General features: G+C 72.3%; 427 protein-coding genes, 5 tRNA genes, 4 pseudogenes and 1 riboswitch (2 of these 437 running past the window's edge). Of the genes and pseudogenes, 186 read left to right on the top strand and 250 right to left on the bottom strand.

Annotation, left to right across the window (positions count from 1 at the left end):
- The 9 genes from rpoB to ACN9M0_RS21750 all read right to left on the bottom strand — a co-directional run.
- Positions 1-2,785 carry the 5' portion of a DNA-directed RNA polymerase subunit beta gene (rpoB, locus tag ACN9M0_RS21790; protein WP_366036454.1) on the bottom strand. It extends 698 nt beyond the left edge of the window, so only the first 2,785 of its 3,483 coding nucleotides appear in the window; the start codon lies at positions 2,783-2,785; its stop codon lies off the left edge, out of view.
- Between the two features lie 549 nt (positions 2,786-3,334).
- Positions 3,335-3,718, bottom strand: coding sequence for a 50S ribosomal protein L7/L12 (rplL, locus tag ACN9M0_RS21785; protein ID WP_056552432.1), 384 nt, complete (start codon positions 3,716-3,718; stop codon positions 3,335-3,337).
- A gap of 111 nt (positions 3,719-3,829) precedes the next feature.
- On the bottom strand, positions 3,830-4,360 hold the full coding sequence (gene rplJ / locus ACN9M0_RS21780; RefSeq protein WP_030687887.1) for a 50S ribosomal protein L10: 531 nt from the start codon (positions 4,358-4,360) through the stop codon (positions 3,830-3,832).
- A gap of 248 nt (positions 4,361-4,608) precedes the next feature.
- On the bottom strand, positions 4,609-5,532 hold the full coding sequence (locus tag ACN9M0_RS21775) for a hypothetical protein (RefSeq protein WP_426404077.1): 924 nt from the start codon (positions 5,530-5,532) through the stop codon (positions 4,609-4,611).
- A gap of 118 nt (positions 5,533-5,650) precedes the next feature.
- Complete coding sequence (gene rplA, locus ACN9M0_RS21770; RefSeq protein WP_125657863.1) at positions 5,651-6,379, bottom strand: 50S ribosomal protein L1; 729 nt, start codon at positions 6,377-6,379, stop codon at positions 5,651-5,653.
- Positions 6,380-6,457: 78 nt separating this feature from the next.
- Complete coding sequence (gene rplK / locus ACN9M0_RS21765) at positions 6,458-6,892, bottom strand: 50S ribosomal protein L11 (RefSeq protein WP_366036456.1); 435 nt, start codon at positions 6,890-6,892, stop codon at positions 6,458-6,460.
- A gap of 158 nt (positions 6,893-7,050) precedes the next feature.
- The gene (gene nusG, locus ACN9M0_RS21760; RefSeq protein WP_366036457.1) at positions 7,051-7,956 is read right to left on the bottom strand and encodes a transcription termination/antitermination protein NusG; all 906 of its coding nucleotides are present in this window, start codon (positions 7,954-7,956) and stop codon (positions 7,051-7,053) included.
- Between the two features lie 43 nt (positions 7,957-7,999).
- Positions 8,000-8,287 (bottom strand): preprotein translocase subunit SecE, encoded by a 288-nt coding sequence (gene secE / locus ACN9M0_RS21755; RefSeq protein ID WP_359507751.1) that lies wholly within the window; start codon positions 8,285-8,287, stop codon positions 8,000-8,002.
- Positions 8,288-8,390: 103 nt separating this feature from the next.
- A tRNA-Trp gene (locus ACN9M0_RS21750) sits at positions 8,391-8,463 on the bottom strand.
- Positions 8,464-8,669: 206 nt separating this feature from the next.
- Between ACN9M0_RS21750 and ACN9M0_RS21745 the strand changes: the two genes are divergently transcribed.
- Both ACN9M0_RS21745 and ACN9M0_RS21740 read left to right on the top strand, forming a co-directional pair.
- Entirely contained in the window at positions 8,670-9,896 is a 1,227-nt protein-coding gene (locus ACN9M0_RS21745; protein ID WP_366036458.1) for a pyridoxal phosphate-dependent aminotransferase, read from the top strand.
- Positions 9,897-10,032: 136 nt separating this feature from the next.
- Positions 10,033-11,088: an adenosine deaminase gene (locus tag ACN9M0_RS21740; protein WP_366036459.1), complete on the top strand. Its 1,056-nt coding sequence runs from the start codon at positions 10,033-10,035 to the stop codon at positions 11,086-11,088.
- On the opposite strand, the gene ACN9M0_RS21735 is transcribed toward ACN9M0_RS21740, so the two are convergent.
- Entirely contained in the window at positions 11,081-11,677 is a 597-nt protein-coding gene (locus ACN9M0_RS21735) for a TetR/AcrR family transcriptional regulator (RefSeq protein ID WP_366036460.1), read from the bottom strand. The genes ACN9M0_RS21740 and ACN9M0_RS21735 overlap by 8 nt on opposite strands.
- Positions 11,678-11,764: 87 nt before the next feature.
- On the opposite strand from ACN9M0_RS21735, the gene ACN9M0_RS21730 reads away from it, so the two are divergent.
- On the top strand, positions 11,765-12,397 hold the full coding sequence (locus tag ACN9M0_RS21730; RefSeq protein ID WP_426404076.1) for an NAD(P)-dependent oxidoreductase: 633 nt from the start codon (positions 11,765-11,767) through the stop codon (positions 12,395-12,397).
- Positions 12,398-12,419: 22 nt separating this feature from the next.
- Here the strand turns inward: ACN9M0_RS21730 and ACN9M0_RS21725 are convergent.
- The 6 genes and pseudogenes from ACN9M0_RS21725 to ACN9M0_RS21700 all read right to left on the bottom strand — a co-directional run.
- Positions 12,420-13,493 (bottom strand): annotated as a pseudogene (locus tag ACN9M0_RS21725) (UDP-N-acetylmuramate dehydrogenase); the annotation flags it as partial.
- A 43-nt stretch (positions 13,494-13,536) separates the two neighbouring features.
- Positions 13,537-13,965, bottom strand: a complete 429-nt coding sequence (locus ACN9M0_RS21720) for a MaoC family dehydratase (protein ID WP_366036462.1) — start codon at positions 13,963-13,965, stop codon at positions 13,537-13,539.
- Between the two features lie 2 nt (positions 13,966-13,967).
- Positions 13,968-14,420, bottom strand: a complete 453-nt coding sequence (locus ACN9M0_RS21715) for an FAS1-like dehydratase domain-containing protein (RefSeq protein ID WP_426404075.1) — start codon at positions 14,418-14,420, stop codon at positions 13,968-13,970.
- 114 nt (positions 14,421-14,534) lie between these two features.
- The gene (gene rpmG / locus ACN9M0_RS21710) at positions 14,535-14,699 is read right to left on the bottom strand and encodes a 50S ribosomal protein L33 (RefSeq protein WP_003956487.1); all 165 of its coding nucleotides are present in this window, start codon (positions 14,697-14,699) and stop codon (positions 14,535-14,537) included.
- Positions 14,700-14,787: 88 nt separating this feature from the next.
- Positions 14,788-14,860, bottom strand: a tRNA-Met gene (locus tag ACN9M0_RS21705).
- A gap of 44 nt (positions 14,861-14,904) precedes the next feature.
- A tRNA-Thr gene (locus tag ACN9M0_RS21700) sits at positions 14,905-14,977 on the bottom strand.
- Positions 14,978-15,194: 217 nt separating this feature from the next.
- Here ACN9M0_RS21700 and ACN9M0_RS21695 point away from each other — a divergent pair.
- Positions 15,195-16,475, top strand: coding sequence for an amidohydrolase family protein (locus ACN9M0_RS21695; RefSeq protein ID WP_426404074.1), 1,281 nt, complete (start codon positions 15,195-15,197; stop codon positions 16,473-16,475).
- Between the two features lie 2 nt (positions 16,476-16,477).
- Entirely contained in the window at positions 16,478-17,134 is a 657-nt protein-coding gene (locus ACN9M0_RS21690; RefSeq protein WP_366036464.1) for an NAD(P)H-binding protein, read from the top strand.
- A gap of 53 nt (positions 17,135-17,187) precedes the next feature.
- On the opposite strand, the gene ACN9M0_RS21685 is transcribed toward ACN9M0_RS21690, so the two are convergent.
- Positions 17,188-17,269: transfer RNA gene (locus tag ACN9M0_RS21685), tRNA-Tyr, on the bottom strand.
- Positions 17,270-17,442: 173 nt separating this feature from the next.
- On the opposite strand from ACN9M0_RS21685, the gene ACN9M0_RS21680 reads away from it, so the two are divergent.
- From ACN9M0_RS21680 to ACN9M0_RS21665, 4 genes are all read left to right on the top strand, one after another.
- On the top strand, positions 17,443-17,934 hold the full coding sequence (locus ACN9M0_RS21680) for a YajQ family cyclic di-GMP-binding protein (RefSeq protein WP_366036486.1): 492 nt from the start codon (positions 17,443-17,445) through the stop codon (positions 17,932-17,934).
- 107 nt (positions 17,935-18,041) lie between these two features.
- Positions 18,042-18,539, top strand: coding sequence for a methylated-DNA--[protein]-cysteine S-methyltransferase (locus ACN9M0_RS21675; RefSeq protein ID WP_426404073.1), 498 nt, complete (start codon positions 18,042-18,044; stop codon positions 18,537-18,539).
- Complete coding sequence (locus ACN9M0_RS21670; protein WP_366036488.1) at positions 18,536-19,165, top strand: alpha-ketoglutarate-dependent dioxygenase AlkB family protein; 630 nt, start codon at positions 18,536-18,538, stop codon at positions 19,163-19,165. Before ACN9M0_RS21675 ends, ACN9M0_RS21670 begins: the two co-directional genes overlap by 4 nt.
- Before the next feature lie 10 nt (positions 19,166-19,175).
- On the top strand, positions 19,176-20,414 hold the full coding sequence (locus ACN9M0_RS21665; RefSeq protein ID WP_366036489.1) for an APC family permease: 1,239 nt from the start codon (positions 19,176-19,178) through the stop codon (positions 20,412-20,414).
- Positions 20,415-20,891: 477 nt separating this feature from the next.
- Here ACN9M0_RS21665 and ACN9M0_RS21660 read toward each other — a convergent pair whose 3' ends face one another.
- The 13 genes from ACN9M0_RS21660 to ACN9M0_RS21600 form a co-directional block, all read right to left on the bottom strand.
- Entirely contained in the window at positions 20,892-21,290 is a 399-nt protein-coding gene (locus ACN9M0_RS21660; RefSeq protein ID WP_366036490.1) for a YccF domain-containing protein, read from the bottom strand.
- On the bottom strand, positions 21,287-22,150 hold the full coding sequence (htpX, locus tag ACN9M0_RS21655; protein WP_366036491.1) for a zinc metalloprotease HtpX: 864 nt from the start codon (positions 22,148-22,150) through the stop codon (positions 21,287-21,289). The genes ACN9M0_RS21660 and htpX overlap by 4 nt, the downstream gene beginning before the upstream one ends.
- A 146-nt stretch (positions 22,151-22,296) precedes the next feature.
- Positions 22,297-22,746, bottom strand: a complete 450-nt coding sequence (gene mscL / locus ACN9M0_RS21650) for a large conductance mechanosensitive channel protein MscL (RefSeq protein ID WP_366036492.1) — start codon at positions 22,744-22,746, stop codon at positions 22,297-22,299.
- Between the two features lie 35 nt (positions 22,747-22,781).
- Positions 22,782-24,284 (bottom strand): NADH-quinone oxidoreductase subunit N, encoded by a 1,503-nt coding sequence (locus ACN9M0_RS21645; RefSeq protein WP_399695832.1) that lies wholly within the window; start codon positions 24,282-24,284, stop codon positions 22,782-22,784.
- Positions 24,281-25,834 (bottom strand): complex I subunit 4 family protein, encoded by a 1,554-nt coding sequence (locus tag ACN9M0_RS21640; RefSeq protein ID WP_366036579.1) that lies wholly within the window; start codon positions 25,832-25,834, stop codon positions 24,281-24,283. Before ACN9M0_RS21640 ends, ACN9M0_RS21645 begins: the two co-directional genes overlap by 4 nt.
- A 27-nt stretch (positions 25,835-25,861) precedes the next feature.
- Positions 25,862-27,841 carry an NADH-quinone oxidoreductase subunit L gene (locus ACN9M0_RS21635; protein WP_366036494.1) on the bottom strand — a complete coding sequence of 660 codons (1,980 nt, stop codon included), beginning with the start codon at positions 27,839-27,841 and terminating at the stop codon, positions 25,862-25,864.
- Positions 27,838-28,197 (bottom strand): NADH-quinone oxidoreductase subunit NuoK, encoded by a 360-nt coding sequence (gene nuoK / locus ACN9M0_RS21630; protein WP_366036495.1) that lies wholly within the window; start codon positions 28,195-28,197, stop codon positions 27,838-27,840. The genes ACN9M0_RS21635 and nuoK (ACN9M0_RS21630) overlap by 4 nt, the downstream gene beginning before the upstream one ends.
- Positions 28,197-28,745, bottom strand: a complete 549-nt coding sequence (locus ACN9M0_RS21625; RefSeq protein ID WP_426404072.1) for an NADH-quinone oxidoreductase subunit J family protein — start codon at positions 28,743-28,745, stop codon at positions 28,197-28,199. Before ACN9M0_RS21625 ends, nuoK (ACN9M0_RS21630) begins: the two co-directional genes overlap by 1 nt.
- Positions 28,742-29,302 carry a NuoI/complex I 23 kDa subunit family protein gene (locus ACN9M0_RS21620; protein WP_366036497.1) on the bottom strand — a complete coding sequence of 187 codons (561 nt, stop codon included), beginning with the start codon at positions 29,300-29,302 and terminating at the stop codon, positions 28,742-28,744. Before ACN9M0_RS21620 ends, ACN9M0_RS21625 begins: the two co-directional genes overlap by 4 nt.
- Before the next feature lie 2 nt (positions 29,303-29,304).
- Positions 29,305-30,273, bottom strand: a complete 969-nt coding sequence (locus ACN9M0_RS21615) for a complex I subunit 1/NuoH family protein (protein ID WP_366036498.1) — start codon at positions 30,271-30,273, stop codon at positions 29,305-29,307.
- Entirely contained in the window at positions 30,270-31,847 is a 1,578-nt protein-coding gene (locus ACN9M0_RS21610) for an NADH-quinone oxidoreductase subunit C (RefSeq protein WP_426404071.1), read from the bottom strand. The genes ACN9M0_RS21615 and ACN9M0_RS21610 overlap by 4 nt, the downstream gene beginning before the upstream one ends.
- The gene (locus ACN9M0_RS21605) at positions 31,844-32,419 is read right to left on the bottom strand and encodes an NADH-quinone oxidoreductase subunit B (protein WP_366036500.1); all 576 of its coding nucleotides are present in this window, start codon (positions 32,417-32,419) and stop codon (positions 31,844-31,846) included. Before ACN9M0_RS21605 ends, ACN9M0_RS21610 begins: the two co-directional genes overlap by 4 nt.
- Positions 32,410-32,811: an NADH-quinone oxidoreductase subunit A gene (locus tag ACN9M0_RS21600; RefSeq protein ID WP_351213280.1), complete on the bottom strand. Its 402-nt coding sequence runs from the start codon at positions 32,809-32,811 to the stop codon at positions 32,410-32,412. Before ACN9M0_RS21600 ends, ACN9M0_RS21605 begins: the two co-directional genes overlap by 10 nt.
- Positions 32,812-32,999: 188 nt before the next feature.
- Here ACN9M0_RS21600 and ACN9M0_RS21595 point away from each other — a divergent pair, with 188 nt between their 5' ends.
- The 5 genes from ACN9M0_RS21595 to ACN9M0_RS21575 all read left to right on the top strand — a co-directional run bounded on the left by ACN9M0_RS21595 (position 33,000) and on the right by ACN9M0_RS21575 (position 41,133).
- The gene (locus ACN9M0_RS21595) at positions 33,000-34,307 is read left to right on the top strand and encodes a sensor histidine kinase (protein ID WP_366036501.1); all 1,308 of its coding nucleotides are present in this window, start codon (positions 33,000-33,002) and stop codon (positions 34,305-34,307) included.
- Positions 34,308-34,831: 524 nt separating this feature from the next.
- A complete protein-coding gene (locus tag ACN9M0_RS21590) occupies positions 34,832-36,121 on the top strand; it encodes a sensor histidine kinase (RefSeq protein WP_366036502.1) in 1,290 nt (429 codons plus the stop codon).
- A 1,053-nt stretch (positions 36,122-37,174) separates the two neighbouring features.
- Positions 37,175-37,846 (top strand): LuxR C-terminal-related transcriptional regulator, encoded by a 672-nt coding sequence (locus ACN9M0_RS21585; protein ID WP_399695957.1) that lies wholly within the window; start codon positions 37,175-37,177, stop codon positions 37,844-37,846.
- Positions 37,847-38,141: 295 nt separating this feature from the next.
- A complete protein-coding gene (locus tag ACN9M0_RS21580) occupies positions 38,142-40,079 on the top strand; it encodes a 2-oxoacid:acceptor oxidoreductase subunit alpha (protein ID WP_426404070.1) in 1,938 nt (645 codons plus the stop codon).
- The gene (locus tag ACN9M0_RS21575; RefSeq protein WP_366036504.1) at positions 40,072-41,133 is read left to right on the top strand and encodes a 2-oxoacid:ferredoxin oxidoreductase subunit beta; all 1,062 of its coding nucleotides are present in this window, start codon (positions 40,072-40,074) and stop codon (positions 41,131-41,133) included. Before ACN9M0_RS21580 ends, ACN9M0_RS21575 begins: the two co-directional genes overlap by 8 nt.
- 45 nt (positions 41,134-41,178) lie before the next feature.
- Here the strand turns inward: ACN9M0_RS21575 and ACN9M0_RS21570 are convergent, their stop codons facing one another.
- The 4 genes from ACN9M0_RS21570 to ACN9M0_RS21555 form a co-directional block, all read right to left on the bottom strand.
- Positions 41,179-43,365: a bifunctional serine/threonine-protein kinase/ABC transporter substrate-binding protein gene (locus ACN9M0_RS21570; protein WP_426404069.1), complete on the bottom strand. Its 2,187-nt coding sequence runs from the start codon at positions 43,363-43,365 to the stop codon at positions 41,179-41,181.
- A 4-nt stretch (positions 43,366-43,369) separates the two neighbouring features.
- Positions 43,370-45,598, bottom strand: a complete 2,229-nt coding sequence (locus ACN9M0_RS21565; protein WP_426404068.1) for a protein kinase domain-containing protein — start codon at positions 45,596-45,598, stop codon at positions 43,370-43,372.
- A complete protein-coding gene (locus ACN9M0_RS21560; protein ID WP_366036507.1) occupies positions 45,595-46,437 on the bottom strand; it encodes a hypothetical protein in 843 nt (280 codons plus the stop codon). The genes ACN9M0_RS21565 and ACN9M0_RS21560 overlap by 4 nt, the downstream gene beginning before the upstream one ends.
- Before the next feature lie 83 nt (positions 46,438-46,520).
- Complete coding sequence (locus ACN9M0_RS21555; protein ID WP_366036508.1) at positions 46,521-46,916, bottom strand: winged helix-turn-helix transcriptional regulator; 396 nt, start codon at positions 46,914-46,916, stop codon at positions 46,521-46,523.
- A gap of 98 nt (positions 46,917-47,014) precedes the next feature.
- Between ACN9M0_RS21555 and ACN9M0_RS21550 the strand changes: the two genes are divergently transcribed.
- Positions 47,015-47,890, top strand: a complete 876-nt coding sequence (locus ACN9M0_RS21550) for an SDR family oxidoreductase (protein ID WP_366036509.1) — start codon at positions 47,015-47,017, stop codon at positions 47,888-47,890.
- Between the two features lie 96 nt (positions 47,891-47,986).
- Positions 47,987-48,994, top strand: coding sequence for an EamA family transporter RarD (gene rarD / locus ACN9M0_RS21545; protein ID WP_426404067.1), 1,008 nt, complete (start codon positions 47,987-47,989; stop codon positions 48,992-48,994).
- Positions 48,995-49,028: 34 nt separating this feature from the next.
- Here rarD and ACN9M0_RS21540 read toward each other — a convergent pair whose 3' ends face one another.
- A complete protein-coding gene (locus tag ACN9M0_RS21540; RefSeq protein WP_366036511.1) occupies positions 49,029-49,346 on the bottom strand; it encodes a DUF6401 family natural product biosynthesis protein in 318 nt (105 codons plus the stop codon).
- A 186-nt stretch (positions 49,347-49,532) separates the two neighbouring features.
- Here ACN9M0_RS21540 and ACN9M0_RS21535 point away from each other — a divergent pair, with 186 nt between their 5' ends.
- A complete protein-coding gene (locus ACN9M0_RS21535; RefSeq protein WP_366036512.1) occupies positions 49,533-50,174 on the top strand; it encodes a DUF4291 domain-containing protein in 642 nt (213 codons plus the stop codon).
- Here ACN9M0_RS21535 and ACN9M0_RS21530 read toward each other — a convergent pair.
- Complete coding sequence (locus tag ACN9M0_RS21530) at positions 50,123-50,770, bottom strand: NADPH-dependent F420 reductase (RefSeq protein ID WP_366036513.1); 648 nt, start codon at positions 50,768-50,770, stop codon at positions 50,123-50,125. The two genes, ACN9M0_RS21535 and ACN9M0_RS21530, sit on opposite strands and share 52 nt — an antisense overlap.
- Positions 50,771-50,957: 187 nt before the next feature.
- Here ACN9M0_RS21530 and ACN9M0_RS21525 point away from each other — a divergent pair, with 187 nt between their 5' ends.
- Positions 50,958-51,425, top strand: a complete 468-nt coding sequence (locus ACN9M0_RS21525; RefSeq protein WP_366036514.1) for a VOC family protein — start codon at positions 50,958-50,960, stop codon at positions 51,423-51,425.
- Between the two features lie 176 nt (positions 51,426-51,601).
- Here ACN9M0_RS21525 and ACN9M0_RS21520 read toward each other — a convergent pair whose 3' ends face one another.
- A complete protein-coding gene (locus tag ACN9M0_RS21520) occupies positions 51,602-52,111 on the bottom strand; it encodes a DUF1203 domain-containing protein (protein ID WP_366036515.1) in 510 nt (169 codons plus the stop codon).
- Between the two features lie 303 nt (positions 52,112-52,414).
- Between ACN9M0_RS21520 and ACN9M0_RS21515 the strand changes: the two genes are divergently transcribed.
- The gene (locus ACN9M0_RS21515) at positions 52,415-53,722 is read left to right on the top strand and encodes a M28 family metallopeptidase (protein ID WP_366036516.1); all 1,308 of its coding nucleotides are present in this window, start codon (positions 52,415-52,417) and stop codon (positions 53,720-53,722) included.
- A gap of 78 nt (positions 53,723-53,800) precedes the next feature.
- On the opposite strand, the gene ACN9M0_RS21510 is transcribed toward ACN9M0_RS21515, so the two are convergent.
- A complete protein-coding gene (locus ACN9M0_RS21510; RefSeq protein WP_426404066.1) occupies positions 53,801-54,973 on the bottom strand; it encodes a LolA family protein in 1,173 nt (390 codons plus the stop codon).
- Between the two features lie 116 nt (positions 54,974-55,089).
- The gene (locus ACN9M0_RS21505) at positions 55,090-56,100 is read right to left on the bottom strand and encodes a polyprenyl synthetase family protein (protein WP_366036518.1); all 1,011 of its coding nucleotides are present in this window, start codon (positions 56,098-56,100) and stop codon (positions 55,090-55,092) included.
- Between the two features lie 267 nt (positions 56,101-56,367).
- On the opposite strand from ACN9M0_RS21505, the gene ACN9M0_RS21500 reads away from it, so the two are divergent.
- Positions 56,368-58,368, top strand: coding sequence for a CocE/NonD family hydrolase (locus ACN9M0_RS21500; protein WP_426404065.1), 2,001 nt, complete (start codon positions 56,368-56,370; stop codon positions 58,366-58,368).
- 47 nt (positions 58,369-58,415) lie between these two features.
- Here the strand turns inward: ACN9M0_RS21500 and ACN9M0_RS21495 are convergent, their stop codons facing one another.
- Positions 58,416-59,738, bottom strand: coding sequence for a peptidase (locus ACN9M0_RS21495; protein ID WP_366036520.1), 1,323 nt, complete (start codon positions 59,736-59,738; stop codon positions 58,416-58,418).
- Between the two features lie 294 nt (positions 59,739-60,032).
- Here ACN9M0_RS21495 and fahA point away from each other — a divergent pair, with 294 nt between their 5' ends.
- Together fahA and ACN9M0_RS21485 are read left to right on the top strand one after the other, a co-directional pair.
- Complete coding sequence (gene fahA / locus ACN9M0_RS21490) at positions 60,033-61,259, top strand: fumarylacetoacetase (RefSeq protein WP_426404064.1); 1,227 nt, start codon at positions 60,033-60,035, stop codon at positions 61,257-61,259.
- 221 nt (positions 61,260-61,480) lie between these two features.
- A complete protein-coding gene (locus ACN9M0_RS21485) occupies positions 61,481-61,993 on the top strand; it encodes a hypothetical protein (RefSeq protein WP_366036522.1) in 513 nt (170 codons plus the stop codon).
- Positions 61,994-62,096: 103 nt separating this feature from the next.
- On the opposite strand, the gene nuoN is transcribed toward ACN9M0_RS21485, so the two are convergent.
- The 14 genes from nuoN to ACN9M0_RS21415 are packed head-to-tail and all read right to left on the bottom strand — an operon-like array spanning position 62,097 to position 77,828.
- A complete protein-coding gene (nuoN, locus tag ACN9M0_RS21480) occupies positions 62,097-63,746 on the bottom strand; it encodes an NADH-quinone oxidoreductase subunit NuoN (RefSeq protein ID WP_366036523.1) in 1,650 nt (549 codons plus the stop codon).
- Entirely contained in the window at positions 63,743-65,323 is a 1,581-nt protein-coding gene (locus tag ACN9M0_RS21475) for an NADH-quinone oxidoreductase subunit M (RefSeq protein WP_366036524.1), read from the bottom strand. The genes nuoN and ACN9M0_RS21475 overlap by 4 nt, the downstream gene beginning before the upstream one ends.
- A 5-nt stretch (positions 65,324-65,328) precedes the next feature.
- Positions 65,329-67,221: an NADH-quinone oxidoreductase subunit L gene (gene nuoL / locus ACN9M0_RS21470; protein WP_366036525.1), complete on the bottom strand. Its 1,893-nt coding sequence runs from the start codon at positions 67,219-67,221 to the stop codon at positions 65,329-65,331.
- Between the two features lie 10 nt (positions 67,222-67,231).
- Positions 67,232-67,531, bottom strand: a complete 300-nt coding sequence (nuoK, locus tag ACN9M0_RS21465; RefSeq protein ID WP_017239464.1) for an NADH-quinone oxidoreductase subunit NuoK — start codon at positions 67,529-67,531, stop codon at positions 67,232-67,234.
- Positions 67,528-68,355 (bottom strand): NADH-quinone oxidoreductase subunit J, encoded by an 828-nt coding sequence (locus tag ACN9M0_RS21460; protein ID WP_366036526.1) that lies wholly within the window; start codon positions 68,353-68,355, stop codon positions 67,528-67,530. The genes nuoK (ACN9M0_RS21465) and ACN9M0_RS21460 overlap by 4 nt, the downstream gene beginning before the upstream one ends.
- Positions 68,352-68,948 carry an NADH-quinone oxidoreductase subunit NuoI gene (gene nuoI, locus ACN9M0_RS21455; RefSeq protein WP_366036527.1) on the bottom strand — a complete coding sequence of 199 codons (597 nt, stop codon included), beginning with the start codon at positions 68,946-68,948 and terminating at the stop codon, positions 68,352-68,354. Before nuoI ends, ACN9M0_RS21460 begins: the two co-directional genes overlap by 4 nt.
- The gene (gene nuoH, locus ACN9M0_RS21450) at positions 68,923-70,287 is read right to left on the bottom strand and encodes an NADH-quinone oxidoreductase subunit NuoH (RefSeq protein WP_366036528.1); all 1,365 of its coding nucleotides are present in this window, start codon (positions 70,285-70,287) and stop codon (positions 68,923-68,925) included. The genes nuoI and nuoH overlap by 26 nt, the downstream gene beginning before the upstream one ends.
- Complete coding sequence (locus ACN9M0_RS21445; RefSeq protein WP_426404063.1) at positions 70,284-72,767, bottom strand: NADH-quinone oxidoreductase subunit G; 2,484 nt, start codon at positions 72,765-72,767, stop codon at positions 70,284-70,286. The genes nuoH and ACN9M0_RS21445 overlap by 4 nt, the downstream gene beginning before the upstream one ends.
- Positions 72,764-74,113 (bottom strand): NADH-quinone oxidoreductase subunit NuoF, encoded by a 1,350-nt coding sequence (gene nuoF / locus ACN9M0_RS21440; protein ID WP_366036530.1) that lies wholly within the window; start codon positions 74,111-74,113, stop codon positions 72,764-72,766. Before nuoF ends, ACN9M0_RS21445 begins: the two co-directional genes overlap by 4 nt.
- Positions 74,113-74,853 (bottom strand): NADH-quinone oxidoreductase subunit NuoE, encoded by a 741-nt coding sequence (nuoE, locus tag ACN9M0_RS21435; protein ID WP_426404062.1) that lies wholly within the window; start codon positions 74,851-74,853, stop codon positions 74,113-74,115. Before nuoE ends, nuoF begins: the two co-directional genes overlap by 1 nt.
- Positions 74,850-76,172, bottom strand: a complete 1,323-nt coding sequence (locus ACN9M0_RS21430) for an NADH-quinone oxidoreductase subunit D (RefSeq protein WP_366036532.1) — start codon at positions 76,170-76,172, stop codon at positions 74,850-74,852. The genes nuoE and ACN9M0_RS21430 overlap by 4 nt, the downstream gene beginning before the upstream one ends.
- Positions 76,169-76,900: an NADH-quinone oxidoreductase subunit C gene (locus tag ACN9M0_RS21425; RefSeq protein WP_426404061.1), complete on the bottom strand. Its 732-nt coding sequence runs from the start codon at positions 76,898-76,900 to the stop codon at positions 76,169-76,171. The genes ACN9M0_RS21430 and ACN9M0_RS21425 overlap by 4 nt, the downstream gene beginning before the upstream one ends.
- Positions 76,897-77,451 carry a NuoB/complex I 20 kDa subunit family protein gene (locus ACN9M0_RS21420; RefSeq protein WP_366036534.1) on the bottom strand — a complete coding sequence of 185 codons (555 nt, stop codon included), beginning with the start codon at positions 77,449-77,451 and terminating at the stop codon, positions 76,897-76,899. The genes ACN9M0_RS21425 and ACN9M0_RS21420 overlap by 4 nt, the downstream gene beginning before the upstream one ends.
- 17 nt (positions 77,452-77,468) lie before the next feature.
- Positions 77,469-77,828, bottom strand: a complete 360-nt coding sequence (locus tag ACN9M0_RS21415) for an NADH-quinone oxidoreductase subunit A (RefSeq protein ID WP_019888619.1) — start codon at positions 77,826-77,828, stop codon at positions 77,469-77,471.
- Between the two features lie 659 nt (positions 77,829-78,487).
- Between ACN9M0_RS21415 and ACN9M0_RS21410 the strand changes: the two genes are divergently transcribed.
- The gene (locus ACN9M0_RS21410; protein WP_366036535.1) at positions 78,488-79,363 is read left to right on the top strand and encodes a C40 family peptidase; all 876 of its coding nucleotides are present in this window, start codon (positions 78,488-78,490) and stop codon (positions 79,361-79,363) included.
- A gap of 231 nt (positions 79,364-79,594) precedes the next feature.
- On the opposite strand, the gene ACN9M0_RS21405 is transcribed toward ACN9M0_RS21410, so the two are convergent.
- The gene (locus ACN9M0_RS21405; RefSeq protein ID WP_366036536.1) at positions 79,595-80,881 is read right to left on the bottom strand and encodes a geranylgeranyl reductase family protein; all 1,287 of its coding nucleotides are present in this window, start codon (positions 80,879-80,881) and stop codon (positions 79,595-79,597) included.
- Between the two features lie 176 nt (positions 80,882-81,057).
- Here ACN9M0_RS21405 and ACN9M0_RS21400 point away from each other — a divergent pair, with 176 nt between their 5' ends.
- Both ACN9M0_RS21400 and ACN9M0_RS21395 read left to right on the top strand, forming a co-directional pair.
- Positions 81,058-81,816, top strand: a complete 759-nt coding sequence (locus ACN9M0_RS21400) for a peptidase inhibitor family I36 protein (protein ID WP_366036537.1) — start codon at positions 81,058-81,060, stop codon at positions 81,814-81,816.
- Positions 81,813-83,249: a phosphodiester glycosidase family protein gene (locus ACN9M0_RS21395; protein WP_426404060.1), complete on the top strand. Its 1,437-nt coding sequence runs from the start codon at positions 81,813-81,815 to the stop codon at positions 83,247-83,249. Before ACN9M0_RS21400 ends, ACN9M0_RS21395 begins: the two co-directional genes overlap by 4 nt.
- Before the next feature lie 14 nt (positions 83,250-83,263).
- On the opposite strand, the gene ACN9M0_RS21390 is transcribed toward ACN9M0_RS21395, so the two are convergent.
- Entirely contained in the window at positions 83,264-83,959 is a 696-nt protein-coding gene (locus tag ACN9M0_RS21390) for a demethylmenaquinone methyltransferase (protein ID WP_366036540.1), read from the bottom strand.
- Positions 83,960-84,095: 136 nt separating this feature from the next.
- On the opposite strand from ACN9M0_RS21390, the gene ACN9M0_RS21385 reads away from it, so the two are divergent.
- Positions 84,096-84,251, top strand: a complete 156-nt coding sequence (locus ACN9M0_RS21385; protein ID WP_366036541.1) for a hypothetical protein — start codon at positions 84,096-84,098, stop codon at positions 84,249-84,251.
- Positions 84,252-84,263: 12 nt separating this feature from the next.
- On the opposite strand, the gene ACN9M0_RS21380 is transcribed toward ACN9M0_RS21385, so the two are convergent.
- From ACN9M0_RS21380 to ACN9M0_RS21370, 3 genes are all read right to left on the bottom strand, one after another.
- The gene (locus tag ACN9M0_RS21380) at positions 84,264-84,863 is read right to left on the bottom strand and encodes a hypothetical protein (RefSeq protein ID WP_366036542.1); all 600 of its coding nucleotides are present in this window, start codon (positions 84,861-84,863) and stop codon (positions 84,264-84,266) included.
- A 7-nt stretch (positions 84,864-84,870) separates the two neighbouring features.
- Entirely contained in the window at positions 84,871-86,070 is a 1,200-nt protein-coding gene (mqnC, locus tag ACN9M0_RS21375; protein ID WP_366036543.1) for a cyclic dehypoxanthinyl futalosine synthase, read from the bottom strand.
- A gap of 350 nt (positions 86,071-86,420) precedes the next feature.
- Positions 86,421-87,293, bottom strand: coding sequence for a menaquinone biosynthetic enzyme MqnA/MqnD family protein (locus tag ACN9M0_RS21370; RefSeq protein WP_366036544.1), 873 nt, complete (start codon positions 87,291-87,293; stop codon positions 86,421-86,423).
- A gap of 261 nt (positions 87,294-87,554) precedes the next feature.
- Here ACN9M0_RS21370 and ACN9M0_RS21365 point away from each other — a divergent pair, with 261 nt between their 5' ends.
- From ACN9M0_RS21365 to ACN9M0_RS21325, 9 genes are all read left to right on the top strand, one after another.
- Positions 87,555-87,758 carry a cold-shock protein gene (locus ACN9M0_RS21365; protein WP_041130679.1) on the top strand — a complete coding sequence of 68 codons (204 nt, stop codon included), beginning with the start codon at positions 87,555-87,557 and terminating at the stop codon, positions 87,756-87,758.
- Positions 87,759-87,889: 131 nt separating this feature from the next.
- The gene (locus tag ACN9M0_RS21360; protein ID WP_366036545.1) at positions 87,890-88,288 is read left to right on the top strand and encodes a DUF1992 domain-containing protein; all 399 of its coding nucleotides are present in this window, start codon (positions 87,890-87,892) and stop codon (positions 88,286-88,288) included.
- A 55-nt stretch (positions 88,289-88,343) separates the two neighbouring features.
- Positions 88,344-88,850 (top strand): mycothiol transferase, encoded by a 507-nt coding sequence (locus tag ACN9M0_RS21355; protein WP_366036546.1) that lies wholly within the window; start codon positions 88,344-88,346, stop codon positions 88,848-88,850.
- Positions 88,851-88,953: 103 nt separating this feature from the next.
- Entirely contained in the window at positions 88,954-91,185 is a 2,232-nt protein-coding gene (locus tag ACN9M0_RS21350) for an FG-GAP repeat domain-containing protein (RefSeq protein ID WP_426404059.1), read from the top strand.
- Positions 91,186-91,372: 187 nt separating this feature from the next.
- The gene (locus ACN9M0_RS21345) at positions 91,373-93,604 is read left to right on the top strand and encodes an FG-GAP-like repeat-containing protein (protein ID WP_426404058.1); all 2,232 of its coding nucleotides are present in this window, start codon (positions 91,373-91,375) and stop codon (positions 93,602-93,604) included.
- A gap of 89 nt (positions 93,605-93,693) precedes the next feature.
- Complete coding sequence (locus ACN9M0_RS21340; RefSeq protein WP_426404057.1) at positions 93,694-95,991, top strand: FG-GAP repeat domain-containing protein; 2,298 nt, start codon at positions 93,694-93,696, stop codon at positions 95,989-95,991.
- 70 nt (positions 95,992-96,061) lie between these two features.
- Positions 96,062-98,335, top strand: coding sequence for an FG-GAP repeat domain-containing protein (locus ACN9M0_RS21335; RefSeq protein ID WP_426404056.1), 2,274 nt, complete (start codon positions 96,062-96,064; stop codon positions 98,333-98,335).
- Between the two features lie 230 nt (positions 98,336-98,565).
- Positions 98,566-100,782, top strand: coding sequence for an FG-GAP repeat domain-containing protein (locus ACN9M0_RS21330; RefSeq protein WP_426404055.1), 2,217 nt, complete (start codon positions 98,566-98,568; stop codon positions 100,780-100,782).
- Positions 100,783-100,824: 42 nt separating this feature from the next.
- Complete coding sequence (locus ACN9M0_RS21325) at positions 100,825-103,050, top strand: FG-GAP repeat domain-containing protein (RefSeq protein ID WP_426404054.1); 2,226 nt, start codon at positions 100,825-100,827, stop codon at positions 103,048-103,050.
- A 4-nt stretch (positions 103,051-103,054) separates the two neighbouring features.
- Here ACN9M0_RS21325 and ACN9M0_RS21320 read toward each other — a convergent pair whose 3' ends face one another.
- Positions 103,055-103,456: an ATP-binding protein gene (locus ACN9M0_RS21320; protein ID WP_366036554.1), complete on the bottom strand. Its 402-nt coding sequence runs from the start codon at positions 103,454-103,456 to the stop codon at positions 103,055-103,057.
- A 91-nt stretch (positions 103,457-103,547) separates the two neighbouring features.
- Here ACN9M0_RS21320 and ACN9M0_RS21315 point away from each other — a divergent pair, with 91 nt between their 5' ends.
- The 3 genes from ACN9M0_RS21315 to ACN9M0_RS21305 are packed head-to-tail and all read left to right on the top strand — an operon-like array spanning position 103,548 to position 105,288.
- Positions 103,548-104,411 carry a helix-turn-helix domain-containing protein gene (locus ACN9M0_RS21315; RefSeq protein ID WP_366036555.1) on the top strand — a complete coding sequence of 288 codons (864 nt, stop codon included), beginning with the start codon at positions 103,548-103,550 and terminating at the stop codon, positions 104,409-104,411.
- A complete protein-coding gene (locus ACN9M0_RS21310) occupies positions 104,408-104,653 on the top strand; it encodes a DUF397 domain-containing protein (protein ID WP_366036556.1) in 246 nt (81 codons plus the stop codon). The genes ACN9M0_RS21315 and ACN9M0_RS21310 overlap by 4 nt, the downstream gene beginning before the upstream one ends.
- Positions 104,650-105,288, top strand: coding sequence for an HAD family hydrolase (locus ACN9M0_RS21305; protein ID WP_366036557.1), 639 nt, complete (start codon positions 104,650-104,652; stop codon positions 105,286-105,288). The genes ACN9M0_RS21310 and ACN9M0_RS21305 overlap by 4 nt, the downstream gene beginning before the upstream one ends.
- Here ACN9M0_RS21305 and ACN9M0_RS21300 read toward each other — a convergent pair.
- Positions 105,270-106,592, bottom strand: a complete 1,323-nt coding sequence (locus ACN9M0_RS21300; RefSeq protein ID WP_366036558.1) for a hypothetical protein — start codon at positions 106,590-106,592, stop codon at positions 105,270-105,272. The two genes, ACN9M0_RS21305 and ACN9M0_RS21300, sit on opposite strands and share 19 nt — an antisense overlap.
- A 144-nt stretch (positions 106,593-106,736) precedes the next feature.
- On the opposite strand from ACN9M0_RS21300, the gene ACN9M0_RS21295 reads away from it, so the two are divergent.
- Both ACN9M0_RS21295 and ACN9M0_RS21290 read left to right on the top strand, forming a co-directional pair.
- Complete coding sequence (locus ACN9M0_RS21295) at positions 106,737-107,291, top strand: nitroreductase family protein (RefSeq protein WP_366036559.1); 555 nt, start codon at positions 106,737-106,739, stop codon at positions 107,289-107,291.
- A 1,203-nt stretch (positions 107,292-108,494) separates the two neighbouring features.
- Positions 108,495-110,426, top strand: coding sequence for a protein kinase domain-containing protein (locus ACN9M0_RS21290; RefSeq protein ID WP_366036560.1), 1,932 nt, complete (start codon positions 108,495-108,497; stop codon positions 110,424-110,426).
- Here ACN9M0_RS21290 and ACN9M0_RS21285 read toward each other — a convergent pair.
- Positions 110,415-110,840 (bottom strand): Zn-ribbon domain-containing OB-fold protein, encoded by a 426-nt coding sequence (locus ACN9M0_RS21285; protein ID WP_366036561.1) that lies wholly within the window; start codon positions 110,838-110,840, stop codon positions 110,415-110,417. The genes ACN9M0_RS21290 and ACN9M0_RS21285 overlap by 12 nt on opposite strands.
- The gene (locus ACN9M0_RS21280; protein WP_366036562.1) at positions 110,840-111,289 is read right to left on the bottom strand and encodes a DoxX family protein; all 450 of its coding nucleotides are present in this window, start codon (positions 111,287-111,289) and stop codon (positions 110,840-110,842) included. The genes ACN9M0_RS21285 and ACN9M0_RS21280 overlap by 1 nt, the downstream gene beginning before the upstream one ends.
- 272 nt (positions 111,290-111,561) lie before the next feature.
- On the opposite strand from ACN9M0_RS21280, the gene ACN9M0_RS21275 reads away from it, so the two are divergent.
- Positions 111,562-112,719 (top strand): flavin-containing monooxygenase, encoded by a 1,158-nt coding sequence (locus ACN9M0_RS21275; RefSeq protein ID WP_366036563.1) that lies wholly within the window; start codon positions 111,562-111,564, stop codon positions 112,717-112,719.
- A gap of 262 nt (positions 112,720-112,981) precedes the next feature.
- On the opposite strand, the gene ACN9M0_RS21270 is transcribed toward ACN9M0_RS21275, so the two are convergent.
- Positions 112,982-114,670, bottom strand: coding sequence for an FG-GAP-like repeat-containing protein (locus tag ACN9M0_RS21270; RefSeq protein WP_366036564.1), 1,689 nt, complete (start codon positions 114,668-114,670; stop codon positions 112,982-112,984).
- Positions 114,671-114,874: 204 nt separating this feature from the next.
- On the opposite strand from ACN9M0_RS21270, the gene ACN9M0_RS21265 reads away from it, so the two are divergent.
- From ACN9M0_RS21265 to ACN9M0_RS21250, 4 genes are all read left to right on the top strand, one after another.
- Positions 114,875-117,097 (top strand): acetate--CoA ligase family protein, encoded by a 2,223-nt coding sequence (locus ACN9M0_RS21265; RefSeq protein WP_366036565.1) that lies wholly within the window; start codon positions 114,875-114,877, stop codon positions 117,095-117,097.
- Positions 117,098-117,107: 10 nt separating this feature from the next.
- Positions 117,108-117,896, top strand: coding sequence for an enoyl-CoA hydratase/isomerase family protein (locus tag ACN9M0_RS21260; protein ID WP_366036566.1), 789 nt, complete (start codon positions 117,108-117,110; stop codon positions 117,894-117,896).
- 100 nt (positions 117,897-117,996) lie between these two features.
- Positions 117,997-121,605, top strand: coding sequence for a hypothetical protein (locus tag ACN9M0_RS21255; RefSeq protein WP_426404053.1), 3,609 nt, complete (start codon positions 117,997-117,999; stop codon positions 121,603-121,605).
- Positions 121,606-121,689: 84 nt separating this feature from the next.
- Positions 121,690-122,271, top strand: coding sequence for a flavin reductase family protein (locus tag ACN9M0_RS21250; protein WP_426405319.1), 582 nt, complete (start codon positions 121,690-121,692; stop codon positions 122,269-122,271).
- Here the strand turns inward: ACN9M0_RS21250 and ACN9M0_RS21245 are convergent.
- The 3 genes from ACN9M0_RS21245 to ACN9M0_RS21235 all read right to left on the bottom strand — a co-directional run bounded on the left by ACN9M0_RS21245 (position 122,261) and on the right by ACN9M0_RS21235 (position 125,582).
- Positions 122,261-122,767: a hypothetical protein gene (locus tag ACN9M0_RS21245; RefSeq protein WP_426404052.1), complete on the bottom strand. Its 507-nt coding sequence runs from the start codon at positions 122,765-122,767 to the stop codon at positions 122,261-122,263. The genes ACN9M0_RS21250 and ACN9M0_RS21245 overlap by 11 nt on opposite strands.
- A gap of 23 nt (positions 122,768-122,790) precedes the next feature.
- Positions 122,791-124,098: an MFS transporter gene (locus ACN9M0_RS21240; protein WP_426404051.1), complete on the bottom strand. Its 1,308-nt coding sequence runs from the start codon at positions 124,096-124,098 to the stop codon at positions 122,791-122,793.
- 86 nt (positions 124,099-124,184) lie between these two features.
- Positions 124,185-125,582 (bottom strand): MFS transporter, encoded by a 1,398-nt coding sequence (locus ACN9M0_RS21235; protein ID WP_426404050.1) that lies wholly within the window; start codon positions 125,580-125,582, stop codon positions 124,185-124,187.
- A 64-nt stretch (positions 125,583-125,646) separates the two neighbouring features.
- On the opposite strand from ACN9M0_RS21235, the gene ACN9M0_RS21230 reads away from it, so the two are divergent.
- The gene (locus tag ACN9M0_RS21230) at positions 125,647-126,627 is read left to right on the top strand and encodes a GlxA family transcriptional regulator (protein WP_366036581.1); all 981 of its coding nucleotides are present in this window, start codon (positions 125,647-125,649) and stop codon (positions 126,625-126,627) included.
- 94 nt (positions 126,628-126,721) lie between these two features.
- On the opposite strand, the gene ACN9M0_RS21225 is transcribed toward ACN9M0_RS21230, so the two are convergent.
- From ACN9M0_RS21225 to ACN9M0_RS21215, 3 genes are all read right to left on the bottom strand, one after another.
- Positions 126,722-127,945 carry an MFS transporter gene (locus ACN9M0_RS21225; protein ID WP_399695804.1) on the bottom strand — a complete coding sequence of 408 codons (1,224 nt, stop codon included), beginning with the start codon at positions 127,943-127,945 and terminating at the stop codon, positions 126,722-126,724.
- A 164-nt stretch (positions 127,946-128,109) separates the two neighbouring features.
- On the bottom strand, positions 128,110-129,159 hold the full coding sequence (locus ACN9M0_RS21220) for a Zn-dependent alcohol dehydrogenase (RefSeq protein ID WP_366038988.1): 1,050 nt from the start codon (positions 129,157-129,159) through the stop codon (positions 128,110-128,112).
- Positions 129,156-130,088: an SDR family oxidoreductase gene (locus ACN9M0_RS21215; protein ID WP_366038990.1), complete on the bottom strand. Its 933-nt coding sequence runs from the start codon at positions 130,086-130,088 to the stop codon at positions 129,156-129,158. Before ACN9M0_RS21215 ends, ACN9M0_RS21220 begins: the two co-directional genes overlap by 4 nt.
- Before the next feature lie 101 nt (positions 130,089-130,189).
- On the opposite strand from ACN9M0_RS21215, the gene ACN9M0_RS21210 reads away from it, so the two are divergent.
- Positions 130,190-131,116, top strand: coding sequence for a cyclase family protein (locus tag ACN9M0_RS21210; protein WP_366038992.1), 927 nt, complete (start codon positions 130,190-130,192; stop codon positions 131,114-131,116).
- A 220-nt stretch (positions 131,117-131,336) separates the two neighbouring features.
- Here the strand turns inward: ACN9M0_RS21210 and ACN9M0_RS21205 are convergent, their stop codons facing one another.
- The 4 genes from ACN9M0_RS21205 to ACN9M0_RS21190 form a co-directional block, all read right to left on the bottom strand.
- Positions 131,337-131,774, bottom strand: coding sequence for an ATP-binding protein (locus ACN9M0_RS21205; protein ID WP_366038993.1), 438 nt, complete (start codon positions 131,772-131,774; stop codon positions 131,337-131,339).
- A 355-nt stretch (positions 131,775-132,129) separates the two neighbouring features.
- Entirely contained in the window at positions 132,130-133,107 is a 978-nt protein-coding gene (locus ACN9M0_RS21200) for an acyl-CoA dehydrogenase family protein (RefSeq protein WP_426404049.1), read from the bottom strand.
- 8 nt (positions 133,108-133,115) lie between these two features.
- Positions 133,116-134,249: an acyl-CoA dehydrogenase family protein gene (locus ACN9M0_RS21195; RefSeq protein ID WP_366038995.1), complete on the bottom strand. Its 1,134-nt coding sequence runs from the start codon at positions 134,247-134,249 to the stop codon at positions 133,116-133,118.
- Positions 134,249-135,466: an amidohydrolase family protein gene (locus ACN9M0_RS21190; protein WP_366038996.1), complete on the bottom strand. Its 1,218-nt coding sequence runs from the start codon at positions 135,464-135,466 to the stop codon at positions 134,249-134,251. Before ACN9M0_RS21190 ends, ACN9M0_RS21195 begins: the two co-directional genes overlap by 1 nt.
- Before the next feature lie 158 nt (positions 135,467-135,624).
- Here ACN9M0_RS21190 and ACN9M0_RS21185 point away from each other — a divergent pair, with 158 nt between their 5' ends.
- On the top strand, positions 135,625-137,154 hold the full coding sequence (locus tag ACN9M0_RS21185; protein ID WP_366038998.1) for a class I adenylate-forming enzyme family protein: 1,530 nt from the start codon (positions 135,625-135,627) through the stop codon (positions 137,152-137,154).
- On the opposite strand, the gene ACN9M0_RS21180 is transcribed toward ACN9M0_RS21185, so the two are convergent.
- A complete protein-coding gene (locus ACN9M0_RS21180) occupies positions 137,111-137,500 on the bottom strand; it encodes an STAS domain-containing protein (RefSeq protein WP_366039000.1) in 390 nt (129 codons plus the stop codon). The two genes, ACN9M0_RS21185 and ACN9M0_RS21180, sit on opposite strands and share 44 nt — an antisense overlap.
- 191 nt (positions 137,501-137,691) lie before the next feature.
- Between ACN9M0_RS21180 and ACN9M0_RS21175 the strand changes: the two genes are divergently transcribed.
- Together ACN9M0_RS21175 and ACN9M0_RS21170 are read left to right on the top strand one after the other, a co-directional pair.
- Positions 137,692-138,273 carry a sigma-70 family RNA polymerase sigma factor gene (locus tag ACN9M0_RS21175; RefSeq protein WP_366039001.1) on the top strand — a complete coding sequence of 194 codons (582 nt, stop codon included), beginning with the start codon at positions 137,692-137,694 and terminating at the stop codon, positions 138,271-138,273.
- On the top strand, positions 138,270-139,580 hold the full coding sequence (locus ACN9M0_RS21170; protein WP_426404048.1) for a maleylpyruvate isomerase N-terminal domain-containing protein: 1,311 nt from the start codon (positions 138,270-138,272) through the stop codon (positions 139,578-139,580). Before ACN9M0_RS21175 ends, ACN9M0_RS21170 begins: the two co-directional genes overlap by 4 nt.
- A 145-nt stretch (positions 139,581-139,725) precedes the next feature.
- Here the strand turns inward: ACN9M0_RS21170 and purU are convergent, their stop codons facing one another.
- Positions 139,726-140,577, bottom strand: a complete 852-nt coding sequence (gene purU / locus ACN9M0_RS21165; RefSeq protein ID WP_366039004.1) for a formyltetrahydrofolate deformylase — start codon at positions 140,575-140,577, stop codon at positions 139,726-139,728.
- 60 nt (positions 140,578-140,637) lie between these two features.
- Positions 140,638-141,081, bottom strand: coding sequence for an SCO4402 family protein (locus ACN9M0_RS21160; RefSeq protein WP_366039006.1), 444 nt, complete (start codon positions 141,079-141,081; stop codon positions 140,638-140,640).
- 202 nt (positions 141,082-141,283) lie between these two features.
- Between ACN9M0_RS21160 and ACN9M0_RS21155 the strand changes: the two genes are divergently transcribed.
- Entirely contained in the window at positions 141,284-142,570 is a 1,287-nt protein-coding gene (locus ACN9M0_RS21155; protein WP_426404047.1) for an ABC transporter substrate-binding protein, read from the top strand.
- Between the two features lie 6 nt (positions 142,571-142,576).
- Here the strand turns inward: ACN9M0_RS21155 and ACN9M0_RS21150 are convergent, their stop codons facing one another.
- Positions 142,577-144,016 (bottom strand): hypothetical protein, encoded by a 1,440-nt coding sequence (locus ACN9M0_RS21150; protein ID WP_366039008.1) that lies wholly within the window; start codon positions 144,014-144,016, stop codon positions 142,577-142,579.
- Positions 144,017-144,122: 106 nt separating this feature from the next.
- Positions 144,123-145,505: a transcriptional regulator gene (locus tag ACN9M0_RS21145; RefSeq protein ID WP_426404046.1), complete on the bottom strand. Its 1,383-nt coding sequence runs from the start codon at positions 145,503-145,505 to the stop codon at positions 144,123-144,125.
- Between the two features lie 289 nt (positions 145,506-145,794).
- Between ACN9M0_RS21145 and ACN9M0_RS21140 the strand changes: the two genes are divergently transcribed.
- The 3 genes from ACN9M0_RS21140 (at position 145,795) to ACN9M0_RS21130 (ending at position 149,021) form a co-directional block, all read left to right on the top strand.
- A complete protein-coding gene (locus ACN9M0_RS21140) occupies positions 145,795-146,460 on the top strand; it encodes a bifunctional DNA primase/polymerase (RefSeq protein WP_366039011.1) in 666 nt (221 codons plus the stop codon).
- 75 nt (positions 146,461-146,535) lie between these two features.
- Positions 146,536-147,387, top strand: a complete 852-nt coding sequence (locus ACN9M0_RS21135; protein ID WP_399695796.1) for an ABC transporter ATP-binding protein — start codon at positions 146,536-146,538, stop codon at positions 147,385-147,387.
- Complete coding sequence (locus tag ACN9M0_RS21130; RefSeq protein WP_366039013.1) at positions 147,384-149,021, top strand: transporter; 1,638 nt, start codon at positions 147,384-147,386, stop codon at positions 149,019-149,021. The genes ACN9M0_RS21135 and ACN9M0_RS21130 overlap by 4 nt, the downstream gene beginning before the upstream one ends.
- Before the next feature lie 153 nt (positions 149,022-149,174).
- Here the strand turns inward: ACN9M0_RS21130 and ACN9M0_RS21125 are convergent, their stop codons facing one another.
- Positions 149,175-150,110 carry an aminoglycoside phosphotransferase family protein gene (locus ACN9M0_RS21125; RefSeq protein ID WP_366039014.1) on the bottom strand — a complete coding sequence of 312 codons (936 nt, stop codon included), beginning with the start codon at positions 150,108-150,110 and terminating at the stop codon, positions 149,175-149,177.
- A gap of 54 nt (positions 150,111-150,164) precedes the next feature.
- On the opposite strand from ACN9M0_RS21125, the gene ACN9M0_RS21120 reads away from it, so the two are divergent.
- From ACN9M0_RS21120 to ACN9M0_RS21105, 4 genes are read left to right on the top strand one after another with little or no spacing between them, the layout of a single operon-like run.
- Positions 150,165-151,130 carry a hypothetical protein gene (locus ACN9M0_RS21120; RefSeq protein WP_426404045.1) on the top strand — a complete coding sequence of 322 codons (966 nt, stop codon included), beginning with the start codon at positions 150,165-150,167 and terminating at the stop codon, positions 151,128-151,130.
- A 23-nt stretch (positions 151,131-151,153) separates the two neighbouring features.
- Complete coding sequence (locus ACN9M0_RS21115) at positions 151,154-151,717, top strand: GNAT family N-acetyltransferase (protein WP_366039016.1); 564 nt, start codon at positions 151,154-151,156, stop codon at positions 151,715-151,717.
- Positions 151,714-152,241: a hypothetical protein gene (locus tag ACN9M0_RS21110; protein WP_426404044.1), complete on the top strand. Its 528-nt coding sequence runs from the start codon at positions 151,714-151,716 to the stop codon at positions 152,239-152,241. The genes ACN9M0_RS21115 and ACN9M0_RS21110 overlap by 4 nt, the downstream gene beginning before the upstream one ends.
- Positions 152,242-152,254: 13 nt before the next feature.
- Positions 152,255-152,794: a hypothetical protein gene (locus tag ACN9M0_RS21105; protein WP_426404043.1), complete on the top strand. Its 540-nt coding sequence runs from the start codon at positions 152,255-152,257 to the stop codon at positions 152,792-152,794.
- 34 nt (positions 152,795-152,828) lie between these two features.
- Here the strand turns inward: ACN9M0_RS21105 and ACN9M0_RS21100 are convergent, their stop codons facing one another.
- Together ACN9M0_RS21100 and ACN9M0_RS21095 are read right to left on the bottom strand one after the other, a co-directional pair.
- Positions 152,829-153,887: a phosphotransferase gene (locus ACN9M0_RS21100; RefSeq protein ID WP_366039019.1), complete on the bottom strand. Its 1,059-nt coding sequence runs from the start codon at positions 153,885-153,887 to the stop codon at positions 152,829-152,831.
- A gap of 65 nt (positions 153,888-153,952) precedes the next feature.
- Complete coding sequence (locus ACN9M0_RS21095) at positions 153,953-154,411, bottom strand: MarR family winged helix-turn-helix transcriptional regulator (protein WP_366039021.1); 459 nt, start codon at positions 154,409-154,411, stop codon at positions 153,953-153,955.
- Between the two features lie 169 nt (positions 154,412-154,580).
- Here ACN9M0_RS21095 and eno point away from each other — a divergent pair, with 169 nt between their 5' ends.
- Positions 154,581-155,888, top strand: coding sequence for a phosphopyruvate hydratase (eno, locus tag ACN9M0_RS21090; RefSeq protein ID WP_399695789.1), 1,308 nt, complete (start codon positions 154,581-154,583; stop codon positions 155,886-155,888).
- A gap of 40 nt (positions 155,889-155,928) precedes the next feature.
- On the opposite strand, the gene ACN9M0_RS21085 is transcribed toward eno, so the two are convergent.
- The 3 genes from ACN9M0_RS21085 to ACN9M0_RS21075 all read right to left on the bottom strand — a co-directional run bounded on the left by ACN9M0_RS21085 (position 155,929) and on the right by ACN9M0_RS21075 (position 158,404).
- A complete protein-coding gene (locus tag ACN9M0_RS21085) occupies positions 155,929-156,522 on the bottom strand; it encodes an HAAS signaling domain-containing protein (RefSeq protein WP_399695788.1) in 594 nt (197 codons plus the stop codon).
- A complete protein-coding gene (locus tag ACN9M0_RS21080) occupies positions 156,519-156,893 on the bottom strand; it encodes a PadR family transcriptional regulator (protein ID WP_426404042.1) in 375 nt (124 codons plus the stop codon). Before ACN9M0_RS21080 ends, ACN9M0_RS21085 begins: the two co-directional genes overlap by 4 nt.
- A 281-nt stretch (positions 156,894-157,174) precedes the next feature.
- Positions 157,175-158,404 carry a peptidase inhibitor family I36 protein gene (locus ACN9M0_RS21075; protein WP_426404041.1) on the bottom strand — a complete coding sequence of 410 codons (1,230 nt, stop codon included), beginning with the start codon at positions 158,402-158,404 and terminating at the stop codon, positions 157,175-157,177.
- A 190-nt stretch (positions 158,405-158,594) separates the two neighbouring features.
- Between ACN9M0_RS21075 and ACN9M0_RS21070 the strand changes: the two genes are divergently transcribed.
- The gene (locus ACN9M0_RS21070) at positions 158,595-159,797 is read left to right on the top strand and encodes a hypothetical protein (RefSeq protein ID WP_426404040.1); all 1,203 of its coding nucleotides are present in this window, start codon (positions 158,595-158,597) and stop codon (positions 159,795-159,797) included.
- On the opposite strand, the gene ACN9M0_RS21065 is transcribed toward ACN9M0_RS21070, so the two are convergent.
- Together ACN9M0_RS21065 and ACN9M0_RS21060 are read right to left on the bottom strand one after the other, a co-directional pair.
- Complete coding sequence (locus ACN9M0_RS21065; protein ID WP_426404039.1) at positions 159,778-160,617, bottom strand: N,N-dimethylformamidase beta subunit family domain-containing protein; 840 nt, start codon at positions 160,615-160,617, stop codon at positions 159,778-159,780. The two genes, ACN9M0_RS21070 and ACN9M0_RS21065, sit on opposite strands and share 20 nt — an antisense overlap.
- 150 nt (positions 160,618-160,767) lie before the next feature.
- Entirely contained in the window at positions 160,768-161,691 is a 924-nt protein-coding gene (locus tag ACN9M0_RS21060) for an alpha/beta fold hydrolase (RefSeq protein WP_426405318.1), read from the bottom strand.
- 769 nt (positions 161,692-162,460) lie between these two features.
- On the opposite strand from ACN9M0_RS21060, the gene ACN9M0_RS21055 reads away from it, so the two are divergent.
- Complete coding sequence (locus ACN9M0_RS21055) at positions 162,461-163,228, top strand: hypothetical protein (RefSeq protein WP_366039038.1); 768 nt, start codon at positions 162,461-162,463, stop codon at positions 163,226-163,228.
- Between the two features lie 74 nt (positions 163,229-163,302).
- On the opposite strand, the gene ACN9M0_RS21050 is transcribed toward ACN9M0_RS21055, so the two are convergent.
- Positions 163,303-163,992, bottom strand: coding sequence for a metal-dependent transcriptional regulator (locus ACN9M0_RS21050; RefSeq protein ID WP_366039039.1), 690 nt, complete (start codon positions 163,990-163,992; stop codon positions 163,303-163,305).
- Positions 163,993-164,153: 161 nt separating this feature from the next.
- On the opposite strand from ACN9M0_RS21050, the gene ACN9M0_RS21045 reads away from it, so the two are divergent.
- Entirely contained in the window at positions 164,154-164,933 is a 780-nt protein-coding gene (locus ACN9M0_RS21045) for an SIS domain-containing protein (protein ID WP_399695782.1), read from the top strand.
- A gap of 59 nt (positions 164,934-164,992) precedes the next feature.
- Here the strand turns inward: ACN9M0_RS21045 and ACN9M0_RS21040 are convergent, their stop codons facing one another.
- Positions 164,993-165,295, bottom strand: a complete 303-nt coding sequence (locus ACN9M0_RS21040) for a hypothetical protein (protein ID WP_366039041.1) — start codon at positions 165,293-165,295, stop codon at positions 164,993-164,995.
- 123 nt (positions 165,296-165,418) lie between these two features.
- Positions 165,419-166,306 carry an NAD(P)-dependent oxidoreductase gene (locus ACN9M0_RS21035; RefSeq protein WP_426404038.1) on the bottom strand — a complete coding sequence of 296 codons (888 nt, stop codon included), beginning with the start codon at positions 166,304-166,306 and terminating at the stop codon, positions 165,419-165,421.
- Between the two features lie 60 nt (positions 166,307-166,366).
- Here ACN9M0_RS21035 and ACN9M0_RS21030 point away from each other — a divergent pair, with 60 nt between their 5' ends.
- Positions 166,367-166,720 (top strand): winged helix-turn-helix transcriptional regulator, encoded by a 354-nt coding sequence (locus ACN9M0_RS21030; RefSeq protein WP_399695779.1) that lies wholly within the window; start codon positions 166,367-166,369, stop codon positions 166,718-166,720.
- A 96-nt stretch (positions 166,721-166,816) separates the two neighbouring features.
- Here ACN9M0_RS21030 and ACN9M0_RS21025 read toward each other — a convergent pair whose 3' ends face one another.
- Complete coding sequence (locus tag ACN9M0_RS21025) at positions 166,817-168,145, bottom strand: PAS domain-containing protein (protein ID WP_366039044.1); 1,329 nt, start codon at positions 168,143-168,145, stop codon at positions 166,817-166,819.
- A gap of 382 nt (positions 168,146-168,527) precedes the next feature.
- Here ACN9M0_RS21025 and ACN9M0_RS21020 point away from each other — a divergent pair, with 382 nt between their 5' ends.
- Positions 168,528-168,731 (top strand): hypothetical protein, encoded by a 204-nt coding sequence (locus ACN9M0_RS21020; RefSeq protein WP_426404037.1) that lies wholly within the window; start codon positions 168,528-168,530, stop codon positions 168,729-168,731.
- 16 nt (positions 168,732-168,747) lie between these two features.
- Here the strand turns inward: ACN9M0_RS21020 and pdxH are convergent, their stop codons facing one another.
- Entirely contained in the window at positions 168,748-169,404 is a 657-nt protein-coding gene (gene pdxH / locus ACN9M0_RS21015; protein ID WP_426404036.1) for a pyridoxamine 5'-phosphate oxidase, read from the bottom strand.
- Positions 169,405-169,599: 195 nt separating this feature from the next.
- Between pdxH and ACN9M0_RS21010 the strand changes: the two genes are divergently transcribed.
- Positions 169,600-170,700: a citrate synthase 2 gene (locus ACN9M0_RS21010; protein WP_366039046.1), complete on the top strand. Its 1,101-nt coding sequence runs from the start codon at positions 169,600-169,602 to the stop codon at positions 170,698-170,700.
- Positions 170,701-170,905: 205 nt separating this feature from the next.
- Here the strand turns inward: ACN9M0_RS21010 and ACN9M0_RS21005 are convergent, their stop codons facing one another.
- Positions 170,906-171,949 carry an isopenicillin N synthase family dioxygenase gene (locus ACN9M0_RS21005; RefSeq protein ID WP_366039048.1) on the bottom strand — a complete coding sequence of 348 codons (1,044 nt, stop codon included), beginning with the start codon at positions 171,947-171,949 and terminating at the stop codon, positions 170,906-170,908.
- 373 nt (positions 171,950-172,322) lie between these two features.
- On the opposite strand from ACN9M0_RS21005, the gene ACN9M0_RS21000 reads away from it, so the two are divergent.
- Positions 172,323-173,363 carry a M4 family metallopeptidase gene (locus ACN9M0_RS21000; RefSeq protein WP_366039049.1) on the top strand — a complete coding sequence of 347 codons (1,041 nt, stop codon included), beginning with the start codon at positions 172,323-172,325 and terminating at the stop codon, positions 173,361-173,363.
- Positions 173,364-173,395: 32 nt separating this feature from the next.
- On the opposite strand, the gene ACN9M0_RS20995 is transcribed toward ACN9M0_RS21000, so the two are convergent.
- The 10 genes from ACN9M0_RS20995 to ACN9M0_RS20950 all read right to left on the bottom strand — a co-directional run bounded on the left by ACN9M0_RS20995 (position 173,396) and on the right by ACN9M0_RS20950 (position 184,911).
- Positions 173,396-174,013 carry a TetR/AcrR family transcriptional regulator gene (locus ACN9M0_RS20995; RefSeq protein WP_366039050.1) on the bottom strand — a complete coding sequence of 206 codons (618 nt, stop codon included), beginning with the start codon at positions 174,011-174,013 and terminating at the stop codon, positions 173,396-173,398.
- A complete protein-coding gene (locus ACN9M0_RS20990; protein ID WP_399695776.1) occupies positions 174,001-174,729 on the bottom strand; it encodes an enoyl-CoA hydratase family protein in 729 nt (242 codons plus the stop codon). The genes ACN9M0_RS20995 and ACN9M0_RS20990 overlap by 13 nt, the downstream gene beginning before the upstream one ends.
- Entirely contained in the window at positions 174,726-176,303 is a 1,578-nt protein-coding gene (locus ACN9M0_RS20985) for an AMP-binding protein (protein ID WP_399695775.1), read from the bottom strand. The genes ACN9M0_RS20990 and ACN9M0_RS20985 overlap by 4 nt, the downstream gene beginning before the upstream one ends.
- A gap of 260 nt (positions 176,304-176,563) precedes the next feature.
- Entirely contained in the window at positions 176,564-176,845 is a 282-nt protein-coding gene (locus ACN9M0_RS20980) for an excalibur calcium-binding domain-containing protein (protein ID WP_399695774.1), read from the bottom strand.
- Positions 176,846-177,029: 184 nt separating this feature from the next.
- Positions 177,030-177,524, bottom strand: a complete 495-nt coding sequence (locus tag ACN9M0_RS20975; protein ID WP_399695772.1) for a hypothetical protein — start codon at positions 177,522-177,524, stop codon at positions 177,030-177,032.
- 123 nt (positions 177,525-177,647) lie between these two features.
- Complete coding sequence (locus ACN9M0_RS20970; RefSeq protein WP_366039055.1) at positions 177,648-178,781, bottom strand: acyl-CoA dehydrogenase family protein; 1,134 nt, start codon at positions 178,779-178,781, stop codon at positions 177,648-177,650.
- Positions 178,778-180,697, bottom strand: coding sequence for an acetyl/propionyl/methylcrotonyl-CoA carboxylase subunit alpha (locus ACN9M0_RS20965; RefSeq protein WP_399695771.1), 1,920 nt, complete (start codon positions 180,695-180,697; stop codon positions 178,778-178,780). The genes ACN9M0_RS20970 and ACN9M0_RS20965 overlap by 4 nt, the downstream gene beginning before the upstream one ends.
- Positions 180,698-180,704: 7 nt before the next feature.
- Positions 180,705-182,303 carry an acyl-CoA carboxylase subunit beta gene (locus ACN9M0_RS20960; RefSeq protein ID WP_399695770.1) on the bottom strand — a complete coding sequence of 533 codons (1,599 nt, stop codon included), beginning with the start codon at positions 182,301-182,303 and terminating at the stop codon, positions 180,705-180,707.
- Positions 182,300-184,000 carry an acyclic terpene utilization AtuA family protein gene (locus ACN9M0_RS20955; RefSeq protein ID WP_366039059.1) on the bottom strand — a complete coding sequence of 567 codons (1,701 nt, stop codon included), beginning with the start codon at positions 183,998-184,000 and terminating at the stop codon, positions 182,300-182,302. Before ACN9M0_RS20955 ends, ACN9M0_RS20960 begins: the two co-directional genes overlap by 4 nt.
- Positions 183,997-184,911 (bottom strand): TIGR03084 family metal-binding protein, encoded by a 915-nt coding sequence (locus ACN9M0_RS20950; protein WP_426404035.1) that lies wholly within the window; start codon positions 184,909-184,911, stop codon positions 183,997-183,999. The genes ACN9M0_RS20955 and ACN9M0_RS20950 overlap by 4 nt, the downstream gene beginning before the upstream one ends.
- A gap of 609 nt (positions 184,912-185,520) precedes the next feature.
- Here ACN9M0_RS20950 and ACN9M0_RS20945 point away from each other — a divergent pair.
- Positions 185,521-188,223, top strand: coding sequence for an FtsX-like permease family protein (locus ACN9M0_RS20945; RefSeq protein WP_426404034.1), 2,703 nt, complete (start codon positions 185,521-185,523; stop codon positions 188,221-188,223).
- Here the strand turns inward: ACN9M0_RS20945 and ACN9M0_RS20940 are convergent.
- On the bottom strand, positions 188,220-188,480 hold the full coding sequence (locus tag ACN9M0_RS20940; protein WP_426404033.1) for a hypothetical protein: 261 nt from the start codon (positions 188,478-188,480) through the stop codon (positions 188,220-188,222). The genes ACN9M0_RS20945 and ACN9M0_RS20940 overlap by 4 nt on opposite strands.
- 343 nt (positions 188,481-188,823) lie before the next feature.
- The gene (locus ACN9M0_RS20935; protein WP_399695766.1) at positions 188,824-189,954 is read right to left on the bottom strand and encodes an acyl-CoA dehydrogenase family protein; all 1,131 of its coding nucleotides are present in this window, start codon (positions 189,952-189,954) and stop codon (positions 188,824-188,826) included.
- A gap of 135 nt (positions 189,955-190,089) precedes the next feature.
- Between ACN9M0_RS20935 and ACN9M0_RS20930 the strand changes: the two genes are divergently transcribed.
- Positions 190,090-190,692 carry a TetR family transcriptional regulator gene (locus ACN9M0_RS20930; protein ID WP_426404032.1) on the top strand — a complete coding sequence of 201 codons (603 nt, stop codon included), beginning with the start codon at positions 190,090-190,092 and terminating at the stop codon, positions 190,690-190,692.
- 494 nt (positions 190,693-191,186) lie between these two features.
- Here ACN9M0_RS20930 and ACN9M0_RS20925 read toward each other — a convergent pair whose 3' ends face one another.
- The 3 genes from ACN9M0_RS20925 to ACN9M0_RS20915 all read right to left on the bottom strand — a co-directional run bounded on the left by ACN9M0_RS20925 (position 191,187) and on the right by ACN9M0_RS20915 (position 193,383).
- Positions 191,187-191,927, bottom strand: coding sequence for an HAD family hydrolase (locus tag ACN9M0_RS20925; RefSeq protein ID WP_366039066.1), 741 nt, complete (start codon positions 191,925-191,927; stop codon positions 191,187-191,189).
- Complete coding sequence (locus tag ACN9M0_RS20920) at positions 191,924-192,295, bottom strand: LysR family transcriptional regulator (RefSeq protein WP_366039067.1); 372 nt, start codon at positions 192,293-192,295, stop codon at positions 191,924-191,926. Before ACN9M0_RS20920 ends, ACN9M0_RS20925 begins: the two co-directional genes overlap by 4 nt.
- A gap of 89 nt (positions 192,296-192,384) precedes the next feature.
- Positions 192,385-193,383 carry a ScbA/BarX family gamma-butyrolactone biosynthesis protein gene (locus ACN9M0_RS20915; RefSeq protein ID WP_366039068.1) on the bottom strand — a complete coding sequence of 333 codons (999 nt, stop codon included), beginning with the start codon at positions 193,381-193,383 and terminating at the stop codon, positions 192,385-192,387.
- A 121-nt stretch (positions 193,384-193,504) separates the two neighbouring features.
- Between ACN9M0_RS20915 and ACN9M0_RS20910 the strand changes: the two genes are divergently transcribed.
- The gene (locus ACN9M0_RS20910) at positions 193,505-194,125 is read left to right on the top strand and encodes a ScbR family autoregulator-binding transcription factor (RefSeq protein ID WP_366039069.1); all 621 of its coding nucleotides are present in this window, start codon (positions 193,505-193,507) and stop codon (positions 194,123-194,125) included.
- Positions 194,126-194,219: 94 nt separating this feature from the next.
- Here ACN9M0_RS20910 and ACN9M0_RS20905 read toward each other — a convergent pair whose 3' ends face one another.
- The 7 genes from ACN9M0_RS20905 to ACN9M0_RS20875 form a co-directional block, all read right to left on the bottom strand.
- Complete coding sequence (locus tag ACN9M0_RS20905) at positions 194,220-195,257, bottom strand: DMT family transporter (protein ID WP_366039070.1); 1,038 nt, start codon at positions 195,255-195,257, stop codon at positions 194,220-194,222.
- 135 nt (positions 195,258-195,392) lie between these two features.
- Positions 195,393-196,991 (bottom strand): class I adenylate-forming enzyme family protein, encoded by a 1,599-nt coding sequence (locus ACN9M0_RS20900; RefSeq protein ID WP_366039071.1) that lies wholly within the window; start codon positions 196,989-196,991, stop codon positions 195,393-195,395.
- A gap of 32 nt (positions 196,992-197,023) precedes the next feature.
- The gene (locus ACN9M0_RS20895) at positions 197,024-198,700 is read right to left on the bottom strand and encodes an arginine decarboxylase (protein WP_426404031.1); all 1,677 of its coding nucleotides are present in this window, start codon (positions 198,698-198,700) and stop codon (positions 197,024-197,026) included.
- A gap of 150 nt (positions 198,701-198,850) precedes the next feature.
- On the bottom strand, positions 198,851-199,237 hold the full coding sequence (locus ACN9M0_RS20890) for a hypothetical protein (RefSeq protein ID WP_366039074.1): 387 nt from the start codon (positions 199,235-199,237) through the stop codon (positions 198,851-198,853).
- A gap of 10 nt (positions 199,238-199,247) precedes the next feature.
- The gene (locus ACN9M0_RS20885) at positions 199,248-199,430 is read right to left on the bottom strand and encodes a DUF1272 domain-containing protein (protein WP_366039075.1); all 183 of its coding nucleotides are present in this window, start codon (positions 199,428-199,430) and stop codon (positions 199,248-199,250) included.
- A gap of 125 nt (positions 199,431-199,555) precedes the next feature.
- Positions 199,556-199,930 carry a VOC family protein gene (locus ACN9M0_RS20880; protein ID WP_366039076.1) on the bottom strand — a complete coding sequence of 125 codons (375 nt, stop codon included), beginning with the start codon at positions 199,928-199,930 and terminating at the stop codon, positions 199,556-199,558.
- A gap of 61 nt (positions 199,931-199,991) precedes the next feature.
- On the bottom strand, positions 199,992-200,903 hold the full coding sequence (locus ACN9M0_RS20875; protein WP_426405317.1) for an EamA family transporter: 912 nt from the start codon (positions 200,901-200,903) through the stop codon (positions 199,992-199,994).
- A gap of 175 nt (positions 200,904-201,078) precedes the next feature.
- Between ACN9M0_RS20875 and ACN9M0_RS20870 the strand changes: the two genes are divergently transcribed.
- Positions 201,079-201,936, top strand: coding sequence for a LysR family transcriptional regulator (locus tag ACN9M0_RS20870; RefSeq protein WP_426404030.1), 858 nt, complete (start codon positions 201,079-201,081; stop codon positions 201,934-201,936).
- Positions 201,937-202,110: 174 nt separating this feature from the next.
- Here ACN9M0_RS20870 and ACN9M0_RS20865 read toward each other — a convergent pair whose 3' ends face one another.
- Positions 202,111-204,885, bottom strand: coding sequence for an FAD-binding and (Fe-S)-binding domain-containing protein (locus tag ACN9M0_RS20865; protein ID WP_399695762.1), 2,775 nt, complete (start codon positions 204,883-204,885; stop codon positions 202,111-202,113).
- Between the two features lie 51 nt (positions 204,886-204,936).
- On the opposite strand from ACN9M0_RS20865, the gene serC reads away from it, so the two are divergent.
- Positions 204,937-206,055, top strand: coding sequence for a phosphoserine transaminase (serC, locus tag ACN9M0_RS20860; protein ID WP_366039079.1), 1,119 nt, complete (start codon positions 204,937-204,939; stop codon positions 206,053-206,055).
- A gap of 79 nt (positions 206,056-206,134) precedes the next feature.
- On the opposite strand, the gene ACN9M0_RS20855 is transcribed toward serC, so the two are convergent.
- On the bottom strand, positions 206,135-207,127 hold the full coding sequence (locus tag ACN9M0_RS20855; protein ID WP_366039080.1) for a WD40 repeat domain-containing protein: 993 nt from the start codon (positions 207,125-207,127) through the stop codon (positions 206,135-206,137).
- Between the two features lie 70 nt (positions 207,128-207,197).
- On the opposite strand from ACN9M0_RS20855, the gene ACN9M0_RS20850 reads away from it, so the two are divergent.
- A complete protein-coding gene (locus ACN9M0_RS20850; RefSeq protein WP_366039081.1) occupies positions 207,198-208,043 on the top strand; it encodes an alpha/beta fold hydrolase in 846 nt (281 codons plus the stop codon).
- Positions 208,044-208,100: 57 nt separating this feature from the next.
- Positions 208,101-208,781: a GDSL-type esterase/lipase family protein gene (locus tag ACN9M0_RS20845; RefSeq protein WP_426404029.1), complete on the top strand. Its 681-nt coding sequence runs from the start codon at positions 208,101-208,103 to the stop codon at positions 208,779-208,781.
- A gap of 4 nt (positions 208,782-208,785) precedes the next feature.
- Here ACN9M0_RS20845 and ACN9M0_RS20840 read toward each other — a convergent pair whose 3' ends face one another.
- Positions 208,786-209,187 carry a carboxymuconolactone decarboxylase family protein gene (locus ACN9M0_RS20840; protein ID WP_399695954.1) on the bottom strand — a complete coding sequence of 134 codons (402 nt, stop codon included), beginning with the start codon at positions 209,185-209,187 and terminating at the stop codon, positions 208,786-208,788.
- Between the two features lie 48 nt (positions 209,188-209,235).
- Between ACN9M0_RS20840 and ACN9M0_RS20835 the strand changes: the two genes are divergently transcribed.
- Complete coding sequence (locus tag ACN9M0_RS20835; protein WP_426404028.1) at positions 209,236-209,769, top strand: MarR family winged helix-turn-helix transcriptional regulator; 534 nt, start codon at positions 209,236-209,238, stop codon at positions 209,767-209,769.
- 28 nt (positions 209,770-209,797) lie between these two features.
- Here the strand turns inward: ACN9M0_RS20835 and ACN9M0_RS20830 are convergent, their stop codons facing one another.
- The 4 genes from ACN9M0_RS20830 to ACN9M0_RS20815 form a co-directional block, all read right to left on the bottom strand.
- On the bottom strand, positions 209,798-210,787 hold the full coding sequence (locus tag ACN9M0_RS20830; protein WP_366039084.1) for an aldo/keto reductase: 990 nt from the start codon (positions 210,785-210,787) through the stop codon (positions 209,798-209,800).
- Positions 210,788-210,929: 142 nt separating this feature from the next.
- Positions 210,930-211,514: an RNA 2',3'-cyclic phosphodiesterase gene (gene thpR / locus ACN9M0_RS20825; protein ID WP_426404027.1), complete on the bottom strand. Its 585-nt coding sequence runs from the start codon at positions 211,512-211,514 to the stop codon at positions 210,930-210,932.
- Between the two features lie 90 nt (positions 211,515-211,604).
- Positions 211,605-213,833 carry an FG-GAP repeat domain-containing protein gene (locus ACN9M0_RS20820; RefSeq protein WP_426404026.1) on the bottom strand — a complete coding sequence of 743 codons (2,229 nt, stop codon included), beginning with the start codon at positions 213,831-213,833 and terminating at the stop codon, positions 211,605-211,607.
- Positions 213,834-213,928: 95 nt separating this feature from the next.
- Positions 213,929-216,211: an FG-GAP-like repeat-containing protein gene (locus tag ACN9M0_RS20815; protein WP_426404025.1), complete on the bottom strand. Its 2,283-nt coding sequence runs from the start codon at positions 216,209-216,211 to the stop codon at positions 213,929-213,931.
- 83 nt (positions 216,212-216,294) lie between these two features.
- On the opposite strand from ACN9M0_RS20815, the gene ACN9M0_RS20810 reads away from it, so the two are divergent.
- Positions 216,295-216,795 (top strand): GNAT family N-acetyltransferase, encoded by a 501-nt coding sequence (locus tag ACN9M0_RS20810; protein ID WP_426404024.1) that lies wholly within the window; start codon positions 216,295-216,297, stop codon positions 216,793-216,795.
- A gap of 699 nt (positions 216,796-217,494) precedes the next feature.
- Here ACN9M0_RS20810 and ACN9M0_RS20805 read toward each other — a convergent pair.
- Together ACN9M0_RS20805 and ACN9M0_RS20800 are read right to left on the bottom strand one after the other, a co-directional pair.
- Entirely contained in the window at positions 217,495-218,832 is a 1,338-nt protein-coding gene (locus ACN9M0_RS20805; protein WP_366039091.1) for an MFS transporter, read from the bottom strand.
- A 26-nt stretch (positions 218,833-218,858) separates the two neighbouring features.
- On the bottom strand, positions 218,859-219,302 hold the full coding sequence (locus tag ACN9M0_RS20800; RefSeq protein ID WP_123457423.1) for a MarR family winged helix-turn-helix transcriptional regulator: 444 nt from the start codon (positions 219,300-219,302) through the stop codon (positions 218,859-218,861).
- 201 nt (positions 219,303-219,503) lie between these two features.
- Between ACN9M0_RS20800 and ACN9M0_RS20795 the strand changes: the two genes are divergently transcribed.
- Entirely contained in the window at positions 219,504-219,731 is a 228-nt protein-coding gene (locus ACN9M0_RS20795) for a hypothetical protein (protein WP_366039092.1), read from the top strand.
- On the opposite strand, the gene ACN9M0_RS20790 is transcribed toward ACN9M0_RS20795, so the two are convergent.
- Positions 219,701-221,152 carry an NCS2 family permease gene (locus ACN9M0_RS20790; protein WP_426404023.1) on the bottom strand — a complete coding sequence of 484 codons (1,452 nt, stop codon included), beginning with the start codon at positions 221,150-221,152 and terminating at the stop codon, positions 219,701-219,703. The two genes, ACN9M0_RS20795 and ACN9M0_RS20790, sit on opposite strands and share 31 nt — an antisense overlap.
- A 149-nt stretch (positions 221,153-221,301) precedes the next feature.
- Here ACN9M0_RS20790 and ACN9M0_RS20785 point away from each other — a divergent pair, with 149 nt between their 5' ends.
- Positions 221,302-221,622: a DUF2530 domain-containing protein gene (locus ACN9M0_RS20785; RefSeq protein ID WP_366039093.1), complete on the top strand. Its 321-nt coding sequence runs from the start codon at positions 221,302-221,304 to the stop codon at positions 221,620-221,622.
- 207 nt (positions 221,623-221,829) lie between these two features.
- The gene (locus ACN9M0_RS20780) at positions 221,830-224,238 is read left to right on the top strand and encodes an HAD-IC family P-type ATPase (RefSeq protein ID WP_399695753.1); all 2,409 of its coding nucleotides are present in this window, start codon (positions 221,830-221,832) and stop codon (positions 224,236-224,238) included.
- A gap of 3 nt (positions 224,239-224,241) precedes the next feature.
- Here the strand turns inward: ACN9M0_RS20780 and ACN9M0_RS20775 are convergent, their stop codons facing one another.
- Both ACN9M0_RS20775 and ACN9M0_RS20770 read right to left on the bottom strand, forming a co-directional pair.
- Positions 224,242-224,652 (bottom strand): SRPBCC family protein, encoded by a 411-nt coding sequence (locus ACN9M0_RS20775; RefSeq protein ID WP_426404022.1) that lies wholly within the window; start codon positions 224,650-224,652, stop codon positions 224,242-224,244.
- Positions 224,649-224,963 carry an ArsR/SmtB family transcription factor gene (locus tag ACN9M0_RS20770; RefSeq protein ID WP_366039096.1) on the bottom strand — a complete coding sequence of 105 codons (315 nt, stop codon included), beginning with the start codon at positions 224,961-224,963 and terminating at the stop codon, positions 224,649-224,651. The genes ACN9M0_RS20775 and ACN9M0_RS20770 overlap by 4 nt, the downstream gene beginning before the upstream one ends.
- A gap of 283 nt (positions 224,964-225,246) precedes the next feature.
- Between ACN9M0_RS20770 and ACN9M0_RS20765 the strand changes: the two genes are divergently transcribed.
- Complete coding sequence (locus ACN9M0_RS20765; protein ID WP_426404021.1) at positions 225,247-226,470, top strand: calcium-binding protein; 1,224 nt, start codon at positions 225,247-225,249, stop codon at positions 226,468-226,470.
- A 123-nt stretch (positions 226,471-226,593) separates the two neighbouring features.
- Here the strand turns inward: ACN9M0_RS20765 and ACN9M0_RS20760 are convergent, their stop codons facing one another.
- Complete coding sequence (locus ACN9M0_RS20760; protein ID WP_399695751.1) at positions 226,594-229,773, bottom strand: sacsin N-terminal ATP-binding-like domain-containing protein; 3,180 nt, start codon at positions 229,771-229,773, stop codon at positions 226,594-226,596.
- A gap of 888 nt (positions 229,774-230,661) precedes the next feature.
- On the bottom strand, positions 230,662-231,591 hold the full coding sequence (locus ACN9M0_RS20755) for a DUF3027 domain-containing protein (RefSeq protein ID WP_366039992.1): 930 nt from the start codon (positions 231,589-231,591) through the stop codon (positions 230,662-230,664).
- 651 nt (positions 231,592-232,242) lie between these two features.
- On the opposite strand from ACN9M0_RS20755, the gene ACN9M0_RS20750 reads away from it, so the two are divergent.
- From ACN9M0_RS20750 to ACN9M0_RS20735, 4 genes are all read left to right on the top strand, one after another.
- Positions 232,243-233,622 (top strand): MFS transporter, encoded by a 1,380-nt coding sequence (locus ACN9M0_RS20750; RefSeq protein ID WP_366039991.1) that lies wholly within the window; start codon positions 232,243-232,245, stop codon positions 233,620-233,622.
- A gap of 96 nt (positions 233,623-233,718) precedes the next feature.
- A complete protein-coding gene (locus ACN9M0_RS20745) occupies positions 233,719-234,198 on the top strand; it encodes a DUF2771 domain-containing protein (RefSeq protein ID WP_366039990.1) in 480 nt (159 codons plus the stop codon).
- A 7-nt stretch (positions 234,199-234,205) separates the two neighbouring features.
- Positions 234,206-234,949 (top strand): futalosine hydrolase, encoded by a 744-nt coding sequence (locus tag ACN9M0_RS20740; protein ID WP_426404020.1) that lies wholly within the window; start codon positions 234,206-234,208, stop codon positions 234,947-234,949.
- A complete protein-coding gene (locus ACN9M0_RS20735; protein WP_426404019.1) occupies positions 234,946-235,800 on the top strand; it encodes a 1,4-dihydroxy-6-naphthoate synthase in 855 nt (284 codons plus the stop codon). The genes ACN9M0_RS20740 and ACN9M0_RS20735 overlap by 4 nt, the downstream gene beginning before the upstream one ends.
- 10 nt (positions 235,801-235,810) lie before the next feature.
- Here ACN9M0_RS20735 and ACN9M0_RS20730 read toward each other — a convergent pair whose 3' ends face one another.
- Entirely contained in the window at positions 235,811-236,194 is a 384-nt protein-coding gene (locus ACN9M0_RS20730; protein ID WP_030694234.1) for a cold-shock protein, read from the bottom strand.
- Between the two features lie 143 nt (positions 236,195-236,337).
- Between ACN9M0_RS20730 and ACN9M0_RS20725 the strand changes: the two genes are divergently transcribed.
- A complete protein-coding gene (locus ACN9M0_RS20725) occupies positions 236,338-236,616 on the top strand; it encodes a hypothetical protein (RefSeq protein WP_366039987.1) in 279 nt (92 codons plus the stop codon).
- Here the strand turns inward: ACN9M0_RS20725 and ACN9M0_RS20720 are convergent.
- Positions 236,604-237,275 carry an HAD family hydrolase gene (locus ACN9M0_RS20720; protein WP_426404018.1) on the bottom strand — a complete coding sequence of 224 codons (672 nt, stop codon included), beginning with the start codon at positions 237,273-237,275 and terminating at the stop codon, positions 236,604-236,606. The two genes, ACN9M0_RS20725 and ACN9M0_RS20720, sit on opposite strands and share 13 nt — an antisense overlap.
- 100 nt (positions 237,276-237,375) lie before the next feature.
- Here ACN9M0_RS20720 and ACN9M0_RS20715 point away from each other — a divergent pair, with 100 nt between their 5' ends.
- Genes ACN9M0_RS20715 through ACN9M0_RS20705 form a run of 3 tightly spaced genes read left to right on the top strand, consistent with a single transcriptional unit; the run spans position 237,376 to position 240,235 of the window.
- A complete protein-coding gene (locus ACN9M0_RS20715) occupies positions 237,376-238,380 on the top strand; it encodes a FecCD family ABC transporter permease (protein WP_399695747.1) in 1,005 nt (334 codons plus the stop codon).
- Positions 238,377-239,432, top strand: coding sequence for a FecCD family ABC transporter permease (locus tag ACN9M0_RS20710; RefSeq protein ID WP_366039984.1), 1,056 nt, complete (start codon positions 238,377-238,379; stop codon positions 239,430-239,432). The genes ACN9M0_RS20715 and ACN9M0_RS20710 overlap by 4 nt, the downstream gene beginning before the upstream one ends.
- Positions 239,429-240,235, top strand: coding sequence for an ABC transporter ATP-binding protein (locus ACN9M0_RS20705; RefSeq protein WP_366039983.1), 807 nt, complete (start codon positions 239,429-239,431; stop codon positions 240,233-240,235). The genes ACN9M0_RS20710 and ACN9M0_RS20705 overlap by 4 nt, the downstream gene beginning before the upstream one ends.
- A gap of 366 nt (positions 240,236-240,601) precedes the next feature.
- Here ACN9M0_RS20705 and ACN9M0_RS20700 read toward each other — a convergent pair whose 3' ends face one another.
- Positions 240,602-241,567 carry a hypothetical protein gene (locus ACN9M0_RS20700; protein WP_426404017.1) on the bottom strand — a complete coding sequence of 322 codons (966 nt, stop codon included), beginning with the start codon at positions 241,565-241,567 and terminating at the stop codon, positions 240,602-240,604.
- Between the two features lie 41 nt (positions 241,568-241,608).
- Between ACN9M0_RS20700 and ACN9M0_RS20695 the strand changes: the two genes are divergently transcribed.
- On the top strand, positions 241,609-244,320 hold the full coding sequence (locus ACN9M0_RS20695; protein WP_366039981.1) for a helicase C-terminal domain-containing protein: 2,712 nt from the start codon (positions 241,609-241,611) through the stop codon (positions 244,318-244,320).
- Between the two features lie 165 nt (positions 244,321-244,485).
- Positions 244,486-246,123 (top strand): DNA repair helicase XPB, encoded by a 1,638-nt coding sequence (locus ACN9M0_RS20690; RefSeq protein ID WP_366039980.1) that lies wholly within the window; start codon positions 244,486-244,488, stop codon positions 246,121-246,123.
- A gap of 42 nt (positions 246,124-246,165) precedes the next feature.
- On the opposite strand, the gene ACN9M0_RS20685 is transcribed toward ACN9M0_RS20690, so the two are convergent.
- Together ACN9M0_RS20685 and ACN9M0_RS20680 are read right to left on the bottom strand one after the other, a co-directional pair.
- On the bottom strand, positions 246,166-247,500 hold the full coding sequence (locus tag ACN9M0_RS20685) for a CARDB domain-containing protein (RefSeq protein ID WP_366039979.1): 1,335 nt from the start codon (positions 247,498-247,500) through the stop codon (positions 246,166-246,168).
- An 88-nt stretch (positions 247,501-247,588) separates the two neighbouring features.
- Positions 247,589-247,765 (bottom strand): hypothetical protein, encoded by a 177-nt coding sequence (locus tag ACN9M0_RS20680; RefSeq protein ID WP_366039978.1) that lies wholly within the window; start codon positions 247,763-247,765, stop codon positions 247,589-247,591.
- Positions 247,766-247,994: 229 nt separating this feature from the next.
- On the opposite strand from ACN9M0_RS20680, the gene ACN9M0_RS20675 reads away from it, so the two are divergent.
- The 3 genes from ACN9M0_RS20675 to ACN9M0_RS20665 all read left to right on the top strand — a co-directional run bounded on the left by ACN9M0_RS20675 (position 247,995) and on the right by ACN9M0_RS20665 (position 251,102).
- A complete protein-coding gene (locus ACN9M0_RS20675) occupies positions 247,995-250,016 on the top strand; it encodes a HelD family protein (RefSeq protein ID WP_366039977.1) in 2,022 nt (673 codons plus the stop codon).
- Entirely contained in the window at positions 250,013-250,411 is a 399-nt protein-coding gene (locus tag ACN9M0_RS20670) for a VOC family protein (RefSeq protein ID WP_366039976.1), read from the top strand. Before ACN9M0_RS20675 ends, ACN9M0_RS20670 begins: the two co-directional genes overlap by 4 nt.
- Before the next feature lie 115 nt (positions 250,412-250,526).
- Positions 250,527-251,102 (top strand): dihydrofolate reductase family protein, encoded by a 576-nt coding sequence (locus tag ACN9M0_RS20665; RefSeq protein WP_426404016.1) that lies wholly within the window; start codon positions 250,527-250,529, stop codon positions 251,100-251,102.
- Positions 251,103-251,353: 251 nt separating this feature from the next.
- On the opposite strand, the gene ACN9M0_RS20660 is transcribed toward ACN9M0_RS20665, so the two are convergent.
- Positions 251,354-252,238, bottom strand: a complete 885-nt coding sequence (locus ACN9M0_RS20660) for an aminoglycoside phosphotransferase family protein (protein WP_366039974.1) — start codon at positions 252,236-252,238, stop codon at positions 251,354-251,356.
- A 17-nt stretch (positions 252,239-252,255) separates the two neighbouring features.
- Positions 252,256-252,846: a TetR/AcrR family transcriptional regulator gene (locus ACN9M0_RS20655; RefSeq protein WP_366039973.1), complete on the bottom strand. Its 591-nt coding sequence runs from the start codon at positions 252,844-252,846 to the stop codon at positions 252,256-252,258.
- Between the two features lie 121 nt (positions 252,847-252,967).
- On the opposite strand from ACN9M0_RS20655, the gene ACN9M0_RS20650 reads away from it, so the two are divergent.
- The gene (locus ACN9M0_RS20650; protein ID WP_426404015.1) at positions 252,968-253,567 is read left to right on the top strand and encodes a DUF2867 domain-containing protein; all 600 of its coding nucleotides are present in this window, start codon (positions 252,968-252,970) and stop codon (positions 253,565-253,567) included.
- Here ACN9M0_RS20650 and ACN9M0_RS20645 read toward each other — a convergent pair.
- Positions 253,564-254,256 carry a copper homeostasis protein CutC gene (locus tag ACN9M0_RS20645; protein WP_366039971.1) on the bottom strand — a complete coding sequence of 231 codons (693 nt, stop codon included), beginning with the start codon at positions 254,254-254,256 and terminating at the stop codon, positions 253,564-253,566. The two genes, ACN9M0_RS20650 and ACN9M0_RS20645, sit on opposite strands and share 4 nt — an antisense overlap.
- A gap of 51 nt (positions 254,257-254,307) precedes the next feature.
- Positions 254,308-255,276, bottom strand: a complete 969-nt coding sequence (locus ACN9M0_RS20640; protein WP_366039970.1) for a hypothetical protein — start codon at positions 255,274-255,276, stop codon at positions 254,308-254,310.
- Positions 255,277-255,458: 182 nt separating this feature from the next.
- Between ACN9M0_RS20640 and ACN9M0_RS20635 the strand changes: the two genes are divergently transcribed.
- From ACN9M0_RS20635 to ACN9M0_RS20625, 3 genes are all read left to right on the top strand, one after another.
- Complete coding sequence (locus ACN9M0_RS20635) at positions 255,459-255,740, top strand: heavy-metal-associated domain-containing protein (protein ID WP_366039996.1); 282 nt, start codon at positions 255,459-255,461, stop codon at positions 255,738-255,740.
- Positions 255,741-255,899: 159 nt separating this feature from the next.
- Complete coding sequence (locus ACN9M0_RS20630; protein ID WP_426404014.1) at positions 255,900-258,167, top strand: heavy metal translocating P-type ATPase; 2,268 nt, start codon at positions 255,900-255,902, stop codon at positions 258,165-258,167.
- Between the two features lie 41 nt (positions 258,168-258,208).
- Positions 258,209-258,490: a metal-sensitive transcriptional regulator gene (locus ACN9M0_RS20625; protein WP_015035316.1), complete on the top strand. Its 282-nt coding sequence runs from the start codon at positions 258,209-258,211 to the stop codon at positions 258,488-258,490.
- 22 nt (positions 258,491-258,512) lie between these two features.
- On the opposite strand, the gene ACN9M0_RS20620 is transcribed toward ACN9M0_RS20625, so the two are convergent.
- Positions 258,513-258,656, bottom strand: coding sequence for a hypothetical protein (locus tag ACN9M0_RS20620; protein ID WP_399695741.1), 144 nt, complete (start codon positions 258,654-258,656; stop codon positions 258,513-258,515).
- Between the two features lie 108 nt (positions 258,657-258,764).
- On the opposite strand from ACN9M0_RS20620, the gene ACN9M0_RS20615 reads away from it, so the two are divergent.
- The 7 genes from ACN9M0_RS20615 to ACN9M0_RS20585 all read left to right on the top strand — a co-directional run bounded on the left by ACN9M0_RS20615 (position 258,765) and on the right by ACN9M0_RS20585 (position 264,687).
- A complete protein-coding gene (locus ACN9M0_RS20615; RefSeq protein WP_366039967.1) occupies positions 258,765-259,157 on the top strand; it encodes a BlaI/MecI/CopY family transcriptional regulator in 393 nt (130 codons plus the stop codon).
- Positions 259,154-260,065 carry a M56 family metallopeptidase gene (locus ACN9M0_RS20610; RefSeq protein WP_366039966.1) on the top strand — a complete coding sequence of 304 codons (912 nt, stop codon included), beginning with the start codon at positions 259,154-259,156 and terminating at the stop codon, positions 260,063-260,065. The genes ACN9M0_RS20615 and ACN9M0_RS20610 overlap by 4 nt, the downstream gene beginning before the upstream one ends.
- Positions 260,066-260,298: 233 nt before the next feature.
- The gene (locus ACN9M0_RS20605) at positions 260,299-260,670 is read left to right on the top strand and encodes a GNAT family N-acetyltransferase (protein ID WP_366039965.1); all 372 of its coding nucleotides are present in this window, start codon (positions 260,299-260,301) and stop codon (positions 260,668-260,670) included.
- 258 nt (positions 260,671-260,928) lie between these two features.
- On the top strand, positions 260,929-261,789 hold the full coding sequence (locus tag ACN9M0_RS20600) for an SAM-dependent methyltransferase (RefSeq protein WP_366039964.1): 861 nt from the start codon (positions 260,929-260,931) through the stop codon (positions 261,787-261,789).
- A 102-nt stretch (positions 261,790-261,891) separates the two neighbouring features.
- Positions 261,892-262,332, top strand: coding sequence for a Fur family transcriptional regulator (locus ACN9M0_RS20595; RefSeq protein WP_366039963.1), 441 nt, complete (start codon positions 261,892-261,894; stop codon positions 262,330-262,332).
- Between the two features lie 132 nt (positions 262,333-262,464).
- Positions 262,465-263,493 (top strand): helix-turn-helix domain-containing protein, encoded by a 1,029-nt coding sequence (locus tag ACN9M0_RS20590; protein ID WP_366039962.1) that lies wholly within the window; start codon positions 262,465-262,467, stop codon positions 263,491-263,493.
- Between the two features lie 141 nt (positions 263,494-263,634).
- Entirely contained in the window at positions 263,635-264,687 is a 1,053-nt protein-coding gene (locus tag ACN9M0_RS20585) for a helix-turn-helix transcriptional regulator (protein ID WP_366039961.1), read from the top strand.
- A 110-nt stretch (positions 264,688-264,797) separates the two neighbouring features.
- On the opposite strand, the gene ACN9M0_RS20580 is transcribed toward ACN9M0_RS20585, so the two are convergent.
- The 6 genes from ACN9M0_RS20580 to asnB form a co-directional block, all read right to left on the bottom strand.
- A complete protein-coding gene (locus ACN9M0_RS20580) occupies positions 264,798-265,004 on the bottom strand; it encodes a hypothetical protein (protein WP_399695739.1) in 207 nt (68 codons plus the stop codon).
- A gap of 217 nt (positions 265,005-265,221) precedes the next feature.
- A complete protein-coding gene (gene mshA, locus ACN9M0_RS20575; protein WP_426405316.1) occupies positions 265,222-266,502 on the bottom strand; it encodes a D-inositol-3-phosphate glycosyltransferase in 1,281 nt (426 codons plus the stop codon).
- Positions 266,503-266,654: 152 nt separating this feature from the next.
- Entirely contained in the window at positions 266,655-268,220 is a 1,566-nt protein-coding gene (locus ACN9M0_RS20570; RefSeq protein ID WP_366039959.1) for a class I tRNA ligase family protein, read from the bottom strand.
- Positions 268,221-268,319: 99 nt separating this feature from the next.
- Positions 268,320-269,066 carry an SDR family oxidoreductase gene (locus ACN9M0_RS20565; RefSeq protein WP_086832434.1) on the bottom strand — a complete coding sequence of 249 codons (747 nt, stop codon included), beginning with the start codon at positions 269,064-269,066 and terminating at the stop codon, positions 268,320-268,322.
- Positions 269,067-269,156: 90 nt separating this feature from the next.
- Complete coding sequence (locus ACN9M0_RS20560; protein WP_426404013.1) at positions 269,157-270,065, bottom strand: PrpF domain-containing protein; 909 nt, start codon at positions 270,063-270,065, stop codon at positions 269,157-269,159.
- Positions 270,055-271,860 carry an asparagine synthase (glutamine-hydrolyzing) gene (gene asnB, locus ACN9M0_RS20555; protein WP_366039957.1) on the bottom strand — a complete coding sequence of 602 codons (1,806 nt, stop codon included), beginning with the start codon at positions 271,858-271,860 and terminating at the stop codon, positions 270,055-270,057. Before asnB ends, ACN9M0_RS20560 begins: the two co-directional genes overlap by 11 nt.
- Before the next feature lie 161 nt (positions 271,861-272,021).
- On the opposite strand from asnB, the gene ACN9M0_RS20550 reads away from it, so the two are divergent.
- The 3 genes from ACN9M0_RS20550 (at position 272,022) to ACN9M0_RS20540 (ending at position 276,093) form a co-directional block, all read left to right on the top strand.
- Positions 272,022-272,747 carry a PIG-L deacetylase family protein gene (locus ACN9M0_RS20550; protein WP_366039956.1) on the top strand — a complete coding sequence of 242 codons (726 nt, stop codon included), beginning with the start codon at positions 272,022-272,024 and terminating at the stop codon, positions 272,745-272,747.
- A 132-nt stretch (positions 272,748-272,879) separates the two neighbouring features.
- On the top strand, positions 272,880-273,932 hold the full coding sequence (locus tag ACN9M0_RS20545) for a hypothetical protein (protein ID WP_366039955.1): 1,053 nt from the start codon (positions 272,880-272,882) through the stop codon (positions 273,930-273,932).
- A gap of 169 nt (positions 273,933-274,101) precedes the next feature.
- On the top strand, positions 274,102-276,093 hold the full coding sequence (locus tag ACN9M0_RS20540) for a calcium-binding protein (protein ID WP_366039954.1): 1,992 nt from the start codon (positions 274,102-274,104) through the stop codon (positions 276,091-276,093).
- 74 nt (positions 276,094-276,167) lie between these two features.
- Here the strand turns inward: ACN9M0_RS20540 and ACN9M0_RS20535 are convergent, their stop codons facing one another.
- Positions 276,168-277,691, bottom strand: coding sequence for a chitinase (locus tag ACN9M0_RS20535; protein WP_426404012.1), 1,524 nt, complete (start codon positions 277,689-277,691; stop codon positions 276,168-276,170).
- Positions 277,692-278,014: 323 nt separating this feature from the next.
- Between ACN9M0_RS20535 and ACN9M0_RS20530 the strand changes: the two genes are divergently transcribed.
- Entirely contained in the window at positions 278,015-278,146 is a 132-nt protein-coding gene (locus tag ACN9M0_RS20530; RefSeq protein ID WP_366039952.1) for a hypothetical protein, read from the top strand.
- A 72-nt stretch (positions 278,147-278,218) separates the two neighbouring features.
- Here ACN9M0_RS20530 and ACN9M0_RS20525 read toward each other — a convergent pair whose 3' ends face one another.
- From ACN9M0_RS20525 to ACN9M0_RS20515, 3 genes are read right to left on the bottom strand one after another with little or no spacing between them, the layout of a single operon-like run.
- Positions 278,219-279,517, bottom strand: a complete 1,299-nt coding sequence (locus ACN9M0_RS20525) for a TerD family protein (RefSeq protein ID WP_426404011.1) — start codon at positions 279,515-279,517, stop codon at positions 278,219-278,221.
- 33 nt (positions 279,518-279,550) lie between these two features.
- Entirely contained in the window at positions 279,551-279,904 is a 354-nt protein-coding gene (locus ACN9M0_RS20520; RefSeq protein WP_366039950.1) for an ATP-binding protein, read from the bottom strand.
- Entirely contained in the window at positions 279,904-280,104 is a 201-nt protein-coding gene (locus tag ACN9M0_RS20515; protein ID WP_366039949.1) for a hypothetical protein, read from the bottom strand. The genes ACN9M0_RS20520 and ACN9M0_RS20515 overlap by 1 nt, the downstream gene beginning before the upstream one ends.
- Before the next feature lie 115 nt (positions 280,105-280,219).
- Here ACN9M0_RS20515 and ACN9M0_RS20510 point away from each other — a divergent pair, with 115 nt between their 5' ends.
- Positions 280,220-281,071, top strand: a complete 852-nt coding sequence (locus ACN9M0_RS20510; protein WP_366039948.1) for a helix-turn-helix domain-containing protein — start codon at positions 280,220-280,222, stop codon at positions 281,069-281,071.
- Complete coding sequence (locus tag ACN9M0_RS20505) at positions 281,052-281,255, top strand: DUF397 domain-containing protein (RefSeq protein WP_366039947.1); 204 nt, start codon at positions 281,052-281,054, stop codon at positions 281,253-281,255. Before ACN9M0_RS20510 ends, ACN9M0_RS20505 begins: the two co-directional genes overlap by 20 nt.
- Before the next feature lie 4 nt (positions 281,256-281,259).
- Here ACN9M0_RS20505 and ACN9M0_RS20500 read toward each other — a convergent pair whose 3' ends face one another.
- Together ACN9M0_RS20500 and ACN9M0_RS20495 are read right to left on the bottom strand one after the other, a co-directional pair.
- Positions 281,260-282,177 carry an RNA polymerase sigma-70 factor gene (locus ACN9M0_RS20500; protein WP_426404010.1) on the bottom strand — a complete coding sequence of 306 codons (918 nt, stop codon included), beginning with the start codon at positions 282,175-282,177 and terminating at the stop codon, positions 281,260-281,262.
- A gap of 12 nt (positions 282,178-282,189) precedes the next feature.
- Positions 282,190-282,663 carry a carboxymuconolactone decarboxylase family protein gene (locus ACN9M0_RS20495; protein ID WP_426404009.1) on the bottom strand — a complete coding sequence of 158 codons (474 nt, stop codon included), beginning with the start codon at positions 282,661-282,663 and terminating at the stop codon, positions 282,190-282,192.
- A 131-nt stretch (positions 282,664-282,794) separates the two neighbouring features.
- Between ACN9M0_RS20495 and ACN9M0_RS20490 the strand changes: the two genes are divergently transcribed.
- Positions 282,795-283,100 (top strand): hypothetical protein, encoded by a 306-nt coding sequence (locus ACN9M0_RS20490; RefSeq protein ID WP_366039944.1) that lies wholly within the window; start codon positions 282,795-282,797, stop codon positions 283,098-283,100.
- Positions 283,101-283,182: 82 nt separating this feature from the next.
- On the opposite strand, the gene ACN9M0_RS20485 is transcribed toward ACN9M0_RS20490, so the two are convergent.
- Genes ACN9M0_RS20485 through ACN9M0_RS20475 form a run of 3 tightly spaced genes read right to left on the bottom strand, consistent with a single transcriptional unit; the run spans position 283,183 to position 285,020 of the window.
- Positions 283,183-283,623 (bottom strand): nuclear transport factor 2 family protein, encoded by a 441-nt coding sequence (locus tag ACN9M0_RS20485; protein WP_366039943.1) that lies wholly within the window; start codon positions 283,621-283,623, stop codon positions 283,183-283,185.
- 30 nt (positions 283,624-283,653) lie between these two features.
- Positions 283,654-284,439 (bottom strand): MBL fold metallo-hydrolase, encoded by a 786-nt coding sequence (locus tag ACN9M0_RS20480; protein WP_426404008.1) that lies wholly within the window; start codon positions 284,437-284,439, stop codon positions 283,654-283,656.
- Positions 284,436-285,020, bottom strand: coding sequence for an NADPH-dependent FMN reductase (locus ACN9M0_RS20475; RefSeq protein ID WP_366039941.1), 585 nt, complete (start codon positions 285,018-285,020; stop codon positions 284,436-284,438). Before ACN9M0_RS20475 ends, ACN9M0_RS20480 begins: the two co-directional genes overlap by 4 nt.
- Positions 285,021-285,155: 135 nt before the next feature.
- Here ACN9M0_RS20475 and ACN9M0_RS20470 point away from each other — a divergent pair, with 135 nt between their 5' ends.
- The 3 genes from ACN9M0_RS20470 (at position 285,156) to ACN9M0_RS20460 (ending at position 287,946) form a co-directional block, all read left to right on the top strand.
- Entirely contained in the window at positions 285,156-286,019 is an 864-nt protein-coding gene (locus ACN9M0_RS20470; RefSeq protein ID WP_426404007.1) for a pirin family protein, read from the top strand.
- Positions 286,020-286,093: 74 nt separating this feature from the next.
- Positions 286,094-287,197 (top strand): MFS transporter, encoded by a 1,104-nt coding sequence (locus ACN9M0_RS20465; RefSeq protein ID WP_426404006.1) that lies wholly within the window; start codon positions 286,094-286,096, stop codon positions 287,195-287,197.
- A gap of 71 nt (positions 287,198-287,268) precedes the next feature.
- Complete coding sequence (locus ACN9M0_RS20460; RefSeq protein WP_366039938.1) at positions 287,269-287,946, top strand: TetR/AcrR family transcriptional regulator; 678 nt, start codon at positions 287,269-287,271, stop codon at positions 287,944-287,946.
- Here the strand turns inward: ACN9M0_RS20460 and ACN9M0_RS20455 are convergent.
- Positions 287,900-289,186 (bottom strand): amino acid permease, encoded by a 1,287-nt coding sequence (locus ACN9M0_RS20455; RefSeq protein ID WP_399695727.1) that lies wholly within the window; start codon positions 289,184-289,186, stop codon positions 287,900-287,902. The two genes, ACN9M0_RS20460 and ACN9M0_RS20455, sit on opposite strands and share 47 nt — an antisense overlap.
- 202 nt (positions 289,187-289,388) lie before the next feature.
- On the opposite strand from ACN9M0_RS20455, the gene ACN9M0_RS20450 reads away from it, so the two are divergent.
- On the top strand, positions 289,389-289,517 hold the full coding sequence (locus ACN9M0_RS20450) for a hypothetical protein (RefSeq protein ID WP_366039937.1): 129 nt from the start codon (positions 289,389-289,391) through the stop codon (positions 289,515-289,517).
- Positions 289,518-289,544: 27 nt separating this feature from the next.
- On the opposite strand, the gene ACN9M0_RS20445 is transcribed toward ACN9M0_RS20450, so the two are convergent.
- From ACN9M0_RS20445 to ACN9M0_RS20430, 4 genes are all read right to left on the bottom strand, one after another.
- Positions 289,545-289,961 carry a hypothetical protein gene (locus ACN9M0_RS20445; protein ID WP_366039936.1) on the bottom strand — a complete coding sequence of 139 codons (417 nt, stop codon included), beginning with the start codon at positions 289,959-289,961 and terminating at the stop codon, positions 289,545-289,547.
- An 89-nt stretch (positions 289,962-290,050) separates the two neighbouring features.
- Entirely contained in the window at positions 290,051-290,680 is a 630-nt protein-coding gene (locus ACN9M0_RS20440) for a LysE family transporter (RefSeq protein ID WP_366039935.1), read from the bottom strand.
- On the bottom strand, positions 290,677-291,003 hold the full coding sequence (locus tag ACN9M0_RS20435; protein WP_366039934.1) for a DUF2087 domain-containing protein: 327 nt from the start codon (positions 291,001-291,003) through the stop codon (positions 290,677-290,679). Before ACN9M0_RS20435 ends, ACN9M0_RS20440 begins: the two co-directional genes overlap by 4 nt.
- A gap of 118 nt (positions 291,004-291,121) precedes the next feature.
- Positions 291,122-291,418, bottom strand: coding sequence for a hypothetical protein (locus tag ACN9M0_RS20430; RefSeq protein WP_366039933.1), 297 nt, complete (start codon positions 291,416-291,418; stop codon positions 291,122-291,124).
- A gap of 233 nt (positions 291,419-291,651) precedes the next feature.
- On the opposite strand from ACN9M0_RS20430, the gene ACN9M0_RS20425 reads away from it, so the two are divergent.
- Positions 291,652-292,095 (top strand): cytidine deaminase family protein, encoded by a 444-nt coding sequence (locus ACN9M0_RS20425; RefSeq protein ID WP_426404005.1) that lies wholly within the window; start codon positions 291,652-291,654, stop codon positions 292,093-292,095.
- A 200-nt stretch (positions 292,096-292,295) separates the two neighbouring features.
- On the opposite strand, the gene ACN9M0_RS20420 is transcribed toward ACN9M0_RS20425, so the two are convergent.
- Positions 292,296-292,832 carry a GNAT family N-acetyltransferase gene (locus ACN9M0_RS20420; protein WP_426404004.1) on the bottom strand — a complete coding sequence of 179 codons (537 nt, stop codon included), beginning with the start codon at positions 292,830-292,832 and terminating at the stop codon, positions 292,296-292,298.
- Between the two features lie 251 nt (positions 292,833-293,083).
- Between ACN9M0_RS20420 and ACN9M0_RS20415 the strand changes: the two genes are divergently transcribed.
- Positions 293,084-293,968 carry a hypothetical protein gene (locus ACN9M0_RS20415; protein ID WP_426404003.1) on the top strand — a complete coding sequence of 295 codons (885 nt, stop codon included), beginning with the start codon at positions 293,084-293,086 and terminating at the stop codon, positions 293,966-293,968.
- Positions 293,969-293,989: 21 nt separating this feature from the next.
- On the opposite strand, the gene ACN9M0_RS20410 is transcribed toward ACN9M0_RS20415, so the two are convergent.
- Both ACN9M0_RS20410 and ACN9M0_RS20405 read right to left on the bottom strand, forming a co-directional pair.
- Positions 293,990-294,319 (bottom strand): deoxyxylulose-5-phosphate synthase, encoded by a 330-nt coding sequence (locus ACN9M0_RS20410; protein WP_363269526.1) that lies wholly within the window; start codon positions 294,317-294,319, stop codon positions 293,990-293,992.
- A 145-nt stretch (positions 294,320-294,464) separates the two neighbouring features.
- Entirely contained in the window at positions 294,465-295,037 is a 573-nt protein-coding gene (locus ACN9M0_RS20405) for a TetR/AcrR family transcriptional regulator (RefSeq protein WP_366039929.1), read from the bottom strand.
- 144 nt (positions 295,038-295,181) lie between these two features.
- On the opposite strand from ACN9M0_RS20405, the gene ACN9M0_RS20400 reads away from it, so the two are divergent.
- Positions 295,182-296,171: an aldo/keto reductase gene (locus ACN9M0_RS20400; protein ID WP_426404002.1), complete on the top strand. Its 990-nt coding sequence runs from the start codon at positions 295,182-295,184 to the stop codon at positions 296,169-296,171.
- Positions 296,172-296,323: 152 nt separating this feature from the next.
- On the opposite strand, the gene ACN9M0_RS20395 is transcribed toward ACN9M0_RS20400, so the two are convergent.
- The 4 genes from ACN9M0_RS20395 to ACN9M0_RS20380 form a co-directional block, all read right to left on the bottom strand.
- A complete protein-coding gene (locus ACN9M0_RS20395; protein WP_366039927.1) occupies positions 296,324-297,064 on the bottom strand; it encodes an alpha/beta hydrolase in 741 nt (246 codons plus the stop codon).
- Between the two features lie 256 nt (positions 297,065-297,320).
- Positions 297,321-298,106, bottom strand: coding sequence for an ABC transporter permease (locus tag ACN9M0_RS20390; RefSeq protein ID WP_426404001.1), 786 nt, complete (start codon positions 298,104-298,106; stop codon positions 297,321-297,323).
- On the bottom strand, positions 298,103-299,074 hold the full coding sequence (locus tag ACN9M0_RS20385; protein WP_426404000.1) for an ATP-binding cassette domain-containing protein: 972 nt from the start codon (positions 299,072-299,074) through the stop codon (positions 298,103-298,105). Before ACN9M0_RS20385 ends, ACN9M0_RS20390 begins: the two co-directional genes overlap by 4 nt.
- A gap of 54 nt (positions 299,075-299,128) precedes the next feature.
- Positions 299,129-299,794 (bottom strand): DUF4097 family beta strand repeat-containing protein, encoded by a 666-nt coding sequence (locus ACN9M0_RS20380; RefSeq protein WP_426403999.1) that lies wholly within the window; start codon positions 299,792-299,794, stop codon positions 299,129-299,131.
- A 271-nt stretch (positions 299,795-300,065) separates the two neighbouring features.
- Between ACN9M0_RS20380 and ACN9M0_RS20375 the strand changes: the two genes are divergently transcribed.
- Positions 300,066-300,845 carry a GbsR/MarR family transcriptional regulator gene (locus ACN9M0_RS20375; protein ID WP_366042845.1) on the top strand — a complete coding sequence of 260 codons (780 nt, stop codon included), beginning with the start codon at positions 300,066-300,068 and terminating at the stop codon, positions 300,843-300,845.
- Here the strand turns inward: ACN9M0_RS20375 and ACN9M0_RS20370 are convergent.
- The 16 genes from ACN9M0_RS20370 to ACN9M0_RS20295 form a co-directional block, all read right to left on the bottom strand.
- Positions 300,814-304,485, bottom strand: coding sequence for an amino acid adenylation domain-containing protein (locus ACN9M0_RS20370; protein WP_426403998.1), 3,672 nt, complete (start codon positions 304,483-304,485; stop codon positions 300,814-300,816). The two genes, ACN9M0_RS20375 and ACN9M0_RS20370, sit on opposite strands and share 32 nt — an antisense overlap.
- 504 nt (positions 304,486-304,989) lie before the next feature.
- Positions 304,990-305,655 (bottom strand): maleylpyruvate isomerase family mycothiol-dependent enzyme, encoded by a 666-nt coding sequence (locus ACN9M0_RS20365; RefSeq protein ID WP_399701036.1) that lies wholly within the window; start codon positions 305,653-305,655, stop codon positions 304,990-304,992.
- A gap of 6 nt (positions 305,656-305,661) precedes the next feature.
- Complete coding sequence (gene ahcY, locus ACN9M0_RS20360; RefSeq protein ID WP_399701033.1) at positions 305,662-307,065, bottom strand: adenosylhomocysteinase; 1,404 nt, start codon at positions 307,063-307,065, stop codon at positions 305,662-305,664.
- Positions 307,058-307,921 (bottom strand): methylenetetrahydrofolate reductase [NAD(P)H], encoded by an 864-nt coding sequence (gene metF / locus ACN9M0_RS20355; RefSeq protein ID WP_426403997.1) that lies wholly within the window; start codon positions 307,919-307,921, stop codon positions 307,058-307,060. The genes ahcY and metF overlap by 8 nt, the downstream gene beginning before the upstream one ends.
- A complete protein-coding gene (gene metH, locus ACN9M0_RS20350; protein ID WP_399701029.1) occupies positions 307,918-311,388 on the bottom strand; it encodes a methionine synthase in 3,471 nt (1,156 codons plus the stop codon). The genes metF and metH overlap by 4 nt, the downstream gene beginning before the upstream one ends.
- Complete coding sequence (locus ACN9M0_RS20345; protein WP_366040676.1) at positions 311,385-312,368, bottom strand: carbohydrate kinase family protein; 984 nt, start codon at positions 312,366-312,368, stop codon at positions 311,385-311,387. The genes metH and ACN9M0_RS20345 overlap by 4 nt, the downstream gene beginning before the upstream one ends.
- A gap of 1 nt (position 312,369) precedes the next feature.
- A complete protein-coding gene (metK, locus tag ACN9M0_RS20340; RefSeq protein ID WP_366040675.1) occupies positions 312,370-313,578 on the bottom strand; it encodes a methionine adenosyltransferase in 1,209 nt (402 codons plus the stop codon).
- Positions 313,575-313,826 (bottom strand): phosphopantetheine-binding protein, encoded by a 252-nt coding sequence (locus ACN9M0_RS20335; RefSeq protein WP_399701026.1) that lies wholly within the window; start codon positions 313,824-313,826, stop codon positions 313,575-313,577. Before ACN9M0_RS20335 ends, metK begins: the two co-directional genes overlap by 4 nt.
- A gap of 17 nt (positions 313,827-313,843) precedes the next feature.
- Positions 313,844-314,299 (bottom strand): holo-ACP synthase, encoded by a 456-nt coding sequence (acpS, locus tag ACN9M0_RS20330; RefSeq protein WP_366040673.1) that lies wholly within the window; start codon positions 314,297-314,299, stop codon positions 313,844-313,846.
- A 1-nt stretch (position 314,300) separates the two neighbouring features.
- Positions 314,301-315,212, bottom strand: coding sequence for a hypothetical protein (locus tag ACN9M0_RS20325; RefSeq protein ID WP_366040672.1), 912 nt, complete (start codon positions 315,210-315,212; stop codon positions 314,301-314,303).
- A 39-nt stretch (positions 315,213-315,251) separates the two neighbouring features.
- Positions 315,252-316,145, bottom strand: coding sequence for a diiron oxygenase (locus ACN9M0_RS20320; RefSeq protein ID WP_366040671.1), 894 nt, complete (start codon positions 316,143-316,145; stop codon positions 315,252-315,254).
- A gap of 27 nt (positions 316,146-316,172) precedes the next feature.
- Positions 316,173-317,216 carry a class I SAM-dependent methyltransferase gene (locus ACN9M0_RS20315; protein WP_366040670.1) on the bottom strand — a complete coding sequence of 348 codons (1,044 nt, stop codon included), beginning with the start codon at positions 317,214-317,216 and terminating at the stop codon, positions 316,173-316,175.
- Positions 317,213-318,055 (bottom strand): class I SAM-dependent methyltransferase, encoded by an 843-nt coding sequence (locus ACN9M0_RS20310; protein WP_426403996.1) that lies wholly within the window; start codon positions 318,053-318,055, stop codon positions 317,213-317,215. The genes ACN9M0_RS20315 and ACN9M0_RS20310 overlap by 4 nt, the downstream gene beginning before the upstream one ends.
- A gap of 98 nt (positions 318,056-318,153) precedes the next feature.
- Positions 318,154-318,693 carry a MaoC family dehydratase gene (locus ACN9M0_RS20305; protein ID WP_366040678.1) on the bottom strand — a complete coding sequence of 180 codons (540 nt, stop codon included), beginning with the start codon at positions 318,691-318,693 and terminating at the stop codon, positions 318,154-318,156.
- 105 nt (positions 318,694-318,798) lie between these two features.
- Positions 318,799-319,965 carry a trans-sulfuration enzyme family protein gene (locus tag ACN9M0_RS20300; RefSeq protein WP_426403995.1) on the bottom strand — a complete coding sequence of 389 codons (1,167 nt, stop codon included), beginning with the start codon at positions 319,963-319,965 and terminating at the stop codon, positions 318,799-318,801.
- A gap of 82 nt (positions 319,966-320,047) precedes the next feature.
- A complete protein-coding gene (locus ACN9M0_RS20295) occupies positions 320,048-321,484 on the bottom strand; it encodes an MFS transporter (protein WP_366040667.1) in 1,437 nt (478 codons plus the stop codon).
- Between the two features lie 145 nt (positions 321,485-321,629).
- On the opposite strand from ACN9M0_RS20295, the gene ACN9M0_RS20290 reads away from it, so the two are divergent.
- The 4 genes from ACN9M0_RS20290 (at position 321,630) to cpt (ending at position 324,717) form a co-directional block, all read left to right on the top strand.
- Positions 321,630-322,427, top strand: a complete 798-nt coding sequence (locus tag ACN9M0_RS20290; protein WP_426403994.1) for a hypothetical protein — start codon at positions 321,630-321,632, stop codon at positions 322,425-322,427.
- A gap of 136 nt (positions 322,428-322,563) precedes the next feature.
- Positions 322,564-323,766: a Cmx/CmrA family chloramphenicol efflux MFS transporter gene (locus tag ACN9M0_RS20285; protein WP_366040665.1), complete on the top strand. Its 1,203-nt coding sequence runs from the start codon at positions 322,564-322,566 to the stop codon at positions 323,764-323,766.
- Between the two features lie 35 nt (positions 323,767-323,801).
- Positions 323,802-324,110 carry a putative quinol monooxygenase gene (locus ACN9M0_RS20280; protein WP_366040664.1) on the top strand — a complete coding sequence of 103 codons (309 nt, stop codon included), beginning with the start codon at positions 323,802-323,804 and terminating at the stop codon, positions 324,108-324,110.
- 85 nt (positions 324,111-324,195) lie between these two features.
- Positions 324,196-324,717: a chloramphenicol phosphotransferase CPT gene (cpt, locus tag ACN9M0_RS20275; RefSeq protein WP_399701045.1), complete on the top strand. Its 522-nt coding sequence runs from the start codon at positions 324,196-324,198 to the stop codon at positions 324,715-324,717.
- A 96-nt stretch (positions 324,718-324,813) separates the two neighbouring features.
- Here cpt and ACN9M0_RS20270 read toward each other — a convergent pair whose 3' ends face one another.
- Entirely contained in the window at positions 324,814-325,524 is a 711-nt protein-coding gene (locus ACN9M0_RS20270) for an AfsR/SARP family transcriptional regulator (RefSeq protein ID WP_426403993.1), read from the bottom strand.
- A gap of 307 nt (positions 325,525-325,831) precedes the next feature.
- Here ACN9M0_RS20270 and ACN9M0_RS20265 point away from each other — a divergent pair, with 307 nt between their 5' ends.
- The 6 genes from ACN9M0_RS20265 (at position 325,832) to ACN9M0_RS20240 (ending at position 330,763) form a co-directional block, all read left to right on the top strand.
- Entirely contained in the window at positions 325,832-328,258 is a 2,427-nt protein-coding gene (locus tag ACN9M0_RS20265; RefSeq protein ID WP_399701014.1) for a S8 family serine peptidase, read from the top strand.
- A 48-nt stretch (positions 328,259-328,306) separates the two neighbouring features.
- On the top strand, positions 328,307-328,489 hold the full coding sequence (locus ACN9M0_RS20260; protein ID WP_366040660.1) for a hypothetical protein: 183 nt from the start codon (positions 328,307-328,309) through the stop codon (positions 328,487-328,489).
- Between the two features lie 54 nt (positions 328,490-328,543).
- On the top strand, positions 328,544-328,744 hold the full coding sequence (locus tag ACN9M0_RS20255) for a hypothetical protein (RefSeq protein ID WP_366040659.1): 201 nt from the start codon (positions 328,544-328,546) through the stop codon (positions 328,742-328,744).
- Positions 328,745-328,830: 86 nt separating this feature from the next.
- Complete coding sequence (locus ACN9M0_RS20250) at positions 328,831-329,031, top strand: hypothetical protein (RefSeq protein WP_426403992.1); 201 nt, start codon at positions 328,831-328,833, stop codon at positions 329,029-329,031.
- Positions 329,032-329,104: 73 nt separating this feature from the next.
- A complete protein-coding gene (locus tag ACN9M0_RS20245; RefSeq protein WP_366040657.1) occupies positions 329,105-329,332 on the top strand; it encodes a hypothetical protein in 228 nt (75 codons plus the stop codon).
- Between the two features lie 81 nt (positions 329,333-329,413).
- Entirely contained in the window at positions 329,414-330,763 is a 1,350-nt protein-coding gene (locus ACN9M0_RS20240; protein ID WP_366040656.1) for a hemopexin repeat-containing protein, read from the top strand.
- Positions 330,764-331,020: 257 nt separating this feature from the next.
- Here ACN9M0_RS20240 and ACN9M0_RS20235 read toward each other — a convergent pair whose 3' ends face one another.
- Both ACN9M0_RS20235 and ACN9M0_RS20230 read right to left on the bottom strand, forming a co-directional pair.
- The gene (locus tag ACN9M0_RS20235; protein WP_366040655.1) at positions 331,021-331,290 is read right to left on the bottom strand and encodes a DUF4031 domain-containing protein; all 270 of its coding nucleotides are present in this window, start codon (positions 331,288-331,290) and stop codon (positions 331,021-331,023) included.
- 25 nt (positions 331,291-331,315) lie between these two features.
- Entirely contained in the window at positions 331,316-331,672 is a 357-nt protein-coding gene (locus tag ACN9M0_RS20230) for a hypothetical protein (protein ID WP_041130492.1), read from the bottom strand.
- Positions 331,673-331,785: 113 nt separating this feature from the next.
- Between ACN9M0_RS20230 and ACN9M0_RS20225 the strand changes: the two genes are divergently transcribed.
- The 3 genes from ACN9M0_RS20225 to ACN9M0_RS20215 all read left to right on the top strand — a co-directional run bounded on the left by ACN9M0_RS20225 (position 331,786) and on the right by ACN9M0_RS20215 (position 335,252).
- Positions 331,786-332,736 carry a MurR/RpiR family transcriptional regulator gene (locus ACN9M0_RS20225; RefSeq protein ID WP_366040654.1) on the top strand — a complete coding sequence of 317 codons (951 nt, stop codon included), beginning with the start codon at positions 331,786-331,788 and terminating at the stop codon, positions 332,734-332,736.
- Positions 332,737-332,818: 82 nt separating this feature from the next.
- Positions 332,819-333,748 (top strand): N-acetylmuramic acid 6-phosphate etherase, encoded by a 930-nt coding sequence (gene murQ / locus ACN9M0_RS20220; protein WP_366040653.1) that lies wholly within the window; start codon positions 332,819-332,821, stop codon positions 333,746-333,748.
- Between the two features lie 34 nt (positions 333,749-333,782).
- Positions 333,783-335,252, top strand: a complete 1,470-nt coding sequence (locus tag ACN9M0_RS20215) for a PTS transporter subunit EIIC (RefSeq protein WP_426403991.1) — start codon at positions 333,783-333,785, stop codon at positions 335,250-335,252.
- Between the two features lie 54 nt (positions 335,253-335,306).
- Here ACN9M0_RS20215 and ACN9M0_RS20210 read toward each other — a convergent pair whose 3' ends face one another.
- Entirely contained in the window at positions 335,307-336,797 is a 1,491-nt protein-coding gene (locus ACN9M0_RS20210) for an alpha/beta hydrolase (RefSeq protein ID WP_426403990.1), read from the bottom strand.
- Between the two features lie 244 nt (positions 336,798-337,041).
- Between ACN9M0_RS20210 and ACN9M0_RS20205 the strand changes: the two genes are divergently transcribed.
- Together ACN9M0_RS20205 and ACN9M0_RS20200 are read left to right on the top strand one after the other, a co-directional pair.
- On the top strand, positions 337,042-337,989 hold the full coding sequence (locus tag ACN9M0_RS20205; RefSeq protein ID WP_426403989.1) for an aldo/keto reductase: 948 nt from the start codon (positions 337,042-337,044) through the stop codon (positions 337,987-337,989).
- Between the two features lie 11 nt (positions 337,990-338,000).
- Positions 338,001-338,717, top strand: coding sequence for a transporter substrate-binding domain-containing protein (locus tag ACN9M0_RS20200; protein ID WP_366040649.1), 717 nt, complete (start codon positions 338,001-338,003; stop codon positions 338,715-338,717).
- 82 nt (positions 338,718-338,799) lie between these two features.
- Here the strand turns inward: ACN9M0_RS20200 and ACN9M0_RS20195 are convergent, their stop codons facing one another.
- Entirely contained in the window at positions 338,800-341,877 is a 3,078-nt protein-coding gene (locus ACN9M0_RS20195; RefSeq protein ID WP_426403988.1) for an FG-GAP-like repeat-containing protein, read from the bottom strand.
- Positions 341,878-342,234: 357 nt separating this feature from the next.
- Between ACN9M0_RS20195 and ACN9M0_RS20190 the strand changes: the two genes are divergently transcribed.
- Complete coding sequence (locus ACN9M0_RS20190; protein WP_366040647.1) at positions 342,235-342,975, top strand: class I SAM-dependent methyltransferase; 741 nt, start codon at positions 342,235-342,237, stop codon at positions 342,973-342,975.
- Between the two features lies 1 nt (position 342,976).
- On the opposite strand, the gene ACN9M0_RS20185 is transcribed toward ACN9M0_RS20190, so the two are convergent.
- The 5 genes from ACN9M0_RS20185 to thrC form a co-directional block, all read right to left on the bottom strand.
- Positions 342,977-343,450 (bottom strand): SRPBCC domain-containing protein, encoded by a 474-nt coding sequence (locus ACN9M0_RS20185; RefSeq protein WP_366040646.1) that lies wholly within the window; start codon positions 343,448-343,450, stop codon positions 342,977-342,979.
- A 115-nt stretch (positions 343,451-343,565) separates the two neighbouring features.
- Entirely contained in the window at positions 343,566-345,194 is a 1,629-nt protein-coding gene (gene groL, locus ACN9M0_RS20180; protein WP_366040645.1) for a chaperonin GroEL, read from the bottom strand.
- Positions 345,195-345,557: 363 nt separating this feature from the next.
- On the bottom strand, positions 345,558-345,761 hold the full coding sequence (locus ACN9M0_RS20175; RefSeq protein WP_015035246.1) for a cold-shock protein: 204 nt from the start codon (positions 345,759-345,761) through the stop codon (positions 345,558-345,560).
- 429 nt (positions 345,762-346,190) lie between these two features.
- Positions 346,191-346,466 carry a MoaD/ThiS family protein gene (locus tag ACN9M0_RS20170; protein ID WP_426403987.1) on the bottom strand — a complete coding sequence of 92 codons (276 nt, stop codon included), beginning with the start codon at positions 346,464-346,466 and terminating at the stop codon, positions 346,191-346,193.
- 40 nt (positions 346,467-346,506) lie between these two features.
- Positions 346,507-347,817, bottom strand: a complete 1,311-nt coding sequence (gene thrC, locus ACN9M0_RS20165) for a threonine synthase (RefSeq protein ID WP_366040644.1) — start codon at positions 347,815-347,817, stop codon at positions 346,507-346,509.
- Positions 347,811-348,006: riboswitch (SAM riboswitch) on the bottom strand. Its footprint overlaps the gene before it by 7 nt.
- Before the next feature lie 149 nt (positions 348,007-348,155).
- Between thrC and ACN9M0_RS20160 the strand changes: the two genes are divergently transcribed.
- From ACN9M0_RS20160 to ACN9M0_RS20150, 3 genes are all read left to right on the top strand, one after another.
- Entirely contained in the window at positions 348,156-349,097 is a 942-nt protein-coding gene (locus ACN9M0_RS20160) for a glucosyl-3-phosphoglycerate synthase (protein WP_366040643.1), read from the top strand.
- 38 nt (positions 349,098-349,135) lie between these two features.
- Complete coding sequence (locus ACN9M0_RS20155) at positions 349,136-350,932, top strand: DUF11 domain-containing protein (protein ID WP_426403986.1); 1,797 nt, start codon at positions 349,136-349,138, stop codon at positions 350,930-350,932.
- An 82-nt stretch (positions 350,933-351,014) separates the two neighbouring features.
- Positions 351,015-352,373, top strand: a complete 1,359-nt coding sequence (locus ACN9M0_RS20150; protein ID WP_366040641.1) for an alpha,alpha-trehalose-phosphate synthase (UDP-forming) — start codon at positions 351,015-351,017, stop codon at positions 352,371-352,373.
- Here ACN9M0_RS20150 and ACN9M0_RS20145 read toward each other — a convergent pair.
- Positions 352,363-352,464: pseudogene (locus tag ACN9M0_RS20145) on the bottom strand (winged helix-turn-helix transcriptional regulator); the annotation flags it as partial. The gene ACN9M0_RS20150 and the pseudogene ACN9M0_RS20145 sit on opposite strands and share 11 nt — an antisense overlap.
- Before the next feature lie 111 nt (positions 352,465-352,575).
- On the opposite strand from ACN9M0_RS20145, the pseudogene ACN9M0_RS20140 reads away from it, so the two are divergent.
- The 3 genes and pseudogenes from ACN9M0_RS20140 to ACN9M0_RS20130 all read left to right on the top strand — a co-directional run.
- A pseudogene (locus ACN9M0_RS20140) lies at positions 352,576-352,959 on the top strand (NAD(P)-dependent oxidoreductase); the annotation flags it as partial.
- Between the two features lie 10 nt (positions 352,960-352,969).
- Positions 352,970-353,293 carry a hypothetical protein gene (locus ACN9M0_RS20135; RefSeq protein ID WP_366040640.1) on the top strand — a complete coding sequence of 108 codons (324 nt, stop codon included), beginning with the start codon at positions 352,970-352,972 and terminating at the stop codon, positions 353,291-353,293.
- A gap of 79 nt (positions 353,294-353,372) precedes the next feature.
- Positions 353,373-355,679, top strand: a complete 2,307-nt coding sequence (locus ACN9M0_RS20130; RefSeq protein ID WP_366040639.1) for an immune inhibitor A domain-containing protein — start codon at positions 353,373-353,375, stop codon at positions 355,677-355,679.
- Positions 355,680-355,792: 113 nt separating this feature from the next.
- Here the strand turns inward: ACN9M0_RS20130 and otsB are convergent, their stop codons facing one another.
- The 3 genes from otsB to ACN9M0_RS20115 all read right to left on the bottom strand — a co-directional run bounded on the left by otsB (position 355,793) and on the right by ACN9M0_RS20115 (position 357,215).
- Entirely contained in the window at positions 355,793-356,638 is an 846-nt protein-coding gene (gene otsB / locus ACN9M0_RS20125; RefSeq protein WP_426403985.1) for a trehalose-phosphatase, read from the bottom strand.
- A gap of 61 nt (positions 356,639-356,699) precedes the next feature.
- Positions 356,700-356,981 carry a DUF3263 domain-containing protein gene (locus tag ACN9M0_RS20120; protein ID WP_366040637.1) on the bottom strand — a complete coding sequence of 94 codons (282 nt, stop codon included), beginning with the start codon at positions 356,979-356,981 and terminating at the stop codon, positions 356,700-356,702.
- Between the two features lie 84 nt (positions 356,982-357,065).
- A complete protein-coding gene (locus ACN9M0_RS20115) occupies positions 357,066-357,215 on the bottom strand; it encodes a FitA-like ribbon-helix-helix domain-containing protein (protein ID WP_426403984.1) in 150 nt (49 codons plus the stop codon).
- Positions 357,216-357,313: 98 nt separating this feature from the next.
- On the opposite strand from ACN9M0_RS20115, the pseudogene ACN9M0_RS20110 reads away from it, so the two are divergent.
- A pseudogene (locus ACN9M0_RS20110) lies at positions 357,314-357,864 on the top strand (RNA-guided endonuclease InsQ/TnpB family protein); the annotation flags it as partial.
- Between the two features lie 56 nt (positions 357,865-357,920).
- Here the strand turns inward: ACN9M0_RS20110 and ACN9M0_RS20105 are convergent.
- Positions 357,921-359,204, bottom strand: coding sequence for an extracellular solute-binding protein (locus ACN9M0_RS20105; protein WP_366040635.1), 1,284 nt, complete (start codon positions 359,202-359,204; stop codon positions 357,921-357,923).
- Positions 359,205-359,434: 230 nt separating this feature from the next.
- On the opposite strand from ACN9M0_RS20105, the gene ACN9M0_RS20100 reads away from it, so the two are divergent.
- From ACN9M0_RS20100 to ACN9M0_RS20090, 3 genes are all read left to right on the top strand, one after another.
- The gene (locus ACN9M0_RS20100; protein WP_366040634.1) at positions 359,435-360,394 is read left to right on the top strand and encodes an ROK family protein; all 960 of its coding nucleotides are present in this window, start codon (positions 359,435-359,437) and stop codon (positions 360,392-360,394) included.
- Entirely contained in the window at positions 360,394-361,539 is a 1,146-nt protein-coding gene (gene nagA / locus ACN9M0_RS20095) for an N-acetylglucosamine-6-phosphate deacetylase (RefSeq protein WP_366040633.1), read from the top strand. The genes ACN9M0_RS20100 and nagA overlap by 1 nt, the downstream gene beginning before the upstream one ends.
- Before the next feature lie 127 nt (positions 361,540-361,666).
- Positions 361,667-362,587 carry a 1-phosphofructokinase family hexose kinase gene (locus ACN9M0_RS20090; RefSeq protein ID WP_426403983.1) on the top strand — a complete coding sequence of 307 codons (921 nt, stop codon included), beginning with the start codon at positions 361,667-361,669 and terminating at the stop codon, positions 362,585-362,587.
- Between the two features lie 4 nt (positions 362,588-362,591).
- Here ACN9M0_RS20090 and ACN9M0_RS20085 read toward each other — a convergent pair whose 3' ends face one another.
- Together ACN9M0_RS20085 and cdgB are read right to left on the bottom strand one after the other, a co-directional pair.
- Positions 362,592-363,560 (bottom strand): CBM35 domain-containing protein, encoded by a 969-nt coding sequence (locus ACN9M0_RS20085; protein WP_366040631.1) that lies wholly within the window; start codon positions 363,558-363,560, stop codon positions 362,592-362,594.
- 73 nt (positions 363,561-363,633) lie between these two features.
- Positions 363,634-365,391, bottom strand: a complete 1,758-nt coding sequence (gene cdgB / locus ACN9M0_RS20080; protein ID WP_366040630.1) for a diguanylate cyclase CdgB — start codon at positions 365,389-365,391, stop codon at positions 363,634-363,636.
- A 282-nt stretch (positions 365,392-365,673) separates the two neighbouring features.
- On the opposite strand from cdgB, the gene ACN9M0_RS20075 reads away from it, so the two are divergent.
- On the top strand, positions 365,674-366,237 hold the full coding sequence (locus ACN9M0_RS20075) for a flavin reductase family protein (protein ID WP_366040629.1): 564 nt from the start codon (positions 365,674-365,676) through the stop codon (positions 366,235-366,237).
- Positions 366,238-366,315: 78 nt separating this feature from the next.
- Here ACN9M0_RS20075 and arfB read toward each other — a convergent pair whose 3' ends face one another.
- Entirely contained in the window at positions 366,316-366,753 is a 438-nt protein-coding gene (arfB, locus tag ACN9M0_RS20070) for an alternative ribosome rescue aminoacyl-tRNA hydrolase ArfB (RefSeq protein ID WP_366040628.1), read from the bottom strand.
- Between the two features lie 131 nt (positions 366,754-366,884).
- Between arfB and ACN9M0_RS20065 the strand changes: the two genes are divergently transcribed.
- Positions 366,885-367,460 carry a TerD family protein gene (locus ACN9M0_RS20065; RefSeq protein WP_073911578.1) on the top strand — a complete coding sequence of 192 codons (576 nt, stop codon included), beginning with the start codon at positions 366,885-366,887 and terminating at the stop codon, positions 367,458-367,460.
- 83 nt (positions 367,461-367,543) lie between these two features.
- Positions 367,544-368,068, top strand: coding sequence for a GNAT family N-acetyltransferase (locus ACN9M0_RS20060; protein WP_426403982.1), 525 nt, complete (start codon positions 367,544-367,546; stop codon positions 368,066-368,068).
- Here the strand turns inward: ACN9M0_RS20060 and ACN9M0_RS20055 are convergent.
- Positions 368,065-369,456 (bottom strand): M1 family metallopeptidase, encoded by a 1,392-nt coding sequence (locus ACN9M0_RS20055; protein WP_426403981.1) that lies wholly within the window; start codon positions 369,454-369,456, stop codon positions 368,065-368,067. The genes ACN9M0_RS20060 and ACN9M0_RS20055 overlap by 4 nt on opposite strands.
- Before the next feature lie 80 nt (positions 369,457-369,536).
- Positions 369,537-370,070 carry a GlcG/HbpS family heme-binding protein gene (locus ACN9M0_RS20050; RefSeq protein ID WP_426403980.1) on the bottom strand — a complete coding sequence of 178 codons (534 nt, stop codon included), beginning with the start codon at positions 370,068-370,070 and terminating at the stop codon, positions 369,537-369,539.
- A gap of 315 nt (positions 370,071-370,385) precedes the next feature.
- Here ACN9M0_RS20050 and ACN9M0_RS20045 point away from each other — a divergent pair, with 315 nt between their 5' ends.
- The 3 genes from ACN9M0_RS20045 (at position 370,386) to ACN9M0_RS20035 (ending at position 373,443) form a co-directional block, all read left to right on the top strand.
- Positions 370,386-371,501: a sensor histidine kinase gene (locus ACN9M0_RS20045; RefSeq protein ID WP_399701043.1), complete on the top strand. Its 1,116-nt coding sequence runs from the start codon at positions 370,386-370,388 to the stop codon at positions 371,499-371,501.
- Positions 371,501-372,121: a response regulator gene (locus tag ACN9M0_RS20040; protein ID WP_015035223.1), complete on the top strand. Its 621-nt coding sequence runs from the start codon at positions 371,501-371,503 to the stop codon at positions 372,119-372,121. The genes ACN9M0_RS20045 and ACN9M0_RS20040 overlap by 1 nt, the downstream gene beginning before the upstream one ends.
- Positions 372,122-372,237: 116 nt before the next feature.
- Positions 372,238-373,443, top strand: a complete 1,206-nt coding sequence (locus ACN9M0_RS20035; protein ID WP_366038876.1) for an FAD-dependent monooxygenase — start codon at positions 372,238-372,240, stop codon at positions 373,441-373,443.
- A gap of 163 nt (positions 373,444-373,606) precedes the next feature.
- On the opposite strand, the gene ACN9M0_RS20030 is transcribed toward ACN9M0_RS20035, so the two are convergent.
- From ACN9M0_RS20030 to ACN9M0_RS20010, 5 genes are all read right to left on the bottom strand, one after another.
- On the bottom strand, positions 373,607-374,392 hold the full coding sequence (locus tag ACN9M0_RS20030) for a hypothetical protein (RefSeq protein ID WP_366038875.1): 786 nt from the start codon (positions 374,390-374,392) through the stop codon (positions 373,607-373,609).
- Complete coding sequence (locus ACN9M0_RS20025; protein WP_366038874.1) at positions 374,389-374,925, bottom strand: hypothetical protein; 537 nt, start codon at positions 374,923-374,925, stop codon at positions 374,389-374,391. Before ACN9M0_RS20025 ends, ACN9M0_RS20030 begins: the two co-directional genes overlap by 4 nt.
- A 6-nt stretch (positions 374,926-374,931) precedes the next feature.
- Positions 374,932-377,172 (bottom strand): glycoside hydrolase domain-containing protein, encoded by a 2,241-nt coding sequence (locus ACN9M0_RS20020; protein WP_366038873.1) that lies wholly within the window; start codon positions 377,170-377,172, stop codon positions 374,932-374,934.
- Between the two features lie 161 nt (positions 377,173-377,333).
- Positions 377,334-378,143 (bottom strand): ABC transporter permease subunit, encoded by an 810-nt coding sequence (locus ACN9M0_RS20015; RefSeq protein ID WP_366038872.1) that lies wholly within the window; start codon positions 378,141-378,143, stop codon positions 377,334-377,336.
- On the bottom strand, positions 378,143-379,264 hold the full coding sequence (locus tag ACN9M0_RS20010) for an ATP-binding cassette domain-containing protein (RefSeq protein ID WP_426403979.1): 1,122 nt from the start codon (positions 379,262-379,264) through the stop codon (positions 378,143-378,145). The genes ACN9M0_RS20015 and ACN9M0_RS20010 overlap by 1 nt, the downstream gene beginning before the upstream one ends.
- Before the next feature lie 131 nt (positions 379,265-379,395).
- Between ACN9M0_RS20010 and ACN9M0_RS20005 the strand changes: the two genes are divergently transcribed.
- The 5 genes from ACN9M0_RS20005 to ACN9M0_RS19985 all read left to right on the top strand — a co-directional run bounded on the left by ACN9M0_RS20005 (position 379,396) and on the right by ACN9M0_RS19985 (position 383,059).
- Entirely contained in the window at positions 379,396-380,592 is a 1,197-nt protein-coding gene (locus ACN9M0_RS20005) for a sensor histidine kinase (protein ID WP_399700963.1), read from the top strand.
- On the top strand, positions 380,589-381,245 hold the full coding sequence (locus tag ACN9M0_RS20000; RefSeq protein ID WP_426403978.1) for a response regulator: 657 nt from the start codon (positions 380,589-380,591) through the stop codon (positions 381,243-381,245). Before ACN9M0_RS20005 ends, ACN9M0_RS20000 begins: the two co-directional genes overlap by 4 nt.
- Positions 381,246-381,533: 288 nt before the next feature.
- Complete coding sequence (locus ACN9M0_RS19995) at positions 381,534-382,052, top strand: hypothetical protein (protein WP_366038868.1); 519 nt, start codon at positions 381,534-381,536, stop codon at positions 382,050-382,052.
- 188 nt (positions 382,053-382,240) lie between these two features.
- Complete coding sequence (locus ACN9M0_RS19990; protein WP_366038867.1) at positions 382,241-382,720, top strand: GNAT family N-acetyltransferase; 480 nt, start codon at positions 382,241-382,243, stop codon at positions 382,718-382,720.
- Between the two features lie 9 nt (positions 382,721-382,729).
- A complete protein-coding gene (locus tag ACN9M0_RS19985; protein WP_366038866.1) occupies positions 382,730-383,059 on the top strand; it encodes a hypothetical protein in 330 nt (109 codons plus the stop codon).
- Positions 383,060-383,071: 12 nt separating this feature from the next.
- Here ACN9M0_RS19985 and ACN9M0_RS19980 read toward each other — a convergent pair whose 3' ends face one another.
- Together ACN9M0_RS19980 and ACN9M0_RS19975 are read right to left on the bottom strand one after the other, a co-directional pair.
- Positions 383,072-384,061 (bottom strand): zinc-binding dehydrogenase, encoded by a 990-nt coding sequence (locus ACN9M0_RS19980; protein ID WP_426403977.1) that lies wholly within the window; start codon positions 384,059-384,061, stop codon positions 383,072-383,074.
- A gap of 50 nt (positions 384,062-384,111) precedes the next feature.
- Positions 384,112-385,299 (bottom strand): NAD(P)-binding protein, encoded by a 1,188-nt coding sequence (locus tag ACN9M0_RS19975; protein WP_366038863.1) that lies wholly within the window; start codon positions 385,297-385,299, stop codon positions 384,112-384,114.
- 98 nt (positions 385,300-385,397) lie between these two features.
- Here ACN9M0_RS19975 and ACN9M0_RS19970 point away from each other — a divergent pair, with 98 nt between their 5' ends.
- Together ACN9M0_RS19970 and ACN9M0_RS19965 are read left to right on the top strand one after the other, a co-directional pair.
- A complete protein-coding gene (locus tag ACN9M0_RS19970) occupies positions 385,398-386,066 on the top strand; it encodes a pentapeptide repeat-containing protein (RefSeq protein WP_366038862.1) in 669 nt (222 codons plus the stop codon).
- A 116-nt stretch (positions 386,067-386,182) separates the two neighbouring features.
- Positions 386,183-387,571, top strand: a complete 1,389-nt coding sequence (locus ACN9M0_RS19965; protein ID WP_426403976.1) for an NAD(P)/FAD-dependent oxidoreductase — start codon at positions 386,183-386,185, stop codon at positions 387,569-387,571.
- 79 nt (positions 387,572-387,650) lie between these two features.
- On the opposite strand, the gene ACN9M0_RS19960 is transcribed toward ACN9M0_RS19965, so the two are convergent.
- Together ACN9M0_RS19960 and ACN9M0_RS19955 are read right to left on the bottom strand one after the other, a co-directional pair.
- On the bottom strand, positions 387,651-389,381 hold the full coding sequence (locus tag ACN9M0_RS19960; protein WP_366038860.1) for an FG-GAP repeat domain-containing protein: 1,731 nt from the start codon (positions 389,379-389,381) through the stop codon (positions 387,651-387,653).
- 225 nt (positions 389,382-389,606) lie between these two features.
- Positions 389,607-389,680, bottom strand: a tRNA-Thr gene (locus tag ACN9M0_RS19955).
- A 182-nt stretch (positions 389,681-389,862) separates the two neighbouring features.
- Here ACN9M0_RS19955 and ACN9M0_RS19950 point away from each other — a divergent pair.
- From ACN9M0_RS19950 to ACN9M0_RS19940, 3 genes are all read left to right on the top strand, one after another.
- Positions 389,863-390,960 carry an ABC transporter ATP-binding protein gene (locus ACN9M0_RS19950; RefSeq protein WP_366038859.1) on the top strand — a complete coding sequence of 366 codons (1,098 nt, stop codon included), beginning with the start codon at positions 389,863-389,865 and terminating at the stop codon, positions 390,958-390,960.
- 236 nt (positions 390,961-391,196) lie between these two features.
- A complete protein-coding gene (locus ACN9M0_RS19945; protein WP_189806806.1) occupies positions 391,197-391,607 on the top strand; it encodes a hypothetical protein in 411 nt (136 codons plus the stop codon).
- 67 nt (positions 391,608-391,674) lie between these two features.
- Positions 391,675-392,391 carry a nucleotidyltransferase family protein gene (locus tag ACN9M0_RS19940; protein WP_366038858.1) on the top strand — a complete coding sequence of 239 codons (717 nt, stop codon included), beginning with the start codon at positions 391,675-391,677 and terminating at the stop codon, positions 392,389-392,391.
- A gap of 142 nt (positions 392,392-392,533) precedes the next feature.
- On the opposite strand, the gene ACN9M0_RS19935 is transcribed toward ACN9M0_RS19940, so the two are convergent.
- The 6 genes from ACN9M0_RS19935 to ACN9M0_RS19910 all read right to left on the bottom strand — a co-directional run bounded on the left by ACN9M0_RS19935 (position 392,534) and on the right by ACN9M0_RS19910 (position 398,713).
- Positions 392,534-394,084 (bottom strand): DoxX family membrane protein, encoded by a 1,551-nt coding sequence (locus ACN9M0_RS19935; RefSeq protein WP_366038857.1) that lies wholly within the window; start codon positions 394,082-394,084, stop codon positions 392,534-392,536.
- Positions 394,085-394,179: 95 nt separating this feature from the next.
- The gene (rlmB, locus tag ACN9M0_RS19930) at positions 394,180-395,136 is read right to left on the bottom strand and encodes a 23S rRNA (guanosine(2251)-2'-O)-methyltransferase RlmB (RefSeq protein WP_366038856.1); all 957 of its coding nucleotides are present in this window, start codon (positions 395,134-395,136) and stop codon (positions 394,180-394,182) included.
- A gap of 77 nt (positions 395,137-395,213) precedes the next feature.
- Positions 395,214-396,614: a cysteine--tRNA ligase gene (gene cysS, locus ACN9M0_RS19925; protein ID WP_366038855.1), complete on the bottom strand. Its 1,401-nt coding sequence runs from the start codon at positions 396,612-396,614 to the stop codon at positions 395,214-395,216.
- Between the two features lie 81 nt (positions 396,615-396,695).
- The gene (gene ispF, locus ACN9M0_RS19920) at positions 396,696-397,196 is read right to left on the bottom strand and encodes a 2-C-methyl-D-erythritol 2,4-cyclodiphosphate synthase (protein WP_366038854.1); all 501 of its coding nucleotides are present in this window, start codon (positions 397,194-397,196) and stop codon (positions 396,696-396,698) included.
- A complete protein-coding gene (ispD, locus tag ACN9M0_RS19915) occupies positions 397,186-397,935 on the bottom strand; it encodes a 2-C-methyl-D-erythritol 4-phosphate cytidylyltransferase (protein ID WP_366038852.1) in 750 nt (249 codons plus the stop codon). The genes ispF and ispD overlap by 11 nt, the downstream gene beginning before the upstream one ends.
- Before the next feature lie 295 nt (positions 397,936-398,230).
- The gene (locus ACN9M0_RS19910; protein WP_003953493.1) at positions 398,231-398,713 is read right to left on the bottom strand and encodes a CarD family transcriptional regulator; all 483 of its coding nucleotides are present in this window, start codon (positions 398,711-398,713) and stop codon (positions 398,231-398,233) included.
- Positions 398,714-399,365: 652 nt separating this feature from the next.
- On the opposite strand from ACN9M0_RS19910, the gene ACN9M0_RS19905 reads away from it, so the two are divergent.
- Positions 399,366-399,995 (top strand): DUF461 domain-containing protein, encoded by a 630-nt coding sequence (locus ACN9M0_RS19905; protein WP_366038851.1) that lies wholly within the window; start codon positions 399,366-399,368, stop codon positions 399,993-399,995.
- Positions 399,996-400,111: 116 nt separating this feature from the next.
- Here ACN9M0_RS19905 and ACN9M0_RS19900 read toward each other — a convergent pair whose 3' ends face one another.
- A complete protein-coding gene (locus ACN9M0_RS19900) occupies positions 400,112-400,792 on the bottom strand; it encodes a response regulator transcription factor (RefSeq protein WP_017242433.1) in 681 nt (226 codons plus the stop codon).
- The gene (locus ACN9M0_RS19895; RefSeq protein ID WP_366038850.1) at positions 400,789-402,018 is read right to left on the bottom strand and encodes a sensor histidine kinase; all 1,230 of its coding nucleotides are present in this window, start codon (positions 402,016-402,018) and stop codon (positions 400,789-400,791) included. The genes ACN9M0_RS19900 and ACN9M0_RS19895 overlap by 4 nt, the downstream gene beginning before the upstream one ends.
- A gap of 263 nt (positions 402,019-402,281) precedes the next feature.
- Here ACN9M0_RS19895 and phoU point away from each other — a divergent pair, with 263 nt between their 5' ends.
- A complete protein-coding gene (gene phoU / locus ACN9M0_RS19890; RefSeq protein ID WP_366038849.1) occupies positions 402,282-402,962 on the top strand; it encodes a phosphate signaling complex protein PhoU in 681 nt (226 codons plus the stop codon).
- Positions 402,963-403,053: 91 nt separating this feature from the next.
- Positions 403,054-403,206 carry a hypothetical protein gene (locus ACN9M0_RS19885; protein WP_366038848.1) on the top strand — a complete coding sequence of 51 codons (153 nt, stop codon included), beginning with the start codon at positions 403,054-403,056 and terminating at the stop codon, positions 403,204-403,206.
- 46 nt (positions 403,207-403,252) lie between these two features.
- Here the strand turns inward: ACN9M0_RS19885 and ACN9M0_RS19880 are convergent, their stop codons facing one another.
- The 3 genes from ACN9M0_RS19880 to ACN9M0_RS19870 all read right to left on the bottom strand — a co-directional run bounded on the left by ACN9M0_RS19880 (position 403,253) and on the right by ACN9M0_RS19870 (position 404,945).
- Positions 403,253-403,720, bottom strand: a complete 468-nt coding sequence (locus tag ACN9M0_RS19880) for a GNAT family N-acetyltransferase (RefSeq protein WP_426403975.1) — start codon at positions 403,718-403,720, stop codon at positions 403,253-403,255.
- A gap of 61 nt (positions 403,721-403,781) precedes the next feature.
- On the bottom strand, positions 403,782-404,135 hold the full coding sequence (locus ACN9M0_RS19875; RefSeq protein WP_399700944.1) for a hypothetical protein: 354 nt from the start codon (positions 404,133-404,135) through the stop codon (positions 403,782-403,784).
- Positions 404,136-404,258: 123 nt separating this feature from the next.
- A complete protein-coding gene (locus ACN9M0_RS19870) occupies positions 404,259-404,945 on the bottom strand; it encodes a hypothetical protein (protein ID WP_426403974.1) in 687 nt (228 codons plus the stop codon).
- Positions 404,946-405,269: 324 nt separating this feature from the next.
- On the opposite strand from ACN9M0_RS19870, the gene ACN9M0_RS19865 reads away from it, so the two are divergent.
- Positions 405,270-405,713, top strand: coding sequence for a hypothetical protein (locus tag ACN9M0_RS19865; RefSeq protein WP_366038844.1), 444 nt, complete (start codon positions 405,270-405,272; stop codon positions 405,711-405,713).
- Between the two features lie 153 nt (positions 405,714-405,866).
- Here ACN9M0_RS19865 and ACN9M0_RS19860 read toward each other — a convergent pair whose 3' ends face one another.
- A complete protein-coding gene (locus ACN9M0_RS19860; protein ID WP_190107208.1) occupies positions 405,867-406,625 on the bottom strand; it encodes a phosphoglyceromutase in 759 nt (252 codons plus the stop codon).
- Positions 406,626-406,750: 125 nt separating this feature from the next.
- Between ACN9M0_RS19860 and ACN9M0_RS19855 the strand changes: the two genes are divergently transcribed.
- Positions 406,751-408,073: an MDR family MFS transporter gene (locus ACN9M0_RS19855; protein WP_426403973.1), complete on the top strand. Its 1,323-nt coding sequence runs from the start codon at positions 406,751-406,753 to the stop codon at positions 408,071-408,073.
- On the opposite strand, the gene ACN9M0_RS19850 is transcribed toward ACN9M0_RS19855, so the two are convergent.
- Complete coding sequence (locus ACN9M0_RS19850; RefSeq protein WP_399700935.1) at positions 408,063-408,992, bottom strand: MBL fold metallo-hydrolase; 930 nt, start codon at positions 408,990-408,992, stop codon at positions 408,063-408,065. The genes ACN9M0_RS19855 and ACN9M0_RS19850 overlap by 11 nt on opposite strands.
- A 106-nt stretch (positions 408,993-409,098) precedes the next feature.
- On the opposite strand from ACN9M0_RS19850, the gene ACN9M0_RS19845 reads away from it, so the two are divergent.
- A complete protein-coding gene (locus ACN9M0_RS19845) occupies positions 409,099-410,022 on the top strand; it encodes an AraC family transcriptional regulator (protein ID WP_426403972.1) in 924 nt (307 codons plus the stop codon).
- A gap of 55 nt (positions 410,023-410,077) precedes the next feature.
- Here ACN9M0_RS19845 and ACN9M0_RS19840 read toward each other — a convergent pair whose 3' ends face one another.
- The gene (locus tag ACN9M0_RS19840; RefSeq protein WP_366038839.1) at positions 410,078-410,572 is read right to left on the bottom strand and encodes a YbjN domain-containing protein; all 495 of its coding nucleotides are present in this window, start codon (positions 410,570-410,572) and stop codon (positions 410,078-410,080) included.
- Entirely contained in the window at positions 410,565-411,932 is a 1,368-nt protein-coding gene (gene mshA, locus ACN9M0_RS19835) for a D-inositol-3-phosphate glycosyltransferase (protein WP_366038838.1), read from the bottom strand. Before mshA (ACN9M0_RS19835) ends, ACN9M0_RS19840 begins: the two co-directional genes overlap by 8 nt.
- Positions 411,933-412,138: 206 nt before the next feature.
- Between mshA (ACN9M0_RS19835) and ACN9M0_RS19830 the strand changes: the two genes are divergently transcribed.
- The 3 genes from ACN9M0_RS19830 (at position 412,139) to ACN9M0_RS19820 (ending at position 416,000) form a co-directional block, all read left to right on the top strand.
- On the top strand, positions 412,139-412,933 hold the full coding sequence (locus ACN9M0_RS19830) for a class I SAM-dependent methyltransferase (RefSeq protein ID WP_366038837.1): 795 nt from the start codon (positions 412,139-412,141) through the stop codon (positions 412,931-412,933).
- Positions 412,934-413,223: 290 nt separating this feature from the next.
- Positions 413,224-414,273, top strand: coding sequence for a C40 family peptidase (locus tag ACN9M0_RS19825; RefSeq protein WP_366038836.1), 1,050 nt, complete (start codon positions 413,224-413,226; stop codon positions 414,271-414,273).
- Positions 414,274-414,764: 491 nt separating this feature from the next.
- A complete protein-coding gene (locus tag ACN9M0_RS19820) occupies positions 414,765-416,000 on the top strand; it encodes a PP2C family protein-serine/threonine phosphatase (RefSeq protein ID WP_366038834.1) in 1,236 nt (411 codons plus the stop codon).
- Between the two features lie 44 nt (positions 416,001-416,044).
- Here ACN9M0_RS19820 and ACN9M0_RS19815 read toward each other — a convergent pair whose 3' ends face one another.
- The 3 genes from ACN9M0_RS19815 to ACN9M0_RS19805 form a co-directional block, all read right to left on the bottom strand.
- A complete protein-coding gene (locus tag ACN9M0_RS19815) occupies positions 416,045-416,389 on the bottom strand; it encodes a DUF2516 family protein (protein ID WP_366038833.1) in 345 nt (114 codons plus the stop codon).
- 88 nt (positions 416,390-416,477) lie between these two features.
- Positions 416,478-417,047 carry a hypothetical protein gene (locus ACN9M0_RS19810; protein ID WP_366038832.1) on the bottom strand — a complete coding sequence of 190 codons (570 nt, stop codon included), beginning with the start codon at positions 417,045-417,047 and terminating at the stop codon, positions 416,478-416,480.
- 27 nt (positions 417,048-417,074) lie between these two features.
- The gene (locus ACN9M0_RS19805) at positions 417,075-417,473 is read right to left on the bottom strand and encodes a helix-turn-helix domain-containing protein (RefSeq protein ID WP_399700926.1); all 399 of its coding nucleotides are present in this window, start codon (positions 417,471-417,473) and stop codon (positions 417,075-417,077) included.
- A gap of 79 nt (positions 417,474-417,552) precedes the next feature.
- Between ACN9M0_RS19805 and ACN9M0_RS19800 the strand changes: the two genes are divergently transcribed.
- From ACN9M0_RS19800 to ACN9M0_RS19790, 3 genes are all read left to right on the top strand, one after another.
- Entirely contained in the window at positions 417,553-418,020 is a 468-nt protein-coding gene (locus tag ACN9M0_RS19800) for a helix-turn-helix transcriptional regulator (protein ID WP_366038830.1), read from the top strand.
- A 10-nt stretch (positions 418,021-418,030) separates the two neighbouring features.
- Entirely contained in the window at positions 418,031-418,447 is a 417-nt protein-coding gene (locus ACN9M0_RS19795) for a VOC family protein (protein ID WP_366038829.1), read from the top strand.
- A gap of 86 nt (positions 418,448-418,533) precedes the next feature.
- Positions 418,534-419,103: a DinB family protein gene (locus ACN9M0_RS19790; protein ID WP_399700922.1), complete on the top strand. Its 570-nt coding sequence runs from the start codon at positions 418,534-418,536 to the stop codon at positions 419,101-419,103.
- A gap of 156 nt (positions 419,104-419,259) precedes the next feature.
- On the opposite strand, the gene ACN9M0_RS19785 is transcribed toward ACN9M0_RS19790, so the two are convergent.
- Complete coding sequence (locus ACN9M0_RS19785) at positions 419,260-419,760, bottom strand: hypothetical protein (protein WP_426403971.1); 501 nt, start codon at positions 419,758-419,760, stop codon at positions 419,260-419,262.
- Positions 419,761-419,850: 90 nt separating this feature from the next.
- Here ACN9M0_RS19785 and ACN9M0_RS19780 point away from each other — a divergent pair, with 90 nt between their 5' ends.
- The 3 genes from ACN9M0_RS19780 (at position 419,851) to ACN9M0_RS19770 (ending at position 422,888) form a co-directional block, all read left to right on the top strand.
- The gene (locus ACN9M0_RS19780) at positions 419,851-420,336 is read left to right on the top strand and encodes a MarR family winged helix-turn-helix transcriptional regulator (RefSeq protein ID WP_366038827.1); all 486 of its coding nucleotides are present in this window, start codon (positions 419,851-419,853) and stop codon (positions 420,334-420,336) included.
- A gap of 114 nt (positions 420,337-420,450) precedes the next feature.
- Positions 420,451-421,884 (top strand): MFS transporter, encoded by a 1,434-nt coding sequence (locus tag ACN9M0_RS19775; RefSeq protein WP_426403970.1) that lies wholly within the window; start codon positions 420,451-420,453, stop codon positions 421,882-421,884.
- Positions 421,881-422,888 (top strand): helix-turn-helix transcriptional regulator, encoded by a 1,008-nt coding sequence (locus tag ACN9M0_RS19770; RefSeq protein ID WP_366038825.1) that lies wholly within the window; start codon positions 421,881-421,883, stop codon positions 422,886-422,888. Before ACN9M0_RS19775 ends, ACN9M0_RS19770 begins: the two co-directional genes overlap by 4 nt.
- On the opposite strand, the gene ACN9M0_RS19765 is transcribed toward ACN9M0_RS19770, so the two are convergent.
- From ACN9M0_RS19765 to ACN9M0_RS19750, 4 genes are all read right to left on the bottom strand, one after another.
- Positions 422,809-424,794 carry a HelD family protein gene (locus tag ACN9M0_RS19765; RefSeq protein WP_366038824.1) on the bottom strand — a complete coding sequence of 662 codons (1,986 nt, stop codon included), beginning with the start codon at positions 424,792-424,794 and terminating at the stop codon, positions 422,809-422,811. The genes ACN9M0_RS19770 and ACN9M0_RS19765 overlap by 80 nt on opposite strands.
- Positions 424,795-424,869: 75 nt before the next feature.
- Complete coding sequence (locus ACN9M0_RS19760; protein ID WP_366038881.1) at positions 424,870-425,493, bottom strand: TetR/AcrR family transcriptional regulator; 624 nt, start codon at positions 425,491-425,493, stop codon at positions 424,870-424,872.
- Positions 425,494-425,729: 236 nt separating this feature from the next.
- Entirely contained in the window at positions 425,730-426,974 is a 1,245-nt protein-coding gene (locus ACN9M0_RS19755; RefSeq protein WP_399700914.1) for a GNAT family N-acetyltransferase, read from the bottom strand.
- A 52-nt stretch (positions 426,975-427,026) separates the two neighbouring features.
- Complete coding sequence (locus ACN9M0_RS19750) at positions 427,027-427,641, bottom strand: ABC transporter substrate-binding protein (protein WP_399700911.1); 615 nt, start codon at positions 427,639-427,641, stop codon at positions 427,027-427,029.
- Between the two features lie 139 nt (positions 427,642-427,780).
- Between ACN9M0_RS19750 and dtd the strand changes: the two genes are divergently transcribed.
- Complete coding sequence (gene dtd / locus ACN9M0_RS19745) at positions 427,781-428,206, top strand: D-aminoacyl-tRNA deacylase (RefSeq protein WP_366038821.1); 426 nt, start codon at positions 427,781-427,783, stop codon at positions 428,204-428,206.
- Between the two features lie 15 nt (positions 428,207-428,221).
- Here the strand turns inward: dtd and ACN9M0_RS19740 are convergent, their stop codons facing one another.
- Together ACN9M0_RS19740 and ACN9M0_RS19735 are read right to left on the bottom strand one after the other, a co-directional pair.
- Positions 428,222-429,184 (bottom strand): hypothetical protein, encoded by a 963-nt coding sequence (locus ACN9M0_RS19740; RefSeq protein ID WP_366038820.1) that lies wholly within the window; start codon positions 429,182-429,184, stop codon positions 428,222-428,224.
- Between the two features lie 92 nt (positions 429,185-429,276).
- Complete coding sequence (locus ACN9M0_RS19735) at positions 429,277-429,684, bottom strand: hypothetical protein (RefSeq protein WP_399700907.1); 408 nt, start codon at positions 429,682-429,684, stop codon at positions 429,277-429,279.
- A 264-nt stretch (positions 429,685-429,948) separates the two neighbouring features.
- Between ACN9M0_RS19735 and ACN9M0_RS19730 the strand changes: the two genes are divergently transcribed.
- The 4 genes from ACN9M0_RS19730 to ACN9M0_RS19715 are packed head-to-tail and all read left to right on the top strand — an operon-like array spanning position 429,949 to position 433,918.
- Positions 429,949-430,440, top strand: a complete 492-nt coding sequence (locus ACN9M0_RS19730; RefSeq protein ID WP_366038818.1) for a hypothetical protein — start codon at positions 429,949-429,951, stop codon at positions 430,438-430,440.
- 6 nt (positions 430,441-430,446) lie between these two features.
- Positions 430,447-431,925 carry a peptidoglycan-binding protein gene (locus ACN9M0_RS19725; protein WP_366038817.1) on the top strand — a complete coding sequence of 493 codons (1,479 nt, stop codon included), beginning with the start codon at positions 430,447-430,449 and terminating at the stop codon, positions 431,923-431,925.
- Positions 431,922-432,680, top strand: coding sequence for an ABC transporter ATP-binding protein (locus tag ACN9M0_RS19720; RefSeq protein ID WP_366038816.1), 759 nt, complete (start codon positions 431,922-431,924; stop codon positions 432,678-432,680). Before ACN9M0_RS19725 ends, ACN9M0_RS19720 begins: the two co-directional genes overlap by 4 nt.
- A complete protein-coding gene (locus ACN9M0_RS19715; RefSeq protein ID WP_366038815.1) occupies positions 432,677-433,918 on the top strand; it encodes an ABC transporter permease in 1,242 nt (413 codons plus the stop codon). Before ACN9M0_RS19720 ends, ACN9M0_RS19715 begins: the two co-directional genes overlap by 4 nt.
- An 18-nt stretch (positions 433,919-433,936) precedes the next feature.
- Here ACN9M0_RS19715 and ACN9M0_RS19710 read toward each other — a convergent pair whose 3' ends face one another.
- The 6 genes from ACN9M0_RS19710 to ACN9M0_RS19685 form a co-directional block, all read right to left on the bottom strand.
- Positions 433,937-434,902, bottom strand: coding sequence for a YgfZ/GcvT domain-containing protein (locus ACN9M0_RS19710; protein ID WP_366038814.1), 966 nt, complete (start codon positions 434,900-434,902; stop codon positions 433,937-433,939).
- A gap of 10 nt (positions 434,903-434,912) precedes the next feature.
- Complete coding sequence (locus ACN9M0_RS19705) at positions 434,913-435,350, bottom strand: Fur family transcriptional regulator (protein ID WP_366038813.1); 438 nt, start codon at positions 435,348-435,350, stop codon at positions 434,913-434,915.
- A 41-nt stretch (positions 435,351-435,391) separates the two neighbouring features.
- On the bottom strand, positions 435,392-435,964 hold the full coding sequence (locus tag ACN9M0_RS19700) for an FABP family protein (RefSeq protein ID WP_366038812.1): 573 nt from the start codon (positions 435,962-435,964) through the stop codon (positions 435,392-435,394).
- A gap of 225 nt (positions 435,965-436,189) precedes the next feature.
- The gene (locus ACN9M0_RS19695) at positions 436,190-437,122 is read right to left on the bottom strand and encodes a hypothetical protein (protein ID WP_426403969.1); all 933 of its coding nucleotides are present in this window, start codon (positions 437,120-437,122) and stop codon (positions 436,190-436,192) included.
- Positions 437,119-437,907, bottom strand: coding sequence for a hypothetical protein (locus ACN9M0_RS19690; RefSeq protein WP_366038810.1), 789 nt, complete (start codon positions 437,905-437,907; stop codon positions 437,119-437,121). Before ACN9M0_RS19690 ends, ACN9M0_RS19695 begins: the two co-directional genes overlap by 4 nt.
- Positions 437,904-438,707 carry a hypothetical protein gene (locus tag ACN9M0_RS19685; RefSeq protein WP_426403968.1) on the bottom strand — a complete coding sequence of 268 codons (804 nt, stop codon included), beginning with the start codon at positions 438,705-438,707 and terminating at the stop codon, positions 437,904-437,906. Before ACN9M0_RS19685 ends, ACN9M0_RS19690 begins: the two co-directional genes overlap by 4 nt.
- Positions 438,708-438,810: 103 nt before the next feature.
- On the opposite strand from ACN9M0_RS19685, the gene ACN9M0_RS19680 reads away from it, so the two are divergent.
- Positions 438,811-439,173 (top strand): DsrE family protein, encoded by a 363-nt coding sequence (locus ACN9M0_RS19680; RefSeq protein WP_426403967.1) that lies wholly within the window; start codon positions 438,811-438,813, stop codon positions 439,171-439,173.
- 18 nt (positions 439,174-439,191) lie between these two features.
- Here ACN9M0_RS19680 and ACN9M0_RS19675 read toward each other — a convergent pair whose 3' ends face one another.
- The 8 genes from ACN9M0_RS19675 to ACN9M0_RS19640 form a co-directional block, all read right to left on the bottom strand.
- Complete coding sequence (locus ACN9M0_RS19675) at positions 439,192-439,455, bottom strand: DUF3099 domain-containing protein (RefSeq protein ID WP_366038807.1); 264 nt, start codon at positions 439,453-439,455, stop codon at positions 439,192-439,194.
- A gap of 219 nt (positions 439,456-439,674) precedes the next feature.
- Complete coding sequence (locus tag ACN9M0_RS19670; RefSeq protein WP_399700891.1) at positions 439,675-439,965, bottom strand: DUF1416 domain-containing protein; 291 nt, start codon at positions 439,963-439,965, stop codon at positions 439,675-439,677.
- Between the two features lie 43 nt (positions 439,966-440,008).
- Positions 440,009-440,854: a sulfurtransferase gene (locus ACN9M0_RS19665; protein ID WP_366038803.1), complete on the bottom strand. Its 846-nt coding sequence runs from the start codon at positions 440,852-440,854 to the stop codon at positions 440,009-440,011.
- Between the two features lie 168 nt (positions 440,855-441,022).
- On the bottom strand, positions 441,023-441,103 hold the full coding sequence (locus tag ACN9M0_RS19660; protein ID WP_350497993.1) for a putative leader peptide: 81 nt from the start codon (positions 441,101-441,103) through the stop codon (positions 441,023-441,025).
- A gap of 331 nt (positions 441,104-441,434) precedes the next feature.
- Entirely contained in the window at positions 441,435-442,121 is a 687-nt protein-coding gene (locus tag ACN9M0_RS19655) for an LmeA family phospholipid-binding protein (RefSeq protein ID WP_366038802.1), read from the bottom strand.
- A 106-nt stretch (positions 442,122-442,227) separates the two neighbouring features.
- Complete coding sequence (locus tag ACN9M0_RS19650; RefSeq protein WP_426403966.1) at positions 442,228-443,382, bottom strand: hypothetical protein; 1,155 nt, start codon at positions 443,380-443,382, stop codon at positions 442,228-442,230.
- Between the two features lie 10 nt (positions 443,383-443,392).
- The gene (locus ACN9M0_RS19645; protein WP_366038800.1) at positions 443,393-443,647 is read right to left on the bottom strand and encodes a MoaD/ThiS family protein; all 255 of its coding nucleotides are present in this window, start codon (positions 443,645-443,647) and stop codon (positions 443,393-443,395) included.
- A gap of 176 nt (positions 443,648-443,823) precedes the next feature.
- Positions 443,824-444,642, bottom strand: coding sequence for an alpha/beta hydrolase (locus ACN9M0_RS19640; protein WP_399700885.1), 819 nt, complete (start codon positions 444,640-444,642; stop codon positions 443,824-443,826).
- 216 nt (positions 444,643-444,858) lie between these two features.
- Between ACN9M0_RS19640 and ACN9M0_RS19635 the strand changes: the two genes are divergently transcribed.
- The 5 genes from ACN9M0_RS19635 to ACN9M0_RS19615 all read left to right on the top strand — a co-directional run.
- A complete protein-coding gene (locus tag ACN9M0_RS19635; RefSeq protein ID WP_366038798.1) occupies positions 444,859-445,689 on the top strand; it encodes a response regulator transcription factor in 831 nt (276 codons plus the stop codon).
- A 24-nt stretch (positions 445,690-445,713) separates the two neighbouring features.
- Positions 445,714-446,739 carry a LacI family DNA-binding transcriptional regulator gene (locus ACN9M0_RS19630; protein ID WP_366038797.1) on the top strand — a complete coding sequence of 342 codons (1,026 nt, stop codon included), beginning with the start codon at positions 445,714-445,716 and terminating at the stop codon, positions 446,737-446,739.
- Between the two features lie 170 nt (positions 446,740-446,909).
- On the top strand, positions 446,910-448,061 hold the full coding sequence (locus ACN9M0_RS19625; RefSeq protein ID WP_426403965.1) for a S1C family serine protease: 1,152 nt from the start codon (positions 446,910-446,912) through the stop codon (positions 448,059-448,061).
- 47 nt (positions 448,062-448,108) lie between these two features.
- Positions 448,109-448,837, top strand: coding sequence for a response regulator transcription factor (locus ACN9M0_RS19620; RefSeq protein WP_366038880.1), 729 nt, complete (start codon positions 448,109-448,111; stop codon positions 448,835-448,837).
- Positions 448,834-448,934: the beginning of a sensor histidine kinase gene (locus ACN9M0_RS19615; protein ID WP_366038795.1), read on the top strand. The gene runs 1,303 nt beyond the window's last position; 101 of the gene's 1,404 nt are visible here — the first part of the coding sequence; it begins with the start codon at positions 448,834-448,836; its stop codon lies off the right edge, out of view. Before ACN9M0_RS19620 ends, ACN9M0_RS19615 begins: the two co-directional genes overlap by 4 nt.

The following is a 448,934-nucleotide window of genomic DNA, read 5'->3' as shown; positions in this document are numbered from 1 at the left end:
AGCCGCGGCTGGCGAGCCAGCCGAGGTGGATCTCCAGGACCTGTCCCGGGTTCATTCGGGACGGGACACCCAGCGGGTTGAGGATGATGTCGACCGGGGTGCCGTCCTCGAGGAACGGCATGTCCTCGATCGGGAGGATCTTCGAGATGACGCCCTTGTTGCCGTGACGGCCGGCGAGCTTGTCACCATCGGTGATCTTGCGCTTCTGGGCGACGTAGACGCGGACCAGCTGGTTCACGCCCGGGGGAAGCTCGTCGCCCTCCTCGCGGTCGAAGACGCGGACGCCGATGATCTTGCCGATCTCGCCGTGCGGCACCTTCAGCGAGGTGTCACGGACCTCACGGGCCTTCTCACCGAAGATCGCGCGGAGCAGGCGCTCCTCCGGGGTCAGCTCGGTCTCACCCTTGGGCGTGACCTTGCCGACCAGGATGTCGCCGGCGACGACCTCGGCACCGATGCGGATGATGCCGCGCTCGTCGAGGTCCGCGAGGACCTCCTCGGAGACGTTCGGGATGTCCCGGGTGATCTCCTCCGGGCCGAGCTTGGTGTCACGGGCGTCGACCTCGTGCTCCTCGATGTGGATCGAGGAGAGGACGTCGTCCTGCACGAGGCGCTGCGACAGGATGATCGCGTCCTCGTAGTTGTGGCCCTCCCACGGCATGAACGCCACGAGGAGGTTCTTGCCGAGCGCCATCTCGCCGTCTTCGGTGGCGGGACCGTCGGCGAGGACCTGGCCCTCGATGACGCGGTCGCCCTCGTCCACGACGACCTTCTGGTTCACAGAGGTGCCCTGGTTGGAGCGGGAGAACTTGTGCAGGCGGTACGTGATGTACGTGCCGTCGTCGTTGGCGACGGTGACGTAGTCGGCCGACAGCTCCTGGACGACACCGTCCTTCTCGGCCTTGAGCACGTCGCCGGCGTCGGTGGCGCAGCGGTACTCCATGCCGGTGCCGACGAGCGGGGCCTCCGACTTAATCAGCGGCACCGCCTGACGCATCATGTTCGCGCCCATGAGGGCACGGTTGGCGTCGTCGTGCTCGAGGAACGGGATCATGGCGGTCGCGACCGACACCATCTGGCGCGGCGAGACGTCCATGTAGTCCACCTCGGACGGCAGGACGTAGTCGACCTCGCCGCCACGCTTACGCACCAGGACGCGGTTCTCGGTGAGCTGCATGTCGTCGTTGAGCGCGGCGTTGGCCTGCGCGATGACGAAGCGGTCCTCCTCGTCGGCGGTGACGTAGTCGACCTCGTCGGTGACCTGGCCGTCGACGACCTTGCGGTACGGCGTCTCGATGAAGCCGAACGCGTTGACGCGGCCGTACGAGGCGAGCGAACCGATCAGACCGATGTTCGGGCCTTCGGGGGTCTCGATCGGGCACATGCGTCCGTAGTGGGACGGGTGCACGTCTCGGACCTCGAAGCCGGCCCGCTCACGGGACAGACCACCAGGGCCCAGCGCCGAGAGACGACGCTTGTGCGTCAGACCCGACAGCGGGTTGTTCTGGTCCATGAACTGGGACAGCTGGCTGGTGCCGAAGAACTCCTTGATGGAGGCGACGACCGGCCGGATGTTGATCAGGGTCTGCGGCGTGATCGCCTCGACGTCCTGGGTGGTCATCCGCTCGCGGACGACGCGCTCCATACGAGCCAGACCCGTGCGGACCTGGTTCTGGATGAGCTCGCCGACGTTGCGCAGACGACGGTTGCCGAAGTGGTCGATGTCGTCGGTCTCGACGACGATCTCGTTGCCGTTCTCGCCGATCGTCTCGGTCTCGCCCGCGTGGAGCTTGACCAGGTACTTGATCGTGGCGATGACGTCGTCGGTGGTGAGCACGCCGGCGTCCAGCGGCTCGTCGGCGCCGAGCTTCTTGTTCACCTTGTAGCGGCCGACCTTGGCGAGGTCGTAGCGCTTCGGGTTGAAGTAGAGGTTCTCGAGCAGCGTCTGAGCGGCCTCACGGGTCGGCGGCTCGCCCGGACGCAGCTTGCGGTAGATGTCGAGCAGCGCGTCGTCCTGGCCCTGGGTGTGGTCCTTCTCCAGGGTGGCGCGCATGGACTCGTACTCGCCGAACTCCTGCAGGATCTGCTCGGTGGTCCAGCCGAGAGCCTTGAGGAGGACGGTGACGGACTGCTTGCGCTTGCGGTCGATGCGGACACCGACGAGGTCGCGCTTGTCGATCTCCATCTCCAGCCAGGCACCCCGGGACGGGATGATCTTGGCGGAGAAGATGTCCTTGTCGGACGTCTTGTCGATCGAGGAATCGAAGTAGACGCCCGGCGAGCGGACCAGCTGCGACACGACGACACGCTCGGTGCCGTTGATGACGAAGGTGCCCTTGTTGGTCATGAGCGGGAAGTCGCCCATGAAGACCGTCTGGGACTTGATCTCGCCGGTCTCGTTGTTCGTGAACTCGGCGGTGACGAAGAGCGGGGCGCCGTACGTGAAGTCACGGTCCTTGCACTCGTCGATCGAGTTCTTCGGCGGCTCGAAGCGGTGGTCGCGGAAGGTCAGCGACATCGACCCGGAGAAGTCCTCGATCGGGGAGATCTCCTCGAAGATCTCCTCCAGACCGGACTTCCTGGGGACGTCCTGGCCCGACTCAAGGGCAGCCTCGACGCGAGCCTTCCAGGCGGCGTTGCCGAGCAGCCAGTCAAAGCTCTCGGTCTGCAGCGCGAGGAGGTTCGGAACCTCGAGGGGCTCCCTGATCTTTGCAAAAGAGATGCGCAGCGGGGCGGTGCTTGCGCCGTTGTTCGTATTGGTCGAGGCGTTGCGCGAGGCGGCCAAGAGGGGGTCCTTCCGAGGGCTCGGACTCACTACGCGCGTACCGGTCCCCAGCAATGCTTCACGGCAGACGTTTCCTGAGATGACCAAGAAGGCCAGGTCAGATGGGGTCGGTCCACGAAGCTGATGCGAAGGTATGCCCCTGGTGACGGGCAGGGGGCAGCTAACAGGCAGCGCAAAGGGTCAGTGTAGCCACTTGGCTCACTGATGTCCAGGGCGAATAATTCGCGACCCTCGTTGCTCTCAACTCCGCGGTACCTCGCGCCGTGCGGCGCACCTCGATACTGCCCGTTCAGTCGTCGATCCATGCCTCGGAAACGGATCGTTGTGACGACGCGTCCTGAGAATTGCGCGCTGCGTGCGGTTCGTCAAGACCCGCCGGTCTGCGGGGCGCACGGCGAAGATCACCATACTCCGCTCGCAGCGGCCCCCGGGACCCCCGCCACGCCCGTTCCCGGGAACGCCGAAAGGCGACCACCCAGATGGGTGATCGCCTCTCGGTGCCTCCGCGTTACACGGGGGCAGGAGTCAGCTCAGCGAGCCGAAACGGTCTTACTTGACCGTGACGGAGGCGCCGGCGGCCTTGAGGGACTCGGCAGCCTTCTCGGCGGCCTCCTTCGCGACCTTCTCGAGGACCGGCTTCGGGGTGCCGTCGACGAGGTCCTTGGCCTCCTTGAGGCCCAGGGAGGTGAGCTCACGCACGACCTTGATGACCTGGATCTTCTTGTCGCCGGCACCCTCGAGGATGACGTCGAACTCGTCCTGCTCCTCGACGGCCTCGGCACCGGCGACCGGGGCGCCCGGGCCGGCAACGGCGACGGCGGCGGCGGCGGTGACGTCGAACTTGTCCTCGAACGCCTTCACGAACTCGGAGAGCTCGATGAGGGTCATCTCCTCGAACTGGGCGAGGAGGTCGTCCTGAGAGAGCTTCGCCATGATGGGCGATCCTTCCACTAATTCGGCAGGTGCCGATGTGTCTATAGAGGCGGGCGTAACGGCCCGCTACGACCCACGCACTAGGCGGCGTGGATCAATGCGCGAGCCGAATTACTCGGCACCGCCCTGCTCGGCGAGCTTGACGCGAAGCGCTTCCGCGGTGCGGACGAACTTCGACGGCAGCGCCTGGAAGAGCGAGGCAGCCTGAGACTGCTTGCCCTTGAAGGCACCGGCCAGCTTGCTGAGCAGAACCTCGCGGGACTCGAGGTCCGCAAGCTTCTTGATGTCGTCGGCGGAGAGAGCCTTACCGTCAAGGACACCAGCCTTGATGATGAGGTTCGGGTTCTCCTTGGCGAAGTCACGCAGGGCCTTCGCCGACTCCACCGGGTCACCGGTGACGAAGGCGACCGCGGTCGGACCAGCGAAGTGCTCGTCCAGTGCGGTGATCCCGGCCTCGTTGGCCGCAATCTTGGTCAGCGTGTTCTTCACCACGGCGTACTGGGCGTTCTCACCGAGAGAGCGACGCAGCGTCTTGAGCTGCGCGACGGTGAGACCCCGGTACTCGGTCAGCACGGCGGCGTTGGAGCTCTGGAACGCGTCCTTGAGCTCGGCCACCGATGCAGCCTTGTTGGGCGTCGGCATAGTGCGTCGGCCTCCTTCCGGGTGATGAGGACCGCTCAGAAGGAGGCTGGACAAACAAAACGCCCCGGCGCAGGCGCACGGGGCGTGGCTCGACCGGACGATAAAGTCCGGGAACCTTCCACAGTCACCTGCGCGGGTCGTCCGTTGTCAGCGGATCCTTCGGCCACCGCACCCGGTAGGGGCACAGCAACGACCAGCGGTCTTTGGCTTCTGGGGAAGCGTACGTGACGGGGTCGGCTTCGGGCAAATCAGCCCTCGTCGGAGTTCTTCCCGAAGTCCTTCATCATCTCGAAGAGGTCCACGGTGTCCTTGGCCGGCGGGGCCTGGACGGCGGCCTTGGTGCCGTAGTCCGTGTAGTCGGCCCGCATCTGCATCGTGCCCTTGGCCATGGTCATGCCGACGTCCATGCGCGCCGGGTAGCCGTCCTCGGTGACCCAGAGCTCGGTGTCGTAGCCCTTGAGACCCGCCTGCTTCACGTTGGCGATGAGCTTGTCGTGGTCCTCCTTGGAGAGGACCTTCGACGACTCGTTGGCCTTGAGCATCTGCTCGAAGGTGAGCGTGCCCTTGTAGTGCTGGGTCATCATGCCGTTGATCTTCTCGGGACCGATGTGCCTCAGGTCCGGGGAGTCCAGGAGCAGGGCGAGCTGCTGGGCCGGGTCCTGGTTCATGTTGTCCAGGCCGCCGGTCATCTGCTTCTGCAGCGCCTTGTCGCCGGAGGCGTCGGCCGCGTCCCTCATGTCGAGCTTCATCCAGCGCTTGCCGTCCATCTCGGCGGCCTGCTTGGCACCCATGTCCATGTACATGACCTGGTCGAGCATGATCATGCGCATCTGCTCGGGCCCGCCCGGCTTGCCGGCGGAGAGCATGGAGCTCTTCATGGTGATGTCCATCACCGCCGGGGCCCAGCCCTGTACGCCGGTCATCTCGATCGTGCCGGACTCGGCGCCGAGCCCCTCCATGGTCATGGTCATCCTGACCTTGGCGGCCTTGGCCGCCGAGGTCTTCTCGTACGCGGCCTGGATGACCTGCGTGACGTCCCCGTGGTTCTGCACCTCGGGAGCGGCCGGAGCGGCCCCCTTGGCGTCCCCGCCGTCCTGACAGCCCGCGACGCCGCTCACGACCACCACGGCCGTGAGAGCAACGCCCGCGCGCTTCCATGCGGACTTGTTCATGAGCGTTCCCCACCCCTTGATCCAAGGTCTTTACGGTTCCTTGGACCGTAGCAAAGAGCCGGCCCCGCACCTCCGGAGAGGTGCGGGGCCGGCTGACCACTCAGCGAACCGATGAGGTTCAGACCGCGGCCGGGTCCTCCTCGACGAGGAGGTTGCGGGTGCGGTTGGAGTCCAGCGGGATGCCGGGGCCCATCGTCGTCGTCAGGGTCGCCTTCTTGATGTAGCGGCCCTTGGCGGCGGACGGCTTCAGACGGAGGATCTCCTCCAGAGCCGCGGCGTAGTTCTCGACCAGCTTCGTCTCGTCGAAGGAGACCTTGCCGATGATGAAGTGCAGGTTCGAGTGCTTGTCGACGCGGAACTCGATCTTGCCGCCCTTGATGTCGTTGACAGCCTTCGCGACATCGGGGGTGACGGTGCCGACCTTGGGGTTCGGCATGAGACCACGCGGGCCGAGGACGCGGCCGAGGCGGCCGACCTTGCCCATGAGGTCCGGGGTGGCCACCACGGCGTCGAACTCGTTCAGGCGGTTGCCCTTGGAGATCTCGTCGATGAGCTCGTCGGAACCGACGATGTCGGCGCCAGCGGCGATCGCGGCCTCGGCACGGTCACCGGTCGCGAAGACCAGGACCCGGGCGGTCTTGCCGGTGCCGTGCGGGAGGTTCACGGTGCCACGGACCATCTGGTCGGCCTTGCGCGGGTCGACACCCAGGCGGAAGGCGACCTCGACGGTGCCGTCGAACTTCGTGGTGGCGGTGTCCTTGGCGAGACGGACGGCCTCGAGGGGCGCGTAGTTCCGCTCGCGGTCGACCTTGGCGTCCGCGGAGCGGAGAGCCTTGCTGCGCTTCACTGCTTCTCCTGTTGGTTCAGGTATGGAGTCGTGGTGCGGGCCGCGCAGGCCCTACCACTGAGGTCACGAGGGGGGTGATCAGCCCTCGACCGTGATGCCCATGGAGCGGGCGGTGCCAGCGATGATCTTGGACGCGGCGTCCAGGTCGTTGGCGTTCAGGTCGGGGAGCTTGACCGTGGCGATGTCGCGGACCTGGGCGGCCGTGAGCTTGGCGACCTTGGTCTTGTGCGGCTCGCCGGAGCCCTTGTCCACACCCGCGGCCTTGAGGATCAGCTTGGCGGCCGGCGGAGTCTTGGTGATGAAGGTGAAGGTGCGGTCCTCGTAGACCGTGATCTCCACCGGCACGACCATGCCACGCTGCGACTCGGTCGCGGCGTTGTAGGCCTTGCAGAACTCCATGATGTTGACGCCGTGCTGACCGAGCGCGGGGCCGACCGGCGGGGCCGGGTTCGCCGCACCGGCGTTGATCTGGAGCTTGATAAGCCCCGTGACCTTCTTCTTCTTGGGAGGCATTGCTCTCTCCGGGTCCTAGTGAGAGTGTTCAGCCCGCCTTCCGGTCATCCGGATGCAGGCATACCGCACAACGATAACGGGTATAGCCGTGCGGCCAAAAACCGAGCAGGTCAGAGCGGCTGCGAGAGCCACTCTGACCTGGTCGGAAGTCGGTGAGATCAGTTCTTCTGGATCTGGTCGAAGCTGAGCTCGACCGGGGTCTCGCGACCGAAGATCTCGACGAGGCCCTTGACCTTCTTGGAGTCCGGGTTGATCTCGTTGATCGTGGCCTGGAGGGTCGCGAACGGGCCGTCGGTGACGGTGACCGAGTCGCCGACCTCGAAGTCCAGGACCTGGACCTCCAGCTTGCGGGCCGGAGCCGGCTTGCCCTCGGCCTCGGCGGCCTCGCGGGCGGCCTTCTCCTCGGCCTCCGGGGCGAGCATCTTGACGATCTCGTCCAGGGTCAGCGGGTACGGGTCGTAGGCGTTGCCCACGAAGCCGGTGACGCCGGGGGTGTTGCGGACGACGCCCCAGGACTCGTTCGTCAGGTCCATGCGGACGAGAACGTAGCCGGGGAGCTTGTTCTGCTTGACGTTCTTCCGCTCGCCGCCCTTGATCTGGACGATCTCTTCCTCGGGGACCTCGGCCTGGTAGATGAAGTCCTCGACGTTGAGCGAGACGGCACGCTGCTCGAGGTTGGCCTTCACGCGCTTCTCGTAGCCCGCGTAGGTGTGGATGACGTACCACTCGCCGGGGAGGGTGCGGAGCTCCTCGCGGAGCGCGGCGACCGGGTCGACCGGGGCGGCCGGCTCGGCCTCCTCCTCGGTCTCCTCCTCGTCGTCCTCGACCTCGACGGCGACGACGGTCTCGTCCTCGTCCTCGTCGGCCTCGACGGTCTCGTCCTCGTCGGCGGCCTCGACGCTCTCGTCCTCGTCGGCCTCGTCGATCTCGACGTCCTCGTCCGCAGCGTCCTCAGCAGCGTCGACCTCGACGTCCTCGACGTCCTCGTCGGCGGCCTCGACGATGTCCAGCTCGTCCTCGACGGACTCGGACTCGAAGGCGTCGTTCAGGTTCGCGTCAGACACGGTGGCTGCTTCTTCCTGCGATACAGATGGGTGGAACAAAAAGTCAGCCGAAGACGTACTTGACTGCTTCCTGGAAGCCATAGTCAATCACGGTGACAAGGCCGATCATGATGACGACGAAGACAATCACCACGGACGTGTACGACGTCAGCTGGTTGCGCGTCGGCCAGACGACCTTGCGGAGCTCGGCGATGATCTGACGGTAGAAGAGCGCGAGACGGCCCAGGGGGCCCTTCTTTCCGCGCTTGCCGCCCTTGCGGGACTTCTTCTTCGACTCTGCGGTCTCGTCATCGGCATCAGGCATGTCGATGGAGCCTACGGCGTCCGTCACGATCTCTCACCTGATTCCGGGTCGGCCGTGCCGCGCCCGGGTGGAGCCGCACGGCGGTGCAATGAAGTACGTACATGCGCACAACACCTGGCGGTGTGTGTAGCAGGGCCGGAGGGACTTGAACCCCCAACCGCCGGTTTTGGAGACCGGTGCTCTACCAATTGAGCTACGACCCTTTGTCGGTGCCCCTCAACCTACCGCATCGTGAGACGCGGTTGCTGTGGACCAACGAGGAGTGAGCATACGTGGTCATGGGCCCCTACGTCGAACAGAAGGCGCGCCGACCTGCCGTCGGGCGCGCGTACGACCGGGAATGACCGTTCCTGTCCGGTCCGTGAAACCCGTGTACCGGGCCCTGACGGGGTCTGGGAGCATGGCCCGTATGAGCGCTGCTACCCCTCCCACCGAGCGTCGGGTCTCCGCCCGGATCGGTGCGATCTCCGAGTCCGCCACTCTCGCCGTCGACGCCAAGGCCAAGGCCCTCAAGGCCGCCGGTCGCCCGGTGATCGGTTTCGGCGCGGGTGAGCCCGACTTCCCGACCCCGGACTACATCGTCGAGGCGGCCGTCGAGGCCTGCAAGAACCCGAAGTACCACCGCTACACGCCGGCCGGCGGTCTGCCCGAGCTGAAGGCCGCGATCGCCGCCAAGACGCTGCGCGACTCCGGTTACGAGGTCGACGCCTCCCAGGTCCTGGTGACCAACGGCGGCAAGCAGGCGATCTACGAGGCCTTCGCCGCGATCCTCGACCCGGGCGACGAGGTCATCGTCCCGGCGCCTTACTGGACGACCTACCCCGAGTCGATCCGCCTCGCGGGCGGTGTCCCGGTGGAGGTCGTCGCCGACGAGACCACCGGCTACCGGGTCTCGGTGGAGCAGCTGGAGGCGGCCCGTACGGAGCGGACCAAGGTCGTCCTCTTCGTGTCGCCCTCGAACCCGACCGGCGCGGTGTACAGCGAGGCGGAGACCGAGGCGATCGGCCGCTGGGCCGTCGAGCACGGTCTGTGGGTCCTGACGGACGAGATCTACGAGCACCTGGTCTACGGCGACGCCACGGCGGTCTCTCTGCCGGCGGTCATGCCGGAGCTCCGCGACAAGTGCATCGTCGTCAACGGCGTCGCCAAGACGTACGCGATGACCGGCTGGCGCGTGGGGTGGATCATCGGCCCGAAGGACGTCGTGAAGGCCGCGACGAACCTGCAGTCGCACGCCACGTCCAACGTGAGCAACGTCGCGCAGGTGGCCGCGCTCGCCGCCGTGTCGGGCAACCTGGACGCGGTCGCCGAGATGGGGCGCGCCTTCGACCGCCGCCGCCAGACGATCGTGCGGATGCTCAACGACATCGAGGGCGTGCTCTGCCCGACCCCGGAGGGCGCGTTCTACGTGTACCCGTCGGTCAAGGGGCTGCTCGGCAAGGAGATCCGCGGCAAGCGCCCGCAGACCTCGGTCGAGCTGGCCGCCCTGATCCTGGACGAGGCCGAGGTCGCGGTCGTCCCGGGCGAGGCCTTCGGCACGCCGGGCTACCTGCGCCTGTCGTACGCGCTCGGTGACGAGGACCTGGTGGAGGGCGTGGCCCGGATCCAGAAGCTCCTGGCCGAGGCGACCGACTGAGTCGTCCCAGCCCACTCCCGAGAGTGGCTGCGGGCCCCCGGTTCTCCGGAACCGGGGGCCCGTTCTTGCGTTCTAGCAAGGTCCCGATCGGGGAAACGGACTGTATTCGTCCATTCGGGTGCGGCAGGATCAGCCAATGCTGGCCTTTTCAGGGGGACACCCCCCGAACCCCCCGGACGTTTCACGCGACATCACCCTGCTGCCCAAGGCCCATCTGCACCTGCACTTCACCGGTTCGATGCGGCCCACGACGCTCATCGAGCTGGCCGACAAGTACGGCGTGCATCTCCCCGAGGCGCTCAAGAGCGGTACGCCTCCCCAGCTGCGGGCCACCGACGAACGCGGCTGGTTCCGCTTCCAGCGGCTCTACGACATCGCCCGCTCCTGCCTGCGCTCGCCGGAGGACATCCGGCGGCTGGTCCGGGAGGCGGCCCAGGAGGACGTCAGGGACGGCTCCGGGTGGCTGGAGATCCAGGTCGACCCCACGTCGTACGCACCGCACCTCGGCGGCCTCATCCCGGCCCTGGAGATCATCCTGGACGCGGTCGACGCGGCCTCCCGGGAGACCGGGCTCGGGATGCGGGTGCTCGTGGCCGCGAACCGGATGAAGCACCCGCTGGAGGCGCGGACCCTGGCCCGGCTCGCGGTGCGCTTCGCGGACCGGGGCGTGGTCGGCTTCGGGCTGTCCAACGACGAGCGGCGGGGCATGGCCCGGGACTTCGACCGGGCCTTCGCGATCGCGCGGGAGGGCGGCCTGCTCGCGGCCCCGCACGGCGGCGAGCTGACGGGCCCCTCGTCCGTACGGGACTGCCTGGACGACCTGCGGGCGTCGCGGGTCGGCCACGGGGTGCGGTCGGCGGAGGACCCGCGGCTGCTGCGGAAGCTCGCCGAGAGGGGCGTGACCTGCGAGGTCTGCCCGTCGTCGAACGTCGCCCTCGGGGTGTACGAGAAGCACGAGGACGTGCCGCTGCGGACGCTCTTCGAGGCGGGGGTGCCGATGGCGCTGGGCGCGGACGACCCGCTGCTCTTCGGCTCGCGGCTCGCGGCGCAGTACGAGATCGCCCGCCGGCACCACGGGTTCACGGACGCGGAGCTGGCGGAGCTGGCCCGTCAGTCGGTGCGGGGCTCGGCGGCGCCCGGGGACGTCCGGGCGAAGCTGCTCGCGGGGATCGACGACTGGATGGCTAGCTGATCCCCCGGAGCAGGGTGCGGGCGAGCGCGCGGGCGAAGTCGTCCAGGGAGTCCGGCGGCCTGCGGTCCGGGCTCATCTCCCAGGCGAAGGAGCGCTGCACGCAGGCCCCGAGGAGCAGGGACGCGGCGGCCACCGGGTCGGCGTCGGGGCTGAGGCGGCCGTGCCGCTGCTCGGCGCGGAGGTAGGCGGCGAGGCCTTCGATGGGCTTGTGGGGGCCCATCCCGTACGTCCGCATGGCCTCCTCGTGGCGCCGCTTGAGCTGCGGCTCCGCGTAGAGGGACGCGACGACCGGGAAGGTCTGCTCGTAGAAGAGCGCGGCCTGCCGGGCGACCTCGGTGAGGTTCTCCTCGACGGTGCGGCCGCCGGGGTCGGCGACGAGCGTGCCGAGGAGGCCGCCGAGCTGGGGCAGCCGCTCGTTCAGGACGGTCAGGAAGAGCTCTTCCTTGCTGCTGAAGTACTTGTAGAGCGCGGCTTCCGAGCAGCCGGCCGCCTTGGCGATCTCCTTGGTGGTGGTGCGGGCGAGCCCCGCCGTCCGCATGAGGTCGCGGGCGGCGTCGACGATCCGGGTCCGGGTCGGCCTCTGTTCCATGCATCCTCCAGCGACGCTTGACGTGAGAGTGAGTATCCACTCACCCTGGGGGTGAGTGAACACTTACCCACCCGAGGAGGGTGCGACATGAAGCTCACAGTCTTCGGTGCGACCGGCGGCATCGGCCAGGAGATCGTCCGGCAGGCACTGGCCTCGGGCCACGAGGTGACGGCGGTGGTGCGGGACCCGGCACGGCTCACGGTGACCGGAACGCGCCTGACGGTCCAGCGGGCCGACCTGTCCGACCCCGAGGCCCTGCGCGGTGCGGTCACGGGCCGGGACGCGGTGCTCTCGGGCCTCGGGGCCCGGACCCGGGCGGACGCGGGCGTGGCCGCCCCACTGACCCGCTCGGTGCTCGCGGCGATGGAGGCGGAGAAGACGCGCCGACTCCTGGTGGTCAGCGCGGCCCCGCTGGGCCCGGTCCCGGACGGTCAGGCCCTCGTCGACAAGGCGGTCCTGGCGATCATCAACTCCGTCCTGAAGGACGTCTACGCCGACCTGCGGGTCATGGAGTCCGACCTCGCCGCGAGCAGCGCCGACTGGACCTCCGTACGCCCGCCCAAGCTGACGAACAAGCAGGGCACCGGGCAGTACCGCAAGGTCGTCGGCGGCACCCCGTCCCGGGGCCGCTCCCTGGCCCGCGCGGACGTGGCGCACGCGATGCTGTCGATGATCGACGACCCCGCGACGGTCAAGCAGGGCGTGGGCGTCGCGTACTAGTCGCGCGCCTGCCCGTCGCGTACTAGAGCTCGACGCCGACGGTGACGGGCTCGTTCACGAGGGTGATCCCGAAGGCGTCCCGTACCCCGGCGACGACCTCACGGGCGAGGGCGAGGAGGTCCTCGGTGGTCGCCTCGCCGCGGTTGGTGAGGGCGAGCGTGTGCTTGGTGGAGATCCGGGCGGGCCCGGAGCCGTACCCCTTGGTGAAGCCCGCCTTGTCGATCAGCCAGGCCGCCGAGGTCTTCACGGCGCCGTCCTCGCCCGCCGGGAAGGCCGGCGGGGTGACGTCGGGGCCGAGCCGCTCGGTCACGCGCGCGAGGAAGGTCTCGTACTCCCCCGCCGTGAGGATCGGGTTGGTGAAGAAGGAGCCCGCGGACCAGGTGTCGTGGTCCTCCGGGTCCAGGACCATGCCCTTGCCGGCGCGCAGCCGCAGCACGGTCTCACGGGCGTGCACGAGAGGCACCCGGTCCCCCGCCTCGACGCCGAGGGAGCGCGCGGTCTCCGGGTAGTTGATCGGCGCGGAAAGACCGTCCGCGTCCTCGAGCTCGAAACGGACCCGCAGCACCACGTACCGCTCGGGCTGGTCCTTGAAGACGCTGTGCCGGTACGAGAAGGAGCACTCGGCGTTCGTGAGGGTGACGGTCTCCTCGGCACGCCGGTCGTACGCGACGACCTCGGTGACGGTGGCGGAGACGTCCTGCCCGTACGCGCCGACGTTCTGGATCGGGGTCGCGCCGGCCGAGCCGGGGATGCCGGCCAGGCACTCGATCCCGGCGAGCCCGGCCTCCACGGTCCGCGCCACGGCGTCCGTCCAGACCTCGCCGGCGGCGAGCTCCAGGCGGGTCCCGTCGAGCGAGAACCCGGTGGTGGCGATGCGCAACGCGGTGCCGTCGAAGCCCTTGTCCCCGATGACCAGGTTGGAACCGCCGCCGATGATCAGCAGCGGGGTCCCGGCGGCGTCGGCCTCACGGACCGCCGCGACCACCTCGTCGTCGGTGGTGGCGGTCACGAGCCGGGCGGCGGGTCCGCCGAGCCGGAAGGTGGTCAGGGGCGCGAGGGGGGCGTCTGCGATCTGCTGCACGGGCTCAAGAGTACGGGCCTGCTTTCTGCCACGACAGAAAGCAGGCCCGCCGGCGGCCTCAGGCGAGGCGGACCACGGCCCGGCTCATGCCCAGGACCTTCTGCCCGGCGCTCATCGCGGTGAGGTCGACCCGCACCTGCTTGTCGTCGAGCTTGGCGGCGACCTTGGCGGAGACCTCGATCAGGGCGCCGGTCCCGTCGTTGGGGACGACGACCGGCTTGGTGAAGCGGACGCCGTACTCGACGACGGCGGCGGGGTCGCCGGCCCAGTCGGTGACGACGCGGATCGCCTCGGCCATGGTGAACATGCCGTGGGCGATGACGTCCGGGAGGCCGACCTCGACCGCGAACTTCTCGTTCCAGTGGATGGGGTTGAAGTCCCCGGAGGCGCCGGCGTACTGCACGAGCGTGGCGCGGGTCACGGGGAAGGACTGCGCGGGCAGCTCGGTGCCGACCTCGACCTCGTCGTAGGCGATCTTCGCGGTCATGGTCAGGCCCCCTCGGGTGCGCGGGAGACGAGCTTGGTCCAGGCGGTGACCACGTGCTCGCCGGAGCCGTCGTGGACCTCGCCGCGGATGTCCAGGATGTCGTTGCCGGCGAGGGACTTGATCGCCTCGATGGTGGAGGTGACCGAGAGCCGGTCCCCGGCGCGTACGGGCCGGGTGTAGGCGAACTTCTGGTCGCCGTGGACGACGCGGCTGTAGTCGAGGCCCAGCTGCGGGTCCTCGATGACGGCGCCGGCCGCCTTGAATGTGATGGCGAACACGAAGGTGGGCGGGGCGATCACATCGGAATGTCCGAGCGCCTTGGCCGCCTCGGTGTCGGTGTACGCGGGATTGGCGTCACCGATCGCCTCGGCGAACTCGCGGATCTTCTCGCGGCCGACCTCATAGGGAGGGGTGGGCGGATAGGTCCGGCCCACGAAGGACTGGTCGAGCGCCATGGACTCGATACCTCCTGCTGGATTTGTTGCCGATGTTGCCGGTGTTGCCGATGTCGTGCCGACAAACGACACGAGGCCGCCCCCTGGTGGGGACGGCCTCGTGTACGAGCCTGATTAACGCGTCTCGCGGTGCGCGGTGTGAGAGTTGCAGCGAGGGCAGTGCTTCTTCATCTCAAGACGGTCCGGGTTGTTACGCCGGTTCTTCTTGGTGATGTAGTTCCGCTCCTTGCACTCCACGCAGGCCAGCGTGATCTTCGGGCGGACGTCGGTGGCAGCCACGTGAGTGCTCCTTGACGGACGGATGGACGGATGAACGCATAGAAGAGTAGCCGATCGAAGGACCGACCCCACAATCGGCTACTGTCTGTAGCGGTGACCGGACTTGAACCGGTGACACAGCGATTATGAGCCGCTTGCTCTACCGACTGAGCTACACCGCTTTGATGATCCGGACCCCGTCCGAAGACGGGATCCCTCTCACCAGAGCCCCAATACGGAATCGAACCGTAGACCTTCTCCTTACCATGGAGACGCTCTACCGACTGAGCTATTGGGGCGAGCGAGGAAGACATTACACGGTCTCCGGCCCATCACCCAAATCCGTTTCCCCGCGCCCTCGCGACGGCCCTCACCAGGTCGTCATCAGGTGTCCCGTACGCCACTCGTGGCCTCATCGGTACGACTATTGCGCTCCTCCTCGAAGGTCGCCGCGAGCGCCCCTAGGCTCGGCCCCACGCTGCGTGATCTTGATCTTGAGGAGCCTTGAGGAGCCCGATGTCAGCCGACAGCAAGCAGCCCCAGCCGCCCGAGGACGGGGCCGCCACCACCGCCGACTCGGCCTCGCTCCTGCTCTCCCACGCACGGCTCACCGACGGAAGGACCGTGGACGTGCGGCTCGTCGGCGGCCGGATCGAGGCCGTCGGCACCGCGGGCAGCCTCACCGCCGTGGGCGCGCGGGTCGACCTCACCGGCTATCTGCTGCTGCCCGCCGCCACCGAACCCCACGCCCACGCCGACACCGCGCTCTCCGCCGACACCCCGGGACCCGTCTCGTACGCCCCCGAGGAGGTGCAGCGGCGGGCCACCGAGGCGGCGCTGCTCCAGCTCGGCCACGGCGCGACGTCGCTCCGCGCGCACGTGCGCATCGGCGACGTCCAGGGACTCGGCCCGCTCGAAGCCGTGCTCCAGGCGCGGCGCTCGCTGCGCGGCCTCGCCGACCTGACGGCCGTCGCCGTGCCCCGGCTGCTCACGGGCGTCGCGGGCGCGGACGGGCTCGCGATGCTGCGGGACGCGGTGAAGATGGGCGCCGGCGTGGTCGGCGGCTGCCCGGACCTCGACCCGGACCCGGCCGGTTACGTGGAGGCGGTCCTGGAGGTCGCGGCCGAGCACGGAGTGCCGGTGGACCTGCACACCGACGGGGACGACCCGGCCCGGCTCGCCCGCCTCGCGGCGATGGCCGGCGGGCTGCGGCCCGGGGTGACGATCGGGCCGTGCGCGGGGCTCGGCCGGCTCCCCTCCGACGCGGCACGACGCGCGGCGGACCAGCTGGCGGCGGCCGGCGTGACGGTGGTGTGCCTGCCGCAGGGCGGCTGCGGGGGCACGGAGCTGCGCGGGGCGGCGCCGGTGCGGCTGCTGCGGGCGGCCGGGGTGCGGGTCGCGGCGGGCAGCGGGGCACTGCGGGACGTGGCCAACCCGGTCGGGCGCGGGGACCCGCTGGAGGCGGCGTACCTGCTGGCCTCGCTCGGCGGGCTGTCGCCCCAGGAGGCGTACGGGGCGGTGAGCGCGGAGGCGCGGGCCGTGATGGGCCTGCCGGAGGTGCGGGTGGAGGCCGGCTTCCCGGCGGAGCTGCTCGCGGTGCGCGGCGAGCGCCTGGCGGGCGTGCTGTCCCTCGCGTACAGCCGGATCGTGGTGCACCGGGGGCGGGTGGTGGCGCGGACGAGCGCGGTGCGGGAGTACTGCGACTCGGCGGCGGCGCTCGACCTGCCGCGTCAGGCGCGCCCGGAACGCCCTCCCGAGCCGGGAAGCCCTCCGGCCGGACCCGTCGTACGGTCGTGAGTATGCGCATCGTCATCGCTGGAGGACACGGACAGATCGCCCTGCGCCTGGAGAGGCTGCTCTCGGCGGCCGGGCACGAGGTCGCGGGGATCATCCGCAAACCGGAACAGGGCGCCGACCTGCGGGAGGCGGGCGCCGAGCCCGTCGTCCTCGACCTGGAGTCGGCATCGGTCGAGATGGTCGCCGCGGTGCTGCAGGGCGCCGACGCGGCCGTCTTCGCGGCGGGCGCGGGCCCGGGCAGCGGCGCCGCCCGCAAGGACACGGTGGACCGGGCGGCGGCCGTCCTGTTCGCCGACGCGGCGGAACGGGCGGGCGTACGGCGCTACGTCGTCGTCTCCTCGATGGGCGCGGACGCGTCCCACCCGGGCGACGAGACCTTCGACGCCTACCTCCGCGCCAAGGGCGCCGCCGACGACGAGGTCCGCTCCCGTACGGCCCTGGAGTGGACGATCCTGCGCCCCGGCTCGCTCACGAACGACGCGGGCACGGGCATGGTCCGCCTGGAGGCGCGCACGGGCCGAGGCCCGGTCCCCCGGGACGACGTGGCCGCGGTCCTCGCCGAACTCCTCGACACCCCGGCGACCGCCGGCCTCACCCTGGAACTGATCGCCGGTTCGGTCCCGCTCTCGGTCGCGGTGAAGGACGTGGCCGGCAACTGACCCGGAACGACGAAGAAGGCCCCCGGTGCAAGCACCGGGGGCCTTCTTCAGTGTGGCGACGCCAGGATTCGAACCTGGGTAGGCTAAGCCGACGGATTTACAGTCCGCTCCCATTGGCCACTCGGGCACATCGCCATGGGTTCGCTGCCTTGGATCCCCGCTTTTCGGCGGTGTTCCCTGGCAACGACGTAAACAATACCTGATCCCCGGGGGTGGTTCGCCACCGGATTGATCAGCGGTTCGGCCGGTGGCGCACCCCCTAGGCTTTGGGCTGTACCCCACAGCATCCGAACAAGGAGCCACGAGTCATGGCCGACTCCAGTTTCGACATCGTGTCCAAGGTCGAGCGGCAGGAGGTCGACAACGCCCTCAACCAGGCCGTGAAGGAGATCTCCCAGCGCTACGACTTCAAGGGAACCAACGCCTCGATCGCCTGGTCGGGCGAGAAGATCCTGATGCAGGCGAGCGGCGAGGAGCGCGTCCTGGCGATCCTCGACATCTTCCAGTCCAAGCTGATCAAGCGCGGGATCTCGCTGAAGTCGCTGGACGTCGAGGGTGACCCGCAGCTCTCCGGCAAGGAGTACAAGCTCTTCGCCTCCGTCCAGGAGGGCATCTCTCAGGAGAACGCCAAGAAGGTCGCGAAGGCCATCCGCGACGAGGGCCCCAAGGGCGTCAAGGCGCAGGTCCAGGGCGACGAGCTGCGCGTCAGCTCGAAGAGCCGGGACGACCTGCAGGCCGTGCAGGCGCTGCTCAAGGGCAAGGACTTCGACTTCGCGATCCAGTTCGTGAACTACCGCTGACCTCGTAGCCGGGTCATGAGCGTCGTGTCCGAATACCGCCAGCCCCGGGCTCGGCGGTCCCCGCACACTGGGTCTGTGGAAGACCCGTGCGGGGAGAGGAACCAGTCATGACCGTGTACGCGTACGTCGACGGCCCCCTGGGCGAGATGCTGCTTGTCGGGCAGCTCGCCGAAGGGGGCCGAGCCGTGCTGCGCTCGCTGTCCCTGCCGGGGCAGAAGGGTGCCGTCGAGGTCGAGGACGGGTGGACGCTCGCGCCCGGGGCGTTCACCGAGGTCGCCGGGCAGCTGGGCGAGTACTTCGCCGGGCGGCGCGACCGGTTCGACCTGCCGCTCGGCGGCGACTCCGGCACCGCGTTCCAGCGGCGGGTCTGGCAGGCCCTGGAGGAGATCCCGTACGGGACGACCGTCTCGTACGGGGAGATCGCGCGGCGCGTCGGTTCGGCCGGCGCCGGGGTGCGGGCCGTGGGCACCGCGATCGGGCGCAATCCGCTGCTCGTGGTGCGGCCCTGCCACCGGGTGATCGGGGCCGACGGGAGCCTGCGCGGGTACGCCGCCGGGCTCGACCGCAAGGAACGGCTCCTGGGCCTGGAGGGAGCCCTCGCGTGACCGAGGGGCTCTTCCCGCGCGAACGGGCCGAGATCGCTCCCGGAGCGGTGCACGTGCCCGCGTGGCTCCCGTTCGCACGACAGCGGGAGCTGGTGGACGCCTGCCGCGAGTGGGGGCGCGGGCCCTTCCCCTACCGGCAGACGGTGCTGCCCGGCGGCGGCGTCATGTCGGTGCGCTCGCTGGCCCTGGGCCGGCAGTGGGTGCCGTACCGCTACCTCGACACGGTCGGGGTCCCGTTGCCGGAGTGGCTGGTCGCCCTTGGCCGGGAGGCGCTCGTCGAGGCCTACGGCGAGCACGGCGGCTTCACCCCCGACACCGCGCTCGTGAACTTCTACGCGCCCGGTGCGCGGATGGGCATGCACCAGGACCGGGAGGAGCGCTCCGGGGCGCCGGTGGTGTCGCTGAGCCTCGGGGACCGGTGCGTGTTCCGCTTCGGCAACGAGGAGAACCGCGGCCGGCCGTACCAGGACGTCGACCTCGTCTCCGGGGACCTGTTCGTCTTCGGCGGGGCTTCCCGCTGGGTTCACCACGGGGTTCCCAAGGTTTTCCCCGGGACGGCCGAGCCGGCGCTCGGCCTGGCCGGGCGGCTGAACATCACGCTCAGGGAGACCGGCCTCAGCGTCTAGTGTGCGGAGCATGACACCGGAACTGCGCCGCTCCCTCGGCGTCTTCGACGCGGTCGTGATCGGCCTCGGTTCGATGGTCGGGGCGGGGATCTTCGTCGCGCTCGGGCCCGCCGCCGGCGCGGCCGGCTCCGGGGCGGGGCTGCTCTGGGCACTCGGGCTCGCCGCCGTCGTCGCCTACTGCAACGCCATGGCGTCCGCCCGGCTCGCCGCCCTCTACCCGGCCTCCGGCGGCACGTACGTGTACGGTCGCGAACGCCTCGGTTCGTTCTGGGGGTACCTCGCCGGCTGGGCGTTCGTCGCCGGCAAGACGGCCTCGTGCGCGGCGATGGCGCTGACCGTCGGGTCGTACGTGTGGCCGGAGCAGGCGCACGCGGTGGCGGTCGCCTCCGTGGTGGCCCTGACAGCCGTCAACTACCGGGGAGTTCAGAAGTCGGCACTGCTCACCCGGATCATCGTCGCGCTCGTCCTGGCCGTGCTCGCCTGCGTCGTCACGGTGTCCTTCGGAGCCGACGGGGCCGGCCTCCCGGCCCTCGGCGGGGAGTTCACGACGGGCGGGGTACTGCAGGCCGCAGGTTTGCTCTTCTTCGCATTCGCGGGGTACGCGCGGATCGCCACGCTCGGCGAAGAGGTCCGTGATCCGGCCCGCACCATCCCCCGGGCGGTACCGGTGGCGCTCGGCCTCGCGCTCGCCGTCTACGCCCTCGTCACCATCAGCGTCCTCACCGTCCTCGGGCCCGCCGCCCTCGCCGCCTCCCCCGCGCCGCTCGCCGACGCGGCCCGCGCGGCGGACGCCGGCTGGCTGGTGCCGCTGGTCACCGTCGGCGCGGCCGTCGCCGCGCTCGGCTCGCTGCTCTCCCTGATCCTCGGGGTGTCCCGTACGACCCTGGCGATGGCCCGGGACGGCTACCTGCCGGCCCGGCTCGCCGCCGTGCACCCGCGCTTCCAGGTGCCGCACCAGGCGGAGCTCGCGGTCGGCGCGGTGGTGGCCGTGGTGGCGGCGACGATCGACGTGCGGGGCGCCATCGGCTTCTCGTCGTTCGGCGTGCTCGTCTACTACGGCATCGCGAACGCCTCCGCCTGGACCCTGGGCGGCCGCGCCCGCTACCTGGCCGCGGCGGGCCTCGCCGGCTGCGGCGCCCTGGCCTTCGCACTCCCCCTCGGCTCGGTCCTTGCGGGGGCGGGGGTCGTGGCGGCGGGGGTGGTGGCATGGGCGGCCACACAGGGCCGCGCGACGCCTCCACGGGGGTGAGCGGGGGCCCGGGAGGCTCCTCCGCTATCGCGAGCCCGCGCCCGGTGCGGACGGCGCCCTCGCCGGGCCTGTTGTGGGCCGCGCCCTCGCGGGGCGGGTTGGGGGCTGCTCCCTCGCCGCACCGGTTGTGGGCAGGCGTTCCGCAAGGGGCGATGGGGGTCCCCCCTGCTCGAGCGAAGCCGAGAGCTTGGGGGAAGGCGGGCACAACCCCACGACCGCGCCGCACGCCGGGCGCGGGTCCAGGCCCGGAAGCCTGGGCCCGGCACGGGGCACCGCCCTTTGTGCCCACCCGTCCCGCCCTGGGTCCCCCCGGACGAAGTCTGGGGGAGGGACGATTGCCCACACGGCGGGTGGCCGGGGCACCGCCCCGCGAGCGGGCGCCCACACGGCGGGGCGCGCCGGCCACGCGGGCGCAGCCCGCGGGGCAAGTGGCCGCCCTCGGGCACGGCCCACGCGGCGGTGGGTGCCGGCCTTGTGTCAGCGGGGGCCGTAGCCGTATGCCTGGTTCGTTGGGACGATTTCCTTGCCCAGGGGGAGCAGGGACACCGGGATCATCTTGAAGTTCGCGATGCCCAGCGGGATGCCGATGATCGTGATGCACAGGGCGATGCCCGTGGTGATGTGGCCCAGAGCCAGCCACCAGCCGGCGAGGATCAGCCACAGCACGTTGCCGATGCACGACGGCGCTCCCGCGTCGCGGCGGTCGACGACCGTTTGGCCGAAGGGCCAGAGGGCGTAGAGGCCGATACGGAAGGCAGCGAGCCCAAAGGGGATGCCGATGATCGTGATGCAGAGCAGGACGCCCGCGAGCATGTAGCCCAGGAACATCCAGAATCCGCACAGGACCAGCCAGATGATGTTGAGGATCGTCTTCACGGGCGATGACCTGCCATCTGTTCGAGCCGGGCGATCCGCTCGGCCATCGGCGGATGGGTGGAGAACATCTTGGAGAGGCCCTTTCCGGGGCGGAAGGGGTTCGCGATCATCATGTGGCTCGCGGTCTCGATCCGCGGCTCGGGCGGCAGCGGCAGCTGCTTGGTGCCCGCCTCCAGCTTCCGCAGGGCGCTGGCCAGGGCGAGCGGGTCTCCGGTGAGCTGGGCGCCCGAGGCGTCGGCCTCGTACTCGCGGGAGCGGGAGATGGCGAGCTGGATGACCGAGGCGGCGATCGGGCCGAGGATGAGGACCAGCAGGTAGCCGAGGATGCCGGGGCCGTCGTCGTCGTTGGAGCGGCCGACGGGGATCAGCCAGGCGAAGTTGACCAGGAACATGATCACGGAGGCGAGCGCTCCGGCGACCGAGGAGATGAGGATGTCCCGGTTGTAGACGTGGCTCAGCTCGTGGCCGATGACCCCGCGCAGCTCGCGCTCGTCGAGGATCGCGAGGATGCCCTCGGTGCAGCAGACGGCGGCGTTGCGCGGGTTGCGGCCGGTCGCGAAGGCGTTGGGTGCCTGCGTGGGTGAGATGTAGAGCCGGGGCATGGGCTGACGCGCCTGCGTGGAGAGCTCGCGCACCATCCGGTAGAGGACGGGGGCCTCGAACTCGCTCACCGGGCGGGCGCGCATGGCCCGCAGCGCCAGCTTGTCGCTGTTCCAGTACGCGTACGCGTTGGTGCCGAGCGCCACGACCAGCGCGACGATCAGCCCCGTACGACCGAAGAAGCTGCCGATGACGATGATGAGGGCCGAGAGCCCTCCGAGGAGTACGGCGGTCCTCAGCCCGTTGTGCCGGCGGTGCACGGTACGCCCTCCAGGTGGTGCGGCAGGGGAACCCTTTTCTGCGTGGCGGTCCACGCATCCAGTGGACCCTCCCGTACAGGTCAACGCCAGGCGGAAGGTTCGGGTTCCCCGGCTCGCAGGGGGTGCCGTGTGGGCCGTACGGGTGATCAGCGGGCGGCGGGGATCTTCTCCAGGCCGAGGACGCTGGGCTCGACCTCGCTGGTGCAGTGGGCGCAGCGGGAGGCGATGACCGGGATCTCGGTGAAGCAGCGGGGGCAGTCGCGCTTCTCGGCCTTGGGGTCCTTCGCCTCCTCCTTGGCGAACTTCTCCTGGATCTTCGTCATCGGGACGACGATCAGGAAGTACAGGACGGCGGCCGTGATGACGAAAGCTATGACGGCGGCGATGGCCAGACCGTACGGGAAGACCGTGCCCTGGATCTTGAAGCTGGCCTCGCTGAAGTCGCCGACCGAGCCGGTCGCCAGACCGATGAGCGGGGTGATGAACGCCTTGCTGAAGCCGGTGACGACGGCCGTGAAAGCCGATCCGATGGCCAGGCCGATGGCCATCGAGACGACGTTCCCGCGAAGTATGAAGTCCTTGAATCCGTTCAGCACGGGGTGTTGCTCCTCGGTTTTTCTCTGTGGGGGGGTCAGAACAGGTTCGTCGCCGCGAAGCGGAGGGCGAACTGCGGATAGCCCGACAGGACGACTCCGGCGGCGGCGGTCAGCGCGATCGCCAGGGTGACCGGCGCGGGGGCCCTGTGCGTGACGGGGGCGCCCTCCGGTGCGCGGAAGAGCAGGGCCGTCCAGCGCAGGTAGTAGTAGAGCGCGATCACGACGTTGACGCCCATGATCACGGCCAGCCACCCGAGGCCCGCGTCGACGGCCGCCGAGAAGACGGTCACCTTGGCGAAGAGGCCGATGATACCCGGGGGCAAACCGGCCAGATTCAGGAGGAAGAACCCGAGCGCGAAGGCTGCCGCGGGGCTGGCCGCGTACAGGCCCCGGTAGTCCGCGATCCGGTTCTCGGGGTGGGTGCGGCCGACGAGGGCGACGACCGCGAAGGCGCCGAGGTTCACGACGGCGTACATCAGGGCGTACGCGACGGTGGCGCCGATCTGGTCGTCGCTGGAGTACGCGGCGGCCGCGATCGGCACCAGGAGGTAGCCGGCCTGGGCGACGGAGGACCAGGCGAGCAGTCGGACCGCGCTCCACGCGCGCGTGGACAACTGGCGGAGCGCGGCGACGTTGCCCGCGGTCATGGTCAGCGCGGCGAGCGCGGCGAGCGCCGGGCCCCACACGTCCGCGTACGAGGGGAAGGCGACGACCGTCACCAGGATGAGGCCGGTGAAGCCGACGGCCTTGCCGACGACGGAGAGGTAGGCGGCGACGGGCAGCGGCGCGCCGACGTAGGTGTCGGGCACCCAGAAGTGGAACGGGACGGCTGCCGTCTTGAAGGCGAAGCCGACGAGGGTGAGGGCGACGCCCGCCTCGGCGAGTGTCTGGAGCTGCCCGGGAACGTCGTCGAGGCGCTGGGCGATCTCCGTGAGGTGGAGGGTGCCGGTCGCCGCGTACACGAAGCTGACGCCGAGCAGGGTGACGGCGGTCGCGGTGACGGACGAGAGGAAGAACTTGAGCGCGGCCTCGCCGGACATGCGGTCGCCCCGCTTGAGGCCGACGAGTGCGAACGCGGGCAGCGAGGCCACTTCGAGGGCGACGACGAGGGTGGCGAGGTCGCGGGAGGCGGGCAGCAGGGCGGCGCCGGCGGCCGAGGAGAGCAACAGGAACCAGTACTCGCCCGCCGGGAGCTTCTCGCGGGTCGCGTCGAGGGAGAGGAGCGCGGTGAGGAGCGCGCCGGCGAGGACAAGCAGCTGGATGACGAGGGTGAAGTGGTCGGCGGTGTAGCTGCAGGCCTTCACCTGCGTCGCGGCCGTCAGGCAGAAGGTGGAGCGGTCTCCCGCCCTCAGCGGCAGGAGGAGCGCGAGGGCGGCGGTGAGGCCGCCGATCGCGGTCCAGCCGAGGAGCTGCTTGCGCTCCTGGGGGACGAAGAGGTCGGCGACGAGGACGACGAGGGCGACCACGGCCGTGAGGGTGGGGGGCGCGATCGTGAGCCAGTCGACGGACTGGACGAGTGACTCGCTGGCGAACGTCACTGGGTGCCTCCCGCGAGGAGCTTCTGGACGGCCGGGTCGGTGAGGCCGAGGAGGACGGCGGGCCAGAGTCCGGCGAGGACGGTGAGGGCGACGAGGGGGGTCCAGGCGGCGAACTCGTACCCCTGGACGTCGGCGATCGCCGTCTCCCCCGCGGGTCGCGGGCCGCCCATGCAGACGCGGCGGACGACGACGAGGAGGTAGGCGGCGGTGAGGAGGGTGCCGAAGGCGCCGATCGCCATGAAGGTGAGGAAGGCGGGGCGGCTGAGGCCCTCGGCCGGGTCGAAGGCGCCGAAGAGGGCGAGCATCTCGCCCCAGAAGCCGGCGAGGCCTGGCAGTCCGAGGGAGGCCACGGCGGCGAAGGCGAGGAGGCCGCCGAGGCGGGGCGCGCGGCCGTAGAGGGCGGCGCCGGTGGCTCCGGCGAGGGTGTCGAGGTCGGCGGTGCCGTACCGGTCCTTGACCGCGCCGACCAGGAAGAACAGGAGGCCGGTGACGAGGCCGTGGGCGATGTTGGCGAAGAGGGCGCCGTTGACCCCGGTGGGGGTCATGGTGGCGATGCCGAGGAGCACGAAGCCCATGTGGCCGACGGAGGAGTACGCGATGAGGCGCTTGAGGTCGCCCTTGTTGCCGGGCTTCGCGAGGGCGAGGCAGGCGAGCGATCCGTAGATGATGCCGGCGACGGCGAAGGCCGCGAGGTACGGGGCGAAGGTCCGCATGCCGTCGGGGGTGATCGGCAGGACGATCCGGACGAAGCCGTACGTGCCCATCTTGAGCAGGACGCCGGCGAGGAGGACGGAGCCGACGGTCGGGGCCGCGGTGTGGGCGTCCGGGAGCCAGCTGTGGAGCGGCCACATCGGGGTCTTCACGGCGAGCCCGAGGCCGATCGCGAGAACGGCGATGACCTGCACCGATGTGGTCAGTCCGCGGCCGTTGTCAGTGGCGAGTGCCACCATGTCGAACGTGCCCGCCTTCACGCCGATGAGGAGCAGGCCGAGCAGCATGACGACGGAGCCGAGCAGCGTGTAGAGGATGAACTTCCAGGCGGCGGCCTGCCTGCCCTCGCCGCCCCAGCGGGCGATGAGGAAGTACATCGGGATGAGGACCATCTCGAAGGCCAGGAAGAACAGGACGAGGTCGAGGACGGCGAAGGTCGCGAGGGTGCCGGACTCCAGGACGAGGAGCAGGGCGACGAAGGCCTTGGGGGAAGGCCCCTTGGGCATCTTGAAGTAGCTGTACAGCGCGCAGAGGAAGCTCAGGAGCGCGGTCAGGACCAGGAGGGGGAGGGAGATGCCGTCGACACCGAGGTGGATGCGCACGTCGAGTGCCCTGATCCAGCTGATGTCCGTCGTGGCCTGCATCGTCGACGGGTGGTCGTGGTCGAAGCCGAGCGCGAGGACGATCGCGGCCAGCAGGATGACGCCGGTGACGGTGACGCCGTGGCGGAGCACGGCCTGGTCGGGTGACTTCCCCTTCAGCCCGGGCGGGGCGGGCAGGAGAGCGGCGGCGGCGCCGACCAGCGGGCCGGCGACGATCAACGCGAGAAGGAACTGCATCACGGATTCGCTGATATCGATCACGGCTCACGCTCCGGCGACGGCGTTGGCGAGGGCGACGGCGACGATCGCCAGGACGACGGAGCCGGCGAGCAGGGCGCTCAGATAGGTCTGCACGTTGCCGGTCTGGGCGCGGCGGACGAGCCAGCCGAGCCCCTTGGCGGAGTTGCCCGCGGCGCTCACGTAGGTGTCGACGACCTCGCGGTCCAGGAAGCGGACCAGGGAGGCGGCGGCGAGTACGGGGCGGACGAAGGCGGTCCGGTAGACGGCGTCCAGGTGGAAGCCGTCGGCGGCCGGTCCGTGCAGCGGCCCCAGGAGGGCGCGGCCGGGGTCGGCCGGGTCCTCGGCGGGGTGGGGCAGGTGCAGCGCCTCGGCCTCGACCTGGCCCGCCTCGGCGTCGGGGTGGGCGACGTGCGGCACGGGTGCCGTGACCGGGGTGCGGGCGGCGAGGGTGCGCCAGACCGCGTACGTGATCACGGCTCCGGCGACGGCGAGGCCCGTGCCGAGGACGGCGGTGGTGAGGGTCGGGGTGAGGTCGTTCCCGTCGAACCAGTCGTCGAGGTACGTGGCGGTCAGACCGAAGCCGAGGGTGGGGATCGCGAGGACCCAGAGGACGCTCGTCATGGCGATCGGCTGGCGGCCGTGGTCCGGTGCCTCGGCGCCGCGGCCCCGGAAGGTCCGCACCCAGAGGCGGAGCGCGTAGGCGGCGGTGAGCAGGGCGGTCACCAGGCCGGCGACGAGGACGATCCAGCCGGCCCCGGCGGGGGCGACGTCCCGCTCGCCGAGGGCGGTGTGCTCGGCGGCCACGAGGACGGCTTCCTTGGAGAAGAAGCCGGCGAAGGGCGGGATCGCGGCGAGCGCGAGGAGGGCGACGGTCATCGTCCAGTAGGCGTCGGGGATGCGCTTCGCGAGGCCGCTCATGCGGGACATGGCGGTGAGCGAGTTCGTACCGGCGGCGTGGATGACCGCGCCGGCGGCGAGGAACAGCAGCGCCTTGAACCCGGCGTGCGAGAGGAGGTGGAAGATGGCGGCCCCGCGGTCGCCGACGGCGAGGGCACCGGCCATGTAGCCGAGCTGGCCGATCGTCGAGTAGGCGAGGACCCGCTTGATGTCGTCCTGGGCGAGCGCGGCGAGCGCCGAGCCGACCATCGTGATCGCGGCCATCACGGCGAGCACGGTCATCGCGGCGGCGGAGGCCGCGAAGACCGGAAGCAGCCGGGCCGTGAAGTAGATGCCGGCGGCGACCATCGTCGCCGCGTGGATGAGCGCGGAGACGGGGGTGGGGCCGGCCATGGCGTCCGGGAGCCAGGTGTGGAGCGGGAACTGCGCCGACTTGCCCGCGACACCGGCGAGCAGCAGCAGCGCGATCACGGTGGGGTGGTCGAGGCCGCCGTTCGCGACGGCGCCGAGGACGCCCGTGATCTGGAAGGTGCCCGCGTCGACGGCGAGCGCGAAGAGACCGATGAGGAAGGGGACGTCACCGAGCTTGGTGACGAGGAAGGCCTTGAGGGAGGCGGCCCGCGCCTCCGGGGTCTCCCAGTAGTGGCCGACGAGGAAGTACGAGCAGATGCCCATGACCTCCCAGCCGACGAGGAGCACCATCAGGTCGCCGGAGTAGACGACGAGCAGCATCGCGGAGGTGAAGAGGGAGACGAGCGCGGCGTACGAGGGGTAGCGCGGGTCGTCGCGGAGGTAGCCGGTCGAGTAGATCTGCACGCAGGTGGCGACGACACCGACGAGGACGGCGACGAGCGCGGCGAATCCGTCGATGTGGAGGCTCAGGTCGATCGGGATCGAACCGGTCGGGGTGAGCTGCGTGGCGGCGTCGATCGCCCTGCCCCCGCCCTGGCGGGCGGCGACCAGGGCCGCGAGGACCGCGGCGGCGAGGGTCGGCAGCACGGCCAGCGGCCGGACGAAGCCGGGCGCGGTGCGGCCGAGCAGGAGTCCGGCGGCGGAGCCGAGGAAAGGGAGGAGGGGGACGAGGACGGCGAGGGTGGTCGTGGTCACGCGGCGGCCTCGGTCTTCTCCTCGACGGACGGCTGTTCCTCGGCCGACGGCTGTTCCTTGGTGTCGCGAAGACGGTCGACGTCCGAGGTGCCGCGGTTGCGGTGGACCATCAGGACGATCGCGAGACCGATGCCGATCTCCGCGGCGGCGATGGCGATGGTGAAGAGGGTGAGGGCCTGGCCGGCGTGGAGGGTGTCGCGGAGCCAGACGTCGAAGGCGACCAGGTTGAGGTTGACGGCGTTGAGCATCAGCTCGACGGACATCAGGACCAGGATCGCGTTGCGGCGGGCGAGGACACCGTAGAGGCCGACGGAGAAGAGGAGGGCGGCGAGGACGGCCGGGTAGGCGAGGTGCATCAGCGCTCGTCCTCCTTCTTCTTCCGCGACAGCACGATCGCGCCGACGAGGGCGGCCAGGAGCAGCACCGACAGCGCCTCGAAGGGCAGCACCCAGTGCTGGAAGAGGAACTCGCCGGTCACGGCCGTGGAGCCCTGGGCGGGTCCGTCCAGATCGATCCAGGTCGTACGGAACGCGTCGACGACGACCCAGACGAGCGCGGCCGCGGCGGCCAGCGCGACGGCGAGGGCGACCGGCCGGTTGCCGGAGTCGGCGTCCGGGGAGCGGCCGATGGGGGCCTTGGTGAGCATGAGCCCGAAGAGGAGGAGGACGACGACGGAACCGACGTAGATCAGGACCTGGACCCAGGCGATGAACTCGGCGGTCAGGAGCAGGTACTCGACGGCGAGCCCGCCGAGCGAGACGACCAGCCAGAGGGCGGCGTGCACCAGCTGGCGGGTGGTGACGGTGACGAGGGCGGCGCCGAGGGCGGCGACGCCGACGAGGACGAAGGCGACCTCGACGCCGGTGGGCGAGAGGAAGCCGTGGGCCTGTGTCGCAAGGTTCACTGCTGGTCCTCCTGGGCCTCTGCCTCGGCCGCCGCCTGGGCCGCCGCCTTCTCGGCCGCCTTGCGGGCCGCGGCGATCTCCTTCGGCTCCTCCGCGTGCGGGTCGAGCGCGGGCGGCTCGGGGACCGTCCACATCCACTCGCGGAGCTTGTCGCGCTCGTGGGTGAGCTCGTGGATGTCGGTCTCCGCGTACTCGAACTCGGGCGACCAGAACAGCGCGTCGAAGGGGCACACCTCGATGCAGATGCCGCAGTACATGCAGAGCGAGAAGTCGATGGCGAAGCGGTCGAGGACGTTCCGGCTGCGCTCGCGGCCGCCGGGGGCGGCGGGCGGCACCGTCTCCTTGTGGGAGTCGATGTAGATGCACCAGTCGGGGCACTCACGGGCGCAGAGCATGCAGACCGTGCAGTTCTCCTCGAACAGGCCGATGACCCCGCGGGTGCGGGGCGGCAGCTCGGGCTGCACGTCCGGGTACTGCGCGGTGACGGTCTTCCGCGTCATCGTGCGGAGCGTGACGGCGAGGCCCTTGGCGAGGCCGGAGCCGGGGATGGGAGGCATGGTTACTGGATCGCCACCTTCACGATGCCGGTGAGCGCGATCTGCGCGAGGGCGAGCGGGACGAGGGCCGTCCAGGCCAGCTTCTGCAGCTGGTCCTCACGGAGCCTCGGGTAGGACACCCGCAGCCAGATCACGACGAACGCGAGGACGGCGGTCTTCAGGAGGGTCCAGACCCAGCCGAGGCCGTCGCCGCCGAAGGGGCCGTGCCAGCCGCCGAGGAAGAGGACGGTGGTGAGACCGCAGAGGACGACGATGCCCGCGTACTCGGCGAGCAGGAAGAGCGCGAAGCGGAGACCCGTGTACTCGGTGTACGCGCCGAAGATGATCTCCGAGTCGGCCACCGGCATGTCGAACGGGGGCCGCTGCAGCTCGGCGAGACCGGCGACGAAGAACACGAGCGCGCCGATGATCTGCCAGGGCAGCCACCACCACTCGAAGGCGTTCAGGATGCCGGGGAGGGAGACGGTGCCGGCGGCCATCGCCACGGAGGCGGCGGCGAGCAGCATCGGCAGCTCGTACGCGAGGAGCTGGGCGGCGGTACGGAGGCCGCCGAGCAGCGAGAACTTGTTCGCGGAGGCCCAGCCGGCCATCAGACTGCCGAGGACGCCGACGCCCATGACGGCGAGCACGAAGAAGATGCCGGCGTCGACGAGCTGCCCGACGGCCCCTTCGCTCGGCCCGATCGGAATGGCGACGAGGACGAGGAGGTACGGGAGGAGGGCGACGGCCGGCGCGAGCTGGAAGATCCGCCGGTCCGCGTCCTTCGGGACCACGTCCTCCTTCTGCGCGAACTTCACGCCGTCGGCGACGAGCTGGGCCCAGCCGTGGAAACCGCCCGCGTACATGGGGCCGAGGCGGCCCTGCATGTGCGCCATGACCTTGTGCTCGGTCTGCCCGACGACCAGGGGCAGCACGAGGAAGACACCGAAGACGATGAGCAGCCGGAGGGCGACGTCGAGTACGTCGTTCACGCGGGATCGCCTCCGGCGGGGTCGGTGGGACTGTCGGTACCGCCGTCGTGCCCGGCGGGGTCGCGGTCGGCGGCGCGGGCGTTACGGGGCGCGGGGGCCTCGGGGGCCTCGGGGTCGGACGAGGTGTCCTCCGCCGGGGCGGCGGGGGCCGGGGCCTCCGGCCCGGGGGGCCGGGTGGCGGGGGCCGGGGCCTCCGGCTCGGTGCCGGTCCTGGGCTCCGGGGCCTCCGGCTCGGTGCCGGTCCTGGGCTCCGGGGCCTCCGGTTCGGTACCGGTCCTGGGCTCCGGGGCCTCCGGCTCGGGGGCCGGGGTGGGCTTCTGGGCGGCCGCTTCCGTCGTGGGGGGCTCGGCCGGGGTGGGCGGCTCCTCGTCGAACGCGGGGCGGGCGTGGTGCCAGGGGGCGTCCGAGCTGCGGGTACGCGGGGTGGCGGCCGCCGCGCGGGGCGCGGGGCCGTCCGTGTCCGGGGCCGACTGGCCGTCCGCAGCCGGAGCGTCCGGCTCCGGGGCCGACTGGCTCGCCGAACCGTCCGCCGCGGAGCGGGAACGGCGCGGGGGGCGGGCCGTGGAGGCCTGGGCCTCCGTGGAGGCCTGGGCGTCCGTGGGCGCGCCCGGCTCCGGGGCCGACTGGCTCGCGGAACCGTCGGCCGCCGAGCGGGAACGGCGCGGCGGAGCGGCCGGGGTCGAGTCCGGCTCCTGAGCCGCCTGGCTCGCCGAGCCGTCCGCCGCCGAGCGGGAACGGCGCGGGGGGCGGGCCGTGGAGGTCTGGGCGTCCGTGGAGGCCTGGGCCTCCGTGGGCGCGCCCTGCTCCGGGGTCACAGCGCCGGATTCCGGGGTCGCCTGGCTCGCCGAGCCCTCCGTCGTCGTGCGGGTGCGGCGGGGCGTGGCTGCGCCGGACTCCTCCGGTGTCTGGCTTGCCGAGCCCTCCGTGACCGTGCGGGTGCGGCGTACCGGGCGGTCGCCTGCCGTCGCTCGGGCGGGGCGGGCGGGGGCCGGCGGGAGCTGGCCCTTCAGGGGGCCCCATTCGTTGGGGTCCGGGACGCCCGGCGGGAGCATCTGGCGGCGCTTCGGCCCGCCGCCGTCGTGGGACTCGCCCGGCTCCTTCGCGCCCGGCCACGCCTTGGCGACCCGGGCCGCGAGGACGAAGTCCTTGCGCAGCGGGTGGCCCTCGAAGTTCTCGGGGAGGAGGAGCGGAACGAGGTGCGGGTGGCCCGCGAAGTCCACGCCGAACATCTCGTGGGTCTCGCGCTCGTGCCAGCCCGCTCCCGCGTACACCTCGATCGCGGTGGGAAGCACCGGCGCGTCGTGCGGGACCGTCGTGCGCAGCAGGAGGCGGCGCGGGCGGCCCCCGCCCAGCGACACCACGTGCGCGCAGACGCGGAAGCCCGTACCCGGCTCGTCCACCGCGCTCAGCCAGTCGAAGTACGTGCAGCCCAGCTCGTCGCGGGCGGTGGTGAGCGCCGCGAGCCAGGACGCCGGCGGGACGTCGACCGTCAGCAGGTCGTACGCCTGCTCCGCCGTCGCCTCCTCGCCGAAGATCTCCGTGACGGCGTCGGGGAGGGAGTCGTAGGCGGTCATGCCGTGCCTCCCGGCCGCTCGACCAGGGGGCTGGTCAGCTGGGAGACCGTGGCGGCGGTGGCGTACCGCTCGGCCAGGCTCTCGCGGGCGATCTTCTCCTGGAGCTTGAGGATGCCCTGGAGCAGCGCCTCGGGGCGCGGCGGGCAGCCCGGCACGTACACGTCGACCGGGATGATCTGGTCGACGCCCTTGGTGACCGAGTACGAGTCCCAGTAGGGGCCGCCGCAGTTCGAGCAGGCGCCGAAGGAGATGACGTACTTCGGCTCCGGCATCTGCTCGTACAGACGCTTCACCGCCGGCGCCATCTTGTCCGTGACCGTGCCCGAGACGATCATCAGGTCGGCCTGGCGCGGGCCCGGCGCGAAGGGGATCACGCCGAGCCGGATGAAGTCGTGCCGGGCCATCGACGCGGCGATGAACTCGATCGCGCAGCAGGCGAGGCCGAAGTTGAAGACCCACAGGCTGTAGCGGCGGCCCCAGTTCAGGACCACCTTCATCGGCTCGGGAGCCAGGCGCGCGAGCGTCCCCAGCTTCGGGGCGGGCAGCGGTGTGGGCAGGGGTGTTACGTCCATGACAGGACGCCCTTCTTGTACGCGTACAGCAGCCCCACGGCCAGGAAGCCGAGGAAGACGAACATCTCGACCAGGGTCGTGGCGCCGTAACCGGGCGCCGCGAAGACCGTCGCCCAGGGGAAGAGGAAGATCGAGTCGACGGCGAAGATCACGTAGAGGAAGGCGTAGACGTAGTAGCGGACCTGGGTGTGGGCCCAGCCCTCCCCTACGGGGTCGACACCGCACTCGTACGTGAGGAGCTTCTCGGGCGTCGGCACGACGGGCCTGAGCAGCCGGCCCGCGCCGAACGCCACGGCGACGAAGAGCACGCCGACGACGGCGAGCAGGCCGACGACGGAATATGTCTGGAAGTAGTCCGCCGCGTCGGCGGCGACAACGGTCGGTTCCCGCACGTCCGTCCGCCCCTCGGTCTCGTTGTCTCAGGAGTCACTTCTGTCGGACGCGAGTCTAGGCCCTGCTAAAGAGACCGTAAGCAGCCACGGGTGCCTTGGTGGCTGGGCCGCGGGTGGGGATATCCCCCCTGCCTCTCACCCACCTCCCCCATGGCGTCGCGCCGTCCCCGACCGGCACCCTGGGGACCATGAGCGCCGATCTTGATCCCGTCGAGTCCCCAGGCCCCGCCGAGCCCCCAGGCCCCGCCGAGTCGCCAGGCCCCGCCGTGCCCCCTGGCACCGTCGAGTCCTCCGGCACCGTCGAGTCCTCCGGCACCGTCGAGTCCTCCGGCCCGGCGGGCCCGGCCGGTTCCGCCGAAGCCCCCCGTCCGCCGCTGCGGCTCGCCTACGGGAAGGAGACCTGGAAGGAGATCGCCTTCCTCCTCTCCAACCTCTTCACGGCACTGGCCGGATTCGTCTACGCGGTCGTCAGCGTCCTGCTCGGCGTCGGCCTCTCGGTCACCGTCATCGGCCTGCCGCTGCTCGCCCTCGGTCTCGGCGGCGCCCGCCTCATCGGCCGGTCCGAGCGGGCACGCGCCCGCGCGCTGCTCGGCGTGAAGGTCGCCGAACCCTCCCCGCTGCCGCGGCAACGCGGTTTCTTCGGCTGGCTGTGGGGCTCGCTGAAGGACCCGGTGGCCTGGCGGACCCAGCTGTACGGGCTGATCCGGCTGCCCTGGGGGATCGTGACGTTCACCGTCGCGCTGGTCTCGCTCCTCGTCCTCTGGCCCGTCCTGCCCTTCATCGCCCGCGGCCTCGCCAACGGCGACCGGGGCATGGTCCGGGGGCTGCTCTCCCCCTCCGACGAGCTGGAGCGGCGGATCGCCGAACTCGAATCGGACCGGGGCGTGGTCGTCGACACCGCGGCCGCCGACCTGCGGCGCATCGAACGCGACCTGCACGACGGCGCCCAGGCCCGGCTCGTGGCCCTGGCGATGGGGCTCGGCCTCGCGAAGGAGAAGCTGCTCGAAGACCCGGAAGCAGCCGCGTCGATGGTCGACGAGGCGCACGGCGAGGTGAAGCTCGCCCTCCAGGAGCTGCGGGACCTCGCCCGGGGCATCCACCCGGCGGTCCTCACCGACCGGGGGCTGAACGCGGCCCTCTCCTCCGTCTCCGCGCGCTGCACGGCGCCGGTGAAGGTGGCCGTGGACCTGACGGAACGGCCGGCCGAGGCGATCGAGGGCATCGCGTACTTCACGGTGTCGGAGCTGCTCCAGAACGTCTCCAAGCACGCGCGTGCCCGGTCCGCCTCCGTGGACGTGTGGCGGGCGGGCGAGCGGCTGATGCTCCAGGTGCGGGACGACGGGGCCGGCGGGGCGCGCTTCGACGGCGGCACGGGACTCGCGGGGCTCGCGGAACGGCTCGGTGCGGTCGACGGGCTCCTCGTCCTGGACTCCCCCGAGGGCGGCCCGACGACGGTCACGGCGGAACTGCCGTGGCGCTCGCGTCCGGGGGCGTGAGCGGTCCCGTACGACCCCGGGGGCGTGAGCGGTCCCGTACGGCTCTGGGGGTGTGAGCTGACTCGTACGGCTCCAGGGGCGTGAGCCCCGCCCTCACGGCTCCGGGGGCGTGAGCAGTCCCGTACGGCTCCGGGAGCGTGAGCCCCGCCCCTACGGCTCCGGGGGTGTGAGCGGTCCCGTATGGCTCCGGGGGTGTGAGCTGACTCGTACGGCTCCAGGGACGTGAGCCCCGCCCCTACGGCTCCGGGGGCGTGAGCGGTCCCGTACGGCTCCCGGGGCGTGAGCCCGCCCCTACCTACGGCCCGGGGCGTGAGCCCGCCCGTACGGCTCCGGGGCGTGAGCCCGCCCGTACGGCTCCGGGGGTGGTGGGGCGACCCGTACCCGATCCTTCCTTCCCCCGCCCGGCAGGTAGGGAAAACCCCCGGGACCAGACGCCCACCCGCCTCATGGTCCGGCGGGGCCCGGGACGGAACCCTGGAACACGTACCGCCCGCCGCCCCCCTGAGCAGAGAAGGAACACCGCGATGGCCTCCCACCGACTCCCCGCCGCGATCCGCGCGCCGTTCGAGGCCCGCACCTGGCGCGCCTTCGGGTACGTGCTGATCGGGCTGCCGCTGAGCGTCTGCTGGTTCGCGCTCTCCGTCGCCTTCGTCTCGGCCGGCGCCGGGCTGCTCATCACCTTCCTCGGCGTGCCGATCCTGGCCGGGGCGCTCGCCATGTGCCGGGGCTTCGGCGCCGTCGAGCGGGCCCGGGCGCGCGGGCTCCTCGGCCTCGACGTGGCCGCGCCGGAGCCGGTGCGCGGGCGGACCGGCGGGGCGCTCTCCTGGATGGGGGCCATGTTGAAGAGCGGTGCGTCGTGGCGGCACCTGCTGTACGCGATCCTGCACATGCCGTGGGCGGTGTTCTCCTTCTCGGTCACCGTGGCGCTGTGGTCCTGGGGCTGGAGCCTCTTCACGTACCCGCTGTGGCAGTGGGTCTTCCCCACGTGGGTGGGACAGGACGGCATCCAGCTGTACGGCGACCGGACCCACTCCTTCTACCTGGACGCGCCCTTCGAGATCGCCGTCACCAGCCTGATCGGGCTCGTGTTCGTCCTCCTCGGGCCGTGGGTGCTGCGCGGGCTCACCGCCGTCGACCGGCTCCTCGTCTCCGGGCTCCTCGGCCCGTCCCGGCTCGCCTCCCGCGTCACCGAGCTGGAGTCCGACCGGGGCGTGGTCGTCGACACCGCCGCGGCCGACCTGCGGCGCATCGAACGCGACCTGCACGACGGCGCCCAGGCCCGCCTCGCCGCGCTCGCCATGGACCTGGGGCTCGCAAAGGAGAAGCTGGCGCGGGACCCCGAGGCGGCGGCGGTGCTCGTCGGCGAGGCGCACGGCGAGGTGAAGCTCGCGCTCCAGGAACTGCGGGACCTCGCCCGGGGCATCCACCCGGCGGTCCTCACCGACCGGGGGCTCGACGCCGCGCTGTCGGCGGTGGCCTCCCGGTGCGCCGTCCCCGTGTCGGTGAACGTCGACCTCCCGGCACGGCCGGTGCCGGCGATCGAGGGCATCGCGTACTTCACGGTCTCGGAGCTGCTCCAGAACGTCACCCGGCACTCGGGCGCGCGGCGCGCGTGGGTGGACGTGTGGCGGACCGGGGACCGGCTGATGCTTCAGGTGCGGGACGACGGGGTGGGGGGCGCGGGGGTCTCGGGAGGCGGGTCGGGGCTTGCGGGGCTCTCCGAGCGGGTGGGGGCGGTGGACGGGGTCCTCGCCGTGGACTCGCCGGCGGGGGGTCCGACGACGGTGACGGCCGAACTTCCCTGGCGCGCGTAACGGCCTCACCGGGCCTGCGGCCGCTTGCCGCCCTTGGCCCGTCGGCCCACGCGCCCACTGGTAGGCGGGCCTGGTCCGGCGGGCCCTGCCCGTGCCGCTGGCAGACCTGGCTGTGCCCACCCCCGTTGTGGGCAATCGTTCCGCTGGGCGATGGGGGTCCCCCCTGCTCGAGCGGAGCCGAGAGCTTGGGGGAGGGTGGGCACAACGGACGGCGCCCCTTGCCGGGCCTAGGCTTCCGCGCCCTGGCCCGCACCGCAGGTACGGCGACCAGCGTGGTGCGGGTCAGGCGCAGGGGGCGGAGGCGCCCGCGGAGGGCGCCGTCCCGTGTGCCCACCCTCCCCCAAGCTCTCCGTTCCGCTCGAGCGGGGGGGGACCCCCATCGCCCCTGGGGGTCCCCCCGGACGAAGTCTGGGGGAGGGACGATTGCCCACACGGGCGGGGGCGGGGGCACCGGCCCGGGGCAGGCACCACCGAGCGGGCGCGGGCCCAGGTAAGCGCGAGCCCGGGCGAGTGCAGCCCCGGGGCAGACACCACCGAGCGGGCGCGGACCCAGGTAAGCGCGAGCCCGGGCGAGTGCAGCCCCGGGGCAGACACCACCGAGCGGGCGCGGGCCCAGGTAAGCGCGAGCCCGGGCGAGTGCAGCCCCGGGGCAGGCACCACCGAGCGGGCGCGGGCCCAGGTATGCGCGGGCCCGGGCGAGTGCAGGCCCGGGTAAACGCGGGCCCGGGTAAACGCGGGCCCGGCCGACGCGCCCCACGGGCGGCCCCGGCACGTGTGGGCCCGGCCGGCGCCACCCCACGGGCGGGCACGGACCCAGGCGCGGGCCCGGGCCCGTCGCTCTGCGGGGCCGGGCCAGGCGGGGCGGTGCCGTTCTGCGGGCTCGGGCCCAGGCGTGGGCTCGGGGTCCAGGCAGCCCGTCCCGGCCTCGGAGGTGGCGGTGCATGCCCGTGGTTCGGGCCGGGGACGGATGTTCCGGGCCTCTCAGGGGTGCCATGCTGAAGGGGTCAGTGGTGGGTCCGAGCATGGGGGCGGCAGGGCGTGAGTGGGCAAGACGTGGCGGGGCGCGTACGGGTGGTCATCGCCGAGGATTCCGTACTGCTCAGGGAGGGGCTGACCCGGCTTCTGACCGATCTGGGGCATGAGGTCGTCGCCGGGGTCGGGGACGGCGAGGCGCTCGTGGAGACGGTGGCGGGGCTCGCGGCCGGGGGCGCGCTGCCGGACGTGGTGGTGGCGGACGTACGCATGCCGCCGACGCACACCGACGAGGGCGTGCGGGCGGCGGTGCGGCTGCGGAAGGACCATCCGGGGCTGGGTGTCCTGGTGCTGTCGCAGTACGTGGAGGAGCAGTACGCCACCGAACTCCTGGCCGGTTCCAGCCGGGGTGTGGGCTATCTCCTGAAGGACCGGGTCGCGGAGGTCCGCGAGTTCGTGGACGCGGTCGTCCGGGTCGCCGGGGGCGGTACGGCCCTGGATCCGGAGGTCGTGCAGCAGCTGCTGGGCCGGAGCCGTCAGCAGGACGTGCTGGCGAACCTGACCCCGCGCGAGCGGGAGGTCCTCGGTCTGATGGCGGAGGGCCGGACGAACTCGGCGATCGCGAAGGCGCTGGTCGTGAGCGACGGCGCGGTGGAGAAGCACATCAGCAATATCTTCCTGAAGCTGGGCCTCTCCCCGAGTGACGGTGATCATCGCCGGGTACTTGCGGTGTTGACGTATCTGAAGTCCTGATCATCTGACACTCTGTCAGATGAGGTCCCGGACCGGTCCTAGACCCAAAGGATGAGGCGGAACCAGACTTTCCGGAACACTCCGGGTGGCGACAGAACGTGACGATTCAGGACAAGAGGGCGTCTCAAAAAGAGGTCCATGATGTGAGAAGTCCCGGGAAGGCCCCCCTTACCGTCGTAGGGTGGGCCTCGGGACGGAAGGTGATCTCCGAGCGATCGACGATCACCGGCCGCATCCCGAGCCTTCTCCCCGCCTCCGGCGGAGAGTCCCCTTGCCGCGAGGGAGGTCCAGTTCAGTGACCAGCCAGGTCAGTAGCGAGGCCGGTGAGGCCCTGGTCGGGGAGCAGCGCAGCGCCCCGGCGACGCCCCACCACGGCACCGAGAAGGAAGTGCGCCGGCTCGACCGGGTGATCATCCGCTTCGCGGGTGACTCCGGTGACGGCATGCAGCTGACGGGTGACCGCTTCACCTCGGAGACGGCGTCCTTCGGGAACGACCTCTCCACGCTGCCGAACTTCCCGGCCGAGATCCGGGCGCCTGCCGGAACCCTGCCGGGTGTGTCGTCCTTCCAGCTGCATTTCGCCGACCACGACATCCTGACCCCCGGGGACGCCCCGAACGTGCTGGTCGCGATGAACCCCGCCGCCCTCAGGGCGAACATCGGGGACGTGCCGCGCGGCGGCGAGATCATCGTCAACACCGACGAGTTCGCCAAGCGCGCCATGGCCAAGGTCGGGTATGCCACCTCGCCCCTCGAAGACGGGTCGCTCGACGGGTACCGGGTGCACCCCGTGCCGCTGACGACGCTGACCCTGGAGGCGCTCAAGGAGTTCGGCCTGTCCCGGAAGGAGGCCGAGCGGAGCAAGAACATGTTCGCGCTCGGGCTGCTCTCCTGGATGTACCACCGGCCGACCGAGGGCACCGAGACCTTCCTGCGCCAGAAGTTCGCGAAGAAGCCGCAGATCGCCGAGGCGAATGTGGCCGCCTTCCGGGCCGGCTGGAACTTCGGCGAGACCACCGAGGACTTCGCCGTCTCCTACGAGGTGGCGCCCGCGACCCGGGCCTTCCCCACCGGCACGTACCGGAACATCTCCGGGAACCTGGCCCTCTCGTACGGCCTGATCGCCGCCGGCCGGCAGGCGGACCTGCCGCTCTACCTCGGCTCGTACCCGATCACCCCGGCCTCGGACATCCTGCACGAGCTGTCCAAGCACAAGAACTTCGGTGTGCGGACCTTCCAGGCCGAGGACGAGATCGCCGGCATCGGCGCCGCGCTGGGCGCGGCCTTCGGCGGCTCGCTCGCCGTCACGACGACCTCCGGGCCTGGCGTGGCGCTCAAGTCCGAGACGATCGGACTCGCCGTCTCGCTCGAACTACCGCTGCTGATCGTCGACATCCAGCGCGGCGGGCCGTCCACCGGTCTGCCCACCAAGACCGAGCAGGCCGACCTCCTCCAGGCGATGTACGGCCGCAACGGCGAGGCGCCGGTGCCGATCGTGGCCCCGAGGACGCCCGCCGACTGCTTCGACGCGGCCCTCGACGCCGCCCGGATCGCGCTCGCGTACCGCACGCCCGTCTTCCTGCTCTCCGACGGCTACCTGGCCAACGGCTCCGAGCCCTGGCGCATCCCGGACGTCGAGGAGCTCCCCGACCTGCGGACGCAGTTCGCCACCACCCCCAACCACGAGCTCGCCGACGGCACCGAGGTCTTCTGGCCGTACAAGCGCGACCCCGAGACCCTCGCCCGCCCCTGGGCCGTGCCCGGCACCCCCGGCCTCGAACACCGCATCGGCGGCATCGAGAAGCAGGACGGCACGGGCAACATCTCGTACGACCCCGCCAACCACGAGTTCATGGTCCGCACCCGCCAGGCCAAGATCGACGGCATCGAGGTCCCGGACATCGAGGTCGACGACCCGGACGGCGCGAGCACCCTGGTCCTCGGCTGGGGCTCCACCTACGGGCCGATCACGGCGGCCGTCCGCCGCCTCCGGCGCGCGGGCACGCCCATCGCCCAGGCCCATCTGCGTCACCTCAACCCCTTCCCGGAGAACCTCGGCGAGGTGCTCAAGGGGTACGAGAAGGTCGTCGTCCCCGAGATGAACCTCGGGCAGCTCGCCATGCTCGTCCGGGCGAAGTACCTCGTCGACGCCCGCAGCCACACCCAGGTCAACGGCATGCCGTTCAAGGCCGAGCAGCTCGCTGCCGCCCTCAAGGAGGTCATCGATGCCTGAGCCCACCGAGTCCCTCCTGCAGCTGGTGCCCAAGGCCGAGGCCACGCAGTCGATGAAGGACTTCAAGTCCGACCAGGAGGTCCGCTGGTGCCCCGGCTGCGGTGACTACGCCGTCCTCGCCGCCGTGCAGGGCTTCATGCCCGAGCTCGGTCTGGCGAAGGAGAACATCGTCTTCGTCTCCGGCATCGGCTGCTCCTCCCGCTTCCCGTACTACATGAACACCTACGGGATGCACTCCATCCACGGCCGCGCCCCGGCCATCGCCACCGGTCTCGCCACCTCGCGCCGCGACCTGTCGGTGTGGGTGGTCACGGGCGACGGCGACGCGCTGTCCATCGGCGGCAACCACCTCATCCACGCCCTGCGCCGCAACGTCAACCTGAAGATCCTGCTCTTCAACAACCGGATCTACGGGCTCACCAAGGGCCAGTACAGCCCCACCTCCGAGGTCGGCAAGATCACCAAGTCGACGCCGATGGGTTCGCTCGACGCGCCCTTCAACCCGGTCTCGCTCGCGCTGGGCGCGGAGGCGAGCTTCGTGGCCCGTACGGTCGACTCCGACCGCAAGCACCTCACCGAGGTGCTCCGCCAGGCGTCCGAGCACAACGGCACGGCGCTCGTCGAGATCTACCAGAACTGCAACATCTTCAACGACGGCGCCTTCGAGGTCCTGAAGGACAAGGACCAGGCGAAGGAGGCGGTCATCCGCCTCGAACACGGGCAGCCGATCCGCTTCGGCGCCGAGAACGAGAAGGGCGTCGTCCGCGACCCGGCCACCGGCGACCTCCAGGTCGTCACGGTCACCCCGGACAACGAGTCCCGGATCCTCGTCCACGACGCCCACGCGGCGACCCCGACGACGGCGTTCGCCCTCTCCCGCCTGGCCGACCCGGACACGCTCCACCAGACGCCCATCGGCGTCTTCCGCTCGGTGGACCGCCCGGTGTACGACACGCTGATGGCGGACCAGCTGGAGACGGCCGTGGAGCGCTACGGCAAGGGCGACCTGGGCCAGCTCCTCTCGGGCAACGACACCTGGACGGTCGTCGGCTGACAGCCGTGCGAGGGGCCAGGTCCGCGGCGCGGTCCCGGTCCCTCGTCAGTCCTCCTTCGCGGCGGTCGCGAAATGGCCCCGGTAGGTGGGCACCCCGCCGCGCACCTGCCAGAGGAAGACCGCGCTCAGCGCCGCGTCCTTGCTGTTCCTCAGGTCGGACCGGTACACCTTCGCGATCCCCTCGTACGGGGCCCGGATCAGCCCGTTCGCGACCGCCGCGCTCATGTGCTCCGCCCTGTTCGCGAGCGCCGTGCGCAGCGCCTGCGCGATCCAGTGGACGGTGTCGTACGCCTCCGTCGCGTACCGCTCGAACGGTGCCGTCGCGGGCAGCTTCCAGCGCTCGCGGTAGGCGGCGGCGAACTGCTTTCCGGCCGGCATGCGGCCGGGGTCGACGTAGCTGGTGCCGAAGTACCAGCCCTCCGCCGCCGGACCCGCCAGGCTCAGGAACTCCGGCTGGAGCACCTGCTCCGTGCTGCCGCACGGCCCCTTGTACCCCTGCCGGGCCAGGGCCTTGGCGCACAGCGCGGCCCGGCGGGGCGACGTCCCCGCGTAGTACACGCCGTCGGGGTGCGTCGCGAGGGCCTGCCGGACGGCGGACTCGAAGTCCTCGCTGCCCGCCTCCACCGGGTGGGAGGTGGTGACGCCGCCGTTGGGGGACGAAGGAGGGTCCTCCTTCAGGATCCTGACGGCGAACCAGGCGAACCGTCCGGCCGCCCGGTCCTCGACGACGGCGGTCCTGCGTCGGTCGTGCTCGTTCAGCCACCGGCTGAAGGCCACGACCATCACGTCGGGCGAGGCCCGGGCTTCGAGGTAGGCGTGGTCATTGCCCTGCCCGGCGAGGTCCGATTCCGGCACCGAGGCGACCACACTCACCAACGGGACACTGTGGAGGAACAGTTCGTCGTGGGCGGCGATGTCGGTCCCGGTGACCGTCGGGCCGAGCACGGCGGCCAGGTTCCCGATGCCGGCCAGGGCACGGGCGGCCGCTTTGGCGCGCTTCGGGTCTCCCCGGTCGTCGATGATCTTCAGGGCCATGTCGAAGGTGCGGTCGGCGCGGGCGTTGTGGGTCTCCATGGCGAGCCGCGCCCCGCGTTCCTGCGCCCGCCCGTCGGCCTTCGTGGCTCCGCTCAGGTCGGTGACGACGCCGATCGTGTACGTGGCGAGCCGCGCGCCCGTGCCCGTACCGCCGCCGCTGCCGCCGCTTCCGGAGGGCGTACGGCTCAGCAGGTAGGCGGTCAGGCCGCCGGCGCCGACGACGGCCGCCGCCGAGCCGCCGATCAGGAACCGGCGACGCGAAGGGCCCTTCGGGGATTCGTCGGCCACGAGCATCGTGGGCTCCGGCACCGGCAGGTCGAGGACCCGGGAGGAGCGCTGGGCGATCAGGGCGGGCAGGCCGTCCGGCAGCCAGTCCCCCGCCGGGGCGTCCGCCCGCCCGAGGGCCTCACGGACCTCGGCGGCCGTGGGCCGGTCCCCCGGGTCCTTGGCCAGACAGGCCCTGACCAGGGGGAGGATCGTGTCCGGTACGTCGTCGAGTGCGGGCTCCTCGTGGACCGTGCGGTAGACGACGGCCGCCACGGCGCCCGTACCGAAGGGGCGTTCACCGGTGAGCGCGTACGCGAGGACGCAGCCGAGCGAGAAGACGTCGGCGGCCGGTCCGACCTCTCCCGAGCCGGCGACGCGGGCCTGTTCGGGGGCGAGGAAGCCGGGGGTGCCGATCATCGCGTCGGTGGCGGTCAGGGCGGTCGCCCCGGCGGTCCTGGCGATGCCGAAGTCGATCAGCCGGGGTCCGTCGAGGGCGAGGAGGACGTTGCCGGGCTTGACGTCCCGGTGGACGAGCCCGGCCTCGTGCATGTCGGCGAGCGCGGCCGCGAGACGGGCGCCGAGGGCCCGTACGGTCGGCTCGGGCAGGGCGCCGTGCAGGGCGACGGCCTCGGCGAGCGAGGGCCCCGGCACGTACTCGGTCGCCAGCCACGGCTCGCGGGCCTCCGGGTCGGCGTCGAGGACGCGGACGACCCAGCGGCCCGTGATGCGTTCGGCGGCCCGCGCCTCACGGCGGAACCGTTCCCGGAAGCCGGGGTCGGCGGCGTGCTCGGCGCGGATCAGCTTGAGCGCGGCGAGCGCACCGCCGGTCGAGCGGGCGAGGTAGACGACGCCCATGCCGCCGGCGCCGAGCCGGCCGAGGAGCCGGTAGCCGGCGATAGCCGAAGGGTCGGCCTTGCGCAGTGGCTGCACGGGCTCAGGCCTTCTTCTTGTTCTGCGCGGGCCTGTTCGGCACCAGAGGTGCGGCGCCCACCGGCTTGTACGCGCCGTTCTGCACGGCGAAGACGAAGGTGCCGCCGGGGCTCAGCTCGCCCGTCTCGTTGAAGGTGTAACCCCCCATCGCGCCGGTGTACTTCTGCTTGCGCAGAGCGGCCCACAGCCCCTTCCGGGCGGGCTTGCGGCCGGCCTTCGCGTCGGCCGCGAGCTGCTGGAGCGTCATCGTGACCACGTCGTACGACTCGCCCGCGTAGTACGCCGGGGCCGTGCCGTACCGCTTACGGTAGGCGGCGGTGAAGGCGGCCGCCGTCTTCAGCGTGGCGGGGTCGGCGACGGGCGCGCCCACGAACCAGCCCTCGACGTCCGCCCCACCCCGCTCCACGAAGTCCTGACCGAAGACGTGCTGGCCGGTGAACCTCGGTCCGGTGAAGCCGAGTTCGGTGAGCGCGCGGGCCGCGAGGACGGCGGTCTCGGTGATTCCGCAGTGGACGTACGCGTCGATGCCGGCGTCGATCATCTCGCCGAGGACCCGGCGGTAGTCGCGCGCCCGGGCCCGGGCCGGGACGACACGGTAGTGCGGGGTGATCCCGGCCTGTCCGAAGCCGAAGCGGACGCCGCCGGTGAGCTGCCAGCTGTACGAGTCCTCGGTCCGGTCCTCCAGGACGCCGGGACGGCTGATCTTCGGCAGCAGCGTGGCGGCGTAGGCGAGGTGGGAGCCCGCGAAGATGTGGCTCGGGATGGCCCGCAGGACCGTCCCGTTCGGCCGGCTCCCGTCGGGCCGCAGGGTGAGCATGTTGTATCCGGCCGAGACCGTGATCAGCGGGAGTCCGGCCTCCTCGAAGGCGGAGAGGACGGCCAGGCCGACGGCGTCGGTGGTGGCGCCGAGGACGGCGACGACCCCCGGGTCGGTGGTCAGGACCCTGGCGCGTTCCACGGCCCGGGCCGCGTCGCCCCGGTCGTCGACCACCTTGAGTTCGAGCGTGAAGGGCTTGTCCTTGCGGGCGTTGAACTGCTCGACGGCGAGGCGCGCGCCGCGCTCCTGGGCCTGCCCGATCACCTTGGCGGGGCCGGAGAGGTCGGCGAGGACACCGATCGTCCAGCTGGTGCGGGGCGGCGGCGGGGTCTTCTTGCCGTCGCCCCGGCTCTCCCGGCCGTCCCCGAGCCCCGCCCAGACGCCGCCGCCCACCGCGAGCACGGCGGCGCCGGCGGCGAGCAGGAAGCCGCGCCGGCTCTTCGTGGGCGGGGCGGGGGCCGTGCCGGGCTCGGTGGTGTCGATCTCGGGGAGGGCGAGCATCCGGGCGGAGCGTTCGGCGATGGTGCGGACGACAGGGGCGGGCAGCCATTCGGCGCCGTCCCCCGGGGCGTCCTCGACGAGCCGTACGCCGGCCTCGGCCGCCGTGGGCCGCGCGGCCGGGTCCTTGGCGAGGCAGTCCCGGACGAGGTCGAGCAGCCCTTCGGGTACGCCGGTGAGGTCGGGCTCGTCGTGGACCGTGCGGTACATGAGGGCGTCCACGGCGCCGGTGCCGAAGGGTGGGCGGCCGGTCGCCGCGTAGGCGAGGAGGCAGCCGAGGGCGAAGACGTCGGCGGGCGGGCCGATGGCGTCGGTGCGGGCCTCGGCCTGCTCGGGGGCGAGGAAGCCGGGCGTGCCGACGACCATGTCGGTGGCGGTGAGCGCGGTCTCTCCGGTGGTGCGGGCGATGCCGAAGTCGATGAGGCGGGGCCCGTCGACGGCGAGGAGGACGTTGCCGGGCTTGACGTCCCGGTGGACGAGCCCGGCCGCGTGGACGGCGGCGAGGGCGCGGGCGACGGACCAGCCGAGGAGCCGGACGGACCGCTCGGGCAGCGCGCCGTGCGCGGCGACGGCCTCGCCGAGGGAGGGTCCCGCGACGAAGGCGGTGGCCATCCAGGGTTCGGGGGCGTCCGGGTCGGCGCCGGTGACGGGCACGGCCCAGGGGCTGGAGACGCGCCGCGCTGCTTCGACCTCGCGGCGGAAGCGGGCCCGGAAGTCGGGCTGGTCGGCCTGGTCGGCGTGGGTGACCTTGACGGCGGCGAGTTCGCCGGCGGCGGTGCGGCCGAGGTAGACGACGCCCATGCCGCCGGCGCCGAGCCGGCCGAGGAGCCGGTATCCGGCGATCGTGGACGGGTCGGAGGGCAGCAGGGGCTGGAGGTCGCCGGACTCGTGTCCCGGCCGGGGGGCGGCGGCGCTCACGACTGGACCTCCAACTGCTCCTTGACGCGCTGCAGCATGGCGATGAGGGCATTGACCTGGGGCTGGATCGTGCCCGTGGTCGTGGGCGTGGCCGTCTCGGCGTAGCCGGGGGCGGCCTTCACGACGGTGGCGACGGTGACCTGGCCGATGCGGGACTGGGTCCAGCCGTACTGCTGTTTCCCCTTCACGTCGTCGCGCTCGTAGAAGCCGCGTTCGCCGAGGGAGTCGTCGGCGGTGTACATGCCGCCGCTGCCGAACGCGTTGCCGACCGAGATGAGCCCGGAGATGCGCTCGCCGGCGCGCAGCCGCTGGTCGGGGCAGCGCAGCGCCTCTTCGAGCGTGGAGGCCATCTCCCAGTCGGCGTCGGTCTCGGTGCGGTGCACGGTGACGGTGGAGGCGACCCGCAGGTTGCCCTTGCCGCCGCCGGCCGGGATCTCGCTGTAGGCGGTGACGCTGTAGAGCACCGTCGAGGGACGGCTGCCGGTCTCCCAGGAGCAGGTCTCGTCGAGCACGGGCCAGTACTCCGGGTCGCTGAGGTACGGGCTGCGCTTGACGTACTCGGGGCCCCAGGCGTCGGGACCTGCGACGACGGCGAGGGCGAGACGCCTGGCCTCGGCCTCGGTCTGCGGCGCGCGCTTGGGGTCCGGGGTGAAGTCGAGGGCGGTCGGTGTGGGGGTGGGAGTCGGGGCGGGGGCCTTGGTCGGGGCCGCCGTCGCGCTCGTACTTCCCTTGCCGTCGGGTTTCCTCCCCTCGTCGCCGCTCCCGCATCCGGTCGCGATCAGCCCGCCCACCATCACGGCACAGCAGGTGCGCAGCAGTCTTCGGTCCCCGTACGCCACAGCTCCCCCACGGTCTTCACGGATTCCCCCGATCGGTGAGCAGATCGTACGGCCTGTCGACCCAACTCACCTTGACCACAACATCATTGGAACGAAGCGGTGGCACTCTCGCGACGCGCGTCGTCATACCGCTCACGGGCCGCCTCGACCGCGCCGACCTGCTGCTCCGTCCAGCGGGCGAGCTCCCAGACCTGGCGGGCGGCGCCTTCGCCGAGGGGGGTGAGGCTGTAGTCGACGCGGGGCGGGATGACGGGCTTGGCGTCGCGGTGGACGAAGCCGTCGCGCTCCAGGGTCTGGAGGGTCTGGGCCAGCATCTTCTCGCTGACGCCGCCGATCTCGCGGCGCAGCTCGCTGAAGCGGTACGAGCGCTCCAGGAGGGCCGCGAGGACGAGGACGCCCCAGCGGCTGGTGACGTGCTCCAGGACGAGGCGCGAGGGGCACATGGGCTCGTTCACGTTCGGCTGCTTACTTACTCCCATGCCAGTACCTTACTTCAAAGTGGGTACTTTCGCTTGGTTAGCGCCCCTCGTACGGTAAGTACATCGCCCACCGCACCCCACGGGAAGAAGGAAGCACCATGAGCATCGTCGTCACCGGAGCCACCGGACAGCTCGGCCGTCTCGTCATCGACGCCCTCCTCACCGGCGAGTCCGCCGTTCCCGCCGGGACCGTCGCCGCCGTCGTCCGCGACAAGGAGAAGGCCGCCGACCTCGCGGAGCGCGGTGTCGAGCTCCGGATCGCCGACTACAGCCGCCCGGAGACCCTGGCGGACGCCTTCGAGGCCGGCGACCGGGTGCTCCTGATCTCGGGCAGCGAGGTCGGGCAGCGCGTCGCGCAGCACCGCGCCGTGATCGACGCGGCCAAGGCGGCGGGCGTGGCCCAGCTGGCGTACACCGGCGTCCTCGGCGGCCCGGAGGCCGACTTCACCCTCGCCGACGAGCACAAGGCGACCGAGGAGCTGATCCTCGCGTCCGGGCTGCCGTACACCTTCCTCCGCAACGGCTGGTACTCCGAGAACTACACCGCCAACCTCGCCCCGGTCCTGGCCCACGGCGCCGTCGTCGCCAACGCCGGCGAGGGCCGGATCGCCTCCGCCTCCCGCGCCGACTACGCCGCCGCTGCGGCCGCCGTCCTGACCGGCCCGGCCGCGGAGCACCTGGACAAGGCGTACGAGCTGAGCGGCGACACCGCCTGGTCCCTCGCCGAGTACGCGGCCGAGGTCGGCGCCCTGACCGGCCGGGAGATCACCTACAGCAACGTGCCCGCCGCGACCCACCTGGAGATCCTCACCGGCGCCGGCGTCCCGCCGTTCTTCGCCGAGATCCTGGTCGACGTCGACCGGGCCGTCGAGCACGGCGCGCTCGCCCTGCGGACCGGCGACCTGGCCCGGCTGATCGGCCGCCCGACCACCCCGATCGGCGCCTCGATCCAGGAGGCGCTCGCCACCTCGTGACGCTGTCATGACCGTATAGCGGTACGGGCATGACAACCTGCCCCGTGCAGCGCTACCTTCGACAGGACAGCGGCGCGGCACAGGGCGGGAGGTCCGGTGAAGACGGAGAACGACGGACGAGCAGGATTGCTCTACGGGATCGGCGCCTACGGCATGTGGGGACTGGTCCCGCTCTTCTGGCCCCTCCTCAAGCCCGCCGGCGCGATCGAGATACTCGCCCACCGGATGGTGTGGTCCCTGGCCTTCGTCGGCATCGCGCTGCTCGCGCTGCGCCGCTGGGCCTGGATACCCGAGCTCGTGCGCAGCCCGCGCAAGCTCGGCCTGATCACCGTCGCCGCCGCCGTCATCACCGTGAACTGGGGCCTCTACATCTGGTCCGTGAACACGGGCCACGTCGTCGAGGCCTCCCTCGGCTACTTCATCAACCCGCTCGTCACCATCGCCCTCGGCGTCCTCGTCCTGAAGGAGCGGCTGCGCCCCGCGCAGTGGGCGGCGGTCGGCGTCGGCCTCTCGGCCGTGCTGGTCCTGGCCGTCGGGTACGGGCAGCCGCCGTGGATCTCGCTCACCCTCGCCTTCTCCTTCGCCGTCTACGGCCTGGTGAAGAAGAAGGTCAACATCGGCGGCCTGGAGTCGCTCGCCGCCGAGACCGCCGTCCAGTTCCTGCCCGCCCTCGGCTACCTCGTCTGGCTCGGGACCCGGGGCACCCTGGCCTTCGGCTCCCACGGCGCCGGCCACACGGCGCTGCTCGCCGCCACCGGCATCGTCACGGCGGCGCCGCTGGTCTGCTTCGGGGCGGCGGCGATCCGCGTACCGCTGTCGACGCTCGGGCTCCTCCAGTACCTGGCGCCGACCTTCCAGTTCCTGCTCGGGGTCGTCTACTTCCACGAGGAGATGCCGCCGGAGCGCTGGGCGGGCTTCTCCCTCGTCTGGCTGGCCCTGACGATCCTCACCTGGGACGCGCTCCGGGCCGCCCGGAAGAGCCGGGCCGCGGTCGAGGCGGCGGCTACCGCCGCTCGTGCCGCGACCGCTCCCTCAACCGGACACACCGGCGGAGAGAGCGAGACCGCGCCGGTCTCCACCTCATCGGCCCGGCCGGGACGCTGACCGAGAGCGGGGGCACGCTCGCGTAGTCGTGCCGTCACACGCCCAGCAGGTCGTGCTCCTTGATCAGCCAGCAGACCGCCGTCAGGTGCAGGGTTGCGAAGTCGTGGCCGGCGGGCTCGGTCCAGTCGACCTCGGACAGCCAGTCGGTGAACCCGAGGACGTAGTCGGCGAGCTCCTCCCGGCGGACGGTCCGGCCCTCCGGGCCCCGCTGGGCCGGGACCAGCGCGTCGCACACGGCGGCGGCGTGCTGGTCGACGGCGGCCACGAGCCCGGGCTCGAAGGAGAACTCCGAGAGCCGGGGCATGTACGTGGCGGCGACGTCGATCAGCGGGCAGCCGGGCGAATCGTTCATCCCTCCACATTAGGGCCGTACCGGGGCGTACAGACCGTGACCTTGGTCGCAGGATCCGGGACCTCGGGGGCGCCGGGACCTCCGTGGCCTCGGGACCTCCGTGGCCTCGGGACCTCCGCCCCCGGCTCCCCCGGCGTCCCGATAACCGGTGGCCCCGGCCGGGGGCCTCCCCGCACCCTGAGACACATGGAAGAACCGAAGTACCGGATCCGTGCGGTCCACACCGATCGCACGGTCACCGTCTACCAGGCCTACCGGCCCGCGATCGGGCTGCCCGCCGCCCGCGACGGCCGTTTCCCCGCCGCCTGGAAGCGGGACCGGATGACGTGGATCAAGCCGTCGTTCCTGTGGATGATGTACCGCTGCGGCTGGGGGACGAAGGAGGGCCAGGAGACCGTCCTCGCCGTGGAGATCACCCGCGAGGGCTTCGAGTGGGCCCTGCGGAACGCCTGCCTCTCCCACTACGAGCGCGGCTTCCACCCCGACCAGGCCTCCTGGAAGCGGCAGTTGCGGGAGGCGCCGGCCCGGGTCCAGTGGGACCCGGAGCGCGACCCGTACCTCCGGCCGCTCCCGTACCGCTCGCTCCAGCTCGGGCTCTCGGGCGACGCGTCGCGGCGGTACGCGGACGAGTGGACGGTCTCCGTCACGGACGTGACGCCGCTCGCCCACGAGGTCCACGCGCTCGTCCGCGCCGGCGACCTGGAGGCCGCCGGCCGACTGCTCCCCCGTGAGGAGCCGTACCCGGAGCCCGCCGGACTCCTGGACCACCTGCGGGTTCAGGCTCCGGCGACGCCGAAGTTGAAGTCGCCGGTCCCGAGCACCCCGTAGAGACGCAGCCACAGCGGCATCAGCTGCTCGGTGGCACGGGCGGTCGACAGCTCGCCGAGGTCGATGATCCGGTCGGCGGCCCAGCCGAAGGAGACGAGCAGCTCCGCGACCACGGCCTTCGCGTCCTCGTCGTCACCGCTGAGGAAGACGTTGTGGTGTCCCGGGACCCGGCCGGGCTCGACCATGACGGTGTTGGTCATGGTGTTGAGCGTCTTGACGACGCGCGTCTCCGGGAAGGCGGTCTGGAGCTGCTCGGCGACGCTCCTGCCGTCGGGCAGACCGACCTTGGGCGGGAAGCCCTCCGAGAAGTCGAGCGCGTTGGACACGTCGATCAGGACCTTGCCGCGCAGGTTCTCGGCGCCCGCCGCCTCCAGGACGGCCAGGGAGACGAGCCCGCCGGTCGCGTTGACGACCAGCTCGGCGGGGCCGGCGGCGTCGGCGAAGGTGCCGTGCGCGCCGCCGTGCTCCTCGGCCCACTTCACGGCCTCGGCGTTGTCGGCGGTGCGGGAGCCCATCGTGACCTCGTGGCCGAGGGAGGCGAGCTTGCCGGCGAGTCTGTGGCCGACCTCACCGGTTCCGAGTACGGCGATCTTCATGGATGCGCTCCTGGAGGCGTCTCAAGGGGTTTCAGCGGGATGGTGCGGCCCGGCAGGCCGACCTTATGCCGTCCCGAACGCGACGGCCGTCCCACTTCATCCCGAGCCGGCGTCCCGGGCCGGCCGTCCCGGTGCGGAAGCGTCGTTCCGGTGGCGGCCCGGGGCACATCACCCATAGAACGGGCACATGACACCGATCCATTGGAAGCTCGTCCTGGACACCGCCGACCCCCACGCCCAGGCCGCCTTCTGGGCCGCCGCCCTGGGGTACGCGGAGGAGGACCACAGCGCCCACATCCGGCGCCTCCTCGACCTCGGCGCGGCCCCGGCAGAGGCGACGGCGACCGTGGGCGAGGGCACGGAGCGGGAGCGCCTCGGCTGGCGCGACCTCGCCGCCGTCCGCCACCCGGACGACCCCCACGACCCGGTGACGGACACGGGCCTGGGCCGCCGGATCCTCTTCCAGCGCGTGCCGGAGCCGAAGACCGTCAAGAACCGCCTCCACCTCGACCTCCACCCGGAACCGGGCACGCGCGAGGCGGAGGTGGGCCGTCTGGAGGGCCTCGGGGCGAAGGTCCTGCGCCGGGTGGACGAGCCGGGCGGGTCCTGGACGGTCATGACCGACCCGGAGGGCAACGAGTTCTGCGTGCACTGACGAACGGGTCCCGGGGGCGCTGACGCCGGAGGCGCGCGCCGACGCCCACCGGGTACCGACCCGGGACGCGCGCCGGCGCCGTCAGGCCGCCGAACCTCGAAGCGTCGGGCCCGCCCGACCCCGAAGCGCCGGACCCACCGCACCTCGAAGCGTCGGCCCCACCGCACCTCGAAGCGTCAGGCCCGCCGTACCTCGAAGTGGAAGCAGCCGTACTCGACCGCCCGGACGTGCACGAGAGCGACGGCCGGGTCGGCGAAGGCCTCCGCGAAGGCCTCGTCGAAGCCCTCGCCCGGCGCCTCCGGGAGCTCCAGGAGCCGCCCGCCGACGATCCGGCCGGCCGCGTCGTACCGGCGCACGGTCCGCAGCGCCCCGGCCCGCTCGAAGGGGTACGTCCCCGAGGGCGCGGGGCCCCCGCAGTCCTCGGCGTGGATGAAGACGGGTCCCTGTTCGTCGTACGCGCCGGGCTCGGCGCCGGTCGCGAGGGCCCAGCGCCGCAGCGGCGCGTACGACACGAGCGCGATCCGCTCGCCGGGGGCGGAGGGGCGCAGGCAGCAGCGCAGCGGATGCCCGCCGTCGGTGGCGGGGTACGGGTCGAGGGCGCGCCCGGCGTCGTCGGCGACGCGCAGCTCGGCGAGGACGGCGGGCGGGACGGCCCGGGGCAGGTAGGCGGTGGTGTGGGTGCTCATGCCGCCAGGGTCACGCGGCCCGCCCCGCGCCGCTGGCGGAATTCGGACGGCGCGCTGGGAGCGGGGGCCCGCGCGGGCCCTGGGCAGGGGCGGAATCGCCGCCTGTCCGGTGAGCGAACGCGCCTGACCGGTTTCCGCTCTTGACGGGGAGTCAAACTCTCACTGAACATTCAGCACGCACGACCGAACACTCGCACAACTGAACAACCGCACGTCCGCACAGCTCCAGCCGCCTCGTGGCACCCACGCCCGGGGCGTCTCGCACGTTCCGTCCCATCCCCGTTCGGAATCCGGAGCCCCCACATGAACATCTCCGTGCCCAGACGCGTCACCGCGGTCGCCGCTCTCGCGGCGCTCGCGCTCGCCGGTCTCACCGGCACCGCCTCCGCCGGGTCGGAGGCGGCCACCGCCGCGCCCGACATCTCGCTCGCCAACGTCAAGCAGCACTTGACGGACCTTCAGTCGATCGCCACCGCCAACGGCGGCAACCGCGCCCACGGCCGTACCGGCTACAAGGCCTCGATCGACTTCGTGAAGGCGAAGCTGGACGCCGCCGGCTACACCACCACCCTGCAGACCTTCACCTCCAGCGGCGCCACCGGCTACAACCTGATAGCCGACTGGCCGGGCGGCGACCCGAACCAGGTCCTGATGGCCGGTTCGCACCTCGACTCGGTCACCGCAGGTCCCGGCATCAACGACAACGGTTCCGGGTCCGCCGCGGTCCTGGAGACCGCGCTCGCCGTCTCCCGCGCCCAGCTCCAGCCGACGAAGCACCTGCGCTTCGGCTGGTGGGGCGCCGAGGAGCTCGGGCTCGTCGGGTCGAAGTACTACGTCAACAGCCTTGCCTCCACCGAGCGTTCGAAGATCAGCGGCTATCTGAACTTCGACATGATCGGCTCGCCGAACCCGGGCTACTTCGTCTACGACGACGACCCGACGATCGAGCAGACGTTCAAGAACTACTTCACCGGCCTCGGCATCCCCACCGAGATCGAGACCGAGGGCGACGGCCGCTCCGACCACGCGCCCTTCAAGAACGTGGGCATCCCGGTCGGCGGGCTCTTCTCCGGCGCCGACTACACCAAGACGTCGGCGCAGGCGCAGAAGTGGGGCGGGACGGCCGGCCAGGCCTTCGACCGCTGCTACCACGCGTCCTGCGACACCTCGGCGAACATCAACGACACCGCCCTGGACCGGAACTCGGACGCGATCGCCTACGCGATCTGGAACCTGTCCACCGGGACGACGACCCCGCCCACCGGCACGGTCTTCGAGAACACGGCGGACGTCGCCGTCCCGGACAACGGCGCCGCGGTGACCTCCTCGGTCACCGTCAGCGGCGTCGCGGGCAACGCGCCCTCGGCCCTCAAGGTCGGCGTGGACATCGTCCACACCTACATCGGTGACCTCGTCGTCGACCTCGTCGCCCCCGACGGCTCGGTCTACAACCTGAGCAACCGGGCCGGCGGCAGCGCCGACAACATCGTCCAGACGTACACCGTGGACGCCTCCTCGGAGGTCGCCAACGGTGTCTGGAAGCTCCGCGTCCAGGACAAGGCGTCGATCGACACGGGTTACATCAACGGCTTCAAGCTGACGTTCCCGTAGTCGTCCTCGCCCCGCACAGAACTCCCGGGTGGGTCGGTGAACATCGCCCCCGACCCGCCCGGGGTCCCAACCGGTCGGCTACTTGCCGGCGTTGGCCGCGTCCACCAGCGCGTCCTTCGTCACCGCGCCGACGTAGACCTTGCCGTCGTCGGTGAGGAGCGCGTTCACCAGCTTCGTCTTGAAGACGGTGCCCGAGCCGAACGTGCCGGTGACCTTGTCGCCGAGGGAGTCCAGGAAGCCCTGGATCTCCTTCGGCGCCTCGTCCGTCTTCGGCGCCGGCGCCCCGGTGTCGAGCTTCGCGATCGTCGTCCAGCCCTCGCCGATGACGTTCACGCCCTCGCCGGAGCCGAAGCCGAAGCCCTTGCCGAGGCCCGGGAAGCCCTCCTCGAAGCCCTCGGGCAGCTTCTCCTCGTCCGCGGCCTTCTCCGCCGCTCCCTCCGTCACCTTCGCGCCCTTCGGCGCCTCGAAGGCGAAGTCGGAGGCGGCCGGCTTCGCGAAGTCCACCTTCGTGAAGCCCGCGTCGACGACCGGCTTGCCGCCCTCGACCGAGGAGAGGGTGAACTTCAGCGGGGTGCCGTTCGCCGCGTCCACCGCGATCTTCACCGACTCGACCGTCGAGCCGGTCTGCTTCGGCTTGATCACCAGCTGGTACGCGTCCCGGCCGGCGACCTTCGCCGTCCCGTCGACCGTGATCGACGTGGTGTCGCCTGCGGCCTTCAGGACCTCGTCGGCGAGCTCCTTCGGGGTGCCCGGGAGCCGCTCGTCCTTCTCGGGGGCGCCGCCGGACGCGCCCCTCTCGTGGAAGACCTCGTTCGACTTGCTGTCGTAGGCCCAGACGTCGCCGCCGTTGTGGATCAGGCTGTACTCGTCGGAGCCGTCGAGCAGGGTGAGCTTCTGGCGCTCGGGGCCGTCGGCCGCGACGCGCAGGGTGTGGGTGCCCGAGACGAGCTCGGTGAGCTTCTCGGACGGGTCGGCCGAGCCGGTGCCCGCGCCGTCGCCGCCCAGGCCTCCCAGGCCGGACGCCAGGCCACCGAGGGCCGGAAGCCCCAGGTCGGTGGAGATCTTGAACGTGCCGGACAGGGTCTGGGTGTCCGAGGCGGCGATCTTCTCGATGAGCTGCTGGGCCGTGATCTCGGGCAGGTCCGGGTCACCGGACGCCGCGAGCGCCGGGACGAGGCCGATGGTGGCCGCGGCCACTCCTGCCACCGCGACCGGGACGATGAAACGGCTCGCCTTACGGGTCTCTGCCATGGTCTCCGCTTCCTCCGTTGTCGATGACTCCATCTCACCAACCCGGAGGCCCGGAATCGTCAGCCCGCGGGATCAACCTCACGTACTGCTTCGGGATGACCCGACCCTGAGACGCGCTACCCCGCCCGGTGGACCACCGCGTCGCACATCTCCGCCAGGGCCGCCTTCGCGTACCCGTCGGGCAGCGGCGCCAGCATCGCGCGCGCCTCCTCGGCGTACCGCACGGTGTCCCGGCGGGCCTGCTCCAGGGCGGGGTGGGCGCGCAGCCGGCGCAGGGCCTCGGCGTGCCGCTCGTCGTCGCTGAGGTCGCCGTCGATCAGGGCGACGAGCTCCAGGTCCTCGGGGTGCCCGTGGGCGGCCGCGGCGGCCCGCAGGCGGAGGACGGGGAGGGTCGGGATGCCCTCGCGGAGGTCGGTGCCGGGGGTCTTGCCGGACTCGTGGGAGTCGGAGGCGATGTCGAGGACGTCGTCGGCGAGCTGGAAGGCGACGCCGAGCCGCTCGCCGTACTGGGTGAGGGTGTCGACGACGCTCTCGTCGGCGCCGGACATCATGGCGCCGAAGCGGCAGGAGACGGCGACGAGGGAGCCGGTCTTGCCGCCGAGGACGTCGAGGTAGTGGTCGACGGGGTCGCGGCCGTCCGTGGGACCCGCGGTCTCCAGGATCTGCCCGGTCACGAGCCGTTCGAACGCCTCGGACTGGATGCGTACGGCCTCGGGACCGAGGTCCGCGAGCGTGTGCGAGGCGCGGGCGAAGAGGAAGTCACCCGTGAGGACGGCGATCGAGTTGCCCCAGCGGGTGTTGGCGCTGTCGACGCCGCGCCGCACGTCGGCCTCGTCCATGACGTCGTCGTGGTAGAGCGTGGCCAGGTGGGTGAGCTCGACGACCACGGCGGAGGGCACGACGCCCGGCGCGTAGGGGTCGCCGAACTGGGCGGCGAGCATCACGAGCAGGGGGCGGAACCGCTTCCCCCCGGCCAGGACCAGGTGCTGCGCGGCCTCCGTGATGAAGGGGACATCGCTCTTGGTGGCGTCCAGGAGGCCCGCCTCCACAGCCGCCAAACCGGTCTGGACATCGGCCTCAAGAGCCTGGTCCCGCACGCTAAGACCGAACGGCCCGACGACGGTCACGAGGGGGTCTCCTGTCTGCTGACGCCTGCTGACGCTGTCCGGACCGCACGCCGATCATTCGGATTGTCGATGTGTCGGTCCATTCACTCAAGCCAGCGTATCCGGTCACGTTTCGATCACCGTGGGCGCCTTCCCGTCACCCCCGGTATGTTCGGGATCAGCTCATACGACCAGGAGTAGGTGTTTTGTCCCGAACAGTGATCGGTACGGATACGAACGGCCCCCGGCAGCGCGCCGCACCCCGCCCCCGTCCACCGAGGTGACCCGATGACGAAGATCCGTACCGACTTCCCGTACGAGACCCGCCACGAGGACCTCCGCATCCCACTGCCGGACGGCACCCGGCTGTACGCGCGCGTGTGGCGCCCGCTCACCGACGAGCCCGTACCGGCGCTCCTGGAGTACCTGCCGTACCGCCTCACCGACTGGACCGCCCCCCGCGACTGGCAGCGCCACCCCTGGTACGCGGGCCACGGCTACGCCTCCGTACGGGTCGACGTCCGCGGCCACGGCAACAGCGAGGGCCTGCCCGGCGACGAGTACGACCCCGTCGAGCTCGCCGACGGCGTCGCCGTCGTGAACTGGCTCGCCGAGCAGGAGTGGTGCACCGGCAAGGTCGGCATGTTCGGCATCTCCTGGGGCGGCTTCAACTCGCTCCAGATCGCCGCCCTCGCCCCCGAACCCCTCAAGGCCGTCGTCACCGTCTGCTCCACCGACGACCGCTACGACAACGACGTGCACTACATGGGCGGCTCGGTCCTCGGCGTCGACATGCACGCCTGGGCGGCCACCATGCTCGCCTTCGTCTCCCGGCCCCCGGACCCGCAGTACGTGGGCGAGGAGTGGCGCGAGCTGTGGCTGAAGCGCCTGGAGGCCGTGGAGCCGCTCATCCACACCTGGCTCGCCCACCAGACCCGGGACGCGTACTGGCGGCACGGCAGCGTCTGCGAGGACTACTCCGCCATCCGGGCGGCCGTCCTCGCCGTCGGCGGCTGGCACGACCCGTACCGCGACACCGTCCTGCGGCTCGCCCGACACCTCCCCCAGGACCGGGTGCGCGGCATCATCGGCCCCTGGTCCCACCAGTACCCGGACCGCGGCCTGCCGCCCGGACCGGCGATCGGCTTCCTCCAGGAGACCCTGCGCTGGTGGGACCACCACCTCAAGGACGCCGAGAACGACGTGATGGCCGAGCCGCTGCTGCGCTCCTGGATCAGCGACTCGCACCCGCCGGCCACCGTGTACGAGGAGCTGCCCGGCCGCTGGGTCGCCGACCCCGCCTGGCCCTCCCCCCACGTCACCCCCGTCACGTACGCCTTCCAGGGCGCCCCGGTCGTCGTCGACTCGCCCCAGCAGACCGGGATCGACGCGGGCCGCTTCTTCCCCTTCGGCAACGACGCCGACCTGCCGCCCGACCAGCGCGACGAGGACGCCCACTCGGCCTGCTTCGACTTCCTCGTCCCCGAGGACGGCGGCGCCGTCGAGATCCTGGGCCGGCCCTCCGTGAGCCTCGCCCTGCTGACGGACGCCCCCACCGGGCAGGTCATCGCCCGGCTCTGCGACATCGCCCCGGACGGCTCCTCCACCCTCGTCACCCGGGGCGCCCTGAACTTCTCCGCCCGCTACGGCCGCGACCGGGCCGTGGAGGCCCAGATCGGCGAGTGGGAGAGCCTCGTCTTCGAGCTGAACGGCATCGGGCACACCTTCCCGCCCGGCCACCGGGTGCGGCTCGCGGTCTCCTCCACGTACTGGCCGTGGATCTGGCCGCAGCCCGACGCCGCCGGCTTCACCCTCGACCCGGCCGGCTCCTCCCTCACCCTCCCGGTCCGCGCGCACACCGAGGACGCCGTCGAATGGGCGGAACCGGAGCAGTCCGCACCGCTCGGCGTGGTCTATCCGCGGACCCTGGAGGAGCCGCGCCCGGAGCGGGTGGTGGTCCGGGACGTGGCGAAGGGCGAGTGGAGGCTGGAGGTCGACCCGAAGTACGGCGGCACGCGCGTGTACCCGGACGGCCTGGAGTACACCGAGGACGCCGTGGAGACCTACACGATCGACGAGGGCGGCCCGCTGTCCGCCCGGACCCGCTCGGAGTGGACGGTCCGGCTGCACCGGCCCGAACTGGCCTGGGACGTCACGATCGACACCCGCTCGGAGATCTCCTGCGACGCCGACACCTTTTTCACCGAGAACGAGGTGGTGTGCAAGGAGGGCGGCGAGGTCGTCTTCCACCGCACCTGGGAGAAGAGGATCCCCCGTACGGCGGGCTGAACTCACGCCGTACGGGGGACGAGGGAGGGGCTGCCGTGCCCCGCGGGTCAGGCCTGCGCGCCGGCCTTGCGGCGGCGGGCGACGACCAGCGCGCCGGCGCCCAGGGCGACGGCCCCGGTGGCGGCGAGGCCGAGCGGCAGGGTGTTGTTCGCACCGGTGGCGGCGAGGGTGCCGTTCACGGGGGTGCTCGACGAGCCGCCCTGCTGGGTGGTGTTCGTGTTGCCGCCGGTGGTGGCGGTGGGCGCCGGGGTGGGCGTCTCCGTCGGATTCGGCTTGTCGCCCTTGTCGGCGGCGAGGATGTCGAAGTTGACGCTCGAGTAGTCCTCACCGAGGCCACAGCTGCCGTCGTTGTTCTCGTACGCGCCGAAGGCGAAGGCCATGCCCTTGCCGGCGGGGGCGTCGGCCTTGACCGTGAGGCGCAGCTTCACGTCGGTGTGGCTGCCCTTGGCGATCGTGCCGACCTCGATGGCGTCGAACTCCTTGGAGACCGGCGTCCACTCCGGGTTGTCGGCGGAGGACCACTCGACGGAGATGTACCGCTTGGCGAAGTCCGTCTCGTCGTCGATGATCTCGCCGGGCTCGGGGAGCTGCGCGGCGTAGGCGTAGGCCTCGACGGCGTCCAGGGTCCGGTCGGAGGTGTTGGAGACGCGCAGCGAGAAGGAGGCGCTCTTGCCGGCGGTGACGGTCTTCGGGCCGCTGAGCGCGACCTTCACGGAGCCGTCCTCCTTGCACTCGCCCTCGAACTCCTCGGCGAACTCCAGGGCTTCCTTGGCGTCGGCGAGGTCCTCCTCGGCGGCCTTCAGCACCTTCTGGGCGAGGCCGAGCACCCGGAACGCCTCGACGCTGGCGTCGGCCAGGGCCTTGGAGGCCTCCTTGGCCTTCGTGTCGGCGGCGGTCTTGGCGGTGGCGGCCTCGTCGGCGGCGGTCTTGGCTGCGGTGACGGCAGCGGCGGCGGCCGCCCTCTCCTCGTCGGTGGCGGTCGGGGGCAGCTCCGTCACGGCCTTCTCGGCCTTGGCGAGTGCCTCGTCGGCGGCGGTCTTGGCGGCGGCGGCCTCGTCGGCGGCCCTCTTCGCGGCGTCGGCGGCGGCCTTCAGCGGGTGGTCGGCCTTTTCAAGGGCGTCGATGTCGGCCTTGGCCTTCGCGACGTCGGCGACGGCCTCGTCGTACGCCTTCTGGGCCACGGCGACGGCGGCCTTGAGCTCCTCGATGGACGGCATGTCCTCGTCGGGGTCGTCCTCGTGCGTCGCGGGCTTCTGCGTCGACGGCGTCGTCGGCTTGCTGTCGGCGAACGCCGGAGCGGCCGAGAGGAACACGACCGGAGTGGTCACGGCGGCGGCCACTGCGGTCGCCAGGATGCGGCGGATCTTCACGTTGTGGACCTTTTCCTGGTCAGAGAGAAAGACAGCGAAGAATGGTGGTGGGCGCGCGCCCGCGGCTACTTCACGCGGCGCGACACCAGCTTGATCGTAGGGCGGGAAGGGCCTTGTAGGGAGGCCTGTTTCCGCAGCTCGCGGGGGTGTTCCAGGCCCGCTCCGGACACAAAGCGCGCGAATACGGGCAGTTGCCCACGGAGGCCGCACTTTCTGTGTGATCCATGTCATCCGCGCCCGGCGGCCCGCCCCGTAACGTGTCCCCCACACACGTGGAAAGCGAGGCACGCACCGATGTCCGAGCACAGCCCGCTCGATCTGGCCGAGGGCGACCCCTTCGGCCCGCACAACCTCCCGTACGGCGTCTTCTCCACCGCCGACGAGCCCGGGCGGCGCCGGCTCGGCGTCCGCATCGGCGGGCACGTCCTGGACGCGGGTGCCGCGGCGCACGCGCTCGGCTCGCCGTACGCGGCGCTGCTCGCGCAGCCCAGCCTCAACCCGCTGCTGGCGGCCGGGCGGACCGCCTGGCGCGACGTCCGCCGGGCGCTGACGGCCTGGGTGACGGTGCCGGCGCACCGGGCGGACATCGAGCCGCTGCTGCACCCGCTGGACGCGGTGACGCTGCACCTGCCGTACGAGGTCGCGGACTACGTCGACTTCTACGCGAGCGAGCACCACGCGACGAACGTGGGCCGCATCTTCCGCCCGGACGGCGACGCGCTCACCCCCAACTGGAAGCACCTGCCGATCGGTTACCACGGTCGCGCGGGCACGGTCGTGGTCTCCGGCACCGATGTCGTACGCCCCTCGGGGCAGCGCAAGGCCCCGTCGGACCCGGCCCCGGTGTTCGGCCCGTCGGTGAAGCTGGACATCGAGGCGGAGGTCGGCTTCCTGGTCGGCACGCCGTCGGAGCTGGGCAGGCCCGTCCCGCTGGCCGACTTCCGGGAGCACGTCTTCGGTCTGACGCTGCTGAACGACTGGTCGGCGCGGGACGTGCAGGCCTGGGAGTACGTGCCGCTCGGCCCGTTCCTCGGCAAGTCGTTCCAGACCTCGGTCTCGGCGTGGGTGACGCCCCTGGAGGCCCTGGACGCGGCCCGGACCGCCCCGCCCGCGCGGGACTTCCCGCTGCTGCCGTACCTGGACGACACGGCGGAGGAGGAGCCGGGCGGCTTCGACCTGCGGATCGCGATGGAGATCAACGGCGAGGTGGTGGCCGAGCCGCCGTTCTCCTCCATGTACTGGACGGCCGCCCAGCAGCTCGCCCACATGACGGTGAACGGCGCCTCGCTCCGTACGGGTGACCTGTACGGCTCCGGCACGGTCTCCGGGCCCGAGGTGAACCAGCGCGGCTCGCTCCTGGAGCTCACCTGGAACGGCCGCGACGCCCTCGAACTGCCGGGCGGCAAGCGGACGTTCCTGGAGGACGGCGACGAGGTCGTCCTCACGGCCTGGGCCCCGGGCCCGGACGGCACCCGGGTGACCCTGGGCGAGGTCCGCGGCCGGATCGTTCCGTCGGCCTGAACCCACGCGCCGGAGGGTGGGGACGTCCACCGCACGTGACGCCGTCCCCACCCGGAAGGTGTTCCCGGCCGCCCCGGTGAGGGCACGGACGCCTCCACATGGGCCAACCCGCGTGCGGCACCCCGCCCGATGGCCCATGCTCCTCACGTGGGGCTCGGGGGAGGAGCCCTCCGGCACCGACGCCCCCGGGCGGGGGCGTGTCCCCTTCCGAGGAGCGGTTCATGTCCGTACGACCCCGCCGTACCCGCCTGCTCATGACCGGTCTCGGCCTCACGACCCTCGCCTCCACCGTCCTCGCGGCGGGCCCGGCCCAGGCCGACGACGACGCCGTCGCCAGGGACCTGGCGACGGCGTACGCGGTGACGGCCGCGTTCGCGTACGAGCCGCTGGCGATCGAGGCCGGTTTCGTGAGGACCGACGACTGCGTGTCCGACCCCGTCCTGGGCGGCATGGGCTACCACTACGCCAACATGGCCAACATCGGCTCCACCGACCCGTCCCGGCCGGCCGTCCTGACCTACGCGACCGGCGCGGACGGCAGGCGCCGTCTGGTCGCGGTCGAGTGGGCGGTCCTGAACACGGGCCAGCCCGCCCCCGTGATGTTCGGCCACAGGTTCGAGGGTCCGAATCCCATCCCCGAGCTGGGCAGCACGTACGACCAGCACGTCTGGCTCTACAAGAAGAACCCGAGGGGTCTCTTCGCCCGCTTCAACCCGGACGTGACGTGCCCGTAGGCACCCTCACACACGCCCTCGCACGCCCCCTCGTGCATGCCCTCGTACACGCCGAAGGGCCCGGCTCGCCCCCGAGCCGGGCCCTTCGCGCGTACGGCCGGCGTTACCGGACGAACACGCTCGCCTGGTTCGCCAGGTCCAGGAAGTACTGCGGCGCGAAGCCGAGCACGAGGGTGACCGCGACGCCCGCCGCGATGGTGACGGTCGTCAGGGCCGAGGGCACGGCGACCGTGGGGCCGTCCGCCTTCGGCTCGCTGAAGAACATGAGCACGATCACCCGGATGTAGAAGAACGCGGCGATCGCCGAGGAGATCACACCGACCACGACGAGCGCTCCCGCGCCGCCGTCCGCCGCCGCCTTGAAGACCGCGAACTTCCCGGAGAAGCCGGAGGTCAGCGGGATGCCGGCGAAGGCGAGCAGGAAGACCGCGAAGACCGCCGCGACGAGCGGCGAACGGCGGCCGAGCCCGGCCCACTTGGACAGGTGGGTGGCCTCGCCGCCCGCGTCCCGGACCAGCGTGACGACGGCGAAGGCGCCGATCGTCACGAAGGAGTAGGCGCCCAGGTAGAACAGGACCGACGAGATCCCGCTCGGCGTGGCCGCGATGACGCCCGCGAGCAGGAAGCCCGCGTGCGCGATCGACGAGTAGGCGAGGAGCCGCTTGATGTCGGTCTGGGTGATGGCGACGATCGCACCGCCCAGCATGGTGACGATGGCGACGCCCCACATGACCGGCCGCCAGTCCCAGGTGAGGCCCGGCAGCACCACGTACAGCAGGCGGAGCAGCGCGCCGAACGCGGCGACCTTGGTCGCGGCGGCCATGAAGCCGGTGACCGGGGTCGGGGCGCCCTGGTAGACGTCCGGGGTCCACATGTGGAACGGCACGGCGCCGATCTTGAAGAGGAGCCCCATGAGGACCATGGCGAAGCCGATGAGCAGCAGCGCGTCGTTGCCCATGGTGTCGGCGAGCGCCGGGTCGACGGCGCCGATCGAGCCGTCGACGACGCGGGCGATGGTGGCGTACGAGACGGAGCCCGCGTAGCCGTAGAGCAGGGCGATCCCGAAGAGCAGGAAGGCCGAGGAGAAGGCGCCGAGCAGGAAGTACTTGACGGCCGCCTCCTGCGACATCAGCCGCTTGCGGCGGGCGACGGCGCAGAGCAGGTACAGCGGGAGGGAGAAGACCTCCAGGGCGACGAAGAGCGTCAGGAGGTCGTTGGCGGCCGGGAAGACCAGCATGCCGGCGATCGCGAAGAGCGCGAGCGGGAAGACCTCGGTGGTGGTGAACCCCGCCTTGACGGCGGCCCTCTCCTGCTCGCTGCCGGGGACGGCGGCGGCCTCGGCGGCGAAGGAGTCGACCTTGTGGCCGTGGTCGGCCGGGTCGAGCCTGCGCTCGGCGAAGGTGAAGATCGCCACGATGGAGGCGAGGAGAATGGTGCCCTGGAGGAAGAGGGCGGGTCCGTCGACGGCGATGGCGCCCATGGCCGCGATGTGGGCCTTGGTGGAGCCGTAACCGCCCGCCGCCAGGCCGACGATGGCGGCGAAGGCGGCGACGAGCGCCACGACGCTGAGGAACACCTGGCTGAGGTAGCGGGCCTTGCGGGGCACGAAGGCCTCGACGAGGACGCTGAGGAGCGCGGCGCCGAGCACGATGAGCACGGGCGAGAGCTGCGTGTACTCGATGTGGGGCGCCGGGATCTTGTCCAGCGGCCCGGCAGCTGTCGTCCACAAGCTGTGGACAGCCATGGAACTCACTTGGCCGCCTCCACGGTCTGAATCTGGGGCTGGGGGTCCTTCTGCTGGACGTCGGACATGGTGTGCCGCACGGCCGGGTTGACGACGTCGGTCAGCGGCTTCGGGAAGACCCCGAGGAAGATCAGGACGGCGATCAGCGGGACGACCACGGCCAGTTCGCGCGCCTTCAGGTCGGGCAGCGCCCGTACCTCCTCCTTCACCGGCCCGGTCATCGTCCGCTGGTACAGGACGAGGGTGTAGAGCGCGGCGAGGACGATGCCGGTGGTGGCGATGACGCCGGCCACCGGGTACCGGGCGTACGTCCCGACGAGGACCAGGAACTCGCTGACGAACGGCGCGAGTCCGGGCAGCGACAGGGTCGCGAGGCCGCCGATCAGGAAGGTGCCGGCGAGCACCGGGGCGACCTTCTGCACACCGCCGTAGTCCGCGATGAGCCGCGAGCCGCGCCGGGAGATCAGGAAGCCGGCGACGAGCATGAGCGCGGCCGTCGAGATGCCGTGGTTGACCATGTAGAGCGTGGCGCCGGACTGGCCCTGGCTGGTCATCGCGAAGATGCCCAGGATGATGAAGCCGAAGTGCGAGATCGACGCGTAGGCGACCAGACGCTTGATGTCCCGCTGGCCGACGGCGACCAGCGCGCCGTAGACGATGCTGATGAGGGCGAGGACGACGATCGCGGGGGTGGCCCACTTGCTCGCCTCGGGGAAGAGTCCGAGGCAGAAGCGGAGCATCGCGAAGGTGCCGACCTTGTCGACGACGGCGGTGATGAGGACGGCGACCGGGGCGGTGGCCTCCCCCATCGCGTTCGGCAGCCAGGTGTGCAGCGGCCAGAGCGGCGCCTTCACGGCGAAGGCGAAGAAGAAGCCGAGGAAGAGCAGCCGCTCGGTGTTGGTCGCCATGTCGAGCGAGCCGTTGGCCCGGGCCTCGGCGATCTCGGTGAGCGAGAAGTTCCCCGCGACCACGTAGAGCCCGATGACGGCGGCCAGCATGATCAGGCCGCCGACGAGGTTGTAGAGGAGGAACTTGACGGCCGCGTACGAGCGCTGGGCCGCCGCGTTCTCGTCGGAGCCGGAGTGGGCGCGGTCGCCGAAGCCGCCGATGAGGAAGTACATCGGGATGAGCATGGCTTCGAAGAGGATGTAGAAGAGGAAGACGTCGGTGGCCTCGAAGGAGAGGATCACCATCGCCTCGACCATGAGGATCAGGGCGAAGAAGCCCTGGGTGGGCCGCCACCGCTTGGAGGAGGTCTCCAGCGGGTCGGCGTCGTGCCAGCCGGCGAGCACGATGAAGGGGATCAGCAGGGCGGTGAGCGCGATGAGCGCGACCCCGATGCCGTCGACGCCGAGTTCGTAGCGGACGCCGAAGTCCTTGATCCAGGAGTGCGACTCGGTCAGCTGGTACCGGTCGCCGCCGGGCTCGAACTGTGCCCAGACGACGGCGGCGAGCACGAGCGTGGCGAGCGAGACGAGCAGCGCCAGCCATTTGGCGGCGGTGCGGCGCGCGGCGGGGACGGCGGCGGTGAGGATCGCACCGACCGCCGGAACCGCTGCCGTCACCGTAAGGAGCGGGAAAGACATGGTGGTTACACCGCCCTCATCAGCAGGGTCGCGGCGATCAGCACCGCAGTACCTCCGAACATGGAGACCGCGTACGAGCGGGCGTAGCCGTTCTGGAGCTTGCGCAGCCGGCCGGAGAGCCCGCCGACCGCGGCCGCGGTGCCGTTGACGACGCCGTCGACCAGGCTGTGGTCGACGTAGACCAGCGAGCGGGTCAGGTGCGTGCCGCCGGTGACGAAGACGGCGTGGTTGAAGTCGTCCTGGAGCAGGTCGCGGCGGGCGGCCCGGGTGAGCAGCGAGCCGCGCGGGGCGACCACCGGGACGGGCCTGCGGCCGTACTGGAGGTACGCGAGTCCGACGCCGATCACCATGACGGCGACGGTGGCGGCGGTGACGGCTCCGGCGCTGATCGGCGAGTGGCCGTGCGCGAAGCCGGTGACCGGCTCCAGCCACTCGACGAAGCCGGCGAACTCGAAGTAGGCGCCCGCGGCGACGGAGCCGACGGCGAGCAGGACCATCGGGATGACCATGGACCTGGGCGACTCGTGCGGGTGCGGAGGCTGACCGTTCTCGTCCTCCTGCCAGCGCTTCTCGCCGAAGAAGGTCATCAGCATCACGCGGGTCATGTAGTACGCGGTGATGGCCGCGCCCAGCAGGGTGACCGCGCCGAGGATCCAGCCCTCGGTGCCGCCCTTCGCGAAGGCCGCCTCGATGATCTTGTCCTTGGAGAAGAAGCCGGACAGGCCCGGGAAGCCGATGATCGCGAGGTAGCCGAGGCCGAAGGTGACGAAGGTGACCGGCATGTACTTCCGCAGTCCGCCGTACTTCCGCATGTCGACCTCGTCGTTCATGCCGTGCATGACCGAACCGGCGCCGAGGAACAGCCCGGCCTTGAAGAAGCCGTGCGTCACCAGGTGCATGATCGCGAAGACGTAGCCGATGGGGCCGAGGCCGGCCGCCAGGATCATGTAGCCGATCTGCGACATCGTCGAACCGGCGAGCGCCTTCTTGATGTCGTCCTTGGCACAACCGACGATCGCACCGAAGAGGAGCGTGACCGCGCCGACCACGGTGACGACGAGCTGCGCGTCCGGCGCCGCGTTGAAGATGTCGGCGGAGCGGACGATCAGATAGACACCGGCGGTCACCATCGTGGCCGCGTGGATGAGGGCCGAGACCGGGGTCGGGCCCTCCATCGCGTCCCCGAGCCAGGACTGCAGCGGCACCTGGGCCGACTTGCCGCAGGCCGCGAGGAGCAGCATCAGGCCGATCGCGGTCAGCTTGCCCTCGGAGGCCTGGCCGGTCGCCGCGAGCACCGGCCCGAAGGCGAAGGTCCCGAAGGTGGTGAACATGATCATGATGGCGATCGAGAGGCCCATGTCGCCGACCCGGTTGACCAGGAAGGCCTTCTTCGCGGCGGTGGCCGCGGTGGGCTTGTGCTGCCAGAACCCGATGAGGAGGTACGAGGCGAGGCCGACGCCCTCCCAGCCGAAGTAGAGCAGCAGGTAGTTGTCGGCGAGGACGAGCAGGAGCATCGCCGCGACGAACAGGTTGAGGTAGCCGAAGAACCGGCGGCGGCGCTCGTCGTGCTCCATGTAGCCGATGGAGTAGACGTGGATGAGCGTGCCGACCCCGGTGATCAGCAGGACGAAGGTCATCGACAGCTGGTCGAGCTGGAAGGCCATGTCCGCCTGGAAGCCCTCGACGGGGATCCAGGTGTAGAGCCGCTGGTGCAGGGCCCGGTCATCGGCGCTCTTGCCGAGCATGTCGACGAAGAGCGCCAGGCCGATCAGGAAGGAGACGGCCGCGAGGAGCGTGCCGATCCAGTGCCCGGACCTGTCCAGCCGACGGCCGCCCAGGAGCAGGACGGCGGCGCCGAGCAGGGGCACCCCGATGAGCAGCGCAATGAGATTTTCCACGGTCAGCCCCTCACAGCTTCATCAGGCTGGCGTCGTCGACCGAGGCCGAGTGGCGGGCACGGAAGACGGACACGATGATCGCGAGCCCGACGACGACCTCCGCGGCGGCGACGACCATCGTGAAGAAGGCGATGATCTGGCCGTCGAGGTTTCCGTGCATGCGGGAGAAGGTGACGAACGCGAGGTTGCAGGCGTTGAGCATGAGCTCGACGCACATGAAGACGACGATCGCGTTGCGCCGGATCAGCACCCCGGCCGCACCGATGGTGAACAGCAGGGCGGCGAGGTACAGGTAGTTGACGGGGTTCACCGGGTGGCCTCCTCTTCGTCCCGGTCCCGGCCGAGCCGCTCCTCGGAGCGCTGCTCCAGGGCCTTGAGGTCGGCCATCGCCTCGGTGGACACGTCCCGGATCTGGCCCCGCTTGCGCAGGGTCTGCATGACGGTGAGCTCCGCCGGGGTGCCGTCGGGCAGCAGACCGGCGACGTCCACGGCGTTGTGCCGGGCGTAGACGCCGGGCGCGGGCAGCGGCGGGACGTGCGTGCCTTCGCGCACGCGCTGCTCGGAGAGCTCGCGCTGGGTGCGGGCCCGCTCGGTGCGCTCCCGGTGGGTGAGCACCATCGCGCCGACGGCCGCCGTGATGAGCAGCGCGCCGGTGATCTCGAAGGCGAAGACGTACTTGGTGAAGATGAGGGCGGCGAGGCCCTCGACGTTCCCGCCGTGCGCGGTGTTGGCCGTGCCGAGCCCGGCGAACTCCGTCAGCGAGGCCTGGCCGATGCCGGCGATCAGCAGGACGCCGAAGCCGAGACCGCAGGCCGCGGCCCACCAGCGCTGCCCCTTGATGGTCTCCTTCAGCGAGTCCGCGGCCGTGACACCGACCAGCATGACGATGAAGAGGAAGAGCATCATGATCGCGCCGGTGTAGACGACGATCTGGACGATGCCGAGGAAGTACGCGCCGTTGGCGAGGTAGAAGACCGCGAGGACGATCATCGTGCCGGCCAGCGACAGGGCGCTGTGCATGGCCTTCTTCATCAGGATCGTGGCGAGGGCGCCGGCGACGGCGACGGTGCCGAGGACCCAGAACTGGAAGGCCTCACCGCTCGACGTCGTGTACGCCGCGAGGTTCGCGCTCATGCGTCCGCCCCCTCCGGCTCGCCCTTCTCCCCCTTGGACACGGCGACCTGACGGACGGTCCCGGGGGCGGCCTCGGTGACCAGGCCCAGGTAGTAGTCCTGCTCGGTCATGCCGGGGAAGATCGCGTGCGGCGAGTCGACCATGTTCTCCTCCAGGCCCGCGAGGAGCTGCTCCTTGGTGTAGATCAGGTTCTCGCGGGAGGAGTCGGCCAGTTCGAACTCGTTGGTCATCGTCAGCGCGCGCGTGGGGCACGCCTCGATGCACAGTCCGCAGAGGATGCAGCGGGCGTAGTTGATCTGGTAGACGCGGCCGTACCGCTCGCCCGGCGAGTAGCGCTCCTCGTCGGTGTTGTCCGCGCCCTCGACGTAGATGGCGTCGGCGGGACAGGCCCAGGCGCACAGCTCGCAGCCGATGCACTTCTCCAGACCGTCCGGGTGACGGTTGAGCTGGTGCCGGCCGTGGAAGCGGGGCGCCGTCGTCTTCTCCTGCTCCGGGTACTGCTCGGTCAGCCGCTTCTTGAACATGGCCTTGAAGGTCACGCCGAAGCCGGCCACCGGATTCTGGAAATCAGACACCGTCCGTCTCCTTTCCATCACTCGCAGTAGCAGTATCGGGGGCGCCACTGACAACGAGGTCCCGGTCGTGCCGGGGCCTGCGCCGCGGCACGGCCGGCAGGGACTGTCCGGGCTTGGGCGGTACGGGGAAGCCGCCGGCCATCGGGTCGAAGGGGCGCTCCCCGGCGGCCCCGGCCCCGGCCTCCTTCGCCTTCTTGTCGCGGAACACGTCGACGAGGAAGGAGAGGAGCAGCAGGGCGAGGACGGCGCCGGCCACGTACAGCACGATGTTGGAGAAGGCGATGTTCTCGTTCCGCAGCGCGCGGACGGTGGCGACCAGCATCAGCCAGACCACGGAGACCGGGATGAGGACCTTCCAGCCGAGCTTCATCAGCTGGTCGTAGCGGACGCGGGGCAGGGTGCCGCGGAGCCAGATGAAGAAGAACAGCAGCAGCTGCACCTTGATGACGAACCAGAGCATCGGCCACCAGCCGTGGTTCGCGCCCTCCCAGAAGGTGGAGACCGGGTACGGGGCCCGCCAGCCGCCCAGGAAGAGGGTCACCGACACGGCCGAGACGGTCACCATGTTCACGTACTCGGCGAGCATGAACATCGCGAACTTGATGGAGGAGTACTCGGTGTTGAAGCCGCCGACGAGGTCGCCCTCGGACTCCGGCATGTCGAAGGGGGCGCGGTTGGTCTCGCCGACCATCGTGATGATGTAGATGATGAACGAGACCGGCAGCAGGATCACGAACCAGCGGTCCGCCTGCGCCTCGACGATCTTCGAGGTCGACATCGACCCGGAGTAGAGGAAGACCGAGGCGAAGGCCGCGCCCATGGCGATCTCGTACGAGATCATCTGCGCGCAGGACCGCAGGCCGCCGAGGAGCGGGTACGTGGAGCCGGAGGACCAGCCGGCGAGGACGATGCCGTAGATGCCGACGGAGGCGACCGCGAGGACGTACAGCATCGCGATCGGCAGGTCGGTGAGCTGCATCGCGGTCCGGTGGCCGAAGATCGAGACCTCGTTGCCGGCCGGGCCGAAGGGGATCACGGCGATCGCCATGAAGGCGGGGATCGCGGCGATGATCGGGGCGAGGACGTAGACGACCTTGTCGGCCTTCTTGACGATCACGTCCTCCTTGAGCATCAGCTTGATGCCGTCCGCGAGGGACTGGAGGAGGCCCCACGGGCCGTGCCGGTTGGGGCCGATGCGCAGCTGCATCCAGGCGACGACCTTGCGCTCCCACACGATGGAGAAGAGCACGGTGATCATCAGGAAGGCGAAGCAGAAGACGGCCTTGATCAGCACGAGCCACCAGGGGTCCGTGCCGAACATGGACAGGTCCTCGGCCGCCAGGACGTTCGGGGTCATGCCTGCACCTCCTGCGGGGTCGCCGGGCCGATGCGGACCAGGTCGCCGGGGTGGGCGCCGGTGTCGGAGAGGACGCCTCGGCCCACCGAGTTCAGCGGGAGCCAGACGACGCGGTCGGGCATCTCGGTGACCTGGAGCGGGAAGGTGACGGAGCCCGCGGGACCGGTCACCTCCAGGACGTCGCCGTCCTTGACGCCGGTGTCGGCGGCGGTGGTGGCGGAGAGCCGGGCGACCGCCGCGTGCCGGGTGCCGGCCAGGGCCGTGTCGCCCTCCTGGAGCCTGCCCAGGTCGAGGAGGAGCCGGTGTCCGGCGAGGACGGCCTCGCCGTCGCCGGGCCGGGGCGCCGCCTGGCCGGGCGAGCTGGGCTCGGAGGCCCGCTCCTCGGTCCAGCCGCCGAGCCGGTCCAGTTCCCGCCGTGCGGACCGCAGGTCGGGCAGGCCCAGGTGGGCGTCGAGGGCGTCGGCCAGCATGTGGAGCACGCGGGCGTCGCTCGGCGCGAGGGGCCGGGTCATCTGCTCGGGCTTGACCGCGGCCTCGAAGAGCCGGGCCCTGCCCTCCCAGTTGAGGAAGGTGCCGGGCTTCTCGGCGACGGCGGCGACGGGCAGGACCACGTCGGCGCGCGAGGTGACCTCGCTGGGCCGCAGCTCCAGGGAGACCACGAAGGCCGCGTCGAGGGCTTCACGCGCGCGTGCCGGGTCCGGCAGGTCCGCGACCTCGACGCCGGCGACGAGCAGGGCGCCGAGTTCGCCGGTGGCGGCGGCCTCCACGATCTGGCCGGTGTCGCGGCCGTAGCGGTGCGGGAGTTCGCGGATGCCCCAGGCGGCGGCGACCTCCTCCCGAGCGCGCGGGTCGGTCGCGGGCCGGCCGCCGGGCAGCAGCGCCGGGAGCGCCCCCGCCTCGACGGCGCCGCGCTCGCCGGCGCGGCGCGGGATCCACACGAGGCGGGCGCCGGTGGCGGCGGAGGCGCGCAGGGCGGCGGTGAACGCGCCGGGCACGCCCGCGAGGCGCTCGCCGACGGCGAGGACGGCGCCCTCCTGGCGGAGGGCCTCGGCCGCGGCGGCGCCGTCCTCGGAGAGCCCGACCCGGGAGGTGAGGGCGTCGAGCCACTCGGTCTCGGTGCCGGGGGCGGCGGGCAGCAGGGTGCCGCCCGTCTTCTCCAGGCCCCGGGTCGCGAACGGGGCGACCGCGTACGTCTTCTGGCCGTGCTTGCGCCAGGCCTTGCGGAGCCGCAGGAAGACGCCGGGGGCCTCCTCCTCGGACTCCAGGCCGACGAGGAGTACGGCCGGGGCGGCTTCGAGCGAGGTGTACGTGACGCCCGTGCCGTCCAGGTCCTTGCCCCGCCCGGCGACCGCGGAGGCCAGGAAGTCGGCCTCCTCGCCGGAGTGGATCCGGGCCCGGAAGTCGATGTCGTTGGTGTCGAGGGCGACCCGGGCGAACTTGGCGTACGCGTAGGAGTCCTCGACGGTCAGCCTGCCGCCGGTGAGGACGCCGGTCCGGCCGCGGAGGAGTCCGCGGGCGGCGGCCTCCAGGGCCTCGGGCCAGGAGGCCGGCTCCAGCTCACCGGTGTCGGTGTTCCGGACGAGCGGGGTGGTGAGCCGGTCGCGCTGCTGGGCGTACCGGAAGGCGAAGCGGCCCTTGTCGCAGATCCACTCCTCGTTGACCTCCGGGTCGTCGGCGGCGAGCCGCCGCATGACCTTGCCGCGCCGGTGGTCGGTGCGGGTGGCGCAGCCGCCGGCGCAGTGCTCGCAGACGGACGGCGAGGAGACCAGGTCGAAGGGGCGGGAGCGGAAGCGGTAGGCCGCCGAGGTGAGGGCGCCGACCGGGCAGATCTGGATGGTGTTGCCGGAGAAGTACGACTCGAAGGGGTCGCCCTCGCCGGTGCCGACCTGCTGGAGCGCGCCGCGCTCGATGAGCTCGATCATCGGGTCGCCCGCGACCTGGTTGGAGAAGCGGGTGCATCGGGCGCACAGGACGCACCGCTCGCGGTCGAGCAGCACCTGGGTGGAGATCGCGACCGGCTTCTCGTACGTCCGCTTGACGCCTTCGAAGCGGGACTCGGCCTGTCCGTGGGACATGGCCTGGTTCTGCAGGGGGCACTCGCCGCCCTTGTCGCAGACGGGGCAGTCCAGCGGGTGGTTGACGAGCAGCAGCTCCATCACCCCGTGCTGGGCCTTCTCGGCGACGGGGCTGGTCAGCTGCGACTTCACCACCATGCCGTCGGTGCAGGTGATGGTGCAGGAGGCCATGGGCTTGCGCTGGCCCTCGACCTCGACGATGCACTGGCGGCAGGCGCCGGCGGGGTCGAGGAGCGGGTGGTCGCAGAAGCGCGGGATCTCGATGCCGAGCTGTTCGGCGGCGCGGATGACCAGCGTCCCCTTGGGGACGGAGATCTCGGCGCCGTCGATGGTCAGCGTGACGAGGTCTTCCGGGGGTACGGCCGGGCTGCCGCCGCCGCTGGGCGTGGAGGCGATGACGGTCATGCGGTCACCTCCTTGTGGTTGTCCGCCCAGGCGGTCGACTTGGCCGGGTCGAAGGGGCAGCCCTTGCCCGTGATGTGCTGCTCGTACTCGTCGCGGAAGTACTTCAGCGAGGAGAAGATCGGCGAGGCGGCGCCGTCGCCGAGGGCGCAGAACGACTTGCCGTTGATGTTGTCGGCGATGTCGTTGAGCTTGTCGAGGTCGGACAGCTTGCCCTTGCCGGCCTCGATGTCGCGGAGCAACTGGACGAGCCAGTAGGTGCCCTCGCGGCAGGGGGTGCACTTGCCGCAGGACTCGTGCGCGTAGAACTCGGTCCAGCGGGTGACGGCCCGGACGACGCAGGTGGTCTCGTCGAAGCACTGGAGCGCCTTGGTGCCGAGCATCGATCCGGCGGCGCCGACGCCCTCGTAGTCGAGGGGCACGTCGAGGTGCTCGTCGGTGAACATCGGGGTGGAGGAGCCGCCCGGGGTCCAGAACTTGAGCCGGTGGCCGCGCCGCATGCCGCCGCTCATGTCGAGGAGCTGGCGCAGGGTGATGCCGAGCGGGGCCTCGTACTGGCCGGGCGAGGTGACGTGCCCGCTGAGCGAGTAGAGCGTGAAGCCCGGGGACTTCTCGCTGCCCATCGACGTGAACCATTCCTTGCCGCGGTTGAGGATCGCGGGAACCGAGGCGATGGACTCGACGTTGTTCACCACAGTGGGGCAGGCGTAGAGACCGGCGACCGCGGGGAAGGGGGGCCTCAGCCGGGGCTGGCCGCGGCGCCCTTCGAGCGAGTCGAGCAGCGCGGTCTCCTCGCCGCAGATGTACGCGCCGGCGCCGGCGTGCACGGTGAGTTCGAGGTTCAGACCGCTGCCGAGGATGTTCCGGCCGAGGTAGCCGGCCGCGTAGGCCTCGCGGACGGCCTCGTGGAGGCGGCGCAGGACGGGGACGACCTCGCCGCGCAGGTAGATGAACGCGTGCTCGGAGCGGATCGCGTAGCAGGCGATGATCATTCCCTCGATGAGGGAGTGCGGGTTGGCGAAGAGGAGGGGGATGTCCTTGCAGGTGCCGGGCTCGGACTCGTCGGCGTTGACGACGAGGTAGTGCGGCTTGCCGTCGCCCTGCGGGATGAACTGCCACTTCATGCCGGTGGGGAAGCCGGCGCCGCCGCGTCCGCGGAGGCCGGATTCCTTGACGTACGCGATGAGGTCGTCGGGGCTCATCGCGAGGGCCTTCTTGAGGCCCCGGTAGCCCTCGTGGCGCTCGTAGGTCTCCAGGGTCCAGGAGTCGGGCTGGTCCCAGAAGGCCGACAGGACGGGTGCGAGCAGCTTCTCGGGGCTGCTGTTGTTGATCTCGGCTGCCAAGGTCATCACTCCCCCTCCTGACTGGCTGCCTCACCGCGCGGGTGGACGATTCGGTGGTGCGGGGTCTCGCCCTTGGCCAGGCGCAGGCCGACGAGGGAGGCGGGTCCGGCTCCGCCGGTGGCCTCGACGGCGCCGGGGCGCTCGTCGGGGAAGCCGGCGAGGATGCGGGCGGTCTCCCTGAAGGTGCAGAGCGGGGCGCCGCGGGTGGGTTCGACGGCGCGTCCGGCCCGCAGGTCGTCGACCATCTTCTTGGCGGACTCGGGCGTCTGGTTGTCGAAGAACTCCCAGTTGACCATCACGACGGGCGCGAAGTCGCAGGCCGCGTTGCACTCGATGTGTTCGAGGGTGATCTTGCCGTCATCCGTGGTCTCGTCGTTGCCGACGCCGAGGTGCTGCTTGAGCTCCTCGAAGATGGCGTCGCCGCCCATGACGGCGCAGAGCGTGTTCGTACAGACGCCGACCTGGTAGTCGCCGGAGGGCTTGCGCCGGTACATCGTGTAGAAGGTGGCGACGGCGGTGACCTCGGCGGTGGTCAGGCCGAGGAGCTCGGCGCAGAACCGCATGCCGGTACGGGTCACGTGGCCCTCCTCCGACTGCACGAGGTGCAGCATCGGCAGGAGCGCGGAGCGGGAGTCCGGGTAGCGGTCGATGATCGCCTTCGCGTCCTCCTCCAGGCGGGCGCGGACGTCCGCCGGGTATGCGGGGGCGGGCAGCTGGGGCATCCCCAGGCTGACGTTCTCCGTCATCGGTCGACGCCTCCCATCACGGGGTCGATGGAGGCGACGGCGACGATGACGTCGGCGACCTGGCCGCCCTCACACATCGCGGCCATGGCCTGGAGGTTGGTGAAGGACGGGTCGCGGAAGTGGACCCGGAACGGGCGGGTGCCGCCGTCGGAGACGACGTGCACGCCAAGCTCGCCCTTGGGCGACTCGACGGCCGCGTAGGCCTGTCCGGCGGGGACCCGGAAGCCCTCGGTGACCAGCTTGAAGTGGTGGATCAGGGCCTCCATGGAGGTGCCCATGATCTTCGCGATGTGGTCGGTGGAGTTGCCGAGGCCGTCGGTGCCGAGGGCGAGCTGCGCGGGCCAGGCGATCTTCTTGTCGCCGACCATGACCTCGCCGGGCTCCAGGCGGTCGAGGCACTGCTCGACGATCCGGAGGGACTGGCGCATCTCCTCCAGGCGGACGAGGAAGCGTCCGTAGGAGTCGCAGGTGTCGGCGGTGGGGACGTCGAAGTCGTAGTTCTCGTAGCCGCAGTACGGGTCGGTCTTCCGCAGGTCGTGCGGGAGGCCCGCCGACCGGAGGATCGGTCCGGTGGCGCCGAGGGCCATGCAGCCGGTGAGGTCGAGGTAGCCGACGTCCTGCATGCGGGCCTTGAAGATGGGGTTGCCGGTGGCGAGCTTGTCGTACTCCGGCAGGTTCTTCTTCATGGTCTTCACGAACTCGCGGACGGCGTCGACGGCGCCGGGCGGGAGGTCCTGGGCGAGGCCGCCGGGGCGGATGAACGCGTGGTTCATGCGCAGGCCGGTGATCAGCTCGTACAGGTCCAGGATCATCTCGCGGTCCCGGAAGCCGTAGATCATGATCGTGGTGGCGCCGAGCTCCATGCCGCCGGTGGCGATGGCCACCAGGTGCGAGGAGAGCCGGTTGAGCTCCATCAGCATCACGCGGATGACACTGGCCCGGTCCGGGATCTGGTCCGTGATGCCGAGCAGCTTCTCCACGCCGAGGCAGTACGCCGTCTCGTTGTAGAACGAGGTCAGGTAGTCCATGCGCGTGACGAAGGTGGTGCCCTGCGTCCAGGTCCGGTACTCGAGGTTCTTCTCGATGCCGGTGTGGAGGTAGCCGATGCCGCAGCGGGCCTCGGTGACGGTCTCGCCGTCGATCTCCAGGATCAGGCGGAGCACGCCATGGGTGGACGGGTGCTGGGGGCCCATATTGACGATGATGCGCTCGTCGTCGGCCTTCGCGGCGGACTGGACGACCTCTTCCCAGTCACCGCCGGTCACCGTGTAGACGGCGCCTTCTGTCGTCTCGCGCGGAGACGCGTGGGAATTGCTCACGAGTACGACCTCCGCTGGTCCGGAGCCGGGATCTGGGCGCCCTTGTACTCGACGGCGATGCCGCCGAGCGGGTAGTCCTTGCGCTGCGGGTGGCCCTGCCAGTCGTCCGGCATCATGATCCGGGTGAGGGCGGGGTGGCCGTCGAAGACGATGCCGAAGAAGTCGTACGTCTCGCGCTCGTGCCAGTCGTTCGTCGGGTAGACGGCGACGAGCGACGGGATGTGCGGCTCGGCGTCCGGGGCCGAGACCTCGATGCGGACGAGCCGGCCGTGGGTGAGCGAGCGCAGGTGGTAGACGGCGTGCAGCTCGCGGCCCTTGTCGCCCGGGTAGTGGACGCCGGAGACGCCGGTACAGAGCTCGAAGCGGAGCGCCGGGTCGTCGCGCAGGGTGCGGGCCACGCGGACGAGGTGCTCGCGCTCGATGTGGAAGGTGAGCTCGCCGCGGTCGACGACCGTCTTCTCGATGGCGTTCTCCGGGAGGAGGCCCTGCTCCTCCAGGGCGCCCTCCAGCTCGTCGGCGACGTCGTCGAACCAGCCGCCGTACGGGCGGGTGGCCGGGCCGGGGAGGCGGACGGAGCGGACGAGGCCGCCGTAGCCGGAGGTGTCGCCGCCGTTGTTGGCGCCGAACATGCCGCGCTGGACGCGGACCTCCTCGCCGTGGTCCCCGCGCTGGCCGGGCAGGTTCTGCCCGCTCAGCTCCTTCTCGGGGTTGGGTGTCTCGTCGCTCACCGGAGAAGACCCTTCAGTTCGATCGTCGGCAGCGCCTTGAGCGCCGCTTCCTCCGCCTCCCGGGCCGCCTCCTCGGCGTTCACGCCGAGCTTGGAGGTCTGGATCTTCTGGTGGAGCTTGATGATCGCGTCCAGGAGCATCTCCGGGCGCGGCGGGCAGCCGGGCAGGTAGATGTCGACCGGCACGATGTGGTCGACGCCCTGGACGACCGCGTAGTTGTTGAACATGCCGCCCGAGGAGGCGCAGACGCCCATGGAGATCACCCACTTGGGGTTGGGCATCTGGTCGTAGACCTGCCTCAGGACGGGCGCCATCTTCTGGCTGACCCGGCCGGCCACGATCATCAGGTCGGCCTGCCGCGGTGAGCCGCGGAAGACCTCCATGCCGAAGCGGGCCAGGTCGTACCGGCCGGCTCCGGTGGTCATCATCTCGATGGCGCAGCAGGCGAGGCCGAAGGTCGCGGGGAACACGGACGCCTTGCGCACCCAGCCCGCGGCCTGTTCGACAGTCGTCAGCAGAAAGCCGCTCGGGAGTTTCTCTTCGAGTCCCATAGGTGCCCCTCAGCCCCTCAGTCCCATTCCAGGCCGCCGCGCCGCCACACGTACGCGTAGGCGACGAAGACGGTGAGCACGAAGAGCAGCATCTCCACGAGCCCGAAAAGCCCCAGGGCGTCGAAGGTGACGGCCCAGGGGTAGAGGAAGACGATCTCGATGTCGAAGACGATGAAGAGCATCGCCGTCAGGTAGTACTTGATCGGGAAGCGACCGCCCCCGGCGGGAGTGGGCGTCGGTTCGATGCCGCACTCGTACGCCTCAAGCTTTGCCCTGTTGTACCGCTTTGGCCCGATAAGCGTGGCCATGACCACGGAGAAGATCGCAAACCCCGCACCCAGGGCACCGAGCACGAGGACGGGCGCGTACGCATTCACGCTCCTCGCTCCTTCCAGTCGTCCTTGACCGTTGGACCGCACCGCCGGACCGTGAAAGATCGCCCCCATGTGAGGCAGTTCACAAGCCCGGCTGCCCCGCATCTTATGCCCGCCCCTCTGTGATCTGCGACACGGGGTACAGCAACGACTTTGTGATCTCCACCACCTGACGAAGGATCATGAAGTCGGATGAGCGGTGATCTTGTTGCGCGAAGCGCCCAGGTGATCACCAGATGTGACATCCGTACCGGAAATCGCTGCTCGGAGGGGGTGTCGCACTATCAAGTGTTGGCCACTACAAGCAAATTGGCGATGGACGCATCCGGGTGGTAAAGGAACGGCCCGTCGCCCGGTCGAGGGGTCGGGCGTACCGAGGTGGACGCGTGCGCGCATTCACGAGCCACGCTGTGACCTGCGTCACGTCACAGGAGCTTCAAAAGAAGAGGGCTTGGCCATGGGCGTCAAGAGGTGGTAAGCGTCGGGCAATTCGGGCGTTTCATCGAAAACCCGTGATCAAGGCCCGGATGAGCGATGCCCGTTTTGCCCGTTACGGCGTCAATAAGGGCGCCACAGAAGCGGATTAAGAGGTTCCGAACGTAACTGTGGCGCAACCCACGTTTCTTGAAGGGAACCGTGAAGCCCTGATAGCGGTTGTACCCATGTCCCACACCGCTCACATACCCAGCCACCGGAAGCCCCGCCGCAGCGCCTCGAAGCTCGCGCTCCGGGCCGGAGTTGCCGGTGGCGTCCTCGGCACCATCGCGGTGGCCGGTGCTGCCGGGCCGGCGAATGCCGAGCCGGTGACCGAGACCATCGAAATGCCCACCCTGGGCTCCCTCGACGCCGGCACCGGTCTCGCCAGTGCCGTCGCCGCCTCCGCCGAGGCCTCCCAGCAGGAGGCCCTCGACCAGAACCTCCAGACGCAGGAGGAGGCGGCGCTGAAGAAGGCCGCCAAGGAGGCCAAGACGGCCAAGGCCGAGGCCGACCGCAAGGCCGCGGCCGAGCGCGCCGAGAAGGCCCGCCTCAAGGCCGAGCAGGAGCGCAAGGAGGCCGCGGAGCGCGCCTCCCGCGACGCCGCGCGCACCCAGCTCTCCGCCACGAGCTCGTCGAACGACAGCGGCTCGTCGTCCGACGGCGGCTCCAGCACCTCGGACAACAGCACCCAGACGCAGGCCCCCTCCGGCTCCGCCGCCGCGATCGTGGCCTTCGCCAGGGCCCAGATCGGCGACGCCTACGTCTCCGGCGGCACCGGCCCCAACTCCTGGGACTGCTCCGGCCTCGTCCAGGCCGCCTACCGCGCGGCCGGCATCGACCTGCCCCGCATCTCGTACGAGCAGTCGAGCATGGGCACCTCCGTCTCCCTGAGCAACCTGCAGCCGGGCGACATCCTCTACTGGGGCAGCCGCAGCGGCTCGTACCACGTCGCCATCTACGTGGGCGGCGGCAAGTACGTCGGCGCGCAGAACCCGTCCTCCGGCGTGGTCGAGCACACCATGGACTGGGACACGCCCTCGGGCGCGGTCCGCATCCTCTGACCCGTCGCACAGCGACAGAAGGGCCGTCACTCCTCGGGGGAGAGACGGCCCTTCGGCCATGTACGGGGCGGGTGCGCGGAGGCCGGCAGGGCGCCGGTCAGCGGCGCAGGGCCTCGGCCGGCTCGATCCGGGAGGCCCACCAGGCCGGGTCCAGGCCGGCGACGAGACCCGTGGCCAGGGCGCGGGCGATGGCCACCCGCCGGCGCTCCCCGCCGGAGCGCCTGACGGGCGTCAGGACTTCGGGGCCACCTTCGACAGGCCGTTGATGATGCGGTCCATCGCGTCACCACCCGTCGGGTCGGTCAGGTTGGCCAGCATCTTCAGCGTGAACTTCATCAGAAGGGGGTGGGTCAGGCCGCGCTGCGTCGCGATCTTCATGACCTTCGGGTTGCCGATGAGCTTCACGAACGCGCGGCCCAGCGTGTAGTAGCCGCCGTAGGTGTCCTTCAGGATCTGCGGGTAGTTCCGCAGGGCCAGCTCACGCTGGGCGGGGGTCGCGCGCGCGTGCGCCTGGACGATGACGTCGGCCGCGATCTGGCCGGACTCCATGGCGTACGCGATGCCCTCGCCGTTGAACGGGTTGACCAGGCCGCCCGCGTCACCGACGAGCAGCAGGCCCTTGGTGTAGTGCGGCTGGCGGTTGAAGGCCATCGGGAGGGCGGCGCCGCGGATCGGCGTCGTCATGTTGTCCGGGGTGTAGCCCCAGTCCTCCGGCATGGACGCGCACCAGGCCTTGAGGACCTCGCGCCAGTCCAGCTCCTTGAAGGCGGAGGAGGAGTTGAGGATGCCGAGGCCGACGTTGGACGTGCCGTCGCCCATGCCGAAGATCCAGCCGTAGCCGGGGAGGAGCCGGTCCTGCGGGCCGCGCCGGTCCCACAGCTCCAGCCAGGACTCCAGGTAGTCGTCGTCGTGGCGGGGGCTGGTGAAGTACGTCCGTACCGCCACGCCCATCGGCCGGTCCTCGCGCCGGTGCAGGCCCATGGCGAGGGAGAGGCGGGTGGAGTTGCCGTCGGCGGCGACGACGAGCGGAGCGTGGAAGGTGACTTCGCGCTTCTCCTCACCCAGCTTCGCGTGGACACCGGTGATCCGGCCCGTACGGTCGTCGATGACCGGCGCGCCCACGTTGCAGCGCTCGTACAGCCGGGCACCGGCCTTCTGCGCCTGGCGGGCCAGCTGCTCGTCGAAGTCGTCGCGCTTGCGGACGAGTCCGTAGTCCGGGTACGAGGCGAGCTCCGGCCAGTCCAGTTCGAGCCGGACGCCGCCGCCGATGATCCGCAGGCCCTTGTTCCGCAGCCAGCCGGCCTCTTCGGAGATGTCGATGCCCATGGAGACGAGCTGCTTGGTGGCGCGCGGGGTGAGGCCGTCACCGCAGACCTTCTCCCGGGGGAACGCCGTCTTCTCCAGGAGCAGGACGTCGAGTCCGGCCTTGGCCAGGTAGTAGGCGGTGGTGGAGCCGGCCGGGCCTGCCCCGACGACGATCACATCTGCGGTGTGCTCGGAGAGGGGCTGCTCGGTCACGGCGGAGTCTCCCGGAATTCGGCGATGAGGACGTATCGCAGTCTATGGGGGCCGGGTACGGCCGGACCGGAGGGTCACCTCCCCGCCGGGAGGGTCACCGCCCCGGCGCCCCGGCAACTTCCCCCAGGGCGAACACCTGTTCCCCTGTGCCGAGCGTGAGGCCATGATGATCATCCGTGACCATCTTCCGTACCGGCACCCGTGCCGGCATACGGCAGGGCTCGCTGATCACAGCCGCCCTCGCCCTCCTCTGTTCACTCTTCTTCGTCCTGCCGGCGAACGCCGACCCCGTCGCCTTCGCCGACTGCCCGGCCGCCACGCTCTGTCTTTACGACGGAGCGAAGGGAACCGGCGCCCGCCAGGACTTCACCGCTGAGCAGCAGCTGAACTACGACACGACGGCCTGGGACGACAAGACGCTCTCGGCGAAGAACAACACGGCCCTGTGGGCCTGCGTCTACGTCGACACGCAGTACGGCGGGCTTCTCCAGACGATCATGCCGGGCAACGACGACGAGTACGCGACCGACGCCCGTTTCGCCGGGACCATCAGCTCCCACAAGCTGGTCCCGTCCCGGGCCCACTGCTTCACCGGCTACGAGCGCTGCCCCGACAACCGGGTCTGCACCTTCAAGGAGCCGGCCGGCCGAGGCACGATGACCGTCCACCTCCCGGCGACCGACTCCGCCACCAAGAACTACGGCAACAGCTACGGCACCGACGTCGCGCCGGCCAAGTCGGTCTGGAACCGGACCCAGAAGCACGTCTGCTTCTACCCCGAACCCACCTTCACCGGCAGCTGGACCGACCCGGCGGACGCCAAGAAGTACGGCGCGTACGTCGTGCTCCGCGGAGACAGCACCACCGTCCCGGCACCCTTCGCCGGGACCTTCCGCTCCCACGAGCTCGTCAACGGAACGGCGGAATGCCAGTGACCAGGAACCTCCGCCCGCTCGCGGCTCTCGCCGCCGCGGCCGTCGCCCTCACCCTGACCACCTCGGCCGCCGCCTCCCCCACCGTGGAGGAGCCGCCGAGCCCGCTGGGCGCCGGCTGGACCAAGCAGCTCCCGGTCGCCACCCTCGCCACCGGCGTCACCTACACCACCTGGAAGGAGACGACGCCCGACAATCGGACCAAGGGCCGCGTCCTCCGGGTCGTCGAGATCGACCCCACCGCCGGGGCGCTGACTCTGGAGAACACCTTCGGCAAGGGCTCCGGCGTGACCGAGAACGTCTACGACCAGCTCGACACGGTGTCCTCCGTCGACACCCGCGACCCGTACGCCGGCATCAACGGCAGCCTGTTCAAGTCCGAGGCCAAGCACCGCGACCACATCCTGCCGGCGGACGCCGAGGCCAGGACCATGATGTACCAGGGCGTCTCGGTCACCGACGGCGTACCGCACAGCTCCAGCTGCTGGGGCAACGGCCTCGGCACGAACGGTGCGGTGATCCAGTACGGCATCCCGTACATCACCAAGCTCCGCACGAACATGTCGCTGACCACCTCCACGGGCGCGACGATCCGACTCGACGACGTCAACCGGGATCCGGGCCGTGCCTGGGGCTGCGGGCGGGATGCCGAGGACAAGGCAGTCACCGAGGTCACCGGGCTCTACGCCGACCCGGACGAGATCGTCCTGTTCACCGACGACTACCAGTACCCGGTGCCCAAGCCGAACCTCGACACCCATGCCTACTTCACCGCCGACGACGACCCCGGCTTCGAGGTCGTCCTCGACGCGAACGGTTCCGTCGTCGACGCCCACGAAGGACGCGGCGGCGCGCTGGCCACCGACCAGGTCAAGGTCCCGGCCGGCGGGCGCATCCTCCAGGGCATCGGCACCGGTGCGAAGTGGCTGCGCGACAACCTCGTGCGCGACGACCGGGTGACCGTCGACCAGAAGCTGACCGACACGAGGCTCGGCCGGGAGATCCCGCTGGACGACTCGGTGGACGTCGTGAGCTCCTACCACCAGCTGCTGCAGTCCGGCGAAGTTCCCCCCGCCCTGCCCGACTCATGCACCGACGGCAAGGTGCCCGGCACGGACCCGGCGGTCCTGAACTGCACAGACTCGCGCACCGCGCTCGGCACCAACGTCAGGGGCAACCCGGTGCTGATCACCCTTACCGGTGACACGGGCATCGAGGACGGCGACTACCTGCGCAGGTTCGCCACTCTCCTCGACTCCAAGGAGCTCGGTCTGGTCGACGTCCTCAACCTCGACGGCGGCGGCTCGACCACCCTGCTGACCGGCAAGACGGTCCAGACCCCGCCGACGGACACCGTGGGTGGCGTGAAGGTGTTCCGGCACGTGGCGGACGCCGTGTACACGGGCGTCGGCGGCTACGGCATGTACGCGAAGTAACCCGAGGACGGTGGTCAGGCGGCCTTGAATCCCCGGTGCAGGGCGACGATCCCGCCCGACAGGTTCCGCCAGGCCACCTTCGACCAGCCGGCCTTCTGGAGCAGACCCGCCAGGGCCGGCTGGTCCGGCCAGGACCGGATGGACTCCGCGAGGTACACGTACGCGTCCGGGTTGGACGAGACCGCGCGGGCCACCGGCGGCAGCGCGCGCATCAGGTACTCCTCGTACACCGTGCGGAACGGCGCCCACGTGGCGTGCGAGAACTCGCAGATCACGACCCGGCCGCCCGGCTTCGTCACCCGGTACAGCTCGCGCAGCGCCTGGTCGGTGTCCTGGATGTTCCGCAGCCCGAAGGAGATGGTGACGGCGTCGAACACGTCGTCGCGGAAGGGCAGCTTCGTGCCGTCGCCCGCGGTGAACGGCATCCACGGATGGTTCCGCTTGCCGACCCGCAGCATGCCGAGGGAGAAGTCGCACGGGACGACGTACGCCCCCGCCCGCACGAACGGCTGCGAGGACGTCGCCGTCCCGGCAGCCAGGTCGAGGACCTTCTGCGCGGGCCGCGCGTCGACCGCCTTCGCGACCTCCTTGCGCCAGCGCCGGTCCTGCCCGAGGGACAGCACGTCATTGGTGAGGTCGTAGTTCGCCGCCACGTCGTCGAACATCGAGGCGACTTCGTGCGGCTGCTTGTCCAGGGAAGCTCGGGTCACCCGGCCATTGTGGCAGCCACCCCCATGGCGGGCGGGGACCGGCCCCGGCGCCCCCGAGAAATTTCCGCGACAGCGCTTCGACCTCGTCCCGGCGAGCGCGCTCAGGGAAGGGTGACAGTGCGACGAAGGGAGCGAGATGCCGTCACCGCTCGGCTCGGACGCGGGGTTCGAGCAGCCGGGCCTCCGGCTCACGCTGCTCACCGTCGTACGCGACCCCCGCTTCACCGATCTGCTGAAGTACGCGGACGAGTACCCGGTACAGAAGAAGGGCGCGCCGGTCCAGGGCGGGTGAGCCGGGTCCCGGCTACCGGCGCCGGTGGACCAGCCGGCCGCCGAGGACCGTCGCGACGCACGTCGACGCGCCGAGCCGGACCAGGGACGCCCGGTCGGGGACGTCGAAGACGGCGAAGCGGGCGGGGCCGCCCGGGACCAGGCCGGGCAGCAGCACCAGCGGCACCGGCGAGAACGACGGCGGGCCGGGGAGCCGCTCCGGGCGGCGGCCGACGGCGAGACCGGCCCGGCGCACGGCGTCCACGGCGGCCCGGCCGCGCAGTTCACCGGCGACGGCGACCGTCCCGTGCGCGAGGAGCCGCTGCACGCCGCGGCGCGCGGAGGCGCCGCGACGGGCGGGGTCGGCCCGGAAGATCTCCCGCGCCCGCTCCCCCGTGATCGGCTCGGTGCCGAACTCCTCGGCCTCCCGGGGGTCCGGGTGGTACGTCTCCTCGAGCAGCTCGGGCGCGTACAGGTTGAGGAGCCCGGGGGTGAGGATGCCGGGCCACCGCCGCACCCGCGCCTCCGGCCTGACGGCGGCCAGGTCCTCGTACGGGCCGACGGCGGCGACGAGGGCGCCGTCGACCAGGACGGCGCTCTCGGGGGTCGCCTCGGCGACGTGGAGGGTCAGCACGGGCGCGTCAGTTGGCGTCGAGGAGCTTCAGCTCGGGGTGCGCCGTGCCGCCCTCGATCGCGGTGGACGAGATGTGCGAGGCGACGCGCTCGTCGACCGGGTCGTTCGCCGGGTCGTCGTGGACGACGAGGTGCTCGTACGTGGTGCTGCGCTGGGCCGGGACGCGGTCCGCCGTGCGGATCATGTCGATCATCTCGCGCAGGTTGGAGCGGTGCTTGGCGCCGGCGGAGGAGACGACGTTCTCCTCCAGCATGATCGAGCCGAGGTCGTCCGCGCCGTAGTGCAGGGTCAGCTGGCCGATCTCCTTGCCCGTGGTCAGCCACGAGCCCTGGATGTGGGCGACGTTGTCGAGGAAGAGCCGGGCGATCGAGATCATCCGCAGGTACTCGAAGAGCGTGGCCTGCGTCCGGCCCTTGAGGTGGTTGTTCTCCGGCTGGTACGTGTACGGGATGAAGGCCCGGAAGCCGCCCGTCCGGTCCTGCACGTCACGGATCATGCGCAAGTGCTCGATCCGCTCGGCGTTCGTCTCGCCGGTGCCCATCAGCATGGTGGAGGTGGACTCGACGCCCAGCTTGTGGGCGATCTCCATGATCTCCAGCCAGCGCTCGCCGCTCTCCTTGAGCGGGGCGATGGCCTTGCGCGGCCGCTCGGGCAGCAGCTCGGCGCCGGCGCCCGCGAAGGAGTCGAGACCGGCGGCGTGGATGCGGGTGATCGCCTCCTCGACGGAGACGCCGGAGATGCGGGCCATGTGCTCGACCTCGGAGGCGCCGAGGGAGTGGATGACCAGCTGCGGGAAGTCCTTCTTGATGGCGGCGAAGTGCTTCTCGTAGTACTCGACGCCGAAGTCCGGGTGGTGGCCGCCCTGGAACATGATCTGGGTGCCGCCGAGCTCCACGGTCTCCGCGCAGCGGCGCAGGATGTCGTCGAGGTCCCGGGTCCAGCCCTTCTTCGTGTCCTTCGGCGCGGCGTAGAAGGCGCAGAACTTGCACGCCGTCACGCAGACGTTCGTGTAGTTGATGTTCCGCTCGATGATGTACGTCGCGATGTGCTCGGTCCCCGCGTACCGGCGGCGGCGCACCGCGTCGGCGGCGGCGCCCAGCGCGTGCAGGGGCGCCGAGCGGTAGAGATCGAGCGCCTCCTCGGGGGTGATCCGGCCACCCGCGGCGGCGCGGTCGAGAACAGACTGGAGTTCGGCCTTCTCGGTCACCGGGTGCGTCCCTTTCGGAGGGGTTATGACAGACCGAGCCAGCCTACGCCAGCGCTCCTCGCGGCTTCCGCAGGGTGCCGGTCGGTTGCCGGTCCCCGGCCGCCGGCGTCCGGGGACGGGATCGGCGGGCGAGGGACGGGTGGGCGTCCGGCGAATACCCGGTGAATTACGGGTGCGGCGGCTTACCGGTCCGCATACCGGTCCGCATACCGGTCCGCCGGGCGGCGCCGCCTTACGGTCCGGCGAGCTGCGTCGCCGTATTCCCGGCGGTGTCCGGAAAGGCGCGTCCGGTGCACCCGCCGGGTGCACCGGTATTTCTTTCCCGCACCATTCCCCGCGGGCTCCGCCGCTTATCGCGTCGGCCGCGGCAGGAGTTCCACCGCGACGTCCGCCGGGAAGCCGGTCGTGGGGCCGGTGCGGCGGGCGAACTCCCGTACACCCGCGAGCTGCTCGGGGCCGAATCGGAAGTCGAGGGTGCGGAAGTACCGCTCCAGGAGTTCGGCGTCGAAGGTCTCCCAGCGGGCGGCCTGCTCGGCGACCTTGGCGACCTCTTCGAGGGAGAGGTCGCGCGAGGCGAGGAACGCCTGGTGCACCTCGTGGACGGTCTCCGGCTCGCGCGCCAGGAAGTCCTTGCGCGCCGCCCAGACGGCGAAGACGAACGGCAGGCCCGTCCACTCCTTCCACATGAGCCCCAGGTCGTGGACCTGGAGGCCGAGCCGGGGCGCGTCCTGCAGGGAGGCCCGGAGGGCGGCGTCGCCGATGAGGACGGCGGCCTCCGCCTCCTGCATCATCAGGCCGAGGTCCGGCGGGCAGGTGTAGTAGTCGGGCCGGACCCCGTACTGCTCGGCCAGGAGCAGCTGGGCGAGGCGTACGGAGGTGCGGGAGGTGGAGCCGAGCGCCACGCGCGCGCGGTCGAGCTCCGCCAGGGGCCGCTGGGAGACGATCACGCAGGACATGACGGGCCCGTCGCAGCCGACGGCGATGTCCGGGAGCGCGACCAGGTCGTCGGCGTTGCGGAGGTACTCGACGAGGGTGATGGGCCCGATGTCGAGGTCGCCCCGGACGAGCCGCTCGCTGAGCTTCTCCGGGGTGTCCTTGGTGAGCTCGAGATCGAGGAGCGTCCCGGTCCTGGCCAGACCCCAGTAGAGGGGGAGGCAGTTCAGGAACTGGATGTGTCCGACGCGGGGCCGGCTGCGCTGCTGGTCGTCGGTTGCTTTGTCCACATCGCGAGGCTAGACCCGTCTCGCACTGTGGGCATCGGCGGGGCACTCGCGTCAGCGCACGGAACGGAATCAAACATGCGGGTGACGTGATCTTTCCCTCTACCGCCCCGAGCACCCTGCGTGCTACGCTCAACGCAAGTTGCAGTTTGGTTTCCCTTGCAGTACAGAGCCTGCGGAGCATGTGACCCGCAGGCTTTTGTAGTTTTCAGACTTGTTTGCAGGTTCTGGAGCAGGGCGACCCTTTGGCCCATAGGAGGGCTCATGGCTACCGGAACCGTGAAGTGGTTCAACGCTGAAAAGGGCTTCGGCTTCATCGCCCAGGACGGCGGCGGCCCGGATGTCTTCGTCCACTACTCCGCGATCAACGCGAACGGCTTCCGTTCGCTCGAGGAGAACCAGGTCGTGACCTTCGACGTCACGCAGGGCCCGAAGGGCCCGCAGGCGGAGAACGTCTCCCCGGCCTAAGTTGCCCGGGTCGGCGGACACGCACGACTAGAGCAGTACCCAAGGAGCCCCGCTCCGTGCCTTTCGGCCGAGCGGGGCTCCTGCCTTTTCCCGGACCGCCCCGTGGGGCGGCGGGTACGTAGTCTGGACACATGACCGAACGCAAGCCGCCCGGAGTCAGCTTCGAGTCATTCGTGGACAAGCAGATCCGCGAGGCCACGGAGCGCGGCGAGTTCCGGAGCCTGTCCGGCTTCGGCAAGCCCCTCCCCGACGACTCGGCGCCCTACGACGAGCTGTGGTGGATCAAGGGCAAGATGCACCGCGAGGGCGCGTCCGTGCTGCCGCCCTCCCTCGCCCTGCGCAAGCAGGCCGAGGACGCGGAGGCGGCGGTGGCCGCGGCCGTCTCGGAGAGCCAGGTCCGCCGCATCCTCGGGGAGATCAACACCAGGATCGCCGAGGCCCTCGTCCGCCCGCCGGCCGGTCCCCCGCTGCACCTGAAGCCCTTCGACGTGGAGGCGACGGTGGAACGGTGGCGGCAGGATCGTTCCTAGACACCCCCTCTACACCCCCTCCGCACCCCCAGGTCCCCGACCCTGAGGAGCCCCGATGAACAGCGCCGGTCTGCTGGTCGACTCGTTCGGCCGGATCCGTGAGGTCGTCCACGAGGCCGTGGAGGGCCTCACGGACGAGGAGCTCGCCGCCCGCGTCGATCCCGACGCCAACACGGTCGCCTGGCTCGTCTGGCACCTCACCCGGGTCCAGGACGACCATCTCGCGGACGCCTTCGACACGGACCAGCTGTGGACCTCGGACGGCTGGGCGGACCGCTTCGGGCTGCCCTTCCCGAAGCGCGCCACCGGCTACGGCCAGACGAGCGAACAGGTCGGCGCGGTCCGCGCCCCGGCCGAGCTGCTGCTCGGCTACCACGACGCCGTGCACGCCCGCACCGAGGAGCTGGTCCGCACGCTCACGAACGCGGACCTGGACCGGATCGTCGACACCCGCTGGGACCCCCCGGTCACCCTCGGCGTCCGGCTGGTCTCGGTGATCGCGGACGACCTCCAGCACGCGGGGCAGGCGGCGTACGTCCGGGGGGTCGTGGAACGGCGGTGACGTCGGACGGCGGTGGCTGATAGCCTCCGGCCGATCTTGACGAGAGGCGATGCTCCGGTTGGGGGGCACCACCGGCCGCCTCAGCTCCAGGGGGAGGCCTTTCTTGGACCGCCACGTCCGCACACCCGTTTCCCGGCGTCGCCGTCTCGGCGCGGCGGTTCTCGTCGCACTCGCCGTCACGGCCGGTGCGCTCGCCACGCCCGCCGTCGCCGCGCCGGCCACGGGCGTCAGCGCCGGCACGACCGCCACCACCACCGCGTACCCGCCGCAGGCAGGCCTCTGGAGCCTGGGCCGCACGGGCTTCCTCACCTGGCCGGAAGAGGTATCCCCCGCCCACTGGACGCGGCTCTCCGACGGCGCCGTGACCGCCTTCCCCGCCGGTCACACCGTCCTCGGCTCCCGTGACTCCGACGTCGTGATCGACGAGGCGGGCAGTGCCGTCGCGCTCAGGGACATGGCGGCGGGCACAGAGCTGTTCCGGATCGACCTCGCGTGGTACGGCACGGGCAGCCGGGTGGCGGGCGCCATCCGCTCCACCCTCTTCGTCTCCACCCCCAACGCGGCAGGCGGCGAGAACCTGCGCCTCTACACCCCCGCCGACGGCGGCCTGCCGGCGTCCCGGTCGGTGACCGGGCTGCCCACCGACGCCACCGGGCTGTGGGCCGCGGGCGTCGCCGGTGACAGCGCCCTGATCACCTACCGGACCGGTTCGGGCGCGGCGTGGGCGCTCCTCGACCTCACGACCGGCGCCGTGACCTCCCACCGCCAGGCCCCGAACCTCCGGGACGCGGCCGTGTCCGCCACATACGTCGCCTGGACGGAGCAGTCCGCCGGCGGGAGCGCCACCGTGGTGGCCCTGAACCGCGCCACCGGCACGGTCCAGCGAATCCCGCTCGCCGCGCAGGACCGCGTGGTCCTCGGTCTGGTGGGGAACTGGGTCACGTACGGCCAGACCGACGGGCTGCGGGCCTACGAGCCCAGCCCGCTCCTCGCGCTCACCGCCCGCGACCTGAACACCGGCACGACCCGCAAGCTCCTCGACCACGTCGTCTCGGACGTCGACGGGCCCGACGGCACGAACGCCGTCCACGGCGGCACCGTCGCCCAGGGCCAGGGCCTGTACCGGATCGCCCCGGGGACCGGCGGGGTGCCGGTCGCCACCCTCCTGGCACCCAGCGGCGAGCCGACCAAGGTCGACCTGCTGGGCCACAGCATTCCGGCGACGATCGACCTGAGCCGCAACCGGACCTTCGACCTGAAGTGGCGGCTCTCGCGCATCAACGTCACGATGACCCTCACCCTGCGCAACACCCGCACCGGCGACACCAAGGTCGAGCACATCGCCCCGCTCTCGGAGCAAGCCTCGGACTTCACCTACGCCCACTACATCTGGGCCGGGGACGTCCGTTGGCCGACCGAGCCGGACCGGTCGACGGGCGCTCCGGCCGGCCCGTACACCTGGCGGATCGACGCCAAGCCGCTCAACGGCATCGGCCCGACGCTGACGACGTCGGGCTCCTTCACGGTGGTCCGCAGCAAGCCGCAGCCGCACGACTTCGACAGCGACGGCTCGCCGGACCTGCTCATGCGGGACACCACGGGCCGTCTGCTGCTCGCGGACACCTTCCGAAGCAGGGACTGGAGCAGCGGCTACGAGGTCCTCCAGGAGCACCACTTCAAGGTCGTCGGGCAGGGCTTCGGGATCTACGACAAGATCGAGGCCACCGGGAACCTCGGCGGCTCGGGCGTCGGCGACTTCGTCGCCCGCGACAAGGCCGGGGTGCTGTGGCTGTACAAGGGGCGCGGCGACGACACCTTCAGCGCTCGCATCCGGATCGGCGGCGGCTGGGGCGTCTACACCCGGCTCACCGGTGGCAGTGACCTGACCGGCGACGGACGCGCCGACCTCGTCGCCGTCGACACGGCCGGGGTGCTCTGGATGTACCCGGGCACCGGCAGGGACACCGCGCCCTTCGCCGCCCGGAAGAGGATCGGCTCCGGCTGGGGTGTCTACGACCAGCTCACCGCCGTCGGAAACCTGGCCGGGGGTCCTGCCGGTGACCTCGTCGCCCGGGACCGGGCCGGCGTCCTCTGGCTCTACCTCGGCAAGGGCGACGGCACGTTCGCGCCCCGGACCCGGCTCGGCGGCGGATGGGGCGGTTACGGCCGGCTGGTCGGCATCGGGGACGCCGACCGGGACGGCCGCCCGGACCTGTACACCGAGGGGTTCCTGTACCGGGGATCGGGCAACTGGGCGGCGCCGCTGCGGCCGCGCGAGGAGACGTCTCCGTACTACTTCTGGACCACCGCCGTCACCTACAACCACTTCGTCTGACGCGACGACTTGACCGCGAGGCAGGGGGCGGCGCAGGTCCGGGGTCTGGTGGAGCGGTGGGCGTAGACGTACAACACCCCGAAAATTCCTCGGGCTTGCGTACAACCCTCCTGGTCGGTCAAGAGGTCTGAAACGGGTACGGCATGCGCCGTACCCGTTTTCACTGGGGGTTTCCTTGCAGCACCGTATGTCCGGGCGCCGACTGGTCGCCGCACTGCTCACGCTGTCCACGGTCACCGCCGTGACCGGCACGCTCGTCGCCGTCCCGGCCGTCGCGGCCGTCCCGACGGCCGTCGCCGGGGTCACCGCCGCCGCCGACGCGGCGAACCTGCCGGTCGACGCCGAGGTCGTCAGCGTCGGGGACACCGGCTACCTCACGTCCCGCAAGGACGACGCCGGCTCCGCGGTCCTGGAGTGGCACAAGTACGCCGACGGGTCGGTGTCGCGGATCAACAGCGGCACCGTCGGCTACGACAGCAACTCGGACACCGTCGTGACCAGCGACGACGGCGGCAGCATGTTCGTCCTGACGAACATGAAGGGCGCCACCCCCACCTACGCGTCCATCAACGTCGGGGCCGCGGTCGGCGGCGGGGCGAAGCTGGTCGGCGTCGTCAACGAGAACCTCTTCGTGAGCGTCCCGACCACCGAGGACTACCACGACCTGTACCAGCTCTCGTCCGTCAACGGGACGGTCCGGAAGGTCAAGATCTCCTCGCGTCCCAAGAACATCGACTACAAGGTCGTCGCCTCCCACGGCAACGACTTCGTCGTCCTGGGCAGCGTCCGGGAGCCGTACATCCCCACCGACCGGATCGTGTACTGGTACGCCAAGTCGAACGTCGGCAGCGGCTCCGTCCTCGACTGGGGCGGCAGCTCGGGCACCGCCGAGTGGGACCAGTCCTCGACCGGCGCCCTCACCGCCGACTGGGAGGCGTGGGTCCACGCGGCGCAGGAGGGCGGCCTCGAGATCAGCGCCAAGAAGCTCGGAACCGCCACGGTCACCCGCTTCCCGCTGACCGGCGATCTGACCCGTGCCGTCGTCGCGGGCGTCGTCGGGGACACGATCCTCTACGGCGTCCCGGGCACCGCCACCGCGGAGACGCCGAGCCCGCTGTACGCGCGGAGCCTCACCGACGCCTCGGCCCAGCCGTACAAGGTCCTGGACAACTTCTCCAGCGTGGCCCACGCGCCCGACGGCACCCTGCTCGTACGCGGCTTCGGCTCGGACGGTGACGGTCTCTTCCGGATCACCGGCAGCGGCGACACCCGCCCGCAGGTCGCCCTGGAGTCCACCACCGGCCGCGTCATGGCCGTGCAGTTCACCGACTCCCAGGTCCCCGCCGCCATCGACCTGGAGAAGGCCGGCTCCACGCCGTCCCTGTCCTGGACCCTGTCGCGCGGCAACGCCGCCGTCGACGTCACGCTCACCCACATCGGCACCGGCAAGAAGCTCACCAAGCGCCTCGACGCGCCGGTCTCGGGCCGCTTCACCTTCACCTGGGACGGCCTCCTCGACGGCGTCAGCGCCCCCAACGGCGCGTACACCTGGAAGGCCACCGCCACCCCGACCGACGGCATCGGCGGCCCGGCGAGCATCTCCGGCGGCTTCCAGGTCCAGCGCCAGGCCAACGCCCACGACCTGAACGACAACGGCTCGACCGACGTCATCGCCCGGGACTCCGCGGGCGGCCTCTGGCGGGACGACCTCTTCGACTGGCCCGTCGGCGGGCAGGCCAAGCCCGCCCGCCGGACGAAGATCGGCACGGGCTGGCAGACGTACCGGCAGATCGAGGCCGTCGGCGACATCGCCGGCACCTCCCACGGCGACGTGATCGCCCTGGACGGCTCGGGCTCGCTCTACCACTACCTCGGCAGGGGCGACGGCACGCTGGCCTCCCGCGTGAGGATCGGCGGCGGCTGGGGCGGCTACAAGCAGCTCACCGGCGGCTCCGACCTCAACGGCGACGGCAGGTCGGACCTCCTCGCCACCGACACCTCCGGCGTCCTGTGGTTCTACAAGGGCACCGGCTCCTCCACCACGCCCTTCGCCCCGCGCGTCCGCGTCGGCGGCGGCTGGGGCGTCTACAACCAGATCACCGCCACCGGCAACATCGCGGGCGGCGCCGGCGGAGACCTCGTCGCCCGCGACACCTCCGGCGTCCTCTGGCTCTACCTGGGCACCGGCAACCCCACCGCGCCCTTCGCCTCCCGGATCCGGATCGGCGGCGGCTGGGGGGCCTTCACCCAGCTCGTCGGCGCCGGCGACGTCACGAACGACGGCCGCCCCGACCTGATCGCGTACGGCCCGGGCGGCACCGCCGTCTACCGCTCCACGGGGACGGCCACGGCCCCGTTCAGCCGCCAGACGACCACGCTGTACACGGGCGAGGGCACGAAGTTCAACAGCGTCGCCTGACGCGTACAACCTCTTGATCACCTTGCGGGTCTGACCGGGCGTCGTACACACGATCGTGTGGCGACGTCCGGTTCACCTGGGGGGAAACCTTGAGTTCCGTACGCATCACGCACCGGCACGTCGCCGCCGCCGTCGCCACCGTCCTCGCCGTCACCCTCGGCGCCGGGGCGCTCGCGGCCCCGGCGGCCGTGGCGGCGCCCACGGCCGGGACCGCCGAGGCCGGGATCGCCGAGGCCGAGACCGCCGCCGAGGCGCCGGTCGCGTTCCCGGCGGGCACGAACCTCGCAGCGGCGGGGAAGACCGGCTTCCTGACCCGTAAGTACACCGGCGACAAGCCGGAGTTCCGCTGGACGCGGTACGCGGACGGCACGTCGACCCCGATCGACGCGACGGAGGTCGACAGCACCGCGTCGGACGTCGTCGTGGCCGGGGACTCCGAATTCGCCCACAAGTTCAAGATCGTGAAGCTTCACGACATGGCCACCGGCGCGGCGCCCGTCACCATCGACCTCGGCGCGCTCGGGGCGACCTACGTGAAGGCCGTCGGCCCCGCCTCGGTCCTCGCCCGCGTGAAGAACGGGGACGGCTCCCTGGAGCTGCGCCTCCTCACCGGCGAAGGCGGTGCCGTCACGCAGAAGACGGTCTCCGGCCTGCCCGCGAACGCCTTCTTCTTCTCCTCCCCCGCCCAGGACGGCTCCGTCCTCGTCACGTGGGCTACGGGCGACGGCACCACGAGTACCGCGAATACCACCCACTTCGGTGTCGTCGACCTCGCCACCGCCACGGTGACATCGACCCACGAGACGCCCACGACGAGCGTCTCCGCCGCTTCCTTCTCCGCCACGCACCTGACGTGGCGGGAGTGGAGGAACGACGGGATCCGGCTCGTCACCGCCGACCGTGCCACCGGCGAGGAGAAGCGGATTCCGCTGTACAGCGACGTGGACAGCGTCACCGGCCTGGTGGGTCCGTGGGCGGTGTACGCCACGTCCACCTCCGCCGGTCAGGACATGGACGAGCCGCTCCCCCAGATCCCGCTCACGGCCAAGTCCCTCACCTCCGACGAGTCGGTCACGCTCCTCGACCACGCCCTCTCCGCCCTGCCCGCCCCCGACGGCACCCTGCTCGTGCAGGGCGGCACCGTCGAGCACGGCGAGGGGATGTACCGGATCGCGCTCGGCCAGGACGGGAAGCCGGCCGCCGAGCTGGTCGCCTCCACCGGCGAGCCCACCAAGATCGTGTACCTCGGATCCCTGGTCCCGTCCACGATCGTCCTGGACGAGCGCACGGACCCCGTCCTCAAGTGGCGGCTGTCCCGGGTCAACGCCGACGTCGACCTCACGATCACCCACCGCCGGACCGGCCAGAGCTTCTCGAAGAAGCTGCACCTGTACCGCGAGTCCGCCGGCGCCTACGCCATCGACGACCAGACCTTCGGCATCCACTGGTCCGAGATCGCACAGGACTCGGCGATGGGCCGGGACGCCCGCATCGGCGAGTACGACTGGAAGTTCACGGCCACCCCGCAGAACGGCATCGGCCCGGCCGTGACCGCCTCCGGCGCCTTCTGGCTCGCGAAGCCCTCCGACGCGCACGACTTCAAGAACAACCGCACCCCGGACCTGCTGGCCCGGGACGCCTCCGGCACGCTGTGGCGGGTCGACACCACGTACGACATGACCAGGAAGAGCCTCGTCCCGGCCGGTTCGCCCCTCAGGGTCGGCGGCGGCTGGAACACCTACGACCGGATCGAGGCCGTCGGCGACCTCGTCGAGCACGGCGCCGCCGACTTCGTCGCCCGCGACCGGGACGGCGTGCTCTGGCTGTACACGGGCGTCGGCCCCGGCTCCGACGCGACCTTCCCGACCCGCACGCGGATCGGCGGCGGCTGGAACACGTACACCCAGTTCACCGGCGGCAGCGACCTCACCGGGGACGGCACGCCGGACCTCGTCGCCACCGACAAGGCCGGCGACCTGTGGCTCCACCAGGGCGTCGACAACCGCTCCACCCCGTTCGCTGCCCGCAAGAAGATCGGCCACGGCTGGGGGATCTACAACCGGATCACCGCCACCGGCAACCTCGGCGGCAACGCCGCCGGAGACCTCGTCGCCCGCGACAAGGACGGCGTCCTCTGGCTGTACCTCGGCAAGGGCGACGGCACCTTCGCGCAGCGCCGGAAGATCGGCGGCGGCTGGAACGCGTACACGGACGTCGTCGGCATCGGCGACGCCAACAAGGACGGGCGCCCCGACCTCCTCGCGTACGGCCCGGGCAACACCTCGTACTTCTACTCCGGCTCGGGCGGCTACGAGGTCCCGTTCTGGGACCGCCGGGTCAGCACCTCCCTGAACGGCGCCACCACCCCCTACAACCAGGTCTCCTGACGCACCGCCCACCGGGCGCGCCCTCCGGCGCGCCCGGGTCCTTCTCCCCTCCTCACGAAGGATCGACCACGTGCACTCCCGTACCTCCCGGCGCCGCCTCGCCGTCGCCGTGACCGCCGTCCTCGCCGTCACGGCGGGCGCGGCCCTCACCGTCACCCCGGCGGTCGCCGCCCCGGCGGCCCCGGTCGCCGTCGCGGCCCCCGCCGCCGCCACCGCGATCGGCGTCCCCGACGGCGCCCGTCTCGTCAGCGCGGGCGCCACCGGCTTCCTCAGCCGTCAGATCAGCTCCGACTTCACGTCCACCTCCTACTGGACGAGCTACACCGACGGCACGACCAGGACCCTGGAGTCCGGCTACACATACGACGGCGGCCGGTCGGACTTCGTCGTGGCGCACAAGCCGACCGAGACCCGCTACCGGCTGCTCGACATGGCGCACCCGGACGCCGAGCCGATCGGGCTGACCTACGGCGACCAGCGCTACACCCTCGCCGGGGTGGCCGGCGAGACCCTGGTCATGACGTACTACGACTACAGCCGCGCGAACGCGCTCGACGCGTTCCTCATGAGCCGGCCGGACGGCTGGTCGTCCTCGCCGGTCACCCGTGACCTGGCGCTGCCCTTCGACGCGCGGGACGTGCGCGTCGCGGCCACCACCCCCGACACGGCCCTGATCCAGTACAAGAAGGGCACCGGCAGCGAGTCCGAGTACTTCCTCGCCACCGCCGAGCTCGCCACCGGCACGATCACCGAGACCGTCTCCGTCGGCACCACCGCGCCCAAGGACGGCATCCACCTGACGGCCACCCACTTCGCGTGGGTCGCCAACCCGACCGGGACCGCGGCCCAGTTGGTCACCGTGCCGCGCGGCGGCGGCCAGCGGACCTCCGTACCGCTCGGCGCCACCTACGCCGGCACCCGGCTCGACGCCGCCGTCCTGGGCGGCTGGGCCGTGACGGCCGAGAAGGGCGGCGGCACCGCCACCTACGCCTCCGCGCAGTTCCCGCTGACCGCGCGGTCCCTGACCGACCCGAGCACCACCGTCAGGCTCCTCGACCACGTCGACTCGACGGCCTCGGCCCCCGACGGCTCGCTGCTCGTGCGCGGCGGCTCGCTGACGGGCGGCGGCGAGGGCGTCTACCGGATCGCCACCGGCGAGAGCGGCGCTCCGACCGTCACGCAGGTCGCGGCCACCGGCCAGAGGACCGAGCTCGCCTTCTCGGGGGCCCCGCAGGTCCCGGCCACCGTCGACCTCGACGCGAGCGGCGGGACCGCCACCCTCGCCTGGGCCCTGAACCGGTCCAACGCCCAGGGGACCGTGACCCTGCGGCACGTCGCCACCGGCAAGCGGGCCCAGATCTCCTTCAGCGGCTACGACGGCCCGGTCCACGAGACGGGCGTCGTGACCTTCAACTGGGCCGGTCTGGTCGCCCCGGCCGCCGGCGGTGTCGGCTCCTTCGCGCCGAGCGGCGACTACGTCTGGGAGTTCAGGGCGAAGCCGCTCAACGGCATCGGACCCGACCTCGTGAAGTCGGGCGGCTTCAAGGTCCTCCGCAAGGCCGGCCCGCACGACTACACGAACAACGGCAGCCCGGACCTGCTCGCGCGCGACTCCTCGGGCCACCTCTTCCGCGACGACACCGTGAAGGTCCCGTCCTCCCCGGAGGTCTACTCGCCCGAGCGCGTGCAGATCGGCACCGGCTGGCAGATCTACAACCAGCTGGAGGCCGTCGGCAACATCGCGGGCGCCACGGCCGGCGACGTCGTCGCCCGCGACTCCTCGGGCGTCCTCTGGGAGTACCTCGGCAAGGGCGACGGCACGTTCGCGGCCCGCTGGAAGATCGGCTCCGGCTGGAACGCGTACAACAAGATCACCGGCGGCAGCGACCTGAACGGCGACGGCCGCTCCGACCTCCTCGCCACCGACACCTCCGGCGTCCTGTGGTTCTACAAGGGCACGGGCGACTACCGGGCCCCGTTCGCGGCCCGTGTCCGGGTCGGCGGCGGCTGGGGTGTCTACAACCAGATCACGGCCGTCGGGAACATCGCGGGCTCGGTCCACGGCGACCTCGTCGCCCGCGACACCTCGGGCGTCCTCTGGCTGTACCAGGGCACGGGGGCCGGCACGTTCTCCGCGCGGGTCCGGATCGGCTCCGGCTGGGGCTCCTTCACGTCCCTCGTCGGCGTCGGCGACTTCGACCGCGACGGCCTGAACGACCTGTACGCGGTCAGCCCCTCCGGCTCCCGCCTCTACGCGGGCACGGGCAACGCGACGGGCCCGTTCAAGCCGGGCGTGTACACGTCGGTGCACTCGGACGCGGCCCGGTTCAACTCGGTGTTCTGACCGGGGCGTCGGGGCCCCACGCGTACCTCTACGGCGGCACGGATCCTGGAGCTCGCCGTTCCGCCCGCGCAAGGCGGTCGGCGTGATCCCCGAGGGCACGGTCACCTTCAACCACTTCGCCTGACCGGAAACCTGACCGGAAGCCGGCGTACAACCATTCGACTCCCTCGTGGGTCATGCGGGCGTGGCGTGTCACGCCGCGCCCGCACTTCGTGAAGGGGATCACCGCTTTGTCCGGAGTACGCACGTCCCGCCGCCGGCTGGCCCTCGCCGTCACCGCCGCCCTCGCCGTCACGGTGGGCACCCTGACAGCCGTACCGGCCATGGCGGCGCCGCCGGCCGCCCAGGCGGCCGAGCAGCAGGAGGCGCTCACGCTGCCCGACGGCGCCCAGGTCGTCGGAAACGGCCCGTCGGGCTTCCTGACCCGCACGTCCGAGGGGGCGGGCCCCGCGTTCCACTGGACGCGGTACGCGGACGGGGTGACGACGACGCTGCCGGCGGGCGACTACTGGGGCGGCGTCCAGACGGACGTCGTGATGAAGACGGAAGGAAGCGTCCGGAAGCTGTACGACATGGCTACGGGCGCCGACCCCGTCGTGATCGACACCAGTTTCCTCGGCGCCTCCGTCACCTTCCACAAGCTGGCCGGAAGCACCCTGGTGATGACGGCGGCGCGAGCCGGGGGCGGCACCGACCTCCACCTCCTCGCCAAGCCCGAGGGCACGCTCGTGGACCGCAAGGTCGCCGGGCTGCCCGCCGACGCGGCCTTCCGCTGGGTCAACATGACCTCGCCCGACACCGTCATCCTGCTCTACACGGGAACGGTGGGCGGGGTGTCCGGCACGCACGTGGCCCTCGTCGACACCGCCACCGCCACGGTCGTGGAGGACCGTCCCGCGCCGGAAACCACCTCCGACATCACCGCGTCCGCCACCCACCTGACCTGGGTCGAACGGAACGCGACGACCGGCGCCCTCACCCTGGCGTTCGCGCGGCGGGGTGAGCCCGAGGTCTCACGGACCGCCCTCGGCTCCGGAGCCGCGCCCGCGCTCGAATCGGTGGGCGACGACTGGGTGACGTACGCCGTTCCTGGGGGCGCCAAGGCCGACAGCCCCAACCCGCTGTACTCCCTCACGGCCCGCTCCCTGAAGGACGGGCGGACGGTCAAGCTGCTCGACACCGTGGAGCGTCTGCGCGGCGGCGCCGGCGGTGAGCAGCTGGCGCAGGGCGGCACCCTGGAGCAGGGCGAGGGTCTCTACCGGATCGCCCCCGGCCCGGACGGCACCCCTGCCGCGACGCTCGTGGCGAGCACGGGCGTGCCGACGGCGCTCGACATCGTGGAACAGGGGGTGCCCGCCAGCATCGACTTCAGCACCGAGAGCGGCGACACCAGCCTGTGGTGGCGGCTCAACCGGACGGCTGTCATCAAGTCGTACGTCGAGCTCACCCACACCGCGTCGGGGAAGCGCTGGACCTCCTACCAATTCGGGGAGCAGTGGGGCGCCGGGGCGCGATGGAAGGGCCTGCTCAGCGACTACACCGCCGCCCCCAACGGTGCGTACACCTGGAAGGTGACGGCGACGCCCGCCAACGGCATCGGCCCTGCGGTCGTACGGACCGGCACGCTCACCGTCGCGAGCAAGCCGCACCCGCACGACTTCTCGGACAGCGGCTCCCCGGACCTGCTCTACCGGAGCGGCGGCACGCTGTTCTCCGTCGACGGGCGCCGGACGCTGTGGTTCGGCGGCTACTCGATCCCTCTCCAGAAGACGGTCATCGGCACGGGCTGGGACGCGTACGACCAGATCGTCACGCCCGGGAACGTCGCCGGCACCTCGCACGCCGACGTCGTCGCCCGCGACAGGAGCGGCACGCTGTGGCTGCACAGCGGCACCGGGAAGTCCGCCTTCTCGCCCCGTACGAAGATCGGCGGCGGCTGGCAGATCTACAACCGGCTCACCGCCGGCAGCGACCTCACCAGCGACGGCCGCCCCGACCTCGTCGCCACGGACAAGGCCGGCGACCTGTGGCTCTACAAGGGCACGGGGAACACGTCCGCGCCCTTCGCCCCGCGCGTCAGGATCGGTCACGGCTGGGGCATCTACAACAAGATCGTCGCCGTGGGGAACATCGCCGGCGGCAGGGCCGGTGACCTCGTCGCCCGCGACACCGCAGGCGTCCTCTGGCTCTACCTCGGCAAGGGCGACGGCACCTTCGCCGCCCGGACGAGGATCGGCGGCGGGTGGGACCGGTGGGGCGAGATCGTCGGCATCGGCGATGCCGACCGCGACGGCCGCGCCGACCTGGTGGTCAACGGGATCGCGGGCGGCCGCAGCGAGAGCCTCGCGCTCTTCCGGGGCACCGGGGACTGGAGGGCGCCGCTCTCGGGCCGGGTCTGGGTCGAGACGCCGGACGCCCTCACCACGGTGCCCGCAACCCTCTTCTGAGCCGCTCCCCCTTCTCCTGCCGCATCTCCTGAGAGCAGACCGATGAACCTCACCAGCAGCACCCGGCACCGGCTCGCCGTCGCGGTCACCCTCGCCGTCACCGCTGGCCTCCTCGCCTCGCCCGCCGTGGCGGCGACCGCCCCGCACCCGGCGACGGCGGCCGTCGCGGCGGATCAGCAGACAGCCCCCGTGCTCACCCTGCCGCAGGACTCCTACCTGGTCGGCAACGGCCCGTCCGGATTCCTCACCCGTCGCAACGACGGCAGCTTCTCCTGGACCCGGTACGCGGACGGTGTCACGACCGCGCTGCCCGCAGGCTCCAAGGGAACCGTCCGAGCGGACACCGTCGTGGCCTCGTCCGGAACCGTCCACACCGTGTACGACATGTCCGGGGGCTCCTCCCCCGTGACCATCGACATCGGCTACCTCGGCACCGGCGCCACCCTCATGGACCTGGCCGGCAGCACCCTCGTCGTGAGCGTCCCCAGGGCCGACGGCAGCGAGGGCCGGGACATCCACCTGGTCAGCAAGCCGGACGGCACGATCGTCGACCGGCCGATATCCGGGCTGCCCGCGAACGCGGTCGCCCGCTCCCTCACCAGCCAGGTGGACTCGCCCGACACCTTGTCCCTCCTGCACTACGAGGTCGTGAACAACGCGGCCGACTGGCACGTGGCCGTCGTGGACGTCGCCACCGCCACGCTGGTGGAGGACCGCGACGCGACCCGAGCCGACTACGACACCGATGTCACCCTGTCCGCCACGCACCTGGCCTGGGCCGAAAGCCCGGCCGCCGACGGGTCGGTGGCGCTGGAGGTGGCCCGGAGGAACGAGCCCGACGCCACGCGCATCCCCATCGGCCACGGGTCCCGTGTCCAGGCCGAGCTGATGGGCGACTGGCTGGCGTACGGGGACACCAACACGTTCCCTTGGCCCAACCCCCTCTACGGGCTGACACTCCACTCGCTGACGACCGGCCAGACCGTCAAGGTCCTCGACAGCGTGGACACCATCCGCAGCCAGTCGGACACCGAGCTCCTCGTGCAGGGCGGCACGATCGACCAGGGCAAGGGCATCTACCGGATCGCACCCGGCCCCGACGGCACGCCGACCGCCACCCTCGTGGCGAGCATGGGGCTGCCCATCGTCCTCCAGGTCGTGGAGCAGTCGGTCCCCACCACCGCCGACTTCCGTACGAGAGCCGGCGACGTGAAGCTGACCTGGCGGTTCTCCCAGCCCACGACGGCCCACATCGAGCTGATCCACACCGCCTCCGGGAAGCGGAAGACGTACACCGAGAACACGGATGCCACCGAGCGTGCCACCGCGACGTGGAACGGCCTGCTCGACGACTGCTACACCGCCCCCAACGGCGAGTACACCTGGCGGATGACGGCGGCGCCCCGCAGCGGCATCGGTCCGTCCGTCGAGCGGACCGGCACGCTCAGGGTCGACAGCGGGCAGGCCCCGCACAACTTCTCGGACAGCGGCTCACCCGACCTCCTCGTCCGCGGAAACGACAACCTGTACATGTTCGACAGCCGCAAGGCACTCGAATTCGCCCACACAGGCGCGCCGACCGCGACGAACGCCGGGGCCGGCTGGTCCGCCTACGACCGGGTCCTCACCCCCGGAAACGTCGTCGGCGCCCGGTTCTCCGACCTCGTCACCCGGGACAAGACCGGCGTGCTCTGGATCCACCCGGGCACCGGCAACGCCGCCTCCCCCTTCGCGCAGCCCGTCCGGGTGGGCGGCGGCTGGAACACGTACACCGACATCACCGGCAACGGCGACCTCGACGGCGACGGCCGTCCCGACCTGGTCGCCGCCGACAAGACCGGTGGCCTCTGGTTCTACAAGGGCACCGGAAACACCGCCGCGCCCTTCGCGCCCCGCCGGAAGACCGGCTACGGCTGGGACATCTACAACAAGCTCGTCGCCACCGGGAACATCGGCGGCAACCCCACCGGCGACCTCGTCGCCCGCGACAAGGCCGGCGTCCTCTGGCTCTACCTCGGCAAGGGCGACGGCACCTTCGCCGCCCGCACCCGGATCGGAGGCGGCTGGAACGCGTACAACGAGATCGTCGCCGTCGGCGACACCGACCGCGACGGCCGCCCCGACCTCCTGGCCAACGGGCGCACGGGCCACCTCGACAGCACCCTCGCCCTCTACCGGGGCACCGGCGACTGGAAGGTCCCCTTCGCCCCGCGCGCCGGAGCCACCACGATCCTGCCCGCCCCCGGCTGGTACACCACGCTGTTCTGACCGGTCACCGGCCCGTCAGCGGCACGGTCGCCCAGACCGTCTTGCCGACCGACCGGTCCTTCACGCCCCACGCCGTCGCGAGGGCGGCCACGAGCAGCAGCCCGTAGCCGCCCTCGTCCGGCTCCCGCGCCATCGGCAGACTCTCCCCCCGCGCGTCGGACAGCTCGACCCGTACGTGGTCGCCCCCGCGCTCCATCCGTACCTCGAAGTCCCGCCCCGGCACCCAGCCGTGCTGGACCGCGTTGTTGGCGAGCTCGGCGACGACTAGCTCGATGGCATCGGATCCGGTCAGGCCCCAGTCGTGGAGCTGCTGCACGGCGAGTAACCGCGCCAGGCGCGCGCCCCGGCGCGTTGCCGAGAGCCGGAGCGTGAACTCACTGGTTGGAGTGGAGGTTTCGGATTTCATGCCCCTCAACCTGGCCCTCCGGCCGTACGCTGACCAGCAGCGACGCCACGACGCTGGGTAACTGTACGGGTACGCCAAGAGGGCGGTACGGATGTCGGGGAACGAGGAGGAGAGGCCGGAACGGCCCTCCGAGGTGGACGGTACGGCGCACCTTTTCCGGGCGCTGGGGAAGATCATCAAGGTGCTGCGGAGGAACGCGGGCCTGAGCCAGGCGGAGCTGGCCGCCCTCACGCATTGCAGCGAGGACTTGATCTCCTCGATCGAGAGGGGTGTACGGGTCCCCCAGCCGGACTTCCTGGTCCAGGTCGATCCGGTACTCGGGGCGGGCGGGGTGTTGGTGGCTGCGGCGGACGATGCACGGGAGGCGCTGTCGCGGGCGCGGACCCGACATCCGGACTGGTTCCAGGACTTCGCGGACGCGGAAGCGAAGGCGGTGGCGCTGCACTACTACGCGGTGCAGGCCGTGCCGGGCATTCTGCAGACCGAGGCGTACGCGCGGTACCTCTTCGGGAACCGCCGTCCCATGCTGGACGAGCAGACGGTCGAGAAGCGGGTGGCCGACCGGATCTCCCGACAGGTGATCCTCGACAAGTGGCCTTCGCCGACCATCAGCTTCGTCCTGGAGGCGGCCGTCCTGCTGCGCCCGTTCGGTGGACCGCAGGTCCACCGCGAGCAGCTGCGACGCGTGCTGGACGTGGCCCGACGGCGCACGATCGAGCTGCAGATCATGCCGCAGGACGGCACGGAACATCCCTACCTGGACGGTGCGTTCACGCTGCTCACTCCGCCGGGGCGCCGGGAGGTCGCGTACACCGAGATCTACGGGCACGCCCGGCTGATCACCGCGCCAGAACACGCGCGCACCTACGCCGAGCGCTATGGGATCATCCGGGCGCGGGCTCTCTCGCCGCAGGAGTCCCTGGCCTGGATCGAAAAACTGCTGGGAGAACGATGAACACCACGGAACTGGCCTGGTTCAAGAGCAGCTACAGCAGCTCCGAGGGCGGCGAGTGCGTCGAAGTCGCGTACGACTGGCGCAAGTCCAGCTACAGCGACTCCGAAGGCGGCAACTGCGTCGAGGTAGCCGCCCACCCCACCCTCATCCACGTCCGCGACTCCAAGAACCCCCACGGCCCCCAGCTCGCCGTCTCCCCCGCCTCCTGGGCCGCGTTCCTGGACGTAGCATCCGGGGCGTGACCTCCATAAAGTTCGTTCTCTTCGACGTCGACGGCACCCTCATGGACGCCGTCGAGAACCAGCGGCGCGTCTGGCACGAGTGGGCCGCGCGCCACGGGCTCGACGGGGCGGAGGTGTACGCCACGGCGCTGCGGACGCGCCCGGTGGAGACCTTCGCGGCCGTCGTTCCCGGCGCCGACCCGGACGAGTGCCTCGCCCTTCTGCACGCGCTGGAGGACGAGGACGTCCGTACGGGTACGTACGCGGCCTTCGACGGGGCCCAAGAGCTGCTCAACACGCTCCCCGCCGACCGGTGGGCACTCGTGACGTCGAACTACGAACACCGGGTGCGGGGACGGTTCGAGCGGACCGGGCTGCCGTTCCCGGGGCTCATCGTCGACGCGGCCTCCGTCGCCGAGGGGAAGCCGTCCCCCGTCCCGTACCTCACCGCTGCCGAGAAGCTGGGCGCGGACCCGGCCGAGTGCCTGGTGATCGAGGACGCGCCGTCCGGGGTCCGCTCCGGCCTGGACGCCGGGATGACCGTCTGGACGGTCAACACCCCGGCGCCGCACCCGGACGCCCACCGCCACTTCCCGACCCTCGCGGAGGCGGCGCCGCACATCGTGGCGGCCCTGGGTCAGAGGATCTCGTCGTAGATGTTCCAGCCCCAGCCGATCTGTCGGCGGAACTGGGACGGGACGAGGTTGCCGCTGGGGTTGACGCCCTCGTAGAGCCAGAGGCGGCCGTCCGCCTCGCGGGCGAGGTAGTCGCCGTCCCGGGAGCCACCGAGGTTGTCGGCGAGGACGAGGCGGTCGTACGTGTTCCATCCGCCGCCCACCCGCGTGGGGGGCATGAAACCGGGCCACGTCTGGATGTTCGGCCAGTACGACCAGAGCACTCCGGCCTTGTCGCGCGCCACGGCCCCGCCGCTGGACCTCTGGCCCACGATGAGGCTGTAGGCGTTCCAGCCGCCGCCGATGCGCCGGGGCGCCTGGAAGGGAGCGGAAGGATTCCCGGAGCCGTTCGACGCGTAGTACCAGAGGCCCCCGACCCTGTCCCGGGCCACAAGGCCGCCGCGGTCCCCGGCCCCGCCCCCGCCCCGGGCGGTGATCGCGGTATAGGCGTTCCAGCCGCCGCCCACCCGTACGCGGGGCTTGAAGGGGGCGTCCGGGTTCTTCGATCCCTGGTAGTACCAGAGCACGCCGCTCTTGTCCCGGGCCACCAGATCACCGTCGCCGGCCGCCGTGCGCCTGTTGAGGGAGGTGATCGACGTGTAGACGTTCCAGCCGCCGCCGATGCGCTCGCGCGGCTTGAGGGGTTTGTCGTCGAACCCTGTGCTCTCGTACTGCCAGAGCACACCGCCCCTGTCGCGGGCGAGGACCGTCGTCCGCAGGCCGGCCGACGGGGTGTTCCGGGCGAACTGGAAGGCGACGGTCCCGCTCGCGGAGACGGCCCCTTCCGCGTCGGTCACTTCGAGGGTGCCCGTCACGTCCCCGTACTGGCGTGCGCCGATGCCGGAGTCGATGCGGATGTCGTAGGTGAGTGTGGTGGCCGCCTCGGTGACCGGCAGCGTGGCCACGTACGGGCCGTGGTCGACTCCGTCGGCCGGGGCCACCAAGGGGCAGGGCTCGAAGGCGCCGCCGTTGACCGCGCAGTCCGGCCGGATGTCCCAGTAGATCGGGTACGCGGGGCTCCCGGACTCCCGGGTGATCGGCAGGAGGAGCCGCGCCTTCACGGGGCCTGTCACGCCCGCCGGGAGTGCGACGGTGACCCGGGTCGTCACGGCCTCCTCGCCGGAGGGGACGACCAGCGGGCCGCCCTGCTGCACGACCGTCCCGGTGTCGGCGGTCGTCCCTGTGTCGGCGGTCGTCGCGGCGACGGCCGTCGCCCCTCCCAGTACCGCGGGGGCCACGCCGACGGCCAGAGCCGCCGCGATCGCCAGAGCCAAACGCTTACGCATACGCGCCACGAATCCCCCAGGAATTCTTTCGGTTCACTTCGGTAGCTCACGCCGTTGACAGCCGTCGGCGCCGAATGGTTGTACGGGAGAGTCCACGCGCCGGGCGCTGGAATAGGCCCGTGCGGTGGCCGGTTGGACCGGGATATGCAACGTGATCTGGAACCGTCCGGCGGCATCCACCCCCTCCTGGCGGGACGGTTCAGCCCCTACCGGTTCGACCCGTCGGCCGCCGTCGACGACCACGCCCTGGGCCTGCTCCTCGAGGCCGCGCGGTGGGCGCCGTCCGCAGGTAACTCCCAGCCGTGGGGCTTCTTCGCGAGCCGCCCCGGGGAGGCGGACCACGAGCGGGTGGTCCGCCACCTCGCGCCCAGCTCGGCCCGGTGGGCGACGGACGCGGGGCTGCTCGTCGTCACGCTGACGCGCCGGCACGTGGGCGACTCGGAGCTGCTGTACTCCGAGTTCGCGGACTACGACCTCGGCCAGGCCATCGCCCACATGACGCTGCAGGGCGAGGCGCTGGGACTGGCCTCGCACCAGTTCCGGGCCTTCGACCTGGAGGGCCTCACGAAGGAACTGGACCCGAACCCGGGGTGGGCGATCGTCTCGATGATCGCCCTGGGCAAGGCGGCCGATGAACCGTCGGAGGGCCGCGACCGGCGCAGCGTCGCGGACCTGCTGGCGGCGCCCTGGGCCCTCTGACGGGCACCGTCGCCCGGGTTCTCGGGGTGGGCCTGCTTCGTGGGCCTCGGGTGGGACCGCCCTCTTTCCGAGAGTCGCTCCTTCCGGCGGCGCGTCAAGGGCAAGTCGGCTTCGCCGATGGCCTTCGGCCACCCTTGACCCGCCACCTCCAGGAGCGAAAGACCTCTCGGAGGGCGGTCCGGGGGTCGGGGTCCCCGGAGCAGGCCCGGGCAGTGCCCGGGGCCGGTGCCCGGCCAGCGGGCCGGTGGGGTGGGGCTGGGTTCGCAGGCGAGGCTAGTGGGGCCGATTCCCTCGGCTCGGGGTGCGCGGTCGTCGAATGGGGCGGCCCGGGTCGGTTCGGCGACCGACGGCCGTCCGCCGGCCGGGATTCAGGCCCCGCTGGTCGCTCCCGGTGGGGGCTGGGCGGGTCTCGGACGAGGTAAGCGCGACATCCCTCCCCCAAAGGAGGCGACATGCCCGATATGCCACTCCCCTCCCCCTGGTTACCGCGAGTAGGTCAGCGTTATTCGCACGCGCCCCCTCCCCACCCCCCGACTACGCTCCCTCCTCCCCGGGTGCCGGCAAGCTCGGGGAACAGGCCGGCGGCCACGTCCACCTAGCTCCTCCTCTGGAGCGGGGTTCGCCTCATGGCGGGTGGCCGCCGGCACCCCTTCACCCACCGGGAGCGACCAGCGGGGCCTGAAGCCCGACCATGCGACGGCCGCAACCCGCCAAGCGCCGCCGGGCCGCCCCATTCGACTGCCGCGTACCCCCGGACGAGGCAAGCGGTCCCACCCACCCCGACCACTAACCCAGCCCCACCCCACCGGCCCGAACGCCGCCCTCCGGCCCCGGACACTGCCCGAAGCCCCGCGCGGCCCCGCCCCCGGCCGCCCTCCGAGTGTGAAAAGGCGGCCTCCGCCGCCGGGTCAAGGGTGGGCGCAGCCCATCGGCGGAGCCGACTCGCCCTTGACGCGGTGGCGGAGGCCGCCACACTCGGAAAGAGGGCGGCCGCACCAGAAGCTCACGAGGCCGGGTCACAGCGAGAACCTGGCCCCGCACCTACGGAGGCGCTCCGCCCGGCACTCTCAACCCCTCAACCACAGTTACACAACAAGAACTTGAGCTCCATTCAGGTTGCAAACCCGCTCGGCTACTGTGTGGCCCATGCAGGGGGAACCGGAAGACCAATCCACTTCGGACAGTTTGAGCGGCAGCGGGGCCATGCCCCTCGAAACGGGCGACCCCCGGCAGATCGGGGCCTTCAGACTTCTCGGCGTTCTCGGGTCCGGCGGGATGGGCCGGGTCTATCTCGGCGCCGTGCCGGGGAAGTTCGCGGCGGTGAAGCGGGTCCTTCCCGTGCTCGCCGAGGACGCCGACTTCCTCAGTCACTTCGGGCACGAGCTGGACAACCTGGCCCGGCTGCCCGCCGGGGCCAACACCAAGCTGCTCGCGAGTGACCGCACGGCGAAGCCGCCGTGGTTCGCGACCGAGTTCATCCCGGGCATCACCCTCAACGAGGCCATCCGGCTCAACGGCGGCCCGCTGGCCGGCGGCGCCCTGTGGCGGCTGCTGCGGGGCGCGGCGGCCGGGCTGCGGGTGGTGCACGGCGCCGACATGGTGCACCGCGACCTCAAGCCGTCCAACGTGATGCTGACCGGCGACGGCCTCTCGCTCATCGACTTCGGCGTGGCCCGCGCCGCCGACCAGAGCCGGCTGACCAAGACCGGCATGGTCATCGGCACGCCCGCCTACATGGCCCCCGAGCAGGCCGTCGCCGACCGGCAACTGACCGGTGCCGCCGATGTGTTCGCGCTGGGCAGCCTTCTGCTGTACGCGGCGAACGGGCGGCCTCCGTTCGGGGACGGTTCCGGGCCCGACCTGCTCTACCGGGTCGTCCACGGCGAGCCCGACTTCGGGCGCCTCACCGAGGACGACCCCGAGCTGGCGGAGCTCGTACAGAAGTGTCTCGCGAAGGATCCGGCGGACCGGCCGACGGCCGACGAGCTCGTCGGGCTCACCGAGGAGCGGGCGACGGGGGCCTCGTGGCCGGCGGCCGTCGCCGAGCGGATCGCCGAGCGGGCCGTCTTCGCCGCCGGTGCGCCCACCGCCGAGCAGCTCGCGGAGCTGGAGCTCGCCGACCCGACCCAGGACGTGGCGACGGCCTCGCTCACCCCGCAGGCTCCGAGGGAGCCGGCGACCACCTCGCCCGACGCGGTCGCCCTCGCGGGCACGGCCGCCCCCGACAAACGGCGGCGCAACCGGTTCGTCATGCTCGTCGTGCCCGTCGTCGTGGCCACGGGCACCACGCTGACCGTCGCCCTCAGCCCGTACGTCGGCCGTCTGGGCGCGGCCCCCGAGGCGTCGCCGTCCACGGTGGCCTCGCAGCCCGCCTCCGTACCGCCGTCGAACGGGACGGGGCAGCCGTCGGCCAAGCCTTCCGCCAAGCCGTCGGCCAAGCCGTCGGGGAAGCCGTCGGGGAAGCCGTCGGGGAAGCCGTCGGCCGGGTCGACGGCCGTGCCCCCGCCCGCGTCCGGCGGTTCCGGCGACGGCGCTGCCGGGGGCGGATCCGGCGGCGGGTCGGTCACGGGCGGCGGGTCCGTGACGGGCGGCGATTCTGGCACCTCCACGACCTCCGGCGGCTCGGACTCGGGATCCGGCTCCGGCTCGTCCGGCGGGTCGACGACCCAGCAGCCCGCCCCGCCGCCCACCACCACCCAGCCCGCGCCTCCGCCGCCCACCACGTCGGCGCCCTCGGGTACGTACTCTCTGGAGAACGCGAACACCGGCAACTGCCTGGCCGAGTACAACGCGGGCTTCGGCGTCTTCGTCACCACGACCGAGTGCGGCTCCCAGGGCAGCAACGGCACCACCTACTGGTTCTCCTGGACCTACCAGTCCGGCCCGAACGGCACCTTCCGGCTGTTCAACAAGAAGTCCGGCCGTTGCCTCCAGCCCGCGGGCAACACCACGGTCACGACCGCCGCCTGCAACGGAGCGAGCCTTCAGTCCTGGAAGGTCGCCTCCTCCTCGTCCTCCGGCCGGACCTTCAAGAACATGAGTGACGGGCGGTGCCTGACGGCCGGCTCGTTCGCGATGAGCTACACCTGTGGTTCCGGCACCAGCCAGCTCTGGCGGAACATCTCAGCTCTGTGAGCCCGGGGGGCCGAAGACGGGGACGGTGACGTCCCCGTCCGTACCCTCCCGGCGGAACGCGACCTCCAGCTCCATCCCGATCCGGAGGTCGCCCTCCGCCACGCCCACGACCTCCGTCATCATGCGCGGGCCCTCGGCGAGGTCGACGACGGCCGCGACGTACGGGACGCGGTCGCCGAAGGGCGGGAGGTCGTTCCGGTGGACGACCGACCAGGTGTAGAGGGTGGCGCGGCCGCTCGCCCGCTCCCAGCGGACGTCCTCGCTCCAGCAGTGCGGGCAGAACTCGCGCGGGTAGTGGTGGGCGCGGTCGCAGGCGGCGCAGTGGCGCAGCAGCAGGTGTCCTTCGGCGGCGGCGTCCCAGTAGGGGCGCGTGAAGGCGTCGATGTCCGGGAGGTTCGCCGGGGTGGCCGTCATCAGAAGAGTCCGATCGCGGAGTCGAGGGACCAGGTCTGCCAGGACATGGCGAGGAGGGCGACGAGGGAGATGAGCGCCATCATCGCGTTCTGTCCCTGCTCGGCCCAGTCGTGGATCATCAGGACGAGGTAGAGGAGGTTGAGGAGGAGGCCGCCGACGAGAGCGACCGGGGTGAGGAAGCCGGTGACCAGGCCTAGGCCGAGGGCGAGTTCGGCGTAGACGACGACGTACGCCATGAGCTTGGGGCGCGGGGCGACGACGGTGTCGAAGCCGTTCTTCACGGCCGCCCACCGGTGTTTGCCGGCGACGTCGGCGGCCCAGGCGATGCCGGTGCCGCGCTCGAACCAGCCCTTCCTGTCCTTGTGGCGCCAGCTCTCCAGCCACCACAGGCCGAGGCCGATGCGGAGGACGGCGAGCCATTCGGCGCCGGTGAGCCAGACGGTCTGCATGCGGATCCTCCCGATGAGGCTGATCTGACGGTACGTCAGTTCAGCGCAGACCGGCGGTCCGCCGCAAGGGGTGGGCGGGCACGGCCGCACGCCGCCACCCGGCGGCTCGCGCGACCGTGCGGGCACGGCCATGCGTCGGCACCCGGCGGTCCGCGCCACCGCGCGGGCACGGCCCACGCGTCGACACCCGGCCGTCCGCGTGACCGATTCGCAACCGAAATCCCCACATGACCGAGACCCACTGCGTGTACACGTCATTACGCTCAGCATTCATGGTCACCACGCCCCCTGCACCTCCCGTCCACCCCGTGTACGTCATCGGTGGCGGACCCGGCGGGCTCGCCGTCGCCGCCGCCCTGCGCGCGCGGGGCGTCCGGGCCGTCGTCCTGGAGAAGTCCGACGCCGTCGGCGCCTCCTGGCGCGCGCACTACGACCGGCTGCGGCTGCACACCACCCGGCGGCTCTCCGCCCTCCCCGGCCTGAAGATGCCCCGCTCCTTCGGCCGCTGGGTCGCCCGCGCCGACGTCGTCCGCTACCTGGAGACGTACGCGGAGAAGCACGAGCTGGAGGTCGTCACCGGGGTCGAGGTCCACCGGGTCGAGCGGGCCGGCGCGGACTGGGTCCTGCACGCCACCGGCGGGCGCCGGCTCACCGGCCGCGCGGTCGTGGTGGCCACCGGCTACAACCACACCCCGAGCCTTCCCGAGTGGCCGGGCCGCGACGCGTACGGGGGCGAGCTCAGCCACGCCCGGACCTACCGCAACCCGGAGCCGTACAAGGAGAAGGACGTCCTCGTCGTCGGCATCGGCAACACCGGCGCCGAGATAGCCGCCGACCTCGCCGACGGCGGCGCCGCCCGGGTCCGGCTCGCGGTGCGGACCGTCCCGCACATCGTGCGCCGCACGACCCTCGGCTGGCCCGCCCAGCGCAACGGCATCCTGGTGCGGCGGCTGCCGGTGGCCCTCGTCGACCGACTGGGCGCCCTCCTCGCCCGGTTCGCCTCGCCGGACCTCACGGCGCACGGGCTCCCCCGGCCGGACCAGGGCCTCGCCACCCGGCAGCGGGAGGGCGCGATCCCGGTACAGGACGTCGGCCTGATCGACGCCGTCCGCGCCGGGAAAGTCGAGATCGTCGCCGCCGTGGAGGCCTTCGAGGACGGCGAGGTGCTCCTCGCGGACGGCAGCCGGATCGCCCCCGAGGCGGTCATCGCGGCGACCGGCTACCGGCGCGACCTGGAGCCGCTCCTCGGCCACCTGGACGTGCTCGACGGGCGCGGACTGCCGGTGGTGCACGGGGCGCGCTGCCCGCGCGAGGCGCCCGGGCTGTACTTCACGGGGTTCACGAACCCGATCAGCGGGATGTTCCGGGAGCTGGCGATGGACGCGGAGAGGATCGCGCGGCGGATCGCGAAGAGCAGTCCCAGGGCGTGAGAGGCCCCGGTGCGGCCTCGGGAACGGTCTCCGGTGCGGCGTCGGGCGCGGCCTCGGGAACGGCCTCCGTTGCGGCGCCGGGAACGGCCTCCGGTACGGCCTCGGGACCGGCCTCCGTTGCGGCCTCGGGACCGGCCCCCGTTGCGGCCTCAGGAACGGCCCCCGGTACAGCGCCCGGCGCGACCTCCGGAGCCGACATGCCGGTGCCCCGCCCCCCGGGGGAGCGGGGGCGGGGCACCTGCTGATCCCGAGGGGGACGGGATCAGAACGAGGACAGGCCGTTCCAGGACCAGCCGATCTTGACGCGGGCCTTGAGGCCGCCCTTGCCGTCGCCGTCGTAGCGCCACAGGACACCGGCGGCGTCGCGGGCGAGGACGTCGTTCACACCGTCGCCGGTCAGGTCGCCGGCACCGGTCAGGCTCAGGCCCTTCCAGCCGTATCCGATCTTGTAGCGGCCGCCCCGCTCGTAGCGGTAGAGGTCGCCGTTCGGGGCCTGGCCGAGGTAGTTCTGGTAGCCGCTCGCCGTGAGCGGGCCGACGCCCGTCAGGCGGTAACCCTCGTAGCCGTAACCGGCCTTCACGCGGGCCTGGAGACCCCCGCGGCCGTCGCCCGCGTACCTCCAGAGGGTGCCGGCGGGGTCGATGGCGAGGACGTCCGGGAAGCCGTCGCCGGTCAGGTCGCTGACGCCGGTGAGCCTGAGGTCCTTCCAGCCGGTGCCGATCCTCACCTTGTTCGAGACGTCGCTGTACCCGTCCCCGTCGAGCCGCCAGAGGCCGCCGTCGGCGTCCTGGGCGATCGCGTCGGGGCGGCCGTCGGCGTTGAGGTCGCCGGCGGCGGTCATGCGGTAGCCCTTCCAGCCCCAGCCGGCCTGGACGCGGCGTTCGAGGACGCCCATGCCGGTGCCCCGGTAGAGCCAGAGGTTGCCCGAGCCGTCCAGGGCGAAGACGTCGGAGCGGCCGTCGCTCGTGTAGTCGTGGCGGAAGGTGCCGTGGGGGTTCCAGCCGCGCGGCGGGACCCAGGAGACCTCGGAGGCGGTGGTGTCGGGGGCCGAGAGCACCCTGGGAGTGGTGCCGGGCACGGTGGCACCGCTGACGGTGGCCGCCTGATTCGTACCGCCGGAGAGGTACGCGATCTGGGAGCCGTCCGGGGACCACTCGGGGAACAGGACGCCCTGGCCCCGGGTGAGGGAGTACTCGGTCCCGCCGTCCAGGACGCGGGCGCGCACGTCGTACGAGCCGTCGACGAAGGCCGCGAAGGCGATCCGCTCGCCGTTCGGCGAGAACGTCGGGTGGAGTCCCTGGGTGACGGGCTTCGGGGCGTCGGCCTTGCGCGGGTCCCACGTGTAGACCGTGCTGCCGCGCAGGAAGGTGATGCGCCCGTCCCAGGCCACGTCGACCTGGGTGTCCCAGGTCTGCTCGGGCGTGGGGAAGACGAAGCCGAGGCCGGTGCCGTCGAGGTTGATCCGCATGATGCGGAGCCTGTCGTGGCCCGGCTTGGCCCGGAAGCTCAGGTAGAGCTGCTTGCCGTCGGGTGTCCAGTCGAGGCCGTCGAGCCAGCCGTCGGCCTCGTTGACGTCCATGCGGACCGGGCGGGCGTTCCTGCCGTCGGCGTCCGCGACCCAGATGTCGGCATAGCCGTCGTTGCTGATGAAGGCCATGCGCAGACCGTCGGGCGAGTACGTGACGCCGGTGATCTCCGCCTGGGGAAGGCCCTGCCCCGTGGGCACCAGGACGCGGCGGTCGCTGCCGTCGGCGTTGACCGTGACGACGCTGCTGTGGCGGACGCCGTCGACGTCCGCGTACTCGGTGAAGACCACGCGGGGCTTCGGCACGCCCTCGGCGGCCAGGGCCGGGGCCGTAGTGGCCGCGGTGAGAGCGGCGGAGGAGGCGAGGACGGCCAGGGCGGTGCCGAGGGCGCGGCGGCGCCCCCGGATGCGGGTGGAACGGGTCAAGAGGGCCCCCAGAGCGGATGTCGTCGGACGCCGGCGGTCGCGTCGTCCGGGAGGTGAGACCGCCCTTCCCGTCGAAGGGTTGTACGCATCCCGAGGATCCGTTCTGCCGCGGACCCCCGCACACCCATTCCTGACTGGCCGTCAGTTCTGTAACCTGACTGAGCGTCAGGTTCTATACGGATGGGTGAAGGGCGGGCGGAACACATGCTTGGATCGACTCACGGCACCTTCACCACCGATCTGCGCGCCCGCGTGGTCGCCTGCGGCGAGGCGCCCCCGGTCGTCGTGCACGGCGTCACCGTCGCCCCCGGCGACGTGGACGTCAGCGGGCGGCCGCTGCACGCGCCCGTCCCCGACCTCGACCGCTTCTTCCGGCCCGAGTCCGTCGCGGTCGTCGGTGCCTCCGACGCCGAGGGCCGGCCCAACACCGGCATCACCCGGCAGCTGCTCGCCTGGGCCGAGCGGGTCGGCGCCCGGCTGGTGCCCGTGCACCCGACCCGTACCAGCGTGTTCGGGATCGACTGCGTGCCCTCCGTCGGCGCCCTCACCGAACCCGTCGACCTCGCCGTCCTCCTCGTCGCCGACCCGCTGCCCGTGATCGAGGAACTCGCCGAGACCAAGGTGAGGTTCGCGGTCGCCTTCGCCTCCGGCTTCGCCGAGACCGGCGCGACCGGCGCCGCCGCGCAGGAACGGCTCGCCGCCGCCGTGCGCCGCTCCGGGCTCCGCCTCCTCGGCCCCAACACCAACCTCAACGCCTTCGAGCGCTTCCGCGACGACCTCGAAGGCCCCGCCGTCGCCCTCATCACCCAGTCCGGCCACCAGGGGCGGCCCGTCTTCACCCTCCAGGAGCTCGGCGTCCGCCTCTCCCACTGGGCGCCCACCGGCAACGAGGCCGACCTGGAGACCGCCGACTTCCTCTCGTACTTCGCCGGGCGGCCCGAGGTCGGAGCCATCGCCTGCTACGTCGAGGGGCTCAAGGACGGCCGCTCCTTCCTGCTCGCCGCGGACCGGGCCGCGCGCCAGGGCGTCCCCGTCGTCGCCGTGAAGGTCGGCCGCACCGAGACCGGGGCGCGGACCGCCGCCTCCCACACCGGCAAGCTCACCGGCGCCGACCGGGTCGTCGACGCGGCCATGCGGCAGTACGGGGTGATCCGGGTCGACGGACTCGACCAGCTCCAGGACACCTCCGCCCTCCTCGCCCGCGCGCGCAAACCCCTCGCCGACGGCGTCGTCGTCTACTCCATCTCCGGCGGTACGGGAGCCCACTTCGCCGACCTGGCCACGGCGGCGGGCCTCGAACTCCCCACCCTCCACCAGGCCAAGCAGGACGAGCTGCACCAGTGGATCCCGGAGTACCTGAACGTCGCCAACCCCGTCGACAACGGCGGGCACCCCGTCGGCGACTGGCGCGGCCGGAAGATCATCGACGCTATCCTCGCCGACCCGTCCGTCGGCGTCCTCATCTGTCCCATCACCGGCCCCTTCCCGCCCATGAGCGACAAGCTCGCCCAGGACCTCGTCGACGCCGCCGAGGCCACGGACAAACTCGTGTGCGTGGTGTGGGGCTCCCCCGTCGGCACCGAGGACGCCTACCGCACGACCCTCCTCGGCTCCTCGCGCGTCGCCACCTTCCGCACCTTCGCCAACTGCATCGGGGCCGTGAAGGCCTACCTCGACCACCACCGCTTCACCGCCGCCTACCGCTCCCCCTTCGACGAGGCCCCCCGCACCCCCTCTCCGTCCCTCCGCAAGGCCCAGGCCCTCATGCGGCCCGGCCGGCGGCTCAGCGAGCACGCGGCGAAGCAGCTGCTCCGGGCGTACGGGATACGGGTGCCGCGCGAGCAGCTCGTCACCAGCGCCGCGGCGGCCGTCCGCGCGGCCGGGCTCGTCGGCTACCCCGTCGTGATGAAGGCCTCGGGCGCGCAGCTCGCCCACAAGACGGAACTTGGCCTGGTGAAGGTCGGGTTGACCTCGGCGAGCCAGGTGAGGGACGCGTACCGCGAACTCACCGACATCGCCCGCTTCGAGGAGATCGACCTCGACGGCATCCTCGTCTGCCAGATGGTCGGGCGCGGCGTCGAGATGGTGGTCGGCGTGACCCACGACGAACTCTTCGGCCCGACGGTCACGGTGGGCCTGGGAGGCGTCCTGGTGGAGGTCCTCAACGACACCGCCGTCCGCGTCCCGCCCTTCGGGGAGCGCGAGGCCCGCTCGATGCTCGACGAACTCCGCGGCCGGGCCCTGCTCGACGGCGTACGGGGCGCGCCGCCGGCCGACGTCGACGCGCTCGTCGAGGTCGTGCTCCGGGTCCAGCGGATGGCCCTCGAACTCGACGGCGACCTCGCCGAACTCGACATCAACCCACTGATGGTGCTGCCGCGCGGGCAGGGAGCGGTGGCCCTGGACGCGCTGGCCGTCTGCCGCTGAGGAGCTCCCCATGTCCGACGTACTCCACACCGTCGAGAACGGCGTCTCGTGGATCACGCTCAACCGGCCCGAGGCGATGAACGCGGTCACCTGGGACCAAAGGGAACGGATCATCGGCCTGTTGGGAGAGGCGTCCGCCGACCCGGACGTGCGCTGCGTGGTGGTCACGGCCACCGGGCGCGGCTTCTGCGCGGGCGCGGACCTGCGGGGCGCGCCGGCCGCGTCCGGCGAGAGGGTGGCGGGGGACGTGGCCCGGATGATCCGGCAGGGCGCCCAGCGGTTCATCGCCGCGGTCATGGACTGCGAGAAGCCGGTGATCGCGGCGGTGAACGGCACGGCGGCGGGCATCGGCGCGCACCTCGCGTTCGCCTGCGACCTGGTGCTCGCGGCGGACTCGGCGCGCTTCATCGAGGTGTTCGTACGGCGGGGGCTGGTGCCCGACGGCGGCGGGGCGTACCTCCTGCCCCGGCTGATCGGCCCGCAGCGGGCGAAGGAGCTGATGTTCTTCGGCGACGCGGTGCCGGCGGCGGAGGCGCTCGGCATGGGCCTGGTGAACCGGGTGGTCCCTTCCGACGCGCTGGAGAAGACGGCCCGGGAGTGGGCCGAACGCCTCGCCCAGGGCCCCACCCGCGCCCTCGCCCTCACGAAACAGCTGGTCAACGCGTCGCTGGACGTGGACCGTTCGGTCGCCTTCGCGGCGGAGGCGACCGCCCAGGAACTGAACATGACCACCCGCGACGCCCAGGAGGGCGTGACGAGCTTCGTGGAGAGGCGGGAGGCGCGGTACGAGGGGAGATAGTCGCGCGACGGTGTCCGGGGTGGCCCGTAGGGTGTGACGCGCACATGACGCACACCGCTCCGGGGGGAACGGAACCATGCCGAACTTCGCGCGCTCTCGCGTGAGATCCAGACGATCCGCGAGAACGCTGCTCCTCGTCCCTGCCCTGCTGACGGCCCTGGTGGGGCCGATGCTCCCGACGGGTACGGCGGTGGCGGCGACACCCGCGCCGGCCGTGTCCGCGCCGAGCGCGCCGACGTCGGCGCCGGCCGTCGACGCCGTACCGGCGGACGAGCCGACGACGGACCCGATCGTCGACCCGACGCAGACCGCGACGGAGCCGACGCCGGAACCGACCGTCGAGCCGACACCCACCGAGGTCCCCTGCCCCGCGCTGCCGATCGCCCCGCTGGGCGACCCGGGCGACGCGGTCGGCAAGGTCACCATCGAGCCGCAGTCCGCCGCCTGCTTCACGGTCACCGTGGAGAAGCCGGGCGTGCACCGCATCCTCCTCGACGGCCCCCACGACACGTACCCGGGGCTGTACGCGGGCGAGAACCGGGTCGCGTGCGAGGACTTGGGCTACAAGGACGCCTGGTGCGACCTGGCCGCCGGCCAGTACACGCTCAAGCTCACCAACACCGACTGGCAGGCCACCGAGAACCGGGTCGCCCTCGTCGCGCTGATGGCCGCCGCCCCGGGCGACTGCCCCGCCGTCGACGGCACCGGCTACGACACCGCCCCGACGACCGGCCAGGTGCCCGGCAAGCTGAGCGTGGTCTGCCACAGCTTCACCGCCGCCCCGGGTGACCGGATCACCGCGGACTTCCGGCCGGTCAAGTACAGCGACTCGTACGCCTGGATCACCGACGACACCGGCAAGCGCCTCTGCCCGGGCGGCAACGCGGACGGCAGCGAGGGCTGCGTCCTGCCCGAGGGGACCGGCGGCTACCGCGTCCTCGGCACCGTCACGTACATCGAGGGCGGTTTCCCCGCCGCGTACGCGCTGAAGGTCCGGCGGCTCTCGGACCCGGCCGGCTGCGCCACCGTGCCCGTCACCGCCTACGGCACCGCGCCGTCCCCGGTCTCGCCGCCGGCCGGCTGCAAGACCTTCACGCCCACCGCGACCGGCCGCTACGACGTCGAGGTCATCGACGCCTCCGGCGCCGTCGGCAGCACGCCCGTGTACGCGAAGGACGGCACCTTCGCCTGCCGGGGTTACGACGAGATCTGCACGCTCACCGCGGGCACGACGTACACCGTGTTCACGGACGCGACCCCGCGGATCCTCGGCCGGGCCGCCACCGAGGGCTGCACGGACGGCGTCACGCTCGGGAGCGCCTACCACGGCACGTTCTCCGGTCTCGGCGAGGCCGACTGCCTGAACCTGCCGCTGCCCCAGGGCGCGCACCTCGCCGTGCTGTCGGACTACCGCCCGGACACCAGGATCCTCGACGCGAACGGCGTCGAGCAGTGCCTCTCCGGCGTCGGCCTGTGGGACGGCACCTGCGAACTCGGCGGCACCGCCCCGTACCGGGCGATCGTCACCGACCGCGACACGACCGAGGGCGGCGACGGCTACGGCCTCGTCGTGCACCGCACCGACGCCCCCGAGACCTGCCGGACCTTCCTCGCCGGAGACCTCACCGCGAACCCGACCCGGATGAGCGTGAAGACCGGCGACGGCGTCTTCGCCGACTGCCTGACCATCCCCGCCGACGCGCACTCCGCCCACGAGATCCTCCAGGTCGAGAAGACCGCCGGAGACGTGGCGGCCGAGATCGTCGTCATCGACGCGAACGGCAAGCGGATCTGCGAGGTCCGCTCGTACTACAACACCTTCACGGGCTGTGCCCTGACCCCGGGTGTCGCCCACACCGTCCTCGTCCAGGGCCGCGACGTGCCCGGCGAGACCGCGCTGATCCGCCGGGACGTCACCGCCACCGCGCGCGGCTGCGTCGCCACCCCCGCGGTGGCCGTCGGCGGCCCGTCGACCGGCGGTGTCCCGGCCGCGCCCGGCACCTTCCTGTGCCACCGGGTGACGACGGCCGACGCCGGGGACACCCTGCACCTCAACGTGCGCGATCCCGAGAACACCGTCCGACTGATGGCCTTCGACGCGGCCGGCGGCAACCACTGCGACTACTTCGCCCGGGGCTGCGCCGTCACCGGCTCGACTGCCTACCAGGTGCTCGTCCAGGTCCCGGCCGGCGGCACCGCCCCCGCCGGCTACCGCCTCGACGCCCTGCGTATCGCCACCCCGGCCGGGCCCGCGCCCGAGTGCGTCGCGGTCCCGAACGTCAGCTACGGCTTCGGCCCGCTCGTCGGCACTCTGACCGAGCAGAAGACCGCGCTCTGCGCGGCGGTCCCGTCGTCGTCGAGCGACCGCTTCGGCCTGAGGTTCACGCCCGCGGGGACCTTCGCGCAGCAGCCGACCCCGTGGCTGTACGACCGGACGACGCAGAAGAACGGCTGCTACGGGTCGTACTCCAGCGAGGGCCAGAACTACGAGTGCACCCTGCCGAACGTCTACCCCAAGGCGGCCCGGCCGAGCATCCTCGTCATCGGCCTTCCGGAGGCACCGGCGCAGACGTCCACGGCGGTGAACGCCGCGATCACCTGTGCCCAGTACCTCTGCGGCACCGACGAGCGCTCCATCGGCACCGTCGGCCCGGCCACGGTCGGCCAGGGGAAGATCTCGATGACCGTCACCGGCTCGGCGCTGCCCGACTCCGCCAAGGTCGTCCTGACGAACGGGTCCTTCCGGGCCGAGTCCACCACGCTCTCCGTCGCGCCTGACCGGCGCAGCATGACGGTGGCCCTGGACCTGACGAACGCGCCGCTCGGCACGCTGAACACCAGCGTGTACGCGTTCGGCGCGCAGAACATGAAGCCGTCGGTGACGGTCGTCGCCGCCCTCCGCGACACCGCCGCGCCGAGCGTCTCCGGCACGGCCGTCGTCGGCGGGACGGTGACGGCGAAGGCCGGGTCGTGGTCGCTGCCGGTGGACTCGTACGCGTACCAGTGGCGCGCGAACGGGGTCGCGATCGCGGGGGCCACGGCCTCCACGTACACCCTGCCGTCGGCGCTGTTCGGCAAGCAGCTGTCCGTGGCCGTGACCGCGCGGAAGGCCGGTCATCCCGTCGTCGCCGCGGTGAGCGCCGCCGTGGTCGTGAAGGGCGTCGCGCCCACGCCGACGAAGGTGCCGTACTTCTCCGGGGCCACGCGGGTCGGGAGCAAGCTGACCGCGGTCGTCGGTACCTGGTCGCCCGCGCCGACCTCGTACGCCTACCAGTGGCGGGCCAACGGCGTGGCGATCACGGGTGCGACGGGATCGTCGTACGTGCCCGTCGCCTCCGTCCTCGGCAAGAAGCTCACGGTGACCGTGACCGCGCTGCGGACCGGGCACCTGAGCGGGGCGTACACGACGGCGGGGTACATCGTCGCCGCCGGTCTCGCGCCGAAGGCGACGGTCGCTCCGTACCTCACGGGCACGGTCCGGGTCGGGCGGACGCTCAGCCTGAACCGGGGGACGTGGACGCCGGCGCCGACCTCGTACGCCTACCAGTGGTACGCGAACGGGCGGGCGATCAGCGGGGCGACGCGGACCACGTTCACGCTCACCAAGGCCCAGCGCGGGCTGAAGATCACCGTCCGGGTGACGGCCTACCGGACCGGGCACACGGCGGGCGTCGCGTGGACCCGGTCCACGGCGGCGGTCGCCGGATAGTCGGAGAAGGTGGCCGTCGTCCCCGAAGGGTTCCCATCTGACGCACCGTCAGCTTCAATGGGCGGTGTGATGGGACACGCGGGGATGGCGGCCACCGCCGTCCGACACCTGAGAGCGGCCGGTTCGCCGACGGCCGTGGAACCACTGCCCCGGCCCGCCCTGCGCGCGGTACGGGAGGACGAGCGGGCGCCCGTCGACCCCGGCGCATTCCGCCGCGTCCTCGGGCACTTCGCCAGCGGCGTCACGATCGTGACGGCCCTCGACGCGGACGGACCGGCCGGCTTCGCCTGCCAGTCCTTCGCCTCCCTCTCCCTCGACCCGCCCCTGGTCGCCTTCATGGTCGCCAGGACGTCGACGACCTGGCCCCGGATCGCGGCGGCCGGCACCTTCTGCGTCAACGTCCTCGGCGCCGCGCAGGGGCCGCTGTGCAGGTCGTTCGCGGTGAGCGGCGCCGACAAGTTCGCGGGCGTCGCCTGGGAGCCGACCCCGGTCACGGGCGCGCCCCGCCTGGCCGGGGCCCCCGCCTGGATCGACTGCACGATCACCACGGTCCACACGGGCGGGGACCACCTGATCGTGGTGGGCCGGGTGGAGGCACTGGACGCGGAGGAAGACGGCGAACCGTTGCTCTTCCACCGGGGGCGGTTCGGGCGGTTCAGGCCTTGATGAGGCCCGAGTAGAGGCCGATGCCGCCCAGCATGAAGACGGTCAGGACGGCGAGCGTGCCCCACAGGAGCACGCTGACGAAGTAGCCCCGGACCGCGTGGCGGGTGATCAGGGCCGCCGCCGCGATGACGACCGCCGCCACCAGCCATCCCCATCCGCCCGCGAGCGGCAGGAGGAGCGCTCCTGAGGCGACCGACAGGAGCAGCTGCCACCAGAGCGGACGCCCCGCGATCCGGCGTGCCAGCTCCTCGCCGAGCAGTACCGCCGGCAGCACGATCACCGCGGAGACCGCGGCGGCGGGCAGCAGCGCCATCAAGGGCAGGAACGGAAGCAGCAGCAGCGACAGGGCGCTGACGCGCTCCTCGCCGGGCTCCGGCTGACCGGTGTCGCCGAACACCACGCCCAGGACCATGGCCAGCGCCGCCTCCAGGAACAGCACCAGGATCGAGACCCGCAGCATCCGGGCGAAGCTCCGCCCGTCCCCAGGATCGCTCATCCGCGATCACCCCCCGGTGGTCATCATGCTCCCGCCAGGGCCGGCGCCTCCGTCCGGGGGCGGTTGATGACCAGGGCCATCAGGGCCGCCGCCGCGCACAGGGCGCCCGAGGCGTACCAGACGACGTCGTACGAGCCGAAGACGTCGCGGGCCACGCCGCCCGCGAAGGCGACGGCCGCCGCGCCGACCTGGTGGGAGGCGAGGACCCAGCCGAAGACGATCGCCGAGTCCTCGCCGTAGTGCTCGCGGCACAGGGCGATCGTCGGCGGGACCGTGGCGACCCAGTCCAGGCCGTAGAACACGATGAAGAACAGCATCGGCGGGTGCACCGAGGGCGCCAGGAGCATGGGGAGGAACAGGAGCGAGATGCCTCGCAGGGCGTAGTAGACGGCCAGCAGGCGGCGGGCCTCGAAGCGGTCGGTGAACCAGCCCGAGGCGATCGTGCCGACGACGTCGAAGACGCCGATCACGGCGAGCAGTCCGGCGGCCGCCGTGACGGGCATGCCGTGGTCGTGGGCGGCGGGCACGAAGTGGGTCTTGACCAGTCCGTTCGTCGAGGCCCCGCAGATCGCGAAGGAGCCGGCGAGCAGCCAGAAGGGTCCGGTGCGGGCCGCCTTGAGGAGGACGGTGACCGCGCGGCGGGCGGCGCCCGTGACGGGGGCCGGCTTGGGCGCGTACTCCCCGCCGTACGGGGCGAGCCGGACGTCCGCCGGGTGGTCGCGCAGCAGCAGCCAGACGAACGGCACGACGGCGAGCGCGGAGAGGGCGACGGTCACGGCGGCCGGGCGCCAGCCGTGGTGCTCGACCAGCCAGGACAGCAGCGGCAGGAAGACGAGCTGGCCGGAGGCGCCGGCCGCCGTCAGGATGCCGGTGACCAGGCCCCGACGGGCGACGAACCAGCGGTTGGTGACGGTCGCCGCGAAGGCGAGGGCCATGGACCCGCTGCCGAGGCCGACGAGGACGCCCCAGTAGAGGACGAGTTGCCAGGCCGCCGTCATCCACACCGTCAGGAGCGACCCGGCGGAGATGATCGTCAGCGCGACCGCCACGACCCGGCGGATGCCGAAGCGGTCCATGAGCGCCGCGGCGAAGGGGGCCGTGAGGCCGTAGAGCGCGAGGTTCACCGAGACGGCGAAGCCGATCGTGCCCCGCGACCAGTGGAACTCCCCGTGCAGCGGCTCGATCAGCAGGCCCGGAAGGGAGGCGAAGGCCGCGGCGCCGATGATCGTGACGAAGGTGACCGCCGCGACGAACCAGGCGCGGTGGACGCGGGGGGTACGGACAGGGGGACGGTCGGACTGGCGGGCTGCGCTCTCGGTTGTCTGGGCCATGCCACCGAGCATCCCGGCCCGGCCCTCGCCCGACCATTGGCCCGAATGACAGGTTTCCAAAGGATCGGGACACCGGTGGCCGGGAACTACGCCCTCGGCAGCGTCCTGATCGGGCGTACGACGAGCAGCGCCGCCACGACCAGTACCGCGATCCCCGCCCCCGTCAGCAGCACCTCCTCCGTACCGACCGCCGCCGCCACCGGCCCCGACAGGGTGCGACCGACGCCCATCATGAGGAGCGAGCCTGCGACGTCGTACGCGTGCATCCGGTTCAACGCCTCCTGCGGCACGTGCGTCTGGACCGAGGTGGACCACATCACCAGCCAGAAGGCGAAGGCCGCGCCGCCGATGAACTGACCCACGCCGAGCAGGGCGACCGGCGCGCCCGTGCCGAGCAGGAGGAGGTTCACGGGGAGGCCGAGGAGGGCCACGGCGCCGGACGCCAGCGGGCGGCGCGGGCGCAGCCGGATCGCGAGGAGGCCGCCGACGGCGCTGCCGGCGCCGTTGACGGCCATGAGCACGCCGTACGCGGCCGAGCCGTGGTCCTCGGTGACGAGGCTCGCCGTGAGCGGCACCATGGGCCCGGCGACGGTCAGTCCGTACACCGTCCAGATGGAGATGACGCCCCAGAGCCAGTTCCGGGAGCGGAACTCCCTCCATCCACCGACGAGTTCGGCGCCGAGGGAGTCACGCGTGGCGGTGTCGGAGGGGATCGGGGCGAGGCGCATCAGGGTGAAGCAGAGGGCGCTGACGGCGAAGGTGACGCCGTTGACGGCGAAGGCGGCGCCCGCGTTCCACACGGCGACGAGCAGGCCGGCGGCGGCCGGTCCCGCCATGGTCATGAGGGCCTCGGCGACGCGCAGGACGGCGTTGGCGCGCTGCACGTCGGGGGCGATGCGGGGGATGGTGGAGGCGACGCCGGGCTGGAAGAGGGCGGCGCCGACGCCGCTGAGGACGGAGAGGCTGTAGACCGCCCAGAGCGGCGGGCTGCCGAGGGTGAAGGAGACGGCGAGGACGGCGGCTCCGGGCAGGCGCAGGAGGTCGGCGAGGATCATCATGCGGCGGGCGGTGAACCGGTCGGCGAGGACGCCGCCGAAGAGGACGAAGAGCGCGAAGGCGGCGGTCCAGCCGCCCAGGGCGTAGCCGACGGTGGCTCCGGGGTGGCCGGCTCCGAGGAGTCCGGCGGCGAAGGCGACCGGGACCATGCCCTCGCCGAAGACGGCGACGCCCCGGGCGACGAAGAAGAGCCGGAAGTTACGGTTCCACAGCGCGGGCGGCGAGACCGGGGCGGGTGCCGCGACCTGCGCGGGCGGCGCGACCGGGGCGGGTGCCGCGACCTGCGCGGGCGGCGTGACCGGGGCGGGTGTCGCGACCGGAGCCGGTGCCGCGACCTGGGCGGGCGGCGCCGGCGGCTGCTGTACGGGCGGCGCGACCGGGGCGGGAATCCGCTCGGCGGCCTCAGACTTGTACGTGTTGTCCGTCACGGACACGTACTCGTACCAGCCCTATGGTCTGGACCACCACCGAATTACCGAGGGAGCACCGCCCGTGCAGCCGCCGCACCGTGTCGCCGTCCTCGCCCTGCCCGGCCTCCTCCCCTTCGAGCTGGGCATCCCGCACCGCATCTTCGGCCGCGCGAAGGACGTCGACGGCCGGCCGCTGTACGAGATCGTGACCTGCGCCCCCGTCGCGGGCCCCGTCCCCACCGACGCCGACTTCTCGATCCACGTCGAGCACGGCCCGGAGGCCCTCGCCACCGCCGACACGGTCGTCGTGCCCGCCTCGTACGAGCTAGGACCGGTCTACGACGAGGGCAGGCTCCCCGAGGAGCTGGCCGCCGCGCTCGCGCACATCCGGCCCGGCACCCGGCTCGTCTCCATCTGCACCGGCGGGTACGTGCTCGCCGCCGCGGGCTTCCTCGACGGGCGCCCGGCCACCACCCACTGGGCGTCCGCCGAGCACTTCCAGCGCCTCTTCCCGAGCGTGCGGGTCGACGCGGACGTCCTCTTCATCGACGACGGCGACGTCCTCACCTCGGCCGGTGTGGCCGCCGGGATCGACCTGTGCCTGCACATCGTGCGCCGCGACCACGGCACGGCCGTCGCCAACGACGTGGCCCGCAGGACCGTCGTACCGCCCCACCGGGACGGCGGCCAGGCCCAGTACATCGAGCGGCCCCTGCCCGAGGCCGGCACCCACACCACGACCACCGCGCGGGCCTGGGCGCTCGCCCACCTCCACGAGCCGATCCAGCTGCGGGACCTGGCGGAGAAGGAGGCGATGAGCGTACGGACCTTCACGCGCCGCTTCCGCGACGAGGTCGGCATCAGCCCCGGCCAGTGGCTCACCCAGCAGCGCGTCGAGCGCGCCCGGCACCTCCTGGAGTCCACCGCCCTGCCCGTCGACCGGGTCGCCCAGGACGCGGGCTTCGGCACGGCGCAGTCGCTGCGGGTGCACCTGATGACCGCGATCGGGGTGACCCCGACGTCGTACCGGCGCACCTTCCGCACGGGCGCGACCTCGGCCTGAACGTCCGGCACGACCGGGGTACGCGTGAACGGGCGCCGTTCCCGGCCGGTGCGCCGCCCGAACCTCGGCGTCCGCCACGCAGGGGTACGCCGGGTCAGCCGCCGCTCCCCGCCGGGGCGACCGCCGCCCGCACCTCCGCGTCCACGACGACAGGGGTACGCACGGACAGCCGCCGCTCCCCCACCGCGCCGACCGCCGTGAGCAGCGCCGTCAGGCCGACCCCGCAGAGGATCGCCGTCGACGGGGCCACCACCTTGAGGAGCCCGCCCGCGAGGGTGCCGCTGGCCGCGTAACCGGCGCCCACCGCCGCGTACATGACCGAGTACCCGGCGGCGAGGGCGCCCGGCGGCAGGACCTGCCGGAGGGCCAGGTTCCGGGCGAGGCTCGCAGGGGCCTGGAGCAGCCCGGCCGCCACCAGGGCGCCCGCGATCGCCGCCGTCCAGGGCAGTACGGCGACCAGCGCGACGCCCGCGGCGACCGCGAGGACCAGGACCAGGGACTGGACGGCCAGCGGGCCGGGCCAGCTCCCCCGGAGGCCGTACACGAACGCGCCGACCGCCGAGCCGATCGAGAACCCGGCGAGCAGGGGGCCCGCCCAGCCGATGCCGATGCCGCGCTGTTCGAGCAGCGCGGGCAGGATCAGTTCGGCGAGTGCGAGCAGGGTGAGCCCGGCGGCCCCCAGGACGTACACGGGCCAGGCCCGCAGCAGCGCCCGCCGCATCGAGGCCCCCTTCTCCTGCGCCCCTGCGGCCCAGCCGGCCGGCAGCAGCCACATCCCGGCCACCGAGACCGCCATCAGGGCGCCTTGCAGCAACAGCGGCACCGCGGGGGCGGCGCCGAGGGCGAGGCCGGTGGTGAGCGCGGGCGCTGCCGCCCAGAGGGCGAAGGTCAGCATCGACTCCATGCTCATCGCCTGGGTGACGGCCCGCTCCGGGACGAGGCTGGTGAGCAGGGCCCGCAGGGCGCCGGGCACGGCGGCGGGGCCGGTTCCCGCGAGCAGCGCGAGGGCCGCGAGGACGACGGGGTGGGCGCCGGGCGCGAGCCCGAGCCCGGTGAACCCGGCGGCGCCGGCCGCGAGCCCGGCGACGAGCTGCGGCCGGGCCCGCTCGGCGTTCAGCCGCATGCCGAGGACGGGTGCGGCGACGATCTCCCCGAGGACGTACGCGGCGGCGAGGACCGCGCCGAGCGTGTAGCCCCCGGGCCGCTCCCGCACGAGGAACACGAGCGCGAGCGGCGCCATGGCGACGGGCAGCCGGCCGGTGAACATGACGGCGGACCAGGCGAGGACGGGACGGGTGGCGAGCTCGCGGTAGGACATCCCAGGACCGTAACGGCCGGGCGCCTCCGCGGCCCACCGAGTTCCGCACCGCTGGGCCGGGCGCCTCCGCGGCTTCCGTACCCGCCGGGTGCCTCCGCGGCCTACCGCGTTCCGTACCCGCCGGGGGCCTCCGCGGCCCGCCGGGTTCCGTACCGCCCGCCCGGTCAGAAGGTGAGCACCCCCCGCGCCACCTTCCCCCGCTCCGCGTCCTCCGCCGCCCGGGCGAAGTCCTCCACCGGGTACGTGCGGGTCACCAGTTCGTCCAGGAGCAGGGTTCCCGAGCGGTACAGCTCCGCGTAGAGGGCGAGGTCCTTCTGGGGGCGGGAGGAGCCGTACCGGCAGCCCAGGATCGACTTGTCCAGGAACATCGCGGCGGGCAGGAAGCTCGCCTCCGCCTTCGGCGCGGTCATCCCGAGCAGGACCGCCTGGCCGTGCCGGTCGAGGAGGTCGATCGCGGTCCGGACGAGCCCGGTGTGGCCGACGCACTCGAAGACGTGGTCGGCGCCGGTCGGGAGGACGTCCCGTACGCCGTCGGCGGAGGCGAGGAAGTGCGTCGCCCCGAACTGCCGGGCCACCGCCTCCTTCTCCGGGTTCGTGTCCACGGCGACGATCGTCAGCGCGCCCGCGATCCGCGCGCCCTGGAGGACGTTGAGGCCGATGCCGCCGGTGCCGATGACGACGACGGTCTCGCCGCGGCCGACCTTCGCGCGGTTCAGTACGGCTCCGACGCCGGTGAGGACGCCGCAGCCCATGAGGGCCGCGGAGGTCAGCGGGATGTCCCGCGGGATCTTGACGGCCTGGACGGCCTTGACGACGGTCCGTTCCGCGAACGACGAGTTCGAGGCGAACTGGAAGAGCGGCTGCCCGTCGCGCGAGAACGGCTGCCGCGGCATCCCGATGGCCTTCCGGCACATGGTCGGCCGGCCCCGGTCGCAGTCGGCGCAGGCGCCGCAGTTGGCGAGCGTGGACAGGGCGACGTGGTCGCCGGGGGCGACGTGCGTGACCCCGGGGCCCACGGCCTCGACGACGCCGGCGCCCTCGTGGCCGAGGACGACGGGCGGGGGGAACGGGATGGTCCCGTCGATGACGGACAGATCGCTGTGGCAGAGCCCGGCGGCGGCGATCCCGACGAGCACCTCCCCCGGACCCGGGTCCCGTACCTCCAGGTCGTCGACGACCTGGACCTGCTTCCCGTCGAAGACGACACCCCTCATGACGCGTTCCCCCCACCGGTGTTGGGCCGCTCGCCCGCGGCGGCGGCCCTGGCCATCTCCTCCAGCTGCTGGAGCATCGGCATCGGGTCCGTCCCCACCGTCCCCGGCAGGAAGTCCGCGATCCGTTCGGGGGTCCACGCACCGCCCTCCGCGTAGCCCGCGCGCAGTTCCCGGGGCTGCGCCCAGACCGCGATCTTGGGGCCGGCGATCGTGTACACCTGGCCGGTGATCTTCTCCGCCCGGGCCCGTTCGGAGAGCAGGTAGACGACGAGCGCCGCCACGTCCTCCGGCTCCCCGATCTCCTTGAGCTCCATGGGGACGTTCGCGGACATCCGGGTGCGGGCCACCGGCGCGACCGCGTTGGCGGTGACGCCGTACTTGTGGAGGCCGAGGGCCGCGCTCCGTACGAGCGAGATGATCCCGCCCTTCGCCGCCGAGTAGTTCGCCTGGGCGACGGACCCCTGGTGGTTGCCGCTCGTGAAGCCGATGAGCGTCCCCGTGCCCTGCTTGCGCATGACCGCCGACGCGGCCCGGAAGACGGTGAAGGTGCCCTTCAGGTGGGTGGCGACGACGGGGTCCCACTCCTCCTCGGACATGTTGAAGAGCATCCGCTCGCGCAGGATGCCGGCGACGCACACGACGCCGTCGATGCGCCCGTACGCGGTGAGGGCGGCCTCGACCACCCTCGCCCCGCCCGCCATCGTCGAGATGTCGTCCGCGACGGCGACCGCGGTCCCGCCCGCCGCCTCGATCTCCTTCACCACCGAGGCCGCGACCTCCGACGTCGGCTCGCCGCCCTCGATGGACACCCCGTAGTCGTTGACGACGACCTTCGCGCCCTCCGCCGCGCACGCGAGGGCGACCGCGCGGCCGATGCCGCGCCCCGCTCCCGTCACGGCGACGACCTTGCCAGCCAAGAAGTTCCCCACGCCCGGCCCCTTCCCGCACTTTCTGACGGTCCGTTAGATTCGTTCGTCGTCAGGATTCTACGGCCCGTCAGATACCGGAAAACAAGACCCCGGAGGCCCCGATGTCTCTCCCCGCCGCTTTCCACGAGATCGCCAAGCGCGTCAACAACTGGGGCCGTTGGGGCCAGGACGACGAGATCGGCACGCTCAACCTCGTCACCGACGAGGTCGTGCGGGAGGCCGTCGCCACCGTCCGCACCGGCCACCGCGTCCCGCTCGCCCTCGACCTCAAGCAGGACGGCGTGCAGACCGGCATGATCCCCGGCCGGGTGAACCCGCTCCACGTCATGGTCCAGGTCAACCAGGAGCTCTTCGGCCCCGGCACGGTCGCCACCAGCGACGACGCCGTGACCCTCGGCCTCCAGGCCGGCACCCACTGGGACGCCCTGACGCACGTCTCGCACTCGGGCCGCATCTACAACGGGCGGCCCGCCTCCTCGATCACCCCGCACGGCCGCTCCGAGTTCAGCGGCATCCACACGGCCCGCCACCTCGTCTCGCGCGGGGTGCTCCTGGACGTGGCCGCGGCGAAGGGGGTCGACCGGCTGCCGGGCGACCACGCCGTGACCCCCGAAGACCTCGACGAGGCAGCCGAGTTCGGCGGGGTGTCCGTACGGTCCGGGGACGTCGTCCTCGTACGGACCGGGCAGATCCAGCTGTACCTGGCCGGGGACCGGCACGGGTACGCGTTCCCTTCACCCGGCCTCTCGGTCCGTACGCCGGAGTGGTTCCACGCCCACGACGTCGCGGCCGTCGCCAACGACACGCTCACCTTCGAGATCTTCCCGCCCGAGATAGAGGACCTCTGGCTTCCCGTGCACGCCCTCGACCTGGTCGAGATGGGCATGCTCCAGGGTCAGAACTGGAATCTGGAATCTCTGTCCACAGCCTGTGCACAAGAACGCCGGTACGCGTTCCTGCTCTCCGCGATGCCCGAGCCCTTCGTCGGCGGCACGGGCACGCCGGTGGCCCCGGTCGCCATCCTCTGAGGTGCTCGGAGCTGCTCTGAGGCACCCCTAGGCCCGAGTCCACGGACGTCCGAGGCGCCCTGAAGCACGAGTTCACGGGCGGCGGCGCGCTCGCACGCGCCCCGAGCACGGCACGGCCCGCCGCCACCCGGCCACGACCCGCACACGCCGAGGGCACACGGCCCTCGGCTCCCCTCGCCACGAATCGCTCACCCCAGGGTGGGCAAAACGGAACGAATCGTCAACAGTGCACCCGGCCGGGCGACAGGGGCGACACCGAGGCCACGGACGCCACCGGGTCCACCTCGCACCAGATGCTCTTGCCGGCGCCCTCCGGTTCCCAGCCCCACCGGTCCGCGAGGCCGTCCACCAGCTCCAGGCCGCGCCCGTTGGTGTCGTCGCCCTCCGCGTGCCGGGGCTGCGGCGGGCGGTCGCTCGCGTCGGCCACCTCGACCCGCACCCCGCCCTCGGCCGCGAACAGCATCCGCAGCACGGCCGGGCAGCCCGTGTGCACCACGGCGTTGGTCACGAGCTCGGAGATCAGCAGCACCAGCGTCTCGGCGAGCGGCTCGTCATCCCCTATGCCCGACCCGGCGAGCCGCGACCGGGCCCACCTCCGGGCTCGTCCCACCTCTGCCGGGTCCGGCCCGACCACCAACTGCACCTGAAGCACCTGCACCGCTCACACCATCCGAACCGGCGGACAACACACCTTCACGGAACGTGATTCCCTTGTGGGACAGCATGGTTGACGTACAGTCACCGCAACAAGCGCTTCGGGCATATTCCAGCGCGAAGGAGTACGCATGGTCCATACTGTGCGACGCACGCTGCGGGGAGTCGAACGCCGGGCGCGAGCGGCGGGCATCCCCGGCCGCGGAGCCGCCGCAGGGGCGACACCGGGACGATCCGGGCCAACGAGCACTCGCATCCCACGGAGCGTACCGGAGCCGGAGGCCGACTCCGGGCCGTGACGGCCCCGCCGAAGGACACAACCCGATATCGACATTCCGTGACGTGTCGGCGGCACAGCGCTACAGCCCGGCGGCCACCGTCTCCTCGGCCCGGGCGGCCGGCATCCGCAGCTCGGCCCGCACCCAGGCCCGCTTCAGATGCAGGTGGACGTCCGCCTCCCAGGTGAAGCCCATCCCGCCGTGCACCTGGAGACAGTCCCGGGCGTTACGGGTCGCCGCCTCGTCGGCGAGGAGCTTGGCCCCGGCGACCTCGACGGGATCGCCGGTGACGGAGGCGGCCCACACGGCCGCCCGCGCGAGCTCGGTCCGCACGAGCATCCCGGCACACAGATGCTTCACCGCCTGAAACCCCCCGACCACCTGCCCGAACTGCACCCGCTGCCGCGCGTGGGAAACGGCCATGTCGGTGACGGCCTGAGCGCTCCCGACCTGCTCGGCGGCGGTCAGGAGCACCGCCACCCCCGTTGTGGGCAGGCGTTCCACAGGGGCGATGGGGGTCCCCCCTGCCCGAGCGAAGCCGAGAGCTTGGGGGAGGGTGGACGCAACGGACGGCGCCCCTGCCGGGCCCAGGCTCCCCGCACCTACGGCACCCACGACCCCGGGCACCCGGTGGAGCGGCGTCAGCGGATCGACCGACCGCACAGGCACGGCACCGCTCACCTCACCCAGCACCACATCGGCCTCGTCCAGCCAAGGGACCAGCCCTTCCGAAGCCTCGGTCACCACCAGCTCCCCCTCCGCCGCGCCCGGCACCGACCCTGCGGCGACATGCGTAGCCACCAGCGGCCCCGGCAACAACACCCTCCCCGCCTCCTCGAAGACGAGCACCGCCTCGGGAAGCCCGAGCCCCACCCCGCCCTCCTCCTCCGGAAGCCGCAGCGAGAAGAACCCGGCGGCACCGAGCTCCCGCCACAGCTCCCGGTCGAGACGAGGCGCGTCCAGGGCCGCCCGCAGCGCCTCCCGGTCGAAGAGCCGCGCGAGCAGTTCCCGTACCCCCCGCCGCAGATCCCGCTGGTCCTCGGTGAGTCGGAAGTCCATGGCGGGGGTCACCGGCCCTTCGGCAGGCCGAGGATGCGCTCGGCGACGATGTTGCGCTGGATCTGGGAGGTGCCGGCCGCGATCGTGTACGAGAGCGAGGACAGCCGGTCGAGGTTCCAGTCGCGCCCGAGGTCGAGCGCGTCGGGCCCGAGGACGGCGGCGGCGGCGTCGTACAGCTCCTGGCGGGCGTGCGAGTAGTGCAGTTTGAAGACGGAGCCGCCCGCGCCGGGGACCCCACCGGTCGCCTGGGCCTCGCTGACGTTGGCCTGGACGATCCGCCAGAGGGCCTGGAACTCGGCGGAGAGCCTGCCGAGCCGTCGCCGCAGGACGGGGTCGTCCCAGGTGCCGTTCTTGCGGGCGGTGCGGGCGAGTTCGCCGAGGAGGCGGCGGCAGGCGACGACCTCGCCGACGAAGGCCGTGCCCCGCTCGAACGACAGGGTGACCATGGTGACGCGCCAGCCGTCGTCCTCCTCGCCCACCCGGTTCTCGACGGGTACCCGTACCTCGTCGAGGAAGACCTCGGCGAACTCGGTCGACCCGGCGAGGGTCCGCAGCGGACGGACGGTGATGCCGGGGGCGTCCATGGGCATGGCGAGCCACGTGATGCCCTTGTGCTTCGGAGCCGTGGGGTCCGTACGGACGAGGAGTTCGCACCAGTCGGCGACCTCGGCGTGCGAGGTCCAGATCTTCTGGCCGGTGACGACGTACGCGTCCCCGTCCCGTACGGCCTTGGTCCGCAGCGAGGCGAGGTCCGAGCCGGCGTCCGGCTCGCTGAAGCCCTGGCACCAGACCTCGTCGCCGCGCAGGATCGGCGGCAGCCACCGCTCGCGCTGCGCGGGCGTGCCCTCGGCGGCGATCGTGGGCCCTGCGTGGAGGAGGCCGACGAAGTTGGCGCCCACGTAGGGCGCCCCGGCGAGTTCGGTCTCCTCCAGGAAGATGAGGCGCTGGGTCGGGGAGGCCTCCCCGTGGGTGTCGGCGTATCCGGCGTCGTACAGGCGGCGCTGCCAGCCGCAGTCGTAGGCGCGGCGGGCGGGCCAGTCGAGCGGGTCGGGCCGCTCGGGGAGGCCGGGGAGGGTGGCGGCGAGCCATTCCCGCAGCCGGGCGCGGTAGTCCTCCTCCTCGTCGGTGCAGGAGAGGTCCATCAGACGAGACCCCGGTCGGAGCGGCCCCGGTCGAAGTCCAGATCCAGCATGCGGATGGCGTTGCCGCGCATGAGTTTGTAGATCGTCTCGTCGTCGAGGCCCTGGACGTGGTCGAGGGCGACCTCCTTGGTGTGCGGGAAGGTCGAGTCGACGTGCGGGTAGTCGGTCTCGAAGGTGGCGTTGTCCCTGCCCACCACGTCCAGCGAGGCGATCCCGTGCTTGTCGCGGAAGAAGCAGCAGAAGATCTGCCGGTAGTAGTAGGTGGAGGGCGGCTCGGGGACGAGGTCGCGGACGCCGCCCCAGGCGCGGTGCTCCTCCCAGACGTCGTCGGCGCGTTCGAGGGCGTACGGGATCCAGCCCATCTGGCCCTCGCTGTAGGCGAGCTTGAGCCGGGGGAACTTCACGAGGACGCCGCTGAAGAGGAAGTCCATCATCGAGGCCATGGCGTTGTTGAAGCTGAGGGAGGCCTGGACGGCGGGCGGGGCGTCGGGGGAGGCGGCGGGCATCTGGGAGCTCGACCCGATGTGCATGTTGACCACCGTCCCGGTCTCCTGGCAGACGGCGAAGAACGGGTCCCAGTGGCCGGAGTGGATGGACGGCAGGCCGAGGTGGGTGGGGATCTCGGAGAAGGTGACGGCCTTGACGCCGCGGGCGGCGTTGCGCCGGATCTCGGCGACGGCGAGGTCTATGTCCCAGAGCGGGATGATGCACAGCGGGATCAGCCGGCCGCCGCTGTCGCCGCACCACTCCTCGACCATCCAGTCGTTGTAGGCGCGGACGCAGGCGAGGGCGACCTCCTTGTCGTGGGCCTCGGCGAAGGTCTGGCCGCAGAAGCGGGGGAAGGTGGGGAAGCAGAGGGAGGCCTCGACGTGGTTGAGGTCCATGTCCTTGAGGCGGGCCGCCGGGTCCCAGCAGCCGCGCCGCATCTCCTCGCGGGTGATGCCCTCCAGGGTCATGTCGTCGCGGTCGAAGCCGACGGCGGCGATGTTCCGCTTGTACGGGAACTTGAGGTCCTCGTAGATCCACCAGTCGGTGGGCGGCCCTTCCGGGTCCATCGTGATCTGGTACTTGCCGGCGACGTAGGCGAGCTCGCCGATGCCGGCCGTGAGGGGCCGGGGCCCGCGGTCGCGGTACTTCTTCGGGAGCCAGGTCTCGAAGAGGTGGGCCGGCTCGATCACGTGGTCGTCGACGCTGATGATGCGGGGCAGTTCCGTCATGGAGCCTCTCCCGGATTCGGCGGACCGCTTCCAGTCCGTTTCTGATGACCCGTCAGATCTGACGGGATCAGGCTATCCCCGCACCCCTGGACCGACAAGCGCCGGACCTCTACGCTCACCGCACGATCTGACGGAACGTCAGCCATGAGGAGTACGGGATGAATGAGACCGCACACACGCTCGGCGCGTCCCGCACGCTCTGGGAGCTCGTCGAACGGCGCGCCGCCCTCACCCCCGACCGGCCCGTCCTCCTCCAGGGCGACCGCGTCCTCACCTTCGGCGGCCTCCGCGAGCGCGCCGAGCGCTGCGCCGCCGGTCTGTACGGGATGGGCGTGCGCCCCGGCACCGTCGTCGCCTGGCAGCTGCCCACCCGCATCGAGACCGCCGTGCTCACCTTCGCGCTCGCCCGCATCGGCGCCGTGCAGTCCCCGGTGATCCCCTTCTACCGGGACAAGGAGGTCGGTTTCGCGCTGCGCGAGTCCCGGGCCGAGTACTTCGCGGTCCCAGGAATCTGGCGTGGATTCGACCATGCGGAGATGGCCCGGCGGCTCGGCGCGCGCGGGATCTTCGAGGCGTACTCCCCCGAGAGCCTCCCCGACGGCGATCCGGCCGTCCTGCCGCCGCCGCCCGCCTCCGGCACCGACGTCCGCTGGATCTACTGGACCTCGGGCACCACCTCCGACCCCAAGGGCGTCCTGCACACCGACCGCTCGCTCCTCGCCGGCGGCTCCTGCCTCGCCCACGCACTCCACCTGACGGCCGAGGACGTCGGCTCGATGGCCTTCCCGTACGCGCACATCGCCGGGCCCGACTACACGGTGATGCTCCTGCTGTACGGGTTCCCGGCCGTGATGTTCGAACAGTTCGCGCTGCCGGAGGCCCTCGACGAGTACAACCGGCACGGCGTCACCGTCGCCGGCGGCTCCACCGCCTTCTACTCGATGTTCCTCACCGAGCAGCGCAAGCAGCCCGGGAAGCCCGTCATCCCCACCCTGCGCCTACTCGCGGGCGGCGGGGCACCCAAGCCGCCCGAGGTCTACCACGCGGTACGCAAGGAGCTGGGCTGCCAGCTCACCCACGGGTACGGCATGACCGAGGTCCCCATGATCACGATGGGCGCCCCCGACGACACCGTCGAGAACCTCGCCGGCACCGAGGGCCGCCCGCCCGCCGGCATGGAGATCCGGATCACCGACGACGGCGAGGTCCGGCTCCGCGGCGAGGCCGTCTGCCAGGGCTATCTCGACCCGGCGCAGACGGCCGCCGCCTTCGACGAGGACGGCTTCCTCATCACCGGCGACGTCGGGCACCTGACCCCGACCGGCCACCTCGTCCTCACCGGCCGGGTCAAGGACATCATCATCCGAAAGGGAGAGAACATCTCGGCCAAGGAGATCGAGGACCTCCTCCACCGGCACCCGGACGTCGGCGACGCCGCCGTCATAGGCCTCCCGGACGCCGAGCGCGGCGAACGCGTCTGCGCCGTCGTCGAACAGCCCCCGGGCGCCGCCCCGCTCACCCTGCCGCAGGTCACGGCCTTCCTGCGGGAGGCCGGACTCTCCGTCCACAAGCTGCCGGAACAGCTGGAGGTGGTGGACGCCCTCCCCCGCAACGAGACCCTGCGCAAGGTGCTGAAGTACCAGCTCAGGGAACGCTTCGGCGCGGCATCGGCACCGGCGCCCCGGTGAGCGCCTCCCCCATGTCCTCGTACACGTCGAAGAGACGGCGGACGCCGAGCGCGGTGAGCACCCGGGCGACATGAGCGGTCCCGTCCCCGGGTTCCTCGGGAAGGATCAGGCGGAGCCGGCCGCCGCACGAGCGGAGCAGACGGCGGGACGCGATGAGCACGCCGACGCCGCTGGAGTCGCAGAACCGCACGGCCGACAGGTCGATCACCAGGTCGTGGCGGCCGCCCGCGACGGCGTCGTGGACGCGGCGGCGTATCCGGGGGGAGGTGACCAGGTCCAGTTCCCCCCGGACGCGGAAAACCGTCCAGGAGCCGTTCTCGTCCTCGTCGACCTCGATCGTCGTCACGGACGCCGCCTGCCCCAGGAGAAACCGCCGAAACCCCCCGGCGCGGGGATGACGCTTTCCTTACCATCCGCATCCGCGTCAAGAGCGCACTTGCGGCAAACAGTCGTGCGTTGTCGGAGCGGCGCACTACTTTGGAGGAGAACCGGGACGCCGGGAACCGGGATCCGGATCCGGAAGGGGCGGAAGGCCGCATGGCGATGGACACACCACCGCGCTGGGACCGCAGGATGCAGCAGCGGCTGGCGCGCGGGGAGGCCGCTGCCCTCGGCGAGTTCTACGACCGGTTCGCCTCCCTGGTCCACAGCCTCGCCCACCGGGTCCTCGACGACGACGCGGCGGCCGACCAGGTCACCCGCGAGGTCTTCGGCTACATCTGGGAGAACCCCGACTCCTACGACCCGAAGCAGGGCAACATGCGCTCGTGGGTCGCCAAGCTGACCCAGCGGCAGGCCGTGCACCGGCTGCGGCAGGCCGAGGCCCTGGCGTACGCGGAGACGGGGCTCGGCTCCGCCGAGGAGCTGGAGCAGAAGGTCCGCCGGGCCTCCGTCGCCGCCCGCGCCGACTACATCGTGACCTCGATGCCGGCCCCGCTGCGGGCCGCGCTCGAACTGGCGTACTTCCAGCGGCGTGACTACCGGCAGACCGCCGCCGACCTCGGCGTCACCGAGGACGAGGCCCGCCGGCGCCTCCGGCTCGGACTCCAGCTGCTCTCCTCCGCGAACACCCGGCCGCTCGAAGGGTCCTCGCCGCCCGGCTACGGGCGGGCGCTGTGACCGGGGCGAACGACGACGCGGACGACGTCGCACGCGCCCCCTGGATACCGGGACCGCGGCGGGCGGCCGACGACCACGCGGACCTGACGGCGCGGCTGCCGGAGGCTTCGGAGGTTTCGGAAGCGCCGGAGGCTTCGGAGGCTTCGGAGGCTTCGGACGGGGAGGTGGACGCACCGGACATGGAGGAACCGGAGGTACCGGTACCGGACCTCAGCCACAACGTGCTCAAGTCCCTCCTCGGGGCCTGGGCGCTTTCGGCGTGCTCCGCCGGCGAGACCAAGGCCGTCGAGATCCACCTCACCGCCTGCGCGCCCTGCGCCGACGAGGCCCTCCGGCTCCGCGACGCCGTCGCGCTCCTCCACGAGGACCGCGACCTGGACCTCGACCCGCTGCTCCGCTCCCGCGTCCTGGAGAACTGCCTGGGCCGCCGCCCCGCCCGCATCCCCGTCCCCGACTGGGTCACGCCGTACGACGCGGAGACCGCCCGGCTCGACGCGCTCCTGCGGGACATCGGCGAGTCCGAGTGGCACGCGCCGGTACGGCTCAAGTGGTACGAGGAGGACCGCGTGGTGCGCCGCAAGGCCACCGTCGCGGCGGTCATCGGCCACCTCTTCGCCGTGGACGGCCTGGTGTCGGCGGCGCTCGGCCTGGAGGACCCGCTGGGCGCGGGCGGGCCGGAGCTGTCGCCGACGGAGCGGACGGAGGCGTTCTGGTCGGCCCTGGACCGGCCGCCGAACCGCTCCCTCCGGGGTCCGTGGCGGGACCAGTCGCACACCCTGATCCGCACGGTCTCGTTCGCGGGCCGAGGGGTCGCGGACCTGACGGTCAACTACAAGGACTTCGCGCTGCCCCTGAGGGACTCGCTCCTGGAGCGGGCCTTCGAGTGCTGGCTGCACGCCGACGACATCGCGACCGCGGTGGCCTACCCGTACGCCCCGCCCAGCGGCGCGCACCTCCACGGCATGATCGACCTCGCGGCCCGACTGCTCCCGGCGGCCCTCGCGAACCGCCGCCGCACCGGCCTGGCCGGCCCCGCCAGGGAACTCGTCGCGGCGGGCGCACCGGGCCGCTCGCTCCACCTGGAGGTGGAGGGCGCGGGCGGCGGCCACTGGTACATCGCCCTCGACTCCCCGGCGGCGATCGGCTCGCCGGAGCGGGCGATCGCGCAGGTGGCGATGGACGGCGTCGAGTTCTGCCAACTGGTGGCGGGCCACATCCCGCCGGAGGAGGCGGCGGCGGGCCAGGACGGCGACCGCGAGGCGATCAGGGACGTCCTGGCAGCAGCGGCGTCACTGAGCCGCCTGTAGGTGACGCCGGGGCCCCCGCGCGGGGCCCCGTGCGGGGCCGCACCCGCCGTGTGGGCAATCGTCCCGCAGGGCGGGACGGGTGGGCACAACGGGGGCCACGGGGGTGCCGCTCGGCCGACGGCTGCCCGCAACGGGGGCGGGGCCGTTACGTGAAGACGACCGTGCGGCGGCCGTTCAGGAGGATTCGGCGTTCCGCGTGCCATTTGACGGCTCGCGCCAGCGCCTGGCACTCGACGTCCCGTCCGACCGCCACCAGCTGGTCCGGCGTCACCTCGTGGCCCACGCGCTCGACCTCCTGCTCGATGATCGGGCCCTCGTCGAGGTCGGCCGTCACGTAGTGGGCGGTGGCGCCGATGAGCTTGACGCCGCGCGCGTGCGCCTGGTGGTACGGCTTGGCGCCCTTGAAGCTGGGGAGGAAGGAGTGGTGGATGTTGATGATCCGCCCGGAGAGCCGCTTGCAGAGGTCGTCGGAGAGGACCTGCATGTAGCGGGCGAGGACGACCAGTTCGACGTTCTCGGAGTCGACGAGGTCGAGGAGCTCCGCCTCGGCCTCCGCCTTCGTGTCCTTCGTGACGGGAATGTGCCGGAACGGAATCCCGTACGAGTCGACGAGCGCCTGGAAGTCCGTGTGGTTGGAGACGACCGCGACGATCTCCACGGGCAGTGCGCCGATCCGCGACCGGAACAGCAGGTCGTTCAGGCAGTGGCCGAACTTGGACACCATGAGGACGACCCGCATGCGCTGGTCGGCCCGGTTGATCTGCCAGTCCATCGCATAGGAGTCGCCGACGGCGGCGAAGCTCGCCCGGAGCTTGTCGACGGTCACCGGGGCCTCGGCCGAGAAGTGGACCCGCATGAAGAAGAGGCCGGAGTCGCGGTCTCCGAACTGCTGACTGTCCTCGATGTTGCACCCGGTGATGAAGAGGTAGCTGGACACGGCGTGCACGATGCCCTGCTTGTCCGGGCACGCGAGAGTGAGGACGTACTGGTCGGTCATCCCGTCAGCCTGCCACACCGCGCCCCCGCCGGGAGGCCGGCGTCCGTCAGGCGGAACGGTTCAGGACCGCGTCCTGATACGGAGCACGTCGAGGGAGCACGGGGGCGTGTCGGGGTCCTCCCCGTCGGCCCGCGCCATCCGTACGTGTGCCTCGCGGGCGGCGCGTACGGCCTCGGGCCAGCCCGGGTGCTCCAGGTAGGCGGAGACGGGGGCGTCCGGTCCGACCTGGTGCATGATCCGCAGCACGCGGAGGACGGCGACGTCGACGAGGGCGGCCTCGCCGGAGTCGCGGAAGATCGAGCCGACGTACTTCTCGGCGGACCAGTTGTCGAGCCAGGTGTCCTCGACGAGGCGGTAGACGGCGTCGGTGACGTCGCCGTATCCCTCCTGGCCGGTCAGCCAGGTCGTCTCGTGGAACACGGGGTCGGAGAGCATGTGCAGCGCCGAGCGCGTGTTGCTGCGCCAGCGCCACCACGGCATGTCGTTGAGCGGCATGCCGCCCATGGTGGAGGAGCGACGGCCGCGACGGGAAGAGTTAACCGAACCGGAGACTGGACTGGACACGTTTCGATCGTACGTTCCCTTGTCCGGTAAGCGGACTCGCCCCTCCCCATCCGGGCGTGACCCCCGTAATTCACCTTCACGTCACCCACCGTTGAGCCGCGCTCACTCCCGCGTTACCCGTGAGGCGGAAATGTGCATGCCCATGACCGGTAGGCGACTGACCTCACTCCTCGCGTACATCACGACCGCGGCGACGGGAGCGTCGCTGCTCACCGGGTGTGGCGTGCTCCCTGGGGCCACGGGGGGCTCCAGGGAGCCCGTCACGGTGATGACCTGGGCTCCCGACCAGACCAAGGCGACCAACATGCCCGGAATGCCCGCCATGGCGCAGACGTACGCCCGGTGGGTGAACTCCCAGGGCGGCATCGGCGGGCACGAGCTGCGCGTCCTCACCTGCAACGAACAGAACACCGTCTCCGGCGCCGCCGCCTGCGCCCGCCGCGCCGTGCGCGAGAACGCGGTGGCGGTCGTCGGCTCGTACAGCCAGAACGGCCGCGCCTTCATGGCCCCGCTGGAGGCCGCGGGCATCCCGTACATCGGCGGCTACGGCATCGCGGAGGACGAGTTCACCAGCCCGCTCTCCTACCCCGTCAACGGCGGGGTCGCCTCCCTCGTCGCCGGGCACGGCATGCAGCTCGCCGACTCCTGCGAGAAGGTCTCCCTCGTCCGCCCCGACACCACCGCGGGCGACAAGCTGCCCGAGCTCCTCAACTCCGGCCTGCACAGGGCGAGCCACCGGAGCGCCGTGGACATCCCGGCCCTGGAGGACGCCGCCGAGTACACCGTGCAGGCCGGCCGGGCCCGCTTCCGGGCAGGGCACGAGAAGGGCTGCGTGACCGCCGTCCTCGGCGAGCGCACCCAGACCTTCTTCGACTCCTTCCGCCGCCTCCCCGAGGGGGAGAACGGCAAGGCGGGCGGCTCGGGCCGGAAGGGCGGCGACGCCGTCCGGATCTCCTCGGTCCTCGGCAGCGTCGACCAGCCCGTCATCGACCGCACCGGCGGCCCCCACAGCCCCTTCGAGGGCGCGTTCGTCACCGGCTGGTACCCGGAGGCGGGCGACAAGAGCTGGGCGCCGATGCGCAAGGTCATCCAGGAGCACGCCTTCGCCGACAACCGGGTCGACCCGGCCGACGCGGGCGTCCAGACCACCTGGATCGCGTACACGGTCCTCAGGGAGGTCGTCGAGTCCCTCGACGAGGACACGGTCACCGCCGCGCGGATCAGCCACGCCCTCGACCGGGGCGAGCGGATCGACACCGGCGGCCTCACCCCCAGCCTGCGCTGGAAGTACGAGGACCTGCTCGGCGCCCCCGGCTTCACCCGGATCGTCAACCACGAGGTGACGTTCCAGGTGGTCCGCCAGGGGCGGCTCGTGGCGCAGAAGCCCGGGTTCGTCGACGTCGGCGAGACCGTCCTCAGCGCCCCGTAACCCTGCTCAGAGCTGCGTCCAGCTCCGCTTCTCCAGGCCGTACTTCACGGCGGTCGGGTTCCACAGCCCGGCCGCCGTCTTCTTGGCGGCGCTGGCCTCGCCGCTCTTCGCGTCCCCCGCGGACTTCTGGCTGGTCGTCCGGGCGTGGCCGCCCTTGCAGGCCTTCTTGGCCTTCATCTGGACGGCCCAGGCCGCGTAGTGGTCGTCGGCGGCGGCCGAGGCCTGCCAGGCCTTGGTGAGCGCCGCCGTCAGAGCCGCGTTGTCCGGGATCTTGTCGACCGACAGCGACTGGAGCTTGGTGATCAGGCCCCGGCGCTGCTCGGCGGCTCCCTGCAGATCGCCGGCGGCCTTGTCGAGGTTCTTGCACTGGTTGATGGACGCGACCGAGCTGATCACCGTCTCACGGCTGCTGCTGCTGGTCGCGAGCAGCTTGCTGAGCTCCTGCGCCTGCGGCTCCGCCGGGTCGGCCGGCTTCTCCGTGGGCTGCTCCGCCCCGGTGGAGGGCGCGGCGGAGCTCGCCGCGACGTTCTGTCCGCCGGTCTTGGGGTCCTTCTTCTCGTCCCCGCCGCTGAGCAGCATCCCGGCGCCGAGGCCGACGACCGCGCAGCCGACGACGACGGCGGCGATCAGCGCGAGCGGCGACTTGCGGCGCGGCGCGGGCTCGTCGTCGTAGTAGGCGTCCTCGTAGCCGTACTGCTGCGGGGGCTGCGGGGGCTGGTGGTGGTGCTGGGGCTGCTGCTGGTACGGGGCCGGGCCCGGCTGCTGGTAGCCCTGCGGTGCGTGCTGCTGCTGGGGCGGCCGCGGCGCCTCCGTACGGAAGAGGCTGTCGAACTCCGCGGGCGGCTGCCGCTCACCGGGCGCCGCCGGTACGGGGGCGATGTACTGGGTCGCGTCCGAGGCACCGGCAGGACCGGGGCCCTGGTGCGCGAGCGGGCCCGTGCCGAGGAACTGGGTGTCGGAGCCCCCTCCCTGCTGCGGCGGCACCGGGGCCATGTGCTGCGTGGCCTGCATGTCGCCGGCGGCCGGCGGCGGGTAGCCGTAGCCCTGCTGCGGGGCGGCCTGGGCCGGCGGCGGGTAGCCGTACCCCGGCTGCGGGGCGGCCTGCGCCGGCGGCATCCCGCCCTGGACGGGAGGCATCCCGCCCTGCACCGGAGGCATCCCGCCCGGGACCGGCGCGATGTGCTGGGTCGCCTGCATGTCGGCGGCGGCCGGGGCGCCCGGCCCCGGGTAGCCGTAGCCGGGCTGCGGCGGGGCCTGCTGCGGCGGTATCGGCGCCAGGTACTGGGTGGACTGCATGTCGGCGGCGCCCTGCGGCGCCTCCGGGGGCAGCGGCTGCGCGGGCGGCAACGGCTGCCCGCCCTGCTGGCCGCCGGTGGGACCCCACGGCTGGGCGCCGCCCCACGGCTGACCGCCGCCCTGCTCCGGACCCTGTCCGTTCTGCGTCACCGGGACTCCCACTGATGGACCAACCTACGGAATCGTCGGCTCACGCTACCGGGTGCCGCCACGGCTCCGCACACACGTGTGAGACCCATTACACAGTTGACACGCTCTACGCCGCGTACAGCTCGAGACGCGCGCCGAACTCCCGCACCACCGCCTCCCCCGCGTACGGCTCCAGGCGCTCCCGCAGGTCGTCCAGGTACTCCGCGCCCCGCGACGACCGCAGCGTCCCGAGCAGTTCGAGCGCCTTCGTGCCCGTCCGGCAGGCCTGCTCCACCTCCCGCTGCTGGACCTGCGCCGAGGCGAGCAGCGCGAGGCCGATCGCCCGCCGCCGCGCCCGCGTCTCCGGGTGCCCGGCGATCGACTCCTCCGCCGCCCGCGCCGCCGCCTCCGACTGCCCCAGGTCCCGGTGGCAGTGCGCCAGTTCGTCCGCCAGGTACGCCGCGTCGAAGTGCGCGATCCACGGCGGGTCGTCGCCCGCCTCCGGATCGGCCTGCGCCAGCGCCCGTACGGCACGGCCCGCCGCCGTCTCGAAGGCCCGCACGTCTCCCATCAGCGCGTGCCCGCGCGCCTCCGCCGCGAGGAACATCGCCTCCGCGCGCGGCGGCACCTTCCCGCGCGCCCCCTCCTGCGCGGCCCGCGCCAACTGGGCGATCTCCCGGGGGTTCCCGAGCTGCGCGGCGAGGTGGCTCATCGAGGCGGCGAGCACATAGCCGCCGTACCCCCGGTCCCCCGCCGCCTGCGCGAGCCGCAGCGCCTGGATGTAGTACCGCTGCGCGAGCCCCGGTTCACCGGTGTCCACCGCCATGTACCCGGCGAGTTCGGTGAGTCGCGCGACCGCCGCGAACAGCTGCCGGCCGACCGCCTCCCGGTACGAGCCGGACAGCATGCCCGACACCACGCTGTTGAGGTAGTGCACGACCACCGGCCGCACGTGCCCGCTGCCGAAGCGCCGGTCGAGGTCGACGAGCGCGGCCGTCATCTCCCGTACCGCCGCCACGTCCGCGACCCCGACGCGGGCCCCCGCCATCCGGGCCACGTGCGAGTCGGGACCCGTGATCAGCCAGTCCCTGCTGGGCTCGACCAGGGCCGAGGCCGCCACCGTCGAGCCGGACAGGAAGTCCCGGCGCCCGACGTCGCTGCGCCACAGCTCGCAGACCTGCTCGATCGCCCCCGGCACGGTCGGCGCGAACTGGAGCCCCACCCCGGCCGCGAGGTTCCGGCCGTTGGCCATGCCGACCTCGTCGATCGTGACCGTACGGCCCAGCTTGCGGCCCAGCGCCTCCGCGATGATCCCGGGCGCCCGGCCGCGCGGCTGCTGCCCGCGCAGCCAGCGCGCCACCGACGTCTTGTCGTAGCGCAGGTCGAGGCCGCGCTCCGAGCCGACCATGTTGACCCTGCGGGCCAGGCCGGCGTTGGAGCAGCCGGCCTCCTGGATGAGCGCCTGGAGCCGTTCGTTGAGCTGACGCGGAACGAGTGGCCTGGCTGCCATGAGTACCCCCTGAGGCGGTGCGGTGATCACCGGAGAAGGGATCACTGCCCGGTGGATATCCGGTCAATGCCGATGTGAACACGCGAAACCGGACACGTCGGCCGCGAGGGCGAAGCCCCCTGCCGCCGGCGCCCCCACCTGTCCGTACCCACCCCCGCTCCCCGGTCCGCCGCGCGCCCCCGCCAGTGCACCCGTGCGCCCCGCGTGCAGGATCGATGCGTCAACACACCGTCCATCGCGCCCGTAACCCCAGGTGACCGGGGAAGTTGTGTTCACCGTGGAAGAGACCATGGGAGTCACGGAAGCCGCACAGATCCCCAAGCAGCGGGGCGAGCAGCTGCTGGACAGCGCCGTGCGGTACGCGGAAGAGCGGCACTGGGACGTGTTTCCCGGGACCTGGCTGGAAGCCGTCGAGGGCCGGGAGCGCTGCTCCTGCGGCGCGGACGCGTGCGCCGTGCCCGGCGGCCACGCGGTCAGGCCCGACTGGTCGACCCAGGCGACCGGGAGCGGCGTCGGGGCGCGGCGGATGTGGTCGAAGACGCCGAAGGCGTCGATCCTGCTGCCGACCGGCCGCACCTTCGACGCGATCGAGGTGTCCGAGTCGGCCGGCTTCCTGGCGCTCGCCCGCATGGAGCGCATGGAGCTGACGCTCGGCCCCGTGACCTGCACCCCGGACCGCCGCATGTACTTCTTCGTGCTGCCCGGCGCGGCCACCAAGGTGCCGGACCTCGTCCGCAAGCTCGGCTGGGCCCCGGCCGCCATCGACCTCGTCACGCGCGGCGAGGGCCACTACGTCGCGGCCCCGCCCACCCGGATCGGCGGCTTCGGCGCGGTGCAGTGGGCGCGGCGCCCCACCCCGGCGAACCGCTGGCTGCCGGACGCCGAGGAGCTGATCAGCGCCCTCGCGTACGCGTGCGGCCGGGAGGCGGCGGAGGCCAGGAACCGCGCGCAGTGACCCGGAGGTCCGGCGGGTCTCGACCATAGGGTGTCCCCGTACGTATTACGGGGACGACCGAAAGGTTGACGGACCATGCCTGACCAGGCATTTGACGAAACGTTCGACACGGCGGGCGCCGCACCGGGGGACGGTGCGGTGCCCGCCGTGCGTGTCGAGGGGCTGTGGAAGCGCTTCGGACAGCAGATCGCGGTGAACGGGATCGATCTCGTCCTGCCCGCAGGCAAGTTCATCGGGCTCGTGGGGCCCAACGGGGCCGGCAAGACCACCACCCTCTCCATGATCACCGGCCTGCTGCGGCCCGACCACGGACGGATCCTCGTCGCCGGGCACGACGTGTGGGCCGACCCGGAGTCGGTCGCCCAGGTCAAGGCCCGCATCGGCATCCTGCCGGAGGGCCTGCGGCTCTTCGAGCGCCTCTCGGGCCGCGAACTCCTCGCCTACAGCGGCCGGCTGCGCGGACTGCCCGGCGCCGAGGTCGACAAGCGGGCGGCGCAGCTCCTCGACGTGCTCGACCTGACCGGCTCGCAGAACAAGCTGGTCGTCGACTACTCGACCGGCATGCGGAAGAAGATCGGCCTGGCCGCCGCGCTCCTCCACAACCCCGAGGTCCTCTTCCTCGACGAGCCCTTCGAGGGCGTCGACCCGGTCTCGGCGCAGACCATCAGGGGCGTCCTGGAGCGGTACACCTCCTCCGGCGCGACCGTCGTCTTCTCCAGCCACGTCATGGAACTGGTCGAGTCGCTCTGCGACTGGGTCGCCGTCATGGCGGCCGGCCAGATCCGCGCGCAGGGCCCGCTGGCCGAGGTGCGGGGCTCGGCGCCCTCGCTCCAGGCGGCGTTCCTGGAGCTCGTCGGCGCGAACGGCCGCGAGGCGGCCGGCGACTCGCTCGACTGGCTGGGCGGCGCGGGCGGTAAGCAGCGATGAGTACCGCCACCGCCACCTCGCCTTCCCCTTCGCCCGTACCGTCGCTCACGTCCGTCTTCGTACGGCTCAAGCTGTCGCTGCTGCGGAACGGGCTGCGGCAGTCCGGCGGACGGACCGCCGCGTACATCGCGACGATCGTCTTCGGCGTCGTCTTCGCCGGCGTCGTCGTGCTGGCCTTCGTCCTGCTGCGGGGTCACGCGGACGCCCCCACCGTCGCGATCCTCCTCACCGGGGTCCTCGCGCTGTCCTGGACGTTCATGCCGCTGTTCATCCCGAGCGGGGACGAGACCCTCGACCCCTCGCGGCTCGTGATGCTGCCGCTGCGGCCCCGGCCGCTGGTCCGGGCGCTGCTCGTGGCCTCCCTCGTGGGCGTCGGCCCCGCCCTCACCCTCGTCCTGGTCCTGGGCGCGGTCCTGGCCGTCGCGCACGGCGCGGCCGGCACCGTCCTGGCCGTCCTCGCCGTCCCGCTCGCGGCGGTGACGTGCGTGGCGCTGTCGCGGGCCGTGGCCGCCGCCAACGTCCGGCTCCTCACCTCCCGCAAGGGCCGGGACCTGGCCATGCTGAGCGGCCTGGTCATCGCCGTCGGCATCCAGTTCGTGAACTTCGGCGCCCAGCGGCTCGGCCAGGCCGGCGGCCTGGAGTCCCTGGAGCCGGCGGCGGCCGTCGTCGGCTGGCTGCCGCCGGCCGCCGCGATCGGCGCCGTCGACTCCGCGAGCCAAGGCGACTACGTCGTGGCGGCGGTCCGGCTGCTGCTCACGGCGGCGGTCCTCGTGGCAGTCCTGTTCTGGTGGCAGCGGAGCCTGGTGCGGCTGATGGTCGAGCCGGACGGCTCCACGATCGGCGCGGCCGCCGACGCGGGCGCCGGCGAGAAGTCCGGCGCCTCGGGCCTCCTCGCCCGGATCCTGCCGGGCGGACGGACGGGCACGGTGATGGAGCGCAGCCTGCGGTACATCTGGCGCGACCCGAAGACGAAGGCGGCGTGGGTGACCTCGCTCGCCGTCGGCCTGATCGTCCCCCTCTTCAACGCCATCCAGGGCACGGGCTCGATCTACACGGCCTGCTTCGCCTCCGGCATGCTCGGCATCCAGATGTACAACCAGTTCGGCCAGGACACCTCGGCGTTCTGGATGGTCGCGCAGACCATCTCTACGCCGGCCGACGCGTACGCCGAACTCCGGGCGCGGGCCCTGGCCCTGCTCTCGATCACGCTGCCGTACACGGCGTTCGTCACCGCGCTGACCGCCGGCGTCCTCGGCGACTGGCAGGCGTTCCCGGAGGCCCTCGGTCTGGCGTTCGCCCTGCTCGGCGCGATGGTGGCGACGGGCGCGGTGACCTCGGCGACCTTCCCGTACTCGATCCCCCAGGACAGCGGCTACAAGAACGTGGTGCCGGGGCAGGGCGGCCTCGCCTGGATGTCGATCATGGGCGGCATGGTCATGGGCGGGCTGCTGTGCTCCCCGCTCATCGCCGCGACGATCTACCTCCACGTCTCCGATCAGCAGTCCCTGCTGTGGCTCCTCCTCCCGGCCGGCACGCTCTACGGAGCGCTCCTCGTCCTCGCGGGCCTCAAGCTGGCGGCCCCGCGCACGGCGAACCGCCTGCCGGAGATCCTGGCGGCGGTCAGCAAGGGGTAGGCCTGCGGCTTCCCGCACGCCCGATGACCCGTACGCCCGATGGCCCGCACGCCTGATGGCCCATACGCCCGATGGCCCGCACGCCTGATGGCCCATACGCCCGATGGCCCGCTCGTCGTCCGAGCGGGCCATCGGCGTGGTGCGAGGGGTGCCCTAGGACGAGGCGAGGACGCGGGCGAGGGTGGCGCGGCCGGCCGGGCCCCAGGTCGGCTTGCCGCCCGGGAGGCCGCGTTCGCCGGCGCGGCCGATGGCGATGAGACCGGCGGCGCGGAGCAGGGCCCAGCCCCGGGCGCGCCGGACGGTGGCCTCGTCCACGCGCGCGCGTGGCGTCGCGTCGTCCACGCGCGCGTACGGTCTCGCGTCGTCCACGCGCGCGTACGCCTCGAAGAAGTGCGGGGCCGCGCCCTCGGGCAGCAGCAGCCACGCGGCCGAGAGGTCCGTCGCCGGGTCGCCCGCGCAGAGTTCGCCGAAGTCCAGGACGCCGGCGAGGGTCCCGTCCGAGACGGCCACGTTCGCGGGGTGCAGGTCCCCGTGCAGCCACATCGGCGGGCCCTGCCAGGCGGGGGCCGCGAGGGCGTCGTCCCACACCTTCCGTACGGCCACGGGGTCGGCGTGCGCGGCCAGGAGCGGGAACCCCTCCTCGAACCCGGCCACGAAGCTCGCGAGGGGCACGCCCCGGTCGGGGTTGGCGGGGGCCTCGGCGGGCGCCTCGCGGTGGAGCGCCCGCAGGAAGCCCGCGAGGGCCTCGGCGGCGTGGTCGCCGCGCGTGACGGGGGTGGCGTCGGCCGGCTCGCCCGGGACCCAGCGGGCGACCGTCCAGAACCGGGGGAAGCGGGCGGACGGTTCGGAGGTGCGTACGGGGACGGGTACGGGAAGCGGGAGCAGCGGCGCCAGGGCGGGCAGCCACCGGTACTCCTTGCGCAGCAGCGTCGGGGCCCGTTCGGTGCGGGGCATCCGTGCGGCCAACTCGTCGCCGATCCGCCACAGTTGGTTGTCCCAGCCGCCCGGCACCGGCCGGATCGGCAGCTCTGCCAGGTCCGGGTGCCGCTCCCGGAGCAGCGCCCGTACGAGACTCTCGTCGATTTCCATGCCGTCCACCATGATGGCTGTCCGTCCGATCAACGACCGGTGGGGAGCGTATGCATGGAGGACGTCAGCACGCCGACCGAGGTCCGGCGGGGGCAGGGGGTCTGGCTCGGCGTCGTGGGCGCCGCGACGCTCGTCCTCGTCGTCCTGTGCTTCGCGGAGGTGGGCAGGGCGGCCGGCCTGCTGCAGAGCATCGTCACGGTCGCGGCGATACCCGGCGTCCTCGCCCTCTCCCAGCTCCTGCTGCTGCGCAGCGGCCGCATCGAACCGGCGACGGTCGGCGTCGCGGGCCTCGGCGCGGCCATCATCGGCGTGAACAGCACCGGCGAGGGCAACGGCACGATGCTGCTCGGGCTGCTGCTCGCACTGCTCGCCGCCGTGCCGTTCGCCTTCCTCAGCGGCTTCCTCTCCCTCAACGTCCGTACGGGGCACGCCCTGTTCTCGGCCGTCGCCGTCCTCATCGGCGCGGACCAGCTCGTCACCGACATCGCCCCGCCGCAGATGGAGGTGGTACGGGCCCCGTTCCTGACCACGCTGGTCTCCAACGACCTGCGGATCCCCGGGGTGGCCGTGGTCGCCGCCGCGCTGTTCGTGGCCACGGCCTGGTACCTGCCCCGGCAGGAGGCGCGGCTGCGGGTGCAGGAGCCGACGTGGGTGCGGGTGACGGTCTCCCTCTTCCTGCCGTCGTTCCTGCTCGCGACGCTCGTGGGCCTGCTGTACACGGCTCGCATCGGCGTGACCGTGCAGGGCGAGCTGGGCAAACAGTTCATGATCGCCTGCCTGCTCGCGCTCACGGCGGGCGGTTGCAGCCTGAAGAGCGGCCAGGGGACGGTCCTGGACGTGGCGGTCGGGTCGCTCTTCGCCGGGGCCCTGCAGACGCTGCTCGACATCGAGGCGGTCGGCTTCTCGCTCCAGTCCACGATCCTGTGCGTGGTGGCGGTCGTGTTCATCCTGATCGACCTCGCCCGCCTGCGTACGCCCGCGCCCGCCCCCGCGCCGACCGAAATCCCTTGCCCGAGGTGACCGGAACGAACGATCCTCCCCGCATGGACCTTTCACAGCCCACGCCCTCTCCCCAGCCCCGTATCGAGCTCGACGGCGGGCTGACGCTGCGCGCGTTCGAGGGCGAGGCGGACCTGCCGGAGTTCTTCCGGGTCGTCGACGAGTCGGTGGAGCACCTGCGCCCGTGGATGCCGTGGGTCGCCGAGCACAGCCGCGAAAGGACCGCGCACTTCCTGGCCGGGCGGGCGGAACTGTGGGCGAGCGGCGTCCAGTACAGCTACGCGATCGTGCTCGACGGGGCCGTCGTCGGGTCCTGCGGGCTGCACCGGCACGACGACACCCCGGACGGCACGCTCGAGATCGGCTACTGGCTGCACCCGTCCGCCACCGGCCGGGGCCTCGCGACCCGCGCCGCCCGCGCGCTCGTCGAGCAGGCGTTCCGCCTCCCCGGTGTCACGGGCGTCGAGATCGTCCACGACGTCGCCAACCACGAGAGCGGCGCCGTCCCCACCCGCCTCGGCTTCACCGCCCACCTCCGCCGCCCCCACGAGCCCACCGCCCCGGCGGAGACGGGCGAGGACCAGGTCTGGCGGCTGACACGTCCATGAGCAGTCACTTCCAGACGGTCGCCGATCTGGAGGCTACGGCCGGGGAGGCCGAGGCGCTCGGGGAGCGGGTGGGGGCCTGGCTGGTCGCCGAGGGGATCGCGACGGCGGGGGATCGCGAACTCTGCGGTCACGAAACGACGGTGGACCACCCGCCCGGGCCGCGCTCGTCGTACGTGACGGACGAGCGGCCCCGCCTGGGGACCGAGGGCCTGCGCGTCGTCACCGGACGCAAGGTCCACTTCGGCTCGCCGGTCTGCCCGCACCGCGCGACGGTCGTCCCCGACCGGCGGCCCGCCTTCTCCACGGCCATGGACGCCTGGTGGGAGACGGGCGTCGCCGACGTCTGCCGCCCGGCGTGCGGCCGTACCGTCCCGCTGCCGGCCTGGGAGTGGGAGAACGACTTCTTCGCCTTCGCCCACCTCGGCATCGAGCACTGGAACGGCCCGCCGCTCCGCCCCGGGTTCATCGCCGAACCGACCGCGACCCTCGGCCACCGCACCCGCGTGCTCGCGGGCAGGATCTGACAGAGAGACCGCCTTGCCGATACGTAGGAGAACACCGCTGCTCCTGGCGGTCGTCCTGACGGCCGGGGGCCTCAGCGGCTGCTCGGGCCTCGCGGGATTCGAGGCCCTCAAGGGCTGCGAGGAGAGCGAGGAGCGGGTGGAGCGGCTCAGCTCGCTCCCCCTCCTCGACGCGCCGCCGCCGGGAGCCACCGCGCCCCGGGGGTACGAGCGCGTCGACGCGGGCTGCTGGGAGGACAGCGGCGAGGCCTGGGTGCACGCGGCCCGGACGTACGCCTTCCCCGGCACCCCGGCCGAGGTGCTCCAGCACTACCGGACGGCGGCGGCCCAGGACGGCTGGCACCCGGGCCCCTCCCGGCCCCGGGCCTCCCGGATGGCGATCGACCTCTGCTTCACCCGCAGCGTGGACGGAACCCCGACGGTCCTGAACATCTACTCCGTCACCCCCGAGACCTTCGGGCCGGAGGGCGCTCCGCTTCCCCCCGAACTCACCTCGGGCTCCGGCTACGGCGTGGAGGCGACGGCGGACGCGGCGGGAGGAGAGAGCGGCTGCTAGGACGCCCGCACTACCGGTCCGGCCGCGGGCCGGCCTAGTACCAAGGGCGGGCGTCAGGTGTGGGCAGTGGGCGCAGCTTCGGCCAGCGTTCGAGGAGGCGGTCGGCCAGGGCGGAGCTGAGTCGGCCGACGGCGTGCAGGTGATCGTGGTCGCGGGTCATGTCGGCGACCACGCCCAGGCGGTGGACGAGCCTCTCGCGGGCGGAGACGTAGCCCCACGCGAAGTCCTCGGCGGGCACCCGGGCGAGCTGGTCGACCGTCCCGCGGTGGGCCCGCTCGACGAGCGCGTCGCCCTGGATCAGCCAGCCCGCACACGCGTCGGCGAGGTCGCCCGGCACGTCCTTCCCGGTGAGGCCGCGCCAGGTGGCCCGGTAGACGTCCTCGACCTCCGTGAGCGGGGCCGCGGTGACCGACAGGGCGCACCAGCAGGTGGGGAAGCCGATGCGGAAGTAGGCGAGTTCGATCAGGCCGTTGCCGAGCGAGGCCCGCTCGAAGTCGACGAAGCGGACGCCGTCGGCGGTGCGCAGATCGTTGCCGGGGCAGGGGTCGCCGTGCAGCAGCGCATGGTGCGGGGTGGGGTCCAACCGCTCCAGGAGACCGGCGAGTTCGTGGGGAACCGCGGACGGTACGGGCACGTCGAGCGCCCTGGCCAGGGCGAGGAAGGACTCCGCGTCGGCGGCCGTGGGCCCCGACCAGACCGGTAGCGCGCCCGCGTCGGCGGGCCCGGTCAGGGCGTGCAGCCGGGCGAGCGACTCGGCGTACCCCGGCATCCAGTCGTCCGTCCTGCCGAGGTCGTCCACGTGCTCGAGGACCATCACCCGCGAGGGCGGGTCCGTGGCGAGCACCGCGGGGGCCACGGCGAGCCCGGAGGCCCGCCCCGCCAGGCGCAGCCCGGCGACCTCCCGCGCGAAGCGCGTGTCCGCGTCGGCGTCCGCGTCCCCGCCGTCGGTGATCTGCTTGACGATCACCAGCTGCCGGTCGGCCAGCCGCACCCGCCACACCCGTGACCGCGGACTGCTGTCCAGGAGTTCGGCCTGCTGGGGAGTGCCCACGGTGGAGAGCAGCGCCTCATGGAGAGGAACACGGTTCGACATGCCGACGAGCGTAGCCGTGGCCGCGTCTGCGCGGGCGCACGCCCCTGGCCCCCGTCGGACCGGCCCTAGGGCCGGTCCGGCCCTGGTGCGCCCGGGAGGCCCTGGCGGGTGGCCAGGCGTTCCATCAGGGTCGCGCTGCGGGCCAGCAGCTCCCGCTCCTCCTGCGTGAGTTCGGCCTCGATGGCCAGGGCCAGCCAGCCGGCCCTGCGGCCGCGCTCCGCCTCCAGGGCGACCCGGCCGGCCTCCGTCAGGTCGAGCAGGGACTTGCGGCCGTCCGTGGGGTGCGCGCTGCGGGCGAGCAGGCCCTGTTCGAGGAGGAGCCCGACCGCGCGGGCCATCGACTGCGGGCGTACGCGCTGGTCGGCCGCGAGGTCGCTGGTGGTCATGGCGCCGTCGCGGTCCAGGACTCCGAGCACGGCGATCTGCCCGTGCGGGATCCAGTCCTCGCGCTTCAGGCGCCGGGTGAGCTTGCCCATCGCGGTGCGCAGTTCGGCGGCGACGGTGGCGGCTTCCAGGGCGGGCATAGGGCACTTTACCCCGGTGGTGCCCTTGCGCAGCGGAACTGTACAGCGTGACTGAACAGCAGAACTGAACAGCGGGACTGAACAGCATTGCTGTACAGTTTTCGCGTCGGGCCGAGCGTCAGCGTCGCCGCAGCCGGGGCCCGGCACGCGACAACGGGAAGGACCTCCCATGCCCGCACACACGATCGAGCCGACCGCCATCCACGCCGTCACCGCCCGAACCGTCCTCGACAGCCGCGGAAACCCCACCGTCGAGGTCGACGTCCTCCTCGCCGACGGATCCCTGGGCCGCGCCGCCGTCCCCTCCGGCGCCTCCACCGGCGCCCGCGAAGCGGTGGAGCTCCGCGACGGCGAGCCCCAGCGGTGGCACGGCAAGGGGGTCGACCGCGCCGTGGCCCACGTGAAGGGCGAGATCGCGGCCGCCGTCACCGGGCGCGACGCCGACGACCAGGCCGGCCTCGACGCCGCGCTCGTCGCGCTCGACGGCACGCCCACCAAGGCCCGGCTCGGCGCCAACGCCCTGCTCGGCGTCTCCCTCGCCGCCGCGAAGGCCGCCGCCGTCTCGCACCGCCAGCCGCTCTACCGCTACCTCGGCGGGGCCGACGCCCGCGTGCTTCCGGTGCCGATGATGAACATCGTCAACGGCGGCGCCCACGCCGACAATCCGCTGGACTTCCAGGAGTTCATGATCGCGCCGGTGGGCGCCGAGTCCTTCGCGGAGGCCGTCCGGATGGGCTCCGAGATCTTCCACACCCTCCGCCGCGACCTGCTGGCCGCGGGCCACTCCACGGGCGTCGGCGACGAGGGCGGCTTCGCGCCCGCGCTGCGGACGGCCGAGGAGGCGCTCGACTTCGTCATGGGCGCGATCGAGCGGACCGGGTACCGGCCCGGAGCGGACATCGGCCTCGTCATGGACCCGGCGTCGTCGGAGTTCTACCGGGGCGGTGTGTACGCGTACGAGGGAGAGGGCGTCCGGCGTACGTCCGCCGACCAGGTCGACTACCTCGCCAAGCTGATCGACGCGTACCCGATCGTGTCGGTGGAGGACCCGATGGCCGAGGACGACCTCGACGGCTGGCGCGAGCTGACGGCCCGGGTCGGCGACCGCTGCCAGCTGACCGGGGACGACGTGTTCTGCACGAACGAGGCGCTGGTACGGGACGGCATCCGTACGGGCGTGGGGAACGCGGTCCTGATCAAGGTCAACCAGATCGGGACCCTGACCGAGGCGCTCGGGACGGTGGGCGCCGCGCGGCGGGCCGGATGGGCGGCGGTCATGTCCCACCGCTCCGGCGAGACGGAGGACACGACCATCGCGGACCTGGCCGTCGCCACGGGCTGCGGCCAGATCAAGACCGGCTCCCTGTCCCGGTCGGACCGCACGGCCAAGTACAACCAGCTCATCCGCATCGAGGAGGAACTGGGGACGTCGGCGCGGTACGGATACGGCGCCACGTCCACCACGCCCACCGTCTGAGGCGCTCCGCCGGGCGCCGCCGTCCCGGGTGCACGGCCGCTCAGGCGCGGCGGGCGCGCCAGAGCCAGGCCGACGTGGCGGTCAGCAGGGCGAGGGTGATCAGGTTCGCCAGGAGGGACGGAGTGCCGGCCGGGGCGCCCGACAGGTTCCAGGTGGCGATCACGGCGGTCGGCAGGACCGCCATGAGCAGGACGCCCGTGGTCTTCTGGACGGCCGTCCAGTGCACCGACGTGCAGAGCAGTACCGCGCCCGTGATGCGGAACAGCACGCCGAACAGCGGCCCCGGAAGGTCCGGGAAGACCATGATGAACGGCAGCGACAGGGTCAGCATCAGGAGCGGGACCAGGGGGTGCACCTTGCCGCGCCGGGCGGGTGCGTCCACCGCACCGCTCCCGGCCGAGGTCCAGGCCGCACCGCTGCCCGCCTCCGTCAGGGCCGTCGTCGCGATCGTGCGGGGGTCCCCCAGCTCCGCGAGGATCTCGCCGATCGCCACGTCGGGACGCTCGGTGCGCGCCACCTCCACGTGTTCGGCGAGGTCCGCCAGGAGCTCCTGGCGGCGGTCGGCGGGGAGTGTGGAGGCCTCGCGCTCCACAGCGGAGAGGTAGTCGCGTACGGCGTCGGCAGCGGTCTTCATGCGAGGTCTCCGGTGGGGGGGTGCGGGAAGGTCAGGAACGCGTCGACGGTGTCGCGGAACCCGGGCCAGACGCGAGCGAACTCGTCCAGCGCGGCCCGGCCGCTGTCGGTGAGCGCGTAGTAGCGACGGGGCGGCCCGGAGGCGGACTCCTGCCACGTGGTGGTCACCAGGTCGTCGCGGCGGAGCCGGGAGAGCAGCGGATAGACCGTGCCCTGGCTCGTCGCCAGCGCACCCGACTCCCCCAGGGCCTGGAGCAGCTCCACGCCGTAGCGCGGGCGGTCCCGCATCAGCGCGAGGACGCAGTACTCCAGGACCCCCCTGCGCAGCTGGGTCGCCGCCCGGGCCAGCTTGGCTGCATCACCTGGTTCCATGCGACGCAAGATACCTGGTCGGGCAAGTGGACCGGAAGAGGGGGTTCCCCGTAGCCGGTGGTCACATGCCGAGCCCAGCGGCTCCTTCACGCTCCTGGGGACGGAAGAACGCCGCAGTCGACTCGTCTACGTCGAGGGACGGGTCGAACGGTGCTTTCTCAGCGAACGGCCGGACGTGGGGATCGTCGTCGCCCGCTACAGCGCGCTGCGGGGCGTCCGAGACAGAGCGAGGGCCTCCACCCTCATCGGATGGAGGCCCTCTTCAGGTCACCGCGTCCCGGTCAGAAAGCGCCGTTCAGGCCCCACCAGTTGCCGTCCTCCGGCACGCCCGCGTTCAGCGCGCCCGTGCCCTTGCCCGTGTAGAGGACCAGGCAGCCCACGCCGCGGCACTCGGGGGAGACGTAGTTGCTGTTGGTGATCGTCGCGAGGTCGTGGCGACCGTCGGCGTTGAAGTCGCCGACCGCGAGGAACGAGGCCATCACGTTCCAGCCGCCGGAGCCGATCAGGACGCGCGAGCCGACGCCGCCCGTGGCGGTGCCCGGGTAGAACCAGAGCTTGCCCGTGGAGGCTTCGCGGGCGATCAGGTCGGCCCGGTCGTCACCGTTCATGTCGCCCGGGGCGACGAGCGCGTTCATGGCGTTCCAGCCGCCGCTGCCGATGAGCTTGCGGGCGCCGATGCCGGTGCTGGTGCCCGGGTACAGCCAGAGCTTGCCCGTGGACTTCTCGACGGCGATCAGGTCCGAGCGGCTGTCGCCGGTCAGATCACCGAAGGCGGTGATCTGGTTCATGCCGTTCCAGCCGCCGGAGCCGATCAGCTTGCGCGTGCCGATGCCGCCCGTGGCGCTGCCGCTGTTCGGGTAGAGCCACAGCTTGCCGGTGGAGCCCTCGCGCGCGACGACGTCCTCGCGGCCGTCGCCGGTGAAGTCGCCGTGCCGGGTGAGGGCGTTCATGGCGTTCCAGCCGCCGGAGCCGATCAGCTTGCCCGTCCCGTCGCCGGGCAGGAACCACAGGCGGCCGGCCTTGTCGCGGACCAGGACATCCGCCTGGAGGTCGGCCGTCATGTCACCGAAGCCCGACAGCTTCCAGGTGGTCGCGGAGTGCCATTCCGGGTACGCGGGCAGGACGCACTCGCGCTCGGTCGGGACGAACTTCAGCGAGCTGACCGAGTTGCTGCCCGGTCCGCCCCACTCGGTGCCCGCCGGGTCCGGCGGGGTCGAGTAGACGGCGTTGGTGTCGCCGTAGTTCGCGTCCTCGTACAGGCAGGCGAACTTGTTCGTGCGGTTGACGACCGAGCGGAACGTGTTGTCCCACGTTCCGAGCGTCGCCGTGTTCACGTTCGTCTTGTACATCGTGCCGGTGGCGTTGTCGGTCTTCCAGGCACAGAAGTAGCCGGACGGGCAGTCGCTGGCAGCGGCCTGCGCCGGCGCCACGCCCGCGCCGAGGAGGCCGAGCGAGGTGAGCCCCAGCGTCGTGGCCACCGTGGCCACGCGCCGCAGCATGGAAATGCGCATTGAGTTCCCTCCCAAACGGCGCGGAGACCTACTGCTCGACGCGCCGTGAGAGGGACCGTACCCCGCCGGGTCGCGTGCGTCACCGCAGGGGGCCCGGTTTCCGGAATGACCGCTTCCCAGGGCCTCCCCGACCGGCCGGGACACCGGGCCGTAGTCTCGGCCTCTCTTGTCGATCTTGAGAGGTTGCCGCATGATCACACTCGCCTCCGCCGTCCCGCCGCCCGTCCTCCTCAACGGGGTGCAGCTGGCCTCCCAGAACAGCGTCGGCCAGTCCTTCTTCTGGGACCTCGTCGGCCGGCTCTGGTACGTGTGCCAGCGGGACATCACCACGGCGGACGAGGAGCGGATCCTCGTCACGCGGCTCACCGCCGACGGCGACGTCGTGGACTCGATGCACGTCGAGCGCGCCGGCCACGGGGCGAACATAGGCGTCGAGAACACCGGCGGCTCCGTCTTCCTGTGGACCGACGCGCTGCCGAACGGCCACTGGGCCTCCGCCCTCGCCCGTATCCCGTACGTCCCCGGCGGCACCGTCAACGCCTCCGACACCTCCGCCCCGGCGGCCACGATCACCTTCCACCGGCCCCGGCCGAGCGGCCAGGTGTACCGGGTGTCGGCGACCGTCGACCCGACGCGGCGGGAGCTGATCTACCGCTGGCAGTCGAACGACGTCTCCTCCGACAAGGCGGTCGGCGGCATCGACCGCTACGCCCTGGACGCCGTCGTGGCCGGTACGTACACCCCGCTGGCCACGCTGCCCTTCCCGGCCTCCGGCCGGACCCTCCAGGGGTACACGAGCCTCGGAGACCACTTCTACACGCTCTACGGCCTGCCGAACGCCGAGTCCCGGGTGACCTGCACCCGCTGGGACACCGGCGAGGTGGTCCAGGACGAGCCGCTCACCGCCTTCCCCACGGTCGTGAGCCGCGAGCCCGAGGGGCTGTGCGTGTACGAGATCGCCGGTGCGCCGGCCAACCTCGCCTTCGGCATCGCGGGCGGGGCGTCGGGCGCGCGCCGCTTCCACGCGGGCCGCTTCCCCCACCCGGAGACCAACGCGTGGGTGCCGATCGCCTACGACACCGCCGTGCTCGCGCCGAACGGCCCGACGTACGTGCCGCAGTACCGGCTCGCGGGCGACCAGGTGCACCTGCACTTCTCGCTCGACCGGGTCGACAAGGCCGCCTGGGCCAGCACGGCGAAGCTCTTCCAGCTCCCGGTGCCCGCCCGGCCGAACCGCACCCAGCGGCTCGTCGGCGTGGTCTCCGGCGCGTACGTGACGGGGCAGCCCCTGACCGTACGGCTCGAAGTGACGACCGACGGCTGGGTGACGCTCTACGACGACCGCGGCTTCAAGGGCTGGATCGGGGCGGACGTCAGCTTCTGGACCTGCTGACGGCCGCTGCCGTCGCCGCTGTCGCTGCCGTCGCTGCCGTCGCTGCTTCGATCAGTGCGGAGGCGGTCCGGCGGGCCGCCTCCTCGGTCCGGCCCGGCTCGCTCAGCGCGAACGGGCGGGGCAGGGTGACCACGCGGGCGCCCCGGACCGTGGCGGGGCGGGAGCCGATGCGGACGAGCGCGCCGTACCGGGCCGGGTCCACGCGGCCCTCGCGGACGTCCCGGCCGGTGGCGTACGTGACGTCGTACCCCTCCTCCTCCAGCCAGCGCACGACGCTCGCCTCCGCCCCCACCTCGCCGGAGACGACGTGGAGGACGCCCGAGGGGCGGGCGGGCTCCCGTACGACGAAGTGGACGTGCGCGCGGTAGCCGTCGGGTGTGGTGAGGACGGCGAGGAAGAGGCCCGAGACCCACGTGTCCGGGACCTTCAGGGTCCAGACCCGGCCGGCGTCGGCGTCCGTCAGGAGGTGGCGGGCGCGCGCACCTCCGTAGTGGCCGACGCGGTAGACCGACACGGTCGCGCCGGGCGCGGAGAGGCGCAGGCGCAGGGTCTCTCCGGGGGCGACGGAGTCCCGGTCGGCGCGGCCCGCGATCTGCGGGCGGACCGGGTCGGCCCGGCGGGTCTCCGCGCAGCCGACGGCCCACTGGTCGGAGCCGGGCGCCCTGTTCTCCCGTACGACCGGGTTGTCGCCGGTCCGGGCGGGCGGGACGACGGGCGTCGCCGCCTCCGCCGCGCCCGCCAGGAGGCCGGGTGCAGCGGCGGCGGCACCCGCTCCGGCTCCGAGACCGCGCAGGACCGTACGACGGGACAGCTCCGACATGGGTCGACCTCCGGGCCGGTTGTCATGGAGCGATCATGGTACGGCCGTCCGGGGAAGCGGGATTCGGCCGGGGATTCTGTTGCCGGGAGGTCGGGGATCCGGTTCCGGGAGGTCGGGGATTCGGCAGCTGGGAGGCCGGCTATTCGGCTGTCAGGGCGTCAGAACGCCGTTCAGGAAGGGCTCCACGGCCTCGCTCCAGGCCTCCGGGTGGGTGTAGTGGAGGAGATGGCCCGCGTCGGGGATCTCCGCGTACGCCCCGTGGGGCAGCACCCGGACCATCTCCTGGGCCTCCGCGCGGCCCAGCTCGCCGTCCAGGCCGCGGACCACGAGGGTGGGGCAGCGGACCTGGGCGAGGGAGTCCCAGTGGGCGTCGTGCACCCAGGTCTCGCGCGAGGTCAGCATCTGCTCCGGGTCGAAGACCGGGCGCCAGCCCTCGGGGTGCTCGGCCATCACCTCGGCGAAGAAGGCGCCCCGCGCCGGGTTCGGGGTCTCCACCCAGGGGTCGTCGGCGCCGAACCAGCGGTGGACGGCCTCCAGGGACGCGAAGGGCGCGGGCCAGCCGCGGAACCACTCCTGCCAGGCGCGCTGCGAGGCCGCGCCGAGCGCCGAGGCCCGCATGTCGCAGATGACGAGGGCGCGGACGAGGTCCGGGCGCTCGGCGGCCAGCTGCCAGGCGGTCAGGGCGCCCATGGAGTGGCCGACGAGGGTGACCGGGCCGAGGCCGAGCTGCTCGACGACGGCGGCGGCGTCCGCCACGTACGCCTCGCGCGTGAAGGGACCGCCGGCGGGCTTCTCGCTCGCGCCGTGACCGCGCTGGTCGAGGGCGATGATCCGGTGACCGCCGGAGAGGCGGCGGACGGCGGGGGCCCAGTGGCCCGCGTGCCCCATCAGGCCGTGGAGGAGTAACACCCCGGGGGCGGGAGCCTGCGGGGGCTGGGGCTCCGGCGCCCGTGCGGCGCGGGGCGCCGGTGCCTGTGCGGCCCGTGGGGCGGGTGCCTGTGCGGGCGGCGCGGGGCGGGGGACGGGGCGGCCGCCGGGGCGCGGGACGGCGTCCGGGCCGGGCTGCGGGACGATCCCGCGGCTGCCGGACCCGGGGAGTCGGTCCAGGGCGGTGTGGTCCCAGGCCGCACGGTGCTCGGCCGTGTCGTCCTGGGTCGTGCGGCCGGAGGTCGTGCGGTCGGGGGCCGTGCGGTCGGAGGTCGCGTGGTCCAAGGCCGCACGCTCCCAGGCCGTACGGTGCTGGGCCGTGCGATCCGGAGCCGCCTGTTCCCAGGCCGTACGGTGCTCGGCCGCGTGGCCCCCGGCCGTGCGGTCCGGGGCCGTGTGGTCCCAGGCCGCCAGCCGGACGCCGTCGGCCCCGGTGACGTCGAGTCGTCGCGCCATGGATCCGGCACCCCCTCTTTTCCGTCGAACCTCGCCAGAGTATCGAACTCGCATTCGAAAATGCGCTCCTGCCACACAACACCCCTCGTTCGAGTGACAGGGCTCAAGGATTGACGCGCGCTGCCGAGGGGAGATCTTGAGCGGGAGGCGGACCGCTCGGGGAAAAACGGTCCGAGGGGAATGACCTTGAGAGCTCGGGGCTCCAGGTCAGCACAGGGGAGGACAGGCCCCGGCGCCGGAAGGCGCCGGGGCCCTCTGTCGTCCGCAGCCCTCATGGACCCACCCCCGCACCCGCTCATCGCCCCGCTCGTACCAGCGTGGCACGGCGAGGGCGCGGGCGTGGCGATTCCGGCGTAAAACGGGGCGCACGACGGATCGTTGGCCCTCCGAGGCCGATCCGAGCCGAATCCGTGATCCCCTCACGCACAACCAACTGCCCCAACCGTGGGTCAATTTGGTCATGCTCAGCTCACAAGTCCTCGCCAAGGGCGACGCCGACGCGATCCTCGACGCCGACCTGCTCACCCTCAAGCGGGACCGGACGATCACGCGCATCCCCCTGGCCGCCGTCAAGGAGGTCCACCCGCGCGGCGACACGGCCCTGGAGGTCGTCCTCACCGACGGGCCCACCCATCGGATCGAGGGCGGCAACGCGTACGCCACCGCCCTCTTCCTCACCGCCCTCGGCAACGCCCTGCCCGCCGAACGCGACCCGGCAGGCAGCGCCCTCGTCACCACCGAGGACGCCGGGTTCACCCTCAAGATGTGGCAGGCGTGGACGGGCGGCGCGGCCGTCGTCGCCGCCTACGTCGGCTACGTCTGGGGGACCACGGCGGCACACGGCGGCGAGATGGGCCTCGCCGCGTTCTTCGGGCTGTTCGGGCTGATCATGGGCCTGCTCCTCACCCTCGTCGTCGCCATGAGCGTCATCGACAGGGTGATCCTCGCCCGGCGCGGTGTCATCGTCGTCGCCAGACGGGCGTACTACCCGAACGGGAAGAAGGCCCGTCACTACACGTTCACCGACACCAGCGGCAACGAGTACACCCAGGACGCGCCCAACCGCGTGACGGAGAACATCCACGTCGTCTACGACCCGGAGAAGCCGGCCCGCCACGCCGCCCGCGAGACGGTCTTCATGATCGTCCTGAAGCGCGCCTTCGGCGGCGCCTTCTCGCTGGCGACCCTCGCGCTCGGCCTGTGGGGCGTCCTCGCCCCGTACATCTGACCGCAGAAGCAGACGGGGGCGCCCGCCGGTCGCTGAGCAGACCGGCGGGCGCCCCCGTCACGTACGAGAAGGACTCAGCGCTTCGCGACGAACACGTGCGCCGCGACGTCCGCGTCCAGCTCCGCGGCCTCGCCGCTGCTGCCCACCAGGACACCGCCCGGCGACTCCGACACCGACACCACCGAGCCGGGCTGCACGCCCGCCCTCCGCAGCGTGTACATCAGCTGGGCGTCCGTCTGGATCGGCTCGCCGATCCGGCGCACGACCACCGTCTTGCCGCCGCTCGCGTCCAGGTCGGCGAGCGACACCATCGAGTCGTCGAGGAAGGCCTCGGCCTCCGCCTTCTCGCCCAGCTCCTCCAGGCCCGGGATCGGGTTCCCGTACGGCGACTCCGTCGGGTGACGCAGCAGCTCCAGGACCCGCCGCTCCACGGCCTCGCTCATCACGTGCTCCCAGCGGCAGGCCTCGGCGTGGACCTGCTCCCACTCCAGGCCGATCACGTCGACGAGCAGGCACTCGGCCAGGCGGTGCTTGCGCATGACCCGGGTCGCGAGGCGGCGGCCCTCCTCCGTGAGCTCCAGGTGGCGGTCACTCGCCACCGCCACCAGACCGTCGCGCTCCATCCGGGCGACCGTCTGGCTCACCGTCGGACCGCTCTGGTCGAGCCGCTCGGCGATCCGGGCACGCATGGGGACCACACCTTCTTCCTCGAGCTCGAGGATGGTGCGGAGATACATCTCCGTTGTGTCGATCAGTCCGGACATACGTGCCCCTCGATGAGTCGTGCGCTGGCCCTGCCGCAATTGTTGCGCATCGGACCGACAACCGGGCCGCGCCGGGTGAGGCGGTATTGACAGAGCAATGGTCCAGACCGCACCGTGATCCGCGACCTCGGCGAGAGCCACGACGAGAAGGAGCCGCCGCGATGGGCGAGAGCAAGGGCGACAACACGGGCGAGAGCAAGCTGGCCGGACAGTTCTTCGACGCCGCGATCGGCCTGCTCAAGGAGGTGCGCGACGGCGACTCCGCCGAGATCGCCGCAGCCGGAGCCGCGATCGCCGCCGCCGTCGCGAACGGCAACCGGCTCTTCGCCTTCGGCGCCGGACACTCCTCGCTCGCCGCGCAGGACGTCGTCTACCGGGCCGGCGGCCTCGCCCTGATGAACCTGCTCGCCGTCCCCGGCGTCGTCGGCGTCGACGTCATGCCCGCCACCCTCGGCTCCGCCCTGGAGCGCGTCGACGGCCTCGCCGGAGCCGTCCTCGACTCCTCCCCCGCCAAGGCCGGGGACGTCCTCGTCATCATCTCCCTCTCCGGGCGCAACGCCCTGCCCGTGGAGATGGCCATGAACGCCCGCGCGCTCGGCCTCACCGTCATCGGCGTCACCTCGGTGGCGTACGCGACGGAGACGAAGTCCCGGCACGTCTCGGGGACGTACCTCAAGGACCACTGCGACATCGTCCTCGACTCCCGGATCGCCGTCGGCGACGCGGAGCTCACCCACGAGGGCATCGAGGCGCCGTTCGCGCCCGCCTCCACCGTCGTCACCAGCGCCCTCATGCAGGCCGCGATGGCCGCCGCCGCCGAGGAGCTCGTACGCCTCGGCATCGAGCCGCCGCTGCTGCGCTCCGGCAACGTCGACGGCGGGCACGAGTGGAACGGGCGCGTGATGACCGAGTACGCCGACCGGATCTTCTACCGGCACTGAGCCGTGTCCGGCCTAGAAGTGTCTTGTCGATCGAGCCCGGCTGATCGACAAGACGCCCCCTAGACGGTCGGGTGCGGGGCCCGTCCGCGCGGCGGAAGCAGGTAGCTCGCCGCCACGAAGGCGATACCGACGAGCACCAGTGCGTTCCCGACGAGGGCACCCCAGGGCGGGCCCGACAGGTCACCGAGCCGGGCGACGAAGTAGGCGGCGCCCGAGGTGAGGATGCCCGCGCCCATCACCATCACGCCGACACCGTAGACCCGGGGCCGTCTGACGCTCCGGCGTGCCGGGCGGATCACCCATCCGGTACGGAACGCGACCACGCCCATCACGATCGCCAGCACGCCCACAGGCATGCTCACTCCCAGCATCCACGCCACCATGACGGCCCCCACAGAGTTCCCGAACGTGAGCTCATCGTCGTCCCACCGCACCGGGGCCGGCCATGCCGGAACCCGGCAGCGTCCGGCCCCCCTCGTTGCCGGTCAGTCGCGGTCCAGGACCCGCGTCACCCGCGTGAAGCCGTCCGCGCCGTGGCCCCGGCCCACCGCCCGGCGCGCCAGCGCCTCCGCCGCGCGCATCACGCTCGCGTCGATGCCGTGCCCCTCCGCCGTGTGCACGACGTGGGCCATCGTCGACACGGCCGAGGTCAGCGGGTTGCCCTCGCCCGAGTACGAGCCGCCGTCCACGTCCTCCGCCCACTCCTGGAACAGCGGCGGCAGGATCGCCCCGATGCCCTGGGCGAACGGCGCGAGCTCCCGCGCCGAGATGCCCTCCGCGCGGGCCACGGCGAGGGCGTGCACGTACCCCGTCATCGACGTCCAGAAGATGTCGAGCAGCGCGACGTCGTACGCCGCCGCCCTCCCGACGTCCTCGCCGAGGTGCGTGTGGACACCGCCCAGGGCGTCGAGCACCGGCCGGTGCTCGGCGTACAGCGGCTCGGGTCCGCTGTGCAGGAACACCCCCGCGGGCGTCCCGATCGTCGGCGTCGGGGTCATGATGGCCCCGTCCAGGTAGCCGATGCCGTGCTCCGCCGCCCAGCGGCCGGTGTCCCGGGCCCGCTCCGGGGTGTCGGCGCTCAGGTTCACCACGGTCCGGCCCTTGAGCGCGTCCGTGACGGCCGGCTGCCGCAGTACGGAATCCGTGGCGTCGTAGTTGACCAGGCAGATCACCGTGAGCGCGCTCGCGGCGACCGCCTCCTCGGCACTCGCCGCCAGGACCGCGCCCCGCGCGACGAGGTCGCCCTCCCGGCCCGGGGTGCGGTTCCACACCGTGGTCCGCACCCCGGCGTCGAGGAACGCGCCGGCCAGCGCCCGGCCCATCGGGCCGAGACCGAGAACGGCGACGGAGGAAGGCTGACGGGAAGAAGACATGACTGAACTCCCTTGCAGGTACGTGGGACACGAAGAAGCCGAAGAAGGAGAGGGACGCGCATGACACGCCTCCGGGCCCAGGACACGAACGTCTGCGGCGTGACGGCCGCGATCGCCGTCATCGACGGCAAGTGGAAGACGTCGCTGCTGTGGCTGCTCGAAGGCGGCCCGCACCGGCCCGGCGAACTGCGCCGCAGGCTCCCCGAGATCAGCGAGAAGGTGCTGACGCAGGCGCTGCGCGAGATGGAGACGGACGGTCTCGTGCACCGCGAGGTGCACGACGTGCTGCCACCGAAGACCGTCTACTCGTTGACGGCGTTCGGGCGCGAACTCTCCGAACTGCTGGGCCCGTTGTCGGACTGGGGCCATCGCCGGCTGGACCGGCTGGCGGAGGCGCGGGCCGCCGCCTCCTGAGGCCCGCGCTCCCCTCTCTCCTTCCGGGCCGCCACCAGGCTCTCCCGGGCGCCGGACCCCGACAAGTACCCACAAAAAAGTGGGTGTACGGGAGGGCTAGGGGGTGCCTCCGAGGTCCAGGGACGCCGCCACCCGGGACGCCACCGCCTCCGCGTACACCACGTCCTCGCGCTCGAACGGCGCGCGGCAGGCGGCGCGCAGGAACGTCAGGACGCCGAGGGTGCGGCCCCGGGAGCGCAGGACCACGCACAGGGCGTGCGCCGCGTCCCCCGGCCACTGGTGGGCCTCCGCCCACACCTCGGCGGTACGGCCCGCGCTCGCCCGGACCGTGCCCAGCCGGTCCCAGGCCTGGAGCGCCGGGTGCCGCGGCCCGTACCGCAGCGGGATGCCGCCGCCCACGACGGGCGAGGACGGGCCGGGGGCGGCGCCGGCCGGGGTGGCCAGGGCGCGCGTGAGGCGTCGCTCCCCCGCCGGGCGGTCCACCAGGGCGTGATCGGCGAACCCGGCCAGGGCGAAGTCGAGCAGGACCGTCGCCGCCTCCGCCGGGTCCTCGCACTCCGCGGCCGCCGCGCCCGCCCGGTGCAGCTGGCTCCAGCGGAACCGCAGCCGGTCCGCCTCGCGCGCCGCGAGCCGCTCCTCCGTGACGTCCTGGAACAGCCAGGCCACACCCAGCGGCACCGGCTCCTCCGCCATCGGCGACGACAACCGCAGGAAGCCGCTGCGCCAGCACCGGCGGCGCTCCCCCGAGACCGTCCGCAGGGTCACCCACACCTCGGCCGGCGCGGGCGGCGTGCCCTCCGCCAGGACGTGCTGGAGGGCGCCCTCCAGCTCCTCCGCTCCGTGCACGACGACGTCCCCGAGGGGCCGCCCGAGCAGGGCCGTACGCCCGGTCCCGAAGGCGCGGGCGGCATGACCGTTGATGACGGCGGGGCGCAGATCGGCGTCGACGAGGACGACACCCCAGGAGGCGTCCTCGAAGAGGGCCTCGCTGAGGGCGACCGAACGCTCCAGGTCGAGCTGTACGTGGACCTCGCTGAAGGCGCAGTACACCCCGGCCGGGGTGCCGTCGGCGCCGCGCACGCCGGCGGCCTGGCTCCGTACGAGGACCCGGCCGCCGTCCTTGCGAAGCAGTACGAACTCGTGGACCTGGCGGCCGGGGCCCTTCATGGCCCCCATGAGCCGGCCCAGGGTCTCCTCGGCGTCGGCGCTCCGCGCCGCCCACCCCTCGAACCCGCGCCGCCCGACGGCCTCCCCGGCGGACCAGCCGAGAATCCGCTCGGCCTCCCGGTTCCAGTGCGTGACCGTCCCGTCGGCGTCGAACGCGCAGAGCGCGGCGTCCATCCCGTCGAGCAACGCGGCCAACAGATCGGCCCCCGCCCCCGGGACGGAGACGGCATCGCTCGTGGCCCCCGTGAATGCACCCATCCAGGCACCCCCCATGCTGCGACCATTCAACTGGAACGTGACCCAGAGCACACCCCTGTTCCGTGATTTGAATAAATGGGTTGAGGCGTGTGCGGACGCTTCCTAGGGTGTGGGTACACGCGAAAGGAGGTGATCCGAGAACATGGTTTCTTTTCGGATTCGTGAGGTGACTGCGGGCTGAGGCCTGCCGTCGCACGCACTCCGTGCACTTCGGCAGGCCTTCTGCCGAAAACCACGCAGTCACCCGACCCGTGAGTCGCCGGTAAGTCCGGCCGGCCCCCAGTCCGAACCTAGGCGGACAGGACCAGACTCACGGGTCGTCTGCGTTTCCCGGGGGCGAACCGGGCTGGGCTATCGTCCTCCCGATCAGTTCGACTCCGCCGTGAAGACGATGAAGTACCGCTCCTTCGTCGAGGCCTCGGAGGGCGCCCACGAGCTGGCCGCCGACGGGACGCCCACCGCGTACATCGACGACAAGCGCATCCCCGAGGCGAACAGCGGTCTGCTGTACGACGGAGAACTCCTCCACCAGGTCGTCCGGGAGGTTCGGCGGGATCCGGACGGGTGGCGCGCCTTCGAGTTCTGAGGCGACCGGGAGGCGCTCAGGGCGCGAGTCGCTCCACGCGCCAGGTTCCGTCGGGCTCGTGGACGTAGCGCAGGCGGTCGTGGAGGCGGTTTTCGTGGCCCTGCCAGAATTCGACCGTCTCGGGGACGACGCGGATGCCGCCCCATTCCGGGGGGACCGGGACCTGTTCCGAGTCCGGATAGCGGGCGGCGAGTTCCTCGTAGCGGGCCAGGAGGTCCTCGCGCGACGGGATCACCGTGGACTGGGGGCTGGCCCAGGCGCCGAGCTGGGAGCCGTGCGGGCGGGTGCGGAAGTAGGCGACCGTCTCCTCGCGGGGCACGTGGACCGCGCGGCCGGTGACGATGACCTGGCGGGCCAGGGGGTGCCAGGGGAAGAGCAGGGACGTGTACGGGTTCGCCGCCAGTTCCCTGCCTTTGCGGGACTCGTAGTTCGTGAAGAAGACGAAGCCGGCCTCGTCGTAGTGCTTGAGGAGGACCGTACGAGACGACGGGCGGCCTTCGGGGGTCGCTGTCGAGACGATCATCGCGTTCGGCTCGTGGATGGCCGGATTCGCGGCGGTCTCCTTGAACCAGCGGGCGAACTGTCCGATCGGTTCGGGCGCGAGGTCGGCCGCGGACAGCTCCGTGGTGCGGTACTGCTCGCGCATGTCGGCGGGATCCAGGGCGTCGGTCACAGGGTCATCCTGCCGCAGCGCCCCAGTCTGCCCGGCACCACCGGGCACTAATCCTCTCTCGCCGAATCGGCGCAGTGTGCCGGATGTCACGCTTCCCCGCATCATCGGAACCGTACAGACTCTTCCGCTGGATGACTGTTGATTCCCCACGATCGCCCCAAACGGTTGATCGATCATCGATAGAGGAGCCGCCTGATGTCCGACTTCGTACCCGGCCTCGAGGGAGTCGTCGCGTTCGAGACGGAGATCGCCGAACCCGACAAGGAGGGCGGCGCCCTCCGCTACCGCGGGGTCGACATCGAGGACCTCGTCGGTCACGTCTCCTTCGGGAACGTCTGGGGCCTGCTCGTCGACGGCGCGTTCAACCCCGGTCTGCCGGCCGCCGAGCCCTTCCCGATCCCCGTGCACTCCGGTGACATCCGGGTCGACGTGCAGTCCGCCCTCGCGATGCTCGCGCCCGTGTGGGGTCTCAAACCGCTCCTCGACATCTCCGCCGAGCAGGCCCGTGACGACCTCGCCCGCGCCGCCGTCATGGCCCTCTCGTACGTCGCGCAGTCCGCGCGCGGCCAGGGCCTCCCGATGGTCCCGCAGAGCGAGATCGACAAGGCCGAGTCGGTCGTCGAGCGCTTCATGATCCGCTGGCGCGGCGAGCCCGACCCGAAGCACGTCAAGGCCGTCGACGCCTACTGGACCTCCGCCGCCGAGCACGGCATGAACGCCTCCACGTTCACCGCGCGCGTCATCGCCTCCACCGGCGCCGACGTGGCCGCCTCCCTCTCCGGCGCCGTCGGCGCCATGTCCGGCCCGCTGCACGGCGGCGCGCCGTCCCGCGTCCTCGGCATGATCGAGGAGATCGAGCGGACCGGCGACGCCACCGCGTGGGTGAAGCAGGCCCTCGACAAGGGCGAGCGCCTCATGGGCTTCGGCCACCGCGTCTACCGCGCCGAGGACCCCCGCGCCCGCGTGCTCCGCCGTACGGCCAAGGAGCTGGACGCTCCGCGTTACGAGGTGGCCGCCGCCCTGGAGAAGGCCGCCCTGGAGGAGCTGCACAACCGGCGCCCCGACCGGGTCCTGGCGACCAACGTCGAGTTCTGGGCGGCCATCGTCCTGGACTTCGCCGAGGTCCCCGCGCACATGTTCACGTCGATGTTCACCTGCGCCCGCACGGCCGGCTGGTCCGCGCACATCCTGGAGCAGAAGCGCACCGGCCGCCTCGTGCGCCCCTCGGCCCGCTACACGGGCCCCGGCCAGCGGAACCCGCGCGAGATCGAGGGATTCGCCGACATCGCCGGCTAGGGCGACCAGGGGCCTGACTCTCTCCGCGGGGAGTCCACCGGGAAGTCCGCCGGGCGGGTACAACCTTTCGCGACCTCGCCGTATCGAACGGGGGTACGGGGAAGCGCAAGAGCGTTTCCCGGGGGCAGGAGGTTCTCGTGGCACGTGTGCGTACGGCCGTGGTGGCGGCGGTGCTGGTCTCGGCGCTGGCGCCGGTGCGCTCCCGCTACACCAGCTGGGCCTGCTGGTCCTGCGGGTGCAGCAGCAGGTCGGCGTGGTGGCGGGCCGTCGTCAGCGGGTGGGCGCGGAGCTTGCCCTTCAGTTCGTTGCGGCCGTACTCGGCGAACAGCGGGTTCGCCGGGTCGGTGGTGACGCCGGGCGCCCGGTCCGCGAACGGGAACTCCAGCGGCGCGATCCGGGCGTCCAGGCGCGGGTTGTAGAAGAACGGCACGGAGAAGCGTTCCGTCGCCCCGGGCGGCGAGACCACCCGGTGGTTCGTCGCGACCAGGTAGCCGTTCGTGGCCACCTCCAGGAGCTCGCCGAGGTTGACGACGAAGGCGCCCGGCAACGGCGGCACGTCATGGAAGTCGCCGTCCTCGCGCTGCACCTGGAGCCCGCCGACCTGGTCCTGGAGCAGCAGGGTGAGGAAGCCGTAGTCCTTGTGCGCACCGACGCCCTGGTCGTCGCCCTCGCCGCTGCTGCCCGGGTAGCGCACCAGCTTGAGGTGCGGGTGGGCGCGCGGGCCGAAGATGTCGTCGTAGAAGTCCCGGGGCGCGCCGATGGAGGCGAGCAGCTCGTGGAGGAGCCGCTCGGCGACGCCGCTGAGGCGGTCGATCCAGTGCAGGGCGGCCGTGCGGAGCTCGGGGAGGGCGGCGGGCCACTGGTTGGGGCCTTCGAGCCACCAGTACGGGGCTTCCCAGGGTGCGGGGGTGCGGGCGGGGCGCTCGGCGCCGATGTCGAGCTGGTCGCGCCAGTCGCGGGCGCCGGCGGTGCGCTCGTCGCCGATGCGCGTGTAGCCGCGGAAGTGCGGCGAGTTGATGTTGTCGAGGGCGAGCCGGTCGGCCTCGGGCAGGGCGAAGAAGGCGTGCATCGCGGAGGTCAGGGCCCGCGTCTCGGCCTCGGTGACGCCGTGGCCGATGAGCTGGAAGAAACCCACGTCGTGGGCGGCGGAGTGGAGCTGCGCGTGGAGCAGTTTCCGGGCCTGGGGGTCCCGGTCGGCCGCCGAGAGGTCGACGATGGGGAGCTGCGAGGGGTACGAGCTGTTCGTCATGTGTATGCATCCGCGGGGTTTACGGGTGCCCGGGGCGGCCGCCAAGGGTGGGGCGGGGGCCACGGGAGCCGGTCGGCTGGTGCTCGGACGAGGGACCGCGGGGGGGGTGAGGAGTGGTACCCCGGACGGTCAGGCGGAGCGGCGACAGCCCATGCTCGTGACGCGGACGAAGTCCACGTGGCGACGGCGTACGAGCAGAGGCATGGAGTCAGCGTACTGCGGTGCGGACGGGGCCACTGTGGTCCGCGTCACGTCGGGTCCCTCGATGGCTCAAAGTCTGTTCAAAGTGGCCGGTGTGCGCGAAGATCGCCGCCACGTGTGTTGAGTACACGCCAAGCTTCCCGTCGCAGCATCCCATCGCAGGAGGATGTCCATGACCCGCCGCACCTCTCGTGGCCTGGTCGCCGCGGCCGCCGTCACCGTGGCCACCGCCACCGCGGCCCTGCTCCCGACCGCCGGGGCCTCCGCCGCCACGGCCGCGCCGCAGGCCCGCGTGTTCATGGTGAACCCGGTCCAGTCCTCGGGCGACCAGTCCCTCACCGACCACAAGGACGCGGCGAGCGACATCCCCGCCTCCGCGTACGCCTCCGTCGCTCTGCGCAACCTCGACGCGAGCGGCGCCCTCTCCGGCAAGTGGGCCGCGGTCCGCTCGGAGACCGGCAACCCCGCGAAGGCCGCCGACGCCGCCTCGTACGACCGCTCCGACGACGAGTTCGAGCAGGTCATGGCGTACTTCTGGGTCAACGAGGCGCAGGAGTACCTCCAGGGCCTCGGCTTCGGCACCGAGCTGCGCGGGGCGAACGACCGGGTGCAGCCGGTCCGCCTCAACCAGTGGGGCGCCGACAACTCCTTCTTCACCGACAAGAAGGACGAGATCCGCTTCGGCAAGGGCGGCGTGGACGACGCCGAGGACGCCGAGGTCGTCGTCCACGAGTACGGTCACGCGGTGCACAACGCCCAGGTGCCCGGCTTCGGCAGCTCCCCGGAGGCCGGTGCGATCGGCGAGGCCTTCGGCGACTACCTGGCCGTGGAGGTCGGCGCGAACGCGGACGCCCGGTACGGCTGGCCGATGAAGACCGACCTGGCGTGCGTCGCCGACTGGGACTCCACCGGCTACAGCGCGGCCCCGCACTGCCTGCGCCGCATCGACGGCACCAAGACCTACGCGGACCGCGTGGGCGAGGTCCACGCGGACGGCGAGATCTGGTCGCGGGCGCTCTTCGACATCCGCGGCAAGCTCGGCGCCCGGACGGCCGACCGGATCATCGTGAACGCCCAGTTCGGCTTCGCCGCCGACACCAGCTTCAAGGACGCGGCCCTCACGACGGTCGCGACCGCGCAGAAGATGTACGGGACGCAGGCCGCTGCCGCGGTACGGGACGCCTTCCGGGCGCGGGCGATCCCGGGCGTCTAAGGCCTGTCCGGCGGATCAGGGCCGGACAGGCCCTAGTCGCTCAGCGCCTCGTTCACCAGCCGCGCCCACTGGGACACCACTCGTTCCCGGCGGGCGCGGTCGTCCGTGAGGAGGGTGGCGAGGCCCAGGCCTCGGGCCATGTCCAGGAGGCCCTGGACGGTCTCGCGGACGCCGGGGCGTGACTCGTCGGCGCCCAGGACCTCGACGGCGATGCGGTGGGACTCGCGCCCGACGCGGGCCTCCAGCTCCGTGACCCGCTCGCGGAGCTGCTCCTCGTCGGCGGCGGCGACCCACAGATGGAGCGCGGCCCGGAAGAGGGGTCCGGTGTAGAGGCCGACGAGGGCGGCGACGGCCTGTTCGCGGTCGTCCGTGCGGACCGCCCGCAGGGCCTGCGAGCGCTCCTCCGCGACGTACTCGACGGCGGCCGTGAACAGGTCCTCGCGGGTGGGGAAGTGGTGCTGGGCGGCGCCCCGGGAGACGCCGGCCCGTTCGGCGACGACGGCGACCGTGGAGCCCGCCCAGCCGTGCTCGGCCAGGCAGGACACGGCGGCCTCCAGGAGCCGCTGCCGGGTGGCGCGGCTCCGGTCCTGCTTGGGGTTCCGGTCGGGCTTGTCCGGCCGGTCCGGCTTGGGTGCGGTCAGAGCCGCCATGCGGGGTCCCGTCGTTCGAGGAAGGCCGTCATCCCCTCGCGCGCCTCGGCGGAGGCGAAGAGCGTGGCCGACCTCTGGACCAGGTCCTCCGCGTCGCGTTCGAAGGTCTCCAGGACTCTAGCGGTGACCAGTCGTTTCGCCTCCCGCAGGCCCTGCGGGGAGGCGGCGCGGAGGGAGTCGAGGATGCCGGGCAGTTCCCGGTCGCCGGCGGTCACGAGGCCCATCGCGATCGCCTCCGGGACGCCGAACCGCTCGCCCGTCAGGTAGTGGCGGGCGGCCGCGCGGGGTGCGAGGCGCGGCAGGAGGGTGAGGGAGATGACGGCGGGCGCGACCCCGATCCGCACCTCGGTGAGGGCGAAGTCCGCCCCCTCCCCCGCGAGGACGATGTCGGCCGCGCCGAGCAGGCCGAGGCCGCCGGCCCGGGTGTGGCTGCCGGCGGTGACGTGGGCGACGACCGGTTTCGGCAGCTCGACGACCTGGCGGAGCAGGTCCACGAAGGCGTACGGGCTGGGCGGGGCCTTCAGGTCGGCGCCCGCGCTGAACGTGGTGCCGGTGTGGGTGAGGACGACCGCCCGGACCGCCGGGTCCTTGCCGCAGGTGGTGAGGGCGTCGGCGAGCTCGGTGACGAGCGGGGCGGAGAGGGCGTTGCGGGTGGCCGGGGAGTTCAGGGCGAGGGTGGTGATGCCCCGCTCCTCGGTGACGTCGACAAGGGTCATGCGCGGTCCCTCAGTTCCCTTCGGAGGATCTTCCCGGACGCTGCCCGGGGGACGGTGTCGATGAACTCCACGGCGCGGACCTTCTTGTACGGGGAGACGCGCGCGGCGACGTGCGCGACGACCTCCTCGGCGGTGAGTCCGGGCGCGGTGGGCTGGCGGACGACGAAGGCCTTGGGGATCTCGGTGCCCTCGTCGTCGGTGACGCCGATGACGGCGGCGTCGGCGACGCCGTCGTGGGTGAGGAGGAGCGCTTCGAGTTCGGCGGGGGCGACCTGGAAGCCCTTGTACTTGATGAGTTCCTTGACGCGGTCGACGACGAAGAGCCAGCCGTCGGCGTCGACGCGGCCGATGTCGCCGGTGTGCACCCAGCCGTCGGTGTCGATCATGTCGGCGGTGGCGTCGGGGCGGCCGAGGTAGCCCTTCATGACCTGGGGGCCGCGGATGGCGATCTCGCCCTCCTCGCCGGGGGCGGCGTCCTTGGCGGGGTCGTCGAGGGAGAGGATCCGCAGCTCGGTGGAGGGCAGCAGCCGGCCGACGGTGCCGGGGGGAGGGTTCTCGGCGTCGAGCGGGGTGACGTGGGTGCCCGGGGACAGCTCGGTCATGCCGTACGCCTGCCGGACGGGCGGCAGGCCGAGGCGGGTGGAGCAGGCCTCGGCGAGGGCGGCGTCGAGCGGGGCGGCGGCGCTGACGATGTACTCCAGGGAGGACAGGTCGTAGTCGGCGACGGCCGGGTGCTTGGCGAGGGCGAGCACGATCGGCGGAGCCACGTACAGGCCGTTGATGCGGTGCTTCTGGATGGCTCCGAGGAAGGTGTCGAGGTCGAAGCGGGGCAGGACGACGACGGTGGCGCCCTGGCGGAGGGGCGCGTTCATGAGGGCGGTGAGCCCGTAGATGTGGAAGAACGGCAGGACGGCGAGGATGCGGTCGCCCGGGCCCATCGGGGCGACCGGTGCCAGCTGGGCCAGGTTGGTGGCGATCGAGGTGTGGGTGAGCATCACGCCCTTGGGGACGCCGGTGGTGCCGGAGGAGTACGGCAGGGCGGCGACGTCCTGGTCGGGGTCGATGTCGGCCTCGGGGACGGGCCCGGTGGGGGCGAGGAAGTCCTGGAGCGAGCGGACGCCCTGCTCCTGGGTCGCCCGGTCGCAGACGAAGATCTCCCGTATGCCACCGGCGAGTTCGGCCGCCGCGCGGGCGGAGGCGAGCAGCGGGGAAACGGTCACGATCCAGCGCGCGGAGGAGTCGCGGAGCTGCTTGGCGAACTCCTCGGGCGTGGCCAGCGGGTGCACGGTCGTGACGGAGGCACCCGCGCGCGTGGCGGCGTAGAACGCGACCGGGAACAGCACGGTGTTGGGGCTGTGCAGGGCGAGCACGTCCCCCTTCCGCACCCCGGCCCCGGCGAGTCCGGCGGCGACGAGCCGATGGAAGCTGTCGACCTGCCCGTACGTGAGGCTGAGCTCCCCGGCCCCGTCGATCAGGGCGGGGGTGTCACCGCGCTCGGCGGCGCGGCCGAGGACGGCGTCGTGGATGGGGAGGGAGACGGTGGGAACGGGCTCGTACGCGCTGTGGAACACCATGCGTTGCCCCCTGGGGAGGTGGGAAGGTGATCGCCAGGATCGCCGCTGCGGGCGGAACTTGGGGAGACCCTGTCAGTACCCCGAAAAACAATCAAGCATGCTTGCATGGTTCCTGGGAAGGGTGCGGCCCGCCGCACCCTGCAAGGAACGAGGGGCAACACTGCCGCAGCCGTGCACTGCGCACGGCCCGGGCGGAGCCTCCGGAAGGTGCACACCGGCGACGAGGACGACGACCGACCTCACCGGCCACGTGCCGGGTGTCAGCCCTCGCAGGCCACGCCGTCGCCGTCGCGGTCCAGGTGACTGTCGTAGCCCGGCTCGCCCCGGTGGATGGGGGCGGCGCCGGCGGCGCGGACGGCCGAGCAGTCGGCGTAGTAGACGCTGCCTCCGCCGCCGGAGGACGAGTCGTCCGCGGTGGGCTCCGGTGTCGGGGTGCGCGTCGGCTTCGGCGCCTGGGTGGTCGGCTTCGGGGTCGGCGTCGGCTTGTGGAGCAGCTCGCTCGGCGACTTCGGGCACGGGACGCCCGGTTCCGTCAGGTACACCACCGGCACCGTCGACCCGAGCGGCACGCCCGCGTGGGGGCGCTGGAAGCAGACCGTCCAGGTGTCGGCGTCGGGCGGGGAGGTCGACGTCCTTGTACGCGCCGTACGCCCGGCCCTCGTTGGCCTTGAGGAACTGCTCGGGTGGGGGCCCTCTTCTCCGGATCGAGACGCCGCCACCGGTCCGTCAGGCGCGGGCCGCTCCGAGGCGGCGGTCCAGCGCCCGCTGGCCCCGGGCCAGCCAGCGGACCGGCCAGTGCAGCAGGACGGCGAGGCACAGCAGCCAGCCGGTGGCGTGGACCGCCCAGACGCCGGCCATCGTCGGACCGCCCCAGGCCTGGTGGTAGTCGGTGTCCAGGTACCAGATCGGGTACCCGAGGTTCCGGACCGAGTTGAACAGCGCGTACCCGACGAGCACGAAGGCCGCCGCGTCCAGCGGCAGTCCGAGCAGGGCACGGCCCAGGACCCGGCCGCCGGTCCAGCGGGCACCCGGTCCGGTGCCGACGCCTCCGCCCTCGCCGTCCGTCAGCCGGGTCCGTACGCGGGCGGCCCGGGCGGGCTGACCTGCCAGGGTCAGCCCGGCCGCCGCCAGGCCGACCGGAAGGGCCAGGAAGGCGCGCGCCGCGGTGGGGACGGCGGTACGGGCGGCGGTACGGGCGGTGCCGCGGATCGTGGGCGTCATCGGGATCCTCGTTCTCGGTGGTCGATGCCCGTACTGTCACGCCCCCACCGCGCCCGCGTCGTCACACCGGGGAGCCAGACCGGAGGTCGTACCCCGGTAGCACCCGAACCGCCCGGAGGGACGTCAGTACGACTTGGGCAGGCCCAGGGTCTGGTGGGAGACGTAGTTGAGGATCATCTCCCGGCTGACGGGGGCGATACGGGCCACCCGGGCCGCCGTGATCAGGCGCGCGAGACCGAACTCGCGGGTCAGACCGTTGCCGCCGAGGGTGTGGACGGCCTGGTCGACGGCCCTCACACAGGCCTCGGCAGCCGCGTACTTGGCCATGTTGGCCGCCTCGCCCGCGCCCATGTCGTCGCCCGCGTCGTAGAGATGGGCGGCCTTCGCCATCATCAGGCGGGCCAGTTCGAGTTCGATGTGGGCCTGGGCGAGCGGGTGCGCGATGGCCTGGTGGGCGCCGATCGGGGCCTTCCAGACCTGCCGCTCCTTCGCGTACTTCACGGCCTGCGCGAGGGCGTGACGGCCCATGCCGATCGCGAAGGCGGCCGTCATGATCCGCTCGGGGTTGAGGCCCGCGAAGAGCTGGAGCAGGCCCGCGTCCTCGTCGCCGACGAGCGCCTCGAAGGGGAGGTGCACGTCGTCGAGGGTCAGCTCGAACTGCTTCTCGTTCGCGTCGAGTTCCATCTCGATGTGCCGGCGGCCGAAGCCGGGCGCCTCGCGCGGGACGATGAAGAGACAGGGCTTGAGCGAGCCCGTACGGGCGTCGGAGGTGCGGCCCACGATGAGGGTCGCGTCGGCGATGTCGACACCCGAGACGAAGACCTTCCGGCCGTTGAGGACCCAGCCCTCCTCGGTGCGCGTCGCGGTGGTCGTGATCCGGTGCGAGTTGGAGCCCGCGTCCGGCTCCGTGATGCCGAACGCCATCGTCTTCGAGCCGTCCGCGAGGCCCGGGAGCCAGGCCCGCTTCTGCTCCTCGGTGCCGAAGCGGGCGATGACCGTGCCGCAGATCGCGGGCGAGACGACCATCATGAGCAGCGGCGCGCCGGCCGCGCCCGTCTCCTCCAGGACGACCGACAGCTCGGCCATGCCGCCGCCCCCGCCGCCGTACTCCTCGGGGAGGTTCACGCCCAGGTAACCGAGCTTGCCCGCCTCGGCCCAGAGCTCGGCCCGGTCGAAGCCGGGGCCGTGGCGGTGGCCGAGGGCGGAGACGGCGGCGCGGAGTGCGGTGAGCTCTTCGGTCTCGATCATGCTGCTCATACGGGGTCTTCCTCCTGTGCTTCGGTGTCGGCCTGTACGACGGCGAGCAGGGCACCGACCTCGACCTGACGGCCGGGGGCGGCGTGGAGCGCGGTGAGCGTGCCGGAGGCGGGGGCGATGACGCGGTGCTCCATCTTCATGGCCTCCAGCCAGAGGAGCGGCTGCCCGGCGGTGACCCGGTCGCCGACGGCGAGGCCGTCCGCGACCCGGACGACGGTGCCGGGCATGGGGGCGAGCAGGGAGCCGGGTTCCTGGAGGTCGGCGGGGTCGGTGAAGCGGGGGCGGACGGTGAGGCGGTGGGCTCCCGCGTGGACGGTGTCCTCGTACGCCGTGACGTCGAAGGTCCGTGCCACGCCCGCCACTTCGAGCCGTACGGAGCCGGGCGCCGCCGACACGACCCGCACCCCCTCCGGGGACGTGACCTCGTAGCCGCCGTCCCGGGTCGGCCGGTAGCGGACCTCGTGGGCGCCGTACGTCCGCGTCTCGTCCTGCGAGCGGAGGCTGCGCCACCCGCCGCCGAAACGCGACCTGTTGGAGGACGCCGCTGCCAGGGCCGCCGCCACCGCCGCGTACACCTCGCCCTCGGGTGCCGGGGTCAGGGCGGACAGGTTCCGCTCGTAGAAGCCCGTGTCGAAGGCCTCCCCGCCGGCGTACTCGGGGTGCCGGAGCGAGGCGACCAGCAGGTCCCGGTTGGTGACGGGGCCGTGGAGCGCGGCCCGCTCCAGGGTGTGGGCGAGTTTGCGGAGGGCCGCCTCCCGGGTCGGGGCGTGGACGATCACCTTCGCGAGCATCGGGTCGTAGTGGACGCCGATCGTGTCGCCGGAGGCGTATCCGGTGTCGACGCGCACGTCTCCTGACACCTCGAAGCGGTGCAGGACGCCCGTCTGTGGCGCCCACTCCCTCGCAGGGTCCTCGGCGTAGAGCCGGGCCTCGACCGCGTGGCCCCGGGGGGCCGGGGGCTCGGGCGGCAGGGCCCGGCCCTCGGCGACGGCCAGCTGGAGGGCGACGAGGTCGACGCCGTACACCTCCTCGGTGACCGGGTGCTCGACCTGGAGGCGGGTGTTCATCTCCAGGAAGTGCGCGCTGGGGGTCCCCCCTGCTCGAGCGGAGCCGAGAGCTTGGGGGACGTCCGCGACCAGGAACTCGACCGTGCCCGCGCCGACGTAGCCGACGGCCTTCGCGGCGGCCGCCGACCGCTCGTACAGCTCGTCGACAAGCGGCGCGGGCAGGCCAGGGGCGGGGGCCTCCTCGATGACCTTCTGGTGCCGGCGCTGGAGGGAGCAGTCGCGGGTGCCGAGCGCCCAGACGGTGCCGTGGGTGTCGCAGAGGAGCTGCACCTCGACGTGGCGGCCGTTCTCCACGTACGGCTCGACGAACACCTCGCCGTCCCCGAAGGCGCTCGCCGCCTCCGCCGAGGCCGCCCGCAACTCCTCGTCCAGCGCCTTCAGTTCGCGGACGATCCGCATGCCCCGGCCGCCGCCGCCCGCCGCCGCCTTCACGAGGACCGGCAGGTCGGCCTCGGTGACGTCACGCAGAGGCTCGATGCCCAGGAGTTCCTTCGCCCGGGTCTTCGACGCCATCGCCTCGATCGCCTCGGGCGGCGGTCCGATCCACACCAGGCCGGCGTCGGTCACGGCCCGCGCGAAGCCGGCGTTCTCGGAGAGGAAGCCGTAGCCGGGGTGGACGGCGTCGGCGCCCGCCGCGAGCGCCGCCGCCACCACCAGGTCGCCGCGCAGGTACGTCTCCGAGGGCGCGGCCCCCGGCAGCCGTACCGCCGCGTCGGCCTCCCGCACGTGCAGCGCGCCGGCGTCGGCGTCGGAGTACACGGCGACGGTGGAGATGCCCAGCTCACGGCAGGTGCGGAAGACCCGGCAGGCTATCTCGCCCCGGTTCGCGACCAGTACGGTCGAAATCATCAGTGCCTCACATTCGGAAGACGCCGAAGCCGCCGCGCGCGCCCTCGACCGGTGCCGTGTGGATCGCGGAGAGGCACAGCCCGAGGACCGTGCGGGTGTCGCGGGGGTCGATGACCCCGTCGTCGTAGAGCCGGCCGGAGAGGAACATCGGCAGCGACTCGGACTCGATCTGCGCCTCGACGAGCGCGCGGAGCCCGGCGTCGGCCTCGTCGTCGTACGGCTGCCCCTTCGCGGCGGCGGACGCCCGCGCCACGATGGAGAGGACGCCGGCCAGCTGCTGCGGGCCCATGACGGCGGACTTCGCGCTCGGCCAGGCGAAGAGGAAGCGCGGGTCGTAGGCCCGGCCGCACATGCCGTAGTGCCCGGCGCCGTAGCTCGCCCCCATGAGGACGGAGAGGTGCGGGACCTTCGAGTTGGACACCGCGTTGATCATCATGGCGCCGTGCTTGATGATGCCGCCCTGCTCGTACTCCTTGCCGACCATGTAGCCGGTGGTGTTGTGGAGGAAGACGAGCGGGATGTCGCGCTGGTTGGCGAGCTGGATGAACTGGGCGGCCTTCTGCGACTCGGCGGAGAAGAGGACGCCCTGCGCGTTCGCGAGGATGCCGACCGGGTAGCCGTGCAGCCGCGCCCAGCCCGTGGTGAGCGAGGTCCCGTACAGCGGCTTGAACTCGTCGAAGTCCGAGCCGTCGACGATCCGGGCGATCACCTCGCGCGGGTCGAAGGGCGTCTTGAGCTCGCCGGGGACGATCCCGAGCAGTTCCTCCGGGTCGTACTTCGGGGGTTCGGCGAACTCCGGGTCGGGGTGGGCCTTGCGGTGGTTGAGGCGGGCGACGATCCGGCGGGCCTGGCGGATCGCGTCGGCCTCGTCGACGGCGTAGTGGTCGGCGAGGCCGGACGTCCGTGCGTGCATCTCGGCGCCGCCGAGGGACTCGTCGTCGCTCTCCTCCCCCGTCGCCATCTTCACGAGCGGCGGGCCGCCGAGGAAGACCTTCGACCGCTCCTTGATCATCACGGCGTGGTCGGACATGCCGGGGACGTACGCGCCGCCCGCCGTCGAGTTCCCGAAGACGACGGCGACGGTCGGGATGCCGGCGGCGGAGAGGCGGGTGAGGTCGCGGAAGAGCGCCCCGCCCGGGATGAAGATCTCCTTCTGGGAGGGCAGGTCGGCGCCGCCGGACTCGACGAGCGAGATGACGGGCAGCCGGTTGGCGTACGCGATCTCGTTGGCCCGCAGGGCCTTCTTCAGCGTCCACGGGTTGGAGGCGCCGCCGCGCACGGTCGGGTCGTTGGCGGTGATCAGGCACTCCACGCCCTCGACGACCCCGATGCCGGTCACCAGGGATGCCCCTACGGTGTAGTCGCTGCCCCAGGCGGCGAGCGGGGAGAGTTCGAGGAAGGGGCTGTCGGGGTCGACGAGCAGCTCGATCCGCTCGCGGGCGAGGAGCTTGCCGCGCTTCTTGTGGCGGGCGGTGTACTTCTCGCCGCCGCCCGCGAGGGCCTTGGCGTGCTCGGCGTCGAGGGCGGCGAGCTTGTCGAGCATGGCGGCGCGGTGGGCCGCGTAGTCGGGTCCGCCGGTGTCGAGGGCGGAGGCGAGGACGGTCATTGCTGTTCCTCCAGTCGGTCCACCAGGAGTTCCTCCGGTACGTCTACGTGGCGGGAGCGGAGCCACTCGCCGAGGGCCTTGGCCTGGGGGTCGAAGCGGGCCTGGGAGGCGACGCCCTCGCCGAGGATCCCGGCGAGGGTGAAGTTCACCGCGCGGAGGTGCGGGAGGAGGTGCCGGGTGACGCGCAACTCCGCCGTCTCGGGGAGAAGTTCCCGGATCTTCTGCTCCGTGAGGGTGTGGGCGAGCCAGCGCCACTCCTCCTCCGTGCGGACCCACACGCCGACGTTCGCGTCGCCGCCCTTGTCGCCGCTGCGGGCCCCGGCGATCAGGCCGAGGGGCGCTCTTCGGGTCGGCCCCTCGGGGAGGGGCGGCGGAAGCTCCGGGTCGGGTACGGGTTCCAGGTCGCGGGTCCTCGGGGGTACGGGGATCTCCCGGCGGGTCCCGTCGGGGAGGACGGCCGTGTGCGGGACCTCGGCGGCCGGTACGTACGCCGACTCGAAGACCCCGTAGGGGGCGCCCTTGCCGGGCGGGGCGGTGACGTGGAAGCCGGGGTAGCTCGCGAGGGCCAGCTCGATGGCGGCCCCGGTGACGGTGCGGCCGACCTTCTCGGGGTCCCGGTCGCGGACGACGAGGCGGAGCAGGGCGCTCGCGGTCTCCTCGGTGGGGGCGTCGGGGCGGTCGGTGCGGGCCAGCTCCCAGCGGACCTCGGCGGGCGGGTTCTTCACCAGGGCGTCGGCGATCTGCGCTCGGAGGAGGTCCGCCTTGGCCTCGATGTCGAGGCCGGTGAGGACGAAGACGACCTCGTTGCGGAAGCCACCGAGCCTGCTGAGACCGACCTTGAGCGTCGGGGGCGGGGCCTCTCCCCGTACACCCGTGATCCGGACCCTGTCAGGGCCGTCCTGGGTGAGCCGGACGCTGTCGAGCCGGGCGGTGACGTCGGGGCCGGGGTAGCGGGCGCCGGCCGTCTCGTAGAGGAGCTGGGCCGTGACCGTACCGGTGTCGACGAGGCCGCCGGTGCCGGGGTGCTTGGTGATCACGGCGCTGCCGTCCGCGTGGAGTTCGGCGACGGGGAAGCCGGGGCGGCGCACGTCATGACCCCGGAAGAAGGCGTAGTTGCCGCCGGTGGCCTGGGTGCCGCACTCCAGGACGTGCCCGGCGACGACCGCGCCCGCCAGCTCGTCGTACGCCTCCGGGCCCCAGCCGAAGTGCCACTGCGCGGGCCCGGTGACGAGGGCGGCGTCGGTGACGCGGCCGGTGACGACGACGTCGGCGCCGGCCGCGAGGCAGGCGGCGATGCCGGCGCCGCCGAGGTAGGCGTTGGCGGCGAGGGCGCCGTCCCGGGCCGGCAGCCGGTCGCCCTCCACGTGGGCGATCCGGGTCGGCAGGCCGAGCTTCGCGGCGAGGGCGCGGAGGGCGTCGGCGAGCCCGGCGGGGTTGAGGCCGCCGGCGTTGGTGACGATGCGGACCCCGCGCTCGTGGGCGAGGCCGAGTCCCTCCTCCATCTGGCGCAGGAAGGTCTTCGCGTACCCGGCGGCCGGGTCCTTGAGCTGGTCGCGGCCGAGGATGAGCATGGTCAGCTCGGCGAGGTAGTCGCCGGTGAGGACGTCGAGCTCGCCGCCGGTGAGCATCTCGCGGACGGCGTCGAAGCGATCGCCGTAGAAGCCGGAGGCGTTGCCGATCCGGAGGGTGCCCCTCATGCGGTGCCCTTCGCGGGGCGGTCGCGGTCGGCCGGGGCCTCGGGGGGCGGGGCTCCGAGGGGCGGGCGGCCGGGGTCGGCCGGGCCGTCGGAGGCGGGGGCTCCGTGCGGGCCCTCGGGGGCCGGGGGCTCGCTCGCGGCGCGGCCGTCGCCCGCCGGGCCCGCGAAGGCCTGGGCGATGCCGAGCCAGCGCTCGGCGTCCTCACCCTCGGCGAGCAGGGCGGTGTCGTCGCGGTGGACGCGCTGGGTGACGAGGAGGCAGAAGTCGAGGGCCGTTCCGGTGACCTTCTGGGCGGCACCCTCGGGGCCGTACGTCCACAGCTCGCCGTCGGGGGCGGTGAGTTCGACGCGGAAGGGTTCGGCGGGCGCCGGGATCCCCCGTACGAGGAAGGCGTAGTCGCGGGCCCGGTGGCCGATCCAGGCGACGTGCCGCAGCCGGGCGGTCGGCGGGCGTACGGCCCCGAGGGCGTCGGCGACGTCCTGGCCGTGCGCCCAGGTCTCCATCAGCCGGGCGGTGGCCATGGCGGGGGCGCTCATCGGCGGCCCGTACCAGGGGAACCTGACCCCGGGCGGGACCGCGCGCAGGGCCTCCTGGAGCTGCTCGCGGCCGGCCCGCCAGCGGGCGAGGAGTTCGGCGGGCGGCAGCTTCGCGCCCTCCTCCGCGCCCTCGTCGACGAAGCGGTCGGGGGCGGCGAGGGCCTTCTCGGTCTCGGCGGCGAAGGCGTCGGCGTCGGTGGCGGCGAGGAGGGCGGCCCGGTCGGTCCAGGCGAGGTGGGCGATCTGATGGGCGATCGTCCAGCCGGGCGCGGGGGTCGGCGCGGCCCACCGATCCTCGCTCAACTCTCCGACGAGACGGTCGAGTTCTTCACTCTCGTCACGCAGGTCGTCGAGGACGACGACGGGGTCGGACACGGTGCGCTCCCCTCGGGGGACGGGCGGTCACGGGCCTTCGCCGAGGAGCATGCCAGCGGGACCAGAAACAATCAAGCGTGCTTGCTTTAGTTTCGGGACCCCGTTGTGGGCATGCGTTCCTACCCCAGACTTCGTCCGGGAGGTGCCCCCAGGGCGATGGGGTCCCCCTGCTCGAGCGAAGCCGAGAGCTTGGGGGAGGACGGGCACAACAGACTGCGCCCCTTGCCGGGCCCAGGCCCCGGGCCTGAACAGGCACCGCAGGTGACGCCCGGTCGTGGTGCGGGTCCAGGCGCGGAAGGCGGAGGCGCCGCTGAGGGCGCCGTCCCGTGCGCCCACCCGTCCCGCCCTGCGGGACGATTGCCCACACGGGGGGGATGTGGGACGGGGCACCGCCCCGTGAGCGCGCGCCCGCGGGCGGGGGCGCCGGTCTGCCGGGCGCGGGCCCGCACGGTGGCGGGCGGCGGCACCGCGTGGCAGGGCGCTGCTCCGGCAACGCCCCCGTCATCCCAGAGGCGTACCGCGGACGCGGTCCCGGACGCCTTCGGTATGACCCCGAATCCTGCCTCGCGGGGTCGAGTTCGGCCGGTTCTCGTTCCTAACGTGGAGGGCATGTCGTCGTCACTGTTCACCTTCACCGTCAAGGACTTCCGGGCCCAGTTGCGCCGGCTCGTGCTGACGGGCTCGGCCGTCGCCGTCGGTGTGGCCTTCCTCGTCCTCTCCGTCGGCGGCGCGGGCGCGCTCGTCCAGTCGTACGAGCAGTCCGCAGTCGCCGACGTCGGCGACGCGGCGGTCCAGGTCGTCCCGGGCGGCGGCGACGGATCGCTGCCCGCCGGTGCGGCGGCGCGCGCCGCGCGGGTGCCGAAGGTGACGTCGGTGGCGGAACGCCTGGCCGGCCACGCCAACGTGATCACCCCCTCCGGGCGCCCCCTCGACGACCGGGCCCTCGTCACCTCGATCGCCGCCGACCCGGCCCTGCGCTGGCAGCGCCTCGACGCCGGACGCTGGCCCGAGGGCCCCGGCGAGGTCGTCCTCGACCGGGAGAGCGCGGAGCGCGTCGGCGCGAAGCCCGGCGGGACGGTGCGCGTGACGAGGGCCGACGGCAGCACGGCGGACGTGCGACTCACGGGCCTGCTCGACACCTCCGCGTCGCAGGCGCTCGGCGCGCAGCCCGCGATCGGCGTGCCGTACGCGCAGGTGAGGACGTACGCGACGGGGGTACGGGCCACCCACCTGGACCTCGCCGTCGCACCGGGCGCGGACGCGCTCGCGGTGGCGAAGGCGGTGAAGTGGGCGGTCTCGGGCGGGGCCGCCGGCGCCGCCCGGGCGGCGGGTGACGGCGCCACCTCAGGCGACGGCCGGACGGCAGGTGACAGCGCCACCCCCGGCGGCGACCGGGCGGCCGGTGAGAGCGCCGCCCACGGCAACGGCCGGGCGGCCGACGTGGGCGCCACCCCCGGCGACAAGGCGCCCCGCGACGGCGGCTCCAGCAGAGGTCCCGCTCCCGCCGCCGTGGCCGCGTACACGCACGCCGGGGCCGTCGACCACGCCCTCCAGGGCGGCAAGACCATGTACGCCATCGTCATGACCGCCGCCCTGTCCTTCGTCCTCATCGCGATGGCCGTGGCCCGCATGGTCGTCACCAACACCTTCTCCGTCGTCCTCGCCCAACGCGCCCGCCAGCTCGCCCTGTTGCGCTGCGTCGGCACCGACCGCGACCAGCTCCTCCGGATCATCCGCCGCCAGGGCCTCATGCTCGGCGCGCTCGCCTCCGCCGCCGGGCTCGCGGCGGGCGCGGCGGCCTGCGCGCTCGGCACCGCGCTGATCAACGGGTTCGCCGACCTCGGGCCGATCGAGATCTCCCTCATGCCGGGCGCCTGGACCTTCGGCCTCGCCGGGGCCTTCGGCGTGCTGCTCACCCTGTGGGCCGTCCGCAAGCCGGCGCGGGCCGCCGCCGCCGTGCCGCCGGTCGCCGCGCTCGCCGCGAGCGGGGCGGCGACGCTGCCGGAGCCGGGCAGCCGGGCCGTCCGCGAGGCGGTCTCGGTGCTGATGCTGGTCGCGGGTGCGGGGCTGCTCGCCCTCGGGGCGTTCGGCGGGTCGGCGCTGTCGCTGCTCGCCGTGACGCTCGGCGCGATCCTCACGTTCTTCGCCGTACTCCGCTACGCCCGCCATCTGTTGCCGCCGCTCGTCGGGCTGCTCGGGCTCGCGCTCCGCCGCCCGTTCGGGACGGTCGGCAGGCTGTCCGTGCAGCAGCTGCGGGCCGACGCGCGCCGGACCGCCGCCGCGTCCTCCGCGATGCTCGTCGGCGTGACCGTGGCCGTCTCCGCCGTGACCGCGATCGGGGCGGCCGAGGGCGGCCTGGACACGATGCTCGCGAACCGCATGCCGGCGGTCTTCGCCCTCGACACCGACGCCGGCCGGGTGCCCGCCGACGCGCTCGCCGCGCTGCGCGCCGAGCGCGGACTGACCGTCACCCCGGTGCGTACCGCGACCCTCACCGTCGACGGCCGGAAGACGGTCGTGGCCGCCGCCGACCCGGCCGGGCTCAATCCGGCCGCCGAGGGCGTCGGTGCGGCCCGCGCGCTCAAGGACGGCGAGGCGATCGCCCTCACCGGGCGGCCCGCGCTGAGCGTCGCGGGCACCCGGCTCACGGCCGTGACCGGGGCGGCGGAGCTGCCAGTCTCCCTCTACCCGGGGGCCACGGTGTACGTCACGGGGGCCACCCTCGACCGGCTCGCGGCGGGCGCCGTCACCGTCTCCACGGTGCTCCTCAACCCGGCGGGCGACACCGGCCACGACGCGGCGCGCGCGGCGGTGGACCGGGCGCTCGTCGCGCACCCGGAGATCCGGATCGCGGACACCGGGTCCGACGCCGAACTGATCCGCTCCATGCTCGACCGGCTGATGCTGGTGGTCACCGTGCTGCTCGGCTTCTCGATCGCGATCGCCGCGCTCGGGGTCGCCGCGACCCTGATGCTGACGGTGGAGGAGCGGACCCGCGAGTTCGGGATGCTCCGCGCGATCGGCCTCGCGGGAGAACAGCTGCGCCGGATGCTGACCCTGGAGTCGGTGCTGCTGGCACTCACCGCGGCGCTCGCCGGAACGCTCCTCGGCCTGGTCTACGGGACGCTGGCCGCCCGCTCCGTACTGACGGGCCACGTCTCGCCCCTGGAGGCACTGGCCGACTCGGGCGGTACGGCCCTGACGATCCTCGCCCTCCTCGCGGCCACGGTCCTCACAGGTGTCGCGGCCTCGGTCCTGCCGGCCCACCGGGTCCGCCGCATGGTGGTCGTGGACGCGCTCCACGCGGCTTAGCGGGCGCCCCTTCTCCGTACGAGGGAGGCCAGGGCGGTGACGCCGACGACTTGCTCGCGGTCCTGGAGGGCCTCCTCCAGGACCCTTTCGCGGGTGGCCGCCCCGCGGGCCACCCGATCCGCCTCGGCCGGCCGGCGCTCCAGCAACTGCACCTTGTGCGTCGTCCCGTTGCCGGAATCCACCACCGCCGTGTGCAGCGCTCTGAGCATGGCGACCGCCTCCTCGGTCGGCAGGGCGCCACCCCGCTCCTCGGCCACGTCGTGGAGCAGGTCGAGGACGAAGTTCCACGGCGGCAGCCGGCGCCCGAGAGCCGGGAGGCCTCCGATGCCCCCAGGGAAGCAGGCGCGTTCAGGACCTCGTCGCCTTCCTCGCCGTCCTCGCCACCGGCGCCGTCCTCGTCCTGCGCGGCGTCGCGCCCGAGTCGCTCGCGACCGTCGCCGTCGCCGTGCCCGGCATCTACGCCGCCTGGCGCGGGAACGGCGGGCCCCCGCAGCCACCCACGGGACCCACGCCGTCCACGCCACCCACCGACAGCGGATCTCAGACGGCCGGGTCCCAGACTCCCGGTTCCCAGGCGCCCGAGGCCCGGACTCCCGGGTCTCAGGTGCCCGACGGGAAGACCGTCGCCGCGTAGGCCGCCGCCGCCGGGGCCGGCTGGAGGGCCGCGTGGGCGGCGATCGCGTGGATGTCGCGCCAGGCGCGCTCCAGGCCGCCGCCCGCGATGAGGCCGCGGGCGCCGCCCGTGCGCATCAGGCGTTCCACCGCGCCGGTGAGGACGTCCACGGCGACCGCCGCGTCGCGCTGGTTGAGCGCGGCGGCGGTCGGGCCGGGGGCCGGGGCGTCGGCGCGGGCGGCGGCCGCCTCGAGGAGCAGACGGGCCGCGTCGATCTCGGCGGAGCAGCGGGCCAGGGTCTGCTGGACCACCGGGTCGTCGGTGAGCGGCCGCCCGTCGGGGAGGCGGCGGAGGCCGACGAGCACCGTCCAGGCTTCGAGCGCCCCGCGCGCCGCACCGAGCGCGGGCGCGGCGAAGAGGAGGCCGGCGACCAGCTGGTACGGCACCCGGTGGCAGGGGGCCGCGTCGGGGCCGGCGACGCCGGCCACCAGGGCTTCGCGGAGGAACGTGCGGTGCTCGGGCACGAAGACCTCGTCGACCGCGACGCTGTGGCTGCCGGTGGCGCGGAGCCCGACCGCGTCCCAGGTCTCACGGATCCGGACCCGCTCGCGCGGCACCGCCAGGACCCGGTAGGCGGGGGCCCCGTCCCCCGAGTGGTCGAGGGAGGCGAGGAGGATCCAGTCGGCGTGTTCGACTCCGCTGGCGAAGGCCCACTCCCCCGACAGGGTCCAGCCGCCGGGCGCGCGGGCGAGCCGCCCCGCCGGGGGCACGATCGCCGCCGCGACGCGTGCGTCGGGCGTGTCGCCCCACAGGTCGCGCTGCCCCTCGGCCGGCAGGGCCGCGGCGAGGCGGCCGTGGGCGGCGAGCAGCACCGCGCACCAGGCGGTGGAGGCGCAGGCGGTGCCGACTCCGGCGACCGTGTCGAGCAGCTCGGCGAAGCCTCCGGCCGTACCGCCCCAGGCACGGGGCACGAAGTGGCGGGGGAGGCCGGCGGCGGTCATCGCCTCGACGGTCTCGGGGTGGAGCCGGCCGGTCCGTTCGGCCTCCTCGGCGTGGCGCGCGGCGGCGGCGTGGAGGCGGCCGACGGCGAGGGACGCGGGGATGTCGACGACTGTCATGACGCGTACTCCTTGAGTGGAGGTTCAGTGGTGGCGCTGATGCGAGTAGAAAAAGATTCGGTCCGGAAGGTATTTTCTGAGAGGCCGTCATGGCAGGCATGGAGGGCCGATACAGCGGAAGGAGGCGGACGCTCGGTGAGGCAACAGGACAGGGCCCGCATGACCTATGACCTGGTGCTCGGCGCAGGAGCCGCCGAGTTCGCCCTGCACGGATTCGCGGGGACGAACCTGGCCGACATCACGGCCCGCACCGGACTGACCAAGGGAGCCCTCTACGGACACTTCTCCTCGAAGGCCGATCTCGCCGGCGAACTGACCCGCTCCTTCGAGTCCGCCTGGGCCGGCGCCCTCTCCGCCGCCGCCGGCGCGGCGGAGGAGAGCGGCACGGCACTGCCCGCCCTGCGCGGACTCCTCCTCGACCTCGCCCGCCGGGTGTACGAGGACGTGCCCTTCGCCGCCGGGCTGCGCCTCGTCATGGACGCCGCCCGCGCCGAAGGAACCGTGCCCGCCCACCTCCGCGAGCTCTGCGGCGTCGTGGCCCTCCTGGTCCGCAAGGGCCAGGAGGAGGGCTCCGTCGGCACCGCCCACTCGGCCGAGCTGCTCGCCCAGCTCGCGGTGGCCCTCCTCGTCGGCGCCCCCGCCGTGGTGACGGCGGCGGACGCGACCGGTCCCACCGAGCTGGTGAGCGAGGTGTGGGACATCCTGGAGCCCGCGCTGTCGGGCTCCAGCGGCGGCTGACGCGGGAGGAACCGAGCGAGCCGGTGAAGAGCCGGCAACGGCCGGGATGTGCCGGGATGCCGGGGAAGAGCCGGGCGTGGCCGTGCAAGTCGGGGGCTTGCGCGGACACGCCTGCGTCGTGGGGGCTGCGCAGTGGGGCTGCGCAGTGGGGCTGCGCAGTGGGGCTGCGCAGTGGGGCTGCGCATGTGCGGACTTGCGGATGTGCAGGCTTGCGCAAGTGAGGCTCGCGCGGGTGCGGACTCGCGCACGTGGGGGTTTGCGCAAGTGGAGTAAGAGTTACGGGAGTTACACGGGCCACGAGAGTGGCACGGGTTACGGAAGTCGTGCGGGGTACGGGAGTTGCGAGGGATACGGGAGCTACGCGGGTTACGCGGGTGTCCCGGGGCCCTCGGAGCCACCGTGGCGGCGGGGCTCTCGTACGAACAAGGCTTCCTCAGGCAGGGCTTCCGTGGCGGGCTGCGGCGGCGGGAAGGTCCGCGCCCCGGTCGGGAGCCTCACGCCGCCCGTGGCACCAGGGTGCGCGCGGGGCTCACGGTCGCCGGGGAGGCGGCCGGGGTCACCGGCGCCGGGCCGGGCAGCCAGGACCAGGACGCGGTCTCCGACGGCGGGGCGGAGATCGGTCCGTCGCCCACCAGGACCGGATGACCGACGGAGCGCAGCAGCGGCAGGTCGCTCTCGTCGTCGGCGTACGCGAAACACTCCTCGGCGGCGAGGCCGAAGGCCGTCATGATCCGGCGGGCGGCCTCTGCCTTGGGCGCGCCGATCATCGGCGGGCCGGACAGTTCCCCGGTGAGCATGCCCTCCGAGGTCGTCTCGGGCACGGTGCACACCACGAGATCGGCGCCGACCTCCCGGGCCAGCGGGTCCAGGCAGGCGGAGAAGGCTCCGGAGACGAGGACGACCAGGTCGCCGGCGTCCCGGTGGCGGCGCAAGGCCTCGTACACGGGGGCGTGGAGCAGTCCGCCGGCGCGGGCCTTCTCGTACCACTCCCGGCCGCTGGTCTCCAGGTCGTCCAGGTGACTGCCGGCCAGGAAGCGGAAGAAGGAACGGTTCACCTCCTCGCGGGGCACGCCCTCCCGGATCTGCCGCTGGAGCGAGGCGCGCACCGTGGCGAGCCTGCGGGCGGCCACCTCGCCGCGCCCCCAGTGGCGGGCGAGGACGCAGGCCATGCTCTTGCAGGTGATCAGGGTCTCGTCCACGTCGAAGAACGCGGCCCTGGCGGGGGCGATGCTCATGCTCTGCCCCCTCTGCTGGCGTCGAGGCGGCCGCCGGCCAGGCGGCTCTCGCCGAAGTGGCCGTTGCCGCCGCCGAAGGGGACCATCCGCCGGTCCTTCACCGCGGGTGCGGGGTCGGCGATCTCGTACTGCGCGGTCTCGACCAGTTCGAGGATCCGTTCCGCCAGCGGCCGCAGGCGCGCCCCGGCGGGCGTGAGCTCCACGGAGCGGTTGCCGCGCCGCTGGAAGAGCGAGGCCCCCATGTGCTCTTCCAGGCCCTTGATCTGCGCGGTCACCGCGGGCTGGGAGTAGTGCAGGTTGTGGGCCGCGCGGGTGAAGCTGAGTTCCCGGGCCACTTCGCGGAAGGCCCGTAAGTGCTGGAGTTCCATCCTTCTGCCTTTCTACGCTCGTCCGTTCTTCCCCTGAACGTGCAGCCGGCCGCGGTATCGGTCGTGCGGCCGGCCGTGGAGCCGTACCGTTACGCGCAGCGGGCCACGGCCGTGGCGAGGACGCGGGCGCCCTGCGTCGCGGAGAGGCGCAGGCGGCCGTCCTCCGCCGTCGCGGCCTCCACGGTCACGGCCTCGGCCAGCTCGCCGAAGACGGCGAAGTCGGCGTCCAGCGTGGTCAGCGCCGCGCTTCCCGCCGTCTGCCGGGCCGCCTGCCGGAAGGCCTCCAGGAGCAGCATCCCGGGCACGTGGTCCGAGGGGTGCTCGAAGTAGCCGGGGTGCGTGGGGTCGACGTGCAGCCGCCACTCCCCGGCCCCGGCCGGCCGGGGCCGCGCCTGCTCGGCGGGTACGGGGCGCAGGACGCCCCGGTCGTCGGCGAAGCCCGTGCCCGCCCCGTACTCCACGGACACGGGAACGGTCTCCATGGACACCGGGACGGCCTCCGCGGCCCGGCCGCGCTGCCGCAGCCGTCCGTACCGGACGCCGTCGATCACGACGACCCCGGCGGAGGCTCGGGCGCACTCCCGGCCCCCGACCTCGATCACCATGTCGAAGCGGGCGTCGAACCGGCGCGGGTTGCGTCCGCCGGCGGGGGTCACGACCTTCACGTCGAGGACCGCCGCGAGCGGCCCGCAGCCGACCCGGAGGGCGGCGGGGTCGCTGATGCGCAGCGACAGCGCCTTGAAGATGAAGTGGTGGCCGAGCGGCACGTCGTGGTAGCGGTGACTCAGGAAGATGCCGGCCTGGCGCACGGTCTCGACGAGGAGCATGAAGTCGCACTGCCCGGTCTCCTCCGGGCGGTACAGCGCGTGGTTCCGGGGCAGTTGCGCGCCGACCAGGAAGCGGTCGGCCCCGGCGACGACGGCGTCGGTGAGGAAGACCTCCGTCACCGAGGCGCGGTGCACGAACCGGCGGGAGATCGTGCGGTCGAAGTTCAGCCCTTCCTTGGCCTCCCGTATCAGGGATTCCAGGGACTCGACAGGCTCGAGCGGTTCACGAGGTAACACGTTCTGCAGCACACCGATGGACATCCTTATCCCCCTCAAGGCGAAGCATCGTGGCGACGAGGGACCTCCGCGGCCCCTCGACAGCAAGAAATATACCTTCGAGAATGTATATTGCAAGGCGTAGGCACGAGAGAGGCGGACAGGCATGGCGACACCCCGAAGCGAACCGAAGCACCGAGGCGAACCGAAGCAGGAGCGCGCCCGGCGCACGAAGGTGCACATCCTCCAGTCGGCGGCCGAGCTCTTCGCCGAGCGCGGCTACGCGACCGTGACCCTGCAGGACGTGGCCGAACGGGCGGAGATGACCAAGGGGGCGGTGTACTTCCACTACACGAACAAGGAGGCCCTGGCCGTCGCGGTCGTGCAGGAGCACTACGCGCGCTGGCCCGGGATCCTCCAGGGCGCCGAGGGCACCCACGAGGAGCCCTTCGACACGCTCACCGCCGTCCTCGACGCGGTCACCGCGGCGTTCGCGCGGGACATCGTCGTCCAGGCCGGCGCACGGCTCCAGATCGAGCGGGCGCTCATCGACGCCGAGCTCCCCGAGCCGTACGTCGGCTGGGAGGACTACCTCACCCGGCTGATCACCGAGGCCCGGGACGCGGGACAACTGCGGGCGGGAGTGGAACCGCGCGCGGCGGCCCGCGTCCTGGTCTCCGCCTTCTTCGGCATGCAGCACATCTCGGACGTCCTCAGCCGGCGCAGGGACCTCACCGAGCGGCACGAGGAGCTGCGGGCCGTCCTCCTCGAAGGGATCCGCGGCTGATCAGCCGCGTGCCCGCCGTGAGAGACCGGAGAAACGGCGTGGCCCCCCACGAGTGTGGGAGGCCACGCCGTACGCGTTCAGCGGGTCGGGTCCGTCAGGACCTGCTGCCCGAGGCGACGGGCGCCGGAGCCGAAGCGGAGCTCGTAGCGGAACCGGAACCGGAGGCCGCGACAGGGGCCGGAGCCGGGGCGGCCGCGGCGGCCTTGGCGGCGACCCGGCGCAGGTACAGGTTGTTGAAGACCAGCGCCGCCGCCGTGAGCGAGGCACCGACGATCTGCATGCCGGCCGGGACGACACCGGTCAGGGCGGAGATCACGAACGCCGTGATCGGGACCACGTCCATGAAGAGGACGCCGTTGAGCGGGCCGAGGTAGCGGTTGCCGAAGTTCCAGCCGAGGACACCGACGAAGCCGGCGATGACGCTCATGTAGGCCAGCTGGGGAAGGATCGAGCCCACGGCGCCCGCCGTCGGGACCGGGACGCCGCCCGCGGCCAGGATGATCGCCGTGATCACGGTGGCGCTGGCGAGACCGAGGACCGTGGTGATCGCGGTGTACTTGATCGGGGACCAGGTCGGGAAGTAGCTCGCGCCCGAGGTGTAGACGACCCAGCACAGCGCGGCGAAGAGCAGCAGCGCGTCGGCGCCGGCCGTCTTCGGGTCGGCGATCAGCGAGCCGATGTCACCGTCGGAGACGACGAGGATGGTGCCGACGAAGGACATAGCGATGAAGACGAGCGAGAACTTCGGCGGAACGACCTTCTTCAGCACCCAGTTCACCAGGAAGCCCATCATGGGCATGGTCGCCATCATGATCGAGGCGTTCAGCGCGCCCCGCGCGCCGATGAGGTCCTGTCCGAAGAAGACCAGGAACTGGAAGCCCGCGAAGCCGGCCGTGCCGAACAGCCAGGCCAGACCGATGCGTTCGCCCTTGAGGCGCAGTCCCGCCCTGCCCTCGCGGAGCCGGAGGAAGACCAGGAACATCGCACCGGCGATGGTGTAGCGCATCACGGTGAAGGTGAAGGGGTCGATGTGCTGCAGGGTGGAGTCCATGAGGGGGAACATCGCGCCCCAGGACACCGTGGCCAGGAGGCAGAGGAGAACGCCTCGCGTGTACGTGTTCTGACTGTTCATGAGTCTTCCTGTCGGGCCTGAGCCGGCTGGGAGTTGAGGGGTGACGGGGGAGGAGGGCGGCCGGGTCCCGGATCCGGAGGAGGGGGTACGGGCTCCGGGACCCGGCCACGTGGGGGGACTGTCGAACGGGCGGGGTCAGACCCCGGCCGGCTCCGGCTCGCGGGACTCCGCGGGCCGGATGTCGAGCAGCGGCAGGACCGACTCCAGGAGCTGGGCGGCCCGGACCTTGCCGGTCGGGCTGTACGGGATGGCGTCGACGGGCACCACGTACGCCGGGAGGCAGGGCACCCGGCGGGCGCAGGCGGCGCTGACCGCCCGGTAGCCGCTCTCCTGGCGCTCCGGCGCGACCGGGGTGAAGGGCACGACGAGCACCTCGCCCACACCGGGGAGGCTGGTGCGCAGGACGGCCGTCTCGCGGACGCAGGGCAGGTCCATCAGATCGGCTTCGAGGCCGAAGATGTTGACGTCGAGCGGCTTGCCCGCCTCGGCCTTCGCCACGCCGTCGTTGCGGCCGGTCAGTTCGAGCCGGCCCGCCTCGTCGACGAGCCCGCTGTCGCCGGTGAGCAGGAAGCGCTGCGTACGGCCGCCGTAGTCGAGCGTCATGAAGTCGGGCTCGCTCGTCGCGTAACTGTCCATCAGCTGGTAGCTGGCGATGGCGACCCGGCCGCGGCTGCCCTTCGGGAGCGGGCGGTTGTCGGCGTCGAGGACGACGACGGTGTTGCCGGGCATGGGGCGGCCGGAGCGGCAGGGCGCCACGTGCAGCTCCTCGGGGCCGATCATGACGTTCACGCCGGTCTCGGTGGTCCCGTAGTAGAGGTGCAGCACCGGACCGAGGCGGTCCCAGGCGTTGTTGATGACCCACCGGTTGAGGTGCCGGCCGCCGGAGAGCACGAAGTGCAGGCGGGAGGTCTTGTGCAGGTGCTCCGAGTTCGGGTGGGCGACGACCCGGGCCAGGACGGGCGGCACCATGAGCGTGGTGGAGACGCCCTCGTCCTGGATGATGCGGATGAGCTCCTCGGCGTCGTCGTGCGGGCCGAGGACGACGGTGCCGCCCAGGGTGAGGAAGATGCGCGCCCAGCCCGGCCCGGAAGCGTGGTAGAGCGGCACGGTGACGAGGTGGACGTCCTCTTCGTCGAAGGCGTACTGGTCGACGAGGTCGGCGAAGCGGCGGGCCTCGAAGGAGGTGCGGCGGACCACCATCTTGGGGACGCCGCTGGTGCCGGAGGTGAAGGAGAAGGCCTCGAACGGCTGCTCCACCGGCTGCGGTTCGCCCGGCGCCGACACGAGGAGGTCGGTGAAGCTGACCGAGACGGTCTGGCCGTCGGGCAGGCCCACGGGCTCGCTGTCGATGAATATGTCGAGTATGTCTCTGCCGTTCGGCCAGCCGCACTCCTCGACGAGGGCCCGGTGGGCCTTCGAGGTGATGACGACGGTCGGCTCCAGCTGGTCGAGCGCGGCGGTGGTGGCGACGGGACCGGCGGTGTAGTCGAGTCCGACGCAGGGGATGCCGAGGGAGCTGACGGCGGCCATGGAGACCACCAGCTCCCAGCTGTTCTCGGCGAGGAAGACCGCGCGGGCGGGCCGGGTCTCGGGCAGCAGGTCCTGGATGGCGCAGGCCACCCGGCTGACCTTGTCGGCGAAGCTCGCCCAGGTCATGCGGGTCTCGCCGTCGACGACGGCGACGCGCTGGGGCCAGCGGGCGGCGTGCTTGCGGATGTCCGCGATCTTGATCATGAGGTGTTCTCCTCGGCGTCGGGGGTGGCGGATCAGCTGGTGGCGACGGCGGTCGCGGCGGCCGTGACGGTGGCCGCGGTGGTGCCGGTGGCCGAGACGGCGGCCGCGGCACCGGCGAGACGGTCGGCGGTGAGGCGATCGGCGGCGAGCTGCTCCACGGTCAGGTGGTCGGCCGTGGCCGGCACGGCGCCGGTGGCGGCGGCCTGGACGGCGAGCTCGCGGGCGGAGACGGTCGGGTTCCGCAGCGTGTAGATCTCGCAGCCGCTGGAGCGCAGCGTGTCGATCTGACTGAGCGTCCGCTCGCAGAGCTTCTCGCCGGGCACCGTGATCGGGATGCCGGGCGGGTAGGCGATGATGAAGTGCTCGGAGGTGCCCGTGGCCAGGGCCGCGGAGGCGCTCCGGTAGGTGCGCTGGATGGTGCGCAGGGCGTCGAGCAGCCGCAGCAGGGTCGCCTCGTCCACACCGATGTGGATGTGGAAGAGGACGGCGTCGCCGCTCTCCCGGGCCACGTACAGCGCGTACTCGTCGAAGAGCATCCGCCGGAAGTCGGCCGCCGTGATGCCGAGGGCGCTGATGTCGACGAGGACCCGGGTGGGGTCGTCGCTGACGAGCTGCGCGGCGTCGGTGAGGTGGCCGTCGGGCCCGAGCGGGCGGTACGAGGAGAGCCGCGGGTCGGTGGCGAGCTCGACGCGCAGGGTGCTGGCGAGCCCGAGGGAGCGGCCGAGGAGCGCCTCGCCCTCGGTCTCGGCCTGGAGCCGGGCCAGGTCCAGGCTGGCGAGCACGGGCCAGCTGGGCGAGGTGGTGTGGTGCTGGAAGAGGGCCTGCGCGGTGCGCTCCTGGGCCTCTCCGTCGCCGATGAGGTGCAGGTACGAGCCCTGGCGGAGCGCGGACATCGACTTGTGCGCGGAGTGCGTGACGGCCACGTTCATCGCGAGGCGGGGGTCGGCGGCGCGCAGCGTCTCGACGGCGTGCAGCGCGGTGAGCGGGCGCAGCCGGGGGTGGAAGCGGTGCGCGGCGCCCCAGGCCTCGTCGACCAGGACCGAGACGCCGGGGTGGACCGCGGCGAGTTCGGCGAGGACGGTCGGCAGGTCGTACCGGACGCCGTCGTACGAGACGGCGGAGAGGACGACGGTGTCGAAGGGCCGGCCCTCGGTGGCGGCGGCGCGGAACATCTCCAGGAGCCTGGGCAGGTCCGCGTAGGTCCGGGGGCAGCCGTCGCAGCAGCGCTGCATGGGGGCGTACGCGACCTGGACGCCGAGCGAGTTGAGGGCGAAGTGCACCGACTGGTGGCAGGAGCGGTCCGCGAGCACCCGGGAGCCGGGCTGGGTCAGCGCGGTCAGGGCGACCCGGTTGGCGGTGCTGGTGCCGGCCGACAGGAAGAAGGTGGCGTCGGCGCCGAAGCTGCGGGCCGCGAGGCGCTGGGCCTCGCGGAGCGGGCCACGGGGCCGGAAGAAGGAGTCGAGCATCGTGCCGCTGTAGGACACGTCGGCCGCGAGCTGCGCGACGCCGAAGAGCGCCTCGTAGGTCTCCCGCATGTGGGAGTCGCGGATAGACCGGCCGTGCGAGAGCGGCAGCGCGTGGAACGTGGCGATGTCCCGGCGGGCCACTGCGAGCACGGCGTCAGCGAGGGGGGTCCTGCCGTCCGGGTAGGCCCCGGGACGAGCCGGCAGTGTCGCCGGCTCCGGAGTGGAGCTGGTGGATGCGGTCATGGACCCATGAAATAAAAACCTTCGCGAAGGTATCAACTATCATCAGTGACACTGATGGAGCCCCGTCACCGTCACCCGCCCGACCTGCGAAAGCGCCGGGACACCCGCTGATGCGGATCCCGGCGCTCCGGCAGGTCGTACCGGCCGCGGCTACTTCACGAGGGTCTCGAACCCCATGTGGTCGCAGTAGGACACGATCCGCCCCTCGGCCATGAGGTCCGCGCCCGTGACCGCCGCCACGGTGTCGTCGAGGACGTGACCGCCGTCCTCGTCGAGGCCCTTCCCGTCGAGCACACCGGCGGCCGAGACCACCGCGTCGCCGCGGACACCGATGCTGCCGTCCCGACTGCCGCCGGTGCCGCTGCCGCCGCTGTTCGCCGGAAAGGCGTCGACGGAGTTCCTCGCGTCCTGCCAGAGGCCCAGCTTGGTGCAGTAGTCCAGCCGGTACGCCTTCGCCTCCTCGGTGTCGGCCGACGAGCAACCGCCCAGCAGGACCGCGGCGAACACGACGCCCAGCGCACGGCTCACCCTCCGCATGTCCCGGCTCCTAGGCACTGACGCGCCGCGGGCGGGCCACCAGCTCGCCGCCGCAGTTGGGGCAGACGTCGTTCATGGCGTCGGCGCACGGGACGCAGAAGCTGCACTCGTACGTACAGATCCGGGCGGGCCCGTCCGGCGTCAGGGCCGCCGTCTCGCAGCGCTCGCACCGGTCTCGCATCTCCAGGGCCATGGTCGGCTCCCCCTCCTCGTACGACTGAGAACCACTCCATGATCCGTACTCGCCCCGGCGCCCTCAACAGGCCGATGGCCAAAGATCGACGAAATCGGGTCAGGGCCGGACCGGGCCCCGCCGGGTCAGTGCCTGACCAGGCAGAACGGATGCCCGGCCGGGTCCGCGTACACCCGCCAGCGTGCGCCCGCCTCGCCGTCGAGCAGGGTCGCGCCGCGCGCGAGGACCTCCTCCTGGGCCGCGTCCAGATCGGCGACGCCGAAGTCGAGGTGGAACTGCTGGGGACGCTCCGGATCCGGCCAGGTCGGCGCCCGGTGCTCGGCGACCCTCTGGAAGCAGAGGACGAGCCCACCGGGGGTGTGCAGGGTGGACCAGGACTCGTGGAGGGACCAGCGGGGGTCGGGCCGGTCGACGTCCCCGCCGAGCAAGGCCTGGTAGAAGTCGGCGAGTTCACGGGGCACGGAACAGTCGAGGACGACGCACTGCAGCTCGGCGATCATGCGCGGAGTCTAGGACCTGTCCGGCGGACAGGGGAGCCGGCCATGACCCGCCGGACACCCCCTAGAGGGCGTCCCTGCGGCGCGCCTGCGTACGGACCGCACCCATGCTCGCCGCGATGACCAGGGCGATGGCGAGGGCGTCCGTGACGGACAGGGCCTGGCTGAGGACGAGGAAGCCGGCCGTCGCGGCGATGGCCGGTTCCAGGCTCATCAGGATCGCGAAGGTGGGCGCGGGGAGGCGGCGCAGGGCGAGGAGTTCCAGGGTGTACGGGAGGACCGAGGACATCAGCGCGACGGCGAGGCCCAGGCCGATCGTCGACGGCACGAGGAGCCTGCCGCCCGCCTCCGCGATGCCGAACGGCAGGCTGAGGACGGCACCGAAGGCCATGGCGAGCGCGAGCCCGTCCGCCTGCGGGAAGCGGCGGCCGGTGCGGGCGCTGAAGACGATGTACGTGGCCCACATGGCGCCCGCCGCGAGCGCGAACGCCGCGCCGAGCGGATCGAGGCGGTCGAAGCCGCCGCCCCCGAGGAGGACGACGCCGCCGAGGGCGAGTCCGGCCCACAGGAGGTTCATGAGCCGGCGCGAGGCGACCACGGAGAGGATCAGCGGGCCGAGGACCTCCAGGGTCACGGCGGCCCCCAGCGGGATCCGGTCGACGGCCTGGTAGAAGAGAATGTTCATGCCGGCCATGGCGGTGCCGAAGGCGACGACCGTCGCCCAGTCGGCGCGGCCGTACCCGCGGACCTTGGGCCGGCAGACGGCCAGGAGGACCACGGCGGCCAGCACGAGCCGCAGGGTGACGACCCCGAGCGCGCCCGCGCGGGGCATGAGGAGCACGGCGACGGCGGAGCCGAACTGCACGGAGAGCCCGCCGGCGACGACGAGCGCGACGGGCCCGAACCGATGGCCGGCCGCGGACCGGGCCGCCCCCGCACCCACCACGGGCGCCGCGGGCGCCGCGACCGGGGCCAACTCCTCGACCGGACTGTCCACCGACGGCTCCTCACCACACCAGTTCAATTCACTGGACTCTCAGTCCAGAATAATGCACCCCCCGTCCGGCGCACAGCCGGGATTCCCCTCCCACGCTACGAGCCCCCGCGCGGCACCGGAAATGCCGATTGCGCTGCGGTTATGCTCCGGGCGCATGAGCATCGAGCTGCGCCACCTCCGCTGCTTCCTCGCCATCGCCGAAGAATCCAGTCTCACCAGGGCCGCCGCCCGGCTCCACCTCACCCAACCCGCCGTCTCCCGCACGCTCGCCGCCCTGGAACACCACCTCGGCGCCCGGCTCGTCGACCGCTCCACCCACCACCTCGCGCTCACCGCCGAGGGCCGCGCGTTCCAGGACCGGGCGGCCGCCGCCCTCGCCGCCTTCGAGGCCGCCGTCGACCCGGCCCGGCTGCGCCACCGCCCGCTGCGCCTCGGCCACGCCTGGTCGGCCTTCGGCCCGTACACCACTCCCCTGCTCCGGCGCTGGCAGCGGGCCCACCCCGAGACCCCGCTCGAACTCCTCCGCATCGACGACCGCACCGCCGGTCTCGCCCGCGGCGAGGTCGACGCGGCGCTGCTGCGCGGGGCCGTCGAGGCACCCGGCCTGGTCACGGCGGAACTCACCACCGAACACCGGGTGGCCGCCCTCCCCGCCGACAGCCCCCTCGCCGACCGCCCCGCGATCACGCTCACCGACCTGGCGGGCGAGACGGTCGTCCTCAACACCGTCTCGGGCACGACCACCCTCGCGCTCTGGCCCCCCACCGCCCGCCCGGCGGCCACCCTCACGGTCGCCAACACCGACGACTGGCTCACGGCGATCGCCGCCGGCCGGGGCATCGGCGTCTCCTCCGCCTCCACGGCCGCTCTCCACCCCCACCCGGGCGTCGCCTACCGCCCCCTCCCCGACGCCCCCGCCCTCCCGGTGGTCCTGGCCTGGCGCGACGCCTTCCCCCACCCGGCGACACAGGCCCTGGTGGCGATGGCCCGCGAGATCGTCAGCGGGACCTGACCGCGCCCCCGGCGGCCACGCCGTCCCGCCGCAGGGAACGCCGGACGCGCCGGGCCCAGGCGTGCCGCTCCGGCTGCTCGTACGAGCCCCCACGAGGTACGACAGCTCCTCGGGGTCCGCGATCCGCCCGGTGAACTCCGCCCCGAGTGCGTGATCTCGGCGACAAGGTCGGCGTCAAGGTCCGGACGGCCCCGTTCCCTCCTCGATCGCCTCCGCCAGCAGCTCCGCCAGGTGTCGCCCCCGCCGGTCCGTCAGGTCCGCGATCTGGGTTCTGCACGAGAAGCCGTCCGCCAGGACCGCCGCGTCCGGGGAGGCCGTCCGCAGGGACGGCAGCAGCTGGTCCTCCGCGCACGCGACCGAGACCCCGTAATGACCCGGTTCGAAGCCGAAGTTGCCCGCCAGGCCGCAGCAGCCGCCCGCCAGGCCGCCCGTCAGGCCCGCGCGTTCCCGGAGTCGGCGGTCCGCCGCGTCGCCCAGGACCGCGTGCTGGTGGCAGTGCGTCTGGCCGGTGACCGGGCGGTCGAGGCGGGGCGGGGTCCAGTCCGGGGCCAGGGTCTCCAGGGCTTCGGCGAAGGTGCGGACGGAGGCGGCGAGACGCGCGGCCCGGGGGTCGCCCGGCAGCAGTTCGGGCAGGTCGGTGCGGAGGGCGGCCGCGCAGGAGGGTTCCAGGACGACCACCGGGCCCGCCACCTCCCCCATCACGTCCAGCGTCCGCCGCATCACCTTCCGGGCCGCCCCCAACTGCCCCGTCGACACGTACGTGAGCCCGCAGCAGACCCGTCCCGGCGGCAGCTCCACCCCCAGGCCCGCGTCCTCCAGGACGCGGACGGCGGCCTCGCCCACCTCCGGGGCGAGGTGGTTCGTGAACGTGTCCGGCCACAGGGTGAGCGACGGCGGGCGGGCCGAGGCGCGTTGGGCGAACCAGTACGCGAAGGTCCGTTCCGCGACCCTCGGCATCGTCCGCTCCGGCGTCACCCCCGCGAGCCGCGCCGCGAACGGCAGCGCCAGCGCCGCGTTCAGCACCCGCCCGAAGTGCGCCAGCCATCCCGGGAGCCGGCCCATCGTCCAGTGCGAGCGCGGCCGGCGCAGGAGGCCGAGCGGGCCCGCGTAGTGACGGTCGAGGAACTCCGCCTTGTACGCGGCCATGTCGACGCCCACCGGGCAGTCGCTGCGGCAGCCCTTGCACGACAGGCACAGGTCGAGGGCGTCCCTGACCTCCTCCGAGCGCCAACCGTCGGTGATCACCTCGCCGAGCGCCATCTCGTGGAGGAGCCGCGCCCGGCCCCGGGTGGAGTGCTTCTCCTCCCCCGTCGCCCGGTACGAGGGACACATCACCCCCGGACCCGCGCTCGGGCCGTCCACCCGGCACTTGGCGACCCCGACGCACCGGGCGGCCGCCCGTCCCACCCCCACCAGCGGCAGCCCCTCGAAACGGAGTCCGGAATCGAGCGGCTTGGGCCGCACCAGCATCCCCGGGTTCAGGCCCCCGTCCGGGTCCCACACGTCCTTGACCGCGCCGAAGAGGCCGACCAGTTCATCGCCGTACATCCTCGGCAGCAGCTCGGCCCGCGCCTGCCCGTCGCCGTGCTCCCCAGACAGCGAGCCGCCGTGGGCGACCACGAGGTCGGCGACCGCCTCCGAGAAGCGGCGGAAGTCCCGTACGCCCTTCCCCGTCCACAGGTCGAAGTCGATCCGTACGTGCACACAGCCGTCCCCGAAGTGCCCGTACGGGACTCCCCGGAGGCCGAACTCCGCAAGCAGCGCACGGAATTCACGCAGGTACGCGCCCAGCCGCGCGGGCGGCACCGCGCAGTCCTCCCAGCCCGGCCAGGCGTCCCCGCCGCCCGGCATCCGGGTCGCCGTCCCCGCCGCGTCCTCCCGGATCCGCCACAGCGCCCGCTGCCCGGCCGCCTCCCGTACGACGGCGGCGTCCAGCGCGTCGGCGGCCCGGACCAGCGCCCGCGCCGCCGGCTCCCCGTCCACCTCGCAGAACAGCCACGCCCCACCCTTCGGGAGCCCGGAAGCGCCCCGTACGAGATCCGCCGCCATGCCCTCCACCGTCAGCGGCCCGTACGGGAGCAGCCCGGCCGCCGCCTCCGCCGCCGCGCTCTCGTCCGCGTACCCGAGGACCACGAGGACCGGATCGGCGGGCAGCGGGACGAGCGCGACCGTCGCCTCCGTCACCACCCCGAGCGTGCCCTCGCTGCCGCAGAAGGAGCGGGCCACGTCCACGCCCCGCTCGGGGAGCAGCGCGTCGAGGGCGTAGCCGGAGATGCGGCGCGGCAGACCGGCCGGGTAGCCGGTCCGGAGGAGGGCGAGATGACGGTCGACGAGGTCCAGGAGTCCGGGCGGCGCGCCCTGTCCGTCCCGCCCCAGCGTCAACCCGGCACCCCGGTACGTCACCACTTCCAGCGAGCGCACGTTGTCCGCCGTGGTCCCCCAGGCGACCGAGTGCGCCCCGCAGGCGTTGTTGCCGATCATGCCGCCGAGGGTGCAGCGGCTGTGCGTGGACGGGTCGGGGCCGAAGGTCAGCCCGTACGGGCGGGCCGCGGCCCGCAGCCGGTCCAGAACGAGGCCCGGCCGGACGACGGCCGTGCGCGATTCCGGGTCCAGGGAGACGATCCCGCCCATGTGCCGTGTGAGGTCGAGCACCACGCCGGTGCCGGTCGCCTGGCCGCCGATCGAGGTCCCGGCGCCCCGCGCGACGACCGGGGTGGCGCCGTGCGCCCGGCACACCTCCAGGACGGCCGCGACGTCGGCGGCGTCGCGCGGCGCGACCGTACCGGCAGGAACGCGGCGGTAGTTGGAGGCGTCCATCGTCGCCAGGGCCCTCGCGGTGACGGAGAAGTCGACCTCTCCCGCGACGGCCGCGCGCAGCTCGGAGGCCAGTCCGGACGCGTGTTCCTCGTGTCTTCCCACAAGCCCAGGATGTCTCAGGCCTCGTCTCATCGGGCGGACATCCGGCGACCGGCCCGGCTCCGACCCGATACTCTCCGCCTCGTGGCTGAGATCCAGATTCCCGCTGACATCAAGCCCGCCGACGGCCGTTTCGGCGCGGGCCCCTCCAAGGTGCGTACGGAGGCGCTGGACGCCCTGGCCGCCACCGGCACCTCCCTCCTCGGCACGTCCCACCGCCAGGCTCCGGTCAAGAACCTGGTCGGCGAGGTACGTGCCGGCATCTCCGACCTCTTCTCGCTGCCCGAGGGCTACGAGGTGATCCTGGGCAACGGCGGCTCCACCGCCTTCTGGGACGTCGCGACCCACGGTCTGATCGAGAACAAGTCGCAGCACCTCACCTTCGGCGAGTTCTCCTCCAAGTTCGCGAAGGCCGCCAAGCTGGCTCCCTGGCTTGCCGAGCCGACCGTGATCTCCTCCGACCCGGGCACCCACCCGGAGCCGGTGGCCGAGGCGGGCGTCGACGTCTACGCGTACACCCACAACGAGACCTCCACCGGTGTCGCCGCCCCCATCAAGCGGGTCGCGGGCGCCGACGAGGGCGCGCTCGTCCTGGTCGACGCGACCTCCGGCGCGGGCGGCCTGCCGGTCGACATCGCCGAGACGGACGTCTACTACTTCGCCCCGCAGAAGTCCTTCGCCGCCGAGGGCGGCCTGTGGCTCGCGGCCTTCTCCCCGGCGGCGCTCGAGCGGGCGGAGCGGATCCACGCGTCCGGCCGCCACGTCCCGGAGTTCTTCTCGCTGCCGACGGCGATCGACAACTCGAAGAAGAACCAGACGTACAACACCCCGGCGCTCTCGACCCTCTTCCTGCTCAACGAGCAGCTGAAGTGGATCAACGGCCAGGGCGGTCTGGACTGGGCGGTGGCCCGCACGAAGGAGTCCTCGGACGCCCTGTACACCTGGGCCGAGGAGTCGAAGTACGCCTCCCCGTTCGTGACGGACGCGGCGAAGCGCTCGCAGGTCATCGGCACGATCGACTTCGCGGACGAGGTCGACGCGGCGGCGGTCGCGAAGGTGCTGCGCGCCAACGGCATCGTCGACACGGAGCCGTACCGCAAGCTGGGCCGCAACCAGCTGCGGATCGCGATGTTCCCGGCGATCGACCCGGCGGACGTGCGGGCGCTCACGGCCTGCATCGACTACGTCATCGAGAAGCTCTGACCTTCGCCTCGTAGGGGTTCTCCCCGTAGAGGACACCCGTAGGGCCCGGCACCGGACACCGTCCGCGCCGGGCCCTTCGTCATCCCTTCCGCAGCAGGCGCTTGACGCCGACGACGAGGACGGTGGCGCCCGCGAGGACGAGGAAGCCGGTGGTCGCGCTCCCCTGCCCGCCCTGGTCGCCCGCCGCCGGGGCCTTCGGCGCGCCCGGAGTGGTCGGCGCGTCCGAGGGGCTGCCCGAAGGCCGCTCGGCCCCGGCCCGGTCCACGCGCACCACCCGGCTGTTCCTGCCCTCCGAGCCGAACATGAAGGCCGAGCCGTCCGTCGTGTACGTCACCGACTCCGCCTGGCCCTGGAAGGGGGCCCCGACCGCCGTGCCCTCGTCACCGAGGCGGCCGCCCTTCCAGGCGTACTCCTTGGCGCTGAAGTAGCCGCGCAGGACGAGCCGGTCGCCGTCCGGGGAGAAGGCGCCGTCCGTCACCCACGGCACGTCGTCGACGCGCCGGAAGACGTTCGTACCGGACGAGGAGAGCCGCTCGGGGCCCGCGTACAGGCCGCCGCCGTCCTCGTTCTTGCTCGCGATGTACACCCGGCCGGTCTTCGGATGGACCATCAGGGCCTCGGCGTTGCGGGCCCCGTCGGCGTACTTCACGACGTACTGCTTCGCCCGGACGGTCTGGTCCTTCAGGGTCTTCGGCTCGGGGAAGCGGTAGATCCAGACGTGGTCCCAGGTGCCGTCGAGGTTGTCGCCGATGTCGCCGACGTAGATGTCGCCGTCCGGGCCGACGGCGATCGCCTCCATGTCGCGGGGGGTGCCGACGCCGGCCATGGTCAGGGTCGCGACGGTCTTTCCCGTACGGGAGTCGATGCCGTAGATCAGGGGTGCGTCCTGGTCGTTGTGCGTCCAGTAGATCCCGGGGTGGGCCCGGCTCGCGGCGAGGCCGCTGGACTCGGTGATCCGGGAGTCCTCGATCGTGAAGTCCCGGTCGGGTTCCTGCCCTTGGGCACGGGCATGGCCGGCCGGGAGCAGCACGAGGGCGGCGGCCGCGCCGAGGGCGCACAGAGCAGATCGCATGGGATCAAGCGTGCCACGGTGCGGGGGAAACCCGCTTGACCAGGACCGGAGGCACTGTCATGGTCGCGCCATGCCTACCTTCTCCGCCCCCGACGGCACCCTGCTCGCGTACCACGCGTCCGGTTCCGGCGCCCCGCTGATCTGTCTGCCCGGCGGCCCCATGCAGGACTCCGTCTACCTCGGCGAGCTGGGCGGGCTCGACGCCCACCGGACGCTGATCCGCCTCGACCTGCGGGGGACCGGCGCCTCCGCGGTGCCGGAGGACCCGGCCTCGTACCGCTGCGACCGGCTCGTCGAGGACGTCGAGGCGCTGCGCGTGCACCTGGGGCTCGACACGGTCGACCTCCTCGGGCACTCGGCGGGCGCCAACCTGGCCGCGCTGTACACGGCCCGGTACCCGGAGCGGGTGGCCCGCCTCGTCCTCCTCACCCCAGGCACGGCGGCGGTCGGACTCGACACGGCCGGGGAGGAGCGGCTCGCGGCGGCGCGGCAGCCGTGGCGCGAGGAGGAGCCGTGGTTCGCGGAGGCGTACGCGGCGCTCGAGGAGCTGACGGCGGGGCGCGGGTCGGCGGAGACGTTCCGGGCGATCGCGCCGTTCTTCCACGGGACCTGGGACGACGCGGCGCGCGAGCGGCACGCCGCGAGCGACGAGCAGCGGAACGGGGAGGCCGCCGCGGTCTACGCGAGCGAGGGCGCCTTCGAACCGGCGGCCACGCGCGCGGTGTTCGCGGAGTTCGGGCGGCCGGTGCTCGTCGTGGCCGGGGAGGGCGACGCGAACACGCCGGTCCCGACGGCCACCGCGTACGCGGCGCTGTTCCCGAAGGCCGAGCTCGCGGTCCTTACGGGTGCGGGGCACTTCCCGTGGCACGACGACGCGGAGCGGGTCGCGGAGACGGTCGGCGGTTTCCTGGGGTAGTCAGTGGTGTCCCGGATCACGTCGCAGGTCAGGGACGCGGTCCGCGATGATGTGACCATGCGTTTTCTGTTCGTCGGCGACAGCATGACCATCGGACGCGCCGGCGACTGGACCTGGCGTTACCGCATGTGGGAGCACCTGGAGGCGACGCTCCCCGGCGGGTACGAGATCGTCGGCCCGCGCTCCGGCCTGTACGACCCCGCCGCCGACGCCCCTGCCTCCGAGGCGTACCCCGACCCGGCGTTCCCCGCCTCCGCCCGCCGCCATCTGGCCGGCTGGGGCGAGGGCTGGCTGCACATGGCGTCCGTGATCGGCGAGACGGTCGCGGCGACCGGGGCGGACGTGCTGCTGATCTCGCTCGGCCTGATCGACCTGGGCTTCTACACGAACAGCGATCAGACCGAGGAGAACGTGCGGGCGTTCGTGGCGGCGGCCCGGGCCGCGAACCCGCGCGTCCGGGCCGTGCTCCTGCCGGTCATCCCCAACGTCCGCGCCGGGTACGACGCCCCCTTCGCCGCCGAGTGCGCCCGCTTCAACGAGCTCCTCGCGAAGGCGGTCGCCGACCTGGACACGGCGGCCTCGCCGCTCCTCCTGGCGACGGTCCCGGAGTCGTACGACCTCCGGGCGGACACCTACGACGGCACCCACCCGGGCCCGAGCGGCGAGCGCAAGCTGGCCGCCGCGTTCGCCGGTGCGATGCACCAGGCGTGGGGCCTGGGCGGTCCGTACTCCGGCTGACGGGTCAGGCGGCGCGGGTCAGCCGGTTCGCGAAGGTCGACACGGTGTACGTACCGATGCCGAGGACGACCTCCAGGGCGTTGCGGCGGGTGTAGCCGGCCTTCTCGAAGGCGGCGAGGTCCTCGTCGCCCACCGCGCCGGAGGAGGCGAGGACCCGGAGGGTGAAGGTCCTGACGGCGGCGAGGCGTGCGGCGTCGGGGACCGGGCCGAGGGCGGCCATCTTGGCCTCGTGCATGTCGACGCAGAGGTGGCACTGGTTGCGTTCGGCGACGGTCAGGATGACGGTCTCGCGGGAGTGCGGGTCGAGGGTGGTGGACTCGAAGATCGCGCTGAGCTTGAGGAAGCCGTCGAGGGTCTCCGGGGACTCCTTGAGGAGGGCGACGGCGGCGGCGGTACGGGCGGACATGTCGAGCGGTGCGGACAAGGCGGTTTCCCCCAGACTAGAATGGACAACATGGTTGACCATGTCGCTGGAGAAAACGTAAACCAGGTTGTCGATAATGGCAAGGGAGTACCCGGGAGAGACGCCCCCGGGTACGAGCTGCCCCTGCTCCTCTTCGGCGGCTTCCGCACCCTCATCGACCGGCTCCACGCCCGCCTCGCCGACGAGGGCCACCCCGACATGCGCCCCGCCCACGGCTTCGCCATGCAGGCCATCGGCGCCCACGGCGCCACCGCCAGCGACATCGGACGCCGCCTCGGCGTCTCCAAGCAGGCCGCCGGCAAGACCGTCGACCGGCTGCTCGCCGTCGGCTACGCCGAGCGCACCGACGACCCCGCCGACGCGCGCCGCAAGCTCATCCGGCTCACCCCGCGCGGGTACGACGCCCTCGCCCGCTCCGCCGCGATCTTCGACGACCTGCGGGCGGAGTGGGTCGCGGCGCTCGGTGCGGACCGCGTCCGGGACATGGAGGCGGCCCTGCGGAACGTCGTCCCCGAGGAGACGGCGTTCCGCCTGGACGCCACGAGCTGGCTGGGGACCCCCTAGGAGGACGCCGCCGGGCGAAAGGAGGACGTCACCAGGCGAAGGCCTCCGGGGACGGCCCCGGCCCCGGGAAGACCTCGTCCAGGCCGGCCAGCAGCTCCTCGCTCAGCTCCAGCTCCAGGGCGCGCAGCGCGCCCGCCAGCTGCTCCGGGGTGCGGGGCCCGACGATCGGACCGGTCACTCCGGGACGGGTGAGCAGCCAGGCGAGCGCCGCCTCGCCCGGCTGGAGACCGTGCTTGTCGAGCAGGTCCTCGTAGGCCTGGAGCTGCGCCCGCACCACCGGGTCGGCGAGCGTGGCCGCCGCGCGGCCCTCCGTACGCCGCTTGCCCCCGGCCTCCTTCTTCAGGACGCCGCCGAGCAGACCGCCGTGCAGCGGCGACCAGGGGATGACCCCGAGGCCGTACTCCTGGGCGGCCGGGATGACCTCCATCTCGGCGCGCCGCTCGAAGAGGTTGTAGAGGCACTGCTCGCTGACGAGCCCGACCGAGCCCCGCCGGGCGGCGACCTCGTTGGCCTGGGCGATCTTGTAGCCGGGGAAGTTCGAGGAGCCCGCGTAGAGCACCTTGCCCTGCTGGATGAGGACGTCGACGGCCTGCCAGATCTCCTCGAAGGGAGTGGACCGGTCGACGTGGTGGAACTGGTACAGGTCGATGTAGTCCGTACCGAGCCGCTTGAGGCTGGCCTCGACCGCCCGGCGGATGTTGAGCGCCGAGAGCTTGTCGTGGTTGGGCCAGGCCTCGCCGTCGGGGCCCATGTTCCCGTACACCTTGGTGGCGAGGACCGTGCGATCGCGCCGGCCGTCGCCCTTGGCGAACCAGGAGCCGATGATCGACTCCGTCCGCCCCTTGTTCTCCGCCCACCCGTAGACGTTGGCGGTGTCGAAGAAGTTGAGCCCCGCGTCGAGGGCCGTGTCCATGATGGCGTGACTGGTGGCTTCGTCCGTCTGCGGTCCGAAGTTCATCGTCCCGAGGACGAGTCGGCTGACCTTGAGTCCGGTGCGTCCGAGCTGCGTGTACTCCATGGACGTCAAGCCAACTGCTTCGAGCGCGCTCGAAGCAAGGGGGTTACTGACCGGCCAGCGACGCCACCGCGATGATCGCGAACATCAGTACGAGCACGCCGGCCATGATCCGGTTACGAGTCTTCGGGTCCACCAGACGAGGTTAACCCGAACCCCCGGCCGCCCCCTCAAGGGCCCAGGTGTCGACCGTCTCGTACCGGGGCTGCTCCCCCGGCACCCCGCGCACCGGCAGGTTCGACCGGACGAGCGCCAGCTCGCCCACCTCCCAGCGCGTGCCCTCCAGACCGCCCAGCCCGTCCACGAAGGGCCGCAGGTCCACCCCCTCCGCACCGACACGGGCGATCGTGAGGTGCGCCTGGTAGCGGCGGTGCTCGTCCATCGCGACCCCGGCCCGGCGGGCGGCGGCGTCGGACCGCTCGGCGAGGATCCGCAGCGTGTCCAGGTCCCCGGCGACCCCGGCCCACAGCGCCCGCCGCCCGAAGTGCCCGCCGCCGTGCAGCCGCAGCGGGAACGGCGGCGTCCGGTGCGCGGCCCTCGCGAGCCGCACCCGCAACTCGGGCAGCAGCTCCTCGTCGACCTCCCCCATGAAGGCGAGCGTGAGGTGCCAGCCGGGCCGCGAGGCCCAGCGGAGCCCGTCCGCACCGGGCAGCCGGTGCAGCCCGTCGAGGACGTGTCCGAGCTCGTCCAGCTGCTCCGGCGGCGGCACCACGGCGGCGAAAAGCCTCATGGGGAAAGTCTGGCAGGCCGACGGGCCCGGGGACGGCCTCCCACCCCGGACACGTCGCTCCTCAGCCCGTCGGCCGATCGAGCCGTCCGGTCAGAAGACCAGGTTGTACGTCGTCCCGGACGGAGCCCCGGCCTGGGTGGTCGTGCGCGGCGCGAAGGGGGCCTTCCAGCTGCCCGTGCCGGCGTAGAAGAAAGCGCCGGCCGCGGTCCGCGCGTACAGGTCGGGACGGCCGTCCTTGTTGCCGTCACCGATGCCGACGACGTCCGCGTACACGTTCCAGCCGCCACCGATCCGCGTCCGGGGCGCGAACGTGCCATCACCCCTGCCGAGATACAGCCACAGCACGCCGTCCCTGTCCCGGGCGACGAGGTCACCGGCCGCGCCACCACCGATGTTCCCGGTCGCGGTGATCTGGTTGTAGATCCCCCAACCGAACCCGATCTTCTTACGGGGCTCGAAGGGCGCGGTCGTCGAGCCGGTCGCCTTGTACAGGTACAGGTCACCGACCTTGTCGACGGCGACCAGGTCGGCCCGGCCTTCACCGGTCAGATCGCTGCCGCCCGCGAGCAGGCGGTAGGTGCCCCAGCCGCCACCGATCCGCTTGGGCAGGTGGCCCGACTGCACGTCGTCGCCCTCGTGCAGCCACAGGACACCGGACTTGTCGCGGGCGACGGTGTCGAAGACCTCGGTGCCGACGATGTCACCGGTGGCCTCCACGCGGTCGTAGGTGTTCCAGTCGCCCCACCAGCCCCCCGAGCCGAACGTCTGGCCGACGACAAGCCGTCCCGCGGCATCGTCCCAGCGCGTGTCGACCGCTTCGATCGCACCATCGGTCCGGCGCGCGTACACGTCCGGCGAACCGTTGTCGGTGGCGTCGTGCTGCTGGGGCGAACGCCTCACCTCGAAACTGCCGGTGGCCGTGACGGACGGCATCCCGTTCCAGGGCCTGGCCGTCACCTTCCAGTCGTACGTGCCGTCGGCCACGGCCCGCACGTACTCGCCGTTCCACCCCGTCTCCCCGGCCCAGTCGATGCCGAGCGAACCGTCCGGGTAGATGCCCGTGCCCGTCGAACGAGGACGGACGACCGTCCTGAAGTACCCAGAGACGCCCCGGCCGGTGAGCTCGATGGTGAGATCGGCCTCGGTGGTGGAGAACTTCCAGCTCAGACGGGTCTTCGCGACACCGTCGAGGTCGAGGGTGGCCGGGACGGCCGCGCTCATGAAGCTGATCGGGGTGGTGGGCGCCGGCGGCTCACCGCTGGAGGCGATCAGCTCGGCGGCCGGCCTCCCGTCCGCGCCGACCGCGATCCGGTAGACGCCCGGCCCTCGGTCTGCGGTGGTCCCGAGGGCCAGCAGGGTGCCGTCGGCCGACTTCTGCACGCTTTCGGCGTGGTCGAGGAGCTTGGCCGAGGTCCCGTCCGCCGAGGGGTAGGCCCTGAGTCCGCCCTCGGCCTCGGTGCCCCCGTGGGCCACGAGCCAGTCGCCGACCAGACCGCCGCTGACCGGTGCCATGCGGTCGTACGGCAGCGGCGCCCGCGTCACCTCGGTCGAGCCACGCCGGGCCGTGGCGAGGACGGTCTTCCCGTCCGACGTCGCCCGCTCCACCCACACGACACGGTCCCGCGTGATCGAGGCGCCGATCATGGAAACGTCCCCGCTCACGGGGTAGCTCTCGCTGACGCGGGCGCCGGCGATGTCGACGACCATCAGGTTCGCGCTGCCCGGGGCGTCACCGTGCCGGAAGGCGAGGGCGGTCCCGGGCAGGCTGTCGACGACGGAGAAGGCGTAGGGGTTCTGCTGCGGGTTCTCCAGCCCCACAACGTCACGGCCTCCCGCCGCGGTGACGAGCCGTACGTTGTAGTTCATGTCCTCGTCGAAGAGGGCGGCGCCCACCCCCTGCACGGCCTGACCGCGGAACCCGCCGAAGGTGACGGGGGCCGCGCCGGTCGCCATGTCGTACGCCGTCGCCGACTCGGTGCCGAACCGCCCGTACCTCTCCTTGATGGCCATCACGACGTCGGAGGCCGAGCCCGTGGAGCCGACGACGACCTTCGAGACCCCGTCCGCGTACCGCGTCCAGCGCGAGACGCCGTCCGCCCGGGTGAGGAAGCCGGTGGTTCCCGCACCGAGCAGCTCGCCGCCCGAGGCCAGGAACGGCACCTGGATCGGCGCGGCGGCGGTCGCGGCGGCCGGTGCCACCGCCGCAGTGCGCGCGGGAGCGGCCGTGGCCACCGGCCCGAGGAACGGCGTGGTGGCGACCACCGCCAGGACGACCCCCACCGACAACGACACATGGCGACGCGACAGAACAGTACGCAAGACGCTTTTCCTCCCCAACCCCATCGATACGCCCTTTACGACTCACCATTTCGCCGAAAGGTTGTACGGCTGACGCGGGCCGGGGAGGGAGCGGGTCAGGACACCTGGTTGTACGGCTGCCCGAAGGTGCTCGTCCCCGCGCCGGCGTCCGTGGCCGTGCGGGCCTTGAAGGGGGCCTTGTAGTCCCCTGTACCGGCATAGAAGAAAGCGCCGGCCGCGGTCCGCGCGTACAGGTCGGGACGGCCGTCCTTGTTGCCGTCACCGATGCCGACGACGTCCGCGTACACGTTCCAGCCGCCGCCGATCCGCGTCCGGGGCGCGAACGTACCGTCACCCCTGCCGAGATACAGCCACAGCACGCCGTCCCTGTCCCGGGCGACGAGGTCACCGGCCGCGCCACCACCGATGTTCCCGGTCGCGGTGATCTGGTTGTAGATCCCCCAACCGAACCCGAACTTCTTACGGGGCTCGAAGGGCGCGGTCGTCGAGCCGGTCGCCTTGTACAGGTACAGGTCTCCGACCTTGTCGACGGCGACCAGATCCGCCCGCCCGTCGCCCGTCAGATCACTGCCGCCGGTGAGCTGGGCGTACGCGTTCCAGCCGCCACCGATCCGCACCCGCGACTCGAAGCCGTTGCGGTACGGGCTGTCGGCGGCGCGGCCGCGGTGGAGCCAGAGGACCCCGTCCCGGTCGCGGGCGACCAGGTCGGCGGAGTCGGCACCGGCGATGTCACCGACCGACTCGATCCGGTCGTAGACGCTCCAGCCGCGCAGCCCGGAGGAGTTGTTCGGCAGGGCGACGAGCCGTCCCGTGGCGTCGTCCCAGCGCGTGCTGATCTGGTCGAGGTAGCCGCCCTTGTCCCGCGCGATCAGGTCCGGCGCCCCGTTGTCGTCGAAGTCGTGCGCCTTGGGGGTACGGGTCACGGTGAGGGTGCCGGAGGTGGTGACCGTCGGCATCCCGTTCCACGGCGTGGCGGTCACGGTCCAGCCGTACGCGCCGTTGGGCGCGGACTTCGGGCGCATGCTCGACATGTCCTCGACCTCGCCCGCCCAGTCCAGCCCGAGGGAGCCGTCGGGGTAGGTGCCGGAGCCGGACGCGGGCCGGATCTCCTTCCAGAAGACCTCTCCCGTCACCTTGCTTCTGAGGTGGACGGAGAGGTTCGCCCTGGTCGAGGAGAACTTCCAGGACAGCCGGGGACGGGCCGTGCGGTCCAGGTCGATGACAGCGGGGACAGTGGTGCCGACGTAGCCGAGGGGGGCGGCGCCTTCGTTCGGTTCGCCGGTGGAGGCGATCAGCTCGGCCGACGGCTGCCCGTCCACGCCGACCGCCACCCGGTAGACGCCCTCGCCCTGTGCGGCGGTGACGCCGAGGACGAGCAGCGTGCCGTCGGCTCCGGGCGTGGCGGACCAGGCGTGGTCGAGGAGCGGGACGGACGTGCCGCCCTTCAGGGAACGGGCCGTGAACGTGTGCCACGGGGTCGCGTCACCGGTCGTGGCGCCGAACGCGAACCAGTCGTCGCCCAGCAGGCCGCCCGTGGACTCCGCCGTGTCGTCGGGGCCGAGCTCGATCTGCTCGACTTCGCTGTCCCCGCGGACCGCCGTGGCGAGAACGGCCTTGCCGTCCACCGCCCCGGTCCACGCGACACGGCCCTTCGACAGGTACTCGCTGTCCCATGCCGGGAAGCGGCGCGTCCCGATCGTCCGGTGGTAGCTCTCCACGCCCCCGGCGGTGGCCAGGTCGACGACGCCCACCATCGTCTCGTGCGGCGAGTCCGGGTCGGGGTGACGGACCACGGCGGCACCGGGCAGAGAAGCGGAACCCCAGCGGGTGTCGACGGACACGGGCACGCCGGTCACCTTGCGGCTGGTCACGGCGCCGCCCGTCACCTCGACCTGCGTCAGGGCGGACCCGTCGTAGGCGCCCATCAGAATGGTCGAGCCGACGACTCCGCCGAACTCGCCGCACAGCGCGGGAAAATCGGCCACATCGAGGGTGACGGGCGCGGCGCCGGTCGCCATGTCGTACATCGTGAACGACACGATGGAGTCGCGGTGCCACTGGTGTTTCGCGACGACGACCGTGTCCGAGCCGACGGAGCCCTCCACCCTGTCCTCCTCGCCCGTCTCGATGACCTTCGACACGCCGTCCGCGTACCGAGTCCAGCGGTACGTACGGTCGGGGCTCCGGGAGAGGAAGCCGGTGGCCCCCGCGACGACCAGCTCACCCCCGTCGGCCAGGAAGGGCACCTGGACCGATGACGCGGCGGAGACGGCGGACACGACGGCGGGCGCCGCCGAGGCGGCCGGGACGGCGAGTGCCACGGCGAGCACGACACCGACCGAGACGGACAGACTCCGAGACGACAAAGCAGTACGCAAGGTGTGTTCCTCCCCCAACCAACCGGATACTCCCCTTACGACCGATCAGATTCCCGAAGGGTTGTACGACTAAGGTCCACGGAATGAAGATCCGGAAGGGCGGGGCGGAGGACCTCCCCGCGATACTCGCGATACTCGACAGCGCCGTGGTGTGGCTCAACGGCAAGGGGATCACCGCCCAGTGGGGCACGGAGTCGTTCTCCGGGCGGGCGAAGGCGGTGGAACAGGTCCGGCGGACGATGTCCGAGGGCGACCCGTGGATCGTGGAGATCGACGGCGTACCGGCGGGCACGATGACGCTGACGCCGCACCCCGGCCAGTACATCGAGCCGGCCGACGAGCCCGAGGTGTACGTACGCCTCCTGGCGACGGACGCGCGCTTCCACGGCCACGGAGTGGGAGCGGCGCTCCTCGCCCACGCGGCGGAGGAAACCCGGCGCCAGGGAGTGGAACTCCTCCGCGTGGACTGCTTCGCGGGCAGCGAGGGCCGCCTGATCGAGTACTACGAACAGCAGGGCTTCACGCGGACCGAGGAATTCCTGGTGAACGACTGGCCCGGCCAGGTCCTGGAACGCCGCGTCTGACGACAACGGCGGGAGGGGCCGGGGCCGGAGCGGGGGAGGTGGTGTCCGGACGTAAAAGCGTCTCGAACTCGCGCGAAGCGCGGTGAGAGCCGCAGTCCGGACACCACCTCCCCCGCGGAGGCCCCGGCCCCGGCGGGCCCCCGAGCGGGGTGGGCCCAGGCGGGGCCCAGTCCGGGGTCCCGATCCAAGCGGATCCCCCACCCGGGCGGGTCCCAGCACAAGGCCGGGCCACCGGCCCAAGCGGCCCCGCACCCAAGCGTGGTCCCGCTCCAAGCGGGCAGGCAAAGGCGGGGCCCACCCCCGAGCGGGTCGGGCCCAGGCGGGGCCCAGTCCGGGGTCCTGATCCAAGCGGATCCCCCACCCGGGCGGGTCCCAGCACAAGGCCGGGCCACCGGCCCAAGCGGCCCCGCACCCAAGCGTGGTCCCGCTCCAAGCGGGCAGGCAAAGGCGGGGCCCACCCCCGAGCGGGTCGGGCCCAGGCGGGGCCCAGTCCGGGGTCCCGATCCAAGCGGATCCCCCACCCGGGCGGGTCCCAGCACATGGCCGGGCCACCGGCCCAAGCGGACCCGCACCCAAGCGGGGTCCCGCTCCAAGCGGGCCCCACCGGGCGGAGCCCAGCATCCGGGCGGGCCCCGGCCCGAGGCGGGCGCCAGGGCGGGCCGCAGCCCAGACGATCCCGGTCCGCCGCCCGCCCCAGGGCTACGCGGCGGTGGCCAGCTGCGAGCGCGGCACGAACCGCACCTGCGGGTGCCCGTGTCGCCAGGCCCAGGCGACCTTGAGGCCGCCGACCCGGGCCAGGACCAGGCCGACGACGACGGCCGCCGCGAGCGAGATGACGCCGCCGGTGGCGAAGCCGACGCGCGCGCCGTACGTGTCGGTGACCCAGCCGAGCAGCGGGGCGCCGATCGGCGTGCCACCGGCGAAGACCATCATGTAGAGGCTCATGACGCGGCCCCGCATGGCGGGGTCGGTGGCCATCTGGACGGCCGAGTTCGCGGTGATGTTGACCGTGAGGCCGATCATGCCGATCGGCACGAGCAGCAGCGCGAACACCCAGAACGCCGGCGACAGGGCCGCGGCGATCTCCAGGACGCCGAAGACGGCCGCCGCGATGACGAGCATCCGCAGCCGGGTCGAGCCGCGGCGGGCCGCGGCGAGGGCGCCCACGAGGGAGCCGGCCGCCATCAGGGTGTTGAGGAAGCCGTACGAGCCGGCTCCGACGTGGAAGACGTCGCCGGAGAAGGCGGTGAGCCAGATCGGGAAGTTGAACCCGAAGGTCCCGACGAACCCGACCAGGACGATCGGCCAGATCAGGTCCGGCCGCCCGGCCACGTACCGCAGTCCCTCCCGCAGCTGGCCCTTGCCGCGCGGGACGCGCTCCACCGGGTGGAACTCGGCGGGCCGCATGAGGAGCAGGCCGACGATGGGTCCGAGGAAGAACAGGCCGTTGAGGAGGAAGGCCCAGCCGCTGCCGACCCCGGCGATGAGGACACCGGCGACGGCGGGGCCGATGAGCCGCGCGGACTGGAAGTTCGCCGAGTTCAGGGAGACGGCGTTGCGGAGCTGCCCGGGCCCGACCATCTCGGCGACGAAGGTCTGCCGGGCCGGGTTGTCGACGACCGTCACCATGCCGAGGAGGAAGGCGATGAGGTAGACGTGCCAGACCTGGATGGAGCCGGAGAGGGTGAGGACGGCGAGCGCGAGGCCGCAGAGTCCGAGGGCGGCCTGGCTGACGAGGAGCAGGCGCCGCTTCGGGTAGCGGTCGGCGATGACACCGCCGTACAGCCCGAAGAGCAGCATCGGCAGGAACTGCAGGGCCGTGGTGATGCCGACGGCGGCGGCCGAGCCGGTGAGGCTCAGGACCAGCCAGTCCTGGGTGATGCGGGCCATCCACGTGCCGGTGTTGGAGACGATCGCGCCGGTGAAGAACAGCCGGTAGTTGCGGATGCGGAGCGAGGAGAAGGTTTCCCCCCGCCCACGGGTCTTGAGGGTGGGTTGGTGGACGGGTGCGGAGTCTGCTCCGGGTCCCGTACTCAAAGTGCGTCGCCTCCTTGGCGCATGGGTTACAGGTGGGCGAGCTTCTCCAGGACCGGGGCGGCCGCGCGCAGCTTGGCCCATTCGTCCTCGTCCAGTCCTTCGGCGAGGGTGGCCAGCCAGGCGTTCCGCTTGCGGCGGGACTCTTCGAGCATGGCTTCGGCCTGCTCGGTCTGGCTGACCACCTTCTGCCGGCGGTCGTCGGGGTGCGGCTCCAGCCGGACCAGTCCCTTGGCTTCGAGCAGCGCGACGATGCGGGTCATCGACGGCGGCTGGACGTGCTCCTTGCGCGCCAGCTCACCGGGGGTGGCGGAGCCGCAGAGCGACAGGGTGCCGAGCACCGACATCTCGGTGGGGCTCAGCGACTCGTCGACGCGCTGGTGCTTGAGGCGTCGGCCCAGTCGCATGACGGAGGAGCGGAGCGCGTTCACGGCCGCGGCGTCGTCGGCGGTGCCGTGGGACAGGTCAGGCATGTTCATTAGGCTAACTCATTACTCTGTCTAAATACCAACAGGAACACGCGGACGTCGCACGGATCACACCCGCCACCCGGGCGAGACACGGCAGCACGGCGCACGGCAGATCACGCTTCGGCATCCATGTATCACCCAAATGAGTGAGTCGGATCCAGAAAGTGACGCAAAGAAGGCCCGGCTGCCCCGACCCTGAACGGCATGGGATCGACAGTGCTCAGCCTGCGCATCGACGGTGAGCTGCTCGACCGGCTCAGGAGTCACGCCGCGAAAAGAGGAATGAGCGTCCAGGACTATGTCGCCCGGACGCTCATTCGCGAGGATTTCGACGAGCGGTTCAAGACCGCCGTCGACGAGACGGAGAAGTTCTACGGCTCACCCGGAGCCGGAACCGACGGTCACGTGAGGCCGAGCGCCGGCATCGCGTAGTAGAAGACGAAGACCGCCGACACGACGTACATGGCCACCGGGACCTCACGGCCCCGGCCGGCCGCCAGACGCAGCACGCTGAACGCGATGAAGCCGATGCCGATGCCGTTCGTGATCGAGTACGTGAACGGCATCATCACCATGGCCAGGAACGCCGGCACCGCGATGGTGTGGTCGCTCCAGTCGATGTCCTTGACCGAACCGGCCAGGATCAGGAAGCCGACCGCGAGCAGCGCGGGCGTGGCCGCCTGCGACGGGACCATCGTGGCGAGCGGCGTGAGGAACAGCGCCACCGAGAACAGACCGCCGGTCACGACCGAGGCGAGACCCGTACGGGCACCCTCACCGACGCCCGCCGTGGACTCCACGAAGCAGGTGGTGGCCGAGGAGGAGGTCGCGCCGCCCGAGGCGACGGCCAGGCCGTCGACGAGGAGGACCTTGTTGATCCCGGGGAAGTTGCCGTCCCTGTCGATCAGCTTGGCCTCGTCGCCGACGCCGAGGATCGTGCCCATCGCGTCGAAGAAGCAGGACAGCAGCACGGTGAAGACGAAGAGGACGCCGGTCAGGAAGCCGACCTTCCCGAAGCCGCCGAAGAGGCTGACCTCGCCGACCAGACCGAAGTCGGGCGAGGCGACGGGGTTGCCCGGCCACTCCGGGGTGGTGAGGCCCCAGGAGGGGACGGTGGCGACCGCGTTGATCACCATGGCGCCGATCGTCATGACGACGATGGAGATGAGGATCGCGCCCGGCACCTTGCGGATGATCAGGGCGAGGGTGAGGAGCGTGCCCAGGATGAAGACGAGGACCGGCCAGCCGGTGAGGTGACCGTCGCCGCCGAGCTGGAGCGGGACGGTGGTGTGCGCGGCGTCGGGGATGCGGGAGACGAAGCCCGAGTCGACGAGGCCGATCAGCATGATGAAGAGGCCGATGCCGATCGCGATGCCCTTGCGCAGGCCGACCGGGACGGCGTTCATGACGCGCTCGCGCAGGCCGGTCGCGACGAGCAGCATCACGACGATGCCGGCGAGGACGACCATGCCCATGGCGTCGGGCCAGGACATCTTCGGCGCGAGCTGGAGCGCGACGACCGTGTTGACGCCGAGGCCGGCGGCGAGGGCGATCGGGACGTTGCCGATGACACCCATGAGGAGGGTCGAGAACGCCGCCGTGAGGACGGTGGCGGTGACGAGCTGGCCGCTGTCGAGCTGGTGCCCGTACATGTCCTTGGCGCTGCCGAGGATGATCGGGTTCAGCACGATGATGTAGGCCATCGCGAAGAAGGTGGCGAAGCCGCCCCGGATCTCACGGGCGACGGTCGAGCCGCGCTCGGTGATCTTGAAGTAGCGGTCGAGGCCCGAGCTCGGCTCCTGGGGAGCGGACGACTCGGGGGGCATGGCCTTGGCGGTGGCCGTGGTGCTCATGGGGTGGGTTCCTCATCGGGAGATGTCCGTTTTGGCGGTTCATACGAAGGAAACCCGCCAGAGGCAAACCGTTTCAGTATGAACACATGAACGAGCGAGCGTCCATCTCCGCGCGTAGACACGGAAACGAGCGGCCTAAACTGAGCGCCATGGCGAAGTGGACACCGAAGCACGAGGCACCCGAGCCCCTCGAAGGGCCCGTCGTCGCCACCATCACCGGCGGAACGATCCTCTGGTTCGTCCTCTTCCTCGTCCAGGTCCCCTTCTACGGCTGGTTCGACGACCGGGACCTCACCTGGTGGGTGTGGACCTGCCTGGCCGGCGCCGGCCTCGGCCTGATCGGCATCTGGTACGTACGGAAGCGGGACGCGGCGATCAAGCGGCACGCGGCGGCGCAGGCGGCCGAGTCGCCGGAGGCGCACCCGGGCACGGGCCCGGAGGCGCACCCGGACACGAGCCGGGGCGCGTGACACCGGCAGGCCCGCAGCACCGGCAGGCTCACAGCACCGCCAGCCTCACAGCACCGCCAGCCTCACAGCACCGCCAGCCTCGTAGCACCGCCAGCCTCGTAGCACCGCCAGCCTCGTAGCACCGGGGGACGATTCCCCTCCTCCCCCGGTCTGATCTTCGCCCTCCCCGGCAGGTGAACGACCGCATCCGGTCGTACCGTCGAAAACATGACTCAGCGGGCGAAGATCGACACCGGCGGCAGCGGGACGGCGCGGACCGGACCGCCGGTCGTCCACCGGACGGCCGGTCTCACCGCCGCCGAGGTCGCCGAACGCGTCGCGCGCGGCGAGGTCAACGACGTGCCCGTGCGGAGCTCCCGCTCCACCCCCGACATCGTCCGCGCCAACGTCTTCACCCGCTTCAACGCGATCATCGGCGTGCTGTGGGTGATCATGCTCTTCGTCGCGCCGATCCAGGACAGCCTGTTCGGCTTCGTGATCATCGCCAACACCGGCATCGGCATCATCCAGGAGCTCCGCGCCAAGAAGACCCTCGACGGACTCGCGGTCATCGGCGAGGCGAAACCGACGGTGCGCCGCGACGGCGTGGCCGCCGAGATCTCCACCTCCGAGATCGTCCTGGGCGACCTCATCGAGCTCGGCCCGGGCGACAAGGTCGTCGTCGACGGCGAGGTCGCCGAGGCCGCCAGCCTGGAGATCGACGAGTCGCTCCTCACCGGCGAGGCCGACCCGGCGGTGAAGAAGCCCGGCGACCGGATGATGTCCGGCTCGTTCGTCGTCGCCGGCGGCGGCGCCTTCACCGCCACCAAGGTCGGCCGCGAGGCCTACGCCGCCCAGCTCGCCGAGGAGGCCTCCCGCTTCACCCTGGTCCACTCCGAACTGCGTACGGGCATCTCCACGATCCTCAAGTACGTGACGTGGATGATGATCCCGACCGCGATCGGGCTCGTCATCAGCCAGCTCGTCGTCAAGGACGACAACTTCAAGGACGCGGTCGCCCGCACGGTCGGCGGCATCGTCCCGATGATCCCCGAGGGCCTCGTCCTCCTCACCTCGGTCGCCTTCGCGATCGGCGTGATCCGCCTCGGCCGCAAGCAGTGCCTCGTGCAGGAGCTGCCGGCGATCGAGGGCCTCGCCCGGGTCGACGTGGTCTGCCTGGACAAGACGGGCACGCTCACGGAGGGCGGCATGGACGTCACGGACCTCCGCCCGCTCAACGGCTCCGAAGAGACGTACGTCCGCAAGGTCCTCGGCGCCCTCGGCGAATCCGACCCGCGCCCGAACGCCTCCCTCCAGGCCATCATCGACGCCTACCCGGACACGGTGGAATGGCGCTGCACGGAGAGCCTGCCGTTCTCCTCGGCCCGCAAGTACAGCGGCGCGTCGTTCAGCGAGGGGGACGGCGAGAACTCGACCTGGCTCCTGGGCGCCCCGGACGTCCTCCTGAAGGCCGGCGACCCGACCCTCACCGAGATCGACCACCTCAACGAACAGGGCCTGCGGGTCCTCCTCCTCGCCCGTACGGCCCACGAGCTCGACTCCCCCGAGGTCGCCACCGACGCCCGCCCCACCGCGCTCGTCGTCCTCGAACAGCGGCTGCGCCCCGACGCGGCCGACACGCTCGCCTACTTCGCCGACCAGAACGTCGCCACCAAGGTCATCTCCGGCGACAACGCGGTCTCGGTGGGCGCGGTGGCCGCGAAGCTCGACATGCCGGGCGCGCAGAACACGGTGGACGCCCGCAAGCTCCCCACCGCCCAGGAGGAGATGGCGAAGGCGCTGGACGAGAACGCGGTCTTCGGCCGGGTCACCCCGCAGCAGAAGCGGGACATGGTGGCGGCGCTGCAGTCGCACGGCCACACGGTCGCCATGACGGGCGACGGCGTCAACGACGTCCTGGCCCTGAAGGACGCGGACATCGGCGTCTCGATGGGCTCGGGCTCGGAGGCGACCAGGGCGGTGGCCCAGATCGTCCTCCTGAACAACAGCTTCGCGACCCTCCCGTCGGTGGTGGCGGAGGGCCGGCGGGTGATCGGCAACATCACCCGGGTCGCGACCCTCTTCCTCACCAAGACGGTCTACTCGGTGCTCCTGGCGGTCCTGGTGGTCTGCTCGCAGGTGGAGTACCCGTTCCTCCCCCGCCACCTGACGCTGCTCTCCACCCTCACGATCGGCGTCCCGGCCTTCTTCCTCGCCCTGGCCCCGAACAAGGAACGCGCGAAGCCGAACTTCGTACGCCGGGTCATGCGGTACGCGATCCCCGGCGGCGTCATCGCGGCGGCGGCCACCTTCACCACGTACCTCCTGGCCCGCCACCACTACACGGGCGCGGACGCCCTGGGCGCCGAGACGAGCGCGGCCACCCTCACGCTCTTCCTGGTCTCGATGTGGGTCCTGGCGATCATCGCCCGCCCCTACACCTGGTGGCGCATCACCCTGGTCGCGGCGATGGGAGGCGCCTTCCTCCTGGTCCTGACCATCCCCCGGCTCCAGGACTTCTTCGCCCTGAAGCTGGTGGGCGTGACGATGCCGTGGGCGGCGGTGGCCATCGCGGCGGCGGGCTGCGCCCTCCTCGAACTCGCCTGGAGATGGGTGGACCGACGGTTCCCGGCGTAGGTGTCAGGCGGTGTCCCGGAGGGTGGTGGCGAGGCGGTCCAGGACGTGGGGCCAGCCCTTGCCCATGCCCTCGTACGCCTGGCGGCCCATGGGCGAGTCGAGGTCGAAGCCGGCGTGGACGAGGACGAGGCGGGTGCCCTGGCCCTCCGGGTGGAGGGTCCACGTGACGGTGGTGTCGAGGGTGCCCTCGGCGAAGCGGTAGGCGAGCAGCCGCTCGTCGTCCACGGCGGTCACCTCGCAGGGCTGCTGCCCGAAGGCACCCATGTCGAGGGTGAAGCGGTGGCCGACGACGGGCTTGACGTCGCCGGCCGCCCACCAGCGGGCGTGCAGCTCGGGGTCGGTCAGGGCCTTCCACACGGCCGCGGGTGCGTGGGGCAGGAACTTCTCGCAGGTGATCGTGTTGCTCTCGGTCATGTCTCGTCTTCCTCGTCCAGGAGCCGGGCCAGCGCGTCCAGGCGCTGCTTCCAGTAGTGCTCGAACGGATGCAGCCACTCGCCCACCTCGGCCAGCCGGGCCGGTTCGAGGTGGTAGAAGCGGTGCCGGCCGCGGGGCTCCTCGCGCACCAGTCCCGCGGTACGGAGCACCGCCAGGTGCTCGGAGACCGCGGGCCTGCCGAGCTCGAACATCCCGGCCAGCTCGCCCGTGGAGCGAGGCCCTTCGCGCAGCGTTTCGAGCAGTCTGCGGCGTACCGGATTGGCCAGCACGCCGAACACATCGGTCGGCATGACACGAAGATACGTCGGAATTTCCCGACGCGTCAAAACTTTCCGACGCGTTACTGGTTCCGGCCGAAGGCCGTGCCGAAGGCCGTGCCGAAGGCCGTGCCGATGACACCGCGGGGCCCGGTCCGCGGCGGGCGGCCGCCGACCCATCGGGTGAAATCACTCTCCGTACATCCCCGTGCTCCTCGGCCCGTGGCAGACATCTGGCACGCGATCGCCTCTCGACGACCGCGCTCGCCTCTTGCTCGCCGACCCCCTGTCGCCTGCCATGAGAAGGAACCACCCCATGACCCGCAGAACAGCCGTCCGCCCGACCGCGCGCCTCCGGGCCGTCGGCCTCCTGTGTGCCCCGGCGCTCGTCGCCGCGGCACTCACCGTCACCGCCGGGAGTCCCGCCGTCGCGGCGCCCACCTGCTTCGAGGCCGCCGCCACCGTCCCCGGCACCACCGGCACCCCGGGTGACGACGTCATCATCGGCACGCCCGGCAACGACGTCATCGACGGCAAGGGCGGCAACGACCGGATCTGCGGCCTGGGCGGCAACGACTTCGTCCACGGCGGGGACGGCGACGACCAGATCTCGGGCGGGACCGGCGACGACCGGATCTTCGGCGACGCCGGCAACGACGCGATGGGGGGCGACGAGCGCGCCTACACCGGCGACGTCACCGGCCCCACCGGCCGGGACTACCTCGACGGCGGGACCGGGAACGACTTCCTCCTCGGGGACAACGCGGCGACGCAGGGCACGGCCAACGGCGCCTCCCCCGACGTCCTCGTCGGCGGGACCGGCGACGACGTCCTGTACGGGGACGACGCCGGCGACCACGCCAACGGCGGTGCCCCGGACCGGATCATCGGCGGCGACGGGGAGGACGTCATCGTCGGGGACTCGCTCGGCTACTACTCGGCCTCGGGCGCCGGTGACGACGTCCTGCTCGAAGGCCCCGGCACCCTCGGCGACGTCACGGGGGACAGTTTCGCGCCGTTCGGCAACGCGACCGGGGCAGGCGGCGACGACCTGATCGACCTGGGAACGGACGGGGCGTTCGGTGCCGTCGGCGACCACACGTCCGGCGGCACCGCGGTCGGCTCCGGCAACGACCGGATCATCGGCGGCGGCGCCGGCGAGATCGTGCTCATCGGCGACAACACCCTCGTCGATCCCACCGGGGCCACCGCGGGGAACGACCAGATCGAGGGCCGCGGCGGCGACGACCGGATCTTCGGCGACAACTCGGACTGGGGCCAGACGCTCGGCACCGCCGGCGGCCGGGACACCCTGCGCGGCGGCGACGGCAACGACTACCTGCGCGGCGGCCCCGCCGCCGACGCCCTCGACGGCCAGGCGGGCATCGACGACTGCGACGGCGAGGACGGGACGGACACCGTCGTCAACTGCGAGATCCAGCCGACCGCACGGTCGACCCGGAAGGCCGCCCCCGCCCGGACGGACCGGCCCCTGTACGACCGCCTCGCCGGACAGAGCGGCCGGAACGGGCGGTACTGACCGACCCGGACCGGTCTCCTCGGCCGGGCCCGGCCCTGCCCGACCCGAACCGGCCCTGCCCGACCCGAACCGGCCCTGCCCGACCCGAACCGGGCCGGCTGCGTGCGGCCCGGCCGTGCGGCCCTAGTCGAACCAGCGGTCCCGGGCCAGTTCCGCCGTCCTCGACGGGTCCTCCAGGAGGGCTGCCACCTCGAAGCGGCGGGGCCATTGGCCCGCGGCCCAGGCCAGGCCCGCCGCCACGCCTTCCAGGGTGGCGGCGTGGAGCGTGCCGTCGGGGGTGCGGCGCCAGTCGAGTTCGGTGCCGCCCGCGTGGAGTTCCTCGTGCTCGACGTACGAGGAGGGGGTGCCGGGGCCCAGGAGGGCGTGGACCGAGGGCGGGACCTCGTGCTCCTCGCCGACCGTCGTCACCTCCGCCTCGACCGCCTCGCTCAGGCGGCGGACCTGGAAGAGGTCGGCGAGGTCCGCCGCGCGGGACGGGGAGACCGGGAGGAGCGGCAGGTCGCCGGCGAGCGGCAGCAGGTCGGGGGCGTCCGCCACCAGGGCCTCCGACGCGTCGACCACGACCAGCGTGCCGTCCACGACCGCGCGCAGCTCGTCGGGGAGCGTCACCTGATCGGGGTCCAGGTCCGCCAGGGCCGTGTACAGGGCGTGGAGCTGGACCGCCGTCACGCTCCTCGACGGGTCCGCCAGGCGGGTCAGGAGCTCCGCCGCGCCGCCCGGTTCCTCGAGGAGCGCCGTGACCGAGGTGCGGACGCCCAGGGCGCGGAGGACCTGCTCGTCCTCGAAGCCGGTCGCGTCGGCGGAGTCGTACAGCCCGGCGAGGAGCGGGTCCGAGCCCTCCGCGCGGAGGCCCGCCGGCCGGCGGCCGTCCAGGACGGGGTGGTCGCGCAGCCACCAGGCCGTGTACGAGCGGACGGTCTCCGTCGTGCCGTCCGGGAGGAGGACCCGTACGGGCTGGGTCAGGGCGTCCCGGAGCGGCGGCTGCGCGAGCAGTGCGAGCGCCTGCGGCCAGGCGTCGTCGTCGACCAGGTCCAGGTCCCGTACGGCCACGATCTCCGTCGCCACCGGGGGTACGGGGGTCTCCGGGAGGCGGTCCAGGACGTCCTCGCACCACACGTCGACCGCGTCGAGCAGGCCCGCGTCGTCCGGCTCCGGGTAGTCGCCCTCGCGGGGCTCGACCTCGTCCGGGTCGAGGACCAGGTCGTTCGCGCGGACCAGGGCGAAGTTCGCCAGGACCCCGCAGGCGGCGAGGGGCTGTTCGCCCCAGCGCGCGGCCAGCTCGGCGTCCACGAAGGCCAGTTCGTCCTCGCGCATCACGGCCGCGAAGGCCGAGCCCGGGAGGACCAGTTCGCCCGCCGGGGCGAGTTCGCCGTCCTCGTCGGGGAGGGCCAGCGCCCCGAGCCACGGCTCCTCACCGGGGTCAAGCTCCGCGTCGCGCACCAGGGCGAGGACCGTGTCGGCCAGCTCCTCCGCGTCCAGGACGTCGCCGTCCTCGTCCCAGATCTCCCCCGCGTCGAGCGAGGCCGCGACCGCCGCCCGTACCTGCGGGGTCGTCAGGACCGCGCGGGGCGTGGCGGGCAGGGCGCCCAGCTTCTCCAGGAGCGGGTGGGCCGCCTCCGGGTGCGCCACCTTCAGACCGAGCCGCGTCAGCTCGGCGGGCGTGCGGTCCTGCGGGAGCAGCACCTGCCGGGGGCCGATCGTCGTACGGACCCGGGCGCCCTCGGCGGACTCCGCGAGCGGCACCGGAAGGCCCGTCAGACGGTCCGGGTCGACGCCGGCGAGCGAGTCGTACAGGCGCCACCACCACGTCGGCGGCCGGTCCACACCGGCCAGGCGGTCGATCGCCTCCGTCAGGGGCACGCGGCCGATGCCGAGCGTGCGCAGCTCGGGCCGCCGCTCCAGACCGGCCGGGAGGAGCGTCGGGAACACCTCGGCGAGGACGTCGACGGTCTCGCCGCCCGCGCCCTCCACGACCTCCGCCTCGATCGGGCGGAGCGCCGGAAGCTCCTCGGAGGGGGCGGCGGGCGCCAGGAACGCGACCCTCGGCAGCCGGTCCAGGATCGCCTCGCGCAGCGCCCCGTCGAGCGGGCCCTTGCCGAGCGGCCCGGGCACGAGGTCGAGCGCCCCGGTCGTCACCGGGTGCCAGTCGGCGAGGAGTTCGGCGTACGCGTCGGCCGCCCGCTGCACCAGGAAGTCGGTGAGCGGCCCCGGCGCCGGATGCCGCCGGGCCGTGTCCAGCGGCAGCGACGCGATGAGGAGCGCGGGGATGCCGAGCGGCTCGTCGGTGGGGGTGGGGGCGTGCACGACCGGGGTCGTACGGGGGTACTTCGGGGCCCCCTCGGCGTCCACCGGTACGGCCCAGGTGACCGACCAGTGCGGGCGCAGGCGCTCCTCGACCGGGCGGTCCCTCAGGAGCTCGGCCTCGAGCGGGCCGCCGTGGGTGACGGTCCGCCAGCGGTGGCCGCCGTCCCTTCCGGTCGCGGAGTCGTCGATGCGGACGTAGCCGTCGTCCTCGGAGCGGCGGAGGGTCCGTACGCCCCCGGCCGTCTCGACGACGATCTCGGCGAGGCCCGGCAGGGTGAGCAGCAGGGCGTCGTCGACGGAGTCGAGGAGGCGTTCGGCCAGGTCCTCGGCGGCGGCGTCCCGCAGCGGGAGGACGACGACCGTGTCGTAGCCGTCGGGGGCGGTGCCCTCGGCGGGCAGCGGAAGCCGCAGAAGGGGTACGTGGCCGTCGCGGCGGCGCAGTTCGTCGCCGAGGCCCGGGCTGTACCGGGCCGTCTCGGCGGCCAGCTCGCGCGCCTCGGCGAGGGACCAGCGGACACCGCCGTGACGGCCCAGGACGGCGGGCTCGTCGGTGACGGCGAGAACGGCCGCGAAGCCGACGCCGAACCGGCCCACGGCACCGTGGGTCTGCTCCCGCTTGGCGGAGGCACGGAGGGTCGACAGCGACTCGGCGCCCGCGGCGTCCAGCGGGGCGCCGGTGTTCGCTGCGGCGAGGACGGCGGGGCCCTCGTGGTCCGCGGGGTGCAGGGTCAGGCGGAGACGGCCGGTGACGGCGGCGCGGTGGGCGGCGTCGGCGGCGTTCTGGGCCAGCTCGACGACGAGACGGTCGCGGTAGCCGCCGAGCGCCAGGTCCTCCTCGGCGTTCGCGTCCTCGCGGAACCGGGCCGGACTGGCACCCCAGGCGTCGAGCACACCCCGCCGCAGCCGTGCGGTGCCGAAGGGATCGGTTCCGTCGGTCGTCGTCCGGACGCTGACGCTCACGTCTGACTCCACTCTGCGGGGCGGTCGGTCCCGGACCATTGGGCCCGGGGCCCGAAGGTACCGCGCGGGGCGGGGCGGGGGTGACGGGGCACGTGCGTGGGCGGGGGCGCGCGGGGTCGTTGAACGGGGGCGGTGCGGTGCGCCTGCGGCGGGCGGTCGGGTGGTGCCGGGTCGTGGCGCTCGCCGGCTGCGGGCGGCGGCGACGCTGGGCCGGGCCCCCGGGCCCTCGCGTGCCGCGAGCCGCGCCTGGCCGGTCCGGCTGTGGGCTGCGCCCTTACCGCACCGGGTTACGGGCCGCGCCCTGCCGGGCCGGGTTGCGGGCCGCGCCCTCCCCGGGCCGGGTTGTGGGCAGGCGTTCCGCAAGGGGCGATGGGGGTCCCCCTGCTCGAGCGAAGCCGAGAGCTTGGGGGAGGGCGGGCACAACCCCACGACGGCGCCGCACGCCGGGCGCGGGTCCAGGCGCCGAAGCCTGGGCCCGGCAAGGGGCGCCGCCCCGTGTGCCCACCCGTCCAGCCCTGGGGGTCACCCGGACGAAGTCTGGGGGAGGGACGATTGCCCACACGGGCGGGGGCACCGCCCCGCGAGCGGGCGCCCACACACCGGGCGTGCCGGCCACGCGGGCGCAGCCCGCACGGGCGTGAGCGGGCGCGGCACCGGCCTGCGAGCGGGCGCCCGCACGGCGGGTGGGCGGGGGGCACCGCCCCGCAGGGCGCGAGCCCCGCACGGCGGGTGGGCCGGGGCACCGCCCCGCAGGGCGCGAGCCCCGCACGGCGGGTGGGCCGGGGCACCGCCCCGCAGGGCGCGAGCCCCGCACGGCGGGTGGGCCGGGGCACCGCCCCGCAGGGCGCGAGCCCCGCACGGCGGGTGGGCCGGGGCACCGCCCCGCAGGGCGGGAGCCCCGCACGGCGGGTGGGGTGGCCTCCAGGGCTACGAGTGGCCCAGGTCCTCCGACGCCGCGTCCGGTTCCGTCGTCGAGCCCGAGTCCTTCGCCGGGCGCAGCGGGAACGCGTCCGCCGCCATCGAGTCCAGCACCGGCGGCGCCGGCCGCGGCGGCTTCGGCATGACCGCCGCCTCCGAGTGCCCCCCGCAGCCGTACGCGAGCGACACGACCCGGCCGTCCGCCGGGGAGAACTCGTTCGCACAGATCCCGAACGCCTGCTTCAGCGAGCCGGCCAGCGGCACCAGGAACGCGCACGACTCGCACGAGGCCGGCGCCGCCTGCGCCATCGGCGTCTTCGCGCCGAACGCCTCGTCCCAGCGGTCCGCCGCCACATGCAGCCCGTACCGCGACAGCACCCGGGCCCGGCGCATGCCGAGCTCCTCGGCGACCGACGCGATCGCACCGCGCGACGGGACCCGCGAGGTCAGCTCCGCGTCCTCCTCGTCGAGGTGCTCCTCCAGCTCCTCCGAGACCACGGAGTTCGGCGGCGGCGCGTCCTCGCCCGAGTAACCGGGCTCCAGGCGCAGGTCGTCCTGCTCCGTGGGGAGCAGGTCCCCGGGGCCCATGTCCCCCGGCCGCAGCCGCTCGCTCCACGGCACCCACTCCGGAGCCATGAGGGCGTCCGTGCCGGGCAGCAGGACGGTTTCGTCAAGCGTGATGTTCTTGGCGCGGGAGGCGCGGGTGAGGGTCACCGCCCAGCGCCAGCCCCGGTAGCCGGGCTCCTTCGATTCGAAGTAGTGCGTGACGACCCGGTCGCCCTCCGCGACGACCTCGACGTGCGCGCCCACGATCCCTGGCGCGGCCGCCTCCTCGGCGGCCTCCCGCGCGAGGTCTACGGCCTCCGCGCACAGGCGGTCGGGGGTACGCGTGGCTCGCGGGGTACGCGGGGTACCGCTTCGCGTCGTCGCAGCACTCACAGGTCTCGCTTCTCTCCTACGCCGTCTCACGGGTGCGCCGGCCGAGGGGCGGGAGCGAAGCCACGGGCGGCGGGCGGAGCGGACCAGAGGGCCGCATCGACGTCCGCACCCGACTTGTCTCGCGCGTCTCGGGCACACCTATCGTCATCCATTCTGCGGGATGCCGAAGAGGCGCGCGGCCGAGAGCTTCCGCCGGTGACGCGCTACGCACGCTACCCCGTTCGCGGGCCTCCGCCCACCTGCCCGCCCCAAGTGACCCGGATCGCGGACACCCCGCACGCCCGAACCGACCGCGGGCAGAGGCATATGGGCCGGTCGAAGTTCCCCGGAGCGGAGCCGTACGAGCGGGTCCGAGTTCCCCGGGGCGGAGGCGTATGGACCGGTCGAAGTTCCCCGGAGCCGAGCCGTACAGGTCGGTCGAAGTTTCCCGGGGCCGCGGGGCGCGCGTCTCCTGAAACCCCGGCGCGCGGTGCCGTACGCGCCGTGCGCGATCCCCCCGCCCCCGTCGTACGCCCCCGCGAAACCGCCCGGAGCCGGGAGCTCACGCTCCGCGTCGCGCGTCCCGTGTTCCCGCCGTCCCTGATCCGTCCCGTCGCGGGTCCACCGTCGTGCCACGGTTCGCCGGGCGCGCCGGTGGGGCACTATGACGGAGTGGCAGCCGCACGGTCCCCCGTACGATCGCATGATCCCGCCGGGCCGCTCCGCCGAGCGGGCCGGAAGGTCGGGCGTGCCCTGCACCTGCCGTTCACCGGGACCGCGAAGGGCATCCGGAAGGCCACCCACGCGCATGGCGCGGGCGAGTCGGGGCTCGGGAAGCTGATCGAGCTCCATGCCGTGAACGGCGCCGGCGACGTCATGATCACCGTCGCCCTCGCCTCCACCGTCTTCTTCTCCGTGCCGACCGACGAGGCCCGCGGCCGCGTCGCGCTCTACCTCGCGGTCACCATGGCCCCCTTCACCCTCCTCGCCCCCGTGATCGGTCCGCTCCTGGACCGGATCCCGCACGGGCGGCGCGCGGCGATGGCGGGCGCGATGCTGACCCGCGCGGTGCTCGCGATCATGATGTCGGGGGCCGTGGCGACGGGCGGTCTGGAGCTGTACCCGGCGGCGCTCGGGGTCCTCGTGGCCTCGAAGGCGTACGGGGTGGTGCGCAGCGCCGTCGTGCCCCGCCTCCTCCCACCGAACTTCTCCCTCGTGAAGGCGAACTCCCGGGTCACCCTGGCCGGGCTGCTCGCCACCGGCATCGCCGCGCCCGTCGGGGCGGGGCTCCAGATCCTCGGGCCGCGCTACCCGCTGTACGGGGCGTGCGCGCTGTTCCTGCTCGGTACGTTCTGGGCGCTGCGGATGCCGCCCAAGGTGGACTCGGCGAAGGGTGAGCGGCGGGCGCACCTGCTGACGCACGGCGAGAAGAAGCCGAGCCTGCGGACGGTGGGCCCGTCGGTGCTGCACGGCCTGCAGGCGAACGCGGCGCAGCGCATGCTGTCGGGTTTCCTGATCTTCTTCCTGGCGTTCCTGCTGCGCGAGCACCCGCTGTCCGGGCAGAGCGCCGCCGTCTCCCTCGGGATCGTGGGCGTGTCGGCGGGCGTCGGGAACGCCTGCGGCACGGCCGTCGGCTCGCTCCTCCGCGACCGGGGCCACGGGCCCGAGGTGATCATCGCCACGATGATCACCGTGGTCTGCGGTACGGCGGTCCTCGCGGCGATCTTCTTCGGCGGGCTGATGGTCGCCGTCCTCGGCGCGGTCGCGGGCCTCACCCAGGCCCTGTCCAAGCTGTCCCTGGACGCCCTGATCCAGCGGGACGTGCCGGAACAGGTGCGGACCTCGGCGTTCGCCCGTTCCGAGACGGCGCTCCAGATGGCCTGGGTGGTGGGCGGCGGGATCGGCATCGCCCTGCCCCTCAACGGCACCCTCGGCATGGCCGTCGCCGCCTCGTTCCTGGGTCTGGGCGCCCTCCTCTCCGTCCGCGGCCTCCTTTCGGCGGCCCGCAGCCGCCCCGCTCCCAAGGGCCGTCCGAAGGCGAGAGCGACCTAGCCGGGCCTTCGGGACACTCCGTACGAAGCGGTACCGGGTGGCGGCACGCCGTACCCCCGCGTGGCGCGGGCGCGGCGGCCCGATAGCCTTCGGCTCATGACCGTTGCGTTCTTCTCCGGCTCGCGCCGCCGGGCCGCCGTCGCCCTCGGGGCCGTCGCCGCCGGCCTCCTCGTACTCTCCGCCTGCGACAAGCCGACTCCGCTCGCGACCCTGACGGTCGGGACCGACTCGGTGCACTCCGAGGCCGCCTGCTACAACGACGGCGACGCCATCAAGGAGTCGCAGATCCAGCAGTGCCTCAACAAGAAGGCCGAGAAGACCATCACGGTCTCCACGGACGACAAGATCCGCTTCGGCGTGGACCCGGAGATCGCGGACCACGGCTGGACGATCTTCCTCGGCGGCCAGCAGGCCGAGCCCGAGCCGTACAAGAAGACGTACCGGACCATTCCGGCCAGCGCCTTCTTCTCCAGCCAGAGCGGCGAGGCCACCGACAAGACCCAGGTGACCATCGTCGAGAACACCGGCAAGAAGCTGACCGGCATCTGGCACTTCCAGCTGAAGAAGGACTCCTGATCCGCCGGTGGTCCACCGGATCCTGATCGTGACGGCCGTGGTGGCGGAGGCGGACTCCGTCACCGCCGGCCTCGGCCTCGGCGGCCCCGAGCTCCTCCCGCTGCCGGGGGGTCTCACCCTGCGCCGTCACCAGGACGGCGTCGACGTGCTCGTCGGCGGGGTCGGCCCCGCCGCCGTCGCCGCCGCGACGGGCACGGCCCTCACCTACGGAACGCTGACCGGCGACCGCTACGGCCTCGTCGTCTCCGCCGGGATCGCCGGCGGGTTCCAGCCGGCCGCACCCGTCGGGTCCCTCGTCGTGTCCTCGGCGATCGTCGCCGCCGACCTCGGGGCCGAGACCCCGGACGGGTACCTCGCCGTCGAGGAGCTCGGCTTCGGACGATCCGTCCATGCCGTGCCCGAGGCGCTGACCGGCCCGATCGCCGCCGCCCTGGACGCCGGGGGCCTGCCGCACACCCTCGCGCCCGTCCTCACCGTCTCCACCGTCACGGGCACCGCCCGGCGCGCCGCCGAGCTCGCGGAGCGCCACCCGGCGGCCGCCGCCGAGGCGATGGAGGGCTTCGGCGTCGCCGAGGCCGCCGCCGCGCACGGCGTGCCCGTCGTCGAGATCCGGGCCGTGTCGAACGCCGTCGGCCCGCGCGACCGCGCCGCCTGGCGCATCGGCGAGGCCCTGGGCGCCCTCCGGGACGCCTTCGAGCCGCTCAGCAGAACCGTCTTCGTGGAGTCGTGGGAGTCGTGGGAGCCGTCGTGACCAAGCTGAAGATCGCCTACTCGCCCTGCCCGAACGACACCTTCGTCTTCGACGCCTGGGCGCACGGCCGGGTCCCGGGCGCGCCCCGGCTCGACGTGACCTTCGCGGACATCGACGTCACCAACGGCTGGGCGGAGGGCGGCACCGACAAGCACGACGTCCTGAAGGTGTCGTACGCCGTCCTGCCGTGGATCCTCGACGAGTACGCCCTGCTGCCCTGCGGCGGCGCCCTGGGCCGGGGCTGCGGCCCGCTCGTCCTGACCCGGGATGCCGGGACGGGCGCCGACCTGGCGGGGAAGACGGTCGCGGTGCCGAGCGAGCGCTCGACCGCCTACCTGCTGTTCCGGCTGTGGGCGGCCGAGAAGGTGCCCGGCGGAGTCGGGGACGTCGTCGTGATGCCGTTCCACGAGATCATGCCCGCCGTCCGGGACGGGAAGGTCGACGCGGGGCTCGTCATCCACGAGGCCCGCTTCACCTACAAGAACTACGGGCTGCACTGCCTCGCCGACATGGGCGAGCACTGGGAGTCGACGACCGGCCTCCCGATCCCGCTCGGCGCGATCGTCGCCCGCCGCTCGCTCGGGGCCGAGACGCTGGGGCTGCTCGCCGAGACCGCCCGCGCTTCGGTACGGATGGCCTGGGACGATCCGGCGGCCTCCCGGCCGTACGTCCTGGAGCACGCCCAGGAGATGGACCCGAAGGTGGCCGACCAGCACATCGGTCTCTACGTGAACGAGTTCACGGCCGACCTCGGCGAGCACGGCTACGCGGCGGTCCGCGGGCTGCTCACGCGCGCCGCGGCCGAGGGACTCGTACCGCCCCTCGGCCCGGACGCCCTGCGATTCCCGTGACCGGTGGGGGTCACACGTCCAGCTGGTCGGCGACCGCGCGCAGCAGGCCGGCGATCTTCTTGCCCGCCGCCTTCTCCGGGTAGCGGCCGCGCTCCAGCATCGGCGTGATGTTCTCCAGGAGCGTCGTCAGGTCCTGAACGATGGACGCCAGTTCGTCGGGCTTACGGCGCTGCGCCGCGGCGACGGACGGGGTCGGGTCGAGGATCGTGACGGACAGCGCCTGGTCGCCGCGCTGACCGGCGACGACCCCGAACTCCACCCGCTGACCAGGCTTCAGTGCGTCGACTCCGGCAGGGAGCACCGACGAGTGGACGAAGACGTCGCCGCCGTCGTCGCGGGAGAGAAAGCCGAAGCCCTTCTCGCTGTTGAACCATTTGACCTTGCCGGTAGGCACGTCTGTCCTCGTCCTCGTCCTCGTCGATGGGGATGGCAAACGGCGGGTCGTCGACCGACCCGCCGGCACCAGGCTAATGGTCAGGAGGCCGGTGACAAGACGTCGCCGAAGTGTTCCTCCGGCCTGGGAACTACCCTGGCCGGATGCGTAGCGAAACCCCTTCCGTGCCGGTGGACGACAGTGCCCCGGGTGACGGACTCGTCAAGGCCGGTGTGATCGTGTTCGCGATCGGCGCGGTCGCGACGCTGGTCACCGTGGCCCCGCTGTTCCTGGGGACGGACCCGTTCCCCACCGTCGCGTATCTCGTGTCGATGCTGATGGGGGTCGGATTCCTCGTCGCCGCCGCCGGGGTGCTGCGGTCGGTGGCGGCCCAGCGGCGGCAGGCCCGTCAGGTTTCGGCCGCTCCGGCTCAGGCGCGGTAGCCCTCCCACCAGGCACGGAAGTCCGTCAGGTCCGGCAGGACCACGTCCGCGCCGGCCGCCCGCAGCTCCTCGGCGGGGCAGGGGCCGGTCGCGACGGCCACCGAGAGGGCGCCCGCGGTGGCGGCGCCCCGGACGTCGCCGACGTGGTCCCCGACGTACACCCCGGCGCCGTGCGCGCGCAGCGCCTCCGCCTTGCCCTCGGCCCACAGGCCGCCCGCGACCGCGTCCGGCTCGATGCCGAGGTGCGCGAGGTGCAGCTCGGCGTGCGGGCCGTTCTTCGCGGTGACGACGATCGTGCGGCCGCCCGCCTCGCGCACGGCCTCGATCGCGTCCCGGGCGCCCGGCATCGGGACGGTGGGCTCGATCGCGTACGAGGGGTAGAGCGCCCGGTAGCGGGCGGTCATCTCCGTGACGTGCTCCGCCGGGAACCAGTGCGCCATCTCCTGCTCCAGGGGCGGGCCGAGGCGGCTCACGACGAGGTCCGCGTCGATCGGGACGCCGGTCTCGGCGGAGAAGGCGACGAAGGCCGCCTTGATGCCCGGGCGGGTGTCGAGCAGGGTCAGGTCGAGGTCGAAGCCGACGGTGAGCGGGTTCGTGGGCGGGTCCGCGGGCGTGGGTGCGGGCAGGTCCGCGGGCGTGGGCAAGGGCGTGGTTGTCATGGGGCCATTGTCGGGGGACCCGGGGCCCGGGTGTTCGAATAAGGGTGGCGCATACACTAAGGCGAGCCTAACCAAACCTGCCCTCCCCCGATGGGTCCCGATGCCAGCCGACTTCCGCACCAGACGGGTCCTCGCGACCTCGGCGGCCCTCGTCGCCCTGCTCCTCGCCGTCCTCCTCAGCCTCGCCGTCGGCGCCCGCCCCATCGCGCCCTCCACCGTCCTCGACGCCCTCCTGCACGGCGCGACGGGCGACGACGCCGAGGTCGTCCGGCAGCTCCGCGTCCCCCGGACCCTCATCGGGCTGATGGTCGGCGCCGCCCTCGCGCTCGCCGGCACCGCCCTCCAGGGCATCACCCGCAACCCCATCGCCGACCCCGGCATCCTCGGCATCAGCCAGGGCTCCTCCGTCGCCGTCGTCCTCGCCATCGCCTTCTTCGGGGTGCACGAGCTCAGCGGCTACGTGTGGTTCGCCTTCGCCGGCGCCGCCCTCGCCTCGGTCGCCGTCTACGCGATCGCCGCCGGCGGGCGCGGCGGCGCGACCCCCGTGAAGCTGGCGCTCGGCGGCGCCGCGATCAACGCCCTGCTGCTCTCCGTCACCACCGGCGTCCTCACCACCAGGGCCTCGGCGCTCGACGAGTTCCGGTTCTGGCAGATCGGCTCCCTCGACGGGCGCGACGCCCAGATCGTCGGCCAGATCTGGCCCTTCCTGCTGCTCGGCGCGGTCCTCGTCGTCTCCGTGGCGCGCGGACTCGACGCGCTCGCGCTCGGCGAGGACGTCGCCAAGGGGCTCGGACAGCGCGTCGCGACCGTACGGATCGTCGGCGGGCTCGGCGCGACCGTCCTCACCGGCGCGGCCGTCGCCGCCGCCGGGCCCGTCGCCTTCGTCGGCCTCGCCGTCCCCCACATCGCCCGCGCCCTCGTCGGCTCCGACCACCGCTGGGTGCTGCCGACGGCCGCGCTCGTCGGACCGGTGATGCTGCTCGTCGCCGATGTCGCCGGCCGGATCGTCTTCCCGCCCGGCGAGGTCCCGGCCGGGGTGATGACGGCGCTGATCGGAGTGCCCTTCCTGGTGACGCTGGTACGGCGGAAGGCGGTGCCGGCATGACCTCGGTGGATGTCCGGCCCGCCGGACACGGGCTCCTGCGGGCCGGGCGGGCGTCCTTCCTCGTCCACCGGCGCTCCGCCCTCGTCGCCGCCGGCCTCCTGCTGCTCCTGGCCGCGGCCTGCGTCGCGTACCTCTGCGTCGGCGAGCGGTTCGTCGCGCCCGGCGAGGTCGTACGGATCCTCCTCGGGCGGTCGTCCCCGTCCGCGTTCGTCGTCGAGGAGCTGCGCGCGCCCCGGCTCGTCGTCGCCCTCGCCGTCGGCGCCGCCTTCGGCATCGCGGGCGGCCTCATCCAGACCGTGGCCCGCAACCCGCTCGCCAGCCCCGACATCATCGGCATCAGCCAGGGCGCCGGGGCCGTCACCGTCGCCGCGATGACCTTCGGCCTCACCTCGTACACCGTCCTGCCGTACGTCTCCATCGCCGGCGGCATCCTCGCCGCCGCCCTCGTCTACGCCTTCGCCTGGCGCGGCGGGCTGCACGCGACCCGCTTCGTCCTCATCGGCATCGGCTTCGCGATCGCCCTGCGGTCCCTCATCACGCTCTTCATGACGAAGGGCGACTACCTCGTCGCCCAGCAGGCCCAGATCTGGATGACCGGCTCCCTCAACGGACGCGGCTGGGACGAGTCCGCGCCGATCCGCTGGACCCTGCTCCTGCTGCTGCCCGCCGTGCTCTGGGCGGCCCGCGCCCAGCGGACCGTCTCCCTCGACGACGACACGGCGACCGCGCTCGGCGTACGGCTCGGCGGGGTACGGCTCGGGCTCGTCGCCGTCGGCGTCGTCCTCGCGTCCGTCGCGACCGGCGTCGCCGGCCCCGTCGACTTCGTCGCCCTGCTCGCCCCGCAGATCGCCCGCCGCATGACCCGGACGGCGCAGATCCCGCTGCTCTGCTCCGCGCTCACCGGCGCGGCGATCGTGGTCGTCGCCGACCTGCTCGGCCGGCGGCTGTTCTCCCCCGTCGAACTGCCCGTGGGTGTCCTCACGGCGGCGGTCGGCGCCCCGTATCTGATCTGGCTCATCGTCCGGAGCCGAGCCGCTGGAGGCACAACGTGAGCAGGCTGACCGCGCGCGGGCTGACGCTCGCCTACGAGGACCGGACCGTCGTCGAGGAGCTCGACCTCGCGATCCCCGACGGCCGGGTGACCGTGATCGTCGGCCCCAACGCCTGCGGCAAGTCCACCACGCTCCGGGCCCTCGGCCGGCTCCTGAAGCCGGCGGGCGGCGCCGTCCTCCTCGACGGGGAGTCGCTCGCGAAGCTCCCGACCAAACGGATCGCCCGCTCGATCGGCCTGCTGCCGCAGACCCCCGTCGCACCCGAGGCCATCACCGTCGCCGACCTGGTCGCGCGCGGCCGCCAGCCGCACCAGGCCTGGTGGAAGCAGTGGTCCGAGGAGGACGAGCGGGCCGTCGCCGACGCCATGGAACGCACCGACGTCACCGCGCTCGCCGACCGGACCGTCGACGCGCTCTCCGGCGGCCAGCGGCAGCGGGTGTGGATCGCCATGGCCCTCGCCCAGGAGACCGACCTGCTCCTCCTCGACGAGCCCACCACCTACCTGGACATCTCCCACCAGGTGGAGGTCCTCGACCTGGTCCGCCGCCTCAACCGGCTGCGCGGCCGGACCGTCGTCCTCGTCCTCCACGACCTCAACCAGGCCGCCCGGTACGCCGACCACCTCGTCGCCATGAAGGCGGGCCGGGTGGTCGCCTCGGGCCCGCCGTCGGAGATCGTCACGGCGGAGCTCGTACGGGACGTCTTCGGCCTGTCGTCGGTCGTGGTCCCGGACCCGGTGACGGGCTCACCACTGGTGGTACCGGGGGCGCCGTGGCACGCGGAGACCCACGTCACGGACTGACGGGGCGCCGGGGCATCGCCCCCCGTGTGGGCAATCGTTCCGCTGGGCGATGGGGGTCCCCCTGCTCGAGCGAAGCCGAGAGCTTGGGGGAGGGTGGGCACACGGGACGGCGCCCTCAGCGGCGCCTCCGCGTTCCGCGTCTGGACCCGCACCCCAGCGGCGCCGCACAGCGTGGTGCGGGTCAGGGCGCGGGAGCCTAGCCCGGCACGGGGCGCCGTCCGTTGTGCCCACCCGTTCCGCCCTGGGGGTCCCCCCGGACGAAGTCCGGGGGAGGAACGACTGCCCACGACGGGCGGGGCGCAGGCCCACAACGGGCGCGGCGGCCGCCCACAACGGGCGGGGCGCAGGCCCACGACGGGAGGCGGGTCAGTGGCGGCGGGCGCGCCAGATCAGGAACAGCGCAGAGGCGACGGCCGCGCCCCGGAGGACCCACGGCCAGGTCTCGGAGATCGCCGCGCCCATCGCCTCGCCGCCCGGCGCCACCGCCTCGCCCCAGCGGCCCTCGACGCGGCCCCACAGCCAGGCGATCCCCGTCGCCGCGGCGAGGCCGGGGATCACCAGGACCGCGCCCTTCACCTCGCCCGGTGTCAGCCGGCGGGAGGCGTACGCGAGGAGCCAGCCCGCCGCCAGGGCGACCAGCGAGCCGAAGACCGCGCCACCCAGCAGGAGCAGCGCGGCCAGCAGGACGAAGGGATTCGCGAGGCGGGCCCGGGGCGGGGCCGTGTCCGGTTCCGCCCCGGCCTCTTCGACAGGCGCCGGCGCGGTGGCCTTGCCCACGCGGAGGATCCGGGCGAGGCGGCGGCGCCTCCCCGGCGCGGGCTCCTCGGCCGCGTCGCCCTCGTCCTCGTCCTTCGCCGGGGCGGGCGGTGTGAAGAGGTCCGGGCGCTCGATGCCGCCGACGAAGCCCGGGAACCCGTCGTCGGAGTCTGCGTCGGCGTCGGCGTCGTCCACCCGCCACCAGTCCGCCGTCCCCCGGGCACCCCGGCCGTCCGGGCCGTGGCTGTCCTGGGCCGGAATCACGGGGGCCGACTCGCCGGAGGCCCCTCGTGGGTTTTCGGGGGCCCCGGAGCCGCTCGTGCGCGGCTTCGGCAGGGGCCGCTCGTCCGACGGGCCCGCCCGGTCCACGATCTCGTCCGGGGTGCCCAGGGCGCCGAGGATGCCCCGTACCGCCGCCGGGCTCTCCTCGCCGTGCGTGGCGCGCCTGCGGTCGATCTCGTTCCGGAGCCCGGACACGAGCTTCATCCGGTCGCTCGCCGGCAGCTGCCGCTGCTGTGCCAGATCGCCGACCCGGCTCAGATAGTCGTAGACCAACTTGTCGCTCTCGATCCCCACGGCATGACGGTAGCGCTTGGACAGCGGCTAACGTGGTCCGGATGGGGATCGGTGAGCTCGACCGGGAGGCGCACGTGCCCGAGGTAACTGGCGCCGCCGCGGCGCCCCGCACGCTCGCGGAGGCGCTCCGCGCGCGGGGCGACGAGGGGCTCGCCGCGCTGCTGCGCGCCCGGCCCGACCTGCTGAGCCCCGTACCGAACGACCTGACGCAGCTGGCGACGCGCGCCGGCACGCGGGGCTCGGTGGTGCGGGCCCTGGAGCGGCTCGACCGGTTCGCCCTCCAGACGGCCGAGGCGCTGGCCGTGGCCCCGGACCCCGCCCCGTACCCCGTACTCCTGGCGCTCCTCACCGGCGACGAGGGCGATCCGCAGATCGAGGCGGCCCTGCCGGGCGCGGTGGCGCTGCTGCGCGAGCAGGCCCTGGTGTGGGGCGAGGACGACCGGCTGCGGCTCGTACGGACCGCGCGGGAGCTCCTCGCGCCCTCGGCGCAGCATCCCTCGCCGACCGGGCTCGGACCGACGGTCGCGGAGGCCACGGCGGGGATGTCGCCGGGCCGGGTGCAGGAGATCATCGCGACGGCCGGTCTGACGGCGACGCACGATCCGGTGTCGGCGGTGGCCGTCCTGACGGAGCTGTTCACGGACCGGGAGCGGATGGGCTCGCTGCTCGACGAGGCGTCCCCGGAGGCGCTCGCGGTCCTGGACCGGCTGGTGTGGGGTCCGCCGTACGGCGAGGTGTCGGCGAACCCGGCGCCGCCGGTGACCTGGCTGCGCGACCGGGGCCTGCTGCTTCCGGTGTCGGCGCGGACGATGGTGCTGCCGCGCGAGGTGGCGCTGCATCTGCGGGGCGGACGGGCGCACCGGGCGCCGGAGCCGGTGGCGCCGGTGGTGGAGGTGGCGCGCGACTACCGTCCCCAGGTTGTGGACAGCGCGGCGGCCGGGCAGGCGTACGCGACGCTCGCGACGGTCGAGGAGCTGCTCAAGTCCTGGGACCAGGGCGGGCCGCAGGTCCTGCGGGCGGGCGGGATGTCCGTACGGGACCTCAAGCGGACCGCCGCGGCCCTGGACGTGACGGAGCAGCTCGCCGCGTTCTGGATGGAGCTGTGCTTCGGGGCGGGGCTGATCGCCTCGGACGGCGAGGCGGACGAGCGGTACGCGCCGACGCCCGCGTACGACGACTGGCTCGACCTGCCGCCCGCCGAGCGCTGGGCGCGGCTCGTCGCGCCCTGGCTGACGGCGACGCGTACGGCGGGTCTGGTCGGCGGCCAGGACGCGAAGGGGCGGACGCTCGCCGCCCTCGGCCCCGACCTGGACCGCGCGGCGGCGCCGGAGGTCCGCCACCGGGTCCTGGAACTCCTCGCGACCCTTCCGCCGGGCGCCGCGGCGGACCCCGAGACGCTGTTCGCCCGGCTCCGCTGGGAGCGGCCGGTGCGGGGCGCCGGGCAGCCGGTCCCGCCGCGCGGGCCGCAGCCCGCCGCCGGCCATGCCGCCGCCGCTTCCGCCGCTGCCTCCACCGGTGCCTCCGCTTCCGACGACTCCGCGACCACCGGCCCCGGAGCCGACACCACAGCCGGATACGGGACTGCGGCCGGATACGGCACCGCGGCCGGGTTCGGCACCGGCACCGGCTACGGCCCCGAGGTCCCCGGCGACCTGCGGTCCCGGATCGCCCGGTGGACGCTCACCGAGGCCGAGCTGCTCGGGCTCACCGGCAGGGGCGCGCTCGCGGCCCCCGCCCGGGCGCTGCTCAACCTGCCGCTCGCGGAGGCCGCGACCCCCGCCGACCACGGGGGCCGGGTCGAACTGTCGGTGGCCGCCGGGCGCGCGGCGACCCTGCTCGCGCCGCTGCTCCCCGAGGCCGTCGACCACGTCCTGCTCCAGGCCGACCTGACGGCCGTCGCGCCGGGGCCGCTGCGGCGGCCGCTCGCGGACGCGCTCTCCGTCCTGGCGGACGTGGAATCGAAGGGTGGCGCGACGGTCTACCGGTTCACGCCGGGTTCCGTGCGGCGCGCACTCGACTCCGGGCGGTCGGCCTCCGACCTGCACGACTTCCTCGCCGCGCACGCGCGCACGCCGGTGCCGCAGCCGCTCGCGTACCTGATCGACGACGTGGCCAGGAGGCACGGCCACCTGCGGATCGGGGCGGCGTCGGCGTACGTGCGCTGCGACGACGACACGGTCCTCGGCGAGATCCTGGCCGACCGGCGCTCCGCCGGCCTGGGCCTGCGCCGACTCGCGCCGACGGTGCTCGCCGCGCAGGCGGACCCGGCGTCGCTGCTCGACGGGCTGCGGTCGATGGGGTACGCCCCGGCCGCGGAGTCCGCCGAGGGCGACGTCCTGGTCACCCGCGCCGACGCGTACCGCACCCCGGCCCGTACGGCCCCCGTTCCCGTCCCGGACGGCCCGCCCGCCCCCGACACGACCCTCCTGGGCGCGGCGGTGAAGGCGATCCGGGCGGGCGACCGGGCGGCGACGGCGGTACGGAAGGAACCCGCGGCCCCGGTGGCAGCGGGCGGCCTCCCCCGCACCTCGGCCGCCGAGACCCTGGCCACCGTCCAGGCCGCGGTCATGACCGGCTCGCCCGTCTGGATCGGCTACGTCAACGCGGAGGGCGCGGCGAGCCAGCGGGTCATCGCCCCGGTCCGCGTCGAGGGCGGCTTCGTGACGGGCTACGACCACACGGCCGACGAGGTCCGCACGTACCCCCTGCACCGCATCACGGGCGTCGCGGAACTGGCGGACGACCAGGTCTAGCGCCGCGGGTTCACCAGGGCGCCGGGGTCGGCCTTCAGCGGGAACGGCGCCCCGCGCGGAAACCGACGCCTTCAGTGCGGCAGCCCACTCCGACAACGGCCCCGGATCAGGCAGACTGGAGGATTGGCCGTCACCGAACGCGGCCCGGGAAGGACCTGATCGCACGTGAATGGGCCACTCATCGTCCAGAGCGACAAGACGCTGCTCCTGGAGGTCGACCACGAGCTCGCCGAGGCCTGTCGTCGGGCCATCGCGCCGTTCGCGGAGCTGGAGCGGGCGCCGGAGCACATCCATACGTACCGGGTGACGCCGCTCGGGCTGTGGAACGCGCGGGCCGCCGGGCACGACGCCGAGCAGGTCGTCGACGCGCTCGTCGAGTTCTCGCGGTATCCCGTGCCGCACGCGCTGCTCGTCGACATCGCCGAGACCATGGCCCGGTACGGCCGGCTCACCCTCTCCAAGCACCCCACGCACGGGCTCGTGCTGACCACGACCGACCGGCCCGTCCTGGAGGAGATCCTGCGGTCGCGGAAGGTGCAGCCGCTCGTCGGGGAGCGGATCGACGCCGACAGCGTCGTCGTGCACCCCTCCGAGCGCGGGCAGATCAAGCAGACGCTGCTGAAGCTGGGCTGGCCGGCCGAGGACCTCGCCGGGTACGTGGACGGGGAGGCGCACCGGATCGACCTCGCCGAGGACGGCTGGAGCCTGCGGCCGTACCAGAAGCAGGCCGTCGAGGGCTTCTGGCACGGTGGCTCCGGTGTCGTCGTGCTGCCCTGTGGTGCGGGGAAGACGCTGGTCGGGGCCGGGGCGATGGCCCAGGCGAAGGCGACGACCCTGATTCTCGTGACGAACACGGTCTCCGCCCGGCAGTGGAAGCACGAGCTGGTGAAGCGGACCTCGCTGACCGAGGACGAGATCGGCGAGTACAGCGGTACGCGCAAGGAGATCCGGCCGGTCACCATCGCCACGTACCAGGTGCTGACCACCAAGCGGAAGGGTGTCTATCCCCACCTGGAGCTGTTCGACTCGCGGGACTGGGGGCTCATCGTCTACGACGAGGTGCACCTGCTGCCGGCGCCGGTCTTCAAGTTCACCGCCGACCTGCAGGCCCGTCGGCGCCTCGGGCTCACCGCGACCCTCGTGCGGGAGGACGGCAAGGAGGCGGACGTCTTCTCGCTGATCGGGCCCAAGCGGTTCGACGCGCCGTGGAAGGAGATCGAGGCGCAGGGGTACATCGCGCCCGCCGACTGCGTCGAGGTGCGGGTGAACCTGACCGACTCGGAGCGGCTCGCGTACGCGACGGCCGAGGCGGAGGAGAAGTACCGCTTCTGCGCGACGACGGCGACGAAGCGGAAGGTGACCGAGGCCCTGGTGAAGAGGTTCGAGGGTCAGCAGATCCTCGTCATCGGGCAGTACATCGACCAGCTGGACGAGCTCGGCGAGCACCTGGACGCGCCGGTGATCAAGGGCGAGACGTCGAACGCGCAGCGGGAGAAGCTCTTCGACGCGTTCCGCAACGGCGAGATCAACGTCCTGGTCGTGTCGAAGGTCGCGAACTTCTCGATCGACCTGCCGGAGGCGACGGTCGCGATCCAGGTGTCGGGCACCTTCGGGTCCCGGCAGGAGGAGGCGCAGCGCCTGGGCCGGGTGCTGCGGCCGAAGGCGGACGGGCACCAGGCGCACTTCTACTCGGTGGTCGCGCGGGACACGATCGACCAGGACTTCGCGGCCCACCGCCAGCGGTTCCTGGCGGAGCAGGGGTACGCGTACCGGATCATGGACGCGGACGAGCTGCTCGGCTGAGGAACGTGGAGGGCCCCGCGCCGGGGCCCTCCACGTCGTGCGTCAGACCGCCGGGTTCAGGACCAGCTTCGCCGTGTTGTTGTCGGCGTTCGGGTCGAACGGGAAGCCCGTGCCGTACGGCGGGTTCAGCGTGATCGCGCCCTTCGCGCCGGTGACGACCGTGTCCACGCGCAGGTCGAACGGGAACGTCACGGTCTGCTTCTCGGCCACCCAGATCGGCAGCTGGCACACGTAGCGCGGCGCACCGGTGCGCACCTCGTTCTCCCACCAGCCGCCGTCCGCGGTGCGCGGCTCGCAGGCGTCCGGCACCGTGGTGACGGTCGCGCCCCGCGGGACCGTGACGTCGACGGAGCCGACCGGGTCGCCGGAGCCGAGGTTGGCGATCCAGGCCGGGCCGCGGTTGCGGAAGGTGACGTCCGCGCGGACGGTCTCGCCGGTGGCGGCGGTGAGCCGCGCGCCGCGGACGGCGAAGTCCGCGGTGTTGGTGACGCCGATCGAGGCGACCGTGCCGTTGTTCTCCGGGGCGAGGTCCTCGGCGCCGCCGCGGGCGTTCACGCCGATGTCGATGCGCTCGGCCAGCGCGTACGGGGCGGTGGTCGCCTGGAGCGCCGTCGGCAGGGCGAAGGAGCCGCCCGGGGCGACGACGTCGTCGAAGGTGCAGTCGATCTTGGTGAGCGGCTTGATCGTGCCCTCGCCGAGCGGCTCGCCGGTGCACTGCGGGGCGACCGTGCCGAGGTCGAGGCCGCGGGTGACGTACAGGGTGACCTGGACGCCGTTCGCCGCCTCGTTGCCCTTGTTCACGACGGAGACCGGCACCGGGACGGTGCTGCCGGGGGCGACGCCGGTCACCGGTGCGGCCTGGGCGACGACGAGGTCGGGGCCGGACGCGACGCGGACGGTGGTGGAGCCGCTGGACGCGGTCATGGTGCCGGTGTCGGTGTGGGCGGTGGCCTGGTACGAGATCTGGCCGGTGACGCCCGCCTCGGTGCCGGCGGCGGCGCGCAGTTTCACCTGCACGGGTGCTTCGCCGGTCAGCGGCACCTCGGGGAGGGAGCAGACGGCGGTGGTCCCGGCCGGGGCGCAGGTGTCCGGCCAGGTGACGTCGGCGACGCCGGTGAGGCCGGAGACGTCGACGGTGAGCTCGCCGTCGGTCACGCGGACGTCGGGGTTGTCGTGGTAGAGCCCCAGGCCGAGCGTGACGGCCTGGGCTTCGCCGCCGTCGACGCCCTTGGGCAGCGCGAGCTCCCACGGGGACACGATCCACAGCTGGTCGCTGTCCGCGGCGGCCGGCGACGCGGCCACGCCGACGCCGACCAGTCCGGCCGCGGTGGCGCATGCGGCGAGCCGCGCGAGGCGGCCGAAGGAGGACTTCCTCATGGTTTTCTGTGTTCCTCACTGCTTCGGGGACGGGCGATGCGATGAGGAGACCGTCGGGGGCGGTGAAGAGTTGTACGCCGGAGGGCGTTCAGCGGCTTCTGTGCGTCGGGCGCGGGGTGCGGACGCCCGCCTCCGCGGGGCCGTAGTCGCCCAGGAGGGCGACCGAGGCCGCCGCGCCGCCGAAGGCGCGTATCGCGCGGAGGGCGGTGGTGAGGCGGTGGGGGCGGGGGACGGTGGTCACGAGAGTGAAGGTCGTCGCGGTCATGCCTCCATGATGGAATCCGGACATTGCGGATACATCGGCCTGGGGTGGGAAACGGGGTCCCCCTCACGTCGGACCCCTCCCCCTAGGGGGAAATGGATTCGCTCCGGCCTGACGCCCGGAGTTAGACTCCTCGGCTTCCCCGCTTCCCGTTCGTGGAGCGCCGCCGCCCGGTCGGAAACCGGCGGCCACCTTGTCGTGTCCGCGTATCCACCTGCCCGGAGGCTTCACCGTGTCCGTATCCGACCCGCTCTCGCGCGAGCGCGCCCATCTGACCTCGTCCCGCGCCGCGCTGCGTGCGATGCGCGAGGACGTCGAGGCGCTCGACATCAAGGACGTCACCGCGAACTGGGTCAACTCGCTGGTGCTCGGTCGGCAGATCGAGGACCGGATCAAGGCGCTCGCGGACCTCGCCGACACCCCGCTGTTCTTCGGGCGGCTCGACTACCTGCACACCACGCAGGAGGGGCAGCGCTTCTACATCGGGCGGCGGCACGTCCACGACGCCGACGGCGATCCGATGGTGATCGACTGGCGTGCGCCGGTCTCGCAGCCGTACTACCAGGCGTCGAAGAAGGACCCGCAGGACGTCGGCCTGCGGCGCCGCTTCGGGTACACGGGCGGCGACCTCACCGCGTACGAGGACGAGCACCTGTCCGACCCCGACGAGCTCGAACACACCAGCCGGCTGCTCCAGGCGGAGATCGAGCGGCCCCGTGTCGGTCCGATGCGGGACATCGTCGCCACGATCCAGCCGGAGCAGGACGGGATCGTCCGCTCCGACCTGTCGGGGACGGTGTGCGTGCAGGGAGGGCCCGGGACGGGAAAGACGGCCGTCGGCCTGCACCGTGTCGCGTACCTGCTGTACGCGCACCGGGAGCGGCTCGCCCGCACCGGCACCCTCGTCATCGGGCCGAACCGGTCCTTCCTCCACTACATCGAGCAGGTCCTGCCGGCGCTCGGCGAGTTGGAGGTGCAGCAGGCGACGGTCGACGACCTCGTCGCGCACGTCGAGGTGCGGGGCACGGACGAGGCGGCGACGGCGGTCGTCAAGGGCGACGCCCGGATGGCGGAGGTGCTGCGGCGGGCGGTCCGCTCGCACGTGACGCTGCCGAAGGAGCCGCTGATGGTGGTGCGCGGCTCCCGGCGCTGGCGGGTTCCCGCGTACGAACTGGAGCAGATGGTACGGGAGTTGCTCGCCCGCGACATCCGGTACGGCGCCGCCCGCGAGGCCCTCCCGCAGCGCATCGCGCATGCCGTCCTGGTACGGATGGAGGAGGCCGGCGAGGCGCCCGACGACCGGGTGCAGAACGCGGTCGCGCGGAACACGGCGGTGAAGGCCGTCGTGAAGGAGTGCTGGCCGCTCGTCGAGCCCGCGAAGCTGGTCCTGCGGCTCCTGGGCGACGCCGAGTTCCTCGCCGAGCACGCCGAGGGGCTGCTCACCGAGGACGAGCAGAAGCTGCTGCTGTGGGCGAAGCCCGCGCGGAGCGTGAAGACGGCGAAGTGGTCGGCGGCCGACGCCGTCCTCATCGACGAGACGAAGGACCTGGTCGAGCGGACGCACTCGCTCGGGCACGTGGTCCTCGACGAGGCGCAGGACCTGTCCCCCATGCAGTACCGGGCGGTGGGCCGGCGCTGCACGACCGGTTCGGCGACGGTGCTCGGCGACCTGGCGCAGGGCACGACGCCGTGGGCGACGGAGAGCTGGGCGCAGGCGCTCGGGCACCTGGGGAAGCCGGAGGCGCTGGTGGAGGAGCTGACCGCCGGCTTCCGCGTGCCGCGCGAGGTCATCGCGTACGCCTCGCGGCTGCTTCCGCACATGTCGCCGGGGCTCGCGGCGGTGGAGTCCGTACGAGAGAACCCGGGCTCGCTGTCCGTCCGCCGTACGGAGACTCTGGACGCGGACGTCGTCGCGGCCTGCGTCGAGGCGCTGGCGCACGAGGGTTCGATCGGCCTGATCGCCGCCGACGCGCGGATCGCGCCGCTCGCGGAGGCGCTGACGGCGGCCGGGCTCGCGTACCTCTCCCCCGGCGAGGAGACGACGGCCGAGTCCCGGCTCACGCTGGTCCCGGCCTCGCTCGCGAAGGGCCTGGAGTACGACTACGTGGTCCTGGACGAGCCGGCGGCCGTCGTCGACGGCGAACCGGACGAGCGGACCGGCCTGCGGCGGCTGTACGTGGCGCTGACGCGTGCGGTGTCGGGACTGACGGTCGTTCACTCGGCGGAGATCCCCGCCCAGTTGGGCGCGCTGTGATCGGGGGTCTGCATCACGTCGAGCTGTGGGTGGGCGACCTGGCGCGGGCCGAGCGGAGCCTCGGCTGGCTGCTCGGGGCGCTCGGCCACACGCCCTTCCAGTCCTGGGAGGGCGGCCGCAGCTGGGCGCTCGGCTCCTGCTACCTGGTCGTCGAGCAGTCCCCGGCCCGTACGTCGGACCAGCACGACCGGCTCCGTCCGGGCCTCAACCACCTGGCCTTCCACGCGGGCGACCGGGCGGCCGTCGACGCCCTCGCCGCGGAGGCGCCGGCGCACGGCTGGCGGCTGATGTTCGCCGACCGGCATCCGTACGCGGGCGGGGACGGGCACTACGCGGCGTACCTGGAGAACGAGGACGGGTTCGAGGTGGAGCTGGTGGCGTCGTCGTCGGGCTGACGACACGGCCGCGCCGGCGCCGATGAGTTTTCTCGTGATCTCCGGTCTATAGGTTGTAGTTGCTGCCCAGCACCTTCTGCTGAGTACCAGTCACGAACCCACCGGGAGAACCCAGATGCGCACGCTGATCAGCTCCGCCTTCATCTCGCTCGACGGCGTCGTGGAGGGCCCCGGCGGCGAGGCCGGATACCGGAACGCGGGCTGGACCTTCAAGGACATCGAGTTCGTGCCGGAGGCGTACGCCCTCAAGGGTGCGGAGCAGGAGGAGGCCGGGGCGATGCTTCTCGGCCGGGCGAGCTACGAGGCGTTCAGCGCGGTCTGGCCGGACATGGCGGACTTCGCCCGCTACAAGGAGCTGCCGAAGTACGTGGTGTCGACCACCCTCACCGAGGACGACCTGGTGGACAACTGGGGCGAGACCACGATCCTGCGCTCGCTCGACGAGGTCGCCACGCTGAAGGAGACGACCGAGGGCGGGCCGATCATCGTGCACGGCAGTGCGAGCCTGAACAGGGCGCTGTCGGACGCCGGCCTGATCGACCGGTACCACCTGCTCGTCTTCCCGATGCTCCTCGGCGCGGGCAAGCGCCTGTTCAGCGACACGGACAAGGACACGCAGCAGCTGAAGCTCGTCGAGCACGAGACGTACTCCAACGGCATCCAGAAGAACGTCTTCGACATCGTCCGCTAAGACTTGTTCCGCAATTCACCAGAGGGTGAGCTGCGGGTCGCAGCCGGGTCGGCGTCCGGGCTCCGGGGTGGTCACGCACGGGGCGTGTCCCATCCGGGGCCGCTCGGGGCCGCTGTCCGGCGGTTCGGTGAGCAGAGGTCTCCCGCCGGCGGGGGACTGCCACGCGACCAGCACCCCGAGGGGTGGTCTGGCACGGTGTGGTTGACTCACGCAGGGCTTCTTCCAGCCCTTCTCTCTTTGCCGTCTCGCCATCACCCCGCCGCGTACTCGGCGAGGGCCTCCGTGCGGCTGCGGCGGGCGACCGCGGCGAGGACCGGGTTCGTGGTGCGGTAGTAGTGCTCGGTCACCACGCCCCAGACCAGGGCCCAGCCGCGGCCGCGCGCCCACGTGGCGTCGTCGAGCTCGGCGGCCTCGCGGAAGAGGGGGCGGGTGTCGGGGGTCAGCAGGGACCAGGCGGCCATGAGGTCGACGGCCGGGTCGCCCGTACCGAGGGCGCCGAAGTCGATGACGGCGTGGAGGCGGCCGTCGCGGGTGAGGAGGTTCCCGGGGAGCAGGTCGCCGTGTTGCCAGACGGGGTCGCCCTGCCAGGCCGGGAGACGGAGTACGGATTCCCAGGCCTCGGTGGCGGCCTCGGCGTCGAGGGCGCCGTCCGCGCCGAGGGCGCGGATGGCGGGGGTCATGGCGCCCTGCTCCCAGTCGGTGACCGGTCCGCCCCGGGAGGCGTGGGGGCCACCGGTCGCGTCGACGCCGCGCAGGGAGACGCCGAAGCGTCCCAACTCGACGGCGGCGTGGGCGAGATCGCCGATCGGGGCGTTGTAGGCGTCGTCGCCGTCGAGCCAGGCGAGCACCGACCAGGACCGGTCGTACCCTTCCCCGGGCGCCCCGTGCGCGACGGGTACAGGCACGGGCAGGGTCAGGTGCGGCGCGAGACGGGGCAGCCAGCGCTGCTCCTTCTCGGCGTGCCCGGCGGCCCAGTCGGCCTTCGGCAGCCGTACGGCGAACTCGTCTCCGAGCCGGAACATCGCGTTGTCGGTGCCGGCGGAGTCCACCGCCCGGACGGGGAGCCCCGCCCAGTCGGGGAACTGGGCGGCGATGAGCCGCTCGACGAGGCCGGTGTCGATACGGGGGGTGGTCATACGCGCGAGGCTAGCGATCACGCACCGTGGGCGCCACGGGATTGCGGCTCCTTCGGCCTGTCCAGGATCAGGTCGCCGGCCCGGGTGAGGACCTCGGCGCGGGTGCGGCCCTGGTGGTCGGCGGCGAGGAAGTGATGGCCGATGGCCACGCAGAAGGCGAGGAGGGCGCGGGCCTCGACCTCGTCGGGGTCGGGGCAGAAGGTGCCGATCATCTCGCGGAGCAGTTCCATGCGCCGGTTGTCGACGCGGCGCAGGCGGGCGGCGACGGTCTCGTCGCGGCGGGCCCAGTCGCGGACGGCGAGGTCGATGGGGCGCAGCCGGTCGCCGGAGAAGGTGAGCATGCCGGCGAAGGTGATGAGGGCCCTCGGGTCGCCGCCCTCGTCCTGCCGGACGCGGTCGATGACCTGGTCGACGGCTTCGCGTTCCCAGGTGTCGAGCATGGCGGTGAGGAGTGCGTCGCGGTCGGGGAAGTAGCCGTAGAAGCCGCCTTTGGTGACGCCGAGGCGTTTGGCGAGGGCTTCGACGCGGACGGCGTCGGGGCCGCCGTCGGCGAGGACCGTCAGGCCCTCCTCCACCCATCGTTCGCGTGGTGTGCGTGCGGCGCCCATGGTGTGTCCTCCCTCACCCGGCGACCGAATATACGCCTCCGTACATCAGGTCTGGCATCGTTGGCCTCGTCGTTATACGCAAGCGTATAGAACGTAGAGAAGTGGAAAGGCGGCAGCGGCCATGAAGCTCCCCGTCACCGAACACACCACCCGGCCGTGGCGGATCCACGCGTTCACCCCGGACTTCACGACCGAGGACGTGTGGTCCTTCCGCATGCCGGGCGCCGGGCCCGACGACTTCCCGCGCGTGCTCGCCGCGATCACGGCCGACGCGGGCCTCGACCGGCAGTACGGGCCCTCGAAGTTCCTGTTCGCGGTGCGCTGGAAGCTGGGCGCCCTGCTGGGCTGGGACGACGAACGGGCCGGTCTGGGCCCGCGCGTCCCGTCGCTGCGCGACCGCATGCCGGAGGAACTGACGGCGACGGCGGACCCCACCCCGGGCCCCGGCCCGTTCAGCTCCCTGTACGACCTGCCCGACGAGCGCGCCAAGGAGCTGGCGAACAAGACCGTCCACGGGGTCATGCACCTGGGCTGGGTCGAGACGCCCGACGGCGCCCACGAGCTCCGCATGGCGGTCCTGGTCAAGCCCAACGGCCGCATGGGCCGCCTCTACATGGCGCTGATCGCACCCTTCCGGTACCTCATCGTCTACCCGGCGATGACCCGCCGGTGGGAAGCCGCCTGGCGGGACCGGGAGCGACTGCTCGGACAGGACCCCTAGGGGGTGTCGATCGCCTCGCGCCAGGTGCGTACCGCGGCCGGCGAGACCGGGGACGTCCAGCCCTGGGGGCGGGCCGCGCCGCCGATGTGGAAGGCGGTGAGGCCGGCCGCGCGGAGGGTCGGGAGGTGGTCGAGGCGGAGGCCGCCGCCGACGAGGATCTGGGGCTCGTAGCCCGGTTCGCCCGTGCGGGCCGCCTCCGTCCTCAGGGTGGCCAGGCCGTCGTCGACGCCCGTCGCCGCGCCGGCCGTGAGGTACGTGTCGAGGCCCGGCAGGTCCGCGAGCTGCTTGCGCAGGGCGTCGCGGTCGGCGGCGCGGTCGATGGCCCGGTGGAACGTCCAGCTGCAGCCGTCCAGGACGGCGATGAGGCGCTCGACGGCCACCAGGTCCGGTTCGCCGTCCGCCGTGAGGAAGCCGAGGACGAATTCGGTCGCGCCCGCCGCGCGGAGTTCCTCCGCGCGCCCGACGAGGGCGTCGACGTCGCCGGCGGCGAATCCGTCGGCGAGGCGGAGCATCACGCGCAGCGGGATGTCGACGGCGGCGCGGATGGCGGTGAAGCCGGCCAGGGACGGGGTGAGTCCGTCCGCCGCCATGTCGGTGACGAGTTCGAGCCGGTCGGCACCACCGGTCTGGGCAGCGACCGCGTCTTCCTCGTCGAGGGCGATCACCTCAAGGACAGCACGGTTGCTCATCGAGCCCATTCCTCCATGAATGACGGCTACAGGTCTAGTCCAATGACCAGACTAGCCGTGCGCGTGGCCTCCCGCATCGTGCGTCGACTCACCCGTCGGCCGGACGGGGGCCTTTCCCGTCGCGCCGGCCGTCACCGTGAAGGCCGCCGTCCGGACCTTCCCCTGGTGCTGGAAGTCGAGGAACAGGCGGTACGTGCCGGCGCTGGGCGCCGTCGCGGTGAAGGAGACGTCCGGGCCGGGGCCGCCCTCGTTCGGGTGCACGTGGAGGTAGGCGAGGTCGCCGTCGCGCAGGGCGACGAGGTGTCCGTACGCGCCGAGGTACGGCTCCAGGTCGGTGACGGGCTTCCCGGCCTTGGTGACGGTGAGCTTCAGCTCGCCCGCCTTGCCGGGGTCGAGGACGCCGCCGAGCCGGACCTGGTAGCCGTCGACGGTCGCGGTGGGGGCGACGGCGGGCAGCGGCTTCGGGGCGTAGGCGCCGGGGACGGAGAGGTCGGCGCCGAGGGTGACGCCCTGCGCGCCCTTCGCCGCCGGCTTGAAGTCGGCGAAGGCCTTGTAGCCGCCGGCCGCCGGCAGGTCCGCGTCCACCGACCAGGTGCCGTCGGCGGCCCTCACGGGGTGCAGGTGGCGGAAGGTGTTGAGGTCGCGCGAGGCGACGATGAAGTGCAGTTCCTTGCCGTGCTCGGTGGTGAAGGCGGTGACCTTCTTGCCGGCGGCGTCCTTGATGGAGAACTTCAGGGTGCTCCGGCCCACGGCGGGAGTGGGGGTCTCCAGGGCCAGGGTGTAGCCGTCCTGGGAGACCTGGAGGCCGCCGGGGAGCGCGGCGGCCGCGGTGGTGGCGCCCTCCTCGTGGCCCGCGTGGCCGTCGGCCCCCTTCTTCTGCGGCTCCTGCGCCGCGTGGTCGCCGTGCTCGGCCTTCGCCGGCTCCTCGACGGGGCCGACCGTCCTGCCGACCCCGTACGCGGTCCCGAAGGTCGCGGCGAGCGCGGCGGCAAAGGCAGTGATCTTCACTCCGGTGTTCATGACTGCTCTCCCGTACGTGGGTGGCGTGGGTAACCCGTTCAATGCACCTCACCATACCCCTGGGGGGTATCAAGTCAAGTCGGGTCGATACTTGCGTCGGATACCACCGGGGGGTATACATGGACTCACAACCTGATACCCCCCGAGGGTATCGGCCAGTGGAACCGACCGAGGAGGAAGCCATGGGCTCCTGCTGCACCCCCGACAACAGCTGCTCGACCACGGAGACCGCCACCGTCGCGGTCGCCGACAGCACCGTCACCGTCTACGCCGTCACCGGCATGACCTGCGGCCACTGCAGGACCGCGATCACCAAGTCCGTCAGCGCCCTGGACGGCGTCATCTCCGTGGACGTCGACGTGGACGGCGGCCTGGTGACCGTGACCACCGGCGGCGAGCCCGACGACGCCGCGATCACCGCGGCCGTCGACGACGCGGGCTACGAGCTGACCGGCCGGGCCTGATCCGCCGCCGGGCAGACCGACACCCACCGGCGTCCCCCGTCCCGGTACCCGACGGTCCGCCCGGCAGGCGGAACTCCGCCCGCACCACCCCGGCCGCCGGGGCCCGACCACCACGCCCGGGCCCCGGCCCCCGAACCCCGCTACACCGAGGAGCAGGAAATGACCACGACCACTCCGGGCACTGCCCAGGTCGAGCTCGCCATCGGCGGCATGACCTGCGCCTCCTGCGCGGCCCGCATCGAGAAGAAGCTCAACCGCATGGACGGGGTCGAGGCCACCGTCAACTACGCCACCGAGAAGGCGAAGGTCACCTTCGACGCCGACATCGACGTCGCCGAGCTGATCGCCACCGTCGAGGCCACCGGCTACACCGCGCAGGAGCCCCAGCCCGAACGCCCCGCGAGCAGCGGCGGCGAGGACGGCCCCACCGACGAGGAGAAGGCCGACGAGGAGCTGCGGCCCCTCAAGCAGCGGCTGATCACCGCCGTCGCGCTCGCCGTGCCCGTCATCGCGATGGCGATGGTCCCGGCACTGCAGATCGAGTACTGGCAGTGGCTGAGCCTCACGCTCGCCGCGCCGGTCGTCGTCTACGCCGCCTGGCCCTTCCACAAGGCCGCCTGGACCAACGCCAAGCACGGCGCGGCCACCATGGACACCCTGATCTCGGTCGGCACGATCGCCGCGTTCCTCTGGTCCCTGTGGGCGCTGTTCTTCGGCACGGCCGGCACGCCGGGCATGACGCACGCCTTCGAGTTCACGATCGCCCGCACCGACGGCGCCGGGAACATCTACCTGGAGGCCGCGGCCGGCGTCACCGCCTTCATCCTGGCCGGCCGGTACTTCGAGGCCCGCTCGAAGCGCAAGGCGGGCGCCGCGCTCAAGGCGCTGATGCAGCTCGGCGCCAAGGAAGTCACCGTCCTCAAGAACGGCCGCGAGGTCACCGTACCGACCGCCGAACTCCAGGTCGGGGACCGCTTCCTGGTGCGTCCCGGCGAGAAGATCGCCACCGACGGCACCGTCGTCGAGGGCTCCTCCGCCGTCGACGCCTCCATGCTGACCGGCGAGTCCGTGCCCGTCGAGGTCTCCGTCGGCGACTCCGTCACCGGCGCCACCCTGAACGCCGGCGGCCGCCTGGTCGTCGAGGCCACCCGGGTCGGCTCCGACACCCAGCTCGCCCGCATGGCGAAGCTCGTCGAGGACGCGCAGAACGGCAAGGCCGCCGCCCAGCGCCTCGCCGACAAGATCTCGGCCGTCTTCGTGCCGATCGTCATCGCCCTCGCGCTCGGCACCCTCGGCTTCTGGCTCGGCACCGGCCAGGGACTCACCGCCGCCTTCACCGCCGCCGTCGCCGTCCTGATCATCGCCTGCCCCTGCGCCCTCGGCCTGGCCACCCCGACCGCCCTCATGGTCGGCACCGGCCGCGGCGCCCAGCTCGGCATCCTCATCAAGGGCCCCGAGGTCCTGGAGACCACCCGCAAGGTCGACACGATCGTCCTCGACAAGACCGGCACCGTCACCACCGGCCGGATGACCCTGATCAAGGTCCACACCGCCGAGGGCACCGACGAGACCGACGTGCTGCGCCTGGCCGGAGCCCTGGAGCACTCCTCCGAGCACCCCATCGCCCAGGCCGTCGCCACCGGCGCCGCCGCCAAGGTCGGCACCCTGCCCACCCCCGAGGACTTCGCCAACATCCCCGGTCTCGGCGTCCAGGGCATCGTCGAGGGCCACGCCGTCCTCGTCGGCCGCGAGAAGCTGCTCGACGAGTGGGCCATGGCGCTCCCGGCGGGGCTCAAGTCCGCCAAGGAAGAGGCCGAGAAGACCGGCAAGACCGCCATCGCGGTCGCCTGGGACGGCGAGGCCCGCGCGGTCCTGGAGGTCGCCGACGCCGTCAAGGACACCAGCGCCGAGGCCATCCGGCGGCTCCGCGCCCTCGGTCTCACCCCGATCCTGCTCACCGGTGACAACAAGGCGGTCGCCGAGGCCGTCGCCGCCGAGGTCGGCATCGACGAGGTCATCGCGGAGGTCATGCCGCAGGACAAGGTCGACGTCGTCAAGCGGCTCCAGGGCGAGGGCCGTTCGGTCGCCATGGTCGGCGACGGCGTGAACGACGCCGCCGCGCTCGCCCAGGCCGACCTGGGCCTGGCCATGGGCACCGGCACGGACGCCGCCATCGAGGCCGGCGACCTGACCCTCGTACGGGGAGACCTGCGGGCCGCGGCCGACGCGATCCGGCTCTCCCGCAGGACGCTCGGCACCATCCGCTCGAACCTGTTCTGGGCCTTCGCCTACAACGTGGCCGCCCTGCCGCTCGCCGCGGCCGGACTGCTCAACCCGATGATCGCGGGCGCGGCCATGGCCTTCTCCTCGGTCTTCGTGGTCGGCAACAGCCTCCGCCTGCGGGGCTTCCAGGCCGCCGACCGCTGACACCCCCGTCCTGTGAACCCCTGATCTCCGAGGAGCCCGCCGTGGCCGGTTACGGACAGCACAAGGAAGACATCATCAGACGCCTGCGCCGCATCGAGGGACAGGTCAGGGGGGTGCAGCGGATGGTCGACGAGGACGTCTACTGCATCGACGTCCTCACCCAGGTCTCCGCCATCAACGCGGCCCTCCAGTCCTGCGCGGTGGCCCTCCTGGACGAGCACCTGAGCTGCTGCGTCACGGAGGCCATCGCCCAGGGCGGAGACCAGGCGAAGGTGAAGGTGGGTGAGGCGTCCAAGGCCATCGCCCGGCTGATCCGGACGTGACGGAGTACGAACCGAAGCAGTGTCAGCCGCCCTTGCGCGAAGGGCAGTCGGCGGACAGCGTGAGACTCAGCCGGAGACAGAGGCCGAGCAGCTGGCGGAGGAGCACCAGCTCCACCGATCCGGGGAGACCGGAGTCGCAGACCTTCGCGCAAGGGCGGTTCCTCATGAGGGTCGACATCCTGCCATCGTACCCCTGGGGGGTATACCTGAGCGGGGGAAGCGGCCCGTACGATGAGCCGCCCGAAGGGCAGGCCCTACGGGGGAGGGGATGCACGTGCGCCGGCTGGGAGAGCTGGAGGCCGAGATCATGGACCGACTGTGGGCCTGGCAGCGGCCCGCCACGGTCCGCGAGATCGTCGACGACATCAATCGGGGACGCCGGGTCGCCTACACGACGGTGATGACGGTCGCGGACATCCTGCACCGCAAGGGCTGGCTCCGCCGCGAGAAGTCCGGCCGGGCCTGGCTGTACGAGCCGGTCCGCAGCCGCGAGGAGTACACGGCGGGCCTCATGCGGGACGCCCTCGGCGACAGCCAGGACCGTCCGGCCGCCCTCCTCCGCTTCGTCGAGGTCATCTCGGACGAGGACATGGCCGCCCTCGACGCGGCCCTCCGCGCCGCCCGGGCCGACCAGAACCCGCAGCCCGGGGACGGGGCCGGCGCGTGAACCACCACCTCCTCGTCCCGCTCGGGCTCACGCTCCTCACCGGTTTCCTCGTGCCCTGGATGGTGGCCCGGGCCCGCTGGGCCCAGCAGGTGCCCCGGCTCGCGCTCGGCGTCTGGGCCGCGTGCGGCGCCGGCTTCGCGGCCGGGGCCGCCCTGCTGCCCGCCCAGCTGGTCCTGCCGGGCGCGAGCAGCCACCGCCTGGCGGACATGATGTTCACGCTGGAACCGCCCACCCCCGACCAGTTCCTGAACCTCGACGGGCGCGAACTGTTCGCGTTCTCCCTCTCGCTCCTCTTCCTCTCGGTGCCCACCGCCGCCTTCCTGCGCCGCCTGGTCCGGGCCCGCCGGATGCGGGTCCGGCACGCGGGGGTGCTGCGCCTCGTCGGCCGGTACGACCCCGCGCTGCGGGCCACCGTCCTCGACGACGACCGGCCCGCCGTCTACTGCCTGCCGGGCCGCTCGCGCCGGGTCGTCGTCTCCTCGGGCGCGGTGCACACCCTGACCCCCGCCCAGCTCGCGGCGGCCCTCGCGCACGAGCGGGCGCACATCGCGGGACGGCACCACCTCCTGGTCGCGGCGGCGGAGGCCTTCGCGGCCGTCTTCCCCCGCCTCCCGCTCGCGCGGCACGGCGGGAGCGCCGTACCCCTGCTGCTCGAAATGGCCGCGGACGACCGGGCGTTGCGCCGGTGTACGCGGGACGCGCTCGCGACGGCGCTGTACGCGCTGGCCTCGGGGCGGGCGCCGCGGTCCGCGTTCGCGGCGGGCGGCCCCTCGGCGGCGCTGCGGATGCGGCGCATCCTCACCCCGCACAGCGCCGGACACCCCGTGCTGCGCGGGCTGTTGACGATCGCGGCGGCGGCCCTCGCGATGGCTCCCTTGATCGTCGCCTGCTGCTCGTTCCCCCAGTAATGGCGAACATCGCTATTTACTAAGCGAATTCGTAGATTTCGCATCGGTCACGGACTGCGGAATTCGCCGCTATTGTGGGTACGTTGGGGCTCGGACTCGGCACGTCGAAGGGTGCAAAACCAATGCAGCTCGCTGGCGTTCGTACGGCAGCGGCCGGCGACGCGACGACGATATCCAGACTGCTAGCCGACATCATCCGGAGCAGCTACGCCGGAATACTGGACGAAATCCCGATGCGGCGGCTGATCTCCGCCCAATGTGCACTTCCCCGCATACGCGCGGAAATTGAAATTCCGGGGGGCGCGCCGGGATGGCTCGGCTGGCTGGTCGCCACGGACGCGGCGGGCGCGGTCGTCGGCGTGGCCGCGGGCGGCGTCCCGGTGCCGGGCGAGGGCGAGGTGTACGCGCTCGCGGTGGAGCCCAACTCGCGCCGCGCCGGCATCGGTACGGCCCTGCTCGCCGCCGCGACCGAGCGGATGCGCGGCTACGGCGCCCGGGAGCAGCGGGTGGAACTCCCGGCGGCGGCCGACCCGGCGCTCCCCTTCTACTCCCACCTGGGCTTCGCGGCCCTCGCCCCGAGACGGTGGAGCAGACCGCTGCCCTGAGCCACGGGGCGAACCGCCTCTCCGAGCAGACCGCTCCCGAAGACCACCGTGTGCGGCGCACCGCGTGCGGCGCACCGTGGCAGATCCACGCCATCGCGTGTTCACGCAGCCCGATCCGGTGGATCGGGGTTCGTTCCCCAGGTCAGGATGGGTTCAGCGGCGCGGGCCCGGCGGCACGGGTACCTCGTCCGGACGGCATGGACCGAGCGAGCCCCTGGAGGAGCGATGCACACACCGAGCGGCACTTCCCTGCCCGTCGTGCCCGCAGCGTTCGCTCCGGTCCTGCCGTCCCGATACGGCCTCGACCACGAGCCCGCCCCCGGGGCCGGCATCCGGGTCACCGCCGACACCCTCCCCGGGCTCGAATCGGTCTCCCCCGCCGACGAGAACTCCGTCTGGCTGCACGACGCCCTGCTCGGCCCGCACAGCGCGGACATCGTCCGCTACCTCAGCCTCGCCCGCTCCACCGGCGGACCCGTCCTCGACCTCGGCTCCGGCGCCGGGCGGCTCGCCGTCCCGTTCGCCCGCCACGGCTTCGCCGTGGAAGCCGTGGACCGGGACGCCTCGGCCCTGGAGCGCCTCGAAGGCTGGGCGCGCCGGATCGGCCCGCAGGTGGCCGGGCTGGTCGTCACCCACCGCACGGAGCTCACCGACCTCCGGCTCGAAGGCAGTTACCGGCTCGCGCTGCTCGCGGGCGCCATGGTCACCGCCGTCCCGCCGGCCCGCCGGCCGGAGCTGCTGCGGGAGGTCGCCGCCCATCTGGAGACGGGCGGGGCGCTCGCCCTCGACTACACGGCGCACCAGCTGCCGGGGCTGATCGCGGAGCCGCGGCGGACCTGGGCCTTCCAGGTGCCCCGCTTCGACGGCATCGACGAGTGGGTGGTGGCCCGGCAGGTCTTCGACCTGCCGTCGATGAGCGAGCGGATCACGTATTACGCGGCGAGGACCGGCAAGCTCTCCTCGGAGCGGGTCGTGCTGACCACCGACAAGTGGATCGTCGATCCCGAGCGGCTGGCGGCCGAGCTGCACTCGGCGGGGCTGCACATCGAGGGCCGGCGGCGTCACCGGATCGACGAGCGGACCGAGTCCGTCCTCCTCGTGTGCAGGACGGACGACTGATGCGGGGGCGGCACGGACGGCCGAAGAGCACCTGCCGAGGTTGACGAGCAAGAGGTACGATGCCCACAAACGTTTGAGCCGACCAGGTGGCGGGCGGAGAAGATGGCAGTCGTGGAAGAGCTGACGGGCCGCGAGGCGGTGATCCAGCGCCTGCGCGATGTGGGGCTGCGGGTCACGGGCCCGCGCCTGGAGGTGCTCACGGTGCTCGCCGCCGGCGGCCATCTGGACGTCGAGGCGATCACCACGACGGCCCGCGAGCGGCTCGGCACGCTGACCAGCCAGGCCGTGTACGAGATGCTGCGGCACTTCCAGGAGACCGGCCTCGTCAGCAAGTTCGACCGTCCGGGTCTGCCCGCGGTCTTCGAGATCTCCGGACCGGCCCACCAGCACGCCCTGTGCACCACGTGCGGCCGCGTGGAGAACGTGTCGGCGAAGGCGCCGGAGCCGCCCCGGGGCGCCCTGCCGCAGTGGCGGGTGGACGACGCGGAGGTCGTCTTCCGTGGCCTGTGCCCGGACTGCCGGGCGGACGCCGACGGCGTCTGAGTCCCCGTCACCGTCCTGCGTGCCCGCCGCCCCGGCCGTGGTCAACTCCGTGCGTGTCGTTCGATTTTGTGGCAGGGTCTAGCGGGGCGATTCAACAGGGTCCGCGTGGATCCGAGGGGAGTCTGCTGCGCCGTGTCCAGAAACGCCGCCGTGACCCGCGCGGGTAGTGAACAGGCTCTCGCCGTCTACCAGGAACTGCGCGCCCGCCCCGAGGCCGGCTTCGACGAGGTCGCCGACCGGTTCGAGCTCTCCGCCGACGAGCGGGAGCGATGTCGCGACGAACTCGCCTCCTTAGGTCTCACCGCCCCCCGTGACCCCGCCGGGCATGCCGCCCCCGTGGTCGTGGACCCCGATGTCGCCCTGCTGCGGCTGCTGCGCCGGGAGCGCGACCGGCTCCAGGAGCGCCTCGCCGCGACCAGCCGCGCGCACACCGCCCTCGAAGCCCTCGCCGGACCGTTCCTGCGGGCCGGGGCCGCGCCCCGCTCCGAGGTCGAGGTGGAGATCGTCACCGACCCGCAGCGGGTGCTGCGGGAGCTGACGGACCTGACGGAGTCCGTGCGCACCGCCGTCCACGTGATGCACACCGGGTCCGTACGGCGCGAGGACATGGCCGCCGAGCTGGAGCGGGACCGCTCCCGGGCGGCCCGCGGGGTGCGGGTCCGCGCCATGTACAGCCGCCGGGTCGGCACCGTGCCCGAGATGACCCAGCACCTGGAGGACCGGGCGGCGCTCGGCGTGGAGCTGCGCCTCTCCCCCGTCGTGCCGATGAACATGGTCCTCGCCGACGAGAACTTCGCCCTGCTGCCGACGGACCCGCACGACCCGGACTCGCCCACCATCCTGGCCCGCGGCCCCGGCCTGGTCCGCTCGTACCTCGCGCTGTACGAGTACTGCTGGCAGGCGGCCGTGCGGTACGGGGAGGAGCCCGGCGAGACCGGCGGTGACGGGCTCTCCGACCAGCAGCGGGCCGCGCTGCACATGCTGGCCTCCGGGATCAAGGACGAGCAGATCGCGCGGAGCCTCGGGGTCTCGCTGCGGACGGTCAGCCGCCTGTTGTCCGAGGTCATGCAGGAGCTGGGCGCGGCGAGCCGCTTCGAGGCCGGCGTCAAGGCGGCCCGGCTCGGGCTGCTCGACGGCGAGGGGCCGGAACCCGCGGCCTAGTGCGAGGAGTTCGGATGTCATGGAGGACCCGCACGGCCCGCAGGGGCCGTGCGAGCTGCAGGAACCGCACGACGGACCCGTGCCGAGCCGTATGACAGGGTGAGGGCGGGGCGACTCGGAGGATGAGGGGGTCACTTCGCCATGGTCACCGCGGGCGACGGCATCGGGGACGGCACGACCGGCGTCCTGCTGGCCGTGTACCAGGAGCTGCGCCGCCGGGGCGTCTCGGACTTCGAGGAGGTCCGCAGGGAACTCGGGCTCGCGCCGGAGGAGTACGAGCGATGTCGCCGCGAACTCCTCTCCCTGGGTCTCATCGTGCCCACCGGGCAGGTGCACGCCACCGTCGCCGCCGTGCAGGACGGCAGCTGGCGGTCCGAGACGGACTCGGTGGCGGCGATCGACCCGGAGATCGCGCTGCTTCGGCTCCTGGAGCGGGAGCGGGAGCGGCTGCGGGAGCACCTGGCCGAGGCGGACGAGGCGTACAGCACCCTGGAGATCCTGGCGGGCTCCTATCTGCGGGCCGAGGCGCTGACGCGGGCGGAGGCGCACGTCGAGGCGCTGACCGACTACCGCAGGATCCAGCAGGCCATCGAGGACATCACCGATGTGATGCAGGAGAGTTCGGCCTCGCTGCACCCGGGGACGCCGGGGCGACAGAACCCGGAGCTGATGCTCGACCGGGACCGGCGGCAGATCACCAACGGGGTGCGGGTGCGCGCCATCTACGGCCGGCAGGAGGCCACGGACCCGCAGATGGAGAAGTTCCTGGGGCAGCGGGCGGAGCTGGGGGTGGAGATCCGGCTGGCTCCGGTGGTGCCGATGAACCTGATCATCGCGGACCAGCAGTTCGCGCTGGTGCCGATCCGGCCGGAGGAGCCGGGCGAGGGCGCGATCCTGGCGCGGGGCAGCGCCCTGGTGCGGCCGTATCTGAGCCTGTACGAGCACTGCTGGCACACGGCGACCCCGTACGGGAACGAGGCGACGGCGGAGGCGGGCGGTGACGGGCTCTCGGAGCAGCAGCGGGCCGCGCTGCACATGCTGGCCTCGGGGATGAAGGACGAGCGGATCGCGCGGACGCTCGGGGTGTCGCTGCGGACGGTCAGCCGGATGATCTCGGAGCTGATGCAGGAGCTGGGGGCGACGAGCCGTTTCGAGGCGGGCGCGAGGGCGGTGCGGCTCGGCTGGCTGGACTGAGCAATTCCGGCCGGCGGGCGACGGGGAAATGCCGGAACCCCACAATCGTGGCAGCGATTGCGGGGTCTCACGGCTGTGGAATTGCCGCCTGGATATCCGAGGAAACAGGTTCAGTTCGTGGGGCTGGGGGTCGGGTCCGTCGGGGCGACCGGCCAGCCGTTGTCGTCCGCGACACCGGCGATGGTGTGGGGGGTGACCGGGGCGCTGTCGGGGGAGACGGCGAAGGCGGCGCCGGCCGCGACCGCCGTACACGCCACCGCCGCGACCACGAGCTGGCGGACGATCTTGCGGATACCGGTGTTCTGCGCAACGGACATGATTCCTCCAGGACTTGATAGGTGAATTCCGCCTTCCGGGGTCCCGTGCCGCCGGGCGTTCCCTGAAGACATCTCCATTCTGTCCCGGCCCCCGAATCGAATCCAGGGATCGTCTCTGCGTGGACCCGCCATGGCGTGGATGCGTCAATGCGCCATCACAACAACGGAATTGAGGCATCCGGAGCTCGCCATACCTTTGGTCGAACCAAAAGAGATGCTAGACTTGTGCTACGGCCTTCTCGTTCCTCCAGGAGAGAGGGGCCGACGGGGCAGGGGCGTGCCGCCGCCCCTGCCCCACCTCCCCTTCCAGCGCCCCCCGGTAGACCTCGATCGTCCGCCCGGCCGACGCCCGCCAGCTCATCCCGCGCGCATGGCGCACCGCCGCCACCCCCATCGTCTCCACCGCCTCCGGGTGCGCCGCCAGCCAGCGCAGCCGGCGCGCGTACTCCACCGGGTCGTGGCCCCGCACGAGCATCCCCGTCACCCCGTCCCACACCGCCGTCGGCAGCCCGCCCACCGCCGCCGCGAGCACCGGCGTCCCGCACGCCTGCGCCTCCAGCGCCACCAGACCGAAGGACTCGCTGCGCGAGGGCACGACCAGCACGTCCGCCGCCCGGTACCAGTCCGCGAGCCGCTCCTGCGGTACGGGCGGATAGGGCCGCAGCACGTCCGTCACCCCCAGCTCCCCCGCCAGCTTCCACGCCGAGCCCTCCCGGGTCGCGCCCGAGTGCCCGCCCACCACCGGCACCAGGAGCCGGCGGCGCAGCTCCGGTGCCTCCCGCAGCAGCTCGGCCACCGCCCGTACGAGCACGTCCGGGCCCTTCAGGGGCTGGATGCGGCCGGCGTACAGCGGGACGAACGCGTCGGCCGGCAGACCGAGCCGGGCCCGGGCCGCCGCCCGCCCGTCCCCCAGGTGGAAGGTGCGCAGGTCGACCCCGGGCCGTACGACCTCGGTCCGCGCCCCCTCCGCCCCGTACAGCGAACGCAACGCCTCCGCCTCGTCGGCCGTGTTGGCGATCAGCCGGTCCGCGCTGCCCACCACCTGGTGTTCGCCCCGGACACGGAGCTCGGGCTCGGGGGCGTCGCCCTCGGCGAGCGAGGCGTTCTTCACCCGGGCCAGGGTGTGGGCGGTGTGCACGAGCGGTATCCGCCAGCCCACCGAGGCGATCCGGCCCGCCTGCCCGGAGAGCCAGTAGTGCGAGTGGACCAGGTCGTAGCGCCGCTCCTCCTTGAGCAGGGCCAGCGAGAACGGCACCACCAGATCGGGCATCGCCTCCTTGGGCAGCGCCCGGCGCGGCCCGGCGAGCAGGTGGCGGACCCGCACGCCCGGGGCGAGCTCGACGAGCGGGGGCAGGCCCTCGCCCCCGCAGCGGGTGAACAGGTCGACCTCCGTGCCCTGTTCGGCGAGGGCGCGGGAGAGCTCGACCATGTAGACGTTCATGCCGCCGGCGTCCCCCGTCCCGGGCTGGTGGAGCGGGGAGGTGTGGACGCTGAGCATGGCGACGCGCAGGGACACGTGGGGCTCCTGAGGAGTGGGGGGCCACGTGTCCCTGCGCGTCGCTCGCGCGCACGGTCACGCGACGGGGAGGGGACGGAGAATTCCTGGTACTGAGGTACTTAGTTGCTTAGTAGTACGGAGTGGGGCGAGGTTCAGAACCCGAAGACCGGGCCTGACGGCGGTGCCAGCCTGGTGCCCGGCAGCGGACCCGTGAGGGCCTGCCAGTCGACCGGACGCCCCGGCTCTACCTGGAGCGCCGACGCGAGCCGGTCGGCCCCCTCCGGCATCACCGGCCGCGTCCACGCCGCGAGGGCCGAGGCCACCGCCAACTGGGCGGCGAGCGCCGGGAGATGACGGCAGGAGGTGCTGGGACGGCACCGCTCGTGGGCGTTGACGTGGCCGAAGTCGGCCACCGAGCGGACCATCTCGTCCAGGACGGCGACCGCCCGGCGCGGGTCGAAGGCGTCGGGGCCGTACGCCTCCCGCAGGTCGTCCACGCCCCGGTGCAGCCGCCGCTCCAGGATCTCCCAGCCGGTGCCGCCGGGCAGCGCCTGCGGGGCGAGGCCGCCGCACTCCTCCCGTACGGCCGAGAAGAGCCGGGACAGCCAGCTGTTCCAGCTCTCGTCCAGCTCGTGCCGGGCCGCGGCGAGCCGCTCCCGCTGGAAGACCGTGCGGCGGCCCAGCGGGCGGGCCTGGAGGACGTGGCGGCGCAGGGTGTCGGAGCCGTACTCGGTGAGCAGGTCGAGCGCCCAGACGTTGCCCTCCTGGACGCCCTCCTCGATGACGTACGACTCGTTGACGTTGAAGTCCTGCGGCAGCTTGACGTCCTGCGCGAGCAGCAGCACCGGCAGCAGCACGGCGTGGCAGAAGGCGTGCCCGAAGCCGCAGAAGTGGATCGCGCGGCGGGGCAGCGGGCCCTTCACGTCGTAGCCGAAGAGATGCATCGCGGCGGCCTCGAAGCAGCCGTCGATCCGGTGCTCGGGGAAGCCCTCCACCGGCACCGGCAGACCCCACTCGCCGGGGTGGCCCACCGCGATGTCCGGCAGCCCGTCCTCCACCAGCGACTCGCACAGCGCCGCGAGACGCGGCGGCAGGCCCGCCGTCGCCCAGTACTCGGCGAGCGTCTCCCGGAACGGCTCCAGGGGCACGTACAGCCGGCGGCAGCGGCGGGCCACCGCCGGGGTGTCGCACAGCGCGCACCGCGCCGAGATCAGGTCCCCGCCGTCGTTCGGACGGGCGCACTCGTGGCACATCCCGCCGTCGCTCGCCGCGCCGCAGTGCGGGCACGTACCGGTCGCGTGCGCGCCGTGCAGCCAGCGGTCGCACGGCTCGCAGTACGGCAGCAGCCGGGTCCGGGGAGCGATGACGCCCTGCGCGTACAGCTTCGCGAAGAGGTCCTGCACCCAGCGTCCGTACCCCTTGTCGCGGCGCGGACGCACGATGTGGTCGAACTCCACGCCCGAGCGCAGCCAGTCGGCGGTGATCGCGGCGCGGTAGCCCTCCGCGACCTCCTCGGGCTTGCGGTGGTGGCGCAGCGCCCGGACCTCGACGGAGCTGGCGTGGTCGGCGGTGCCGGTGGTGAACCGGACCGCCTCTCCCTCGGCGCGCAGGAAGCGGGTGAGGACGTCGGCGGCGACGTACGGCCCGGCGAGGTGGCCGATGTGGAGTTCGCCGTGAGAGGCGGGAGGGGTCGCGGTGATCCAGACAGGGGTGCTCATGGGACCTCCTTGACGCTGTGGTGCGGTGGGCTTCAGCGGTCGCGGTCGGCGGTGCGCTGTCGGCGCAGGGCGGTCAGCGGGTCGGGTCGGCTCTTCGGGTCAGCGGGGCTCGAAGTGGAAGGAACGGATGAAGCAGTCGCGGGGCTGCTCGACGGCGTAGACGATGCATTCGAAAAGGGCCTGCGTCGTCAGTTTCTCGTCGGGGGCTATTCCGTCCGGATTCGATCCGTCCCACTCCGCGAATCGCGGATCGGACGTCGAGAAATCCGGCGGGAAGAGGGAGAACACGCGGACCCCGGAGGGCCGCAGCCGGCGCGACAGGATGTCGGCGAAGCCGGCCTGGGCGCTCTTCGCCGCCCAGAAGGCCTCATGGGCGGCGCCGGCGGTCGCGGCGGAGGCGCCCTCGGCGTCGCGGACGGCCACCATGTTCACGATGTCGGGCCGCAGCGAGCCGCGGAGCAGCGGCAGGAAGTGCTTCACCATCAGGACCGTGCCGCCGGCCGTCGACTCGATCGTCTCCACGATCTCGGCGTCGCTGGCCGCCTCCAGGTCCATGCCGTCCAGCCAGCGGGCGCCGTTGTTCACCAACAGGTCGACCCGGTCCGTCCGCTCGCCGACCCGGGCCGCGAACTCCCGGATCTCGGCGGGCCTGCTGAGGTCGCAGCCGAAGGCGTGGATACGGTCACGGGCCGAGCCCATGACCTCGGTACGGGTCCGCTCGGCGGCCTCGACGGTCCGCGCCGACACGTAGACCTCGGCGCCGAGATGAGCGAATCCGACGGCGAGCGCGCGACCGAAATAGCGGGATGCTCCGGTCACGACGACACGCAGATTCTCGAATTTCATGTGTGTCTATCTCCCCACGGATACCGATGGCCGGTCCATTTCAGGGTGGCAGAGGAATGCGGGTGCGGGCCTGGTGAGAGGGGTGCGCATTCACGCCGTTGCGTGGATACGCCACGGCAGTTCCAGGCATTCGAGCACCTCGGCGCGCTTGTGGTGGACGCGGACGCGGTCGTGCGCGGCGGAGACCGTGACGGTGCCGGTGGGGGTACGGACGGCCCCGTCCACGGCCGGCACGACGGTCCCGGCGATCGCCCCGGCGGCGGCGAGGGCGGCGGCACCGGTGAGGGCGAGACGCGGATGCCAGCCGCCGACGGTGAGGGCGCGGACGGCGAGGCCTCGGTCGGTGCCGGTGAAGGCCGCGATCTTCGGCAGCGCGGAGTGCGGCGGATACCCGAGGAGGCGGGCGGCCTCGGCGCGGAGGGCGAGGAGCCGGTCGTACGTCGCGCCCTCCCCCGGGAGGTGCCGCTCGTCGACGAACACGTACGGATTGCCGTACCGCACCAGCGAGACGGGCACGCCGTGGAGGAGGTCCACGGGCCGGCCGGTGGGGAGGGTGCCGGGGGCGGTGGGCGCCCGGAGGAAGCTGAGTGTGTACGCGCCGCCGGCCTGCGGCTCGCAGAGGACGGTGTCACCGGTGGTCACCGAGCGGACGGTGACGGGTCCGGGGCGCGCCTCGGCGACGACACAGGCCAGCAGCGAATGCCCGCACCCGGCCCGGAAGTCGAAGCGGCCGTCGGGGAGGGCCTGGACGAAGCGGTAGGGGAGGTTGGGGGCGGCGGGGCCGTAGAGGGCGATCTTGCTGAGACCGGCGTAGGGGGTACGGGCGAGGGCACGCCGCAGGTACGCGAGCTCACCGCCCAGGGCGAGGGCGCCGGGGGGCAGCTGATCGAGCCGCACGACGAGGGTGGGCCCGGGGGCGTCGAGGGCCCGCACGACGGTGACGCGGGTGGTGGCCCGGCCCGTTGTGCGCAGCGCCTTCGCCCCACGGTCAGGCCGCACAGCCTGTGGGGATTCTCATGCCCTGGACTACCTCCGTCCACAGTTCGTGGACGGCCAGGGACCAGAGCGTCAGGGCCGCCTGCGGCGTGGGGTGGGCCAGGTGCCGGGCCAGGAGTTTCGCCGCCCGGTCCGCGCGGATCTTGCCGCCGAGGACCAGCCGCGCCGGGGACAGCATCTCGCGGACCAGGTCGAGGAGCGGCCCGCCGGGGGCCAGCATGGCCGCGACGGGGAGGGTGAAGGGCTGCTTGGGGCGGTTCAGGACGGACGGCGGGAGGAGCTCCGCGCCCGCCTCGTACAGCGCGAGCTTCCCCGTCCGGGAGGCCGTGGGCAGTGATCGCGCGTGGGTGACGACGGACGGCTGCAGGAACGGCAGCCTCGCCTCCACCGCCCAGGCCATGGACAGGTGGTCGAGGCGCCGCAGGTGGTACGCGGGGAGTCGCCAGCGGGTCTCGAAGGCGGTCATCGCGGTGAGCCGGTCCGCCCCGACGGCCTCGGCGGAGCGCAGCTCCTGTTCGATGCGGTCGGCGGCGGAGCCCGTATCCGCGATGTAGGCACGGTAGTTGGCGGTGTAGAGGTGCTCGCGGAGCAGGCGCGGCGCCGCAGAGAGCGCGTCCGCGTACACGCCTGCCCAGTCGCTGCCGGCCGGCGCCGCGAGGGCCGCGCGCATCCGGTCGTACCCGCCGAAGAGTTCGTCGGCGCCGTCGCCGGTGAGGGCGACGGTGAAGCCGTTCTGGCGGACGGCGCGGAAGAGGGCGTACGTGGAGAGGGTGATGGGGTCGGCGTTGGGCTGGCCGAGGTGGCGGACGGTCCGGGTGAGGAGGGAGCCGAGTTCGTCGGGGTCGACGGCGACCTCGTGGTGGACGGTCCGGGCGCGGCGGGCGACGGAGCGGGCGTACGCGGCCTCGGAGTCGGGCCAGCGGCCCCGGTAGGTGAGGTGGAAGGTGTGGAGCGGCGGCGCGTCGGTCTCGCGGGCGTGTTCGGCGGCGAGGGCGGTGACGAGTCCGGAGTCGAGGCCGCCGCTGGTGACGGCGCAGACGGGCACCTCGGCGCGGGCGAGCCGGCGGACCTCGTGGCGCAGCACGTCCTGGGTGTCGCCGAGGGGGGTGGCGCGGTGGGGGCCGCGGCGGCGGACGACGGGTGCGGATCCCGGGCGTACGAGGGCGGTGGCGCCGGGCGGCAGGACGTCGATGCCGTCGAGCGCGGTGTGGGTGGAGAAGGAAGTGCGGGTGGCGAGGACGGTGTCGAGGGCGTCCTCGCGGGGGGAGATCCGTACTCCTTCGAAGGCGAGGAGGGCGGGGATCTCGGAGGCGAAGCGGGTGGAGCCGTCGTACGGGTCGTGGTGCAGGTGGAGCGGTTTCATGCCCATGTCGTCGACGGCGAGGACGAGTTGGGTGCTGCCGGGCCGCAGGTCGATGAGCGCGACGGCGAACATGCCGTCGAGGTGTTCGGCGAAGGCGGGCCCGTATTCGGCGTAGAGCGCGGGGAGCACGGTGCCGTCGCAGTGGTCGGGGAAGCGGTGGCCGCGGGCCGCGAGGGTGCGGCGGAGGTCGGCGTGGTTGTAGATCTCGCCGTTGAGCACGGCGACGATGCCGGGCAGGTGGGGCAGCCGGTAGGGCTGTTGTCCGCCGCAGGGGTCGGTCACGGCGAGCCGGTCACAGCCGAGCGACCAGCCGGGCCCGCTGAGCACCTGGTGCTCGTCGGGGCCGCCGTGGCGCTGGCGGGCGGAGACCGCCGCGAGCTGGGCCGGGTCGGGGCGGTCCGCCCCGGCGGCGAAGGAGCCGAGAATCCTGCACATGCCGGTCGCCTCCGAATCGACGTACTGGTCATCCTCGTACTGGACTGGTCACTCCCAATGATTTGAATCTACCAAGTTTTTGAATGGCGCGTAAGTGCCATGTCCTGTTCACGCCACGAGTTGGCCTTGCGACGCCCCCGCCACCCCAACAGGCTGGCCCCATGGAGGACTTCAACCGGACCACCCCCGAGTCCCTGCTGGTCGTGGCCGCGCACCCGGACGACATCGAGTTCTGCGTCAGCGGCACCGTCATGCAGTGGATCGAGCGCGGCACCCGCGTCACGTACTGCATCGTCACGGACGGCGGCGCGGGCGGTTACGACGAAGCGCTCCCCCGCCAGGCGATGGCGGACCTGCGCCGCGCCGAACAGGTCCACTCCGCCAAGCTCAGCGGTGTCGCCGACGTGCGCTTCCTCGGCTACCCCGACAGCTTCGTGGAGGCCTCCGTGGAGCTCCGGCGCGATCTGTGCCGGGTCATCCGCGAGGTACGGCCGCAGCGCGTCATCATCCCGTCCCCCGAGATCAACTGGGCCCGGGTCGCCGACCTCCACCCCGACCACCGCGCGGTCGGGGACGCCGGCCTGCGCGCCGTCTATCCCGAGGCCCGCAACCCCTTCGCCCACGCGGAACTCCTCAAGGAGGAGGGCCTGGAGCCGTGGATCGTCCACGAGCTGTGGCTGATGACCGGCCCCACCCCGAACCAGTACGTCGACGTCACCTCCGTCTTCGACCGCAAGGTCGAGGCCCTGCGCATCCACACCTCGCAGACGGCCCACTTCGACGACCTGGCCGGGTTGCTGCGCGACTGGCTCGGCGAGCACGCGGCGGCCGGCGGCCTGCCCCCGGGCCGCATGGCCGAGGCCTTCCAGATCGTGCACATCGACTGATCGCCCCCGGGTCCCGTACCCGGGGATCGACCGGGCGTCGGTCTTGTGGCCGCGCGGGGCGAGTGGGACCGTGAGCGGCACACGTGGGGGCGCGTGTCACCAACACGCGCGCGACGAGGGGGAGTTCACGTCATGGAGACATACGTATCGGACCTCGAACAAGCGGTGATCACGTACTACGGCCTCCCCTGGCCGGAGGTGGACGAGGCGGCCTACCCGCCGCTGGTGGCCGCGCTCAACGCCTACGCCCAGTTCACCCTGGACGACGGCTGGGCCGCCCACCGGCACATGCAGCGGCTGACGTCCTCCGGACAGGGCGAGGCGCTGACCGCGCTGTGGGAGCACTGGGTCCGGGTCATGGACCAGGACATGGCGCCCGTCGCCAAGTCGGCCAACGCCCTCGCCACCACCGTGAACGAGTTCCCGTCCGTGATCGTGACCCTCAAGCAGACCATCGCGTACGAGGCGCACCAGCTGGCCGCCCGCAACGTCATCTCCGAGGCCGGCGGGGTCCTCACCTTCGGCGCGGCGGAGGCCGCCGCCGCCCGCGACGCCGATGCCACCCGCCGGCAGGCCGCGCAGCAGGTGCAGCAGGCCGCGTCGACCCTCCGGCAGAGCCTCAAGGCCTTGCTCGCGGACCCGTCCGTGGCCGCCCTGGAGACGGTCCCGTCCGACCTGTCGGGCGGCGTCGGCGGCGGCGCGATCGCCGCCGGGGCCGGGGTCGCGGGCGCGGGGAGCGGCGGCGCGGCAGGGGGAGTCGCCGGCGGGGCGGGCGGCGGCGCGGCCGGAGGAGTCGCGGGCGGGGCGTCGGCGGGCGACGCCCGGCACAGCGGCGGGGGCGGCGGTACGGGCGGTGACCTCGCCGGCAGTACGGGCATCCGCGTGGACCACGACGAGCACAAGCTCGCCGCGAGCCGGATCGCCTCGGTCTCCGACGACGTCCTCGGCCGGACCAGCGCCGAACTGGCCACCGCCACCTCCCAGCACGCGACCGCGCGGGGCAGCGGGTCCTTCGCGGAGGCGCTCGCCCCGGACGCCGACCTGATCCTGGACCGCCTCGCGGCGGCCACGGCGGCCATCGGCGCCCACTTGGGCGGCGCCCTGCCGGACGCGATCCTGCTGATCTCCGGCGACCAGCAGTCCACGGACGACGACAACCGGCGCCGGATGTCGCAGATCGACTAGGGCCTGTCCGGCGGCGGGGCCGGACCGTTCGGCCGGGCGTGGGCCGCTTCTCACCCCTGGGGGTGGAGCGTCGCCGTCCAGTAGGCGCAGTCCGGCCCGCCGTGGCCCGGCCGCCGGCGACGCCGCAGAAAGCTGTGACCCCAGCATCCGACGTACGGAGTGGTCACGCATGCCCCTGAAATCCCCACGTCGCCGGGCCGGGCGCGCCGGCGCGGTGAGCGTCACGGTCCTGGCACTCGTCCTGGGCCTGCCCGCCGCGGCGAGCGCCGCGCCCGGCGATCTGGATCCCGCCTTCGACGGCGACGGCAGGGTCGTCACGGACCTGGGCGGTTTCGCGGGCGCCGCCGGCATGGCCGTCCAGCCCGACGGCCGGATCGTCACGATCGGCTACGGCTACTCCAGCGAGACGTCCGGCGACTTCACGCTGACGCGCTACAACGCCGACGGCAGCCTGGACGCGACGTTCGGCGGCGACGGCATCGTCACCACCGACTTCGGCATCAACAACGACGAGGGCCGGGCCCTGGCCCTGCAGCCGGACGGCAAGATCGTGGCGGTCGGCGGCTCCACCGACATCGGCGGCAACGGCACCTGGGCGGCGGCCCGTTACAACACCAACGGCAGCCTGGACACGACGTTCGGTGACGGCGGCCGGGTGCTCACGGACATCGACGTCAACGCGATCGAGACCGCCCAGGCGGTGGTCGTACAGCCCGACGGCAGGATCGTCGCCGGCGGGGAGAGCTTCGGCGTGTGGACGCTGGCCCGCTGGGACTCCTCCGGCGCCCTGGACCCGGGCTTCGGCGGCGACGGCATCGTCACCACCGACTTCGGCCCGAGCTGCTGCCGGATCGTCAGCGACCTGGCCCTGCAGTCCGACGGGAAGATCGTCGCCGCCGGGCACGCGGACGGTCTCGCCCTGACCCGCTACAACACCGACGGCAGCCTGGACACGAGCTTCGACGGCGACGGCCGGGTGGTGAGCGGCACCGGGGCGGCCGAGGGCGTGGTGGTGCAGGCCGACGGAAGGATCGTCGCGGCCGGCAAGGACGGCAACGCCTTCCTGGTGACCCGGTTCACCGCCGGCGGCGCCCCGGACCCGAGCTTCGACGGCGACGGCCGGCTCACCACGGTCTTCGGCCCCGAGGACGGCGGCGCCTACGACGTGGCACTGCAGTCCGACGGCCGGATCGTCGCCGCGGGCTACTACGCCGGGGACTTCGCGCTGACGCGGTACAACACCGGCGGCGCTCTGGACACGGACTTCAGCGGCGACGGCAAGGTGACCACCGACTTCGGCGGCCCCGACGACCAGGCCACGCAGGTGGCGCTGCAGTCCGACGGCAAGATCGTGGCCGCCGGGCTCGCGGGCACCGCCTCCAGCTTCGACGAGGACCGCGGCCTGGCCCGCTACCTGGGCGGTGGCGGCAGCGAGCCGCCGCCGGGCGTGGACGTGTCGGTGACGAAGGCGGGGCCCACCGCGGTCGCCATCGGCGACACCGCCACGTACACGGTGGTCGTACGGAACAACAGCACCACGGCCACGGCGACGAACGTCCAGCTCACCGACACCCTGACGGGCACGGCCACGATCCTGTCGGCGACCACCACGCAGGGCACCTGCACCTTCGTCCCGGGCCGGGTCACCTGCCCGGTCGGCACGCTCAACCCGGCCGGAAGCCCCTCCGGCTCCACCGCCACGGTGACGATCACCGCCGAGCCCTCGCGCACCGGCACCCTCACCGACACCGCGACGGTCACGGCCACCCAGACCGACCCCGTGCCGAGCAACAACACGGCGACCCGCACCACCACGGTGAACAACAGCCGCGGCTGCACCATCATCGGCACCAGCGGCAACGACACCCTCAACGGCGGCTACAACAACGACGTGATCTGCGCCCTCAGCGGCAACGACACCGTCAACGCGGGCTTCGGCAACGACACCGTCCACGCCGGGCCGGGCAACGACCGGGCCGACGGCAGCTACGGCAACGACACGCTCATCGGCGGACCGGGCAGCGACAACCTGATCGGCAACTACGGCAGCGACTCCCTCAACACCGTCGACGGTGTCGCCGGCAACGACACCGCGAACGGCGGCTACAACACCGACACCTGCACCACCGACTCCGGAGACATCCGCATCAGCTGCCCGTGACGGGTACGCGTACGCGCCGGGGCCCGGAGTCGTGGACTCCGGGCCCCGGCCCGTTCAAGGGGTCGGCAGGTGGTTCAGCAGGCGCCGAGGTCCTGCCAGACGCCCCACTCGCCGGTGGTGCCGGGCTCCTCGCCGGTCGTCCACCACTTGGCCTTCCAGGTGTGGCCCTTGTGCGAGACCTGCTGGCCGCCGGTGTACACGGCGGAGGAGACCCACGGGGTCGCCGTGCACTGGGTGGCGCCGCCGGTGACGGTCAGGGAGAAGACCGCCGCGTGGCCGGCCGACGGGCTCGCTCCGTTGACCACGATCTGGTACGTGCCGGAGACCGTGGTCGCGGCCGTGGTGACCGTGAGGGTCGAGGAGCCTCCGGCCGTCACCGAGGTGGGGCTGAGCGTGGCGGTGACCCCGGCGGGCAGGCCGCTGACGGTCAGGTTCACCGTCTGCGCGGTGCCGGCGGTGACGGCGGTCTTCACCGTGGTGGAGGTGGACGCGCCGGCGGTGACGGTGGCGGCGGCCGGGGTCGCGGTCACCGAGAAGTCGTCGGTCGGGGTGGTCGTCCCGCTGGTGAAGGGGGCGAAGATGTGCGAGAAGTCCCAGGTGTTCTGCTGGATGCCGGAGCAGCCGTCGGCGGCGGCGCCACCGGCACAGCTGCCGTTGTCGCGCTGGAGCGCCCAGAAGGACAGGGTGTTGATGCCCTTGGAGACGGCCCAGTCGTAGACCGTACGGGCGTTGGCGAGGGTGAACGTCTCGGCGGGGCCGAAGTCGTCGACGCCGATCATCTCGGTGATGCCGACCATGCCCCAGAGCTGGGCGGGCGTCTTCGTGGGGTAGAGCTTGGCGAGCTGGTCGTACAGGCCCTGGCCCGACGTCTTGGTGTCGGCGGCCATGTCGTGGGCGGCGTTGTCGTAGTAGTCGAAGGTCATCATGTTGACGACGTCGACGCGCGCGCCGTTGGTCACGGCGTTCTGGAGGACCGCGAGCCCACTGGCGGCGAGGCCGTGGGTGGTCGTCGGCAGGGTGTACGAGATCTGGATCTGGCGGCCGTTGGCGGCGGCCCAGTCCTGGACGACCTTGATGGCCTTGTTGCGGCGGTCGATGCCGGCGGTGTTGTCGAGGGAGTCGACCTCGATGTCCATGTCGAGCCGGGTGATGCCGTAGGTCGTGATGACCTTCTCGTAGACGGCGGCGATCTGGTTGACGTCGGTGCAGCTGTCGGCGATCTCGGTGCCGGTGGTGTCGGCCGTGTACCCGCCGAAGGAGGGGATGACGTCGCCGCCGCGGGACTGCATGGTCGCGATGTCGGCGCCGAACGAGGACTGGGCGACGGGCAGTCCGCTGTCGCCGTTCCAGTACGCGGTGCACGATCCCTTCGCCGCGGTCTGCAGGAACGCCATCGTCAGGTGCTTGGCGCCCGACTGCGCACTGAGGGCGGCCGGGCTCTCCCCGGTCCAGGCCTCGAAGTAGGGGGCGAAGACCCGGGCGGGGAGCGGGGTCGCGGCCTGGGCGGGGGCGGTGGCGACGGCGCCGAGGCCGAGGGCGGCCACGGCGGTCACGGCGGCGGTGAGGGCCGAGCGGAGCGAACGTACGCGTCGTCTCATGGCTATCGCTATCCAATGACTGTGGGGGGGTGGGGATACGAGGTGCGCCAACGCCGTTGTCGCGCACGACTGTTGGGATACGACGAAACCCCCGCGACCATGACCACGTCAATGGCCTGGACCAAACTTGGACTAGACCAATTTCGGGGTTCGGTGCGTGCTGCGTCCACCCAGTACGGGCGGGTCCTGGCGCGATGCGCGCGGGCGGCCGGATTGGTCCAGCGAGCCAAGGTCCGGCCGCCCGCCGCCGGAAGCGGTTCCTCCGTCGCACCGCCGGGTACCTGCCGGACATGTCAAAAGGCTGGCGCTGGTTACTCCTGGCCGTGTTCGTCGTCTGGACCGTCCTCGCACTGCAGTGGACAGACGTCGGCTGCGACTACCCCGAGGCCTACCTCGCGGTCCTCCGCTTCGGCACACCGGAGGGCCTGGAGTTCCTCCCGGCCTGCGCGGGCTGACACCGGGGACCGGGGCGGGCCCGGACGGGAGACCGGGCGCCCGGCAGCCCCCGGAGAGCCCTGCCGCTCCCCTCAGCGCCCCGACCGGCTCCAGAAGCCCCCGCCGCCTCCCGCGCGGGGCTCCATGGACCATGCCCCGTCCGCCTCGACGACGAGGAGGCGCGGGCCCCGGGGGAGGTCGCCCTTCCCGCGGCCCCGGTCGCGCCGGCTGAACCGGTACTCCCAGTGGCCGCCCTTCCGGTGGTCCGCTACGCCGAAGTACCCCTTCTTGTCCTCGTCGCCCTCGAACCGGAACCTGACACCGGTCTCGTCACCGGTGTACGCCAGGACGTCCGGCCCGTACCCCTCCACCGGGCCGTCGAACGCACGCAGCGTCGACACCGGCCGGAGCCTGATCATCCACCGGCACCGCGTGTCGACCCGCAGCCGCAGCGGGGTGTGGCCGTCGTGGTGCAGGATTCCGACCCCGCGCAGATCGTCCATGCGGCTCCGCACGACCTGCCGCCACGAGCGCTTGCGGACGGTCAGCGTGACGATGTCCAGGGACCCGACGCCCTTCTTCACCACGTCGACGGCCAGGAAGCCACGCGGGAGGGTGAGGCCGGTCTCGACTTCCTCCCTCCCCTCCCCCGCGTACTCGAAGTACGGGAAGTCCGGGCCGAATTCGGCGGGGAGGGCGTTGAGCCGGCCGAGGGGCGCGGCGATCGGCGCGCCGGAGTACGGGACGGGAGCGTCCGCCTTCGCGACGGGTACGAGGGCGGGGGCGTCCTGCACGGGTTCACCGTCCGGCCCCGCCTCGTCGTCCGGGCCCCCCTCGTCCTCCTGGCCCGTCTCGTCGTCCGACGCCGAGAAGCCGAAGTCCGTCGCGAGGGCCGGCAGCCCCGAGTCGTACCCCTGCCCCACCGCCCGGAACTTCCACCCCCCGTTCCTGCGGTAGAACTCGCCCAGCAGGATCGCGGTCTCCGTCGTCGCGTCCTCCACCGCGTACAGCGCCAACTGCGCCCCGGTGGCCGCGCTCACCGCCCGTACGTACAGGTCCTCGACCTCACCGAACGTCCCGCCGTCGCAGGACGCCGCCACCACGACCCGCTCCACGGCGGCCTCGATCCGACCGGGGTCGATCTCCAGCCAGTCCGCGACGACCCCGCCCTCGCCCTGCGCGTCCCCGAGGAGCCGTACCCCGCTCCCGGCATGCTCGGGCTGGTTGTAGAAGACCAGGTCTCCCCGGTCCCTGGCCTTGCCGCTCGCGTCGACGAGCAGCGCGGCCGCGTCGACCTTCGGCGCCTCCGCCCCGCCGGACCGGCGGACGACGGCGACCCGCATCGGCTCGCCGCTGAGCGGAAGGTTTCCCCCCTTGATGATCTGCGTCATGCGCGCATCCTGACAGCCCCGGTTTCCGAACGACTAGCGCCCTGTGCCCAGTTCGCACCAGACCGTCTTGCCGTACGGCCCCTGGTCCACGCCCCACCGCGCCGCCAGCGCGTCCAGCAGCGCGAGCCCCCGCCCCGACTCGGCGTCCTCCGCCGCGTCCCGCAGCACCGGCCACACGCGGGGGTCGGGGTCGGACACGGCCACCCGCGTCCGACCGCCCCGAGCGGCGGCGACCCGCACGGTCACCGGCGTCCCCTCCCCCACGTGCCGGATGACGTTCGTCAGCAGTTCGCTCACACAGAGCCGCACGTCGTCCCCCTCCACCATCCGCCGCACCTCCGCCACCTCCTTGGGCAGCGCGAGCAGCTCCACCGTGAGCGGGAGCATCAGCCGCCGGCCGCCTTCCGCAGCACGTCGGTCAGTTGGCGTGCGGTCGCCAGGTTGCAGTTGCCGAGAGCGACGAGGGGCGGGCGGATGTTGGACCCGGCGAGGGTGACCACGTCCACTCCGAGAGAGGGCAGCGTGATGCCGTGAGCTGCGAGAGCGGTGCGGAGTGCGTCGACGTCCGGCCTGATGTCGTCGTCCATGGGGCGTCCACCTTTCGTTGCGTGCCGTGACGAACCCCTCACACGCTGCCGCCCGGCGCCCTACCGTGGGAAGCGTTTCCCGCTCCACGGAGCAAGGTGCGAAAGGCGGTCAACGGTGGCTGCGCGCAAGGACATCGACGGCTCGGCGAGCGTCCCGCAGTTCTACGGGAAGGAGCTCCGCTTCAAGAGGGAGGAGGCGGGGCTGACGCTGGAGAGGCTGGTGGAGGGCAGTTTCTACGGGGTGACGTATCTGAGCGAGATCGAGCGGGGGCAGCGCCGTATGCCGCTGGACCTGGCCCAGCACGTGGACCGCGTGCTGCGGACGGACGGGTTCTTCGCGCGGGGCTGCGAGGACGTGCGCAAGGCGAAGCAGGGTGCGCATGCGGCGTACTTCGCGCCGATCGCGGAGGCGGAGCAGCGGGCGCTGACGATCGAGCGGTGGAGCAACGCCTTGATCCCGGGCCTGCTGCAGACCGCCCCGTACGCGAAGGCCGTCATCCGCTCCACGGAACCTCTGGACACACCGGAAGAGGTCCAGGCCAGAATCGACGTGCGGATGAAGCGGGCGGAGATCTTCGACGACCCGAAGAAGCCCGAGTACTGGGTCATCCTGCACGAGTCACTGGTACGCGAATCCACCATCTCGCCCGTGGAGATGGCTGAGCAACTCGACCACATCGCCGCCCTGGTGCGTCGGAGGCGGATCTCTCTGCAAATCCTTCCGTGGAACGCACCCACCCAGCCCTTCATGGAGCTGTCCATGATGTTCATGGAGTTCGAGGACGAGGCGCCGCTGATGTACACGGAGGGTCCGTACCACGGTCAGACGATCGACGATCCGTCCCTCGTGAAGCAATACCGCAAGGCATACGATCGGCTGAGGGCCGCCGCCTTGCCGCCGGAGGCGTCCCTCGCCCTGATCGAACAAGCAGTTGAGGACTACCGACATGGCCAGCAACGACCCTGATCTGACCGCCGCCGTCTGGCGCAAGAGCAGCTACAGCAACGGCAGCGGCGGCGAGTGCGTCGAAGTGGCCGACAACGTCCCCGGGCTCGTCCCCGTCCGCGACTCCAAGCGCCCCCACGGCCCCGTCCTCCTCCTCCCCGTCGCCGCCTGGGCGCCGTTCGTCGAGGCCGTCAAGGCGGGCTGAGGCGCTACCCCCGGAGGCCCTTCCGGACCTCGCGGTGGATCGCCCAGGCGTCGGCGACCGGGCCCAGGTGGGCGAGCTTGTCGGGGTTGATGACCGAGCGGATGGCCTGCACGCGGCCGTCGGCGATGTCGAGGACCAGCGTGTGGAGGACCTTGCCGTCGCGGTCGCGGAAGACGGCGCTGGGCTGGCCGTTGACCTCGTGCGGCTCGAAGGTGATGTCGACCTGGGCCATCCGGGGGAACACCACGGCGAGGAGCTTGGCCACGTTGTCCGCACCGGCGATCGCGCGGGCGAGCTGCGGGGCCTTGCCGCCGCCGTCGCCGACCATCTGGACGTCGGCGGCGAGGACGTTCCGCAGGCCGTCGACGTCGCCGCCCTTCAACGCGTCGAAGAAGCGGTCGGCGAGCTCCTGACGTTCGGCGCGGTCCGCCTCGAAGCGGGGCCGGCCGTCCCGCATGTGCCGCCGGGCCCGTACCAACAGCTGGCGGCAGGCCGACTCCGTACGGCCGACGGCGGAGGCGATCTCGTCGAAGCCGAAGCCGAACACCTCGCGCAGGACGAACACGGAGCGTTCGAGGGGGCTGAGGCGCTCCAGGAGCAGCAGTGCGGCCATCGACACGGAGTCGGCGAGTTCGGCCGCGCGCTCCGGGTCCTCGTACGGATCGTCGAGGAGCGGCTCGGGGAACCACGGTCCGACGTACTCCTCGCGGCGGACGCGCGCGGAGCGGAGTACGTCGATGGCGATCCGGGTGACCGTGGCGGAGAGGAACGCCTTGGCGGACGTGGGCGTGGTCGGGGAGGCGTCGTACCGCAGCCAGGTCTCCTGCACGGCGTCCTCGGCCTCGCTGACGCTGCCGAGTATCCGGTACGCGATCGAGAACAGCAGCGGTCGCAGTTCCTGGAACTCCTCGACCTTGCCCATGTCACTCCCCGTTCAGTGGAACGCGCCGACCTCGTAGCCGCCGGCCGGCTGCTTGCTCATGATGTTCATGCGGGTGGCGGCGTTCATGAAGGAAACCAGAAGGACGAGGGCGGTCATCTGCTCTTCGTCGAAGTGCTGGGCGGCCCGCTCCCAGACCTCGTCGCTGACGCCTTCGCCCGCGTCGGCGACACGGGTTCCCTGCTCGGCGAGGGCGAGGGCGGCGCGCTCGGCCTCGGTGTAGACGGTGGCCTCGCGCCAGCCGGCGACGAGGCCGAGGCGGACGGGGCTCTCGCCCGCCGCGAGGGCCTCCTTGGTGTGCATGTCGAGGCAGGCGCCGCAGCCGTTGATCTGGCTGACGCGCAGGGAGACGAGTTCCTGTGTGGCGGCCGGGAGGGTCGAGTCCTTGAGGATCTTCCCGGCGGCCATGAGGTGCTTGAGGGCCTTGCCGGCGGTGGGGCTGGCGAAGAAGTTCAGTCGCGCGTCCATGGTCGTGTCTCCTCGGTGCGAGTCGGTGTGTGTCTCGGTGGGCTTACGTCCCCGAGACGAGACAGCGCCGCGCCCTGTGACACGACCTCCCGTGTGATCCACGCCACGGCGCGAGCACCTACGATCGGGCCATGACCTCTTCGGGCTCCTCCTCGCGCCTCTCGCTCTGGTCCCGGGACTCGTTCCTGTCCATCGGGTCCGTCGGCTCGACGCTCTCGATCGGGTCGGTCGGGTCGTTCCTCTCCGTCGGATCCGTCGGCTCGGCCGCCTCGGCGTTCTCCGTCGGGTCCTGGGCGAGCGTCGGCTCCCTGCTGTCGGCCCGGTCGAGCTGGTCGGTCCTCTCCTCCCGCTCGCACAAGGGCGTCCTTGCGGCGGGAGCGGTCCTGGCGGTGGCGGGCGCGGTCGCCGTGACGGCGGGCGCGCGGCGGGGCCGCTGAACGACGTCCGGGGACGGGCCGCTGAACGACGTCCGGCCTCCCCCGTACGCGACGGGGAAGGCCGGACCGGTCCGGGCAGGTGCTACTGCTCCGACTCCCCGCGCGGTCCGAAGAGCGTGCGCTCCGACTCCGCGATCGGTACGTCGTTGATGCTGGCCTCCCGCCGGGCCATCAGGCCGTCGGGGGTGAACTCCCAGAGCTCGTTGCCGTGGCTCCGGAACCACTGGCCCGTCGCGTCGTGCCATTCGTACTGGAAGCGGACGGCGATGCGGTCGTCGGTGAACGCCCACAGCTGCTTGCGGAGCACGTACCCGTCCTCCTTCGCCCACTTGCGGGTCAGGAAGGCCCTGATCTCGTCCCGGCCCTTGAGGAACTCGTCGCGGTTCCGCCAGACGGAGTCGGGCGTGTAGGCGAGGGCGACCCGCTCGGGGTCGCGGGTGTTCCAGGCGTCCTCGGCGGCCCGCACCTTGGCGGCGGCGGTCTCGGCGGTGAACGGGGGAAGCGGGGGGCGCTGCTCGGCCATGGACAGAAGTCCCTTCCTGGCTTGCGGTGTTCAGGTCGTGTCGAGTGTCTCGGTCGCGCCCGGGCGGAGCCACCTCAGCCGGCCGGCGAGTTCCGGATCTGCGCCGAACGCCTCGGTGATGCGGGCCGGGTCCTCGGCGAGGTGGGCCCAGGAGTCGTAGTGCAGCGGGATCACCGTGCGCGCGCCGAGCGTGCGGGCGAGCGCGGCGCCCTCCGTCGCGCTCATCGAGAAGGCGCGGTCGCCGGTGGACGGGAAGTGCGCGTCGCCGAGGTGGAGGAAGGCCGTGTCGATACGGAAGCGGGCGCCGATCTCCGTGAGGGCGTCGTGGCGGACGGTGTCGCCGGAGACGTACAGCGTGCCGCCCTCGTACGCGACGACGAAGCCGGTGACGGGGCCCGTGACGTGCTCGGTGCCCTCCGGGCCGTGCCGGGCGGGGGTGGCCGTGACCGTGACGGTCGTGGCTCCGACGGTGACCGTCCGGCTCTCCCAGGGGGCGAGGCCCTCCGCCCGGCCGCCGAGGCGCTCGGCGGCCTCCGGGGTGGTCAGCACCCTGGGCACCCCGGCCAGGAACCCGCGGCCGGTCACGTCGAGGTTGTCGGCGTGCTGGTCGTGCGAGAGCAGGACCAGGTCCACGGGCGGGAGTTCGGCGGCGGTCAGCGCGGGGCCGGCGGTGCGGTGCAGCGGACGGGCGCCCGGATAGTCGGCGGGCGCCGGGTCCAGGGCGGGGTCGGTGAGGACGGTGAGGTCGCCGATGCGAAGGAGGACGGTCGCCGTACCGAGGTGGGTGGCGGTGACGGTCTCTGTCGGGGCGCTCATGCGGGGACGTTCGCCTTCGAGGCGTCGATCTTGGCCTGGAGGGAGGTCAGGAGGCCCTGGAGGAGCTCGATGGTGGTCTCGTCCGTGAGGTTGCCGTCGGCGTCGAAGCGCTCGTGCGAGCGGAAGACGTGCACCTCGGGCTTCACGACGACGTCGCTGTCGGTCCAGACGAAGACCTGGCGCAGGGCGAGCTGCGCCCGGACGGTGCCGAAGTTGGTGGGCGCGGCGCCGAGGATCGCGGTGGGCTTGCGGTGCAGCGGGAGGCCCTCGGTCCTGGTCCAGTCGGTGGACAGCCAGTCGAGCGCGTTCTTGAGGACGCCGGGGATGGAGTAGTTGAACTCCGGCGTGGCGATGAGCAGTCCGTCCGCCTCCGCGACCCGGCGGCGGAGCTCGTTCACGACGGCCGGGCGCAGTTCGGGGGTGTCGAGGTCCAGGTCGTACGGCGGGATCTCACGCAGGTCCTCGTAGATCTCGATCTCCTGGCCGCCGGGGTTGAACTTCTGGGCGGCGCGCAGCAGTTGCGTGTTGTGCGAGGTGGCGCGGAGCGAGCCGGAGATGGCGAGGATCGTGGACGCGGTCATGGGAACCCCCCAGTTCGTCGGGTGAGCCGGCGGGCGCCGGACTCGACGACCATGAAGCTAAACCGGTCGGTTCAGTCTGTCAACCGAACAGTTCAGTCTTGACAGTGAACTGAATGGTGTAGTTCATTCGAAGGCATGACCTCGAACAGGCACGTCGCTCGCGTCGCCCGCCCCTTCCACACCTACGAGGGCGCCGGGTTCCCCGTGCGCCGCCCCTTCCCCACCGACGAACTCCCCTTCGTGGACCCCTTCCTGATGATCGATCAGGTCGGTCCGGTCGAGCTCGCGCCCGGCGAGGCGAAGGGCGCTCCCCCGCACCCGCACCGGGGCTTCGAGACGATCCAGTACGTCCTCGACGGCGACATCGCGAACGCCGACTCGCGCGGCCACAGCGCCGTCGTCCGCGCGGGCGGCGTCCAGTGGCTCACCGCCGGCTCCGGCATCGTCCACGAGGCCCTGCCCACGCCGGAGTTCCTCGCCTCGGGCGGCCGGCAGCACATGCTCCAGATCTGGCTGAACCTCCCCGCCCGCCTCAAGGGCGTCCCGCCGCAGAGCCAGAACGCCGAGGCGGGCGACCTGCCGGTGGCGGTGACCCCGGAGGGCGCCGAGGTCACGGTCCTCGCCGGAACCAGCCACGGCGTGACCGGCCCCTTCGAGACCCGCACGCCGGTACTCGTCGCCCACGGACGCCTCGCCCCGGGTACGGGTGCCGAGTTCACGGCCCCGACCGGGCACAACGCGATGGTGTACGTGATGGCCGGCGAGGCCACGGTGGCCGGCGACCCCCTCCAGGACGGCCACCTCGCGGTCCTCACCCAGGACGGGGAACGCTTCACGGTCGAGGTCCAGGGAACGGCCACGGAGGTCCTGATCCTGACGGGCGAACCGATAGGCGAACCGATCGCCCGAAGCGGCCCGTTCGTGATGAACACGGCGGCGGAACTCCGCGAGGCGGAGCGGGACTTCAGCCAGGGCCGAATGGGCCGGATGTCGTCATGACGACGACGTCTACGCGACGGGGCGCGGCTCTGGGCGCAGTCCGGGCTCCGAGCCCGAACCGTCAGCGCGCCGCCATGACCGGCCTCCTCCTCGCCGCCCTCGCGGCCCCCGCCGCCATGGGCGTCTCAGGCCCGAGCCTGGCCCTACCCGAGGCCGCCCACGCATTGGCCGTCACGCCGGCGGCCGCCGCGTGGCTGATGACCGCGTTCGGCATCGGCATGGCGGCCGGCACCCCCCTCCTCTCCGCCACCGCCGGCCGCCGGCACGGCCCCGCCGGAGTCATCCGAGCGGCCGCCGTCCTCGTGGTCCTCGGCGCGCTCCTCGTCCTCCTCGCCCCGAACCTGCCCCTGGCGGTCGCCGGGCGGGCCCTGGAGGCGGCCGGCGCGGCGGGCCTGAACGTCGCCGCGTTCCAGCTCGCCGGCCGGGACCGCTCGGGCCGGCTCCCGGGCCTGGTCGCGATCGGGAGCGCGGCGGGCGGCACGGTGGGCCTGTTCGCGGGGGCGGCGGTGGCCGGTGTGTTCGGCTGGCGCGGAGCCCTGGTCCTCCCGCTCCTCAGCCTGCTCTCGCTGCGCCCGGTGCTCCGGCTGGCGAGCGCGGAGAAGGCACCGGACGCCGAGTCCCCCCGCACACCCGACTCCCGTACACCCGACTCCCCCACGCCCGGCCCCCGCTCCCCCGCACTCCCCCTCGACATCCTCCGCGACCGCCGCTTCCTCGCCGCCGCCTCGCTGATGCTGGCCCTCTCGACGGTCAACTTCGCGCTCCTGTACGCCGCTCCGCGTCGCGTCGCCGCGCTCACCGGCTGGGGTTCCGTGGAGACGGGGGCGGTCGCGTCCGTCTCCGCACTCGCCGGGGCGCTGCTGTCCTGGCTGCTGGTCCGCGCGGCCCCGGCGCTCGGCCCCGCCCGGGTGAAGGCGTTGCTCGGGCTGGGTTCGGCGGTGGCACTCGTCCTCGCCGTGACCGCCCCCTGGCCGGCGGCCGTACTCGTCGGCTCGGGGACCAGCGCGCTCGTCACGGCCGGCGGTCAGGGGCTGCTCACGGGCGCCGCGACCGGGGGTCTGCCGACGGCGCGTCACGGGCTGGCGATCGGCCTGTTCAACCTGGCGTTCCTGATCGGTGTGGCGGCCGGTCCCGCTCTCGCGGCCTTTGCAGACCAAACCGTTCAGTTCATATACTGACGGATCCGACGCCAAGCTCAGCCCAGCTCACCACAGCTCGCCCCAGCTCACCACAGCTAAGGAACGCCCCCATGGGATCCGACACCCACGACGCCGACGCGATCGACGAGTACGGCATCCCGATCATCCCGGACCCCGCCGACGCCGCCTCGCGGAAGCGGCAGGCGATCATCGACGCGGCGCTCACGGAGTTCCTCGCGGAGGGGTACTCGGCGGCCTCCATGGACGCGATCACCCGCGGTTCCGGCGTCTCGAAGGCGACGATCTACAAGCACTTCGGCAGCAAGGAACGCCTGTTCCTCGCCGTCATCGGCGGCGTCCTGCCGAAGACGTACGCCGACCTGGAGCCCTCCAACTCGACGATCGCCGACGCCCCCGACCTGCGGGCCGCGCTCGTGCGGCTGACCACGGACTGGGCGCGGATCCTGCTGCGCCCCGACATCATGTCGCTGCGCCGCCTGGTCATCGGCGAGATAGACCGCTTCCCGCAGCTCGGCCAGCTCTGGTACCGGGTCAGCTACGACATGAACAACGGCCCGCTGATCGAGGCCTTCACCGAGCTGAACGCGCGGGGCGCCCTCGACGCGCCCGACCCGGCGCTCGCCGTGCAGCAGCTGGTGGCGGCGACGGTGGGCGTGCCGCAGCTCGTCCGTACCTTCTCCCCCGACGCCGAGATCGACGACGCGGAGCTGACGCGGGTGATCAGCTCGGGAGTGGATCTGTTCCTGGCCCGGTACGCGCGTTCCTGAGGCTCCGGACCCACGCGAGGACCAGCAGGGCGAGGGCCCAGCCGCCGGTGGTGAGGAGCTGGGTACGGCTGGCGGCGTCGCCCAGCATGAAGAGCAGCACCCCGCCGATGGAGGCGAGCGCGACGGCGGCGCGCGCGGAGGGCCCGTGCAGCCGCAGGTGGGAGGCGGCGATCAGGGCCCAGACGAGCAGGATCGCGGCGCCGATCGAGTTGAGCAGGAACGGGAAGACCGTACGCGGCCAGACCATGCTGAGCACGACCGAGACGAACCCGAACGCGGCGGAGGCGAGGACGGCGGCGTACGGGACGCCCGACCGCGCGAGCCGGCCGAGGGCGCGGGGCGCGTCGCCGCGTCCGACGAGGGCGTAGAGCATGCGCGAGGAGCCGTAGATGTTGGCGTTCATGGCGGACAGCAGCGCCACGAGGACGACGGCCTTCATGAGGTCGGCGGCACCGGAGATGCCGATCCGGCCCATGACGGCCGCGTACGGGCCGTCGGCGACGGCCGGATCGTTCCACGGGACGAGGGCGACGATCACGGCCATCGAGCCGAGGTAGCAGACCGCGACGCGCCACATCACGGCCCGGACGCCCGCGCGCACGGCGCGGACGGGGTCGTCGCACTCGGCGGCGGCGATCGTCACGGTCTCCAGACCGCCGAAGGCGAAGACGGCGGCGACGACCCCGACGGCGACGCCGTGCCAGCCGTGGGGAAGGAAGCCGCCGTGGTGAAGGAGATGCCCGACGCCGGGCGAGGGGGCCCCGGGCATCAGCCCGACGACCACGACGGCGCCGAGCAGCAGAAATCCACCGATGGCGGCGATCTTCAGCCCGGCGAACCAGAACTCCAGCTCGCCGAAGTTCCGTACGCCGGCGAGGTTGCTCGCGGTGAACACGCTCATGAAGACGGCCACCCACACCCAGCCGGGCACGGCGGGCAGCCAGCCGCCGACGATGTGGGCCGCGGCGACGGCCTCGGCGGCGACGCTCACGACGAGCAGCGCCCAGTACATCCACCCCGCGAGCAGCCCGGCCCACGGACCGAAGGCCGTCCGCGCGTGCTCGGCGAAGGACCCGGTCACGGGACGGGCGGCGGACATCTCCCCGAGCATCCGCATCACGAGCACGGTCAGGACCCCGGCCAGCGCGTACGCCACGAGGATCCCGGGCCCGGCGGCGGCGATCCCGACCCCGGACCCGACGAACAGCCCGGCCCCGATGGCCCCACCCAACGCGATCATGGCCAGATGCCGCTGCCGCAGCCCAGCCCCGAGTACCCGCCCTGTCACGATTCCCCCCGAAATTCAGACGACCAGCCCAGGAGCCTGACGCCTGCCCCCACCCGACGGCAAGCCGGTCCCGCGCGCTGAGACGTCCCGGGAATCGGGGAAGGGGGGGACGGGACGCCTGGAGGGCCCGTGTCTCGGGTGGCCGCCGTCACCGATGGACATCCTGATCGCGCTCACCGCCGAGCAGCACCGGCTGACCCTGCTGCACGTGGACGACGACGTCGCCGCCATCGCCAAGGTGCGGCCCGGCATCGACATGGTCCGGCTGCTGCCCGACGCCTGACGGCCGCGCTTTCCGCCGCCCTGAGGGTCACCCGGCGCGGGAGCGGGAGACCTCCGCGGGACGGCGTCCGAACCAGAGGCAGAAGACGGCTGCCACCGCCGATGAGAAAGCGGCCAGGACGAAGGTGGGGGCGAGGTCGTCGTCCGGGTAGTGCGCGCCCACGGCGCGCGCGGTCGCCGGGTCGTCCGCGGCGACCTCGAGCGGGACGGCGAGGCCGACCCGGGCCTGTCGTCGCAGGTCCGGGTCGAGGAGGACGTCTCCCGTGCTGGTGCGGTAGGTGCGACCGCCGACCACGTACGAGATCTCGTACGAGAACTGACCGTTCTTGGTCTGCGGGACGGCGCGGGTGATCTCGCCCTCCACCCGCACGGGTGCCGCGTCGATCCGCGCTCCGGCGCGGAACTGCCCGATGGCTCTTTCCCCGAAGAACACGAGCAGCAACAACGCTGCTGCCGTGCCTCCGAGTTGGACCCATCTGTGCCGTCCCCCAGGAAGCATCACCGCTCCGTATTAGGCCCGACGGCCGCCCCGCGTCAACCCTGCATCACCAGCCTCACCGCGAGCACGACGATCAGCGTGCTCGACGCGAGGGCCGTGCCGAGCCGGCCCCGGGCGCCCGTCAGGGTCCGGCCGAGGAGGGTGCCGCCGAGGGCGAGCAGGAGTTGCCAGCTCGCCGAGGCGACGAGGGCGGCGAGGACGAAGGCCGTGCGGTCGGGCAGCGTCTCGGGCGCCGAGGGGCCCGTGGCGAGGATGAGGGCGGCGAAGTAGATCACCGTCATGGGGTTGAGGATCGTGATGCCCAGGAAGGTCGCGTACGCGCGGGCGGGTGTCAGGGCCGTACCGTCGTCGCGGGACGTGAGGCCTCCGTCCCGGTACGCGGCCAGGGCGCCCCCCGCGGCCCGCAGGGCCAGCACGGCGAGCACCACGGCGGACGCCCACCGCAGCGGGGTCATCACCGGGGCGAGGACGGGAACGAGCGCGGAACCGCCCGCCACCGCGAGCAGGGCGTAGACCCCGTCGGCCGTGGCGACGCCGAGGGCCGCACCGGCGCCCGTACGCCAGCCGGCACGGGCCGTGACGGCCACCAGGTAGGCGCCGACCGCGCCCACCGGGATCGCGATGCCGTAGCCGGCCAGCAGGCCGGCCACCACCGCGGCCGTCACGCGACGGCGGGGATCGCGCCTCCGGGGGAGCCGGGCTGCTGCTGTCGGCGGTAGTCCGCGCCGTCCTTCGTACGGGAGAGGAAGCCGCCGATCACGAGGTAGCGGCGCAGCGCGGAGAAGTCGTCGTGCACGGCGCGCAGGGCCTCGTTGACCTCGGGCTCACGGTAGGTCCGGTCCGCCTCGAAGAGGGTCGCGGCGAGGTGCGCGAGCAGCGCCTCGCGGCGCGCGGGCTTGCGCGGGATCGCCTTGAGGCGCCCGTCGACGGAGAACAGGTCCGCGACGGGGCGGGGCTCCGCGACGGGGCGGGAAGGATGACTGGTCATGCCGGAGAGCCTGGCGCCACCGCACCCCACCCCGCAAAGGATTTTCCCCTCACCTCACTTGGGCTGGGGTGCCGCACGAGGACGTCTCACTTGGGCTCGGGTGCCGCACGAGGACGTCTCACTTGGGCTCGGGCCGCACCATGATGTTCACGGCCTGCTGGACGCTCGGCATGATCGACGGGGTCCCGGTCCGCTCGAAGATCGGCCGGGCCTTCTCCACGAATGCCAGGAAGTGCTCCTCCGTGTCGAAGAAGTCCACGATCCGCCACCCACCCGTCCCGTCCGGCCCGGACGCGTGCGCGATGAACCCCTCCGGCGGAAACCACTCGGCGGCCTGGATCAGCCGCGTGGTCGCCTCGTACTGCTCCTGGGTCCCACCGGGAATCTCGACGGTGACGATGACGCCCTTGGCCATGGTCGCGCTCCTGTACGTACGGGATGGGTCTCCCACCCAGCAGACCAGCGCCCACCGCCCCCCGCACGGCGACGGGCCCCGAACGAGCGACGGTCCGGCCGCCCCCTCGAAGTGTCAGAACGAAGACCGGGACGGCGTCCCCGGCCTGGCGGAACAACCACACCGCCGATATCCGCTTGCGATCCCTGGTCACGCGGGTCAACGTCGCCTGACACCCGACGAAGGCAGAGAAGATGACCACGCAGATCCAGCACGTCGACCACGAACTCATCCAGGCCGCGGCCGACGTCGCTCGGACCCGCTGCCGGGGCGACAACCACACCATGGCAGCCGCGGCCCGCGCGCAGGACGGCCGGATCGTCACCGCGGTGAACGCCTACCACTTCACGGGGGGCCCGTGCGCTGAGCTGGTCCTCATCGGTGCGGCAGCCGCCCAGGGCGCCTACGAGCTGGACACCATCGTCGCCGTGGGCGACCGCGACCGCGGGGTTGTTCCCCCGTGCGGCCGGTGCCGTCAGGTCCTTCTCGACTACTTCCCCGCCCTCAAGGTCATCGTCGGCGAAGGCGATCGCATCCGAACCGCGCTCATCACTGACTTGCTGCCCGCAAGCTACGTCTGGGCCGACCACCAGATCGAGTCCGAGGAGACCGCGCCGCTCACCACGGACGCCGGCTGACAGCAGGGCGAACCTTGCCTGATGCGGCACTGGTACCGCGTCAGGCAACGTGTGCCCCGCGGGTGACAGCGACGGCTACCTGCACGATGACGAACAGGCACGGGCATGGCTCGCCGAGCTGAGGAAACGCCGAGCGATGTGAACCGGCCGCAGCGCCGTCCCGGGGTCCGGGCGATCAAGGGAGTTGCCAGGACGAGGCATCAGACGGTCGGCAGGCTCTTCATGAGGACGATGCTGTCGTAGTTCGTGACGTCCCACCGCCAGGTTCCGATCGGCGCGTACCCGCGTCGGTGGTACCAGTCGACAAGCTCTGTGGCCTGCGAGGAGGTATCGATGACGACCTGCGTCGAGCCAAGAGCGGCGATCCGTGACTCGGCGAGCGTCAGCAGTCGCTGTCCGAGTCCAGTGCCTCGTTGTGACGGTTCTACCGCCAGTTGCCAGAACGAGCCGCCGCCTGCCGCGGGGGCGGGATATCCGGGCGGAGTGGAGTGCGGAGCCGACACGGTGATCGTGCCGACTATCGCGTTGCCGTTCACCGCGACCCAGCACTCGCCTTTGCTCAGGCGGTGCTGTGTGTCCTCGGCGAATTGGTAGGAGGCGAAGAAGACCCGCCCGGCGGCGGCGTGATCCGCGTACGCACGGTGGAGCAAGAGAGTCAGCTCCTCCACCGAATCGCCGTCGCGGAAGCGTCTGACCTGGACCGTCGCTGAGGTACTTGCTGTCGAGTCTTCGTTCATCCCCGTAGTCAAGCGCACTCCTGCGTTGCGTCCGGCTGGTGCTGTGGCTCGCCTTTGAGCCGGGTCGAGTCCGTTGCGGCGGCGGTGTTCGCCGTACCGGACATGACCCCAGCAGAAGGCACAGGGGTTCTTCGTACGGTGTGTCGGTCTGGACATGTTTTGCGCGGTACGTTCGCGCAAAACGGCCCCCGTCGATGACTGCGAACCATCGGCAGGGGCCTCAACCACCAGTGGAAGGCACTAGTTCCACCGTGATCTACCGGCACTTTAACGCGCCCTCTCGCGCCTTCACCCAGTTCTCGCACGAGATCATCCGGCACCCCCGGCTCGGCTCCGACGCCGTTCGGCTTCTGACCTGGCAGCTCTCCCTCCCCCAAGGCGCCCGCGAGTCCCTCTCCCGCACCGCCGAACGTGCCCGCATCGGGGCATGCGCCTTCACCCGCGCCAAGCGGCAGCTCAAGGAGGAAGGCTTCGTGCACGAGCGGCGCGTGCAGATCGGCGGTGGACGCTGGGTCACCCAACAGCTCGTCTCCAGCTCCCCCTTGACCGCCGAACACGCCGCCAAGCTTCTCGCCGGGGCCCCCGTGCCACCCGTACAGGCCGCACCGAGTCCCCGGAAACCGGCCGTCGGTGCCCCGGTCGTCGACCAGCCGGTGCCCTCGTCGACCGACGGTCATCCAAAGAAAGACCCTGCCGAAGACACCTCCAACCTTCCGGCCGACGCCGAGGCCGAATCCGAGGAGTCCCCCCGCCTCGAAGAGGCCCGCGCCCTCGTCGGCGCCCTGCCGCTCCTCTCCCCTGCCCTCCGGCACATCCCACCCGGCATGCGCGAAGAACTCGCCCGACTCGCCGCCCGCTGGCTCGACGCCGGCCACACCTCCACCGACATCCACGAACACATCCAACGCTGCCTGCCCGGCACCGGAACGCCCGTACACCGGCCCGGCGGACTCGTCCGCTACCTCCTGCGCGACGTACCGGCCCGCTCCCTGCCACCCCAGCGCACATCCGACGAGTCGATCTCCGCGCGGCTCCGAGGTACCCGCGAGTGCACCGGCGACCACACCCAGACGACACTCTTCCGACCCGTCGCGGACGAGACGCTCTGCACCGCCTGCGTACCGTCCATCCCCTAGGGTCTGGCCCTCCGATCAGGACTACGGCAGCTCGTGGCGCACCAATGCGCGCGCGAACGGTTCACCGGTCCTTCGCGCGTATGCCATTCGCTCGCGCACCTCGCTGAGTGTGCGCGGACGATAGCCGGGGCCGCCACAGCAACTCTTGTGGAAGCGGACACCTGCATTCAGAAGTACCGACAGGGTCCGCCAGGCAGCAGTGTCACGCCGCCGCGGTGTTGCGAAGGCGGAACCCACATGGATCAACGGCTCGGCACAGCGCGGGCAGAGCCGGTCGTGGTCACCGAGGTAAGGCTGCTTGTAGGAGGCCCGGCAAGGCAGGCAGACGTAGGAGGTCTTCGCGTGGGCCATGCCGGCCACAGTACGGGCCGTCCGGGACGAACTCGACCTGATTTCCATGGCATTCAGCGAGATCGAGGGGACACTCCCCGGGCCCTGCCCAGGGTGTAGTCGGTCCTCCAGCGGTCCGGTCGCACCCCCTCATCGTTTGCCGGGGTCAGGGGCGCGGGCGGCAGCCGTCGAAGACGACTTCGAGGGTGCGGTCCCTCAACTCGGCTCCCCACTGGTTGCGTTCCGCCGCCAGGCATACGGCGCCCAGCAGGGCCAGTAGTTCGGGCATGCCCAGGTCCGCGCGCACGGCACCCGCCCGTTGGGCGCGGACCAGGAGCGTCTCGACGGCGTTCCGTACCGCGGCGCCGACCTCCGACATGCCCGCCTTGACGTCGACCCCGGCATCGGCGAGGGCGTCTGCCACGGCCTTCATCCGGGACGCGTTGGTGACGATGTCGGTGAAGAAGCCGAAGAACGCCGCACCCGCGTCCGCCGCCTCGATCAGGGCGGGCAGGTCCTCGACCAGGCGCTCCATCCGGCCGACGAGGATCGCCTCGTGCAGGGCCTCCCGGGTGGGGAAGTGCCGGTAGATCGTGCCGAGGCCGACACCCGCCTCCTGGGCGACCGCTCTCATCGACGCGGTGACCCCGTCCCGGGCGAGGACGGCCTCGGCCGCCTCCAGGACGCGCGCCTTGTTGCGCCGGGCGTCCGCGCGCAGCGGTTTGTCCTGCTCGGTCATGCCTTCTCCCGCCCTCCGGCTCGTTGACATACGGAACAGCTGTTCCGTATCTTCCAAACGGAACGCGTGATCCGATTCTATCGAGCGCGCTCCCGCCGCATCCGACGGGAGCAGACGAGAGCAGACGAGAGCAGGGGGTCGCAGATGGACTACGTACGACTCGGCGCCTCGGGCCTGAAGGTCTCGCGGGCCTGTCTGGGAACCATGAACTTCGGCCCCGCCGGAGGGGTCGGGGTGGGCAGTTGCGAGGAACCCGAGGCCCGGCGCATCGTCGACGCCTTCCTGGATGCCGGACACCACGTCATCGACACCGCCGACGCCTACACACGCGGCGAGTCCGAGCGGATCGTCGGCCGGGCCGTCAAAGGCCGGCGTGACTCCGTCGTCCTCGCCACCAAGGCGTTCCTCCCCCAGGGGCCGGGCGCCAACGACAGAGGACTGTCCCGAGCCCACCTGACCCGGGCCCTCGACGCCAGCCTGCGCCGGCTCGGCACGGACTACGTCGACCTCTACCAGTGCCACCAGTGGGATCCCGACACCCCGATCGAGGAGACCATGGCGACCCTCGACGGCTTCGTACGCTCCGGAAAGGTGCGTTACCTCGGCTGCTCGAACTTCACCGCCGCCCAGATCGTGGAGTCGCAGTGGGCCGCCGAACGCGTCGGCGGCACACGGTTCGTCAGCTTGCAGCCGCAGTACTCGCTGCTGGCCCGCGACATCGAGGCGGAGGTCCTGCCGACCTGCGAACGGCACGGACTCGGGACCCTGACCTGGTCACCCCTGGGCGGCGGCGTCCTGACCGGCCGATACGCGCGCGGAGGGAGCCCCGACCGGGACTCGCGGATCGGCCGGCTCCTGGCCTCCCCCTCGCCGCTCGCTCGCGCCTGGGCCGAGGAGTTGCTCACCGAGCGGAACCTGGCCGTCGCCGCCGAGGTGGCGTCGATCGCCACGGCCCTGGGGACGACCTCGACCGCCGTGGCCCTCGCCTGGGTCCGCCGGCGACCGGGCGTCACCTCCGTCATCATCGGGCCTCGTACGACCGACCAGCTCACCGACAACCTGGCGGGCTTCACCCTGGACCTCCCCGCCGATGCGATCGACAGACTCGACAGGACGTCCGCCGCCCCTCGATGAGCCCGGTCGGCGGTGAGGCGCGGCAGCGCGGCGCATCTCCAGCGCCGCGACTGCCGGCCTTACGGGCGCGGGCTTACGGCTTACGGCTTACGGCTTACGGCTTACGGCTTACGGGCCCCGGGCTTACGGGCCCTGGCCTTACAGCCCCGGCCTTACTTCAGGTGTCGGGTGAAGAACCGGGCCGCTGCGTCCCCCGCGTGCTGCGGGACGCCGGTGTGACCGCCCATGTTGGCGTGCAGGGACTTCTCCTTGGAGCCGAAGGCGTCGAACAGGTCCAGGGACGCCTGCCGGTCGTTGCCTTCGTCGTCCCACTGCAGCAGGACGTGCAGCGGAATGGTGACCTCGCGGGCCTCCTCGAACATGGCGCGCGGCACGAAACTCCCGGCGAACAGGACGGCGGCCGCGATGCGCGGCTCGACCGCCGCGAGGCGGACGCCGATGGAGATCACTCCCCCCGAGTACCCGACAGGGCCTCCGATCTCGGGCAGCGACAGGAGGGCGTCCAGGACGGTCTGCCATTCCGGGACCGCCTTCTCGACGAGCGGGAGGACGAGGGCGTCGATGATCTCGTCGGTGACCGGCTCGCCGGCCTCCATGACCCGGCGCAGGTCGGCGCGGGCCTGCTCGGCCTCGGCCCAACGGGGCCGGACACCGCTCCCGGGGAGCTCGATGGTGGCCGAGGCGAAGCCGTCCGCCGCGGCCTGCCGGGCCCGCCCCACCAGCCGGGGGTACATCTTGTCCAGTCCGAGCGGGGGGTTGCCGAGCAGGATCAGCGGCGCCGGTGCGGACGCGGATGCGGACGCCGGCGTCCACAGGATGCCGGGGATCTCGCCGAGGGTGAACGCGCGCTCGACGACGCCGTCGTCGAAGCGCTGCTCAGAAGTGAAGTTCATGGTCGTGCCTTTCGGGAGTGCACTTGAACGGCGCTCCCGGACGACCTATCGCCCGACCGTGACCCCGGAGGGGAGCACCCATGTCGAAACTGCGTTCACGGGTACCACCTCCTTGTTCTCTCGCACGGCTTTCGGCAGGTTAACAGGGGCCGCGGTGGTCTCCAACGGGTTTTCGGCGGCACCGCGAAGGCCCGTCCCCTGCCACCCGGTCGGGTGGTGGTGACGGGCCTTCCCAGGGGTCCGTGCCTCATCTGCGTCACTTGGCGTCCCGGTTGAACACCGCCTTCGACCAGAGGTAGCCGAGGGTGGTGAGGGCGAGGCACCAGGCGAGGGCGAGCCAGCCGTTGTAGCCGATCTCGGTGCCCAGGAGGAGGCCGCGGAGGGTTTCGATGGCGGGGGTGAAGGGCTGGTACTGGGCGATGGGCTGGAACCAGCCGGGCATCTGGTCGACGGGGACGAAGGTGCTGGAGATGAGCGGGAGGAAGATCAGCGGCATCGCGTTGTTGCTGGCGGCCTCGGCGTTGGGGCTGACCATGCCCATGCCGACGGCGATCCAGGTCAGGGCGAGGGCGAAGAGGACGAGGAGACCGAAGGCGGCGAGCCATTCGATCGCGGTGGCGTCGGTGGAGCGGAAGCCGATGGCGACGCCGACCGCGCCGACGAGGACGACGCTGATCACGGACTGCAGGACGCTGCCGATGACGTGGCCGGTGATGACGGAGCCGCGGTGGATGGCCATGGTGCGGAAGCGGGCGATGATGCCTTCGGTCATGTCGTTGGAGACGGAGACCGCGGTGCCGATGGTGGTGGAGCCGATCGTCATCAGGAGCAGGCCGGGGACGAGGTAGGCGATGTAGTCGGAGCGGTCGCCGCCGCCGATGCCCGCGCTCATGGTGTCGCCGAAGATGTAGACGAACAGCAGGAGCAGCATGATCGGCGTGAGCAGCAGGTTCAGGGTCAGCGAGGGGTAGCGGCGGGCGTGCAGGAGGTTGCGCCGCAGCATCGTCGACGTGTCACGGACGGCGAGGGACAGGGTGCTCATCGGGCGTTCTCCTTGGACTGCGCGGGGACGGTGGGGGCGGCGGTGCCGGTGGTGGCGGTGAGGGCGAAGAAGACGTCGTCGAGGTCGGGGGTGTGGACGGTCAGTTCGTCCGCCTCGATGCCGGCGGAGTCCAACCGGTCGAGGATCGTGCGCAGTTCGCGCTGGCTTCCGTCGCTGGGCAGTTGCAGCGTCAGCGCCTCGTCGTCGCGTCCGGCGTCGTGGAGCGTGGTGGCGGCGGTGCGGTAGGCGTCGGGGTCGGTGAAGCGGAGGCGGATGTGGCCGCCGGGGACGAGGCGCTTGAGTTCCTCCGCCGTTCCCTCCGCGGCGATCTCGCCGTCGTGGAGGACGGCGATGCGGTCGGCGAGCTGGTCGGCCTCCTCCAGGTACTGGGTGGTGAGGAAGACGGTGACGCCGCCGGTGACGAGTTCGCGGATGATCTGCCACATGTTGTGACGGGAGCGGGGGTCCAGGCCGGTGGTCGGCTCGTCGAGGAAGATGATCCGCGGGCTGCCGACCAGCGTCATCGCGATGTCCAGGCGGCGCTTCATGCCGCCGGAGTAGGTGGACGCCGGCTTCTTCGCCGCCTCCGTGAGGTCGAAACGCTCCAGGAGTTCGGCCGTGACCCGCCGCCCCTCCCTCTTCGACAGGTGGTTCAGGTCCGCCATCAGGAGCATGTTCTCCTCGCCCGTGATCAGGCCGTCGACGGCCGAGAACTGGCCCGTCACACCGATCGCGGCGCGCACCGCCTGGGGGGCGGCGGCCAGGTCGTGGCCCGCGACCCGGGCCTGGCCGCCGTCGGCGGTGATCAGCGTGGAAAGGATCTTCACGGCGGTCGTCTTGCCCGCGCCGTTCGGACCCAGCAGGGCGAAGATCGTTCCCTCGGGGACGGTCAGGTCGATGCCGTCGAGGACGGTCTTGTCGCCGTAGGACTTACGCAGCCCGTTCGCCGCGATAGCCGGGGTGGTCATGGTGGTTGCTCCTCAGGGGCTGCGTGTCGGGGGAGGGGGACCGGGGTTCGCCGGTCAGATGCTGCGGGCGGTGATGTCGCCGTACGCGGTGGTGGCCTGGACGGTCAGGCCCGGGGTGCCGTCGTTCCGGAGGGAGTTGGCGACGCGGCCGTACGCGGTGCCGGCGTCGAGGGAGGCCGAGACGCCGGTGGCGGCGCCGACCTCGATGTCGCCCTTCTGGGTGCTCAGGACGACCGTGCCGCCGGTCGCCTCGGCGATGCGGATGTCGCCCCGCGCGGTGCTGATCTCCGCGGAGCCGGCCAGTCGGCCGATCTCGATGTCGCCGTCGGTCGCGGTGAGTCGGATGCTCGCGGCCTCGGCGATCGCGATCTGGCGGTACGCGCCCTCGAAGGTGATGTCGCCGAGCCGTCCGGCGCTGCGGAGTTCGGCGGCGGCGGCACGGGCCTCGACGCGGGAGCCGGCGGGGAGCTGGACCGTCACCTCGATGGAGCCGGTGTTGCCGAGGATCCCTTCCTTCGTCTTCGGGACCTCGATCCTCAGGACGCCGTCGGTGTAGGCGACTTCGGTGCGCTCGGCCGTCTTCACGTCGCGGCTCCTGGAGGGGTCGGCGGGGAGGATCTCGACCGTGGTGTCGGCCCGGTCGGCGGCGATGAGCCGGATGCGGCCGGCGGGGACGGCGAGGACGGTGGTGATCGGGGCGGTGGTGTCGAACTTCTGCACGGTGCTTCTCCTTGGTCGTAGCGGGCGGTTGTTCGCCTCGCTGTTTCCGATGAGGGAAAAGCTACGTTGCGTTCGAAGATCCGGCAAGCACTTCATTGCGTGAAACCTACATATCTGCAGGTCAGTTAAGGGATTTCATTGCAATGGTTTCTCGTCTAACGCAACACGCCCACCTCAAGCCGTTGCAATGAAATGCCGGTGAACGCTATGCTGACGGCACAACGGCCCATGGACGACGGCCCACGGCCCACGGACCACGAAGGAGACCGCGATGCCGGGAGGCAGACTCACCCAGCCCGAACGTCAGCAGATCGCACTGGGACTGGCCGACGGCCTCGCGTACGCGGAGATCGCCCGACGTCTCGACCGCCCGACCTCGACCGTCACGCGCGAGGTCATGCGCAACGGCGGCCCCACCGGCTACCGCGCCGATCTCGCCCACCGCGCCACGGAGCACCGCGCCCACCGCCGCAAGCCGGCCGCTCCCCGGGGAACCGCCGCCTCCCCGCAGGAACACGGGCGTGACGCCGAGGCCGTGCGCGCGTACGAGGAGACGTTCACGACCGTCATGATGGCCTCGGGCATGCCCAAGATGATGGCCCGCGTGATGGCCAGCCTCACGCTCGCCGACGCGGGCAGCCTCACCGCGTCCGAGCTCGCCGAGCGCCTCCAGGTCAGCCCGGCGTCCGTCTCCAAGGCCGTCGCGTTCCTCGACGGCCAGGGCCTCATCCGGCGGGAGCGCGACGACCGCCGCCGCGAGCGCTACACCGTCGACGACGACGTCTGGTACCAGTCGATGATGGCCTCGGCCCGGGCCATCGCGCAGATCGTGACGACCGCGCGGGAGGGCGTCACCGTCTTCGGCTCCGAGACCCCGGCCGGCAACCGCCTGGAGAACGTCGCCCGCTTCCTCGACTTCGTCTCCGAGAGCACCGCCCGCGCCGCCGAGCAGGCCCGCGCCATCCTGCACACGAAACCCCCGGCCGCCCCGGACTCCCAGGACGGCACGGGGGAAGGTGTCACAGCCCCAGGCGGTAGCGGATCTTCTTGACGAGCTCCGTCAGGTCCGGCTGGCGGAGCAGGCTGTAGTGGTCCGCGTCCAGGTCCACGATCGTCGGAGGGCGCGTGGACCAGCCCGTGGCGTTCTCCAGGAACGAGTAGTCGTCGCCCTCGGCCTTGAAGAGCGTCACCGGGCACCTCACCTGCCGCTCCGTCAACTCGCGGAAGGTGTACGTGAACTCGAAGGTCTCCTCGACGATCGCGACGATCCGGGAGATCAGGTCCGGGTCCAGGGACGGGAAGCGCTCCGCGACGTACGCCACGAAGCTCTCCCGGTCATCGGCCCGCACGCCCGCGTCGATGGCGCCCGCGAACACCGAGTACAGGATGGTGACGAACGCCGGGTTGTCGTACGTCGCGCCGCCCGTCTCCGAGGAGCGGACCTTCGGGGAGCCCGGGGCGATCAGGAAGAGGTTCTCCACCTGCTCCCCCGCCGCCTCCAGGAGGTGCGCCGACTCGAAGGCCACGCGGGCGCCGAAGGAGTAGCCCCACAGGGTGTACGGGCCGGTGGGCTGGCGGCGGCGGATCGCCGCCACGTCGGCGGCGGCCATCTCGCGGATGGTGGCGTACGGCTCCTCGCCCCGGTTGATGCCGTGCGCCTGCACCCCGTAGAACGGCCGGTCGATGCCGATCTCCTCGGCCAGGTGCCGCAGGTTCATCGTGTAGCCGCCGAGGCCCGGCCAGCAGTACACGGGCGACTGCGCGCCGGCCGCGTGGAGCCGTACGAGACGCGACGCGGGGGTGGCGGCGGCGCCGTCCAGCCGGTGGGCGAGCTTCTCGATCGTCGGACGCTCGAAGAGGATCTGGAGCGGCAGCGACGCGCCGAACTCGCGGTTGGCCTTCGTCACCAGCGCGACCGCGATCAGCGAGTTGCCGCCGGACTCGAAGAAGTCGTCCAGGACGGAGACCGCCTCGACCTCCTCGTACTTCAGCGCCGCCGCCCAGATCTCCGCGAGCCTGCTCTCCGTACGCGTACGGGGCGGGACGTGCGGGCGGCCGTGCAGGCCCGCGTTGACCACGGCGAGGTCGGCGAGCGCCTTCGCGTCCACCTTGCCGTTCGCCGACAGGGGCAGCCGGTCGAGGACCACGACCCGGTTCGGGATCATGTAGTCCGGCAGGTGGTGCACGAGGTCGTCGCGGATCATCTCCGCCGGGCCCTTCATGTGGACCGTGTCCTCGTACATCCCCTCGCTCAGCCGCTGCTCCTCACTGACCCGGCCGCCGACGAAGAAGTACGAGGGGCCGGTCTCCCGCCCCGCCGCCGTCAGGATCTCGTCCGCACGGCGGGCGGACGGCAGGGGGTGGCCCGACTTCGAGCTGTAGCCGGAGGACATGAACCCGAGGCCGTGGCCACCGAGCTGGAGGCGCTGGAGGGCCCGGCCGAGGTCGACGTACGCGCGGTCCGTCTCCGCCGTCCGGCTGACCACCGTGATGCCGAGCGATGCCCGCTCGTACACCGCCTGGTTGATCGCGATGACGTGCTTCTTCTCGACGAGGGAGGCGGAGACGGGTGTCAACTCGCCCTTCTCGTAGGCGTACTGGGCTTCCGGGAGGTCCCGGATCCGGTCCCCGTGCGCCTGGACGTAGACGTCCACCTCCGGGTCCGTCCTCGCCCCCTCGTCGTACGGGACCACCTCCCAGGACGCGTCCCCGCAGGGCCTGACGTCCAGGCCGTAGCCCGGCAGGACCTCCTCGAAGAGGCCCACCATGTGGCCCGTCTCGATCTCCAGGACCTCCTGGATGTTGTTCCGGTAGACCGGCTCGATCGCCGACCGCTTGCCCCGGAAGCCGAGCCGGAGCCGCGGTGCCCCCGTGGCCGGGAGCGCCTCCGTCAGGTACAGGCGGTGGCGGACCGGGTGGTAGTAGTACGTGCCCGGGTCCAGGCCCGCGATACCGCGCGCCTCCACGTACAACTGCGTCGCGTACAGCGCGCCCGGAGACGCGTAGCCGTACTTCGGGAGCAGGCGCTCCTCGCTCGTGAACTGGCCGAACCACCGAAGGAGTTCGCCGAGATCGGCCGCGGTGAGGCTGCCGACCGGCCGGGAGCCGACGCCCTCGGGGCGGCGGGCCAGGGCCGCGAGGACGTCGGCGCGGGTGACCTCGCCGCCCTCGTAGAAGCGGTACGTCTTGCGGGCGAAGACCGTACGCCGCATCCGCCCGGTCGGCGTGGCCCCCGGGAGCTGGACCACCGGGCAGCCCGCGAGCTCCGCGTCCTCGCGGGTGCCGGCGTTCGAGAGCTGGGCCTTGACCTGGAGCTTCGACTCCTTGGACTGGTGGTGGGCACCGTGGTTGCCCTGGTCCATCAGGGCCGCCTCCTTCGGCGACAGCTCCACGCAGGCGACGAGGTTCTGGAAGCCGGTGCGGGGCTCGTTCTTCACGATGACCGCCGCGTTCCTGACCCAGTCGTGGTTCTCGATCGCGAGCGCGATCTCGTCCAGCTCGACGCGGAAGCCGCGCAACTTGATCTGGTTGTCCGCACGGCCCGCGAACTGGACGGTTCCGTCCTCGTTCCAGTGCGCCAGATCGCCCGTCCGGTAGAGACGCTCGCCGGTGTCGGTGGTGAGGAACTTCTCGGCGGTGAGCTCGGGACGGTCCAGGTACCCCCGCGCCACCTGGACCCCGCCGATGCACAGCTCGCCGTCGCGTATGTGGAAGGTCGTGTCGTACGCCGGTCTGCCGATCGGTAGCGCGGCCGGACCGCCGGCGTCCGCGACCGTCGCGCGGTCCACCGTGTGCGAGGAGGCGTTGATCGTGCACTCGGTGGGGCCGTAGAGGTTGATCAGTTCGGTGGCCGGCAGCTCGGAGAGGAGCTGCGCGGCGAGGTTCCTGGAGAGGATCTCGCCGCCCGAGTACACGCGCTGGAGGGTGTCGCAGGTCCCCAGGCGCTCGGTGTCGACGAGAGCCTGGAGCAGCGTCGGCACGCCCTGGAGCATGGTCGCGCCGTGCTCCCGGACCGCGTCGATCAGGCCCTCGGGGTCGCGGTAGACACCCGGCGGGCCCACGGCGACACGGGCTCCGACGGCCGGGGCGAGGATCTCCCACTGGGCGGCGTCGAAACTCATCGGGGTCTTCTGCAGGACCACGGCGTCCGGGCCGAGGTGATGCTCCGCCGCCATCCAGCGCATCTGGGAGACGATCGAACGGTGTTCCACCATGACGCCCTTCGGCCTGCCGGTGGAGCCGGAGGTGTAGATGACGTAGGCGAGGTGGTGGGGGGCGGCGGAGGGGGCGCTCTGCCCTGGAGGCACGTCCGTGAGGGTGACGACGGTCGTGCCGGGCGGGGCGAGGTCGGTGACCCGGTCCCGGAAGCGGTCCTGGGTGACGATGACCTTCGCCCCGCTGTCCTCGATCATGTAGCGGACGCGTTCCTCGGGGTACTCCGGGGAGAGCGGGACGTACGCGCCGCCCGAGAGGACGACGCCCCAGATGCCGGTCATCAGGTCGAGCGACGGCTCGACGTGCACGCCCACGCGGGCGTCGGGGCGTACGCCGAGGGCCTGGAGGTGGGCGGCAAGGGCGTCGGCGGCGTCGTACAACTCGCGGAAGCCGAGCGACTCGTCGCCGAAGGCTACGGCGGGGTGGTCGGGGCGCGCGGCGACGTGCGCACGGAGAAGCCGGTCGAGCGTGAACATGCGGGTCCCTTCTGTCTGGGGCCGCGCGATGGCGGCACCTGAGCTCGCCGCCGCCCACCGGCCGCTGCGGGCAGCGCCCACGCCGGCCCCCGGCCCGGCCGCGCCCGTTGTGGGCGGCGCCCACGCCGGACCCGGGCCCGGCCGCGCCCGTTGTGGGCATTCGTTCCGCTGGGGCGGAACGGGTGGGCACAACGGACGGCGCCCGTTGCCGGGCCTAGGCTCCCGCGCCCTGACCCGCACCACGTTGTGCGGCGCTCCTGGGGTGCGGGTCCAGGCACGGAAGGCGGAGGCGCCCGCAAGGGCGCCGTCCCGTGTGCCCACCCGTCCCGCCCCAGCGGGACGATTGCCCACACGGGCGGTGGTTGCGGCCCCGCCACCGGGGAGGGCGGGAACCGCCCCGTGGGCAGGGGCCCGCCCCGTGGGCAGGGGCCCGCCCCGTGGGGCGGAGGCCCGCGGGTGGAGGCCCCGCGGGCGCGGGGGTCGCTGGGCGTGGCCCGGCGGTGGTCAGCGGTAGATGAGGAGTTCTTGTTCTGTGGCGCCTCGGAGGTCGTAGCGCGTGCGGACCAGCGGCCGGCCCGAGTAGATCCGGATCAGGGTCGCCGCGTCGCCGGAGAAGCGGGCCGCCGGGCGGCCCTCGACCTCGTTGCCGAGAGAGACCGAACCCTCCCGGCCGGCCAGGTCGCCGATCAGGCGTGGGGTCTCCCGGCGGCGGCTCGTCACGGACAGCAGCGGGAGGGCCAGGTCGAGGGCCGCGCCGCAGTACGCGCCGGGTTCGCCGAAGGCCTCCCGTACGTCTCCGGCGTGGACCCATTCGCCGAGGGCGACCGCGTCGAGCCGGCCGTCCTCGCGGTCCGCGATGACCGGGCCCGCCTCCGTCAGGCCGCGTTCGAGTTCGTCGAGGATGCGGCCGATGGTCCAGTCCTCGCGTTCGGCGACGTCGCAGGCGTTCGCCTCCGGCAGGAACACGCCTTCTTCGAGCCGTCCCTCGACGATCCGGACGAGCGCCGCCCCGCAGTGGGCGAGGACCTGCCGGGCCGTCCAGCCGGGGCATGCGGTGCGGAGCTCGTACGCCTCCTCCGGTGTGCGCCGGAGGAGCGGCATCAGCAGGTCCCGTTCCGTACGGAGGAGCCGGTCCGGGAGCCACGGGTCACGGATGTCTTCGGTACACATGCCGGCTCAGTAGCGGTAGTGGTCCGGCTTGTACGGGCCCTCCACCGGGACCCCGATGTACGACGCCTGCTCGGGCCGGAGCGTCGTCAGGCGGACGCCCAGCGCGTCCAGGTGGAGGCGGGCGACCTTCTCGTCCAGGTGCTTCGGCAGCACGTACACGTCCGTCGGGTACTCCTCGGTCTTCGTGAAGAGTTCGATCTGCGCGAGGGTCTGGTCCGCGAAGGAGTTCGACATCACGAAGGACGGGTGACCGGTCGCGTTGCCCAGGTTGAGGAGCCGGCCCTCGGACAGCACGATGACGACCTTGCCGTCCTCGAACGTCCACGTGTGGACCTGCGGCTTGACCTCGTCCTTCACGATCCCGGGGATCCGCGCGAGGCCGGCCATGTCGATCTCGTTGTCGAAGTGGCCGATGTTGCCCACGATCGCCTGGTGCTTCATCCGGGCGATGTCGGACGCCATGATGATGTCCTTGTTGCCCGTGGTCGTGATGAAGATGTCGGCCGTCTCCACCACGTCGTCCAGGGTCGCGACCTGGTAGCCGTCCATCGCCGCCTGGAGCGCGCAGATCGGATCGATCTCGGTGACGATGACGCGGGCACCCTGGCCCCGCAGCGACTCCGCCGACCCCTTGCCGACATCGCCGTAACCGCAGACCACGGCCGTCTTGCCGCCGATCAGGACGTCCGTCGCCCGGTTGATGCCGTCGATCAGCGAGTGCCGACAGCCGTACTTGTTGTCGAACTTCGACTTCGTCACGGCGTCGTTCACGTTGATCGCCGGGAAGAGGAGCTCCCCCTCACGGTGCATCTCGTACAGACGGTGGACACCCGTCGTCGTCTCCTCCGTCACCCCACGGATCGACGCGGCCATCGCCGACCAGTCCAGGGCCGTGTTCTCCAGGAGAGCACGCACGACGGCCATCTCCTCGTTCGACGCCTCCGGAAGCGCGCCGGTCTTCTGGTACTCCACACCCTTGTGGACCAGCAGCGTCGCGTCACCGCCGTCGTCCAGGATCATGTTGGGACCGTCGGCGCCGGGCCAGGTCAGGGCCTGCTCCGTGCACCACCAGTACTCCTCCAGGGTCTCGCCCTTCCAGGCGAAGACCGGGATCCCGGCGGCGGCGACCGCGGCCGCCGCATGGTCCTGCGTCGAGTAGATGTTGCAGGACACCCAGCGGACCTCGGCGCCGAGCGCCACCAGCGTCTCGATGAGCACGGCCGTCTGCACCGTCATGTGCAGCGAGCCGGTGATCCGCGCACCCGCCAGCGGCTGCGCCTCCGCGTACTCGCGGCGGATCGACATCAGGCCCGGCATCTCGTGCTCGGCGAGGGTGATCTCCTTGCGGCCGAAGGCGGCCAGCGAGATGTCGGCGACCTTGAAGTCGGAGAAGGCGGTGGTGTCAGACATGGGCTGCAACTCTCCTTGCGCTGAGGATGGTTCGGTGGATTTCCAGGGCCGCCGTCGACCTGTTGAGCGTGATGTAGTGCAGGCCCGGCGCGCCCTCGTCGAGCAGGCGCAGGCCCATCCGCGTCGCGTGCTCGACGCCGATGCGGTACGCGGCGGCCGGGTCGTTCTTCGCCGCCTCCAGGCGGTGCGCGAGGTCTTCGGGGAAGGCCGCGTCCGACAGCTCGGCGAAACGCCGGATCTGGCGCACGTCGGTGGCGGGCATGATCTCCGGGATGATCGGGGTGTCGCAGCCGGCGGCGGCGACCCGGTCCCGGAGGCGCAGGTAGTCCTCGGGGTCGAAGAACATCTGCGTGATGGCGTAGTCGGCGCCCGCCCGGCACTTGGCGACGAAGTGCGCGAGGTCGCTCCCCGCGTCAGGGGATCTCGGGTGGCCCTCGGGGAAGGCCGCCACGCCGATTCTGAACTCGCCCAGCGAGCGGACCAGTTCGACGAGTTCACTCGCGTAGCTGAAGCCCTGCGGGTGCGGGGTCCACGCGCCGCGCGGATCGCCCGGCGGGTCGCCGCGCAGCACGAGCACGTCCCGGACGCCGGCGTCCGCGTAGGCGCCGATGATGGCCCGCAGCTCGGCGACCGAGTGCCCGACGGCCGTCAGGTGGGCGACGGGCCGCAGGGTGGTCCCGGTGACGATCCGCTTCGTGACGTCGATGGTCCGGTCGCGGGACGAGCCGCCCGCGCCGTACGTCACCGACACGAAGTCCGGCTTGAGGGCCTCCACGCGGCGGATCGCGTCCCAGAGGGTCTGTTCTCCCTTGTCGGTCTTCGGCGGGAAGAACTCGAAGGAGAAGGTGGGGTTCACAGGCGTCGGCCTCCCGCGTTGAAGTAGCTCGCCTCCGGGTGGTGGACGACGATCGCGTCCGTCGACTGCTCGGGGTGCAGCTGGTACTCCTCCGACAGCTCGACCCCGATCCGCTCCGGCCGGAGCAGCGCGGCGATCTTCGCCCGGTCCTCCAGGTCGGGGCAGGCGGGGTAGCCGAGGGAGTAGCGGCAGCCCTGGTACTCGGTGCGCAGCATGCCCTCCAGGCCGGCGGGCTCGGAGGCTCCGGCGATGCCCCAGTCGGAGCGGACGCGGGCGTGCCAGTACTCGGCGAGGGCCTCCGCCAACTGGACGGAGAGGCCGTGGAGTTCGAGGTAGTCGCGGTAGGCGTCGGCGGCGAAGAGCCGGGCCGTCTCCTCGCCGATCCGTGATCCGACGGTGACGACCTGGAGGGCGACCGCGTCGACCTCGCCGGAGTCCTCGGCGCGGTGGAAGTCGGCCAGGCAGAGGCGGCGGCCCCGCTGCTGGCGGGGGAAGGAGAAGCGGGTCCGCTCGCCTCCGTCCTCGTCCAGGACGAGCAGGTCGTCGCCCTTGGACACACAGGGGAACCAGCCGTACACGACGGCTGCTTCGACCAGGCCCTCGCGCTCGATGCGGTCGAGCAGCGCCCGCAGTCGCGGGCGGCCCTCCGCCTCGATGGTCCCGGCGTCCTTGAGTCCCCACTGACCTTTGAAGAGGGCGGTCTCGTCGAGCCAGGGGGCGTACTCGGCCAGCGGGATGTCCTTGACGACCCTGGTCCCGAGGAAGGGGGGCTCGGGTACGGGGTTGTCGGCGGCGACGTCGGAGCGGCCGGCGGGCTCGGGCTCCCGGACCTCCACCAGCGGCTCGGCGCGCTTCGGCACCCTGCGCGGTTTCAGTTCCGGCAGTACGGCTCCGGGGACGCCGCGCTTGACGCCCATGAGGGCGTCCATCAGGCGCAGGCCCTCGAAGGCGTCGCGGGCGTAGCGGACCTCGCCCTCGTACAGCTCGTGGAGGTCCTGCTCGACGTACGCCCTGGTCAGGGCGGCGCCGCCGAGGATCACGGGGAACTTCGCGGCGAGGCCCCGGCCGTTCAGCTCCTGGAGGTTCTCCTTCATGATGACCGTGGACTTCACGAGGAGGCCGGACATGCCGATGACGTCGGCGTTGTGCTCCTCGGCGGCTTCCAGGATCGCGGAGACCGGCTGCTTGATGCCGATGTTGACGACGTTGTAGCCGTTGTTGGAGAGGATGATGTCGACGAGGTTCTTGCCGATGTCATGGACGTCACCACGGACGGTGGCGAGGACGATCGTGCCCTTGCCCTCCGCGTCCGACTTCTCCATGTGCGGTTCGAGGTGGGCCACGGCCGTCTTCATGACCTCGGCGGACTGGAGCACGAACGGCAGCTGCATCTGGCCCGAGCCGAACAGCTCGCCCACCGTCTTCATGCCGTCGAGGAGCACGTCGTTGACGATCTCCAGGGCCGGGCGCTCGGACAGGGCGGAGTCGAGGTCCGCCTCCAGGCCGTTCTTCTCGCCGTCGACGATCCGCCGCTTGAGCCGCTCGTCGAGCGGCAGGGCGAGGAGCTCCTCGGTCTTGCCGGCCTTGAGGGACTTCGCCGTCGCTCCCTCGAACATCTCCAGGAAGCGCTGGAGCGGGTCGTAGCCCTCCCGGCGCCGGTCGTGGATGAGGTCGAGCGCGACCTCGACCTGCTCCGGCTCCAGGCGGGCGATCGGCAGGATCTTCGAGGCGTGGACGATCGCCGAGTCCAGGCCCGCCTTCACGCACTCGTCGAGGAAGACCGAGTTCAGCACGATCCGGGCGGCCGGATTGAGGCCGAAGGAGATGTTGGAGAGACCCAGCGTGGTCTGCACGTCCGGGTGGCGGCGCTTGAGCTCGCGGATCGCCTCGATCGTGGCGATGCCGTCGCCCCGCGACTCCTCCTGACCCGTGCAGATCGTGAAGGTCAGGGTGTCGATGAGGATGTCCGACTCCCGGATCCCCCAGTTGCCCGTGAGGTCCTCGATGAGCCGCTCGGCGATCGCGACCTTCGCCTCGACCGTCCTGGCCTGGCCCTCCTCGTCGATCGTCAGCGCCATCAGCGCCGCGCCGTGCTCCTTCGCGAGCGTCGTGACCTGGGCGAACCGCGATTCGGGCCCGTCGCCGTCCTCGTAGTTGACCGAGTTGACGACCGCGCGGCCGCCCAGCTTCTCCAGGCCGGCCCGCAGCACGCCCACCTCGGTGGAGTCGAGGACGATCGGGAGCGTCGACGCGGTCGCGAACCGCCCCGCCAGCTCCGCCATGTCCGCGGCGCCGTCCCGGCCCACGTAGTCCACGCACAGGTCGAGCATGTGCGCGCCCTCGCGGATCTGGTCGCGGGCCATCTCGACGCAGTCGTCCCAGCGGGCCTCCAGCATCGCCTCACGGAACTTCTTCGAGCCGTTGGCGTTGGTCCGCTCGCCGATCGCCATGTACGCGGTGTCCTGCCGGAACGGCACATGGCTGTACAGGGAGGACGCGCCGGGCTCCGCGACCGGGCTCCGGTCGAGCACGGCCGCGCCCCGCACCCGCTCCACGATCTCCCGCAGGTGCTCCGGGGTCGTCCCGCAGCAGCCGCCGACCAGGGCGGGCCCGTACTCCCGTACGAACCGCTCCTGGGCGTCGGCCAGTTCGGCCGGCGACAGCGGGTAGTGGGCGCCGTCGGAGGTCAGCACCGGCAGGCCCGCGTTCGGCATGACCGAGATCGGGATCCGGGCGTGCCGGGACAGGTGCCGCAGGTGCTCGGCCATCTCCACCGGGCCCGTGGCGCAGTTCAGGCCGATCATGTCGATGCCGAGCGGCTCCAGGGCGGTGAGCGCCGCCCCGATCTCCGAGCCGAGCAGCATCGTGCCGGTCGTCTCCACCGTGACCTGCACGATCACCGGCAGGTCCACGCCGACCCAGTCCAGGGCCCGACGGGCGCCGATGACGGCCGCCTTCGTCTGGAGCAGGTCCTGCGAGGTCTCGATGAGCAGGGCGTCCGCGCCGCCGCGGATCAGGCCCTCCGCGTTCTGCTGGAAGGCCTCGCGCAGCGGCTCGTACGTGACGTGGCCCAGGGTCGGCAGTTTCGTGCCGGGTCCCATGGAGCCGAGGACCCAGCGGGGGCGCCCGTCGGCGGCGGTGTGCGCGTCGGCGGAGGCGCGGGCGATCCGGGCGCCGGCCTCGGACAGCTCGTACACCTGGTTCTCGATGCCGTACTCGGCGAGCGCGGCCAGGTTCGCCCCGAAGGTGTTGGTCTCGACGCAGTCCACGCCGACCGAGAAGTAGGCGTCGTGGACGGAGGCGACGATGTCGGGGCGCGTGAGGTTGAGGATCTCGTTGCAGCCCTCCAGCTGCCGGAAGTCCTCCATCGTCGGGTCGGCGGCCTGGAGCATGGTGCCCATCGCGCCGTCGGCGACGACGACGCGCGTCGCGAACTCCTCCCTGAGCGACCGCCGGGCCTCGCTCATGACAACCCCTTCAGATGGGTGACGAGCGTCGCCGTGCAGCCGACGCCGTACGTCGTCCTGATCCGGTCCAGGAGGGAGTCCCGGTGCAGCCGGTACTCCTGCGTCCCCACGTAGTCGAGGACGGTCGCCGCGACCGCGCAGCCCAGCTGCGCCGCGCACCGCTCCGGCACGCCCCACAGCGTCCCCGCGAGGAACCCGGCCCTGAAGGCGTCGCCGACGCCGGTGGGGTCGACGACCGAGGGGACCTCCACCGCCGGCACGGCCAGCGGGTCCCGGCCCTCGCCGCGGATGCGGACGCCCGCCTCGCCGTGGGTGGTGACCCAGGTGCCGACGCGGCGCAGCACCTCCTCCTCCGGCCAGCCGGACTTCTCCAGGAGGAGCGCCGTCTCGTACTCGTTGGTGAACAGGAACCGGGCCCCGTCCACCAGCTCCCGCACCTCTCCCCCGTCGAGCCGCGCCAGCTGCTGCGACGGATCGGCGGCGAAGGGGATCCCCAGGTCACGGCAGGTGCGGGTGTGCCGGAGCATGGCCTCGGGGTCGTCCGGGGAGACCAGGACCAGTTCCAGGCGGCCGGTGCGCGCGACGACCTCGCGGAGGTCGATCTCGCGCGCCTCGGCCATCGCCCCCGCGTAGAAGGTGGCGATCTGGTTCTGGGCCCGGTCGGTGGTACAGACGAAGCGGGCGGTGTGGAGCGACTCGCTGACGCGCACCGAGTCGGTGTCCACACCGTGGCCCTTCAGCCAGACCCGGTACGGCTCGAAGTCGGCGCCGACCGCGCCCACGAGGGCGGGCCGCAGGCCGAGGACGCCGAGTCCGAAGGCGATGTTCGCTGCCACTCCGCCGCGCCTGACCTCCAGGTTGTCGGCGAGGAACGACAGGGAGACCCGGTCGAGCCGGTCGGCGAGCAGCTGCTCGCTGAACCAGCCGGGGAAGGTCATCAGATGGTCGGTCGCGATGGACCCCGTGACAGCGATGCGCATCTCAGACCCCCGCTGCCTTCTTCAGGGCCTCCACGCGGTCCGTGCGCTCCCAGGTGAACTCGGGGAGCTCCCGGCCGAAGTGGCCGTACGCCGCCGTCGCCGCGTAGATCGGCCGCTTGAGGTCCAGGTCGCGGATGATCGCCGCCGGCCGCAGGTCGAAGACCTCGCTCACGGCCTCCTGGATCCTCTCGTCCGGCAGGGTCCCGGTGCCGAAGGTCTCCACGAAGAGGCCGACGGGCTCCGCCTTGCCGATCGCGTACGCGACCTGTACCTCGCAGCGCTTCGCCAGACCGGCCGCGACGACGTTCTTCGCGACCCAGCGCATGGCGTACGCCGCCGAGCGGTCCACCTTCGACGGGTCCTTGCCGGAGAAGGCGCCGCCGCCGTGCCGGGCCATCCCGCCGTACGTGTCGATGATGATCTTCCGGCCGGTGAGTCCGGCGTCGCCCATGGGGCCGCCGACCTCGAAGCGCCCGGTCGGGTTGACCAGGAGCCGGTAGCCGTCGGACTCCAGGCTGACGCCCTCCTCGACGAGCTGCTTCAGGACGTGCTCCACGACGTACTCGCGGACGTCCGGGGTGAGCAGGCCCTCGACGGAGATGTCCGCCGCGTGCTGCGAGGAGACGACGACCGTGTCGAGACGGACCGGGCGGTCCCCGTCGTACTCGATGGTGACCTGCGTCTTGCCGTCCGGGCGCAGGTACGGCACGGTGCCGTCCTTGCGGACCTCGGTCAGCCGCCGCGACAGACGGTGGGCGAGCGCGATCGGCAGCGGCATCAGCTCGGCCGTGTCGTCGCAGGCGTAGCCGAACATCAGGCCCTGGTCGCCGGCGCCCTGGGCCGCCAGCTCGTCGTCCACTCCCTCGACGCGGGCCTCGTGGGCGGTGTCGACGCCCTGCGCGATGTCCGGCGACTGCGCGCCGATGGACACCGACACGCCGCAGGAGGCGCCGTCGAAACCCTTCGCGGAGGAGTCGTAGCCGATGTCGAGGACGGCGTCGCGCACGAGCTGGGCTATCGGCGCGTACGCGGAGGTGGTGACCTCGCCGGCGATGTGGACCTGACCGGTGGTGATCAGCGTCTCCACGGCGACCCGGGAGTGGGGGTCCTCGGCGAGCAGCGCGTCGAGGATGGTGTCGCTGATCCGGTCGGCGATCTTGTCGGGGTGGCCCTCGGTCACCGACTCCGAGGTGAAGAGGCGGCGGCTCATGCCTGGACCTCCACGGGGGCCTTGAAGAAGTGCTGCTCGATGGCGCCGAGCGTGCGGATGGAGTCGACCTCCAGGGTCTCCATCTGGATGGCGGTGCCGCTCTCCTGCTCCAGCAGGAAGACGAACTCGACGAAGGACAGCGAGTCGATGAGCCGGTTCTCGATCAGGTCGAGGTCGGACGCGATGTCGTCGCGCTCGGGGTGACGCTCGAGGATCCAGTTCTTCACCGTCTGCAGGCCGTCGGCCATGGTTGCTCTCCTTTTCGCTACTGCTCGATTGAGGTACTGGACACGGAGGGGGTGGGGGCGACGATCGGGGCGGCCACGGCCACCGCGTAGTCCACGTCGTGGCTGATGGACACGGTGATCTCGGTGATGCCGGACTGGGCGGCCATCTCGGCCGCGGGCCCGTGCAGCTCCACGAGCGGCCAGCCGCCCTCGGAGCGCCGCACGACGATGTCCGGCCAGGGCAGGAACCTGCCTCTGACCCGTAAGGTCTTGAAGGCCGCTTCCTTGGCCGCGATCCGCCCGCACAGGCTCAGGACGTCGAGCCCGGAGGAGGTACGGCAGTCGGCGAGCTCGCCGGGGGTGAGCATCCGCTCGAAGAACCGCTCCCCGTACTGGGCGAGGAGCCTGCGGACACGGTTGACGGACACGATGTCCATGCCGAGGTTCGCCCACCCCAGGCCGCCCGCCGGCGGGGCGGCGGGACGGGCCGGCACGTCAGATCACCGGCCCGGCCGCGCCACTCGCCCCGGCCGGCAGCGGGGCACCGGCCTCGGCCCGCATGCGGGCGTTCGCGTCGAGGACCGCCCGGGTGGCGGACTCCCAGTCGCCGTGGCGGCGGGTCAGCGCCGACAGCCAGCGCTCGAGTCCGAAGGCGACACAGCTGGTGAAGGCCGGTCCGCCGGTCGACTCCAGGGTGATGTCGCAGCGGTCGCCGAAGAAGTTCCGGTGCGTGTTGACCGAGGCGATCGCCAGGTCCTCGTACAGGAACTCGTACTTCACCGGGGTGAGCCGCTGGAGGACCGCCTTGGAGCTGCCCTTGTCGAAGAAGGGGTCGCAGGCGGCCTCCTTGCGCAGCGGCAGGTCGAGCGCCGCGGCGAAGGCCTGGATGCGGGTGGTGAAGTCCGCGAGGTGCGTCTCGGCGTGCTCGCGCCCACCGATGGCGACGATCTCCCGCATGCGGAAGCCGAGCTGGCGCCGCATGCCCTCGTAGTGGGTCTCCTTGCGGAAGCACCAGGAGCAGATCGTCACGAGGGTGTCGTCCGCGACCTGGGTGCCCTGGTGGTCGAGGTAGACGGCGTAGCAGGACGCCGAGGGCAGTCCGAGCGCGGCGGGTTCGAGCGCCTCGCTCGGGAAACGGCCGGCGGCGGGGTCGAAGGGCGTGGTCGCGCGGCGCTCCAGGTCGAGCGGGGTGGCGACGACGGCCTGGTGGGGGAAGTTGTCGTAGTAGTCGAGCTTCGCCAGGTCGGCGGCGGGCAGGAGCGGGGGCATGGTCATCGGGCGGGCGCCCGCGGCCACTCCCCAGCCCTCGAAGGTGTCGTCGAGGAGCCGCAGCAGGCGGGTCCCCTCCGGGCCGAGGGAGGGCAGGCCCCTGGTCTCCCCGACGGTCTCGGGGGTCGTCACGGTCATGATCTCTTCACCTCTCGGGTGGGAGGTCGCGCGGGCGCCTCAGACGACGGGCAGGGTGTCGTCGGAGAAGATCCCGGTCTTCAGGAAGAAGGCGAGCGGCTTGCGGATCGCCTTGCGCTCGTGGGGGCGGCGGGACGCGTCGGCGACCAGCGCGTTGCGCAGGGCCAGCGGGTCGGCGATGCCGGCGTCGCGGTAGACGTGCGGGTTGTAGAGGGAGTTGATGCTGTAGACGACGTACCGCTTGAGGTACGCCTCGACCTCGCGGACCCGCTCGGCGCTGACGGCCTGGCACATCCGGCCGTACAGCAGGGAGACCAGCTCGCGCCCGAAGGCGATGTGGCGGGACTCGTCCTGGTGGTGGATGCGGTTGACCTCGCGGATGGTGTGGCAGAGGGAGTCGTCCTTCGCCATCCGGGAGTTGTAGTGGTCGACGAGCTCCTCGAAGAAGAGGATGCGGGTGAAGACGAGGAAGTTCTCGACCTCCGGCTCCCAGGCGGCGTCGGCGCGCATGGCGGTGGAGCCGTAGATCTTGTGGCCGTAGCGCCGGCAGAACTCGGAGAAGAACCACATGTGTTCGTTCTCCTCACCGATGAAGTGGTGGAAGAAGTCCGAGGGAACCTCGAAGCCGGGCATGTGGATGCGGCCGACGACCTCGATGAGGAGCTCGCGGATGCCGTGCACGTTGAGGCTGTAGAAGTTGATGGACTCCCACTTCGACAGGCGCTGAAGCGTTTCCTCACCGAGGGTGTCGTAGTGCTCGGTGCCGTAGACGGTGAGCAGCTCCGGCGTCATCCAGAAGCGGTTCTCCTCCAGCGTCTCGGGCCACTGGAAGGTCTGGTACGGGTTGTAGTAGTCCTCGACCGAGCGCTCGCTGAGACGCTCCAGGACCTCCATGAACCGGTCGGTGACCGGCAGCGGAGCGATGGCGGTCATGTGGTTGCTCCTTGTGACGTAGGGGAGTTAAGGACGGACTTCATAGACCGCGTTCACGGGGGTCTCGGTGGCGCGCCGCCAGCGGGTGAAGCCGGCCTCCTCGGCGATGGCCCGGAAGGCCTTCTCGCCGGAGTGGTTGCCGAGGGCGTGCGGGCCGCGCTGGGCGACCGCGACCGGCAGGCACATCACGGCGGACAGGGCCATGAACATGCGGGCGGCGGGGGTCTGGGTGTCGATGTCCTGCGGGGAGACGTTGGACTCGACGAGCATCCAGGTGCCGTCCGCGTCGAGGGACTTGTGGACGTGCTGGGCGGCGGCGACCGGGTCGCCCATGTCGTGCAGGGCGTTGAAGAAGCACACCAGGTCGTAGCCGGAGCCGGGGTAGTCGTCGGCGGAGGCGACCTCGAAGACGACCCGGTCGGAGAGACCGGCCTCCTCGGCGAGCTCCCGCGCGATCGAGATGGCCTCCTCCGAGTAGTCGAAGCCGTGGACGGTGGCGTTCGGGAAGGCCTTCGCGATGAGGAGCGTGGTGTGGCCGACGCCGCAGCCGACGTCGGCGACCGTGCCGCCGTTCGCCAGCTTGTCGGTGACCTCGTGCAGGGCGGGCAGCCAGTCCGGGACGAGCTTGTGCTCGTACGTGGGCTGGAAGAAGGAACCCATGCCGGTGTCGAGGGCCGCGTCGTGCTCGGCCCAGCCGACGCCGTCGCCGGTGCGGTACGCCTCGACGAGCAGGTCCTCGGTGGCGTACAGCGCCTTGAGGGCGGTGAAGAACCCGGCGGCGTAGGTGACGGCCTTCGGGTCGGCGAGGACCTCGACGTGGTCGGCGGGGAGCGTGTACGTGAGGGAGCTGGGGTGCCGCTCGACGTACCCGGCGGACAGCTGCGCGTGCAGCCACTCCTCGATGTACCGCTCGTCGGTGCCGGTCTTCTCGGCGAGTGCGGCGGCGGTCAGCGGACCGCTCTCCGCGAGGGCCTTGTACAGGCCGAGGCGCTCGCCGAGGGCGACGGTCAGGCCGCGGACGGCCGCGCCCGCGTCGGTGATGACCCGCTGGTGGAAGTCGTGGGCGCTCATGCGGCCTTCTCCTCCTCGTACGTCGGCAGATCACACGTGAACAGGAAGGAGCGGGGCACGCGCGGCACGGAACGGGCCGGCACCGGGTAGGGCCAGCGGTCGAAGGCGGCGCCGTCCTCACCGGGCTGCCTGACCTCCCGTACGGCCCAGCCGCAGTCGGCGAGCAGCGCCTCGGGCTCCTCGGTGCCGAACAGCCACGGGTTGCCGTCCTCCTTGAGCGCGCTCATGAAGGTGCGGGCCAGCGGGTTCTCCAGGGCGGACTTCGAGATGACGTCGCCGAGCAGCACGGAGCCGGGCGCGGCGTGCGCGGAGAGCGTCGATATGAGGGTCCGTACGGCCTGCTCGGGCAGGAAGAACAGCAGGCCCTCGACGACCCACAGGACGGGTTCCTCCCTCTTCCAGCCGGCCTCCTTCAGGGGGCCGGTCCAGTCCTGGGTGAGGTCGACCGGGATCGGGACCCGGGTGCGTCCCGCGGGCTGCGGCTCGTCCTTGAGCATCTCGGCCTTGGCCTCCAGGAGGGCCGGGCGGTCGAGCTCGTAGACGGTGACGCCGTCGGGCCAGGGCAGCCGGAAGAAGCGGGTGTCCATGCCGGCGGCGAGGAAGACGACCTGCCGGATGCCGCGCTCCTCCACCGCCTTCACGATGGCCCGGTCGAGGTAGGTGGTGCGGATCGCGAGGAACGGCACGATGCCGCCCCCGTCGTAGCGCGCGAGCAGTTCGAAGCCGATCTCGTCGGCGACGGTGCGCGCGTAGGGATCGGCGAACAGCCGGTCCTCGCGCTCGGTCTCCAGGGCGCGCGCTGCGGCGGTCCACTGGGCGGTGCGGGATACGGCCTCCACAGGAGGTCCCCCTTCACTTGGGTTTCGGAGATACGGACGGCCGTGCTCAGGGGCCTGGTCCGCCGGTGACGAAGGACGGTTCGTCAGGCGGAGGGTGGTCAGGCGCTCATGACCGGGACACAGGTCTTGGCCGGTCGCACACAGGCGACGGGATCCTCGGCCGCGGGCATCGACGACAGATGGCCGGCCTCGGCGTCGGCGGGACGCCGGCGGAAGATGCTGTGCAGGATCATGCTGAACACGGCCGTCCCGTCGGCGGCCACGAGCGTGCACCGCGGCTTGACGGTGCCGGTGGCGGGATTGAACGGCGACGGAGTCGCGCCGAGGACCTCGACGCGCGCGGTGAGGACGTCGCCCGGGCGGACGGGCCGCAGGTAGCGGACCTCGTCGATGCCGGGCGAGCCCGTACAGGCGCTGTAGGCGAGCAGTCCGTCGACGTAGCGCCGCATGAACATCGCCTGGGTGTGGAACCCGCTCGCGATCAGACCGCCGAACGGGGAGTCCTTCGCGAGCTCGGGGTCCGTGTGGAAGGGCTGCGGGTCGAAGCGCCTGCCGAACTCCAGCACCTCCTCCGCCGTGACGGTGACGGTGCCCAGCTCGTGGACGTCGCCGGGCCGGAAGTCCTCGAAGTAGCGCATCACGCGCCCCCCTTGACCTAGGAGTCAACGTTTCCTGGCATCACCCAATCTACGAATCGACCATTTATTTTGTCAACCCAAAAGAAGGCCCCTTGGGGCCCTTCGTCACAGCGCTTGCTCCAGGTCGTTCCATATGTCCTCGACGTCCTCGATGCCCACCGACATCCGCACGAGACCGGGGGCGATCCCCGCGGCCTCGAGGGCGTCCGCGTCCAGCTCGCGGTGGGAGGTGGACGCCGGATGGGAGACGAGCGTCTCCACACCGCCGAGCGACAGCGCGAGCTTCGCCAGCCGTACGCGCTCGATGAAGGCCCTCCCCGCCTCCCGGCCCCCGGCGAGCTCGAAGGAGAGCAGCCCGCCGCCGCCGGCGAGGACCTTCCGGGCGGTGTCGTACGAGGGGTGGCCGGCCCGCCAGGGGTAGTGCACGGCCGTGACGTCGCCGCGGGCCGCGAAGAGCTCGGCGAGGGCGGCGGCGTTGGCGCAGTGCTCGCGCATCCGCAGGGGCAGCGTGGGGATCCCGCGCAGCGTGAGCCAGGCCGCGAACGGGTCGGCGCAGGCGCCGAGTTCGACCGTGCGGGGCCACACCCGGCGACGCAGGGCGTCGTCCGCGAAGACGGCGGCGCCGCCCAGGACGTCCGAGTGCCCGGAGAGGTACTTGGTGGTGGAGTGCACGACGATGTCGGCGCCGAGCTCCAGGGGGCGGCACAGCACGGGCGAGGCGAGCGAGTTGTCGACCAGGCTCGTCACCCCGAGGGCGCGGGCGGTGGCCAGCAGCCCCGGCAGGTCCGGGACCTGGCCGGTCGGGTTGGCGATCGTCTCCAGGACGAGGAGCCGGGTGGCGGGGTGGACGGCGGCGGCCTCCAGCTCGGCCGGGTCGTCGCCGGATATCCGTACGACCTGGATCCCGTACCGCTCGGCCAGGTCCGACAGGACGGCGTGCGTCCCGCCGTACAGGCAGCGCTGGGCGACCACCCGGTCGCCGGGCCGCAGGAGCGAGAGCAGGACGCCGCTGAGAGCGCCCATTCCGGAGGCGAAGGCGATGGCCCCCTCCCCGCCTTCGAGCCCGGTGAGGGTCTGCTCCAGGGCCCGCACGGTCGGGTTGCCGCGGCGGCTGTAGACGTACCGCCCGTCGGGGTCGGCCATCGCGTCGGCGAGCTCGGCGGCGGAGTCGAAGGCGAAGGCGGAGGACTGCACGAGGGGCACGGAGAGCGGCCAACTGCCGTTCTGGAAGGGCTCGTTCACGATGTGTACGGCACGGGTGTTGAGTTCCACGACGTTCCTTCCTTCATGGGTACGGGAAAGGGGCCGCCCGACGTCCGGGGAAGGACATCGGGCGGCCCCTTCGGGGCGGGGGTCAGGCGGAGACCTTCTCGCCCTGCGGAGCGGGGGCGGCGGCCTCGGCCGCGACCACCTTGTCGCTCTTCATGACGAGGAGGGTGACGACACCGCCGACGGCGGCGATGATCGCGGCGCCGATGAAGGCGGACGAGAAACCGTCCGTCAGCTTCGGCAGGTTGCCGAGCTGGTCGGCGCCCTGCGACATGGCGACGGCGGTCAGCGCGGCGAGGCCGAGCGCGGAGCCGACGTTGTAGGTGGTGTTGACGATGCCGGAGGCGAGACCGGCCTGCTCCTGCGGGGCGCCGGACATCGCGGTCATCATCGTCGGGATGTAGGCGAGGGACATGCCGAGCGCGGCGACCAGCGAGGCCGGCAGGACGTCGACCAGGAAGGTGCCGGTGGGCTCGACGGCGGCGAGCCAGACCAGACCGGCGGCGAGGACCAGCAGACCGCCGGCGATGAGCGGCTTGGCGCCGACCTTCATCATGAGCCGGGCCGTGATGGCCGTCATGAAGATCATGAGGAGCACGGTCATCGGGAGCAGCGCGGCACCGGACTCGAAGGCGCCGAAGCCCAGGACCTGCTGGAGGTACAGGTTGAGGAAGTACCACATCGGGATCCACGCGGCGCCGAGCAGCGTCATCGCCAGGTTGGCCGAGCCGAGGCGCGGGACCCGCCAGACGCTGAGCGGCATGAGGGGCTCGCGGATGCTCTTCTGGACGACGAAGAAGAGGATCAGGAGGACGGCGGCGCCGGCCAGCTCCAGGATGGTGGCGGTGGCGCCCCAGCCGACCTCGGGAGCACGGACCACGGCGAACACGGCGAGCGCGAGACCGGCGGTGACGGCGACGGCGCCGAGGATGTCGACGGAGCCCCGGCGGGACTCGACGTTCGGGAGGATCTTGGTCGCGGCCAGGGTCGCGAGGCCGATCGGGATGTAGATGATGAAGACCCACTGCCAGCTCACCCACTCGGTGAAGACACCACCGAGGAACACGCCCGCGGTGCCGCCGGCGGGGGCCGCGGCGCCGTAGAGCGCCATCGCCTTGCCGAGCTCCTTCGGGTCGTGCATGAAGAGCATCATGAGCAGGGTCATGGCGGAGGGCGCGATCAGCGCACCGCCGACACCCTGGACGGCGCGGCCGACGATCTCGACCCAGGCGGTCTGCGCGGCGGCGGCCACGACCGAACCGGCGATCATGACCGCCCAGCCGGAGACGAAGATCTTGCGGGCTCCGACGAGGTCGGAGAGGCGTCCGCCGAGGAGCAGCAGACCGCCGAAGACGATCACGTAGGCGTTGAAGATCCACTGGAGCTCGCTCTGCGAGAAGCCCAGGTCCTTCTGCATCTCGGGGAGCGCGACCCCGATGATCGAGGTGTCCATGATGACCATGAACTGAGCGGCGGCGAGCACGACAAGTGCCCACCAGCGCCGGGGATTGACGGTTGACATTGCCCTGACCCTTCACTCGCTGCTGCATACCCCTAGGGGGTACTTGTGCGGAGCACCGTAGCATACCCATGGGGGGTATGTAAGAGTGAGATGAGGGCGCGTGGGAAGCACTCCCTCCGCACCCCCGGCCGGGCAGAATGCCTCCATGACCGCCGAGGAAGAGCACGAGCCGACCGCCGAGCCGACCGCCGGGGAGGCGAAGAGGCCGACCGCCGGGGAAGCGCAGGAGCCGACCGCCGGGGAGACGCAGGGGCCGACCGCCGGGGAAGCGCACGGGCCGACCGCCGAGGAGGCGAAGGACCTGCTCCAGCGCTGGAACGCCACCCTGCGCGCCGCCCGCGCCGGCCGCGAGGGCCCCGACCCCGCCCTGTACGGCCGGAACCTGCTGGCCCGCTGGGCCGAACCCCAGCGCCGCTACCACACGGTCGCCCACCTCCGGGCGGTCCTCGACCGCATCGACGAGCTCGCCGACCAGGGCGGGGAGGGCGGCGAGCTGGAACTCGTACGACTCGCCGCCTGGTTCCACGACGCGGTCTACCGGCCGGACCGCTCCGAGAACGAGGAGCGCTCGGCACTCCTGGCCGAGAAGGCCCTCACCGAGGCCGGCCTCACCCCGCACGAGGTGGCCGAGGTGGCCCGCCTGGTCCGCCTCACGACCTCCCACGACCCGGCCACGGGCGACCTCAACGGCGAGACCCTCTGCGACGCGGACCTCGCGATCCTGGCCAGCGCCCCCGATACGTACGGGGGGTATACGGCGGCGGTCCGCGAGGAGTACGCCTTCGTCCCCGAACCGGCCTTCCGCGAGGGCCGCGCCACCATCCTCCGCCACCTCCTCGGCCTCCCCCGCCTCTTCCGCACCCCGTACGGCGCGGCGGTCTGGGAGGAGCGGGCCCGGGAGAACCTGGAACGCGAACTGGCGGAGCTGACGGCCGGGACGTGACGTCTCACATCCCGAGAAGTCCGCCGATCATGGAATGACAGGCACAAACCACAGGTTGACGCATGTCATGCCGTCTTCCTCAGCCGCGCACCCGACACCCGCCAGGCCCGCCCGCCCTTCCATACCCCCCACCCGTATGCCCCTGGCCGTCTACATCCTCGGCCTGTCCGTCTTCGCGCTCGGCACCAGCGAGTTCATGCTCTCCGGACTCCTGCCGCCCATCGCGGAGGACATGAACGTCTCCATCCCCCGCGCCGGGCTCCTCATCTCCGCCTTCGCCATCGGCATGGTCGTCGGCGCGCCGCTGCTCGCCGTCGCCACGCTCCGGCTGCCCCGCAAGACCACCCTGGTCGCCCTGATCAGCCTCTTCGGGCTCGGACAGGTCGCCGGCGCGCTCGCGCCGAACTACGCGGTGCTCTTCGTCTCCCGCGTGGTGAGCGCCCTCGCCTGCGCCGGCTTCTGGGCGGTCGGCGCGGCCGTCGCCATCGCCATGGTGCCGGTCGGCTCCCGCGCCAAGGCGATGGCCGTCATGATCGGCGGCCTGTCCATCGCCAACGTCCTCGGCGTCCCCGCCGGCGCGTTCCTCGGCGAGCACCTCGGCTGGCGCTCCGCGTTCTGGGCGGTCGGCGTGGCCTCCGCGATCGCGCTCGTCGGCGTCGCCACCCGCATCCCGCACATCCCCCTCCCCGAGACCCGGCCCCGGCTCAAGAGCGAACTGGTCATCTACCGCGACCGGCAGGTCCTGCTCTCCGTCGTCATCACCGCGCTCGCCGCCGGCGGTGTCTTCTGCGCCTTCTCCTACCTGGCCCCGCTGCTCACCGACGTCTCCGGCCTCGACAAGAGCTGGGTCTCCGCGGTCCTCGGACTCTTCGGCATCGGCGCGCTGATCGGCACGTACATCGGCGGCCGGGTCGCCGACGCCCACCTCTTCGGCGTCCTCCTCAGCGGCATCACCGCCTCCACCGTCTTCCTGGTGGCCCTGGCCGTCCTCGCCCCCAGCCCGATCGCCACGGTCCTCCTGACCTTCCTCCTCGGCGTCTCCGCCTTCTACACCGCCCCGGCCCTCAACGCCCGCATGTTCAACGTCGCCGGCGCCGCCCCCACCCTCGCGGGCGCCACCACCACCGCCGCCTTCAACCTCGGCAACACCGGCGGCCCCTGGCTCGGCGGCTCGGTCATCGACGCCGGCCTCGGCTACGCCTCCACTGCCTGGGCGGGCGCCGCCATGACCGCCCTGGGCCTGGCGACGGCCGCGGTGGCCCTGAAGCTCCACAAGTCCCCGTCCCGCGTGGTGACTTCGGGAGCGCCCCGGGAACAGAAGGTCGTATCGTCCCGCTGAACCGATCGAGAAGTGCGCGACCAACGGGGGAAACCATGAGCGCCACCCGCACCACCGCCGTCACCGTCATCGCCCGGCTCCGAGCAGCGGCCGGGAAGGAAGAGGCCGTGCGCGAGCAGGCGTTGGCGCTGGTCGCCCCCACGCTGGCGGAACCGGGCTGCCTGTCCTACCGGCCGTACCAGGACCCGGTCGAGCCCGGCTCCTGGATCGTCGTCGAGGAGTGGGCCGACCGGGCGGCCTTCGAGGCGCATCTGAGGAGCCCGCACCTCGCGGCGGCGATGGCGGCCGGACCGGAGCTGCTCAGCGGTCCGCCCGAGGAGACGGTGCTCGTACGCGTCGGCTGACATGCGGTGCGGGGCCGGACCGCGTCGGCAGAAATGCGGTGCGGGGCGGAACCGGGTTGTCTACGGTGGCCCGGTGACGACGCGGATGATCATTCTCAATGGCGGGTCCAGCTCGGGGAAGTCCGGGATCGTACGGTGCCTGCAGGCCGTACTGCCCGATCCCTGGCTGGCGTTCGGGGTCGACTCCTTCATCGACGCCCTGCCCGCGACCATGCAGGCCTCCGACGACGGGATCGTGTTCGACGCCGACGGCGGGGTCAGCGTCGGAGCGGACTTCCGGGCCCTTGAGGCCGCCTGGGCCGGCGGGCTCGTGGCCATGGCCCGGGCCGGCGCCAGGATCGTCGTCGACGACGTCTTCCTCGGCGGGGCCGCCTCCCAGCAGCGGTGGCGCGAGGCCCTCGGCGACCTGCCGGTCCTGTGGGTCGGCGTCCGCTGCGAGAGCGCGGTCGCCGAGGGGCGGGAGATCGCCCGCGGGGACCGGACCAACGGAATGGCCGCGCAGCAGGCACTGATGGTGCACGAGGGCGTGGAGTACGACCTGGAGGTCGACACGACGCGCACCGAGTCCCTGGAATGCGCCCGCGCGATCGCCGACAAGCTGGGCTGACACCGGCGCGATCACCGACAAGCCGGGCTGACACCGGCGCGATCACCGACAAGCCGGGCTGACGCCCGCGCCGTCGTCGCCGAACCGGGTCGGCTGTCACGCCGACGTGAGGTCCTGGACCAGTCTCGTCATCAGCGGGGACGGCTCCACCTCCAACTCCCGCCACAGTAACCGCTGGTACTCCTTGTAGCGCTTCACCGCGCAGGCCGTGTTGCCCTCCGCGATGTGGATCTCTATGAGGATGCGGTGCGCCGTCTCCCGGATCGGGTCGATCGCGGTGGCCGTCAGCGCCGTCTGCAGAGCCGCCAGGTACTCCCCGTCCCGCCGCAGCCTCTGCGCCAGCCCCTCCAGGGCGTGCAGCCGCAGCTGGTCCCAGCGCTCCCGCTCCAGGACGAGCCACTCGTCCGGCCATCGCGGCAGCAGCTCCTCCCCGAGCAGGGCCGAGAGTTCTTCGGGGTCCTCGGGCGGCCGGCGGTCGCCTATCGCGTCCTGGGCCCGGCACCGCGCGCGGTGCAGGTCCACGTCCACCAGGGGCGCGAGCCGCAGCCGGTGGTCCACACACTCCACCGTGGGCAGGGGACCCGCCCGCCGCCCGTGACAGAGGGCGGTCCTGAGGTTCGCCGATGCCCTGCTCGGGCTGCAGTCGGGCCAGAGCCGCTCGGCTGCCGCACCCCGGTAGACGCCGGCCGCTTGCACGGCGAGGAGCGCCAACAGGCGCTGCGCCCCCGAGGGGAGGGGGATGCGGCATCCGGCGTAAGAGAGCTCGAAGGCACCGAGCAGTTCGAGGTATACGCCGTTCGATGACACATCCCTCACTGTGCAACCGGCCGGTGGATCACGCATCCGCGCATCCGCACGTCAAAGCCCCTGCCGTACGCGTCCGGCGCACCGCGCCGCACGGCCGGACAGATTTCCGGAACACGCCCCGGCCCGCTTTCCCACCGGGGCTGACCGGCGGCCAGACGACCCGTCGAACAGTCCGGCAACGCCCTGGAAACGCTCCGGGGACGCCGCTTGCACATTCCGGGTGACGAAGCGCCGACAGCGGCATCCCAAGGTGGGACCGAGAAGCTTTCCGCACGCGGTGCCCTCGGGCACGGAAGGCAGGTCCGAGATGAAGCCTCGGGCAGTCCTGGGAGAACTCCGCCCACGGCCGGACGAGCCGTACGGCGACCCTCGGGTGTGCGTCGCCCTGCTCGACGGCCCCGTGGACCTGTCCCACCCCTGCTTCGCCGGCGCGGATCTGACGCGCCTGACCACGCTGGTGCAGGAGCCCGCGGGCCCCGGCCCGATGTCGCTGCACGGCACCCACGTGGCCAGCCTCCTGTTCGGGATGCCCGGCACCCCGCTCACCGGGCTCGCCCCGCACTGCCGCGGCCTGATCCTCCCCGTCTTCCGCGACGGCGGAGACGGCCGGGTCCCCCAGATGGACCTGGCCCGTGCCATCGAGCGCGCCGTCGAGGAAGGCGCGCACGTCATCAACATCAGCGGCGGCGAACGGGCCGACACCGGCCAGGCCGACGCCCTCCTCGAACGGGCCCTGCGGCTCTGCGAGGACCAGGGCGTCCTGGTCGTGTCCGCCGCCGGGAACGACGGGGCCGACACCCTCCAGGTCCCGGCCGCCGTCCCCTCCGTCCTGGCCGTCGGCGCCGCCGCGGCCGACGGCTCCCCGCTCGACATCAGCAACTGGGGCGGCGCCTACCGGACCCACGGGATCCTCGCCCCCGGACAGAACATCGAGGGCGCCGCTCCCGGCGGCGGCCTCGCCTCCCTGACGGGGAGCAGCTTCGCCACCCCCCTCGTGGCCGGTACGGCGGCCCTGCTCGTCGCGGCCCAGCTGGCCGGCGGCGGCACGGCGGACCCGAAGGCCGCGGGGCACGCCCTGCTCGCGACGGCCACCGCTCCCGCGGACTGCGCCGACCCGGACACCCCTGCCTGCCGTCGCGGACTCGGCGGCAGCCTGGACGCCCCCCGGGCGTACGCCCTCGTCACCACCAGGAAAGAGGAGACAGCCGTGACCACTCCCGCAGCCGCCCCCACGCCGTCCGAGGCCCCGGCGCCGAACGTCGCCCCGGCCGCGTACGAGACCCCCGCGTCGTACGGGACCCCCGCGGCGCCCGTCGCACCCGCGGCGCCGGCACCCGCACAGCCCGCGGCCCCCGCACCGGCGGCCCCGCCCGTACCGGCGGGCATCGCTGCCGACGGTGGCGCGCCTCCCCCGCCCCCGGTCCCGCCGGCGCCGACGGCGCCGCCCGCGGCGGCACCGGTCCAGGCACCCGCCCCGGCCCTCGCCTCCCCGGCGCCCGCCCCGGCCCTCGCGCCGCCGGTTCAAGCTGTCGCCGCGGCGGCCGCACCGATCCCCGCCGCGCCCCCGGTTCACGCCTCCCTCGCCACCACAAGCGCCGGGGTACGCCCCGCCTGTGGCTGCGGCGGCGACCCGGCCGCGTGCGCCTGCGGAGGCAACGGCGGCGGTTCCCCCCGGCAGTTGATCTACGCCATCGGGACCATCGGCTTCGACTACCCGACCGAGGCGCGCCGCGACAGCTTCCGGCAGCAGATGCCGACCGTCGACGTGACGATCGACGGCAAGCAGGTGGAGCAGTCGCCAGACCCGTACAGTCCCCGCCAGCTCCGCGACTACCTCGCGAACGCCCCCTGGGTCTCCGACAAGGTCACCTGGACCCTCACCATGGACGGCGCCACGGTGTACGCCTTGGAGGCCGAGCCCTCGGTCGGCATGGACTGGAGCGAGCCGCTCGTCCCTCCGGCAGAGGCCCAGAAGGCCCGCAAGGCACCGGACCGCATCGCCAGGGGGAAGGGCAAGACGGACGCCGACCTGTTCCGCATGTTCGCCCATCCGCCGGTGTCGACGGTCTACCGGGTCTTCCGTGACGCCATCGTGGGCCATGCCCTCGACCCGGACAAGGAGGAGGAGCGCCACGGATACATCTCCCGCGTCTCCGTGCCCGGAGTCCTCACCGACCGCACCACACGCCTCTACTCCGGCCAGATCGTTCCGGTGGTCGAGGTGAAGAGCCGCGGCCTGTGGACGTGGAACGAGGCGGCACTGGTCGACGCCGTCTTCGATGAGGTCTCGGGCGAGGCCGACGTGCAGAAGGCCAAGGCCGACCAGTCGCAGCAGAGGGTGCAGGTCCGTGACGACGCGCAGCTGCGTCTGACGATCCGCGCGTTCCTCGACAAGATCTACTACCAGTTCCGCAACCTCGGCCAGACCTCGGCCGACCGCGCGCTGAACTACATGGGGACCAACGCCTTCCTGTTCGGCGACAAGATGAAGCAAGGCCTGCTGTCCGCGAGCAAGGTGCCGGGTTCCACCATGAACCTGTACGCGCTCGACACCATCACCGTCACCAAGAGCCCGTACTGCAGGGTCGGTTCGGACTGCCAGGACGTGAAGGTGACCTTCTACGACCCGGAGGACGAGCGCAGGTCCCGGCTCACGTACCTGTTCACCATCGACGTGAGCGACGAACTGCCGGTCACCCTCGCCCCGGTCCACACGTTCCTCGACTCCAAGTGAAGCGGAGCCGACCGAAGTCCCCGCCGATCACCGAGAGGAGACACCGTCATGGACACCCGCCGAATCCGCCCGGGAGCCATGCCGCTCCAGGCCCGCCCCGTGCACCGCGAGGGCCCGGGAGCCGGAGCCGGGGACGCCCGTAACGGCGCCGAGGCCGCCAGGTCCTCCTGCGCCGACATGACCGGCCCCGCCCGGCAGATGTGCTACGCCGGCCACGGCGTCGACGTCTGACCGGGGACGAGGGACCACCTCGGCGGTCAGCTGAGGAAAGGAAAGGAAACCGCCATGTTCGACGAGACCCACACCACCCAGGACGGCGGCGCCGACACGCCCCGCCGCTCCCCGGCCGGACAGCTCCGGCTCCAGCTGCCGCAGCAGTCCGCCCCCGTCCAGCGCGGCAAGCGCCCCGAGGGCTGGGACACCTCCGGCGGCGCGGCGGCCAGCGGCCTGCTCGGCAGCCTGCTCGGCGACATCATCCCGATCTGAGGCCTCACACCCCGATCCGAGGACCTCACGACCCGACCTGAGGGCCGCACGGCCCGAGGCGGGAGAAGCAGGGAAAGGAGAGCACCATGTTCGACGAGACCCACACCACCCAGGACGGCGGCGCCGAGACGCCCCGCCGCTCCCCGGCCGGACAGCTCCGGCTCCAGCTGCCGCAGCAGTCCGCACCCGTCCAGCGCGGCAAGGTTCCCGAGGGCTGGGACACCTCCGGCGGCGCCGCGGCCAGTGGGTTCCTCGGCGGCCTGCTCAGCCAGGTCCTGCCGATCTGAGTCCCGCGCCACAGGCGGGACCGGCGCCGGCCATCCGTGACCGGCCCGGTCCCGCCCGACCCGAGGAAGAGCCATGGAACGCGATCTGCCGAAACAGGTGCCGGCGGTGGACCGGCGAGAGCACTACCAGCCGTACCGCATCACCGTCACGTTCCTGGAGAACGGGCAGGAAGAGCGCCTGCAGAAGCAGCCGAGAGGCAACTACGGCACTCTGCCGGCGGACCCCCCGCCGCTCGTCCACGGCTACGGCCGCGGCTGGAACTGCGCATCGACGGGCTGCGGGTGGACCGGCGTCCTGTGACGAAGCCTTCGTGAGGGAAAGGGAAGGGAGCGGGTCGCCCGCCGTGCGGCCCGCCCCCGCGGAAAAGGAGCCGAGACCAGCATGGCCACTCTCATCTCTGCCGTCTCCTGGCCGAACGACAAGACGTATCTGTTCCACGACGACGACACCTACGACCGGTACGACTCGGTCACCGGCGTACGCGAGGACTCCGGGCTGCCTCTCTCCAACTGGCCCGGCCTCCCCCGCTCCCCCGACGCCTTCGTCTGGTGGGGCGCGGGCAAGGCGTACGCCTTCCTGGGGACCACGTACGTCCGCTACGACCAGCCGACGGACGGCAGCGCGGACGGCGTCGAGGCCGAGTACCTGCCGCCGCACTTCACCCTGGCGGACAACTGGCCCGGTCTGCCCACCGGAGACGGCGGCGGCCCCGACTGGCGTACCGGCATCGACGCGGCCCTGAACTGGGGGAACGGCAAGCTGTACCTCTTCAAGGGCGACGCGTACGTGCGGTACGACATCACCGCCGACCGGGTGGACCCCGGCTACCCCCGCCCCATCGCGGGCAACTGGACCGGGCTCTTCACCGACGGCGTGGACGCGGCCGCCTATCCGGGCGGCCGGTTCGCCTACTTCTTCCGCGGCGGACAGTTCCAGCGCTTCGACGTCGACGCCGACCGGGTGGACGCGAGCGGCCCCGTGGACGCCTCCTTCCGCCTCGAACCCACCCCCTCCGGAGGCGTGGCCCCCGCCCGCATGCTGACTCCCGCCCAGGCGAACCAGCTCATGGCCGACCTGGTCCGGCGGGGCAGACTGACCCTGAAGAGCCCGGCGTTCGTGGACGGCCCGGCCGGGATCGTGTCACCGAAGCCGGGCCAGCGGGTCGTGGTGAGCCCGCCGTCGTTCGGCGGCGTCCGCTACACGAACCAGATCGCCCCGGCGTCCGCCGTCATCGACAACCTCGACCAGCGCATGCTGATCGCGCTGTACCGGCTGACCCGCTGGGTCACCTCCTCGGCGCCGGACGTCACCGAACTCCTCCACCTGGGGATCGGGCACGGGCAGGGCGCCGCCAACGACTGCCACAACGAGGGCCGAGCGCTCGATCTCTCCGGCCTCGTCGGCACGTTGGACGGGACCTCGTTCACCCGGTCGGTGAAGAAGGACTGGGGCAACCTGCCCCGCCCGGCCGGCGTCAAGGTCCGCATCACCCCCGCCGCGGACGCCCTCGGGTTCGGCCTCTTCACGACCGTCTTCCGGTTCGCGACGTACGAATGCGAGGCCAGGGCGATCGGCGCGGCCAACAAGTGGCCCATGCCGGAACTCGGCGGCACCGGCTTCGTGATCTACCCGGACTACGACCCGGACGCCGCCCCCGGCACCGACAACGCCAAACTGCGCAACGCCCACCAGGACCACTTCCACCTGCAGATCGGCGTGACCCGCAGCTAGGGCCTGTCTTTCGGATCAGGCCGGATCAGGGAGCGGGGCCTGGTGCGTGCGATCGCAAGGCGGAGGAGGGAGTCAACGCGGTGGGGGCACCTCCCAGCGGTAGCTGGGGGACGTTGCCGACTGACGACAACGCGGCGTGGGGGCCCCTCCCGTGCCCGAAGGGCTACGGGGGAGTGCGTGCCAGGCCCCGCGAGCCCGGCATGATCCGGAAGGCAGGCCCTAGGTGCCGTGCGAGGTCAAGGGCAGGCCGGCCCGGGTCAGGCGACCGGCCGCCCCTTCGGCCGCCGGAGGCCCGCCTTCGTGAGGTGCCGGAGCAGTTCCTTCGAACCGACCTCGATCGCGCCCGCCGCCACCGCGTCCGCGTACCGGTCGGAGGGGATGTCGTAGTGGTCCCGCTCGAAGGCGCGGGGCGGGGCGCCGATCGAGGCGGCGAAGGCGTGCAGCTCCTCGAAGGAGACGTCGCTGACCAGGTGCGACCACATGCGGCCGTGGCCCGGCCAGGTCGGCGGGTCGATGTAGAGGCTCACGCGAGGGCTCCTTCCGGTCGGCGGCTCACGTCAGGCCGCCCACCGGGGCCACCACCACGCCCTGCTTGCCGCACACCCAGTGCGGGTCCGGGCCGAGCTCCGGCTCCACGTCGAGGGCGTGCGGGTCGCCCGAGGCGCAGACCGGGCAGAGCGGCCAGCGTCCGTACCGTTCGAGCAGGGCGTCCTGCACGTCCTGGGCGACGAGCCCGGCGACGTACGACACCCCCTCGGGCCACTGCTCGACCCACCAGCGCCGGTGGGTCACCGCGTCCTCCACCATCGACACGACCTCTGCGGCGGCCACCTCCCGGGCCACCAGGTCGGCCAGCACCAGCGCGCGAGCGGCGTGCAGCGCCTGCTCCACGGGGTCGATGTCGTCCATGGACTCATTGTCACCCGGAGCGCGCCCGTCACAAGAAAAAGGGCGAAGGTCCCCTCCGGATCCGGGACCGACGGGGTCTTGTCGCCCCACCCCACCGAAAGTATCTTTCAAATGTGACCAATGACGTGAAGGAAAGTTTCACCAGCGACGCGCCGCCCTCCCCCGTAGCCTCAACGGCACGGGAGGTACCCCCACCCGCCGCCCTCGCGGCCAAGGTGCGCACCCTCGCGCCGTCCATGACCCGCTCCATGCAGCGGGTCGCCGAGGCCGTCGCCGGAGACCCGGCCGGCTGCGCCGCCCTCACGGTCACCGGCCTCGCCGAGCTCACCGGCACCAGCGAGGCGACCGTCGTCCGCACCGCCCGGCTCCTCGGCTACCCCGGCTACCGCGACCTGCGCCTCGCCCTCGCCGGCCTCGCCGCCCAGCAGCAGTCGGGCCGCGCCCCGGCCGTCACCGCCGACATCGCCGTCGACGACCCGATCGCCGACGTCGTCGCCAAGCTGGCCTACGACGAGCAGCAGACCCTCGCCGACACCGCCGCCGGACTCGACACCGTCCAGCTCGGCGCCGCCGTCGCCGCCCTCGCCACCGCCCGCCGCATCGACATCTACGGCGTCGGCGCCTCCGGCCTCGTCGCCCAGGACCTCGGCCAGAAACTGCTCCGCATCGGCCTGATCGCGCACGCCCACAGCGACCCGCACCTCGCCGTCACCAACGCCGTGCAGCTCCGCTCCGGGGACGTCGCCATCGCCATCACCCACTCCGGCTCCACCGGCGACGTCATAGAACCCCTCCGAGTGGCCTTCGACCACGGCGCGACGACCATCGCGATCACCGGCCGCCCGGACGGGCCCGTCACGCAGTACGCCGACCACATCCTCACCACCTCCACCGCCCGCGAGAGCGAACTGCGCCCCGCGGCCATGTCGTCCCGCACCAGCCAACTCCTGGTCGTGGACTGCCTGTTCACCTGCGTCACCCAGCGCACGTACGAGACGGCGGCCCCTGCCCTCGCCGCCTCCTACGAAGCCCTCGCCCACCGCCACTCCCCCCGCACCCGCTGATCCGGTCCCCCTCCCTCCCACCCGCCGACCGACACCCGCCAGGAACCGGCGCCGACGACGCCGCCGTACCGAAAGAGCCCCCGTGCCCCCCACGTACTCCGAACTCCGCGCCCAGCTGGCCACCCTCACCACCGAGGCCTTCCGCCCCGAGCTCGCCGAGATCGACCGGCTCCCGACGCTGGACATCGCCCGCACCATGAACGGCGAGGACCGGACCGTCCCCGAGGCCGTCGCCCGGCAGCTCCCCGCAATCGCCGCCGCCATCGACGCCACCGCCGCCCGCATGGCCCGCGGCGGACGCCTCGTCTACATGGGCGCGGGCACCGCCGGCCGCCTCGGCGTCCTCGACGCCAGCGAGTGCCCGCCCACCTTCAACACCGACCCGACGCAGGTCGTCGGCCTCATCGCGGGCGGCCCGTCCGCCATGATCAAGGCCGTCGAAGGCGCCGAGGACTCCAAGGAACTCGCGGTCGCGGACCTCACCGCGCTCGGACTCACCGCCGACGACACCGTCGTCGGCGTCTCCGCCTCCGGCCGCACCCCGTACGCCATCGGCGCCGTCGAGCACGCCCGCGCGCACGGCGCGCTGACCATCGGCCTCTCCTGCAACGAGGACAGCGCGCTCGCCGCCGCCGCCGAGCACGGCATCGAGGTCGTCCCCGGGCCCGAGCTGCTCACCGGCTCCACCCGCCTCAAGGCCGGCACCGCCCAGAAGCTCGTCCTCAACATGCTCTCGACCATCACGATGATCCGCCTCGGCAAGACCTACGGAAACCTGATGGTCGACGTCCGCGCCTCCAACGAGAAGCTCCAGGCCCGCTCGCGGCGCATCGTCGCCCTGGCCACCGGCGCGCCGGACGAGCAGATCGAGGCCGCGCTCGCCGCCGCCGACGGCGAGGTGAAGAACGCCATCCTCATGATCCTCGCCGACATCGACGCCCCCACGGCGGCCGAGCGGCTGAACGTCTCCCAGGGTCACCTGCGTGCGGCGCTGCACGCGACGACCGGCTGAGCCCCCTCCCCTCACAGCAAGGCACCACCGCACCATGAGCACAGACGACAAGAACCGCGCCATCGCCGCCGCGATCCTCCCCCTCGTCGGCGGCGCCGAGAACATCAGCTCCGTGGCCCACTGCATGACCCGCCTGCGCCTCGGCCTGCACGACCGCTCGCTCGTCCGTGACGAGGCCCTCAAGGCGCTGCCGTCCGTGATGGGCGTGGTGGAGGACGACACGTACCAGATCGTCCTCGGCCCCGGCACCGTCGCCCGCGTGACCCCGGAGTTCGAGGCCCTCATGGCCGAGACCGCCCCGCAGCGGAGCGCGGAGGACCTCGCGGACCGGGGAGCGGCGATCAAGGCCGCGCAGAAGACCAAGAACGCGACCCCCTTCAAGCTCTTCCTCCGCAGGATCGCGAACATCTTCGTCCCGCTGATCCCCGCCCTCATCGGCTGCGGCATCATCGCCGGCCTCAACGGCCTCCTCGTCAACCTCGGATGGCTGCCCTCCGTCACCCCCGCCCTCGCGGCGATGGCGAGCGGCTTCATGGCCCTCATCGCGGTCTTCGTCGGCTACAACACGGCCAAGGAGTTCGGCGGCACGGCGATCCTCGGCGGGGCGGTCGCGGCGATCATCGTCTTCCCCGGCGTCGCCAAGATCGACGCCTTCGGCCAGACGCTCTCCCCCGGCCAGGGCGGTGTCCTCGGCGCGCTCGGCGCGGCGATTCTCGCGGTGTACGTGGAGAAGTGGTGCCGCCGCTGGGTGCCGGAGTCCCTCGACGTCCTGGTCACCCCCACCCTGACCGTGCTGATCTCCGGCCTCGTCACCATCTTCGGCCTGATGTTCGTGGCCGGTGAGATCTCGCGGGCCATCGGCGAGGCCGCCGACTGGCTCCTCGCGAACGCGGGCGCCGGAGCCGGCTTCCTCCTCGGCGGCCTCTTCCTGCCGCTCGTCATGCTGGGCCTGCACCAGGCGCTCATCCCGATCCACACCACCCTCATCGAGCAGCAGGGCTACACGGTCCTGCTCCCCATCCTCGCGATGGCGGGCGCCGGCCAGGTCGGCGCGGCCATGGCCGTCTACCTGAAGCTCCCCCGCAACGGCTCCATCCGCCGCACCATCAAGTCCGCGCTCCCGGCCAGCTTCCTGGGCGTCGGCGAACCCCTGATCTACGGCGTCTCGCTGCCCCTGGGCCGGCCGTTCGTCACGGCATGCGTCGGCGGCGCGTTCGGCGGCGGCTTCGTCGGCCTGTTCAGCATGCTGGGCGACAAGGTCGGCTCGACCGCGATCGGCCCGTCCGGCTGGGCCCTCTTCCCGCTCCTCGACGGCAACAGGGGCCTCGGCGGGACGATCGCGATCTACGCGGGCGGTCTGCTGGTCGGCTACCTCGTCGGCTTCGTGGCGACGTACTTCTGGGGCTTCAGCAAGGAACTCCTGGAGGAGTTCGACGTGGAGTCGGAGCCGGAGGAGGTACGGGTGGAGACCCCGGCCGCGCCCCCGGAACCGGTGAAGGTCTGAGAGGTACGGCGAAGGGCCCGGCGGACACGATCCGCCGGGCCCTTTCACATCACCTCACTTGCAGAGAACGTCCGCGTCCGGCCGCACGCCCTCCGTCAGGAAGCGGGTCACCGCCCGGTCGCCGCACGCGTTCCCGTTGCCGAGGTAGACCGCGTGGCCGCCCTTGTCGACGGAGACGAGACGCGCCCGGTCGCCGAAGGCCTCCCGCATCTTGAGCCCCGCGGAGTGCGGGGTCGAGGGGTCGCGCAGGTTCTGGATCATGAGCACGTTCGACGGGCCCCGGTCGGTGATCCGGGTCGGCTTCTCCACCGCACCGCTCTTCCAGAAGGCGCACGGCGTGATGTTCGCCGGCATGCCCGCGGTCAGCGGGTGGCGCACCCGGTCCGCGGCGACGGCCCTCTCGTACGCCGGTACGGAGCGGGGCCAGTCCACGTCGTTGCAGATCACGCCCACACTGACGGTCGCCGCCTCGTCGGGCATCGGCCCGGTCAGCTCGGGCGGCAGCACCGGGACGCCCGCCGGGTCGAGGGCCTGGGACATGAGACGGGCGAAGGCCGGGAAGGAGGCGTCGGAGTACAGGGCCTGCTGGAGCGCCTGCCGCAGCACGGTGCCGGTCAGGGGCACGCCGGGGGTCGTCGAGGCGCGCGGCGCGCGGTCGAGCCGGGCGGCGAGGCCGAGGAACAAGGGCCGTACGTCCTCGGGGCGTTCGGCGAGCCGCAGCCCCTCCCTGGCGGGGTCGGCGGCCCAGGCCGCGAAGTCCGGGAAACGGTCCTCGGCGCCGCGCGCCATGCCCGCGAGCCAGCCCTGGGCGACGTGCTTCGGGTCGGGGTCGGCGCTGCTGTCGAGGACCCAACGGTCGGTGCGCTCCGGGAACTTCTGGGCGTACACGGCGGCCACGTACGTCCCGTACGACACGCTCCACGCCGACAGCTTCCGCTCCCCGAGCGCCTGCCGCAGCCGGTCGAGGTCCCGGGCCTGGTTGGCCGTGGTCAGGCCACGCAGCATCGCGCCACCGTTACGGGCGCAGGCCTCGGCCATCCGGCGCGACCGCGCCACGTTCTCGCCGATGCCGCCGTCCGCCGCGGGCCAGGACCGCAGGGTCACGAGCCGCCGGTCGTCCTCGGCGAAGCCGCACCGGGCCTTCGCCGAGCCGCCGACCCCGCGCGGGTCGAACGCCACCAGGTCGTAGGCGCCGTCCATCTCCTTCGCGAGGGCGGCCCCCTTCTGCCCGAGCCGCTGCACACCGGAGCTGCCCGGCCCGCCCGGGATCACCATGAGCGTCCCGCGCCGCGCCTCGGGCCGCTCGCTCCGGAGCCGGGAGACGGCGAGCGGGATCTGCTCCCCCTCGGGATCGGCGTAATCGAGGGGTACGGAGAGCGTGGCGCACTCCTGCCCGGGAAGCGGCTTCACGGCGGGGTCGCAGACGCCCCAGTCGAGCCCGGCGGCGGCAGCGGGGGCGACCCCACCACCGGCGAGGGCGACACCGGCCACGACGGCGGCGGAGAGGGAGAGCGTCAGGGCCTTGCGTCCACGAGTCGTTGTCATGCGCACAGCCTCGCGGAGGAAGCGTCTGGGTCCCATCCGGCAGCCAGGCGGGTCGTGGGTAGGGCGAACCCCCGTACACGGGTGGAGACTTGCAGCCCCCACCCCACGACGGCGCCGCACACCACCACACCGACCACGGTCCGCGCCCCCGCAGGGGCGGGTCGCGGGCCCGACACCCTCGCCGTACCACCTCGTGGAACAACCCCCTGGCGGTCACGCCCGCCCCCGGGAGATCATCCCCGCCATGACCACCACCACCACCCAAACGACCACACCCCACGCCTCCGGCTCCGGCACCTGGACCCTCGGTGGTGACCTCACCGTCAACCGGATCGGCTTCGGTGCCATGCGGCTGCCCCAGCGCGGCGAGGCGCTCGTCGAGAGCGCCGTCCCCCGCGACCGCGGCGAGGCGATCGCCGTGCTCCGCAAGGCCGTCGAGCTCGGCGTGAACCACATCGACACGGCCGCCTTCTACTTCTCGCCGCTGCGCTCCGCGAACGAGCTGATCAACAGTGCGCTCGGCGGCAGCTACCCCGACGACCTGGTCATCGCCACCAAGGTCGGCCCCGCCCGTGACGCCTCCGGCGCCTGGGCCGAACACGCCCGCACCCCGCGGGCCCTCCGCGCCCAGGTGGAGGAGAACCTCCGCCAGCTCGGCCGCGACCACCTCGACGTCGTCAACCTGCGGATCCTCGGCACGGACTCGATCGCCGAACGCTTCGGCGCCCTCGCCGAACTCCGCGAGGCGGGCCTCATCCGCCACCTCGGCCTCTCCAACATCACCCCCGCGCACCTCGCCGAGGCGCAGGAGATCGCCCCGGTGGTCTGCGTGCAGAACATGTACGGGATCGGGGTCCGCCCCGAGTACGAGGACTTCGTCCGCCTCTGCGGCGAACAGGGCATCGCCTTCGTCCCCTTCTACGCGATCGCCGCCGCCGGCCGCGAGGCCGGAGCCACCGCCCCGGAGAGCGCGGAGGTCGTCGCCGTCGCCGAGGCCCACGACGCCACCCCGGCCCAGGTCCGCATCGCCTGGACCCTGCACCAGGGCCCGCACCTCCTGGCGATCCCGGGCACGGGGGACCCGGCCCATCTCGCCGCCAACGTCGCCGCGGGCAGCCTCCGCCTCACCCCGGAGGAGCTGGACCTCCTGAACCGCGCCCACCGCACCCCGGCTGCCCAGGGGGCCTCCTAGACTCCACCCCCATGACGACGAACCCGATCGCCGCGGACCTGGCCCCCACCGGCACCCTCCGCGCCTCGATCAACCTCGGCAATCCCGTCCTCGCCCAGGGCACGCCCGAGGCGCCCGCCGGGATCACCGTGGACCTGGCGCGGGAGATCGGGGCGCGGCTCGGCCTCCCCGTCGAGCTGCTCTGCTTCGACGCGGCGCGGAAGTCGTTCGACGCGATGGCGGACGGCCGGGCCGACCTCTGCTTCCTGGCGGTGGACCCGGCGCGGGAGACGGAGGTCGCGTTCACCGCCCCGTACGTCGTGATCGAGGGGGTGTACGCCGTGCCGCGCGGCTCGGCGCTCACCACCGTCGAGGAGGTGGACGCGCCGGGCGTGCGGATCGGGGTCAAGAAGGGTTCCGCGTACGACCTGTTCCTGTCACGGTCGCTGGCCCACGCCACGGTGGTACGGGGCGAGGAGGGCGTCGACGTGTTCCGGTCCGAGGGCCTGGAGGCGGGCGCGGGGATCCGGCAGCCGATGACCGCGTACGCCGGGACGCACCCCGAAGTGCGGCTGATCGAGGGCCGGTTCATGGAGATCCGGCAGGCGGTCGGGACGACGGTGACACGGGCGCCGGAGACGGTCGCCTTCCTCCGCTCGGTCGTGGAGGAGCTGAAGTCGAACGGCTTCGTCACGAAGTCCCTGCGCCACTCGGGCCAGGACGAGGACCTGCTCGCCCCGCCGGCCTGACCGGCGAAGCACGCCGGCCTGACCGGCGAAACCCGAGGGCCCGGCCGCACAGCGCGGCCGGGCCCTCGGGGTCATACGCAGGTCAGTAGAGGCCCTTGAAGACGCCCCACCCACTGCCGACGGCCACGCGGGTCCCGTACAGACCCGTCCCGGTGCCGCTGTAGCGCCACAGCTTCCCGGCCGTGTCGCGGGCCAGCAGGTCGGCGCGTCCGTCGCCGGACAGGTCGCCGACGCCGACGAGCGAGGAGTAGACGCCCCAGCCGCCGCCGATCTTCACGCGCGCGGTGACACCGCCGGTCCCGGTGCCGGAGTACCGCCACAGCACGCCGGAGGCGTCCACACCGAGCAGGTCGCCGCGGCCGTCGCCGTCGAGGTCCCCGGCGCCGACGAGCTTCTTGTACAGCTTCCAGTCGGTACCGATGCGGATCCGGGCCTTGACCCGGTGGTCGGCGGTGCCGCCGTAGAAGTACACGTCACCGGTGGACGCCTGGCGGACGACCAGATCGGCGTACCCGTCGCCGTTCACATCACCCGGCGAGGTCAGCAGGTCGTACTGTCCCCAGCCCGAGCCGACCAGTGTGTACGGCGAGGAGGCCGAGACCACCTTCCCGCAGCCGGGCCGGTACGCGCGCAGCTGGTCACCGACCCGGACGTAGACGTCGGCGCACCGGTCGCCGTTCAGGTCGCCCACCGGCACGAACACCGACGAGGTCGCGAACTTCGCGCCCGTACCGGCGATCCGCGCGGACACCGCCCCCGTACCGGTCCCCCGGTACATCGACACGAGCCCGGCGGTGTCCATCACGAGGAGGTCGCCGAAACCGTCGTCCCCGGCGAGGTCACGCCAGACGGCGGCGGCACCGGTCACGGAGAGGGCCCCGGAGGCGGCCAGGTCGGCGCCCTGCCCGTCGGCGGCCTTCGCGGTCAGCGCCCACGTGTAGGCCCCGTTCGCGACGAACCGACCGGTCGAGTCCTTCCCGTCCCACGAGGGAGCGACGAGCCCCCGGGCCTCACCCCCGGTCAGGGTCCGGACGACCTTGCCGGTCACCTTGTTCCGGAGCGTCAGGGCCCAGGAGCCGGCGGACTTGGACAGCCACCAGCGGGGCTTCCAGGGGGCGGACTTGAGGTTGGCGGCGGGGGTGTCGGAGTCGAGGACGGACAGCCGGCCGGTGGGACCGCCGAGACCGACGACGTGGATCGCCTGCTTCTTGTCGACGTAGGCGACCGCCCCGCCGAAGGGGTCGACGGTCCAGCCGTCGTCTGCTGCGGGATGGGTGTCCGGCACGGCACCGACGGACCGGGAAACGGCCTGTCCGGACCGGATGTCGATCGTCTGCAGGCTGCCGCTGTCGTAGCGCCTGAAGGCCAGGAAGCCGTCTCCGAGAAGGAGCTCCTCCCCGATCATCGTGATCGGAAGGTGGACCGGAGTCCTCACCTTCGTCTCGCGGTTGTACACCGTCACCGAGTCCCCGTCGCACAGCGCGGAGATCCACTTGCCGGCGGCCCTGACCTCTGGGTTGACGCAGCCGGACCCGAGGTCGACCGTCTCGGTGGTGGCACCCGTCCGCACGTCGACCGCGGAGACGCTGTCGTCGTCCCAGGACGCCGTCCAGATCCGGTCGCCCCGCAGGGACGCCCGGACGTTGCCGGTCTTGACGACCTTGCCCGTCTCGATGTCGGCGACGTACGAGCGCCGGTAGTACCCCTCGTCCGCGAGGAAATGGACGTAACGGCCGGAGGCGCTGACCGTATCCACCTTCCTGAGCCTGTTCGGGTAGTTCAGCGTGACCGTGCGCGAGGGGCCGCCGGGTGAGGCGACGACAGCCTGGACGAGGCAGCCGTAGCAGGTTTCCGTCCCACCGGGAGCGGGCGGACCGTCCGCTTCCTGCACGCCGACCCAACGGCCGTCACCGGTGGGCTTCAGCACGCGGCAGAGCGGCTCTTCCGGTTCGCACGACCAGGTCGGGGTGGCCGTGCGCGGCTCCGTGAGGGACAGGTCGTATCCCTGACGGCTCCACCCGCCGTCCGTGTGCTCGACCGCGAGGCGGCCGTTCGTCAGATGCAGGAACGACCGCTCGACGGGGTCGGGCGGGGTCGCCAGGACCTGTGCGGTGACCGGGGCGAGCGCGGCGTCGAGGGAGACACGCCGCACGCCCCAGTGGGCGGAGTCGGGGCCGCCGACCATGTAGAGGTCGCCGTCCGAGCCGGTCACGACCTTGGTGTCGCCGGCGGCGAGGATGCCCAGGTCACGCTGGGCGCCGGTGACCGAGGTCGCCCTGAGGGGGCGTGGGCCGAAGGTGTACGTGTCGGCGTAGTCGCCGACGATCCAGTCGCCGAGGACGGCCAGCGACGACCAGACGCCGTCCGCTCCGGTCGTCAGCTTCACGGTCCGGCCCTGGTCGCCGTTGTCCTTGCGGGAGACGACGAAGGCCTCGGCGGTCGCGCCGTCTCGGTACTGGACGATCCAGTCAGCGCCGAGGGAGGCCTTGAGGGAACCGGGAGCGGGCGGCATGACGGGGACACCGACGAACGCGCCCGTGTCGAAGTCGACCAGGCCGAGGGCCGTGCCGGTGCCGTCCGAGTACCGGACGAGCGCGGCGGTGTCGTCGAAGGTGAGGACCTCGGGCGGCTCGTTGCTCCGGCCCGGGAGGTCCACCTCCAGGGTGGCCGGTGCGTCGGAGCCGATGCCCACGAGGTGCAGGGACGTATAGCCGTCGGCGCCGGGTCCGTAGGTCAGCAGCCGCTTCGGGCCGAAGGCTCGCAGAAAGGTGTGGCCTTCGGGGCGCCAGCCGACCTGGGTGGCACCGGTCGCGAAGTCGTACAGGGTGGCCCCGTACATATCGGATGGGGCGAGGCAGACGAACTTGTCACCGTAGAAGGCGCTCCTGTCCTGGCCGCAGGCAGGGAAATCGGCGACCCGCCCGTCCTGGAGGCTCTTCCAGTGCCACCGCTGCCCGGTGTCGGGGCCCCCGACCTGGAGGCCGGTCCCGGCGCCGAACAGGTCCTGGTACGGCGGCGTCTTGCTGGGCCGTGGGTCGATCGTCACCTCGTACGGCGCGTCGGACGCGGTCTCGGCCACGGCGGCGGGTCCGGCGGCCGCGAGGCCGGTGAATCCCAGGGTCGCGCTCAGGGCGAGCGCGACGGCTCTTCGGACGGACAAGTACGTGTCCCCTCGTACGGCTGCGAAGACGGATACGACGAGGGAGGGCAGGCGCGCGACAGGCAGGGCGGAGCGGACCGCGCCGGGCCGAGGGCCGGCGGGCCCCCCTGTCGGCAGCCGGATCGTACATTCAGTCGAATGAAACACGCCAGAAAGTTGGCTGCGGGGGCCACGAAAAGGCCCCTTCCCGGGCCTGGAGGCGGGTGCGACCGCGCCCGCGCACGCCTCCCGTCCCCCGGCCCCACCCCGCCCGCCACAGGCCGCCCGGCCCCCGTACCGCCACTCCGCACACCACCGCCGACCTGGGCCTTTACCTCAACTCCCCTTATTCTTGGGGGACTCGGAGGGGAGATCCACATGAACCACGCCGACCGCGGCATCCGCACGATCGACGACGTACTCGCCCTGCTCGACGGCCTGTTCTCACCCGGTGCCGACCGGTGGACCGAGGACGGCGCCGGGTGGTGGGACGGGTTCTACGCCGACCGCGACAAGCCCGTGCCGTTCTTCGTCGCGAAGCCCGACGAGAACCTCGTGTCGTACGTCGAGCAGGGCCTGCTCCCGGCCGGCGGCAGGGTCCTCGACCTCGGCTGCGGTCCCGGCCGGAACGCCCTGTACCTCGCGTCGGCCGGCTTCGACGTGACCGCGGTCGACCTCTCGCCCACGGCCATCGCCTGGGCGGAGGAACGGGCCCGGGAAGCGGGCGCCGAGGACCACGTCCGCTTCGTGTGCGGCGACGCCTTCACCGCGGCCCCGGACGGCCCGTACGACCTGATCTACGACTCCGGCTGCTTCCACCACCTGCCCCCGCACCGCCGCGTCAGCTACCTCGCGCTCCTCGACCGCGCCCTCGCCCCCGGCGGCCACTTCGCGCTCACCGCGTTCGCGGCCGGCGAGGGCGGCATGGGCTCCGAACTCCCGGACGCCGACTTCTACCGCGAGGGCAGGCTGCACGGCGGGCTCGCCTACACCGACGACTCACTCCGCGCGATCTTCGCCGGCCTGACGGAGATCGAGCTCCGCCGCATGCACTCCCGGTCGGCAGAGTCCCGGGTCTTCGGCGAGTCCTTCCTCTGGACGGCCCTCTTCCGGAACTGATTCAGCGCATCTCCGCCAAGTGCTCGGCCAGCCGGTCGTACTGCTCCCTCACCCCCGCCTCCATGCCCGCCGCCAGCGCCTGGTCCCTGATCTCGTTCGAGGGCCAGAAGGAGGTGCTGGTCAGGGCCGTGCCGCCGTCGGGGGTCGCGTCGAAGGTGAGGGTCACCCGGACCGGTTCGCCGTCCGGCATCTGCTCGAAGACCTCCGTGTAGTCGAGCCGCTCCAGCGGGACGACGTCCTCGTACGTGCCGGAGAAGACGATCTCCTGGCCGTCCGGCCCGGTCTGGCCCCAGCGCCAGGTGCCGCCCGCCCGCAGGTCGATGTCGACGACGGACGTGGTCAGCCCGGCCGCCCCGTACCACTCCCGTACGTGCTCGGGCCGCGTCCAGGCCTCCCACACGCGGGCCGGCGGGGCGTCGAAGGTGCGGGTGACGACCAGCTCGCGGTCGGCCGGCGTCGTGAGGAGGGTGACCATGGTTCCGATCCCTTCCGTGTCCTTCCAGGATCCGCCGAACGCCCGAGGGCGGCACCCCCACCAGGGGGTGCCGCCCTCGTTCGCGTTCAGCGATGAACCACCGATCCCAGGGGGATCAGAAGTCCATGTCACCGCCCGGCATGCCGCCGCCGGCCGGCGCGGACGCCTTCTCCGGCTTGTCGGCGATGACGGCCTCGGTGGTGAGGAACAGCGCGGCGATCGACGCGGCGTTCTGCAGCGCGGAGCGCGTGACCTTCGCCGGGTCGATGATGCCCTCGGCGATGAGGTCGACGTACTCGTTGGTCGCGGCGTTCAGGCCGTGGCCGACGGGCAGGTTGCGGACCTTCTCCGCCACGACGCCGCCCTCGAGGCCGGCGTTGACCGCGATCTGCTTCAGCGGGGCCTCGAGGGCCAGCTTCACGATGTTCGCGCCCGTGGCCTCGTCGCCCGACAGGTCGGCCTCGAGCTTCTCGAAGACGTTCGACGCCTGGAGCAGGGCCACGCCACCGCCGGCGACGATGCCCTCCTCGACGGCCGCCTTCGCGTTGCGAACGGCGTCCTCGATGCGGTGCTTGCGCTCCTTGAGCTCGACCTCGGTCGCGGCACCGGCCTTGATGACGGCCACGCCGCCGGCCAGCTTCGCGAGGCGCTCCTGGAGCTTCTCGCGGTCGTAGTCCGAGTCGGAGTTCTCGATCTCGGCGCGGATCTGGTTCACGCGACCGGCGACCTGGTCGCTGTCACCGGCACCGTCGACGATGGTGGTCTCGTCCTTGGTGATGACGACCTTGCGGGCGCGGCCGAGCAGGTCCAGGCCCGCGTTCTCGAGCTTGAGGCCGACCTCCTCGGAGATGACCGTGCCGCCCGTGAGGATGGCGATGTCGTTCAGCATCGCCTTGCGGCGGTCGCCGAAGCCCGGGGCCTTGACCGCGACGGACTTGAAGGTGCCGCGGATCTTGTTGACGACCAGGGTCGACAGGGCCTCGCCCTCGACGTCCTCGGCGATGATCAGCAGCGGCTTGCCCGACTGCATGACCTTCTCCAGGAGCGGAAGGAGGTCCTTCACGGAGGAGATCTTGGAGTTGACGATCAGGAGGTACGGGTCGTCGAGCGACGCCTCCATGCGCTCCATGTCGGTCGCGAAGTACGCCGAGATGTAGCCCTTGTCGAAGCGCATGCCCTCGGTGAGCTCCAGCTCCAGACCGAAGGTCTGGGACTCCTCGACGGTGATGACGCCTTCCTTGCCGACCTTGTCCATCGCCTCGGCGATGAGCTCGCCGATCTGGGTGTCGGCGGCGGAGATGGAGGCCGTGGAAGCGATCTGCTCCTTGGTCTCGACATCCTTCGCCTGCTCGAGCAGGGCACCGGAGACGGCCTCGACGGCCTTCTCGATACCGCGCTTGAGGGCCATCGGGTTGGCACCGGCGGCGACGTTGCGGAGGCCCTCGCGGACGAGCGCCTGGGCGAGGACGGTGGCGGTGGTCGTACCGTCGCCGGCGACGTCGTCCGTCTTCTTGGCGACTTCCTTGACCAGCTCGGCGCCGATCTTCTCGTACGGGTCCTCGAGCTCGATCTCCTTGGCGATGGAGACACCATCGTTGGTGATCGTGGGGGCGCCCCACTTCTTCTCGAGGACGACGTTGCGGCCCTTGGGGCCGAGGGTGACCTTGACGGCGTCAGCGAGCTGGTTCATGCCGCGCTCGAGACCGCGCCGGGCCTCCTCGTCGAACGCGATGATCTTGGCCATGTGAAGTGGTCCTCCCGGACATGGGGTGGATAACGCTCCAGGACCGCGCCGACGCCCGCGACGGACGGCCTGCGTACCCGATGGTTCCTTGCCCCACCTGGCCGCGGGCCTCATCTGCCCGATCCTCGTAAGCACTCTCACCTTCAGAGTGCTAACGCCAATGATTAGCACTCGACCTAGGGGAGTGCAAGCCGTTCCGAAGGAACGTCGATGAGGTGTGGTGGTCGGGCGACGGGCGGCTGCAAGCGACTCCCGACGATCGGGACGTACGCGGAGGAAGGCCGGGAACGCACGAGGGGTCCGCATCCCCTCAGGGATGCGGACCCCTCGACGGCGTTGCGTCGGTGGCCGATCGCGCCGCGCTCAGACGGCGAGCTTGACCATGTCCGCCTGCGGACCCTTCTGGCCCTGCGAGATCTCGAACTCGACCCGCTGGCCCTCTTCGAGGCTGCGGTAGCCATCCATCTGGATCGCGCTGTAGTGGACGAAAACATCCGCACCACCGTCTACCGCGATGAAGCCGTAGCCCTTCTCCGCGTTGAACCACTTGACGGTGCCCTGAGCCATGCCTAACTCCCCTATTACTGGCCCTTGCGCGGGACCCGCACTTCGCGGAACCCGGGTCAGACCCTGCGCCGGAACGCGTCGACCGCCGCTGAATGTATCTGCCCAACTGCCCTCTGCAACAGGTCAATCGACCGAGAATTCTGCGCACTCAGGAAAGGGGAATTGGGGAGAATCCCCTGAATTACGGGGCAAGTCGGGCCCGGCAAAGCGCGCAGAACGTACACAACGCGCAGACACTTTGGCTGCTTCTTGTCGTGCGGGGACGCATTCTCATATGCACCCGGCATGAGCAGCGGAGGGGACTTCCCCAACTCTACCCCGCTCAACCATGCAGAATTGCCCCCTCCGCTTATCGCGCGGAAGGGGCAATTCGTACTGACTGGTAAGCCTTGGCGAAGAATCAGCACCCGGCGGCACTGTGCTCGACGGTCAGCCTCCGGCGACGGCGGGGATGATCGAGACGCCCGCACCGGCCGGGGTGGCCGTCTCCAGGCCCTGCTCGAAGCGCACGTCGTCGTCGTTGACGTACACGTTGACGAAGCGGCGCAGCTTGCCCTGGTCGTCCAGGACGCGGGCGGCGATGCCCGCGTGGTTCTTCTCCAGGTCCGCGATGACCTCGGCGAGGGTCGTGCCCTCGGCCTGGACCTCGGACTGACCGCCCGTGTAGGTGCGGAGGATGGTGGGGATGCGGACGTTCACGGCCATGTCTTCGAAACCTTTCAGTGGGCCAGGAAAGCGGACCGGCTCAGAGCGCCAGGCCCGCGTCGCGGAACGCGTCCAGGCTCGGGCGGATGGTGGCGGTCGCCTGAGAGGTGTCGGCCACCGCGTCCAGGGTCTTGAGTCCGTCGCCGGTGTTGAGGACGACGGTGGTGAGCTCCGGGTCGATGAGACCGGCCTCGACGAGCTTCTTCGTCACGCCGACGGTGACGCCGCCCGCGGTCTCCGCGAAGATGCCCTCGGTCTGCGCGAGGAGCTTGATCGCGTCGACGACCTGCTCGTCGTTCACGTCCTCCACGGCGCCGCCGGTGCGGCGGGCGATGTCGAGGACGTACGGGCCGTCGGCCGGGTTGCCGATCGCGAGCGACTTGGCGATCGTGTTCGGCTTCTGCGGGCGGACGACGTCGTGGCCGGCCTTGAAGGCGGCGGAGACCGGGGAGCAGCCCTCGGCCTGGGCGCCGAAGATCTTGTACGGCTTGTCCTCGACGAGGCCCAGCTTGATGAGCTCCTGGAGGCCCTTGTCGATCTTCGTGAGCTGGGAGCCGGAGGCGATCGGGATGACGAGCTGGTCGGGGATGACCCACCCGAGCTGCTCGCAGATCTCGTACGCGAGCGTCTTGGAGCCCTCGCCGTAGTACGGGCGGAGGTTGACGTTCACGAAGCCCCAGCCCTCGCCGAGCGGGTCGCCGATGAGCTCCGAGCAGAAGCGGTTGACGTCGTCGTAGTTGCCCTCGATGCCGACGAGGTCACCGCCGTAGACCGCGGCCATGACGACCTTGCCCTGCTCCAGGTCGTGCGGGATGAACACGCAGGAACGGAAGCCGGCGCGGGCGGCGGCGGCGCCGACGGCGCCGGCCAGGTTGCCGGTGGAGGAGCAGGAGAGGGTGGTGAAGCCGAAGGCGCGGGCGGCTTCGAGCGCCTGGGCGACGACCCGGTCCTTGAAGGAGTGCGTCGGGTTGCCGGAGTCGTCCTTGACGAAGAGCTTGCCGGGGGCGACGCCGATCTCGCGGGCGAGGTTGTCGGCCTGGACGAGCTTGGTCCACCCCGGGTTCAGGTTCGGCTTCTCGGCGACGTCGGCGGGGACGGGCAGCAGGGGGGCGTAGCGCCAGATGTTGGCGGGGCCGGCCTCGATCTGCTTGCGCAGCGACTCGGGGTCACCGACGGGGAGGTCGTACGCGACCTCGAGCGGTCCGAAACAGAGTTCGCAGGCGAAGATCGGGCCGAGTGCGAACACTTCACCGCATTCGCGGCAGGAAAGCCCGGACGCGGGACCGAGGTCGACCGAAGTGGCGGGGGTAACAGTCTGTGCAGCCATGGAGGCGAGGCCCTTTCTCCTCATCTTTCCCATGACGAATTTTTCGCCATGAGACGGATTTGGCACCTTCCCTAGCCGGGAGCCTCGCGCAAACAAGCTGCGTCCGTCAGGACACCACTAGGGGTGGTGGCCGGGAGACGGGTGGACGAGTAACCGACTGGAGGGTTGCCGGGGCTTCAACGGGCCGTTTCCCTCTGCCCCTCTGGATGAGCGGTATTCGATTGTGAAGCGCGGTGGACTTTCGTTCCTGCGCTCCGGCGCGGGCGGCACCCCGACGTGCATCGGGCATCCGCGTTGTTCAAGACTGTAACCGAAGGCCCGGACGCTTGGACCGGCCGTCCGAACCGCGAGATGGAGATCACGTGCTGGAAGAGGTGGAGCGCTGGCTGGACCGGCGGTCCTGGTCCGTGGCGGACCGGCCGCTGGAGCGGATCCTCGCCGCGAAGCGGAACACGAAGGTCAGCGTCGTCCTGCCCGCGCTGAACGAGGAGGCGACGGTCGGGGACATCGTCGCCGTGATCCGCCGCGAGCTGATGACCGAGGCGGTGCCGCTCGTCGACGAGCTGGTGGTGATCGACTCGGGCTCCACGGACCGTACGGCCGAGGTGGCGGCGGCGGCCGGCGCGCGGGTGGTCGCGCGCGACGCGATACTCCCCCGGATACCGGCCGTACCCGGCAAGGGCGAGGTCCTGTGGCGGTCACTGATGGTGACGAGCGGGGACGTCGTGTGCTTCGTCGACGCGGACCTGCGGGACTTCTCGGCGGACTTCGTGACGGGGATCGTGGGCCCGCTGCTCACGGACCCGGACGTCGACTTCGTGAAGGCGATGTACGACCGCCCGTTCGGGGACACGCCCGGTCAGGGCGGCAGGGTCACCGAGCTGGTGGCGCGCCCCCTCCTCAACCTCCACTGGCCGCAGCTGGCCGGCTTCGTGCAGCCGCTGGGCGGCGAGTACGCGGCGCGGCGCTCGCTGCTCGAACGGCTGCCGTTCCCGGTCGGTTACGGAGTGGAGCTGGGGCTGCTCGTGGACGCCCTGCACACGGTGGGCCTGGACGCGCTCGCACAGGTGGACGTGGGGGTGCGCAAGCACCGGCACCAGGACGGGCTGGCGCTGGGCCGGATGGCGGCGGCGATCTACCGGACGGCGCAGCTGCGGCTCTCGCGGGGCCATCTGGTGCGGCCGCGGCTGACCCAGTTCGAGCGGGGCGAGCAGGGCTTCGAGCCGCGGACGTACGCGGTGGACACGGAGGAGCGGCCGCCGATGGCCGAGATCGCGGAGTATGCGCACCGCCGCGTGGCGTAACGTCCCACGATGATCCGTTTTGCATACATTGCCCTTTTATGCGCTTCAGACGATTCCACCTGGGCAGGATGCTGGCGGCCATCGGGCTCACGGCGGGCTCGCTCGCGTCCGCGGCGGCCGGTCCGGCCGCCGCGGACGTGGTCGAGCCCTTCGGCAAGCGGTACGACGAGTCGCTGTACGGCGACTTCACCACGATCGGCAACACGGTCATGGGCTGCCCGACGGCCCCGGCCGACCTGGCGGCGCGCTGCGCGACGGCGGCCGCCGGCCAGGGCTCGGACAACAACAACACCTTCGTGATGCAGCGGATCGACGCGGCGGGCACCGGGGGCGGGTACGGCTCCAGCACCGGCCACGTCAAGGTCCCGGCGGGCGCGGAGGTCGCGTACGCCCGGCTGTTCTGGGGCGGCAACGACGGCACGTACAAGGGCCCGAGCGGCGCCCAGCTGAAGCGCTGCGACATCTCCGGCGCGGACGTCGGGCGCTCCCCCGGCGACCCGACGACGACGGCCCCGCTGATCAAGGTCGGGGCGGGTCCCGCGGTCCCGGTCTCGATCGACAGCATGGTCGCCGACCCGGCCGACACCAGCGGCCCGCACTACTACACGGGCGAGTCCGACGTGACCGCCGCCTTCACGGGCGTCTCGGGGACGGACGCGCGGGTGGCGGTCGGCAACCTCTGGGCGCCGAACGGCAAGGGCTGCGTGGCCGGCTGGTCCCTCACGGTCGTCCACGAGTTCCCGGGACCTGACCCGGTGAAGGCCCCCGAACGGCGGAACGTCCACGTCTACGGCGGCCACGTCCTCCAGCGGTCCACCTCCCCCGCCACCACGATCACCGTGGACGGCTTCCACCGGGGCCCGGGCACGGTCCGCGCGAGTGTGACCGCGTACGAGGGCGACTGGAACACGCCGGGCGACAAGTTCCTCGTCGACGGCAAGAACGTCACCGAGGCCCACACCGGCAACACCGACAACTTCTTCGTCAGCGAGGACGACGGCGCCGTCTCCCCCAGGCTGGTCGACAACCTGAGCATCGACGCGAAGGCCTTCGACCTCCCCGCCGGCGCCGTCCCGCCGGGCGCGAGCTCCGCCGACCTGACCTTCTCCACCAGCGGCGACACCTACGTGCCGTCCGGACTCGCCTTCTCCGTGCCCGTCCCCGACCTGGAGATCACCAAGACGGCGACCCCGCGCACGGCGAAGCCGGGCGACACCGTCACGTACACGATCACCGCCAGGAACATCAGCCCGCTCGACTACCCGAACGCCAAGTTCAGCGACGACCTGACCGCGAGCCTGGACGACGCCGACTACGCCGGTGACGTACGGACGGACCTCGGCAAGGTCTCGTACGAGAAACCGAGGATCGGGTACGCGGGGACCATCCCGGCCGGGAAGACGGCGACCGTCACCTACTCGGTGAAGATCAAGAACCCGGCGACCGGCGACGGGAGGCTCCGCAACAGCGTGGAGGTGGAGACACCCCGCTCGAACTGCGGAGACGGGAGCGAGGACCCGTCCTGCGGGGTGACCCCGGAGATCGAGAAGCCGACGCCGACGCCGGCACCGACGGAGCCGTCACAGAGCCCGACGGTGGACCCGACACCGACACAGCCGGAGCCGTCGGCGAGCGCCTCCGCCACCGTCTCGGTGCTCCCGTCCACCCCCTCCTCTCCTGCTCCCCCGGCCCCCGGTCCGCAGGGCGGACACGGCGGTTCGATGGCCGAGACGGGCGGCAACGGCGAGCGGCTGTGGCTGCTCGGCGCGCTCGCGGTGGCCCTGGCGGCGACGGGCCTGGTGGCCAAGGCGGCGATGCGCGGCCGGCGCGACTGACGCACGACCACGCTGGGTGGCCGGATCAGCCTGTCTCGTATACGTACGTTTGAGCGTTTACGGGACGGGCTAGGTTCGCCACATGGCTACTGTGCTCGTGGCATCCAACCGGGGCCCTGTCTCGTACGTGCTCGGCGAGGACGGCTCGCTCGACACCCGCAGGGGCGGGGGCGGCCTGGTCTCGGCCCTGAGCACCATCGACTCCCAGGAGAGCCTCTGGGTGTGCGCGGCCCTCGGCGAGGGCGACCGGGAGGCCGTCCGGCAGGGCGTCGGGGAGCCGGGCGTACGGATGCTGGACATCCCGCCGGACATGTACGCCGACGCGTACAACGGCATCGCGAACTCGGTGCTGTGGTTCCTCCACCATCATCTGTACGACATCCCGCGCGAGCCGGTCTTCGACGCGGCCTTCCGCCGGCGCTGGGATTCCTACCGCGCCTACAACCGCGCCTTCGCGGAGGCGCTGGCCGCCGAGGCGGCCGAGGGCGCGGCCGTCCTGGTGCAGGACTACCACCTGGCCCTGGTCCCGGGGCAGCTCCGCGAGCTCCGCCCGGACCTGCGGATCGCCCACTTCACGCACACACCGTGGGCATCCTCCACGTACCTCCGCATGCTCCCGACCGACATCCGCGAGGAGCTGCTCCGGGGCATGCTGGGCGCGGACCGGCTGGGCTTCCACACGCGCGCGTGGGCCGCGGCCTTCACGGACTGCGCGGGAGCCTCCGGCCTGGGCCGCTCGCAGGTCGCCGTGTACCCCTTGGGCGTCGACGCCGAGGAGCTCCGCGCACTGGCCCACCGCCCGGAGGTGGACGAGAAGCTCACCGAGCTGCGCGCCGAGGTCGGCGACCGGAAGACGATCGTCCGAGTGGACCGCACGGAACTCTCGAAGAACATCCTGCGCGGCCTCCTGGCCTACCGCGAGCTCCTGACCACCCACCCCGAATGGCGCGACCGGGTGGTCCACCTGGCCTCGGCGTACCCCTCCCGCCAGGACCTGGAGTCGTACCGGGCGTACACGGCGGCGGTGGCGGAGCTGGCGGACGAGATCAACACCGAATTCGGCACGGCGGACTGGCAGCCGGTCCTGGTCTCGGTGAAGGACGACTTCACCCGCTCCCTGGCCGCCTACCGCCTCGCGGACGTGGCCCTGGTGAACCCGGTGCGCGACGGCATGAACCTGGTCGCGAAGGAGATACCGGTGGTCTCGGAGACGGGCTGCGCACTCGTCCTGTCGACGGGCGCGGGCGCGTACGAGGAGCTGAAGGAGGACGCGCTCACGGTGAACCCCTTCGACGTCTCGGAGACGGCCGAAGCGCTGCACACTGCCCTCACGATGCCCCCGTCCGAACGCGCGGACCGCACCAAACGCCTGTCGTCCACGGCCACGTCCCTGCCCCCGCAACGCTGGTTCCTGGACCAGCTGGAGGCGCTCAGGGACTAGCAGTCCCGGACCGCCGCTGCCTGCCCCAAGCGGCCAGTGGTTCGAGGGCTCCGTTGAGGCGGATGCCGGACTTGGTGAGGGCGTACTCGACGCGGGGCGGGACAGGTCAGAGGCCCGGAGCAGCCTTTGGGGCATGACACGGAACAGCACGCCGCAGTCCCCCGTCTCCCTTCTCGGTCTCGGTCTCGGTCTCGGTCTCGGTGCCATGGGTGCCGCCCTGCACGATGTCGCCCCGCTCAGCGGCATGTACGGGATGTTCGCCGGGGCGGCGCACGCCTTCGCGTTGATCCGGCGGGAGGACATCGATCCCGCGGCGTTCGCCCCGCTGCTCGCCGACTGGCTCGCCGCCATGGCCCAGGGCGTCCACGGGACGGCCGCCCAGCTGCGGTCCGGCGACTACACGGAGGGCGTGGTCTCCGACCTCGCCATGCAGGTGGCCGGCACGCCGACGTTCCTGGCCACGGCCGAGGGGCAGGGCGTCGGCCCGGAACTGCTCCGGCCGCACTTCGAGCTGATGCGCCGTCGGCTCGACGTCGGCAGCAGCGAGGAGGACCTGACGGGTGTGGTGGACCTGCTCCTTCGTTAGGGTCGCGCTCATGACGCGCCTCAAGGTCGAGATATCCGTTCCCCGCACTCACCTGGAGGCCGTTCTCGACGCTCTCCACGGGGCAGGAGCGGGGCAGGTCGGCGAGTACGCCCGGTGTTCCAGTACGTGGCGGGTGACCGGCACCTGGCAGCCGTTGCCCGGCTCGCAGCCCTACGACGGTGAGGTGGGCGTCACGCGGCAGGCCGAGGAGTGCCGGATCGAGTCCGTCTGCGACGAGGAGCAGGCCCGTACGGTGCTCAAGGCCGTGCGTGACGCCCACCCGTACGAGGAGGCGGTCATCAACTTCCTACCCCTGTACGAGCCCTGGACGTGAGTGCCAGACTCTGCGCGATCGTTCCCCCAGGCGATCCGTTTTCCCCACCCATGAGGCAAGCGGAAGGATCGCAAGACACGTGAAAAAGATTGTCGTGGGCATGACCCTCGGGTCGGCGCTCACCGCACTCCTCGCCGCCGGGCTCACCCCCGCCGCCGCGCAGGAAGCCCGGGACGCCGCACCGGCGGGCGCGAACGCGCACCGGCCCGACAACCGTCCCGGACCTCTCACGAAGCAGCGCACCCAGCTGCGCGAGCAGGCGATCGACCTGATCGCCAAGGGCAAGGCCAAGGCGAACGCCCAGGGCGTCGTCGAGGTCGCGCCCGGCAAGTTCACCGAGACCGAGACCACCACCGCCACCCGCCAGGAGAAGATCTTCACGATCCTCTCCGAGTTCGGCGACCAGGGCTCCGGCAAACTCGGCACCGTCCCCGGCCCGCTGCACAACCAGATACCGCAGCCCGACCGGACCACGGACAACTCCAACGCCTGGTCCGCCGACTTCTCGAAGTCCCACTACGAGAACCTCTTCAACGGCTCCGGCGAGTCCATGAAGACGTACTACGAGAAGCTGTCCAGCGGCCGCTACTCGGTGACCAACACCGTCGAGGACTGGGTCAAGGTCCCCGGCAACGCCTCCACCTACGGCGACAACGCCGTCGAGGACACCGGCGGCTCCTGGGCCTTCATCCAGGACACCGGCGACGCCTGGTGGAACGCGCAGCTCGCCGCCGGCAAGACGCCCGCCGAGATCGACGCGTACCTCGCCCAGTTCGACGTCTGGGACCGCAACGACTGGGACCACGACGGCAACTTCAACGAGGCCGACGGCTACATCGACCACTTCCAGGCCGTGCACGCCGGCATGGGCGAGGACGCGGGCGGCGGCGCGCAGGGCGAGGACGCCATCTGGTCCCACCGCTGGTACGTCAACGGGGATGACTACGGGCTGACCGGCCCGGACGTCTCCGGCGCCCAGAACAAGGCCGGCGGCGCCCGCATCGGCCAGTCCAAGTACTGGCTCGGCGACTACACCACCGAGGGCGAGAACGGCGGACTCGGCGTCTTCTGCCACGAGTTCGGCCACGACCTCGGCCTGCCGGACTACTACGACACCGACGGCGGCGAGAACTCCACCGCCTTCTGGACCCTCATGAGCTCCGGCTCCTGGCTCGGCCACGGCGCCGCCGCCAACGCGGGCATCGGCACCCTCCCCGGTCTCATGGGCGCCGAGGAGAAGCTCTTCCTCGGCTGGCTCGACTACACCGACGCGCCGCTCGGCGCCACCGGCTCGTACACCCTGAGCCCGGCCGCGCTCCAGGTCCGCGGCAAGGCCCAGGCGGTCCGCGTCGCGCTCCCGGACAAGACGAGCAGCACCGCCTACGCCACGCCCACCTCGGGCACGCACGCCTGGTGGACCGGCTCCGCCGACGGCCTCAACCAGTCCCTCACCCGCTCCGTGCCCGCCGCCCCGCGCGTCACGGTCAAGGCGAGCGCCTGGTACGAGATCGAGGCCGACTTCGACTACCTCTTCGCCGAGTACTCCCTCGACGGCGGCGCCACCTGGGCCCGCGCGGGCGAGTCCGTCTCCGGCTCCTCGGGCGGCAAGTGGACGACGCTGCGCTACTCGTACGACTCCGCCGGCAAGCCGTCCCTCTTCCGCTTCCGCTACCAGAGCGACGGCGGCGTGCACTTCGCCGGCGCGTTCCTGGACGACATCACGCTGACCTCCGGCGGGACGACGCTGGCGGCGGACGACGTCGAGCAGGGCGTGGGCGGCTGGACCGCGCAGGGCCGCTGGAAGATCTCCACCGGCACCGAGACGGCCACCGCCCCGCGGTACTACCTCGTGGAGAACCGCGAGTACGTCGGCTCCGACGCGCTCCTCGCCGAGGGCCCCTACCAGTTCAGCAAGGGCATCACCGCCCCGGACTGGGTCGAGTTCTTCAAGTTCCAGAACGGCATGCTGGTCTGGTACGTCGACCGGTCCTTCGACGACAACAACGTCAGCAACCACCCCGGTGGCGGCTCGGCGATGGCCGTCGACGCCCGGCCGGCCCCCTTCCGGTACGCCGACGGGACCGCGCCCAGCAACCGGCGCCAGCCCTTCGACGCGACCTTCGGCCTGGAGGCCACGGACGCCACCTGCCTCCACAAGGAGGTCCTGGTGGGCAACGGCGGCAACAAGACCGTCGAGACGCTGGCGGCCTGCGCCCCCTCCGTCCCGGGCATCCCGGTCTTCGACGACACCGACCCGAACGCGTACTGGGACGCCTCGGCGCCGCAGGCCAGCGTGAAGGTCGGCGGTCACGGCGTGCGCGTCACGGTCACCGGTGACGCCGGCGACGACCTGACGATCAGCGTGGCCAACCCGGCCGCGCACTGATCCGTACGGAAAGACGCGGGGCGGTACGGAGGGGCCCGAGGCCCCTCCGTACCGCCCCTGCCTGCATTCCGGGCCGCTCAGCCCGCCCGTACCGCCCTCGCGGCGAGTCCGCGCTAGCCCTCCGCCCGTACCGCCCTCGCCAGTTCCGCCAGGAACTCGACCACGCCCGCCGGGCCCTGGACGGCGAGGTCCGCGCGTTCGGCGAGTTCCGGGACCTCGGTGGAACCGCTGCACACCAGGACGCCCGGGGTGCCGTCGGAGCGGAGCTTCTCGACCGCCGCGAAGGCCGGCAGGTCGCCCAGGTCGTCGCCCGCGTACAGCACGGACCCGGCGCCCACCTCCCGTACGTACTCCGCCAGGGCCACGCCCTTGTCCATGCCCGGCGGCCGCAGCTCGAGGACCATGCGGCCGGGCTCCAGGACCAGCCCGTGGGCGACGGCCAGGTCGCCCAGCGGGCCCTTGAGGGCCTCGAAGGCGCCCTCCGGGTCCTGCGCGCGCCGGGTGTGGACGGCGACCGCGCGGCCCTTCTCCTCGATCCAGACGCCCGGCCAGGCCCCGGCCCGGTCCAGGAAGCCGGGGAGCTCGGCGCGGACGGAGGCCACCCCGGGGTGCGGGGCGGCGGCCCGGACGGTGCCGGTGACGGCGTCCCAGCGTTCGGCGCCGTAGTGGCCGAGGACGACGAGGTGCTCCAGGCCGGGGACGCCCGCGAAGCCGCCGTAGCGGACGGCCACCCCTGCGGGGCGGCCGGTCACGACGGCGATCGAGGCGACCTCGGGGGCGAGGGCGGCGAGGGCGGCCACGGCGCCGGGGTGGGCGCGCGCCTGCTCGGGGTCGGGGACGATCTCGGCGAGGGTGCCGTCGAAGTCGAGGGCGACGACGGCCTTCGCGGGCCGCGCGAGGAGCGCGGCCAGACCGTCTCGGCCGGTAGGGGTGGTCGGGTGCGGAAGGCTGCTGACCATGTTCCGACCCTACCGACGTACGGGAGTCCCGTCAGCGTGGCCGGAGTCACCCGTACGCCCTCTACCGCCGCCGCTGCTTCTCCTCGCGGACCCGGCGGAGCCGGTTGACGGTGACCGGGTCGTGGGCCAGGGCGCGCGGGTCGTCGAGGAGCGCGTTGAGGAGCTGGTAGTAGCGGGTCGGGGAGAGGCCGAGCCGCTCGCGGACGGCCCGCTCCTTGGCACCGGGACCGGGCCAGGAGCGGCGCTCGACGGCGAGGAGCGCCTGCTCGCGTTCCCCGAGCCCGCCGTCGTCGTCGGCAGCGATGTCGTCGGCAGCCGGTTCCCGGGCGTCGTCGGTGGTCATCCGGACTCCTTCCTGGACCCCTCGCCTTGGGCGGGCGAGGAAATGAAGCACCTGCGGCGCAGGGCGAGGAACGGCAAATCGTCGTCAGGGCGACTCGTCGTCCGCCACCAGAGCGGGCAACGCGCCCTCCAGCAAGTACAGGATCTCAGCGTTGATCGACCTGCGGTCCTCAGCCGCTTGCGCGACAAGACGCGCGTGGAGGTCTTCGGGAATGCGCAGCGCGAAACGAATCATGATGCCACTTTGACATCATGGCGACATCAAGGGAAGCGCGAGAGGCCGGGCACGCCCGGTTCACCTATCGCCTCCGCGTGTCGTCCAGCGCGAGGGCCGCCCAGCACGGGAAGAACGCCGCACAACGCCTCGCCCGGTATCAGCGGATGATGGCTCGGCGTAAGCCGAAGCGAGGTCAGGCCGCTTCCAAGGGATACCGCGAGGCGAAGCGCCAGACGGCGAAGTTGCACAAGAAGATCGCCCGTCAGCGTCAGGACACTGGTCGCAAGTGGCAAAGAAGGTCGTCCGCGACTTCGACCAGCTCGCGGTGGAGGACTTCCGCCCGCAGTTCCTCACGAAGTCGACCATGGCCCGCAAGGCCGCCGACGCGGCGATCTCCGCGACGAAGACGGCCCTGACCGAGATGGGCCGCAAGCACGGGCGCACAGTGCACCTGGTGCGCCCCGCCTACACCACGATGGACTGCGCAGACTGCGGAGCGAGAGCCAAGCACGCACTGCCCCTGTCCGAACGCACCTACACGTGCACCGCGTGCGGAGTATCCCGACCGAGGGACAAGAACTCCGCCCGCGTGATGCTCGTCCGGGCTGGTCTCGTACCGGCTGGCGTTGATCTTGCAAGACCTGCCGGACCGCCGGTCCGGCAGGCGAGGTGAGCCAGGAATCCCTCTCCTTCAGGAGGGGGAGCCGTCAAACGACCAACCTATTACTCGGCGCTCTCGGCCGCCGTCGCGTCCCGGCCGATCCGCCCGAGGACCTCGGACGGCTTGCCGCCCGGGCCGACGGCCTTGCCGATGTTCTGCTTGACGTTCTCGCTGACCTTGGCCCAGGAGGTCTTGCCGACGGGCGGGAGCTGCGCGTCGGGGAGGACCTTGAGGAAGACGCGCAGGTTGGCGTGGGCGGGGTCGGTCTCCATGCGGGTGGAGGCGGTGACGGTGACCGGCAGCAGGTCGTTGTCCCCGGCGAACTTCAGGACGTTCTCGTCGCTGAAGGCGAAGTTGAGGAAGTCGCCGATCTCCTTGCGGTGACCGTTCTGCTTGAAGCCCATGATCCAGTCGGCGACGCCCATGGAGGTCTTGGGCGTGCCGTCGGCGCCGGGGAGCGGGACCTGCCCGACCTTGACGCCCTTCTTCGCGGCCTCCTTGAGGAGCGAGGGGTGGCCGTTGAGCATGCCGACCTCGCCGTTCGCGAAGGCGGCGAAGGCGGCCTTGCGGTTGAGCCTGCCGGGGGCGACGGGGCCGGTGAGGTCCTTGCCGACGAGGTTCTTGCGGAGCCAGTCGAAGGTGCGCACGTTGGCGTCGGAGTCGATGGCGTAGCGGTCGGACGCGTCGGTCCAGCCACCGCCGCCGCTGAGCAGCCACATCAGGGCCTCGGCCTGGGCCTCCTCGGGGCCGAGCGGCAGCGCGAAGGGGGTGGTGACGCCCTTGGCCTTGAGCTTGGCGGCGGCCTCGGCGAGCTCGTCCCAGGTGGTGGGGGCCTTGGCGCCGGCCTCCTCGAAGAGCTCCTTGTTGTAGAAGAGCGGCCGGGTGGAGGCGACGAACGGCATGCCGTACTGGGTGCGCTTGTACTCGCCGGCCGCGACGAGCGGGCCGAGGAAGTTGGCCTGGACGGGTATGGAGAGGAGCTCGTCGGCGGCGTAGAGCTGCCCGGCGGCCGCGTAGTCGGCGTAGGCGCCGATCTGGGCGATGTCGGGGGCCTGGCCGGCCTTGACCATCTCGGCGACCTTGCGGTCGACGTCGTCCCAGGACACGACCTGGACCTCGACCTTGACCCCGGGGTGCTTCGCCTCGAAGGCGGCGACGAGGTCGGCCCAGTACTTCTTGGTGGTGTCACCGCCGGTCAGGTCGTAGTCGGCGGCGACCAGCTTCAGGGTCACGTCGCCGGAGTCGCCGCCGAGTGAGCCGCAGCCGGCGACCGTCGCGGTCAGTCCGAGGGCGGCGGCGGCCGCGGTCAGTCCAAGAAATCGTCGCCGCTCCACGGCTTCATCCACCTTTTGCTCGTCGTTGAGCTGTCGTTCCGCTGCATTGAGCTGCGTGTTTGCTCTTCTCAGGGCCGTAAGTCTGCCTCGCCCCCAGGCGTGAGGTCTACACCACTCGGGTATCACTTCCGCAACTGCGGCGGGACCATGGGCCCATGGCGGCGCTCGAATTTGTATCCGTACGCAACAATCCTCGGCAGTGGACTAGACCTTTTGGGTCCCCGCGGGACAGACTGTCCCCCGTGAGACACGTCATCGCCCTGGATGTGGGCGGCACCGGCATGAAGGCCGCCCTCGTCGGGGCGGACGGCACCCTGCTGCACGAGGCCCGCCGCGCCACCGGGCGCGAGCGCGGCCCCGAAGCCGTGGTGGAGACCATCCTCGGCTTCGCCGAAGAGCTCCGCGCCCTCGGCCAGGAGCGGTACGGACAGCCCGCCGCGGCCGCCGGAGTCGCCGTCCCCGGCATCGTCGACGCGGAGAACGGCATCGCCGTCTACGCCGCCAACCTCGGCTGGCGCGACGTTCCCATGCGCGAACTCCTCAGCCACCGCCTCGACGGCATCCCCGTCGCCCTCGGCCACGACGTGCGCACCGGCGGCCTCGCCGAAGGCCGCATCGGCGCGGGCAACGGCGCCGACCGCTTCCTCTTCGTGCCCCTCGGCACCGGCATCGCCGGAGCCATCGGCATCGGCGACCGCATCGAGGCCGGCGCCCACGGCTACGCCGGCGAGATCGGCCACATCGTCGTCCGCCCCGGCGGCACCGACTGCGGCTGCGGCCAGCGCGGCTGCCTGGAGCGGTACGCCTCCGCCTCCGCCGTCTCCCTCGCCTGGGCCGGGGCCAGCGGCGACCCCGACGCCGACGCCGCCGACTGCGCCAAGGCCGTCGAGTCCGGCGACCCCACCGCCGTACGGGTCTGGCAGGAGGCCGTCGACGCGCTCGCCGACGGCCTCGTCACCGCGCTCACCCTGCTGGACCCCCGCACGCTCATCATCGGTGGCGGGCTCGCCGAGGCCGGGGAAACCTTGTTCACACCACTCCGGGCCGCGGTGGAGGAACGCGTCACGTTCCAGAAGCTGCCCGCCATCGTCCCGGCGGCCCTCGGGGACACCGCCGGATGCCTGGGCGCGGGCCTCCTCGCCTGGGACCTGCTCGCCGACCAGCACCCCCAGCGCCCCACCGACTCGGAGGTTTCCGCCTGATGGCCGATCACAAGGTTCTCGCCGGCGCGCACGTCGTGCTGCCCACCGGAACGGTCGAGAACGGACGCGTGATCGTCGACGGCACCCGCATCGCGGGCTCCGCCCCGGAGGGCGCACCCACCGTCGACCTGACCGGCCACTGGCTCGTCCCCGGCTTCGTCGACATGCACAACCACGGCGGCGGCGGCGCCTCCTTCACCTCCGGCACCGTCGACGAGGTCCTCAAGGGCGTCCACACCCACCGCCTGCACGGCACCACCACCGTCGTAGCCTCCTTCGTCACCGGCGACATGGACTTCCTCGGCCGGCGGGCCGGGCTGCTCTCCGAACTCGCCGAGCAGGGCGACCTCGCCGGCCTCCACTTCGAGGGCCCCTTCATCTCCCCCTGCCGCAAGGGCGCCCACGACGAGACGCTCCTGCGCGACCCCGACCCGGCCGAGGTCCGCAAGCTGATCGACGCCGCGCGCGGCCAGGCCAAGATGGTCACCCTCGCCACCGAGCTGCCCGGCGGCCTCGACTCCGTACGCCTCCTCGCCGAGCACGGCGTGATCGCCGCCATCGGCCACACCGACGCGACGTACGAGCAGACGCGGGCGGCCATCGACGCGGGCGCCACCGTCGCCACCCACCTGTACAACGCGATGCCCGCCCTCGGTCACCGCGCCCCCGGCCCGATCGCGGCCCTCCTGGAGGACGAGCGGATCACCGTCGAGCTCATCAACGACGGCACCCACCTCCACCCCGCCGCCCTGGAGCTCGCCTTCCACCACGCGGGACCCGAGCGCGTCGCCTTCATCACCGACGCCATGGACGCCGCCGGCTTCGGCGACGGCAGCTACATGCTCGGCCCCCTGGCGGTCGAGGTGAAGGACAGCGTCGCCCGCCTCGTCGAGGGCGGCTCCATCGCCGGCTCCACCCTCACCCTGGACCGCGCCTTCAAGCGCGCGGCGACCATCGACGCCCTGCCGGTCGAATCGATCGTCCGGGCCATCTCCGCCAACCCCGCCCGGCTCCTCGGCGTGTACGACCGCGTCGGCTCCCTGGAGCCCGGCAAGGACGCCGACATCGTCGTCCTCGACGCGGAGTTCGAGCTCAAGGGCGTCATGCGCAAGGGCGAGTGGATCGTGGACCCCCTGTCGGTCTGATCAGGCGTCATCCACCAGGGCGGTTGGCCGGGGGTCTGGGCCAACCGCCTTTCGTTTGGCATGATCGGTGCCCGTCGGAGCGCACGTTCCGCAGGACTTCACAGGGAGTACGGGGGGTGTACAGGTCTTGATCCTCACGGTCACCCTCAACACGGCGCTGGACCTGACCTACCGGGTCCCCGCGCTCACCCCGCACGCCTCCCACCGGGTCACCCAGGTCATCGAGCGGCCCGGCGGCAAGGGACTCAACGTCGCGCGCGTCCTCGCCGCCCTCGGGTACGAGACGGTCGCCACCGGCTTCGCGGGCGGCGCGACCGGCGCGACACTGCGGGACCAGCTCGCGTCGACGCCGGTCCGCGACGAGCTCGTCGAGACCGCCGGACCCACCCGCCGCACGGTCGCGATCGTCGACACGGCGAGCGGCGACACCACCCAGCTCAACGAACCGGGCCCGAACGTCACCGCCGCGGAATGGGCCGCCTTCCGCACCCGCTTCACCGAGCTCCTCGCCGGAGCCCGGGCGGTCGCCCTCTGCGGCAGCCTCCCGCCGGGCATCCACGTCGGCGCGTACGCGGAACTCGTCCGCCTCGCCCGCACGGCCGGGGTCCCCGTACTCCTGGACACCAGCGGCGAACCCCTGCGCCGGGGCATCGCCGCCCGCCCCGACCTGGTCAAGCCCAACGCCGAGGAACTCGCCCAGCTCACCGGCGCCCGCGAACCCCACCGGGCCACCCGCGACGCGCGCCGCCGGGGCGCCCGCGCGGTCGTCTCCTCGCTCGGCCCCGAGGGCCTGCTCGCCGCGACACCCGAGGGCCTGTGGCGCGCGACCCCGCCCGCCGCCGTGAAGGGCAACCCCACGGGCGCGGGCGACTCCGCCGTCGCCGGCCTGCTGTCGGGCCTGGTCGACGACGCCCCCTGGCCCGACCGCCTCACCCGAGCGGTAGCCCTCTCGGCGGCGACGGTCCTCTCCCCGGTGGCCGGCGAATTCGACGCCCCGGCCTACGAGGACCTGCTGACGCGGGTGAAGGTGACGGAGGAGAGCCTCTGAGGGGTCAGCCCTTACCGGTGTGCCCGGCCTCCAGGTACACCTGGTCGAGGATCGCCTCGCAGGAGTCACCCGCCTCGCAGGAGATCTTGAGCGCGTTCGACCCCTTGTTCAGGTTCACGTAGGAGTAGGTGTAGGTCCAGCCCTTCTCCCAGTCGCCCTCCGCGGCCTTCGCGAAGTTCCCCATGTTGATGTCGCGCGGCGTCTCGCCGTTGACGGTGAGGTGCGTCTTCGCGTCCTTGCCGGGCACGCTGTACGTGATGCGGAGCGTGTACTCGCCGGTGTTCGGTACGTCGACCGACCAGCTCGCGGAGCTGCCGACACCGGTCAGGGTCACATAGGCACCGTTCGTGCCCTTCGCGCCCTTCACACCGGTGCCCGTGGTCGCCGAGCCGCCCAGCGTCAGCGTCGCCGCGTCCTGCTTCGGGAGCTCTTCCGGGGTCTTCTCGGCGCTCGGCTCGGTGCTCGGCGTCTCGGAGACCTGGGAGGGCGCGGTCGACGGGGTGCCGTCGGCCTTGTTGTCCTTGTCGTTCTCGTTGCCCGAGTTGCTGATCAGCGCGGCCGCGATACCGATCACGACCACACCCACCACCGCGACCGCGCCGATCAGCAGGCCCCTGGTGTTGGGGCCGCGGCCGGAGCCGCCGCGCTGCGGCTGGACGGGGACCTGGCGGGTCTGCGGCTGGGCGCCGTACGTCTCGGGCGCCGCGTACTGCGCCTGCGGCTGGCCGTAGGGGGCCTGCTGCTGCGGCGGCACGTACGGCTGCTGCTGGTGGTGGCCGTACTGGCGCTCGCCGACGGTCCTGACCTGGTTGTACGAGGTCCGGGGCACACCGGGCTGAGCGGGGGCGGGGCCGGGGTAGCCGTAGCCACCGCCCTGCGGGGGCCGGGCGCCCGCTGCCTGGCCATCCTCGTAGAGGTAGCCGAACGGATCGTCGTCCTCGGGCGTGTTCGCGCCGTCGTTTCCGGCAGCCATCCGGGTCGTCCTCTCCATGCTCGCCAGCCGTCGCCGACCGGCCGAGCCTACCCCGAACGGACCAGCGCGCGACTCAGCCCGCCCGCCTGTGGACCTTCGCGCGGGAGCGTTTCTCCACGTACATCCGCTGGTCCGCCGAGTTCAGGACCTCTTCCACGGACATCCCGCACTCGGCCCAACCGATGCCGAAACTCGCCCCGACGCGGACCGCCCGCCCGTCCACCCGGATCGGCGGGATGATCGCGTTGCGGAGGCGAACGGCCAGGTCGGCGGCGTCGGCGGCGCCCAGGCCGTCGGCGAGGACGACGAACTCGTCACCGCCGAGCCGGGCCACCGTGTCGCCGTCCCGCACACCGGTGGTGAGCCGGCGCGCGACCTCGATGAGGACGGCGTCGCCGGTGTGGTGGCCGAAGCGGTCGTTGATCGACTTGAAGCCGTCGAGGTCGCAGAAGAGGACCGCGAGCCCCTTGGTGCCGTCGTCGGTCTCGCCGCCCGTGGGCGCGACGATGTGGACGTGGTGGTCGTACGGGCCGGCGCCGCCCGCCGGCTCGAAACCGAAGCCGTGCTCGTGCTCGTGCTCGTACGGCTGTGGCTGCGGCTCGTAGCCGGAGTCGTACGAGGGGTCGTGGGACGGGTCGCGGGAGGGGTCGTACGCGGGCTCGTAGCCGGCGTTGTCGTGCCCCGTCCCGTAGCCGCCGTCCCGCTGCGGGTCGTACGCGCCGTACGCCGCCTCGTCCCCCGGCGCCGCCGGGCGCTCGCAGAGCCGGGCCGAGAGCCGGGAGCGCAGCTCGGCGCTGTTGGGGAGGCCGGTGAGCGCGTCGTGCGAGGCGCGGTGGGCGAGCTGGAGCTCGTGCCGCTTGCGCTCCTCGATGTCCTCGACGTGGGTGAGGAGGAAGCGGGGGCCGTCGGCGGTGTCGGCGACCACCGAGTTGCGCAGGGAGACCCAGACGTAGGTGCCGTCGCGCCGCCCGAGCCGCAGCTCGGCCCGGCCGCCCTCGGCGGAGGTGCGGAGCAGGGTGCCTATGTCCTCGGGGTGGACGAGGTCGGCGAAGGAGTAGCGCCGCATGACGGAGGCGGGCCGGCCGAGGAGCCGGCACAGGGCGTCGTTGGTACGGAGCAGCCGGCCGTGCTGGTCGCCGCCCATCTCGGCGATGGCCATGCCGGAGGGGGCGTACTCGAAGGCCTGGCGGAAGGACTCCTCGCTGGCCCGCAGGGCCTGCTGCTCGCGCTCCAGGCGGACCAGGGCGCGCTGCATGTTGGAGCGGAGGCGGGCGTTGCTGATGGCGATGGCCGACTGCGAGGCGTACATCTGGAGCGCCTCCTGGCCCCAGGGGCCGGGGTGCCGGCCGTTGCGCGGGCGGTCGACGGATATGACGCCGAGGAGCTCACGGCCGGAGCCTGAGGCGTACATGGGGGCGTAGAGCCGGTCGTGCGGGTGCCACTCGTCCTCGAAGCGGGGCGCGGGACCGTCGGTGTGCCACTGGGGGACGTCGTCCTCCATGAGGACCCAGCCCTCGGTGTGCGGGATGAACCGCAGGTCGCCCCAGGAGACACCCATGGACAGGCGACGCTCCCAGGAGGAGCGGGAGCCGACACGGCCGGTGATCAGGGCCTCGGCGGCGGAGCTTCCGGCGAAGGCGGCGACGACGAGGTCACCGTCGGGGCGGACGAGGTTGACGCAGGCCAGCTCGTAGTTGAGACCGTCGACGACACCGTCGGCGACGGTCTGCAGGGTGTCCGCCAGGCTGCGGGCAGTGTTGAGGTCCGCCACGACCTGATGCAGCTGCCGCAGGGTCGAGAGACGGACGTACGGCTCCGACTCGGTCTCCATCGCTCGCTCTCCCCGAGACCTCGACAGCAACTCCAGGGTTCTCATCGGCATTCGTGTTGCACTGTCACCGCCACTGAATCACAGCGAGCTGCGCACCCGGTACACAGGGTCAGCAAATACTGGCCTCTGTGACTCAAGTCACAGCAGGTCGTGGCGGGTCGTGCACAACTTTCGGCCACGCTCCAGGGCCTGATCCGAACGACGGCCCTAGGTCCCCTGACGGGGTCGGACTGGTCCCCGGGTCCGATGCGGCTCCCGGCGGGCCCGGACTAGCGTGCGGGTGTGCTGCAGAAGACGCCCCCCTCGCCCCCCGTGTCCGATCTCGCCATCCCTCATGCTGAGGGGGTGAGCAACGACGAGTTCCGTGCGGCCATGTCCCGCCTCGCGGCCGGCGTGGTCCTGGTGACCGCGCACGACCCCGACGACGGCCCGCGCGGCGAGGACGTCGGCATGACGGCCACCGCCTTCCTGTCGGTCTCCCTCGACCCGCCCCTGGTCCTCGTCAGCCTCCGCAACGGCTCCCGCATGGACGACCTGCTCACCGACGTCCCGGTCTGGGCGGTGTCGATCCTCGCCGAGGACCAGCGGCACGTCGCCGGCCGCTTCGCCATGAAGAACCGGGTCAGCGACCGGCTCCTCTTCGCGGACCTGCCGTACACGCGCGGCGAGGAGAGCGGCGCCCCGCTCATGGGCGGCGCGCTGTCGTTCCTGGAGTGCCGCACGGAGAGCCGGGTCGTGGCCGGCGACCACACGCTGGTGGTGGGCCGGGTCCTGACGGTCGGTCTGCCCTCGGGGGGCGGCGCCCCGCTGACGTACTACCAGGGGAAGTACCGCCGGCTGGGCTGAGACGGGCCCTTCCCGACGCATGCCGGCTCCACCCGGACGCGGATCGGCTCGGCGGGCGGTCGGGGCTCCACCCGTCGCTCAGCCCCAGTCGCGGGACTGCCGGGTGCGCTTGGTCTCCGAGCGCTGTTTCTTCTCGCGGAGGCGGCGTTCGTTGATGCCGCGCGGGATCTTCGTCGGCCTGCGGGGTTTCGGCGGCGGGGCCGTCGCCTCGGCGAGGAGCGCGGCCAGGCGGACCGCGGCCGTCTCGCGGTTGCGCCACTGGGAGCGGTGCTCCGAGGCGCGGACCGTCACGACGCCGTTGACCAGGCGGGAGGCGAGCCGCTCCAGGGCGCGGGCCTTCCACACCTCGGGGAGCGAGTCGGTGGCCGCGAGGTCGAAGCGCAGCTCCACCTGCGAGTCGCTGGTGTTCACGTGCTGCCCGCCCGGCCCCGACGACCGCGAGAAACGCCACTGGAGCTCGGCCTCGGGCAGCGAGACGGAGCCGCGGATGAGATGGGGACCGGACATGCCCTCCATGTTCCCCGCAGGGGTCCGTACGAGTCATCCTGTTTTCGTTCAGACAGCACAGCGCGCGGAGCCGTCCGGGAACCGACGGGGGCAGAAGCGCGTTTCTCCAGGCGAAGACTTCACGATGAAAGGGACTTTCCATGGCTGTGAGCCTGTCCAAGGGCGGCAACGTCTCCCTGACCAAGGAGGCCCCGGGCCTCGCCGCCGTCACCGTGGGCCTCGGCTGGGACGTCCGCACGACCACCGGCACCGACTTCGACCTCGACGCCTCCGCGATCGGCGTGGACGCCGCCGGGAAGGTCGCCTCCGACGCGCACTTCGTCTTCTTCAACAACAAGTCGACGCCGGACCAGACCATCGTGCACACCGGTGACAACCGCACCGGTGAGGGCGGCGGCGACGACGAGCAGATCAACGTCAACCTCGCGGCCCTCCCGCCGAACGTCGACAAGATCGTCTTCCCGGTCTCCATCTACGACGCGGTGTCCCGCTCGCAGAACTTCGGCCAGGTGCGCAACGCGTACATCCGCATCGTGAACCAGGCCGGCGGCGCCGAGCTCGCCCGCTACGACCTCTCCGAGGACGCCGCCGTCGAGACGGCCATGGTCTTCGGCGAGCTGTACCGCAACGGCGCCGAGTGGAAGTTCCGCGCCGTGGGCCAGGGCTACGCCTCGGGCCTCGAGGGCATCGCCCGCGACTTCGGCGTCAACCTCTGATCCGTCGCGCACACGTCGCGCACGCGTCGCGCGCACGCAGAGCCCCGGCCGGGACACACCGGCCGGGGCTCTACCCTTTCGGCGTGATCGTCGAAGCCCTCGCCCCCAAGGCCCTGAAGGACGGCGCCGCCCTCCCGGGCGCGCTCCTCACCGAGCTCACCGCGCTCTACGCCTCCAACGAGGAGTTCCAGCAGCTCAGCGGCGACTTCCCGGATCCGTCCGACATCCGGCCCGAGCAGGTCGCGGCCGCGCTCGCCGACGAGCTCGCCCAGCCGGCCGCCGAGGTCCTCCTCGCCCGCTCCGAGGGCCGGCTCGTGGCCGTCGCCGTGACCCTGGGACGCCACCCCGACCCGGCCGATCCCGACCCGTGGCTGGGGCTGCTCATGGTCCACGCGGACGAGCGGCGCGCGGGCCACGGCCGCCGGCTCGCCGCGTACGTCGAGGACCGTTTCCGCGCCGACGGGCGCACCGGGCTGCGGCTCGCCGTCCTGGAGAACAACCCGAAGGCGCTGGCCTTCTGGACCGCGCTCGGCTACGAGGAGACGGCCCGCCGCCCGGACCGCGCCCACGGCCGCCCGTGCGTCGTGATGCGGAAGTCCCTGGTCTAGGGCCGGTCCGGCTTCTCGTCGCCGTACAGCCATACCTGCCACAGCGCGTCGAGGTCACGGCCCGCCACGCTCTCCGCGTACGTCGTGAAGTCGTCCGTGGTGGCGTTGGCGTGGCGGTACTTCGCGGGCCAGCCGCGCAGGATCTCGCCGAAGACGCGGTCGCCGACCGTCTCGCGCAGCTTGTGCAGGACCATCGCGCCCCGCTGGTACACGGGCGGGTCGAAGAGGTTCCCGGCGGCGGGCGGGGCGGCGGGCGGGAACGCCCAGTTGGCGTCCTGGGCGAAGGCCCGCGCGAAGTGGGTCCGGGCCGGGACGTGCTCGTACTCCTCCGTGTACAGCCACTCCGCGTACGTCGCGAAGCCCTCGTTCAGCCAGATGTCCCGCCAGGTCGCGGGCGTGACCGAGTTGCCGAACCACTGGTGGGCCTGCTCGTGGACGAGGGTCGTCCGGTCGAAGGAGGAGGCCGGGAAGACGGGCCGGGTCTGGGTCTCCAGGGCGTAGCCGAGGGTCCCGTCCTGCGTGACGACGGCCCCCGCGGCCGAGAAGGGGTACGGGCCGAAGCTCTTCACCTGACGGGCGAGGATCCCGGGGATCTCGCCCCGCAGCGCGGCGCTGCCCGCGGCGGCCGGGGACTCGGCGGCGGTCAGGACGGGCACGGAGCCGAGGGCGGTCGCCGTCCCCGTCTCGTACCGGCCGATCGCGACCGTCGCGAGGTAGCTCGCCATCGGCTCGGCGGTGTGCCACACGGTGGTGACGCGCCCGTCCGCCTCCGTCCGCCGCGCGGTCCTGACGCCGTTGGAGAGGCCGTCGAGTCCGGCGGGGAGGGTGAGCGTGAGGTCGTAGGCGGCCTTGTCGGAGGGGTGGTGGTTGCCGGGGAACCAGGTCATGGAGCCGGCCGGTTCGCCGACCGCGACCGCCCCGCCGGCCGTGCGCAGCCAGCCCTCCTTCGAGCCGTCGGCGTCCGTGAGCGGCTCGGGCACGCCCGAGTAGGTGACGGTGACCCGGAACTGCTTCCCCTCGGGGAGATCCTTGTGCGGGCGGAGGGTCAGTTCGTTCCCGGCCCGGTTGTACGCGGCGGGGGCGCCGTCGACGGTCGCGCCGCGCACGGTGAGGCCGGCGAGGTCGAGGTTGAAGGCGCTGAGGTCCTGGGTGGCGCGGGCGGTGATCTCGGCGGTGCCGTCGAGGCGGCCGGAGGCGGGGTCGTAGGCGAGGGTCAGGCCGTAGTGCCCGACGTCGTAGCCGCCGTTGCCGAGCTTCGGGAAGAGCGGGTCGCGCAGCCCGGCGGAGCCGGGGGTGCCCCGGACGCCGCCCGCCTCGGCGCAGCCGCCCGCGAGCAGCGCGAGGGCCGCGGTGAGGGCGAGGACTGCGGTCCGGCTGCGCTGTGACACGTACCGATCCTAAAAGGTCAAAAACGAAAAAGGTGGTGGCGCCCGGCGGGGGATCCGGGCGCCACCACCAGCTGGGGGTGTTACTTCGCGAGGGAGGCGACGCCGGCCTGCGCGAACTTCTCGTCGAGGTCGCCCGACGGGGCACCGGCGACACCGATGCCCGCGATCGGCGCGCCCTTGGCGGTCACCGGGGCGCCGCCGGCGAGGAAGAGGGTGCCGGGGATGTCCTTCAGGGTCGGCGCGTTGGTGAGGCGCTTGGCCAGCTCGGAGGTCGGGGCGTTCCAGGAGACCGCGGTGTACGCCTTCTTCACGGCCGACTCGTAGGACTGCGGGCCGGCGCCGTCGCCGCGCAGGGTCACGAGGGTGTTGCCGTTGCGGTCGACCACCGCGACCGAGACCCGCTGGTTCTCCTTCTCGGCCGCGTCCAGCGTCGCCTGCGCGGCCTTCGTGGCGGCCTCGATCGTCAGGTGCGTCGACGTCTGGAGGTTGCCGTTGTCCGCGTCGGCCATGACGGCGGCGGGAGCGGCGGCCGGGGCGGCGGCGTTCGCGGAGACCACGCCGAAGGTACCGGCGGCGACGACGGCGGCGGTGGCACCGAGGAGGATCTTCTTCATGAGGGACTCCGTAGGGATGAGGAGAGGAAACCTTCGAGCGGCCGATGCGGACCGTGGGGCCGGTGGTCCGTCCTTCGCTCTGCCTCCCATCCTCCGGCCGGAACCGGCGCCCACCGGTCCACGGTCCGGCTGCCCTCCACGCGCACACCGGACGACGGGTCTGTCAGCCGATCGGTTGATGCCCGACTGGTCCCTCCGGGCCACCATGGACACGTACACCCAGGTCAGGAAGGCCATCCAGGGCGGAAGACAGGAGGCGGCACGGTGACCCGGCCCACGAGGCACGACCCGGACGCCCGCTGGCTGGCGCGGGTCATGCACATCGCGTTCTTCCTGCTGCTCGGCGCCTCCCTCGCCCGCTTCCTGCTGCGGCACGAGTGGGAGGCCCGCAGCCCCTGGATCATCGCCCTCACCGGCACGCTCGCCTCCCTCTACCTGCTCGGCCCCGTGCTCGGCACCCGCGCCACCCCGCGCCGCATCGCCTGGCTGGGCACGGTCGTCGCCGTCTGGGTCGTCCTCGTCGTCCTCGCACCCAGCTTCGCCTGGTGTGCCGTGCCGCTCTTCTACACGGGCCTGCGCACCCTCCCGCCGCGCGCCGCGCTCGGCCTCGTCGCGCTGCTCACCGCCTTCGTGGTCTTCGCGCAGGTCCAGCTCTCGCACGGCGGCTGGGACCCGAACCTGATCGTCGCCCCGCCGGCCGTCGCCGCCCTCGCCACCGGCGTCTTCGTCCACTCCGACCGGCAGGCCGCCCGGCAGCGGGCGCTCATCGACGACCTGATCCGCACCCGCCGCGAACTCGCCGCGATCGAACGCCGCGAGGGCACCCTCGCCGAGCGCCAGCGACTGTCCATGGAGATCCACGACACCCTCGCGCAGGGCCTGTCCAGCCAGCAGATGCTCCTCCAGGCCGCCGACCGCACCTGGGACAGCGACCCGTTCACCGCGCGCCGGCACGTCCGCACCGCCGAGTCCATCGCCGAACGCAACCTCGCCGAGGCCCGCCGCTTCGTGCAGGACCTCGCCCCCGCCGACCTCGCCGGGGGCGGCGGCCTGGAGGAGGCCCTGCGCGGCCTCGCCGCCCGCGAGTCGGCCGCCTTCCGCGTCGACGGCACGACCACGCCGCTGCCCGAGCGGGTGCAGTCGGCGCTGCTGCGGATCGCGCAGGGCGCCCTCGCCAACATCCGCGAGCACGCCGGTGCCGACTCCGCCGCCCTGACCCTCACCTACCTCGACGACCAGGTGGTCCTGGACGTCGCCGACGACGGCCGCGGCTTCGACCCGGCGCTCGCGCGCGAACAGGCCGAGCGCGGTCACGGCCTGCCCGCGATGCGGGTGCGCGCCCAGCAGCTCGGTGGCACCCTGACGGTCGAGTCCACCCCGGGCGAGGGCACGGTGCTCTCCGCCGCGATCCCGCTCTCCCTGGAGTCCTGATGTCCGTACGGATCCTCCTCTGCGACGACCACGTCGTCGTCCGCGCCGGCCTGCTCGCGCTGCTCGGCAGCACCCCCGACATCGAGGTGGTGGGCGAGGCGGGCAGCGGCGAGGAGGCCGTCGCCATGGCGGCGAAGCTGAAGCCGGACGTGGTCCTGATGGACCTCCAGCTCGGCGCGGGCATCGACGGCGTGGAGGCGACCCGGCGGATCGCGCCCACCGGTGTCCACGTCCTCGTCCTCACCACGTACGACACGGACGCGGACATCACGCGGGCGATCGAGGCGGGCGCGACGGGCTACCTCCTGAAGGCGGAGCGGCCCGAGGAGCTGTTCGCCGCGATCCACTCCGCCGCCCAGGGCCGCACGGCCCTGTCCCCGCCGGTCGCCAGCCGGGTCATGGACCGCATGCGGGGCGCGGCGGGACCGAGCCTCACCGACCGGGAGCGGGACATCCTCGGGCAGCTCGGGCGGGGTCTCGGCAACCGGGAGATCGCGCGGGCCCTGTTCATCAGCGAGGCGACGGTGAAGACCCACCTCGGCCGGATCTACGCCAAGCTCGGCGTCGACACCCGCGCGGGCGCGGTCGCCGTGGCGAAGGAACGCCGCCTGCTGCCGTAGGCAGGCCGTCATCCGTAGGGCTGGACCTGGGTGCCGTTCCGGGGCATCGACCCGTCCCCACTGCTACGGTGCGTCGTCATTCGACCGCACGGTGTCATGTCTCAGTGGGAGCGCACGTGAAGCTCGCGATCGTCGGCGGCGGACCCGCCGGCCTCTACCTCTCGATCCTGCTGAAGCGGCAGGACCCGTCCCACGACATCGCCGTGTACGAACGGAACCCCGAGGGCTCCACGTACGGCTGGGGCGTCACCTACTGGGCCGGGCTCCTCGACAAGCTGCGCGCGGGTGACCCCGAGTCCGCGGCGGCCGTCGCCGAGGCCTCCGTCACCTGGAACGACGGGGTCGCCATCGTCCGCGACGAGCGGACCGTCCACCGCGGCGACGCGGGCTTCGGCATCGGGCGGCGGCGGATGCTCGCCCTGCTCTCCGACCGCGCCGAGGAGCTCGGCGTGCGGGTCGAGTTCGAGCACGACATCCCCGGCCCCGACGCGCCCGAACTGGCCCGCGCGGACCTGGTCGTCGCCGCCGACGGCGTCAACAGCGCGCTCCGCGAGGCCCACGCCGGCCACTTCGGCAGCGAGGTCACGAGCGGCCGCAACCAGTACATCTGGCTCGGCACCACCAAGGTCTTCGACTCGTTCAGCTTCGCCTTCAAGGAGACCGAGCACGGCTGGATCTGGTGCTACGCCTACGGGTTCAGCGGCGAGCGGTCCACCTGCGTCGTCGAGTGCTCCCCGGAGACCTGGACCGGCCTCGGTCTCGACACGCGCGACGAGGCCGACAGCCTGAACCTCCTGGAGAAGCTCTTCCACGACCTCCTCGACGGGCACGAGCTGATCGGCCGCGAGCGCGCCGACGGCGCCGCCCAGTGGCTCACCTTCCGCACCCTCACCAACCGGGTCTGGCACCGCGGCAACCTGGTGCTCCTCGGCGACGCCGCCCACACCACGCACTACTCGATCGGCGCGGGCACCACCCTGGCCCTGGAGGACGCGCTCGCCCTCGCGGACGCCCTGCGCGCCCCCGGCGACCTGGACGCCGCCCTCACGGCGTACGGGAAGCGGCGGCGGGCCGAGCTGGTCTCCGCGCAGAGCGCCGCCCGCTACAGCGCCCAGTGGTACGAGAACCTGCCGCGCTACATGGGCCTGGAGCCGGCCAAGATGTTCGCGCTCCTCGGGCAGCGCCACTCGCCGCTGCTGCCGCACGTCCCGCCGCAGCTGTACTACCGGATCGACCGGGCGGCCGAGCAGCTGGAGGCGCTGCGGCGGCTCAAGCGCTGGCTCGGGCCGCGGGTGGCACGCGCGGTGCACGGCCGCCGCTGACCCCCGTACAGGGGCGGCCGTGCACCGCGCGTGCCCGTCGGATGTGACGGGACCCGTCGGATGTGACGGGACCCGTCGGATGTGACGGGACCCGTCGGATGTCACCGGCGGGCCCGTCAGGTGGAGCGGGCATGTCCCCTCAGCCGTAGCGGGCGTGTCCCCCTCAGCTGTAGCGGGCGGCCCGGCGGCGGCGGGCCGGCTCCGTCACGTCGGGCACCACCCCGGCGCCGAGGCCCGGGGTCTCGTCCCAGGCCCGGAGCTTGTCCGCGACCCGCGCCAGCGCGTCCGCGCCGGGCCGCGCGACGAGGTAGAACAGCCCCTCGTAGGCGCGGCGGTCGTCGCCGCCCCAGCGGACGAGGCCCTCGGTGTCGGCGAGGACGTCCCGGATGACCTGCTGCTGGGCGGCGGTGAATCCGCCCCGTACCTTCGGCGGGTAGGAGCCGGGACGGATGACGACGGCGGTGCCGGAGGCCAGGTTCGACTCGGGGAGCCGGCCGTCCCGGACGGTGGCGGGAGCCACCCAGCCCGTGAGCGCGTCCGGCTCGCCGCCCAGGCCGAGGGCGTCGACCTCGTAGTGGAAGCGGCGCACGACGTGGAACAGGAGCGCCTCGGGCTCGCCCGTGCGGACGGCCACGCGCAGCCCGGTGCCGGGCACGGAGCGGGTGGCGATGTCGCCGCCGTCGACGTCGACGGCCTTCTGCATCTCCCAGCCGTTGGCGGACGGCCGGCCGGTGAAGATGTGGCGGTTGCGGGCCTGGGCGCGGCGCAGCGCCTCCTTCAGCGCGTCGTTCCCGACGGGCTGCGGCGGCACGGCGGCGGAGGCCTGGGCGCCGGCCGGGGCGGCGGCGGCCGGTGAGGCGAGGAGCCCGGTGGTGCCGAGGCTCGCGGCGGCGGTGACGCCGGCGGTGGCGAGGAGGGTCCGCCTGCGGGTGATGCCGGTGTGGGTCAACGGGTCGGCCTTTCTTCCGTGTGGACGTGCCGTGCGGACGTGCGCTGCGCGCGGTGCAGGAGGGTGGCGGTCACGGCGCCGAGGAGGGCGAGCAGCAGCAGGACGGCGAGGGTCGGGTTGATGAAGTCGGGGATGACGACGGTGTAGTCACGGCCGTCGGACGCCTCGCAGACGAGCCGCAGGGGGATGAAGTCCCCCCTGCGGCCCACGAGGGCGGGCAGCCCCGGGGGCCGGTGCAGCTCGCACTGCGCGGCCTGCTCCTGGTCCTCCAGGAACAGGACGTGCAGACAGCCCCAGAGGTAGAGGGCGATGCCCGCGGCCACCGCGGCGAGCGACGCGTCCCGCACCACCCGCGCCGGGGTGTACCGGCGGCGGGCCCGTGGGGCGAGCCGCGATCCCAGGTAGGCCGTGAGGCCCGCCAGGGCCGCCGCCCCGCAGAACAGGACGGTCAGCAGGACGCCGAAGTCGTGCCCCGCCCAGGGGTCGGACGGCACGGCGGCGGCGAGGGCGGCGGAGGGGGCGGCGGTGGCCACGGGGTGTCAGGACTCCCGGATGATGCGGTTGTACTTCTCGAAGATCGCGTAGAGCGGCATCCGCAGCTGGTTGTCCGCCACCGCCTCGTCACCGAAGCCCTGGTAGCGGCGCAGGACCTCGAAGATCTCCGTCTCGGTGTAGTCGAGGGCGGGGCGGCGGATCGGGGTCTCCGCGTGGTCTCCCGGCTTGCCGTCGGCCCCCCAGATGTGGAGGTACGGGACGGTGCTCAGGTTGTACGCGTTGTCCTGGTTGACCTTCTTCCACATGGTCCAGCGGTCGGTGTCGCTGGTGGAGTCCATGAGGTCGCCCTCCAGGATCCCGGAGTTGATCGCGTTGTTCCGGGACAGGATGCAGGTGCGCCCGGAGATCTTGGCTATGCCGGTGCTGGAGTCGACGAGCCTGTCGACGACGGGGAGGTCCTTGGCCCAGTCCGGGATGAGGCCCTCGTGGTAGTACCAGACGCCGGCGTCCTCGATCAGGTCCTTCTGGCTGTAGTGGGCGAACTCCCAGAAGGCCGTGGTCTGGATGAGGGCCTTGCGCATGCGGAAGGCCCGGGCCGAGGAGCTGACCGTGGTGTCGAAGCTGATGATCGTCTCCAGGCACTGCTGGAGGGTGTACATCCGCTCGCCGCCGGGCCGGCCGATCGACGCCATGTAGGCCTGGATCTCGGACAGGAGCGCGTCCCAGTAGGTGAGGCTGAAGCCGATGTCCTGCTTCTCCGCGGGCCGGGGCAGGAAGTCGCCCTGGGCGTTGTCCCAGCCCGAGGCGATGTTGTTGTCGATCTCGATGAGGCCGTCGCCGGAGCCGATCTTCTTGGTGACGATCTGGTCGAAGGCCCACTTGTCCGGCATCGGGTAGCCGAGGTTGCCGGAGAAGCCGGACGACATGTCCGACACGAAGCAAGAGTCCGCGTAGTCCTTCTCGATCACCCGCGCGCACACGTTCCGCGGGCCGTAGATGCCGATCTTGTACGGGCTGCCGAGCCGGGTCATCTCGGCCCGGACGCTCTGGAAGTACGGCAGGACGTTCGAGGTGACCTCCTCGTCGACGGCGTCGTAGTCGACGGCGAAGTAGATCCGCGTGCCGTTCTTGAAGCCGTGCTCCTGCGCCTTGTAGGCGGCGGTCCGCACGTCGGAGGCGCCCTGCGCGGTGCTGTAGTAGTCGACCGAGCGCGCCCACGTCTGGTAGATCGGGAAACAGCGCAGCCCGTACGCCTTGATGGTGTCCAGCTCGCCCGGCTGGATCTCCTTCTCCGGCAGGGAGGTGGTGGAGGCGTTGTACAGGTAGCGGCCGACGTAGAGGTAGCCGGCGTCCCTGAGGGCCTGCGCGCGGGCCGGGGTGATCTTCGTGACGCCGTCGCAGGCCGTGCCGACACGGGTCTGGTCGCCGTACGAGACGAGGAGCGAGGCCCAGGTCCGGTAGTCGGCCTGCCCGGTGATGTCCAGCTCCATGAACTCCTGGAAGGCACGGACGCTGAAGGCCAGGGAGTCGGTGAACGTGCTCTCGAAGAAGAGGTAGCGGCGGTTGAGCACCATGGCCGCGGTGAACAGCTGCGCCCACACGCCGGACGAGCCGACCGACAGGGTGTGGTTCTTCAGGCCGGCCTGGGTGCCCGGCCCGAAGGCGCCGTTCGCGACGCCGTCGGCCATGCCGATCTCGTACTGGATGGCGAAGAGCATCGACTTGGCCACGTCACGCGAGTGGTGGCCGTCGCAGGGGATGATGAAGAAGTCCTTGCGCTGGACGTACTGGCCGTTCAGCCAGCGCTGGATCGCGCGGATGGTGTCGGAGCCGGCGTTGACGCTGACGTACGCGTCCATGTTGAAGAGGCCCTTGATCACCTTCGGCTGCAGCGAGGTGCCGGGGTAGGCGAAGGCGACGCCCATCTGGTCCTTCAGCTTGGCCACCGCGGCCTTCACCCGGGAGTTGTACGTGCCGTCGATCTCGCCGCCGTCGTAGCCCTTGCAGTAGAGCGCCGACTGGATGGCCCGGCAGAAGTTCGCGGACGGGACCGTGTTCTCGTCGATCTGACCGTACTTGGTCTGGAGCGTGGAGAGCGTGGTCGGGCCGAAGCTGTTGGAGAGCGTGGTGATGCCCATCTCGTACTGCAGGGCACGGGTGAGGGCGTACATGACGACCCACCCCGTGCGGCCGTCCTCCTCCAGCTTGGGGATGCCGAGCAGGGCACCGTCCTGGTAGGTGAGGTTGATGAATCGCTGGGCGCGCAGCACCATCTCGTCGGCCATCGGACTCCTTGCTCCAGGGGTGCGGAACGCACGGGGGACCTCTCGAACCTAAGCTCCGCACCCCGCCGCTCCCGCGTCCCGGCCGTCCCGGGACATCCCCGGTTCTTCCGGCCCCGAAGAGGGGATGATGATCCATCACCTCCGGGAACCATCCGGGCCGTTCAGACGTCCCGTCGGTGGACGGCGAGGAAGGCCACCGCCACCGCGCACACCGCCCAGGCCGCGTACACCGTCCACGCCCCACCGGCGGTCCACGGGTGGTCCACCGGCACCGGCGGCACCCCCACCTCCGTGAGCCGCTTCCACGCGCCCTGCGGCAGGGCGTGCAGGAACGTCGCACCCCAGCGGTTGCGCTCGTCCATCAGGGCCGGCAGCAGGAGCAGCACACCGGTCAGGGTGACGATCGTCGTCGCCGTGTGCCGCAGCAGCGCCCCGAGCCCGAACCCGGCGAGCGCGCACACGGGCGCGAGGAGCGCCGAGGCGGCGACGGCCCGGAGCGCCCCCTCGTCGCCGATCGCCATGCCGACGCCCCGGCCGTCGAGCACGGCCTGCGTGGCCGCGAACGAGACGCCGGCGACCAGCGCCCCGTACACCAGCATCACGACGGCGAGGACGAGGGTCTTCGCCGCGACGACGGCGCGGCGGGCCGGGACGGCCGCGAAGGTCGTACGGATCTGGCCCGTGCCGTACTCGCCGACGATCATCAGCGCGCCGAGGGAACCGGTCGCGAGCGTGAACACCAGGGACCCGCCGAGCGTGAACGCGTCCCGCATCGCCCAGATCGGCACGAAGAGCTCCTTGATGCCCTCCGAGTAGCGCGGATAGTTGCGGTAGTCGGCGAAGGTCGCGTTCAGGTTGACGCCGAGGACGGCGACCGCGGCGACGGCGAAGGCCCAGGGCGTGGAGCGGAGCGACCACAGCTTCATCCACTCGGCGGCGAGCAGGTCACGGAAACGGGCACGGGCGGGCATCAGCGGTACTCCACACTGTCGGCGGTGAGCTCCATGAACGCCTCTTCGAGGGAGGAGGCGTGGGCGGTCAGTCCGGCGAGCGCGACGCCGTTCCGGAAGGCGAGGACACCGATCCGGTCCGCTTCCATCCCGGTCACGGTGAGGGTCCCGTCGTCCTCGTGTCGTACGGGCGCTTGTACGGCCGGCGCGTCCGCGGGCGTGCGGACGGTCGCGGGTGCGGGCCCTCGCACGGTCGCCGGTACGGCCTCTCGTACGGTCCCGAGCGCGGACACCCGTACGGTCGCGCCCTCGGCCTCCAGGGCGGCGGCGAGGCCCCCGGCGGCCGCCGGGTCCGCCGGCCGCACGGTCACGCTCCGGCGGGCGCCGCGCGCGGCGAACGCGGCCACGCTCTCGGCCGCGATGAGCCGGCCGCGCCCGATGACGACGAGGTCGTCGGCGGTGTGCTCCATCTCGCTCATCAGATGGCTGGAGACGAACACCGTGCGGCCCTCGGCGGCGAGCCGCCGGAACAGTCCGCGCGCCCAGCGCACGCCCTCCGGGTCGAGGCCGTTGACCGGCTCGTCGAAGAGGAGCACGGGCGGGTCGCCGAGCAGCGCGGCGGCGATCCCGAGCCGCTGCTTCATGCCGAGCGAGAAGCCGCCGATCCGCCGCCGTCCCGCCTCGGCGAGCCCGACCTCGTCGAGGACCTCGGCGGCCCGGCGGCGCGGGATGCCGTTGGTGCGGGCGAGCGCCGCGAGATGGGCCTCGGCGGTCCGGCCGCCGTGCACGTCGTGCGCGTCGAGCAGCGCCCCGACGTCCCGCAGCCCGCGCGGCAGCTCGCCGAACCGCCGCCCGCCGACGGTGGCGGTCCCGGACGTCGGCTCGTTCAGCCCCAGGATCAGCCGCAGGGTCGTCGACTTCCCGGCCCCGTTGGGCCCGAGGAACCCCGTCACCCGCCCGGGCTTCACGCCGAAACTGAGCCGGTCGACGGCGAGGCGGCCGACGGCCGGGAGTCGTTCGGCCCCGTCGCGGCCTCCCCGTCCCGCGGGGCCGCGGCGGTCCCGGCCCGAGCGGGGGCCCCGGCCGAGGAGACGCACCGGACGGCGGCCGTAGTGCTTGGTCAGTTCGTGGACTTCGATCATGCGGACCACGGTCGCGGTCCGGCACCCCCCGGCACATCGGCTCGGCGGCCACAACCGGGGCGAGCGAGTGGCCCGGGGGCGTACGCCCGCCGGCCGATGTCCCGGCGGGCGGCGGCGCCTACGATCAGGCCATGCCCGCAACCCCGACCGACCGCCCCGCCGGCGGGCGGGTGCCGGCGGCCCTCGCCTGGGGCGCGGCCGTCGCGCACCCCTTCCTGCTCCTCAGCGCCGTGCGGACCGGCCCGTACCGCTCCACCGAACTGCGGCTGTTCCTCACCGCCGTCACCGTGGGCCTGACCCTGCCGCTGGTGCGCCGCAGCCCGCTCGCGGCTCTCGGGCTGCTGCTCGCCGGGCTGTTCGCGGCGGCGACCACCCGGCCCGAGGCCGCGCTCCTCTATCTTCCGGTGCTCGCCGCCGACGCCCTCGTCGGCTGGATCGCGGCCCTGCGTCCGCTCCGGATCCTGCTGCCCACCGCCCTCGGCACGCTCGTCGTGCAGATCGCGGTCGCGACCTACACCACCTCCGGGCAGGACGTCTTCGTCAGCACCGTCGTCGCGCTCGCGCTCGCACTGCTCACCGCCGGGCTCCTCGGCCGGTCCGTACGCGAACGGCGCAGCCACACGGCGGAGCTGCGCGCCGCGACCTCCGCCGAGGCCGTCGCCGCCGAACGGCTCCGGATCGCCCGCGAGCTGCACGACGTCATCGCGCACAGCATCGGTGTCATCGCCATCCAGGCGGGCGTCGGCCGCCGGGTCATCGAGACCCAGCCCGCCGAGGCCCGCAACGCGCTCGCCACCATCGAGACCACCAGCCGGGAGACCCTCGCCGGCCTGCGCCGCACCCTGGGCGCGCTGCGGGGCGCCGCCGACGACGGCCGCCCCGCACCGCGCGACCCGGCGCCCGGCCTCGCCGACCTGGAAAGGCTCGCCGCGTCCACGGCCGACGCGGGAGTACGGGTCACCCTGCGGCACCTCGGCAACCCCGACGTCTCCCTCCCGCCGGAGGTCGACCTCGCCGCGTACCGGATCGTGCAGGAGTCCCTCACCAACGTCGTCCGCCACGCGGCCACCTCCACCTGCCGGGTGACGGTGGAACGGCGCACCGACACCCTGCTCGTCGAGATCGCCGACGACGGCCGCGGCACCACCGCCCCGACCCGCACGCCCGGCACGGACCCCGCGGGCGGTTACGGCCTCGTCGGGATGCGCGAGCGCGCCACGCTCCTCGGCGGCAGCCTCTCCGCGGGACCCCGCCCCGGCGGCGGCTTCCACGTCACCGCGCTGCTGCCGCTGCCCACCGCCCTCCCGGAAGGAACCCGCACCCCGTGAACCCCCCGATCCGCGTCCTCCTCGTCGACGACCAGCCCCTGGTCCGGGCCGGTCTGCGCGTCCTCATGGCCGACACCCCCGACATCGAGGTCGCCGGCGAGGCGGGCACCGGCACGGAGGCGGTCGCGCGGGCCCGCGAGCTCGGGCCCGACGTGGTGGTGATGGACGTCCGGATGCCCGGCATGGACGGCATCGAGGCCACCCGGATCGTCACGGCGGGCCCCGACGCGCCCCGGGTCCTCGTCCTCACGACCTTCGACGACGACGAGTACGTGTACGGCGCGCTCCGCTCCGGCGCGAGCGGCTTCCTCGTCAAGGACGTGGCCGTCGACGACATCCTGTCCGCGATCCGCGTGGTGGCCTCGGGCGACGCCCTGATCGCACCGGGCGTGACCCGCCGCCTGATCGAGGAGTTCGCGGCCCGCCCGGAACCGGCGCGCCGGCCGCCGCGCGGACTCGACGGGGTGACCGAGCGCGAGCGGGAGGTCCTCACCCTCGTCGGCCGTGGCCTGTCGAACGGCGAGATCGCGGAACGGCTCCACATCAGCGCGGCCACCGCGAAGGCCCACGTGGCGCGCCTCTTCACCAAACTGAACGCGCGGGACCGGGTGCAGCTGGTGATCGTCGCGTACGAGACGGGCCTCGTGCCGTGACGCCACCGGCCCCCGGGCCCGGTCCGGTGCTCGCGCACGAGGCGGGCGCGGCCCCCTGACACCACCTGCCCTCCTCGCGCACGAGGCAGGCACGGCCCCCACCACCGACCCTCCTCGCGCACGAGGCAGGCACGGCCCCCTGACACCACCGACCCTCCTCGCGCACGAGGCAGGCACGGCCCCCTGACACCACCGACCCTCCTCGCGCACGAGGCACGCGCGGCCCCCTGACACCACCGACCCTCCTCGCGTACGAGGCAGGCCCGGTGCCGTGACACCATCGGTGCCGTGCTCGACATCGGCTACTCCCTCTCCCGTCGCTTCCCCGACCCGCCGCAGACCGACTACCGCCGCGCGGACGTCCACGCCCTGCGCCACGACCTGTTCTGCGGGGACGTCTACCTCGCCGACACCGAGGCGGACCGCGAGGTGTCCACAGCCTGGGGATGGGTGCCGGTGCTCGACTTCGCGTGGGCGCTGTGCGACATCGTCGAGCAGCTCGACCAGGACCCGCGCGGCAGCCGAGCCGCGCAGCCGCAGTACGCGGAGCTCGACTTCACCGAGTCCACGGACCGGATGCTCTTCGAGCGCCGCTTCGGCTGGGTGGACGTCGAGGCCGACTGGATGCCGGGCGACGAGCCGCCGGTCACCTTCAACCACGCCGCGCTGCGCCGCGAGGCCCGCGACTTCCTGCACGACCTGATCGCCGACCTCACGGACATGCACGAGGGCCTCGCCGACAACCCGGCCATCTGGTCCCTCCAGTCCCGCTTCCCGCGCGTGAGCCGGCCGGGGCACCGAGCGTGATCCACGTACCCGAGGGACTCGTCCGGTCGCAGGTGAGGTTCGACGGTGAGGCCGGGCGGGCGCGCGGGAGCCGTGGCCGGCGATCGATCCGAAGCCCCCGGCCGGCGAACCGGGTCTCGCCGCCGAGCAGGTGGCCGCCGCGCTGATCCTGCTGGCCAGAAGAGCCTGATCCGGGGCAGGCTGGGCCCATGATCCGTACAGCCACGCCTGCCGACGTCCCCGTCATCCACGCCCTGATCCGCGACCTCGCGGAGTACGAGAAGGCCCTCGACGAGGTCCGTGCGAGCCCCGAGATGCTCCACGAGGCCCTGTTCGGCGAGCGTCCCGCCGCCTTCGCGCACATCGCCGAGACGGAGACGGGCGAGGCGGTGGGCTTCGCGCTGTGGTTCCTCAACTTCTCGACCTGGCGCGGCGTCCACGGCATCTACCTGGAGGACCTGTACGTCCGCCCGGAGGCCCGCGGCGGCGGCCACGGCAAGGCCCTGCTGCGCGAACTGGCCCGCATCTGCGTCGAGCGCGGCTACGAGCGCCTGGAGTGGTCGGTCCTGAACTGGAACAAGCCCTCGATCGACTTCTACGAGTCCCTGGGCGCCCGCCCGCAGGACGAGTGGACGGTCTACCGCCTGACGGACGGGGCCCTGGCCGAGCTGGGTGGAGCGACGGTGTAGGAAAGGGGCATGGACATTGAGCAGCGGTTCCAGCGGATCACCGGCTTCATCGAGGCACGGTTGACGCCGCTCTTCGATCCCGCCAACGGGAGCGACCACGGGTTCGGCATGGACGACACGTCGCGGGCACTGCGGGCCCTGCGCTACACCGTGCAGGCCGCGTCCGCCGTGAACGGGCTCGTGGAGAAGCGGGAGACGGCGCCCGAGCTGCGACAGGTCGTCGACCAGGCGCTGGAGCACAACTGGGACGTGCTGCGCTCCGCCGCCCGGATGTGGGAGGACCACCCCGACTTCCTGAAGGAGTTCAAGGCGCACTCCTGGGACGTCCTCGGCGTCTGACCGCCTGGTCCCTCACGGGACCAGCACCACCTTGCCCGTCGTGCCCCGGTTCTCCAGGGCGCGGTGGGCCTCCGCCGCGTGTGCGAGCGGGAAGCGGTGGACGGCCGGGCGGAGGGTGCCGGTGGACGCGGCGTCGAGGGCGGCGAGTTCGAGCGTACGGATGTCGCCCCCCGCCTTCTGGATCATGACGGGGCCGAGGGCGGACTCCGAGGTGATGCCGCGCTCCGCGAGTTCCGCCGGGGTGAAGGTGAGCGGTTCGCCGCCGGACCAGCCGAAGACCAGGTGCTGTCCGCCCTTGCCGAGCAGGTCGACGGCGGCGCGCCCGGCGTCGCCGCCGACCGAGTCGAAGAGGACGGTGGCGGTGCGGCCCAGGGAGTCCAGGAAGGCGCGGACCTTCTCCGCCCAGTCGGGCTGCTTGTAGTCGACGGCCAGGTCGGCGCCGTTCGCCTCGACGACGGCGACCTTCACGGGGCCGCCGGCGAGGCCGATGACGGTTGCACCGGCGTTCTTGGCGTACTGGACGAGCAGGGTGCCGATGCCGCCGGCGGCGGCCGGGACGATCGCGACCGAGTCGGGGCCGAGCTCGGTGAACCCCAGGATGCCGAGGGTCGTGCGTCCGGTGCCGATCATCGCGACGGCCTCCGCCTCGCCGAGGTGGTCGGGCAGGGCGTGGAGACGGTCGGCGTCGGTGACGGCGAGTTCGGCGTATCCGCCGGGGTTCATGCCGAGGTGGGCGACGACCCGGCGGCCGAGCCAGTCCGGGTCGGTGCCCTCGCCGAGGGCGTCGACGGTGCCGGCGACCTCGCGGCCCGGGACGGTGGGGAGCGCGGTGGGCGCGGGGAAGGGGCCCGTGGCGCCCTTGCGGAGGGTGGTGTCGAGGAGGTGCACGCCGGCCGCCGCGACCCGGACGCGGACCTGGCCGGGGCCCGGCACGGGGTCGGGCGTCTCCTCGTAGGTGAGGTTCTCGGCGGGGCCGAAGGCGTGGAGGCGGATGGCGTGCATGACCGTTCCCCTGTCGTCGTACGGGTGGACTGGGGCACCACTCTCCGACCTCAAGCGCGCTTGAGGTCAAGGCCGTGCTTGTGGTGGCGGTCCAGCAGCTCCGCCCGCAGGGCCAGCGACACCGCCTCGACCGCGCTCGTGAACGACACCTCCGCCAGCACGCCCGGCGCCGCCACCTGGTCGCCCACCAGATACACCCCGTCGCCCCGGTCGACGGCCGGCCGATCGCGCCACGTCGCGCCCGGGCGGTCCACCGCGCCCGTACGCCCCTGGGAGACGGACTCCCGCCGCCACACGGTCCGTTCGCGCCAGCCGGGGAAACCGAGGTCGAGCAGCCGCTCGGCGTGGGCGACGCCGTCCGCCTTCGAAGCGTCGGGGCCGATCGGCAGCTGCGCCTGGATCAGCTGCTGCCCGGCCGGGGCCAGCGAGGCGTCCTGCGCGGTGTACCGCTCGATCCAGCCGGGCGCGTCCAGGTCGGAGACCACGAACGGGTCGCCCTTCCGGGTGCGCAGCGCCAGGTCGAACAGGACCGTGCGGCCGCTCTCCCAGGTCAGCGAGGGGTCGCCGAGGAGCCGGGCGGCGGCCGGCAGGGCGGTCGCGACGATCACCGGTCCTCCGTCGAGCGGCAGGGTGTCGATCCGGGACGAGGTCTCGATCCGCACGCCCAGCTCACGCGCGCGCGTGGCCATCCGGTCGATCAGCTCGCCCCAGCCGCCCCGGATGTAGTGCGCCTCGGGCGGCAGGGACGTGGACCGGTGGAGGCGCTCCTGCACGAAGCGGGCGGAGAGGGAGCCGGGGTCGTGGTGGAAGGTCGCGACCCCGCTGTACGCGGCGGCCACGCGCGCGGTGCGCTCGCCCACGAGACCGGTGGCCCAGGTGTGGAAGTCGAGGTCGACGGGAGCCTGTTCGGCGGTGCGGCGGGCCTGGCGGAACAGGCCGAGCGGCGGGGTGCGGCGCAGCGCTCCGTCGCGGTGGACGCGGAAGCGGACGGCCTCGGCGGGCGGCAGCGCGGCGAGCGCGCCGAGGAGGCCGCGCTGCTTCAGCCAGGTCCAGTGCGGGCCGCCGCTGTAGAGCGCGTGCGGGCCCTCGTTGGTGCGGTACGGACCGTCGGCGGTGCGGCCCCGGCCGCCGAGGGTCCGGTGCGCCTCGTGGAGGGTCACCTGCGTGCCGGCCTCGGCGGCCGTGATGGCGGCGGTCAGTCCGGCGAATCCGCCGCCGATGATCGTGAGCTTCCGCATGTCCGTCTCCCTCGTGTCGGTCTCACAGCGGGGACGGGCAGCGGGGCCGGGAACGTGACATCGGGGGCGTTGTCAGTGGCGTACATCACCATGGGGTCATGGCGACGACTCGGAAGAAGAAGGTGGCGGGGGCGCGGCGGCCGGAGGTCCGGCTGCCTCCCCTGGAGGCGTACGGGGGCGGGCTGGACCCGGACGGGGACTACGACGGCCTCGAACTGGCCGGGCTCGACCTGACGGGCCAGTCGGGCGAGGGGGCCCGGTTCCTGGACTGCGCGCTGCGCGAGTGCGGGCTCGACGGGGCGCGGCTGACGGGGGCGCGGTTCCTCGACTCGGTGCTGACGGGGGTACGGGGGGTGGGGACGGAGCTCGCCGGGGCGCAGTTCCGGGACGTGGAGGTCGTGGAGGCGCGGCTGGGCGGGGCGCAGCTGCACGGGGCGGTCCTGGAGAGAGTCGTCGTCCGGGGCGGCAAGAGCGACTACCTGAACCTGCGGTCGGCGAAGCTGAAGGACGTCGTCTTCGAGGGATGCGTGCTGAGCGAGCCGGACTTCGGGGGCGCGGTCCTGGAGCGGGTCGAGTTCGTGGACTGCGTGCTCACGGGCGTGGACTTCACGGGGGCGCGGCTCACGGACGTGGACCTGCGCGGGGTGCAGCGCCTGGAGATCACGCGCGGCGTGGAGTCACTGGCGGGCGCCGTGATCTCCGCGGCCCAGCTCCTGGACCTGGCGCCGGTGCTGGCGGCGCGGCTGGGGGTGCGGGTGGAGGACTGACGGAGCGGCGCACCGCCGCGGGCGATCGTTCGGAAAGCGCCGCCGAGGCAGCCGTATCCACGGCACCCGGGCCACCGGTAACGTCCCGCCCACGCATCCGGAATCCAGGGGTACACATGAGCACGGTCAACGGCGGCATATCGTTCTGGTACGCGCAGGAGGGCGCCCCCGCGCCCCGCGAACCGCTCCCCGGCGACATCACCGCCGACGTCTGCATCGTCGGCGGCGGCTACACCGGACTGTGGACCGCCTACTACCTCAAGAAGGCCGTCCCCTTCCTCAACATCACCGTCCTCGAAGCCAAGTTCTGCGGCTACGGCGCCTCCGGACGCAACGGCGGCTGGCTCTACAACGGCATCGCCGGCCGCGACCGCTACGCCGCGCTCCACGGCCACGAGGCCGCCGTCCGCCTCCAGCAGGCCATGAACGCCACGGTCACCGAGGTCGTCGACGTCTGCGAGCAGGAGAAGATCGACGCCGACGTCCACCGCGGCGGCGTCCTGGAGGTCGCCCTCTCCCCCGCCCAGCTCGCCCGCCTCAAGGCCTTCCACGCCGCCGAGCTCGCCTTCGGCGAGACCGACCGGGAGCTGTACGGGGCCCGCGGGACCGCCGAGCGCATCCGCGTCACCGGCGCCGTCGGCTCCTCCTGGACCCCGCACGGCGCCCGCCTCCACCCGGTGAAGCTGGTCAAGGGCCTGGCGGCCGCCGTCGAGGCCCTCGGCGTCACCATCCACGAGTCGACCCCGGTCACCGAGATCAGGCCGAAGCACGCGATCACCCCGTACGGCACCGTCCGCGCCCCGTACGTCCTGCGCTGCACCGAGGGCTTCACCGCCTCCCTCGCGGGCCAGCGCCGCACCTGGCTCCCCATGAATTCCTCGATGATCGCCACCGAGCCGCTCACCGACGCCCAGTGGGAGTCCGTCGGCTGGGACGGCCGCGAGACGCTCGGCGACATGGCCCACGCCTACATGTACGCCCAGCGCACGGCGGACGGCCGCATCGCACTGGGCGGCCGGGGCGTCCCGTACCGCTTCGGCTCGAAGACCGACAACGACGGCCGCACCCAGCCGCAGACCGTCGACGCCCTGCGCGAGATCCTGGTCCGCTTCTTCCCGCAGCTCGCGGGGGTACGGATCGACCACGCCTGGTCCGGCGTCCTCGGCGTCCCCCGCGACTGGTGCGCCACCGTCACCCTCGACCGCTCCACCGGCCTCGGCTGGGCCGGCGGCTACGTCGGCTCCGGCGTCGCCACGGCGAACCTGGCCGCCCGCACCCTCCGCGACCTGATCCAGCAGGACTCGGGCCAGTCGGGCCCCACCGACCTCACGGCCCTCCCCTGGGTCAACCACAAGGTCCGCAAGTGGGAACCGGAACCGCTGCGCTGGCTCGGCGTCCAGACCATGTACGCCGCGTTCCGCGGCGCGGACCGCCGCGAGGCCACGGCCCACACGGCGGAGACGGACCGGGTGGCGGTCCTGGCCTCCAAGATCGCCGGCCGCTGAGCCGAGAACTGCGAAAGAAGGGGCCCGGTCCGGCGAGATCGCCGGACCGGGCCCCTTCAGCGTCCGTTCTGATCAGGGATCAGAACAGGTAGTTGTACGACGTGCCCGGGACCTCGCCCCAACCCGTGCCGAGCTTGACGCGGGAGGAGTACGGGGCGGTCGCGCTGCCCGTGCCCTTGTAGAGCCAGAAGACGCCGGCCGTGTCACGGGCGATCAGGTCCGCCTTGCCGTCGTCGGTGAGGTCGCCCGGACCGGACACCTGGCTGTAGATCCCCCAGCCGGTGCCGACCTTGACTCGGGGCGCGAACGGCGCCGTCGCGCTGCCGGTGCCCTTGTACAGCCACAGCGCACCCGCCGTGTCACGGGCGATCAGGTCCGCCTTGCCGTCGCCGGTGAAGTCGCCGGGGCCGGTCAGCTGGTTGTAGACGCCCCAGCCGGCGCCGATCCGGGTCCGCGCCGCGAACGGCGCCGTCGTGCCGCCCGTGCCCTTGTACAGCCACAGCACACCCGCCGTGTCACGGGCGATCAGGTCCGCCAGGCGGTCGCCGGTCACGTCGCCGACGCCCGTCAGGGAGTTGTAGACGCCCCAGCCGCCGCCGACCTTGGTCCGCGCGGTGAGCGGCTCGAACTCGTGACCGGTCGTCCGGTAGTACCAGAGGACACCGCTGCTGTCCCGGCCGACCACACCGCCGCCGGTGGCCTGCACCGTGATCGGCGACAGCTTGGCGAGGGCGTTGTAGATGCCCCAGCCGCGACCGACGTTCTCGGTCCAGTCGACGAACGGCGTCGCCGCCTTGCCGGTGCCGCGATGCCACAGCAGGTTGCCGCTCTTGTCCCTGGCGAGCATCGCGTAGTGCGGCGGCACCGGGCGGGAGCTCACGATCGAGAAGGTGCTGGTCCGCTCGGGGTTGCCGGTACCGAAGTCGTAGACCTCGTACACGGCGTAGGCGTCGATCTTCCACGCGGCCGCGGACGCGCCGGCCTTCAGGGTGTAGGTGATGGTGACGTCGGTCGGCCCGGACTGGCCCGGGTCGATGGTGCAGTAGACACCGCCGCCGTAGTCGACCTCGGTGCTGTGGTCGCAGTCGGCGATCGGCGAGCTGGCGGCGACGCCCGTGATCGGGAGCTGGAGCTCGCCCTCTTCCCAGCCCCGCATGCCCTCGCCCGGCGCGAACGAGATGTCGAGCTTGCCCTCGTCCACCACGTGGATGGTGAGCGACTGGGTGACCGTGGAGCCCGCCGGCACGTTCGGGGTGGTGAAGGCCATCGTGTTCTGGGCGACGTGCGCCAGCGTCTTCGCCGTGACGGTGCGGGCGGCGTGCTGCCCGTCCTCCGGCAGGCTGCCGACGATCTGCGCGTCCTTGACGGCCTTGGTGAGGTCCGCGCCCCGGGGGGCGTAGACGGCTCCGTAGTGGAGCGTGGTCCCGTCGGCGGCCGACGCGGCGGCCTTGATGTCGAGCGACGGGAACGGGTTGTCCTGGTTGATGGGGCACAGGTACACGCCCACGACGCCCGCGCGGGGCGTGCAGGAGGTGGACGGCTCCAGGCTCAGCCCACTGGGCAGACCCGCCTTCGTCCAGGCCGGGTCGGTCAGCGGCGCCTTGCTCAGCGCGTAGACCAGGGTTCCGTCGGGGATTCCCCCGAGGCTGGTCGGGGACAGCTCGGTCCAGCCGTCACCGGGCTGCAGTACCCGGTTCTCCAGCTCGAAGTCGACCACGTCCTGGCCGGCGGCGGAGGCCGCACCGGCCCCGGTCACCAGACCGGCCACCAGCAGGGCGGCCGTCCCCCCGAGAGCGACGATTCTTCGCACGAATAGAAGTCCTCTGTGCATCTCCGTGCCGCGCGGCACGGAGGAAACCACGGGAGAGCACACGGGCGGCCGTCGACCCCCCGCGGCAACGCCAGGCAAAGACCCCTCCCCCCTGGGCGCGTGCGCAACGTACCCCACACCCCCGGGGTCCCCGCACCCGAGTTTCCCCGCACACACGAAGAAGGGCCCCGGATGCGTGCACGCATCCGGGGCCCTTCCTCACAGAGCCGCCTGTCGGAATCGAACCGACGACCTCAAGATTACAAGTCAAGCGCTCTAGCCAACTGAGCTAAGGCGGCAGCGAGTGAAGTGTAACCAACCCGGCCCCGGCGACGGTCGGAAATCTCACGGGCCCGTGAGTGCTGACAGATCGGGCACCGGCGGGTAGCGTCACTTGCGGTTCACCCAGGTGGACTAGACCTCAATCCTTCCTTTACTCGGATCGTCCGGCACGTTCCTGCCGGTGAAGGGACACATCACCATGGCTTCCGTCACGTTCGACAAGGCCACCCGGGTCTACCCGGGTGCCACCAAGCCCTCCGTCGACCAGCTCGACATCGAGATCGCGGACGGCGAGTTCCTCGTCCTCGTCGGCCCCTCCGGCTGTGGCAAGTCGACCTCCCTGCGCATGCTCGCGGGTCTCGAGGACGTCAACGCCGGCTCCATCCGCATCGGTGACCGCGACGTCACGCACCTGCCGCCGAAGGACCGGGACATCGCGATGGTGTTCCAGAACTACGCGCTGTACCCGCACATGACCGTCGCCGACAACATGGGCTTCGCCCTCAAGATCGCCGGCGTCAACAAGTCGGAGATCCGCACCAAGGTCGAAGAGGCCGCGAAGATCCTCGACCTCACCGAGTACCTGGACCGCAAGCCCAAGGCGCTCTCCGGCGGTCAGCGCCAGCGCGTCGCCATGGGCCGCGCCATCGTGCGCGAGCCGCAGGTCTTCCTCATGGACGAGCCGCTGTCGAACCTCGACGCCAAGCTCCGCGTCTCGACCCGTACGCAGATCGCGGGTCTCCAGCGCCGTCTGGGCATCACCACGGTCTACGTCACCCACGACCAGACCGAGGCCCTCACCATGGGCGACCGCGTCGCCGTCCTCAAGGACGGTCTGCTCCAGCAGGTCGACTCGCCGCGCAACATGTACGACAAGCCCGCCAACCTCTTCGTCGCCGGCTTCATCGGCTCCCCGGCCATGAACCTGGTCGAGGTCCCGATCACCGACGGCGGCGTGAAGTTCGGCAACAGCGTCGTCCCGGTCTCCCGCGAGGCCATCGCCGCCGCCTCCGCCAACGGCGACACCACCGTGACCGTCGGCGTCCGCCCCGAGCACTTCGACGTCTCGGGCCCGACGAGCAAGGACGGCCTGGCCGTCACGGTCAACGTCGTCGAGGAGCTCGGCTCGGACGGCTTCGTGTACGGCTCCACCCGCGTCGGCGGCGAGGACAAGGACCTGGTGGTCCGCGTCGGCGGCCGTGACGTGCCCGCCAAGGGCACCACGCTGCACGTCGTGCCGCGCGCCGCCGAGCTGCACGTCTTCTCGACCTCCACGGGCGCCCGCCTCAGCGACTGAGAGCGTCCACGGGCCCGCCTCAGCGACCGAGGCCGCCCCGGAGCACTGCCGTACGGCCCCGCATCTGTTGCAGATGCGGGGCCGTTCGTTTAAACGGGCTTACCCCGGAAAACCCCGGCATTCAGGGCCCCGCCCGAGCCCCCGCGTCAACACGGGATTCGAAAAGCCGCCTCGAACCATCCCTCGCGAGAGTGACTAAATGTCGCCATATCACTACCGGCCGCTACGCTCGCTGCGTGACGCACACTGCCCGCCGAATCGGCCGCTCTCTCGCCCTCGTCCTGCCCGTCGTCCTGGTGCTCTCGGGAACGCTCGCGGTGTCCGCTGTTCCGTGGGCCGGCCAGGACTCCGGAACCCAGCTGACGGCGTCCTCCACGGAGGTCTCCGTCCGGGCCAAGTCCCGTGCCCCGCAGGATATTCTCCGCGACCAGCTCCTCGCAGAGCTTCAGGAGAAGGACCCCGGCACGGCCCTCACCCACCTCCAGCGCGAGGTGGAGAACCGGCCCTCCCTCGCCAAGCACTGCTTCTCCATCGCCCGCGCGCTCGGCCGCGCCGCCGTCGAGCACTACGGCCCCTCGCGCGCCCAGTCCTTCTCCCGCCCGGTCTGCGACACCTCGTACGCGACCGGCGTGATGCGCGCGAGCTGACGGTTCACGAGATGACGGGCCGCGAGCTGCACGGCCCGGCACGCACGGGGCGCCTATCGTTCCCCGTATGCACACCACTCCCACGCAGGCCGTGGTCCTGGCGGGCGGCCAGGGCTCACGGCTCCGCCCGTACACCGACGACCGCCCCAAGCCGATGGTCGAGATCCCGGGCACCGGGACCCCGATCATCGGCCATCAGCTTTCCTGGCTGGCCGCCGAGGGCGTGACCGACGCCGTCGTCTCCTGCGGTCATCTCGCCGAGGTGCTCCAGGCGTGGCTGGCCTCCGCGGACCTGCCCCTGAAGGTGACCACGGTCGTCGAGACCGAGCCCCTGGGCCGCGGCGGCGGCCTCAAGTACGCCGCCGCGCACCTGCCCGACCCGGACCGGCCCTGGTACGCCACCAACGGCGACATCTGGACCCGCTTCTCGCTGCGCGAGATGGCCGCCTTCCACGCCGAGCGGGACGCCCTCGCGACGCTCGCCCTGGCCCGCCCCCGGATCCCGTGGGGCGCCGTCGAGACCGACACCTTCGGCAACGTCACCGACTTCATCGAGGCCCCGCCGTCGCCGTTCCTGATCAACGCGGGCGTGTACGTCTTCGCCGCGGCCTTCACGGAGCTCCTCCCCGACCTCGGCGACCACGAGCGGACCACCTTCCCCCGCCTCGCGCGCGAGCGGCGCCTGGCGGGCTTCCCGCTGCCCCAGGGCGCCTACTGGAGGGCCATCGACACCGCCAAGGACCTCACGGAGGCCGCCAAGGAGCTGGCCGCCCAGAAGTCCTGACGGACGGGCGGCCCCTGACGGTCGGACGGCACACGACATCCGGAAGACGGCAGACGGCAGACGGCAGACGGCAGACGGCAGACGGCGTACGAGAAGGGCGGCACCGCCTGGAACGCGGTGCCGCCCTTCTCGTACCCCTACGTCAGCCCAGCAGGCCGCCGATCGGGTTCTGCGCGCCGCCCGACGTCGAGCCGCTCTCGGACGGGGTGCTGGTGGAGCCGGTCGAGCCGCCGCTCGACGTGCCGCCGGTGGTGCTCGGGGAGTCGCTCGTCGACGGCGGGGGCGCCGGCTTCGACTGCGTGGGCGTCCGGCTGCCGCCGGTGCTCGTGCCCTGCGTCGCGGTCGGGCGCTGCTCCTGGGTCCGGGTGGACTCGTGGGTCGTCTCGGTGGGCCGGGTGGCCTCCTCGGTCTCCTCGCTCCGCGCCGGGGCCTCACTGGTCGCGGCGGGCTCGGGCGCCGTCGAGGCGGCCTTCGAGGGGGCGCGGTGCGTCGGCTCCTGGGGGAGCGGCTGGCCGGGGAGGTGGTTGATCGGGTCGTCGTTGGGGCCCGGGACGGTGACCATCTCGGTGGAGCGGACGGCGCCGCCGAGGACGGAGCCGACGAGGAGGGTGAGGCCGACGACGACGGCGGCGAGGAGGGTGCTGCGGCGGGTGACGCGGCGGCGCAGGTCCCAGAGTTCGGCGCGGGGGCCGAGGGTGCGCCAGGCCTCGCCGGCGAGGCGGCCGTCGAGGGAGTAGACGGGGGCACCGGCGATGATCAGCGGGGACCAGGCGGCGAGGTAGATGATGTCGGCGGAGTCGTAGACCGGGACGGTCTTCCAGCTGACGGTCAGGATGAGGGCGGCGGAGAGCAGGGCGCCGACGACGGCGGCGACGCGCTGCCAGAGTCCGAGGACGGTGAGGACGCCGACGACGACCTGGAGGAAGGCGACGGTGAGTCCGGCGCCGACGGGGTGCTGGAGGGCGAAGTCGCGCAGCGGTTCGGCGAGGGCCCAGGGGTGGAGCGAGTTGAGCCACTTCACCATGGAGCCGCGCTCGCCGCCGTCGAAGTAGACGGGGTCGCAGAGCTTGCCCATGCCCGCGTAGATGGAGATGAAGCCGAGGAAGACGCGGAGCGGGAGGAGGACGACGCCGAGGTTCATCCGGCGGCCGGGGTAGTAGGCGTGCCGGACGTTGTCCTGTCCGTGGCGCTGGGCGGACCGGTCGTGCGGCGCGTCGTCCTCGTACGGCTCGGTGGGCTCGGGCCTGAGGTCGTACAGCTCGTCGTAGGCCCCCTCGGCGCGGCGCATCGGCGGCAGCAGCGGCGCGGCGGCCTCGGCGGGCACCACGGGGTGGGGCATGGTGGTGTCGATGCGCGGGATGGCCTGGGTGTCGCCGACGCCGTGGCCCCCGTGGCCGACGGCCGGTTCGAGCGTGGAGACGGACGACTCGCGCACGGCCTGGAGCAGGCCGGTCGCGCCCGGCGTGGACTTTCCGGTCCACACGACGGGGCGACGGCGCGGGCCGCCGCCCGCGCCCACTCCGGACAGGGCGGCGGTACGGGCCGCGAACTTCGGCTGAGGGGCCGGCGCGAGCCGCACACGGAAGCTGGCGTGGTTCACGATCACCTGGGCGGGATCGGAATCCACCTTGACCATGCTCAGCGCGGGCTGATCGTCGAACCCCGGCCGGGGCGTTCTGGTGTCCACACTCATCTAACCGAGTGATGTGCGGTTAGGACACTGCCTTGACGGTTGCCAAATGTCCGAGGCCCGTCAAGATCACGGCCGGGGCGCGTCCCTCGTTCGGGTCAGGCCATGCGGCGGCGGGCCGCCTCGTAGAGCACGACACCGGCGGCGACACCGGCGTTGAGCGACTCGGCGCCGCCCGGCATCGGGATGCGGACGAGGAAGTCGCAGGTCTCGCCGACGAGGCGGGAGAGGCCCTTGCCCTCGGATCCGACGACGATGACGACCGGGCCGCCCAGCTCCTCCAGCTCGTGGACGTCGCGGTCACCGTCGGCGGCGAGGCCGACGACCGTGACTCCGGCCTTCTGGTACTGCTCCAGGCAGCGCGTCAGGTTGGTGGCGCGGGCGACCGGCGTGCGGGCGGCGGTGCCGGCCGAGGTCTTCCACGCACCGGCGGTCATGCCGGCGGCGCGCCGCTCGGGGACGACGACGCCGTGGCCGCCGAAGGCGGAGACGGAACGGACGACGGCGCCGAGGTTGCGCGGGTCGGTGATGCCGTCGAGGGCGACGATCAGCGGGTCCTCGTGGTCGTCGAACGCGGCCGCGACGAGGTCCTCGGGGTGCGCGTACTCGTACGGCGGGACCTGGAGGACGAGGCCCTGGTGGTTCAGGCCGTTCGTCATCCGGTCGAGCTCGGGGCGCGGCGCCTCCATGATGTTGATGTTGCCGCGGCCGGTGGCGAGGTTCAGGGCCTCGCGCACGCGCTCGTCGTTGTCGATGAACTGCTGCACGTACAGGGTCGTGGCGGGCACGCCGTCGCGCAGGGCCTCGAAGACCGGGTTGCGGCCGACGACCATCTCGGACAGGCCCTTGCCGCCGCGCCGCGCGACGGGCTTGCGCTTGGCCACGTTCCGGGCCATCGCGTTGGAGACGCGGAAGGCCTTGTGGCCCTTGCGGTTCTCGGCCTTGGGCGTCGGGCCCTTGCCTTCGAGGCCCTTGCGCCGCTGGCCACCGCTGCCGATCGTCGCACCCTTCTTGTTGGACGTGCGACGGTTCCTGCGCTGGCTGTTCCCGGCCATGACTACCTAATCCTCGGTGTTGCGTACGTAGGTCTGTAACTGAAGTGTGCCGCCCGGAGGCCCGAGCGGCACGTCTTCTAACGGTTGCCCAGCGTCCAGCGGGGGCCGTCGGGGCTGTCCTCGATGGCGAGACCGGACTGGCTCAGCTGGTCGCGGATCGCGTCCGCGGTCGCCCAGTCCTTGCGCTCGCGCGCCGACTCGCGCTGCTGGAGCACGAGGCGTACGAGGGTGTCGACGACGCCGTGGAGCTCCTCGCCGCCACCGGTCTCCTCGGCCCAGTGCGGGTCGAGGGGGTCCAGGCCGAGGACGCCGAGCATGGCACGGACCTCGGCCAGGCGGGCGATGGCCTCGTCCTTGTCGTCCGCGGCGAGGGCGCTGTTGCCCTGGCGGACGGTCGTGTGGATGATCGCCAGCGCGTGCGGCACGCCCAGGTCGTCGTCCATGGCCTCGGCGAAGGCCGGCGGCACCTCGGCGGCGGGCTCGACGGTCCTCCCCGCCTTCTCGGTGGCGCGCTGGACGAAGCCCTCGATGCGGGCGAAGGCCGACTCGGCCTCGCGCAGGGACTCCTCGCTGTACTCGATCATCGAGCGGTAGTGCGGGGTGCCCAGGTAGTAGCGCAGGACGATCGGGCGCCAGTTCTTCACCATCTCGGACACCAGCACGCTGTTGCCGAGCGACTTCGACATCTTCTCGCCGCTCATGGTGACCCAGGCGTTGTGCACCCAGTACCGCGCGAACTCGTCGCCGAAGGCCTTGGCCTGGGCGATCTCGTTCTCGTGGTGCGGGAAGATCAGGTCGAGGCCGCCGCCGTGGATGTCGAAGGCGGGGCCCAGGTACTTGTGGGCCATGGCCGAGCACTCCAGGTGCCAGCCGGGACGGCCGCGGCCCCAGGGCGTCTCCCAGTCGGGCTCGCCCGGCTTGGTCGCCTTCCACATGGCGAAGTCGCGGGGGTCGCGCTTGCCGGTGATGCCGTCCTCGGCGGGCTGGCGGAGGTCGTCGATGTCCTGGTTGGACAGCTCCAGGTAGCCCGGGAAGGAGCGCACGTCGAAGTAGACGCTGCCGTCCGCCTCGTAGGCGTGGCCGCGCTCGATCAGACCCCGCATCATCTCGATCATCTCGGGGACGTGACCGGTGGCGCGGGGCTCGTACGTGGGCGGCAGGCAACCGAGCGCCTGGTAGCCGTCGTTGAACGCGCGCTCGTTCTCGTAGCCGATGGACCACCAGGGGCGACCCTGCTCGGCGCCCTTCCTGATGATCTTGTCGTCGATGTCGGTGACGTTGCGGATGAACGTGACGTCGTAGCCGCGGTACTGGAACCAGCGGCGCATGATGTCGAAGTTCAGCCCCGAGCGGATGTGACCGATGTGCGGGGCCGCCTGCACGGTGGCACCACAGAGGTAGATCGAGACACAGCCCGGCGTGAGCGGGGTGAAGTCACGGATCTGCCGGGCGCTGGTGTCGTACAGGCGAATAGTCACCACTCCAGGGTAGTGGGCGTGTGGTAGTGCCCAGCGACCTGATCGGGGTACCCGATGACGAATTTCACCGGCACCGGTGGCTCATGGGCGGGTCACGGGGTACACGAGGGCGGTCGCGAGGGCGGCGAGGCCCTCGGCGCGGCCGGTGAGTCCGAGCCCGTCCGTGGTGGTGCCGGAGACGGAGACGGGTGCGCCCGCCGCCTCGCTGAGCGCCTTCTGCGCCTCGTCGCGCCGCTTGCCGATCTTGGGGCGGACCCCGACGACCTGCACGGCGATGTTGCCGATCTCGTACCCCTCGGCGCGGACGATCCGGGCGGCCTCGGCGAGCAGGGTGACGCCGGAGGCGCCGGACCACTCGGGGCGCGAGGTGCCGAAGTGGGCGCCGAGGTCGCCGACGCCGGCGGCGGAGAAGAGCGCGTCGCAGGCGGCGTGGGCGGCGACGTCACCGTCGGAGTGCCCGGCGAGACCGTACTCCTCGCCCTCCCAGAGCAGGCCCGCGCACCAGAGTTCGCGCCCCTTCTCGAAGGCGTGGACGTCGGTACCGATGCCGGTACGGGGAATCAGCACGGGCTCAGAAGCCATCGTTGGCCCTCCTGCGGGCGAGTACGGCCTCGGCGAGGACGAGGTCGAGGGGGCGGGTCACCTTGAAGGCCTCTTCGTGGCCGGGCACGACGACGACGGGCGCGCCGAGCTTCTCGACCATCCCGGCGTCGTCGGTGGCGCCCTCACCGGTGAGGGCGACGGTGGCATGGGCGTTGACCAGGGTGTCGTGGTCGAAGCCCTGGGGGGTCTGGACGGCGCGGAGGCGGGCGCGGACCGGGGTGGCGACGACCTGCTCGGGGTCGCCGGGCTTCTCGGCCGGCTCGACCTCCTTGACGGTGTCGGCGACGGGCAGCGCGGGGACGACGGCGACGGCCCCGTCCCGTACGGCCTCGATGACGGCGTCCACGGTCTCGACGGGGACCAGCGGGCGGGCCGCGTCGTGGACGAGGACGGTGGTGACGCCCTCGGGCAGCGCCTGGAGGCCGAGGTGGACGGACTCCTGGCGGGTGTCGCCGCCGGGGACGACGAGGTAGTCGGTCCGCTCGGGGAGGGCGTGGGCGTCGAGGAGGTTCTTGACCTCGGCGGCACCGTCGGAGGGGGCGACCACGACCACGAGCGAGACCGCGCGGGAGGCGGCCATCGCGCGGACGGCGTGGATGAGCATGGGGGTGCCGTTCAGCGCGCGGAGCGCCTTGGGGGCGCCCGGGCCGAGGCGTACGCCCCGCCCGGCGGCCGGGATCACCACGGCGGTACGACTGGGACGCGCTTCGTCTGACATCGGTTGCACTCCGGCAGGTTTGTTTCCGCGGCCGACATGGGTATGGCCTCACCGTGCCGGACGCTCCGCCTTGACCGGGCCCTTTCCGTGACGACGGTCGAGGCGCGGCCGCGTGGGCACAGGGGCTCGGACGTAGAGAAGTTCAGGGGGTGCGGGTTACTTCAGCGGTGCGGCCACGTGTACGAGCCGCGTACGTACGCGAACATGCCGCAGCGCCCGGCGACAGCACTGTGTGGATCACAGTACGCCAGCGGGCACCACGGCATTGCTTCACTACTTCACCGCGGAATGCGGCTCAGGACGCGAGGACCTCGTCGAGGAGAGCCTCGGCCTTGTCCTCGTTCGTGTTCTCCGCGAGAGCCAGCTCGCTCACCAGGATCTGGCGAGCCTTGGCGAGCATGCGCTTCTCACCTGCGGAAAGTCCGCGCTCGCGCTCACGACGCCACAGGTCGCGCACCACTTCGGCGACCTTGATGACATCGCCGGAGGCGAGCTTCTCGAGATTTGCCTTGTAGCGACGGGACCAGTTCGTCGGCTCTTCGGCGTACGGCGCGCGCAGCACCTCGAAGACCCGGTCCAGCCCGTCCTGACCGACCACGTCGCGAACACCGACGAACTCCGCATTGTCCGCCGGCACACGAACCGTCAGGTCGCCCTGCGCGACCTTGAGCACCAAGTAGGTCTTGTCCACGCCTTTGATCTGGCGAGTTTCGATGGCCTCGATCAGCGCGGCCCCGTGATGGGGATAGACCACGGTGTCGCCAACCTTGAACGTCATGTGACAGGTACCCCTTCCGTGGCTATCCAGGGTAACACGGATTCGGCTTCTTCTGAATGGCGTTTTCGCAGGTCAGGGCATATCTCGGGGCTTGACAACGGCGACACGAACGTGCTGCGGAGGGCTTGCGGAAGGCGGTATTCGCAGGTCGGAGCCGCTGCATGGACGGAGAGAAACGCGCACGTTACACACACCCGGAGGCCCTCCAGGGAGGGGCGATGCCCCGGTTTGTCTGGTTCGGAGCAGGCTTCTTCACCTACTCCGTTCGAGGATCGGCCACCCGTACGGATGCATGCCGGGGTGATTCCCGAAATTGATCAGCGGACATCGGCCGACATCGGTCGGCGCTTTTCCGGAGGGGCGGCTCCGGGGAATGCGGGGCCGCCTCCGAATTGATCAAGGCGGTTATGTGAACAACAGGTCAATGGGTCGTGATCCGGCCACAGAGAGCAACACGCGGCGGGCGGCCCGAGGGCTCCGCGGAGGGCATCCGGGCCCCACCCCGGGGACGTCCCGCTGACGGCGGTGACCGGTTAGGGGCGGGTCGGGTGCGGGACGCGGAGTGAGGCTCGGTAACCTGAGCGCGCTGACACACCTTTAGCTGTCCCTTAGTTCCCACACCCGTCCGTACGTCCTAGGAGATGCCGCCGCCGTGAGCCGCAGCCTTCGACGCGGCGCCCTCGCCGCCACCGCCATCGTGTTCTCCATCGCCGCGCTGTCCGCCTGTGGTGCGGGCAACGACGCGCAGACGCTCGAGGTCCGGCCGGACAACGCAGCCGTCTCCGTGGACGACGTCAAGATCCAGAACGCGCTGGTCATCACCCAGCCCGAGCCCGGCGTCAAGGGCCCGGCCGCCGTCTCGGCCACCGTCTTCAACAACGGCCGCGTGCCGCAGACCATCGACGCGATCAGCCTGCCGGGCACGACCGCCGTCGTGAAGCTGAAGCCGGCCGAGGGCACCGGCCCGATCACCGTCCCGGCCGGCGGCTCCGTCGTGATCGGCGGCGCGGGCAACGCCTCCGCCCTGATCGAGAACGGCTCCGAGGCCGCCCGTGACGGCGACGCCCAGCAGGTCGTCTTCAAGCTCAGCAAGACCGGAGACGTCGGCCTGAGCGCCTTCGTCGTCCCGGCGAAGAGCTACTTCAAGGAATACGGCCCCGAGGTCGTCCCGGCTCCCCCGGGCGCCTCGCCGACCGCCTCCGCCTCCGCGTCGCCCTCGGGCGAGGCCGAGCACGGCACCGAGGCCCCGGCCTCGGGCGAGCCGACGACCGCCGGTCACTGACGGCAGCAGAAACACGCCGAAGGGGCGCCCCCACCAGGGGGCGCCCCTTCGGCGTACGTACGTACGGAGCTGTCCACGGCTCCGTAAGAAGCCGTCCACGTCTCGTACGGGGTCGTCTACGGCTCGAACTTGTAGCCCAGGCCGCGGACCGTCACGAGGTACCGCGGCGCGCCGGGGTCGGGCTCGATCTTGGCGCGGAGGCGCTTCACGTGGACGTCGAGGGTCTTGGTGTCGCCGACGTAGTCCGCGCCCCACACCCGGTCGATGAGCTGCATACGGGTCAGCACGCGGCCCGCGTTGCGCAGCAGCATCTCCAGGAGGTCGAACTCCTTCAGCGGCAGGTCGACCTTGCCGCCGGAGACCGTCACCACGTGGCGGTCGACGTCCATGCGGACCGGGCCGGCCTCCAGGGCCGCCGGGGTGACCTCCTCCGGCTCCCCGCGGCGGCGCAGCACCGCGCGGATGCGGGCGACGAGCTCCCGCGAGGAGAAGGGCTTGGTCACGTAGTCGTCGGCTCCTATCTCCAGGCCGACGACCTTGTCGATCTCGCTGTCCTTGGCGGTCACCATGATCACCGGGACGTTCGAGCGGCCGCGCAGCTGGCGGCACACCTCGGTACCGGGCAGACCGGGAAGCATCAGGTCGAGGAGGACGAGGTCGGCTCCGTTGCGCTCGAACTCGTCGAGGCCGTCGGGCCCGGTCGCCGCGACGGCGACCTCGAAGCCTTCCTTGCGGAGCATGTACGACAGGGCGTCGCTGAAGGATTCCTCATCCTCGACGACGAGCACTCGGGTCACGGAAGGACCTCCGGGGCGGGGAGCGGTTCGGTCATGAGATCTGGGGTGGGGGAAGAGGCGGGCCGGCGGTCCCGTACGGCGCCCGCCTCGGGCAGCCGCAAGGTGAAGGTGGAGCCCTGACCCTCGGTGCTCCAGACGGTGACCTCCCCGCCGTGCGAGGCGGCCACGTGCTTGACGATGGCCAGGCCGAGCCCCGTGCCGCCGGTGGCACGGGAGCGGGCCGGGTCGACGCGGTAGAAGCGCTCGAAGACGCGCTCCCGGTCCTTCTCGGGGATGCCGATGCCCTGGTCGGTCACGGCTATCTCGATCAGGTCCCCGCTGGGTGCCGCGACGTGGCGGGCGGCGATGCCCACCCGCGTACGGGCCGGTGAGTAGTTGACGGCGTTCTCGACGAGGTTGCCGAGGGCCGCGGCGAGCTGGCCCCGGCTGCCCCACACGTACAGGTCGGCGGCGCCGCCGGAGACCATGGTGATCTGCTTGGTGGACGCGGGCTGCCGGGAGCGGTCGATCGCCTCGGCGACGAGCTCGTCCACGGACACCGGCTCGGAGTCCTCCAGCGGGTCGTCGTTCTGCACGCGGGAGAGGTCGATGAGCTCCTGTACGAGGTTGGTGAGGCGGGTCGCCTCGATCTGCATCCGGCCGGCGAAGCGGGTGACCGCCTCGGGGTCGTCCGAGGCGTCCATGACCGCCTCGGAGAGCAGGGAGAGCGCACCCGTGGGGGTCTTGAGCTCATGGCTCACATTGGCGACGAAGTCGCGCCGTACCGCTTCGATGCGGCGGGCCTCGGTGAGGTCCTCGACCAGGAGCAGTACGAGCCGGGAGCCCAGTGGGGCGACCCGGGCGGAGACGGCGAGGGCCTCGCCGCGTCCGGTGCCGCGCCGGGCCAGGTCCAGCTCGACCTGCCGTATCTCTCCGTCGCGGCGGGTGTCACGCGCCATGTTGAGCATGGGTTCGACGGCCAGCTTGCCGCCGCGGACCAGGCCGAGCGCGTACGCCGCCGAGCTGGCCTTCACCACGGAGTCGCTCTCGTCGAGGACGACCGCGGAGGAGCGCAGCACGGACAGCACGGTGTCGACGCCGGGCGGGAGCACGGCGTCGGTGTGCAGAGAGGTTCGGGTGGGTCGCGCCTGGTCGCGTTCGCTCCAGCGGAACGCCAGCATGGCGATCACGCCGGTGCACACGCCGGCGATCGCTGCCAATGCGGCGACCGCCGCGTTCACGTCCATGCCTCAAGGTTATGCGGGGTCGCGGACACTCTCCCAGCCATCCGAGTGGCTGCTCGAACAGTCGTCGCCCAGAGTTCACCGTGGAGATGCAGGTGGTTCATTTGTCAGGGCGGCATCGGTGGCGCGTGTCGCCCAGAGTTCACCTGGGGGAAAGTGCCGGTTCACATCAGGGGCTGGAACCGGACGCGTAGGGGGCCGAACGTGGGAACGTGGGGGTCCGAGCCCCACCCGGACCCCGGAGCTTTGCGTAGAGAGGGACATCCATGCGGGACGCGTACCACGAGGAACTTGACTCGATCGGCGAGGGCCTGGTCGAGATGGCCCGGCTCGTCGGGTCGGCGATCGGGCGCGCCACGACGGCGATGCTCGACGCGGATCTCAAGCTGGCCGAGAGCGTGATCGCCGCGGACCAGAAGGTCGACGACCTCCAGCACGACCTGGAGGCCCGGGCGATAGCGCTGCTCGCCCGGCAGCAGCCGGTGGCGACGGACCTGCGGATCGTGGTGACCTCGCTGCGGATGAGCGCCGACCTGGAGCGCTCCGGCGACCTGGCGCAGCACGTGGCGAAGCTGGCCCGGCTGCGGTTCCCGGCGACGGCGGTGCCGCGTGACCTGCACGCGACCATCCTGGAGATGGGTCAGCTGGCGCAGCGCCTGATGGCGAAGGCGGCGGAGGTCATCATCACGAAGGACGTCGACCTGGCGCTCCAGCTGGAGCAGGACGACGACGAGATGGACCTGCTGCACCGGACGCTCTTCCAGCACCTGATGGACGACCGCTGGAAGCACGGCATCGAGACGGCCGTCGACGTGACGCTGCTCGGCCGGTACTACGAGAGGTTCGCGGACCACGCGGTGTCGGTGGCGAAGCGCGTCGTGTACCTGGTGACGGGCGAGCACGCGGACGAGCTGCAGGCGGCGGACGCGCCGGTGGAGGGCGCGTAGGCGCACGCCACTCCTGTGCGCCGTTGATGCGCCGGTCGGGGTGGGCATGCAATGGGGGGAGGCGATGCTCGCCTCGAAAGGGAGGGACCCCATGGCCGAATCCCCGATGACGACCGACTCCGGAGCGGAGCCGCCGCGCGAGGCGGTGTTCCTGCCCGTCCTTGGCGCCTGCGGGTGCGGCTCCGGCTGCGGCTGCGGCTGCCAGTCGGGCGCCCCGTGCCAGTGCGGGGGCTGCTCCGGCTGACCGGTGAGGGGGTGGGGTGCGGCACCCGCACCCCACCCCCTGCTCCCTATATGTCGAGCACGCCGACGGTCTGGCCGCCGCCGGCCTCGCCGGTCGTACGGAAACCCAGCCGTTCGTAGAACGCGCCGGGTCCGTCCTCGCCGGGCTCCCAGGTCACGTAGAACCGCCGCTCGCCGCGCCGGCGCAGTTCGTCGCGTACGGCCTCGACGGCGAAGCGCCCGTACCCCTTGCCCTGTCCGGCGGCGGCGATGTTGAGGCGCCAGAGGCCGCTGCGCCGGTCGTCCGGGTCCTTCTCCTCGTTCCACGGGATGTCGAGGAAGGCCATCAGGAAACCGACGAGCTCGTCACCGTCGAAGATCAGCCGCGGCCAGGCGGTCTCCCCGAAGGCGTACGCCTCCGCGAGGGACTTCACGACGGGGGCGACGTTGCGCTCCTGGTGGGGGTGGACGCGCAGGTCGAGTGCGGCGTCGATGGTGGCGGAGGTGACCTGCTCCAGACGCAGTGACGTGTTCATGCGCTGAACGGTAATGAGTCACCGCGGTCCCCCGCACTGCCATGACGGGAGCGGGCCTCCGCTACGGCTGGAAGAACATCACCGAACGCAGCTTCAGCCGGTCGCCGGCCGGGCGGCCGTGGGGGCGCAGGGTCCAGGAGTCGCCCGAGCAGTCGGGCTCCGTGAAGACCATCGCGTACGTGTCCGTGTCGTTGTGCGGCGCGAAGGCGGGCTCCGAGGCACTCGGGTCGGCGGCCTCGGCGATCGTGATGCACTCACCGCTCGCCGGGTCGTGCAGCGTGATCCACTCCGGGGAGCCGCCGATCCCGACGAACCGGTAGCTGAAGTCGCCGGTGGCGGCGTGGGCGGGGGAGGCGAGGGTGGCGGTGAGGGCGAGTGCGCCGCAGACGGCGGCGAGGGAGTGGCGGAGACGCACGGGGGTTCTCGTTTCGGTGAAGACGACCAAGGTCACCCCACCCCTAACCCCGCCTCCCGGCCCGTAAGCGGCGCAGCGCAGCCGGAAGGTTTCGCCCTCACCCGTCCGGCCGACAGGAACCCGCTACGGAGCGAAGACCTGCTCGAGGCGGTGGATCGCCCCGTCGTCCCCGGTCTCGTACCGGAAGACGAGCCCCGAGTCGGGGTGCGCGGCGACCCAGTCGATCAGCTCCTGCACGCCGATCCGCTGACTCCCGGAACTGCTGACGATCGGGTTGGTGGCGGTGACGTACGCGGCCTGGTCGAGGGCCCAGCGGCTCTCCTCCCCGGTACCGACGAACGGAACCCCGTCGGAGTCCTTCGACGCACAGCCCCAAACCCCGTGCTGTACGACGAGGTTGACCTTCCCGGTGCTGCCGTCGAGCTCCTCGATCCGGTAGAGGGCGAACTCGTCGGGGTCGACGTCGTCGGGACCGGGCGGAGAGTCGACACAGCCGACGCCGTGCGAGGAGGCGGCGGGCTCGGGCACGGAGGTCTTCGGGGAGGAGGTCTTCGGAACGGAGGTCTTCGGGGCGGCGGGCTTCTGCACGACCGGAGCGACGGTGGGAGCGGCGGTGGCCCCGGACCCCCCGCCCGATCCACCCGATCCACCCGATCCACCCGATCCGGGAGCTGCGGTGGTACCCGCGACGGGCGCGCTGGGCGCGGCGGGACCGGCGGCGGAACCACCCTCCTGGCATCCGGTGAGCACGGCGGCCAGGGCGACGGCGGCGAGCGCGAGAGCAGCGGGTCTGAGACGGTCGGCGTTCATCGGGAAGTCCCCCTCTACACGGGCGACCGCCCACGGCCGCACCCCTGCCGGGAACGTAGCAACGCCACACCCCCCGGCACAGCGCCGCACCCCCCGATGTCACCGACTTGGTACGCCCCCCGAACACCCACAGAACAACACCGAACCCCCGCCCACCGAAACCGGCGAACGGGCGCTGTCGTGGGTGCGCTGCGTCAGGGCTACTGCCGTCGAGCCACTGGCCGCCGGACTACCGGGGGCTCGTCCCCCTCGCGACTCAGGCGGTTGTCAGTGGCCGCTGTTAGCGTCCGGCCGTTCTCAAAGAGCTGTGTGGGGAGGGGTCGTATGGGCGCGTCGGGGTGGGACTACTCGGTGCCGTATCAGGAGGATCTCGGCGGGGCGTTCGATGCGCTGCGGCGGAAGGTGTTCGAGGAGCGGGACTACTACTGGGGCCCGGGCGGTGACTGGCGGCCGGAGGCGGAGCGGCTGCCGTGGCCCGAGACCGAGGAGGAGCTGTGGGAGCACGAGCTCGTGCAGCATGACGGGACGCACTCGATCCTCGACATCTTCCGGATCATCGGACCGGACGAGGAGCCGGACTACTCCACGATGAAGCAGGTGACCGAGGAGGAGGCGCTGCGGGTCCTGGGCGCGAGGAAGCTCACCCGGGCGCACGTGCCGAGGTTCGAGGAGTTCGACCACTGGCGTTGGTACGGGCGGTGCGCCGTGCTCCATGACGACCGGGGTGAGCCGCAGGAGATCTACTTCTGGGGCTTCTCCGGCGACTGAGCCGACCCAGTGGACCAGCCGTGGACCGCCGGAACCGGCGATGCGCCTGCCGAACTCTCCTCGCCCTGACGGGACCACCGACGGACCCAGGCCACGAAGAAGCCCCCTCCCGGCGGAGAGACCGCTGGGAGGGGGCTGTTTCGTCAGTCAGGGCTACTTCTTGCCCTGGTTCTTCACGGCCTCGATGGCCGCCGCCGCGGCGTCCGGGTCGAGGTACGTGCCGCCCGGGTTGAGGGGCTTGAAGTTCTCGTCGAGTTCGTAGGACAGGGGGATGCCCGTCGGGATGTTGAGGCCCGCGATGTCGGCGTCCGAGATGCCGTCCAGGTGCTTCACCAGGGCGCGGAGGCTGTTGCCGTGGGCGGCGACCAGGACCGTGCGGCCGGCGAGGAGGTCCGGGACGATGTTGTCGTACCAGTACGGGAGCATCCGCTCGACGACGTCCTTGAGGCACTCGGTCTGCGGGCGCAGCTCCGGCGGGATCGTCTGGTAGCGGGCGTCGTGGGCCTGCGAGTACTCGCTGTCGTCCGAGAGCGCCGGCGGCGGGGTGTCGTACGAACGGCGCCACAGCATGAACTGCTCCTCGCCGAACTCGGCGAGCGTCTGGGCCTTGTCCTTGCCCTGGAGGGCGCCGTAGTGGCGCTCGTTGAGGCGCCACGAGCGGCTGACCGGGATCCAGTGGCGGTCCGCGGACTCCAGCGCGAGCTGCGCCGTCCGGATCGCGCGCTTCTGGAGGGAGGTGTGCAGCACGTCGGGCAGCAGGCCGGCGTCCTTGAGCAGCTCGCCGCCGCGCGTCGCCTCCTTCTCGCCCTTGGCGGTGAGGTTCACGTCCACCCATCCGGTGAACAGATTCTTCTCGTTCCACTCGCTCTCGCCGTGGCGGAGGAGGATCAGCTTGTACGGTGCGTCGGCCATGCGTACGAGCCTAATCGACCGCTGACGATTGACGCGCGCCGTCAATTCGCTGGCGTCCGACGTATGAGATGCGTAAGTTACGAGAGCCGGAAGCAGGGCTTACGTACAGCAGGGGGCCGTCACACATGTCCATCGATTCGCTCAGACGATCAGCCCGGGCGACGGTCTCCGGCCTTCCGCAGGGCTTCTGGTGGTTGTGGTTGTCGACCCTGGTCAACCGGACCGGCGCCTTCGTCCTGACCTTCCTCTCCCTCTACCTGACCGTGGAGCTCGGGCACTCCGCCTGGTTCGCCGGACTCGTCGTCGCCCTCCACGGCCTCGGCGGCGTCGCCGGTTCCCCGCTCGGCGGCGCGCTCACCGACCGCTGGGGCCGCCGCCCCACCATGGTCACCATGCACCTCGCAGCCGCCGCCTGCGCCGCCGCCCTCGCCGTCGTCACCAGCGCCTGGGCCATCGCCTCGGTCGTGCTCCTCATGGGCGTCGCCATGCAGGCCGTCCGCCCCTCCATCAACGCGACCATCTCCGACATGGTCCCCGCCCACGACGTGCGCCGGGCGTACGCCCTCAACTACTGGGCCCTCAACCTCGGCTTCGCCATCGCCTCCATCGGCGGCGGCGCCGCGGCCTTCCTCGGCTACCGCACCCTCTTCGTCGTCGACGCCGTCGCCACCACCCTGTGCGCCGTCATCGTCTTCCTCCGGCTCCCCGAGACCCGTCCCGAGGCCGCCGTCGGCAAGCAGGGCGAGCCGGTCGTGGAGGACAAGGTCAGCATGCTCACCGTGCTGCGCGACGCGCCCTTCCGCACGCTCGTCCTGCTCAACCTCCTCGTCTGCCTCGTCTTCACCGCCCCCTGGATCGGCCTGCCGCTCACCATGGCGAACCAGGGCCTCTCCCCCTCCTCGTACGGTGTCGTCATCGCCGTCAACGGCATCGTGATCGTCGCCTTCCAGCTGCTCGTCAACAGGCTGACCGACAAGCGCTCCCCGGTCCTCCTGCTGACCCTCTCCTCCCTCCTCTTCGCCCTCGGCACCGGCGCCACCGCCCTCGCCGGCTCCCCCGTCGCCTTCGCCGCGACCGTGGTCGTCTGGACCGTCGGCGAGATGATCCACGTACCGACGAACGCCGCCGCCACCGCCCGCCTCGCCCCCGAGCACGCCCGCGGCCGCTACCAGGGCGTGATGGGCATGTCCTGGGCCGTCGCCGGTTTCGTCGCCCCGATCGGCGCGGGCGCGATCGTCGGCGGCCCCGGCCCCGACGTCCTGTGGGCGGCGACGACCGCGATCGGCGTCATCGCCGCCGTCGGCTACTTCACCCGGCTGCGCAAGGCCCTCTCCGAAGAGCCCGCCGAGGACGGCGCGCCGTCCGCCCCCGCGGCCGAGCCCGAGGCCCCTACCGTGGCGCCCGTCGCCAGGACCGAGGACGCCGAGTCCTCCTCCGTCAGCGCCTGACCGGGTCCGTCTCGCCGTAGGCCGCCCACCCGGCCAGGGCGAACCCCGCCCCTTCCCTCCGCACTTCGGCCGCTCCGGCCCCGCCGAAGTGCGCGGGGACGACCAGTTCCCGTTCGTCGGCGGCCCGTCCGAGGATCCGGCGGCGGCTGGCCGCCGCCCCGGCCGCGTCCAGGCAGAAGCAGCTGGCGCGGGCCGGGTCGAGGATCTGCACGGGGCTGTGCAGGAGGTCGCCGACGAAGACCGCGCGGTCGGCCCCGGAGGCGAGCCGCAGGACGGCCGAGCCCGGGGTGTGACCGGGCGCCGACTCCAGGACGAGGTTCTCGTCGATGCGGTGCGAGCCGTCCCAGAGCGTGACGAGCCCCGCGCGGTGCACGGGCGCCACGCTGTCCTCGTGGATGAGCCGGTCCTCCTCCCGGAGGCCGCCGCCATACGCGTTCTCCGGGCCGAAGTGGAAGTCGTCCGCGGCCGGAAGGAGGTAGCGGGCGTTCGGGAACGTCGGCGCCCACTCCCCTCCCGCGTCGTACGTGTTCCAGCCGACGTGGTCCGCGTGCAGATGGGTGTTGACGACGACATCGACGTCCTCGGGCCGGATCCCCGCCCGCTCCAGCCGGCCGAGGAAACCGTCCCGCCGCCGGTGGAAGTGCGGCGAGTGGGGCCGCTCCCGCCCGTCGCCCACCCCGGTGTCGACCAGGACGGTCCGTCCGCCACTGCGCAGCACCCAGGTCTGCAGCGCCATCACCGCGCTGCCGCTGTCCGGCGCCCAGTGGTCCGGCGCCAGCCACTCCTCGTTGTCCTTCCACACCTCGGCCCCGGCGTCCGGAACGAGGGTGCGGGCGGGTCCGAACGGCCCCTGCCACTCGACGATCCGAATGATCTCGACGTCCCCCAGGACGATGCTCTGTGCGCTCTCGTTCGTCATGCGACCGACAGTAGGAGGGGTGGTTGAGCCTCTCAATGCTCCTTCCGCTCTTCCGGATGCGCGAGAAGCTCATCGCAGCCGCCGGAGCGGCGGTACGCTCCCGGCCATGGACGTGGTGAGCGACGCGATCTCGGCCGTACGCGTCGGGCAGCCCTCCTCCGACCGGGTACGGGTCGGAGGACGCTGGTGCGCGCGGCTCGCCCCGTACGAAGGGGCCGGCTTCCACATCGTCCTCAGGGGCAGCTGCTGGCTGCTGCCCGACGGGGGCGAACCGGTCGCCCTCGGCGCGGGCGACGCCGTACTGCTCCCGCACGGCACCGGACACGTCATCGCCGACGCACCCGCCGACGCGGAGACGGTCGCGCGGGCGGTCCCCTTCGACCGCTGGGCCGACGGCAGCCTCCCGCGCCCGCCCGGAACCGCCTCACGCGCCCGCGAGGTCGAGATGCTCTGCGGCAAGTACCGCCTCGACCGCAGCCACGCGCACCCGCTGCTCACGGAGCTCCCGCCGCTCGTCCACCTGCCGGCCCGCGCCGGCGGTCACCCCGAACTCCGGGCCGCCATCGGCCTCCTGGAGGGCGAGCTGGACCAACGGCGCCCGGGCGCCTCCCTCGCGCTCCCCAGCCTGCTCGACCTGCTGTTCGTGTACATGATCCGGTCCTGGACGGCCGAGAGCACGGCCGGGGCGTGGCCTGCCGCTCTGGGCGACCCGGTGGCGGCCGCCGCGCTGCGCGCGCTGCACTCCGACCCGGCCGCACCCTGGACCGTCGACCGGCTCGCGGCCGAGGCGGGCGTCTCCCGGCCCACCCTCGCCCGCCGATTCACCGCCCTCGTGGGCCGGCCCCCGATGGCGTACCTCACGTGGTGGCGGCTGACCCGGGCCGCCGCCCTGCTCCGGGACACCGGGGACCCGCTGGCCACCGTCGCCCGCCGCGTCGGCTACGCCTCGCCGTACGCCCTGTCCCACGCCTTCCGCCGCGAATTCGGCACGACACCGGGCCAGTACCGGAACGGGCCTGTCCCACCCTGATCGGCGGGAAAGGCCCCGGGGGCGTCGTGCCGGTCAGGCCGGGCTCGCGACGGGCTCAGCTCGCGGGCTTCCGGGTCAGGTTCTTGAACGCGTCCAGGTTCCGGGTCGACTCGCCGCGCGAGACCCGCCACTCGTACTCCCGCCGGATCGCCGACGCGAAGCCCAGCTCCAGGAGCGTGTTGAAGTCGCCGTCCGCCGCCTCCAGGACCGAGCCGAGCAGCCGGTCCAGTTCCTCCGGCGTGACGGCGGCCAGCGGCAGCTTGCCGGCGAGGTAGACGTCGCCGAGGCCGTCGACCGCGTAACTCACCCCGTACAGCTTGAGGTTGCGTTCGAGCAGCCAGCGGTGGACGCCCGTCTCGTTCTCGTCCGGGTGCCGGATGACGAAGGCGTTGAGGGAGAGGGAGTGGCGGCCCACCCGGAGCGACAGCGTGGTGAACAGCTTGCGCGTGCCCGGAAGCTTCACGACGTACGAGCCGGGCTCCGGGGACTCCCAGTCCAGCTCCGCGTCGTTGAACGTGTCCTCGATGATCCGCCGAACGTCCTCAGCCATGGTGCGAGCGTACGCGACGGCGGTTCTCCCGCAGCCGATGGTCGTGCATGGCTGCCGTGTACACGTCCGCCGTGCCCGAGGCCGCCGTGTCCCAGCCGAACGAACCCGCGTGCAGCGCCGCCGCCTCGCCCATCCGGGCCGACAGCGCCGGGTCCGCCGCGAAGCGGCCGAGCGCGCGGGCGTAGTCCGCCGGGTCGTGCCCCTGCACGAGGAAACCGGTCACGTCGTCCCGTACCGCCACGGGCAGACCGCCGACCGCCGCCGCGACGACCGGGGTGCCGGCCGCCTGCGCCTCGATCGCGACCAGACCGAACGACTCGCTGTACGAGGGCATCACGAGGACGCTCGCCGCGCGGAACCAGTCCGCGAGCCGGTCCTGCCCCACCGGCGGGTGGAAGCGCACGACGTCCGAGATCCCCAGCCGAGCGGCCAGCTTCTGCAGCTGCTCCGGCTTGGCCAGGCCGCTGCCGCTCGGCCCGCCCACCACCGGGACCACCATGCGCGAGCGCAGCGAAGGGTCCTGGTCCAGGAGGACGGCGGCGGCGCGCAGCAGGATGTCGGGGGCCTTCAGCGGCTGTATCCGGCCGGCGAAGACGGGGATGAAGGCGTCCTGCGGCAGGCCGAGCCGGGCGCGCGCCGCGGCGCGGCCGTCGGCGGGGCGGAAGTGGTCGAGGTTGACGCCCGGGTGCACGACCGCGATCTTGCCCGGCTCGGCCTCGTAGAAGCGGGCGAGCTCGTCGGCCTCCTCGGCCGTGTTGGCGATCAGCCGGTCGGCGGCGGAGACGATCTGCGTCTCGCCGATCACCCGGGCCGCGGGCTCGGGCGTGTCCCCCTCGGCGAGCGCCGCGTTCTTGACCTTCGCCATGGTGTGCATGGCGTGGACCAGCGGGACGCCCCAGCGCTCGGCGGCGAGCCAGCCGACGTGCCCGGAGAGCCAGTAGTGGGAGTGGACCAGGTCGTAGTGACCGGGCCGGTGGCCCGCCCACGCCTGCATCACCCCGTGCGTGAAGGCGCAGAGCTGCGCCGGCAGCTCCTCCTTGGCCAGCCCCTCGTACGGGCCGGCGTCCACGTGCCGTACGAGCACGCCCGGGGTCAGCTCGACCACCGGGGGCAGGCCGCCGGTGGTGGCCCGGGTGAAGATCTCCACCTCGATGTCGATGGCCGCGAGGCGCTTGGCCAGCTCGACGATGTAGACGTTCATGCCGCCCGCGTCACCCGTGCCGGGCTGGTGCAGCGGCGAGGTGTGGACGCTGAGCATGGCCACGCGCCGCGGGGTGCGGTGCCGGCCGGGGAGCCGGAGCCTGGCCGGCGCGGGGTGCCGGTGCCGGGTACCGGCGAACCGGGACACGTACTGGCTCACGTCGGCGGTCCTTCCGCTCGGGGACTGAGCTGGGCGGGCATGACGGGTGAAGGGCGCGGTACGTCCTCCAGCCGGGACAACAGCGGAATGACACCTTTCATTTCCTTCGGACCGGTGCTTTGCCAATTCGTTGCCGGGCGGGGCGCCCATCCGCTGCGGGATCGGGCAGCCGCAGGCCCCTCCCCCACACCCCTTACGCTCATGACATGGCCCCGCGCACCACCCGCCCCGTCGGCACACCGACCCGCGGGACCACCAACCCGAACCGGCTGCGCCGCATGGACCGCTGGATCGCCGCCGTCCACGGCCCCGCCCTGCGCCGCTCCCCCGAACCGCCGCTCGCCGTCGACCTCGGATACGGGGCCGCCCCCTGGACCGCCGTGGAACTCCTGGCCCGGCTGCGCACCGCCGAACCCCGCACCCGGCTCTACGGCATCGAGATCGAACCCGCCAGGGTCGAGGCAGCGAAGCCGTACGAACGCGAGGGCCTCTCCTTCCTGCACGGCGGCTTCGAAGTGCCGGTACCCGGCCGGGTCGCCCTGATCCGGGCGGCGAACGTGCTGCGCCAGTACGACGAGGACCAGGTCGCGGCCGTCTGGGCGCGGCTCTGCGGGCGGCTCGCACCGGGCGGCCTGCTCGTGGAGGGGACCTGCGACGAGATCGGGCGCCGGCACGTGTGGGTGGCGCTCGACGCGGCCGGGCCGCGCACGGTGACCTTCGCGACCCGGCTCGGTTCGCTCGACCGCCCCTCGGACCTCGCGGAACGGCTGCCGAAGGCGCTGATCCACCGGAACGTGCCGGGCGAGCCGGTGCACGCCTTCCTGCGGGACTTCGACCGGGCGTGGGCGGCGGCCGCCCCGTACGCCTCACTGGGCGCGCGGCAGCGCTGGATCCGCTCCGTCCGCGACCTGGCGGCGGACTGGCCGCTGACGGACGGCCCGCGCCGGTGGCGGCAGGGTGAGGTGACGGTGCGGTGGGAGGCGCTGGCGCCACGCGGGTGACGGGGCGGAGGAAGGCGCCGACGCCACGCGGGTGACGGGGCGGAAGGAGGCGCCGACGCCATGCGGGTGACGGTGCGCCAGTAGGCCCTGTCCCCTATTTCTTCCCAACTCCCCCTGAATTTCCCGTACGCGGGGAACGCCACACGCACATCACTCGTCCCCCCTGGGGGGAACAGGCCCGACAGGCCCCGGTTTCCCCTGTTGCTTTGCGGTTTCGCATGGCACTATCGCCAAGGTCACCACCAAGTTACTGACGGTAAATCAGATTTGGGTCACTCGAGGGGGAGCTCGTGAACCGACGCCGCCACGCCACTGCCGCGATCACCGTGATCTGCGCCCTGACCGTGCTGGCCTCTCCCGCACTGACCCTCCAGGCCGCCGCCGCGCCGCTCCCGCCGCCCCCTCCGAAGAAGAGCCTGGAGGAGGTGCGCAAGGAGATAGACGCCCTGTACCGGCAGGCCGCCGTCGCCACCGACGCGTACAACCTCGCCGAGGAGAAGACCAAGGAGCAGTCCGCCGAGATCGTCCAGGTCGCCCGGATGATCGTGGCCGGCCGCGAGAAGATCGAGGACCTCAAGGCCAAGGCCGGCGCCGCCGCCCGCGCCCAGTACCGCAACGGCGGGCTCCCGGACGGCGCGCAGTTGGTCCTCACGAACGACCCGCAGCTCTTCCTCGACACCGCCGGACGGCTCAAGGCCGGGGCCAAGGCCACCACCGACCTGCTGGGCGAGATGACCCGCACCCAGGCCGAGTTGGACACGTACGCCAAGGAAGCCGGCGACAACTGGACCAAGCTGGAGGCCAACCGCGTCCGCCAGGCGAAGGCGAAGAAGGAAATCAACGGCAAGATCGCCGCCGCCAAGAAGCTGGAGTCCGAGCTCGCCGCCGAGGAGCGCGAGCGGCTGCGGCGCCTGGAGGAGCAGGCCCAGAACCGGGCCCAGACGACCTGGCTCGGCACCGGCGTCCTCGACGGCCTGACGGAGGGCGCGACCGCGGAGGGCAAGAAGGCGGTCGAGTTCGCGACGGCCCAGATCGGCAAGCCGTACGTCTGGGGCGCGGAGGGACCGCGCTCGTACGACTGCTCCGGGCTGACCCAGCGTGCCTGGGGCGCGGCCGGCCGGGACATCCCGCGCACCTCGCAGGAGCAGTGGCGGCTCCTTCCGCACGTGGACATCAGGGACATGCGCCCCGGCGACCTGATCGTCTACTTCAAGGACGCGAGCCACATCGGGATGTACGTCGGGAACGGGACGATCGTGCACGCGCCCCGCCCGGGACGGAACGTGACGCTCACGGGCGCGGGCTCGATGGAGATCCTGGGCGTGGTCCGCCCTTCGTGACACGAGGCGCGTGGTCGGCCCCGCGTGACACGAGGCGCGTGGTCGGCCCTGCGTGACACGAGCGGTGTGGTCGGCCCTGCGTGACACAAGGCGCGTGGTCGGCCCCGCGTGACACGAGGCACGTGGTCGGCCCTTCGTGACACGAGCGGTGTGGTCGGCCCTGCGTGACACGAGCCACCCGCGCGACGGGACGGGCGTGACCGGCGCCGCCTCCGGTGCGTGACCTTTCTCATGGGCTCAGAGCCCCCGTGCGGACCGCACGGGGGCAAGTACCTCCCCTTCCGCGGCATATGCCAAGCGCGCCGCGCGGGCTCACAGGCTGATCACCATTCCGCTGCGCACCGCCCTACCGCTATGGTCCGGGACGGGCGGGACGCCACCCGGCGCCCTGCGCACCTCGGGGGGAGGGAAGGAAACCCGGACCGATGCCCGTATCCGTACCGCGCCAGAGAAACGTCTCTGCCGCTGCGGGACCCGGCGACGCCACCCCAATGGACGCCACTCCCATGACAGGCACAGTCACAGGCACCGACCGCACCGATCTCACTCTCCTGGTCGTCGAGGACGACCCGGCGGGTGCTCTCGCCGTACCCGAACTGCTCGACGCGGCGGACGCCGCCGGCACCCGGGTCCGCATCCGTACCGCCCGGAACCTCACCGAGGCCGAGCGGCTCCTCACCGACGACGTCCACTGCGTCCTCGTCGACCTGTCGCTGCCCGGCCCCCGGGCCGCCGCCGGCGACGACCCGCTCGCCCCGCTGCGGCACATCCTGCGCCTCGCCCCCCGCCACGCCGTCCTCGCGCTGGCGGCCTCCGCCGACGCCGAGCTGGCGGCCGAGGCGGTGCGCGTCGGGGCCCAGGACCACCTCTTCCGCGAGGAGCTCGACGGGCGGCTGCTCAGCAGGGCCATCCGGTACGCGGTCGAACGCAAGCGGGCCGACGCCGTCCAGGTGAAGCTGGCCGAGTCCCGGCTGCGGGCCCAGGAGAACGCCCGGCTCGAGCGCGGTCTCCTGCCGACGCCGCTCCTGGAGGGCTCCGAGCTGCGGTTCGCGTCCCGCTACCGGCCCGGCCGCTCCCGCGCGCTGCTCGGCGGCGACTTCTACGACACCGTCCGCACCCCCGACGGCACCGTCCACGCCATGATCGGCGACGTCTGCGGGCACGGCCCCGACGAGGCCGCGCTCGGCGTCGAGCTGCGGATCGCCTGGCGGGCCCTGACCTTCGCGGGCCTGTGCGGGGACGAGCTGCTCTCGACGATGCAGCAGGTCCTGGAGCACGAGCGGGAGAGCGACGAGATCTTCGCGACCCTCTGCACCGTCGACATCGCGCCCGACGGGCGCCGCGCCGGCCTGTGCCTCGCCGGGCACCCCTCGCCGCTGATCGCCCGGCAGGGGCGGGCGGCGCGCCTCCTCCCGTACGAGGACGGCGGCCCGGCCCTCGGACTGCTGCCGCGCGCCCGCTGGCCGCGCCGGCAGGTCGAGCTGGGCGGGGCGTGGAGCCTGCTCATGTACACGGACGGGCTCATCGAGGGCCGCTCGGCGGGCCCCGGCTCGCCGCGGCTCGGCCAGGACGGGATGGTCGAGATGATCAACCGCCAGCTGGCCTCGGGCCTGCGGGGCGAGGATCTCCTGGAGGCGGCCGTGACGGAGGTCCGCTCCCTGAACGGCGGCGAGCTGACGGACGACGTCGCCGTCCTGGCCCTGGAAAGGGACAGGACCCGGGTCTGAGACCCGGGTCCTGCGATTCCCTACGTCGCTACGGCGTCGGCCGACTACCGGCCGCCGTTGTAGGGGCCGTACGGGCCGTCGCTGCTGGAGCCTCCGCCGCGGCGGCCCCGGCCTCCGCCGGAGACCTGCGCGAGCGCGGGGCGCACGTCCACCATGAAGACGATGGCGGCGATCAGCCCGGCGATCTGCAGGAACAGCATCGGCAGCAGCAGGTTCAGGGCGAGGTTGATGCCCAGGAGGATCAGCCAGAACTTCTTCGTCTGCTTGTCGGCGGCGCGGTAGGCGTCCTCGCGCGCCATGGCGGCGAAGACGAGCGCGGCGACGGCGAAGCCGGTGAAGACCAGGAAGATCACCAGGGAGAGAAGGGAGTCGAATCCCGCGCGCAACATGCTGAGCACCGCCTAGGGGGATGGAGAGAGCGCCTCGCGGTCAAGGTACCCGGTACAACGCACCGGGTACCCGAATTGGTGCCCGCCCCTACTCCTTCTCGGCGGCGGCCGTCTTCTTGGCGGGGGCCTTGCGGGCGGTGGTCTTCCGCGCGGGCGTCGCCTTCTCGGCCTGGGGCGCGTCGGTCCCGGCCTCCGGGGCATCCGCCTTCGCCTTCGCCTCGGGCTCCGGCTCGACGACGACGGCGATCTCGGTGATCTCCTCGGCGACCTCGCCGCGCCAGGCCCGGACGGCCTCCTCGCCGTGGGCGGCGACCTCCTCGTACTTCTCGCGCGCCTTGACCGCGTACTCGGCGGCGACGCCGACCCCGCGCAGGGCCAGGTCCTGGGCGGTCTCGCCGAGCTTCTTGAGGTCGGTGTCGAGGCCGCCGACGACGTCGGCGAACTTCGACTGCACGGTGGCCTGGGCCTCCTTGGCCTGCGCGGTCACCTTCTCCTGCACGGCCTTCGGGTCGGTCTTCCGTACGGCGTCGATGCGCGCGGGCGCCTCGGCGGCGAGCTGCTCGATCAGGCCGGGAACCTTCTTGGCCTGCTGCACGGCGAGGTCGGCGGTGCCGGCGGCGAAGTAGAGAGGGGTACGCAGTTCGTCGATGATGGCCATGCTGGTGTTCCTCCCGGAGGTGACGTACTAGCTCGAAGGCGGTGCGGCATCGGCGTCGGCGTCGGCCGCCGCGGCGGCGTCGGCGGCGTTCTCCTTGCGGAAGGAGTCGTAGATCTGGAGCAGCACCTGCTTCTGCCGCTCGTTGATCGAGGGATCGGCCAGGATGACGGCGCGCGTCTCCAGCTCCTCCCGCTCCTGCTCGTCGAGGATCCCGGCCCGTACGTAGAGCGTCTCGGCGGAGATCCGCAGCGCCTTCGCGACCTGCTGCAGGACCTCGGCGCTGGGCTTCCGCAGCCCGCGCTCGATCTGGCTGAGGTACGGATTCGACACCCCGGCGGCGTCGGCGAGCTGCCGCAGGGAAAGCTGCGCGGTCCGCCGCTGCTCGCGGAGGTACTCGCCGAGGTTGCCGACGTTGAGCGATGCCATGCCCCGACCATGCCAGCCTTTGCTAACTATTGCAAGCAGCCGCTTGCAATAGTCGCCCCCGGCGCGGACGGGCCATGGCATGCTGGGCAGCGTGGACCTGGAGGACCTGAAGAGACTGCGCCGTGCGCGGGACACCATGGACCGCGACTACGCGTCGCCGCTGGACGTTCCCGCGCTGGCCAGGGTCGCCCTGATGTCGACCGGGCACTTCGCCCGCAGCTTCCGTACCGCCTTCGGCGAGACGCCGTACAGCTATCTGATGACCCGCCGCGTCGAGCGGGCGAAGGCGCTGCTGCGGCGGGGCGACCTCAGCGTGACGGACGTCTGCTTCGAGGTGGGCTGCACCTCGCTCGGCTCATTCAGCTCGCGCTTCACCGAACTGGTCGGCGAGACCCCGAGCGCCTACCGGGCCCGCAGCCACGAGGAGGGGGCCGCGATGCCGGCGTGCGTCGCCAAGGTGATGACACGGCCGGTGAAGGGCGCCGGCCCCACGCCTCCCACCGAACCGATCAGGAACGGAGAAGCGGGAACCACCGCCTCGCCGTAGCGTCGACGGCATGAACGACATCAAGCTCTCGCAGTGCTTCATCACCGTCGACGACGCCGACAAGGCGCTCGGTTTCTACCGCGACGCCCTCGGCCTGGAGGTCCGCAACGACGTCGGCTACGAGGGGATGCGCTGGGTGACCATGGGGTCGCCCACGCAGCCGGACGTCGCCGTCGTGCTCGAGACGCCGCTGCCCGACCCCAGCGCCTCGGAGGCCGACCGGCAGGCCGTCAGGGAGCTGCTCGCCAAGGGCGTGCTGCGCGGCGTGATCTTCTCGACCGAGGACGTCGACGCCACCTTCGAGCGCGTCCGGGCGGCCGGCGCCGAGGTGCTCCAGGAGCCGGTCGACCAGCACTACGGCGTCCGCGACTGCGCCTTCCGCGACCCGGCAGGCAACATGATCCGCTTCGCCCAGCCCAAGGCCTGACCCCGCCCGCCTCCTGCCCCTGCCCGCCCCCGGGCAGGGGCACCGCCGTGCCACCATGTGCCTCAGGTCCAACAGGGAGGTACGACATGACAGTTGAGAACATTCCCCAGCGACGCGCGGACGTACTGGACGAGACGGCGGTCCCGGGACCGGGACGGTTCACCGGCCCCGCGACCGGCGACGAGCTGCCGATGCTCGCCGGATTCCTGGCCGACCAGCGGGCGACCCTGGTGCTGAAGTGCGCGGGCCTGGACGAGGGGCTCACCCACCGGTCCGTGGAACCGTCGACCCTGTCCCTGCTCGGTCTGGTCCGGCACATGGCGGACATGGAGCGCCACTGGTTCCGCGAGGTGCTCGCCGGTCAGCAGGACGCGGGGCCCCTCTTCTCCTCCCCGGACTCCCCCGACGGGGACTTCGACGACGCCGCCGCCGGCCCCGCGGCCGTCACGGAGGCCTGGGACGCCTGGCGCGCGGCGGTGGACTTCTCCGACCGCTTCACGGCCGAGGCCCCGGACCTCGACGTCTCGGCGCAGGACGCCTGGCGCGGCAAGGTCTCACTGCGGTGGGTCCTCATCCACATGATCGAGGAGTACGCGCGCCACAACGGCCACGCGGACCTCATCAGGGAGCGCATCGACGGCACGCGGGGGCTGTAGGCGACCGGACCCACCTCGCCCGGGCTGCGCCGATCCCACCCCCGACGGACACCCGGGCCCCGCTCACCCCACCCCCGACGGACTCACCCCGGGCCCCGCTCACCCCACCCCCGACGGGACTCACCCCGGGCCCCGCTCACCCCACCCCCGACGGGCTCATCTCGCCCAGGCCGCCAGCGCCTCGAAGTCGGCGACACCGAGTCCGCGCCGGGCGTCCACCCGGTGGAGCAGGGCAGGCCCGGGGTGGTGGGCGGCGATCCAGGCACGGTCGGCCGCGCCGATCTCGTCGTCCACCCAGACGAACGGCCGCCCGGCCGCCCACGCCACGAGCGCCGGCGTCTTCCAGTGGACGCCGGGCTCCTCGGGTTCGTCGGTCCACGGAAGCAGGGGCAGGTCGGGCAGCCCGAGACGCGGCGCGACCCAGGTGTTCGCGCCCTCCTCCCAGGTGGTCGCCCACACCAGGTCGTACGGCAGCGCCGCGAGCCGTGGCCCCTGCGCGGGATCGAGCCGCGCGAGGAGCGGGCTCACGGCCGGGGGCGGGGCGGGCGGGTACGTCGGGTACCCGCCGCTCTCCGCGCCGAACGGGATCAGCGGCCCGTCCACGTCCAGGAAGAGCAGAGGCCGGAGGGCCGCTCCCTCCTCCTCGTAGATCGTCATGCCTCCATGGTGCCCGGCCACGCGCGCCTCGGCCTCACTCGTCCGCTACACAACAATCCGCGACGGACCGATCCTCGTTACGCTGGCGGCATGACATCCATGACCCGAGCCCGCACCGAGCCCGACCTCTCCTACCTCCTCGACCACTCCAGTCACGTCCTGCGGACGCGGATGGCCGCCGCGCTCGGGGAGATCGGACTCACCGCGCGGATGCACTGCGTGCTGGTGCACGCCCTGGAGGAGGAGCGGACGCAGGCGCAGCTCGCCGAGATCGGGGACATGGACAAGACCACGATGGTGGTGACCGTCGACGCCCTGGAGAAGGCCGGGCTCGCCGAGCGCAGGCCGTCCACCACCGACCGCCGGGCGCGGATCATCGCCGTGACCGAGGCCGGCGCGGAGGTCGCGCGGGAGAGCCAGAGGATCGTCGACCAGGTCCACGAGAGCGCCCTCGCCTCCCTCCCCGAGGCCGAGCGCGAGGTCCTCCTGCGCGCTCTGAACCGGCTGGTCACGGGCCATCTGGAGACCCCCGTCGAGAGTGCGAGGCCCGCCCGCCGCGCCCGTCAGCGCGGGTAGCCCCAGGGACCGGGAGCCCGTAGCGACCCCGAATCCCTCCCGTAAAAAATAGTCTGCAACAAAACCTTCTGCTAATGTCTCTCCTGTCGCCTCCGACGAACAGGAGAGGTCCCCATGCCCGCTTCACCCACCCGCCCCCGCCTCGCCCTCGGCGTCCTCGCCACCGGCATGCTGATGACCGTCCTCGACGGCAGCATCGTCACCGTCGCGATGCCCGCCATCCAGGGCGACCTCGGCTTCACCCCCGTCGGCCTCAGCTGGGTCGTCAACGCCTACCTGATCGCCTTCGGCTCGCTCCTCCTCCTCGCCGGCCGCCTCGGCGACCTCATCGGCCGCAAGCGGATGTTCCTCGCGGGCACCGGGGTCTTCACCGCCGCCTCCCTCCTCGCCGGCGTCGCCTCCTCCCCCGCCCTCCTCATCGCCGCCCGCTTCCTCCAGGGCGTCGGCAGCGCGACGTCCTCGGCCGTCGGCCTCGGCATCCTCGTCACCCTCTTCACCGCACCCCGCGAACGCGCCCGCGCCATCGCCGTGTTCAGCTTCACCGGCGCCGCCGGAGCCTCCCTCGGCCAGGTCCTCGGCGGGATCCTCACCGACGCCCTCGCCTGGAACTGGATCTTCTTCATCAACCTGCCCATCGGCGTCGCCACCCTCCTCGTCGCCCTCCGCGCCCTCCCCGCCGACCGCGCGACGGGACCGAGGGCCGGCGCCGACGTCACCGGCGCGCTGCTCGTGACCTCCGGCCTCATGGCCGGGATCTACGCCGTCGTCAAGATCGAGGAGTACGGGGTCGGTTCGGCGCACACCCTCGGCTTCGGGGCCCTCGCCCTCGCGCTCCTGGCCGGTTTCCTGCTCCGCCAGGCGAAGGCCGCGCACCCCCTCATGCCGCTGCGGATCCTCCGCTCCCGCAGCGTCGCCGGCGCGAACGCCGTCCAGATGCTGATGGTCGCCGCGCTCTTCTCCTTCCAGGTCCTCGTCGCCCTCTACCTGCAGAAGGTCCTCGGGTACGGCGCCGCCGAGACCGGCTTCGCGATGTTGCCCGCCGCGCTCGTCATCGGCGCCGTCTCGCTCGGCGTCTCGGCGCCCCTCATCGCCCGCTTCGGCGAGCGGAACGTCCTGCTCACCGGCCTCGTCCTGCTCGTCGGCGTCCTCGGCCTCCTGGCCCGCGTCCCCGTCCACGCCTCGTACGCCACCGACCTGCTGCCCGTGATGCTGCTCGCCGCCGGCTTCGGCCTCGCGCTCCCCGCCCTCACCGCGCTCGCCATGTCCGGTGCGGAGGAGGCGGACGCGGGCCTGGCCTCCGGGCTCTTCAACACCACCCAGCAGATCGGCATGGCCCTCGGCGTCGCGGTCCTCTCCACCCTGGCCGCCGCCCGCACCGAGACCCTCACGGCGGCCGGCCGGCCCGCCCCCGAGGCGCTGACGGGTGGTTACCACCTCGCCTTCGGCGTCGGCGCCGGGCTCCTCCTCCTCGCCCTGACCGTCGCCCTCACCGTCCTGCGCCCGACCGCCACCACCACCGAGACCCGGCAGATGACAATGGCGGCATGAGAGCCGACCGACTCGTCGCCGCCCTGCTCTTCCTCCAGAGCCGAGGAGCCCGGCAGCGGGTCACCGCCGCCGAACTCGCCGCCGAACTGGGCGTGTCCGAGCGCACGGCCCGCCGGGATCTCGAAGCGCTCGCGAGCGCCGGGATCCCGGTGTACTCGCAGGCCGGACAGGGCGGCGGCTGGTCGCTCGTCGGCGGAGCCCGTACCGACCTGACCGGCCTGACCGCCCCCGAGATCCGCGAGCTGTTCCTCCTGACCGGGCCCGACGCCGATGCGAGCCCGCAGACCCGGACCGCGCTGCGCAAGCTCGTACGGGCCCTCCCCGCGCCCCTCCGCGAGGGCGCCGAGGCCGCCGCCCGCGCCGGGATCGCCGACGGCACCGACTGGACGGGCGCGGAGACCGAGGAACCCCGACTGGCCGCGCTCCAGCGGGCGGTGGTCGACGCCCGGGAGGTACGCATCGGGTACGCCCGCCCCGGCCGCGCGCCGCGCGAGCGGACCGTCCAGCCGCTCGGGATCGCCGCGAAGTCCGGGGTCCGCTACCTCCTCGCGGACACGGCGGACGGCCTGCGGACCTTCCGCGTCGGCCGCGTCACCTCGGTGACCGAGACCGGCGCCCCCGCCGTGCGGCCGGAGGGCTTCGACCTCGCCACCGCCTGGCGCGCGCTCGCCGCCCGCATGGAGGACCGGCTGGTCGCCGCGACGGTCCGGGGCCGGGCCGCCCCGGGCACCGAATCCGTCCTGGAGGGCCTGCTCGGCGGGCGGATACGGTACGGGGAGCGCGGCCCGGACGGCTGGACGTCCATCGAGGCCGACGGCCCCTCCCCCGAGGTGATCGCCGCCCAGCTGGCCGGCCTCGGCGCCCGGGTGGAGCTCCTCGACCCGCCGGAGGCGCGGACCGCCCTCGCCCGGATCGGCGCCGAACTCACGACGCTGTACGCGGCTCAAGCCACTCCGGCAACTCCCCCTCGTGCACCAGCGCGAGGCGCGACACCGCCCGGGTGAGCACCACGTACAGCCGGTTCGCTCCGCGCGCCTCGGCGGCGACGATCGCGGCCGGTTCGACGACCACGACGTGGTCGAACTCCAGGCCCTTGACGACCGTCGCGGGCAGCACGGTCACCCGTTCCCCCGCCCCGCAGTCGCGGACCGCCTCCGCCACCGAGTCGACGAGTCCGTCGGCCGTGATGACCCCGACCGAGCCCTCCGCCGCGAGCGCGGCCCGCACGGCCTCGCGGACACCGGCGGACAGGTCCGTCACCCGCCGGACCGTCACCTCGCCGTCCCGGCGCACGGAACGGCCGGCGGGCACGTCGGCGCCCAGCTGCGGCAGAAGCCGGTTGGCGAGGTCGACGATCGCCGCCGGCACCCGGTAGCCGAGGGTGAGCGGCACGACGGGCGTCCCGGCCTTGCCGAGGTGGGCCAGCTGCTCGTGCCAGTCGCGGGCGGCCCACGGGGTGGTGCCCTGGGCGAGGTCGCCGAGGACGGTGAGCGAACCGAACTCGGTGCGGCGGGCGATGGCCCGGCACTGCATGGGCGAGAGGTCCTGGGCCTCGTCGACGACGACGTGCCCGTAGCTCTCGGGGCGTTCGATCAGCCCGGCGAGTTCGTCGAGGAGGACGAGATCGGCGGCGCTCCAGCGCGCGGAGCGGTACGAACGCGGGGGCCGCGCCCAGCGAAGGGCCGCGCGCTCGGTCTCCGTCAGGGCGGGGTCGGCGGGGTCCGTCAGGACGCCCGCGAGGACCTCCTCCGGACCGGTCTTCGGCCAGCACGCGTCGAGGAACGCCGTCACCGCCCGCGCCCGCTCGATCCTCCGCGCCCAGGCCGCGCCCATGGGCCCCCAGCGGCGTTCGGCCCGGAGCTGGAGTGCGCGGACGACCCGGGCGCGGACCCGCTCGCGGCCCGTCGCGTAGGGCGGCGCCTCCTCCCGTACCGCAGCGACGATCTCGGCGAGCTGCGCCGCCGGAAGCCGCCAGTGGTACGAGCCGTCGGGGACGGCCAGGTCCTGCGCCGGGGCGGGGTCGACCCTGCCGTACAGCGCGCGGTGCAGCACCTGCGCCATCCGGGCGTCGTGCTTGACCCGGGCCGCCGCCTCCGTGTCCTCGGCGCGGACCGGGTGGCGGGCGATCTCCTCGTCGAGGGTGGCCTGCCGGATGCCGGTCTCGCCGAGCGAGGGCAGCACCTCGGCGATGTACGAGAGGAAGGCCCGGTGGGGGCCGAGGACGAGGAGGCCGGAGCGGCGGATCCGCTGCGGATGCGTGTAGAGGAGGTACGCGGCCCGGTGCAGGCCCACGGCGGTCTTGCCGGTGCCGGGCGCGCCCTGCACGCACAGGGAGGCGGCCGGCTCGGAGCGTACGAGGTCGTCCTGTTCGGGCTGGATGGTGGCGGCGATGTCCCGCATGGGGCCCACCCGGGGGCGTTCGATCTCGCCGGTGACGAGGGCGCTGACGGTCCCCGTGGCGCCGTCCGCGAGGCGTTCGTCCTCCAGGGCGGTGAGGTCCTGGGTCGCACCTTCGCTGTGCGGGGCCCAGCCGAAGCGGCGGCGCCGGAGGACGCCCTGGGGGTCGTGCGCGCCGGCCTGGTAGTAGGCGCGGGAGACGGGGGCGCGCCAGTCGACGACGAGCGGCGGGGCGGCCGGGTGCTCGGCGATCCGGCGGCGGCCGATGTGGTGGATCTGGCCGTCCTCGCGGTCGAGGCGGCCGAAGAACAGCGGTCCGGGCGGCTGTTCGCCCATCTCCTTGGCGCGGCTGCGCAGGTGGCGGCCGAGCGCCTCGGCGTCGGCGCCGGAGGCGGCGACGTCCTCACCGATGACGACCTGTTCGGCCACGTCCTCGGTCATGCGGATCAGGGCGGCGCGGCAGGCGTCGTGGTGGGAGCGTTCGCGGGCGAGCTCAAGGTCCAGTGACGTCATTCCGACAAGCCTAGCGGAAAACGTTACTGGGTTACATTTTTTACGCGGCCACGGAAGGGACCGCTCGGTGGCGGCTCAGTACGGCAGCCCCTGCCGCAGCGACCGGAACGCCTCCTCCGCGGCAGCCACCGCGTCCTGCGCCACCACTCCGAGCGGCTCACCGGCCGCGAGCCGCGCCACGTTCTCGTTCGCCAGGATCCGGAGCACGGCCACGATCTGCCCGGCCGCGAGCCGCGCCACCAGCGGGTCGCCGCCGAGCGCCCGCCCGAGGACCTCCTCGGACCGCTGCTGGTAGCCGTGGATCGCGGCGAGCAGGGCCGGCGTCCCGTACAGGAGCCGGTGGTACGCCAGGACCGCCGGCGCATCGCAGAGACCGGTGACGGGATCGCGCCGCTCAAGCCCTTCGAGGAGGTGCTCGTACAGCGCGTCGAGCGGCGCCGTGCCGTAGACCCGGCCGGCCTCCACCACGCGCGCGGACTCCCCCTCGTGGTCGGCGAAGCGGTGGAGGACCAGGTCCTCCTTGGCGGGGAAGTACCGGAAGAGGGTCGGCTTCGAGACCTCGGCGGCTGCGGCCACCTCGGCGACGGAGACCCCGTCGAAGCCCTTCTCCATGAAGAGCGCGATGGCGGCGTCCGACAGGGCCTGCCGGGTGCGCGCCTTCTTCCGCTCGCGCAGCCCCGTCGGGTACTCGGGCTTCACGTACTCCGACTCCACGCCGTCCGACACCACGCGCTCCGGTTCCACCTCGTCCGGCCACCCATCCTAGGGGGTGTCTTGCCGGTCAGGCCGGATCAGGGAGCGGCGTCCGGTGCCGTGCATCGCAAGGCGGAGGAGGGAGTCACGGCGGAGCCATGGCGACCGACGACAACGCGGCGAGGCGCGGTGCCAGGCGTCGCGAGCCCGGCCTGACCGGCAAGACACCCCCTGGTGGCGGGTCAGAAGATGTCGGGCGAGAAGGGGCGCAGAGGAGTACGGAACAGCAGGTCGGCGCGGGCGGCCGCGCCGGTCGTCAGCTCCTCGACGCGCCCGAGCCGGGACAGCCGTACCGCCGACTCGTCGCCGAACGCGAGCGTGCCCGACTCCGCGACGTCGAAGGCGAGATCGGCCGGCGCGGAGGTACGGACACAGGCCGCGCCCGCCGGAGAGGCGTCGAGCCGGAAGCGCCCGCCGGCGAGCCCGTCCGCGTCCCGTACCTCCAGGACGAGGCCGTCCTCCACCGGATACGTCCTGCCCTCCAGGACCCGGACCACGTCCAGGACCCGGACCCACAGCATGTCCGCGTACGTCAGCACCTTGGCCGCGCGGGGATCCGGAAGGAGCAGCGGCAGCAGGTCGTCGGGCGCCCGGTAGCCGGAGCGGACCGTGGCGATCCAGTCGACGGAGCAGAGGTAGTGCCACAGGGCGCGCTCGGCGGCCGGGGTGACGGCGATCAGGTCCCGCACGGTCGCCGTGTTCAGCGGCTGCTTCGCGTCGTCCCACTTGTCGTCGGCGGTGTACGCGACGTACCCCTCGACCTCGCCGGACTCCGAGCGGTACATCGCGTAGTACGGCTCCCGCCACGGCTCGCTCTGGTAGCCGAGCCCGGTGCCGCGCTCCCAGTCGTGCGTGTCGCGGTTCGTGACCCCGGCACGGACGCCCGCGAGGCGGCGGTGCACCTCGGGCCCGGTCTTGCGGATCTCGTCGCCGTCCGTCAGATCGATCCGGCCGCCGTCCTCCGGTCGGCCCGAGCGGCGCGGGTCGAGACCGGCGCGGCGCACGTCCACGCTCCACTCGGCGGCCCAGCTCGCCGGGCCGAAGCCGAACCGCCCGTAGATCGGGTACTCGGCGGCGATCAGCGTCGCGATGGCGTCGCCCCGCTCCTTCGCGGCGGCCAGGTCGGCGGACATCATCCGGCTGAGCAGTCCCTGCCTGCGGTGCGTCGGCGAGACCGTGACCTGCGTGATCGCGTCGGCGACGAGGCTGCCCCCGCCGACCGTGCTGACCTCCTGCCGGAAGGACCGGAAGGTGGCGACGATCCGGTCCCGGTCGAAGACGCCGAGCGTCCGCGCGAGATCCGCGTGGGCCAGCCGGTCGGCGGCCTCGGCGTCGGAGACCACCGGGGGCCTGAGGAACCCGGTGCGCAGCGCCCGCTGCCAGTCGGGAAACTCGGACTCCGTCACGGCGCGCACGTCGACAGTCATCCTCCGACCCTACGCACGGCGCGGCGCGCCCCGCACCCGACTTTCCGAGCCCTCAGGCCAGCAGGTCGTCGACCTGGGCCTCGCCCTCCCGGTAGCGGCGGGCGATCTCGGCGCTGCAGTCGTCGGCGGTCCGCTGGAGGTGCTGCCGGCGCCGGGAGATCTGCTGCTCGTACCCCGCGAACCGCCCCATCGCCGCGTGCAGCTCGTCGTCCGTGCGGGCCGTCAGGTCCGACAGCTCGACCTCCGACAGCATCTCGGTCGCGAGCCGCCGGTACTCCTCGCCGCGCGGCGTCGACAGCGTCACGTGCCGCGCCGAGCTGCGGTGCCGCGAGGGCACGTCGGCGAGGATCTCGGAGAGCCGGTCGAGGACCGGGGTCTCCGGATCGGTCCGCCGCGCCAGCTCGGCCCGCAGGATGTCGATCCGGCCCTGGAGCATCCGGCGTACGTAACTCAGGTCTGCCTCGTCGCTCTGCGCGTCCCGGCGCAGAGCGCGCAGCTCGGGCAGCCGGAGGGCGCCGAGGTCGGGCTGCGTCCGGTCCGCCGCCTCGGCGGTTCGCTGCACGGGTGGGCGCGTCACGGGTCCTCCGCCCGGTCCTCCGCCCCGGGCTCCGGAGCGGATCAGCGGTACGGGGCCGGACGGCGTCGGCCCGGTGCCAGGTGCACTCATGAGAATCGTCCCCTCGACCGGTGCGGAACCGCACCGCCTGACACGCATGGTGCCACTCCTGCACGTGCGAATGCAGGCGCTCTGCACCCGTTCGGCCCCTCGTCCTTCGGTCGGCGGCCCGCTCGGTAGGTTGGTGGGCATGCGAGCAGTGGTGCAGAGGGTCGACGGCGCGAGCGTCGTCGTCGCAGGGGAGACCGTCGGTGAGATCACCGGCGAGGGGCTGTGCGTCCTGGTCGGGGTGACCCACGACGACACCCCGGAGAAGGCCGCCCAATTGGCCAGAAAGCTCTGGTCCGTCCGGGTACTGGACGGCGAGAAGTCATGCTCCGACGTGAACGCGCCGCTGCTCGTCATCTCCCAGTTCACCCTCTACGGAGACGCCCGCAAGGGCCGCCGCCCCACCTGGAACGCCGCCGCCCCCGGCCCGGTCGCCGAGCCCCTGGTCGACGAGGTGGTCCACCAGCTCCGCGCCCTCGGCGCCCACGTGGAAACGGGCCGCTTCGGAGCGGACATGCGCGTCTCGCTCACGAACCACGGCCCGTTCACCGTACTGATCGAGGTCTGAGGGAGGCCCGAGGGGTCATCCGGTCAGCTTCGCCGCCGTACGCAGCCGCTCGTCGAGCTGGTCGCCGACGAGCTTCAGCGTCTCGGCGTTCTGCTCGACCGCGCGCTGCTCGTAGGCGGACAGGACCGTGTAGTGGACCCCGATCAGGTTCACCTCGCCCTTGCAGCGCACGTCGGCCTTGGCGGCGGTGATCGCCTCGGCGCTCGATCGACGTCCTTCCAGACCGAGCTGGTCGGCTGCGTTGTGCGGGTCGGTCACCTTGTAGCCGGACTTCGCCATGCAGGCGGACCAGCTCTGGTCCACCTTCCGCACCCGGGAGTCCTCCCGGTACTCCGAGTCGGCGCGGTTGCGGAGGTTGAACACGTAGAGCAACTCGACGCTGTCCGGCCGGGGCGCGTACAACTTGAGGTACGACTCCCTGGTGCAGCCGCCGGCCGGAGGTCGTCGATCGCCCGCCTTGCCGGCCCCGGCGGCCTGCCGGTCGGCCTCCTGCTGACTGTCGGGCAGGTCCGCGGGGTTCAGATCCGGCTCCCCGAGCAGCGCGATCTCCTCGGGCCGGGTCAGCCCAAGACCCTTGACGCGCTTCTGTGGTGCCTGCGCCGCGTTCGGGTTCGCGTAGCCGTATCGCTCGGCGGTCTTCAGATCGCTGACACCGAACCTCCGCGACGGACCCTTCGGCCGTTCGGGCGAGCGGTTCTCGCCGCCCCGGTAGGTGAAGCCGTAGCGAGCCATACAGCGCGAGATCAGCACCTCCTGCGCGCGGGTCAGCGACCGCTGCTGCTCATCAGTCGCCTCGAACGCGTCCAGGGGGAACTTCAGCACCGTCGCCTCTTTCATGACGGGCAGGGCGGCCACCGGCGGCTCGGCCTGGCCACCACCGGAGGTTGCTGTGAAGCCCGAGCATCCTGCGAGCGAGGCAGTGGCGCACAGCAGCGCCACTGCGGGCAGGGCACGGCGGCGCGCGGATGACGAGAGCATGTGGTCCTTAGGGTTCTGGTAGTACGCCACATGGCGGCCGTGGCAGCGGAAGCTCCAGTGCCACAACCGCCACGGCCCCGAAATCGCGCGACTCAGTGCGCGTCGTAGGGGTACGACGACGAGATCTTGTTCTTGAAGGTGCTTCCCGCGTCCCCCTTGTAGCCGGCGGGCAGATAGCCCTCAGCACCGTCGGCGCCCGCGTCGGTGTAGACCCACCACGTACCCGTGTCACGGTTGTAGTAGGAGGCCGTATTGTCGTTGGTCGACTGGCCATAGCCGTTGCAGGTGCCCGACGCCTTCCAGAACGTGTCCCCTGAGAAGTTGGTGTCGTAGTTGAATAGGTCGAAGACGCAGCCGACCTGCCCGGAGTTGTAGTAGAGCCCGAACTCGTAGGTCTCCAGGACGCCGTCTTTACCCAGGGCCGAAGCGCTCGGAGCCGTGACCAGGCCGATCCCCACCATCGCCGTGGCGGCGAGCGCGACTCCGGTCAGTCGATGCACGTTGCTGCTCCCCTTCATGTTTCCCCACCCTCGTCAGATCCCTTAGAGACATCAACCAGCTCTAGTGTCACGGGAATTGAAACTCAGTTCGATCTCTCACGTCTACGGCTTTCCACGGTCTGCCGCCTGTGCGATGATCGCCGCGGGGGTGGCTCCGTGTTTTTTCCGGAGCTGTCGGTCACGGGGGTCACCAAGTCGGCGCGTCCAACGCGAAGCGGCTTCCCTCTCTCCTTCTGGACCGCTGGGGGTCTACCTGTGTCTTCCGTGCGTACGGCATCGCGCCACGCCATCCGCGTCACCACCGTCCTCATGCTCGGCGCCCTCGTCCTGGGCTGTTCCGAGAAGGGGACCCCCAGCGCGAACCACAGCGGCGCCCCCACCCAGAAGGAAGTCACCTACTTCCGCTGCCTGGAGAAACAGGGCATCGTCCTGGAGGAGCTGGAGGACTCCCGACTTCGCGTGGACAAGGACGACCCGGCGAACGACGGCGCCAAGCAGATGCGTGCCCAAGAGGCCTGCAAGGGCCTGCTTCCCAAGGAAGAGGCCCCCGAGGCGACCGAGGAACAGCTCGCCGCCGCACGGGAGTTCAGCGCCTGCGTGCGCGCTCAGGGGATCAAGGACTACCCGGATCCCGACCCCAAGACCGGCGACACTCCCCTCTCGGAGAAGATCGGGAACGGTGACAAGGAGGCGCTCCGCGCGGCGCAGCGCGCCTGCGCGCCCGGCGACGGCGGCAGCGGCCACCTGGGCGGCTGAGCCCCCATGACACAGGAACGAAGCGGGAGTCCCACAGCTCCGAACGGCACCGCACTTCGCCGGCGGTGGGCGCTGGTCATCGCCGGTGCGGCCGTCCTCGTGTCGGTCGGCGGCGTCCTGGCCGCCGGCACCATCAAGTCCCCGGCGCAGGCCGCCGCAGACGCGCGTCCACCCAAGCCGGCTCCGCTCACCGCCCCCGTAGAACACCGGGTACTCGTCTCCTCCGTCATCACCCGGGGGCAGGTGAAGGCGACCCAGTCGCTCCGCGTGAAGCCCCAGATCACCGGACCGGAAAGCTCGGTCTCCCCCGTGGTGACCCGCCTCCCCCTGCGCCAGGGCGACGCAGTGCGCCTCGGCTCGGTGCTCGTCGAGGTCAGCGGGCGTCCCGTGATCGCCCTCCAGGGCACCCTTCCCTCGTACCGGGACCTGCGACCGGGCGCGACCGGCGCCGACGTACGACAGCTCCAGCACGCGCTCGCGCTCCTCGGGCACAGCACCGGCGGCGACCCGAAGGGCGTGTTCGGGCCCGGCACGAAGAACGCGCTCACCGCCCTCTACACCGGCCTCGGCTACGAACCCCTCCCCGCCCGGACGGACGCCGTCACGGCTCTCAAGTCCGCCCGGGAAGCGGTGAAGCAGGCACAGCGCGGCTGGGAGGATGCCCGAGCCGCCGCGAACACGGGCGACAGGGGCACGAACACCGACGCCGGAACCGCCGGCAGTCCCCAGGACTCCCGGACCGGCGTGACCCGCGCCGCCGAGGATCTGGCGGCGGCGCGGAACGAGCTGGCCGAGACGGAGGCGTCCACCGGTCCCATGCTTCCCGCGGGCGAGATCATCTACCTCTCCGGCTTCCCGGGCCGGCTCGACTCGATGAAGGGCGGTGTCGGCAGCGAAGCGGGAGAGGTGTCATTGACCGTCTCGGCGGGGAAGCTGCTCGTCCAGTCGTACGTCCCCGAGTACCAGACGGGGCTGCTGCGCCGGGGCCAGCGGGTCGAGATCTATTCCGAGGCCACGGGCGTGACTGCGGCCGCCCGCGTCTCCTCGGTGGCCTCCGAGCCCGTCGCCCCGGCACAGTCCGCGGAGGGAGACTCCACGACCGGCTCCGAGAACACGGGCTACCTGGTGGAGATCATTCCGGACAAGCCCCTCGACGAACGCCTGACCGGCCAGGACGTGCGGCTCACCATCGAAGCGGCTTCCACCGGGAGCAAGGCTCTCGTCGTTCCGATCACTGCCCTCAGCTCCGGCGCCGACGGCAGGACGACGGTGACCGTGATCGGCCCCTCGGACAACCGGCGGCGCGTCGAAGTGCGCCCTGGGACGGCGGGCGACGGATACGTCGCGGTCACCCCGGTCGGCCGGGGTGAACTCCGAGAGGGGGACGCCGTCGTCACCGGAGTCGGCCGTGCTTCCGGCGCCGAGGCGCCGTCCGCGGAGGACCCCGCTGCGGGACTGGCCCCCGACGACGGCGGAAGGCCATGACGCCAGACCCGCAAGACCCGCCGGTGGCAACAGTGATCGAGCTGCGGGGAGTCGGCCTGACCTACCCCGGCCCGCCCGCCGTGGAGGCGCTCAAGCCGTGCGACCTCTCCGTGCCCAGGGGTGCCTTCGTCACCGTCGTGGGGCCCTCCGGATCCGGAAAGTCGAGCTTCCTCAACATCCTGGGGCTGCTGGACACCCCGTCCGCCGGAACGTACCTGCTCGACGAGATCGACGTCAGCGGACTCACGGACGCGGAGCGGACCGCGCTGCGGGGCCGCAGGCTGGGTTTCGTCTTCCAGTCGTTCCACCTCCTGCCGCACCGCAGCGCCCTGGAGAACGTGGCCCTCGCCCTGGTCCACAACGGAACGCCCCGCCGTGAGCGCGACCCCCGCGCGCTCGCCGTACTCGAACGTGTTGGCCTGGAACACCGGGCCCACGCCCTGCCGACGACCCTGTCCGGCGGCGAGCGACAGCGCGTCGCCATCGCCCGCGCACTCGTCGGCCGCCCGTCGGTCCTCCTGTGCGACGAACCCACGGGGAACCTGGACAGCGCCAACGCGGGCTCGATCCTTGCCCTGTTGCGGGAACTGAACGAGGACGGCATGACGATAGTCATGATCACGCACGACCCGGAGGTCGCCGCGAACGGTGGGCGCACCCTGACCATCCGGGACGGCGCCCTGGACGAGGCGGACGGGACGGCTGCCGTGGCGGCGGGCAGCCGTCTCCCCCACGGGGCGGAAGGAATGCCGTGATCCGCCGCCGCAGGCCCGTCGTACAACTATCGGTGTTCAGTGGCCGGGACCTGTTGTCCGAGGCGCTCGCGGGTATCGTCCGGCGTCCCGCCCGGTCGGTGCTCACCGCGCTGGGGACGGTCCTCGGCGTGGGCTCCTTCGTCGCGATCCTCGGCCTCACCGCCACCGCCTCGTCACAGATCGACGGCCGTTTCAACGCGCTGGCGGCGACCGAGGTCACCGTCCGCGATGTCTCCCGGGAGCAGAACGAGTTCGCTGGCCCCGGATTCCCCTCCGACGCCGCCGAACGGGTCGAACGACTCGCCGGAGTACAGCACGCCGGCGTGTACTGGACCGTGGATCTCCCGCCGGTCCGGAGCGTGCGCGCTGCCCTCGTGAGCGGCGCAGGCGACGGATCGGGCGGCGAGCGGGCCGAAGTCGTCGCCGCGTCCCCGGGTGTGCTGTCCGCCGCTGCGGTCTCCCTCGTCGAAGGGCGTGTCTACGACGACTTCGCCGCGGACGGCGCACAGCCCGTCGCGGTCCTGGGCCGGAGCATCGCCGAGCGGCTCGGCATCACGACGCTGGAGACGCGTCCCGCCGTCTTCATCGGGAACCAGCCGTTCACGGTCGCGGGTATCATCGGCGGCACCGAGCGGAAAACGGATTTGTTGCTCTCCGTGATCGTCCCCCCGAAGACGGCCGAGCGCATGTGGGGACCCCCGCGCGACGGAGCAGCCATGCTGATCTCCACCGACCTCGGCGCGGCCCCCCAGATCGCCGAACAGGCACCCACGGCGCTGCGACCGGACCACCCGGAGTATCTGAAGGCAGTCCCTCCGCCGGACCCGCGCATGCTGCGGGGCGGGGTCAGCAGCGACCTCGGGCAGCTCTTCCTCGTCCTCGCGGCCATCTGTCTCGTCATCGGCGCCGTCGGGATCGCCAACACCACGCTGGTGGCGGTGCTCGAGCGGACGGGCGAGATCGGGCTCCGGCGCGCTCTGGGCGCACGAGGGCGACACGTTCTGGCCCAGTTCCTCGCGGAGTCCGGTGTTCTCGGCGCTCTCGGCGGACTGGTCGGCACCTCGCTGGGCGTCCTGACCGTCGTGGCCGTGGCGGCCGTGCGGGCGTGGACCCCTGTCGTCCATCCGCTCACGGTCGCCACCGCGCCGGCGATCGGCCTGCTCACCGGGCTGATCGCCGGCCTGTATCCCGCCTGGCGGGCCGCCCGGATCCAGCCCGCCGAAGCCCTCCGACGCTGAACCCCGGACGCCGCCGGCCTACGGCTCGACCACGACCTCCTGCGCGGCAGCCGTCGTCCCGGCGATCAGCGGGGCGTCCACCGGCACGTTCCGCTTGACCAGGGCGAGGGCGATCGGCCCGAGCTCGTGGTGGCGGACGGCCGTCGTCACGAAGCCGAGCTGGCGGCCCTCCTCGCCGTCGGACGCGAGCCGGAGCGGGGTGCCGTGCGCGGGCAGGAGCACCTCGCTGCCGTCCAGGTGCAGGAAGACCAGACGGCGCGGCGGCTTCCCCAGGTTCTGCACCCGGGCGACGGTCTCCTGGCCCCGGTAGCAGCCCTTCTGGAGGTGGACGGCGCTGCCGATGAGACCGACCTCGTGCGGGATGGTCCGGTGGTCGGTCTCGAAGCCGAGCCGCGGCCGGTGCGCCTCGACCCGCAGCGCCTCGTACGCGAGGATCCCGGCGGCCGGCCCGTGCGAGGCCGCGAAGGACTCCAGGTCGGCGCGGGGCAGGAACAGATCACGGCCGTGCGGGGTCTCCCGTACGACGACGCCCTCGGGCACCTCGGCGATGGACCCGGCCGGCAGGTGGACGACGGCGAAGTCCTCGGTCCGGTCGGCGACCTCCACCCGGTAGAAGAACTTCATCGACTCCAGGTACGCGACGAGCTCCTCGCGCGTCCCCGGCTCGACGTGCGCCCACACCGTCTCGCCGTCGTCGACGAGGTACAGGGCGTGCTCGATGTGCCCGTTCGCGGAGAGGATCAGCGCCTCGGTCGCCTGCCCGGGCGGCAGGTCGGTCATGTGCTGGGTGACGAGCAGGTGCAGCCAGCTCCGCCGGTCGTCACCGGTGACGGCGATGACGCCCCGGTGCGAGAGGTCGACGAAACCGTTGCCCTCGGAGAGGACGCGCTGCTCGCGGAACAGGTCGCCGTAGTGCGCGGCGACGCCTTCGTCGCGGCCTTCGGCGGGGACGGCGCCGGACAGGGACAACAGAGGGCTCTTCATACAGAAGAGCCTACGACTCGGCGGCCGCGTCCTTGTTCGAGCAGTCCCGGCACCGGCCGAAGATCGCGAAGTGCTTCATGTCCGTCTCGAACCCGAAGGTCTCGCGGAGCTTCCCGGTGAACTCGGCGGCCACCTCCACGTCCGCCTCGATCACCCCGGAGCAGTCCCGGCAGACCAGGTGCAGATGGTGGTGCCGGTCGGCGAGGTGATAGGTCGGCGCCCCGTGCCCCAGATGCGCATGGGAGACGAGCCCGAGCTCCTCCAGGAGCTCCAGGGTCCGGTACACGGTGGAGATGTTCACCCCGGAGGCCGTCCTGCGGACCTCCACCAGGATGTCGTCGGGCGTCGCGTGCTCCAGCTTGTCGACGGCCTCCAGGACAAGCTGACGCTGCGGCGTCAGCCGATAGCCACGCTGCCGCAGATCGCTCTTCCAGTCGGTGCTCACCACGCCCCCCAGTGTAGGAGGACGCGGCGCGCACCCCGGAGTGTCTAGCGGAAGAAGGCGATGCCGTCGTCCGGCATGTCGGGCAGGTTGCGGGCCATCTCCGCGACCTCCTCCGGCGTGACGACCTTCTTCAGGTGCGCCGACATGTACGGGCGGAGCGGGACCTCGGGGGTCGCCTTCTCGCCCACCCACATCAGGTCGCTCTTCACGTAGCCGTAGAGCCGCTTGCCGCCGCTGTACTCACCCGAGGCCGAGGTCCGCGCGACGGCGTCCGTCGCCAGGTCGATCTGCGGCTTCTGGTCGGCGAGCTCGCCGTACCAGATCTCGACGATGCCCTGGTCGCGGACCATGACGATCTCGACCTGGCGGTCCTTGTCGATCCGCCAGTAGCCGCTCTCGCTCTCCAGCGGACGGACCTTGTTGCCCTCGTTGTCCAGGACCCAGGAGTGCGAGTGGTACTCGAGGAAGTCCCGGCCGTCGTGGCTGAACGTCACGGACTGGCCGAAGTTGCACTTCTCGGCGCCGGGGAAGTCGGAGACGCCCGCGCCCTCCCACGTACCGAGCAGGAACGCGAGGGGGACGAGGTCCGGATTGAGGTCGGACGGGATCTCGATCATGAGCAGCTCTGGCGTTCTCTAGAAGTGGTTACCGCTGGCCCTGGTACAGCTTCTTCACGGTCAGACCGGCGAAGGCGATCACGCCGACGGCGACCAGGACCAGGAGGGTTTCGAAGAAAACGATCACGGGGTGCTCCTCGACTGAGCGGTGAAGGCGGAACGGGCCGGACCCCAGCTTAGTGGGCTGGGGTCCGGCCCACTCGGTGAGGTGGGTCTCGCGGACGATCAGCCGAGAAGCTGGTTCTGCAGGGTGACGGTCTGCTGGAACGGCACGGCGAGCGCCTCGCCCTTACGGGTCTGGGTGATCAGCGCGAGGGTGTCGCCGGCCTGGACGTAGGCCCAGCGGACCTGCTCGGGTCCGTACGGCTTCTTCTCCCGGAACGCGTACACGCTCGTGTCCGGTACGCCGATGTCGTCCGCGAAGTCCTCCAGGACGACGCCCTCCACCCCGTCCGGCAGGGCCTTCGGGCCGTCCGCCGCGTCCGCCTCCACCGCCTCGTCCTTGAACGCCTCGGCGAACGCCACCGAGCTGAACCGCAGCAGATGGATGCTGGTGCGGGTGCCGTCCGGGGTCGTCCAGCCCCGGGCGGCGATGTGCCGCAGCGTGGAGTCCGCCAGGGCCCGCTTCAGCTCGTCGCGGGTCTCCTTGCCGTAGAGCGAGAGATAGGAGTCCGTGGACACGAAGCCGCCGTTCAGCTTCGGGTCGGGCGTCGCGCCGGCCGGTGCCGGCAGCAGCAGCTCGCGCACGTCGGCGTAGTGGATCTCGCCTTCGTTGCCCTCGGTGAAGGGGCGGGGCCGGTCCGCCGGGAGCGCCGGGAGACGGAGGGCCGGGTACTCCCAGCGGCCGTCGTTCTCGGTCGCCAGGCCGGGCACGTCGTTCCGGTCGAGGGCGGTGATGCCCATGGCGGTGCCCGCGCCCACGCCGCCGCACACCACGACGGCGGCCGTCCAGCGGGCGACCGCCCACAGGACCCGGCGGGACCGCCGGGGAGCGGCGGGGGCGGACTCGGCGACCGGCTCCGGGGTCTCCGGGGCGGGCGCGGTCGCGACCGCGTCGGCGGCCGGGGCCGGGGCCGGGGGCTCCGCGACCGCGTCGGTCTCCGGGGCCGGGGGCCCCGCGGCCTCGTCGGCGGCCGTCTCGGTCAGCTGCTCGGTCATACGTACTCCCCCGGGGACTCGATGTGGCGAAGCTGCTTCTCCAGGAGGCCGGCCACGGCCGCCTGGTCGAAGGGCGCGGCACCGAACGCCGTGACGGTGACCATCACCTCTCCGTCGTACGCGGAGCAGCTCATCTTCTGCAGGTCGGGCGTCCGCTTGTCGGTGCCGAACCCCTCGGGCTTCGCGGGTTTGGGCCCCAGATAGCAGGCGGCGTTCTTCGCGTGGCCCTCGACCTTCGGCCCCTTGCGCAGCTCCAGGAGCTCGGCCATCTCCTTGCGGAGCCCGAAGAACTCCCGGACCTTCTTCTTGTCCTTCATCCGCAGGATGAGCACCTCCGCCTGGAGGGTGCTGTCCTCCGTGGCGTACGCGCGCATCGCCACGCCCTGGACGCCGAGCCGGTCGACCTCCTTCTCGTACGTGCGGCGCTTCTTGCCGTAGAAGCCCTGGCCCGACTGCTTGAGCAGGGCCACGGCCTCCTTCGCCGGCAGCTCGTCGTCGTTGCCGTACCCCGCGACGTCCGCCCCGAGCGCGTAGCCCTCCGGCACGGGCAGGAGGAGCTTGCTCAGCGGGGTGGACGCCCGTCCCCGGGCGACACCGGCGGCCGGGTCCCCGGGGGTCGCGGTCGCGGTGGGGTCCGCCCACGCCACGGTGGGGGCGGTCCGGTCGGCGTGGTCGACGGTGACGGCGGTGTACGCGACACCGCCGCCGACGGCACCTAGCACGACCACGGCGGCCAGCGTGTTCTTCAGGATCCGGCGCGTGCGGCTCCCCGGCTTCTCACTCACAGGCGCCCCAGCTGCCGCTCGGCCAGAGAACGGATCTCGTTCTCGGCGATCTTCCGTGTGTCGGACATCAGGATCGTGATCGCGATGTCGCCGCGCTGGATGAAGGCGCGGGCCTCGTACTGGTCCATGTATCCGGCCTCGCGGTGGACCGGGTAGAGGAAGTAGCGGCCGTTCTCGGAGCCCTTCACCGGCTCCCCGAGGGACTCGGCCTTCCCCTCGCCGATGGCGATGCTCTGCTGCCGCTTCACGTGCTCCAGGGCTCCGTTCCCGGAGGTGGCGCGGTACTGCACGAGGTTGATCTCGACGCGCTTGTACTCGCCCACGCGCCACGTGCGCGTGGCGATCCGCCGGATCCCCTGATCGAGCTGGAACTCCAGCGCCCCCTCGGGCCGGGTGAAGTCGTCGGCGTACGAGGACAGCGACTGCCAGCCGTCCGCGCCCTCGGGCCGCGCCCCCGCCGGCTTCGGTACCAGGAGCTTCCGCAGGTCGCCCTGCGTCTTCGCCTGGCGGTCCTCCTTCGCCGAGAGCGGCTCGGGCTCCTGGCCCTTGGGGAGCGTCTTCGCCGGGTACGCGAGGCCCGGCTGGTTCAGCGGCGGGAGTGCGGTCGGTTCGCGGTCGGCCTGGATGCCGTAGCCGACGGCGGTGCCGCCGACGAGGCCGATGACGGCGGCGACGGCGATCAGCCCGACGGTACGGAGGACACGGCGCGGCCGGCGGACCGGAGGCGCGGTTTCCGTGGCCGGCTCCGGCTCGGGCGGTGATGTTGTATCCGTATTTTGGATACTTTCTTCAATACTCAAGAGTCCCCCCACGAGACCTGAAGCGCGGATTCCGTCACCCGCGCACACAGCTGACACGCGAGAGGCGCATGAGGTTGCAGGGCCGCGCATTACAGTTCGGCATATGGCGAAGAAGCTCGTGATCAAGGTGACCGCGGGGGCCGACGCCCCCGAACGCTGCTCCCAGGCCTTCACGGTGGCCGCCGTCGCCGTTGCCAGCGGCGTCGAGGTCTCGCTGTGGCTGACCGGCGAGTCCTCCTGGTTCGCCCTCCCCGGCCACGCGGCGGAGTTCGAACTCCCGCACGCCGCGCCGCTGCCGGACCTGATCGAGTCGATCCTGGCGGCCGGCCGCATCACGCTCTGCACGCAGTGCGCGGCCCGCCGCGAGATCACGGAGAAGGACGTCCTGGACGGCGTCCGCATCGCGGGCGCGCAGCTCTTCGTCCAGGAAGCGATGTCGGACGAGACGCAGGCCCTCGTCTACTGAGCCACGGGAGCTACGGCACTACGGCTTCCGGCGCTTCTTGCCGTCCAGCTCGTCCCACCACTCGTCCGACTTCGGGTCGCCCGACGGATCGTCCCACCAGCGATCCTCCGGGCCCCGGCGGTTGGCGATCATCGCGGCGACCGGGGGGATGACCATGGCGACCACGCACATACCGATGGCGACAGGCATCGAGAAGAGCCGGACGACGGCCCAGGCGCCCACGAAAAGCACCAGGCAGACGCCCATCATCCAGAAGTAGACGTGCCGACGTCGCGCGTACACCCCTTCAGCGTACGACCGGCCGGGCACCCCGGGATGAAAAGAGACCGGAGGGCCGTGCCTCAAGTCCTGGAATAGGCGTCCAACCCCCCAGGAGGCACGGCCCTCCGGCCGTTCGGTGTGGCTTCGCGCTGCGCCGGAGTCCGATGGACGGAGTCCGGCGCAGTGGCTCGAAGCCGTGAGGCGCCCCGCGCCGAGCGGTGCGAGAGGCGCGTCGAGAAATCAGACCGCGATGGCGACGTCCGTCAGGCTGCCGGTCTCCGTGACGACGACCTTCCGGTCGGCCTGGGCGCCCGGAACCAGGGCGCGCAGGGTCCACTCGCCGGTCGCCGCGTAGAAGCGGAACTGGCCGGTGGCCGAGGTCGGGACCTCGGCGGTGAACTCGCCGGAGCCGTCGAGGAGGCGCACGTAACCCGTGACGGGCTCGCCGTTCTTGGTCACCTGGCCCTGGATGGCCGTCTCACCGGGCTTGAGCGTGCTGACGTCGGGGCCGCCGACCTGAGCTCCACACATGTTCTCTGTCCTGTCCTAGAGGTATCGGGGGTCGCGCGACCGGTTACTTGTTGGCGCCGAGCTCGATCGGCACGCCGACGAGGGAGCCGTACTCGGTCCAGGAGCCGTCGTAGTTCTTGACGTTCGTGACCTCGAGCAGCTCGTGCAGGACGAACCAGGTGAGCGCGGAGCGCTCGCCGATGCGGCAGTAGGCGATGGTGTCCTTCGCCAGGTCGACCTGCTCGGCCTCGTAGAGGGCCTTGAGCTCGTCGTCCGACTTGAAGGTGCCGTCGTCGTTGGCGTTCTTCGACCACGGGATGTTGCGGGCGCTCGGCACGTGGCCGGGGCGCTGCGACTGCTCCTGCGGGAGGTGCGCCGGGGCGAGCAGCTTGCCGGAGAACTCGTCGGGCGAGCGGACGTCGACCAGGTTCTGGGCGCCGATCGCGGCCACGACGTCGTCGCGGAAGGCGCGGATCGAGGCGTCCTGGGCCTGGGCCTTGTAGTCGGTGGCCGGGCGGGCCGGGACCTCGGAGCCGTCGACCAGGTCGCGGGAGTCGAGCTCCCACTTCTTGCGGCCGCCGTCGAGGAGCTTGACGTCCTGGTGGCCGTAGAGCTTGAAGTACCAGTAGGCGTAGGAGGCGAACCAGTTGTTGTTGCCGCCGTAGAGGACGACCGTGGTGTCGTTCGCGATGCCCTTGGCCGAGAGGAGCTTCTCGAAGCCCTCCTGGTCGATGAAGTCGCGACGGACCGGGTCCTGCAGGTCCTGGGTCCAGTCGATCCGGACGGCGTTGCGGATGTGGTTCTTCTCGTAGGCCGAGGTGTCCTCGTCGACCTCGACGATGGCGACCTGCGGGTTGTCGAGGTTGGCCTCGACCCAGTCCGCGTCGACCAGGACGTCGCTGCGAGCCATGCTGTTCTCCTCCGGGGCAGTGTGCGGGGGTGTGCTGCGGTGGTGCGGATGTGTGGTGCGGTACGCGTCGTCGCGTGGCGTACGGACAGCGGACGTGCGTACGGCTCTGCACAGGGCGGCCCCGACGGCAGTCGACGGGCCTGAGGGATACGGGAGTTGGCGTCCCGCTCAGACTGAGCGACAGAGCATGGCGGCGACGCGGCACAGGTCTACTGCCCGCCGCTTCGTGAGATCCGCCTGTCGCTTCATGCCCTCGATCGTAGGGACGGACAGGCGGCCGTGTCACCGGTGTGTCGTATTTTGAGACGCGATCGTCCGAGATGCGAGACGTGATCACGCTGGAGGCCGGCTCCGGACGCCTCCGCACCGAGCTGTCCGCTTCGCCTTCTGCGGATCGGACGGGTGTGTCTCAGCATGTGACCAGAGGGTATGTCCGAGCCCCGGACGCCGTCTCAGGACCGGCCCTCCGCCGGCCCGCGAGGACGATGTCCGCCGGCCCGAGGGACGACCTCCGCCGGCCCGAGGGACGACCTCCGCCGGCCCGAGGGACGACCTCCGCCGGCCCGAGGGACGACGTCCGTCAGCCCGCGAGGACGACGTCCTTGCCGCTCACGGTGACCGCCAGGCCGTCCGGGCGCGGCTCGACCTTCTCCACCTTCATGCCGGCGATCATGCCGATCGGGCGCTCGAAGTCGGTGCGCGCGCGGACCAGGTCCTCCACGCCCGGGATGCCGGCGCCCGGCACCTCGTCGGCGCGGACCCGGATGGTGTCGCCGTTCACGACGGTCACCGTGGAGAGGACGGAACGCGTCAGGGTGCGGCCCATGATCGTCACGCCGCCGGTGACCTTCACCTTGCCGTTCCCGCCGTAGGCGACGGTGGCCTCGCGGTCGGAGGCGGCGGTGAGGTCCGCGTACGAGATGAGGGCCGTGCCGCGGGCGGAGCCGGCCTTCGCGCCCGCCCAGTCGCCGGTCACGGTCACGTCCCGCAGGGCCACGGTCAGCTCGCCGACCCGGATGTCCTTGTCGCCGGCCTTCGCCCGCACGCCGGTCGCCGTCACGTCGACCTCGTCGAACCGCTTGTCGGCGACCTGGGTGAGGAACGGGAAGCCCTTGATGTCGACCTCGATCGAGTCGCTGGTCGAGGCGGAGAGCTTCACCCGGCTCGACGCCTCCGACTCGGCGTACGACAGGGCCAGCCGGTCGATACCGACGAGTGCTCCGCCCAGCACGACGGCCACGATCAACAGAATCCGCAGTGCTCGCATGGGCTGTGCGTCCCCCCGTAGTGGTTCCCGTAAAACTTCCGGCCCCCCGACACAAGATCGACGTGTCGGGGGGCCGGTTGGTTCCCGTGCGTGAACGGGCCGCGCGTCAGACCAGGGCGCGGCCCAGCAGGTAGACGGCGGGCGCGGCGGCGGTGAGCGGCAGCGCGACGCCCGCGGTCATGTGAACGAACCGCGACGGGTAGTCGTAGCTGGCCACCCGCAGGCCGACCAGGGCACAGACGCCGGCGCCGAGGCCGAGCAGCGCCCCGGAGGTGCCCAGGTCGGTGAGGCCGCCGGCCGCGATCCCGGCGCCCGCCGCGGCGAGCAGGGCGGCGACCAGGGAGACGGGTCCGGGCAGCGGCAGCGCCCGGGCGAGGACGGTGGCGGCGACCGCGACCCCGCCGACGACCACGGCGTCCTGGGCGGCGCCGAGGTGTCCGGTGGCGACGACGGTCAGGGCGGCGGAGGCGATGGTGGCCATCAGGCCGTACATGCGCTCGTCGGGGTCGGCGTGGCTGCGCAGCTGGAGGACCAGGCAGAGCAGCACCCAGACGCCGAGGGTGCCCAGGATCGCGGCGGCCGCGTGCTCCCGGCCGGTGGCGAGGAGCGCGGCGTCGGCGACGAGGCCGCCGAGGAAGGCGAGCGCGATGCCCTGCCGGGCGGGCCACATGCCGTTGAGCCGGAACCAGCCGGCGGCGGTGAGGCCCTGGAGCAGGACGAGCGGGACGAGGAGCCCGTACGAGCCGAGGGAGGCGCCGCCCGCGAGCAGCAGGCCGAGGACGGCGGTGAGGGCGGCGGGCTGCATGCCGGGCTCGATCACGGGCGAGCGCCCCTCGGCGCGGGCGCGCTGGGCGTCGGTGATGCGGGTGTTCCCGGAGGTGGTGGGCGAGGAGTACGAGGGCCCGGCCTCGGCCACGGGCGCGGGCGGCGCCACCGGCTCGGCGACGGGCTCCGCGTAGGACGCGGCGGGGGCTCCGTGCGAGGCGTACTGCTCGTACGGCTGGTACGGCTCCTGGTACGACTCCTGCGTCCCGTAACCGGCGGAAGCCTGCGGGTGCGCCTGGGCCTGCGCCTGGGCCTGCGCCTGGGCCTGGGCCTGCGCCTGGGCCTGGGCGGCGGCCTGGACCTGCTCGTACGAGACGGCCGGCTGGTACTGGGTGTCCCAGGTCTGGCCCTCCCACGTCTGCGTGACGTCGGGGCCCGGCTGCCCGTTCGCGTGCGGGTCGTACTGCTGCCCGCCGTAGTACTGGTCGTTGCTCATGCTCTGGGGTTCACCCTCCTGCGAACGGGGGGAGCACCTCGACCGTGCCGCCCTCGGCAAGCCGTACCGTCTCATGGCTCCGGGTCCCGACGGGGTCGCCGTCGACCAGGAACGAGCACCGCCTGAGCACCTGGACGAGCTCGCCCGGGTGCTTCGCGCGGGCCGCGTCGAGGGCCTCGGCCAGGGTCCCGGCGGTGTACGGCTCCTCGGCGACACCGGCGGCGGCCTTGGCCGCGGCCCAGTAGCGGATGGTTCCCGCTGCCATAGCGGCGCTCCCTTCGTTCGTGTGCGCGCCGCCCCCATCATGGGCTATGCGCGCGTGGATCCCGTTCCGACGACTGCGCGCGCATGAGCCGGCTCCGGGCTACGCGCGCGTGAGTCCGCTCCGGATTGCGCGCGCATGAGCCGCTCCGGATTGCGCGCGCGTGAGTCCGCTCCGGGCTACGCGCGCGTGAGCCAGTCCCCGAGCCGGGCGAGCAGCTCCTCGCCGGCCGCGTTCTCCGCGTGGCCCATGCCCCGCTCCAGCCAGAGTTCCGCGTCGCCCGCGGCGGCCAGCATGCGCGGGTGGTCGAGCGGGAAGTACGCGTCCCGGTCGCCGTGGACGATCAGCAGCGGGGTCGGCGCGATCAGCGGCACCGCCTCCACCGGGGACAGCGGCACGGGGTCCCACGCCCGGCTGTCGATCCGGGTGCCGAACCCGTACCGCCCGACGAGGCGGCCCGCCGGCCGGGTGACCACCCAGTGGACGCGGCGCATCGGGGCCGTCCCCCGGTAGTACCAGCGGGCGGGTGCGGACACGGCGGCCACCGCGTCGGCGCGGCCCTCCGTGCCCCGCTCCAGGGCCGCGTGGCGCAGGACCACGGAGCCGCCCATGGAGAACCCGAGGGTCGCCACGCGCGTGTGGCCGAGCTCACGGGCCCAGCGGACGGCGGCGGACAGGTCGAGGACCTCCCGGTCGCCGACGGTGGAGCGGCCGCCGGAGCGGCCGTGCCCGCGGAAGGAGAAGGTGACGACGGCCACACCGCGCTCCGTGAGGGCCCGGGCGGCGCGCCGGACGGCGGGCCGGTCGGCCGACCCGGTGAAGCCGTGGGCGAGGACCACCGCCGTATCGGTGACACTTGCCCGTGAGGGTTCGTAAACCGCCTCGATCCGGACACCGTCATCGGTACGCAGCATTGCGCGCCGGGGCATCCGGTGATGGACGGAAGTGAGCGAGGAAACATCCACCATGTGAAATCGGCCCTCTGCCTCGGAACTCATGTGGGCTATTCTGCTTGCCAGAGGATCCGGGCAACGCAGCCCCCGGGTCCTTTTGTGTTTTCCGACCGTTGTTACGGATGGATGAACGAAAGCTCTCAGGATGCGAGAGCCGCACGTGAGCACACATAGACGTCCTCGCAGGGACCGAGGAGGAACCGACGTCATGGACGAGCGAACGACGCACGACGGACCGACGATCAGGGCAGGTGCGGCGCGATGAGTTCTCTGCTGCTCCTGACCAACGCCCTCCAGCCGTCGACCGAGGTGCTCCCCGCACTCGGCCTGCTGCTGCACAACGTCCGGGTCGCCCCGGCCGAGGGCCCCGCCCTCGTGGACACCCCCGGCGCGGACGTGATCCTCGTCGACGGCCGGCGCGACCTCCCGCAGGTGCGCTCGCTCTGTCAGCTGCTGCGCTCCACCGGGCCCGGCTGTCCGCTGATCCTCGTCGTCACGGAGGGCGGTCTCGCGGCCGTCACCGCCGACTGGGGCATCGACGACGTCCTCCTCGACACGGCCGGACCGGCCGAGGTCGAGGCGCGGCTGCGGCTCGCGATGGGCCGCCAGCAGATCGTCTCCGACGACTCCCCGATGGAGATCCGCAACGGCGACCTGTCGGTCGACGAGGCGACGTACAGCGCGAAGCTCAAGGGCCGGGTCCTGGACCTGACCTTCAAGGAGTTCGAGCTGCTCAAGTACCTGGCCCAGCACCCGGGCCGGGTGTTCACGCGCGCCCAGCTCCTGCAGGAGGTGTGGGGGTACGACTACTTCGGCGGCACCCGGACGGTCGACGTCCACGTACGGCGCCTGCGGGCCAAGCTGGGCCCCGAGCACGAGTCGCTGATCGGCACCGTCCGGAACGTCGGCTACCGGTTCGTCACCCCCGAGAAGGTCGAGCGGGCGGCGGAGGAGGCCCGCGCCAAAGTCGAGAGCACCCGCGACCGGGAGAAGGCCCGCGCGAGCGCCGGCGTCAAGGCCGCCACGGACGGCGTCACCCCCTCGGAGGACAGGAACGTGGCGGATGCCACAGTGCGACCTGCCGGTAGGTAGGTCCCCCCGCGTAGACTTCCGCGCGTGGCCAAGGTGACGCGGGATGACGTAGCTCGACTGGCAGGTACTTCTACCGCGGTAGTGAGCTACGTCATCAACAACGGACCCCGGCCGGTCGCCCCGGCCACGCGCGAGCGTGTCCTCGCCGCCATCAAGGAGCTGGGCTACCGGCCCGACCGGGTGGCCCAGGCGATGGCCTCCCGGCGCACCGACCTCATAGGCATGATCGTCCCCGACGCGCGGCAGCCGTTCTTCGGCGAGATGGCGCACGCGGTCGAGCAGGCCGCCGCCGAGCGCGGGAAGATGGTCCTCGTCGGCAACTCCGACTACCGGACCGAGCGCGAGGTCCACTACCTGCGGGCCTTCCTCGGGATGCGGGTCTCCGGACTGATCCTGGTCAGCCAGGGCATGAGCGAGCAGGCCGCGAGCGAGATCGAGGCCTGGGACGCGCGCGTGGTGCTGCTGCACGAGCGGCCCGAGGCCATAGACGACGTCGCCGTCGTGACGGACGACATCGGCGGCGCCCAGCTCGCCACCCGGCACCTCCTGGAGCACGGCCACCCGTACGTGGCGTGCCTCGGCGGCGTCCCGAACACCCCGGCCGTCGGCGACCCGGTCGCCGACCACGTCGAGGGCTGGCGGCGCGCCATGCTGGAGGCCGGCCGCTCGACCGAGGGCCGGCTCTTCGAGGCCCCGTACAACCGGTACGACGCCTACCAGGTCGCCCTCAAGCTGCTCGCGGGCCCCGACAGGCCGCCGGCCATCTTCTGCTCCACCGACGACCAGGCCTTCGGTGTCCTCCGCGCCGCCCGTGAGCTGCGCATCGAGGTGCCGACGGAGCTGGCGGTCGCGGGCTTCGACGACGTGAAGGAGGCGGCGCTCACCGATCCGCCGCTGACCACGATCTCCTCGGACCGCCCCGCGATGGCCCGGGCTGCCGTGGACCTGGTCCTCGACGACTCGGTCCGGGTGTCGGGCTCGCGCCGCGAGCGGGTGAAGCTCTTCCCGTCGGCCCTGATCGTCCGCCGCTCCTGCGGCTGCCACGAGTAGGTCCGCGAGACCCGTCTCGAACCGCGTCTCGAAACCCGTCTCGAACCGCGTCTCGAACCCCGTCTCGAGACCGTCTCAAGACGGGTCTTTATACGGGACATACAGGGTTCTGTCGGGCTTCTCAGCCGCTCCTCAGACGGCTCTCATGTACGGATCCGAGAGTCATAGCCATGACGGACTTCCAGGAGCAGCAGCCCCAGCAGCCGTACTACCCGCCGCAGCCGCCGAGGCCGCCGTACGAGCCGACGCAGCCGATGCGGTCGGCGCAGGGACCGTACGAGGCGACGCAGCCGGCGCAGGGACCGTACGGGGCGACGCGGCCGATCACCACCGAGCCGGGCACGACCATCTGGCCCTCGGGCGGTCACGTGCCGCCGCCGGTGGACCCGCCCCTCGTCGCCACCGTCCCCGCCCCGGCCCCCTCGCCCCGCCGCCGCGCCAAGCGCGGGGTCGGACTCATGGCGGCCGTGGCCATCGCGGCCGCGGCGGTCGGCGGCGGCACGGCGACGCTGGTGCAGCAGCTCACCTCCGACACGGTCGCGACCGCCTCCTCCCCCGTCGTGAGCGGCACCAACGTCTCCACCGGCAGCAAGGGCACGGTCGCCGGGGTCGCCGAGGCGGTCTCCCCCTCCATCGTGGAGATCTCCGCGACCTCGAACTCCGGCAAGTCCACCGGCTCGGGCGTGATCATCACCTCCGACGGCGAGATCGTCACCAACAACCACGTGGTCTCCGGCGCGACCTCGGTCACCGTGCAGCTCAGCAACGGCAAGACGTACGAGGCCCAGGTCGTCGGCACCGACCCCGACAAGGACCTCGCCCTGATCAAGCTCAAGGGCGCCTCCGGGCTCAAGGCCGCCACGCTCGGCGACTCCTCGAAGGTCAGGGTCGGCGATGAGGTCGTGGCGATCGGCTCCCCCGAGGGCCTGACCGGCACCGTCACCAGTGGCATCGTCTCCGCGCTCGACCGGGACGTGACCGTCGCCAAGGACGAGGACGGCCAGGACCAGCAGCAGGGGCAGCAGCAGTGGGACCCGCGGCAGGGCTGGCCGTTCGAGTTCGGCGGGCAGCAGTTCAACGGCGACACCGGCTCCTCGAAGACCACGTACAAGGCGATCCAGACCGACGCCTCGCTCAATCCGGGGAATTCCGGCGGTGCGTTGATCAATATGAACGGCGAGATCATCGGAATCAATTCGGCCATGTATTCGCCCAGTTCTTCGAGCGGCTCCACGGCCGGAAGCGTAGGCCTCGGATTCGCGATCCCGGTCGACACGGTGAAGGCCGACCTGGACAGCCTCCGCTCGGGCGGCGGCAGCTGAACGGCGTACGGGCGGCATGCGACGCTGACCCCATGACGGGACAGCCCATGACGGGACAGCAGCACGAAGCCGAGCGCATCCTCATCGTCGACGACGAGCCCGCCGTGCGGGAGGCCCTGCGCCGCAGCCTCGCCTTCGAGGGGTACGCGACGAAGGTCGCCGTCGACGGCCTCGACGCGCTCGCCGCGATGGAGTCGTACGCCCCCGATCTCGTCGTCCTCGACATCCAGATGCCCCGCATGGACGGGCTGACGGCGGCCCGCCGGATCCGGGCCGCCGGCTCCACCGTGCCGATCCTCATGCTCACCGCCCGCGACACCGTCGGCGACCGGGTCACCGGCCTCGACGCCGGCGCCGACGACTACCTGGTGAAGCCCTTCGAGCTGGACGAGCTGTTCGCCCGCATCCGGGCCCTGCTCCGCCGCAGCTCCTACGCGTCGGCGTCGGCCGCCGCCCCCGCCGAGGACGACGTCCTCGCCTTCGAGGACCTGCGGATGAACCTGGCCACGCGCGAGGTGACCCGGGGCGGGCGGACCGTGGAGCTGACCCGGACCGAGTTCACGCTCCTGGAGATGTTCCTGGCGCACCCGCGCCAGGTCCTCACCCGCGAGCAGATCCTGAAGGCCGTGTGGGGCTTCGACTTCGAGCCCAGTTCGAACTCGCTGGACGTGTACGTGATGTATCTGCGGCGCAAGACGGAGGCCGGCGGTGAGCCGCGCCTCGTCCACACCGTGCGCGGCGTCGGCTACGCGCTGCGCGGAGGAGGCGCCGAGTGACACGCCCCCTCAGGAGTCCGCTGGCCTGGTTCCGCTCGCGGCCGCTGCGCTCCCGGCTCGCCCTGCTCACCGCCGTCGCGGTGGCGGTCGCCGTCGC

Origin of the sequence: Streptomyces sp. R-07 (assembly GCF_049913175.1) — a bacterium.
Classification (GTDB): domain Bacteria; phylum Actinomycetota; class Actinomycetes; order Streptomycetales; family Streptomycetaceae; genus Streptomyces.
The sequence above is the reverse complement of the archived record's forward strand: the minus strand, read 5'-3'. Positions and strand labels throughout refer to the sequence as shown.

Coding starts and splice junctions, on each gene's coding strand:
- rplL (WP_056552432.1), bottom strand. CDS start 3,718: ATGGCGAAGCTCTCTCAGGACGACCTCCTCGCCCAGTTCGAGGAGATG.
- rplJ (WP_030687887.1), bottom strand. CDS start 4,360: ATGCCGACGCCCAACAAGGCTGCATCGGTGGCCGAGCTCAAGGACGCG.
- ACN9M0_RS21775 (WP_426404077.1), bottom strand. CDS start 5,532: ATGAACAAGTCCGCATGGAAGCGCGCGGGCGTTGCTCTCACGGCCGTG.
- rplK (WP_366036456.1), bottom strand. CDS start 6,892: ATGCCTCCCAAGAAGAAGAAGGTCACGGGGCTTATCAAGCTCCAGATC.
- ACN9M0_RS21745 (WP_366036458.1), top strand. CDS start 8,670: ATGAGCGCTGCTACCCCTCCCACCGAGCGTCGGGTCTCCGCCCGGATC.
- ACN9M0_RS21740 (WP_366036459.1), top strand. CDS start 10,033: ATGCTGGCCTTTTCAGGGGGACACCCCCCGAACCCCCCGGACGTTTCA.
- ACN9M0_RS21735 (WP_366036460.1), bottom strand. CDS start 11,677: ATGGAACAGAGGCCGACCCGGACCCGGATCGTCGACGCCGCCCGCGAC.
- ACN9M0_RS21730 (WP_426404076.1), top strand. CDS start 11,765: ATGAAGCTCACAGTCTTCGGTGCGACCGGCGGCATCGGCCAGGAGATC.
- ACN9M0_RS21720 (WP_366036462.1), bottom strand. CDS start 13,965: ATGACCGCGAAGATCGCCTACGACGAGGTCGAGGTCGGCACCGAGCTG.
- ACN9M0_RS21715 (WP_426404075.1), bottom strand. CDS start 14,420: ATGGCGCTCGACCAGTCCTTCGTGGGCCGGACCTATCCGCCCACCCCT.
- ACN9M0_RS21695 (WP_426404074.1), top strand. CDS start 15,195: ATGTCAGCCGACAGCAAGCAGCCCCAGCCGCCCGAGGACGGGGCCGCC.
- ACN9M0_RS21690 (WP_366036464.1), top strand. CDS start 16,478: ATGCGCATCGTCATCGCTGGAGGACACGGACAGATCGCCCTGCGCCTG.
- ACN9M0_RS21680 (WP_366036486.1), top strand. CDS start 17,443: ATGGCCGACTCCAGTTTCGACATCGTGTCCAAGGTCGAGCGGCAGGAG.
- ACN9M0_RS21675 (WP_426404073.1), top strand. CDS start 18,042: ATGACCGTGTACGCGTACGTCGACGGCCCCCTGGGCGAGATGCTGCTT.
- ACN9M0_RS21665 (WP_366036489.1), top strand. CDS start 19,176: ATGACACCGGAACTGCGCCGCTCCCTCGGCGTCTTCGACGCGGTCGTG.
- ACN9M0_RS21640 (WP_366036579.1), bottom strand. CDS start 25,834: ATGCAGTTCCTTCTCGCGTTGATCGTCGCCGGCCCGCTGGTCGGCGCC.
- nuoK (WP_366036495.1), bottom strand. CDS start 28,197: ATGCACCTCGCCTACCCGGCCGTCCTCGCCGCCCTCCTCTTCTCCGTC.
- ACN9M0_RS21620 (WP_366036497.1), bottom strand. CDS start 29,302: ATGCCTCCCATCCCCGGCTCCGGCCTCGCCAAGGGCCTCGCCGTCACG.
- ACN9M0_RS21610 (WP_426404071.1), bottom strand. CDS start 31,847: ATGACCGCCTACGACTCCCTCCCCGACGCCGTCACGGAGATCTTCGGC.
- ACN9M0_RS21605 (WP_366036500.1), bottom strand. CDS start 32,419: ATGGACGTAACACCCCTGCCCACACCGCTGCCCGCCCCGAAGCTGGGG.
- ACN9M0_RS21595 (WP_366036501.1), top strand. CDS start 33,000: ATGAGCGCCGATCTTGATCCCGTCGAGTCCCCAGGCCCCGCCGAGCCC.
- ACN9M0_RS21590 (WP_366036502.1), top strand. CDS start 34,832: ATGGCCTCCCACCGACTCCCCGCCGCGATCCGCGCGCCGTTCGAGGCC.
- ACN9M0_RS21575 (WP_366036504.1), top strand. CDS start 40,072: ATGCCTGAGCCCACCGAGTCCCTCCTGCAGCTGGTGCCCAAGGCCGAG.
- ACN9M0_RS21555 (WP_366036508.1), bottom strand. CDS start 46,916: ATGGGAGTAAGTAAGCAGCCGAACGTGAACGAGCCCATGTGCCCCTCG.
- ACN9M0_RS21550 (WP_366036509.1), top strand. CDS start 47,015: ATGAGCATCGTCGTCACCGGAGCCACCGGACAGCTCGGCCGTCTCGTC.
- ACN9M0_RS21540 (WP_366036511.1), bottom strand. CDS start 49,346: ATGAACGATTCGCCCGGCTGCCCGCTGATCGACGTCGCCGCCACGTAC.
- ACN9M0_RS21535 (WP_366036512.1), top strand. CDS start 49,533: ATGGAAGAACCGAAGTACCGGATCCGTGCGGTCCACACCGATCGCACG.
- ACN9M0_RS21530 (WP_366036513.1), bottom strand. CDS start 50,770: ATGAAGATCGCCGTACTCGGAACCGGTGAGGTCGGCCACAGACTCGCC.
- ACN9M0_RS21525 (WP_366036514.1), top strand. CDS start 50,958: ATGACACCGATCCATTGGAAGCTCGTCCTGGACACCGCCGACCCCCAC.
- ACN9M0_RS21520 (WP_366036515.1), bottom strand. CDS start 52,111: ATGAGCACCCACACCACCGCCTACCTGCCCCGGGCCGTCCCGCCCGCC.
- ACN9M0_RS21515 (WP_366036516.1), top strand. CDS start 52,415: ATGAACATCTCCGTGCCCAGACGCGTCACCGCGGTCGCCGCTCTCGCG.
- ACN9M0_RS21510 (WP_426404066.1), bottom strand. CDS start 54,973: ATGGCAGAGACCCGTAAGGCGAGCCGTTTCATCGTCCCGGTCGCGGTG.
- ACN9M0_RS21500 (WP_426404065.1), top strand. CDS start 56,368: ATGACGAAGATCCGTACCGACTTCCCGTACGAGACCCGCCACGAGGAC.
- fahA (WP_426404064.1), top strand. CDS start 60,033: ATGTCCGAGCACAGCCCGCTCGATCTGGCCGAGGGCGACCCCTTCGGC.
- ACN9M0_RS21485 (WP_366036522.1), top strand. CDS start 61,481: ATGTCCGTACGACCCCGCCGTACCCGCCTGCTCATGACCGGTCTCGGC.
- ACN9M0_RS21475 (WP_366036524.1), bottom strand. CDS start 65,323: ATGTCTTTCCCGCTCCTTACGGTGACGGCAGCGGTTCCGGCGGTCGGT.
- ACN9M0_RS21460 (WP_366036526.1), bottom strand. CDS start 68,355: ATGAGCGCGAACCTCGCGGCGTACACGACGTCGAGCGGTGAGGCCTTC.
- nuoI (WP_366036527.1), bottom strand. CDS start 68,948: ATGGAAAGGAGACGGACGGTGTCTGATTTCCAGAATCCGGTGGCCGGC.
- nuoH (WP_366036528.1), bottom strand. CDS start 70,287: ATGACCCCGAACGTCCTGGCGGCCGAGGACCTGTCCATGTTCGGCACG.
- ACN9M0_RS21445 (WP_426404063.1), bottom strand. CDS start 72,767: ATGACCGTCATCGCCTCCACGCCCAGCGGCGGCGGCAGCCCGGCCGTA.
- nuoF (WP_366036530.1), bottom strand. CDS start 74,113: ATGACCTTGGCAGCCGAGATCAACAACAGCAGCCCCGAGAAGCTGCTC.
- nuoE (WP_426404062.1), bottom strand. CDS start 74,853: ATGACGGAGAACGTCAGCCTGGGGATGCCCCAGCTGCCCGCCCCCGCA.
- ACN9M0_RS21420 (WP_366036534.1), bottom strand. CDS start 77,451: ATGGGACTCGAAGAGAAACTCCCGAGCGGCTTTCTGCTGACGACTGTC.
- ACN9M0_RS21410 (WP_366036535.1), top strand. CDS start 78,488: ATGTCCCACACCGCTCACATACCCAGCCACCGGAAGCCCCGCCGCAGC.
- ACN9M0_RS21385 (WP_366036541.1), top strand. CDS start 84,096: ATGCCGTCACCGCTCGGCTCGGACGCGGGGTTCGAGCAGCCGGGCCTC.
- ACN9M0_RS21365 (WP_041130679.1), top strand. CDS start 87,555: ATGGCTACCGGAACCGTGAAGTGGTTCAACGCTGAAAAGGGCTTCGGC.
- ACN9M0_RS21360 (WP_366036545.1), top strand. CDS start 87,890: ATGACCGAACGCAAGCCGCCCGGAGTCAGCTTCGAGTCATTCGTGGAC.
- ACN9M0_RS21355 (WP_366036546.1), top strand. CDS start 88,344: ATGAACAGCGCCGGTCTGCTGGTCGACTCGTTCGGCCGGATCCGTGAG.
- ACN9M0_RS21345 (WP_426404058.1), top strand. CDS start 91,373: ATGTCCGGGCGCCGACTGGTCGCCGCACTGCTCACGCTGTCCACGGTC.
- ACN9M0_RS21325 (WP_426404054.1), top strand. CDS start 100,825: ATGAACCTCACCAGCAGCACCCGGCACCGGCTCGCCGTCGCGGTCACC.
- ACN9M0_RS21320 (WP_366036554.1), bottom strand. CDS start 103,456: ATGAAATCCGAAACCTCCACTCCAACCAGTGAGTTCACGCTCCGGCTC.
- ACN9M0_RS21315 (WP_366036555.1), top strand. CDS start 103,548: ATGTCGGGGAACGAGGAGGAGAGGCCGGAACGGCCCTCCGAGGTGGAC.
- ACN9M0_RS21310 (WP_366036556.1), top strand. CDS start 104,408: ATGAACACCACGGAACTGGCCTGGTTCAAGAGCAGCTACAGCAGCTCC.
- ACN9M0_RS21300 (WP_366036558.1), bottom strand. CDS start 106,592: ATGCGTAAGCGTTTGGCTCTGGCGATCGCGGCGGCTCTGGCCGTCGGC.
- ACN9M0_RS21295 (WP_366036559.1), top strand. CDS start 106,737: ATGCAACGTGATCTGGAACCGTCCGGCGGCATCCACCCCCTCCTGGCG.
- ACN9M0_RS21290 (WP_366036560.1), top strand. CDS start 108,495: ATGCCCCTCGAAACGGGCGACCCCCGGCAGATCGGGGCCTTCAGACTT.
- ACN9M0_RS21285 (WP_366036561.1), bottom strand. CDS start 110,840: ATGACGGCCACCCCGGCGAACCTCCCGGACATCGACGCCTTCACGCGC.
- ACN9M0_RS21280 (WP_366036562.1), bottom strand. CDS start 111,289: ATGCAGACCGTCTGGCTCACCGGCGCCGAATGGCTCGCCGTCCTCCGC.
- ACN9M0_RS21275 (WP_366036563.1), top strand. CDS start 111,562: ATGGTCACCACGCCCCCTGCACCTCCCGTCCACCCCGTGTACGTCATC.
- ACN9M0_RS21265 (WP_366036565.1), top strand. CDS start 114,875: ATGCTTGGATCGACTCACGGCACCTTCACCACCGATCTGCGCGCCCGC.
- ACN9M0_RS21260 (WP_366036566.1), top strand. CDS start 117,108: ATGTCCGACGTACTCCACACCGTCGAGAACGGCGTCTCGTGGATCACG.
- ACN9M0_RS21250 (WP_426405319.1), top strand. CDS start 121,690: ATGGCGGCCACCGCCGTCCGACACCTGAGAGCGGCCGGTTCGCCGACG.
- ACN9M0_RS21245 (WP_426404052.1), bottom strand. CDS start 122,767: ATGAGCGATCCTGGGGACGGGCGGAGCTTCGCCCGGATGCTGCGGGTC.
- ACN9M0_RS21240 (WP_426404051.1), bottom strand. CDS start 124,098: ATGGCCCAGACAACCGAGAGCGCAGCCCGCCAGTCCGACCGTCCCCCT.
- ACN9M0_RS21225 (WP_399695804.1), bottom strand. CDS start 127,945: ATGTCCTACCGCGAGCTCGCCACCCGTCCCGTCCTCGCCTGGTCCGCC.
- ACN9M0_RS21220 (WP_366038988.1), bottom strand. CDS start 129,159: ATGAGGGGTGTCGTCTTCGACGGGAAGCAGGTCCAGGTCGTCGACGAC.
- ACN9M0_RS21210 (WP_366038992.1), top strand. CDS start 130,190: ATGTCTCTCCCCGCCGCTTTCCACGAGATCGCCAAGCGCGTCAACAAC.
- ACN9M0_RS21200 (WP_426404049.1), bottom strand. CDS start 133,107: ATGGACTTCCGACTCACCGAGGACCAGCGGGATCTGCGGCGGGGGGTA.
- ACN9M0_RS21195 (WP_366038995.1), bottom strand. CDS start 134,249: ATGGACCTCTCCTGCACCGACGAGGAGGAGGACTACCGCGCCCGGCTG.
- ACN9M0_RS21190 (WP_366038996.1), bottom strand. CDS start 135,466: ATGACGGAACTGCCCCGCATCATCAGCGTCGACGACCACGTGATCGAG.
- ACN9M0_RS21185 (WP_366038998.1), top strand. CDS start 135,625: ATGAATGAGACCGCACACACGCTCGGCGCGTCCCGCACGCTCTGGGAG.
- ACN9M0_RS21175 (WP_366039001.1), top strand. CDS start 137,692: ATGGCGATGGACACACCACCGCGCTGGGACCGCAGGATGCAGCAGCGG.
- purU (WP_366039004.1), bottom strand. CDS start 140,577: ATGACCGACCAGTACGTCCTCACTCTCGCGTGCCCGGACAAGCAGGGC.
- ACN9M0_RS21160 (WP_366039006.1), bottom strand. CDS start 141,081: ATGGGCGGCATGCCGCTCAACGACATGCCGTGGTGGCGCTGGCGCAGC.
- ACN9M0_RS21155 (WP_426404047.1), top strand. CDS start 141,284: ATGACCGGTAGGCGACTGACCTCACTCCTCGCGTACATCACGACCGCG.
- ACN9M0_RS21145 (WP_426404046.1), bottom strand. CDS start 145,505: ATGGCAGCCAGGCCACTCGTTCCGCGTCAGCTCAACGAACGGCTCCAG.
- ACN9M0_RS21140 (WP_366039011.1), top strand. CDS start 145,795: ATGGGAGTCACGGAAGCCGCACAGATCCCCAAGCAGCGGGGCGAGCAG.
- ACN9M0_RS21135 (WP_399695796.1), top strand. CDS start 146,536: ATGCCTGACCAGGCATTTGACGAAACGTTCGACACGGCGGGCGCCGCA.
- ACN9M0_RS21130 (WP_366039013.1), top strand. CDS start 147,384: ATGAGTACCGCCACCGCCACCTCGCCTTCCCCTTCGCCCGTACCGTCG.
- ACN9M0_RS21125 (WP_366039014.1), bottom strand. CDS start 150,110: ATGGAAATCGACGAGAGTCTCGTACGGGCGCTGCTCCGGGAGCGGCAC.
- ACN9M0_RS21120 (WP_426404045.1), top strand. CDS start 150,165: ATGGAGGACGTCAGCACGCCGACCGAGGTCCGGCGGGGGCAGGGGGTC.
- ACN9M0_RS21115 (WP_366039016.1), top strand. CDS start 151,154: ATGGACCTTTCACAGCCCACGCCCTCTCCCCAGCCCCGTATCGAGCTC.
- ACN9M0_RS21110 (WP_426404044.1), top strand. CDS start 151,714: ATGAGCAGTCACTTCCAGACGGTCGCCGATCTGGAGGCTACGGCCGGG.
- ACN9M0_RS21100 (WP_366039019.1), bottom strand. CDS start 153,887: ATGTCGAACCGTGTTCCTCTCCATGAGGCGCTGCTCTCCACCGTGGGC.
- ACN9M0_RS21095 (WP_366039021.1), bottom strand. CDS start 154,411: ATGCCCGCCCTGGAAGCCGCCACCGTCGCCGCCGAACTGCGCACCGCG.
- eno (WP_399695789.1), top strand. CDS start 154,581: ATGCCCGCACACACGATCGAGCCGACCGCCATCCACGCCGTCACCGCC.
- ACN9M0_RS21085 (WP_399695788.1), bottom strand. CDS start 156,522: ATGAAGACCGCTGCCGACGCCGTACGCGACTACCTCTCCGCTGTGGAG.
- ACN9M0_RS21080 (WP_426404042.1), bottom strand. CDS start 156,893: ATGGAACCAGGTGATGCAGCCAAGCTGGCCCGGGCGGCGACCCAGCTG.
- ACN9M0_RS21075 (WP_426404041.1), bottom strand. CDS start 158,404: ATGCGCATTTCCATGCTGCGGCGCGTGGCCACGGTGGCCACGACGCTG.
- ACN9M0_RS21070 (WP_426404040.1), top strand. CDS start 158,595: ATGATCACACTCGCCTCCGCCGTCCCGCCGCCCGTCCTCCTCAACGGG.
- ACN9M0_RS21065 (WP_426404039.1), bottom strand. CDS start 160,617: ATGTCGGAGCTGTCCCGTCGTACGGTCCTGCGCGGTCTCGGAGCCGGA.
- ACN9M0_RS21055 (WP_366039038.1), top strand. CDS start 162,461: ATGCTCAGCTCACAAGTCCTCGCCAAGGGCGACGCCGACGCGATCCTC.
- ACN9M0_RS21050 (WP_366039039.1), bottom strand. CDS start 163,992: ATGTCCGGACTGATCGACACAACGGAGATGTATCTCCGCACCATCCTC.
- ACN9M0_RS21045 (WP_399695782.1), top strand. CDS start 164,154: ATGGGCGAGAGCAAGGGCGACAACACGGGCGAGAGCAAGCTGGCCGGA.
- ACN9M0_RS21035 (WP_426404038.1), bottom strand. CDS start 166,306: ATGTCTTCTTCCCGTCAGCCTTCCTCCGTCGCCGTTCTCGGTCTCGGC.
- ACN9M0_RS21030 (WP_399695779.1), top strand. CDS start 166,367: ATGACACGCCTCCGGGCCCAGGACACGAACGTCTGCGGCGTGACGGCC.
- ACN9M0_RS21025 (WP_366039044.1), bottom strand. CDS start 168,145: ATGGGTGCATTCACGGGGGCCACGAGCGATGCCGTCTCCGTCCCGGGG.
- ACN9M0_RS21010 (WP_366039046.1), top strand. CDS start 169,600: ATGTCCGACTTCGTACCCGGCCTCGAGGGAGTCGTCGCGTTCGAGACG.
- ACN9M0_RS21005 (WP_366039048.1), bottom strand. CDS start 171,949: ATGACGAACAGCTCGTACCCCTCGCAGCTCCCCATCGTCGACCTCTCG.
- ACN9M0_RS21000 (WP_366039049.1), top strand. CDS start 172,323: ATGACCCGCCGCACCTCTCGTGGCCTGGTCGCCGCGGCCGCCGTCACC.
- ACN9M0_RS20995 (WP_366039050.1), bottom strand. CDS start 174,013: ATGGCGGCTCTGACCGCACCCAAGCCGGACCGGCCGGACAAGCCCGAC.
- ACN9M0_RS20990 (WP_399695776.1), bottom strand. CDS start 174,729: ATGACCCTTGTCGACGTCACCGAGGAGCGGGGCATCACCACCCTCGCC.
- ACN9M0_RS20985 (WP_399695775.1), bottom strand. CDS start 176,303: ATGGTGTTCCACAGCGCGTACGAGCCCGTTCCCACCGTCTCCCTCCCC.
- ACN9M0_RS20975 (WP_399695772.1), bottom strand. CDS start 177,524: ATGACGCCCACGATCCGCGGCACCGCCCGTACCGCCGCCCGTACCGCC.
- ACN9M0_RS20970 (WP_366039055.1), bottom strand. CDS start 178,781: ATGAGCAGCATGATCGAGACCGAAGAGCTCACCGCACTCCGCGCCGCC.
- ACN9M0_RS20965 (WP_399695771.1), bottom strand. CDS start 180,697: ATGATTTCGACCGTACTGGTCGCGAACCGGGGCGAGATAGCCTGCCGG.
- ACN9M0_RS20960 (WP_399695770.1), bottom strand. CDS start 182,303: ATGACCGTCCTCGCCTCCGCCCTCGACACCGGCGGACCCGACTACGCG.
- ACN9M0_RS20955 (WP_366039059.1), bottom strand. CDS start 184,000: ATGAGGGGCACCCTCCGGATCGGCAACGCCTCCGGCTTCTACGGCGAT.
- ACN9M0_RS20945 (WP_426404034.1), top strand. CDS start 185,521: ATGTCGTCGTCACTGTTCACCTTCACCGTCAAGGACTTCCGGGCCCAG.
- ACN9M0_RS20935 (WP_399695766.1), bottom strand. CDS start 189,954: ATGACAGTCGTCGACATCCCCGCGTCCCTCGCCGTCGGCCGCCTCCAC.
- ACN9M0_RS20925 (WP_366039066.1), bottom strand. CDS start 191,927: ATGAGCATCGCCCCCGCCAGGGCCGCGTTCTTCGACGTGGACGAGACC.
- ACN9M0_RS20920 (WP_366039067.1), bottom strand. CDS start 192,295: ATGGAACTCCAGCACTTACGGGCCTTCCGCGAAGTGGCCCGGGAACTC.
- ACN9M0_RS20915 (WP_366039068.1), bottom strand. CDS start 193,383: ATGTCCATCGGTGTGCTGCAGAACGTGTTACCTCGTGAACCGCTCGAG.
- ACN9M0_RS20910 (WP_366039069.1), top strand. CDS start 193,505: ATGGCGACACCCCGAAGCGAACCGAAGCACCGAGGCGAACCGAAGCAG.
- ACN9M0_RS20905 (WP_366039070.1), bottom strand. CDS start 195,257: ATGAACAGTCAGAACACGTACACGCGAGGCGTTCTCCTCTGCCTCCTG.
- ACN9M0_RS20900 (WP_366039071.1), bottom strand. CDS start 196,991: ATGATCAAGATCGCGGACATCCGCAAGCACGCCGCCCGCTGGCCCCAG.
- ACN9M0_RS20895 (WP_426404031.1), bottom strand. CDS start 198,700: ATGACCGCATCCACCAGCTCCACTCCGGAGCCGGCGACACTGCCGGCT.
- ACN9M0_RS20890 (WP_366039074.1), bottom strand. CDS start 199,237: ATGCGGAGGGTGAGCCGTGCGCTGGGCGTCGTGTTCGCCGCGGTCCTG.
- ACN9M0_RS20885 (WP_366039075.1), bottom strand. CDS start 199,430: ATGGCCCTGGAGATGCGAGACCGGTGCGAGCGCTGCGAGACGGCGGCC.
- ACN9M0_RS20880 (WP_366039076.1), bottom strand. CDS start 199,930: ATGATCGCCGAGCTGCAGTGCGTCGTCCTCGACTGTTCCGTGCCCCGT.
- ACN9M0_RS20870 (WP_426404030.1), top strand. CDS start 201,079: ATGAGCATCGAGCTGCGCCACCTCCGCTGCTTCCTCGCCATCGCCGAA.
- ACN9M0_RS20865 (WP_399695762.1), bottom strand. CDS start 204,885: ATGAGACGAGGCCTGAGACATCCTGGGCTTGTGGGAAGACACGAGGAA.
- ACN9M0_RS20855 (WP_366039080.1), bottom strand. CDS start 207,127: ATGCGATCTGCTCTGTGCGCCCTCGGCGCGGCCGCCGCCCTCGTGCTG.
- ACN9M0_RS20850 (WP_366039081.1), top strand. CDS start 207,198: ATGCCTACCTTCTCCGCCCCCGACGGCACCCTGCTCGCGTACCACGCG.
- ACN9M0_RS20845 (WP_426404029.1), top strand. CDS start 208,101: ATGCGTTTTCTGTTCGTCGGCGACAGCATGACCATCGGACGCGCCGGC.
- ACN9M0_RS20840 (WP_399695954.1), bottom strand. CDS start 209,187: ATGTCCGCCCGTACCGCCGCCGCCGTCGCCCTCCTCAAGGAGTCCCCG.
- ACN9M0_RS20835 (WP_426404028.1), top strand. CDS start 209,236: ATGGTTGACCATGTCGCTGGAGAAAACGTAAACCAGGTTGTCGATAAT.
- ACN9M0_RS20830 (WP_366039084.1), bottom strand. CDS start 210,787: ATGGAGTACACGCAGCTCGGACGCACCGGACTCAAGGTCAGCCGACTC.
- thpR (WP_426404027.1), bottom strand. CDS start 211,514: ATGAGGCTTTTCGCCGCCGTGGTGCCGCCGCCGGAGCAGCTGGACGAG.
- ACN9M0_RS20810 (WP_426404024.1), top strand. CDS start 216,295: ATGAAGATCCGGAAGGGCGGGGCGGAGGACCTCCCCGCGATACTCGCG.
- ACN9M0_RS20800 (WP_123457423.1), bottom strand. CDS start 219,302: ATGCCTGACCTGTCCCACGGCACCGCCGACGACGCCGCGGCCGTGAAC.
- ACN9M0_RS20795 (WP_366039092.1), top strand. CDS start 219,504: ATGGGATCGACAGTGCTCAGCCTGCGCATCGACGGTGAGCTGCTCGAC.
- ACN9M0_RS20790 (WP_426404023.1), bottom strand. CDS start 221,152: ATGAGCACCACGGCCACCGCCAAGGCCATGCCCCCCGAGTCGTCCGCT.
- ACN9M0_RS20785 (WP_366039093.1), top strand. CDS start 221,302: ATGGCGAAGTGGACACCGAAGCACGAGGCACCCGAGCCCCTCGAAGGG.
- ACN9M0_RS20780 (WP_399695753.1), top strand. CDS start 221,830: ATGACTCAGCGGGCGAAGATCGACACCGGCGGCAGCGGGACGGCGCGG.
- ACN9M0_RS20775 (WP_426404022.1), bottom strand. CDS start 224,652: ATGACCGAGAGCAACACGATCACCTGCGAGAAGTTCCTGCCCCACGCA.
- ACN9M0_RS20770 (WP_366039096.1), bottom strand. CDS start 224,963: ATGCCGACCGATGTGTTCGGCGTGCTGGCCAATCCGGTACGCCGCAGA.
- ACN9M0_RS20765 (WP_426404021.1), top strand. CDS start 225,247: ATGACCCGCAGAACAGCCGTCCGCCCGACCGCGCGCCTCCGGGCCGTC.
- ACN9M0_RS20760 (WP_399695751.1), bottom strand. CDS start 229,773: ATGGTCCGGGACCGACCGCCCCGCAGAGTGGAGTCAGACGTGAGCGTC.
- ACN9M0_RS20745 (WP_366039990.1), top strand. CDS start 233,719: ATGACCGTTGCGTTCTTCTCCGGCTCGCGCCGCCGGGCCGCCGTCGCC.
- ACN9M0_RS20725 (WP_366039987.1), top strand. CDS start 236,338: ATGCGTAGCGAAACCCCTTCCGTGCCGGTGGACGACAGTGCCCCGGGT.
- ACN9M0_RS20720 (WP_426404018.1), bottom strand. CDS start 237,275: ATGACAACCACGCCCTTGCCCACGCCCGCGGACCTGCCCGCACCCACG.
- ACN9M0_RS20715 (WP_399695747.1), top strand. CDS start 237,376: ATGCCAGCCGACTTCCGCACCAGACGGGTCCTCGCGACCTCGGCGGCC.
- ACN9M0_RS20710 (WP_366039984.1), top strand. CDS start 238,377: ATGACCTCGGTGGATGTCCGGCCCGCCGGACACGGGCTCCTGCGGGCC.
- ACN9M0_RS20695 (WP_366039981.1), top strand. CDS start 241,609: ATGGGGATCGGTGAGCTCGACCGGGAGGCGCACGTGCCCGAGGTAACT.
- ACN9M0_RS20685 (WP_366039979.1), bottom strand. CDS start 247,500: ATGAGGAAGTCCTCCTTCGGCCGCCTCGCGCGGCTCGCCGCATGCGCC.
- ACN9M0_RS20680 (WP_366039978.1), bottom strand. CDS start 247,765: ATGACCGCGACGACCTTCACTCTCGTGACCACCGTCCCCCGCCCCCAC.
- ACN9M0_RS20665 (WP_426404016.1), top strand. CDS start 250,527: ATGCGCACGCTGATCAGCTCCGCCTTCATCTCGCTCGACGGCGTCGTG.
- ACN9M0_RS20660 (WP_366039974.1), bottom strand. CDS start 252,238: ATGACCACCCCCCGTATCGACACCGGCCTCGTCGAGCGGCTCATCGCC.
- ACN9M0_RS20655 (WP_366039973.1), bottom strand. CDS start 252,846: ATGGGCGCCGCACGCACACCACGCGAACGATGGGTGGAGGAGGGCCTG.
- ACN9M0_RS20650 (WP_426404015.1), top strand. CDS start 252,968: ATGAAGCTCCCCGTCACCGAACACACCACCCGGCCGTGGCGGATCCAC.
- ACN9M0_RS20645 (WP_366039971.1), bottom strand. CDS start 254,256: ATGAGCAACCGTGCTGTCCTTGAGGTGATCGCCCTCGACGAGGAAGAC.
- ACN9M0_RS20640 (WP_366039970.1), bottom strand. CDS start 255,276: ATGAACACCGGAGTGAAGATCACTGCCTTTGCCGCCGCGCTCGCCGCG.
- ACN9M0_RS20635 (WP_366039996.1), top strand. CDS start 255,459: ATGGGCTCCTGCTGCACCCCCGACAACAGCTGCTCGACCACGGAGACC.
- ACN9M0_RS20630 (WP_426404014.1), top strand. CDS start 255,900: ATGACCACGACCACTCCGGGCACTGCCCAGGTCGAGCTCGCCATCGGC.
- ACN9M0_RS20620 (WP_399695741.1), bottom strand. CDS start 258,656: ATGAGGAACCGCCCTTGCGCGAAGGTCTGCGACTCCGGTCTCCCCGGA.
- ACN9M0_RS20605 (WP_366039965.1), top strand. CDS start 260,299: ATGCGGCGGCTGATCTCCGCCCAATGTGCACTTCCCCGCATACGCGCG.
- ACN9M0_RS20595 (WP_366039963.1), top strand. CDS start 261,892: ATGGCAGTCGTGGAAGAGCTGACGGGCCGCGAGGCGGTGATCCAGCGC.
- ACN9M0_RS20585 (WP_366039961.1), top strand. CDS start 263,635: ATGGTCACCGCGGGCGACGGCATCGGGGACGGCACGACCGGCGTCCTG.
- ACN9M0_RS20580 (WP_399695739.1), bottom strand. CDS start 265,004: ATGTCCGTTGCGCAGAACACCGGTATCCGCAAGATCGTCCGCCAGCTC.
- mshA (WP_426405316.1), bottom strand. CDS start 266,502: ATGCTCAGCGTCCACACCTCCCCGCTCCACCAGCCCGGGACGGGGGAC.
- ACN9M0_RS20570 (WP_366039959.1), bottom strand. CDS start 268,220: ATGAGCACCCCTGTCTGGATCACCGCGACCCCTCCCGCCTCTCACGGC.
- ACN9M0_RS20565 (WP_086832434.1), bottom strand. CDS start 269,066: ATGAAATTCGAGAATCTGCGTGTCGTCGTGACCGGAGCATCCCGCTAT.
- asnB (WP_366039957.1), bottom strand. CDS start 271,860: ATGTGCAGGATTCTCGGCTCCTTCGCCGCCGGGGCGGACCGCCCCGAC.
- ACN9M0_RS20550 (WP_366039956.1), top strand. CDS start 272,022: ATGGAGGACTTCAACCGGACCACCCCCGAGTCCCTGCTGGTCGTGGCC.
- ACN9M0_RS20545 (WP_366039955.1), top strand. CDS start 272,880: ATGGAGACATACGTATCGGACCTCGAACAAGCGGTGATCACGTACTAC.
- ACN9M0_RS20540 (WP_366039954.1), top strand. CDS start 274,102: ATGCCCCTGAAATCCCCACGTCGCCGGGCCGGGCGCGCCGGCGCGGTG.
- ACN9M0_RS20535 (WP_426404012.1), bottom strand. CDS start 277,691: ATGAGACGACGCGTACGTTCGCTCCGCTCGGCCCTCACCGCCGCCGTG.
- ACN9M0_RS20525 (WP_426404011.1), bottom strand. CDS start 279,517: ATGACGCAGATCATCAAGGGGGGAAACCTTCCGCTCAGCGGCGAGCCG.
- ACN9M0_RS20520 (WP_366039950.1), bottom strand. CDS start 279,904: ATGCTCCCGCTCACGGTGGAGCTGCTCGCGCTGCCCAAGGAGGTGGCG.
- ACN9M0_RS20515 (WP_366039949.1), bottom strand. CDS start 280,104: ATGGACGACGACATCAGGCCGGACGTCGACGCACTCCGCACCGCTCTC.
- ACN9M0_RS20505 (WP_366039947.1), top strand. CDS start 281,052: ATGGCCAGCAACGACCCTGATCTGACCGCCGCCGTCTGGCGCAAGAGC.
- ACN9M0_RS20500 (WP_426404010.1), bottom strand. CDS start 282,177: ATGGGCAAGGTCGAGGAGTTCCAGGAACTGCGACCGCTGCTGTTCTCG.
- ACN9M0_RS20495 (WP_426404009.1), bottom strand. CDS start 282,663: ATGGACGCGCGACTGAACTTCTTCGCCAGCCCCACCGCCGGCAAGGCC.
- ACN9M0_RS20490 (WP_366039944.1), top strand. CDS start 282,795: ATGACCTCTTCGGGCTCCTCCTCGCGCCTCTCGCTCTGGTCCCGGGAC.
- ACN9M0_RS20485 (WP_366039943.1), bottom strand. CDS start 283,623: ATGGCCGAGCAGCGCCCCCCGCTTCCCCCGTTCACCGCCGAGACCGCC.
- ACN9M0_RS20480 (WP_426404008.1), bottom strand. CDS start 284,439: ATGAGCGCCCCGACAGAGACCGTCACCGCCACCCACCTCGGTACGGCG.
- ACN9M0_RS20475 (WP_366039941.1), bottom strand. CDS start 285,020: ATGACCGCGTCCACGATCCTCGCCATCTCCGGCTCGCTCCGCGCCACC.
- ACN9M0_RS20470 (WP_426404007.1), top strand. CDS start 285,156: ATGACCTCGAACAGGCACGTCGCTCGCGTCGCCCGCCCCTTCCACACC.
- ACN9M0_RS20465 (WP_426404006.1), top strand. CDS start 286,094: ATGACCGGCCTCCTCCTCGCCGCCCTCGCGGCCCCCGCCGCCATGGGC.
- ACN9M0_RS20460 (WP_366039938.1), top strand. CDS start 287,269: ATGGGATCCGACACCCACGACGCCGACGCGATCGACGAGTACGGCATC.
- ACN9M0_RS20455 (WP_399695727.1), bottom strand. CDS start 289,186: ATGATCGCGTTGGGTGGGGCCATCGGGGCCGGGCTGTTCGTCGGGTCC.
- ACN9M0_RS20450 (WP_366039937.1), top strand. CDS start 289,389: ATGGACATCCTGATCGCGCTCACCGCCGAGCAGCACCGGCTGACCCTG.
- ACN9M0_RS20435 (WP_366039934.1), bottom strand. CDS start 291,003: ATGACCAGTCATCCTTCCCGCCCCGTCGCGGAGCCCCGCCCCGTCGCG.
- ACN9M0_RS20430 (WP_366039933.1), bottom strand. CDS start 291,418: ATGGCCAAGGGCGTCATCGTCACCGTCGAGATTCCCGGTGGGACCCAG.
- ACN9M0_RS20425 (WP_426404005.1), top strand. CDS start 291,652: ATGACCACGCAGATCCAGCACGTCGACCACGAACTCATCCAGGCCGCG.
- ACN9M0_RS20420 (WP_426404004.1), bottom strand. CDS start 292,832: ATGAACGAAGACTCGACAGCAAGTACCTCAGCGACGGTCCAGGTCAGA.
- ACN9M0_RS20410 (WP_363269526.1), bottom strand. CDS start 294,319: ATGGCCCACGCGAAGACCTCCTACGTCTGCCTGCCTTGCCGGGCCTCC.
- ACN9M0_RS20405 (WP_366039929.1), bottom strand. CDS start 295,037: ATGACCGAGCAGGACAAACCGCTGCGCGCGGACGCCCGGCGCAACAAG.
- ACN9M0_RS20400 (WP_426404002.1), top strand. CDS start 295,182: ATGGACTACGTACGACTCGGCGCCTCGGGCCTGAAGGTCTCGCGGGCC.
- ACN9M0_RS20395 (WP_366039927.1), bottom strand. CDS start 297,064: ATGAACTTCACTTCTGAGCAGCGCTTCGACGACGGCGTCGTCGAGCGC.
- ACN9M0_RS20390 (WP_426404001.1), bottom strand. CDS start 298,106: ATGAGCACCCTGTCCCTCGCCGTCCGTGACACGTCGACGATGCTGCGG.
- ACN9M0_RS20385 (WP_426404000.1), bottom strand. CDS start 299,074: ATGACCACCCCGGCTATCGCGGCGAACGGGCTGCGTAAGTCCTACGGC.
- ACN9M0_RS20375 (WP_366042845.1), top strand. CDS start 300,066: ATGCCGGGAGGCAGACTCACCCAGCCCGAACGTCAGCAGATCGCACTG.
- ACN9M0_RS20370 (WP_426403998.1), bottom strand. CDS start 304,485: ATGTTCACGCTCGACCGGCTTCTCCGTGCGCACGTCGCCGCGCGCCCC.
- ACN9M0_RS20365 (WP_399701036.1), bottom strand. CDS start 305,655: ATGTGTACCGAAGACATCCGTGACCCGTGGCTCCCGGACCGGCTCCTC.
- ahcY (WP_399701033.1), bottom strand. CDS start 307,065: ATGTCTGACACCACCGCCTTCTCCGACTTCAAGGTCGCCGACATCTCG.
- metH (WP_399701029.1), bottom strand. CDS start 311,388: ATGAGCGAGGCCCGGCGGTCGCTCAGGGAGGAGTTCGCGACGCGCGTC.
- ACN9M0_RS20345 (WP_366040676.1), bottom strand. CDS start 312,368: ATGCGCATCGCTGTCACGGGGTCCATCGCGACCGACCATCTGATGACC.
- metK (WP_366040675.1), bottom strand. CDS start 313,578: ATGAGCCGCCGCCTCTTCACCTCGGAGTCGGTGACCGAGGGCCACCCC.
- ACN9M0_RS20335 (WP_399701026.1), bottom strand. CDS start 313,826: ATGGCCGACGGCCTGCAGACGGTGAAGAACTGGATCCTCGAGCGTCAC.
- ACN9M0_RS20325 (WP_366040672.1), bottom strand. CDS start 315,212: ATGACCGTGACGACCCCCGAGACCGTCGGGGAGACCAGGGGCCTGCCC.
- ACN9M0_RS20320 (WP_366040671.1), bottom strand. CDS start 316,145: ATGACCGCCATCGCTCCGCTGCCGGTCACCGACCGGTTCATGGAGGTC.
- ACN9M0_RS20315 (WP_366040670.1), bottom strand. CDS start 317,216: ATGAGCGCCCACGACTTCCACCAGCGGGTCATCACCGACGCGGGCGCG.
- ACN9M0_RS20305 (WP_366040678.1), bottom strand. CDS start 318,693: ATGCGCTACTTCGAGGACTTCCGGCCCGGCGACGTCCACGAGCTGGGC.
- ACN9M0_RS20295 (WP_366040667.1), bottom strand. CDS start 321,484: ATGTCAACCGTCAATCCCCGGCGCTGGTGGGCACTTGTCGTGCTCGCC.
- ACN9M0_RS20290 (WP_426403994.1), top strand. CDS start 321,630: ATGACCGCCGAGGAAGAGCACGAGCCGACCGCCGAGCCGACCGCCGGG.
- ACN9M0_RS20285 (WP_366040665.1), top strand. CDS start 322,564: ATGCCCCTGGCCGTCTACATCCTCGGCCTGTCCGTCTTCGCGCTCGGC.
- ACN9M0_RS20280 (WP_366040664.1), top strand. CDS start 323,802: ATGAGCGCCACCCGCACCACCGCCGTCACCGTCATCGCCCGGCTCCGA.
- cpt (WP_399701045.1), top strand. CDS start 324,196: ATGATCATTCTCAATGGCGGGTCCAGCTCGGGGAAGTCCGGGATCGTA.
- ACN9M0_RS20265 (WP_399701014.1), top strand. CDS start 325,832: ATGAAGCCTCGGGCAGTCCTGGGAGAACTCCGCCCACGGCCGGACGAG.
- ACN9M0_RS20260 (WP_366040660.1), top strand. CDS start 328,307: ATGGACACCCGCCGAATCCGCCCGGGAGCCATGCCGCTCCAGGCCCGC.
- ACN9M0_RS20255 (WP_366040659.1), top strand. CDS start 328,544: ATGTTCGACGAGACCCACACCACCCAGGACGGCGGCGCCGACACGCCC.
- ACN9M0_RS20250 (WP_426403992.1), top strand. CDS start 328,831: ATGTTCGACGAGACCCACACCACCCAGGACGGCGGCGCCGAGACGCCC.
- ACN9M0_RS20245 (WP_366040657.1), top strand. CDS start 329,105: ATGGAACGCGATCTGCCGAAACAGGTGCCGGCGGTGGACCGGCGAGAG.
- ACN9M0_RS20240 (WP_366040656.1), top strand. CDS start 329,414: ATGGCCACTCTCATCTCTGCCGTCTCCTGGCCGAACGACAAGACGTAT.
- ACN9M0_RS20230 (WP_041130492.1), bottom strand. CDS start 331,672: ATGGACGACATCGACCCCGTGGAGCAGGCGCTGCACGCCGCTCGCGCG.
- ACN9M0_RS20215 (WP_426403991.1), top strand. CDS start 333,783: ATGAGCACAGACGACAAGAACCGCGCCATCGCCGCCGCGATCCTCCCC.
- ACN9M0_RS20210 (WP_426403990.1), bottom strand. CDS start 336,797: ATGACAACGACTCGTGGACGCAAGGCCCTGACGCTCTCCCTCTCCGCC.
- ACN9M0_RS20205 (WP_426403989.1), top strand. CDS start 337,042: ATGACCACCACCACCACCCAAACGACCACACCCCACGCCTCCGGCTCC.
- ACN9M0_RS20200 (WP_366040649.1), top strand. CDS start 338,001: ATGACGACGAACCCGATCGCCGCGGACCTGGCCCCCACCGGCACCCTC.
- ACN9M0_RS20190 (WP_366040647.1), top strand. CDS start 342,235: ATGAACCACGCCGACCGCGGCATCCGCACGATCGACGACGTACTCGCC.
- ACN9M0_RS20185 (WP_366040646.1), bottom strand. CDS start 343,450: ATGGTCACCCTCCTCACGACGCCGGCCGACCGCGAGCTGGTCGTCACC.
- groL (WP_366040645.1), bottom strand. CDS start 345,194: ATGGCCAAGATCATCGCGTTCGACGAGGAGGCCCGGCGCGGTCTCGAG.
- ACN9M0_RS20175 (WP_015035246.1), bottom strand. CDS start 345,761: ATGGCTCAGGGCACCGTCAAGTGGTTCAACGCGGAGAAGGGCTACGGC.
- ACN9M0_RS20170 (WP_426403987.1), bottom strand. CDS start 346,466: ATGGCCGTGAACGTCCGCATCCCCACCATCCTCCGCACCTACACGGGC.
- thrC (WP_366040644.1), bottom strand. CDS start 347,817: ATGAGGAGAAAGGGCCTCGCCTCCATGGCTGCACAGACTGTTACCCCC.
- ACN9M0_RS20155 (WP_426403986.1), top strand. CDS start 349,136: ATGCGCTTCAGACGATTCCACCTGGGCAGGATGCTGGCGGCCATCGGG.
- ACN9M0_RS20150 (WP_366040641.1), top strand. CDS start 351,015: ATGGCTACTGTGCTCGTGGCATCCAACCGGGGCCCTGTCTCGTACGTG.
- ACN9M0_RS20135 (WP_366040640.1), top strand. CDS start 352,970: ATGACGCGCCTCAAGGTCGAGATATCCGTTCCCCGCACTCACCTGGAG.
- otsB (WP_426403985.1), bottom strand. CDS start 356,638: ATGGTCAGCAGCCTTCCGCACCCGACCACCCCTACCGGCCGAGACGGT.
- ACN9M0_RS20120 (WP_366040637.1), bottom strand. CDS start 356,981: ATGACCACCGACGACGCCCGGGAACCGGCTGCCGACGACATCGCTGCC.
- ACN9M0_RS20115 (WP_426403984.1), bottom strand. CDS start 357,215: ATGATTCGTTTCGCGCTGCGCATTCCCGAAGACCTCCACGCGCGTCTT.
- nagA (WP_366040633.1), top strand. CDS start 360,394: ATGGCCGATCACAAGGTTCTCGCCGGCGCGCACGTCGTGCTGCCCACC.
- ACN9M0_RS20085 (WP_366040631.1), bottom strand. CDS start 363,560: ATGGCTGCCGGAAACGACGGCGCGAACACGCCCGAGGACGACGATCCG.
- cdgB (WP_366040630.1), bottom strand. CDS start 365,391: ATGGAGACCGAGTCGGAGCCGTACGTCCGTCTCTCGACCCTGCGGCAG.
- arfB (WP_366040628.1), bottom strand. CDS start 366,753: ATGGAGGGCATGTCCGGTCCCCATCTCATCCGCGGCTCCGTCTCGCTG.
- ACN9M0_RS20065 (WP_073911578.1), top strand. CDS start 366,885: ATGGCTGTGAGCCTGTCCAAGGGCGGCAACGTCTCCCTGACCAAGGAG.
- ACN9M0_RS20050 (WP_426403980.1), bottom strand. CDS start 370,070: ATGAAGAAGATCCTCCTCGGTGCCACCGCCGCCGTCGTCGCCGCCGGT.
- ACN9M0_RS20045 (WP_399701043.1), top strand. CDS start 370,386: ATGCACATCGCGTTCTTCCTGCTGCTCGGCGCCTCCCTCGCCCGCTTC.
- ACN9M0_RS20040 (WP_015035223.1), top strand. CDS start 371,501: ATGTCCGTACGGATCCTCCTCTGCGACGACCACGTCGTCGTCCGCGCC.
- ACN9M0_RS20020 (WP_366038873.1), bottom strand. CDS start 377,172: ATGGCCGACGAGATGGTGCTGCGCGCCCAGCGATTCATCAACCTCACC.
- ACN9M0_RS20015 (WP_366038872.1), bottom strand. CDS start 378,143: ATGCCCGCCCGTGCCCGTTTCCGTGACCTGCTCGCCGCCGAGTGGATG.
- ACN9M0_RS20010 (WP_426403979.1), bottom strand. CDS start 379,264: ATGATCGAAGTCCACGAACTGACCAAGCACTACGGCCGCCGTCCGGTG.
- ACN9M0_RS20005 (WP_399700963.1), top strand. CDS start 379,396: ATGCCCGCAACCCCGACCGACCGCCCCGCCGGCGGGCGGGTGCCGGCG.
- ACN9M0_RS19990 (WP_366038867.1), top strand. CDS start 382,241: ATGATCCGTACAGCCACGCCTGCCGACGTCCCCGTCATCCACGCCCTG.
- ACN9M0_RS19985 (WP_366038866.1), top strand. CDS start 382,730: ATGGACATTGAGCAGCGGTTCCAGCGGATCACCGGCTTCATCGAGGCA.
- ACN9M0_RS19980 (WP_426403977.1), bottom strand. CDS start 384,061: ATGCACGCCATCCGCCTCCACGCCTTCGGCCCCGCCGAGAACCTCACC.
- ACN9M0_RS19975 (WP_366038863.1), bottom strand. CDS start 385,299: ATGCGGAAGCTCACGATCATCGGCGGCGGATTCGCCGGACTGACCGCC.
- ACN9M0_RS19970 (WP_366038862.1), top strand. CDS start 385,398: ATGGCGACGACTCGGAAGAAGAAGGTGGCGGGGGCGCGGCGGCCGGAG.
- ACN9M0_RS19965 (WP_426403976.1), top strand. CDS start 386,183: ATGAGCACGGTCAACGGCGGCATATCGTTCTGGTACGCGCAGGAGGGC.
- ACN9M0_RS19950 (WP_366038859.1), top strand. CDS start 389,863: ATGGCTTCCGTCACGTTCGACAAGGCCACCCGGGTCTACCCGGGTGCC.
- ACN9M0_RS19940 (WP_366038858.1), top strand. CDS start 391,675: ATGCACACCACTCCCACGCAGGCCGTGGTCCTGGCGGGCGGCCAGGGC.
- ACN9M0_RS19935 (WP_366038857.1), bottom strand. CDS start 394,084: ATGAGTGTGGACACCAGAACGCCCCGGCCGGGGTTCGACGATCAGCCC.
- rlmB (WP_366038856.1), bottom strand. CDS start 395,136: ATGGCCGGGAACAGCCAGCGCAGGAACCGTCGCACGTCCAACAAGAAG.
- ispF (WP_366038854.1), bottom strand. CDS start 397,196: ATGGCTTCTGAGCCCGTGCTGATTCCCCGTACCGGCATCGGTACCGAC.
- ispD (WP_366038852.1), bottom strand. CDS start 397,935: ATGTCAGACGAAGCGCGTCCCAGTCGTACCGCCGTGGTGATCCCGGCC.
- ACN9M0_RS19910 (WP_003953493.1), bottom strand. CDS start 398,713: ATGACGTTCAAGGTTGGCGACACCGTGGTCTATCCCCATCACGGGGCC.
- ACN9M0_RS19895 (WP_366038850.1), bottom strand. CDS start 402,018: ATGGACGTGAACGCGGCGGTCGCCGCATTGGCAGCGATCGCCGGCGTG.
- phoU (WP_366038849.1), top strand. CDS start 402,282: ATGCGGGACGCGTACCACGAGGAACTTGACTCGATCGGCGAGGGCCTG.
- ACN9M0_RS19885 (WP_366038848.1), top strand. CDS start 403,054: ATGGCCGAATCCCCGATGACGACCGACTCCGGAGCGGAGCCGCCGCGC.
- ACN9M0_RS19880 (WP_426403975.1), bottom strand. CDS start 403,720: ATGAACACGTCACTGCGTCTGGAGCAGGTCACCTCCGCCACCATCGAC.
- ACN9M0_RS19870 (WP_426403974.1), bottom strand. CDS start 404,945: ATGAACGCCGACCGTCTCAGACCCGCTGCTCTCGCGCTCGCCGCCGTC.
- ACN9M0_RS19865 (WP_366038844.1), top strand. CDS start 405,270: ATGGGCGCGTCGGGGTGGGACTACTCGGTGCCGTATCAGGAGGATCTC.
- ACN9M0_RS19860 (WP_190107208.1), bottom strand. CDS start 406,625: ATGGCCGACGCACCGTACAAGCTGATCCTCCTCCGCCACGGCGAGAGC.
- ACN9M0_RS19855 (WP_426403973.1), top strand. CDS start 406,751: ATGTCCATCGATTCGCTCAGACGATCAGCCCGGGCGACGGTCTCCGGC.
- ACN9M0_RS19850 (WP_399700935.1), bottom strand. CDS start 408,992: ATGACGAACGAGAGCGCACAGAGCATCGTCCTGGGGGACGTCGAGATC.
- ACN9M0_RS19845 (WP_426403972.1), top strand. CDS start 409,099: ATGGACGTGGTGAGCGACGCGATCTCGGCCGTACGCGTCGGGCAGCCC.
- ACN9M0_RS19840 (WP_366038839.1), bottom strand. CDS start 410,572: ATGGCTGAGGACGTTCGGCGGATCATCGAGGACACGTTCAACGACGCG.
- ACN9M0_RS19830 (WP_366038837.1), top strand. CDS start 412,139: ATGGCCCCGCGCACCACCCGCCCCGTCGGCACACCGACCCGCGGGACC.
- ACN9M0_RS19820 (WP_366038834.1), top strand. CDS start 414,765: ATGGACGCCACTCCCATGACAGGCACAGTCACAGGCACCGACCGCACC.
- ACN9M0_RS19815 (WP_366038833.1), bottom strand. CDS start 416,389: ATGTTGCGCGCGGGATTCGACTCCCTTCTCTCCCTGGTGATCTTCCTG.
- ACN9M0_RS19810 (WP_366038832.1), bottom strand. CDS start 417,047: ATGGCCATCATCGACGAACTGCGTACCCCTCTCTACTTCGCCGCCGGC.
- ACN9M0_RS19805 (WP_399700926.1), bottom strand. CDS start 417,473: ATGGCATCGCTCAACGTCGGCAACCTCGGCGAGTACCTCCGCGAGCAG.
- ACN9M0_RS19800 (WP_366038830.1), top strand. CDS start 417,553: ATGCTGGGCAGCGTGGACCTGGAGGACCTGAAGAGACTGCGCCGTGCG.
- ACN9M0_RS19795 (WP_366038829.1), top strand. CDS start 418,031: ATGAACGACATCAAGCTCTCGCAGTGCTTCATCACCGTCGACGACGCC.
- ACN9M0_RS19790 (WP_399700922.1), top strand. CDS start 418,534: ATGACAGTTGAGAACATTCCCCAGCGACGCGCGGACGTACTGGACGAG.
- ACN9M0_RS19785 (WP_426403971.1), bottom strand. CDS start 419,760: ATGACGATCTACGAGGAGGAGGGAGCGGCCCTCCGGCCTCTGCTCTTC.
- ACN9M0_RS19780 (WP_366038827.1), top strand. CDS start 419,851: ATGACATCCATGACCCGAGCCCGCACCGAGCCCGACCTCTCCTACCTC.
- ACN9M0_RS19775 (WP_426403970.1), top strand. CDS start 420,451: ATGCCCGCTTCACCCACCCGCCCCCGCCTCGCCCTCGGCGTCCTCGCC.
- ACN9M0_RS19770 (WP_366038825.1), top strand. CDS start 421,881: ATGAGAGCCGACCGACTCGTCGCCGCCCTGCTCTTCCTCCAGAGCCGA.
- ACN9M0_RS19765 (WP_366038824.1), bottom strand. CDS start 424,794: ATGACGTCACTGGACCTTGAGCTCGCCCGCGAACGCTCCCACCACGAC.
- ACN9M0_RS19755 (WP_399700914.1), bottom strand. CDS start 426,974: ATGACTGTCGACGTGCGCGCCGTGACGGAGTCCGAGTTTCCCGACTGG.
- ACN9M0_RS19750 (WP_399700911.1), bottom strand. CDS start 427,641: ATGAGTGCACCTGGCACCGGGCCGACGCCGTCCGGCCCCGTACCGCTG.
- dtd (WP_366038821.1), top strand. CDS start 427,781: ATGCGAGCAGTGGTGCAGAGGGTCGACGGCGCGAGCGTCGTCGTCGCA.
- ACN9M0_RS19740 (WP_366038820.1), bottom strand. CDS start 429,184: ATGCTCTCGTCATCCGCGCGCCGCCGTGCCCTGCCCGCAGTGGCGCTG.
- ACN9M0_RS19725 (WP_366038817.1), top strand. CDS start 430,447: ATGACACAGGAACGAAGCGGGAGTCCCACAGCTCCGAACGGCACCGCA.
- ACN9M0_RS19720 (WP_366038816.1), top strand. CDS start 431,922: ATGACGCCAGACCCGCAAGACCCGCCGGTGGCAACAGTGATCGAGCTG.
- ACN9M0_RS19710 (WP_366038814.1), bottom strand. CDS start 434,902: ATGAAGAGCCCTCTGTTGTCCCTGTCCGGCGCCGTCCCCGCCGAAGGC.
- ACN9M0_RS19700 (WP_366038812.1), bottom strand. CDS start 435,964: ATGATCGAGATCCCGTCCGACCTCAATCCGGACCTCGTCCCCCTCGCG.
- ACN9M0_RS19695 (WP_426403969.1), bottom strand. CDS start 437,122: ATGACCGAGCAGCTGACCGAGACGGCCGCCGACGAGGCCGCGGGGCCC.
- ACN9M0_RS19680 (WP_426403967.1), top strand. CDS start 438,811: ATGGCGAAGAAGCTCGTGATCAAGGTGACCGCGGGGGCCGACGCCCCC.
- ACN9M0_RS19670 (WP_399700891.1), bottom strand. CDS start 439,965: ATGTGTGGAGCTCAGGTCGGCGGCCCCGACGTCAGCACGCTCAAGCCC.
- ACN9M0_RS19665 (WP_366038803.1), bottom strand. CDS start 440,854: ATGGCTCGCAGCGACGTCCTGGTCGACGCGGACTGGGTCGAGGCCAAC.
- ACN9M0_RS19660 (WP_350497993.1), bottom strand. CDS start 441,103: ATGAAGCGACAGGCGGATCTCACGAAGCGGCGGGCAGTAGACCTGTGC.
- ACN9M0_RS19655 (WP_366038802.1), bottom strand. CDS start 442,121: ATGCGAGCACTGCGGATTCTGTTGATCGTGGCCGTCGTGCTGGGCGGA.
- ACN9M0_RS19650 (WP_426403966.1), bottom strand. CDS start 443,382: ATGAGCAACGACCAGTACTACGGCGGGCAGCAGTACGACCCGCACGCG.
- ACN9M0_RS19645 (WP_366038800.1), bottom strand. CDS start 443,647: ATGGCAGCGGGAACCATCCGCTACTGGGCCGCGGCCAAGGCCGCCGCC.
- ACN9M0_RS19640 (WP_399700885.1), bottom strand. CDS start 444,642: ATGAGTTCCGAGGCAGAGGGCCGATTTCACATGGTGGATGTTTCCTCG.
- ACN9M0_RS19635 (WP_366038798.1), top strand. CDS start 444,859: ATGAGTTCTCTGCTGCTCCTGACCAACGCCCTCCAGCCGTCGACCGAG.
- ACN9M0_RS19625 (WP_426403965.1), top strand. CDS start 446,910: ATGACGGACTTCCAGGAGCAGCAGCCCCAGCAGCCGTACTACCCGCCG.
- ACN9M0_RS19620 (WP_366038880.1), top strand. CDS start 448,109: ATGACGGGACAGCAGCACGAAGCCGAGCGCATCCTCATCGTCGACGAC.